General features: G+C 72.4%; 409 protein-coding genes, 8 tRNA genes, 3 rRNA genes and 2 riboswitches (2 of these 422 running past the window's edge). Of the genes, 268 read left to right on the top strand and 152 right to left on the bottom strand.

From position 1 onward, the window contains the following. On the top strand, positions 1–394 hold the 3' end of the coding sequence (locus tag DEJ43_RS06780; protein WP_015032576.1) for a DUF5685 family protein. Its footprint begins 860 nt before the window's first position; the window shows 394 of its 1,254 coding nt (coding positions 861–1,254); the start codon falls outside the window, past its left edge; its stop codon occupies positions 392–394. Between the two features lie 45 nt (positions 395–439). Here the strand turns inward: DEJ43_RS06780 and DEJ43_RS06775 are convergent, their stop codons facing one another. Beyond that, the gene (locus tag DEJ43_RS06775; protein ID WP_015032575.1) at positions 440–1,405 is read right to left on the bottom strand and encodes an ABC transporter substrate-binding protein; all 966 of its coding nucleotides are present in this window, start codon (positions 1,403–1,405) and stop codon (positions 440–442) included. Beyond that, complete coding sequence (locus tag DEJ43_RS06770; RefSeq protein ID WP_015032574.1) at positions 1,402–1,881, bottom strand: GNAT family N-acetyltransferase; 480 nt, start codon at positions 1,879–1,881, stop codon at positions 1,402–1,404. Before DEJ43_RS06770 ends, DEJ43_RS06775 begins: the two co-directional genes overlap by 4 nt. Positions 1,882–2,327: 446 nt before the next feature. Between DEJ43_RS06770 and DEJ43_RS06765 the strand changes: the two genes are divergently transcribed. The 10 genes from DEJ43_RS06765 to adhE all read left to right on the top strand — a co-directional run bounded on the left by DEJ43_RS06765 (position 2,328) and on the right by adhE (position 14,871). Next, positions 2,328–3,176 (top strand): amino acid ABC transporter permease, encoded by an 849-nt coding sequence (locus DEJ43_RS06765; protein ID WP_015032573.1) that lies wholly within the window; start codon positions 2,328–2,330, stop codon positions 3,174–3,176. Then, positions 3,173–4,978, top strand: coding sequence for an FAD/NAD(P)-binding protein (locus DEJ43_RS06760; RefSeq protein WP_015032572.1), 1,806 nt, complete (start codon positions 3,173–3,175; stop codon positions 4,976–4,978). The genes DEJ43_RS06765 and DEJ43_RS06760 overlap by 4 nt, the downstream gene beginning before the upstream one ends. Positions 4,979–5,078: 100 nt before the next feature. Then, on the top strand, positions 5,079–5,963 hold the full coding sequence (locus DEJ43_RS06755) for an amino acid ABC transporter permease (protein WP_015032571.1): 885 nt from the start codon (positions 5,079–5,081) through the stop codon (positions 5,961–5,963). After that, a complete protein-coding gene (locus DEJ43_RS06750; RefSeq protein WP_015032570.1) occupies positions 5,960–6,757 on the top strand; it encodes an amino acid ABC transporter ATP-binding protein in 798 nt (265 codons plus the stop codon). The genes DEJ43_RS06755 and DEJ43_RS06750 overlap by 4 nt, the downstream gene beginning before the upstream one ends. A 46-nt stretch (positions 6,758–6,803) precedes the next feature. Then, positions 6,804–7,784, top strand: coding sequence for an ABC transporter substrate-binding protein (locus DEJ43_RS06745; protein WP_015032569.1), 981 nt, complete (start codon positions 6,804–6,806; stop codon positions 7,782–7,784). Between the two features lie 40 nt (positions 7,785–7,824). Further along, positions 7,825–8,874, top strand: a complete 1,050-nt coding sequence (locus DEJ43_RS06740) for an LLM class flavin-dependent oxidoreductase (protein ID WP_015032568.1) — start codon at positions 7,825–7,827, stop codon at positions 8,872–8,874. Continuing rightward, positions 8,871–10,178 carry an NtaA/DmoA family FMN-dependent monooxygenase gene (locus DEJ43_RS06735; protein WP_015032567.1) on the top strand — a complete coding sequence of 436 codons (1,308 nt, stop codon included), beginning with the start codon at positions 8,871–8,873 and terminating at the stop codon, positions 10,176–10,178. Before DEJ43_RS06740 ends, DEJ43_RS06735 begins: the two co-directional genes overlap by 4 nt. Positions 10,179–10,183: 5 nt before the next feature. After that, positions 10,184–11,026: a DUF1684 domain-containing protein gene (locus DEJ43_RS06730; RefSeq protein WP_015032566.1), complete on the top strand. Its 843-nt coding sequence runs from the start codon at positions 10,184–10,186 to the stop codon at positions 11,024–11,026. 194 nt (positions 11,027–11,220) lie between these two features. Then, positions 11,221–12,120 (top strand): S1 family peptidase, encoded by a 900-nt coding sequence (locus DEJ43_RS06725; protein WP_015032565.1) that lies wholly within the window; start codon positions 11,221–11,223, stop codon positions 12,118–12,120. A gap of 156 nt (positions 12,121–12,276) precedes the next feature. Continuing rightward, positions 12,277–14,871 (top strand): bifunctional acetaldehyde-CoA/alcohol dehydrogenase, encoded by a 2,595-nt coding sequence (gene adhE / locus DEJ43_RS06720; protein WP_041662197.1) that lies wholly within the window; start codon positions 12,277–12,279, stop codon positions 14,869–14,871. A gap of 145 nt (positions 14,872–15,016) precedes the next feature. Here the strand turns inward: adhE and DEJ43_RS06715 are convergent, their stop codons facing one another. Then, positions 15,017–15,997 carry a GNAT family N-acetyltransferase gene (locus DEJ43_RS06715; RefSeq protein ID WP_015032563.1) on the bottom strand — a complete coding sequence of 327 codons (981 nt, stop codon included), beginning with the start codon at positions 15,995–15,997 and terminating at the stop codon, positions 15,017–15,019. A gap of 86 nt (positions 15,998–16,083) precedes the next feature. Further along, entirely contained in the window at positions 16,084–17,133 is a 1,050-nt protein-coding gene (locus DEJ43_RS06710) for a membrane protein (RefSeq protein ID WP_015032562.1), read from the bottom strand. Positions 17,134–17,302: 169 nt separating this feature from the next. On the opposite strand from DEJ43_RS06710, the gene DEJ43_RS06705 reads away from it, so the two are divergent. From DEJ43_RS06705 to DEJ43_RS06695, 3 genes are all read left to right on the top strand, one after another. Then, positions 17,303–20,815: a DNA polymerase III subunit alpha gene (locus DEJ43_RS06705; RefSeq protein WP_015032561.1), complete on the top strand. Its 3,513-nt coding sequence runs from the start codon at positions 17,303–17,305 to the stop codon at positions 20,813–20,815. After that, on the top strand, positions 20,812–21,771 hold the full coding sequence (locus tag DEJ43_RS06700) for a DNA polymerase Y family protein (RefSeq protein ID WP_015032560.1): 960 nt from the start codon (positions 20,812–20,814) through the stop codon (positions 21,769–21,771). Before DEJ43_RS06705 ends, DEJ43_RS06700 begins: the two co-directional genes overlap by 4 nt. A 201-nt stretch (positions 21,772–21,972) precedes the next feature. Then, a complete protein-coding gene (locus tag DEJ43_RS06695) occupies positions 21,973–22,842 on the top strand; it encodes an esterase/lipase family protein (protein ID WP_015032559.1) in 870 nt (289 codons plus the stop codon). On the opposite strand, the gene DEJ43_RS06690 is transcribed toward DEJ43_RS06695, so the two are convergent. Next, positions 22,839–23,855, bottom strand: a complete 1,017-nt coding sequence (locus tag DEJ43_RS06690) for a lytic polysaccharide monooxygenase auxiliary activity family 9 protein (protein WP_015032558.1) — start codon at positions 23,853–23,855, stop codon at positions 22,839–22,841. The genes DEJ43_RS06695 and DEJ43_RS06690 overlap by 4 nt on opposite strands. 160 nt (positions 23,856–24,015) lie before the next feature. Beyond that, a complete protein-coding gene (locus DEJ43_RS06685; RefSeq protein WP_015032557.1) occupies positions 24,016–24,684 on the bottom strand; it encodes a response regulator in 669 nt (222 codons plus the stop codon). 134 nt (positions 24,685–24,818) lie between these two features. Here DEJ43_RS06685 and DEJ43_RS06680 point away from each other — a divergent pair, with 134 nt between their 5' ends. The 4 genes from DEJ43_RS06680 to DEJ43_RS06665 all read left to right on the top strand — a co-directional run bounded on the left by DEJ43_RS06680 (position 24,819) and on the right by DEJ43_RS06665 (position 28,434). After that, entirely contained in the window at positions 24,819–25,802 is a 984-nt protein-coding gene (locus DEJ43_RS06680) for a Bug family tripartite tricarboxylate transporter substrate binding protein (protein WP_015032556.1), read from the top strand. Continuing rightward, positions 25,799–26,305 (top strand): tripartite tricarboxylate transporter TctB family protein, encoded by a 507-nt coding sequence (locus DEJ43_RS06675; protein WP_015032555.1) that lies wholly within the window; start codon positions 25,799–25,801, stop codon positions 26,303–26,305. The genes DEJ43_RS06680 and DEJ43_RS06675 overlap by 4 nt, the downstream gene beginning before the upstream one ends. Positions 26,306–26,308: 3 nt before the next feature. After that, entirely contained in the window at positions 26,309–27,805 is a 1,497-nt protein-coding gene (locus DEJ43_RS06670) for a tripartite tricarboxylate transporter permease (RefSeq protein WP_015032554.1), read from the top strand. Between the two features lie 119 nt (positions 27,806–27,924). After that, positions 27,925–28,434, top strand: a complete 510-nt coding sequence (locus tag DEJ43_RS06665) for a DUF6299 family protein (RefSeq protein WP_015032553.1) — start codon at positions 27,925–27,927, stop codon at positions 28,432–28,434. Between the two features lie 4 nt (positions 28,435–28,438). On the opposite strand, the gene DEJ43_RS06660 is transcribed toward DEJ43_RS06665, so the two are convergent. Then, positions 28,439–28,918 (bottom strand): ribonuclease FAU-1 family protein, encoded by a 480-nt coding sequence (locus DEJ43_RS06660; RefSeq protein WP_015032552.1) that lies wholly within the window; start codon positions 28,916–28,918, stop codon positions 28,439–28,441. Continuing rightward, on the bottom strand, positions 28,899–29,822 hold the full coding sequence (locus tag DEJ43_RS06655) for a GNAT family N-acetyltransferase (RefSeq protein ID WP_041662195.1): 924 nt from the start codon (positions 29,820–29,822) through the stop codon (positions 28,899–28,901). The genes DEJ43_RS06660 and DEJ43_RS06655 overlap by 20 nt, the downstream gene beginning before the upstream one ends. 74 nt (positions 29,823–29,896) lie before the next feature. Between DEJ43_RS06655 and DEJ43_RS06650 the strand changes: the two genes are divergently transcribed. Beyond that, the gene (locus DEJ43_RS06650; RefSeq protein ID WP_015032550.1) at positions 29,897–30,271 is read left to right on the top strand and encodes a GntR family transcriptional regulator; all 375 of its coding nucleotides are present in this window, start codon (positions 29,897–29,899) and stop codon (positions 30,269–30,271) included. Positions 30,272–30,287: 16 nt separating this feature from the next. Here the strand turns inward: DEJ43_RS06650 and DEJ43_RS06645 are convergent, their stop codons facing one another. From DEJ43_RS06645 to DEJ43_RS06630, 4 genes are all read right to left on the bottom strand, one after another. After that, positions 30,288–31,406 (bottom strand): DUF5925 domain-containing protein, encoded by a 1,119-nt coding sequence (locus DEJ43_RS06645; RefSeq protein WP_015032549.1) that lies wholly within the window; start codon positions 31,404–31,406, stop codon positions 30,288–30,290. An 84-nt stretch (positions 31,407–31,490) separates the two neighbouring features. Then, on the bottom strand, positions 31,491–32,255 hold the full coding sequence (locus DEJ43_RS06640; protein ID WP_041663694.1) for a polysaccharide deacetylase family protein: 765 nt from the start codon (positions 32,253–32,255) through the stop codon (positions 31,491–31,493). 26 nt (positions 32,256–32,281) lie between these two features. Beyond that, positions 32,282–33,394: a glycosyltransferase family 2 protein gene (locus DEJ43_RS06635; RefSeq protein WP_015032547.1), complete on the bottom strand. Its 1,113-nt coding sequence runs from the start codon at positions 33,392–33,394 to the stop codon at positions 32,282–32,284. Further along, a complete protein-coding gene (locus tag DEJ43_RS06630) occupies positions 33,391–34,221 on the bottom strand; it encodes a glycosyltransferase family 2 protein (protein WP_015032546.1) in 831 nt (276 codons plus the stop codon). The genes DEJ43_RS06635 and DEJ43_RS06630 overlap by 4 nt, the downstream gene beginning before the upstream one ends. A 637-nt stretch (positions 34,222–34,858) precedes the next feature. Here DEJ43_RS06630 and DEJ43_RS06625 point away from each other — a divergent pair. Next, complete coding sequence (locus tag DEJ43_RS06625) at positions 34,859–35,665, top strand: SGNH/GDSL hydrolase family protein (RefSeq protein ID WP_041662194.1); 807 nt, start codon at positions 34,859–34,861, stop codon at positions 35,663–35,665. Here DEJ43_RS06625 and DEJ43_RS06620 read toward each other — a convergent pair. Further along, positions 35,649–36,713: a protein kinase domain-containing protein gene (locus DEJ43_RS06620; protein WP_015032544.1), complete on the bottom strand. Its 1,065-nt coding sequence runs from the start codon at positions 36,711–36,713 to the stop codon at positions 35,649–35,651. The genes DEJ43_RS06625 and DEJ43_RS06620 overlap by 17 nt on opposite strands. 335 nt (positions 36,714–37,048) lie before the next feature. Between DEJ43_RS06620 and DEJ43_RS06615 the strand changes: the two genes are divergently transcribed. After that, entirely contained in the window at positions 37,049–37,321 is a 273-nt protein-coding gene (locus DEJ43_RS06615; protein ID WP_041662193.1) for a hypothetical protein, read from the top strand. Positions 37,322–37,546: 225 nt separating this feature from the next. Here DEJ43_RS06615 and DEJ43_RS06610 read toward each other — a convergent pair whose 3' ends face one another. The 3 genes from DEJ43_RS06610 to DEJ43_RS06600 form a co-directional block, all read right to left on the bottom strand. Next, positions 37,547–38,743: a CaiB/BaiF CoA transferase family protein gene (locus DEJ43_RS06610; RefSeq protein ID WP_041662192.1), complete on the bottom strand. Its 1,197-nt coding sequence runs from the start codon at positions 38,741–38,743 to the stop codon at positions 37,547–37,549. 64 nt (positions 38,744–38,807) lie between these two features. Then, entirely contained in the window at positions 38,808–39,587 is a 780-nt protein-coding gene (locus tag DEJ43_RS06605) for an ABC transporter permease (RefSeq protein ID WP_015032541.1), read from the bottom strand. After that, the gene (locus DEJ43_RS06600) at positions 39,584–40,522 is read right to left on the bottom strand and encodes a daunorubicin resistance protein DrrA family ABC transporter ATP-binding protein (RefSeq protein WP_015032540.1); all 939 of its coding nucleotides are present in this window, start codon (positions 40,520–40,522) and stop codon (positions 39,584–39,586) included. The genes DEJ43_RS06605 and DEJ43_RS06600 overlap by 4 nt, the downstream gene beginning before the upstream one ends. 63 nt (positions 40,523–40,585) lie before the next feature. Here DEJ43_RS06600 and DEJ43_RS06595 point away from each other — a divergent pair, with 63 nt between their 5' ends. Next, positions 40,586–41,323 carry a TetR/AcrR family transcriptional regulator gene (locus DEJ43_RS06595; RefSeq protein ID WP_015032539.1) on the top strand — a complete coding sequence of 246 codons (738 nt, stop codon included), beginning with the start codon at positions 40,586–40,588 and terminating at the stop codon, positions 41,321–41,323. Here the strand turns inward: DEJ43_RS06595 and DEJ43_RS06590 are convergent. The 3 genes from DEJ43_RS06590 to hmgA are packed head-to-tail and all read right to left on the bottom strand — an operon-like array spanning position 41,310 to position 44,723. After that, positions 41,310–42,563, bottom strand: coding sequence for a type ISP restriction/modification enzyme (locus DEJ43_RS06590; RefSeq protein WP_015032538.1), 1,254 nt, complete (start codon positions 42,561–42,563; stop codon positions 41,310–41,312). The two genes, DEJ43_RS06595 and DEJ43_RS06590, sit on opposite strands and share 14 nt — an antisense overlap. Positions 42,564–42,610: 47 nt before the next feature. Beyond that, the gene (locus tag DEJ43_RS06585) at positions 42,611–43,360 is read right to left on the bottom strand and encodes a GntR family transcriptional regulator (protein ID WP_015032537.1); all 750 of its coding nucleotides are present in this window, start codon (positions 43,358–43,360) and stop codon (positions 42,611–42,613) included. A 40-nt stretch (positions 43,361–43,400) separates the two neighbouring features. Continuing rightward, entirely contained in the window at positions 43,401–44,723 is a 1,323-nt protein-coding gene (gene hmgA / locus DEJ43_RS06580) for a homogentisate 1,2-dioxygenase (RefSeq protein ID WP_015032536.1), read from the bottom strand. Positions 44,724–44,918: 195 nt separating this feature from the next. Between hmgA and DEJ43_RS06575 the strand changes: the two genes are divergently transcribed. From DEJ43_RS06575 to DEJ43_RS06530, 10 genes are all read left to right on the top strand, one after another. Beyond that, a complete protein-coding gene (locus tag DEJ43_RS06575) occupies positions 44,919–47,075 on the top strand; it encodes a right-handed parallel beta-helix repeat-containing protein (protein WP_015032535.1) in 2,157 nt (718 codons plus the stop codon). After that, positions 47,072–48,034: a cupredoxin domain-containing protein gene (locus DEJ43_RS06570; protein ID WP_233447926.1), complete on the top strand. Its 963-nt coding sequence runs from the start codon at positions 47,072–47,074 to the stop codon at positions 48,032–48,034. The genes DEJ43_RS06575 and DEJ43_RS06570 overlap by 4 nt, the downstream gene beginning before the upstream one ends. Next, complete coding sequence (locus DEJ43_RS06565) at positions 48,031–49,335, top strand: hypothetical protein (RefSeq protein WP_015032533.1); 1,305 nt, start codon at positions 48,031–48,033, stop codon at positions 49,333–49,335. Before DEJ43_RS06570 ends, DEJ43_RS06565 begins: the two co-directional genes overlap by 4 nt. 19 nt (positions 49,336–49,354) lie before the next feature. Then, a complete protein-coding gene (locus tag DEJ43_RS06560; protein WP_015032532.1) occupies positions 49,355–50,059 on the top strand; it encodes a TetR/AcrR family transcriptional regulator in 705 nt (234 codons plus the stop codon). A 93-nt stretch (positions 50,060–50,152) separates the two neighbouring features. Continuing rightward, positions 50,153–52,354 (top strand): molybdopterin oxidoreductase family protein, encoded by a 2,202-nt coding sequence (locus DEJ43_RS06555; RefSeq protein WP_015032531.1) that lies wholly within the window; start codon positions 50,153–50,155, stop codon positions 52,352–52,354. 119 nt (positions 52,355–52,473) lie between these two features. Then, positions 52,474–53,940, top strand: a complete 1,467-nt coding sequence (locus DEJ43_RS06550) for a CitMHS family transporter (RefSeq protein ID WP_071891189.1) — start codon at positions 52,474–52,476, stop codon at positions 53,938–53,940. 119 nt (positions 53,941–54,059) lie between these two features. After that, complete coding sequence (locus tag DEJ43_RS06545; protein WP_015032529.1) at positions 54,060–54,695, top strand: hypothetical protein; 636 nt, start codon at positions 54,060–54,062, stop codon at positions 54,693–54,695. Beyond that, positions 54,682–55,452: a class F sortase gene (locus tag DEJ43_RS06540; protein WP_071891185.1), complete on the top strand. Its 771-nt coding sequence runs from the start codon at positions 54,682–54,684 to the stop codon at positions 55,450–55,452. Before DEJ43_RS06545 ends, DEJ43_RS06540 begins: the two co-directional genes overlap by 14 nt. A 325-nt stretch (positions 55,453–55,777) precedes the next feature. Beyond that, on the top strand, positions 55,778–57,169 hold the full coding sequence (locus tag DEJ43_RS06535) for an aldehyde dehydrogenase family protein (protein ID WP_015032527.1): 1,392 nt from the start codon (positions 55,778–55,780) through the stop codon (positions 57,167–57,169). Between the two features lie 46 nt (positions 57,170–57,215). Further along, positions 57,216–58,298, top strand: a complete 1,083-nt coding sequence (locus DEJ43_RS06530) for a Zn-dependent alcohol dehydrogenase (protein ID WP_041663687.1) — start codon at positions 57,216–57,218, stop codon at positions 58,296–58,298. 102 nt (positions 58,299–58,400) lie between these two features. Here DEJ43_RS06530 and DEJ43_RS06525 read toward each other — a convergent pair whose 3' ends face one another. The 10 genes from DEJ43_RS06525 to DEJ43_RS06480 all read right to left on the bottom strand — a co-directional run bounded on the left by DEJ43_RS06525 (position 58,401) and on the right by DEJ43_RS06480 (position 67,381). After that, positions 58,401–59,366, bottom strand: a complete 966-nt coding sequence (locus DEJ43_RS06525; RefSeq protein WP_015032525.1) for a PDR/VanB family oxidoreductase — start codon at positions 59,364–59,366, stop codon at positions 58,401–58,403. Positions 59,367–59,369: 3 nt separating this feature from the next. Then, a complete protein-coding gene (locus DEJ43_RS06520; protein ID WP_071891182.1) occupies positions 59,370–60,821 on the bottom strand; it encodes a purine-cytosine permease family protein in 1,452 nt (483 codons plus the stop codon). Next, positions 60,818–61,183 (bottom strand): Rieske (2Fe-2S) protein, encoded by a 366-nt coding sequence (locus DEJ43_RS06515; protein WP_015032523.1) that lies wholly within the window; start codon positions 61,181–61,183, stop codon positions 60,818–60,820. The genes DEJ43_RS06520 and DEJ43_RS06515 overlap by 4 nt, the downstream gene beginning before the upstream one ends. Continuing rightward, the gene (locus tag DEJ43_RS06510; RefSeq protein ID WP_015032522.1) at positions 61,180–62,061 is read right to left on the bottom strand and encodes an iron-containing redox enzyme family protein; all 882 of its coding nucleotides are present in this window, start codon (positions 62,059–62,061) and stop codon (positions 61,180–61,182) included. The genes DEJ43_RS06515 and DEJ43_RS06510 overlap by 4 nt, the downstream gene beginning before the upstream one ends. After that, positions 62,058–62,864 carry a dihydrodipicolinate synthase family protein gene (locus DEJ43_RS06505; RefSeq protein ID WP_015032521.1) on the bottom strand — a complete coding sequence of 269 codons (807 nt, stop codon included), beginning with the start codon at positions 62,862–62,864 and terminating at the stop codon, positions 62,058–62,060. The genes DEJ43_RS06510 and DEJ43_RS06505 overlap by 4 nt, the downstream gene beginning before the upstream one ends. Before the next feature lie 36 nt (positions 62,865–62,900). Next, a complete protein-coding gene (locus DEJ43_RS06500) occupies positions 62,901–63,443 on the bottom strand; it encodes a DUF6190 family protein (RefSeq protein ID WP_015032520.1) in 543 nt (180 codons plus the stop codon). Then, complete coding sequence (locus tag DEJ43_RS06495; RefSeq protein WP_041662189.1) at positions 63,433–64,611, bottom strand: aminotransferase class I/II-fold pyridoxal phosphate-dependent enzyme; 1,179 nt, start codon at positions 64,609–64,611, stop codon at positions 63,433–63,435. Before DEJ43_RS06495 ends, DEJ43_RS06500 begins: the two co-directional genes overlap by 11 nt. 219 nt (positions 64,612–64,830) lie before the next feature. Beyond that, positions 64,831–65,532: a DsbA family oxidoreductase gene (locus DEJ43_RS06490; protein ID WP_015032518.1), complete on the bottom strand. Its 702-nt coding sequence runs from the start codon at positions 65,530–65,532 to the stop codon at positions 64,831–64,833. A gap of 35 nt (positions 65,533–65,567) precedes the next feature. Then, the gene (locus tag DEJ43_RS06485) at positions 65,568–66,368 is read right to left on the bottom strand and encodes an MBL fold metallo-hydrolase (protein WP_041662188.1); all 801 of its coding nucleotides are present in this window, start codon (positions 66,366–66,368) and stop codon (positions 65,568–65,570) included. Positions 66,369–66,442: 74 nt separating this feature from the next. Next, positions 66,443–67,381, bottom strand: coding sequence for a DMT family transporter (locus DEJ43_RS06480; RefSeq protein WP_015032516.1), 939 nt, complete (start codon positions 67,379–67,381; stop codon positions 66,443–66,445). Positions 67,382–67,503: 122 nt separating this feature from the next. Here DEJ43_RS06480 and DEJ43_RS06475 point away from each other — a divergent pair, with 122 nt between their 5' ends. Next, entirely contained in the window at positions 67,504–68,166 is a 663-nt protein-coding gene (locus tag DEJ43_RS06475; protein WP_015032515.1) for a TetR/AcrR family transcriptional regulator, read from the top strand. A gap of 126 nt (positions 68,167–68,292) precedes the next feature. Here the strand turns inward: DEJ43_RS06475 and DEJ43_RS06470 are convergent, their stop codons facing one another. The 4 genes from DEJ43_RS06470 to DEJ43_RS06455 all read right to left on the bottom strand — a co-directional run bounded on the left by DEJ43_RS06470 (position 68,293) and on the right by DEJ43_RS06455 (position 71,608). Further along, a complete protein-coding gene (locus DEJ43_RS06470; protein WP_015032514.1) occupies positions 68,293–68,970 on the bottom strand; it encodes a TetR/AcrR family transcriptional regulator in 678 nt (225 codons plus the stop codon). Positions 68,971–69,184: 214 nt separating this feature from the next. Then, positions 69,185–70,099, bottom strand: coding sequence for a DMT family transporter (locus tag DEJ43_RS06465; protein ID WP_051026025.1), 915 nt, complete (start codon positions 70,097–70,099; stop codon positions 69,185–69,187). Positions 70,100–70,146: 47 nt separating this feature from the next. After that, complete coding sequence (locus DEJ43_RS06460) at positions 70,147–70,842, bottom strand: ArsR/SmtB family transcription factor (RefSeq protein ID WP_015032512.1); 696 nt, start codon at positions 70,840–70,842, stop codon at positions 70,147–70,149. 43 nt (positions 70,843–70,885) lie between these two features. Next, the gene (locus tag DEJ43_RS06455) at positions 70,886–71,608 is read right to left on the bottom strand and encodes a TetR/AcrR family transcriptional regulator (protein WP_051025843.1); all 723 of its coding nucleotides are present in this window, start codon (positions 71,606–71,608) and stop codon (positions 70,886–70,888) included. Between the two features lie 71 nt (positions 71,609–71,679). Between DEJ43_RS06455 and DEJ43_RS06450 the strand changes: the two genes are divergently transcribed. The 3 genes from DEJ43_RS06450 to DEJ43_RS06440 all read left to right on the top strand — a co-directional run bounded on the left by DEJ43_RS06450 (position 71,680) and on the right by DEJ43_RS06440 (position 73,922). Beyond that, positions 71,680–72,837, top strand: coding sequence for an acyl-CoA dehydrogenase family protein (locus DEJ43_RS06450; protein ID WP_015032510.1), 1,158 nt, complete (start codon positions 71,680–71,682; stop codon positions 72,835–72,837). Positions 72,838–72,897: 60 nt separating this feature from the next. Continuing rightward, positions 72,898–73,185, top strand: a complete 288-nt coding sequence (locus DEJ43_RS06445; protein WP_071891178.1) for a YiaA/YiaB family inner membrane protein — start codon at positions 72,898–72,900, stop codon at positions 73,183–73,185. 110 nt (positions 73,186–73,295) lie between these two features. Further along, positions 73,296–73,922: a TetR/AcrR family transcriptional regulator gene (locus DEJ43_RS06440; protein ID WP_015032508.1), complete on the top strand. Its 627-nt coding sequence runs from the start codon at positions 73,296–73,298 to the stop codon at positions 73,920–73,922. Here the strand turns inward: DEJ43_RS06440 and DEJ43_RS06435 are convergent. Then, on the bottom strand, positions 73,913–74,374 hold the full coding sequence (locus DEJ43_RS06435; protein ID WP_041662186.1) for a MaoC family dehydratase: 462 nt from the start codon (positions 74,372–74,374) through the stop codon (positions 73,913–73,915). The genes DEJ43_RS06440 and DEJ43_RS06435 overlap by 10 nt on opposite strands. Before the next feature lie 124 nt (positions 74,375–74,498). Between DEJ43_RS06435 and soxR the strand changes: the two genes are divergently transcribed. Further along, complete coding sequence (gene soxR, locus DEJ43_RS06430) at positions 74,499–74,975, top strand: redox-sensitive transcriptional activator SoxR (protein WP_015032506.1); 477 nt, start codon at positions 74,499–74,501, stop codon at positions 74,973–74,975. On the opposite strand, the gene DEJ43_RS06425 is transcribed toward soxR, so the two are convergent. The 5 genes from DEJ43_RS06425 to DEJ43_RS06405 form a co-directional block, all read right to left on the bottom strand. Then, positions 74,972–75,763, bottom strand: a complete 792-nt coding sequence (locus tag DEJ43_RS06425) for a 3-keto-5-aminohexanoate cleavage protein (RefSeq protein ID WP_015032505.1) — start codon at positions 75,761–75,763, stop codon at positions 74,972–74,974. The genes soxR and DEJ43_RS06425 overlap by 4 nt on opposite strands. Then, positions 75,760–76,374 (bottom strand): hypothetical protein, encoded by a 615-nt coding sequence (locus DEJ43_RS06420; RefSeq protein ID WP_015032504.1) that lies wholly within the window; start codon positions 76,372–76,374, stop codon positions 75,760–75,762. Before DEJ43_RS06420 ends, DEJ43_RS06425 begins: the two co-directional genes overlap by 4 nt. Positions 76,375–76,565: 191 nt before the next feature. Further along, positions 76,566–77,906, bottom strand: a complete 1,341-nt coding sequence (locus DEJ43_RS37735; RefSeq protein WP_106433686.1) for an alpha/beta fold hydrolase — start codon at positions 77,904–77,906, stop codon at positions 76,566–76,568. Between the two features lie 204 nt (positions 77,907–78,110). Then, positions 78,111–79,463 carry an erythromycin esterase family protein gene (locus DEJ43_RS06410; RefSeq protein ID WP_041662184.1) on the bottom strand — a complete coding sequence of 451 codons (1,353 nt, stop codon included), beginning with the start codon at positions 79,461–79,463 and terminating at the stop codon, positions 78,111–78,113. A gap of 98 nt (positions 79,464–79,561) precedes the next feature. Then, on the bottom strand, positions 79,562–80,809 hold the full coding sequence (locus DEJ43_RS06405; RefSeq protein ID WP_015032501.1) for an exo-beta-N-acetylmuramidase NamZ family protein: 1,248 nt from the start codon (positions 80,807–80,809) through the stop codon (positions 79,562–79,564). 203 nt (positions 80,810–81,012) lie between these two features. Between DEJ43_RS06405 and DEJ43_RS06400 the strand changes: the two genes are divergently transcribed. Then, a complete protein-coding gene (locus DEJ43_RS06400; RefSeq protein ID WP_015032500.1) occupies positions 81,013–81,789 on the top strand; it encodes an SDR family oxidoreductase in 777 nt (258 codons plus the stop codon). Between the two features lie 130 nt (positions 81,790–81,919). After that, positions 81,920–82,513 (top strand): TetR/AcrR family transcriptional regulator, encoded by a 594-nt coding sequence (locus DEJ43_RS06395; RefSeq protein WP_015032499.1) that lies wholly within the window; start codon positions 81,920–81,922, stop codon positions 82,511–82,513. A 31-nt stretch (positions 82,514–82,544) separates the two neighbouring features. On the opposite strand, the gene DEJ43_RS06390 is transcribed toward DEJ43_RS06395, so the two are convergent. Both DEJ43_RS06390 and DEJ43_RS06385 read right to left on the bottom strand, forming a co-directional pair. Further along, complete coding sequence (locus DEJ43_RS06390; protein WP_015032498.1) at positions 82,545–83,759, bottom strand: acyl-CoA dehydrogenase family protein; 1,215 nt, start codon at positions 83,757–83,759, stop codon at positions 82,545–82,547. Between the two features lie 6 nt (positions 83,760–83,765). Beyond that, positions 83,766–84,788 carry a phosphotransferase gene (locus DEJ43_RS06385; RefSeq protein ID WP_015032497.1) on the bottom strand — a complete coding sequence of 341 codons (1,023 nt, stop codon included), beginning with the start codon at positions 84,786–84,788 and terminating at the stop codon, positions 83,766–83,768. Positions 84,789–84,916: 128 nt separating this feature from the next. On the opposite strand from DEJ43_RS06385, the gene DEJ43_RS06380 reads away from it, so the two are divergent. Then, positions 84,917–86,197 (top strand): enolase C-terminal domain-like protein, encoded by a 1,281-nt coding sequence (locus tag DEJ43_RS06380; RefSeq protein WP_015032496.1) that lies wholly within the window; start codon positions 84,917–84,919, stop codon positions 86,195–86,197. Between the two features lie 2 nt (positions 86,198–86,199). Here DEJ43_RS06380 and DEJ43_RS06375 read toward each other — a convergent pair whose 3' ends face one another. After that, positions 86,200–87,120, bottom strand: coding sequence for an MBL fold metallo-hydrolase (locus DEJ43_RS06375; protein WP_015032495.1), 921 nt, complete (start codon positions 87,118–87,120; stop codon positions 86,200–86,202). 88 nt (positions 87,121–87,208) lie between these two features. On the opposite strand from DEJ43_RS06375, the gene DEJ43_RS06370 reads away from it, so the two are divergent. Beyond that, positions 87,209–88,138: an NADP-dependent oxidoreductase gene (locus DEJ43_RS06370; RefSeq protein WP_041662183.1), complete on the top strand. Its 930-nt coding sequence runs from the start codon at positions 87,209–87,211 to the stop codon at positions 88,136–88,138. A 51-nt stretch (positions 88,139–88,189) separates the two neighbouring features. On the opposite strand, the gene DEJ43_RS06365 is transcribed toward DEJ43_RS06370, so the two are convergent. From DEJ43_RS06365 to DEJ43_RS06345, 5 genes are all read right to left on the bottom strand, one after another. After that, positions 88,190–88,507 carry a DUF202 domain-containing protein gene (locus tag DEJ43_RS06365; RefSeq protein ID WP_015032493.1) on the bottom strand — a complete coding sequence of 106 codons (318 nt, stop codon included), beginning with the start codon at positions 88,505–88,507 and terminating at the stop codon, positions 88,190–88,192. Further along, the gene (locus tag DEJ43_RS06360) at positions 88,504–88,899 is read right to left on the bottom strand and encodes a YidH family protein (RefSeq protein WP_015032492.1); all 396 of its coding nucleotides are present in this window, start codon (positions 88,897–88,899) and stop codon (positions 88,504–88,506) included. The genes DEJ43_RS06365 and DEJ43_RS06360 overlap by 4 nt, the downstream gene beginning before the upstream one ends. A gap of 68 nt (positions 88,900–88,967) precedes the next feature. Then, positions 88,968–89,483 carry an NUDIX hydrolase gene (locus tag DEJ43_RS06355; protein WP_015032491.1) on the bottom strand — a complete coding sequence of 172 codons (516 nt, stop codon included), beginning with the start codon at positions 89,481–89,483 and terminating at the stop codon, positions 88,968–88,970. Positions 89,484–89,532: 49 nt separating this feature from the next. Then, positions 89,533–90,297, bottom strand: coding sequence for a glucose 1-dehydrogenase (locus DEJ43_RS06350; protein WP_015032490.1), 765 nt, complete (start codon positions 90,295–90,297; stop codon positions 89,533–89,535). After that, positions 90,294–90,947, bottom strand: a complete 654-nt coding sequence (locus tag DEJ43_RS06345) for a TetR/AcrR family transcriptional regulator (RefSeq protein ID WP_015032489.1) — start codon at positions 90,945–90,947, stop codon at positions 90,294–90,296. The genes DEJ43_RS06350 and DEJ43_RS06345 overlap by 4 nt, the downstream gene beginning before the upstream one ends. 106 nt (positions 90,948–91,053) lie before the next feature. Here DEJ43_RS06345 and DEJ43_RS06340 point away from each other — a divergent pair, with 106 nt between their 5' ends. From DEJ43_RS06340 to DEJ43_RS06330, 3 genes are read left to right on the top strand one after another with little or no spacing between them, the layout of a single operon-like run. Next, positions 91,054–92,709 carry an FAD-binding dehydrogenase gene (locus DEJ43_RS06340; protein WP_041662182.1) on the top strand — a complete coding sequence of 552 codons (1,656 nt, stop codon included), beginning with the start codon at positions 91,054–91,056 and terminating at the stop codon, positions 92,707–92,709. A gap of 32 nt (positions 92,710–92,741) precedes the next feature. Beyond that, positions 92,742–93,170: a hypothetical protein gene (locus tag DEJ43_RS06335; protein WP_015032487.1), complete on the top strand. Its 429-nt coding sequence runs from the start codon at positions 92,742–92,744 to the stop codon at positions 93,168–93,170. Beyond that, positions 93,167–96,523 (top strand): HEAT repeat domain-containing protein, encoded by a 3,357-nt coding sequence (locus DEJ43_RS06330; RefSeq protein ID WP_015032486.1) that lies wholly within the window; start codon positions 93,167–93,169, stop codon positions 96,521–96,523. The genes DEJ43_RS06335 and DEJ43_RS06330 overlap by 4 nt, the downstream gene beginning before the upstream one ends. Here the strand turns inward: DEJ43_RS06330 and DEJ43_RS06325 are convergent. From DEJ43_RS06325 to DEJ43_RS06315, 3 genes are read right to left on the bottom strand one after another with little or no spacing between them, the layout of a single operon-like run. After that, positions 96,511–96,942 (bottom strand): ASCH domain-containing protein, encoded by a 432-nt coding sequence (locus DEJ43_RS06325; RefSeq protein WP_041662181.1) that lies wholly within the window; start codon positions 96,940–96,942, stop codon positions 96,511–96,513. The two genes, DEJ43_RS06330 and DEJ43_RS06325, sit on opposite strands and share 13 nt — an antisense overlap. A gap of 53 nt (positions 96,943–96,995) precedes the next feature. After that, positions 96,996–98,393: a GntT/GntP/DsdX family permease gene (locus DEJ43_RS06320; protein WP_015032484.1), complete on the bottom strand. Its 1,398-nt coding sequence runs from the start codon at positions 98,391–98,393 to the stop codon at positions 96,996–96,998. 46 nt (positions 98,394–98,439) lie between these two features. After that, positions 98,440–98,967, bottom strand: coding sequence for a gluconokinase (locus tag DEJ43_RS06315; RefSeq protein WP_015032483.1), 528 nt, complete (start codon positions 98,965–98,967; stop codon positions 98,440–98,442). Positions 98,968–99,114: 147 nt separating this feature from the next. Here DEJ43_RS06315 and DEJ43_RS06310 point away from each other — a divergent pair, with 147 nt between their 5' ends. The 4 genes from DEJ43_RS06310 (at position 99,115) to DEJ43_RS06295 (ending at position 103,290) form a co-directional block, all read left to right on the top strand. Further along, complete coding sequence (locus DEJ43_RS06310) at positions 99,115–99,816, top strand: FadR/GntR family transcriptional regulator (RefSeq protein WP_015032482.1); 702 nt, start codon at positions 99,115–99,117, stop codon at positions 99,814–99,816. A gap of 175 nt (positions 99,817–99,991) precedes the next feature. Continuing rightward, positions 99,992–101,452, top strand: a complete 1,461-nt coding sequence (locus DEJ43_RS06305) for an amino acid permease (RefSeq protein WP_041662180.1) — start codon at positions 99,992–99,994, stop codon at positions 101,450–101,452. Between the two features lie 123 nt (positions 101,453–101,575). Continuing rightward, complete coding sequence (locus DEJ43_RS06300; RefSeq protein ID WP_015032480.1) at positions 101,576–102,661, top strand: S-(hydroxymethyl)mycothiol dehydrogenase; 1,086 nt, start codon at positions 101,576–101,578, stop codon at positions 102,659–102,661. Further along, entirely contained in the window at positions 102,661–103,290 is a 630-nt protein-coding gene (locus tag DEJ43_RS06295) for an MBL fold metallo-hydrolase (RefSeq protein ID WP_015032479.1), read from the top strand. The genes DEJ43_RS06300 and DEJ43_RS06295 overlap by 1 nt, the downstream gene beginning before the upstream one ends. Here DEJ43_RS06295 and DEJ43_RS06290 read toward each other — a convergent pair. Together DEJ43_RS06290 and DEJ43_RS06285 are read right to left on the bottom strand one after the other, a co-directional pair. Beyond that, on the bottom strand, positions 103,274–104,200 hold the full coding sequence (locus tag DEJ43_RS06290) for a pseudouridine synthase (protein WP_015032478.1): 927 nt from the start codon (positions 104,198–104,200) through the stop codon (positions 103,274–103,276). The genes DEJ43_RS06295 and DEJ43_RS06290 overlap by 17 nt on opposite strands. Positions 104,201–104,261: 61 nt before the next feature. Beyond that, positions 104,262–104,349 (bottom strand) — tRNA-Leu (locus DEJ43_RS06285). A 209-nt stretch (positions 104,350–104,558) separates the two neighbouring features. Between DEJ43_RS06285 and DEJ43_RS06280 the strand changes: the two genes are divergently transcribed. The 3 genes from DEJ43_RS06280 (at position 104,559) to DEJ43_RS06270 (ending at position 107,276) form a co-directional block, all read left to right on the top strand. Continuing rightward, positions 104,559–105,884: a M20/M25/M40 family metallo-hydrolase gene (locus DEJ43_RS06280; RefSeq protein WP_015032476.1), complete on the top strand. Its 1,326-nt coding sequence runs from the start codon at positions 104,559–104,561 to the stop codon at positions 105,882–105,884. A 127-nt stretch (positions 105,885–106,011) separates the two neighbouring features. Further along, a complete protein-coding gene (chpH, locus tag DEJ43_RS06275) occupies positions 106,012–106,245 on the top strand; it encodes a chaplin ChpH (protein ID WP_015032475.1) in 234 nt (77 codons plus the stop codon). 140 nt (positions 106,246–106,385) lie between these two features. Beyond that, the gene (locus tag DEJ43_RS06270; RefSeq protein ID WP_041662179.1) at positions 106,386–107,276 is read left to right on the top strand and encodes a chaplin; all 891 of its coding nucleotides are present in this window, start codon (positions 106,386–106,388) and stop codon (positions 107,274–107,276) included. A 58-nt stretch (positions 107,277–107,334) separates the two neighbouring features. Here the strand turns inward: DEJ43_RS06270 and DEJ43_RS06265 are convergent, their stop codons facing one another. Further along, positions 107,335–107,523, bottom strand: coding sequence for a DUF5703 family protein (locus tag DEJ43_RS06265; RefSeq protein ID WP_015032473.1), 189 nt, complete (start codon positions 107,521–107,523; stop codon positions 107,335–107,337). Positions 107,524–107,570: 47 nt separating this feature from the next. Here DEJ43_RS06265 and DEJ43_RS06260 point away from each other — a divergent pair, with 47 nt between their 5' ends. Next, on the top strand, positions 107,571–108,260 hold the full coding sequence (locus tag DEJ43_RS06260; RefSeq protein ID WP_041662178.1) for a hypothetical protein: 690 nt from the start codon (positions 107,571–107,573) through the stop codon (positions 108,258–108,260). Positions 108,261–108,335: 75 nt separating this feature from the next. On the opposite strand, the gene DEJ43_RS06255 is transcribed toward DEJ43_RS06260, so the two are convergent. After that, positions 108,336–110,585: an ATP-dependent DNA helicase gene (locus DEJ43_RS06255; RefSeq protein WP_015032471.1), complete on the bottom strand. Its 2,250-nt coding sequence runs from the start codon at positions 110,583–110,585 to the stop codon at positions 108,336–108,338. Next, the gene (locus DEJ43_RS06250; protein WP_041662177.1) at positions 110,582–111,559 is read right to left on the bottom strand and encodes an aldo/keto reductase; all 978 of its coding nucleotides are present in this window, start codon (positions 111,557–111,559) and stop codon (positions 110,582–110,584) included. Before DEJ43_RS06250 ends, DEJ43_RS06255 begins: the two co-directional genes overlap by 4 nt. A gap of 130 nt (positions 111,560–111,689) precedes the next feature. Between DEJ43_RS06250 and DEJ43_RS06245 the strand changes: the two genes are divergently transcribed. After that, the gene (locus DEJ43_RS06245; RefSeq protein WP_041662176.1) at positions 111,690–112,739 is read left to right on the top strand and encodes an LLM class F420-dependent oxidoreductase; all 1,050 of its coding nucleotides are present in this window, start codon (positions 111,690–111,692) and stop codon (positions 112,737–112,739) included. Positions 112,740–112,953: 214 nt separating this feature from the next. Beyond that, positions 112,954–113,739 (top strand): hypothetical protein, encoded by a 786-nt coding sequence (locus DEJ43_RS06240; protein ID WP_015032468.1) that lies wholly within the window; start codon positions 112,954–112,956, stop codon positions 113,737–113,739. A gap of 18 nt (positions 113,740–113,757) precedes the next feature. Here DEJ43_RS06240 and DEJ43_RS06235 read toward each other — a convergent pair whose 3' ends face one another. After that, the gene (locus DEJ43_RS06235) at positions 113,758–114,750 is read right to left on the bottom strand and encodes a magnesium and cobalt transport protein CorA (protein ID WP_041663681.1); all 993 of its coding nucleotides are present in this window, start codon (positions 114,748–114,750) and stop codon (positions 113,758–113,760) included. A 109-nt stretch (positions 114,751–114,859) separates the two neighbouring features. On the opposite strand from DEJ43_RS06235, the gene DEJ43_RS06230 reads away from it, so the two are divergent. The 5 genes from DEJ43_RS06230 (at position 114,860) to DEJ43_RS06210 (ending at position 121,563) form a co-directional block, all read left to right on the top strand. Further along, entirely contained in the window at positions 114,860–115,549 is a 690-nt protein-coding gene (locus tag DEJ43_RS06230) for a histidine phosphatase family protein (RefSeq protein WP_015032466.1), read from the top strand. A 68-nt stretch (positions 115,550–115,617) separates the two neighbouring features. Next, a complete protein-coding gene (locus DEJ43_RS06225) occupies positions 115,618–116,208 on the top strand; it encodes a DUF3090 domain-containing protein (RefSeq protein ID WP_015032465.1) in 591 nt (196 codons plus the stop codon). Further along, positions 116,172–117,011 carry an SCO1664 family protein gene (locus tag DEJ43_RS06220; RefSeq protein WP_181399464.1) on the top strand — a complete coding sequence of 280 codons (840 nt, stop codon included), beginning with the start codon at positions 116,172–116,174 and terminating at the stop codon, positions 117,009–117,011. The genes DEJ43_RS06225 and DEJ43_RS06220 overlap by 37 nt, the downstream gene beginning before the upstream one ends. A gap of 149 nt (positions 117,012–117,160) precedes the next feature. After that, the gene (gene mshC / locus DEJ43_RS06215) at positions 117,161–118,390 is read left to right on the top strand and encodes a cysteine--1-D-myo-inosityl 2-amino-2-deoxy-alpha-D-glucopyranoside ligase (protein WP_015032463.1); all 1,230 of its coding nucleotides are present in this window, start codon (positions 117,161–117,163) and stop codon (positions 118,388–118,390) included. A gap of 116 nt (positions 118,391–118,506) precedes the next feature. Then, positions 118,507–121,563: an NPCBM/NEW2 domain-containing protein gene (locus DEJ43_RS06210; protein ID WP_015032462.1), complete on the top strand. Its 3,057-nt coding sequence runs from the start codon at positions 118,507–118,509 to the stop codon at positions 121,561–121,563. A gap of 81 nt (positions 121,564–121,644) precedes the next feature. On the opposite strand, the gene DEJ43_RS06205 is transcribed toward DEJ43_RS06210, so the two are convergent. The 6 genes from DEJ43_RS06205 to DEJ43_RS06180 form a co-directional block, all read right to left on the bottom strand. After that, positions 121,645–122,835 (bottom strand): PAC2 family protein, encoded by a 1,191-nt coding sequence (locus tag DEJ43_RS06205; protein WP_015032461.1) that lies wholly within the window; start codon positions 122,833–122,835, stop codon positions 121,645–121,647. 141 nt (positions 122,836–122,976) lie between these two features. Continuing rightward, positions 122,977–124,038, bottom strand: a complete 1,062-nt coding sequence (locus DEJ43_RS06200) for an LLM class flavin-dependent oxidoreductase (protein ID WP_041662175.1) — start codon at positions 124,036–124,038, stop codon at positions 122,977–122,979. Positions 124,039–124,150: 112 nt separating this feature from the next. Continuing rightward, a complete protein-coding gene (locus DEJ43_RS06195) occupies positions 124,151–125,755 on the bottom strand; it encodes a glycerol-3-phosphate dehydrogenase/oxidase (protein WP_015032459.1) in 1,605 nt (534 codons plus the stop codon). 5 nt (positions 125,756–125,760) lie between these two features. After that, positions 125,761–127,293, bottom strand: a complete 1,533-nt coding sequence (gene glpK, locus DEJ43_RS06190; RefSeq protein WP_015032458.1) for a glycerol kinase GlpK — start codon at positions 127,291–127,293, stop codon at positions 125,761–125,763. A 35-nt stretch (positions 127,294–127,328) separates the two neighbouring features. Then, entirely contained in the window at positions 127,329–128,087 is a 759-nt protein-coding gene (locus DEJ43_RS06185; RefSeq protein ID WP_015032457.1) for an MIP/aquaporin family protein, read from the bottom strand. 265 nt (positions 128,088–128,352) lie between these two features. Continuing rightward, complete coding sequence (locus DEJ43_RS06180; RefSeq protein ID WP_041662173.1) at positions 128,353–129,117, bottom strand: IclR family transcriptional regulator; 765 nt, start codon at positions 129,115–129,117, stop codon at positions 128,353–128,355. 243 nt (positions 129,118–129,360) lie between these two features. Here DEJ43_RS06180 and metH point away from each other — a divergent pair, with 243 nt between their 5' ends. The 4 genes from metH to DEJ43_RS06160 all read left to right on the top strand — a co-directional run bounded on the left by metH (position 129,361) and on the right by DEJ43_RS06160 (position 137,424). Next, positions 129,361–132,891, top strand: a complete 3,531-nt coding sequence (gene metH / locus DEJ43_RS06175; protein WP_015032455.1) for a methionine synthase — start codon at positions 129,361–129,363, stop codon at positions 132,889–132,891. A gap of 126 nt (positions 132,892–133,017) precedes the next feature. Beyond that, a complete protein-coding gene (locus tag DEJ43_RS06170; protein ID WP_015032454.1) occupies positions 133,018–133,716 on the top strand; it encodes an HAD family hydrolase in 699 nt (232 codons plus the stop codon). Between the two features lie 462 nt (positions 133,717–134,178). Next, positions 134,179–135,768 (top strand): ABC transporter substrate-binding protein, encoded by a 1,590-nt coding sequence (locus tag DEJ43_RS06165; RefSeq protein ID WP_015032453.1) that lies wholly within the window; start codon positions 134,179–134,181, stop codon positions 135,766–135,768. 75 nt (positions 135,769–135,843) lie between these two features. Next, positions 135,844–137,424, top strand: coding sequence for an ABC transporter substrate-binding protein (locus DEJ43_RS06160; RefSeq protein WP_015032452.1), 1,581 nt, complete (start codon positions 135,844–135,846; stop codon positions 137,422–137,424). 79 nt (positions 137,425–137,503) lie between these two features. Here DEJ43_RS06160 and DEJ43_RS06155 read toward each other — a convergent pair whose 3' ends face one another. Together DEJ43_RS06155 and DEJ43_RS06150 are read right to left on the bottom strand one after the other, a co-directional pair. Next, on the bottom strand, positions 137,504–138,181 hold the full coding sequence (locus DEJ43_RS06155; RefSeq protein WP_015032451.1) for a response regulator: 678 nt from the start codon (positions 138,179–138,181) through the stop codon (positions 137,504–137,506). Positions 138,182–138,220: 39 nt separating this feature from the next. Next, entirely contained in the window at positions 138,221–139,123 is a 903-nt protein-coding gene (locus DEJ43_RS06150; RefSeq protein WP_223830928.1) for a RecB family exonuclease, read from the bottom strand. 180 nt (positions 139,124–139,303) lie between these two features. Between DEJ43_RS06150 and DEJ43_RS06145 the strand changes: the two genes are divergently transcribed. From DEJ43_RS06145 to DEJ43_RS06135, 3 genes are all read left to right on the top strand, one after another. Continuing rightward, a complete protein-coding gene (locus DEJ43_RS06145) occupies positions 139,304–140,437 on the top strand; it encodes a site-2 protease family protein (protein ID WP_202491049.1) in 1,134 nt (377 codons plus the stop codon). 18 nt (positions 140,438–140,455) lie between these two features. Continuing rightward, positions 140,456–141,343, top strand: a complete 888-nt coding sequence (locus DEJ43_RS06140) for a tRNA (adenine-N1)-methyltransferase (protein ID WP_015032448.1) — start codon at positions 140,456–140,458, stop codon at positions 141,341–141,343. Between the two features lie 262 nt (positions 141,344–141,605). Continuing rightward, complete coding sequence (locus DEJ43_RS06135) at positions 141,606–142,184, top strand: hypothetical protein (protein WP_015032447.1); 579 nt, start codon at positions 141,606–141,608, stop codon at positions 142,182–142,184. Between the two features lie 4 nt (positions 142,185–142,188). Here DEJ43_RS06135 and DEJ43_RS06130 read toward each other — a convergent pair whose 3' ends face one another. Further along, positions 142,189–142,500 carry a ferredoxin gene (locus DEJ43_RS06130; RefSeq protein WP_015032446.1) on the bottom strand — a complete coding sequence of 104 codons (312 nt, stop codon included), beginning with the start codon at positions 142,498–142,500 and terminating at the stop codon, positions 142,189–142,191. A 253-nt stretch (positions 142,501–142,753) separates the two neighbouring features. On the opposite strand from DEJ43_RS06130, the gene arc reads away from it, so the two are divergent. From arc to prcA, 5 genes are all read left to right on the top strand, one after another. Next, complete coding sequence (gene arc, locus DEJ43_RS06125; RefSeq protein WP_015032445.1) at positions 142,754–144,520, top strand: proteasome ATPase; 1,767 nt, start codon at positions 142,754–142,756, stop codon at positions 144,518–144,520. A 182-nt stretch (positions 144,521–144,702) separates the two neighbouring features. After that, positions 144,703–146,214, top strand: coding sequence for a depupylase/deamidase Dop (gene dop, locus DEJ43_RS06120; protein ID WP_015032444.1), 1,512 nt, complete (start codon positions 144,703–144,705; stop codon positions 146,212–146,214). Positions 146,215–146,374: 160 nt separating this feature from the next. Next, positions 146,375–146,587 (top strand): ubiquitin-like protein Pup, encoded by a 213-nt coding sequence (locus DEJ43_RS06115; RefSeq protein WP_015032443.1) that lies wholly within the window; start codon positions 146,375–146,377, stop codon positions 146,585–146,587. Between the two features lie 161 nt (positions 146,588–146,748). Next, positions 146,749–147,588, top strand: a complete 840-nt coding sequence (gene prcB / locus DEJ43_RS06110) for a proteasome subunit beta (protein ID WP_015032442.1) — start codon at positions 146,749–146,751, stop codon at positions 147,586–147,588. A 47-nt stretch (positions 147,589–147,635) separates the two neighbouring features. Beyond that, positions 147,636–148,388, top strand: coding sequence for a proteasome subunit alpha (gene prcA / locus DEJ43_RS06105; protein ID WP_015032441.1), 753 nt, complete (start codon positions 147,636–147,638; stop codon positions 148,386–148,388). Positions 148,389–148,452: 64 nt separating this feature from the next. Here the strand turns inward: prcA and DEJ43_RS06100 are convergent, their stop codons facing one another. Then, positions 148,453–149,472, bottom strand: coding sequence for a LacI family DNA-binding transcriptional regulator (locus DEJ43_RS06100; RefSeq protein WP_015032440.1), 1,020 nt, complete (start codon positions 149,470–149,472; stop codon positions 148,453–148,455). Between the two features lie 147 nt (positions 149,473–149,619). Between DEJ43_RS06100 and DEJ43_RS06095 the strand changes: the two genes are divergently transcribed. The 12 genes from DEJ43_RS06095 to DEJ43_RS06040 all read left to right on the top strand — a co-directional run bounded on the left by DEJ43_RS06095 (position 149,620) and on the right by DEJ43_RS06040 (position 162,899). After that, positions 149,620–150,900 (top strand): MFS transporter, encoded by a 1,281-nt coding sequence (locus DEJ43_RS06095; protein WP_015032439.1) that lies wholly within the window; start codon positions 149,620–149,622, stop codon positions 150,898–150,900. Positions 150,901–150,969: 69 nt separating this feature from the next. Beyond that, positions 150,970–152,331, top strand: a complete 1,362-nt coding sequence (gene pafA / locus DEJ43_RS06090; RefSeq protein WP_015032438.1) for a Pup--protein ligase — start codon at positions 150,970–150,972, stop codon at positions 152,329–152,331. Between the two features lie 117 nt (positions 152,332–152,448). Beyond that, the gene (locus DEJ43_RS06085; protein WP_041662172.1) at positions 152,449–153,390 is read left to right on the top strand and encodes an FKBP-type peptidyl-prolyl cis-trans isomerase; all 942 of its coding nucleotides are present in this window, start codon (positions 152,449–152,451) and stop codon (positions 153,388–153,390) included. A 57-nt stretch (positions 153,391–153,447) separates the two neighbouring features. After that, complete coding sequence (locus DEJ43_RS06080; RefSeq protein ID WP_041662171.1) at positions 153,448–153,825, top strand: FKBP-type peptidyl-prolyl cis-trans isomerase; 378 nt, start codon at positions 153,448–153,450, stop codon at positions 153,823–153,825. Between the two features lie 220 nt (positions 153,826–154,045). Further along, the gene (locus tag DEJ43_RS06075) at positions 154,046–155,002 is read left to right on the top strand and encodes a helix-turn-helix transcriptional regulator (RefSeq protein WP_015032434.1); all 957 of its coding nucleotides are present in this window, start codon (positions 154,046–154,048) and stop codon (positions 155,000–155,002) included. A gap of 16 nt (positions 155,003–155,018) precedes the next feature. Then, positions 155,019–155,972: a helix-turn-helix transcriptional regulator gene (locus DEJ43_RS06070; protein WP_015032433.1), complete on the top strand. Its 954-nt coding sequence runs from the start codon at positions 155,019–155,021 to the stop codon at positions 155,970–155,972. Between the two features lie 150 nt (positions 155,973–156,122). Next, entirely contained in the window at positions 156,123–156,386 is a 264-nt protein-coding gene (locus DEJ43_RS06065) for a CpXC domain-containing protein (protein ID WP_015032432.1), read from the top strand. Positions 156,387–156,488: 102 nt separating this feature from the next. Continuing rightward, complete coding sequence (locus tag DEJ43_RS06060) at positions 156,489–156,686, top strand: hypothetical protein (RefSeq protein WP_015032431.1); 198 nt, start codon at positions 156,489–156,491, stop codon at positions 156,684–156,686. Between the two features lie 185 nt (positions 156,687–156,871). Next, on the top strand, positions 156,872–157,168 hold the full coding sequence (gene tatA / locus DEJ43_RS06055) for a Sec-independent protein translocase subunit TatA (RefSeq protein ID WP_015032430.1): 297 nt from the start codon (positions 156,872–156,874) through the stop codon (positions 157,166–157,168). Between the two features lie 105 nt (positions 157,169–157,273). After that, positions 157,274–158,176, top strand: coding sequence for a twin-arginine translocase subunit TatC (tatC, locus tag DEJ43_RS06050; protein ID WP_181399463.1), 903 nt, complete (start codon positions 157,274–157,276; stop codon positions 158,174–158,176). A gap of 219 nt (positions 158,177–158,395) precedes the next feature. Continuing rightward, positions 158,396–161,224, top strand: a complete 2,829-nt coding sequence (locus DEJ43_RS06045) for a DEAD/DEAH box helicase (RefSeq protein ID WP_015032428.1) — start codon at positions 158,396–158,398, stop codon at positions 161,222–161,224. 322 nt (positions 161,225–161,546) lie between these two features. Beyond that, positions 161,547–162,899: a cytochrome P450 gene (locus DEJ43_RS06040; protein WP_015032427.1), complete on the top strand. Its 1,353-nt coding sequence runs from the start codon at positions 161,547–161,549 to the stop codon at positions 162,897–162,899. 120 nt (positions 162,900–163,019) lie between these two features. Here DEJ43_RS06040 and DEJ43_RS06035 read toward each other — a convergent pair whose 3' ends face one another. Further along, a complete protein-coding gene (locus tag DEJ43_RS06035; protein WP_015032426.1) occupies positions 163,020–163,982 on the bottom strand; it encodes a hypothetical protein in 963 nt (320 codons plus the stop codon). A gap of 141 nt (positions 163,983–164,123) precedes the next feature. On the opposite strand from DEJ43_RS06035, the gene DEJ43_RS06030 reads away from it, so the two are divergent. Then, a complete protein-coding gene (locus tag DEJ43_RS06030; protein WP_015032425.1) occupies positions 164,124–164,756 on the top strand; it encodes a MerR family transcriptional regulator in 633 nt (210 codons plus the stop codon). Between the two features lie 206 nt (positions 164,757–164,962). On the opposite strand, the gene DEJ43_RS06025 is transcribed toward DEJ43_RS06030, so the two are convergent. After that, entirely contained in the window at positions 164,963–165,796 is an 834-nt protein-coding gene (locus DEJ43_RS06025; RefSeq protein ID WP_015032424.1) for a siderophore-interacting protein, read from the bottom strand. Between the two features lie 103 nt (positions 165,797–165,899). Further along, positions 165,900–166,805, bottom strand: a complete 906-nt coding sequence (locus tag DEJ43_RS06020) for a 5'-3' exonuclease (protein ID WP_041662170.1) — start codon at positions 166,803–166,805, stop codon at positions 165,900–165,902. Between the two features lie 424 nt (positions 166,806–167,229). Here DEJ43_RS06020 and DEJ43_RS06015 point away from each other — a divergent pair, with 424 nt between their 5' ends. From DEJ43_RS06015 to DEJ43_RS06000, 4 genes are all read left to right on the top strand, one after another. Beyond that, positions 167,230–168,306, top strand: coding sequence for a quaternary amine ABC transporter ATP-binding protein (locus DEJ43_RS06015; RefSeq protein ID WP_041662169.1), 1,077 nt, complete (start codon positions 167,230–167,232; stop codon positions 168,304–168,306). Next, complete coding sequence (locus tag DEJ43_RS06010; RefSeq protein WP_015032421.1) at positions 168,299–170,110, top strand: ABC transporter permease/substrate binding protein; 1,812 nt, start codon at positions 168,299–168,301, stop codon at positions 170,108–170,110. The genes DEJ43_RS06015 and DEJ43_RS06010 overlap by 8 nt, the downstream gene beginning before the upstream one ends. Positions 170,111–170,285: 175 nt before the next feature. Continuing rightward, positions 170,286–170,837 (top strand): helix-turn-helix domain-containing protein, encoded by a 552-nt coding sequence (locus DEJ43_RS06005; protein ID WP_015032420.1) that lies wholly within the window; start codon positions 170,286–170,288, stop codon positions 170,835–170,837. After that, positions 170,834–171,589 carry a helical backbone metal receptor gene (locus DEJ43_RS06000; RefSeq protein ID WP_015032419.1) on the top strand — a complete coding sequence of 252 codons (756 nt, stop codon included), beginning with the start codon at positions 170,834–170,836 and terminating at the stop codon, positions 171,587–171,589. Before DEJ43_RS06005 ends, DEJ43_RS06000 begins: the two co-directional genes overlap by 4 nt. Here DEJ43_RS06000 and DEJ43_RS05995 read toward each other — a convergent pair. Then, entirely contained in the window at positions 171,516–172,688 is a 1,173-nt protein-coding gene (locus tag DEJ43_RS05995; protein ID WP_015032418.1) for a TDT family transporter, read from the bottom strand. The genes DEJ43_RS06000 and DEJ43_RS05995 overlap by 74 nt on opposite strands. Positions 172,689–172,758: 70 nt before the next feature. On the opposite strand from DEJ43_RS05995, the gene DEJ43_RS05990 reads away from it, so the two are divergent. Further along, entirely contained in the window at positions 172,759–173,769 is a 1,011-nt protein-coding gene (locus DEJ43_RS05990) for a LysR family transcriptional regulator (RefSeq protein ID WP_015032417.1), read from the top strand. A 93-nt stretch (positions 173,770–173,862) separates the two neighbouring features. Here DEJ43_RS05990 and DEJ43_RS05985 read toward each other — a convergent pair whose 3' ends face one another. Further along, positions 173,863–175,491 (bottom strand): amidohydrolase, encoded by a 1,629-nt coding sequence (locus DEJ43_RS05985; protein ID WP_015032416.1) that lies wholly within the window; start codon positions 175,489–175,491, stop codon positions 173,863–173,865. 46 nt (positions 175,492–175,537) lie between these two features. Continuing rightward, positions 175,538–176,188, bottom strand: coding sequence for a TetR/AcrR family transcriptional regulator (locus tag DEJ43_RS05980; RefSeq protein ID WP_041662167.1), 651 nt, complete (start codon positions 176,186–176,188; stop codon positions 175,538–175,540). A gap of 69 nt (positions 176,189–176,257) precedes the next feature. Here DEJ43_RS05980 and DEJ43_RS05975 point away from each other — a divergent pair, with 69 nt between their 5' ends. Then, positions 176,258–177,712 (top strand): purine-cytosine permease family protein, encoded by a 1,455-nt coding sequence (locus DEJ43_RS05975; RefSeq protein WP_015032414.1) that lies wholly within the window; start codon positions 176,258–176,260, stop codon positions 177,710–177,712. Between the two features lie 106 nt (positions 177,713–177,818). On the opposite strand, the gene DEJ43_RS05970 is transcribed toward DEJ43_RS05975, so the two are convergent. The 3 genes from DEJ43_RS05970 to DEJ43_RS05960 form a co-directional block, all read right to left on the bottom strand. Further along, the gene (locus DEJ43_RS05970; RefSeq protein ID WP_015032413.1) at positions 177,819–178,520 is read right to left on the bottom strand and encodes a gamma-glutamyl-gamma-aminobutyrate hydrolase family protein; all 702 of its coding nucleotides are present in this window, start codon (positions 178,518–178,520) and stop codon (positions 177,819–177,821) included. A gap of 36 nt (positions 178,521–178,556) precedes the next feature. Continuing rightward, entirely contained in the window at positions 178,557–179,990 is a 1,434-nt protein-coding gene (eat, locus tag DEJ43_RS05965; protein ID WP_015032412.1) for an ethanolamine permease, read from the bottom strand. Between the two features lie 118 nt (positions 179,991–180,108). Further along, positions 180,109–180,837: a FadR/GntR family transcriptional regulator gene (locus DEJ43_RS05960; RefSeq protein WP_015032411.1), complete on the bottom strand. Its 729-nt coding sequence runs from the start codon at positions 180,835–180,837 to the stop codon at positions 180,109–180,111. A gap of 89 nt (positions 180,838–180,926) precedes the next feature. Between DEJ43_RS05960 and DEJ43_RS05955 the strand changes: the two genes are divergently transcribed. The 4 genes from DEJ43_RS05955 to DEJ43_RS05940 all read left to right on the top strand — a co-directional run bounded on the left by DEJ43_RS05955 (position 180,927) and on the right by DEJ43_RS05940 (position 185,867). Next, entirely contained in the window at positions 180,927–182,297 is a 1,371-nt protein-coding gene (locus tag DEJ43_RS05955) for a glutamine synthetase family protein (RefSeq protein ID WP_015032410.1), read from the top strand. A gap of 38 nt (positions 182,298–182,335) precedes the next feature. Beyond that, a complete protein-coding gene (locus DEJ43_RS05950) occupies positions 182,336–183,691 on the top strand; it encodes an aldehyde dehydrogenase family protein (protein WP_015032409.1) in 1,356 nt (451 codons plus the stop codon). 5 nt (positions 183,692–183,696) lie between these two features. Next, positions 183,697–184,482: a 3-oxoacyl-ACP reductase gene (locus tag DEJ43_RS05945; protein ID WP_015032408.1), complete on the top strand. Its 786-nt coding sequence runs from the start codon at positions 183,697–183,699 to the stop codon at positions 184,480–184,482. 104 nt (positions 184,483–184,586) lie between these two features. Further along, the gene (locus DEJ43_RS05940) at positions 184,587–185,867 is read left to right on the top strand and encodes an HAD family hydrolase (protein ID WP_015032407.1); all 1,281 of its coding nucleotides are present in this window, start codon (positions 184,587–184,589) and stop codon (positions 185,865–185,867) included. 63 nt (positions 185,868–185,930) lie between these two features. On the opposite strand, the gene DEJ43_RS05935 is transcribed toward DEJ43_RS05940, so the two are convergent. Beyond that, positions 185,931–187,133, bottom strand: coding sequence for an amino acid deaminase/aldolase (locus DEJ43_RS05935; RefSeq protein WP_015032406.1), 1,203 nt, complete (start codon positions 187,131–187,133; stop codon positions 185,931–185,933). 850 nt (positions 187,134–187,983) lie between these two features. Between DEJ43_RS05935 and DEJ43_RS05930 the strand changes: the two genes are divergently transcribed. Genes DEJ43_RS05930 through DEJ43_RS05920 form a run of 3 tightly spaced genes read left to right on the top strand, consistent with a single transcriptional unit; the run spans position 187,984 to position 190,767 of the window. After that, the gene (locus DEJ43_RS05930) at positions 187,984–188,826 is read left to right on the top strand and encodes a hypothetical protein (protein ID WP_051026022.1); all 843 of its coding nucleotides are present in this window, start codon (positions 187,984–187,986) and stop codon (positions 188,824–188,826) included. Continuing rightward, on the top strand, positions 188,823–189,989 hold the full coding sequence (mycP, locus tag DEJ43_RS05925) for a type VII secretion-associated serine protease mycosin (RefSeq protein ID WP_015032403.1): 1,167 nt from the start codon (positions 188,823–188,825) through the stop codon (positions 189,987–189,989). Before DEJ43_RS05930 ends, mycP begins: the two co-directional genes overlap by 4 nt. Positions 189,990–190,035: 46 nt before the next feature. Beyond that, positions 190,036–190,767, top strand: a complete 732-nt coding sequence (locus DEJ43_RS05920; RefSeq protein ID WP_015032402.1) for an SseB family protein — start codon at positions 190,036–190,038, stop codon at positions 190,765–190,767. A 54-nt stretch (positions 190,768–190,821) separates the two neighbouring features. Here DEJ43_RS05920 and DEJ43_RS05915 read toward each other — a convergent pair whose 3' ends face one another. Then, on the bottom strand, positions 190,822–191,208 hold the full coding sequence (locus DEJ43_RS05915; protein WP_015032401.1) for a DUF1844 domain-containing protein: 387 nt from the start codon (positions 191,206–191,208) through the stop codon (positions 190,822–190,824). A gap of 286 nt (positions 191,209–191,494) precedes the next feature. Here DEJ43_RS05915 and infC point away from each other — a divergent pair, with 286 nt between their 5' ends. The 7 genes from infC to pheT all read left to right on the top strand — a co-directional run bounded on the left by infC (position 191,495) and on the right by pheT (position 199,166). Next, on the top strand, positions 191,495–192,217 hold the full coding sequence (gene infC / locus DEJ43_RS05905; RefSeq protein ID WP_078508611.1) for a translation initiation factor IF-3: 723 nt from the start codon (positions 191,495–191,497) through the stop codon (positions 192,215–192,217). A 123-nt stretch (positions 192,218–192,340) separates the two neighbouring features. Next, a complete protein-coding gene (gene rpmI / locus DEJ43_RS05900) occupies positions 192,341–192,535 on the top strand; it encodes a 50S ribosomal protein L35 (protein ID WP_015032399.1) in 195 nt (64 codons plus the stop codon). Between the two features lie 106 nt (positions 192,536–192,641). Next, positions 192,642–193,028: a 50S ribosomal protein L20 gene (rplT, locus tag DEJ43_RS05895; protein WP_015032398.1), complete on the top strand. Its 387-nt coding sequence runs from the start codon at positions 192,642–192,644 to the stop codon at positions 193,026–193,028. Between the two features lie 209 nt (positions 193,029–193,237). Next, positions 193,238–194,077, top strand: a complete 840-nt coding sequence (locus tag DEJ43_RS05890) for a TrmH family RNA methyltransferase (RefSeq protein WP_015032397.1) — start codon at positions 193,238–193,240, stop codon at positions 194,075–194,077. 81 nt (positions 194,078–194,158) lie between these two features. Beyond that, positions 194,159–195,355 carry a sensor histidine kinase gene (locus DEJ43_RS05885; RefSeq protein WP_015032396.1) on the top strand — a complete coding sequence of 399 codons (1,197 nt, stop codon included), beginning with the start codon at positions 194,159–194,161 and terminating at the stop codon, positions 195,353–195,355. A 155-nt stretch (positions 195,356–195,510) separates the two neighbouring features. Next, positions 195,511–196,638: a phenylalanine--tRNA ligase subunit alpha gene (pheS, locus tag DEJ43_RS05880; protein WP_015032395.1), complete on the top strand. Its 1,128-nt coding sequence runs from the start codon at positions 195,511–195,513 to the stop codon at positions 196,636–196,638. Then, the gene (gene pheT / locus DEJ43_RS05875; protein WP_015032394.1) at positions 196,638–199,166 is read left to right on the top strand and encodes a phenylalanine--tRNA ligase subunit beta; all 2,529 of its coding nucleotides are present in this window, start codon (positions 196,638–196,640) and stop codon (positions 199,164–199,166) included. The genes pheS and pheT overlap by 1 nt, the downstream gene beginning before the upstream one ends. A gap of 81 nt (positions 199,167–199,247) precedes the next feature. Here pheT and DEJ43_RS05870 read toward each other — a convergent pair whose 3' ends face one another. Next, positions 199,248–199,832, bottom strand: coding sequence for a hypothetical protein (locus DEJ43_RS05870; protein WP_110014468.1), 585 nt, complete (start codon positions 199,830–199,832; stop codon positions 199,248–199,250). Between the two features lie 314 nt (positions 199,833–200,146). Here DEJ43_RS05870 and DEJ43_RS05865 point away from each other — a divergent pair, with 314 nt between their 5' ends. The 3 genes from DEJ43_RS05865 to DEJ43_RS05855 all read left to right on the top strand — a co-directional run bounded on the left by DEJ43_RS05865 (position 200,147) and on the right by DEJ43_RS05855 (position 203,486). Beyond that, the gene (locus DEJ43_RS05865) at positions 200,147–201,217 is read left to right on the top strand and encodes a PP2C family protein-serine/threonine phosphatase (protein ID WP_071891170.1); all 1,071 of its coding nucleotides are present in this window, start codon (positions 200,147–200,149) and stop codon (positions 201,215–201,217) included. Between the two features lie 335 nt (positions 201,218–201,552). Further along, entirely contained in the window at positions 201,553–202,893 is a 1,341-nt protein-coding gene (locus DEJ43_RS05860) for an NsdA family TPR-like regulatory protein (protein ID WP_015032392.1), read from the top strand. A gap of 62 nt (positions 202,894–202,955) precedes the next feature. Then, positions 202,956–203,486, top strand: coding sequence for an NUDIX hydrolase (locus tag DEJ43_RS05855; RefSeq protein ID WP_041662163.1), 531 nt, complete (start codon positions 202,956–202,958; stop codon positions 203,484–203,486). 68 nt (positions 203,487–203,554) lie between these two features. Here the strand turns inward: DEJ43_RS05855 and DEJ43_RS05850 are convergent, their stop codons facing one another. Beyond that, a complete protein-coding gene (locus tag DEJ43_RS05850) occupies positions 203,555–204,415 on the bottom strand; it encodes a 3-hydroxybutyryl-CoA dehydrogenase (RefSeq protein WP_041662161.1) in 861 nt (286 codons plus the stop codon). Between the two features lie 197 nt (positions 204,416–204,612). Here DEJ43_RS05850 and DEJ43_RS05845 point away from each other — a divergent pair, with 197 nt between their 5' ends. After that, positions 204,613–205,890 (top strand): glycoside hydrolase family 10-like protein, encoded by a 1,278-nt coding sequence (locus DEJ43_RS05845; protein WP_015032389.1) that lies wholly within the window; start codon positions 204,613–204,615, stop codon positions 205,888–205,890. Between the two features lie 4 nt (positions 205,891–205,894). Here DEJ43_RS05845 and DEJ43_RS05840 read toward each other — a convergent pair whose 3' ends face one another. Both DEJ43_RS05840 and DEJ43_RS05835 read right to left on the bottom strand, forming a co-directional pair. Further along, the gene (locus DEJ43_RS05840) at positions 205,895–206,098 is read right to left on the bottom strand and encodes a DUF1918 domain-containing protein (protein WP_015032388.1); all 204 of its coding nucleotides are present in this window, start codon (positions 206,096–206,098) and stop codon (positions 205,895–205,897) included. Positions 206,099–206,209: 111 nt separating this feature from the next. Beyond that, positions 206,210–207,223: a DMT family transporter gene (locus tag DEJ43_RS05835; RefSeq protein WP_181399461.1), complete on the bottom strand. Its 1,014-nt coding sequence runs from the start codon at positions 207,221–207,223 to the stop codon at positions 206,210–206,212. On the opposite strand from DEJ43_RS05835, the gene DEJ43_RS05830 reads away from it, so the two are divergent. From DEJ43_RS05830 to DEJ43_RS05815, 4 genes are all read left to right on the top strand, one after another. Beyond that, positions 207,222–208,655: an aminotransferase-like domain-containing protein gene (locus DEJ43_RS05830; RefSeq protein ID WP_051025840.1), complete on the top strand. Its 1,434-nt coding sequence runs from the start codon at positions 207,222–207,224 to the stop codon at positions 208,653–208,655. The two genes, DEJ43_RS05835 and DEJ43_RS05830, sit on opposite strands and share 2 nt — an antisense overlap. A 111-nt stretch (positions 208,656–208,766) precedes the next feature. After that, positions 208,767–209,216, top strand: coding sequence for a GNAT family N-acetyltransferase (locus tag DEJ43_RS05825; protein ID WP_015032385.1), 450 nt, complete (start codon positions 208,767–208,769; stop codon positions 209,214–209,216). Positions 209,217–209,288: 72 nt separating this feature from the next. After that, positions 209,289–209,864, top strand: coding sequence for a histidine phosphatase family protein (locus tag DEJ43_RS05820; protein ID WP_015032384.1), 576 nt, complete (start codon positions 209,289–209,291; stop codon positions 209,862–209,864). Positions 209,865–209,934: 70 nt separating this feature from the next. Then, positions 209,935–211,098 carry a methyltransferase gene (locus tag DEJ43_RS05815; RefSeq protein WP_015032383.1) on the top strand — a complete coding sequence of 388 codons (1,164 nt, stop codon included), beginning with the start codon at positions 209,935–209,937 and terminating at the stop codon, positions 211,096–211,098. A 47-nt stretch (positions 211,099–211,145) separates the two neighbouring features. Here the strand turns inward: DEJ43_RS05815 and DEJ43_RS05810 are convergent, their stop codons facing one another. The 3 genes from DEJ43_RS05810 to argG form a co-directional block, all read right to left on the bottom strand. After that, entirely contained in the window at positions 211,146–211,550 is a 405-nt protein-coding gene (locus DEJ43_RS05810) for a VOC family protein (RefSeq protein ID WP_015032382.1), read from the bottom strand. 101 nt (positions 211,551–211,651) lie between these two features. After that, positions 211,652–212,602 carry a DUF4440 domain-containing protein gene (locus DEJ43_RS05805; RefSeq protein WP_015032381.1) on the bottom strand — a complete coding sequence of 317 codons (951 nt, stop codon included), beginning with the start codon at positions 212,600–212,602 and terminating at the stop codon, positions 211,652–211,654. A gap of 196 nt (positions 212,603–212,798) precedes the next feature. Next, complete coding sequence (argG, locus tag DEJ43_RS05800; protein ID WP_041662158.1) at positions 212,799–214,253, bottom strand: argininosuccinate synthase; 1,455 nt, start codon at positions 214,251–214,253, stop codon at positions 212,799–212,801. Positions 214,254–214,395: 142 nt separating this feature from the next. Between argG and argC the strand changes: the two genes are divergently transcribed. The 5 genes from argC to DEJ43_RS05775 all read left to right on the top strand — a co-directional run bounded on the left by argC (position 214,396) and on the right by DEJ43_RS05775 (position 219,468). Further along, positions 214,396–215,424, top strand: coding sequence for an N-acetyl-gamma-glutamyl-phosphate reductase (gene argC, locus DEJ43_RS05795; protein ID WP_015032379.1), 1,029 nt, complete (start codon positions 214,396–214,398; stop codon positions 215,422–215,424). Between the two features lie 130 nt (positions 215,425–215,554). Next, positions 215,555–216,721, top strand: coding sequence for a bifunctional glutamate N-acetyltransferase/amino-acid acetyltransferase ArgJ (argJ, locus tag DEJ43_RS05790; RefSeq protein ID WP_015032378.1), 1,167 nt, complete (start codon positions 215,555–215,557; stop codon positions 216,719–216,721). Further along, the gene (gene argB, locus DEJ43_RS05785; protein ID WP_015032377.1) at positions 216,718–217,641 is read left to right on the top strand and encodes an acetylglutamate kinase; all 924 of its coding nucleotides are present in this window, start codon (positions 216,718–216,720) and stop codon (positions 217,639–217,641) included. The genes argJ and argB overlap by 4 nt, the downstream gene beginning before the upstream one ends. Continuing rightward, positions 217,638–218,930: an acetylornithine transaminase gene (locus tag DEJ43_RS05780; RefSeq protein ID WP_015032376.1), complete on the top strand. Its 1,293-nt coding sequence runs from the start codon at positions 217,638–217,640 to the stop codon at positions 218,928–218,930. The genes argB and DEJ43_RS05780 overlap by 4 nt, the downstream gene beginning before the upstream one ends. A gap of 7 nt (positions 218,931–218,937) precedes the next feature. Continuing rightward, entirely contained in the window at positions 218,938–219,468 is a 531-nt protein-coding gene (locus tag DEJ43_RS05775; protein ID WP_015032375.1) for an arginine repressor, read from the top strand. Positions 219,469–219,522: 54 nt separating this feature from the next. Here DEJ43_RS05775 and DEJ43_RS05770 read toward each other — a convergent pair whose 3' ends face one another. Then, entirely contained in the window at positions 219,523–220,239 is a 717-nt protein-coding gene (locus tag DEJ43_RS05770) for a L,D-transpeptidase family protein (protein WP_041662157.1), read from the bottom strand. A gap of 154 nt (positions 220,240–220,393) precedes the next feature. Here DEJ43_RS05770 and argH point away from each other — a divergent pair, with 154 nt between their 5' ends. Continuing rightward, positions 220,394–221,821, top strand: a complete 1,428-nt coding sequence (gene argH, locus DEJ43_RS05765) for an argininosuccinate lyase (RefSeq protein WP_015032373.1) — start codon at positions 220,394–220,396, stop codon at positions 221,819–221,821. 11 nt (positions 221,822–221,832) lie between these two features. On the opposite strand, the gene DEJ43_RS05760 is transcribed toward argH, so the two are convergent. Continuing rightward, the gene (locus DEJ43_RS05760; protein WP_015032372.1) at positions 221,833–222,342 is read right to left on the bottom strand and encodes an HAD domain-containing protein; all 510 of its coding nucleotides are present in this window, start codon (positions 222,340–222,342) and stop codon (positions 221,833–221,835) included. Positions 222,343–222,426: 84 nt separating this feature from the next. Between DEJ43_RS05760 and DEJ43_RS05755 the strand changes: the two genes are divergently transcribed. Beyond that, complete coding sequence (locus tag DEJ43_RS05755) at positions 222,427–222,978, top strand: TetR/AcrR family transcriptional regulator (RefSeq protein ID WP_041662156.1); 552 nt, start codon at positions 222,427–222,429, stop codon at positions 222,976–222,978. Further along, positions 222,975–224,519: an MFS transporter gene (locus DEJ43_RS05750; RefSeq protein ID WP_015032370.1), complete on the top strand. Its 1,545-nt coding sequence runs from the start codon at positions 222,975–222,977 to the stop codon at positions 224,517–224,519. Before DEJ43_RS05755 ends, DEJ43_RS05750 begins: the two co-directional genes overlap by 4 nt. A gap of 66 nt (positions 224,520–224,585) precedes the next feature. On the opposite strand, the gene DEJ43_RS05745 is transcribed toward DEJ43_RS05750, so the two are convergent. After that, positions 224,586–225,257 carry a lysophospholipid acyltransferase family protein gene (locus DEJ43_RS05745; protein ID WP_015032369.1) on the bottom strand — a complete coding sequence of 224 codons (672 nt, stop codon included), beginning with the start codon at positions 225,255–225,257 and terminating at the stop codon, positions 224,586–224,588. A gap of 220 nt (positions 225,258–225,477) precedes the next feature. On the opposite strand from DEJ43_RS05745, the gene DEJ43_RS05740 reads away from it, so the two are divergent. From DEJ43_RS05740 to DEJ43_RS05730, 3 genes are all read left to right on the top strand, one after another. Beyond that, positions 225,478–226,659, top strand: coding sequence for a glycerophosphodiester phosphodiesterase (locus DEJ43_RS05740; protein WP_015032368.1), 1,182 nt, complete (start codon positions 225,478–225,480; stop codon positions 226,657–226,659). 161 nt (positions 226,660–226,820) lie between these two features. Continuing rightward, positions 226,821–227,381 (top strand): sigma-70 family RNA polymerase sigma factor, encoded by a 561-nt coding sequence (locus DEJ43_RS05735; RefSeq protein WP_041662155.1) that lies wholly within the window; start codon positions 226,821–226,823, stop codon positions 227,379–227,381. A gap of 37 nt (positions 227,382–227,418) precedes the next feature. Then, positions 227,419–227,910: a GNAT family N-acetyltransferase gene (locus DEJ43_RS05730; protein ID WP_041662154.1), complete on the top strand. Its 492-nt coding sequence runs from the start codon at positions 227,419–227,421 to the stop codon at positions 227,908–227,910. Between the two features lies 1 nt (position 227,911). On the opposite strand, the gene DEJ43_RS05725 is transcribed toward DEJ43_RS05730, so the two are convergent. Then, entirely contained in the window at positions 227,912–228,337 is a 426-nt protein-coding gene (locus tag DEJ43_RS05725) for a hypothetical protein (RefSeq protein ID WP_015032365.1), read from the bottom strand. Positions 228,338–228,339: 2 nt separating this feature from the next. Then, on the bottom strand, positions 228,340–228,702 hold the full coding sequence (locus tag DEJ43_RS05720; RefSeq protein WP_015032364.1) for a hypothetical protein: 363 nt from the start codon (positions 228,700–228,702) through the stop codon (positions 228,340–228,342). A gap of 574 nt (positions 228,703–229,276) precedes the next feature. Here DEJ43_RS05720 and DEJ43_RS05715 point away from each other — a divergent pair. The 8 genes from DEJ43_RS05715 to DEJ43_RS05680 all read left to right on the top strand — a co-directional run bounded on the left by DEJ43_RS05715 (position 229,277) and on the right by DEJ43_RS05680 (position 240,323). Then, positions 229,277–230,332 (top strand): methionine ABC transporter ATP-binding protein, encoded by a 1,056-nt coding sequence (locus DEJ43_RS05715; protein WP_015032363.1) that lies wholly within the window; start codon positions 229,277–229,279, stop codon positions 230,330–230,332. Further along, positions 230,329–230,997 carry a methionine ABC transporter permease gene (locus DEJ43_RS05710; protein WP_015032362.1) on the top strand — a complete coding sequence of 223 codons (669 nt, stop codon included), beginning with the start codon at positions 230,329–230,331 and terminating at the stop codon, positions 230,995–230,997. The genes DEJ43_RS05715 and DEJ43_RS05710 overlap by 4 nt, the downstream gene beginning before the upstream one ends. Before the next feature lie 94 nt (positions 230,998–231,091). After that, positions 231,092–231,949, top strand: a complete 858-nt coding sequence (locus DEJ43_RS05705) for a MetQ/NlpA family ABC transporter substrate-binding protein (RefSeq protein ID WP_015032361.1) — start codon at positions 231,092–231,094, stop codon at positions 231,947–231,949. Between the two features lie 197 nt (positions 231,950–232,146). Next, positions 232,147–232,782: a GNAT family N-acetyltransferase gene (locus DEJ43_RS05700; RefSeq protein ID WP_041662153.1), complete on the top strand. Its 636-nt coding sequence runs from the start codon at positions 232,147–232,149 to the stop codon at positions 232,780–232,782. Positions 232,783–232,851: 69 nt separating this feature from the next. Next, on the top strand, positions 232,852–234,084 hold the full coding sequence (gene cbiE / locus DEJ43_RS05695) for a precorrin-6y C5,15-methyltransferase (decarboxylating) subunit CbiE (RefSeq protein WP_015032359.1): 1,233 nt from the start codon (positions 232,852–232,854) through the stop codon (positions 234,082–234,084). 326 nt (positions 234,085–234,410) lie between these two features. Then, the gene (cobT, locus tag DEJ43_RS05690; protein ID WP_015032358.1) at positions 234,411–237,971 is read left to right on the top strand and encodes a nicotinate-nucleotide--dimethylbenzimidazole phosphoribosyltransferase; all 3,561 of its coding nucleotides are present in this window, start codon (positions 234,411–234,413) and stop codon (positions 237,969–237,971) included. Between the two features lie 194 nt (positions 237,972–238,165). After that, a complete protein-coding gene (gene cobA, locus DEJ43_RS05685; protein WP_041662152.1) occupies positions 238,166–239,437 on the top strand; it encodes a uroporphyrinogen-III C-methyltransferase in 1,272 nt (423 codons plus the stop codon). A gap of 67 nt (positions 239,438–239,504) precedes the next feature. Further along, positions 239,505–240,323, top strand: coding sequence for a TrmH family RNA methyltransferase (locus DEJ43_RS05680; RefSeq protein ID WP_015032356.1), 819 nt, complete (start codon positions 239,505–239,507; stop codon positions 240,321–240,323). Positions 240,324–240,375: 52 nt separating this feature from the next. Here the strand turns inward: DEJ43_RS05680 and DEJ43_RS05675 are convergent, their stop codons facing one another. Beyond that, entirely contained in the window at positions 240,376–241,611 is a 1,236-nt protein-coding gene (locus tag DEJ43_RS05675; protein ID WP_015032355.1) for a serine/threonine-protein kinase, read from the bottom strand. Between the two features lie 512 nt (positions 241,612–242,123). On the opposite strand from DEJ43_RS05675, the gene DEJ43_RS37330 reads away from it, so the two are divergent. The 3 genes from DEJ43_RS37330 (at position 242,124) to DEJ43_RS05665 (ending at position 243,816) form a co-directional block, all read left to right on the top strand. Beyond that, complete coding sequence (locus DEJ43_RS37330; RefSeq protein WP_041662151.1) at positions 242,124–242,291, top strand: hypothetical protein; 168 nt, start codon at positions 242,124–242,126, stop codon at positions 242,289–242,291. Positions 242,292–242,471: 180 nt separating this feature from the next. Next, positions 242,472–243,479: an aminoglycoside phosphotransferase family protein gene (locus DEJ43_RS05670; RefSeq protein ID WP_015032354.1), complete on the top strand. Its 1,008-nt coding sequence runs from the start codon at positions 242,472–242,474 to the stop codon at positions 243,477–243,479. Positions 243,480–243,525: 46 nt separating this feature from the next. After that, on the top strand, positions 243,526–243,816 hold the full coding sequence (locus DEJ43_RS05665; protein ID WP_015032353.1) for a TFIIB-type zinc ribbon-containing protein: 291 nt from the start codon (positions 243,526–243,528) through the stop codon (positions 243,814–243,816). Positions 243,817–243,929: 113 nt separating this feature from the next. Here DEJ43_RS05665 and DEJ43_RS05660 read toward each other — a convergent pair. The 5 genes from DEJ43_RS05660 to DEJ43_RS05640 form a co-directional block, all read right to left on the bottom strand. Then, positions 243,930–244,004 (bottom strand) — tRNA-Val (locus DEJ43_RS05660). A 41-nt stretch (positions 244,005–244,045) separates the two neighbouring features. Then, positions 244,046–244,117: transfer RNA gene (locus tag DEJ43_RS05655), tRNA-Val, on the bottom strand. A gap of 39 nt (positions 244,118–244,156) precedes the next feature. Further along, positions 244,157–244,228: transfer RNA gene (locus tag DEJ43_RS05650), tRNA-Val, on the bottom strand. A gap of 1 nt (position 244,229) precedes the next feature. Then, a tRNA-Cys gene (locus DEJ43_RS05645) sits at positions 244,230–244,303 on the bottom strand. Between the two features lie 39 nt (positions 244,304–244,342). Continuing rightward, positions 244,343–244,415 (bottom strand) — tRNA-Gly (locus tag DEJ43_RS05640). Between the two features lie 232 nt (positions 244,416–244,647). Between DEJ43_RS05640 and DEJ43_RS05635 the strand changes: the two genes are divergently transcribed. Genes DEJ43_RS05635 through DEJ43_RS05625 form a run of 3 tightly spaced genes read left to right on the top strand, consistent with a single transcriptional unit; the run spans position 244,648 to position 247,424 of the window. Beyond that, positions 244,648–245,715, top strand: a complete 1,068-nt coding sequence (locus tag DEJ43_RS05635; RefSeq protein ID WP_015032352.1) for a chorismate-binding protein — start codon at positions 244,648–244,650, stop codon at positions 245,713–245,715. After that, entirely contained in the window at positions 245,712–246,542 is an 831-nt protein-coding gene (locus DEJ43_RS05630; protein WP_015032351.1) for an aminotransferase class IV, read from the top strand. Before DEJ43_RS05635 ends, DEJ43_RS05630 begins: the two co-directional genes overlap by 4 nt. A gap of 42 nt (positions 246,543–246,584) precedes the next feature. Beyond that, positions 246,585–247,424: a GNAT family N-acetyltransferase gene (locus DEJ43_RS05625; RefSeq protein ID WP_015032350.1), complete on the top strand. Its 840-nt coding sequence runs from the start codon at positions 246,585–246,587 to the stop codon at positions 247,422–247,424. A 27-nt stretch (positions 247,425–247,451) separates the two neighbouring features. On the opposite strand, the gene DEJ43_RS05620 is transcribed toward DEJ43_RS05625, so the two are convergent. After that, entirely contained in the window at positions 247,452–247,967 is a 516-nt protein-coding gene (locus DEJ43_RS05620) for a DsbA family protein (protein WP_015032349.1), read from the bottom strand. A gap of 149 nt (positions 247,968–248,116) precedes the next feature. On the opposite strand from DEJ43_RS05620, the gene DEJ43_RS05615 reads away from it, so the two are divergent. Further along, positions 248,117–248,530 (top strand): hypothetical protein, encoded by a 414-nt coding sequence (locus DEJ43_RS05615; RefSeq protein ID WP_015032348.1) that lies wholly within the window; start codon positions 248,117–248,119, stop codon positions 248,528–248,530. Positions 248,531–248,652: 122 nt separating this feature from the next. Continuing rightward, a complete protein-coding gene (locus DEJ43_RS37325; RefSeq protein ID WP_167537135.1) occupies positions 248,653–248,817 on the top strand; it encodes a hypothetical protein in 165 nt (54 codons plus the stop codon). Between the two features lie 64 nt (positions 248,818–248,881). Here the strand turns inward: DEJ43_RS37325 and DEJ43_RS05610 are convergent, their stop codons facing one another. Together DEJ43_RS05610 and DEJ43_RS05605 are read right to left on the bottom strand one after the other, a co-directional pair. Further along, positions 248,882–249,439, bottom strand: a complete 558-nt coding sequence (locus DEJ43_RS05610) for a CGNR zinc finger domain-containing protein (protein ID WP_015032346.1) — start codon at positions 249,437–249,439, stop codon at positions 248,882–248,884. A gap of 191 nt (positions 249,440–249,630) precedes the next feature. Next, positions 249,631–250,044: an SsgA family sporulation/cell division regulator gene (locus DEJ43_RS05605; protein WP_015032345.1), complete on the bottom strand. Its 414-nt coding sequence runs from the start codon at positions 250,042–250,044 to the stop codon at positions 249,631–249,633. A 189-nt stretch (positions 250,045–250,233) separates the two neighbouring features. Between DEJ43_RS05605 and DEJ43_RS05600 the strand changes: the two genes are divergently transcribed. Together DEJ43_RS05600 and DEJ43_RS05595 are read left to right on the top strand one after the other, a co-directional pair. Beyond that, on the top strand, positions 250,234–250,656 hold the full coding sequence (locus DEJ43_RS05600) for a TIGR02611 family protein (RefSeq protein ID WP_015032344.1): 423 nt from the start codon (positions 250,234–250,236) through the stop codon (positions 250,654–250,656). 54 nt (positions 250,657–250,710) lie between these two features. Then, positions 250,711–250,785, top strand: a tRNA-Val gene (locus DEJ43_RS05595). A gap of 51 nt (positions 250,786–250,836) precedes the next feature. Here DEJ43_RS05595 and DEJ43_RS05590 read toward each other — a convergent pair. Continuing rightward, positions 250,837–253,374 (bottom strand): SCO7613 C-terminal domain-containing membrane protein, encoded by a 2,538-nt coding sequence (locus tag DEJ43_RS05590; protein ID WP_015032343.1) that lies wholly within the window; start codon positions 253,372–253,374, stop codon positions 250,837–250,839. A gap of 92 nt (positions 253,375–253,466) precedes the next feature. Between DEJ43_RS05590 and DEJ43_RS05585 the strand changes: the two genes are divergently transcribed. Together DEJ43_RS05585 and DEJ43_RS05580 are read left to right on the top strand one after the other, a co-directional pair. After that, the gene (locus tag DEJ43_RS05585; RefSeq protein WP_071891162.1) at positions 253,467–253,913 is read left to right on the top strand and encodes an SRPBCC family protein; all 447 of its coding nucleotides are present in this window, start codon (positions 253,467–253,469) and stop codon (positions 253,911–253,913) included. A gap of 39 nt (positions 253,914–253,952) precedes the next feature. After that, a tRNA-Val gene (locus tag DEJ43_RS05580) sits at positions 253,953–254,024 on the top strand. Between the two features lie 67 nt (positions 254,025–254,091). On the opposite strand, the gene DEJ43_RS05575 is transcribed toward DEJ43_RS05580, so the two are convergent. Next, positions 254,092–254,820 (bottom strand): 3'-5' exonuclease, encoded by a 729-nt coding sequence (locus tag DEJ43_RS05575; protein WP_015032341.1) that lies wholly within the window; start codon positions 254,818–254,820, stop codon positions 254,092–254,094. 121 nt (positions 254,821–254,941) lie between these two features. On the opposite strand from DEJ43_RS05575, the gene DEJ43_RS05570 reads away from it, so the two are divergent. The 3 genes from DEJ43_RS05570 to thrS all read left to right on the top strand — a co-directional run bounded on the left by DEJ43_RS05570 (position 254,942) and on the right by thrS (position 258,983). After that, the gene (locus DEJ43_RS05570; protein ID WP_015032340.1) at positions 254,942–255,508 is read left to right on the top strand and encodes a DUF4365 domain-containing protein; all 567 of its coding nucleotides are present in this window, start codon (positions 254,942–254,944) and stop codon (positions 255,506–255,508) included. Beyond that, entirely contained in the window at positions 255,508–256,827 is a 1,320-nt protein-coding gene (locus tag DEJ43_RS05565; protein WP_015032339.1) for a serine/threonine-protein kinase, read from the top strand. The genes DEJ43_RS05570 and DEJ43_RS05565 overlap by 1 nt, the downstream gene beginning before the upstream one ends. Positions 256,828–257,006: 179 nt before the next feature. Beyond that, on the top strand, positions 257,007–258,983 hold the full coding sequence (thrS, locus tag DEJ43_RS05560; RefSeq protein ID WP_041662149.1) for a threonine--tRNA ligase: 1,977 nt from the start codon (positions 257,007–257,009) through the stop codon (positions 258,981–258,983). 13 nt (positions 258,984–258,996) lie between these two features. Here the strand turns inward: thrS and DEJ43_RS05555 are convergent, their stop codons facing one another. Beyond that, positions 258,997–259,698: a potassium channel family protein gene (locus DEJ43_RS05555; protein ID WP_233447925.1), complete on the bottom strand. Its 702-nt coding sequence runs from the start codon at positions 259,696–259,698 to the stop codon at positions 258,997–258,999. A 65-nt stretch (positions 259,699–259,763) separates the two neighbouring features. On the opposite strand from DEJ43_RS05555, the gene DEJ43_RS05550 reads away from it, so the two are divergent. After that, the gene (locus tag DEJ43_RS05550; protein WP_015032336.1) at positions 259,764–260,327 is read left to right on the top strand and encodes an HIT family protein; all 564 of its coding nucleotides are present in this window, start codon (positions 259,764–259,766) and stop codon (positions 260,325–260,327) included. Between the two features lie 38 nt (positions 260,328–260,365). On the opposite strand, the gene DEJ43_RS05545 is transcribed toward DEJ43_RS05550, so the two are convergent. Both DEJ43_RS05545 and DEJ43_RS05540 read right to left on the bottom strand, forming a co-directional pair. Beyond that, entirely contained in the window at positions 260,366–262,024 is a 1,659-nt protein-coding gene (locus DEJ43_RS05545) for a hypothetical protein (RefSeq protein WP_041662148.1), read from the bottom strand. Between the two features lie 186 nt (positions 262,025–262,210). Further along, the gene (locus DEJ43_RS05540; protein ID WP_015032334.1) at positions 262,211–264,406 is read right to left on the bottom strand and encodes an elongation factor G-like protein EF-G2; all 2,196 of its coding nucleotides are present in this window, start codon (positions 264,404–264,406) and stop codon (positions 262,211–262,213) included. Positions 264,407–264,676: 270 nt separating this feature from the next. Between DEJ43_RS05540 and pgsA the strand changes: the two genes are divergently transcribed. From pgsA to DEJ43_RS05465, 15 genes are all read left to right on the top strand, one after another. After that, entirely contained in the window at positions 264,677–265,339 is a 663-nt protein-coding gene (gene pgsA / locus DEJ43_RS05535) for a phosphatidylinositol phosphate synthase (protein WP_015032332.1), read from the top strand. A gap of 5 nt (positions 265,340–265,344) precedes the next feature. Next, positions 265,345–266,325, top strand: a complete 981-nt coding sequence (locus tag DEJ43_RS05530; protein WP_202491030.1) for a phosphatidylinositol mannoside acyltransferase — start codon at positions 265,345–265,347, stop codon at positions 266,323–266,325. Next, on the top strand, positions 266,322–267,473 hold the full coding sequence (locus tag DEJ43_RS05525) for a glycosyltransferase family 4 protein (protein ID WP_015032330.1): 1,152 nt from the start codon (positions 266,322–266,324) through the stop codon (positions 267,471–267,473). The genes DEJ43_RS05530 and DEJ43_RS05525 overlap by 4 nt, the downstream gene beginning before the upstream one ends. A 99-nt stretch (positions 267,474–267,572) precedes the next feature. Further along, entirely contained in the window at positions 267,573–268,115 is a 543-nt protein-coding gene (locus tag DEJ43_RS05520) for a membrane protein (RefSeq protein ID WP_015032329.1), read from the top strand. A gap of 114 nt (positions 268,116–268,229) precedes the next feature. Continuing rightward, complete coding sequence (gene pdxS / locus DEJ43_RS05515) at positions 268,230–269,144, top strand: pyridoxal 5'-phosphate synthase lyase subunit PdxS (RefSeq protein WP_041662147.1); 915 nt, start codon at positions 268,230–268,232, stop codon at positions 269,142–269,144. Next, the gene (pdxT, locus tag DEJ43_RS05510) at positions 269,144–269,734 is read left to right on the top strand and encodes a pyridoxal 5'-phosphate synthase glutaminase subunit PdxT (RefSeq protein WP_015032327.1); all 591 of its coding nucleotides are present in this window, start codon (positions 269,144–269,146) and stop codon (positions 269,732–269,734) included. The genes pdxS and pdxT overlap by 1 nt, the downstream gene beginning before the upstream one ends. Before the next feature lie 62 nt (positions 269,735–269,796). Then, a complete protein-coding gene (locus DEJ43_RS05505) occupies positions 269,797–270,549 on the top strand; it encodes a YebC/PmpR family DNA-binding transcriptional regulator (RefSeq protein WP_015032326.1) in 753 nt (250 codons plus the stop codon). A gap of 133 nt (positions 270,550–270,682) precedes the next feature. Continuing rightward, positions 270,683–271,246, top strand: a complete 564-nt coding sequence (ruvC, locus tag DEJ43_RS05500) for a crossover junction endodeoxyribonuclease RuvC (RefSeq protein WP_015032325.1) — start codon at positions 270,683–270,685, stop codon at positions 271,244–271,246. Then, positions 271,243–271,875: a Holliday junction branch migration protein RuvA gene (gene ruvA, locus DEJ43_RS05495; protein ID WP_015032324.1), complete on the top strand. Its 633-nt coding sequence runs from the start codon at positions 271,243–271,245 to the stop codon at positions 271,873–271,875. Before ruvC ends, ruvA begins: the two co-directional genes overlap by 4 nt. A gap of 48 nt (positions 271,876–271,923) precedes the next feature. Next, the gene (ruvB, locus tag DEJ43_RS05490) at positions 271,924–273,024 is read left to right on the top strand and encodes a Holliday junction branch migration DNA helicase RuvB (protein ID WP_015032323.1); all 1,101 of its coding nucleotides are present in this window, start codon (positions 271,924–271,926) and stop codon (positions 273,022–273,024) included. A gap of 165 nt (positions 273,025–273,189) precedes the next feature. Beyond that, positions 273,190–273,672: a preprotein translocase subunit YajC gene (gene yajC, locus DEJ43_RS05485; protein ID WP_015032322.1), complete on the top strand. Its 483-nt coding sequence runs from the start codon at positions 273,190–273,192 to the stop codon at positions 273,670–273,672. A 144-nt stretch (positions 273,673–273,816) separates the two neighbouring features. After that, positions 273,817–275,586, top strand: coding sequence for a protein translocase subunit SecD (gene secD / locus DEJ43_RS05480; RefSeq protein WP_015032321.1), 1,770 nt, complete (start codon positions 273,817–273,819; stop codon positions 275,584–275,586). Position 275,587: 1 nt separating this feature from the next. Then, the gene (secF, locus tag DEJ43_RS05475) at positions 275,588–276,670 is read left to right on the top strand and encodes a protein translocase subunit SecF (protein ID WP_015032320.1); all 1,083 of its coding nucleotides are present in this window, start codon (positions 275,588–275,590) and stop codon (positions 276,668–276,670) included. Further along, positions 276,667–277,218, top strand: coding sequence for an adenine phosphoribosyltransferase (locus tag DEJ43_RS05470; protein WP_015032319.1), 552 nt, complete (start codon positions 276,667–276,669; stop codon positions 277,216–277,218). The genes secF and DEJ43_RS05470 overlap by 4 nt, the downstream gene beginning before the upstream one ends. A gap of 255 nt (positions 277,219–277,473) precedes the next feature. Next, entirely contained in the window at positions 277,474–279,954 is a 2,481-nt protein-coding gene (locus DEJ43_RS05465) for a RelA/SpoT family protein (RefSeq protein ID WP_041662146.1), read from the top strand. Positions 279,955–280,021: 67 nt separating this feature from the next. On the opposite strand, the gene DEJ43_RS05460 is transcribed toward DEJ43_RS05465, so the two are convergent. Next, positions 280,022–281,251, bottom strand: coding sequence for a DUF349 domain-containing protein (locus tag DEJ43_RS05460; protein ID WP_015032317.1), 1,230 nt, complete (start codon positions 281,249–281,251; stop codon positions 280,022–280,024). A gap of 199 nt (positions 281,252–281,450) precedes the next feature. Beyond that, positions 281,451–282,248 (bottom strand): peptidylprolyl isomerase, encoded by a 798-nt coding sequence (locus DEJ43_RS05455; protein WP_015032316.1) that lies wholly within the window; start codon positions 282,246–282,248, stop codon positions 281,451–281,453. Positions 282,249–282,411: 163 nt separating this feature from the next. Here DEJ43_RS05455 and DEJ43_RS05450 point away from each other — a divergent pair, with 163 nt between their 5' ends. The 5 genes from DEJ43_RS05450 (at position 282,412) to rpsD (ending at position 287,484) form a co-directional block, all read left to right on the top strand. Further along, positions 282,412–283,119 carry an MBL fold metallo-hydrolase gene (locus DEJ43_RS05450; protein ID WP_015032315.1) on the top strand — a complete coding sequence of 236 codons (708 nt, stop codon included), beginning with the start codon at positions 282,412–282,414 and terminating at the stop codon, positions 283,117–283,119. Between the two features lie 10 nt (positions 283,120–283,129). Further along, complete coding sequence (gene hisS, locus DEJ43_RS05445) at positions 283,130–284,392, top strand: histidine--tRNA ligase (protein WP_015032314.1); 1,263 nt, start codon at positions 283,130–283,132, stop codon at positions 284,390–284,392. Between the two features lie 67 nt (positions 284,393–284,459). After that, positions 284,460–285,083, top strand: coding sequence for a vitamin K epoxide reductase family protein (locus tag DEJ43_RS05440; protein ID WP_071892388.1), 624 nt, complete (start codon positions 284,460–284,462; stop codon positions 285,081–285,083). A gap of 42 nt (positions 285,084–285,125) precedes the next feature. After that, complete coding sequence (locus DEJ43_RS05435) at positions 285,126–286,478, top strand: replication-associated recombination protein A (RefSeq protein ID WP_041662145.1); 1,353 nt, start codon at positions 285,126–285,128, stop codon at positions 286,476–286,478. Positions 286,479–286,869: 391 nt separating this feature from the next. Then, a complete protein-coding gene (rpsD, locus tag DEJ43_RS05430; protein WP_015032311.1) occupies positions 286,870–287,484 on the top strand; it encodes a 30S ribosomal protein S4 in 615 nt (204 codons plus the stop codon). A gap of 50 nt (positions 287,485–287,534) precedes the next feature. Here rpsD and DEJ43_RS05425 read toward each other — a convergent pair whose 3' ends face one another. Next, complete coding sequence (locus DEJ43_RS05425) at positions 287,535–289,820, bottom strand: ATP-binding protein (RefSeq protein ID WP_078508605.1); 2,286 nt, start codon at positions 289,818–289,820, stop codon at positions 287,535–287,537. 158 nt (positions 289,821–289,978) lie between these two features. Between DEJ43_RS05425 and DEJ43_RS05420 the strand changes: the two genes are divergently transcribed. The 14 genes from DEJ43_RS05420 to nusB all read left to right on the top strand — a co-directional run bounded on the left by DEJ43_RS05420 (position 289,979) and on the right by nusB (position 303,562). Continuing rightward, complete coding sequence (locus DEJ43_RS05420; protein ID WP_041662144.1) at positions 289,979–290,416, top strand: DUF948 domain-containing protein; 438 nt, start codon at positions 289,979–289,981, stop codon at positions 290,414–290,416. A gap of 6 nt (positions 290,417–290,422) precedes the next feature. Continuing rightward, positions 290,423–290,779: a DUF6167 family protein gene (locus tag DEJ43_RS05415; RefSeq protein WP_015032308.1), complete on the top strand. Its 357-nt coding sequence runs from the start codon at positions 290,423–290,425 to the stop codon at positions 290,777–290,779. Then, positions 290,779–293,448, top strand: a complete 2,670-nt coding sequence (alaS, locus tag DEJ43_RS05410) for an alanine--tRNA ligase (protein ID WP_015032307.1) — start codon at positions 290,779–290,781, stop codon at positions 293,446–293,448. Before DEJ43_RS05415 ends, alaS begins: the two co-directional genes overlap by 1 nt. 2 nt (positions 293,449–293,450) lie before the next feature. Then, the gene (gene ruvX / locus DEJ43_RS05405; protein ID WP_041662143.1) at positions 293,451–293,915 is read left to right on the top strand and encodes a Holliday junction resolvase RuvX; all 465 of its coding nucleotides are present in this window, start codon (positions 293,451–293,453) and stop codon (positions 293,913–293,915) included. Positions 293,916–294,017: 102 nt separating this feature from the next. Continuing rightward, positions 294,018–295,823, top strand: coding sequence for an endolytic transglycosylase MltG (gene mltG, locus DEJ43_RS05395; protein WP_015032305.1), 1,806 nt, complete (start codon positions 294,018–294,020; stop codon positions 295,821–295,823). After that, positions 295,823–296,650, top strand: coding sequence for a shikimate dehydrogenase (locus DEJ43_RS05390; RefSeq protein ID WP_015032304.1), 828 nt, complete (start codon positions 295,823–295,825; stop codon positions 296,648–296,650). Before mltG ends, DEJ43_RS05390 begins: the two co-directional genes overlap by 1 nt. 156 nt (positions 296,651–296,806) lie before the next feature. Next, a complete protein-coding gene (aroC, locus tag DEJ43_RS05385; protein ID WP_015032303.1) occupies positions 296,807–297,991 on the top strand; it encodes a chorismate synthase in 1,185 nt (394 codons plus the stop codon). Further along, a complete protein-coding gene (locus DEJ43_RS05380; protein WP_015032302.1) occupies positions 297,988–298,509 on the top strand; it encodes a shikimate kinase in 522 nt (173 codons plus the stop codon). The genes aroC and DEJ43_RS05380 overlap by 4 nt, the downstream gene beginning before the upstream one ends. Beyond that, entirely contained in the window at positions 298,506–299,603 is a 1,098-nt protein-coding gene (aroB, locus tag DEJ43_RS05375; protein ID WP_015032301.1) for a 3-dehydroquinate synthase, read from the top strand. The genes DEJ43_RS05380 and aroB overlap by 4 nt, the downstream gene beginning before the upstream one ends. Further along, on the top strand, positions 299,600–300,046 hold the full coding sequence (gene aroQ, locus DEJ43_RS05370; protein ID WP_015032300.1) for a type II 3-dehydroquinate dehydratase: 447 nt from the start codon (positions 299,600–299,602) through the stop codon (positions 300,044–300,046). The genes aroB and aroQ overlap by 4 nt, the downstream gene beginning before the upstream one ends. 142 nt (positions 300,047–300,188) lie before the next feature. Beyond that, the gene (locus DEJ43_RS05365; protein ID WP_202490714.1) at positions 300,189–301,319 is read left to right on the top strand and encodes an AAA family ATPase; all 1,131 of its coding nucleotides are present in this window, start codon (positions 300,189–300,191) and stop codon (positions 301,317–301,319) included. 74 nt (positions 301,320–301,393) lie between these two features. Further along, a complete protein-coding gene (locus DEJ43_RS05360) occupies positions 301,394–302,506 on the top strand; it encodes an aminopeptidase P family protein (RefSeq protein WP_015032297.1) in 1,113 nt (370 codons plus the stop codon). Between the two features lie 49 nt (positions 302,507–302,555). Beyond that, a complete protein-coding gene (efp, locus tag DEJ43_RS05355; RefSeq protein WP_015032296.1) occupies positions 302,556–303,122 on the top strand; it encodes an elongation factor P in 567 nt (188 codons plus the stop codon). A 2-nt stretch (positions 303,123–303,124) separates the two neighbouring features. Then, positions 303,125–303,562: a transcription antitermination factor NusB gene (nusB, locus tag DEJ43_RS05350; RefSeq protein WP_015032295.1), complete on the top strand. Its 438-nt coding sequence runs from the start codon at positions 303,125–303,127 to the stop codon at positions 303,560–303,562. A gap of 158 nt (positions 303,563–303,720) precedes the next feature. On the opposite strand, the gene bldD is transcribed toward nusB, so the two are convergent. Next, positions 303,721–304,221 (bottom strand): transcriptional regulator BldD, encoded by a 501-nt coding sequence (gene bldD / locus DEJ43_RS05345; protein ID WP_015032294.1) that lies wholly within the window; start codon positions 304,219–304,221, stop codon positions 303,721–303,723. A gap of 246 nt (positions 304,222–304,467) precedes the next feature. On the opposite strand from bldD, the gene pyrR reads away from it, so the two are divergent. The 13 genes from pyrR (at position 304,468) to metK (ending at position 319,008) form a co-directional block, all read left to right on the top strand. Next, positions 304,468–305,034 (top strand): bifunctional pyr operon transcriptional regulator/uracil phosphoribosyltransferase PyrR, encoded by a 567-nt coding sequence (gene pyrR, locus DEJ43_RS05340; RefSeq protein WP_015032293.1) that lies wholly within the window; start codon positions 304,468–304,470, stop codon positions 305,032–305,034. 85 nt (positions 305,035–305,119) lie between these two features. Further along, positions 305,120–306,106, top strand: a complete 987-nt coding sequence (locus tag DEJ43_RS05335; RefSeq protein ID WP_015032292.1) for an aspartate carbamoyltransferase catalytic subunit — start codon at positions 305,120–305,122, stop codon at positions 306,104–306,106. 2 nt (positions 306,107–306,108) lie between these two features. Beyond that, positions 306,109–307,395 carry a dihydroorotase gene (locus DEJ43_RS05330; protein WP_015032291.1) on the top strand — a complete coding sequence of 429 codons (1,287 nt, stop codon included), beginning with the start codon at positions 306,109–306,111 and terminating at the stop codon, positions 307,393–307,395. Beyond that, positions 307,392–307,964, top strand: a complete 573-nt coding sequence (locus tag DEJ43_RS05325; protein ID WP_071891160.1) for a PH-like domain-containing protein — start codon at positions 307,392–307,394, stop codon at positions 307,962–307,964. Before DEJ43_RS05330 ends, DEJ43_RS05325 begins: the two co-directional genes overlap by 4 nt. Next, positions 307,961–309,109, top strand: coding sequence for a glutamine-hydrolyzing carbamoyl-phosphate synthase small subunit (gene carA / locus DEJ43_RS05320; protein ID WP_015032289.1), 1,149 nt, complete (start codon positions 307,961–307,963; stop codon positions 309,107–309,109). The genes DEJ43_RS05325 and carA overlap by 4 nt, the downstream gene beginning before the upstream one ends. Beyond that, positions 309,102–312,410, top strand: coding sequence for a carbamoyl-phosphate synthase large subunit (carB, locus tag DEJ43_RS05315; RefSeq protein WP_015032288.1), 3,309 nt, complete (start codon positions 309,102–309,104; stop codon positions 312,408–312,410). The genes carA and carB overlap by 8 nt, the downstream gene beginning before the upstream one ends. 76 nt (positions 312,411–312,486) lie before the next feature. Then, positions 312,487–313,596, top strand: coding sequence for a quinone-dependent dihydroorotate dehydrogenase (locus DEJ43_RS05310; protein WP_041662141.1), 1,110 nt, complete (start codon positions 312,487–312,489; stop codon positions 313,594–313,596). Next, on the top strand, positions 313,593–314,429 hold the full coding sequence (pyrF, locus tag DEJ43_RS05305) for an orotidine-5'-phosphate decarboxylase (RefSeq protein ID WP_015032286.1): 837 nt from the start codon (positions 313,593–313,595) through the stop codon (positions 314,427–314,429). The genes DEJ43_RS05310 and pyrF overlap by 4 nt, the downstream gene beginning before the upstream one ends. A gap of 386 nt (positions 314,430–314,815) precedes the next feature. Further along, complete coding sequence (locus DEJ43_RS05300) at positions 314,816–315,139, top strand: integration host factor (protein ID WP_015032285.1); 324 nt, start codon at positions 314,816–314,818, stop codon at positions 315,137–315,139. Positions 315,140–315,236: 97 nt separating this feature from the next. After that, positions 315,237–315,809 carry a guanylate kinase gene (gene gmk / locus DEJ43_RS05295; protein WP_015032284.1) on the top strand — a complete coding sequence of 191 codons (573 nt, stop codon included), beginning with the start codon at positions 315,237–315,239 and terminating at the stop codon, positions 315,807–315,809. A 64-nt stretch (positions 315,810–315,873) separates the two neighbouring features. Next, positions 315,874–316,146, top strand: a complete 273-nt coding sequence (gene rpoZ, locus DEJ43_RS05290) for a DNA-directed RNA polymerase subunit omega (RefSeq protein WP_005319902.1) — start codon at positions 315,874–315,876, stop codon at positions 316,144–316,146. A 96-nt stretch (positions 316,147–316,242) separates the two neighbouring features. Continuing rightward, positions 316,243–317,454 carry a bifunctional phosphopantothenoylcysteine decarboxylase/phosphopantothenate--cysteine ligase CoaBC gene (gene coaBC, locus DEJ43_RS05285; protein WP_041663668.1) on the top strand — a complete coding sequence of 404 codons (1,212 nt, stop codon included), beginning with the start codon at positions 316,243–316,245 and terminating at the stop codon, positions 317,452–317,454. 345 nt (positions 317,455–317,799) lie between these two features. Further along, positions 317,800–319,008, top strand: a complete 1,209-nt coding sequence (gene metK / locus DEJ43_RS05280) for a methionine adenosyltransferase (protein ID WP_015032282.1) — start codon at positions 317,800–317,802, stop codon at positions 319,006–319,008. A gap of 75 nt (positions 319,009–319,083) precedes the next feature. Here the strand turns inward: metK and DEJ43_RS05275 are convergent, their stop codons facing one another. Genes DEJ43_RS05275 through DEJ43_RS05260 form a run of 4 tightly spaced genes read right to left on the bottom strand, consistent with a single transcriptional unit; the run spans position 319,084 to position 324,291 of the window. Next, entirely contained in the window at positions 319,084–320,232 is a 1,149-nt protein-coding gene (locus tag DEJ43_RS05275; RefSeq protein WP_015032281.1) for a hypothetical protein, read from the bottom strand. A gap of 21 nt (positions 320,233–320,253) precedes the next feature. Further along, positions 320,254–322,191, bottom strand: a complete 1,938-nt coding sequence (locus tag DEJ43_RS05270) for a molybdopterin-binding domain-containing protein (RefSeq protein WP_015032280.1) — start codon at positions 322,189–322,191, stop codon at positions 320,254–320,256. After that, entirely contained in the window at positions 322,188–322,934 is a 747-nt protein-coding gene (locus DEJ43_RS05265; RefSeq protein ID WP_015032279.1) for a toll/interleukin-1 receptor domain-containing protein, read from the bottom strand. The genes DEJ43_RS05270 and DEJ43_RS05265 overlap by 4 nt, the downstream gene beginning before the upstream one ends. Further along, positions 322,927–324,291 carry a helix-turn-helix domain-containing protein gene (locus DEJ43_RS05260; protein WP_051026021.1) on the bottom strand — a complete coding sequence of 455 codons (1,365 nt, stop codon included), beginning with the start codon at positions 324,289–324,291 and terminating at the stop codon, positions 322,927–322,929. The genes DEJ43_RS05265 and DEJ43_RS05260 overlap by 8 nt, the downstream gene beginning before the upstream one ends. 191 nt (positions 324,292–324,482) lie before the next feature. Between DEJ43_RS05260 and DEJ43_RS05255 the strand changes: the two genes are divergently transcribed. Continuing rightward, the gene (locus tag DEJ43_RS05255) at positions 324,483–326,621 is read left to right on the top strand and encodes a primosomal protein N' (RefSeq protein ID WP_015032277.1); all 2,139 of its coding nucleotides are present in this window, start codon (positions 324,483–324,485) and stop codon (positions 326,619–326,621) included. An 87-nt stretch (positions 326,622–326,708) separates the two neighbouring features. Here the strand turns inward: DEJ43_RS05255 and DEJ43_RS05250 are convergent, their stop codons facing one another. After that, positions 326,709–327,227 carry a hypothetical protein gene (locus tag DEJ43_RS05250; protein WP_015032276.1) on the bottom strand — a complete coding sequence of 173 codons (519 nt, stop codon included), beginning with the start codon at positions 327,225–327,227 and terminating at the stop codon, positions 326,709–326,711. Between the two features lie 227 nt (positions 327,228–327,454). Here DEJ43_RS05250 and fmt point away from each other — a divergent pair, with 227 nt between their 5' ends. Then, positions 327,455–328,387 carry a methionyl-tRNA formyltransferase gene (gene fmt / locus DEJ43_RS05245; RefSeq protein WP_015032275.1) on the top strand — a complete coding sequence of 311 codons (933 nt, stop codon included), beginning with the start codon at positions 327,455–327,457 and terminating at the stop codon, positions 328,385–328,387. A gap of 136 nt (positions 328,388–328,523) precedes the next feature. After that, the gene (locus DEJ43_RS05240; RefSeq protein ID WP_015032274.1) at positions 328,524–329,936 is read left to right on the top strand and encodes an RsmB/NOP family class I SAM-dependent RNA methyltransferase; all 1,413 of its coding nucleotides are present in this window, start codon (positions 328,524–328,526) and stop codon (positions 329,934–329,936) included. A 54-nt stretch (positions 329,937–329,990) separates the two neighbouring features. Here DEJ43_RS05240 and DEJ43_RS05235 read toward each other — a convergent pair whose 3' ends face one another. Genes DEJ43_RS05235 through DEJ43_RS05210 form a run of 6 tightly spaced genes read right to left on the bottom strand, consistent with a single transcriptional unit; the run spans position 329,991 to position 334,277 of the window. After that, a complete protein-coding gene (locus DEJ43_RS05235; protein WP_015032273.1) occupies positions 329,991–330,647 on the bottom strand; it encodes a contact-dependent growth inhibition system immunity protein in 657 nt (218 codons plus the stop codon). A 16-nt stretch (positions 330,648–330,663) separates the two neighbouring features. Further along, the gene (locus tag DEJ43_RS05230; RefSeq protein ID WP_015032272.1) at positions 330,664–330,963 is read right to left on the bottom strand and encodes an RNase A-like domain-containing protein; all 300 of its coding nucleotides are present in this window, start codon (positions 330,961–330,963) and stop codon (positions 330,664–330,666) included. Beyond that, complete coding sequence (locus DEJ43_RS05225; protein ID WP_015032271.1) at positions 330,957–331,700, bottom strand: hypothetical protein; 744 nt, start codon at positions 331,698–331,700, stop codon at positions 330,957–330,959. The genes DEJ43_RS05230 and DEJ43_RS05225 overlap by 7 nt, the downstream gene beginning before the upstream one ends. 20 nt (positions 331,701–331,720) lie before the next feature. After that, positions 331,721–333,547 carry an RNase A-like domain-containing protein gene (locus tag DEJ43_RS05220; protein ID WP_015032270.1) on the bottom strand — a complete coding sequence of 609 codons (1,827 nt, stop codon included), beginning with the start codon at positions 333,545–333,547 and terminating at the stop codon, positions 331,721–331,723. After that, complete coding sequence (locus tag DEJ43_RS05215; protein ID WP_015032269.1) at positions 333,547–333,849, bottom strand: WXG100 family type VII secretion target; 303 nt, start codon at positions 333,847–333,849, stop codon at positions 333,547–333,549. Before DEJ43_RS05215 ends, DEJ43_RS05220 begins: the two co-directional genes overlap by 1 nt. A 14-nt stretch (positions 333,850–333,863) precedes the next feature. Continuing rightward, on the bottom strand, positions 333,864–334,277 hold the full coding sequence (locus DEJ43_RS05210; RefSeq protein WP_041662135.1) for a WXG100 family type VII secretion target: 414 nt from the start codon (positions 334,275–334,277) through the stop codon (positions 333,864–333,866). 351 nt (positions 334,278–334,628) lie between these two features. On the opposite strand from DEJ43_RS05210, the gene rpe reads away from it, so the two are divergent. From rpe to DEJ43_RS05185, 5 genes are all read left to right on the top strand, one after another. Further along, a complete protein-coding gene (rpe, locus tag DEJ43_RS05205; protein WP_015032267.1) occupies positions 334,629–335,312 on the top strand; it encodes a ribulose-phosphate 3-epimerase in 684 nt (227 codons plus the stop codon). A 153-nt stretch (positions 335,313–335,465) separates the two neighbouring features. Then, a complete protein-coding gene (locus DEJ43_RS05200) occupies positions 335,466–336,515 on the top strand; it encodes a sugar-binding transcriptional regulator (protein WP_181399460.1) in 1,050 nt (349 codons plus the stop codon). Between the two features lie 55 nt (positions 336,516–336,570). After that, on the top strand, positions 336,571–337,026 hold the full coding sequence (locus DEJ43_RS05195) for a guanyl-specific ribonuclease (RefSeq protein ID WP_015032265.1): 456 nt from the start codon (positions 336,571–336,573) through the stop codon (positions 337,024–337,026). Then, entirely contained in the window at positions 337,016–337,351 is a 336-nt protein-coding gene (locus DEJ43_RS05190) for a barstar family protein (RefSeq protein WP_015032264.1), read from the top strand. Before DEJ43_RS05195 ends, DEJ43_RS05190 begins: the two co-directional genes overlap by 11 nt. 101 nt (positions 337,352–337,452) lie before the next feature. Beyond that, positions 337,453–338,895 carry a GuaB1 family IMP dehydrogenase-related protein gene (locus DEJ43_RS05185; RefSeq protein ID WP_181399459.1) on the top strand — a complete coding sequence of 481 codons (1,443 nt, stop codon included), beginning with the start codon at positions 337,453–337,455 and terminating at the stop codon, positions 338,893–338,895. A 123-nt stretch (positions 338,896–339,018) separates the two neighbouring features. Here DEJ43_RS05185 and DEJ43_RS05180 read toward each other — a convergent pair whose 3' ends face one another. Then, a complete protein-coding gene (locus DEJ43_RS05180; protein ID WP_015032262.1) occupies positions 339,019–340,008 on the bottom strand; it encodes a GDSL-type esterase/lipase family protein in 990 nt (329 codons plus the stop codon). Positions 340,009–340,372: 364 nt separating this feature from the next. On the opposite strand from DEJ43_RS05180, the gene DEJ43_RS05175 reads away from it, so the two are divergent. Together DEJ43_RS05175 and DEJ43_RS05170 are read left to right on the top strand one after the other, a co-directional pair. Next, positions 340,373–341,860: an amino acid permease gene (locus DEJ43_RS05175; RefSeq protein WP_015032261.1), complete on the top strand. Its 1,488-nt coding sequence runs from the start codon at positions 340,373–340,375 to the stop codon at positions 341,858–341,860. A gap of 10 nt (positions 341,861–341,870) precedes the next feature. Further along, on the top strand, positions 341,871–342,326 hold the full coding sequence (locus DEJ43_RS05170) for an Lrp/AsnC family transcriptional regulator (protein ID WP_015032260.1): 456 nt from the start codon (positions 341,871–341,873) through the stop codon (positions 342,324–342,326). A gap of 7 nt (positions 342,327–342,333) precedes the next feature. Here the strand turns inward: DEJ43_RS05170 and DEJ43_RS05165 are convergent, their stop codons facing one another. After that, positions 342,334–342,915, bottom strand: coding sequence for a hypothetical protein (locus tag DEJ43_RS05165; protein WP_015032259.1), 582 nt, complete (start codon positions 342,913–342,915; stop codon positions 342,334–342,336). Between the two features lie 277 nt (positions 342,916–343,192). Here DEJ43_RS05165 and DEJ43_RS05160 point away from each other — a divergent pair, with 277 nt between their 5' ends. After that, entirely contained in the window at positions 343,193–343,999 is an 807-nt protein-coding gene (locus tag DEJ43_RS05160; protein WP_015032258.1) for a carbon-nitrogen hydrolase family protein, read from the top strand. A 59-nt stretch (positions 344,000–344,058) separates the two neighbouring features. Beyond that, a complete protein-coding gene (locus DEJ43_RS05155; RefSeq protein ID WP_015032257.1) occupies positions 344,059–345,756 on the top strand; it encodes a flavin monoamine oxidase family protein in 1,698 nt (565 codons plus the stop codon). Between the two features lie 28 nt (positions 345,757–345,784). On the opposite strand, the gene DEJ43_RS05150 is transcribed toward DEJ43_RS05155, so the two are convergent. From DEJ43_RS05150 to DEJ43_RS05140, 3 genes are all read right to left on the bottom strand, one after another. Continuing rightward, on the bottom strand, positions 345,785–346,480 hold the full coding sequence (locus DEJ43_RS05150; RefSeq protein ID WP_015032256.1) for a DUF5995 family protein: 696 nt from the start codon (positions 346,478–346,480) through the stop codon (positions 345,785–345,787). A 73-nt stretch (positions 346,481–346,553) separates the two neighbouring features. Next, positions 346,554–347,954, bottom strand: a complete 1,401-nt coding sequence (locus DEJ43_RS05145; protein WP_015032255.1) for a uracil-xanthine permease family protein — start codon at positions 347,952–347,954, stop codon at positions 346,554–346,556. Between the two features lie 110 nt (positions 347,955–348,064). Next, a complete protein-coding gene (locus DEJ43_RS05140) occupies positions 348,065–349,288 on the bottom strand; it encodes an MFS transporter (protein WP_015032254.1) in 1,224 nt (407 codons plus the stop codon). A gap of 129 nt (positions 349,289–349,417) precedes the next feature. On the opposite strand from DEJ43_RS05140, the gene DEJ43_RS05135 reads away from it, so the two are divergent. Beyond that, complete coding sequence (locus DEJ43_RS05135) at positions 349,418–350,608, top strand: ROK family transcriptional regulator (RefSeq protein WP_071891157.1); 1,191 nt, start codon at positions 349,418–349,420, stop codon at positions 350,606–350,608. Positions 350,609–350,663: 55 nt separating this feature from the next. Here the strand turns inward: DEJ43_RS05135 and DEJ43_RS05130 are convergent, their stop codons facing one another. Next, positions 350,664–351,317: a DUF1326 domain-containing protein gene (locus DEJ43_RS05130; protein ID WP_041662129.1), complete on the bottom strand. Its 654-nt coding sequence runs from the start codon at positions 351,315–351,317 to the stop codon at positions 350,664–350,666. A 118-nt stretch (positions 351,318–351,435) separates the two neighbouring features. Between DEJ43_RS05130 and DEJ43_RS05125 the strand changes: the two genes are divergently transcribed. After that, entirely contained in the window at positions 351,436–352,299 is an 864-nt protein-coding gene (locus DEJ43_RS05125) for a DUF2182 domain-containing protein (RefSeq protein ID WP_015032250.1), read from the top strand. Between the two features lie 33 nt (positions 352,300–352,332). Here the strand turns inward: DEJ43_RS05125 and DEJ43_RS05120 are convergent, their stop codons facing one another. Together DEJ43_RS05120 and DEJ43_RS05115 are read right to left on the bottom strand one after the other, a co-directional pair. After that, a complete protein-coding gene (locus DEJ43_RS05120) occupies positions 352,333–353,073 on the bottom strand; it encodes an SDR family oxidoreductase (RefSeq protein ID WP_015032249.1) in 741 nt (246 codons plus the stop codon). A gap of 171 nt (positions 353,074–353,244) precedes the next feature. Next, positions 353,245–355,626 carry a chitinase C-terminal domain-containing protein gene (locus DEJ43_RS05115; protein WP_015032248.1) on the bottom strand — a complete coding sequence of 794 codons (2,382 nt, stop codon included), beginning with the start codon at positions 355,624–355,626 and terminating at the stop codon, positions 353,245–353,247. Positions 355,627–355,868: 242 nt separating this feature from the next. After that, a riboswitch (FMN riboswitch) is annotated at positions 355,869–355,998 on the top strand. Positions 355,999–356,170: 172 nt separating this feature from the next. Between DEJ43_RS05115 and ribD the strand changes: the two genes are divergently transcribed. The 10 genes from ribD to DEJ43_RS05065 all read left to right on the top strand — a co-directional run bounded on the left by ribD (position 356,171) and on the right by DEJ43_RS05065 (position 364,829). Further along, a complete protein-coding gene (gene ribD / locus DEJ43_RS05110; RefSeq protein ID WP_041662127.1) occupies positions 356,171–357,244 on the top strand; it encodes a bifunctional diaminohydroxyphosphoribosylaminopyrimidine deaminase/5-amino-6-(5-phosphoribosylamino)uracil reductase RibD in 1,074 nt (357 codons plus the stop codon). A gap of 2 nt (positions 357,245–357,246) precedes the next feature. After that, entirely contained in the window at positions 357,247–357,855 is a 609-nt protein-coding gene (locus tag DEJ43_RS05105) for a riboflavin synthase (RefSeq protein WP_015032246.1), read from the top strand. 44 nt (positions 357,856–357,899) lie between these two features. Next, entirely contained in the window at positions 357,900–358,496 is a 597-nt protein-coding gene (locus DEJ43_RS05100; protein ID WP_051026020.1) for a nicotinamide mononucleotide transporter family protein, read from the top strand. Then, entirely contained in the window at positions 358,493–359,779 is a 1,287-nt protein-coding gene (locus DEJ43_RS05095; protein ID WP_015032244.1) for a bifunctional 3,4-dihydroxy-2-butanone-4-phosphate synthase/GTP cyclohydrolase II, read from the top strand. The genes DEJ43_RS05100 and DEJ43_RS05095 overlap by 4 nt, the downstream gene beginning before the upstream one ends. Positions 359,780–359,813: 34 nt before the next feature. Next, entirely contained in the window at positions 359,814–360,299 is a 486-nt protein-coding gene (gene ribH, locus DEJ43_RS05090; RefSeq protein ID WP_015032243.1) for a 6,7-dimethyl-8-ribityllumazine synthase, read from the top strand. Between the two features lie 35 nt (positions 360,300–360,334). Then, complete coding sequence (locus DEJ43_RS05085) at positions 360,335–360,607, top strand: phosphoribosyl-ATP diphosphatase (protein WP_015032242.1); 273 nt, start codon at positions 360,335–360,337, stop codon at positions 360,605–360,607. A 73-nt stretch (positions 360,608–360,680) separates the two neighbouring features. Next, positions 360,681–361,529, top strand: a complete 849-nt coding sequence (gene hisG, locus DEJ43_RS05080; RefSeq protein WP_015032241.1) for an ATP phosphoribosyltransferase — start codon at positions 360,681–360,683, stop codon at positions 361,527–361,529. 41 nt (positions 361,530–361,570) lie between these two features. Beyond that, positions 361,571–362,026 (top strand): PH domain-containing protein, encoded by a 456-nt coding sequence (locus DEJ43_RS05075; protein ID WP_015032240.1) that lies wholly within the window; start codon positions 361,571–361,573, stop codon positions 362,024–362,026. Positions 362,027–362,250: 224 nt separating this feature from the next. Continuing rightward, positions 362,251–363,780, top strand: coding sequence for a hemolysin family protein (locus DEJ43_RS05070; protein ID WP_015032239.1), 1,530 nt, complete (start codon positions 362,251–362,253; stop codon positions 363,778–363,780). Further along, on the top strand, positions 363,777–364,829 hold the full coding sequence (locus DEJ43_RS05065; protein ID WP_015032238.1) for a hemolysin family protein: 1,053 nt from the start codon (positions 363,777–363,779) through the stop codon (positions 364,827–364,829). Before DEJ43_RS05070 ends, DEJ43_RS05065 begins: the two co-directional genes overlap by 4 nt. 99 nt (positions 364,830–364,928) lie before the next feature. On the opposite strand, the gene DEJ43_RS05060 is transcribed toward DEJ43_RS05065, so the two are convergent. Then, entirely contained in the window at positions 364,929–366,854 is a 1,926-nt protein-coding gene (locus tag DEJ43_RS05060; protein ID WP_041663665.1) for an AAA family ATPase, read from the bottom strand. Between the two features lie 309 nt (positions 366,855–367,163). Then, positions 367,164–367,793, bottom strand: a complete 630-nt coding sequence (locus tag DEJ43_RS05055; RefSeq protein WP_015032236.1) for a uridine kinase family protein — start codon at positions 367,791–367,793, stop codon at positions 367,164–367,166. A gap of 341 nt (positions 367,794–368,134) precedes the next feature. Here DEJ43_RS05055 and DEJ43_RS05050 point away from each other — a divergent pair, with 341 nt between their 5' ends. The 7 genes from DEJ43_RS05050 to DEJ43_RS05015 all read left to right on the top strand — a co-directional run bounded on the left by DEJ43_RS05050 (position 368,135) and on the right by DEJ43_RS05015 (position 375,139). Then, positions 368,135–369,562, top strand: a complete 1,428-nt coding sequence (locus tag DEJ43_RS05050) for a peptidase C39 family protein (RefSeq protein WP_015032235.1) — start codon at positions 368,135–368,137, stop codon at positions 369,560–369,562. Between the two features lie 619 nt (positions 369,563–370,181). Then, positions 370,182–370,829 carry a hypothetical protein gene (locus tag DEJ43_RS38000; protein WP_015032233.1) on the top strand — a complete coding sequence of 216 codons (648 nt, stop codon included), beginning with the start codon at positions 370,182–370,184 and terminating at the stop codon, positions 370,827–370,829. A gap of 374 nt (positions 370,830–371,203) precedes the next feature. Next, complete coding sequence (locus DEJ43_RS37995; protein WP_015032231.1) at positions 371,204–371,608, top strand: restriction endonuclease fold toxin-2 domain-containing protein; 405 nt, start codon at positions 371,204–371,206, stop codon at positions 371,606–371,608. A 32-nt stretch (positions 371,609–371,640) separates the two neighbouring features. Then, the gene (locus DEJ43_RS05035) at positions 371,641–372,087 is read left to right on the top strand and encodes a hypothetical protein (RefSeq protein WP_015032230.1); all 447 of its coding nucleotides are present in this window, start codon (positions 371,641–371,643) and stop codon (positions 372,085–372,087) included. 31 nt (positions 372,088–372,118) lie between these two features. Next, positions 372,119–373,450: a hypothetical protein gene (locus tag DEJ43_RS37990; protein WP_015032229.1), complete on the top strand. Its 1,332-nt coding sequence runs from the start codon at positions 372,119–372,121 to the stop codon at positions 373,448–373,450. Between the two features lie 183 nt (positions 373,451–373,633). Beyond that, positions 373,634–373,789, top strand: coding sequence for an SCO1431 family membrane protein (locus tag DEJ43_RS05020; protein WP_106433818.1), 156 nt, complete (start codon positions 373,634–373,636; stop codon positions 373,787–373,789). Between the two features lie 171 nt (positions 373,790–373,960). After that, a complete protein-coding gene (locus DEJ43_RS05015) occupies positions 373,961–375,139 on the top strand; it encodes an acyl-CoA dehydrogenase family protein (protein ID WP_015032227.1) in 1,179 nt (392 codons plus the stop codon). Here the strand turns inward: DEJ43_RS05015 and DEJ43_RS37315 are convergent. Next, positions 375,102–375,329, bottom strand: coding sequence for a hypothetical protein (locus tag DEJ43_RS37315; RefSeq protein ID WP_041662123.1), 228 nt, complete (start codon positions 375,327–375,329; stop codon positions 375,102–375,104). The genes DEJ43_RS05015 and DEJ43_RS37315 overlap by 38 nt on opposite strands. A 184-nt stretch (positions 375,330–375,513) precedes the next feature. Here DEJ43_RS37315 and DEJ43_RS37310 point away from each other — a divergent pair, with 184 nt between their 5' ends. From DEJ43_RS37310 to DEJ43_RS05000, 3 genes are all read left to right on the top strand, one after another. Continuing rightward, positions 375,514–375,657, top strand: a complete 144-nt coding sequence (locus tag DEJ43_RS37310; RefSeq protein WP_158506249.1) for a hypothetical protein — start codon at positions 375,514–375,516, stop codon at positions 375,655–375,657. Positions 375,658–375,895: 238 nt separating this feature from the next. Then, positions 375,896–377,032, top strand: coding sequence for an Rv3169 family protein (locus DEJ43_RS05005; RefSeq protein WP_015032225.1), 1,137 nt, complete (start codon positions 375,896–375,898; stop codon positions 377,030–377,032). A 182-nt stretch (positions 377,033–377,214) separates the two neighbouring features. Beyond that, entirely contained in the window at positions 377,215–378,306 is a 1,092-nt protein-coding gene (locus DEJ43_RS05000) for a phosphotransferase family protein (RefSeq protein ID WP_015032224.1), read from the top strand. 9 nt (positions 378,307–378,315) lie between these two features. On the opposite strand, the gene DEJ43_RS04995 is transcribed toward DEJ43_RS05000, so the two are convergent. Then, entirely contained in the window at positions 378,316–378,684 is a 369-nt protein-coding gene (locus DEJ43_RS04995) for a hypothetical protein (RefSeq protein ID WP_041663663.1), read from the bottom strand. Between the two features lie 225 nt (positions 378,685–378,909). On the opposite strand from DEJ43_RS04995, the gene DEJ43_RS04990 reads away from it, so the two are divergent. From DEJ43_RS04990 to fxsA, 4 genes are all read left to right on the top strand, one after another. After that, positions 378,910–379,350, top strand: coding sequence for an Lrp/AsnC family transcriptional regulator (locus DEJ43_RS04990; RefSeq protein ID WP_015032222.1), 441 nt, complete (start codon positions 378,910–378,912; stop codon positions 379,348–379,350). 91 nt (positions 379,351–379,441) lie between these two features. After that, positions 379,442–381,085: an amidohydrolase gene (locus DEJ43_RS04985; protein WP_041662121.1), complete on the top strand. Its 1,644-nt coding sequence runs from the start codon at positions 379,442–379,444 to the stop codon at positions 381,083–381,085. 436 nt (positions 381,086–381,521) lie between these two features. Next, complete coding sequence (locus DEJ43_RS04980; protein WP_015032220.1) at positions 381,522–382,298, top strand: polyprenol monophosphomannose synthase; 777 nt, start codon at positions 381,522–381,524, stop codon at positions 382,296–382,298. A gap of 73 nt (positions 382,299–382,371) precedes the next feature. Then, positions 382,372–382,965 carry an FxsA family membrane protein gene (gene fxsA / locus DEJ43_RS04975; RefSeq protein ID WP_015032219.1) on the top strand — a complete coding sequence of 198 codons (594 nt, stop codon included), beginning with the start codon at positions 382,372–382,374 and terminating at the stop codon, positions 382,963–382,965. A gap of 139 nt (positions 382,966–383,104) precedes the next feature. On the opposite strand, the gene DEJ43_RS04970 is transcribed toward fxsA, so the two are convergent. The 4 genes from DEJ43_RS04970 to yczE all read right to left on the bottom strand — a co-directional run bounded on the left by DEJ43_RS04970 (position 383,105) and on the right by yczE (position 386,605). Beyond that, on the bottom strand, positions 383,105–383,479 hold the full coding sequence (locus DEJ43_RS04970) for an RNA polymerase-binding protein RbpA (protein WP_015032218.1): 375 nt from the start codon (positions 383,477–383,479) through the stop codon (positions 383,105–383,107). Between the two features lie 255 nt (positions 383,480–383,734). Beyond that, positions 383,735–385,105: an MFS transporter gene (locus DEJ43_RS04965; protein ID WP_015032217.1), complete on the bottom strand. Its 1,371-nt coding sequence runs from the start codon at positions 385,103–385,105 to the stop codon at positions 383,735–383,737. Positions 385,106–385,175: 70 nt separating this feature from the next. Further along, entirely contained in the window at positions 385,176–385,940 is a 765-nt protein-coding gene (locus DEJ43_RS04960) for a glycerophosphodiester phosphodiesterase family protein (RefSeq protein WP_015032216.1), read from the bottom strand. Beyond that, positions 385,937–386,605: a membrane protein YczE gene (yczE, locus tag DEJ43_RS04955; RefSeq protein WP_015032215.1), complete on the bottom strand. Its 669-nt coding sequence runs from the start codon at positions 386,603–386,605 to the stop codon at positions 385,937–385,939. Before yczE ends, DEJ43_RS04960 begins: the two co-directional genes overlap by 4 nt. 101 nt (positions 386,606–386,706) lie before the next feature. Between yczE and DEJ43_RS04950 the strand changes: the two genes are divergently transcribed. Continuing rightward, complete coding sequence (locus DEJ43_RS04950; protein WP_015032214.1) at positions 386,707–388,206, top strand: SCO1417 family PLP biosynthesis transcription factor; 1,500 nt, start codon at positions 386,707–386,709, stop codon at positions 388,204–388,206. Positions 388,207–388,303: 97 nt separating this feature from the next. On the opposite strand, the gene DEJ43_RS04945 is transcribed toward DEJ43_RS04950, so the two are convergent. Together DEJ43_RS04945 and DEJ43_RS04940 are read right to left on the bottom strand one after the other, a co-directional pair. Continuing rightward, the gene (locus tag DEJ43_RS04945) at positions 388,304–389,950 is read right to left on the bottom strand and encodes a P-loop NTPase family protein (RefSeq protein WP_015032213.1); all 1,647 of its coding nucleotides are present in this window, start codon (positions 389,948–389,950) and stop codon (positions 388,304–388,306) included. Positions 389,951–389,987: 37 nt separating this feature from the next. Continuing rightward, positions 389,988–390,182, bottom strand: a complete 195-nt coding sequence (locus DEJ43_RS04940; RefSeq protein ID WP_015032212.1) for a hypothetical protein — start codon at positions 390,180–390,182, stop codon at positions 389,988–389,990. Between the two features lie 308 nt (positions 390,183–390,490). On the opposite strand from DEJ43_RS04940, the gene DEJ43_RS04935 reads away from it, so the two are divergent. The 6 genes from DEJ43_RS04935 (at position 390,491) to DEJ43_RS04910 (ending at position 400,080) form a co-directional block, all read left to right on the top strand. Further along, the gene (locus DEJ43_RS04935) at positions 390,491–390,883 is read left to right on the top strand and encodes an ankyrin repeat domain-containing protein (protein ID WP_015032211.1); all 393 of its coding nucleotides are present in this window, start codon (positions 390,491–390,493) and stop codon (positions 390,881–390,883) included. 256 nt (positions 390,884–391,139) lie between these two features. Beyond that, entirely contained in the window at positions 391,140–392,555 is a 1,416-nt protein-coding gene (locus DEJ43_RS04930) for a hypothetical protein (RefSeq protein WP_015032210.1), read from the top strand. Positions 392,556–393,141: 586 nt separating this feature from the next. Beyond that, on the top strand, positions 393,142–394,263 hold the full coding sequence (locus DEJ43_RS04925) for a glycosyltransferase family 4 protein (protein ID WP_015032209.1): 1,122 nt from the start codon (positions 393,142–393,144) through the stop codon (positions 394,261–394,263). A gap of 50 nt (positions 394,264–394,313) precedes the next feature. Next, positions 394,314–395,483: a glycosyltransferase gene (locus DEJ43_RS04920; protein ID WP_041663662.1), complete on the top strand. Its 1,170-nt coding sequence runs from the start codon at positions 394,314–394,316 to the stop codon at positions 395,481–395,483. Further along, positions 395,480–396,397, top strand: a complete 918-nt coding sequence (locus DEJ43_RS04915; RefSeq protein WP_015032207.1) for an SGNH/GDSL hydrolase family protein — start codon at positions 395,480–395,482, stop codon at positions 396,395–396,397. The genes DEJ43_RS04920 and DEJ43_RS04915 overlap by 4 nt, the downstream gene beginning before the upstream one ends. After that, positions 396,394–400,080, top strand: a complete 3,687-nt coding sequence (locus DEJ43_RS04910; RefSeq protein WP_015032206.1) for a hydantoinase B/oxoprolinase family protein — start codon at positions 396,394–396,396, stop codon at positions 400,078–400,080. Before DEJ43_RS04915 ends, DEJ43_RS04910 begins: the two co-directional genes overlap by 4 nt. Before the next feature lie 87 nt (positions 400,081–400,167). Here the strand turns inward: DEJ43_RS04910 and DEJ43_RS04905 are convergent, their stop codons facing one another. The 3 genes from DEJ43_RS04905 to DEJ43_RS04895 are packed head-to-tail and all read right to left on the bottom strand — an operon-like array spanning position 400,168 to position 402,460. Further along, positions 400,168–401,037, bottom strand: coding sequence for a 5-oxoprolinase subunit C family protein (locus DEJ43_RS04905; RefSeq protein ID WP_015032205.1), 870 nt, complete (start codon positions 401,035–401,037; stop codon positions 400,168–400,170). Next, positions 401,034–401,684 carry a 5-oxoprolinase subunit B family protein gene (locus tag DEJ43_RS04900; protein ID WP_015032204.1) on the bottom strand — a complete coding sequence of 217 codons (651 nt, stop codon included), beginning with the start codon at positions 401,682–401,684 and terminating at the stop codon, positions 401,034–401,036. The genes DEJ43_RS04905 and DEJ43_RS04900 overlap by 4 nt, the downstream gene beginning before the upstream one ends. After that, complete coding sequence (locus DEJ43_RS04895) at positions 401,681–402,460, bottom strand: LamB/YcsF family protein (protein WP_041662119.1); 780 nt, start codon at positions 402,458–402,460, stop codon at positions 401,681–401,683. Before DEJ43_RS04895 ends, DEJ43_RS04900 begins: the two co-directional genes overlap by 4 nt. 139 nt (positions 402,461–402,599) lie before the next feature. Here DEJ43_RS04895 and DEJ43_RS04890 point away from each other — a divergent pair, with 139 nt between their 5' ends. The 5 genes from DEJ43_RS04890 (at position 402,600) to DEJ43_RS04870 (ending at position 411,249) form a co-directional block, all read left to right on the top strand. Continuing rightward, entirely contained in the window at positions 402,600–403,310 is a 711-nt protein-coding gene (locus DEJ43_RS04890) for a GntR family transcriptional regulator (protein WP_015032202.1), read from the top strand. 125 nt (positions 403,311–403,435) lie between these two features. Next, positions 403,436–404,980 (top strand): hypothetical protein, encoded by a 1,545-nt coding sequence (locus DEJ43_RS04885; RefSeq protein ID WP_015032201.1) that lies wholly within the window; start codon positions 403,436–403,438, stop codon positions 404,978–404,980. Then, the gene (locus DEJ43_RS04880; RefSeq protein WP_041662118.1) at positions 404,977–405,612 is read left to right on the top strand and encodes a hypothetical protein; all 636 of its coding nucleotides are present in this window, start codon (positions 404,977–404,979) and stop codon (positions 405,610–405,612) included. Before DEJ43_RS04885 ends, DEJ43_RS04880 begins: the two co-directional genes overlap by 4 nt. After that, entirely contained in the window at positions 405,609–406,502 is an 894-nt protein-coding gene (locus DEJ43_RS04875) for a hypothetical protein (RefSeq protein ID WP_015032200.1), read from the top strand. The genes DEJ43_RS04880 and DEJ43_RS04875 overlap by 4 nt, the downstream gene beginning before the upstream one ends. Positions 406,503–406,554: 52 nt before the next feature. Continuing rightward, positions 406,555–411,249 (top strand): hypothetical protein, encoded by a 4,695-nt coding sequence (locus DEJ43_RS04870; protein ID WP_015032199.1) that lies wholly within the window; start codon positions 406,555–406,557, stop codon positions 411,247–411,249. Positions 411,250–411,397: 148 nt separating this feature from the next. Here DEJ43_RS04870 and DEJ43_RS04865 read toward each other — a convergent pair whose 3' ends face one another. Beyond that, positions 411,398–411,766 (bottom strand): hypothetical protein, encoded by a 369-nt coding sequence (locus tag DEJ43_RS04865; protein WP_202490712.1) that lies wholly within the window; start codon positions 411,764–411,766, stop codon positions 411,398–411,400. 433 nt (positions 411,767–412,199) lie between these two features. Between DEJ43_RS04865 and DEJ43_RS04860 the strand changes: the two genes are divergently transcribed. From DEJ43_RS04860 to DEJ43_RS04845, 4 genes are read left to right on the top strand one after another with little or no spacing between them, the layout of a single operon-like run. Continuing rightward, positions 412,200–415,409, top strand: a complete 3,210-nt coding sequence (locus DEJ43_RS04860; protein WP_041663658.1) for a sensor histidine kinase — start codon at positions 412,200–412,202, stop codon at positions 415,407–415,409. Further along, a complete protein-coding gene (locus tag DEJ43_RS04855; RefSeq protein ID WP_015032196.1) occupies positions 415,406–415,855 on the top strand; it encodes a roadblock/LC7 domain-containing protein in 450 nt (149 codons plus the stop codon). Before DEJ43_RS04860 ends, DEJ43_RS04855 begins: the two co-directional genes overlap by 4 nt. Before the next feature lie 11 nt (positions 415,856–415,866). Next, complete coding sequence (locus DEJ43_RS04850; protein ID WP_041662116.1) at positions 415,867–416,304, top strand: DUF742 domain-containing protein; 438 nt, start codon at positions 415,867–415,869, stop codon at positions 416,302–416,304. Continuing rightward, positions 416,285–416,890, top strand: a complete 606-nt coding sequence (locus tag DEJ43_RS04845) for a GTP-binding protein (RefSeq protein ID WP_015032194.1) — start codon at positions 416,285–416,287, stop codon at positions 416,888–416,890. Before DEJ43_RS04850 ends, DEJ43_RS04845 begins: the two co-directional genes overlap by 20 nt. A gap of 22 nt (positions 416,891–416,912) precedes the next feature. Here DEJ43_RS04845 and DEJ43_RS04840 read toward each other — a convergent pair whose 3' ends face one another. From DEJ43_RS04840 to DEJ43_RS04830, 3 genes are all read right to left on the bottom strand, one after another. Next, positions 416,913–418,070 (bottom strand): lipid-transfer protein, encoded by a 1,158-nt coding sequence (locus DEJ43_RS04840; protein ID WP_041663657.1) that lies wholly within the window; start codon positions 418,068–418,070, stop codon positions 416,913–416,915. Positions 418,071–418,096: 26 nt separating this feature from the next. After that, positions 418,097–418,570 carry a Zn-ribbon domain-containing OB-fold protein gene (locus DEJ43_RS04835; RefSeq protein ID WP_015032192.1) on the bottom strand — a complete coding sequence of 158 codons (474 nt, stop codon included), beginning with the start codon at positions 418,568–418,570 and terminating at the stop codon, positions 418,097–418,099. Between the two features lie 74 nt (positions 418,571–418,644). Next, on the bottom strand, positions 418,645–419,466 hold the full coding sequence (locus DEJ43_RS04830) for a M15 family metallopeptidase (protein ID WP_015032191.1): 822 nt from the start codon (positions 419,464–419,466) through the stop codon (positions 418,645–418,647). A gap of 59 nt (positions 419,467–419,525) precedes the next feature. Between DEJ43_RS04830 and DEJ43_RS04825 the strand changes: the two genes are divergently transcribed. Then, complete coding sequence (locus tag DEJ43_RS04825) at positions 419,526–420,074, top strand: NUDIX domain-containing protein (RefSeq protein WP_233447924.1); 549 nt, start codon at positions 419,526–419,528, stop codon at positions 420,072–420,074. A gap of 20 nt (positions 420,075–420,094) precedes the next feature. Here DEJ43_RS04825 and DEJ43_RS04820 read toward each other — a convergent pair whose 3' ends face one another. Continuing rightward, positions 420,095–422,458: a glycoside hydrolase family 31 protein gene (locus tag DEJ43_RS04820; RefSeq protein WP_015032189.1), complete on the bottom strand. Its 2,364-nt coding sequence runs from the start codon at positions 422,456–422,458 to the stop codon at positions 420,095–420,097. Between the two features lie 216 nt (positions 422,459–422,674). Between DEJ43_RS04820 and DEJ43_RS04815 the strand changes: the two genes are divergently transcribed. Beyond that, positions 422,675–424,645, top strand: coding sequence for an acetoacetate--CoA ligase (locus DEJ43_RS04815; protein ID WP_015032188.1), 1,971 nt, complete (start codon positions 422,675–422,677; stop codon positions 424,643–424,645). Positions 424,646–424,699: 54 nt separating this feature from the next. Here the strand turns inward: DEJ43_RS04815 and DEJ43_RS04810 are convergent, their stop codons facing one another. Continuing rightward, a complete protein-coding gene (locus DEJ43_RS04810) occupies positions 424,700–425,782 on the bottom strand; it encodes a CU044_5270 family protein (protein ID WP_015032187.1) in 1,083 nt (360 codons plus the stop codon). Next, positions 425,779–426,648: an RNA polymerase sigma factor gene (locus DEJ43_RS04805; protein ID WP_106433680.1), complete on the bottom strand. Its 870-nt coding sequence runs from the start codon at positions 426,646–426,648 to the stop codon at positions 425,779–425,781. Before DEJ43_RS04805 ends, DEJ43_RS04810 begins: the two co-directional genes overlap by 4 nt. 132 nt (positions 426,649–426,780) lie before the next feature. Between DEJ43_RS04805 and DEJ43_RS04800 the strand changes: the two genes are divergently transcribed. Then, on the top strand, positions 426,781–428,415 hold the full coding sequence (locus DEJ43_RS04800; protein ID WP_051026018.1) for a hypothetical protein: 1,635 nt from the start codon (positions 426,781–426,783) through the stop codon (positions 428,413–428,415). A 130-nt stretch (positions 428,416–428,545) separates the two neighbouring features. On the opposite strand, the gene DEJ43_RS04795 is transcribed toward DEJ43_RS04800, so the two are convergent. Continuing rightward, on the bottom strand, positions 428,546–429,865 hold the full coding sequence (locus DEJ43_RS04795; protein ID WP_015032184.1) for an aminotransferase class I/II-fold pyridoxal phosphate-dependent enzyme: 1,320 nt from the start codon (positions 429,863–429,865) through the stop codon (positions 428,546–428,548). Between the two features lie 46 nt (positions 429,866–429,911). On the opposite strand from DEJ43_RS04795, the gene DEJ43_RS04790 reads away from it, so the two are divergent. Both DEJ43_RS04790 and DEJ43_RS04785 read left to right on the top strand, forming a co-directional pair. After that, positions 429,912–431,198, top strand: coding sequence for an MFS transporter (locus DEJ43_RS04790; RefSeq protein WP_272482078.1), 1,287 nt, complete (start codon positions 429,912–429,914; stop codon positions 431,196–431,198). A gap of 23 nt (positions 431,199–431,221) precedes the next feature. Next, positions 431,222–432,142, top strand: coding sequence for a hypothetical protein (locus DEJ43_RS04785; RefSeq protein ID WP_015032182.1), 921 nt, complete (start codon positions 431,222–431,224; stop codon positions 432,140–432,142). 70 nt (positions 432,143–432,212) lie between these two features. On the opposite strand, the gene ptsP is transcribed toward DEJ43_RS04785, so the two are convergent. Both ptsP and DEJ43_RS04775 read right to left on the bottom strand, forming a co-directional pair. Next, positions 432,213–433,883, bottom strand: a complete 1,671-nt coding sequence (gene ptsP, locus DEJ43_RS04780; RefSeq protein ID WP_015032181.1) for a phosphoenolpyruvate--protein phosphotransferase — start codon at positions 433,881–433,883, stop codon at positions 432,213–432,215. An 83-nt stretch (positions 433,884–433,966) separates the two neighbouring features. Further along, entirely contained in the window at positions 433,967–434,416 is a 450-nt protein-coding gene (locus DEJ43_RS04775) for a PTS sugar transporter subunit IIA (protein WP_015032180.1), read from the bottom strand. A gap of 681 nt (positions 434,417–435,097) precedes the next feature. On the opposite strand from DEJ43_RS04775, the gene DEJ43_RS04770 reads away from it, so the two are divergent. From DEJ43_RS04770 to DEJ43_RS04710, 13 genes are all read left to right on the top strand, one after another. Next, a 16S ribosomal RNA gene (locus DEJ43_RS04770) occupies positions 435,098–436,623 on the top strand. A gap of 288 nt (positions 436,624–436,911) precedes the next feature. Then, positions 436,912–440,035, top strand: a 23S ribosomal RNA gene (locus DEJ43_RS04765). A 74-nt stretch (positions 440,036–440,109) separates the two neighbouring features. Further along, positions 440,110–440,226: ribosomal RNA gene (gene rrf / locus DEJ43_RS04760) — 5S ribosomal RNA — on the top strand. The 16S, 23S and 5S rRNA genes sit together here, the layout of an rRNA operon. A 146-nt stretch (positions 440,227–440,372) precedes the next feature. Next, a complete protein-coding gene (gene clsA / locus DEJ43_RS04755) occupies positions 440,373–440,981 on the top strand; it encodes a cardiolipin synthase ClsA (protein ID WP_015032179.1) in 609 nt (202 codons plus the stop codon). 116 nt (positions 440,982–441,097) lie between these two features. Then, a complete protein-coding gene (locus DEJ43_RS04750) occupies positions 441,098–443,593 on the top strand; it encodes a mannose-1-phosphate guanyltransferase (RefSeq protein WP_015032178.1) in 2,496 nt (831 codons plus the stop codon). Positions 443,594–443,692: 99 nt separating this feature from the next. Next, entirely contained in the window at positions 443,693–444,622 is a 930-nt protein-coding gene (locus DEJ43_RS04745; RefSeq protein ID WP_041662113.1) for a DUF881 domain-containing protein, read from the top strand. After that, positions 444,619–444,951: a small basic family protein gene (locus DEJ43_RS04740; RefSeq protein ID WP_015032176.1), complete on the top strand. Its 333-nt coding sequence runs from the start codon at positions 444,619–444,621 to the stop codon at positions 444,949–444,951. Before DEJ43_RS04745 ends, DEJ43_RS04740 begins: the two co-directional genes overlap by 4 nt. Beyond that, entirely contained in the window at positions 444,948–445,880 is a 933-nt protein-coding gene (locus DEJ43_RS04735) for a DUF881 domain-containing protein (RefSeq protein ID WP_015032175.1), read from the top strand. Before DEJ43_RS04740 ends, DEJ43_RS04735 begins: the two co-directional genes overlap by 4 nt. 81 nt (positions 445,881–445,961) lie before the next feature. Then, complete coding sequence (locus DEJ43_RS04730) at positions 445,962–446,903, top strand: FHA domain-containing protein (protein WP_071891152.1); 942 nt, start codon at positions 445,962–445,964, stop codon at positions 446,901–446,903. A 30-nt stretch (positions 446,904–446,933) separates the two neighbouring features. Beyond that, positions 446,934–447,677 (top strand): transcriptional regulator FtsR, encoded by a 744-nt coding sequence (gene ftsR, locus DEJ43_RS04725; RefSeq protein WP_015032173.1) that lies wholly within the window; start codon positions 446,934–446,936, stop codon positions 447,675–447,677. A gap of 88 nt (positions 447,678–447,765) precedes the next feature. Further along, on the top strand, positions 447,766–448,239 hold the full coding sequence (locus tag DEJ43_RS04720) for a bifunctional nuclease family protein (protein WP_015032172.1): 474 nt from the start codon (positions 447,766–447,768) through the stop codon (positions 448,237–448,239). Positions 448,240–448,431: 192 nt separating this feature from the next. Beyond that, positions 448,432–449,067, top strand: a complete 636-nt coding sequence (gene bldO / locus DEJ43_RS04715; RefSeq protein ID WP_015032171.1) for a whiB transcriptional repressor BldO — start codon at positions 448,432–448,434, stop codon at positions 449,065–449,067. Positions 449,068–449,194: 127 nt separating this feature from the next. Next, on the top strand, positions 449,195–450,547 hold the full coding sequence (locus DEJ43_RS04710) for a DNA polymerase IV (RefSeq protein WP_015032170.1): 1,353 nt from the start codon (positions 449,195–449,197) through the stop codon (positions 450,545–450,547). 76 nt (positions 450,548–450,623) lie between these two features. Here DEJ43_RS04710 and DEJ43_RS04705 read toward each other — a convergent pair whose 3' ends face one another. Continuing rightward, complete coding sequence (locus DEJ43_RS04705; RefSeq protein WP_015032169.1) at positions 450,624–450,989, bottom strand: PRC-barrel domain-containing protein; 366 nt, start codon at positions 450,987–450,989, stop codon at positions 450,624–450,626. A gap of 113 nt (positions 450,990–451,102) precedes the next feature. After that, a riboswitch (glycine riboswitch) is annotated at positions 451,103–451,202 on the top strand. Positions 451,203–451,382: 180 nt separating this feature from the next. On the opposite strand from DEJ43_RS04705, the gene gcvP reads away from it, so the two are divergent. Further along, positions 451,383–454,268: an aminomethyl-transferring glycine dehydrogenase gene (gene gcvP, locus DEJ43_RS04700; RefSeq protein WP_015032168.1), complete on the top strand. Its 2,886-nt coding sequence runs from the start codon at positions 451,383–451,385 to the stop codon at positions 454,266–454,268. Between the two features lie 89 nt (positions 454,269–454,357). Here gcvP and DEJ43_RS04695 read toward each other — a convergent pair whose 3' ends face one another. Further along, entirely contained in the window at positions 454,358–454,564 is a 207-nt protein-coding gene (locus tag DEJ43_RS04695) for a DUF5999 family protein (protein ID WP_041662108.1), read from the bottom strand. Positions 454,565–454,896: 332 nt separating this feature from the next. Next, the gene (locus DEJ43_RS04690; protein ID WP_015032166.1) at positions 454,897–455,487 is read right to left on the bottom strand and encodes a hypothetical protein; all 591 of its coding nucleotides are present in this window, start codon (positions 455,485–455,487) and stop codon (positions 454,897–454,899) included. A gap of 478 nt (positions 455,488–455,965) precedes the next feature. On the opposite strand from DEJ43_RS04690, the gene DEJ43_RS04685 reads away from it, so the two are divergent. Next, a protein-coding gene (locus DEJ43_RS04685) for a glutamate-cysteine ligase family protein (RefSeq protein ID WP_015032165.1) crosses the window boundary here: on the top strand, positions 455,966–456,882 show its 5' portion. Its footprint extends 583 nt past the window's final position; the window shows 917 of its 1,500 coding nt (coding positions 1–917); the start codon lies at positions 455,966–455,968; the stop codon falls past the right edge of the window.

Here is a 456,882-nt window from a genome sequence, read left to right as displayed (position 1 = left end):
CTCCCACGGCGCGCCGGGCCCGGGCCAGGGGCCGGTGCCGGGCAATCCGTACGCGGGCGGGGCGCCCGGCCCGTACGGTCCCCAGGGCGGGAACCCGTACGGCGGCGGGAACCCGTACGGGGGCGGCGGGAACCCTTACGGCGGCGGCGGTCCTGGCGGGCCCGGCGGGCTGCCGCCGCAGTTCGGCGGCGGCGCCCCGCAGGCACCCAAGCCGCGCGGCTTCCTCGCCGGGTGCGCCATGTTCACCTGGCTCTTCTGCACCTGCCAGATCTGCTGCGCCAAGGAGTACGAGGGCCCCTGGTCCCGCAAGAAGCGCGAGGGCTGCTGCCGGGACTGCGACGGCGACCCCGGCTGCGGCAACTGCGACTGCTGCTGCCCCTGCGACGGCTGCTGACGGTCCGTAGGGCACCGCCGCCCGGTCCCCGGGACTCCCGGCCTCCTACTTCTCCGGGGCCGGGAGCTCCGGCGGGGAGATCCGCGAGGTGGCGATGCCGGACGCCGTCACGCCCCACTTCCGCAGGATCCTGTCGTACGTCCCGTCCGCCTTCAGTCCGTTCACCGCGGCCTGGAAGGCGGGCGCGAGCGGGGTGCCCTTCTTGAAGGCGAAACCGACGTCGAGCCGCCGGTACTCGTTCAGGAACTTCACGTCCTTCTGCTGCGTCACCGCGTACCGCACGCCGTTGATGGTGTTCATCACGACATCGCTGCGGCCCTGCCGGAGCGACATCCAGATCGCCCCCGTCTCGCTGTAGACGTTCACCTCGTACGGCTGCTTCCCGGCCGCCGCGCACCGGCCCTTGTTCTTCTCCAGGGTCCGCTCGAAGGTGGTGCCCGCGTTCACCGCGACCTTCAGGCCGCACAGCTGGGTGAGGTCGGTGACCGCCTTCAGCGGGCTGTCGGCCCGGCTCGCGAAGCCCTGGCCGTCGTTGACGTACGTCACGAAGTCGATGGTCTTGCGCCGCTCCTCGGTCACACCGAAGTTCCCGGTGCCCACGTCGTACTTGCCGCTGCCGAGCGCCGGCAGGATCGCCTCGAAGCCCACCACCTCGCGCTTCAGCTCAAGGCCGAGGGCCTTCGCCACGGCGGCCGAGAAGTCGGCGTCCACCCCGACGACCGTCTTGCCGTCGGGCAGATAGGCCGAGCTGGGCGGGGTCCCCACGGAGGCGGCGAGCGTCAGGCCGCCCCGCTGCCGCACGTCGGCGGGGAGCAGCTTCGCCGCCGCCTCGTTCCGCGTGACCGCGGCCACCACGTCCTCGGTCGGGAGCCCGCCCTTCGCGGCGGCGGCGCCGGCCGGGGCGGTCGCGGGATCGCCCCCGGCGCAGGCGGTGAGACCCAGCGCGGCGGCGGTGATCAGGGCGAAGGCGACGGCGGTGCGTGCGGTGCCGGGTGGGGTGCGCGTGGTCATGGCTTCGGGTTCTCCAGGAGTTTCTCGAACGGCAGCGGGCCGATCGACTCGGGATCGGCGGACACGTCGAAGAGCGGGCGGTAGCCGCTCGCCAGATAGAGGCCCCTGGCCTCCGGCTGGCGCGGTCCGGTCGTGAGGTAGAGGCGGGAGTAGCCGCGGGCGGCGGCCTCCCGTTCGAGCACGGTCAGGACCTGACGGGCGAGTCCGCGCCTGCGGTGCGCCGAGCTGGTCCAGATCCGCTTCAGTTCGGCGGTGTCGTCGTCGTAGCGGCGGTAGGCACCGCCCGCCACCGGCCTGCCGTGCTCCAGGAGGAGCAGGAAGGCGCCGTGCGGCGGGGCGAACTCCTCCGCCGGGTAGCGGCTCAGATCGTGCGCGGAGCCGTACCGGGTCGTGTACTCGTGCGCCAGCTCGTCGAGGAGCGGGCGGGCCAGCGGGTCGGTGGTCGTGGTCCGGTGCACGGACAACGCGAAGGTCATGACGGTCCTTCAGGACGAAGGAGGGCAGCAGCCCTTCAGAGCGCGGAAGGGCGGCGTGACGGAGCGAGGGGAGGGGAGAGCACGGGCATCACGAGATGCCCGGGTGTGAAGGCGCCGCGGAGAACAGCACGCGGACGGGGCGAGCCGGAGACCGGCTCAGCGAACAGCGGGTCGGCTCAACAGGAAGAGGACCACACGCGACCGAAGTCGATGTGGGAGCGCGTGACCAGCTGCTGCGGATGCATGGCCCCAGTGGAACAGGCATCCGTTCCGGCGTCAACCACGATGAGACGTACGGCTCACAGTGCGGACAGCCTTGACAGCGGGCCGTGTTGACCGCATAGCCTCGAAGGGCGGAACCGGGCTGAGGGGCCCGGGACCGTGCTCAGCGCGTGTGAAGGCGCACCCCGTGTTCGATCCGCCTCTGGCATCCACGGAGTCTTCGTATGTCCGCGACCCTGGTCAAGATCCCCTCCACGGCCCCACCGGCCGCCCCACCGCCCCGCATCGTCCCCGCCCGCCGCACCGGGCAGTGGACCGCGGCCGGCCTCGTCCTCGTCCTGCTCGCGCTCGGCCTCGTCTCGGTCGTCCGCAACAAGGCCTTCCAATGGGACGTCGTCGCCGAGTACTTCACCTCCGCGTCCGTCCTGCGCGGCCTCGGCCTCACCCTGTGGCTGACCGCCCTCGTCATGGCGCTCGGCTTCGCCCTCGGGACCCTGCTCGCCGTGCTCCGGCTCTCCGCCAACCCCGTGCTGCGCGCGGTCAGCTGGGGATACGTCTGGTTCTTCCGGTCCACCCCGATCCTGGTCCAGCTGCTGTTCTGGTTCAACATCGGCGCGCTCTACCCGCAGATCCTCGGCGTGAACACGGTCAACCTCCTCGGCCCCGTCTCCGTCGCCGTCATCGGCCTCACCCTGCACGAGGCGGCCTACGCCGCCGAGGTCGTGCGCGGCGGCATCCTCTCCGTCGACCGCGGCCAGATCGAAGCGGCCCAGTCGCTCGGCCTCGGCCGGTGGCGCCGGCTCTCCCGGATCGTGCTGCCGCAGGCCATGCGCGCCATCGTCCCGCCGGCCGGGAACATGCTCATCGGCACCCTCAAGGGCACCTCGATCGTCTCCGTGATCGCCGTCCAGGACCTGCTCTACTCGACCCAGCTCGTCTACCACCGCACCTACGAGATCATCCCGCTGCTGCTCGTCGCCACCCTCTGGTACGTCGCCGTCACCTCGGTCCTCAGCCTCGGCCAGTACTACGTCGAGCGGCACTACGCCCGCGGAACGGCCGGTGGGCGATGAACGGCCACGCGTCGATCGTGATCGTGGGTGCCGGGCCGCGGGGGACCGGCTACCTCGAACGGCTCGCCGCCAACCTGCCCGAGCTGTACGGCGACCGCCCCGTCGACATCCACGTCGTCGACCCCCACCCGCCGGGCCCGGGCCGCATCTGGCGCACCGCGCAGTCCCCGCTGCTCTGGATGAACTCCCGGGCCGAGGACGTCACCATGTTCACCGACGAGACCGTGGACATGGCCGGCCCCGTCCGGCCCGGCCCCACCGTCGCCGAATGGTCCGGCATCGAGGGCCGCACCTTCCCCACCCGCCCCCAGCAGGGCGCCTACCTGCGCTGGGTGTACGAACGGGCCCGGGCGGCGCTGCCCGCCACCGCCCGCCTCCACGAGCACCGCACCACCGCCCTGCGGATCGCCGGCCCCCGCGAGGGACGCCAGCGGGTCTGGCTGGAGGGCGGCGCCGCGCCCCTCCTCGCCGACCTCGTCGTCCTCACCGTCGGCCACCTCGACGCCGAACCCGACCCGGAGCAGCGGGCCCTGACCCGCTTCGCCGCCCGCCACGGCCTCCTCCACCTGCCGCCCGACTTCACCGCCGACAGCGACCTCGCCGCCCTCCCGGCCGGCGAACCCGTCCTCGTCCGCGGCTTCGGGCTCGCCTTCGTCGACCTGATGGTCCTGCTCACCGAGGGCCGTGGCGGACGGTACGAGGGCGAGGGCGACGCCCTGGTCTACGTCCCCTCCGGCAGGGAGCCGCGGCTGCACGTCGGATCGCGGCGGGGCGTCCCGTACCAGACGAAGATCGGCTACTCCCTCGACGGCGAACCGCCGCCGCTGCCCCGCTTCTTCGGAGCCGCGCAGACCGACGCCCTGCTGCGCAGGACCGGGCCGGTCGACTTCCGGCGCGACGTGTGGCCCCTCATCGACAAGGAACTCGGCTGGGCCCACTACCACCGGCTGTTCGCCGCCCACCCCGAGCGGACCGCCCTCGCCTGGGACGACTTCGAGCGGGCCTACGAGACGGCGCCGCCGAGCGGGGCCGAGCTCGCCGCCGTGGTCGCCGCCGCCGTCCCCGACCCCGCCGACCGGCTCGACCTGGACGCCCTCGACCACCCCCTGGACGGCATCCGCTTCAGCTCCACGGAAGCCCTCCAGCACGGCCTGCGGGACTACATCGGCGACAACCTCACCCGGCGCCACGACCCCGCCCACAGCGCGGACGCCGCCGTCTTCGCCGGCCTCCTCTCCGTCTACGGCCAGCTCCTGCGGCTCGGCAAGCGGGTCGACCCCGGCCCCTGGTGGCACGGCTTCTTCAGCTACCTCGCCTCCGGGCCGCCCGGCCCCCGGATGCGGCAGCTCCTCGCCCTCTCCCGCGCGGGCGTCGTCCGCTTCCTCGGTCCCGGGCTCACCGTCGAGACCGACGAGGAACGCGGGCTCTTCCGGGCCGCCTCCGCCGCCGTACCGGGGGAGTGGACCGAGGCCCGCGCCCTGGTCGAGGCCCGCATCCCCGACCCCACCCTGGAACTCACCGGCAGTCCGCTCCTGCGCGCCCTCCACGAGGACGGCGCCCGGGCCACCGCCGCCGGGCTCCTCGTCGTCGACCCCGCCGACGGTCGCGTCCTGGAGCGCGACGGCCGCCCGCACCCGCGCCGCTTCGCGCTCGGGCCGCACACCACCGCCCGCACGGGCAGCGCCTTCACCCGGCCCCGTACCGGCGGGGCCGCGTTCGCGCAGAACGACGCCGCCGCACGGGCCGCCCTGACGCTCCTGCGCGACGGGGCGTGTCCGCTCCCGGCGCCCCTGAGCGCCTGACCCCGCGCCCCGCCCCGCGACCGCGCCGCCGTGCGCCCGACCCGGCGCCCCGCGACCGCGCCGCTCTCCCCGCCGCCCGAGCCCCTGCCGAGGAACCGTCATGTCTCTCACCAGCGATCCGCCCGCCACCAGAGCCGTCCTGAAGGAACCGGCGGCCGGACCCGAACTCGTCGTCGTACCCGTGCGCCACCCCTGGCGCTGGGTCGCCGTCGTCGTCACCGCCGTGCTGCTCGTCCAGTTCGTCCACGGGCTCGCCACCAACCCCGGCTGGGAATGGGACGTCTTCGCCGCCTTCTTCACCACCGAGACGATCCTCCGGGCCGTCTGGGTCACCCTCCAGCTCACCTTCTACGGCACCGCGCTCGGCTTCGCGATCGGGATCGTGCTCGCCTTCATGCGCCTGTCGGCCAGCCCGTTCCTGCGCTCCGTGGCCTTCGGGTACATCTGGGCCTTCCGCTCGATCCCGCTCATCGTCCAGCTGCTCTTCTGGTTCAACCTCGCCTACCTCTACAAGGAGCTGAGCATCGGCATCCCGTTCGGGCCGGGCTTCCTCTCCTTCGACACGACGGGCCTGGTCGGCGAGATGAGCGCCGCCGTCCTCGGGCTCGCCCTGCACCAGGCGGCCTACGCGGCGGAGATCGTCCGCGGCGGTGTACTGGCCGTGGACGAGGGCCAGGCGGAGGCCGCCGCCTCGCTCGGCATCCCCAGGCTGCGGCAGCTGCGGAGGATCGTCCTGCCCCAGGCCATGCGCTCGATCCTGCCCAACGCCGCCAACGAGATCATCTCGCTCTTCAAGGGCACCTCGATCGTCTCCGTCATGGCGATCGGCGAACTCTTCTACCAGGTGCAGGTCGTCTACGGCCGCAACGGCCGGGTCGTCCCGCTCCTGATGGTCGCCACCGCCTGGTACGTCCTGCTCACCACCGCGCTCTCCGTCGTCCAGCACTACGTCGAACGCCACTACGCGAAGGGGAGCGTCCGATGAGCTCCGTCACCACCGCGGAACCGTCTGCCGGATCCACCGCCAAGGTCGAGATCCGCTCCGTCCACAAGACCTTCGGCCCCCTCCACGTCCTGCGCGGCATCGACCTCGACGTCCGCGCCGGCGAGGTCACCGTCGTCCTCGGCCCCTCCGGATCCGGCAAGTCGACGCTCCTGCGGACCATCAACCACCTGGAGAAGGTCGACAGCGGCACCGTCAGCGTCGACGGCACCCTCGTCGGCTACCGCCGCTCCGGGAACAAGCTGTACGAGCTCCGCGAGCGGGACGTCCTCAAGCAGCGCACCCGGATCGGCTTCGTCTTCCAGAACTTCCACCTCTTCCCGCACCTCACCGTCCTGGAGAACATCGTCGAGGCCCCCGTCTCGGCCCTGAAGCGCCCCCGCAAGGAGGCCGAGGCCGCGGCCCGGACGCTCCTCGAACGCGTCGGACTCGCCGACAAGGCGGAGGCGTACCCCAAGCAGCTCTCCGGCGGACAGCAGCAGCGGGTCGCCATCGCCCGCGCGCTCGCCCTCGAACCGGGCCTGCTCCTCTTCGACGAGCCGACCTCCGCGCTCGACCCGGAGCTGGTCGGCGAGGTCCTCGACGTCATCAAGGACCTGGCCGCCTCCGGCACCACCATGATCGTCGTCACCCATGAGATCGGCTTCGCCCGCGAGGTCGCCGACACCGTGGTGTTCATGGACGAGGGCCGGATCGTCGAACAGGGCCCCCCGGCCGAGGTGCTGGACAGCCCGCGCCACGAACGCACCCGTGCCTTCCTCTCCAAGGTCCTCTGACCCACCCCTCCCTTCTTTCCTCCCTCCCTCGTTCAGGAGTACTGCCATGAAGACCCGTCGCACCGTCCTCACCGCCCTCGCCTCGCTCACCGCCCTCGGGGTCCTCACGGCATGCGGCTCGGGTGACGCCGCCGTCGACGCCCTGGAGCCCGCCGGGAAGCAGGGCGGCGGCAACGGCATCAACCTCAGCCCCGAGCAGAACCGCGTCCACACCCCCAAGGTCGACGCCCTCGCCGCGAAGCTGCCCGAGGCCGTCCGCAAGAGAGGCACGCTCGTCCTCGGCGTCTCCGCGACCAGCAACCCGCCGCTCGCCTTCCACGCCACCGACGACCGGACGCTGATCGGCGTCGAGGTCGACCTCGCCACCCTGGTCGCCGACGCCCTCGGCCTGAAGCCCGAGTTCAACCCGGTCTCCTGGGAGAACCTCTTCGTCGGCCTCGACAGCGGCAAGTACGACGCCGTCTTCTCCAACGTCACGGTCACCGAGGAGCGCAAGGACAAGTACGACTTCGCCACCTACCGCCTCGACGACCTCGCCTTCGAGGCGAAGAAGGGCTCCGGCTGGAAGGTGAAGGGCCCCGAGGACGTGGCGGGGAAGAAGATCGCCGTGGGCTCCGGCACCAACCAGGAGAAGATCCTGGTCGACTGGTCCGCGCAGAACGAGAAGGCCGGCCGGAAGCCGGTCGACATCACGTACTTCCAGAACACCTCCGACTACTACCTGGCGCTCCAGTCCGGCCGGATCGACGGCTACCTCGGCCCCAACCCCGTCGCCGCCTACCACGTGCTCTCCGCCGGACAGACCGAGATCGTCGGGAAGTTCTCCGGCGCGGGCGCCGGCCTCCAGGGGAAGATCGCGGCCGCCACGAAGAAGGACAGCGGTCTCGTCGCCGCCTACGCGGCCGCCCTCGACCACGTCATCGGGAACGGCACCTACGCCCAGGTCCTCAAGCGCTGGGGCCTCGAAGGCGAGGCCGTCACGGCATCGGAGATCAACCCGCCCGGGCTGCCCCGCACCAAGAACTGACCCCGCTCCGTCCGCTCCGCACCGCTTCGAGAGAGACCGCATGCCCCGCACCCGAACGCTCCACCTCGCCGCCGAACTCGCCCCGGGCACCGGCCCGTCGGCGTCCGCCGCCGACCCGCTGGCCGCCTCCTCCGCCGGGACGGCCGCCGCCCGTACCGTCGCGCTCGCCCGGCTCGCCGAGGCCGCCGGGCTCGACTTCCTCACCCACGACGACTCCTTCGCCCGGCCCGGCCTCGACGCGCTCGCCGTCCTCGCCCGGGTCGCCCCCGAGACCCGCTCCGTCGGCCTCGTCCCGACCGTGACCACCACCCACACCGAGCCCTTCCACGTCCAGGCCGCCGTCGCCACCCTCGACTGGGTGAGCCGGGGCCGGGCGGGCTGGCGGATCGCGGTCTCCCCCAGCGGTGCCGAGGCCCGCCTCTTCGGCCGCCGTCCGGCCCCGCCCACCGCCGCGCTCTGGCAGGAGGCGGGCGAGGTCGCCGAGGTCTCCCGCAAGCTGTGGGACAGCTGGGAGGACGACGCCGAGATACGGGACGTGGCGACCGGGCGGTTCGTCGACCGCCGCAAGCTGCACCACGTGAACTTCCAGGGGGCGACCTTCTCGGTCAAGGGCCCCTCGATCGTCCCCCGGCCCCCGCAGGGCCATCCGGTGACCGTCGTCGACGCCACCCGCCCCGCCGCCCGCGACACCGCCGCCCACCACGCCGACGTGGCCCTGATCCGGGCCTCCTCCGCCGAGGAGGCCGCGGCGCTCCGCGCCGAGCTGCTCCAGGGCGCCCGCGCCCACGGCAGGGACCCCGGACAGCTGCGCGTGCTGCTCTCCGCGACCGTCGACCTCGACGCGTACGAGGGCGGGCCGGGAGCGCTCGCCGAGCTGATCGCGGGCTGGCACGGCGGCGGCGCGATCGACGGCTTCCACCTGGTGCCGGCGGTGCCCGAGCGGGACCTGGACCGGTTCGCCTCCGACACCGTCACCCGGCTCAGGGACCGCGGCCTCTTCCGTACCGCGTACGAGGGCGGGACCCTCCGCGACCACCTGGGACTCACCCGTCCCGTCAGCCAGTACGCGACGACGGGAGCCCACGCGTGAGCACCGGCACGGGGCCCAAGCAGGTCCATCTCGCCGCGCACTTCCCCGGCGTCAACTCCACCACCGTCTGGGCCGATCCGCGCTCCGGCTCGCAGATCGACTTCTCCTCCTTCGAGCACCTCGCGAGGACGGCGGAGCGCGGTCTGTTCGACTTCTTCTTCCTGGCCGAGGGGCTGCGGCTGCGTGAGCACAACGGGCGGATCCACGACCTCGACGTCGTCGGCCGGCCCGAGTCGATCACCGTCCTGAACGCGCTCGCCGCCGTCACCGACCGGCTCGGCCTGGCCGGCACGGTCAACGCCACCTTCAACGAGCCGTACGAACTGGCCCGGCGGCTCGCCTCGCTCGACCACCTCAGCGGGGGCCGGGCCGCCTGGAACGTCGTCACCTCGTCCGACGCCTTCACCGGGGAGAACTTCCGGCGCGGCGGCTATCTGGACCGGGCCGACCGGTACACCCGGGCCGCCGAGTTCCTCGCCACCGCCCGGGAACTGTGGGACTCCTGGACCCCGGAGGGCAGGCAGCGCCCCTTCGCCCACCACGGCCCGCAGTTCGGCATCGAGGGCGAGTTCACCGTCCCGCGCTCCCCGCAGGGGCATCCGGTCGTCATCCAGGCCGGCGACTCCGCCGAGGGCCGGGAGTTCGCCGCCTCGGCCGCCGATGTGATCTTCACACGGCATTCCACCCTGGAGGCCGGCCGGGAGTTCTACGCCGACGTCAAGGGGCGGCTCGCCCGGTACGGCCGGGAGCCCGGCGACCTGAAGATCATGCCGGGCGTGACGTACGTCCTCGGGGACACCGACGCCGAGGCGCAGGAGCTGGCCGCCGAGATCCGCCGGCAGCAGGTCTCCCCGCAGAACGCGATCCTCGCCCTGGAGCAGGTCTGGGGCCGCGACCTGTCCGGCTACGACCCGGACGGGCCGCTGCCCGACATCGACCCCGACCCCGAATCGACGCTCGTCCAGGGCCGGGTGCGGATCGCCGACCCGGTGGCGGTGGCCCGGAAGTGGCGGGCGCTCTCCGAGGCCAAGGGCCTGTCGATCCGTCAGACGGTCATCGAGACCAGCGGCCGGCAGTCCTTCGTCGGCAGCCCGGGCACGGTGGCGGCGGCCCTCGCGGAGTTCGTCGCCACGGACGCCGCCGACGGCTTCATCCTCGTCCCGCACCTCACGCCCGGCGGACTCGACGGCTTCGTCGACCGGGTCGTCCCGCTGCTCCAGGAGCGCGGGGTCTTCCGTACGGAGTACTCCGGCACGACGCTCCGCTCGCACCTCGGGCTTCCCGAGCCCGTATGGAAGGGTTGAGCACCATGAGCACGGACAACGACAGCGGCACGGACGCGGGCACGCGCCCGGACGCGGACGCCGGGGCCGGCCCCCGGCAGGAGTGGCAGCACTGGCACGAGCAGCGGGAGGCCGCGGTCTCCTCCTCGTACGGCCCGCTCTCCCTCACGGGGACCTACTGGCTCTCGGACTTCCCGGAGGGGCGAATTCCGGCCGTTCCGGGGGAGTGGCGGGAGGACGGCGACGAGGTGCTCCTCAGCGCGGCGGCCGAGGACGGTGTCACCGTCGACGGCAAGCCCCTGGCCGGCACGGTCCGGCTCACCGCCGACCACCCCCCGATCCACGAGTCCCGGGTCGAGTCGGCGGGCCGGCGGCTCGTGGTGCTGCGCCGCGAAGGCCTCTGGGCCGTACGGGACTTCGACCCCGGCTCGGCGGCCCGCGCCGCCTTCCGGGGCATCGAGGCCACGCCGTACGACGAGCGCTGGGTGGTGCCCGGCGTCTTCCGCCCGTACGAGGAGACGCGCAGCGTGCGCGTCGAGAACGCGGACGGCCGGGAGCGTGGCCTCGGGCTCTCCGGCGAACTGGTCTTCGACCTGCACGGCGGCGAGCACACCCTGCAGGTGGCCGTCGAGGACGACGGCACCCTGTGGGCGGTCTTCGCGGACGCCACCAGCGGCCGGGACAGCTACCGCTTCCGCTTCCTGCGCCCGCCGGCCCCGGCGGCGGACGGTTCGGTGACGGTCGACTTCAATCGCGCGCTGCTGCCGCCGTGCGCCTTCGCCGACCACTTCATCTGCCCGTTCCCGCCGCCGGGGAACACCCTCGACACCGCCGTCGCGGCGGGCGAACGGCGGCTGAGCGGCGCCTGACCGCGTTCTGACCCCTTCTCAACTCGCTGGGAGCGGTAGGTAGTTGAGGGCCGTACGGCCGAAAGGCGCCCTTGCGGCGTGAAGTCGTACGGCCCGAGACTCCCCCACAGCGCCGGCCCCAGGCCGCGCCTCACGGGCCCGGCACCCCACGGCGGGCCCCCGATTCCCCTCGGGAGGAACGAGAAGTGAGGACCATGCGCACCACCCCCACGAGAACCGTCCGGCTGCTCGCCGTCGCGGCAGGCCTCGCCGCCGCCGCCGCGCTCGCCGCCCCCACCGCGAGCGCGGGCACCGCCGACTCCGCGCGGAGCACCCGCACCTTCGACGCCGCCGCCCTCTCGGCGACCGGCGACGCCGTCCGCGCCGCCGACGTGGCCGGCACCGCCTGGTACGCCGACACGGCCACCGGCGAGCTGGTCGTCACCGCCGACTCCACCGTCACCCCCGCCGGGATCGCGAAGATCAAGCGGCAGGCGGGGGCGAACGCGGACGCCATCCGGGTCGAGCGGACCCCGGGCAAGTTCACCAAGCTGATCTCCGGCGGCGACGCGATCTACGCCACCAGCTGGCGCTGCTCGCTGGGTTTCAACGTCCGGGACAGTGCGGGCAACTACTACTTCCTGACCGCCGGCCACTGCACCGACGGCGCGGGCACCTGGTACTCCAACTCCTCCCGGACCACCGTCCTCGGCACCACCGCGGGGTCCAGCTTCCCCGGCAACGACTACGGTCTGGTGCGCTACACCAACTCCTCCGTCACCAAGTCCGGCACGGTCGGCAGCGTGGACATCACCAGCGCCGCCAACGCCACCGTCGGCATGTCGGTCACCCGCCGCGGCTCCACCACCGGCATCCACAGCGGCTCCGTGACGGGCCTGAACGCCACCGTGAACTACGGCGGCGGTGACATCGTCTCCGGGCTGATCCGTACGAACGTGTGCGCCGAGCCCGGCGACTCCGGCGGTCCGCTCTACTCGGGCAGCCGGGCCGTCGGCCTCACCTCGGGCGGCAGCGGCAACTGCTCCACGGGCGGCACGACCTTCTTCCAGCCCGTGACCGAGGCGCTGAGCGCGTACGGGGTCAGCGTCTTCTAGTCGATCTTCCGCACGCACCCCGGAGTCCCTTTGTGAATGCGTTCACAAAGGGACTTCCGGCCCCTCCCCGCAGGCCCTTTTCCTGGCCTTTTCGCAGGTCATCGGGTGTCGAATGGAGACATCGGAGAAAAAGGGACCCACGAAGGAGTGCCTGCCATGGAGACCGAGGAGAAGGTGGACGGACTGGTGCGCGAGGCCCTCGGGGCACTTGACCGGTTCGAGGAGCTCGACCAGGAACAGGTCGACCACATCGTCAAGAAGGCCTCCCTCGCCGCGCTGGCCGCGCACGGCGAACTGGCCAGGCTCGCCGTCGAGGAGACCGGACGCGGCCTCTTCGAGGACAAGGCCGTCAAGAACCTCTTCGCCTGCGAACACGTCACCCACTCGATGGCCGGCCTCAAGACCGCCGGAGTCATCCGCCGCGACGAACTGAACGGCATCACCGAGATCGCCGAACCCGTCGGCGTCATCTGCGCGATGACCCCCGTCACCAACCCCACCTCGACCACGGTCTTCAAGGCGCTCATCGCCCTCAAGACCCGCAACCCGATCGTCTTCGCCTTCCACCCCTCCGCGCAGAAGTGCTCCGCCGAGGCCGCCCGGATCGTCCGCGACGCCGCCGTCGCCGCCGGGGCGCCCGCCGGCTGCGTGCAGTGGATCGAGGAACCCTCCATGGCGGCCACCGCCCTCCTGATGAACCACGAGGGCGTCTCCACCATCCTCGCCACCGGCGGAAACGCCATGGTCAAGGCCGCCTACTCATGCGGCAAGCCCGCCCTCGGCGTCGGCGCGGGCAACGTCCCCGCCTATGTCACCCGCAGCGGCAAGCTCCCGCGCGCCATCCACGACATCGTGCTCTCGAAGGCCTTCGACAACGGCATGATCTGCGCCTCCGAGCAGGCCGTCATCCTCGACGAGGAGGTGTACGAGGAGGGCATCGCCGAGTTCGAGCGGCTCGGCGCCCACGTCGTCACCGCCGCCGAGAAGACCAAGCTGGAGGAGTACGTCTTCGGCACCACCGCCTACGCCACCGACTGCGCCGGAGCCAGGCTCAACGCCGACGTCGTCGGCAGGTCCGCCCACTGGATCGCCGCCCAGGCCGGCTTCGAGGTCCCCGAGGACACCTCGATCCTCCTCGCCGAGTGCGCCGAGGTCGGCGAGGGCGAGCCGCTCACCCGCGAGAAGCTCTCACCGGTCCTCGCCGCCCTCAAGGCCGACAGCACCGAGCACGGCCTCGAACTCTCCGCCCGGATGGTCGAGTTCCACGGCCTCGGCCACAGCGCCGCCATCCACACCGAGGACGAGGCGCTCGCCGAGGAGTTCGGCCAGCGCGTCAAGGCGGTCCGCGTCATCGTCAACGCCCCCTCCACCTTCGGCGGCATCGGCGACGTCTACAACTCCTTCCTCCCCTCGCTCACCCTCGGCTGCGGCTCCTACGGACACAACTCCGTCTCGAACAACGTCACCGCGGTCAACCTGATCAACGTCAAGCGGATCGGACGGCGCAACACCAACATGCAGTGGTACAAGGTGCCGCCGAAGATCTACTTCGAACGGGGAGCCATCCGCTACCTCGGCGAGATGGAGGGCCTGAAGCGGGTCACCATCGTCACCGACCGCACGATGAGCGCCCTCGGCTTCGTCCGGCGGATCACCGACATCCTGGGCGGGCGCGAGGAGCCGGTCACCCTCCAGGTCATCGACTCCGTCGAGCCCAACCCGGAGCTCGCCACCGTCCGGGCCGGCGCCGCCGCCATGCGGGAGTTCCGGCCGGACACCGTCATCGCCCTCGGCGGCGGCTCCCCGATGGACGCGGCGAAGATCATGTGGCTGATGTACGAGCGGCCCGAGGTCGAGTTCGCGGACACCAAGGAGAAGTTCTTCGACATCCGCAAGCGCGCCTACCGCTTCCCGCGGCTCGGCGAGAAGGCGAAGCTCGTCGCGATCCCCACCACCTCGGGCACCGGCAGCGAGGTCACCCCCTTCGCCGTCATCTCCGACCCGGAGGCCGCGCAGAAGTACCCGCTCGCCGACTACGCGCTCACCCCCGACGTCGCCATCGTCGACCCGCTCCTGCCGCTCGACCTCCCGCCGACGGTCACCGCCGACTCCGGCTTCGACGCCCTGACCCACGCCACCGAGGCCTACGTCTCCGCCTACGCGAACGACTTCACCGACGGGCAGTGCCTCCAGGCGATCAAGCTGATCTTCCAGAACCTGGAGACCTGCGTGACACAGGGCGCCAAGGCGCCCGAGGCCCGCGAGAAGATGCACAACGCGTCCACCATCGCCGGCATGGCCTTCGCCAACGCCTTCCTCGGCCTGGTCCACGCCATGGCCCACACCCTCGGCAACACCTTCCACGTCGCCCACGGCCGCACCAACGCGCTGCTGCTCCCGCACGTGATCCGCCACAACGGCACCGTCACCCACAAGGCCGTGCCGTGGCCGAAGGCCGAGGTCTACCGGGCCCCGGAGCGCTTCCAGGAGATCGCGCGGATGCTCGGGCTGCCGGCCGCGACCCCCGAGGAGGGCGTCGAGTCCTACGCCCGGGCGGTGGAGGAGCTGCGCGAGCGGTGCGGCATCCCGGCCTCCTTCCAGGCGGAGGGCGTCGACGAGCAGGCCTTCCTCGCGGCCCTGCCGCAGCAGGCGATGAACGCCTACGCCGACCAGTGCGCCCCGGCCAACCCCCGGATGCCGATGATCGACGAGATGAAGGAACTGATGACCCGGGCGTACTACGGCGCGTAGCCCGCCACCGTACGACGGTGCCGCCCCGTGCGAGGAAGCACGGGGCGGCACCGTCGTGTGCGGAAGCCGGGCCAGGGGGCGCCGGATCGGAAAGCACGGGATCGGAGAGCGCGGGGTCAGGGGGCGCGGGGTCAGAGGGCGCGGGTCAGAGGGCGCGGGCGAACTCCAGCCGGGCGGCGAAGTTCTCGTAGCCGGCGCGCTCGAAGGCCCTGGCCATCGCCACGTTCGCGGCGTCGCAGTCGCCGCGGATCTCGGTGGCCCCGGCGGCGACCAGGACGCGCGTGCCCCGGATCACGACCGAGGTCGCGTACCCCTTGCCCCGGTGGGCGGGGGCGACGCCGACGAAGCCGATCACCGGGAAGGCGGGGTTCTCGGCGGGCAGGCTGATCACGGCGACGGTGCCGTCCGCGTCGTAGCCGAGCTCCCACCACGCCGGCTCGTGCTTCAGCTCGGCCGTCTCCTCGAAGAGCAGCTCGGCCGCACGCCGGGCGCCGTGCTGCCGCACGTCCGCCGCGAGGCGGGCGTCGGCGGTGTCCGCGAGCAGCTCGGCGAGGACCGCGACGAAGGGCTCGGGGCCGAGCTCGGCGAGTGAGCGGAAGGTCAGCCGGGGGTCGTCGGCGGGCAGTGCGTCCGGGGCGCCGGGCGCCTCCGGTCCGGCGTCACCGCTTCCGTCCGCGGCGGGGACCCGGAGGCCGAACCGGCGTCCGTCGCGGATCACGCCGAAGCCGGACGCCCGCAGCAGCTCGGCCCGGCGCTCCGGGTCCCGCTGGAACTGCGGGGCCTGGGCGGGGGAGTCGACGACGTGTTCGAGCTCCGTCGCGCCCAGCTTCCCGGCCACCGACGCCGCCGCGTCGAGCAGGGCGGCGGCGGTCTCCGGCGCGTCCTTCGGCGCCTCGAACAGCACGAGCGCCAGCGGGACCTCGTGCCCCGGCATGGTCCACAGCACCACGCTGCCGGTGAGCCGGCCGTCGCCGTCCTCGGCGACCAGGCACCACTCGGGCCGGGTGCACCGGTTGTCGAGGAGCTGGGTGAGGTACGCGCGGGTGGCGGCGTTGCGCTCGGGGTCGCCAGAGTGCTCGACCAGGGCGGGGAGTTCGTCGGGACGGGCGGGGCGGACAGATGCCACGGAGAGCCTTGTCGGTTCGGGGACGGTGGTCGCTGCCCCGCGAACGTAGCGGCCGACGAGGAGGGAGGCCAGTGGTTTTGGGGTCTTCAGTGGGCCCGGGCGCCGCTCGCCGTGCCCAGCTCCTCCGCGATCGGCTCCGCCGCCGGCTTGCGCTTCAGGGAGGACATCACCAGGGTCACCGCCGCGCCGACGACCGCCCAGGCCGCGAGGACCAGCATCGAGCCGGTCATGTCGTTGCCCTTGAAGTACGCGATCGAGCGCGCCGCCCAGGTGCCCGCGCCCGGCGGCAGGGCGGGTCCGATCGCGTTCCAGAACGGGGGCAGCATCGGCAGCGGGAAGGCGCCGCCCGCGCTCGGATTGCCCGCGACGACCACGAGCAGGATCGCCAGGCCGATGCCGACGATCCCGAAGACCGACTGGAGGGCGAGGGTGGCGGCGCCGACGGCGAAGACGACCAGGGCGCCCAGGCCCCACAGGGCAGCGACGCTGCCGGGCAGGGCGCCGAGGATCGGGCCGACGATGATCGCGCCGCCGAGTCCGCCGAGCACCGAGTAGATCGCGAGGGCGCCGAGGCGGATGATCGCGCGTTCCCGGTTGGCGGGCCGGGAGCCCGCGCTGATCGCCAGGATCGCGGCGCAGATGTAGCCGCCGACGCACCAGCCGACGACGAGGTAGAAGGCCGAGAGCCCGTCGAAGTCCTGCGCCGACGCGGGGGCCACGTCGACCGTCCGTACGGTGCGCTGCTGGGCGCCCTCGACCTGGGTGAGGATCGTCTCCAGGGCCGTGGAGAGCACGGTTCCGCCGCCGGAGGCGACGAGCAGGGTGTCCGTGCGGCCGGTGGGGGCGACGAGCAGGGCGCCGTCGATGTCCCGGTTCAGGATCTGGTTCCGTGCCGTGGCCTCGTCGGCGACCGTACGGGGGTCGAGCGGGGCGCCGGGGAGTTTCTCCAGCTGCCCGACGAGCTGGGCGGAGACCTGTGGCGGCGCGACGACGCCGAAGGGGACGTCCCTGGGCTTGGGGTGGTGCAGGGCCCCGACGTACGAGGCGATGAACAGCAGCTGGAGGGCGAAGACGCCGACGACAAGGAGGGCGGCTCGGGGGGTGACGGCGCTTTTCAGTTCGTCGACGAGGCTCATGCCCCCCAGGTTCGGGGGCGAGGGGTGTTTTCGCAGGTGGGATGCGTCCGAATGGCTGACCCGGGTGGGTCGAACACGCTTATCGTACGGACGTTCGAAATGGGCTATGGTGAAGAGCAGGGGGTGGGAACGTACGTACGATTTCGATGCGGGAGCCGGGAGGTGCACCATGCCGGGGTTCACGCATCTGCACACCGCGTCGGGCTACTCCCTGCGCTACGGCGCCTCCCACCCCGAACGCCTGGCCGCCCGCGCCGCCGAGCGCGGCATGGACGCGCTCGCCCTGACCGACCGCGACACCCTCGCGGGCACGATCCGCTTCGCCAAGGCGTGCGCGAAGGAGGGCATCCGCCCGCTGTTCGGAGTGGACCTGGCGTACGAGCCGACGACACCAGGGCCGGGACGGACGCCGGCGGCCTCGCCCGGCGGCGACCCGCGGGACGTCCGGCGGGCGCCCGGCCGCGGCCCGCAGGACATACGCCGGGTCCCCGTCCGGGGCGGCGCCTTCGTCGACGAGTCCGCCCCCCGTGCCCTCTTCCTCGCCCGCTCCCGCGCCGGCTGGGCCTCCCTCTGCGCGATGATCACCGCCGCCCACGCCGGCGGCGGGGACCACCCCCTGCTGCCCTGGTCCGCCCTCTGCGACGACGACGTGTTCGTCCTCCTCGGCCCCGCGTCCGACGTCGGCCGCGCCCTCGCCGCCGGCCGCCCCGACCGGGCCGTCCGGCTGCTCGCCCCCTGGCGCGAGCGGTACGGCGACGCGCTGCGGCTGACGGCCGTCGACCACGGCCGGAGCGGCACCGGACCCGGCTCCCTGCGGCTCGCCGCCCGGACCGTCGGCTTCGCCGCCGAGCAGGGCGTCCGGCCCGTCATCGGCAACGCCGTCCGGTACGCCGACCCCGGCCAGGGACCGGTCGCCGACGTCCTCGACTCCGCCCGCCGCCTCGTCCCCGTCGACCCCCGCAAGGAGCTCGACAGCGGCGAGGCCTGGCTCAAGGGCGCCGACGGCATGCGGGCCGCCGCCGAACGGATCGTCGAGGCGGCCGGCTTCCGCCGGGACACCGCCCACCGCCTCCTCGAACAGACCGCGACGGTCGCCGCCGACTGCCTCGTCGACCCCGAGGACGACCTCGGCATCGGCTCCGCGCACTTCCCCGAGCCGCACCTCGTCGGCGCCGAGTACCGCACCGCCCAGCGCGTCCTCGCCTCGCGGGCCGCCGCCGGCATGATCCTCAAGGGGTACGAGAAGCGGGGCGCCTACTGGGACCGGATGCACCAGGAGCTGGACGTCATCGCCCACCACCGCTTCGCCCCCTACTTCCTGACGGTCGCCCAGGTCGTCGACGACGTACGGGAGATGGGCATCCGGGTGGCCGCCCGCGGCTCCGGCGCCGGCTCCCTCGTCAACCACCTCCTCGGCATCGCCCACGCCGACCCGGTCGAGCACGGCCTGCTGATGGAACGCTTCCTCTCCAAGCGCCGCACCGCGCTGCCCGACATCGACATCGACGTGGAGTCCGCCCGCCGCCTGGAGGTCTACCGGGCGATCATCGACCGCTTCGGCACCGCGCGCGTCGCCACCGTCGCCATGCCCGAGACCTACCGCGTCCGCCACGCGGTCCGGGACGTGGGCGCGGCCCTCTCCCTCGACCCGGCCGACATCGACCGGATCGCCAAGGCCTTCCCGCACATCCGTGCCCGGGACGCGCTCGCCGCCCTCGACGAACTGCCCGAGCTGCGCGAACTCGCGGGCGAGCGGCAGAAGTACGGAAAGCTCTGGGAGCTGGTCGAGGCCCTCGACGCGCTGCCGCGCGGCACCGCCATGCACCCCTGCGGGGTCCTCCTCTCGGACGCCTCGCTGCTCGCCCGCACCCCCGTGGTGCCCACCAGCGGCGAGGGGTTCCCCATGTCCCAGTTCGACAAGGAGGACGTGGAGGACCTCGGGCTGCTCAAGCTGGACGTCCTCGGGGTGCGGATGCAGTCCGCGATGGCCCATGCCGTCGCCGAGGTCGAGCGGGCCACCGGCACCCGCCCGGACATCGACGCGGTCCCGGACGGCGACCCCGAGACGTACCGGCTCATCCGCTCCACCGAGACCCTCGGCTGCTTCCAGATCGAGTCGCCCGGCCAGCGCGACCTGGTCGGCCGGCTCCAGCCCGCCACCTTCCACGACCTCGTCGTCGACATCTCGCTCTTCCGGCCGGGCCCGGTCGCCGCCGACATGGTCCGCCCCTTCATCGAGGCCCGGCATGGCCGCGCCCCCGTCCGCTACCCGCACCCCGACCTGGAGGAGACGCTGCGGGAGACGTACGGCGTGGTCGTCTTCCACGAGCAGATCATCGAGATCGTACGGATCATGACCGGCTGCCGGCGCGACGAGGCCGACCAGGTGCGGCGCGGGCTCTCGGACCCCGAGTCGCAGGGCCGGATCAAGCTCTGGTTCACCAGGGAGGCCGCGGCGCGCGGATACGCGGACGAGGTCGTCGCCCGTACCTGGGAGATCGTGGCGGCCTTCGGCTCGTACGGCTTCTGCAAGGCGCACGCGGTGGCCTTCGCCGTGCCGACGTACCAGTCGGCCTGGCTCAAGGCGCACCACCCGGCCGCCTTCTACGCCGGGCTGCTCACCCACGACCCCGGCATGTACCCCAAGCGGCTGCTGCTCGCGGACGCCCGGCGGCGGGGGGTGCCGGTGCTGCCGCTGGACGTGAACCGGTCGGCGGTCGCCCACCGTATCGAACTGGTGTCTGAATCGAAGGTGCGGTGGGGGCTCCGGCTCGGCCTCACCGACGTCCATGGCATCAGCGAGGCCGAGAGCGCCCGGATCGAGGCCGGACAGCCGTACGCCTCCCTCCTCGACTTCTGGGAACGGGCCCGCCCCCGCACCCCCGTCGCCGAACGGCTCGCCCAGGTCGGCGCGCTCGACGCCTTCGGCGCCAACCGCCGCGACCTCCTCCTCCACCTCACCGAACTCCGCCGCATCCAGCGCGGAGCCGCCTCCCACGGCGGCCAGCTCCCGCTCGCCCAGGGCGGGAAGACCGCCCCCGTCGGCCTGCCCGACCTCGACGAGACGGAACGCCTCAGCGCCGAGCTCGGCATCCTCGGCATGGACGCCTCCCGGCACCTCATGGGCGACCACCACGCCTTCCTCCGCGAACTCGGCGTCGTCTCCGCCCAGCGCCTCCGCGACACCCCGCACGGCCGGACCGTCCTCGTCGCGGGCGCCAAGGCCGCCACCCAGACCCCGCCGATCCGCTCCGGCAAACGGGTCATCTTCACCACCCTCGACGACGGCACGGGCCTGGTCGACCTCGCCTTCTTCGACGACGCCCACGAGCGCTGCGCCCACACCGTCTTCCACTCCTGGCTGCTCCTGGTCCGGGGCGTGGTGCAGCGGCGCGGCCCGCGCAGCGTCAGCGTGGTCGGCGCCGCCGCCTGGAACCTCGCCGAACTCGTCGAACTCCGCGCGTCCGGCGGCCTGGAGGCGGTCAGCGAACGGCTCGCGGAGCCCCGGCCCGCCGAGGGGAACGGCGACTCCGCCCCCGCCGGACGGCCCGCCGACTCCGGCCGCCGCATCACCCTGTCCACCGGTTACGAGATGAACCCCTGGGCCGACCTCAAACCGGCCGGCGAAGGGCTCCCGAGCGGAAGGAAGCTGTGGCACAGCAGCCCGGGGAGCGCGGGATGATCCTCTGCGTACGGTTCCGGATCGAGCCGATGTACGAAGCGCTGTTCCCTCAACTAGTCGACCTGCTCGGCGAGTTCACCCCCGTCGTCGAGGCCGCCCCGCCGGACGGGGCACTCGCCGACGTCCGGGGCGCGCTGCGCTACTTCGACCGGAGCGCCGCCGAGCTCGCCTCGGTCATCCGGGTCCGGGCGCTCGCCCTGTACGGCGTCGACTGCGTCATCGGCGCCGGACCCAACCCGATGCTGGCCAGGATGGCGGCGAGCGAGGCCCGGCCCGGCGTCACCCTGGTCGTCGAGGACCCCGAGGCCTTCCTCCGCGACCGGCCGGTCGTCGCGCTCGACGGCGTCGGCCGCGCCACCGCCCGCACCCTCTGCGGCTACGGCCTCGACTCCGTCGGCCGCGTCGCGGCCGCGCCGCTCGCCGTGCTCCAACGGCTCGTCGGCGCGAAGACCGGCCGCGAACTGTGGGAGCGGGCCCGGGGCGTCGACCGCACCCCCGTCGTGCCGCACGCCGCCTCCCGCTCACTGGCGGCCGAGCGCGCCTTCCCGCGCGACGAGACCGACCGGACGGAACAGCGCCGGGCCCTCCTCTCGCTCACCGAGGAGCTGGGCGCGCGGCTCCGGGCCGAGGGGCAGGTGTGCCGCGGGCTCGCCGTCACCGTGCGGTACGCGGACCGGACCACGACCACCCGGAGCCGTACCCTGCCCGAACCCACCGCCCACTCGGCGGCGCTCACCGCCCTCGCGTACGCCGTCCACGACTCCTTCGGCCTCCAGCGCGCCCGGGTGCGGGGCATCGCCCTGCGCGCCGAGGGTCTGACGGGCGCGGAGGGCGCGGCCCACCAGCTGTCCCTGGACCCGGCGGACGAGAAGGCCCGGCGGATCGAGGCGGTGGCGGACCGGGCGCGGGCGAGGTTCGGGCCACGGGCGGTGCTGCCGGGGTCGCTGGCGGCCTGAGGGCACGACGTGCCGGGCGGCTTTCCCGCCCAACGGGCTTGCTGTCACGCCTTCATGACGTCGCATCACTTTTTACCGACGCGTAACTTCCCAGTCGAGGCTACCCGTGCGTAGCTTGGCTGGGAACGCATCCCCACTTGTGGTCCGGACCGCAGGGCGTAGCACCCCCACCATCCCCTTGAGCCGCAAGGAGATCGCCCGATGCTGCCCTGGAAGCACGCCGTCAGAGCCCTGTCCGTCCTGCTGCTGACCGCCGCCGCCACGCTCGCCCCGACCGCCGCCGCCTCGGCCCACACCGAGGCCGCGACCACCAGCCGCGGCTGGAACGACTTCTCCTGCAAGCCCTCCGCCGAGCACCCGCGCCCCGTCGTCCTCGTCCACGGAACCCTCGGGAACTCCGTCGACAACTGGCTCGTCCTCGCGCCGTACCTGGTCAACCGCGGGTACTGCGTCTTCTCGCTCGACTACGGCCAGCTGCCGAACGTGCCGTTCTTCCACGGACTCGGACCCATCGAGGCCTCCGCCGGGCAGCTCGCCACGTACGTCGACCGGGTCCTCGCCGCCACCGGCGCCCCCGAGGCCGACCTCGTCGGACACTCGCAGGGCGGCATGATGCCCCGCTGGTACCTCAAGTTCCTCGGCGGGGCCGCGAAGGTGAACACGCTCGTCGGGATCGCCCCCGACAACCACGGCACCACCCTCCTCGGCCTCACCAAGCTCCTGCCGTACTTCCCCGGCGCGGAGGACCTCATCAAGGCCAACACCCCGGGCCTCGCCGACCAGATCGCCGGCTCGCCGTTCCTCACCAAGCTCAACGCGGGCGGCGACACCGTCCCCGGCGTCCGCTACCACGTCATCGCGACCCAGTACGACGAGGTGGTCACCCCGTACCGCTCGCAGTTCCTGAGCGGCCCGAACGTCACCAACGTCCTCATCCAGGACAAGTGCGCGCTCGACCTGTCCGAGCACGTGGCGATCGGCACGGTGGACCGGGTCACCTTCCACGAGGTCGCCAACGCCCTCGACCCGGCCCACGCGAGCCCGACCACCTGCCTGTCGGTGATCGGCTAGCCGTTCAGGCCCCGAGCGCGGCGCCGGCGGGTCGACCCGAACAGCACGGCCGCGCCGACCGCGAGCACGGCGGCGCCACCGACCGCGAGATACGGGGTGGTGGCGTCGCCACCGGTCTCGGCGAGCACCACACCGGTACCGGAGCCCGAACCGGCCGCGGGCGCGGGCGCGTTGGGCGCGGCGGCCCGGGTGGCCTCGGGCCGTGCGGCAGCGGGCCGCGACTCGTGACCGGGCCCGGGAGCGGCCGCCGTCTCCTGCGCACCCGTGGCGGCGTCCCCGTCCCCGTGCCCGCCGTGCTCGACCGAGGACTCGTCCTGACCCTCCTCGATCTGCTCCTCGCTCGGCGCGGAGGCGGTCGGCGCCGGGGCCGTACCCCCGCTGTCCTTCCCGAACACCACGTCCGAGCAGGTGTAGAAGGCCTCGGGGGAGTCGGAGCGCTGCCAGATCGAGTAGATCAGGTGGCGGCCGGACTTGTTCGGCACCGTGCCCCGGAAGACGTAGTCCCCGCCCTCCATCCGCGGGTCGGTCACCGTCGCGAACGGCTCGGCCTCCAGATCCGCCCACGTCAGCGGCTTCGACGGGTCGTACCCGTCCTTCGTCACGTACAGCTCGAACGAGCCCCGGTGCGGCGCGGTCCCCTTGTACCGGAAGGTGTGCGCCCCGGAGGACATCGGGCTCGCCGGCCAGTCGGCCCGCGCCAGGTCGAGCCCCCGGTACTTGTCGTTGCCCGCGCTGCACAGCTTGCCGTCCGGGATCAGCTCGCGGTGCTTGCCGGCGGCGTTGGCGATGTTCACCGCGTTCCAGTCGTAGAACGCCTGCGCCCCGCTCGCCGCCACCGCCGCCTTGCACGCCGCCGACTTCGGCGCCTCGGGCCCCTCCGCGTAACAGGCCGAGACCCGGCTCACCGGATCGGTCATCGACCCGTGGGCGACCGCGGGCACGGACGCGAGACCGACCCCGGAGAGAGCCAGAACCGCGGTGGCGGCGACGGCGGCGGTACGGCGAGAAGTCATGGGGGGACAGCTCCTTCACGAGGGTGAGGTGGGGGGGATGCCCAGGAAACTAGCCGCCCGGATCCGTGAAATCGCCGCGGGAGAGCGGGATACGGCGATTCTTAGGACCGCTTTAAGGAAGCACTAAGCACCGGCTGAGGAACCCCCGCCGCCGACGGCCTCACCCCAGCCGGCGGTAGCGGCGCTCCGGGCGGCCCGTGCCGCCGTAGCGCAGGGTGACCTCGGCCCGGCCGGTCTCCGCGAAGTACTCCAGGTAGCGGCGGGCGCTGACGCGGGAGAGGGAGCCCGCCTCGGCGCACTCCGTGGCCGAGAGGCCCTCCGGGTGGGCGCGCAGGACCGAGTCCACCAGGTCGGCCGTGTGCGCGGCGAGGCCCTTGGGGAGCTCCCGGGAGCCGCGGGGGCGGGCGCCGAAGATCTGGTCGACGTCCTCCTGACGGGCCTCGTCCAGTTCGTCCAGACGGCTGCGCAGCGAGGCCACGTGACGGAGCTGCTCGTGCAGCGCCGCCTGGCTGAACGGCTTGATCAGATAGTGCAGCGCCCCCGCCCGCAGCGCCTCGCGGATCGTCCCCACGTCCCGGGCCGCCGTGATGAAGAGCGCGTCCGTGCCCAGACCCGCCGCGCGCAGCTCCCGCAGCACCCGGATGCCGTCCATGTCCGGCAGGAACACGTCGAGGAGCACCAGGTCCGGCCTCAGCCGCTCGGCCGCGCGCAGTGCCTCGGCGCCGCTGTGCGCGACCCCGGACACCGTGAAGCCCGCCACCGCCGACACATAGCGGCAGTGCAGCTTGGCGACCATGAAGTCGTCGTCCACCACCAGCACGTTCGTCACGACGACCCACGCTAGGTCCCGACCACAACGACCACAACGTCCGTTGATTGCGGAAGAGAGACAGCTTCCTCACGCGAGGGCAACATGTGGGCCACTTCACATCCCCGTCCCCCTACAGCTGAGAGGCGGCACACGTGCGGTTGCGCACCCCCTTCGCCCTCCTCGGGGCCGCGCTCCTGGTCCTTGTGGGTCCGCCCCTGCTCAGTCCCGGCAGCGGCTCCGACACCGGCACCCGCATACCCGGCCTGCGTCTCATGGTCCCCAACACCCCCGGCGGCGGATACGACATCACCGCCCGCACCGCCGCCAAGAACGCCGAGGAGGCCGGTCTCACCGGCGACGTCGAGGTCTTCAACCTGCCCGGCGCCGGCGGCACCGTCGGCCTCACCCGGCTGGTCGGCGAGCGCGGCAACGGCCGCCTCGCCATGTCCATGGGCCTCGGCGTCGTCGGCGCCGTCCACACCAACGAGACCCCCAGGACCCTCGCCGACACCACCCCGATCGCCCGGCTCACCGAGGAGCAGGACATCGTCGTGGTCGGCAAGGACTCGCCGTACCGGACCATCCAGGACCTCCTCACCGCCTGGAAGGCCAACCCCGGCAAGCTGCCCGTCGGCGGCGGTTCCTCGCCCGGCGGCCCCGACCACCTCGCCCCGATGCTGATGGCCCAGGCCGCCGGCATCGCCCCCAAGGACGTCAACTACGTCCCCTTCGACGGCGGCGGCGAGCTCCTCGCCTCCATCCTCGGTGACAAGGTCGCCTTCGGCGTCTCCGGCGTCGGCGAGTACCTCGACCAGATCAAGGCCGGTGAGCTGCGCCTGCTCGCCGTCACCGGCCCGAAGCGGGTCCCCGGCCTCGACGCCCCCACCCTCCGCGAGGCGGGCCTCGACACCGAGTTCACCAACTGGCGCGGCATCGTCGCCCCGCCCGGCCTCTCCGACGCCGAGCGGGAGAAGCTCGTCACCCTGGTGACCGAGCTGCACGACTCCCCGCAGTGGCGCGAGTCCCTCAAGACCCACGGCTGGAACGACGCGTTCCTGCCCGGCGAGGAGTTCGGCGCCTTCCTCGCGGAACAGGACCGCCGCGTCGGCTCCGTCCTCAAGGAGCTCGGACTGTGAACACCACCGTGAAGACCTGGCTCCGCGAGCGGTCCGAACTCGGCGTCGGCGTCCTGCTGTTCGTCCTCGGCGTGCTCGTCCTCACCGACGCCCTCACCCTCGACGCCGACCTCGCGGGCCGCGGCCCCGTCGGCCCCGCCACCGTCCCCCTCGTCGTCGGCTGCGGACTGCTCGTCGTCGCCGTGCTGCTCTCCGTCGACGTCCTGCGCGGCGGCCGCGGCGAGGCCGAGACCGGCGAGGACGTCGACCTCACCGAACCCGCCGACTGGCGCACCGTCCTGCTCCTCGCCGGCGTCTTCCTCGCCTTCGCCGTCCTCATCGGCCCCGTCGGCTTCCCCGTCGCCGGCGCCCTCCTCTTCTGGGGCGCGGCGTACGCGCTCGGCAGCCGCCACCTCCACCGCGACCCGCTGATCGCGGCCGCCCTCTCGCTCCTCACCTACGCCGTCTTCGACAAGCTGCTCGGCGTCCCGCTGCCCGGCGGCCCGCTGATGGGAGTGATCTGACCCGTGGATTCCCTGAACTCCCTCATCGACGGCTTCGGCACCGCCCTCACCCCGATGAACCTGCTGTGGGCCGCCATCGGCGTGCTCCTCGGCACCGCCATCGGCGTCCTGCCCGGCATCGGCCCCGCCATGGCCGTCGCCCTGCTGCTCCCGGTGACGTACGGACTCGAACCGACCGGCGCCTTCATCATGTTCGCCGGCATCTACTACGGCGCCATGTTCGGCGGCTCGACCACCTCGATCCTCCTCAACACCCCAGGGGAGAGCGCGGCCGTCGTCGCCGCCATCGAGGGCAACCCGATGGCCAAGGCGGGCCGGGGCGCGCAGGCGCTCGCCGCGGCCGCCGTCGGCCACTTCGCCGGCGGGATGATCGGCACGATCCTGCTCGTCGTCCTCGCCCCCACGGTCGCCGCGCTCGCCGTCGACATCGGGGCCCCCGACTACCTCGCCCTGATGGTCCTCGCCTTCATCGCGGTGACCTCGGTCCTCGGCTCCTCCCGCATCCGCGGGCTCGCGTCCCTGCTCGTCGGCCTGACGATCGGCCTGGTCGGCCTGGACCAGATGACCGGGCAGCAGCGCCTCACCTTCGGCTCCCTCCAGCTCGCCGACGGCGTCGACGTCGTCATCGTCGCGGTCGGTCTCTTCGCCATCGGCGAGGCCCTCTGGGTCGCCGCGCACCTGCGCCGCACGGCGGGGGAGGCCATCCCCGTGGGGCGCCCCTGGCTGGGCGGGGACGATGTGCGGCGCACCTGGAAGCCCTGGCTGCGCGGCCCGTTCATCGGCTTCCCGTTCGGCGCGATCCCGGCCGGCGGCGCCGAGATCCCGACCTTCCTCTCGTACGTCACGGAGAAGCGTCTCTCCCGGCACAAGGAGCAGTTCGGCAAGGGCGCCATCGAGGGCGTGGCCGGACCGGAGTCCGCGGCCTCCGCCTCGGCCGCCGGGACGCTCGTCTCCATGCTGACCCTGGGGCTGCCGACGACGGCCGTCGCCGCCGTGATGCTGGCCGCGTTCCAGCAGTACGGCATCCAGCCGGGACCGCTCCTGTTCGAGCGGGAGCCCGACCTGGTGTGGGGGCTCATCGCCTCGCTGTTCGTCGGCATGGTGCTGCTGCTCGCGCTCAACCTGCCGCTGGCGCCGGTCTGGGCCAAGCTGCTGCGCATCCCGCGGCCCTACCTGTACGCCGGCATCCTCTTCTTCGCCGCCGTCGGCGCGTACGCGGTGGGCGGCGAGGCCTTCGACCTGGTCATCCTGCTGGTCATCGGCCTGATCGGGCTCGGCATGCGGCGGTACGGCCTGCCGGTCCTGCCGGCCGTCATCGGGGTCATCCTGGGCCCGGCCGCCGAACAGCAGCTGCGCCGGGCCCTGCAGATCAGCGACGGTTCGGTGACGGGTCTGGTGAACACGCCGTTCTCGGTCACCGTGTACGCGGTCGTGCTGATCCTGCTGGCCTGGCCGCTGGTGCGGAAGGCGGTGGGGCGCCGCGCCGCGCACCGACCGTAGGACGGTATGCGCGGGTTCGTCCAACTCGCCCCCGATGGGGTGAGTTTCGGACAGTACGCGGCTTGATCCGGTATGCCTGGCGGGCAGCACCATCCCCCCACTCCGAAGGGACCCCGCCCATGCGCGTCCGACTCCTCATCGCCGCAGGCGTCCTGCTCGCCGCCTCAGCCGTCGCCCCTCTCGCCCACGCGGGAGGGGCCGCCGGCGCTCCCGGCCTGCCCACCGACGGGCACGCGCACGGCGGCTTCCCCACCGACGGCCCCACCGACGGCGGCTCGCTCGACGGCTTCGCCGCCGACGGCCTCTCCGTCCACGGCTACGGCACCGTCGGCGACGACGCCACGGTGACCCTCTCCGGCATGTACCGCTGCCTCGACGACAGCGCGGGCCCGGTCTTCGTCAGCTCCACCCTCGTCCAGGGGAACCGTTCCGCCGGGATCGGCGGCACCCGGGCCGTCTGCGACGGACACCTCCACGAGTGGGTCAACACCTCCGTCGTGAAGGACCCCGCCTACCGGCCCGGCGCCGCCCGGGTGCGCGCCACCCTGATGCAGCTCACCTCCGGTACGACGGGCCTGCCGACGCCCGGCTTCCTCGCCTCCGAGGAAGCGGACGTCGAACTCCGCTGAGGCCTCAGCGCAGCAGCTCGATCAGGCCCTCACGGCCCAGCACCGCAAGCTCGTCGAGGGCGACCACGGCGCACGCCGCCGCCTCCGGATCGGAGGCGGCGAGCCCGCTCGCCGCGAACTCGTCCTCGTCGAGCCGCAGCACCTCACTGCCGTCCGCCGACACCCACAGATCCAGGTCCAGGTCGTCGATCACCACCCCGGAGCCGTCGAACACGGCCGGCCGGGTGATGTCGCAGTACCAGCCCTTCAGGGTGCCGTCGCCGGACCACACCTCCTTGACCGTGAACCAGCGGTCGCGCCAGTAGTGCTCCACGAAGACATCGCCCGGCTCGAACCGCACGAAGCCGAAGTCCCGCACCCCCTCGGCCGCCCAGGGGGCGCGCACCGAGAGCCGGACACCGTCCTCCGCGAGCACCTCCGCCGGATAGCGGATCTTCGTCCGGCCGGCCTTCGTCAGCGTGACCTCAACCGAGCGTCCGGACATGCCGTACCTCCCGCGCCCCGATCTCGTACCCGAACCACTTGTTGATCGCCAGCATCGGCCCGTTCCCGGTGTCGTTCCCGGTGAACGCCTCCGTGCAGCCCGCCGCGCGGGCCCGGTGCAGCGAGGCGTTCTTGGCGAGCTTCGCGAGCCCGCGGCCCCGGAACGCCGGCGCGGTGCCGGTCATCCCCGAGTTGTACCGGCCCAGACCGTCCGTCTGCGCCGCGCTGAACGCCGCCGGCACACCGTCCACCACCGCGACCGTCGTCAGCGCCCGGTCGAAGAGCGGATGCTCCCAGGTGGTCGCCCGCCAGTGCGCGAAGTCGTCCAGCTCGGCCCCCACGTCGCTCGGCTCGTCGGCCGTCGTCACCGCGTCGAGCTCGAACAGCGGCCGCGGATCGGCCGCGAAGTCCTCGGCCGTGAGCAGTTCGACACCGGCCGGCGGCGCCTGGAGCGGCGGCAGCTCGGCGGCGGTGAGGTCGAGCCGGAGGAAGTACGCGGAACGGCTGGGGGAGTACCCCCGCCGCCCGGCCCAGGCGAGGTTCTCCGGGGCGTCCAGGACCCAGCTGTACTGGGTCCGCGCCCCCCGCTCGGCCAGGTGCTCCTCGGCGGCGCGCAGCAGCAGGCTCCCCGCGCCCCGTCCCCGGTGGGCGGGGTCCACGTACACGTTCGCGTAGCCGATCCCGGGCTCCGCCGCGTCGTGCGCGATGCCGACCTGGGCGGTCCCGACGACCCCGCCCGCCTCGGTCACGGCGACGAGCGGCCGGTAGTGGCTGTCGGGGTGGGCGTGCGCCCAGTCGAAGACGAGCTGCTCGGCGGTGGACAGCATGTACGGGAGGGCCGCCCGGCGGACCCGGGCGAATCCCTCGGCGTCCTGGGTGTCTACATCACGGACGATCACAGTCATGGGGCCGCACGCTACGGGCAGCGGACGCGCCACCGCCTCCCATTTTCCGGTGGGGTGGGGGCAGAATCGGCGGGGTGACACTCACCATCGCCGTGGACCACGAATCCACCACCGCTCCGTACGAACAACTGCGTGCCCAGATCTCGGAGCGGGCCCGGTCCGGCAGTCTGCCGGTCGGATACAAGCTGCCGACGGTACGAGGACTCGCGGAGCAGCTGGGCCTCGCCGCGAACACGGTCGCCAAGGCGTACAAGGCACTGGAGGCGGACGGGGTGATCGAGACGCGCGGGCGTCACGGCACCTTCGTCGCGGCCGCCGGCGACGCGGCCACCCGCCGGGCGGCCACCGCCGCCGCCCAGTACGCCGAGGAGGCCCGCCGCCTCGGCCTCAGCCGCGAGGCGGCGGAGGCCGCGTTGAACGAGGCCCTGCGCGCCGCCTACGACAGCTGATCCCGATCCGAAGGACCTACAAGTACAGGCCCGCCCCCGCCGTGCGGGGCTCCGGGAGCTCCGCCGGGGGCGTGCCGCGGCGCAGGGCGAACAGCTCCGCCAGCGTCGCGCCCTCGCGCGGCACGTCCTCCGCGCGCCCGAGCCACTCCACCGACTCGGCCCGGCTCAACGGCCCCACCTCGATGCGGGCCAGGCAGCGCCCCGGCCGGACGACCGCCGGATGGAGCCGCTCCAGGTCCTCGTTGGTGGTGACGCCGACCAGGACGTTGCGCCCCTGGCCGAGCAGACCGTCCGTCAGATTGAGCAGCCGGGACAGCGCCTGCCCCGCCGTGTGCTTCGCCTCGCCCCGGATCAGCTCGTCGCAGTCCTCCAGGAGCAGCAGCCGCCAGCGCCCCTTCGCCGTGCCCTCGTCCTCTCCGATGGCGATGTCCATCAGATAGCCGACGTCGTTGAAGAGCCGCTCCGGGTCGAGCACGCAGTCCACCTGGCACCAGTCCCGCCACGACCGGGCCAGCGTGCGCAGCGCCGAGGTCTTGCCCGTGCCCGGCGGGCCGTGCAGCAGCAGGAGCCTGCCGGCGATCGACTCGGGCGTCACCTTCATCAGCCGGTCCATCGACTCGGCCACCTGCGCCGAATAGTTGGGCCGCACCTCGTCCCAGGTCCCCGCGCTGATCTGACGGGTGGTCCGGTGCGGGCCGCGCCGGGGCGACACGTACCAGAACCCCATCGTCACGTTCTCCGGCTGCGGTTCGGGCTCGTCCTTCGCCCCGTCCGTCGCCTCCTTCAGGACCCGCTCGGCGAGCTCCGCCGCGGTGGCCGTGACGGTCACGTCGGCGCCCCGGTTCCAGCGCGAGACCAGCAGCGTCCAGCCCTCGCCCTCGGCGAGCACGGCGCTGCGGTCGTCGTCCTTCGCGGCCCGCAGCACCGTGGCCCCCGGCGGAAGCAGCGTCGCCTCCGGCTTGACCCGGTCCAGGGTGGTGCTGTGCGAGTGCGGCTGCTCCCCGGTGGCGAAGCGGCCGAGGAACAGCGCGTCGACGACGTCCGAGGGCGAGTCGCTGTCGTCGAGGTTCAGCCTGATCGGCAGCGACCGCTGCGGCTCGGACGGTACGGAGGGGGTGTCGGCCATGGCGCCCATGATCCGGCAACCGGGCGGGGCGCGCACCGGGTTTTGACCGGGACACCACCGCCGACGGCCGCGCTCCGCACCCCGACCGGGCGTTCAGATCCAGTGGCCGCGCACCGCGCCCCGGGCGCGTCGCGCGAGCGCGTACCCCTTCGTCATGACCCGGTCGGCCGCGAAGTTCCGGCCGATCGCCCGGCCCTCCACGAGCCGGGTGAACTCCTCGACGTCGGTGGACCGCCGTACCGTCACCCGCTCCAGGGCGTACGGCCCCTGGCGGCGCCTCGCCAGCGCGTTGCCGACCGCCAGCGCCTGGGTGAACCCCACCTCGCGGACGGTACGGCGGACCCGGCGGCTCGAGTAGCCGTAGGGGTACGCGAAGGAGGCCGGGGCGGTGCCGAGCTCCTCGCCGACGATCTCCCGGCAGCGCAGCGTCTCGAACCGGAGCCGACGCGCGTCGAGCTGGTCGAGCTGCGGGTGGGTGTGACTGTGCCCGCCGATCTCGGTGCCCGCGTCCGCGAGTTCACGCACCTGCGCCCAGTCGAGCATGGTGTCGAGCGCCCCGCCGGTGGCGTGCCGGCCGGGCAGCCAGCCGGTGGACACGAAGACGGTGCTCGCGAAGGAGTGCCGGGCCAGCACCGGGAGCGCGTACCGGTGCACGCCCTCGTAGCCGTCGTCGAAGGTGACGAGGAGCGGCCGCGCGGGCAGCGGGCCACCGGTGCGCCAGGCGGTGGCGAGCGCGGCGGTGGTCAGCGGGGTGAACCCCCGCTCGGCGACCACCTCCATCTGCGCGGCGAACGCTTCGGGGGTGACGGAGAGCCCCAGGGTCGCGGGGGCGGGGTCGGGACCGACGGCGTGGTACATGAGGATGGGTACGGCGGTGGTACCGGTCACGAGACCCGTCCTTCGGGAGTCCTGGCCCCGGGGACCGCCTCGGCCCGCGCAACGGCCTCCGGGCCCTCGATCGGCCCGTGGGGCGGCGGTCCCTCGATCGGCCCCTCGATCGGTCCCTCGATAGGCCCCGAGAAGAACGTCGTCCCGGTCCGGCGGGCCCGCAGGGTCCCCAGCGCGTAGCCGCCGGCCGCGACCGTGACGCCCGTGACGATCGCGCCGGCCCGCCCCGCGCCGCCGGAGCGGCCCCGCAGGGCGTCGCGCACCCCGCGCAGGACGCCGGCGGGCAGCACCCGTGTGGTGTAGCGCCGTTCGGACTCCAGGCCCTTCTGCGGGCCGACGCTCCGGGCGACCAGCGCCTTGGAGAGGCCCTCGGCGTAGACCCGGGTGCGGAAGTAGCCGAAGCGCTCCCGGGCCGCGGGCACCTTGTGGTGGATGACGGCCCGGTCGTCGATGAGCAGGATCGCCTCGGGCAGCGCCTGGGAGAGCCGGATGCAGAGTTCGGTCTCCTCGCCGCCGAGGGGCCGCCGGTCGCCGTCCCGGCCGATGCCGGTGGCGAAACCGCCGGCCGCGTCGAAGGCCGTGCGACGGAAGGAGGCGTTGCCGCCGAGCACGTTGCGCACCGGGACGCGGCCGGGGGGCAGGCCCCGGTACGTGCAGCCGACGACCCAGTCGAACTCCTCCGGGAACCAGGCCGGGCGGCGGCCGGACGCCCAGGCGGGCAGGGTCCGGCCGCCGACGGCCATGACGCGCGGGTCGTCGTAGGCGGCGGCGAAGTGGTGGAGCCAGTCCGCCTCGGCGACGGCGTCGTCGTCGAGGAAGGCCACGAACTCGCCGCGGGATGCGGCGATTCCGGTGTTGCGGCCGGAGGAGAGGCCGCGGGGGCCCGCGTTGGCGAGCACCCGCACCTCCTCGGTCAGCCGCTGCTCCGCGTACTCCTCGGTGAGCCGTTGGCGGAGCCGCTCGTTGTGGTCGACCACGAGGAGCGTCTCCAGCGGCGGCAGCGACTGCTTCCGTACGGAGTCGACGGCGGCGAGGATGTCCTCCCACCGCTCCTCCGTGTAGACGCAGATCACCACCGAGAAGCCGGGCGGGGACGTGCGGTGGTTCAAGACACCTCTCCCCGGGGGACGTTGACCGAGAACGGGGCCGGCCGGCGCCGGGCGGCCTTGCTGACGGCCTTCTCCTTGAGGATGACCTTCAGGACCCGGATTCCGTCGCGCACCGCGTTGAGGTTGCTGACGCCGTGAATGCGGTTGTATTCGTGGCTCGGCACCTCCTGCACCTTGAGTCCGGCCTTGACGACCCGGATGTTGATGAGGGTCTCTATCTCGAAGCCGGTGCAGTCGAGGGTGATCTTGTCGAGGCAGTGACGCCAGAAGGCGTTGTAGCCGTAGCAGAGGTCGGTGTAGCGGGCGCCGAACTTGCGGTTGACGAGTCCGCAGAGGACCCAGTTGCCGAGTCTGCGAATGGTCGTCATGTCGTCGGTGCCGCCGCCGTTGGCGAAGCGGGATCCCTTGGCGAAATCGGCGCCGCCCACGAGCGCGGAGACGTACGAGACGATCTCCTGGCCGTCGGCCGATCCGTCCGCGTCGACCATGACGATGATGTCGCCCGTGCAGGCGGCGAAGCCGCTGATCAGCGCGTCGCCCTTGCCCTTGCCGACCTGCTTGACGACCTTGACGTCCGGCCGGAGTTCACGGGCGACGTCCACCGTGTTGTCGGTGGAATTTCCGTCGACGAGAACGACTTCGTGAATCCATTCCGGCAGCGTCTTGAAGACGTACGGAAGATTTTCGGCTTCGTTCATCGCGGGAATGACCACACTCACCGGCGGAGCGATCGCCAGATGTGAGGTGATGGCCCGGTACTGGGCGGCTATTCGACTCGGCTCGGTCATTTCTTGGCCCGAGACGGATGGGCGCAGGAACGAGCTCATAGGTCTGGTTTCCCTCTCGTCCGGTGGGCCGCCCACCCCTTGGGCGGTCCGATGGTGTGTCCGGTTCGAAAGGGGGGTTCTCGCCCGCCCGCACAGAAACGATCTCCTTGCGGGATCGGCGAGTTGGCATGTCTGGCCGCGCGGCATCCGCGACTCGGCGCACCTACGAACACCGAGCACGGCACCCCCCTACCGCGCCCCGCACCGGGACCATCAGCGACGCTAGAGCCCTCCCCTGAGCCGCTGTGCGTGATGGATCGGTGCGGGTGAGATGTACGACGGTATTGATGATTGGGACTGTATGGCAAGTCCCGGATCTGTGGCCCGCTTTTCCGTAGTTTGGCGAAGCTTCGCCGGTCAGATGTGCACCCGACCCGGTCGCGTTCGTTCAATCCGTTTGCATGCAGGGAACAGTGATGTGGGATCACGGTTCTGTGCATTGTCGGGTGTTCTGGGTCGCGATCCCGTTCGATCGTTTGGCGGGACCGGAACTTCCGCTTCCTGTCATGGCCGGAACTCGATGGTCACGGAAGGGGGATCGGGGACGTTCATCCCCAGTTTTGACATGAACACTTCCGGAGCGGCGGATCGGATGCTACTACCTGGTAGCGCAGAGATCCTGCTACAGGGAGGTTCCATGAGACTGTCCCGCTTTGCCGCCGTTTCGTCCTCGCTCCTGCTCGGTGCCGTCCTCGCCCTCACCGGGGCGGGCGCCGCACAGGCCGCCGAAACCGCCGCCCTCGACTATGTGGCCCTCGGCGACTCCTACTCCTCGGGTGTCGGATCCGGGAGTTACGACAGCGCCAGTGGCGACTGCAAGCGCTCCACAAAGGCGTTCCCGGTGCTGTGGAAGAACGCCAACGCCCCGTCGTCCTTCGCGTTCACCGCGTGCTCGGGCGCCCGAACGGGTGATGTGACCGCGAATCAGCTCGGCCCGCTCTCGGCCGCCACCGACCTGGTCTCCGTCACGATCGGGGGAAATGACGCCGGTTTCGCTGACGTCATGACGACCTGTGTGCTGCAGTCCGAGGCCACCTGTATCAACCGCGTGAATCAGGCCAAGAGCTACGTCGACACGACGCTGCCCGGCAAGCTCGACTCCGTCTACACGGCGATCAGGAACAAGGCGCCCGCCGCCCACGTGGTCGTGCTCGGCTACCCGCGCTTCTACCAGCTGGGCGGCAACTGCGTCGCCGGCCTGAGCGAGGCCGAGCGCAGCGCCATCAACGGAGCCTCCGACTACCTCAACGCGGCCGTCGCCAAGCGCGCGGCCGACCACGGCTACACCTTCTCCAGCGTCGTCCCGGCCTTCACCGGACACGAGATCTGCTCCGGCTCCGCCTGGCTGCACAGCGTCAACTGGCTCAACATCGGGGAGTCCTACCACCCGACGGCCGCGGGCCAGTCCGGCGGCTACCTGCCCAGCTTCAGGAACGCGGTCTGACCGGACCGCCACCCGCGCCGCTCGTGGCGCCGGGGCCGGCCGGAGCGGTGCTCGTGACACCGCCCGGACCGGGCCCGGCGCCTCGTTCGTCCCCCCGGACCGCGTGGTACGTCAGAGCCCCCGCGATCACCAGCGCGCCGACCGCCCCGGCGAGCAGGACGTGACTCCGGCGCGGCGCCCCCCGCCGGCCGGGCCGCCCACCGCCGGGTTTCACCGAAGTCCGCTCCCCGGCCCCGCCGTCGCCGTCGTCGAAGCCGTCGCCGTCGTCATGGCCGGAGCCGCCGGCGCCCTCCGCCCGGCGACTCGGCCCCGCTCCTGCCGACGCCGTGCCGGGCTCCGGTCGGGCGGGACGCGCCCCGCCCGCCGCCAGCCGCCGCAGCTCCCGCTCGGCCCGCTCGGCCCGGTCCGTGGTCGGCCCGCGCTCCGGCCCCTCGTCCAGCAGGTCCTCGATCACGGCCCGGAGCGCACCGGCCCGCCCGTCCTTCGACGCCCCCGGCGACGGCGGCGCGGAGACCGCCCCGGCCAGGAGCGCGCCCACCGCCCTCAGGTCCGCCTCGGGCCCCGGATCGTCCTCCGGAGTCGCGCCGAAGCCCGTCATGACGATCCGTCCGTCGTTGGCGAGGAGGACGTGCCCGGGTCCAGGGCCCCGGTGCGGGGCTCCCGCCGTCCGGGCCGCCCGGAGCCCGGCGAGGACTTCGGCGCCGACACGGGCGGCCTCGCGCGGGGGCAGCGGGCCGGCCGCCTCCAGCGTCTCGGCGAGGGTGAGGCCCCGGACGAGCTCCGTCACCATCCACGGCCGGCCGTCCTCGGTGGCGACGCCCAGGACCCGTACGACCGCGGGGTGGGAGATCCGGGCGGCGGCCCGTGCCGCCCGCTCGCGCCGCGCGTAGAGCAGGGGAACCTCGTCCGCCGGGAGGCCGTCCGGGGCGCGGAGTTCCTTGAGCGCCACCTCGCGCCGGTCCGTCTCGTCCAGGGCGCGCCATACGGTGCCCGTCGCCCCCTCGGCGAGGACGTCCAGAAGCCGGTAACGACCCGCGACCACCGTCATGGATCCACGGTAGCCGAGGGGGTGTCGTCATGGCTCGGGTCCGTACCCGGGTCCGTGCTCCGGTCCTTCGGCGGCGGCCGGGACGATCTTGGTGGTGGAGATCACACCGGTCCGGGTGGCCAGGGTCGGCGGTCCGGAGTGCAGGATGGTTCATGACGGTTCGGCAGGTGTTCGAGCCCTGTCCAACTCGCCCTGGAATCAGATGGATTCGCACGGTGACCGTCAACCCTCGTACGAATGCCCTGAATCCCGTCGCCGGGATACACGGGTGTCACGGAGGGGCGATAGGGTTAACCTGCCCTGGGTCGGGTGCCCTTGTACGGGTGGGGAGTGACATGGAACAGATAGCAATGCGCAGCAGGCCGCGAGTGCCTGCCATCACCTGCGGGAGCAGCGCGACGAGTTCGCGTCTCGACCGTCATCTCGCGGTGCTCGGCGGTCCCGCCGTGCCGCAGCGCGAGGTGGCCGAGGCGACGCTGCTGATGCGGGAACTGACGACGCGTACGCCGGAGGCGCCGGTGCACGGTCACCGCAGCCGTAGCGCGCGGGTCTCGCTCTTCGCCCCGCTCCGCCGGCTCCGCCGCTCCCTCTTCGGGACGCGCCACTAGGAGTCGGGTGCCGGGCCGAGTACCCCCGAGGTTCCCGCCCGCTTCCGCCCGGTCGCCCGTACGACTCCGCTCGCGACGACCGCCTCGACCGCGGCGCTCGCGATGACTGCGACACCGCCGGACGTGTCCCCGCCCGTCCGGCGCTCAGTCGTACCCGACAGCGGGCCGGCAGTCCCTCGACGGGCCCCGTGACCCGGGGCCCCGCACCCGTACCCGTACGCCCGGTCAGGCGATCACTCCCGCGTCCCGCAGCTCCTTCCGCTCCGCCTCCGGCACCCCGAGACCGGTGAGCACCGTGTCCGTGTCCTGGCCCAGGGCCGGAATCCGGTCCATCCGCGGCTCCGGCGCGTCCGGGAAGACGACCGGCGGCAGCAGTGAACGCAGCGGCCCGACCGGCGACTCCACCTCCCGCCAGCGGTCGCGCGCCGTCAGCTGCGGGTGCTCCGCGAGCTCCGCGACCGAGTTGAGCCGGGCGCAGGCGATGCCCGCCGCGTCCAGCCGGGCCAGTGCCTCGGGCGCCGTCAGCGGGGCCAGCGCCTCGGCGACCACCGCGTCCGTGGCCGCACGCCCGGCGACCCGCGCGGTGTTCGTAGCGAAGGCCGGGGCGTCGGCCAGCTCAGGTCGGGCCAGGACCTGTTCGGCGAGGCGCCGCCACTCCCGGTCGTTCTGCACGGAGAGCAGCACCAGGCCGCCGTCCGCCGTCGGATAGGCGTCGTACGGCGCGATCACCGCGTGCGCGAGCCCCGTACGCGCCGGGGGCGTACCCCCGTGCATCCCGTGATGCAACGGGTGCCCCATCCACTCGGCCAGCGAGTCGAGCAGGGAGACCTCCACCGGGCCGCCCCGGCCCGTCGTGCCGCGCCGGACGAGCGCGGCGAGGACCCCCGAGAACGCGTACATCCCGGCCGCGATGTCCGCGGCCGGGATACCGGACTTGACCGGCTGCTCCGGCGTGCCGGTCACCGAGACGAGACCGGCCTCGCACTGCACGAGCATGTCGTACGCCCGCTTCTCCGCGTACGGCCCCGACGGCCCGTACCCGGAGACGTCCACCGCGATCAGCTCCGGGTGCGCGGCGCACAGGGTGGCGGCGTCGAGACCGAGCCGGGCCGCCGCCCCCTGGGCCAGGTTCTGCACGAAGACGTCCGCGTCCGCCACCAGCCGCCGGACGAGGGCGAGGCCGCGCGGGTCCTTGAGGTCGACCGCCACGGACTCCTTGCCGCGGTTGCACCAGACGAAGTGCGAGGCGAGGCCCCGGGCGGCCGTGTCGTACCCCCGGGCGAAGTCCCCGCCGTCGGGGCGCTCGATCTTCACGACGCGGGCGCCGAGGTCGGCGAGCTGCCGGGTGGCGAAGGGCGCGGCGACGGCCTGCTCGACGGCGACGACCGTGATCCCTTCGAGGGGGAGTGGCTGAGTACTCATGGAAGCCCTGCCTACCCTGCGGGGCGGCCCCTTGTCACCAGGGCGCATCTCACCCGGGAGGCCGTCAGCCCCGGGTGTGGCGGCGCACCGCGAGCGGGGCGCAGAGGGCGATCAGGGCCAGTGACCAGAGCAGCGCACCCGCGATCGGGTGGGCCACCGGCCAGGCCCCGTCCGCGGGGACGGGCGCGTTGCCGAAGAGGACCCGTACCGCCGTGGTGACCGCCGAGATCGGGTTCCACTCGGCGACCGTCCGCAGCCAGCCGGGCAGGGTGTCGGTCGGGAGGTACGCGTTGGACAGCAGCGGCAGCATGAACGTGGCGCTGCCGAGCTGTCCCGCCGCCTCCTCGCTCTTCGAGGCCAGGCCGAGCAGGATGCCCGCCCAGGTCGTCGCGAAGCGGAAGAGCAGCAGCAGACCGAAGGCGCCCAGGGCCTCCGCCGCCGTCCCCTCGATCCGCCAGCCCATCGCAAGGCCGACCAGGATCAGCGGCACGGTGCCGACGGCGCTGGTCACGAGGTCGGCGAGGGCCTGCCCGAGGGGGACGGCGGAGCGGCTCACGGGCATCGTCCGGAAGCGGTCCATGACGCCCCGGTGGGTGTCCTGGGCGGCCTGGAACATACCGGTCATCAGGCCGCCCGCCGCCGTCGCGACGAGCAGGCCGGGCACCAGCTGCGAGCGGTACTCGGCGCCCGGCACGGCGAGCGCGCTGCCGAACACGTACCCGAAGAACAGCAGGAACACGATCGGCATCGTCTGCGTCATCACGGTGATCGCGGGCGCGTGCCGGACGCGCCGCAGATGGCGGCCGAGGACGGCCGTTCCGTCGTGGACGAACGCGGTGCTCATGGGACGAGCTCCTTCCGGCCGGTGAGGCGCAGGAACACCTCGTCGAGGGTGGGCGGGCGCAGCGAAGCGTCGACGATGAGCACGCCGGCCGCGTCGATCTCGCGGACGAGCCGGGGGAGGGTGAGCGTGCCGTCGGTGGTCACCGCGCCGACCGTGCGGCGCTCGGCGTCCAGCACCGGGGCCGAGCCGGTCAGCCGGTCGAGGACGGCGGCGGCCGCCACCAGGGCGGCGGGGTCGGCGACGACGACCTCGGCGTAGCTGCCGACGAGCGCCTTGAGTTCGGCCGGGGTGCCGCGCTGAGCGGCCCGGCCCTCGTCGATCAGGACGATGTCGTCGGCGAGCTGGTCGGCCTCCTCCAGGTACTGCGTGGTGAGCAGCACGGTCGTGCCCTCGGACGCCAACCCCCGTACGGCGTCCCAGATCCCGTTGCGGCTGTGCGGGTCGAGCCCGGTCGTCGGCTCGTCGAGGAAGAGCACCCGCGGCGGTACGAGCAGGCTGGCGGCCAGGTCGAGCCGGCGCCGCATCCCGCCGGAGTAGGTGCGGGCCGGGCGGCCGGCGGCCGCGGTGAGGCCGAAGCGCTCCAGGAGCTCGTCGGCGCGGGCGCGCGGGGCGCGCAGCAGCCGGGCGAAGAGCCGCAGGTTCTCGGCGCCGGTCAGGTCGCCGTCGACGGAGGCGTACTGCCCGGTGACCGCGATCCGCTTCCGTACCCCCGCCGGGTCGCGCACCACGTCGTGCCCGGCGACCCGCGCACTGCCCGCGTCGGGCCTGACGAGGGTGGTGAGGACGCGGACGGCGGTGGTCTTCCCCGCGCCGTTGGGGCCGAGGACGCCGCAGACCGAGCCTTCGGGGACGGCGAGGTCGAGGCCGCGGAGCGCGTGGACCTCGCCGTACCGCTTCTGGAGACCCTCACTAAGTACAGCGTACGTAGTTGTCATGGCGCGACCTTACCCCACTACGTACGCTGTACGTAACTACGATGGGGGGCGAGGTGATGATCCATGGCGGGCCGAGCGGCCGAACCGGAAGTGATCTGGGCGCGGCCCGAGCGCGCGGGCCGAGGCCCGAAACCGGCGTACAGCCGGCGGGACATCGTGGACGCCGCCGTGCGCATCGCCGACACGGACGGCATCGACGCGCTCTCCATGCGCCGCGTCGCCACCGAACTCGGCTGCGGCACCATGTCGCTCTACAACTACGTCCCCCGCAAGGAGGACCTCTACGAGCTGATGGTCGACGCGGTCAGCGGCGAGTACGAACTCCCCGCGGAACCCAGCGGCGACTGGCGCGCCGACATGACCGGCATCGCCCACCAGACCCGCGCGATCATGTACCGGCACCCCTGGCTGCCCCGGGTGATGACCACCGCCTACGGCTTCAGCCCCAACGCCCTGCGCTTCCTGGAGTGGTGCCTGGGCTGCCTCGTCCCGCTCGACGTGCCCCCGGGACTGAAGATGCAGCTGATCGCCATGGTCAACGGCACGGTGATGGCGACCGTCGCCAACGAGCAGGCCATCGCCGAACGCGCCCGCGGACTGCCCTGGTCCGAGGAGGCCGAGCAGGCCGTGCGCGGCGCCTACCTCACGGCGCAGGTCGCCAGCGGGAAGTACCCCCACCTCGCCGAACTGCTCGCCGAGGCCCCGGCCGCGCCCGTCGACGCGGACGAGATCTTCGCCATGACCATCAGCCGTCTGCTCGACTCGTTCGCACCGCCCGAGGGCCCCGTCACAGCAGCATGAACTGCCCCTCCGGGCCCTCCTCCTGATGGTCGAGCACGGAGGCGGGGCGACGGCACGCGGACGGCGGGGGCAGCACACCCGCCGCACGCAACGCCGCCGCCGGCCCGGTCGCGCCCTCGGGTTCCGCGGCGAGGGCCGCGCGCTCGAGTTCCGCGGCGAGGGCCGCGCGCTCCGGCTCCCGCGCGCCGAGCAGGGCCAGCACGGTGATCAGGTCGAGCAGCTCCGAGGTCCACTCCTGCGGCCACGCCGCCGGCCCGATCGCGTCCAGCGAGCCGGGCTCCGCGGCGGCCGTGCGCTGCGCGAACCACTGCTCCAGGACCCGCACACCACCGACCGTGAACTCCCAGGCCTCCGCCGGCACGGGCGAGACGCGGCCCCCGTCGAGACACAGCGCCTCGTCCCCGGCCTCGTACGTCATCGCCGTGGGACGCGCCGGGACCGCCGCCCGCACATAGGGCCGGCGCCCGCCCGGCAGCCGCGGCTTCGTCCCGCTGACCGCGCCCCGCACCTGGATGTCGAGGAGCTCCCGGCCGAGCTCCACCCCCGCCGCCCAGACCGCCGGGTCCTCCGGCAGCGGGACCCGGCACCCGGCGGGGGAGGGCCGGGCCGCCGCCACCGTCCACGCGAGCCACTCCAGGGCGTCGACCTCGTGCCCGTACCGCTCCCCGAGCGCATCGAGGAGACCGGGGGCGAGATTGGGCTCGCGGCCCCCGGGACGCCGGAACAGCGGCCGGATACGGCCCGGCCGGCCCGCGGGGGAGCGGCCCTCGGGGAGCGCGGCCGTCACCAGGAGGGCCGGCCCGGCCGCCCCCGGCACGTATCCCTGCTCGACGGCGAAGAGCTGCGGTTCCCCGGCCACCCGCCACAGCTCCGGGCGGGCGGTGTCGATCAGCCGGTGGTCGGGCAGCAGCCACTGCTCGTCGAACGGCCCGCGCGCCACCCGTACGGGCTCCGGGCACGGGCCCGGTTCACGGGCCCAGCGCACGGTGCCGGTCCGCTGCCCGGGCAGTGCGGCCACCGCGCTCGCCGGGGTCCGCGCCCGGCTCGGCCGGAACAGCGCGTCCCGCTCGGCGCCTTCGGCGGCCACCAGACGGTCCCAGCGGGCCCGCAGCGTCCGCGCGTCCGGCGCCACGATCCACGAGCGTCCGAAGCGCAGCGGCGCGACGGACCACGGCATGAGGTCGTCGAGGAGGGGCGGTGCGTCGTCGTGCGCTCCCGGGGCTACCGTCACGCCCCGCATGCTAACGACCGCCGTCCGTGGGTCTCCACCGCCCGCCGCGGGCAGGCCTACTGGGCTTCGACCGTCACCGTGAAGGAGAAGCGGTCCCCGCGGTAGCGGATGCGCGCCACGTCGACGACCCTGCCGTCCTCGTCGTAGGTCACACCGGTGTAGTGGAGGATCGGCGACAGCAGCGGGACCTGGAGGAGCGCGGCCGTCTCCGGATCGGCGAGGCGCGCCTCCACCGTGTCCGTGATGCGGCTGATCCGCACCCCGACGACGTCCCGCAGCACCTTCGTCATCGGCCAGCGCTCCAGATCGGCCGGATCGATCCCGGCCGCCAGCTCGGGGCGCACCGCGTTCTCCGCCCAGTTCGTGGGCTCGCCGCTCTCCCCGTCGCGGCGCAGCCGCCGGTACGCCACCACCTCCGCGAGATCCGGGAAGTGCTCGGCGAGCTCACCCGGCACCGGTTCGGTGCCGTGCCCGAGGACCGTCGTCCGCTCGCCCGACTGCTGGGCCACGATCGCGTCGATCGAGCCGAGCAGCCGGCGCGGCGTGGAGCGCCGGGCGCCCGGCTCGATGAAGGTCCCGCGCCGCCTGTGCCGGCTGATCAGGCCCTCCTCCTCCAGTTCCTTGAGGGCCTGGCGCATCGTGAGCACGCTCACGCCGTAGTGCGCCGCGAGCTGCTCCTCGGTGGGCAGCCGCAGCGAGGCGTCGGGCGTGCGGCCCAGTATCGAGGCGCGCAGCGACTGCGAGACCTGATACCAGAGCGGCAGCTTGCGGTTCAGGACCAGCGAGTCGGGAGCGAAGGCGGTCACGGGTTCTCCGTACGAAGGCTACGGGCTTACGGCCGAGACACTACGGCCGAAAGTGGCGCTCCAGACCCTGCCATACGTCGTCGTACCCCTGCTGGAGGTGGTCGGCCTCGGCGGCCTGCGGGGTGGTCGTCACCGGCCAGCGGGTCTCGAACATGAAGGCCAGGCCGTCGTCGATCTTCTGCGGCTTCAGCTCGGCGGCGCTGGCCTTGTCGAAGGTCTCCCGGTCGGGGCCGTGCGCGGACATCATGTTGTGCAGCGAGCCGCCGCCCGGCACGAACCCTCCCTTTCCGGCGGTCTTGGCGTCGTACGCGCCCTCGATCAGGCCCATGTACTCGCTCATCACGTTCCGGTGGAAGTACGGCGGCCGGAAGGTGTCCTCGCCGACCAGCCAGCGCGGGGCGAAGACCACGAAGTCCACGCTCGCGAGCCCCGGGGTGTCGGAGGGCGAGGTGAGCACCGTGAAGATCGACGGGTCCGGGTGGTCGTACGAGATGGTCCCGATGACATTGAAACGGTGCAGGTCGTACACGTACGGGGTGTGGTTGCCGTGCCAGGCGACGACATCGAGCGGCGAGTGGCCGTACGTCGCCGACCAGAGGTTGCCGCAGTACTTGTTGACCACCTCGACCGGGCCCTCGACGTCCTCGTAGGCGGCGACGGGGGCCCGGAAGTCCCGGGCGTTGGCCAGTCCGTTGGCGCCGATCGGGCCGAGGTCGGGCAGCTGGAACGGGGCGCCGTAGTTCTCGCAGACGTACCCGCGGGCCGTCTCCTCCAGCAGTTCCACGCGGAAGCGGACCCCGCGCGGGACGAGCGCGACCTCGCCGGGGTGGACCGCGAGCAGGCCGAGCTCGGTGCGCAGCAGGAGACCGCCCTGCTCGGGGACGATCAGCAGCTCGCCGTCGGCGTCGCCGAACACCCGCTCCATCGAGGCGTTCGCGTGGTAGAGGTGCACGGCCATGCCGCTGCGCTGGGCCGCGTCGCCGTTGCCCCCGAGGGTCCACAGGCCGGCCAGCCAGTCCGTGCCGGGGGCCGGGTCCGGCAGCGGGTTCCAGCGCAGCCGGTTGGGGTCGGGGACGGTCTCGGTGAACGGCGCGGAGCGGACGGCGCCGTTGTCGATCCGGGTGAACGGCGGGTGCGCGGCCGAGGGGCGGATCCGGTAGAGCCAGGACCGGCGGTTGTGGGCCCTCGGCTCCGTGAACGCACTGCCGCTGAGCTGCTCGGCATAGAGGCCGAGGGGCGCGCGCTGCGGCGCGTTGCGGCCGTGCGGCAGCGCGCCGGGGATCGCCTCCGAGCTGTGCTCGTTGCCGAATCCGGTGCTGTAGCCGAGCGCCTCGGCCGTCTTCCTGGCCTGCTCCGTGGTCATCGACCGCTCCTGTCCTGAGCCCACAAAGAAATCCTATGGATGACCGTAGGATTCCGCGCGCCCTTCGTCAACGGGGCGCAGACGCCCTTCCTCGGATCGGGGCGCCCCTCGCTCGGACCGGTATGTGCGCGGGGGCTCGAATTGGTACGTGCGCGAGGGGTTCAAAAAGATGAACATTGCTCTACTCTCTCGCGCATGTCCTGGTCCCGAAGGATCGTCCTCGCGCTCACGGTCGTGCTCGCGGCGCTCGCCGCAGCCCTGCTCACCGCCCCCGGGGCCCAGGCCCACGAGGAACGGCCCGTCACCTTCCCCGACGGCACCGGCACCGTGCCGAAACTCCGCACCGGAGAACCCGACCTCCTCGTCTGCAAGACCGACCGCGCCGCCTTCGAAAGCCGGATCTCCCGCTTCCCGGCCCCCCTCAAAGCCCGCAACCGCACCCTCCACGAGCGCTGCCTCCGCGACGGCTACCGCCACCTCCAGCAGGCCGTCGACGCCGTCGACCGGCCCGGCCTCACCATCGCGATCCTCCCCGGCCTCTACGAGGAAGAGCCCTCCCTGCCCCCGCCCACCGGCGCCTGCGCCACCCTCAAGGCCCCCACGTCCTCGCTCGGCTACCAGATCCTCAGCTACGAACAGCAGCGGCAGTGCCCGCACAACCAGAACCTCGTGGCGATCCTCGGCAAGAAGGACCTCCAGATCGAGGGCACCGGAGCCTCCCGCCTCGACGTCGTCATCGACGCCAAGTACCAGAAACTCAACGCCCTGCGGGCCGACGGCACCGACGGCATCTACTTCCGCAACTTCACCGCCCAGCGCACCACGTTCAACTCGCTGTACGTGCTCGCCGCCGACGGCTTCGTCATCGACGACGTCCTCACCCGCTGGAACGACGAGTACGGCTTCCTCACCTTCGCCTCCGACCACGGCCTCTACAAGAACTGCGAGTCCCACGGCAACGGCGACTCCGGCATCTACCCCGGCTCGGCCTCCGACATCAACGACGGCCGCGGCTACGACGTCCCCCGCTACTCCATCGAGATCACCGGCTGCCGCAGCCACCACAACATGGTCGGCTACTCCGGCACCGCCGGAGACTCCGTCTGGGTCCACGACAACGAGTTCGACCACAACATGGGCGGCGCCTCCATGGACTCCGCCTTCCCCGGCCACCCCGGACTGCCCCAGAACCACGCCCGCTTCGAACGCAACCTCATCCACGACAACAACCAGAACTACTACCCGTACGTCGCCGACGGCACCTGCGCGAAGCCGCCCGTCGAACGCGGCTACGAACAAGGTGTCGTCTGCCCCCAGATCTCCATGCCCCCCGGCACCGGCATCATCACCGCCGGCGGCAACTGGAACCTCTACGAGGACAACTGGGTCTACGGCCACCAGCGCACCGCCTTCTACCTCAACGCCGTCCCCGCCTTCATCCGCGGCGAATCCGCCTGGGGCAAGCAGACCGACACCTCCCACCACAACCGCTACGCCCGCAACCACCTCGGCGTCGACAAGGCCGGCAACGCCCGCCCCAACCGCAGCGACGTCTGGTGGGACGGCCAGGGCAGCGGCAACTGCTGGCAGACCGACACCGGCGCCGCAAGCCCCGGCGCCCTGCCCGGCTGCGGAGCACGCCGCGGCGACGTCACCGGCAACGCCGACCGGCTCATCGGCGAACCCGTCAAACTCGCCCAACTCCTCGTCTGCGCCGACTACAACGTCCAGGCCCGCCGCCTCCCGGCCGGCTGCGACTGGTACGGCGCCCGCGGCATCCAGCGCGTCGAGACCCAACTCGCCCTCGGCACCTCCCTCCTCCTCGCCCTCGTCGGCCTCGCCCTCTGGTGGCGCCGGCTGCGCGGCAGCCGCCTCGCCGGCGCGGCCACCCTCATCGGCCTCGTGGGCCTCGCCCTCGACGTCGCCGGCTCGACCCTCGCCCTCACCCCGACCGCCGTCCCGGCCCTCGCCCTGCTGCTCACCGGCCTGTGGTGGACCCTCATCGGCCTCGCCCTGCGCCCCTCCCGCCCGGTCTTCGCCTGGACCACCGTGGCCCTCGGCGCCCTCACCCTTCTCGACGCCTTCGACAAGGCGGTCCTGATGGTCCCCGGCATCCCCCTGAGCCCCGCCTGGCTCCGCCTCCTCCTCGGCGTGATCTGGGTCCTGTGGGCCGTGACAGCCGCAGGCACCCGCACCCGCACGGGCACCCAACCCCCGACCCCGAACCCACAAACCCCCGCCCGGACCCCAGACCCCGACGCACCGGACCCCGACGCACCGACCCCCGACGCACCGACCCCCGCCCCGGCGCCGCACCCCGGGTCCCACCCTCACGGGGGGACCCCGGCATGACCCACCGACCCGCGACGCCGCCGGTGGCCGCACGCATCACCACACGGGCGGTCCCGCCCGCCGCCGTCCCGCCCGAGGCCCGCTCGCGGGGCCGGCGTTTCCGGGGCCGTCGTTCCCGGGCCGGTGGCCGTCCCCGGCGGGTCGGGCCGGCGGCCGGGCTGCTTCTGGTCGCCGCGCTCGTGCTCGTGGGGTGCGGGGGGCGGCCCACCACGCATCACAAGCCCGGCACCAGCCATCAGGAGGCCACCGGGAGCAGCGGCACCCTCCTGCCGGCCCGTGACGAGGGAGGGCACCGGCTCCGGGAGCTGCCGGTGGCGGAGGCGCCCACCGTCCGGGCCGAGGCCCGCCCCGACAGCGAGGGCGGCTGGAACGTCCACCTCACGGTGGAGAGGTTCCGCTTCACTCCCGAGAGCACCGGCGGCGCGGCCCTCCCGGGCCGGGGCCACGCCCGCCTCCTGGTCGACGGCCGGGAGACCGCCCGGCTCTACGGCCCCTGGGGCCACGTACCGGCGGGCGCCCACACCCTGACCGTCCGGCTCCACGCGGACGACCACACGGTCTGGGCCGTCTCCGGCACGCCCGTCCAGGCCACCGTCCGCCTGGACGGCGCCCCCACCACACCCGTCCCCACCGCGCCCGCGCCGACCCCCGCATCCCCCTCCGCCCCCGCCCCCGTGAGCCCCCGCACGCCCGACCCCGGTCGGACCGTCGTCCTCACCATCAGCGGTCGGACCGTCTCACCACCCCCTTCCCGCATCGAGTTGAAGAAGGGTGAACGCCTCACCCTCCGGGTCACCGGCGACCGCGCCGACACCCTCCATGTGCACGGCTACGACCGCGAACTCCCCCTCTCTCCCGGCACGCCCGCGACCCTCACCCTCACCGTGGACCGCACCGGTCTGTTCGAGGTGGAGACGCACGAGTCCGGTCTCCTGCTCACCCAACTCGTCGTCCGATGACCGGCGTCCTCGCCGGCCTCGTCCTCGCCCGCCCCGCCCACACCGTCCTCGCCCACGGTGTGGGCTCCCGGCACGACCTCCCCCTCTCGCCGTTCTACGCGTACGCCGGTGCCTTCGCCGCGCTCCTCATCTCCTTCCTCGCCCTCGGACTGCTCTGGTCCTCCTCCCGTTTCCAGGGCGACCTGGCAGGGCGCCCGCTACCCGCCGCCCTGCAACGGGCGGCCGACGCCCCCGCCACCCGTGCCGCCCTCCGCCTCCTCGGCTCCGCCGCCGCTCTTCTCTTCCTGCTCCACCTCCTCCTCGGCCCCGACGACCCCGACCGCAACCCCGCACCCGGCGCCCTCTACGTCCTGCTCTGGGTCGGACTCGTCCCCGCCTCCCTCCTCCTCGGCCCCGTCTGGCGCCTCCTCAACCCCCTGCGCGCCCTCCTCTCCCTGCGTCCGCCCCGGAACCCCCGCCCCGTGCCCGCCGCCGTCGGCATCCGCCCGGCCGCCGCCGGGCTCCTCCTCTTCACCTGGCTCGAGCTCGTCGCCCCCGACAACACCTCCTCCCGCACCCTTCTCCTCGCGCTCACCGTCCACCTCGGCGTCCAGCTCACCGGCGCCGCCCGCTACGGCGACCGGTGGTTCGCCCATGCCGACCCCTTCGAGGTCTACTCCTCCCTTCTCGCCCGCCTCTCGCCGCTCGGCCGCCGCGCCGACGGCCGTCTCGTGCTGCGCTCCCCCTTCAACGGCCTGGACGCCACCCCCCGGACGCCAGGTCTCGTCGCCACCGTCTGCGTCCTCCTCGGCTCCACCGCGTACGACGGCTTCTCCGACAACCCCCGATGGATCACCTCCCTCCAGACCTCACCCCTCGGCCCCACCCCCACCGCCACGCTCGGCCTCCTCTCCGCCGTCGCCCTCGTCGCCGCCTGCTACGGACTGTGCGCGGGCGCCCTCCGCCTGATGAACCGCGCGCTCTCCACACCCCTCACCTCCTTCGCCCACTCGCTCCTGCCCATCGCCCTCGGCTATCTCGTCGCCCACTACTTCTCGCTCTTCGTCACCGAAGGACCACGCACAGTCATCTTGGCAGGGGGGTCTGACAACGCCCCCTCACCCGCCCCGTTCCTGGGCCCCGGCGGCCTCGCGACCCTCCAGGTCGCCGCGATCGTCACCGGTCACGTCCTCGGTGTCGTCGCCGCCCACGACCGCTCCGTGCGCCTCTTCCCGGCCGACCGCGCGGTCGCCGGTCAACTCCCGCTGTTCGCGCTGATGATCGCGTACACCCTCGGCGGCATCGGCCTGCTGATCGCCTGACCCCGACCGGAGCGGCATCATGGTCCCCGTGCCCCAGACCCGCCCCCAGAACCCGCCGGCGCTCCGCCGCACCCCGGTGCAGCAGCGCAGCGCCGAGCGGCTCGCCCGGATCCTCGACGCCTGCGCCGGACTCCTCGACGAGTCCGGCTACGAGCAGCTGAGCACCCGCGCCGTCGCCGCCCGCGCCGGTGTGCCCATCGGCTCCGTCTACCGCTTCTTCGGCAACAAGCGGGCGATGGTCGCGGCGCTCGCGCACCGCAACCTCGACGAGTACGCCCGGCGGATCTCGGACCGCCTCGCGGCCGCGCCGCTCCTCGACGCGTACGGCGCCATCGACGGGGTGCTGGACGAGTTCATCGAGATGAAGCGGACCGTCCCGGGCTTCGCGCTCGTCGACTTCGGCGTGCCCGCCGCCGCGCCCGGCGACAGCGCCGAAGGCGACGCCGGCGAGGGGGAGAGGGAAGGGGGAGGGGAGGGGGAGGAGGCGGCCGAGAGCGCCGCCGAGGACCCCAACCGGCTCGTCGTCGAGCGGATCTGTGAGCTCCTCGCCACCCACCTGAACCGCCCCGCCGACGACGGGCTGCGCCGAAAGGTCCTGGTCGGCGTCGAGACCGCCGACGCCCTCGTCCGGCTCGCCTTCCGGACCGACCCCGCCGGGGACCCCGCGCTGATCGACGAGACCCGTCAGCTCCTCTACGCCTATCTGGCGCCCTCGCTCGCCTGAACCCCCGCGCACCCCTCCCCACCGTGCCTACCGGTCGGTATGCTCGCGGCGGGCCGACGCCCCGGCCCCGACCCGCCGCCCCAGGGAGACGCCATGTCCACCGCCCTGCGCATCTGCCCGCTCTGCGAAGCGACCTGCGGACTGACGCTGACGATCGAGGGGGCACGCGTCACCGGGGCGCGTGGCGACCGCGACGACGTCTTCAGCCAGGGGTTCATCTGCCCCAAGGGTGCCGCGTTCCCCGAGGTCGACTCCGACCCGGACCGGCTGCGCGTTCCCCTGGTCCGGAAGGACGGCCGGCTCCAGGAGGCCACCTGGGAAGAGGCGTTCGACACGATCGCCGCGAGAATTCGCCCGCTGATCGAGGAGTACGGGCCGGATGCCGTGGGTATCGTCCTGGGCAACCCCAATGTGCACACGATGGCCGGCGCCCTCTACCCGCCCCTGCTGATCGGTGCCTTGCGCACGCGGAACCTCTTCACGGCGTCCACGCTCGACCAGATGCCCAAGCACGTCTCCAGCGGCCTGCTCTTCGGAGACCCCTTCGCCGTCCCCGTGCCGGACCTGGACCGCACCGATCACCTGCTGATCCTCGGAGCCAACCCCCTCGACTCCAACGGAAGTCTCTGCACCGCCCCCGACTTCCCCGGCAGGCTCAAGGCGCTGCGCCGGCGCGGCGGCACCCTCACCGTCGTCGACCCCCGGCGCACCCGCACCGCCCGCCTCGCCGACCGGCACGTCGCCATCCGCCCGGGCGCCGACGCGCTGCTCCTCGCCGCGCTCGTCCACACCCTCTTCGAGGAGGGGCTCACCGACCTCGGCCCGCTCGCCGCCCATGTGGAGGGGGTCGAGGAGGTCCGCGCGGCGGTCCGGGAGTTCAGCCCGGAGGCGGTCGCCGACGCCTGCGACGTGGACGCCGCCACCCTCCGCACCCTCGCCCGGGAACTGGCCGCCGCGCCCACCGCCGCCGTCTACGGGCGGATGGGCAGCTCCACCGTGGCCCACGGCACCCTCGGCAACTGGCTGGTCGACGTCCTCGACATCCTCACCGGCAACCTCGACCGGCCCGGCGGCGCCCTCTTCCCGCTCTCCGCCACCGCGCCCGCCCCGCGCCCGGCCGGACCGGGCAAGGGCTTCGCCCTCGGCCGCCGCCGCAGCCGGGTCTCCCAGCACCCCGAGGTCAAGGGGGAGTTGCCGCTCGTCGCGCTCGCCGAGGAGATCGAGACACCGGGGGAGGGGAAGATCCGCGCCCTGATCACCGTCGCCTCCAACCCCGTGCTGTCCGCACCCGACGGACAGCGCCTGGACGCCGCCCTCGACGCCCTCGACCTGATGGTCGCCGTCGACCCCTACCTCAACGAGACCACCCGCCACGCCGACGTCGTGCTGCCGCCGCCCCCGCCCTCCCGGAGCGCCCACTTCGACTTCGCCTTCAACGGCTTCGCCGTCCGAGACCAGGTCCGCTACACCCCCGCCGCCGTCCCCCTCGAAGCCGACCGCATGGACGAGTGCGAGATCCACGCCCGGCTGATCCTCGCCGTCTCCGGGATGCACGGGGCGCCGCCGTCCGCCGTGGACCGGCTCGCCATCGAGACCACCCTCGCCAAGGCGGTGACGCAGGAGCACTCGCCCGCGTTCGGGGCGGATCCCCAGGAGTTCGCCGCCCGGCTCACGGGGGACACCGGGCCGGAGCGCCGGCTCGACCTGATGCTGCGCCTCGGCCCGTACGGACTCACCCTCGACGAGGTGCGCGCCCACCCGCACGGCATCGACCTCGGCCCGTTGAAGCCGCGCCTGCCCCAGCTCCTCAGGACCCGCAGCGGGCGGATCGAACTGTTCCCCGCGCCGATCGCCGCCGACCTGCCCCGGCTGCGGGCCGCGCTCGACGCCGTACCCGACCCCGGCACCCTCCAGCTCGTCGGGCGCCGTCACCTGCGCTCGAACAACAGCTGGCTGCACAACACGCCCGCGCTCGGCGGCGGCTCGAACCGGTGCACCCTCCAGGTGCACCCCGACGACGCGGCCCGGCTGCGGCTCGCCGACGGCGGCCTCGCCCGGATCAAGGGCGAGGGCGGCGAGCTCGAGGTGCCGGTCGAGGTGACCGACGGGGTGCGCCCGGGCGTGGTGAGCCTCCCGCACGGCTGGGGCCACGACCGGCCGGGGACCCGTCTGACCGTGGCGTCCGCGCGCCCCGGCGTCAACGTCAACCAGCTGCTCGACGGCTCCCGGCTCGACCCGCTGTCGGGCACCGCCGTGCTCAACGGTTTCCCCGTCGAGGTGTCACCCCTGCCGTGACCTGGGGTTTTGCTCGTATTGCTCACGCGTCGACATCTTGTTAACGGCGGAAGGGGGCACCTACGGTCATCCGGACCGCCGCTCGGCGGCAGTTCAACGGTGAACGTGAGGTGCCCTCCATGCTGACCGTCCTCGGCTTCGCCATGATCGCGACCTTCCTGGTCCTGATCATGATGAAAAAGATGTCGCCGATCGCGGCGCTCGTGCTGATCCCCGCGCTCTTCTGCGTCGCGGTCGGGCAGGGGGCCCAGCTCGGCGACTACGTCATCGAAGGCGTCGGCAAGCTGGCGCCGACCGCCGCCATGCTGATGTTCGCGATCGTCTACTTCGGCGTGATGATCGACGTCGGCCTGTTCGACCCGATCGTCCGGGGCATCCTGCGCTTCTGCAAGGCGGACCCGGTGCGGGTCGTCGTGGGTACGGCGGTGCTCGCCGCGATCGTCTCGCTGGACGGCGACGGGTCCACCACCTTCATGATCACCGTGTCGGCGATGTATCCGCTCTACAAGCGGCTCGGCATGAGCCTGGTGGTCATGACCGGTGTCGCCGCCACCGCGAACGGCGTCATGAACACCCTGCCCTGGGGCGGGCCGACGGCCCGCGCGGCGACCGCGCTGAAGCTGGACGCCGGGGACATCTTCGTGCCGATGATCCCCGCGCTCGGCATGGGCCTGCTCTTCGTCTTCGTCCTCGCGTACGTCCTCGGCCGCCGGGAGCGCAAGCGCATCGGCTACCTCACGCTCGACGAGGCCCTGGTGTCCGAGACCGACGCGGTGCTGGTCACGGCGGGTGGCGGGGGCGGCGGCGCCGGCGGTCGCGTGAACCTGCGCAAGAGGCCGGCCGGCGGTGCCGGTGACGCGCCGGGCGCCGACACCTCCGGCGACGCGCAGGGCGCGGCCGCCCCCGTCGCCCCCGCCGGTGCGGGTGCCGGGGAGGACGAGGGCTTCCAGGGGCTCGACCCGAACCGGGCGACCCTGCGGCCCGGGCTGTACTGGTTCAACGCGGGCCTGACGGTCGCCCTGCTCGCCGCGATGATCCTCGAACTGATGCCGATCCCGGTGCTGTTCCTGCTCGGCGCCGCGCTCGCGCTCACCGTCAATTACCCGAAGATGGCCGAGCAGAAGGCCCGGATCGCCGCCCACGCCGACAACGTCCTCAACGTCTCGGGCATGGTCTTCGCCGCCGCCGTCTTCACCGGCGTCCTCACCGGCACCGGCATGGTCAAGCACATGGCCGACTGGCTCGTCGGCGCCATCCCCGAGGGGATGGGCCCGCACATGGGCCTGATCACCGGTCTCCTCAGCATCCCGCTCACCTACTTCATGTCGAACGACGGCTTCTACTTCGGTGTCGTGCCGGTCCTCGCGGAGGCGGGCGCCGCCCACGGCGTGTCGCCGCTGGAGATCGCGCGGGCCTCGCTGGTCGGCCAGGCCCTGCACATGTCGAGCCCCCTGGTGCCCGCCGTGTACGTGCTCGTCGGCATGGCGAAGGTGGAGTTCGGCGACCACACCAAGTTCACGGTGAAGTGGGCGGCGCTGACCGCGCTGGTCGTGCTGGCGGCGGGGATGCTCTTCGGGATCATCTGAGCCGGACGGGCGACTTCGAGGGGTGGCGTGGGCATGTCGCCACCCTTCGTAGTCATGTGGTGACGGATAGTCGGATTATCGGTTGACCTGTCCGACGAACTCCTTCCGGAGGAACCCGCATGACCGCTCGAACCGCCCGCCCCCTCGCCGCCACCGCAGCCGCGGCCCTCGCGTTCGGCGGCCTCGCCCTCGCGGGCGCGCCCGCCGCCTTCGCCGCCCCGGGCGACAACGGTGACGTGAAGATCCACAAGGTCGGCACGCCCTTCGACGATCAGAGCAACGAACCGAAGGTCTGCAAGTTCTACCTGGCGGCCTTCAACTTCGACTCGCTCCAGGAAGTCGACTGGGAGATCACCCCCCAGCCACCGAAGGCCGACGACCCCTCGCTCAGCGGGCACATCACCCTGGGCGGCACCGGGAAGGGCCACACCGGCCCGCTGTCGCTGCCCAGTGGCCAGTACAAGCTCGTCTGGACCTTCGAGGGCGAGAACGGGGCCGGCAAGCAGAAGGTCTTCAAGGTCGAGTGCCCGGGTGACGTCATCACCAACCCGACCAACCCGCCCACCACCGGCGGCCACGGTCCCGGCAAGCCCCCGCACGGCCCGGTCGGCGCCGGCGGCGGCGGCAGCGCGGAGCTGGCCGCCGAGGACTCCTCCGCCTTCGGCGTCGGGGCGGCCGTCGCCGCCGGTCTCGCCGGTACGGCCGGACTGGTCCTGATCCGCCGCTCGCGCCGCCGCGACAATGGCGCCGCGTAGGTCGGCCCGCCTCACGCGCCGACGGCGGCGCCTGCTCCGGCTCGCCAGGACCGTGACCGTCACCGTGGTCCTGGTGACCGGCGGCGTCTGGTGGGCGGGGGACGAGGACGCCGCCGACGCGCCGCCCGCCGCCGGTCCGGTCGCCTCCGGCGGCGCCGGACCGGTCGCGGCGGCCGGGGCGCCGGCCGGAGCCGCGGCCGGCGCCCCCGCCGCTCTCGACCACAAGGCGAAGCCCCGGGCGCGGCCCAAGCCCGTGCCGCCGCCCCGGCCTTCGCCGCCCCCCGCCCCGCTGGCCCGTTCCGTGCCGACCGCCGTCGCCGTGCCGGCCATCACCATCGAGGCCCCCGTGACCAGGCTCGGTCTCGACGCCGAGGGGCGGCTCGCCACGCCGCCCGTCGACGACCCCCGGGTCGTCGGCTGGTACGCCAAGGGCGCCACGCCCGGCGAGCGGGGGACGGCCGTCGTCGTCGGCCACCGCGACACCCGTTCCGGGCCCGCCGTCTTCCTCAACCTCGACTCGCTCAGCCCCGGCAACACCGTGCGGGTGGCCCGCGCCGACGGCCGGGTCGCCGTCTTCACGGTCGACCGCGTCCGTACGTACGCCAAGACCGACTTCCCCGACAAGGAGGTGTACGGCTCCACAGGGCGGCCCGAACTGCGGCTGCTCACCTGCGGCGGGGCCTTCGACCGCAAGACGGGGTACGAGGCGAACATCGTCGTCTTCGCCCACCTCACCGACATCGCCCAGAAGATCTGAGCGGCGGACCCCAGCCGCGTCCGCCGACGGTCCCGATCCGGCGGGTCCACGCCACCCGGCGCGGGCCCGCCGGTCCGGCGTTTCACCGGCCGACCGCCGGAAGGCAAGGAGAGTTCGGCCAGTTCCGGGGGCGGACGGCTGTCCGGGGTGCCCGTGGACAGGGCGGACGGGGGGAGGCACGATCGACGGGGCCCGCGGTGTGCGTCCGGTGGTCCGCCGCGTGGTGCGGCAGTGAGACCCGGGGCACGTCCGAAGGCTCTGGCGCCCAAAAACTATCAGCGCTAGTTTGGGTGCCGAACCGGTCGGCAGTGTGAGGAGACAGCGGATGAAGGCGCACGACGCGATGTACATCGGCGGGGAGTGGCGCCCCGCCGCCGGTCCCGACACGATCGCCGTCATCAACCCGGCGGACGAGCAGGTCATCGCCCACGTCCCGGCCGGCACCGCCGAGGACGTCGACGCGGCCGTACGCGCCGCCCGCGCCGCGCTGCCCGGCTGGGCCGCGACCCCGCCCGCCGAGCGCGGCGCCCGGATCGCCGCCCTGCGCGACGCGCTCGCCGCCCGCGCCGAGGAGATCGCCGCCACCGTCACCGCCGAACTCGGCGCGCCGCCGCAGCTCGCCGCCGCCGTCCACGCCGGACTGCCGATCGCCGTCGCGGGGACGTACGCGGAGCTGGCCGCCACCCACTCCTTCGAGGAGAAGGTCGGCAACTCCACCGTCTACGCCGAGCCCGTCGGCGTCGTCGCCGCGATCACCCCCTGGAACTTCCCGCTCCACCAGGTCGTCGCCAAGATCGCCCCGGCGCTCGCGGCCGGCTGCACGACCGTCCTCAAGCCCGCCGAGGACACCCCGCTCACCGCCCAGCTCTTCGCCGAGGCCGTGCACGAGGCGGGCCTGCCGGCCGGAGTGTTCAACCTGGTCACCGGCCTCGGCCCGGTCGCCGGACAGGCCCTGGCCGAGCACCCCGACGTGGACCTGGTCTCCTTCACCGGCTCCACCGCCGTCGGCCGCCGCATCGGCGCCCTCGCGGGCGGCGCCGTCAAGCGGGTCGCCCTCGAACTCGGCGGCAAGTCCGCCAACGTGATCCTGCCGAGCGCCGACCTCGCCCAGGCCGTCTCCGTCGGCGTCGCCAACGTGATGTCCAACTCCGGCCAGAAGTGCAGCGCCTGGACCCGGATGCTGATCCCCGCCGACCGGTACGAGGAGGCGGTGGCGCTCGCCGCCGAGGCCGTCGCCAAGTACGTCCCCGGCGAGCGGCTCGGCCCGCTGGTCAACGCCAAGCAGCGGGAGCGCGTCCGCGGCTACATCGAGAAGGGCGTCGAGGAGGGCGCCCGGCTCGTCGCCGGCGGCCCCGAGGCCCCGCTGGAGACCGGCTACTACGTCTCCCCGACCGTCTTCGCCGACGTCACCCCGGAGATGACCATCGCGCAGGAGGAGATCTTCGGGCCGGTCGTCTCGCTGCTGCGGTACGAGGACGAGGAGGACGCCCTCGCCATCGCCAACGGCACCGTGTACGGCCTCGCCGGAGCGGTCTGGGGCGACCCCGAGGAGGCCGTCGCCTTCGCCCGCCGCATGGAGGCGGGCCAGGTCGACATCAACGGCGGCCGGTTCAACCCGCTGGCCCCGTTCGGCGGTTACAAGCAGTCCGGGGTGGGCCGGGAGCTCGGGACGCACGGCCTCACCGAGTACCTCCAGACCAAGTCCCTCCAGTTCTGACCGTCCGAGCCGTCCCCCCGACTCCCGAGGAGCACCGCACGTGAGCCTGATCCGTGCCGCCGTCCTGCCCGCCGTCGGCTCGCCGCTGGAGATCACCGGCATCGAGCTGCCCGAGCCCGGCCCCGGCCAGGTCCGGGTGCGGCTCGCCGCCGCGGGCGTCTGCCACTCCGACCTCTCCCTCTCCAACGGCACCATGCGCGTCCCGGTCCCCGCCGTCCTCGGCCACGAGGGCGCGGGCACCGTCGTCTCCGTGGGCGAGGGCGTCACCCACGTCGCCCCCGGCGACGGGGTCGTCCTCAACTGGGCGCCCTCCTGCGGCGCCTGCCACCCCTGTTCGCTCGGGGAGGTCTGGCTCTGCGCCGACGCGCTCACCGGCGCCGCGAACGTCCACGCCCGCACGGAGGACGGCAGGGAACTCCACCCCGGCCTCAACGTCGCCGCGTTCGCCGAGGAGACCGTCGTCGCCGCGGGCTGCGTCCTCCCGGCGCCGGAGGGCGTGCCGCTCACCGACGCCGCCCTGCTCGGCTGCGCGGTCCTCACCGGCTGGGGCGCCGTCCACCACTCCGCCCGGGTCCGGGAGGGCGAGAGCGTCGCGGTGTTCGGCGTCGGCGGCGTGGGCCTCGCCACCCTCCAGGCGGCCCGGATCGCGGGGGCGTCCACGATCGTCGCCGTGGACGTGTCGCCGGAGAAGGAGGAGCTGGCGCGCGCGGCCGGGGCGACGGAGTACGTCGTCGCCTCCGACACCACGGCGCGGGAGATCCGGAAGCTGACGGGGGGCCAGGGCGTCGACGTGGCCGTCGAATGCGTCGGCCGCGCGGTCACCATCCGTACCGCCTGGGACTCCACCCGGCGCGGCGGCCGCACCACGGTCGTCGGTATCGGCGGCAAGGACCAGCAGGTCACCTTCAACGCCCTGGAGATCTTCCACTGGGGCCGCACCCTCGCGGGCTGTGTCTACGGCAACTCCGACCCGGCCGTGGACCTGCCGGTCCTCGCCGAGCACATCCGGGCCGGCCGCTTCGACCTCGGCGCCCTCGTCACCGAGCGGATCACCCTGGACGGCATCCCCGGCGCCTTCGACAACATGCTCGCGGGCAAGGGCGGCCGGGCCCTGGTGGTCTTCCCCTGACCCGGTGACCCCCGAAACGGTGACCACTTGACCCGGTGACCACCCGGACCGAGCGAACGCGGAAGCCCGTACCGGCCCCACGCCGGTACGGGCTTCCGCGCGTCACAGGTCCAGGACGAGCCGGGGCCCGCGCGAGCGGCCCACGCAGATCATCATGGTCGCCCCCGAGGCCTTCTCGTCCTCGCCGAGGACGGAGTCGTGGTGCTCGGGCGTGCCCGCCACCACCTTGGTCTCACAGGTGCCGCACCAGCCCTCCTCGCAGGAGTACGGGACGCCCGGCACGGCCTCCCGTACGGCGTCGAGCAAGGTCCGGCCGGGCTCCACGCGCAGGGTCCGGCCGGTGCGGCGCAGCTCCACCTCGAAGCCGCCGTCCTCCGCCGGGGGCTCCGCCGCGACCGGGGCGGACGCCGGAGCCGCGCCGAACCGCTCCGTGTGCAGCGGGCCCGGCCACCGTTCCTCCACCGCCCGGAGGAGCCCCTCCGGGCCGCAGCAGTAGACGGCCGTGTCCGCGGGCAGCGGGGCCAGGACGGCGTCCAGATCGGGCATTCCCGCCGTGTCCTGGGGGACGAGCGTCACCCCGGGAAGCCCGGCGAGCTCCGCCCGGTACGCCATCGACGCGAGGCTCCGGCCGCCGTACAGCAGCGACCACGAACCCGGCGGGAGAGAGCGGAGCATCGGCAGGAGCGGGGTGATGCCGATGCCTCCCGCGATGAACAGGTACCGCTCGGCGGGCACCAGGGGGAAGCGGTTGACCGGGCCCCGCACGCCGAGGACCGTACCCTCCCGGACGGCGGTGTGGACCTCCTCCGAACCGCCCCGGCCGGCCGGCTCCCGCAGCACCCCGAGCCGGTAGGTGCCGCGGTCCGCCGGGTCGCCGCAGAGCGAGTAGTGCCGGACCGCCCCGGACGGCAGGGTGACCTCCAGATGGGCGCCGGGTTCCCACGGGGCCAGCTCGGCGCCGGTGGGATCGGCGAGCAGGAGACCGAGGACGCCCTCGGCCTCCCGGACGACCGAGCGGACCGTGAGCCGCACCGCGCCGGGGGCCGGGGGCGGAACTGTGGTGGACATGCGTCACCTCGGCCTTCGCGACGGCGCCGGCAGCGGTTCCGGCCAGATCCTGCAGAGCGCCCCGTACAGCACGGCGGCGACCACGAAGGAGGCCGGCAGGCTCAGGTCGACACCGCCGGTCAGGTCGGTCAACGGGCCGGTGTAGAGGGGATTGTTGACCCACAGGACGCCGACGGCCGAGCCGGCCGCGAAGGCCGTGGCGGCCCGCGCGTTCACCCCGCCCGTGTACCAGTACCGGCCGCCCCCGCCCGTGGTGAAGGAGCGCAGTGCCTCCGCGTCGTACCTGCCCCGGTGGAGCACGTACCCGACGAAGAGCACGGCCGCCCAGGGGGCGACGACCGTGAGCAGCAGCGTCACGAACGCGGACATCGCGTCCATGGCGTCGTACACCACCGCGCCGAGGTACAGCACGGCCGCCGCGAGCAGCGCGACCACCGTGGTGACGGCGGCCCGCGAGGAGCGCCAGAACACGGAGTTGGCGGAGAGCCCGGCCGCGTACAGACAGAGTCCGGCCTGCGGCAGGGTGCCCGCGAAGCCGAAGACCACGACGGCGACCGCGAACCAGCCGGGCACCGCGTCCGTCAGGCCCTGGAGCCACGGCTCGTCGGGGACGGGGAAGAGGGTCGTCACGTACGCGCCGGTGAGCAGCGCGGCGAGACTGCTGAGGAACATGGAGATCCCGCTGGCCCGGACGACCCGGCCGGTGGGGGTGGAGGCGGGCATGAAGCGGGTGTAGTCGCCCTGGAAGGTGGCGTACGACAGCGGCACCGTGGCGGAGGCGGTCGCCGCGAGCAGCCAGGTGTGCAGGGCGCCGTCGAGGGCGAGGGGCCCGCCGGCGTACCCCGGGTCGAAGTCCGGGGCGAGCACCAGCACGGTGCCGAGGAGGACCGCGCCGCCGGTCACCGCGGTCACCTTGTACGTACGGACGAGGGTCTCGTGGCCGCGGACGGCGACCAGCGCGACGGCCGCCGCCGTCACGAACATCGCGGCGGTCAGCGCGCCGGGGCCGGTCGGCGTGGCGAGCAGCCGGTGCCCGGCGACCATGACGGCGGTGCCGCCGGTCCAGACGGCGATGGCGAAGAAGCCGAGCGCGGTCACCACCGTGATGGTGTTGCCGACGACCCTGCCCCGGACGCCGAAGTGCGCGCCGCTCGCCACCGGGTCGTTGGTGCCGGTCCGGACGCCGAAACGGGCCAGCGGCGCGAGCAGCGCCGTGCCGACGGCGACGCCCACGGCGATCGCGCTCGCCGAGGCCCACCAGCCGAGGCCGAAGACCACGGGCAGCGCGCCGAGGACGACGGTGCCGAAGGAGAACTGTGCGGAAGGCCAGATCCAGCCGAAGTCGCCCGGCCGCGAGGTGCGTTCGCCCTCGGGGACCGGCGCGATGCCGTCGTGGTCGACCGCCGCACGGGGCGGCGTCACGGTGGACGCCGCCCCGGTCGGTGTGGTGGTCATGAGGCGCCCCCGGCGGGGGTGGTGCCCGGGGCCGGCGCGACGCTGCCGTCGTGCGCCGGGTCGCGCTGTTCCGGTACGGAGAGGTCACCCGGCAGGACGTCGACCACGCGGATGTCCGCGCAGGCCGCGCCCGACAGGCGCTCCCCGCTGGTCAGGTCGAAGGTCGTGTGGTGCAGGGGACAGGTGATCCGCAGCCTGTCCCCGTCGACCCTGCCGTACTTCAGCCGGCCGCCGCGGTGCGGGCAGACGGCGGCCGCGAGGACCTTGCGGCCGCCGACCTCGACCAGGACCAGGTCCTCGGTCACCTGGCGGACGGCGGGCGCGTCGGAGACCCTGCGCCGGCCGGCGGGGACGGCCGTCATGAGACGGTCTCCCGCGCCCGCGCGACGGCCGTCTCGGTGGCCGTACCGACGATGTCGGAGGCCAGCCGCACGCCCGCCCAGATCTTCGCCAGGTCCGGCTCCTCCAGGGCGCGGATCGCCGTACGCATGTGACTGCTGTGGTACTCGTCGATGTAGAGGTGCTCGGTGTAGTACGCGTCGTGGACGATGCCGAGCCGCCGCGCCGCGCGCGCGAAGCTCTGGAAGGCGTACAGCACGCTGGTCTCGAAGTAGGCGTACGCGCCCAGGAAGTACTGGGGCGAGGGTGCCCGGCTGGCCAGCCAGTGGAACATGTTGACGTAGGCGAAGCACTCCGGGGCCGTCTCGTCGAGGTAGTCGTCGAGCCGGAGGCTCATCCCGAGTTCGGTGAGCAGGTCGCGGTAGAGCTGGGAGTGCGCCTTCTCCTCGTTGCCGCAGCCGAGTTCGTCGATGAGGACGCGGAAGACCGCCATCGCCGAGCGGTACGGCAGCCGGGGGACCACCGGGAGCAGCGACTCCGACTCGGTGAGACCGTCGAGGGCGAACTGCCGCACCACGACCTTGAACTGGTCGAGCGTCGCGTGCTCGGCGAGGAAGACCGCGCTCTCCGGCAGCGCGGCCTCCTCCTCGGCGAGGAACTCCTTGAGCGCCTGGAGCAGGTCGCCGGCCGAGCCGAAGCGGGGCGCGGAGGCCTCGTACGCCCGCGCCTTGGGCAGGATCCACCGCTCCTCGATCGCGGTCATCGAGCCGTAGTCCCCGAGGTTGGGCACCCGGCGGTAGAGGCTGTGGAGCTCGCGCTGCGCGGTCGCGGCCGGGGCCGTGATCGAGTGCGCGGCCACCGGGACGGCGGCGGAGGGAGCGGAGGCGGGAGTGGTGCTCATGCCGCCTTCGCCTCCTCGTGCACGGTCGGGGAACTGATCACGCCGCGCCGGTGCAGTTCCTTCTTGACCCAGCGGTACCAGTCGTCGAGGAAGACGCCGTACCGCTCGCAGACGGTGTTGATCTCCGCCTGGCGGTCCGGGGTCGGGTCGACCAGCATCGCGTTGCACAGGCCGGGTTCGAGGTTGGCCAGCGGGCCGATGAAGCCGTCGACGCCGCGGACGTCGACCAGCAGGTTCTCCCAGCCCTCGAAGACCGGGATGCCGGTGCCCGCACCGGCCATCTGCCGGGTGAAGGCGGCGTCGCCGCTGGACTCCTTGATGCCGACGATCCCGGGGATCTCCTTGCAGATCCTGATCAGGGTGTCGAACTCGATGCGATTGCCCGAGAGCGCCTCCTCGTTGTAGAGGAAGATCGGTATGTCGACCGCCGCGCGGATGGCCTCGTAGTGCTCGACGATCTGGTCCTGCGTCACGTCCGCGCCGAACGGCGTGGTGACGACGACGGCGTCGGCACCGATCGCGGCCGCCGTACGGGCCCGGTCGATCACCGCGGCGGTGTCGGGGAGCTGGATGCCGGCGAGGACGGGCAGGCCGCCCGCGTGCCGCACGGTGTACGTGACGACGTCCTGCCACTGGCGGGCGTCGAGCTTCCAGCCCTCACCGGAGGTCAGGGCCGGCATGAAGCCGGTGACCTCGGCGCGGATGTGGTCCAGGAGGCGCACGACGCTCTGCTCGTCGACGACGCCGTGCTCGTCGAGGGGGGTGATCAGCGGGACGACGGTCCCGGAGTAGGTGCCAGGCATGAGTGGGGTGCCCTTCGGAATGTCTGCGGAGGCTCGTCAGAGGTTTTCGGAGACGACCGTCAGCACCAGCGAGCGCTGGTACAGGTCCTCCAGGTACGCGGGGAAGGACGGCTCCTCGCCGGGGGCGGGAGCGCCGGCCGGCGCGGGGGGCGCGAGCGGTACGACGGGCAGCCCCGCCGCCCCGGTCAGCCGGGGGCTCGCCGTGTGGAGCACGCCGCCGCGCCCGATGACCTGGGCGAGCAGCAGGCGTTCGTGCGTGGGCAGACCGTCGAGCGCGGGCTCGGTGAAGGCCCGGCGGACGTCGTCCTCGGTGTACGGGACGCGGTCGACGGCCAGATCGGTGTGGAGGACGTCCATGAACGGGTAGTACTCGTCCTGCACCCCCCGCTCGTAGCCCCACACGAGGTCGTCGCAGCGGCCGACCTGCTCCCAGCTCATGACGACCGCGCCGGCGTCCCCGGCGGCGAGCCGGTCCGCGAAGAAGGCCTTGGCGGCCACCCGGACGGCGTCGTCCTCGCTGTGCATGCCCATGAAGGCCGTGGCGTCGATGAACGCCACCGGGTTCGCGTCAGACCGCATAGCGCTCGAGCACCTTCCGCATGCGCTCCATCGCGCCGGCGAACAGCTCCGGCTCGCGGGCCAGGGCCAGCCGGACGTAACGCTCGCCCTTCTCCTTGGTGTTCCAGTAGAAGAAGGTGCCCGGCAGGACGTACACCTCCTCGTCGAAGAGGACGGCCTGCAGCTGGGTGGCGGTCAGGTGCTCCGGCTTGATGCGGAACCAGGCGACGCTGGTGCCGACGACCGGCTCCTGGAACTCCAGGATGGTGCCGCCCAGGGCCTTGCGGGCGGCCTCGCCGTTGGTGCGGATGATGTCGCGGACGGAGGCGAAGCCGTCGGTGATGGAGTCCTCGACGTACTGCGTGACCATGTTGAGGACGAAGGGCGAGACGTTCAGCAGGACGCTGGTGTGGAGGTTGTAGACCTCCTCCTGGATGTTCCGGCTGGCGGTGATCATGGCGCACTTGGCGTCCTGGATCGGCCAGGTCTTGCCGGTGTCCTCCATGACCATGTACGTGACGCCGGACTCCTCCAGGAGTTGGTAGATGTCCACCCGGCCGATGCCCTCGTCGCAGAGCGCGAAGGACGCGAAGCAGAAGTCCATCACCAGGACCTTGTCGTGGTCCACGCAGTAGCGCACGACCTCGCGGAAGCCCTCCAGCTTCTCGGCGAGCAGGGTGAACCCGGTGGGGTTGTTGGGGTCGACGAGGTAGATCGCGTCCGCGTCGATCTCCTCGACGAGCCGGTCGTAGATGGCGTCCTTGTCGTGCAGCGCCGACTCGGCGAACGGGGCGATCGGGACCTGCATGTTGCGCAGCAGGTCGACCAGGTTGTCGAAGCAGGGCTCGACCAGCTGCACCGACATGCCGCGCTGCTTGAGGAACATGCCGGCGACCATGGTCGACACGCTGGCGGAGTAGGAAAGGAGCGTCCGCTGCATGGCGCGGGCGGTCGGCTGCTGGTGCAGCCGGAAGAAGGCGTCGATGAACTGGCGCTCGAAGTGCGCCTGCTGCTTCGACTCCGACTCGTGCCAGAGCTCGGGGAGCCGCGAGACGATCCGCTCCTGGGAGGCGGACTGGCGCTGGTGGGTGTGTGCGTCGGCGAGGTTGAACCGGGTCTTCAGCGCCTCGATCTCGTGCTGGGTGAGGTCGACGAAGGTGCTGACATCGGCCTTGTCGGTCAACGACATGAAGAACTCCCGCTGTCGATACGAATCTCCGTCCGGAATTCCGGCGGCGTGAATGACTTTAGGAGCTCCGACCGCCCTTGCGAATAACGCACGGGTCACGCAATTAATAATCACCGCGATGTTCTCGGAATCAAAAAAAGGAACGACGGCCAGGCATTCCTCGAATAGGAATGCCTGGCCGTCGTTCCCTTTATCGGGCCGCTTTCGCGGCTTGTTCCACTATTCCGTGGCGGCCCGCAGCAGGATGTCCTCGAACACCTTCGGGTCGTCCGACGAGATCACCGGCCAGCCGATGCCGTACGCGCCCTCCCAGCCCACCTCGATGCCGGGGTTGGCGTGGTCGGAACCGTCGGGCAGGAACAGGTGGGGGCTGCAGTTGATCCGGTCGCTCGCCGACAGGGCCGCCTGGTCCGCGAGGGAGCGGCGGGCGCGCCCGTCGTCCAGCGCCTCCGTGAGGGCGTCCACGTCCACCACGCCGGTGTCCGCGGCGACCTCCAGGATCACCTTGCGATGGCTGATGCAGCGGGACTCGGCCCAGAAGGCCCGGCGCAGCCCCAGGTCGAGCTGCTCCGAGGCGTTCAGGCTCTGCTCCTTGGCGGCGAGCACCGCCTCCAGGGCGGGCAGGGTCGTCGAGGGGTAGAGCCAGTCCTTGGCCTGCCACAGCTGCCAGCCGGCGGCCGGCTCCAGGCTGGCCATCCGGGCCACCTCGCTGTCCGTGCCGGGGCGCGGGCTCGGGGCGTCGTTCAGCAGTTCCAGGGGGAAGGCGCGCAGGTCGAAGGAGACCTGCTCCTCCAGGCCCAGCCGGGCCCGGGTGGCGTGCAGCCGGTGGATGGCGATGTGCGCGAAGGAACACCAGATGTCGGAGAAGACGGTGACGACTCCGCGCGGCGGGGTCAGATCGGCGGTGGTCGGGTCGGGCATGGTTCTCCTCGGTTCGTACGCGGGCGGAGCGGGGCTCAGCCGGCGGGGGACTCCACTGCGTCGAGCGCCGCCTCCAGGTCGAGGTCGGCGTCGGGCAGCCAGGCGGGCAGGGCGGGGATGCGGGCCATCGCCTCGAAGAGCCGCGGTACGGCCTCCTCGCGGACGGTCGGCCCGTGGGCGCTCAGCAGCTTCGCGGGGCGCAGGGCGGCCAGTTCGCGCACGGGCCGCAGGAACTTCTCCTCGTCGACCAGCGCGGTCCACGGGGCTATCGCCCGGTTGAGGACCTCGAAGCCGTGAAAGAATTCCTCCTCGGAAAGATCGGCGAACTCGTGCCTGATTTCTCCGACGACGGTCCCGAAACTGTCGGAGCTGTAGAGCGTTCCATCGGAGTGGTCGAACACGGCGAGGGTTCCGGGGGAATCGAACGTGGGGGGCCGGTGGAAACTCAACTCACGATCACCGACTTTCACGCGACTTCCCGGGTTCGCAGTTACTACCCGTTCCTGCGGAATGCTGAACTCTTCCGATATTCGCGTCAGTGATATGGCGTTGGCGAGCACCCTGGCGTTCGGCGCGGATTCCAGGATCCGGGCGAGGGCGCCGGTGTGGTCGCGGTCGTCGTGGGTGACGACGACCCAGCGCAGATCGGCGGGCTCGATCAGGGACCAGAGGGAGTCCAGGAAGCCCTCCCGGTCGACGGGCATGCCGGTGTCCACGAGGAGCGGCTGGCCGGACCGGAGGAGGAAGGCGTTCACCGGCTGGTCGCCGAGGCCCGGGATGGGCAGCGCCGAGGGGAGGACGTGGAGGTCCGGCCCGGCGGTGTAGGACGCTTTCATGACACACCTTTCATGGCGCACCGTGCGGGCCGTGAGCCCCCCGGGTGGGGTCCCGGGGGGAGTGACGGCCCGGGTCAGACGAGCTGGATGGTCAGGGAGCCGGCGATCAGCAGGCCGAGGCCCAGGGCGCGGGCCTTGGTGAGGGAGCGCTGGGGGAGCTTGAAGAGGCCCTTGTGGTCGATCAGGGCCGAGGTGAGCTGCTGACCGGTCACGGTGAGCGCGATGGTCACCGCGGCCCCGATCTCGGGGATGAGCAGGAAGGTGCCGGTGACGTACGCGGCGGCGCAGGCACCGCCGAGCCAGCCCCACCAGGGCATCTTCTTCAGCGGGGCGATCTTGGGCTTGGGCGTCCTGCGGGTCGCGTACAGCACGAGCAGGACGACGGCGATGGTGAAGGTCGCCACGGCGAAGCTGATCACGGCGACGGTGACGGGCTGCTGGAGCTGGGCGCGCAGCTGGGCGTTGACCGCGCCCTGCACGGGCAGCACGGCTCCCGCGATGATGCCGAGGGCGAGCCAGCCGGCCCGGCCGGCGCTCGACATCTTGGGGGCGCCGGGAGGGGCCGCCGCCTTCATGCCGCGGATGATCACCACGATGCCGGCGAGCACGGCCACGGCTCCGACGACGATCCCGGCGCTCAGGTCCTTCTTCTCGAGGCCGAGCAGGCCGAAGAGGTCGAGCGCGAGCGAGGCGAACATCTGGCCGGTGACGAAGAGCCCGACGGCGGCGAGGGCGCCGAGCCGCGGGAAGAGCAGGATGCCGCTGGTGATGTAGAGCGGACTGGCCAGTCCGCCGAGCAGCTGCCAGGGCTCGACGTCGGGCAGCTTGCCGAGCGCGCCGAGTGTTCCGGCCGCGATCGCGAGGGCGGTCAGCAGACCGGTCGCGACGCCGAGCTGGATGGTCGAGGCGCCGTAGGGGGTGCCGACGGCCGAGTTGAGCTGGAGGTTCACCGAGGCCTGGACGGCCAGGAGGCAGCCGACCAGCAGGGCCGCGGCGAGGAGCGCGGTATGCATCTTGATCTCCCTGGGGCGGGGTGGCGAGCGGGTAAGTGGACACTGAGTCCGTTTAGCATGCCATGAGATAAGGCAAACGGACAAGGTGTCCACTTAGCTCCTGGGGAAGTAAGGTCTGGTCCATGAGCGACGACGAGCAGCGCGGACGTCGAGCCGCCTCCGTACACCGGGTCGGCGGGCTCCTCGGTGACCTCCAGGCCGCCGACGAGCAGCCGGTCGCCCCGCGCAGACGCGCGGACGCCGAACGCAACCGCGCCCAGATCCTGGCCGCGGCCGAGCAGCTCTTCGCCGAGCAGGATCCGCGCTCGGTCACCATGGACCGGATCGCCAAGGCCGCCGGGGTGGGCCGCGCCACGCTGTACCGCAGCTTCCCCGACCCGTCGTCGGTCGCCGTCGCCCTGCTCGACGAGCACGAGCGCCGGCTCCAGGGACAGCTCATCTACGGCCCGCCGCCGCTCGGGCCGGGGGCGGGCGCGGGGGAGCGGCTCGCGGCGTTCTACCTGGCGATGCTCGACCTGCTCGAACGGCATCTGCCGCTGGCCCTCGGCGCGGAGACCGGACCCGCGCGCTTCCGGACGGGGGCGTACGGTTTCTGGCGCGTGCACGTCCGCACGCTGCTCGTCGACCACGGGGTCCAGGACCCGGACCCGCTGATCGACATCGCGCTCAGCCCGCTCTCACCCGAGCTCTACCAGTTCCAGCGGCACGAACTCGGGCTGTCGACCGAGCGCATCGGACGCTCCCTCGCGGACTTCGCCCGCCAGCTGCTGCGCTCGGCGGGATGAACGGGAGTCTTCGCACGGAGCCCCCGCACAGAGCCGCCCCCGCGCGGATCCGGTCGGGATACGCGCGGGGGCGGAAGCGTCTCGGGCCCGCAGGCCCGGCGTAGGTGGGGTGGGTCGCCGGCGGAGCTACGCGCCGTGCCGTCGTCCGGCCGGGTGGACCAGGCCCGGCAGGATCAACGCCCAGATGCGGGCGAGCCGCTGCTCGGCGGGTCCGTGCAGGGCGCCGTTCTCGGCGGTCCTGGGCTCCTCCGGAGGCCAGCTCTCGCCGGCCGGGGCGGTGTTCGGGCCGCGCATCTCCAGCTCGACGCCGGTGATCACATAGCCGATCAGTGCGGCGACCGCCGTCGCGTCCACCCCGGGGCGCAGGGCCTTCTCGGCCTCCGCGTAGCGCGCGAGCCGGGCCACCTCGCGCCGCCAGGGGCAGTCCCCGGAGAGCCCGGGGTCGGTCAACTGGAGTTCGCGGGCGAGGCGTTCACCGGCCCTGGCCGTGGGGTCGGTCTCGAAGAGCCGGATCAGCGCGTGCGTGGCGATCACCAGCTTGTCGATCGCGGTCCCGCCCACGCCCTCCGTGGAGAGGCAGGCCGACTCGACCGTGATCCGGGTGACCGCGCGGGCCCGCCCCCGGACCGCCGTCGCCAGATCCGCCTTGGTGGCGAAGTGGAAGACGAGCGCGCCGGTGGTGACCCTTGCCTCGCCGGCGATCCTGGCCAGTGAGGCCCGCTCGTAGCCATGCCCGTCGAACACCCTCGCGGCCGCCGACAGGATCTCCTGTCTCGTACGTTCCGCGCGCTGCTGAATCGCCATGAGCTCCCCCGTCGGCTTGCGAGAAGGTGCCGGAGCGTGATGTTCCGGCCTGCGCCTGTGACCGACTCGAAACTATCCGGCCGGGAGCCCATGAAACGTGCCCGCGTTTGCGAACGGCCGAATCCAGGGGTTGACGCGCACCTTCATTCCTGGTCGCAAGCGCCCGCCCGGCGGCAGTCGTTCGCGAAGTGTCCGGAATCGGGGGTATGCCCTGTCAGGTGGATTCAGCCGTTCCGGTGGCCGGGGACGGACGCGGACGGGAGCGCGATACGGCCACACCTGCCAGGCACAGCGCACCCCCGCCGAGGGTGAGGAGCCCGGGCAGTTCGCCCAGGAACAGCCAGGCGAGCAGCACGACGAGCGCGGGCACGGCGTACGTCGTCGCGCCCATCCGTCCGGCGGTCGTACGGGCCAGGGCGTAGGCCCAGGTGGTGAACGCGAGCGCGGTCGGGAACACCCCCAGGTAGACCATGTTCAGGGTCGCCGACAGCGGGGCCCGGCCCGCCTCGTCGATCAGCTGCCCGGCGAACGGCAGACAGGCCACCGCCCCCACCAGGCACCCGAACCCCGTCACCTGGAGCGCGCTGCCGTGGGCGAGCGCCGGCTTCTGCGCCACGACACCGCCCGCGTACGCGATCGCCGCGAGGACGCAGAGCAGGACCCCGAGCACCGAGGCGTGCGCGCCGGAGGACGTCCGGGACATCGAGAGGCCGACCGTCACCGCGCCCGCGAACGACACCGCCATCCCGGCGATCAGCCGGGGCGGCAGCGACTCGCCCAGGAAGCGGGCGCCGAGCAGGGCTATCAGGATCGGCCCGATGTTCACCACCATCGCCGCCGTGCCCGCGTCGACCTCCTGCTCGCCCCAGTTGAGCACCACCATGTACACCCCGAACCAGAGCAGGCCCGAGACCACGATCCCCGGCCACGCCGCCCGGGGCGGCAGGCCCTCCCGCCGGACCAGGAGGACGGCTCCCAGCACCAGGGCCCCGGCGAGCAGCCGTCCGAGGGCGAGCGCGCCGGGGGAGTAGGCCTCCCCGGCGCTCCGGATGGACACGAAGGCGGAGGCCCAGAGGACGACGGTGACCCCGGCGGCGCCGATCGCGAGCCGGGAGGATTGCTTCTGCATGCTCCGACCGTACGGCGCGGACCGTTCGGTGCTCACCGCAATATCCCTCAGCGCAGCGCCTCCGGGGCGATGCCCAGGGCGGCGTGGAGCGCGTTCTCACCCGCCCCGGTCACCTTCACGGCACGCTCGGACCCGATCCGTACGCACCACCCGGCGTCCAGCGCGTGCCGGCAGAGCGCGGCGCCCGCGAGGCCGGCGAGGTGCGGCCGGCGCTCGGTCCAGTCGAGGCAGCCGCGTGCGACGGGCCGCCGCCCCCGGCGCTCCAGCGGGATGCCGAGCCCGTCGAACCAGGCGAGTCCCCGGTCGGTGAGCGCGAACCCGGTGTCCTGGCGCAGCAGTCCACGGGTGGTCATCGCCTCGGTGATCGTGATGCCGAGCCGCCCCGCGAGGTGGTCGTAGCAGGTCCGTCCCCGGGCCATCGCCCGTCCGGCGGTCGCGGCCGCGAGGGAGCGGGGCGGCGCGGCCACGGCCGGCTCGGACCGGGCGGCGAGGTCCTCGACGAGGTGGGCGATCCCGGGGTCGGCGAGGCGCACGTACCGGTGGCGGCCCTGCCGCTCCTCCGTGAGCACCCGCCCGGTGACGAGCTTCCCGAGGTGCTCGCTGGCGGTGGACGGCGCCACGCCCGCGTGCCGGGCGAGTTCCCCGGCGGTCCAGGCCCGGCCGTCGAGCAGGGCGAGCAGGAACGCGGCACGGGTCTCGTCCGCGAAGAGCGCCGCGAGCGCGGCGAGGTCACTGGCAGCCATGGGCCAAGCCTCCCGCACCCATGCTTCGGCGGGGACCGAACCGTCACATGGTCGGCCGGTCGGCCGCCCCGGCCGCGGAGGAATCCGGTGCCGGGGTGCCGGAAGGGAGCGGCTGGGCCTCGTGCGGGAGCCGCTGCGCCTCGTACTGGAGCCGCAGCCCGTCGAGCAGCGCCCGCAGTCCGGTGTCGAAGGCGCCCTCGTCGACCTTCTGCCGGTGCTCGGCGAGGCGGTGCGCCTGGCCGAGGTGGGGGTAGTCGGCGGGGTCGTAGGCCGTCTCGTCGTCGACGAAGCCGCGCGCGAACGAGCCGAGGGCGGAGCCGGTGACGAAGTACCGCATCAGGGCCCCGATGGAGGTGGCCTGGGCGGGGGGCCAGCCGGCGCGGACCATGGCGCCGAAGACGGCGTCCGCGACGCGCAGACCGGCCGGCCGGCGGCCGGGGCCCTGGGCGAGGACCGGGACGATGTGGGGGTGGTCGGCGAGGGCGGCCCGGTAGGAGACCGCCCAGTCGCGCAGCGCCGTCAGCCAGTCGCGGTCGTCGTCCGCCGCGAACATCGACAGGTCGATCTTCGCGCTCACCGCGTCGGCGACGGCGTCGAGGATCTCGTCCTTGGTGCGGAAGTGGTTGTAGAGCGAGGGGCCGCTCACCCCGAGTTCGGCCGCGAGCCGCCGGGTCGACAGCGCGCCGAGCCCCTCCGCGTCCACGAGCGCGCCCGCCGTCTCGACGATGCGGTCTCGGCTGAGCAGGGGCTTGCGCGGTCGGGCCATGGCGCACATAGTAGGCCTGCGGAAAGAAAACTAGCAGTGGTAATTAAACGGTCGGGTGAGGTGGGCGCCGCATGAATCTGGAACTCAGCGAGGAGCAGGAAGCCGTACGGCGGCTCGCCGAGGACTTCGTCGCACGCGAGGTCACCCCGCACGCCGTCGCCTGGGACCGCGCCGAGGAGGTGGACCGGGCGATCGTGAAGAAGCTCGGCGCCGTCGGCTTCCTCGGGCTCACGATCCCGGAGGAGTACGGCGGCTCCGGCGGCGACCACCTCGCGTACTGCCTCGTCACCGAGGAGCTCGGACGCGGTGACTCCTCCGTGCGCGGCATCGTCTCCGTCTCGCTCGGGCTCGTCGCCAAGACCGTCGCCGCCTGGGGGAGCGAGGAGCAGAAGCGGGAGTGGCTGCCGCGGCTCGCCTCCGGCGAGGCGCTCGGCTGCTTCGGCCTCACCGAGCCCGGCACCGGCTCCGACGCGGGCAACCTCGCCACCCGGGCCGTACGGGACGGCGGCTCCGGCGACTACGTGATCAACGGCAGCAAGATGTTCATCACCAACGGCACCTGGGCCGACGTCGTCCTGCTCTTCGCCCGCACCAACGACACCCCCGGCCACAGGGGCGTCTCCGCCTTCCTCGTCCCCGCCGACACCCCCGGCCTCACCCGCCGGGCCGTCCACGGCAAGCTCGGTCTGCGCGGCCAGGCCACCGCCGAACTGGTCCTTGAGGACGTCCGCGTCCCGGCCGCCGCCCTGCTCGGCCCCGAGGGCAAGGGCTTCACCGTCGCCATGTCCGCCCTCGCCAAGGGCCGCATGTCGGTCGCGGCCGGCTGCGTCGGCATCGCCCAGGCCGCCCTCGACGCGGCCGTGCGGTACGCCGGGGAGCGCGAGCAGTTCGGCAAGCCCATCGCCTCGTACCAGCTGGTGCAGGAGCTCATCAGCGACATCGCCGTCGACGTGGACGCCGCCCGGCTGCTCACCTGGCGGGTCGCCGATCTGATCGACCGCGGCCAGGACTTCGCCACCGCCGCCTCCAAGGCCAAGCTGTACGCCTCCGAGGCCGCCGTCCGTGCCGCCAACAACGCCCTGCAGGTCTTCGGCGGCTACGGCTACATCGACGAGTACCCGGTCGGCAAACTGCTGCGCGACGCCCGCGTGATGACCCTGTACGAGGGCACCAGCCAGATCCAGAAGCTCATCATCGGCCGCGCGCTGACCGGCGTCTCGGCCTTCTGAGTACCTCACTGAGTACCCGGACGGATGTGGCACCCGCCACATCCGTCCGATGCTGTGCCCATGAGCGACACACCGGTCAAGCAGCAGAACACCGCCGCCTACTACATGCAGGCCGTCCTCTCCTTCGGGATCGCCCTCGCGGCCGTGGCCATCGGGATCTACCAGCTGGAGGCCAGCGCCTGGGTCCGCGCCTTCCTCGCCGTCGCGGTCCTCTACCTCACGACCTCGGCCTTCACCCTCGCCAAGGTCGTCCGGGACCGCCAGGAGGCCGGGCAGATCGTCAGCCGGGTCGACCAGGCCCGCCTGGAGAAGCTGCTCGCCGAGCACGACCCCTTCCAGAAGCTCTGAGCCGCCGGGCTCCGCGGCCGGGCGCGTACCGGCGGGCCGCCGGATCTCTAAGCGCTTGCTCACCCTCGTTGTATGGTGTTCGTCCTGACGGGGTCGAGAGGGAGTGTGCGATGAGCGTGGCGGAGGAGACGCCCGGGGGCGAGGACATGCCCTGGGGCGAGGTCACGCCCGAAGCGGCCCGGCGGCTGCTCGTGGCCGCCGTCGAGGCGTTCGCCGAGCGCGGCTACCACGCGACCACCACCCGCGACATCGCCGGCCGCGCCGGGATGAGCCCGGCCGCGCTCTACATCCACTACAAGACCAAGGAAGAGCTGCTCCACCGGATCAGCCGGATCGGTCACGACAAGGCGCTGGAGATCCTCCGCGCCGCGGCCGACGGCGAGGGCACCGCCGCCGAGCGGCTCGCCGACGCCGTCCGCTCCTTCGTCCGCTGGCACGCCGAGCGCCACACCACCGCCCGGGTCGTCCAGTACGAGCTCGACGCCCTCGGCCCCGAGCACCGCGCCGAGATCGTGGAACTGCGCCGCGAGTCCGACGCGGTGGTGCGCGGCATCATCAACGAGGGCGTGGCGGCGGGCGAGTTCGACGTGCCCGACGTGCACGGCACCACGGTCGCCGTGCTCTCGCTCTGCATCGACGTCTCGCGCTGGTTCACCACCCAGGGCCGCCGGACCCCCGACGAGGTCGGCGCGCTCTACGCCGACCTCGTCCTCAGGATGGTCGGCGCTCAGAAGTAGTAGCGGGAGACCGACTCGGCGACGCAGACGGGCTTCTCGGAGCCCTCGCGCTCGACCGTCACGGCCGCCGTCACCTGCACGCCGCCGCCGGCCTCCTCGACCTTCGTCAGGACGGCGGTGGCGCGCAGCCGCGAACCGACCGGGACGGGGGCCGGGAAGCGCACCTTCTCGGTGCCGTAGTTGAGGCCCATCTTCATGCCCTCGACCCGCAGCACCTGCGGAACGAACAGCGGGAGCAGCGACAGGGTCAGATAGCCGTGCGCGATGGTCGTGCGGAACGGGCCGGACGCGGCCCGCTCCGGGTCCACGTGGATCCACTGGTGGTCCCCGGTCGCCTCCGCGAAGAGGTCGATCCGCTTCTGGTCGATCTCCACCCAGTCGCTGTGTCCCAGCTGCTCGCCGACCCCCGCGCGCAGCTCCTCGGCGGAGGTGAAGATCCTCGGCTCGGCCATGTTCCTGTTCCCTTCTGGTACGGCGTACCCGGGCGGGTGCGGCATACCCAACGGTCGGTATCTAAGCGCTTGCTCAGCATGTGGGGTGGGCGGGCCGCTGTCAACGGACCAGTAGGGTCGCGGGGTGCCGCAGATTCCAGAGAAGATCCACGAGCTCACCGTCGGCCAGCTCGCCGCCCGTAGCGGTGCCGCCGTCTCCGCCCTGCACTTCTACGAGGCCAAGGGGCTCATCACCAGCCGCCGCACCACCGGCAACCAGCGCCGCTACGGCCGCGACACCCTGCGCCGGGTCGCCTTCGTCCGGGCGGCGCAGCGGGTCGGCATCCCGCTGGCCACGATCCGTGAGGCACTGGCCCAGCTCCCGGAGGAGCGCACCCCCACGAACGAGGACTGGGCCCGGCTCTCCGCCACCTGGCGCACCGAACTCGACGAGCGGATCAAGCAGCTCGGCCGGCTCCGCGACCACCTGACGGACTGCATCGGCTGCGGCTGCCTCTCCCTGGAGACCTGCGTCCTGTCCAACCCCGACGACGTCTTCGGCGAGCGGATGGCCGGCTCCCGCCTGCTGCCGATCCGCCGCACCGGCGCCGACCAGAACTAGGGGGCGTCCAGGGCCCGTCTCGCGGATCGGGCCCCGGGGCCCGCCGGTCGCGCCAGGGCGGCGCTCACCAGCTCGGCGTTCGAACGGGCCGGGGTGCCGTCCGGGAGCAGCAGGGTGTCCTCCAGACCGGTCCGGGAGCCGAGGCCGAGACGGCGGGCGAGCCGCAGCACCGGCCAGGCGCCGCCGTCCTCCCCGTGCAGCAGGACGGGGACCCCGGGCCCGGCCGCGAGCCCGCCGAGCAGCGACCGGGCGGCCGCCTCGGCCTCCGGTACCGTCCCCGACACCGCCCGCGGCACCTTCGCGAGGACCCGCGCGACCCGCGGGGCGAGCGGCGAGCGGGCGAAGCGCTCCGGCCCGTCCGTACGGGCCCACAGCGCCGCCTCGACGCCGATGCCGCGCTCCAGGAGCGCCGCCGCCACCTCCTCCGCACCCGGCTCGTGCCAGTCGACCGACACCAGGTCGGGCAGCACCTGCCAGGAACGGACGCGCTCCGTCCGGCGCGTCGGATCGGGTTCGGCCGCAGCCGCCGCCGTGACCCGCGGCCGCCCGCCGACCGCCGCCCGCACCGCGACCAGCACCGGCCCGAGCACCCGCGGGGAGAGCGACGTCCTTCCGCACGGCGTACGGGGATGCAGGCGCACCTCCGTCGCGCCGGCCGCCACCGCCCCCGCGGCGGATTCCGCGAGCGACTCGGGCGACATCGGCACCGCCGCCGAATCCCCGGGCCCCCGTCCCCCGTTGAGACAGACCTGGAGCGTCCCGGGCGGGACGGCCCCCGGCGGCGTCACGCCGCCGACGCCAGCTGCCGGTTCCGCTCCTCCCGGGCGCGGGCCAGCGCACCCGAGGTGAGCACCGTCCGCGGCACGCCCACCCCGCAGTCCCCGCACACCGGCCCGAGCCACGGCTCGTACCCGTCGCCGGGACCGGCCCACTCGATCCGCGGCCCCGCGCACACCGGGCACCGCTCGCCGGGGCCGCGCTCCAGGGCCGTGATCAGCCGCCGCAGCACCTCGGGCAGCGGGTCGGACGGGTGCACCGCGGGATCGCCGCAGCGGACCACGCCGTTGCCGCCCCAGACGCGCCGGTGCCAGTCGTCGACGGCACCGAGCCCGCGCAGGCCTTCCTGCTTCTCGCGCCGCCGCCGGGCGGCGAACTCCTCCTCGTACGCGAGCCACACGGCCCGCGCCTCCTCCAGCTCGTCGAGCGCGGCGATCAGCCGCCCGGGGTCGAGCTCCCGGTCCTCGGGTCCGAACCTGTGCCGGCGGCACAGGTGGTCCCACGTCGCCCGGTGCCCGTACGGCGCGAACCGCTCAAGGCACTTGCGCAGCGAGTACCTGCGCAGTGCCGTGTCGCACCCCGGATCGCGCACCTGTCTCGCGAGACTCCGGAAACCGGCCATCCCTCGCCACCTCCGTCGCTGGTCCTTCCGCGATATCAGAGGGACGAACGAGCGCCCCGCCGTGTTCCATCGGATTCCCGATGGGAGCCATCAGCGGTGCGCGAGGGGCTGCCGGGAGAGACCGGAACGGAAGGGTCCGGTGAGGCCGGGCCCCGGCCCCACCAGCGGTTCCGCCCGGTGGGCCGGTCGCCCTACCGGCCCGCCCGGGCCGCCGACACCACGACCCGGGCCAGCTCGGGTCGGCGGATGTCGCTGTGCCCGCTGACCACGTCCGAGGCGTCCACGCTCACGAATCCCGAGGCCGGCACCCCCTCGCGCAGCAGCGCCGCCAGCGGCCGTACGACCGTCCCGGGCACCGCCTGTACGCCGTCGTGCCCGATCGCGCCCCAGCGCGGGTCGTCCAGACCGAGCAGCCGGGCGCCGGGGACGGCCTCCGCGTCGTCGTTCGCGAGCCGGGACGCCAGCGGGTACATCACCCCGAGCGCGGTGTCGTGCCGCGAGTAGCAGGCCACCACCGGCCCCCTGACCCGCTGCTGCATGTCCCGCAGGGCGCCGGAGCGCCGGGTGTCGTGCGGCAGCTGGGCCGCGAACGCGTAGTGCGAGAAGGCGCCCTGGAGCAGCGTGACGGAAGCGACCGGCCGGGCCCCCGGCGGAAGCCCCTTCAGGGCGCACGCGACGAGCCGGGCGCCCATGCTGTGGCCCACGAGATGGACGCGGAGGCGGGGCGCAGCCCTGGCGACCTCGCCGAGCAGGGGACCGAGTCCGAACTCGCCGACCTGGCCCGACCGCTTCTTCATGACGTAGTACGTGGCCTGCCGCAGGACCTCCCGGGCCCCCTTCCAGTACCGCTTGAGGCCCTCCCCGAAGCCCTCCTCCCCGTAACCGCCCGGCCCGACGACGCCGGGCCCGACCCCGTCCGGCCCGACGACCCCCGGCCCGACCCCGTCCGGCCCGACGACTCCGAGTCCGACGTCGTCCGGCCCGACGGCTCCGGGCGCGGCGACGCCGGGCCCGGGCCCGGCCGGCTCCAGTGCCTCCGTGAAGACGGCGCACACGTCCACCGGGTCGGCGACGAGGAACTCCGGCACCGGCTCGGCGGCCTCGGAGAAGCCCTCCGGGCCGCCACCGGAGGGCACGTCCGTGAGGTCCCGCAGCAGCGCCCCGAACTCGGCGAAGGCGGCCTCGTCCGGCGGAGCCGTCGCCAGGAGTTCGGTGAGCCGGTCGATCACCGGCTCCTTCTCCGGGAGGACCGTCACGAGGGCCCGGTAGTCGGAGACCGGTTCGCCCGTGAACATCATCGAGGGCCAGATCACGCCCGCGTACCCGGCCTCGACGCCGGGGGCGAGCAGGCCGGGGAAGGGCTCGAAGAAGTCGGAGCAGAGCCGGGTGGCGCCGGACGGGGAGTTGTTCCATCCGTGCGCGAACACCACCAGGTCGGTGACCCCTTGCCGGGCCAGTGCGGCGAGGGCCGCGGACTGCCCCGCGGGCCCGTCGCCCTCCTTGTCGAAGGTGATCTCCCGGTACGGTTCCACACTCATCCCGGACAACGGCCCGACCGTCCCTCCACGTCGAGGTGGCCACCGCGCTCCGGACGCGCCAAGCGCGGGCGGCGGCTCCAGGGCCAGCATGCCCGCGCGTGGCCCCGGCCAGACCTCGGCCGGGGGAGGCGTACCGTTTCGGCGGCAGGGGCGCCACCCGTGTGCCCGGGCCGCGTCACCGATCCGGCGGCCCCCGCCTCAGCGCAGCCGGGCCGCCGAGATCCTGGGGAAGTGGATCAGCAGGTCGTACGCGGTCGAGAGCCGCACCGGCGCCTCCGCGCCCGGCCACGGGTACGCGGTCCCGATGCCCCGGGTGGTCCGGTGCGTGCCCAGCCAGTCGCGCGCCGCCGGCGTCGTGCGCCGCAGGTCCAGGTAGAACGGCGCGGACGAGACCCGGTCCAGCGTGTGGGCGTTGCTGTCGGGGCCGAGCGGTCCGACGGTGAAGACCCGGAGCGGCTCGCCCGGGGCCCCGGTGTCGTGCGCGTTGAAGGAGCCCCGGCCGAAGGAGGTGCCGACGCTCACGTACTCCGGACCGAGGGCGTCCCTGAGGAAGGCGCCCTGCAGCCGGGGGTAGTGGTCCGGCTTCGTCGTCTCGTACCCGATGTGCCCGTTGTGCGCGGAGAGCAGGATCCGGTCGCCGGTCTTCCGCTGCCACCACACGGTGTTCTCGGCCATGATCCGGTCGCGGTAGAGCATCGCCTCGGCGACGCCCGCCCCGGTGTCCAGATCGTGGGCGTACTCGGTGCCGACCTGGGCGATGGCCCGCGCGTGCTGGACCGCCCACGAAGCCGCCTCACGCGCGCGTGCGTCCTTCCCGGGCCGCTGGCGCTCCAGGAGGGCGAGGGCGGTGTTCACCTCGGAGGCCATCCGCTGCCGTTCGGGGCGCGGCTTGGCCATGTAGCCCTTCATCCACGCCTCGACCCCGCCCACCGGACGCGAGGCCCGGTACAGCTCCTGGAAGCGGGGGAGGAGCGCGGGGTGGGCGCGGGCCACGTACCCGGTCACGTCGTCGAAGAGGTTGGCGCCCGCGTAGCCCAGGTCGTTGCCCATGAAGCGGACCTGGTGGCCGGGGTGCCGCTGGTTGTACGCCCGCATCCAGCGGAAGAGGTCGAGGTACTCCTCCGTGTTCCAGAGGCGGTACGACTCCTGGAACTCGTCCCGCATGATCGCCCGGATGTCACCGCGGCCCGTCCGCACCCACTCGTCGACGAGCAGCCCGGTGGACCAGCTGGCCTCCAGGGCGAACGTGGTGAAGCCCCGGCGCTCCACGAGGTGCTCGAAGATCCGGTGCTTCGTGGTGAAGAACTCCGCCGAACTGTGGGTGGCCTCCCCGACGCCGACGACCTTGGCCGAGCCGATCATCCGGTCGAGCGGCTCCAGGTCGGTCAGGGGCTGGGCGGTGCGGGCGAGTGCGCGGGCCGGGTCGGGCGCGGCCGGGGCCCCGGCGGTCCCGGCCGCCCCGGCGGCGGGAGCCAGGGTGCCGAGGCAGGCGGCGACCAGCAGGCCGACGAGGGGCAGCCGGCGTCGTGACGAGGTGCGGGAAAGGATCATGGGTCCAGCGTCGCCGGTGCGCCCCGCCGGGGACATCCCGCCCACACCCCTGTCGATCTTGGGGAAAACCCCACCGGCCCGCGGGCCCCCGCACCTCCTCAGCGGTAGAGCAGGTACTCCTTCCGTACCGCCCGGAACGCCGCGAGGTCCGCCTGCCACGCCCCCACCGTCTCGTCCACGCCCGCGCCCGCGTCGATCAGGGTCCGCACCCGGGTCGAGCCGGTCAGCTTGTCGATCCAGTTGTCCGCGCGCCAGGCGAAGCCGGACCACGAGCTCCGGGCGGTGACCAGGAGCCCGATCCCGGTCCGTACCGGGTCGAAGGACTCCCGGTCGTGGACGTGCAGCTGCACCCCGCCCACGGTCTTCCCCTGGAACTTGGAGAAGGTCGGCGCGAAGTACGCCTCGCGGAACCTGACGCCCGGCAGGCCGAGCGCGGCGGCCGCCTCCGCCCAGCGCCGGTCGACGCCCTCGGCGCCGAGGAGTTCGAAGGGGCGGGTGGTGCCCCGGCCCTCGGAGAGGTTCGTCCCCTCGAAGAGGCAGGTGCCGGAGTAGACGAGCGCGGTCTCCGGCGTCGGCATGTTCGGGCTGGGCGGCACCCAGGGCAGCCCGCTCGCGTCGAAGAAGTCGGTCCGCCGCCAGCCCGTCATCCGCACGGTCTCCAGGGCGACCGGTGAGGCCAGGAACTCGCCGTTGAACAGCAGGGCCAGCTCGGCCACCGTCATGCCGTGGGCCTGCGCGATCGGTTCGCGTCCGACGAACGTGGCGAACGCCCGGTCCAGGACGGGCCCGAGCGCCGCCCGGCCGGTCACCGGGTTCGGCCGGTCCAGGACCACGAACCGCTTCCCGGCGAGGGCAGCGGCCACCATGCAGTCGTACAGCGTCCAGATGTACGTGTAGAAGCGGGCGCCGACGTCCTGGATGTCGAAGACGACCGTGTCCACACCGGACGCGGTGAAGACGTCCGCGAGCGGCTGCCCGCTCTTCAGATAGGTGTCGTAGACGGGCAGTCCGGTCGCGGGATCGTCGTACCGCCCCTCGGAGCCGCCCGCCTGCGCGGTGCCCCGGAAGCCGTGTTCGGGGCCGAAGACGGCGACCAGGTCCACCCGCTCGTCCGCGTGCATCACGTCCACGATGTGCACGGCGTCCCGGGTGATGCCGGTGGGGTTGGTGACGACGCCGACGCGCTCGCCCGCGAGGAGGGCGTACCCGTCCGCCGCGAGGCGCTCGAAACCGGTCCGTACGCGCGCGTGGTGCGGCCGTCCGTCCGCCGAGGCGGCGGGCGCGGCGGCGGCCACCGCCCCGAGCGCGCCGCCGGCGGCCAGCAGACTCCGTCGCGACAGACCCATGCGAAACCTCCTCGATCGCCGGCCCCCGGGCGGGCCCGTGACATGGGCCCGCACGCTAGCGGTCCTGACCGCCCACGGGAACGAGGCGTGCGGCCGACACCCTTCCGTCTTCCATACCGACTGGTTAGTCTGTTCGCGTCGTCACAGGTCGGCGGAGGCCGTCACGGGCCCCCGCGGGCCGTCACCAACGGAGAGGTGGGTCCATGAGCGAGGGCGCGAACCAGGTCCAGGGCGCCGGAGTCGTCGTCACGGGAGCCGGCGGCGGCATCGGCGCCGCCCTCGCCCGGCGGTTCGCCGCCGAGGGCGCCCGGGTCGTCGTCAACGACCTCGACCCGGTCCGCACCAAGGCCGTCGCCGAGGAGATCGGCGCCCTCGCCGTCCCCGGTGACGCCTCCGCCGTCGTCGAGGAGGCCCGCGAGGCCCTCGGCGGCACCGTCGACATCTGGTGCGCCAACGCCGGACTCTCCTCGCCGGGCGACGCCTTCGCCGACGAGGACGTCTGGGCCGCCGCCTGGGACGTCAACGTGATGGCCCACGTCCGCGCGGCCCGCGCCCTCCTGCCGGACTGGCTGGAGCGCGGCAGCGGCCGGTTCGTCTCCACCGTCTCCGCCGCCGGACTGCTCACCATGATCGGCGCGGCGCCGTACAGCGTCTCCAAGCACGGTGCGTACGCCTTCGCCGAATGGCTCTCCCTCACCTACCGGCACCGCGGCCTCGCCGTCCACGCCATCTGCCCGCAGGGCGTCCGTACGGACATGCTGACCGCCGCGGGAACGGCCGGGGAGCTCGTCCTCGCCCCCACCGCCATCGAGCCCGAGGACGTCGCCGACGCCCTCCTCGACGCCATCGCCGCCGAGCGGTTCCTCGTCCTGCCGCACCCCGAAGTGGCCGGTTACTACCGCAACCGCGCCACCGACCCCGAGCGCTGGCTCGGCACCATGAACCACGTCCAGCGGGCCTGGGAGACGGGCGGTCGTTAACCGGGGCCCGATCGGATGCGAAGATCTACCGGCGGGAAGGCGTTCCCCTGACCGAAAAAGGTCACCGGAACGATCCCCCGGGCACCACGGCACCACCCCACGGAACGATCACCAAGGAAGGCGGCGGAGCATGGCCAGGACGACGGACGGGGACGGCACACCCGTCCCCCAGAGGCTCCTCGCCGCCGCCACCCGGCTCTTCGCCGAGCAGGGCTACGACCGCACCTCCGTCCAGGAGATCGTCGAGGCCGCCGGGGTCACCAAGGGCGCGCTCTACCACTACTTCGGCTCCAAGGAGGACCTCCTCCAGGAGGTCTACTCCCGGGTGCTGCGCCTCCAGCAGGAGCGCCTCGACGCGTACGCGGACTCCGGCGCGCCCATCGAGGAGCGGCTGCGGGCCGCCGCAGCCGACGTCGTCGTCACCACCATCGAGAACCTCGACGACGCCGCCATCTTCTTCCGCTCGATGCACCACCTCAGCCCGGAGAAGAACAAGCAGGTCCGCTCCGAGCGGCGGCACTACCACGAGCGCTTCCGGGCCCTGATCGAGGAGGGCCAGCGGTCCGGGGTCTTCTCCACGGCGACCCCCGCCGACCTGGTCGTGGACTACCACTTCGGGTCGGTGCACCACCTCTCCACGTGGTACCGCCCGGACGGGCCGCTCACCCCGGAGCAGGTCGCCGGCCACCTCGCCGACCTCCTGCTCCGAGCGCTCCGCCCCTGAGCCCCGGCCCTCCGCCGGGGCCGCCCCGCTCCTACAGGTACTTCTTCAGCTCCCGCCGCGCGAGCGACCGCTGGTGCACCTCGTCCGGGCCGTCGGCGAGCTTCAGGGTCCGCGCCGCCGCCCACAGTTCGGCGAGCGGGAAGTCCTGCGAGACACCGCCCGCTCCGTGCGCCTGCACGGCCTTGTCGATGATGTCGACCACCGCGCGCGGGGTGGCGATCTTGATGGCCTGGATCTCGGTGTGCGCGCCCCGGTTGCCCACGGTGTCCATGAGCCAGGCGGTCTTCAGCACGAGGAGCCGCAGCTGCTCGATCGTCACCCGGGCGTCCGCGATCCAGTTCTGTACGACGCCCTGCTGGGCCAGCGTCTTGCCGAAGGCGGTACGGGTGACCGCGCGCCGGCACATCAGCTCGACCGCCCGCTCGGCCATGCCGATCAGCCGCATGCAGTGGTGGATGCGGCCGGGGCCGAGCCGGGCCTGCGCGATGGCGAAGCCGCCGCCCTCCTCGCCGATGAGGTGCGAGGCGGGGACCCGGACGCCGTCGAAGACCACCTCGGCGTGGCCGCCGTGGTAGTGGTCCTCGTACCCGTAGACCCGCATCGCCCGGCGCACCTCGACGCCGGGGGTGTCGCGCGGCACCAGGATCATCGACTGCTGGCGGCGGGGGTCCGCGCCGTCCGGATCGGTCTTGCCCATGACGATGAAGATCGTGCAGTCGGGGTTCATCGCCCCGGAGATGTACCACTTGCGGCCGTCGACGACGTAGCTGTCGCCGTCCCGACGGATCCGGGTCTCGATGTTCGTGGCGTCGGAGGAGGCGACCTCCGGCTCGGTCATCGCGAACGCCGAGCGGATCTCGCCCGCGAGGAGCGGCTCGAGCCACTGCTTCTTCTGCGCCTCGTCGCCGAACTGGGCGAGCAGCTCCATGTTCCCGGTGTCCGGGGCGGCGCAGTTGAGGGCGGTCGGCGCGAGGTGGGGGCTGCGGCCGGTGATCTCGGCGAGCGGCGCGTACTGGAGGTTCGTCAGGCCGGCACCGTACTCCGCGTCCGGCAGGAAGAGGTTCCACAGGCCCTGCCGCTTGGCCTCGGCCTTCAGTTCCTCGACGACCGGCGGGGTGTCCCACGGGGAGGCGAGCCGGGTGCGCTGTTCCTCGGCGACGGTCTCGGCGGGGTACACGTGCGCGTCCATGAAGGCGAGGAGCTTCTCGCGGAGTTCCTCGGTGCGCGCGTCGTAGGCGAAGTCCATGGTGGTTCAGCCTTCCTGAAGGGTGGTCAGGCCGTGCTCGATGAAGACGGGGACGAGTTCGCCGATGCGGTCGAAGCCCGCGCCCACGGTCTGGCCGAGGGTCCAGCGGTAGTGGATGCCCTCCAGGATCACGGCGAGCTTGAACCAGGCGAAGGCGGTGTACCAGGGGAGCGCCGAGGTGTCGCGGCCCGAGCGGGCGGCGTAGCGCTCGACGAGTTCGGCGGCGGTCGGGTGCCCGGGCGCCGTGGCGGTGGTGGAGATGGGGGAGTCGGGCAGGTCGAGCGGGGTGCTGTACATGACGAGCAGACCGAGGTCGGTGAGCGGGTCGCCGAGCGTGGACATCTCCCAGTCGAGGACGGCGCGGATGCGGTCGGTGTCGTCGATGAGGACGTTGTCGAGCCGGTAGTCGCCGTGGATCACGGTGGGCGCGGGCGAGCCGGGGAGCGCGCGGCCGAGGGCGGCGTGCAGCTCGTCGATCCCGGCGAGTTCGCGGCCGCGCGAGGCGTCGAGCTGCTTGCCCCAGCGCCGCAGCTGCCGGTCGAGGAAGCCGTCGGGGCGCCCGAAGTCGCCGAGCCCGACGGCCTCCGGGTCCACGGCGTGCAGGTCGACGAGGGTGTCGACGAGGCCGAGGACGGCGGCGCGGGTGCGCTCGGCGCCGAGCGGGGCGAGTTCGGCGGCCGTGCGGTACGGCGTCCCCTCGACGAAATCCATGACGTAGAAGGGCGCCCCGAGCACGGAGTCGTCCTCGCAGAGCAGCAGCGTCCGCGGCACGGGTACGGCCGTGTCGTGCAGCGCGCTGATGACGCGGTGCTCGCGGCGCATGTCGTGCGCGGTGGCGAGGACGTGGCCGAGCGGCGGCCGGCGGACGACCCAGCGGGCGGCGCCGTCGGTCACCACGTAGGTCAGGTTCGACCGGCCGCCTTCGATCAGCCGGGCTTCGAGGGGGCCGGACACCAGGCCGGGGCGCTCGCGGTCGAGGAAGCGGCGCAGCTGCTCGGGGTCGAGGCCTGGCGGCGGGGCGGAACTCATACGTACCTCCGGATCGGCTTCGGTCGGCGTTCATGATGACCGACCAGTCGGTATGTCGTCCAGGGGGGTGTCGGGAAACCGGCCCCCTGGCTCTGGTCACCGATCGCATCCCTGAATAGGGTTCACATATGGATGCGAAGCTGATCGTCGACGAAGTCCGGCTCACCCCGATCCTGATCTCCGACCCGCCCCTCCTCAACGTCCAGGGGGTGCACCAGCCCTACACCCCCCGCCTGGTGGTCGAAGTGGTCACCCGGGGAGGGGTGAGTGGCCTCGGGGAGACGTACGGCGACACCGTGTACCTGGACATCGCCGGCCGGCTGGCCGAGGTGCTTCCCGGCCGCTCGATCACGGATGTGAACGCTCTCTTCGCGCTTTCGGAATCGGTGGATCCGCACCAGGCGGATGTCGACCCGGCCGTCGACGCCGGCGGCCTGCGCGGCGTCCGTACCGCCGACAAGCTCCGCCTCTCCGTCGTCTCCGCCTTCGAGACCGCCTGCCTCGACGCACTCGGCAGGACCCTCGGCCTGCCCGTCCACGCCCTGCTCGGCGGCAAGGTCCGCGACTCCGTCGAGTACAGCGCCTACCTCTTCCACCGCTGGGCCACCCATCCCGCCGGCGGCCCCGTCGACGACTGGGGCGCGGCCCTCGACCCCGCCGGGATCGTCGCCCAGGCCCGCCGCTTCGACCGCCTCCACGGCTTCCGCTCGTTCAAGCTCAAGGGCGGGGTGTTCGAACCCGAGCGGGAGATCGCCGCGATCCGCGCGCTCGCCGAGGCGTTCCCCGGCCGCCCCCTCCGCCTCGACCCCAACGGCGCCTGGTCCGTGGAGACGTCGCTCGCCGTCGCGCGGGAACTCGGGGACGTCCTGGAGTACCTGGAGGACCCGGCGAGCGGCACGGACGCGATGGCCGAGATCGCCGCCCGCACCGACGTGCCGCTCGCCACCAACATGTGCGTGACCACCTTCGAGGAGGTCCCGGAGGCCTTCGCGAAGGAGGCGGTACGGATCGTCCTCTGCGACCACCACTACTGGGGCGGCCTCGGACGCACCCGCGAACTCGCCGCGCTCTGCCGGACCTACGGCGTCGGGCTCTCCATGCACTCCAACACCCATCTCGGCATCAGCCTCGCCGCGATGACCCAGGTCGCGGCCACGCTGCCCGGCCTCCACCACGCCTGTGACACCCACTACCCCTGGCAGACCGAGGACGTGATCACCACCCGGCCCGTCTTCCGCGCGGGCCGCCTCGCCGTCTCCGACGCGCCCGGCCTCGGCGTCGACCTCGACCGGGACGCGCTCGCGGCGCTCCACCACCGCTGGCTGTCCGACGACGGCACCCACCACGACCGCGACGACACGGCGGCCATGCGCGGAGCGGCCCCGGACTGGAAACCGAGCAGCTGGTAGGGCTACGCGTGGCAGGCCACCGGCTCGCCCCCGTTCATCACCGCCATGTCGCCGAAGACCGCCACCGGGTCCAGCGCCGAGCCCTCCGGAAGCCCGTCCAGCTCCGCGTACGCCCGGTGCAGATTCGCCACCAGCCGCTCGCTCTCCCGCCACGCCGCGAACTCGCCGAGCTCCGCCCGCGACGCCGTCTCCAGCGGCGTCGCCCCCCGCGCGTACCCCTCCGCCGCCAGCTCCCGCACCCACAGCAGGTACCGCTCCGTCGCGTCGTACGCGGAAGGGTCGGTCACCCGCCCGTGGCCCGGCACGACCGTCGGCGCGTCGAGGGAGCGCAGCAGGGCGAGCGCACGCAGGGACCCGGCGAGCGAACCCATCGGCAGGAACGGCGTCCCGCCGTGGAACACCAGGTCGCCGGTGAACACCACCCCCCGCTCGGGGACGTGCACGATCGAGTCGCCCGTCGTGTGCGCCGGACCCGGGTGGATGACCCGTACCTCCAACTCCCCGACGTACAGGGTCAGCCGTTCGCGGTACGTGACGGTCGGCGGCTGGATGTCGACCGTCCCGAAGTCGGTCCGCGGCCACAGCAGATGGAGCTGGTGCCCCGCCGCGAGCTGCTCGCTCCGGCAGTTCTCGTGCCCCACGATCCGCGCCTCCGGCAGGAACACCCCGTTGCCGTACGTGTGGTCGCCGTGGTGGTGGGTGGAGACGATCGTCCCCGGCAGCGGCAGCCCCTGCCCGAGGACCGCCTCCCGCAGCAGCCGGGCCCGGCGCTCGGTCGCCGCGGTGTCGACCAGCAGCGACTCCCGCGCGTCGCCGAGGAACCCGGCGTTGTTGAGGCACCAGCCGCCGTCGGGCTGGACGAAGGCGTGCACGTCCGGCGCGAGCGGGACGACGTAAGGGGCCTGGAGATCGGTGACGGACAAAGGGATTCCCCCTGGTTGAGAGCCCGATCGGACAGGGGAGAGTCTCCCCGGCTTGCGGGCCGGCACGGTTGCACCGAGGGTCGGGGTCATGAAGGCGATCAGCTACAGCCGGTACGGCGGCCCCGAGGTCCTGGAGTACGGCGAGCGGCCCGACCCAAAGATCGGGCCCGACGCGGTCCTGGTCAAGGTGCGGGCGGCCTCGGTCAACCCGGTCGACTGGAAATGCCAGGCCGGGTACCTCGACGGGATGATGGACGCGGTGTTCCCGGTCGTCCCCGGCTGGGACGTCTCCGGGGTCGTCGTCAGGCCCGGCGTCTCCGTCACCGAGTTCGCCGAGGGCGACGAGGTCATGGGCTACGTCCGCGAGGACTTCCTCTCCCGGGGCACCTTCGCAGAGTACGTCGCCGCCCCGGTCCGCACCCTCGCCCGCAAGCCCCGCACCGTCGGCTTCGAGGAGGCCGCCGCGCTGCCGCTGGTGGGCCTCACCGCCTACCAGGCGCTCCACCGCCCCCTCGCGGTCGGACCGGGCGACACCGTCCTCGTGCACGCGGCGGCCGGCGGGGTCGGCTCCATGGGCGTCCAGATCGCCCGGCACCTCGGCTGCCGGGTCATCGGCGCGGCGCGCGACGCCGGACTCGAACGGGTCGCCGAGCTCGGCGCCGAACCGGTCCGCTACGACGAGGCGACCTTCGCCGACCAGGTCCGGGCACTCGCCCCGCAGGGCGTGGACGCCGTCCTCGACACCATCGGAGGGCCCTTCCTGCGGATCTCCGCCGGGCTGCTCGCCCCCGGCGGCCGGCTCGCCTCGATCGCCGACGGCGAGGTGCTCGCCCTCGGCGGCCGCTACTTCTGGGTGCGGCCCGACGCCGCGGACCTGGCGGCCCTCGCGGACCTGGTCGACGAGGGCGTCGTCGGCGTACGGGTGGCCAGGGCGTTCCCGCTGGAGCAGGCCGCGGACGCGCAGCGGGCGAACGCCGCGGGCGGCCTGAACGGCAAGGTCGTCGTCACCGTCCCCTGACGTACGCGCCCCCCCCGGAGGCGGCTCACCGGGCCTCCCGGCCCCTCGGGTTCACCAGATCATCGCCGCGCCGAAGACGGCCAGCGCGATCGTGCAGCAGGCGGCGAGCAGCGCGCCCCGGTGGGAGAGGGGCTGTGGCCTGGCCGGGCTCAGGGACCGGATCCGGCGGTGGGCGACGGCCAGGAACCCGATCCACACGAGGGCCGAGAGGGCGAGTCCGGTGACGCCCACGGCGGTGATCTCGTCGCTCACGCCCAGCTTGACGGCGAGCACGGCCACCACCGTGCACGACAGCGTCGTCCGCCGCCAGGCGAGCCGGGTCCGCTCCGGCTGGAGCCCGGGATCACGCGCGTCCGCGGGCTCCGTCACCGGCCCGCCCAGCCGAAGAGCACGACCACCACCATGGCGACCGCCACCACCGCCACGACCAGGCTCAGCACCGCGGGGAACCGGGACCCCGGCAGGTCCTCGCCGCGGCGCATCGCCCGCTCGCAGCGCACCCAGTGGTTCACCGCCCGCAGCGCGCACAGCGCCCCCGCCGCGAGCAGCGCGAGCGCGAGCCCGACCCGGACGCCCCAGCGCAGGTCCGGCAGGAACTGGTCCACGGCGAAACCACCGCCGACCAGGGCGAGCGCGGTCCGGATCCAGGCGAGGAAGGTCCGCTCGTTGGCGAGGGAGAAGCGGTAGTCGGGGGTCTCGCCCTCGGCCCGGATCCGCTGCGGCGCGAACCACAGCCGCAGACTCTGTACGAAATCGCTCACACGCGCACCCTAACGTTCGGGTGATCACCCCGCCGGGCGCCCCTCACCGGCCCCCGGGAACCGCGGGCTCACCGCCCCAGGTGCTCCCGCAGCCGTTCGTGCGCGGCGAGCCCGTCCGGCACCCACGCCCAGTCGCCGAGCCGCCCGGCCAGCTCCTCCTCCGTCAGGAAGGCGTGCCAGGCGACCTCCTCCGCCTGCGGGTTCACCGGCAGGTCGCAGCGCACCTCGTAGACCGCCGACCACCACTTGCCGGCCACGCCCGCGGAGTCGTACAAGAAGGTGAACAGGTGCTCGGGCCGGGGCAGGCCGCGTACACCGAGCTCCTCCTCGGCCTCGCGCAGCGCGGCCTCGTCGTAGGACTCGCCCGCGCCGACGACCCCGCCGACGAACATGTCGTACATCGAGGGGAAGACCAGCTTGGTCGGGGTCCTGCGGTGGACGAAGAACCGGCCCTCCGCGTCCCTGACCCGGACGAAGACGCAGCGATGGATCAGGCCCCGCGCGTACACCTCACCGCGCGGGGCCTGCCCGACCACCCGGTCCTGCTCGTCGACGACATCGAGAATCTCTTCAGCGGCGCTCATCCCGCCATCCAAGCAAACCGCCGGGACCGCGGGGCCGCGCCGTCCGGGCTCACTGCCCCATGACGTACTGGACCGTCGGCCCGGTGGTCCAGCCGCCGTCCACCGCCAGCTCCGCGCCCGTCACGTACGAGGCGGCGTCCGACAGCAGGAAGACCACCGCGCCCGCGATCTCGTCGGCCTCGCCGACCCGGCCCATCGGCGTGTTCGGGTACCTGCCCTCGCCGCGCTCGATGCCGACGGAGGCCGTCATCGGGGTGTACGTCATGCCCGGGTGGACGGAGTTGACGCGGATCTTCGCCGTGCCGAGCTCCACCGCGCCGATCTTCGTCAGACCCCGCACCCCCCACTTGGAGGCGCCGTACCCGGCGGTCAGGGCGAGGCCCATCAGGCCCGCGGCCGAGGAGATGTTGACGATGGAGCCGCCGCCGGCCTCCTTCATCGCCGGTATCGCGGCCTTCATGCCGATGAAGACACCGGTCAGGTTGATGTCGAGGACCTTGCGGAAGTGCTCGACGGACTCGGTCTCCAGGAAGGCGCCGGTGGAGATGCCCGCGTTGTTCACCAGGCCGTGCAGTCCGCCGAACTCCGCCACGGCGTACGCGACGGCCGCCGCCCACTCCTCCTCGGAGGTCACGTCGTGGTGGAGGTAGCGCGCCCGCTCGCCGAGCGCCTCGGCGGTCGCCCCGCCCTCCTCGTCCAGGACGTCGGTGACGACGACGTTCGCGCCGGCCGCGACCGCCTGCCGGGCGGCCTCCGCGCCCAGGCCGCGGGCGCCGCCGGTGATGAGGACGGTCCTGCCGGTGAGGTCGTTCATGAAGGGTCCCTTCGGGTGTTCCGGACGCTCCGGGGCTGTGCGGCCCGGAGCAGCGCGGTGGTGGTCTCGACCAGGTCGGCGAGGAAGAGCGCCTCCCCGGTGAGGGGTTCGGTGCCGTCGAGGTACTGCCGCGCCCGGTCCGCGAGCGCCGCGCCCACCACGGTCAGCGCCAGGTCGATGCGCTCCAGGAGCAGGGGTTCGGGCAGGCCGTCGGCGGCGAGCCGGTCGGCGATCCGCTCGATCAGGCGCCAGTAGCCGGTGCCGGCGAGCGTGGGATGCGGGGTCCGGGTGCGGATTCCGCTCTCGTGGCTGAGCTGCGCGGAGATCCGCAGGCAGCGGCGGCCCCGGTCGGTGCGCAGCTCGCTCGCCTCGGCCGTGACGAGGGCCTCGACGAGGGCGTGGGTCGTGTCGGGCGCGGCCGCCAGGAGCGGGGCGAGCACGTCTTCCGTACGGGCCTGGCGGCCGGCCATCACGGCGTCGAGCAGTCCGGCACGCGAGCCGAAGTGGTACTGGACGGCCGAGGGGTTGGCCTGTCCGGCCCGGGCCACGACGTCCCGCAGCTGTGCGCCGTGGACGCCCTGGGCGGCGAAGAGCTCCTCCGCCGCGCGGATCAGTCTGTCCCGGGTCTCGGGTCCCGATGTCCTCGCCATGCATTCATATTAATGCTCGACATTAGAAAACGGGAGGGGGGTGCGGAGCACGGCGGAACCGGCGAAAAGGTTGACTCGATACATCCGTGTATCCAAGATGCGGTCCATGTCCTACGACGCTGATGTGATCGTGATCGGGGCCGGCCTCGCCGGCCTCGTCGCCACCGCCGAGCTGGTCGACGCCGGCCGCACCGTGATCCTCCTCGACCAGGAACCCGAACAGTCCATGGGCGGCCAGGCCCATTGGTCCTTCGGCGGACTCTTCCTCGTCGACTCGCCCGAGCAGCGCCGGATGCGTGTCAAGGACAGTCATGCCCTCGCGCTCCAGGACTGGTACGGCACCGCGGGCTTCGACCGGACCGAGGACCACTGGCCGAGGAAGTGGGCCGAGGCGTACGTCGACTTCGCCGCCGGAGAGAAGCGTTCCTGGCTCCACGCGCGCGGGGTCCGCTTCTTCCCCGTCGTCGGCTGGGCCGAGCGCGGCGGCTACGGCGCCATCGGGCACGGCAACTCCGTCCCCCGCTTCCACATCACCTGGGGCACCGGCCCCGGCCTCGTCGCCCCCTTCGAGCGGAAGGTCCGCGAGGGCGTCGCCCGCGGTCTCGTCCAGCTCCGCTTCCGCCACCGGGTCACCGCCCTCGGACGCACCGCCGGAGCCGTCGACACCGTCACCGGCGAGATCCTCGAACCGTCCACCGCCGAGCGGGGCACCGCGAGCAGCCGCACGGCCACCGGCGCCTTCGAACTGCGCGCCCAGGCCGTGATCGTCACCTCCGGCGGCATCGGAGGCAACCACGACCTCGTCCGCGCCCAGTGGCCCGAGCGGCTCGGCACCCCGCCCGCCCGGATGCTCTCGGGCGTGCCCGCCCACGTCGACGGCCTGATGCTCGGCGTCGCAGAGAAGGCCGGCGCCCGCCACATCAACCGGGACCGGATGTGGCACTACACCGAGGGCATCGAGAACTGGAACCCGATCTGGGCCAGGCACGGCATCCGCATCCTCCCCGGCCCCTCCAGCCTCTGGCTGGACGCGACCGGAAAGCGGCTGCCCGTCCCGCTCTTCCCCGGCTTCGACACCCTCGGCACCCTCGAACACATCATGCGGACCGGCCACGACCACACCTGGTTCGTCCTCGACAAGCGGATCATCGGCAAGGAGTTCGCCCTCTCCGGCTCCGAGCAGAACCCCGACCTCACCGGCAAGTCCGTCCGCGACGTGCTCGGCCGCGCCCGCGCCGACGTCCCCGGCCCCGTCCAGGCGTTCATGGACAAGGGCGTCGACTTCGTCGTCGAGAACGACCTGTCCGCCCTCGTCCGGGGCATGAACCGGATCACCGGCGAGGACCTGATCGACGAGACCGCGCTGCGCCGCGAGATCACCGCGCGCGACCGCGAGATCGCCAACCCCTTCACCAAGGACCTCCAGGTCACGGCGATCCGCGGCGCCCGCAAGTACCTCGGAGACAAGCTCATCCGCACCGCCTCGCCGCACCGCATCCTCGACCCCAAGGCCGGCCCGCTGATCGCCGTCCGCCTCAACATCCTCACCCGCAAGTCCCTCGGCGGCCTGGAGACCGACCTCGACTCCCGGGTCCTCACGGACGGCGGCGAACCCCTGGAGGGCCTCTACGCGGCGGGCGAGGCGGCCGGCTTCGGCGGCGGCGGCGTCCACGGCTACCGGTCCCTCGAAGGCACCTTCCTCGGCGGCTGCGTCTTCTCGGGCCGGGCGGCCGGCCGGGCGGCCGCGAAGGCGGTCGGCTGACGGAAGGCACCCCGCCGGGGCAAGATGACGCCGTGACACAACGCGTACTGCTCATGCTCGTCGGCGGGGTCGCCGCCCTCGGCGGCCTCGCGGCCTTCCTCGTCCTCCAGGGTCTGGACGCCGCGGACAAGTGGAGCAGCGTCCTGAGCCTGTTCTTCACCGTGGCGGGCTTCGCCCTGACCCTGGCCGGCCTCCTCGGCCGGCCCTCCGCGCAGTCGGCGGACCAGGCCGTGACCGGCGGATCGCTGCACCAGATCAGGAACGTGACGGGGGACGTGGTGATCAGGCCCGGCGGGAGCACGAGCGCCCCGCAGGCCCCCGCCGCTCCCTCCGCCCCCACGGCGGGCCAGGGCGGCGGGACGCAGTCGGCCCGCGGCGCCCGGACGGCGGGGGACCTGCACCAGCTCGACGGGGTGGGCGGCTCGGTCCGCGTCGAACCGCCGACGACCCCCGCGCCATGAGGGGCTTCTTCGCGCGCCGGAAGGCGGCCCAGTCGGCGTCCGGCGCCGCCGTCGAGGGCCCGCTCACCCAGATCAGCGGCGTCCGGGGCGACGTCCACGTCACGCTCGGCTCCATCCCGCCGCAGCCCGCGCCACCGGAGGTGGAGTCCGCCCGCGAGGCCTACGCCACCCGCGTGCGCCAGCGGTACGGCCGCCTCGACCTGGAGGTCCTCACCCCCCTCAGGGAGCAGGACGAGCACCCGGCCCTGCACCTCAGGGACGTCTTCGTCGCCCAGACCGTACGGTCCGACCCGCCGCCCGTCGAACTGCCCCAGGAGCTCCTGCGCCGTCTGATGGACCCGGCGGACGCCGAACTCCACGACCTGCCGCCCGGCATCGACCGGGAGACCGTCGACCGGGTCCGCCGCGCCTACCAGGAGCGGCCGCCGCTGCCGGTGCTCGACGTCCTGACCGCGCCCGGCCACGACCGCGTCGTCCTGCTCGGCCACCCGGGCTCCGGCAAGTCCAGCCTGGCCCGCTACCTGGCACTCGTCCTCACGGCCCCCGAGCCCCCGCGGGCCCTCGAAGCGCTGCACGGCACCATCCCGCTGATCGTCGAACTCCGGGAGTACGCGCAACCCGCCTGGCGCGAGCGGACCTTCGAGGACTTCCTCGCCCACCAGCACGCCACCGAGGGCCTGGGGCTGCCGCCCGGGACACTGGACGCGGTCCTGGCGGGGGACGGCCCGTACTCCGCACTCGTGATCTTCGACGGCCTGGACGAGCTCTTCGAGAAGGACGTCAGGGACGCGGTCAGCCGCCGAGTCGCGGGCTTCGCCGCCCGCCACCCGAAGGCCAGGATCGTCGTCACCTCACGCGGCTACGGCTACCAGCGGGCCGTCCTCGACGGCGCCGGTTTCGCCAACTTCATGCTCCAGGACCTCGACCGGGAGCAGATCGGCGCGTTCGCCCGCCAGTGGTTCTCGCTCGCGTACCCCGAGGAGCCCGAGCAGGCCCGGAAACTGATCGAACGCGTCACGACCGCCGTCGACGCGTCCACCTCCGTGCGGGAACTCGCGGGCAACCCGCTGATCCTCACCATCCTGGCGATCATCGGGCGCCGCCGTGAACTCCCGCGCGACCGGCGCACGGTGTACGAGCACGCCGTCGACGTCCTCGTCGAACACTGGGACCCCAGCAAGTACCTCAAGGACCGTCAGGTCGAGGAGCACCTCCCGTACCTCGGCCCCGAGGACAAACGCGAACTCCTGCGCCTCGTCGCCCGCCAGATGCAGGAGGGCCACGGCGGCATCTCCGGCAACCACATCGCGGGCCCTGACCTCCTCAGGAGCTTCGAGGAGTACGTCAGGGACCGCTACGCCCTGCCGCCGGACCGCGCGGCGACGGCGGCCCGCGTGATGCTGGACCAGTTCCGCCACCGCAACTTCATCCTCAGCCGCTACGGCGGCGAGATCTACGGCTTCGTCCACCGCACCTTCCTGGAATACCTGGCGGCGACGGACCTGGCCCACCGCTTCCACCAGGAGCGAAGCCTCTCGGAGCAGGACCTCCAGGACCTCTTCGCCACCAAGGTCCACGACCCGACGTGGCACGAGATCCTGCTGCTGCTGGTGGGGTTGCTGGACGAGCGCTTCGTGGCGGGCGTGATCGACCGGCTCCTCGCGCCGCGCGCGATCGCCGCCCCGCTGGGCTCCCGCGACGACACCGCGTTCACCGAAGTCGCCTTCGTGGCTCGCTGCCTGGCCGAGGTGCGCCGGCTGGGGGCGCTGGCCCCGCAGAGCACGGCGACGGTCGCGGCGGTGTCCCGCCTGTTCGAGTGCGCCAGGGCGTTGGGCGTGACCTTCTTCTACCCCTACGCGCACGTGGAGTCCCTGGGCCCGGCGCTGGCGGCCCTCGGCGACACCTGGACGGGCAGGGAGACGTACGCGCGCTGGTACGAACGGTGGAAGCACGGTGAGCAGTCCCCCGAGGACTGGTCCCTCGCGCTCAACGGGACGAACCAGCTCGCCACGAGCATCGAGCTGAGCCTCCGGTGGAGCCCCGGCTCGGTCCACCTCGCGGAGACCGCCCTGAACGGTGACAGCACGGTGGAGCGTCTGGGCGCCGCCCGGCTGCTCGTCCGCTCCGCGGGTCGTGAGCCGGCGACGAGGTTGCTCGTGGAGCGATTGCTCCGGGAGGAGGCGAACGTCGAGGTGCGGTCGAGGTTCCTCGGCCACCTGGCGTACCAGGAGGACGTCGACCCGGAATGGGTGGTCGGGCTCGCCGTCGAGCGGCTCGCCGACGACGAACTGCCGGTGCGAATCGCGGCATTCGAATGCCTGCGGCGGCGCCGGAGCGACAGGCCGGAGGCACGTGCCGCGATCGCCCGGCTGCTCGACGACCCCGATCCCTCCGTCCGCCGGGAGGCGGTGCGCCCGCTCGCCGCGCACGCCGAGGACGGGGCACGGGCGGCGGAGTTCCTGCGGAAGGCCCTGGCCGACCCCGATCCCGAACTCCGTGCCAGGGCCCTGACCGCCGTGGTGGCGAGGACCGGCGACGAACCGTCAGTCCGCGCGCTCGTCCAGGAGCGGATGAAGAACGACGAGAGCCCCGAGGTCGTGGCCGCGGCGATCGACGCCGTACGGGAGATCGGCTCCGACGACCCGGGCACCCACGCCCGCCTCCTGGAACTGTCCGGCCACGAGGACCCCGTGGTGCGCAGGGCCGCCCTCCGCTGTCTGGCCGAGGCCGGCGCCGGGGACGGCACGATCGTGGAGCTGCTGTCCCGCCGACTGGCGCACGACAGGTCCCACTTCGTCCGTGAGACCGCCCTGCGGCTCTTCGCCGCGCACGTCGAGGACGACGCGGCGGTCGTGGACGCCCTCCTCGACCGGGTGAGGAACGATCCGAGCCCGGCGGTCCAGAGCCGCGCCCTGACCGGGCTCGTCGAGCTGGACCACGACCTGGCCCGTGACCTGGTGGCCGACCGGGCCCGGACCCACCCCGACGAGGAGGCCCGCCACTCGTCCTTCGTCCACCTGCTGACCACGTACGGGGACAACGAGGCGGTGCGCGTGGTCCTCGACCGGGCCGTGGCGGACGAGAGCCGCGACGTACGATTCGCGGCCTTCCGCAGCCTCCTGGAGCTGCGCGGCGGCGCGGACCTCGCGGAGGTCGCGGACGTCGCCGAGGAGCGCTTCGTGAACGACCCCGACCCCGTGGTCCGGGTGGCCGCCCTCCGCATCCTGGCCGACCTCCGCCGCGACGACCCCGAGGTCCTCCCCGTCCTCCGGCGGGCCGCCGGAAGCCCGCTGCGGGAGGTCCGCGACACCGCCGCCACCCTCCTCGCCGCCCTCGCCCCTCAGCCCTCCTGAAGCCGCTCAGCCACCCGGAACCGCTCCACCACCAGCATCGTCGAGTCGTCCACCACGAAGGCCGGGTCGCCCAGTGCCTCCCGCATCTCCGCGCTGTGCCAGAAGCCTTCGTGGGCTTCCCGCCACTCCGCGACCGACAGGTACCCCTCGCCCTCGTCCAGGGCGAGCGCGAGGGGCACCTCGCCCAGCGGGAGGACCTGGACCTCGGTGACCTCCACGACCGCCACCTCGCGGCCGTCCGAGTCGATGAGCGCCGAGCGTTCGCCCGGTTCCGGCAGTTCCTCGGCCTCCACCTCGTACTCCGCGAGGAGGCCCGTCGTCGCCACCTTCTCACCGGACAGGACGGCCGCGACCAGCCGGTCCCGGAGGGGGCCGGGGAAGGCGAGCAGGAAGGGCTTGAGCGCGTGAGGGCCGGTCATGGCCGACAGTCTGTCAGCCACGACCGGCCCTCGGAGCCGTATCGGAAGCGCCGCTACAACACCAGCGACAGCAGCAGCACGAACCCGATGCCGACGACCGAGATGATCGTCTCCATCACCGACCAGGTCTTGACCGTCTGGCCGACGGTCATGCCGAAGTACTCCTTCACCAGCCAGAACCCGGCGTCGTTGACGTGGCTGAAGAAGAGCGAACCCGCACCGATGGCGAGGACGAGCAGTGCCGTGTGGCTGGTCGACATGCCCTCCGCCAGCGGCGCCACCAGGCCCGCCGCCGAGATCGTCGCGACCGTCGCGGAGCCCGTCGCCAGCCGGATCGCGACGGCGATCAGCCAGGCGAGCAGCAGGGCCGGGATGGACCAGTCCTCGGAGAACTCCAGGATCATCTGGCCGACGCCGATGTCGATCAGGGTCTGCTTGAAGCCGCCGCCCGCGCCGACGATCATCAGCACGCCCGCGATCGGGGCGAGGGACTTCTCGACGGTGGTGGAGAGCCGCTCCTTGGTGAAGCCGGCCGCGCGGCCCAGCGTGAAGAGCGCGACGAGGACGGCGGCGAGCAGCGCGATCAGCGGGGAGCCGATGACGTCGGTGACCTTCTGGACGCCGTTCTCCGGGTCGTCGACGACGATGTCGACGAGCGCCTTCACCAGCATCAGGACGACGGGGAGCAGGACGGTCGCGACGGTGACGCCGAAGCCGGGTCGCTTCTCCAGGTCCTCGGAGGGCCGCACCGGGATCATGTTCTCGGGGGCCGGGATGTCGACCCAGCGGGCCGCGTACCGGGAGAACAGCGGACCGGCGATGATCACCGTGGGTATGGCGACGACCAGACCGAGGGCGAGGGTGACGCCCAGGTTCGCGCCGACCGCGTCGATCGCGACGAGCGGCCCGGGGTGCGGCGGGATGAGGCCGTGCATCACGGAGAGGCCCGCGAGGGCGGGGATGCCGATCCGCATCAGCGAGTAGTTGCCGCGTTTGGCGACGAGCAGCACCACCGGGATCAGCAGCACGATGCCGACTTCGAAGAAGAGCGGCAGGCCGATGACCGAGGCGATGAGGACCATGGCCCAGGGCATGGCCCGGCCGCTCGCCTTCGCCAGGATCGTGTCGACGATCTGGTCGGCGCCGCCCGAGTCGGCGAGCAGCTTGCCGAGGATCGCGCCGAGGGCGATCAGCACGCCCACGCCGGCGACGGTGTTGCCGAGGCCGGTGGTGAAGGACTTGATGGTGTCCGCGAGCGGCGCACCGGCGAACGCGCCGAGCGCGAGCGATCCGATGGTCAGCGCCAGGAACGCGTGCAGCTTGAACTTGGTGATGAGCAGGACGATGACGGCGATGCCGGCGAGTACGGCGATGCCGAGCTGGGCGTTGCCTGCCGAGGTGATCGGTTCGGCGGCGTCCGCTGCCAGGATCTCGACGCTGAGACTGGTCACGGTGTGTCCTTCGTACGAGCGGGGGAACGGGGGACGGGGACTGAGATCAGCCGGCGAGGGCGCGCAGCGCGGCGGCGGCCCGGGCGGCGATCTCTTCGGGGGTGCCGGAGACGTCGACGGCGACGCCGGCCTCGTCCTCCTGCAGCGGCTGCAGGGTGGCGAACTGGGAGTCGAGGAGCGCCGTCGGCATGAAGTGGCCCTTGCGGTCCCCCATGCGGCGCTCGATCAGCTCCCGGTCGCCGGTCAGATGAAGGAAGACCACGCCGGGGGCGGCGGCGCGCAGCCGGTCCCGGTAGCTCCGCTTCAGCGCGGAGCTGCTCACCACACCGCCGAGCCCGGCCCGGTCGTGCGCCCATGCGCCGATGGCGTCGAGCCAGGGCGCGCGGTCGCTGTCGTCCAGGGGGATGCCGGCCGACATCTTGGCCACGTTGGCCGCGGGGTGGAAGTCGTCGCCCTCGGCGTAGGGGAGGCCGAGGGCTTCGGCGACCAGCGGTCCGATGGTGGTCTTGCCGGTCCCGGCGACGCCCATCACGACGACGACCGTCGTGGTCCGGGGGCGGGGGGTGGTGCTCATGGGTGGTGCCTCGCTGTCTTCTTCGACATCGATCCGTCGCGCCCATGAAACCCATTGGGTACGACGTATTCAAGAGCCTGTGACATAAAAGTAGTACTTTTAATTCCCGATGTGATCATCCCCGCGAGCCCGCATAGGCTTGCCACCATGACGACACCGGCCCAGGGGCTCCACTCGCACGTCCTGGCCACCCTGGGCCTCGCGATCACCGCGGGCGAGTACCCGCCGGGCACCGTGCTGCGCACCGACGAGCTCGCCCAGCGCTTCGACGTCTCGCGGACCGTGGTCCGCGAGGTCGTCCGGGTCCTGGAGTCCATGCACCTCGTCGAGTCCCGCCGCCGCGTCGGCGTGACCGTGCTCCCCACCGCCAGCTGGAACGTGTACGACCCCCAGGTCATCCGCTGGCGGCTGGCCGGCGCCGACCGCCCCCGCCAGCTCCGCTCGCTCACCGTGCTCCGCTCCGCCGTCGAGCCCGTCGCCGCCGGGCTCGCCGCCGTGCACGCCACGCCCGAGCAGTGCCGCGAGCTCACCGAGCAGGCCCTCGGCATGGTCGCCACCTCGCGCGGCCGCCGGCTGGAGGAGTACCTCGTCCACGACATCGCCTTCCACCGGGTCGTGCTCAACGCCTCAGGGAACGAGATGTTCGCCCGCCTCGGCGACGTCGTCGCCGAGGTCCTCACCGGCCGCACCCACCACCACGTGATGTTCGAGGACCCCGACCCGGCCGCCGTCACCCTCCACGTCCAGGTCGCCGAGGCCGTACGGGAGCGGGACGCGGCCCGCGCCGAGGAGCTGACCCGGCAGATCGCGGTCGGCGCCCTCCAGGAACTGGACGTCCTCGCCCCGTAGGGCATTACGCGCGGGTAAAGCTCTGAACTAGCTCAAATATGGGCGTTCAGTGACATGCACCACAGTCAGTTGGCGCCCCTTGCCGTGAGGATGTGCGCTGGCCGTGCCGGGGAGACCCCCCAGCCAGGTACGGCCGGGCACCGCACAGCTCCCCCTCACGAAGGCGAACAACTCCATGACTGACCGCGTCACCGCGGCCGAGCCGCTGTCCGCCGCACCGGCGAACCCGGCCGCAACCCCCCACGTCGACGCAGGCGACGCCGGATACCGCAAGGACCTCAAGTCCCGGCACATCAACATGATCGCCATCGGCGGCGCCATCGGCACCGGCCTCTTCCTGGGCGCCGGCGGCCGGATGTCCCAGGCGGGCCCCTCCCTCTTCATCGCGTACGCGGTGTGCGGCGTCTTCGCCTTCTTCGTGGTGCGGGCCCTCGGCGAGCTCGTGCTCTACCGCCCCTCCTCCGGCGCCTTCGTCTCCTACGCCCGTGAGTTCATGGGCGAGAAGGGCGCCTACACGGCCGGCTGGCTGTACTTCCTCAACTGGTCGACCACCGCCGTCGCCGACATCACCGCGGCCGCGACCTACGCCCACTTCTGGGCGATGTTCAGCGACGTCCCGCAGTGGATCCTCGCCCTGATCGCCCTCGCGGTCGTCCTCGCCGCCAACCTCATCTCCGTGAAGTACTTCGGCGAGATGGAGTTCTGGTTCGCGATCATCAAGGTCGGCGCCCTCGTCGCCTTCATGCTGATCGGCATCTTCCTCGTCGTGACGTCCCACGACGTCGGCGGCCACACCCCCGGCCTCGCCAACATCACGGACAACGGCGGCATCTTCCCCAACGGGATGATGCCGATGCTGCTCCTCATCCAGGGCGTCGTCTTCGCCTACGCCTCCGTCGAGCTCTGCGGCGTCGCCGCCGGCGAGACCGAGAACCCCGAGAAGATCATGCCGAAGGCGATCAACTCGATCATGTGGCGCGTCGGCCTCTTCTACGTCGGCTCCGTCGTCCTGCTCGCGCTGATCCTCCCGTACACCGCCTACTCCGGCGACCAGAGCCCCTTCGTCACCGTCTTCGACAAGCTGGGCATCCCCGGCGCCGCCGGCGTGATGAACCTCGTCGTGCTCACCGCCGCCCTCTCCAGCCTCAACTCGGGCCTCTACTCCACCGGCCGCATCCTGCGCTCCATGTCGCTCGCCGGCTCCGCCCCCAAGTTCACCGGCGTCATGAACAAGGGCGGCGTCCCCTACGGCGGCATCCTGCTCACCGCGGGCTTCGGCGTCCTCGGCGTCGCGCTCAACTACGTCATGCCCGGCGAGGCCTTCGAGCTGGTCCTCAACTTCGCCTCCATCGGCATCATCGGCACCTGGGCCATGATCATGGTCTGCTCGCTGCTCTTCTGGCGCAGCGCCCAGCAGGGCAAGCTCACCCGCCCCGGCTACAACCTCCCCTGGGCCCCGTACACCCAGATCGTGACCCTGGTCTTCCTGGGCTCCGTCCTCGTCCTCATGTGGATGGACGGCGGCATCGGCCGCACCACCGTCAACTGCCTCCCGCTCATCGCGGCGGCCCTCGTCGGCGGCTGGTTCCTGGTCCGCAAGCGGGTCCGCAGCACCGCCGCGGAGAACCGCGTCTGACCTCCCCCCACGGGAACCCGGCGAGACCCCCGCAGGCACGGCCTGCGGGGGTCTCGCCTTTTGTCAGGAGATAGTGGTACGCAGGAGCCTTACAAGATCCGGTCGGAGGAAGGGAAGTTCGCGATGCCACAGCACGTCCAGGGGGTCATCGCCCCCGGCAGGAACGAACCGGTACGGGTCGAGACCATCGTGATCCCCGACCCCGGCCCCGGCGAGGCCGTCGTGAAGATCCAGGCCTGCGGCGTCTGCCACACCGATCTCCACTACAAACAGGGCGCGATCAACGACGAGTTCCCCTTCCTCCTCGGCCACGAGGCCGCCGGAACCGTCGAGTCGGTCGGCGAGGGCGTCACCGACGTCGCCCCCGGCGACTTCGTGATCCTCAACTGGCGCGCGGTGTGCGGCCAGTGCCGGGCCTGTCTGCGCGGCCGCCCCTGGTACTGCTTCGACACCCACAACGCCCGGCAGAAGATGACCCTGCTCGACGGCACCGAACTCTCCCCGGCGCTCGGCATCGGCGCCTTCGCCGAGAAGACCCTGGTGGCCGCGGGCCAGTGCACCAAGGTCGACCCCGCCGTCGCCCCCGAAGTCGCGGGCCTCCTCGGCTGCGGCGTGATGGCCGGCATCGGCGCCGCGATCAACACCGGGAACGTCGGCCGCGGCGACAGCGTCGCCGTCATCGGCTGCGGCGGCGTCGGCGACGCCGCGATCGTCGGCTCCCGCCTCGCCGGAGCCGCGCGGATCATCGCCGTCGACATCGACGACCGCAAGCTGGAGACGGCGAAGACGATGGGCGCGACCCACACCGTCAACTCCCGCGCCACCGACCCCGTCGAAGCGATCCGCGAGCTCACCGGCGGATTCGGCGCCGACGTCGTCATCGAGGCCGTCGGCCGCCCCGAGACCTACCAGCAGGCCTTCTACGCCCGCGACCTCGCCGGCACCGTCGTCCTCGTCGGCGTCCCCACCCCCGAGATGAAGCTCGAACTCCCGCTCCTCGACGTCTTCGGCCGCGGCGGCGCGCTCAAGTCCTCCTGGTACGGCGACTGCCTGCCCTCCCGCGACTTCCCGATGCTGATCGACCTGCACCAGCAGGGCCGCATCGACCTCGCCGCCTTCGTCACCGAGACCATCGGCCTCGGCGACGTCGAGAAGGCCTTCGCCCGCATGCACGAGGGCGACGTCCTCCGCTCGGTGGTGGTCCTCTGATGGCCGCCCGCATCGACCACCTCGTCACCTCCGGCACCTTCAGCCTCGACGGCGGCACCTGGGACGTCGACAACAACGTCTGGATCGTCGGCGACGACACCGAGGCGATCGTCATCGACGCCGCCCACGACGCCGAGACCATCCTCGCCGCTCTCGACGGCCGCGCCCTGCGCGCCATCGTCTGCACCCACGCCCACAACGACCACGTCGACGCGGCCCCGGCGCTCGCGGCCGCCACCGGCGCCCGCATCCTGCTCCACCCCGCCGACCAGCCGCTGTGGAAGCAGACCCACCCCGACCACAGCCCCGACGGCGAACTCGCCGACGGTCAGGTCCTCACCATCGCCGGCACCGACCTCACGGTCCTGCACACCCCCGGCCACGCCCCCGGCGGCATCTGCCTGTACGCCCCCGACCTCGGCACGGTCTTCACCGGAGACACGCTCTTCCAGGGCGGCCCCGGCGCCACCGGCCGCTCCTTCTCGGACTTCCCCACGATCGTCGACTCGATCCGCGAGAAGCTCCTCACCCTGCCCCCGGAGACGGTGGTCCGCACCGGCCACGGCGACAGCACCACCATCGGCGCGGAGGCCCCGCACCTCCAGGAATGGATCAAGCGAGGCCACTGAGAGCCAGCCGGCTCTCGAAGCGCCTCGGCACGCCCGTGAACGGGTCGGTGAACTCCAGCGTCCGCGCCAGCAGTTGCAGCGGCCGTCCGAAGTCCTCCGGCCCGTCCGCACGGACCACCGGATAGATCGGATCGTGCAGGATCGGCAGCCCCAGGCCGTTCATGTGCACCCGCAGCTGATGCGTCCGCCCGGTCTCCGGCACCAGCCGGTACCGCCCGAGCCCGCCCGCCCTTCCGACCAGCTCGATCCTGCTCTCGGCGTTCGGCTCGCCCGGCAGCTCCCGGGCGGCCATCACCCCGCGCTCCTTCTCGATCCGGCTCCGCACCGTGACCGGCAGCCCCACCGCGGGGTCGTACGGCGCCACCGCCTCGTACTCCTTGCGCACCCGCCGGTCCCGGAACAGCGTCTGGTACGCCCCCCGGTCCTCCGGCCGTACGACGCAGAGCACCAGCCCCGCCGTCAACCGGTCCAGCCGGTGCGCGGGCTGGAGGTACGGCAGCCCCAGCTCCCGCCGCAGCCGGGCGAGCGCCGTCTCCGTGACGTGCCGGCCCCGCGGCATCGTGGCCAGGAAGTGCGGTTTGTCGGCGACCACGATCCGCTCGTCCCGGTGCACCACCCCGATCGGGAAGGGCACGGGCGTCTCGGCGGGGAAGTCCCGGTGGAACCAGAGGTACCGCCCCACGGCATACGGCTCGGCACCGTCGACGGGACCCTCCGTCCCCACGAAACGGCCGCTGAGCAGCATCTCCTCGATCCGCCCGGCCCCGACGGCGGCCCCGTACCGGTCGAGCAGATGATCCCGCACGGTGCCCCAGACCCCTCCGGGGTCCTCCGGCAGCCGCACCCGCACCGGATCGATCCCGTCCCGCTGGGGGAGGGGCGAGGCCGGAGCCTTGGATCTGCGTCCCACCGCCGTCACACGTCCTGCCGCCGTAACAAGAAGGACCCCACAAGACTGTGGGGTCCTTCGCTGGTGTCCGAGGGGGGACTTGAACCCCCACGCCCGATAAAGGGCACTAGCACCTCAAGCTAGCGCGTCTGCCATTCCGCCACCCGGACAAGGTGTCTGTCTTCCCGGCCGCTGGGCCCTTCCGACGAGGAAAACCATAGCAAACATTCGGGGTGGCCGATCACCACCCCCGGTCGGCCCCCGTCATGTGACGACCGCATGTCGGCCGAGGGCCGCCCTTGGGCCGGGAGGGGGGCACGCGGGAGGATGGGACGAGCACCGAAGCAATCACGTGGGGCACGTAGTGGGAGGAAGCAGCGTGAGCGAGTCGAACACGGGCCGAAGCGTCACCGCCGAGACCGAGGTGGTGGACCTCTGTCGCGACCTCATCCGCATCGACACCAGCAACTACGGCGACCACTCCGGCCCCGGCGAGCGCGCGGCGGCCGAGTACATCGCCGAGAAGCTCGCGGAGGTCGGACTCGAGCCGAAGATCATCGAGTCGCACCAGGGGCGGGCCTCCACGGTCGCCCGCATCGAGGGCGAGGACCCGTCGCGCCCGGCCCTGCTCATCCACGGCCACACCGACGTCGTCCCGGCCAACGCCGAGGACTGGACCCACCACCCCTTCTCCGGGGAGATCGCCGACGGCTGCGTCTGGGGCCGCGGCGCCGTCGACATGAAGGACATGGACGCGATGACCCTCGCGGTCGTACGGGACCGGCTGCGCAGCGGCCGCAAGCCCCCGCGCGACATCGTCCTCGCCTTCCTCGCCGACGAGGAGGCCGGCGGCACGTACGGCGCCCGCCACCTGGTCGACAAGCACCGGGACCTCTTCGACGGGGTCAACGAGGCCATCGGCGAGGTCGGCGGCTTCTCCTTCACCGTGAACGAGAACCTCCGCCTCTACCTGGTCGAGACCGCCCAGAAGGGCATGCACTGGATGCGGCTCACCGTCGAGGGCACGGCCGGTCACGGCTCGATGACCAACGACGACAACGCCATCACCGAGCTCTGCGAGGCCGTCGGCCGGCTCGGCCGCCACCAGTGGCCGGTGCGGGTCACCAAGACCGTGCGCTCCTTCCTCGACGAGCTCTCGGGCGCGCTCGGCACCCCCCTCGACCCCGAGGACATGGACGGGACCCTCGCCAAGCTCGGCGGCATCGCCAAGATGGTCGGCGCCACCCTGCGGAACTCGGCCGCCCCGACCATGCTCGGCGCCGGCTACAAGGTGAACGTGATCCCCGGCCAGGCCACCGCCCACGTCGACGGACGCTTCCTGCCGGGATACGAGCAGGAGTTCCTCGCCGACCTCGACCGGATCCTCGGCCCGAAGGTGAAGCGCGAGGACGTGCACGGCGACAAGGCCCTGGAGACCAGCTTCGACGGCGCCCTGGTGGACGCCATGCAGCTGGCCCTGCGCGCCGAGGACCCGATCGCCCGCGCCGTGCCGTACATGCTGTCCGGCGGCACCGACGCCAAGTCCTTCGACGACCTCGGCATCCGCTGCTTCGGCTTCGCCCCGCTCCAGCTGCCGCCGGAGCTCGACTTCGCCGGGATGTTCCACGGCGTGGACGAGCGGGTGCCGGTCGACGGCCTGAAGTTCGGCGCCCGCGTCCTGGACCGTTTCATCGACGCCTGCTGAATTCGTGCACGCGTTTGCCCGTGACCGGAAAGAGTGAATGAACTCGGGGGCTCGTAGCCCCCACCATTCCCCCTCGTTACAGGTGATGCGGTCCGCGGCTGGGACCGCATTCCAACTAGGAGGAATAATGATCAAGAAGGTCGTCGCTGCTGCGGCTGCCACTGGCGGTCTCGTTCTCGCGGGTGCGGGCATGGCCGTTGCCGACGCGGGTGCCCAGGGTGCCGCCATCGGTTCCCCCGGTGTCCTCTCGGGCAATGTCGTCCAGGTGCCGGTTCACGTCCCCGTGAACGTGTGCGGCAACACGGTCTCCGTGATCGGGCTGCTGAACCCCGCCTTCGGCAACACCTGCGTCAACGCCTGACGTTGAACCTCGCCCCGTAAGGGTGTGAGCCGGTCCGGCCCCGGAGTGCGTGCCATGCACTCCGGGGCCGGTGGCCATTTCCGCCCCGGGTTTTCCACCCGGTGGCACTCTTTCGAAGCCGAGCAGGCAGGGAACAAGCTATGCGACAGGTCACGCGCAAGGGTCTCGTCACCGTTGCGGCAGCCGGAGGCGTTCTCGCCGCCGTCGGCGGCGGTTACGCGCACGCCGATTCCGGTGCGAACGGTGCGGCCATGAATTCCCCGGGCGTCGCGTCCGGCAATTCCGTCCAGGTCCCGGTGCACGCGCCGGTGAACGCCTGCGGAAACACGGTCAATGTCGTCGGACTGCTGAATCCGGCGATGGGAAACAAGTGCGCCAACACCTCCAGGCCCGGAAAGCCGGGCGGCGGTTCCTCCGCCGGTGGGCACACCAGCAACTCGCCCGGAGTCGGCTCCGGCAACACCGTCCAGGTGCCGGTCGACGTCCCGGTGAACGTGTGCGGCAACAGCGTCACGGGCATCGGCCTGGGCAACGCCGCGGCGGGCAACAGCTGCGCGAACGGCATCGAGCCGACGCACCCGGGGAACCCTGGGAACCCGGGCAACCCCGGTAACCCGGGGAACCCCGGCAACCCCGGTAACCCGGGGAACCCCGGCAACCCCGGTAACCCTGGGAACCCCGGTAACCCGGGCAACCCTGGGAACCCGGGCAACCCTGGTAATCCCGGTAACCCGGGCAACCCGGGCAACCCGGGCAATCCCGGTAACCCCGGCACCCCCGGTAACCCGGGCACCCCGGGTAACCCGGGCACCCCGGGTAACCCGGGCACCCCGGGTAACCCCGGCACCCCCAGCACCGACGACGGTGAGGGCGGGCCGAACACCCCGGGTGAGCACGGCGTCACTCCGCCCAAGGGCTACGAGGAGCTCGCCGAGACCGGCGCCGGTCCGCTCGGTGTGATCGTCCCCGCCGGGGCCGGTCTGCTGCTCGCCGGGTCGCTGATCTACCGCCGTACCCGCAGCGCCGCCTGAGCGGAGCCGCACGCACCACGCACAGGGGCCCCGCACACCGCGGGGCCCCTTCTCGTCGCTACCAGGTCGCCCGGACCTGGCGGATGATCCGCCGCTTCAGCCGCACTCTGCGGCTCCCGTCCCGGTGCAGGCTCAGACGGTCCAACTCCCAGTGTCCGTACTCGGCATGGTCGGTCAGCAGCCGCGTCGCCTCCTTGCGGGAGACACCGCGCGGCACGTACACGTCGACAAATTCGTATTCCGGCATCGCATCTATTGTGCGGGCACCGGCCCGCTACGGATAGCGTGCGTCCCATGTCTGATGCTGCGCAGCCCACCGCTGCCGAGGTACGTGCCGCCGCCGAGGCGGTCAAAGCCGCACTGGACCGTCACCTCGCGGCGGTCGAACGCCGCACGGGGGACGACGACACGGCCGTCTACGAAGCCTTCAACGCCCTCGCCGCGGCGGCCGAGGCGTACGACGAACTCCTCTACGACCGCTACGACGAGGTCACTCCCTTCGAGATCCCCGGAGCGGACGGCGCCCTGCCCCCGTACGCCGGACCTGACGAACCCCACGCCCTCAGCCTCCTGATCCGCCGCGACTACGCCGTGGCCGAACCGCAACGCCTGCTCGCCCAGGCCCGCCGCGTCGCCGAGATCGACGGCGAGGCGGACGGACCGGCCGCCAGGGCCGGAGTCTCGCCGCTCGCCGCGCTCGGGGTGCTCTTCGGCGAGTTCGAACCGGACGAGATCGCCTCCCGGCACAAGGAGTTCGGCCTGGAGGAGGGCGACTCCACGCTCTGGGTCACCGCCGCCGAGGAACTGCCGGAACCGGGGGAGTGGCTCAACGCCCCCTTCGAGCACGCCGATCCGGAGCGGATCGTCTGCCGCTTCGACGTCAGTTCGGTCTTCGACGAGGACGAGGACGAGCACGAGGACGAACACGAGGACGAGGACGAGGATCACGACGAGGAGGGCGGGGCCGACGGCTCCGACTCCTGAGGGGAGACGGCTGAGGGCCGGGACACCGCGATCGGTGTCCCGGCCCTCAGCCGTTCCGCGTCCGCCCGGGCCGGGCTACTCCTCGGGTACGGCGAGCAGCGCCTCCAGGAGCGGCCGCAGCCGCGTCGTACGCTCCGGAGCCACCCCCTCGGCCACCGCGCGCGCCAGCGCCTGGTCCACGCCGTGCACCACCGACAGATGGCGCTCCGCCCGGCCGAAGGCCGTGTACACCCACGCCCGGCTCAGGCCGCCGGCGGCGTCGCCCGGCAGCACCGCGACCACCGCGGGCCAGCGCGCCCCGGCCGCCTGGTGCGCGGTGAGCGCCCAGCCGTGCCGCAGCTCCCGCTCCACCCGCTCCTTCGGTACGAGGAGCTCCGCGTCGCCGCAGCGCAGCCGCAGCCCCTCGGCGTCGGCCGACAGGACCGTGCCCGTCACCGTCCGGCCCGGCACCGGCGCGTACGCCACCCGGTCCCCCGGGTCGAAGCCGCCGAAGCGGCCCGGGCCGGGGTTCAGCCGCTGCTTGAGGGCCGCGTTCAGCGCGCGGGTCCCCGCCGAACCGCCGTGGCCGACCGTGACGACCTGCGTCTGCTCGGACGGCACCCCGATCGCCCGCGGCACCGAGTCGGCGACCAGCTGGACGGTCCGGTGCACGGCCTCGCCCGCGTCCCGCACGGGGACGATCACGATCTCCTTGCCGGGCGCCTCGACCTGGTTCAGCTCACCGACGCCGATGCCCGAGACCAGCTCCCCGAGCGGCCCCGGGTCGGGCAGCCGCGAGGCGATCCTCGGGCACACCCGGGCCGCCAGGACATCGGCGAAGACCCGGCCCGCGCCCGGTGCGCCCAGCACCTCCGGGTCGCCGCTCAGCACCAGACGGCAGCCGTCGGGCAGCGACTCGACGAGCATCGCGGCGGTCTCCACGTCCAGCTGCGGGGCGTCGAGGACCACCAGGAGGTCGAGCGCGAAGGCACCGTCCTCGTCCCGGCCGGGACCGGCCGCGCCAGAGAGCAGGGCCGCCACCGTCACCGCGTCCGCCCCGGCGGGGCCGAGCAGACGCCGCCCGGAGTCCGCGTGGACCGCGACGAGCGTGCGCAGCCCGCGCTCGCGGCCGGCCGCGGCGAGGGCGACCGGCTCGGCGCGGGAGGCCTCGCCGCCGGTGTGCAGGACAAGACCGTGCGACCCGGCGGCGCGCTCCAGCTCGGAACCCTCCCAGGTGTCCGCGGTCGCCGTCCTGACCAGCCGGGCGAGACCGTCCGCGAGGCTCTCCTCGGCGAGCGCGTAGCGGTCGAGGCCCAGCAGCACGGGCGCGGCGGGCCCGGCGACGGCCTCGGCCGGCTCCTCGCCCTCCTCGTCCGGCGCCTCTGCCGCGGCTGCCTCCTCCACCCCCTGGTCACGGGGCGTCTCCTCCTCCTGGAAGACGAGTACGGCGCCCGCGGAGACGGCCTCCTCGACCGCCGACTCCGGATCGGGCACCGCGTGCCCGGCGAGCCCGGCGCGCACGGTGCCGATCTCCAGCGCCGTGTGTCCCTGGAGCGCGGCCCGCTCCAGGAGCCACACGGTCAGGGCGACCGTCCGGCGCGGGTCGTCGGGGCCGCAGTCGGCGCCCAGCAGGGCACGCGCGAAGCCGTCGGCCTGCTCGGGGCGCACCCCGGACACGGCGAGCAGCTGCCAGGGGTCGTCGAGCAGCGCCTGGGCGGCGCCCTCGCCGAGCGCGGCGGCGACCGGCCCGGCCAGCGCTTCGGGGGCGCCGCCCTTGGCGAGCACCTCCCGCACGGCGGCGGTGGTGCCGGGCGCCGGGGCGGCGGCCTGCGCCGGCACGGGGGGCCGTACGGTCACGGCCGGAGCCGCCTCGGGTGCGGTGCGCCGGGGCGCCGGCTCGGCGGCCTCGAAGAAGGTGCTGCCGGAGGCGGCGCCGCCCTCCACGGCCCGGACGGCCGCGAGCAGGTCGGCGGCCGTGCCGCTCAGCTTGGCGCCGGCGGCCGGCGGCCCTGCCTTCTCGGCCTTCCGCGCCTCGATCTTCGCCCGCAGCTCCCGCTGCGCGGCGAGCTCGGCCTGCGCGTCGCTCAACTCGGGCGCGGCAGCCCCGTCACCGGAGGCGGCGGCCCCGTCCTGTGCGGCGCCGGCCCCGTCCGTCGGTTCCGGCTCCTCGGCGGCGGTCCCGGCCGGCGTGCCCGGCTCCTCGGCCGGTGCGTCGGCGGTCTCGGCTTCCCGACCCGTCTCGGCGGCCTCGGGCTCCTGAGGGGCTCCAGCCTCTTCGCCCTCTTCGGCGGCGGGCTCGACGTCCTCGGGTGCCTCGGGCGCGGTCTCCCCGGAAGGCTCGGTCACAAGGTGCTCCAGTCGTGATCCGGATAGCGGTGCACGGGCGCCGACACATCGTCCAGCGCCCGACAGATCTCGTCAGGAAGACTAAGGGTCTCCACCGACAACGCGGCCGTGAGCTGGCGTGCCGTGCGCGCGCCGACGATCGGGGCGGTGACGCCGGGCCGGTCGCGGACCCAGGCGAGTGCCACGTGCAGCGGGGTCGTCGCGAGCCCGTCGGCGGCGGTCGTGACCGCGTCCACGATCCGGCTCGCGGCCTCGTCCAGATACGGCTCCACGAAGGGCGCCATGGTCTCGGACGCGCCCCGCGAGTCCGTCGGGGTACCGCTGCGGTACTTGCCGGTGAGGACGCCGCGCCCGAGCGGCGAGGAGGGCAGCAGGCCTATCCCGAGGTCCTGCGCCGCCGGCAGCACCTCGCGCTCCACACCGCGCTGGAGCAGCGAGTACTCCAGCTGCGCCCCCGCCAGCCGGGTGCGGTCGCCGGCGAGTTGCCAGGTGCCGGCCTTGGCGAGCTGCCAGCCGCAGAAGTTGGCCACGCCCGCGTACCGCGCGCGCCCGCTGCGTACCGCGATGTCGAGCGCCTGGAGCGACTCCTCGAGGGGGGTGTACGGGTCGAAGGCGTGCAGCTGCCACAGGTCGACGTGGTCCGTGCCGAGCCGGGCGAGGGAGGCGTCGAGCGCGGCGAGGAGGTGTCCGCGCGAGCCGTCCGTGCGCCGGTCGGGGTCCGGCACGCTGCCCGCCTTGGTGGACAGGACGAGGTCCTGCCGGGACACCAGCCGCTCCATGAGGCGGCCGAGCAGATACTCCGCCTCGCCCCCGCCGTACACGTCGGCGGTGTCCACGAGCGTGCCGCCCGCGTCCCAGAACGCCTTCAACTGCTCGGCGGCGTCGTGCTCGTCGGTGTCCCGGCCCCAGGTGAGGGTGCCGAGTCCGAGGCGCGACACACGCAGGCCGGTCCGTCCGAGATGCCTCTGCTCCATGGGCGCGAGATTACTGGCCACGGCACCACGCGGAGAGAGCCTGTGGACAACCGCGTCCTGACGGATGCCCCGGGCGCGCGCTAGAGTCCCGCCCACAGAGACGTTACCGATGGGTAAGGGGTGCGTGGACATGCGGCTCGGCATCAACCTCGGCTACTGGGGTGCGGGCATGGACGGCGACAACCTCGCCGTCGCCCAGGAGGCGGACCGCCTCGGCTACGACGTGTGCTGGGCCGCGGAGGCCTACGGTTCCGACGCCCCCACGGTCCTCGCCTGGGTCGCGGCGAAGACCGAACGGATCGACGTGGGCTCCGCGATCATGCAGATCCCGGCCCGCCAGCCGGCGATGACGGCCATGACCGCCGCCACCCTCGACTCGCTGACCGGCGGCCGCTTCCGCCTCGGCCTCGGCGTCTCCGGGCCGCAGGTCTCCGAGGGCTGGTACGGCGTGAAGTTCGACAAGCCGCTCGCCCGGACCCGCGAGTACGTCGAGATCGTCCGCAAGGCCATGTCCCGGGAGCGCCTCACCCACGACGGCGAGCACTGGACCCTGCCGCTCCCCGGCGGCCCCGGCAAGCCCATCAAGCTCACCGTCCACCCGGAGCGCGAGCACATCCCGCTCTACATCGCGGCGATCGGACCCAAGAACCTGGAGCAGACCGGCGAGATCGCCGACGGCGCCCTGCTCATCTTCCCCTCGGCCGCCCACCTGGAGGAGACCGCGCTGCGGCACATCCGCGCCGGCCGGGAGAAGGCCGGCCTGACGATGGACGGCTTCGACGTCTGTCCCACCGTGCCCCTCGCCCTCGGCGACGACGTCGACGCCCTCGCCGACGTGTTCCGGCCGTACACCGCGCTGTACGTCGGCGGCATGGGCAGCCGCAAGCAGAACTTCTACAACCAGCTCGCCCAGCGCATGGGGTACGAGAAGGAGGCCGCCGAGATCCAGGACAAGTACCTGGCCGGCGACAAGGCGGGCGCGGCGGCGGCCGTGCCGCAGAGCCTGATCGACCAGACGGCGCTGCTCGGCCCCGTGGAGCGGATCGCCGAGCGGATGACGGCCTACGCGGAGGCCGGGGTCACCACCCTCACCCTCGCCCCGGCCGGCTTCACCCTGGACGAGCGGGTGGCGGCCCTGCGGGCGGGCGTGGAGGCCATGGAGCGTGCGGGCCTGGCGTAGCTCGCGGCCCTGACGGCGTCGAGGAGAGGTCTGCGGCCGTGGTGGGGGCTCGGGGGTCTTCCCCGCCACGGCCGTCACGCTGCACAACGCCTCCGGCAGGCCCTCGGTTACGCCCTCCGGCTCACTCTTTCGGCCGAGCCGTCCGCCCTTCCTGTTGCCCCGCGCCCCGGACCGCATTTGACTCGGTGCGCGGGGGCGTACGGAGGTGGCGGCGATGCTCACGGCCAAGGGCCTGTTCCAGGAAATCATCGACAACGACGAGTCCTTCCGGCTCTTCTGCTCGATCGCGGCGAGCGGAGAGTCCCAGGGCGGCTGGGAGAACGCGCGGATCGCGGCGCTCGTCGCGCCCGGCATGCGGGACCTCACGCCCAAGATCACCCGGCACGGCGCCGACGAGGACAAGCACGGCCGGATCTTCAACGCGCTGATGAAGAAGCGCGGCCTGGAGCCCGTGCCCGTGCCGCCCGACACCGACTACACGATGCTGCTCGAACAGCGCGGCATCGGCCTCGCGCACGACAAGCTGCGCCGCGACGAGCCGCTGACCGAGCGGGACATCATCGTCTACCTCGCCCACAGCCGGGTCACCGAGCAGCGGGCCGCCGACCAGATGGACATGCTCGTCACGTACTTCGGGGACCACCCCGAACTCGGCAAGGCCATCCACATGATCGACAACGACGAGACGAACCACCTCGCCTACTGCCACGAGGAGCTGCTCCGCCTCGCGCGGCTCGGCCACGGCCGGCTGATCCAGCGGACCCTCCGCGAGTCGGCCCTCGTCGAGATCCAGGTCTACCGCGACGTCAGCCTCGCCGTGATGGGCCACATGGGACGCATCCTGCGCTGGCCCCGGGCCAAGGGAGCCGTCCTCGCCGCCGGGATCCGCGGGATGTACGCGTACGAGCGCGCCGCCGGCTGGCACCGGATGGTCGACCTGAAGATGCCCGAGCGGCTCGACGCCCTCGGCGGACCCGCGACCCCCGCCCCGGCCTTCTGACCGGCCCGGGGGCGGGCCTCACATCCAGCCGCGCCGCTTGAACATCCGGTACAGGGTCATGACGATGCCCGCCATCACCACGATCACCACCGGGTACGAGGCCACCCAGTGCAACTCCGGCATGTGCTCGAAGTTCATGCCGTAGACGCCGGCGACCATCGTGGGCACCGCGGCCATGGCCGCCCACGCCGAGATCTTCCGCATGTCGTCGTTCTGCCGGACCCCCATCTGCGCCAGATGGGCCGACAGCACGTCGGACAGGAGCCGGTCGAGCCCCTCCACCTGATCGTTGGCGCGCAGCAGATGATCGTTGACGTCCCGGAAGAAGGGCTGCGAGCGTTCGTTCACGAACGGCACCGAACCGCCGGTGAGCCGGGCCAGCGGCCCGGCGAGCGGCCCGCTCGCCCGGCGGAACTCCAGGACCTGCCGCTTCGCCGTGTAGATCCGCTCCGCCGTGTTCGACGGATTGCCCCCGGTGGGCGCGAAGACGTCCGCCTCCAGCTCCTCCAGGTCCACCTGGAGCTCGCCCGCCACATCGAGGTAATGGTCCACGACCGCGTCGCTCACCGCGTACAGCACCGCCGTCGGCCCGTGCTTGAGCACCTCCGGGTCGGCTTCGAGGCGCCGGCGCACCTGCGCGAGCGGCGCGCCCTCGCCGTGCCGGACCGTGACCACGAAGGAGTCGCCGATGAACAGCATCAGCTCGCCGGAGGTGACCCGGTCGCTCTCCGGCTCGTAGACCACCGGCTTGAGCACCGCGAACAGCGAGTCGTCGTAGACCTCCAGCTTGGGGCGCTGATGGGCCTTGAGGGCGTCCTCGACGGCCAGCGGGTGCAGCGCGAACTCCGAGGCCACGTGGTCGAACTCGGCCTCCGTGGGCTCGTGCAGGCCCACCCAGAGGAAGGCGTCACCGGCCGCCCGCGCCTCGTCCAGCGCGTCGGAGAGGTCGGCGGGTCCGTCCGTACGGCGGCCGTCCCGATAGATGGCAGAGTCCACGATCACGCGCCGTATTCTCCATCGAACGGCCCCGGTACGCACGCGTGGAGCCGTCGGGCGGCCACCGGCCCCCGAAACCGCGGCACATTCCGGGTCCGCCGGGACACCGCCTAGGCTGGCCGCCATGGCCACGCTGATCCTCGTCCGGCACGGACGCTCCACCGCCAACACCTCCGGGGTCCTCGCGGGGCGCACGCCCGGGATCTCCCTCGACGAGCGGGGCGCCGCGCAGGCCGCCGCGCTCCCCGGGCGGCTCGCGGACGTGCCCCTCGCCGCCGTCGTCTCCAGCCCCCTCCAGCGCTGCCGGGAGACCGTACAGCCGCTCCTCGACGCCCGGCCGGACCTCCCGCTGCACGTCGAGGACCGGATCAACGAGTGCGACTACGGCGACTGGTCGGGCCGCAAGCTGGCCGAGCTCAACGACGAGCCCCTGATGGAGGTCGTCCAGGCGCACGCCTCCGCCGCCGCCTTCCCCGGCGGCGAGTCCATGCGCGCGATGCAGGCCCGCGCGGTCGACGCCGTCCACGACTGGAACGCGCGGATCGAGGCGGAGCACGGCGAGGACGCCGCCTATGTGATGTGCTCGCACGGAGACATCGTCAAATCGATCGTGGCGGACGCCCTCGGCCTCCACCTCGACCTCTTCCAGCGCCTGCACGTCGACCCCTGCTCGGTCACCGTCGTCCGGTACACCCGGCTGCGGCCGTTCCTCGTCCGCCTCGGCGACACCGGGGACTTCGCCGGGTTCGCCCCGCGCGAGCACCCCGACAGCAGTGGGACGGCTGAGGTCGGGGGCGGCGCGGGCGCACCGTGATCCCTTCGCGCAGTAGGGTGGACGCGCCGCTGTAGTACGACTGTCGAGACGCAAGGGAGCCGGGAAACGTGTCCCGTCAGGTGTTCCTCTACGACCCACCGGAGCGTTTCGTGGCCGGTACGGTCGGGCTGCCTGGCCGCCGTACGTTCTTCCTCCAGGCGTCCGCCGGCGGCCGGGTCACCAGCGTCGCCCTGGAGAAGACACAGGTCGCCGCCCTCGCCGAGCGGATGGACGAGCTCCTCGACGAGGTCGTCCGCCGCACCGGGGGCAACGCGCCCGTGCCCGCCGTCGCCCCCGCCGAGGTCTCCGACACCGCCCCCCTCGACGTGCCCGTCGAGGAGGAGTTCCGAGTCGGCACCATGGCCCTCGCCTGGGACGGCGAGGAGCAGCGCATGATCGTCGAGGCGCAGGCGCTCGTCGAGCTCGACGTGGACTCCGAGGAGGACCTCGCCGAGGCCGAGGAGCGGCTGCTCCAGGACGAGGAGAACGGGCCGCCGATGCTCCGGGTCCGCCTCAGCGGTGCCCAGGCCCGCGCCTTCGCCAAGCGGGCCCTGGACGTCGTCAACGCCGGCCGGCCGCCCTGCCCGCTGTGCAGCCTGCCGCTCGACCCCGAGGGCCACGTCTGCCCGCGCCAGAACGGATACCGCCGCGGAGCATGAGCAGCAGCCCCCCGACGCTCCCGGACGCCGAGCTGCTCGCCCACGGTGAGCTGACCGTGCGCGGCCGGGTCCGCGAGGCCTCCAACGCCGTGCTGTACTGCTCCGTCGCCCACGAAGGGCGGGAAGCGGCCTGCGTCTACAAACCGGTCGCGGGGGAGCAGCCGCTGTGGGACTTCCCCGACGGCACCCTCGCCCAGCGGGAGGTCGCCGCGTTCGAGATCTCCGAGGCCACCGGCTGGGGCCTGGTCCCGCCGACCGTGCTCCGCGACGGGCCGTACGGGGAGGGCATGGTCCAGCTGTGGATCGAGGCCGACCCCGGGGCGCGGCTGCTCGCCCTCACCGAGGACGACGAGCCGGGCGAGGGGTGGAAGGCCGTCGGACCGGCGCAGATCGCCGAGGACCGCACCGCGCTCCTGGTCCACGCCGACACCCCCGAGCTGCGCCGGCTCGCCGTCCTGGACGCGGTCATCAACAACGGCGACCGGAAGGGCGGGCACCTGCTGCCCGCGCCCGGTGGCCACCTCTACGGCATCGACCACGGGGTGACCTTCCACGTCGACGACAAGCTGCGCACCCTGCTGTGGGGCTGGGCGGGCGAGGAGCTGCCCGCCGAGGCGGCCGAGGTGCTCGACCGGCTCGACGGCGCACTGGCCCCCGGAGCGCCGCTCGCCGCCCGTCTGGCCGAACTGCTCACCGGCGCCGAGGTGGCCGCCGTCCGCGCCCGTGTGGCGGCGCTGAGGGCCACCGGACGGCATCCGGAGCCCTCGGGGCAGTGGCCGGCGATCCCCTGGCCGCCCGTCTGACCGGGGGAAAGGTTTCGGCCAACCCTGCCGAAAGGGGCGAGCACCCCTGGGGGGTATGCACGCACGCCTCCGACCCGCAAGAGCGCCTAATCGGTCAAGATCCCGGATCCGGTTCGTATCCGGAACACCTGTCCGGTTACGCTCGGGTCATGCATGCCTGGCCCGCTTCTGAGGTCCCCGCCCTTCCCGGCAAGGGCCGCGACCTCCGGATCCACGACACCGCGACCGGTGGACGAGTGACCCTCGCCCCCGGCCCCGTCGCCCGTATCTACGTCTGCGGCATCACGCCGTACGACGCGACCCACATGGGTCACGCGGCGACCTACAACGCGTTCGACCTCGTTCAGCGCGTGTGGCTCGACACCAAGCGGCAGGTGCACTACGTCCAGAACGTCACGGACGTGGACGATCCGCTCCTGGAGCGAGCGATCCGTGACGGCGTCGACTGGGTCGGCCTGGCCGAGCGTGAGACCGCCCTGTTCCGCGAGGACATGACCGCCCTGCGGATGCTGCCCCCGCAGCACTACATCGGCGCCGTCGAAGCCATACCCGGCATCGTCCCGCTCGTCGAGCGCCTCCGGGACTCCGGAGCCGCCTACGAACTCGACGGCGACATCTACTTCTCCGTCGACGCCGACCCGCACTTCGGCGAGGTCTCCCACTACAGCACCGAGCTGATGCGCCACCTCTCCGCCGAGCGCGGCGGCGACCCGGAGCGCCCCGGCAAGAAGAACCCGCTCGACCCGATGCTCTGGATGGCCGCCCGCGAGGGCGAGCCGAGCTGGGACGGCGCCAGCCTCGGCGCCGGCCGCCCGGGCTGGCACATCGAGTGCGTCGCCATCGCCCTCGACCACCTCGGCATGGGCTTCGACGTGCAGGGCGGCGGCTCCGACCTGATCTTCCCGCACCACGAGATGGGCGCCTCGCACGCCCAGGCGCTGACCGGCGAGTTCCCCATGGCCAAGGCGTACGTCCACGCCGGCATGGTCGCCCTCGACGGCGAGAAGATGTCGAAGTCCAAGGGCAACCTGGTCTTCGTCTCCAAGCTCCGCCGGGACGGCGTCGACCCGGCCGCCATCCGGCTCGCGCTCCTCTCCCACCGCTACCGCGACGACTGGGAGTGGACCGACCAGGTCCTGCGGGACGCCCAGGAGCGGCTCGGCCGCTGGCGCGCCGCTGTCTCGCGTCCCGACGGCCCGTCCGCCGACGCGCTCGTCGAGGAGCTCCGCGAGGCGCTCTCCGACGACCTCGACACCCCCACCGCGCTCGTCGCGGTCGACCGCTGGGCCGAGCTCCAGGCCGCCGAGGGCGGGACCGACGACTCCGCCCCCGGTCTCGTCTCCCGTGCCGTCGACGCACTGCTCGGTGTGGCCCTGTAGCGAGCAGTACCGCGCAACCCCGTTTCAGGCAACCGCCCTTGGACTTCTCGCCGAAGTCCGAGGGCGGTTCCGTTTTGTCCTGGCGGGAATGCTCGTTCCTGCGCTAAATAAGCCCCATGCAATCATCATCACGCATGAAAGTTGCACTCGCCGGAGCCGTCCTCGGGCTCCTCGCGGCCTTCGCGGGACCCGGCTCCACCGCGTCGGCCACCCCCACCGACACCACGGTCGGCGACCTCACCGGCTTCGCCGCCGACGGAGCCGTCTACCGGCTGACCGCCGGCCAGGCCCAGGCCCGGGTCAGCTTCGTCACCGCCGACACCTTCCGCATCGAACTGGCCCCCGACGGCGCGTTCACCGACCCCACCGGCACCGACATCACGCTGCCCCAGGGCCCGCCCCCGGCCACCACCTGGCGCGACCTGGGCGACCGCTACGAACTGAGCAGCCCTCAGGTCACCCTCCGCGCCTACAAGTCGCCGCTCCGCTTCGCCGCCCTGCGCGCCGACGGCACCCCGCTCTGGAGCGAGGCCCGCGGCCTCAGCTGGACCGCCGACCGGACCACACAGACCCTCGCCCGCGGCGCCACCGAGCAGTTCTACGGCGCCGGCATGCAGAACGGCCGCGGCAACACCTCCCACCGCGACAAGACCGTCGAGGTCGGCGTCGACTACAACTGGAACGACGGCGGCCACCCCAACTCCGTGCCGTTCTACCTCTCCTCGGCCGGATACGGCGTCTACCGCAACACCTACGCGCCGAACACCTACGCGTTCAACGAGCCCGTCACCACCAGCGCCAAGGAACGCCGCTTCGACGCCTACTACTTCGCGGGCACCGGCTCCGACGCCGCCAAGGACGTCATAGGCCAGTACACCCGGCTCACCGGCAAACCGTTCCTGCCGCCCGTGTACGGCCTGGAGATCGGCGACGCCGACTGCTACCTCCACAACGCCAACCGGGGCGAGCGCCACACCCTCGACGCCCTGAAGGTCGCCGACGGCTACGTCGCCCACGACATGCCCAACGGCTGGATGCTCGTCAACGACGGCTACGGCTGCGGCTACGAGAACCTCGCCGAGGCCTCCACCGGACTCGGCGCCCGCGGCATGAAGCTCGGCCTGTGGACCGAGGACGGCATCGACAAGCTCGAAGAGCAGGTCAAGGCCGGCCAGCGGGTCGCCAAGCTCGACGTCGCCTGGGTCGGCGAGGGCTACAAGTTCGCCCTCGACGGCTGCAAGGACGCCCACGCCGGCATCGAGGCCCACAGCGACGCCCGCGGCTTCACCTGGGCCCCCGAGAGCTGGTCCGGCGCCCAGCGCTGCGGCGTCCAGTGGTCCGGCGACCAGTCCGGCAGCTGGGAGTACATCCGCTGGCAGATCCCGACCTACGCGGGCGCCTCCATGTCCGGACTCGCCTACACCACCGGGGACGTCGACGGCATCTTCGGCGGCAGCGCCAAGACGTACACCCGCGACCTCCAGTGGAAGACCTTCCTGCCCGTCACCATGACCATGGACGGCTGGGCCGCCAACGACAAGCAGCCCTTCCGCTACGGCGAGCCCTCCACCAGCATCAACCGCGCCTCCCTCAAGCTCCACGAGGCCCTGCTCCCGTACATCTACAGCCACGCCCACCAGGCCACCCGGACCGGCGTCGGCCTCGCCCGGCCGCTCGCCCTCGAGTACCCGGACGACCCGAAGGCCGCCACCGACGCCGCCAAGTACGAATTCCTCAGCGGCGAGGACTTCCTCGTCGCCCCCGTCTACCAGGACGCCGTGGAGCGCGACGGCATCTACCTCCCGAAGGGCACCTGGATCGACTACTGGAGCGGCCGCACCTACGAAGGCCCCGTCACCGTCGACGACTACAGCGCCCCCCTCGACACCCTGCCCCTGTTCGTACGGGCCGGGGCGACCGTCCCGATGTGGCCCGGCGACATCCGCTCGTACACCGACCGCGCCCCCGGCGACCCGCTCGCCTGGGACATCTACCCCAAGGGCAGCTCCTCCTTCGAGCTGTACGAGGACGACGGCGTGACCCGCGAGCACCGCACCGGCCGCTACGCCACCCAGCGCGCCGAGGTCCGCGCGCCGAACGGCGGCCCCGGCGACGTCACCGTCCGCATCGGCGCCAGCCAGGGCACGTACACCGGCAAGCCGGCCGCCCGGCCGTACGCCTTCACCGTCCACACCGGCGACGCCCCCGGCAACGTCAAGCTCGACGGGCGGCGGCTCCCCGCCCTCACCTCACGCGCCGCCTTCGACGCCGCCCCGCAGGGCTGGTGGTACGACCGCGACGAGCGCGGGGGAGTGGTCCGGGTCAAGACGGCCGCCCTGTCCACCGGCCGCGGCTTCGAACTGAAGCTGACCGACACCAGCGCGGTCGGCGGCGCCGTCGCGGGCGCCCCCGCCGCCCTCGCCGTCCCCACCGGCCAGGAGCTCGGCGCCGGAGTGCCCGGCACCGTCGCCGTGGACGTCACCGCGGGCACCCGGGACGCCACCGACGTACGGGTCTCCCTGGCCGCCCCGGCCGGCTGGCGGGTCACCCCCGCCGCGCCGATCGGCCGCATCCCGGCCGGCACCACCCGCCGGGTCGCGGTCACCGTCACCCCGGCCGCCGGCGCCGAGCCCGGCGAGGCCACCCTCACCGCGACCGCCCGGCACCGCGCCGCCGGCACCGACCGCACCGCGACCCAGCGGTTCGCGGTCGGCGTGATGCCCCCGCCGCCCACCGGCGACGCCTGGGCGAGCGACCTCGTCTGGCTCCGCTCCACCAACGGCTGGGGCCCGCCCGAACGCGACCGCTCCAACGGCGAGTCCGGGGCCGCCGACGGCCACCCGCTCACCCTCGCGGGCACGACCTACACGAAGGGCATCGGCGCCCACGCCGACTCCGACATCGAGGTCTACCTCGGCGGCCGCTGCACCACCTTCACCGCCGACGTCGGCATCGACGACGAGATCAACGGCTACGGTGACGTGGCCTTCTCCGTCGAGGCCGACGGCAAGGTCCTGTGGACCTCGCCCCGGCTCACCGGGGCCTCCGCGACCCTGCCCGTGAACGTCGACGTGACCGGGGCCCGGCACGTCCGGCTCCGCGTCACGGACACCAACGGGTCCAAGAGCGGTGACCACGGGGACTGGGCGGCGGCCCGGTTCGGCTGCGCCTGACGCGTGATCCGCGCCTGACGTGACGACGGGAGGGGCGCCCCTGGGGGCACCCCTCCCGTTCCGTCAGGTGACGCGGAGCCGCTACTTCCCGGACTCGCCGTCCGCGCCGGGCTCCGTGTCCGCGCCGGGCTCCGTGTCCGCGCGCGGCTCCGGCTCCGGCTCTGTCTCCGCGCCCGGCTCCGGCCCCGTGCCCGGCGACTCGTCGGCCGCCCCCTCCGGAGCGTCCGTGCCTTCTGTGTCTTCCGTGCCCTCCGTGCCTTCCGGGGCGTCCGGCTCCCCGGCGTCCCCGGGGGTCTCCGACTCCGCGCCCGGCACCGCCTCAGGTCCCGGCTGCTCCGGCTTCGGCGGGCGCGTACGGCCGCTCCCCGGGTCCCGCAGGAACGCCGTGTCACCGCCCTCCATCGCCACCCCGGGCCCGCCCGGACCCGTGCCCGGCTCGCGCCGCCGCAGATACCGCTCGAACTCCCGGGCGATCGCCTCGCCCGAGGCCTCCGGCAGCTCCGCCGTGTCCCGGGCCTCCTCCAGGGTCTGGACGTACTCGGCGACCTCGCTGTCCTCGGCCGCCAGCTGGTCCACGCCCACCTGCCAGGCCCGCGCGTCCTCGGGCAGCTCGCCCAGCGGGATGCGCAGCCCGATCAGGTCCTCGAGACGGTTGAGGAGCGCCAGGGTCGCCTTCGGGTTCGGCGGCTGCGACACGTAGTGCGGCACCGCCGCCCACAGGCTCACCGCGGGCACGCCCGCGTGGGTGCACGCCTCCTGGAGGATGCCCACGATGCCCGTCGGGCCCTCGTACCGGGTCTCCTCCAGGTCCATCGTGCGCGCCAGGTCCGGATCGGAGGTCACGCCGCTGACCGGCACCGGCCGGGTGTGCGGGGTGTCCCCGAGCAGCGCGCCCAGGATCACGACCATCTCCACGCCCAGCTCGTGGGCGAAGGCGAGCAGCTCGTTGCAGAAGGAGCGCCAGCGCATGGACGGTTCGATCCCGCGCACCAGCACCAGGTCACGGGGCTTCTCGCCGCCGACTCGGACCACGGACAGCCGGGTCGTCGGCCAGGTGATCTTCCGGACGCCGTTCTCCAGGAAGACCGTCGGCCGGTTGACCTGGAAGTCGTAGTAGTCCTCGGCGTCGAGCGCCGCGAAGACCTCGCCCTTCCATTCCCGGTCGAGATGGGCGACCGCGGTGGAGGCGGCGTCGCCGGCGTCGTTCCAGCCTTCGAACGCGGCCACCATGACCGGGTCGATCAGCTCGGGTACCCCCTCGAGCTCGATCACCCAGCGCCTCCTTTTCGAAGTTCCTGTCGTACGGACCAACCTTACGGCTTTCCTCAGGTCCGTCCGCAGCCCCCGGACGTCCCCGAAAACCCGTGCGGCCTTGATCGACTACCCAGGAACTCGCCTCCGCACACGGCGGGGTCACTCCTCCCAGAGCGTGCTCGGCGCCTCCTTCCGGACCACCGGTGCGATCTCCTCGGCGAAGCGCTGGAGCGTCTCGGTCTGCTCGGCGGTGGACTGGCCGAAGGCGTCCACGGTGACGGACTGCAGGTCGTGCCCGTAGTGGGCGTGGTACCCGAGGATCTTGTCGATGATCTGCTGCGGCGAACCGATCAGCTGCGGGCCGTCCGCGACCGCCTCCTCGATGGTCCGGAACGGGGTGTTGTAACCGGCCTTTCCCGCCAGCTGGGGCCGGAAGCTCTGCCGTACCTTCGCCTCGTACAGGTCCTTGTAGCGGGTGACCGCCTCCTCGGCGGTGTCGGCGATGAGCAGGCCGCCGGAACCGGCCGCCACGCGCGCGTGCGCCGGGTCGTGCCCGTACTCCTCGAACTTCTCCCGGTAGTGGGCGATGAGCTTCGCGTACGCCTCGCGGGGCTGGATCGCGTTGGCGGTGAACAGCGGATCGCCGTGCTTCGCCGCGAGTTCGGGGGAGTTGAGGCTGGTGGCCGAGCCGTGCCAGATCCGGGGCGGTCCGGCGTACGGGCGCGGCACCGTGGTGACGTTCTTCAGCGGGGGCCGGAACTCGCCCTCCCAGTCGACGCCCTCCTCCCGCCACAGCCGGCGGAGCAGCTCGTACTTCTCCCGCTGGAGGTCCCACTGCCGCTCCTCGTCAAGGCCGAAGAGGTCGAAGTGGCCGGCCTCCGCGCCCTTGCCGACGACGAGTTCGAGCCGGCCGCGGGAGAGCTGGTCGAGGGTCGCGTAGTCCTCGGCGACCCGGACCGGGTCGAGGATCGCGACCACGGTGACACCGGTGAGCAGCCTGATCCGGCGGGTGCGGGCGGCCAGCGCGGCGAGCAGCACGGTGGGGGCGGAGGAGAGGAACGGGCCGGCGTGCCGCTCGCCGACCGCGTAGGCGTCGAAGCCGAGCCGCTCCGCGGTCTCGCCGAGCGCGACGACCTGCTCCAGCCGGTCGGCGGCGGAGGGGAGTTCGCCGGTGAGCGGGTGCGGGGAGTGAGGGACGATCGAGAGCACCTGAAACTTCATGCGTTCCACTCTGCGCGCGGAGTGTTGCTGCGGTGTGGACGGCGTGTGGCACGCCTCAGGGGCGGCCCTCCGAGGAGGAGCCGCCCCTGAACCGTCCCTGAAGCCGGGGGAGTTACTTCTTCAGCATCCGCTCGACGTCCGCGCGGATCTCGTCCGTGGCCAGGCCGCGGATGGTGAGGGTCGTGCGGCGGCGCAGCACGTCGTCCGCCGTCTCGGCCCACTCGTGGTCGCGGGCGTAGGCGACCTGCGCCCAGATCTCCGGCGCGTCCGGGTGTATCCGCCGGGCGAGCTCCGGGTTCTCGTTCGCCATGCGGGCGATGTCGAAGGAGAGCGACCCGTAGTGCGTCGCCAGGTGCTTGGCGGTGTCGGCGGCCATCCGCGGGCCGGGCGCGGGACCGTCGACGAGCAGCCGGTGCGCGACCGCGTTCGGGTTGGCGATGCCGGGCAGCGGGAGGCGCTTGGGCAGCGTCGACACCGGCTCGTAGTCCTCGCCCAGCGGGTGGCCGGGCAGCTGCTCCAGCTTCTTCATGACCGTACGGCCGATGTGGCGGAAGGTCGTCCACTTGCCGCCGGCCACCGACAGCATGCCGCCGCGGCCCTCGGTGACGACCGTCTCGCGCTTGGCCTTCGAGGTGTCGCCGGGACCGCCCGGGAGCACCCGCAGACCGGCGAAGGCGTAGGTGATGAGGTCGCGGGAGAGCTGCTGGTCGCGGATGGAGAAGGCGGCCTCGTCCAGGATCTGGGCGGTGTCCTTCTCGGTGACCTCGACCTGGCCGGGGTCGCCCTCGTACTCCTCGTCGGTGGTGCCGAGCAGCAGCATGTCCTCCCAGGGGAGGGCGAAGGTGATGCGGTACTTGTCGATCGGGGTGGCGAGCGCCGCCTTCCACGGGGAGGTCCGCTTGAGGACCAGGTGCGCGCCCTTGGAGAGGCGGATGGAGGGGGCCGCGTTGGGGTCCTCCATCTTGCGCAGGTGGTCGACCCACGGGCCGGTCGCGTTGAGCACGAGACGGGCGGTGACGCCGAACTCGTCGCCGCTGGTGCGGTCCTTGAGCTCGGCACCGGTGACCCGGCCGCGGGTGAAGCGGAGCCCGGTGACCTCGGCGTGGTTGAGGACGGTGGCACCGGCGTCGACCGCCGCGCGGACCGTCATCAGCGCCATGCGGGCGTCGTTCATCTGGTCGTCGCCGTAGACGGCCACGGCCTTGAGGTTGTCGGTGCGCAGCTCCGGCACGTCCTGCGCGGCCTTGGCGGGGGAGAGCAGGTGCCCGACCCCGTCGCCGAAGGCCGAGAGGGCGGAGTACGCGAAGACGCCGGCGCCGAGCTTGGCCGCGCCGTGCGGGCCGCCCTTGTAGACGGGCAGGTAGAAGGTGAGGGGGTTGGCGAGGTGCGGTGCCACCTGACGGGAGACCGCACGCCGCTCGAAGTGGTTCTCCGCGACCAGCTTCACCGCGCCGGTCTGCAGGTAGCGCAGGCCGCCGTGGAGGAGCTTGGAGGAGGCGGAGGAGGTGGCGCCGGCGAAGTCGCCGGCGTCCACCAGGGCCACCCGCAGGCCCGACTGCGCGGCGTGCCAGGCGGTGGAGATGCCCAGGATGCCGCCGCCGATCACCAGGAGGTCGTACGTCGCCTTGGAAAGCTGTTCCCGGGTCTCGGCGCGGCTCGGGAGGGAGCCGGACGCCGGGTGCGTCCCGAGGGCAGGGACGCTCTGCAGGGTGGTCATGTGTCTTACTCCTCGGATGCGTCATCCAGCCAGCCCATGGACCGTTCCACGGCCTTGAGCCAGCTCTTGTACTCGCTGTCACGCCTGCCGGCGTCCATGCGAGGGGTCCATTCCGCCGCGCGGCGCCAGTTGGCGCGCAGGGCGTCGGTGTCCGGCCAGAAGCCGACGGCCAGGCCGGCGGCATAGGCGGCACCGAGGCAGGTGGTCTCGGCGACCATCGGGCGCACGACCGGCGCGTCGAGGAAGTCCGAGAGGGTCTGCATCAGCAGGTTGTTGGAGGTCATGCCGCCGTCGACCTTGAGCGCGGTCAGCTCGACGCCGGAGTCCTTCGTCATGGCGTCGGTGATCTCGCGGGTCTGCCAGGCGGTGGCCTCCAGGACGGCACGGGCGATGTGCGCCTTGGTGACGTAGCGGGTGAGGCCGGCGATCACACCGCGGGCGTCGGAGCGCCAGTACGGGGCGAACAGGCCGGAGAAGGCCGGCACGAAGTAGGCGCCGCCGTTGTCCTCGACCGAGGACGCGAGCGTCTCGATCTCGGCGGCGGACTTGATGAGGCCCATCTGGTCGCGCATCCACTGCACCAGCGAGCCGGTGACGGCGATCGAGCCCTCCAGGGCGTAGACCGGCTTCTGGTCGCCGATCTGGTAGCCGACCGTGGTCAGCAGGCCGCTGTAGGAGTTGATGATCTTGTCACCGGTGTTCATCAGCATGAAGGTGCCGGTGCCGTACGTGGACTTGGCCTCGCCCTCGGCGAAGCAGGTCTGGCCGAACAGCGCGGCCTGCTGGTCACCGAGCGCCGAGGCGACCGGGACGCCGGCGAGGACGCCGTTCTTGACGTGGCCGTAGACCTCGGCGGAGGACCGGATCTCGGGGAGGACGTTGAGGGGGACCCCCATCGACTCCGCGATCTTCTCGTCCCAGGCCAGGGTGTGGAGGTTCATCAGCATGGTGCGCGAGGCGTTGGTGACGTCGGTGACGTGCACGCCGCCGTCGGTGCCACCGGTGAGGTTCCAGATGACCCACGAGTCCATGGTGCCGAAGAGGATGTCGCCGGCCTCGGCGCGCTCCCGCAGGCCCTCGACGTTGTCGAGCATCCAGCGGATCTTCGGGCCGGCGAAGTAGCTCGCCAGCGGCAGGCCGGTCTCGCGCCGGAAGCGGTCCTGGCCGACGTTGCGGCCGAGCTCCTTGCAGAGGGCGTCGGTGCGGGTGTCCTGCCAGACGAGGGCGTTGTGGACGGGCTCACCGGTGTTCTTGTCCCAGAGCAGGGTGGTCTCGCGCTGGTTGGTGATGCCGATGGCCTTGACGTCGGCGGCGGCGATGCCGCCCTTCGCCAGGGCGCCGGCGACGACCTCCTGGACGTTGGCCCAGATCTCGGCGGCGTCGTGCTCGACCCAGCCCGGCTTCGGGAAGATCTGCTCGTGCTCCTTCTGGTCGACCGAGACGATCCGGCCGTCCTTGTCGAAGACGATGCAGCGGGAGGAGGTGGTGCCCTGGTCGATGGCCGCGATGAACGGGCCGGAGGTGTGTGCGTCGGTCACGGTGTGCTCCAAGGGAGGTCTGGAAGAAGGACGGCTCAGGCGAACGCGATGTTGTAGATACCCGCGGCGATGGCGCCGCCGATCAGCGGTCCGGCGACCGGGATCCAGGCGTAGCTCCAGTCGGAGCCGCCCTTGTGCTTCAGCGGGAGCAGGGCGTGCACGATGCGCGGGCCGAGGTCACGGGCCGGGTTGATCGCGTAGCCGGTCGGGCCGCCGAGCGAGAGGCCGATGGAGACCACGACGAACGCGGTGATCAGGGCGCCTATGACGCCGAGTCCCTTGCCGCTGTCGTTGAGGCCCTGGGTGAGCACGGCCAGGACGAGCACGACGGTGCCGATGATCTCGGTGGCCAGGTTCTGCCAGGTGTTCCTGATCTCGGGGCCGGTGGAGAAGATGCCGAGCACCGGGCCGGGGCCCTCGATCGGCTTCTTGCCCGAGGCCTCGGGGTCGGCGAGGTGCGCCTGGAACTGGCCGTAGTAGGCCACCCAGACCAGCGCCGCGCCGATCATCGCGCCGAGCATCTGGCCGGCGATGTAGACGGGGACGTCGCCCCACTCCCCGTCCTTGATCGCGATGCCGACCGTGACGGCGGGGTTCAGATGGGCGCCGGAGAGGGAAGCCGTCATGTAGACGGCCGTCATGACGGCGAAGCCCCACCCGAAGGTGATCGCGAGCCAGCCCGCGTTGCGGGCCTTGGAGCCCTTGAGCGTGACGGCGGCGCACACACCGCCGCCGAGCAGAATGAGAACGGCGGTACCGATGGTCTCGCCGAGGAAGATGTCGGAGCTGGACACCCGCGACTCCTTTGTCCTTCGTCCAGGGGAAGGCGAACCCCGGGTCCCTCCGGTGGTCCGCACCCTCGTGTGAGGGCGTTACCGGCCCTTGGCACTGCCACACTCTAGCGTGTATTGCCGTTAAGTGTTCGGCAATGCCGACCGGTGAACGGAAGTTTTGCCCCCGGCTTCACAGCGCGTCAAGGGTCCGGGATGCGAAAAACCCGCCGATAACGGGATCGTTACCAGCGGGTTCGGTCGTACGGGCGGCGGCGCGCCGGGAGGCTCAGAAGCGCCCGGCCCCCAGATCCCGGGACACGGCGCGGGCGCAGTCCCGCACCGCCGCCACCAGCTCGGGGCGGAGCTCCCCGGAGGGGCAGAGCCGCTCCACGGCGCCCGTGACCGCCACCGCGCCCACCGGCATCCGCCGCCGGTCGTGGATCGGTGCCGCCACCGAGGCCACGCCCTCCCAGGTCTCCTCCACGTCCGCCGCCCAGCCCCGGGCGCGCGTCATGTCGAGCAGCGACTCGAAGTCCGTCAGGACCGTCGTCGTCCGCGGCGTGAACGCCTCCCGCTCGACCTCCACGACCTCGCTGTGCGCCACCGGGTCGTACGCCGACAGGACCTTGCCGAGGGCTGTGGAGTGCAGCGGCTGCATGGCCCCCACCTCCAGCACCTGGCGGCTGTCGTCGGGCCGGAAGACGTGGTGCACGATCAGCACGCCCTGCTGGTGCAGCACCCCCAGGTGCACGCTCTCGCCGCTCGACCGGGCCAGGTCGTCCGTCCAGACCAGCGCCCGCGCCCGCAGCTCGTGCACGTCCAGATAGCTGTTGCCGAGGCGCAGCAGCTCCGCGCCGAGCTGGTAGCGCCCGGAGGCCGGCTCCTGCTCCACGAAGCCCTCCGCCTGGAGGGTGCGCAGGATGCCGTGGGCGGTGCCCTTGGCGAGTCCGAGCGAGGACGCGATGTCGGACAGGCCGAGCCGGCGCTCGCCGCCCGCGAGCAGTCGCAGCATGGCCGCCGCTCGTTCAAGCGACTGGATGTTCTTCGCCATCGCCCGGCCCTTCTCCCTCTCACGTTGTTCGACAATGCTGAACACTATCGGTCGATGCCGACCTTGGATGACACATGACAGTGTCGGTCAAGAAAGGGCAGAACCGGGAGTCCCCGCACACAGGATGCCGTCCGGCCTGTGGGACACCTTGTCCACCCCGGCCACGGCGCGGTTACGCTGAGCCCGTGCACCCTCCTCCGAAGGTGCAAAGCCGACAGCCGTCGCATCCCAGGGAGCTCATCCATGGCCTCGTTGCCGACCCCTTCCGCTGACAGCCGCAACCGCGTCGCGGCGCTCCGCGAAGCACTCGCCAGTCGAGTCGTCGTCGCCGACGGCGCCATGGGCACCATGCTCCAGGCACAGGACCCCACCCTCGAGGACTTCCAGAACCTCGAAGGCTGCAACGAGATCCTGAACGTCACCCGGCCCGACATCGTGCGCTCGGTGCACCAGGAGTACTTCGAGGCCGGCGTCGACTGCGTCGAGACCAACACCTTCGGCTCCAACCACTCGGCGGCCGGCGAGTACGAGATTGCGGACCGCATCTTCGAGCTCTCCGAGGCGGGCGCCCGGATCGCCCGCGAGGTCGCCGACGAGTTCGCCGCCGCCGACGGCCGCCAGCGCTGGGTCCTCGGCTCGATCGGCCCCGGCACCAAGCTGCCCTCGCTCGGCCACATCGCGTACGACGTGCTCCGCGACGGCTACCAGCAGAACGCCGAGGGCCTGCTCGCCGGCGGCGCCGACGCCCTGATCGTCGAGACCACCCAGGACCTGCTGCAGACCAAGTCGAGCCTCATCGGCGCCCGCCGCGCCATGGACGCCCTCGGCGTGGACGTGCCGCTGATCTGCTCGCTCGCCTTCGAGACCACCGGCGTCATGCTCCTCGGCTCCGAGATCGGCGCCGCGCTGACCGCCCTCGAACCCCTGGGCATCGACCTGATCGGCCTGAACTGCTCCACCGGCCCGGCCGAGATGAGCGAGCACCTGCGCTACCTCGCCCGCCACTCCCGTACGCCGCTCATGTGCATGCCCAACGCCGGCCTGCCCGTGCTCACCAAGGACGGCGCGTACTTCCCGCTGACGCCGCCCGAGATGGCCGACGCGCAGGAGAACTTCGTCCGCGACTACGGCCTGTCCCTGATCGGCGGCTGCTGCGGCTCCACCCCCGAGCACCTGCGCCAGGTCGTCGAGCGCGTCCAGGGCCTCGCCCCGGCCGTCCGCGACCCGCGCCCCGAGCCGGGCGCCGCCTCGCTCTACCAGACCGTGCCGTTCCGCCAGGACACCGCGTACATGGCGATCGGCGAGCGCACCAACGCCAACGGCTCCAAGAAGTTCCGCGAGGCGATGCTGGAGGCCCGCTGGGACGACTGCGTCGAGATGGCGCGCGACCAGATCCGCGAGGGCGCGCACATGCTCGACCTGTGCGTCGACTACGTGGGCCGTGACGGCGTCGCCGACATGCAGGAGCTGGCCGGCCGCTTCGCGACCGCCTCCACCCTGCCCATCGTCCTCGACTCCACCGAGGTCGACGTGCTGCGCGCCGGCCTGGAGAAGCTCGGCGGCCGGGCCGTCATCAACTCCGTCAACTACGAGGACGGCGACGGCCCCGAGTCCCGCTTCGCCAAGGTCACCCGACTGGCCCAGGAGCACGGCGCGGCCCTCATCGCCCTCACCATCGACGAGGAGGGCCAGGCCCGGACGGCCGAGCACAAGGTCGCCATCGCCGAACGGCTCATCGAGGACCTCACCGGCAACTGGGGCATCCTCGAGTCGGACATCCTCATCGACACCCTCACCTTCACCATCTGTACCGGTCAGGAGGAGTCGCGGAAGGACGGCATCGCCACGATCGAGGCGATCCGCGAGCTGAAGCGCCGCCGCCCCGACGTCCAGACCACGCTCGGTCTCTCCAACATCTCCTTCGGCCTCAACCCGGCCGCCCGCATCCTCCTCAACTCCGTCTTCCTCGACGAGTGCGTCAAGGCCGGCCTCGACTCGGCGATCGTGCACGCCTCGAAGATCCTGCCGATCGCCCGCTTCGACGAGGAGCAGGTCACCACCGCCCTCGACCTGATCTACGACCGGCGGCGCCCCCAGCAGGGCGACGAGCCGGCCTATGACCCGCTGCAGAAGCTGATGGCTCTCTTCGAGGGCGCCACCACCAAGTCCCTGAAGGCAGGCAAGGCGGAGGAGCTGCTCGCCCTGCCCCTGGACGAGCGGCTGAAGCGCCGGATCGTCGACGGTGAGAAGAACGGTCTTGAGGCGGACCTCGACGAGGCCCTGACCACCACGCCGGCCCTCGACATCGTCAACAACATCCTCCTCGACGGCATGAAGACGGTCGGCGAGCTGTTCGGCTCCGGTCAGATGCAGCTGCCGTTCGTGCTCCAGTCCGCCGAGGTGATGAAGACGGCGGTCGCCTACCTGGAACCGCACATGGAGAAGTCGGACGCCGACGGGAAGGGCACGATCGTGCTCGCCACCGTCCGCGGCGACGTCCACGACATCGGCAAGAACCTCGTCGACATCATCCTCTCCAACAACGGCTACAACGTCGTCAACATCGGCATCAAGCAGCCGGTCTCCGCGATCCTGGAAGCCGCCGAGGAGCACAAGGCCGACGTCATCGGCATGTCCGGCCTCCTCGTGAAGTCCACCGTGATCATGAAGGAGAACCTGGAGGAGCTCAACCAGCGCGAGCTGGCCGCCAAGTACCCCGTGATCCTCGGCGGCGCCGCCCTGACCAGGGCGTACGTCGAACAGGACCTGCACGAGATCTACCAGGGCGAAGTCCGCTACGCCCGCGACGCCTTCGAGGGCCTGCGCCTCATGGACGCCCTCATCGGCGTCAAGCGCGGCGTCCCCGGAGCCGTACTCCCCGAGCTCAAGCAGCGCCGGGTCGCCAAGAAGGACGCCGCCGCGCTCCAGGTCGACGAGCCGGAGCCCGCCGGCCGCTCCGACGTGGCCGTCGACAACCCGGTGCCGACCCCGCCGTTCTGGGGCACCCGGGTCGTCAAGGGCATCCCGCTGAAGGACTACGCGTCCTGGCTCGACGAGGGCGCCCTGTTCAAGGGCCAGTGGGGCCTCAAGCAGAACCGGGCCGGCGACGGACCGGCGTACGAGGAACTGGTCGAGACCGAGGGACGGCCGCGGCTGCGCGGCTGGCTGGACAAGCTCCACACGGAGAACCTCCTGGAGGCGGCCGTCGTCCACGGCTACTTCCCCTGTGTCTCCAAGGGCGACGACCTGATCATCCTCGACGAGGCCGGCCACGAGCGGACCCGCTTCACCTTCCCGCGCCAGCGCCGCGGCCGCCGGCTCTGCCTCGCGGACTTCTTCCGCCCGGAGGAGTCCGGCGAGACCGACGTCGTGGGCCTCCAGGTCGTCACCGTCGGCTCGAAGATCGGCGAGGCCACGGCCAAGCTCTTCGAGTCCGACTCCTACCGCGACTACCTGGAGCTGCACGGTCTCTCCGTGCAGCTGGCCGAGGCCCTCGCCGAGTACTGGCACGCGCGCGTCCGCGCCGAGCTGGGCTTCGCGGGCGAGGACCCGGAGAACGTGGCCGACATGTTCGACCTCAAGTACCGCGGCGCGCGCTTCTCCCTCGGCTACGGCGCCTGCCCCGACCTGGAGGACCGCGCGAAGATCGCGGAGCTGCTGCGTCCGGAGCGGATCGGCGTGCACCTCTCGGAGGAGTTCCAGCTCCACCCCGAGCAGTCCACCGACGCCATCGTGATCCATCACCCCGAGGCGAAGTACTTCAACGCACGGTGACCGACCGGAGGTAAATCCACGCGTCGGCGTTGATCGGGACGTACACTTGTCGGTCCAGTGCAGGCCGGTCTTCCTCCCCGTACCGGGGAGGGGGCCGGCCTTCTCGTCCCCATGGAGGTGTGCCGGATGACCAGTACGGTCCCCGCGTCCCTGTTCCGTACGAACGGCAGCTCCGCCCTGCAGGCGGTCTTCCTCGACATGGACGGGACCCTCGTCGACACGGAGGGGTTCTGGTGGGACGCGGAGGTCGAGGTCTTCGCCGACCTCGGACACCGGCTGGACGAGGCCTGGCGGGACGTCGTCGTCGGCGGCCCCATGACCCGCAGCGCGGGCTACCTGATCGAGTCCACCGGCGCCGACATCACCCTCGCCGAACTGACCGTCCTGCTCAACGAGAAGTTCGAGCAGCGCATCGCGCGCGGCGTGCCGATGATGCCGGGCGCCGAGCGGCTCCTCACCGAGCTGGCGCGCCACGACATCCCGACCGCGCTGGTCTCCGCCTCGCACCGGCGGATCATCGACCGGGTCCTCGAATCGGTCGGCCGTGACCGCTTCGCGCTCACCGTCGCCGGGGACGAGGTCGGCCGGACCAAGCCGCACCCCGAGCCGTATCTGACGGCCGCCCGCGGGGTCGGGGCCGACCCGGCGCTCTGCGCCGTCGTCGAGGACACGGCGACCGGAGTGGCGGCCGCGGAGGCGGCGGGCTGCCGGGTCGTCGCGGTGCCCTCCGTCGCGCCCATCGCGCCCTCCCCGGGCCGGGTCGTGGTCAGATCCCTCGAAGAGGTCGACGTGCCCTTCCTGCGCACGCTGATCACCGGCATCTGAGGTTTATCTGAGGGTTCCCCTCGGTAATCCGCTTTCGCCGCGGGAAAACGATCAGGTCATTCACCGAAAAGGTCACCGCGTGACCTTGGTCACGCAGAGTGCCCGCCGGTGGGTGGCCTGATCGTTTCCCCTGTCCGAAACGGCAGGTTTCGGCGCACCCTTGTGTCCCGATTCGCTCGTCGCCGTCCGCATCCTCCGGCGCATGACTATCGAAGCCCCCGCATTCATGATCACTGTGCGATTACCCCCACGGCCCACCCCGGTCCGGCAATAGCGGCGCCGCCCACTAATCTTTCGCGAGTACTTCGCCGTATAACCGCGTGCACCGGCGCACACCCAAGTCGCCGTGACCACAGGACCGATCGCAACATCCGGCCCGATCGCTCCCGCCCCGACCGGGCGGCCGGCGGCGGAGTTCCACTGACCGCTGTATCCCAGTGCCGGATGAGGAGATCGTCCCTGATGAACCGCAAGACCCTGGTGCTGCCGGCCGTGGCCGGACTGCTCGCCCCTCTGCTCGCCGCCTGCGGTGGTTCGGAGGAGAGCGGAGCGATCGTCGTCGGCACCACGGACCAGTTCATCGCCACCGCGGACGCCCCCGCCCCGCTCGACCCGGCCTTCGCCTACGACACCGGCGCCTGGAACATCCTGCGGCAGACCGTCCAGACCCTGATGCACGTGCCCCGCGACGGCGGCGAGCCCGTCCCCGAGGCCGCCCAGAGCTGCGGATTCTCCGACAAGGCGAGCGAGAGCTACCGCTGCAAGCTCCGCTCCGGCCTCACCTTCGCCGACGGCACCGCGATCACCGCCGAGGACGTCAAGTACTCCATCGAGCGCGTCCTGAAGATCAAGTCGGACAACGGCACCGCCGCCCTCCTCGCGAACATCGACACCGTCGAGACCAAGGGCACCGACGAGATCGTCTTCCACCTGAAGACCCCCGACGCCACCTTCCCGTACAAGCTCTCCACCCCGGTCGCCGGCATCCTCAGCAAGGACAAGTACGAGGCCGGGAAGCTCCGCGACGGCTTCGACGTCGACGGCTCCGGCCCGTACACCATGAAGGTCGAGCGCGAGGGCGACAAGGCCACCCGCTTCGTCTTCAGCAAGAACCCGTCCTACAAGGGCGACATCACCCTGCGCAACGACAAGGTCGAACTGCGCCCCTACGCCGACGCGGACGCCATGGGCAAGGCCCTGGAGAGCGACGACATCGACATGATGGCCCGCTCGCTGTCCCGCCAGCAGATCAAGGACCTCACCGAGACGCCCAAGGACGGCATCGAGGTCGTCGAGGTCCCCGGCCTGGAGATCCGCTACCTCGGCTTCAACACCAAGGCCCCCGCCGTCCAGGAGAAGGCCGTCCGCAAGGCCATGGCCGCCGTCGTCGACCGCGGCGCCCTCGTCAACCTGGTCTACGGCCCCACCGCCGAGCCGCTGTACTCGCTGATCCCCTCCAGCATCACCGGCCACGCCACCCCCTTCTTCGACGAGTACGGCGAGCCCGACGCCACCCGCGCCGCGAAGCTCCTCAAGGACGCCGGCGTCAAGACCCCGGTCAAGGTGACCCTGAACTACACCACCGACCACTACGGCTCCGAGACCGCCCAGGAGTTCGAGGCGCTCAAGAAGCAGCTCGTCGCCAGCGGGCTCTTCGACGCCACCGTCAAGGGCGCCGAGTGGTCGACCTTCCGCACCGCCCAGAAGCGGGGCGACTACGCCGTCTACGGCCTCGGCTGGTTCCCGGACTTCCCGGACCCGGACAACTACATCGCGCCGTTCCTCGACAGCGACAACTTCCTCAACACCCCGTACGTGAACAAGGTCGTCCGCGACCAGCTCATCCCGCGCTCGCGCCGCCAGGCCGACCGCACCGCCGCAAGCCCCGTCTACAACCAGATCCAGAAGATCGTCGCCGAGGACGTGCCCGTCCTGCCCCTGTGGCAGGGCAAGCAGTACGTCGCCGCCCGCGACGACCTCAACGGAGTCGAGTACGCCCTCAACACGTCCTCCGACCTCCTCCTCTGGGAACTGGGCCGCGGCACCGCATAACCCGTCGACTGGATCGGTTACACCGGCCGCGCACCCGCGCGCGGCCGGCCTGACAAGAGATCACGAGGCAGTTCTGTGAAGACGCACAACAAGTGGCTGACCGCCCCCCTCGCCGCGGGCCTGTCCGCCGCCCTCCTCAGCGGCTGCGGCACCGAGCAGGGCGGCTCCGGCGGCTCGGGCAACGGCGTGCGCGTCGGCATGTCCGACGAGATCCTCAGCGCCGACCCGGCGGCCGGCTACGACCCCGGCTCCTGGCTGCTGTTCAACAACGTCTTCCAGTCCCTGCTCGCCTTCCCCAAGGGCGGCTCCCAGCCCGAGCCCGAGGCCGCCGACAAGTGCGGCTTCTCCGGCGGCAGCACCGTCTACACCTGCACCCTCCGGGACGGCCTCACCTTCTCCAACGGCAACAAGCTCACCTCGGAGGACGTCAAGTTCTCCTTCGAGCGCGCCCTCAAGATCGCCGACCCCTCCGGCCCCGCGCCGCTGCTCTCCACCATCAAGAGCATCGAGACCCCCGACGAGAAGACCGTCGTCTTCCGCCTCACGGTCCCCGACGCCACCTTCCCCAGCAAGATCGCCTCCGGTGCCGGCTCCATCGTCGACCACCGTGAATACCCCGCCGACGCCCTGCGCACCGACGGCAAGGCCACCGGCTCCGGCCCCTACAAGCTGGACTCCCTCAGCGAGTCCGAGGCCACCTTCTCGGCCAACTCCGGCTACCGGGGCACCGCACGGCCCAAGAACGACGCCGTCACCCTCAAGCTCTACCGCGGCGACCGCTCGGCCCTCGCCAAGGCCCTCACCGCCGGCGAGATAGACGTGGCCTACCGAGGCCTCTCCGCCGAGGACATCGCCACCCTCGAAACCTCCGACACCACCGACGACAAGGGCATCGAGGTCACCCAGGGCAGCAGCGCCGAGGTCCAGCACCTGGTCTTCAACATGAAGGACCCGGTCGTCGGCAAGCTCGGCGTCCGCCAGGCCATCGCCCACCTCGTCGACCGCGAGGCCCTCGTCGAAGGCGTCTACAAGTCGACGGCCACGCCGCTGTACTCGATCGTCCCGGCCGGCATCGCCGGACACAACACCGCCTTCTTCGACACCTACGGCACCCCCGACAAGGCCAAGGCCAAGAAGGCGCTGCGCTCGGCCGGCATCACCGACAAGGTGAAGCTCACCCTCTGGTCCACCCCCAGCCGCTACGGCCCCTCCACCGACCAGGAGCTCAAGGCCATCGCCGGGCAGCTCAACGCCAGCGGCCTCTTCGAGGCGGACGTCAAGTCCGTCGCCTACGACCAGTACGAGAAGGACATCGCGGCCGGCAAGTACGGCGTCTACGTCAAGGGCTGGGTCCCCGACTACCCCGATGCCGACAACTTCACCGCCCCCTTCTTCGGCAAGGGCAACGTCCTCGGCAACCACTACGAGAACGCCACCATCACCGGCAGCATCCTCCCCAAGACCGCCGCCGCCCCCGACCGCGCCGCCACCGCCGACGAGTACGGCAAGCTCCAGGACCTCGTCGCCGACGAGCTCCCGCTGCTGCCGCTCTGGCAGGGCAAGCAGTACGCCGTCGCCCGCGACGACGTCACCGGCCTCGAATGGACCCTCGACTCCTCGACCGTCTTCCGCTTCTGGGAGATCCGCAAGGGCTGACACCCCCGGCAGCACGAGCAGAGGGGCCCGGCGTCACCCGCCGGGCCCCTCTCGCTCTCTTCCCGTACCGCCCGCCCCGCTACTGCCCGTTCGCGCCGGGGCGCACCAGACCGCTCTCGTACGCGTACACCGCGGCCTGCACCCGGTCCCGCAGCCCCAGCTTCGTCAGCACATGACCCACGTGCGTCTTCACCGTCGTCTCGCTGACGAACAGGTCCGCCGCGATCTCCGCGTTCGACAGACCCCGCGCCACCAGCTTCAGCACCTCGACCTCACGGTCCGTCAAGGTGCTCAGGGTGTCCGGAACCTGCTCCTCGCCCGTCGGCAGGTGCGCCGAGTACTTGTCGAGCAGCCGGCGCGTGATCGACGGCGCCAGCATCGCCTCACCGGCCGCCACCACCCGGATCGCCTGCACCAGCTCGTTCGCCGGGGCGTCCTTCAGGAGGAAGCCGCTCGCCCCCGCCCGCAGCGCCTCCACCACGTACTCGTCGAGATCGAACGTGGTCAGCACCAGCACCTTCGCCGGACCGTCCCGCCCCGGACCCGTGATCTGCCGGGTCGCCTCGACCCCGTCCATCCGCGGCATCCGGATGTCCATCAGCACCACGTCCGGCTGGAGCGCGCGCACCTGGTCCTGTGCCTGGAGACCGTCCCCGGCCTCACCCACCACCGCGATGTCCTGCTCCGCCTCCAGAATCATCCGGAAGCCGGTGCGCAACAGCGGCTGATCGTCGACCAAGAGGACGCGGATCGTCACAAGGGCTCCTTCACGGGACTGAGCACGAGGTCGCCGGCGCTACGGCGCCGGCGGGGCCAGGTCCATTCTGCCCTGCCCTGATTCGCCCGACTCCGGCGGGCGCGCGGAAACGATCTTCAACGGATACACCGGGGGAGTCCCGCCGAACTCCGGACAGACCGCCTGATGGTCGCACCAACCGCACAGCTTCGTCGGCCGCGGCCGCCAGTCGCCCGTCTCCGTCGCCGTCCGGATCGCGTCCCACAGCGCGAGCAGCTTCCGCTCGACCCGCCGCAGATCCGCCTCCACCGGGTCGTACGTCAGCACCTCCCCGCTGCCCAGGTACACCAGCTGCAGCCGCCGCGGGATCACCCGCCGCAGCCGCCACACCACCAGCGCGTAGAACGTCATCTGGAACAGCGCGCCGTCCCGGTACTCCGGCCGGGGCGCCTTGCCCGTCTTGTAGTCGACGATCCGCACGTCACCCGAGGGCGCCACGTCGATCCGGTCGATCACCCCGCGCAGCCGCAGCCCCGAATCCAGCTCCGTCTCCACGAACAGCTCCCGCTCCGCGGGCTCGAGGCGGGTCGGGTCCTCCAGCGAGAACCACCGCTCGACCAGCCGCTCCGCCTCACCCAGCCAGCCCGCCAGCCGCTGCCCCTCCGGGTCCTCGGCGAACAGCTGCCCCAGCTCCGGCTTCGTCTCCAGCAGCCGCTCCCACTGGCCCGGCACCATCGCCCGGGCCCGCGGCGCCGTCCGCTCCGCCGCCGGATCGTCGAAGAGCCGCTCAAGCACCGCGTGCACCAGCGTGCCCCGGGTCGCCGCCTCGCTCGGCTTCTCCGGCAGCCGGTCGATCACCCGGAACCGGTACAGCAGCGGACACTGCATGAAATCGCTCGCCCGCGAGGGCGACAACGACATGGGCGCCCGGGGCTCCGCCGGCACCTGCTCGCTCGTACTCATGACGAAGACCCTACGACCCGCCACCGACAGCGAGCGGAATACCATCGACCTGGGACCCCGTCGCACTGCATGATCGAACCGTGACGCACCGACGTGGGTCACACCTCGCGACGAAAGGAACCCGTGAACCAGGACGAGCCCAAGCCGCAGCGGACCGAGGAGCCCGGCGGCGGCATCCTCATGGGCCGCCCCTTCGGCGTGCCCGTCTACGTCGCCCCCAGCTGGTTCCTCGTCGCCGCCCTCATCACCTGGGTCTTCGGCGACCAGATCGAGCGCGTCCTGCCCGACCTCGGCGCCGCCCGGTACCTCGTCTCCCTCTTCTTCGCCGTCGCCTTCTACGCCTCCGTACTCGTCCACGAACTGGCCCACACCCTCGCCGCGCTCCGCTTCAAGCTCCCGGTGCGCCGCATCCAGCTCCAGTTCTTCGGCGGCGTCTCCGAGATCGAGAAGGAGACCGAGACCCCCGGCCGCGAATTCGTCCTCGCCTTCGTCGGCCCGCTGCTCTCCCTCGTCCTGGCAGGCCTGTTCTACCTCTCCCTGTACGCCGTCGAGCCCGGCACCGTCCCCGGCGTCCTCCTCGCCGGCCTGATGATCTCCAACCTCATCGTCGCGATCTTCAACCTGCTGCCCGGGCTCCCGCTCGACGGCGGCCGCATGCTCCGCGCCGTCGTCTGGAAGATCACCGGCAAGCCCATGAGCGGCACCGTCGCCGCCGCCTGGGTCGGCCGCGCCCTCGCCGTCCTCGTCCTCGTCGGCCTGCCCCTGCTCACCCGCACCGGTCTCCTGGGCAACTCCACCGAGGACATCAGCGGCCTCGACACCGTCACCGACGCCCTGCTCGCCGCGATCCTCGCCGCCATCATCTGGACCGGCGCCGGCAACAGCCTCCGCATGGCCCGGCTGCGCGAACACCTCCCCGAGCTCCGCGCCCGCAGCCTCACCCGCCGCGCCATCCCCGTCGAACCCACCACCCCGCTCTCCGAGGCCCTCCGCCGGGCCAACGAGGCCGGCGCCCGCGCGCTCGTCCTCGTCGACGGCCACGGCGACCCCACCGGCATCGTCCGCGAGGCCGCCATCGCCGCCGTCCCCCAGCACCGCCGGCCCTGGGTCGCCGTCAGCACCCTCGCCCAGGACCTCTCCGACGGCATGCGCGTCCCCGCCGAACTCACCGGCCAGCCCCTCCTCGACCACCTGCGCGCCAGCCCGGCCACCGAGTACCTCGTCGTCGAGGACACCGGCGAGATCTACGGCGTACTCTCCACCACCGACGTCGAGCGGGCCTTCGTGCAGGCCATGGCACGACCCGGTTCGTAACCCCGGTACTCTGGTCACATGTCCGAACCGACCGGTGCCGCCCGCCGACGCGGGCCCTTCAAGGTCGGGGACCAGGTTCAGCTGACCGACCCCAAGGGCCGTCACTACACGTTCACGCTCGAAGAGGGAAAGAACTTCCACACCCACAAGGGTTCTTTCCCGCACGACGAACTGATCGGCGCCCCCGAGGGCAGCGTTGTCCGCACCACCGGAAACGTCGCCTACCTCGCGCTGCGCCCCCTGCTCCCCGACTACGTCCTGTCCATGCCCCGCGGCGCCGCCGTGGTCTACCCCAAGGACGCGGGGCAGATCCTGGCCTTCGCCGACATCTTCCCCGGCGCCCGCGTCGTGGAAGCCGGAGTGGGCTCGGGGTCGCTGAGCAGCTTCCTCCTGCGCGCCATCGGAGACAGCGGCATGCTGCACTCCTACGAGCGCCGCGAGGACTTCGCCGAGATCGCGAAGGGCAACGTCGAGCGCTACTTCGGCGGCCCGCACCCCGCGTGGCAGCTGACCGTCGGCGACCTCCAGGACAACCTGTCCGACACCGACGTCGACCGCGTCATCCTCGACATGCTCGCCCCCTGGGAGTGCCTGGAGGCCGTCTCCAAGGCGCTCGTCCCCGGCGGCATCCTCTGCTGCTACGTGGCGACCACCACCCAGCTCGCCCGCACCGTGGAGTCCATCCGCGAGTTCGGCTGCTACGCCGAGCCGCAGCCCTGGGAATCCATGATCCGCAACTGGCACGTCGAGGGCCTCGCCGTCCGCCCCGATCACCGCATGATCGGTCACACCGGCTTCCTCGTCACCGCCCGCCGCCTCGCGGACGGCGTCGAGCCCCCGATGCGCCGCCGCCGCCCCGCCAAGGGCGCCTACGGCGAGGACTACGAAGGCCCCAACAAGGGCTGACGTCCCGACATCCACGGCACGCCGCCGCCCAGTTGCCCGCCCACGCGGGGAACTGGGCGGCGGCGCCCTCATGTTCGGCGCCTTCAGGTGCGCCCTCACGTCCGGTGGATGCGCGTCGCGCGGTACGGGCCGTGACGCTTGGCGGCGGGTGTCGTTCGGGTACTCGCCGTGACGCCGGGGCCGACCCGGCTGTTCCGTCCCCCTGTGACGTGTGGCACGATGCCGGAGACCCGCCGCACCACCCCCACAGGAGACGTCTCGCGTGCAGCCCTCCGCCGCCCCGGACCTCGCGGACCTCGCACACACCCACGCCCGGGCGGGCCACTGGCTGGCCACCGCCACCGCGACCGCCGCGGTCGTCGCCCTCGCGGGCCTGTTCCAGCCCGGCCCCGCCGGAGCCACCGCCGGCCCGGCCGCCGCCCCGCGCCCCGCACCCGCCCCCGAGGCCACCGGAGCCGGCTACCCGCTGGACTGCGGGGGAGGCGCCGTCACGATCGCCGGACGGGCCACCGGAGACCTCGACGGGGACGGGAACCCCGAGACCGTTGCGGTCGTGCACTGCGAAGCGGGCTCCGGCACCCCGCCGAGCGGCGTCTACGTCCTCACCCGGGGCAAGGGAGACGGCGACCCCGCGCGCGTGGTGGCCACCCTCGTCGAACCCGGCCGACTGCAGAACGTCACCGGACTCGCCGTACGCGACGGAGCGGTCCACGCCACCCTGCTCGGCTACTCGTCCCCCGACGTCCCCAGCTGCTGCCCCGACGAGAAGGAGCAGGTCAGCTGGCGTTGGAAGGGCGGCGCCTTCGTGCGCTCCGGACAGGCCGACGCGCGCGGCGCCTGACCCGTCACTCCGCGTCGGGGCCGTACACCTCGACCTTGTCCGCGACCCGCCGCACATGGATGCAGTCGCCCGGGCACTCCTTCGCCGAGTCCACCACGTCCTGGAGCAGCGGCAGCGGCACCGGGGTCGTGGCACCGGCGTCCTGGAGCAGCTCGTCGTCGGCGCTCTTCACATAAGCGAGCCCGTCGATGTCCAGCTCGAAGACCTCGGGGGCGTACTGCGCGCAGATCCCGTCCCCGGTGCACAGGTCCTGGTCGATCCAGACCTCCAGCGCCTCTGCGGCGCCCGTGGACGGAGCCTCGTGCTGCACGGTCATATCCCCTGCCGTTTCTGCTACGCGTTTCGCTTCTCGCGGGTAAGTCCACCCGCCTCTGGCGGGTGTTGACCCATGACGACGATACCTCCGACCGCTTTCAAGCCGTGAAGGGTGGGTATTCCCCTGGCGAGAGGGGAAGCGCAAGGGTGAAGATCGGACACACCTCGGAGTCTTTTTGATCTAGGGGTTTCAATCACCACCCACGCAGGTAGGGTCAGGAAGCGTCCAGCTCCCCTTGGAGGAGGTGAGGACCGTGGCAGCCCACGACGACGACATCAACCGCGGCATCCGGCCGGGGCGGGGGTCTGAAGACCCCGCCGGTCAGGTTGCCTATCTCGAGCAGGAAATCGCCGTCCTGCGCCGCAAGCTCGCCGACTCTCCGCGACACACGAGGATTCTCGAAGAGCGGATCGTCGAGCTGCAGACCAACCTGGCCGGCGTGTCCGCGCAGAACGAGCGCCTGGCGAACACGCTCCGTGAGGCCCGAGACCAGATCGTGGCCCTCAAGGAAGAGGTCGACCGGCTCGCGCAGCCGCCGGCCGGCTTCGGTGTCTTCCTGCAGGCGAACGAGGACGGCACGTGCGACATCTTCACCGGGGGCCGCAAGCTCCGGGTGAACGTCAGCCCGAGCATCGAGCTCGAAGAGCTCAAGCGCGGCCAGGAAGTCATGCTCAACGAAGCGCTCAACGTGGTCGAGGCCATGGAGTTCGAGCGCGCCGGGGACATCGTCACCCTCAAGGAGATCCTGGAGGACGGCGAGCGGGCCCTGGTGGTCGGGCACACCGACGAGGAGCGGGTGGTGAGGCTCGCCGAGCCTCTGCTGGACGTCACCATCCGCCCCGGCGACGCCCTGCTGCTCGACTCCCGCTCGGGCTACGTGTACGAGGTGGTCCCCAAGAGCGAGGTCGAAGAGCTCGTTCTGGAAGAGGTCCCGGACGTCGACTACGACAAGATCGGCGGTCTGGGCAACCAGATCGAGCTGATCCGCGACGCGGTCGAGCTCCCGTACCTCTACCCGGACCTCTTCAAGGAGCACGAACTGCGGCCGCCCAAGGGCATCCTGCTCTACGGCCCGCCCGGCTGCGGCAAGACGCTGATCGCGAAGGCCGTGGCCAACTCCCTGGCCAAGAAGGTCGCCGAGGTGACCGGACAGCCCGCGGGGAAGTCCTACTTCCTCAACATCAAGGGCCCCGAGCTCCTCAACAAGTACGTCGGTGAGACCGAGCGGCACATCCGCCTCGTCTTCCAGCGTGCCCGGGAGAAGGCGAGCGAGGGCACCCCCGTCATCGTCTTCTTCGACGAGATGGAATCCCTCTTCCGCACCCGCGGCTCCGGTGTCAGCTCGGACGTGGAGAACACCATCGTCCCGCAGCTGCTCGCCGAGATCGACGGTGTGGAGGGCCTGGAGAACGTCATCGTCATCGGCGCCTCCAACCGCGAGGACATGATCGACCCCGCGATCCTGCGACCCGGCCGGCTCGACGTCAAGATCAAGATCGAGCGTCCGGACGCGGAGGCCGCGAAGGACATCTTCGCGAAGTACCTCACCGCCACCCTGCCGCTGCACGCCGACGACATCTCCGAGCACAGCGGCTCCAAGGCCGCCGCCGCCCACGGGATGATCCAGTCCGTCGTCGAGCAGATGTACGCCGAATCCGAGGAGAACCGCTTCCTCGAAGTCACGTACGCCAACGGCGACAAGGAAGTCCTCTACTTCAAGGACTTCAACTCCGGCGCGATGATCCAGAACATCGTCGACCGGGCCAAGAAGATGGCCATCAAGGCCTTCCTCGACCACAACCAGAAGGGCATCCGGGTCTCCCACCTCCTCCAGGCGTGCGTGGACGAGTTCAAGGAGAACGAGGACCTGCCCAACACCACCAACCCCGACGACTGGGCCAGGATCTCCGGAAAGAAGGGCGAGCGGATCGTGTTCATCCGCACGCTCGTCACCGGAAAGCAGGGCGCGGACACCGGGCGCTCCATCGACACGGTGGCCAATACCGGTCAGTACCTGTAAAACGCCCACCGGCTGCGGATGTCCGGAAACCGGGCATCCGCAGCCGACGCATTCCATCCAGCATTTCCCCCGGCATCACAGGGAAATACGCAAACTGATCTCCCCACCAGCGCGGAGCCGCTCTAGGCTCATCGGTACCGCCGAGTCGCGCACAGTGAGCGCCGCCGGGCAAGGAGGGCCGCATGACCGTACGGCGAGTAATGGGCATCGAGACGGAGTACGGGATCTCCGTCCCGGGACACCCGAACGCCAATGCCATGCTCACCTCGTCCCAGATCGTCAACGCCTACGCGGCGGCGATGCACCGGGCGCGCCGCGCCCGCTGGGACTTCGAGGAGGAGAACCCGCTGCGGGACGCCCGCGGCTTCGACCTCGCCCGCGAGGTGGCCGACTCCAGCCAGCTCACCGACGAGGACATCGGCCTGGCCAACGTGATCCTCACCAACGGGGCCCGCCTCTACGTGGACCACGCCCACCCCGAGTACAGCGCCCCCGAGGTCACCAACCCGCGCGACGCCGTCCTCTGGGACAAGGCCGGCGAGCGGATCATGGCGGAGGCCGCCGAGCGGGCCGCCCAGCTCCCCGGGGCCCAGCCGATCCACCTCTACAAGAACAACACCGACAACAAGGGCGCCTCCTACGGCACGCACGAGAACTACCTGATGAAGCGGGAGACCCCCTTCTCGGACATCGTGCGCCACCTGACCCCGTTCTTCGTCTCGCGCCAGGTCGTGACCGGCGCCGGACGGGTCGGAATCGGCCAGGACGGCCGGGAGAACGGCTTCCAGATCAGCCAGCGCGCCGACTACTTCGAGGTCGAGGTGGGTCTGGAGACCACCCTGAAGCGGCCCATCATCAACACCCGGGACGAGCCGCACGCCGACGCCGAGAAGTACCGCCGCCTGCACGTGATCATCGGCGACGCGAACCTGTCGGAGATCTCGACCTATCTGAAGCTGGGCACGACCGCGCTGGTCCTTTCGATGATCGAGGACGGCTTCATCACCGTCGACCTCGCCGTCGACCAGCCCGTGCGCACCCTCCACCAGGTCTCGCACGACCCGACGCTCCAGTACCTGATCACGCTCCGCAGCGGCCGCACACTCACCGCAGTACAGCTCCAGATGGAGTACTTCGAGCTGGCCAGGAAGTACGTCGAGGAGCGGTACGGGGCGGACGCCGACGAGCAGACCAAGGACGTCCTGGTCCGCTGGGAGGACACGCTCAACCGGCTCGAGAACGACCCGATGAGCCTGGCCGGCGAGCTCGACTGGATCGCCAAGCGGGAGCTCATGGAGGGCTACCGGCGCCGGGACAACCTCGACTGGGACGCCGCCCGGCTGCACCTGGTGGACCTCCAGTACGCGGACGTACGCCCCGACAAGGGCCTCTACAACCGTCTGGCGGCCCGTGGGCGCATGAAGCGGCTGCTGGACGAGGCCGAGGTGGAGCGGGCCGAGACGGCGCCTCCTGAGGACACCAGGGCCTATTTCCGGGGCCGCTGTCTGGAGCAGTACGCCGACGACGTCGCGGCGGCCTCCTGGGACTCGGTGATCTTCGACCTGCCCGGCCGGGACTCGCTCCAGCGCGTCCCGACCCTGGAGCCGCTGCGCGGCACGAAGGCCCACGTGAAATCGCTCCTGGACCGCTGCCGGACCGCCGAGGAACTGGTCCGCGTGCTCTCCGGCGGCTGATCGCGTGGCCGATCCGGGCCTGAAATGCCCCCGCACTGGGAATCATGGGATCAGTGCCCGGACGTTCTGAAAACTGCGGGGCCGATGTCGGACCCGCCCTATAGGGTCTGATCTTGTACGGACTCAACCGAGCGGGGCCGATTCGAGCGGGGTGAGGGATATGGCGACCAAGGACACCGGCGGCGGACAGCAGAAGGCGACGCGTTCCACGGAGGAGGTCGAGGAGACCACCACGGAGGCGAGCTCCGACCTCAAGGAGCGCCAGGAGAAGCTGAGCGACGACGTGGACTCCGTCCTGGACGAGATCGACGACGTGCTCGAGGAGAACGCCGAGGACTTCGTCCGGTCGTTCGTGCAAAAGGGCGGCGAGTAGCCGCTCCGCGCACCTGTCGTCCTCCGTCCCCGGAGCCCCGGCGAAAGCCGTGGGCCCGGGGACGGATGACAAGCGGTGGCACGGGTAAGGTCCGTGCACAGCAACCAAGATCGGCCGGCGCTCCGCACGGCGGGCCGACTCTCCCACCCGGAAGGAATCGCGTGGAAGCCAACCCTCGTAGCACCGGGCGTCTGCCGGCGGCCTTCCTGACGCCGGGCTCGTCCTCGTTCCTCGACTTCCTGGCGGACCACTCGCCGGAGCTGCTGCCGTCCGGCCGCAAGCTGCCCGAGGGGATCGTCGAGGCCCCGCACGGGACGACCATCGTCGCCGCCACGTTCGCCGGCGGGGTCGTGCTCGCCGGTGACCGCCGGGCCACCATGGGCAACATGATCGCCCAGCGGGACATCGAGAAGGTCTTCCCGGCCGACGAGTACTCCGCCGTCGGCATCGCCGGCACCGCCGGACTGGCCGTGGAGATGGTCAAGCTCTTCCAGCTGGAGCTGGAGCACTTCGAGAAGGTGGAGGGCGTCACGCTCTCCCTGGAGGGCAAGGCGAACCGTCTCTCCACCATGATCCGCGGCAACCTCGGCATGGCCATGCAGGGACTCGCCGTCGTGCCGCTCTTCGCGGGCTGGGACGAGGGCAAGGAGAAGGGCCGGATCTTCTCCTACGACGTGACCGGCGGCCGCTCCGAGGAGCAGGGGTACGCCGCCACGGGCTCCGGCTCGATCTTCGCGCGCGGGTCGATGAAGAAGCTGTACCGCGCCGACCTCACCGAGGAGCAGGCCACCACCCTGGTCGTGCAGGCGCTGTACGACGCGGCGGACGACGACTCGGCGACGGGCGGCCCGGACATGGCGCGCCGGATCTTCCCGATCGTCACGGTCATCACGGAAGAGGGTTTCCGCAGGCTCTCGGAGGCCGAGTCCTCCGCGCTCGCCCGGTCGGTCACCGAGCGGCGTCTCGAGCAGCCCGACGGGCCGCGCGCCGCGCTGCTCTGACCCCCTCGTCGTCCGACTGAAGCCCAGAAGAAAGGGACGGACCGCCGGTGTCCACTCCGTTCTACGTCTCACCCCAGCAGGCCATGGCCGACCGGGCGGAGTACGCCCGCAAGGGCATCGCCCGAGGCCGCAGCCTCGTCGTCCTCCAGTACACCGACGGAATCGTCTTCGTCGGTGAGAACCCGTCCCGCGCGCTGCACAAGTTCAGCGAGATCTACGACCGGATCGGCTTCGCCGCCGCCGGCAAGTACAACGAGTACGAGAACCTCCGCATCGGCGGCGTGCGCTACGCCGACCTGCGCGGCTACACGTACGACCGGGACGACGTCACCGCGCGCGGCCTGGCCAACGTCTACGCCCAGACGCTCGGCACGATCTTCTCCAGCGCGGGGGAGAAGCCGTACGAGGTGGAGCTGGTCGTCGCCGAGGTCGGCACCGAGCCGTCCGGCGACCAGATCTACCGGCTGCCGCACGACGGCTCGATCGTGGACGAGCACGGCTCGGTCGCGGTCGGCGGGAACGCGGAGCAGATCGGCACCTTCCTCGACCAGCGGCACCGCGACGGGATGTCCCTCGCCGAGGCGCTGAAGCTGGCCGTGCAGGCCCTGTCGCGGGACACCAACGGCAGCGAGCGGGAGATCCCCGCGGAGCGTCTGGAGGTGGCGGTCCTGGACCGCACGCGTCCGCAGCAGCGCAAGTTCAAGCGGATCGTCGGCCGTCAGCTGTCGCGCCTCCTGCAGGCGGACAACGCGGCGGTCACGAAGACGGACGAGCCCTCGGACGAGGCTCCCGAGGAGTAGAGCTCCGCCCCGAAGGGGCTCCGGTGCGCGCGGGCGCACCGGGGCCCCTTCGCGCTGTCCGCCCTCAGGAAGCCGGGACGGGCCCCGAGGAGCCCCGGGCGGCCAGCGTCACGGGGAGCGTGTAGGGCGGGGGCGGATCGCCCGCGAGAACGGCGAGGAGCGCCTCCATGCCCCGCCGGCCGAACTCCTCGGCGGGCAGCCGCACGGTGGTGAGCTCCGGCTCCACCACCGTCGCCAGGGCCATGTCGTCGAAGCCCGTGACGGACAGGTCCTCGGGCACCCGGAGCCCGAGCCGGCGCGCGGCCTTGCAGACGCCCACCGCGAGGATGTCGTCGTCGCAGATCACCGCCGTCGGGCGGGGGCCGGGGGCGGCGAGGGCGAGCCGCGCGGTCTCCCAGGCGTCGGCGACGTTCAGCGGCGAGCGCACGGTGCGGACCTCCGCGCCCCGCAGGGCGTGGGCGAGGGTGGCGGCCCGCACGTCGAAGGTCCAGGACGGGGCCGCGGACGCCAGGTGCAGGAAGCGGCGGTGGCCGAGCTCCAGCAGGTGCTCGGTCACCCGGCGCATCCCGTCCGCGACGTCGAGGTTCACATGGGCGGCCGCCCCGGGGTCCGCCGGGTCGCTGTCCAGCATGACGAGCGGGAGGTCGCTGCCCCGGAAGGCCTCCAGCGCGTCGGTCGCCATCGAGGAGGCGATGACCCCGTCGAGGGCGGCCTGCGCCGAGGCGAAGGGGTCCCTGGCCGGGCCCAGGCCGTCGGGGGAGGGGTAGAGGACCACGCCGAAGCCGTGCCGCGCGGCCGCCGCGGCGGCGCCCGTGTAGACGTGGGCGAAGAACTCGTTCGTGAGCGCGGGGACGACGAGGAGCGCCGTACGGGTCCGGCCGAGCCGGAGGTTGCGGGCGGCGAGGTTGGGCCGGTAGCCGAGGGTCCGGGCGGCCTCCCGTACGGCTTCGGCGGTGCGTTCCGACACACGGCCCCGCCACTTGTCGCCGAGGACGAGGGAGACGGTGGCCTGCGAGACGCCGGCGGTCCGGGCGACGTCCCGGCTGGTGGGGCGGGTGCCGCCGAGCGGCTCCGGGGTCTGCACACAAGCCTCCGCGTCGGACGGTCCGGGTGCGCGGTCTCGGCCGCGGTCCGGTCGCGGGGTGGACCCGCGCACAGCCGACATGGTACGTATGACCACGGAAGTTATACGTAAAACCTCGGCCCGGTCCGAGGCGAAGGGGAGGACCACATGGCCACCGAGGCCCCGGCACGAGGCGGCTATCTCGACATACTCCGGGCGCCGCACGCCGCCCGGCTGCTCGCCGGCACCCTCGTGGGGCGCCTCCCCAACGGCGTCGGACCCATCGCCCTCACCCTCTTCGTCCGCGACCAGGGCGGCAGCTACACCCTCGCCGGCGGCCTCATCGCCGCCTACGGCGTCGCCACCGCGATCGGCCAGCCCCTCCTCGGCCGCGCCGTCGACCTCAAGGGCCAGCCCCGCGTCCAGCTGCCCGCCGCCGTCCTCTCCGCCCTCGGCATGGCCCTGCTCGCCCTCACCGGCATCGGCCACCTCGCCCTCGCCTACGCCGCCGTCCTCGTCGCGGGCCTCTTCACCCCGCCCCTGGAGGGCGGGCTGCGGGCCCTGTGGCCGAGCGTCCTCGGCCGCGAGGACCGGGTCCACCGGGCGTACGCCCTGGACGCCGTCGCCCAGGAGGTCATGTTCACCGTCGGCCCGCTGCTGCTGACCCTCCTGGTCTCCCTCTGGTCGCCCGCCGCCGCCCTCCTCGTCATCAACCTCCTCGGCGTCCTCGGCGCCCTCGCCGTCGTCCTCTCCGAGCCCTCCCGCGCCTGGCGCTCCGCGCCCCGCGAGGCCCACTGGCTCGGCGCCCTGCGCTCGCCCGGCCTCCTCGCCCTCCTCGGGTCCTTCTTCTTCGTCGGCCTCGCCCTCGGCTCCATCACCGTCGCCGCCGTCGCCTACGCCGACGACCGGGGCGACCCCTCCGTCTACGGCTGGCTGATGGCCGCCCTCGGCCTCGGCGCGCTCCTCGGCGGCGTCGCCTACGGCACCCGGCAGTGGTCCGGGACGCCCGAGCGGCGGCTGCGCGTCCTCGTCCTGCTCCTCGCCGTCTGCTACCTGCCGCTCGTGCTCACCCCCGGCCCCGTCGCCATGACCGGCCTCGCGGTCCTCTCCGGCGTCTTCCTGGCGCCCGTCCTCGCCTGCGCCTTCATCGTCGTGGACCGGCACGCCCCGCGCGGCACCGTGACCGAGGCCTTCTCCTGGCTGGTCACCACCTTCGGCGTCGGCTCGGCCCTCGGCTCCGCGGCCGCCGGGCCCGCCGTCGAACTCGCGGGGACGGTCGCCGGATTCGCCGTCGCCGGCGCGGGCGGCCTGATCGCCCTCGTCGTCCTGCTCGCCACCGGCCGCGTCCTCGACGCGCCCGCCGCCCCCACAAACCCCGAGGCCGGGGCCCGACACGCCGTGCCGGCGGGCGCCCCCGACTCCGTACCCGGCGAAAAGAACACGCGCTGATCGGAAAATGATCGAAACGGGAACGTCCAACCCGGTTTCAGCACAGGCCGTCAGGCGTAATGTTCAGACATGGACCGCCGCATTTTCGGGCTGGAGAACGAGTACGGCGTCACGTGCACGTTCAGGGGACAGCGCCGACTGTCTCCTGACGAAGTGGCGCGCTACCTCTTCCGCCGTGTCGTGTCATGGGGCCGCAGCAGCAATGTCTTCCTGCGGAACGGCGCCCGCCTGTACCTCGACGTGGGATCGCATCCGGAATACGCCACACCGGAATGCGACAACGTGACCGAACTGGTCACCCACGACAAGGCCGGCGAGCGCATTCTCGAGGGCCTGCTCGTCGACGCCGAACGCCGCCTGCACGAGGAGGGAATCGCGGGCGACGTCTACCTCTTCAAGAACAACACCGACTCGGCCGGAAACTCCTACGGCTGCCACGAGAACTATCTCGTCGCCCGTCACGGAGAGTTCTCCCGGCTCGCGGACATCCTCATTCCGTTCCTCGTCACCCGGCAGCTCATCTGCGGCGCGGGAAAGGTCCTCCAGACCCCCCGGGGCGCGGTGTTCTGCGTCTCCCAGCGTGCCGAGCACATCTGGGAGGGCGTCAGCTCCGCCACCACCCGCTCGCGCCCGATCATCAACACCCGGGACGAGCCGCACGCGGACGCCGAGCGCTACCGCCGACTGCACGTCATCGTCGGCGACTCGAACATGTCCGAGACGACCATGCTGCTCAAGGTCGGCGCCACCGACCTGGTGCTGCGCATGATCGAGGCGGGCACGGTGATGCGCGACCTGACCCTGGAGAACCCCATCCGGGCCATCCGCGAGGTCAGCCACGACATCACCGGCCAGCGCAAGGTCCGCCTCGCCAGCGGCCGCGAGGCCTCCGCCCTGGAGGTCCAGCGCGAGTACTACGACAAGGCCGTGGACTTCGTCGACCGCCGCGGCATCCGGTCCGGCACCGTCGCCCAGGTCCTGGAGCTGTGGGGCCGTACGCTCGACGCGATCGAGAGCGAGCGGCTCGACAAGATCGAGACCGAGATCGACTGGGTCATGAAGCACCGGCTCATCGAGCGCTACCGGACCAAGCACAACATGACCATGTCGAACCCGAGGGTCGCGCAGATAGACCTCGCCTACCACGACATCCACCGCCGTCGTGGGCTCTACTACCTGCTGCAGAAGAACGGCCAGGCGGCCCGGATCTGCAATGACCTCAAGATCTTCGAGGGCAAGTCGGTGCCCCCGCAGACCACTCGGGCCCGGCTCCGCGGCGACTTCATCCGCCGCGCGCAGGAGCAGCGCCGGGACTTCACCGTCGACTGGGTCCACCTCAAGCTGAACGACCAGGCACAGCGCACGGTGTTGTGCAAGGACCCGTTCCGTTCCGTCGACGACCGCGTCGAAAAGCTGATCGCCGGAATGTAAGCAGGTCATACCGGTCATGGGGCTCCGCACGTTTGCCGTGCGGAGCCCTTCGGCGTGACAGGAGGGTCCCCTAGAGTGTCGGGACAACTACTGTGCCGTCTGAGATCTGAGGAACACGTGCGCCGACTTGCCGGCCTTCTCGTCGTCCCGCTGCTGCTGCTCTCGACAGCGGCGTGCGGCAGCGACGACAAGGGCTCCGATTCCGCCTCGATGAAGAACGGACTGCCCGCCATCACCGCGGGTCAGAAGTTCGGGGAGAAGCCGACCCTCTCCAAGGGAGAGGGCGACCCGCCCAAGGAACTCAAGGTCAACGTCATCAGCGAGGGCAACGGCCCGGTGACGAAGAAGGGCGACGCGCTCCAGGTGAACTACCTGGGTCAGGCCTGGGACTCCACCACCCCCTTCGACAACAGCTTCGACCGCGGCCAGCCCTTCGACCTGACCCTCGGCGCCGGCCAGGTCATCAAGGGCTGGGAGCAGGCCCTCGAAGGCCAGAAGGTCGGCAGCCGCATCGAGGTCGGCATCCCGCCGGAGCTCGGCTACGGCGAGAAGGGTTCGCCGCCGAACATCCAGCCCAACGCCACCCTCGTCTTCGTCGTGGACGTCCTGAAGGCCGTCACGATCCCCAAGTCCGCCACCGGCACCCCGGTCGCCCAGGACAACAAGGACCTGCCGAAGGTCGGGACGAACACCGACGGCAAGGCGCCCGCCCTCACGGTCCCCAAGACCGACCCGCCGACCAAGCTCGTCTCGAACTACGTGCTCGAGTCCAAGGGCGAGGCCGTGAAGGCGACCGACACGGTCGTCGTGAACTACGTCGCCGCCCTGTGGAAGGACGGCAAGGTCTTCGACTCGACATACACCACCGGCAAGCCCGCCAACTTCCCGCTCGGGCAGCTCACGCTGAAGGGCCTGAAGGACGGCCTGGTCGGCAAGAAGATCGGCAGCCGCGTCCTCATCGTCGCCCCGCCGTCCGAGGCGTTCGGCGACAAGGAGCAGCAGGGCATCCCGAAGAACTCCACGCTGGTGTTCGCCGTGGACATCCTGACGAAGCTCTGACCACGAAGATGTAAGACTGTCCCGATCACGCAGTACATCAGCATGAGGAGCAGTTCAGTGAGCATCGAGAAGCCCGAGATCGACTTCCCGGGTGGCGAGCCGCCGAAGGACCTGGAGATCACGGACATCTGGCCGGGCGACGGCGAGGAGGCCAAGCCCGGCGACATGGTGAACGTCCACTACGTGGGCGTGTCCTTCGGCACCGGCGAGGAGTTCGACGCCTCCTGGAACCGCGGCACCCCGCTCGAGTTCCGTCTCGGTGCCGGTCAGGTCATCGCGGGCTGGGACCAGGGCGTCAAGGGCATGAAGGTCGGCGGCCGCCGCCAGCTCGTCATCCCCGCGCACCTCGCCTACGGCGACCGCGGCGCCGGCGGCAAGATCGCCCCGGGCGAGACGCTGATCTTCGTCTGCGACCTCGTGGGCGTCCGGCGCTGACCCCGTCACCACGACCGGGCCCCGTCCCGGCCGTATGACACCACGACCGGGTCCCGACCCGGTCGTATGACCCCCGGCCTGGGCGCCGTCCCGGCCGGCAGCAGGTCCTCCGAGGGCCCCCGCCATCCCTGGCGGGGGCCCTCGGCTTTGGCCCCGACACTCCGGGGCGGTACGGTCGGACGTCCCACAACTGGAACCGGCGGAAGGGTGCAGGGCGCCGATGGCGATTGCCAAGTCCGAGCGGCTGATGAATCTCGCGCTGTGCCTGCTCGGGACACGCCGCCCGCTGAGCAAGCGGGAGCTCCGCGGCTCCATCGAGGCCTACCTCGAAGCGAGCGGCGACGACGCCTTCAACCGCATGTTCGAGCGCGACAAGGACGACCTGCGCGAGCTCGGCCTGGTCATCGAGACCGTCGAGAACCTGGAGGGCGAGACCGGCTACCTAGCCCGCCGCGACTCCAACCGGCTGCCGCCCATCACCCTCGACGCCGAGGAGGCCGCCGCGCTCGGCCTCGCCGCCAAGGTCTGGCAGCAGGCCCGCCTCGCCGGCGCCGCCAGCGGCGCCCTCCAGAAGCTCCGCGCCGCCGGCATGCCGGAGGCGGAGGACTCGTACGACGTCCAGCCCAGCGCCCTCGAACCGCGGATCCCCGTCCACGAGGCCGCCTTCGAGCCGCTGATGCTCGCCTGCCGCGACCGCCGGCCCGTCGTCTTCGACTACCGCAAGGCCAACGCCGCCCGCCCCGAGGCCCGCCAGGTCGAACCCTGGACCCTCGAATGCTGGCGCGGGCACTGGTACCTGGCCGGCTGGGACCGCGACCGCGGCGCCGAGCGCGTCTTCCGGCTCTCCCGCATCACCGGCAAGGTCCGCTCCCGGGCCGGCGCCTTCACCGCGCCCGTGCCCGACGTCGTCACCGTCCGCGAGACCGTGGAGAGCTGGGCCGGCGAGACCGCCACCCGCTCCGCCCGCATCCGGCTGCGCGGCGGCTGCGGCTACCCGCTGCGGGCCCGCGCCCAGTCCGTGACCGAGGGCGCCGACGGCTGGGACGAGCTGGAGATCCCGTACGGGCACGGCCTCGACGCCTGGCTCGTCGAGTTCGGCCCCGACGTCGTCGTACTGGAACCGGCCGATCTGCGGGCCGATGTGGTCGACCGGCTCCGTGCCGTGGCCAAGGGCTGAGGGGGAGACGTACCGCATGGCTGCCAACGCGATCGACCAGACGAGGCGGATGCTCTCGCTCGTCACCTATCTCCGTGAGCGCCCCGGCGCCCACGTCGCCGATGTCGCCCGCGCCTTCGGGATCACCGAGGACGAGCTGATCTCCGACCTCGACGTGCTGCCCATGTGCGGCACCAGCTTCCGGGGCGGCGACCTCCTCGACATCGACACCGACGGCGACCGGATCTGGTGGCACAACCCCGACGACGTCGCGGCGCCGCTCCGGCTCGCCGCCGACGAGGCGACCGCCCTCCTGGTCGCCGCCCGCGCCGTCGCCACCCTGCCCGGCCTGCGGGAGAGCGACCGCGAGGCGCTGCTGCGTGCCACCGCCAAGCTGGAGGCCGCCGCCGGCGAGGCCGCCGGGGCCAGTTCCCGGCTCTCGGTGACCTTCGAGTCCGAGGGCGGTGTCTTCGCCGAGGTCGACCGGGCGATCTCGGAGCGCCGCCGGCTCTGGGTGCGCTACTACTCGCCCGCCCGCGACGAGCTCACCGAGCGCGAGGTCGACCCGATCCGGCTCTTCGCCGTCGGCCACACCTACATGGAGGCGTGGTGCCGGCTCTCCGAGGCGCGCCGCACCTTCCGGCTCGACCGCGTCGTCGAGATCCGCATCCTCGACGAGCACGCGGCGCCGCCGGAGCTGGAGCTGCGTGACCTCTCCGAAGGACTCGTCCAGCCCTCCGCCGACGACCCCGAGGTGGTGGTCGAGGTCGGCCCCGGCGGCCGCTGGGTCGCCGAGTACTACCCGCACGACCGGGCCGACGAGCTGCCCGACGGCGGACTGCGGATCACCCTGCGCACCCCGGACCCGGCCTCGCTGCGCCGGCTGGCGCTGCGGCTGGGCAGCGACGGCCGGATCGTCGCGCCGCTGGAGCTGGCCGAGAACGCCAGGTCGGCGGCGGCCGCCGCGCTCGCCGCGTACGAGGGCGAGTGACGTTCCCCGGCCGTAGGACGCTGATACTGACGTAGCGCCAGAAGCGCTCGCGGCCGTACGGGGAGTACGAGCGGGGGAGCGGGTGGCGCGGCCGGTGCGGTCGGGGTCGTGTGACGCGGTGCACGCGAGCGCGGGAACGGGAGTCGAGAGATGAGGGAAATGTCCGTGATGCACGGTTTTACGGCGACGGTGGCCCCGGTCCTCTTCAAGGCCGCCTGCCCCGACTGCCGCTCCCGCTTCGAACTCTCCGCGAGCGCCCTGCGCCTCGCCATCGGGGCGAGCCGCCGCACCACCTTCTACTCCTTCACCTGCCCCGAGTGCGGCAGCGCCGTCCGCAAGCCCGCCGGGGAGCGCATCGTCGAACTCCTCACCGGCGGCGGCGTCCGCACCCTGCGCCTCCACACCACCGTCTGAGCACCACGCCCGGCCGGCCACGCCCGGGCCACGGCCGTACGAGCGGTGCGGCCGGTGCGACCGGCCGTACCGGCCGCCCCGTCCAACGTCTAGGCTCGCCCCATGTTCTGGCCCATGCTCGCCATCGCCCTCGGCTTCCTCGGCATCGCCGTCCTCGGCGTCCTCGCCGTCAAGGTCTTCATCGAGGTCCAGCGCCTCGGCCGTCAAGTGGCCCACACCACACAGCGGATCAGCCAGGCCGCCGAAGAGCTCGAAACCGCCGCCGTCGGGCTGGCCCGAACCGGCGAGTCCCTGCGCTGAGTCCGTGCCGTACGCTGCATGAAGCGGCTCTGGACCGGGCTCGCGGGACGCAATCGGGAGTATGCAAGGGCATTGCCCTGCGTTTACTCCTGCGGGTTACGATCGCAGACAGCGCGGTGGCCGGACGCCTGTCCGACCCGCCGGGCACGCACTCCATGTCGCCTCGGTGAAGAAGGTATACAGCTATGGGTAGGCTCGGCCCCACCGAGATCATCCTCATTCTCGTCGTCATCATCCTGCTGTTCGGCGCCAAGAAGCTCCCGGACATGGCCCGCTCGCTGGGCAAGTCGGCCCGCATCCTCAAGAGCGAGGCCAAGGCGATGAAGTCGGACGACCAGCAGAGCGCCCCCGCCGACCCGCCCGTCGCCGGCACCGGCACCACCGCCCAGGACCAGCCCGCCCCGCGCACCATCCAGGCCGCTCCCGGCGACGTGACCAGCTCGCGTCCCGTGACCGAGCCCTCGGACACCACCAAGCGCTGACCCGGTCCGCCGCGGCCGCCGCACCGTGCGGCGGCCTGCCGCACGAGATGAGGACGTGGGTTGCCCAAGTCTGCCCGCAAGCAGGAGAAGGATCCCGAGGGCCGGATGCCCCTCGTGGAGCACCTGCGTGAACTCCGCAACCGACTGGCGAAGGGACTCCTCGCCGTCGCCGCGGTGACGATCGTGGCCCTCGTGTACAGCGAGGAGCTGATGCAGTTCCTGACGAAGTCGGTGCCCACCTGCGCACCGGGCGTCAGCAGCAACGGCGGCAACTGCGCGATCGTCTCCTTCAACACGCTCATGGCCCCGTTCAGCACGACGATCCAGCTGTCCCTGACGGCGGGCCTCGTCGTCGCGAGCCCCGTCTGGCTCTACCAGCTGTGGGCCTTCGTCGCGCCGGGCCTCCACAAGAGCGAGAAGAAGTACACGTACGCCTTCGTCGGCGCGGCCGTGCCGCTGTTCTCCGCCGGCGCCTACCTCGCGTACCTGATCCTCCCCATCAGCGTGAAGGTGCTCATCAGCCTCACGCCCGAGGGCTCCGCGAACATCCTCTCGCTCGGTGACGTCCTCGACTTCACCCTGCGCATGGTGCTCGTCTTCGGCCTGGCCTTCGAGCTGCCGCTGGTCCTGGTGATGCTCAACCTCACCGGAGTCCTCACCGGCCGCCGCATGGCCGGCTGGTGGCGGGGCGTGATCATGGGCGTCTTCGTCTTCGGCGCCGTCATCACCCCGACCACCGACCCGGTCGGCATGATCGCCCTCGCCGGGCCCATCACCGTCCTGTACTTCGGGGCCGTCGCCTTCTCCCTCCTCAACGACCGGCGGCGCAAGCGGAACAACCCCGACGCCGAGCTCGACGACGACGAGGCCTCCTCGCTCGACCTCACCCCCGAGACCGTCGGGGCCGTCGAACCGGTCGGCGCCTCCCGCGCCCTGCCCGAGCAGGCCACCGGAGAGCACGGCGGAACCGGTGCGCACCGGGTGAACGGCTACGACGACATCACCTGATCCTCCAGGGTCCCCCCGGGCTGAGTCCGGGGGGACACCCATGTCCGGGCGCCGGGCCGCTGCGCCCTCGCCCGGGACGGCGCCGAGGCTCCCGGCCAAGCGGTCGAGGCCCGGTCAAGCGGTCGAGGCCCCCGGCCCAACGGTCGGAACGGGACCCTCCACATCCCCTCGATAAAGATCGCGTCACTGTCACAGGGGGCGGGTAGGCTCGAGAACAAGATGACAGAGGACCTCACACCAGCCGAGGCGTACGCGGCCGCCCGCGCCCGCAACGCCGATGCGGCCACCGCGCTTGCCCCCTTCCGCGAGATGTACGAGTTCGGTCTGGACCCCTTCCAGATCGAGGCATGCCAGGCCCTCGAAGCGGGCAAGGGCGTACTCGTCGCCGCGCCCACGGGCTCCGGCAAGACCATCGTCGGCGAGTTCGCCGTCCACCTCGCCCTCACACAGGGCCGCAAGTGCTTCTACACCACCCCGATCAAGGCCCTGTCGAACCAGAAGTACGCCGACCTCGTCAAGCGGTACGGCAACGACAAGGTCGGCCTGCTCACCGGTGACAACAGCGTCAACGGTGATGCACCGATCGTGGTCATGACCACCGAAGTCCTCCGCAACATGCTGTACGCGGGATCCCAGGCCCTCTCCGGCCTCGGATACGTGGTCATGGACGAGGTCCACTACCTCTCCGACCGGTTCCGCGGCGCCGTCTGGGAGGAAGTGATCATCCACCTCCCCGAATCGGTCACCCTCGTCTCACTCTCCGCGACCGTGTCCAACGCCGAGGAGTTCGGCGACTGGCTCGACACCGTCCGCGGCGACACCGAGGTCATCGTCTCCGAGAGCCGCCCCGTCCCGCTCTGGCAGCACGTCCTCGCCGGACGCCGGATGTACGACCTCTTCGAGGAGGAGACCGACCACGGCGGCCGCGGCGCCTCCCGCCGCGAACTCAACCCCGACCTCCTCCGCCTCGCCCGCACCGAGAACACGCGCACCTACAACCCGCGCGACCGGCGGCGCGGCAAGATGATCCGCGAGGCCGACCGCGAGCGCGAGCGCCGCCAGCGCTCCCGCATCTGGACCCCCGGCCGCCCCGAGGTCATCGAGCGCCTCGACGCCGAGGGACTCCTGCCCGCGATCACCTTCATCTTCAGCCGGGCCGGCTGCGAGGCCGCCGTACAGCAGTGCCTCTACGCCGGACTCCGGCTCAACGACGAGGACGGCCGCCGCCGCGTCCGCGAGATCGTCGAGGAGCGCACCGCCGCCATCCCCGGCGAGGACCTGCACGTCCTCGGCTACTACGAATGGCTCGAAGCGCTGGAGCGGGGCATCGCCGCCCACCACGCCGGCATGCTCCCGACCTTCAAGGAGGTCGTCGAGGAGCTCTTCGTCCGCGGCCTCGTCAAGGCCGTCTTCGCCACCGAGACCCTCGCCCTCGGCATCAACATGCCCGCGCGCTCCGTCGTCCTCGAAAAGCTCGTCAAGTGGAACGGCGAACAGCACGCCGACATCACCCCCGGCGAGTACACCCAGCTCACCGGCCGCGCCGGCCGCCGCGGCATCGACGTCGAGGGGCACGCCGTCGTCCTCTGGCAGCGCGGACTCGACCCCGAGCACCTCGCCGGACTCGCCGGCACCCGCACCTACCCCCTGCGCTCCAGCTTCAAGCCCTCGTACAACATGGCGGTCAACCTCGTCGACCAGTTCGGCCGGCACCGCTCCCGCGAACTCCTCGAAACCTCCTTCGCCCAGTTCCAGGCCGACCGCTCCGTCGTCGGCATCTCCCGGCAGGTGCAGAAGAACGAAGAGGGACTCCAGGGCTACCGCGAGGGCATGACCTGCCACCTCGGAGACTTCGAGGAGTACGCGCGGCTCCGCCGCGACCTCAAGGACCGCGAGACCGAACTGGCCCGGCAGGGCGCCGCCCAGCGCCGCGCCCAGGCCGCCGGCTCGCTCGAGAAGCTGAAGCCCGGTGACGTCATCCACGTCCCCACCGGCAAGTTCGCCGGACTCGCCCTCGTCCTCGACCCCGGCATCCCGGCCGGCCGCACCAACGGCCACCGGGGATTCGAGCACCACGACGGGCCCCGCCCCCTCGTCCTCACCGCCGAGCGGCAGGTCAAGAGACTCGCGTCCATCGACTTCCCCGTCCCGGTCGAGGCACTGGAGCGGATGAGGATCCCCAAGTCCTTCAACCCCCGCTCCCCGCAGTCCCGCCGCGACCTCGCCTCCGCCCTGCGCAGCAAGGCCGGACACATCAACCCCGAGCGACACCGGAAGCAGCGCTCCGCCGCCGCCGACGACCGCGAGCTCGCCCGGCTGCGCACCGAGATCCGCGCGCACCCCTGCCACGGCTGCGACGAGCGTGAGGACCACGCCCGCTGGGCCGAGCGCTACCACCGCCTCCAGCGCGACACCCAGCAGCTGGAGCGGCGCATCGAGGGCCGCACCAACACCATCGCCCGCACCTTCGACCGGATCGTCGCGCTCCTCACCGAGCTCGACTACCTGCGCGGCAACGAGGTCACCGAGAACGGCAAGCGGCTCGCCCGGCTCTACGGCGAACTCGACCTGCTGGCCAGCGAATGCCTCCGCGACCGCGTCTGGGAAGGCCTCAACCCGGCCGAACTGGCCGCCTGCGCCTCGGCGTTGGTGTTCGAGGCGCGGCAGTCCGACGACGCCGTGGCACCCAAACTGCCCACGGGCAACGCCAAGGCCGCACTCGGCGAGATGGTCAGGATCTGGGGCCGCCTCGACGCCCTCGAAGAGGAATTCAAGATCAACCAGGCGGAAGGGGTCGGCCAGCGCGAGCCCGACCTCGGCTTCGCCTGGGCCGCCTACCAGTGGGCCTCCGACAAGAGCCTCGACGAGGTGCTGCGCGAGGCGGAAATGCCCGCGGGCGACTTCGTCCGCTGGTGCAAGCAGGTCATCGACGTCCTCGGACAGATCGCCGCGGCGGCGCCCCGGGAGAACAGCACCGTCGCCAAGAACGCCCGCAAGGCCGTCGACTCGCTGCTGCGCGGCGTCGTCGCCTACAGCTCGGTGGGCTGACGGCCCGTTTCCTTCCTCCGGCATCCCCGGATCGAGTGCCCGTGGCGAGTACGCCACGGGCACTCGCCCGTCTCCGCACCCCCGAAAAGGGTCGCGCACGGGACGTTGTCCACAGGCCGTCGTCCACAGGGGTGGCGCGCGCGGGGCCGTTCCGATTGCATGGACTCACAAGCAGGGAAGGCCCGTTGGGGAAGGGCCCGTCGGGGAGGGGACGCAGATGACCACGCAAGCCGGACGCCCGCATGCCGGGACGGAGAAGGAGGGCGAGCCGACAGGCTCCCCGTCGACGGCTCCGGCCGCCACTCCGCCCACGGCTCCGGCCATGACTCCGGCCACGGTTCCGGTTGTCGTCGACGGCCCGCGCGGCATGCCACTCCTCGGCAGCCTCCCCGCCTTCGGCAAGAACCCCCTCGCCTTCTTCGAACAACTCAGGGACCGCGGGGACATCGTCCGCTGGCGCTTCGGCCGCAAACCCTCCCTCTTCATCGCCCACCCCGACACCGTCGGCGAACTCCTCACCGAGGTCGAGCGCAGCTTCGACCAGCCCGACCTCGGCATCGCCTTCCGCACCCTCCTCGGGAACGGCGTCATCGTCTCCAAGGGCGCCGACTGGCGCCGCAAGCGCTCCCTCGTCCAACCCTCCGTCCGCCCCAAACAGGTCCGCTCCTACGCCGCGACCATGGCCGACTGCGCCGTCGCCCTCGCCGACCGCTGGACCGACGGACAGCACATCGACATCAAGAAGGAGATGGCGGCCCTCACCCAGCTCATCGCCGTCCGCACCATCTTCGGCGTCGACACCGCGGCCGACGCCGAAGCCATCGGCGCCGCCATGGACGTCGCACAGAAGGAGATCGGCGCCGAGTTCAGCGGCATCGGAGCCGTCCTGCCCGACTGGGTGCCCACCCCCGGACGCGCCCGCATCAAACGTGCCACCGCCGTCATCGACGCCGAGGTCTCCCGCGTCGTCTCCCGTCACCGCGACGGCGAGACCGAACGCCCCGACCTCCTCAGCCGACTGCTCGCCGCCCGCGACGAGACCGGCGCGCCCCTCTCCGACCAGGAGATCCGCGACGAGACCGTCACCCTCTACATCGGCGGCCACGAGACCACCAGCTCCACCCTCGTCTGGGCCTGGTACCTCCTCTCCCGCAACCCCCGGGTCCGCGACGCCCTCACCGAAGAACTCGACCGCGTCCTCGCCGACCACGAACCCGGCTACGACGACTACGCCGCCCTCACCTACACCCAGGCGGTCATCAAGGAGACCCTGCGCCTCTACCCGACGATCTGGCTCATCACCGGCCTCGCCAAGGAAGGCGCCGTGCTCGGTGGCACGCCCGTACCCGCCGGCACCCGCGTCTGGTCCAGCCAGTGGGCCACCCAGCGGGACCCCCGCTGGTACGGCGACGCGGAGGCCTTCCGCCCCGAGCGCTGGATCGAGCGGGAGGGCGAACCCGCCGAGCAGATACCCGAGTACGCCTGGTTCCCCTTCGGCGGCGGCCCCCGCGTCTGCCTCGGCACCCGCTTCGCCCTCGTGGAAGCCGTCCTCGTCCTCGCGGTCCTCGCCCGCCGCTACCACCTGAACCTGACGACCGAAGAACTCCTCCCGGTCCCCAGCCTCACCCTCCAACCGGACCGCGACGTCCTGGCCACGGTACGGACCCGGGACTGAGACCCGCTCCGGGCAGCGCGCTGCGCCCGGGCTCCGGGCGCGGCCCGGGCGAACGGAAGCGTCGTGGTCCGGGGCACCGGAGGCGCGCGTCGCGGCTGGGGCGGGGCTTCAGGCCGTTCGTCAGATCCCTACGCCCCGTGGGTCATGAACGGCCTCCGGCGTGGGGGAAGTGGCCCTGAGGGAGAGGGTCGTTGCTGCGGCGCCCAGGGCGGCGATCGCGGCCGCGGCCGTCAGTGTCGTCGCGTCCGGGGCGAGTAGGGCCTGGCCGCGTAGGGCCTGCCAGGTCAGTAGGGCGAAGGTCGCCGCGTACACCGCGGCGGCCGTCAGGCCGAGCCGGAGTCGTACCCGCTCGTCCGCGAGGCGGGCGAACCGTGGTGCGAGTGCGGCCAGGACGAGCAGCACCAGCGGCAGCAGCTGGAGCGCGTGCATGCCGAAGAAGTGGGGCACGCGCAGGTCGCCGCCCGTGCTCGCCCAGCCGGTCAGCGGCATCGACGGGCCGCCGTCCGGGACGCCGACGGCGTGGCCGCCCTCGATCGGCGGGTGGTCGACGGCGAGCTGTTCCGGCTTCGGACGCACCATCAGGAAGCCGACGGCGGCGCCCGCGAGGGCGATGAGCGAGGAGAGTCGGACGGCCCAGGCCATGGCCCGGTCGAGGATCTTGGCGCGCAGCAGCAGGACCGCGATGACCAGGGCACCCAGCCACAGGACGACGACGGTCGCGCCCATGAGCTGGAACACGGCGTCGTCGAAGGGCGTCGCCTGGTTGAAGTGGCTCTGCGTGCCGCGGATCACCTGGAGGGTGATGAGCACCATCTCGCCGGCGCTGGCCGCGGCGACGACCGTCCCGGCCCACCAGCCGACCCGCCGCCCCCGGGGCAGCAGGGAGAGCATCCAGGCGAGCGAGAGCGCGTACGCGACGAACGAGACCGAGAACTTGAACGGCTTGGTCCAGATCGGCACCCCGACCAGGACGCGGTCGTCGACGAAGATGCCGACCGCCGAGACCAGGGCGAGGACACCCATGGAGGCGGCGAACCAGACCAGTGGCCGGTGGAACCGGGTGAATAAGTTGAGCGAGGACATGCGGATTTCCCCCCGTGGGATGTGCGGACACAGTTGTGGCAGGTATGGATAGTGGCACTAGCTACTATCTGATAGCGCCACTATCTATGATGGGAGGGTCGGTCGGCAAGGCCGAAGCGGGACCAGGAAGGTGAACACGCGGTGCGCATCGGAGAGTTGAGTCGCAGGACCGGGGTGTCCATCCCGACGATCAAGTTCTACGTACGGGAAGGACTGCTGCCTGCCGGAGAACTGACGAGCCCTAACCAGGCTTCGTACGGGGAGACGCATGTGCAGCGCCTCCGCCTGATCCGGGCGCTCCTCGACGTGGGCGGCCTCTCGGTCGCGGCGATCCGCGAGGTGATCGTCGCGCTCGACGACCCCGAACGGTCGGTGCACAAGCTGCTGGGCACGGTGGCGTCCGGACTCGTGCCGCGTTACGACCGCGAGTCCCATGCCGGGATCGAGGAGGCGCGGAAGCAGGTCGCGGCGTTGATCGCCGCGCGTGGATGGCGGGTGGGCGAGGGCAACCCGGCATCGGAGGCGCTCGCCGTGGCCCTCGCGGCGGTCGACGAGGCCGGCCACGGGTCGTTCGTCGAGGTCCTGGACGCGTACGCGGACGCGGCGGAGCGGGTGGCGGGGGCCGACCTGGACTTCGTGGCGCGCAACGTGGCGCGCGAGGAGCTGGTGGAGAGCGTGGTCGTCGGCACGGTCATCGGCGACGCGATCTTCTCGGCGCTGCGGCGGATGGCCCACACGGACACCTCGGACCGGATGTACGGCGAGACGACGTAGGCCGGTCCGGCCGGCCCGTCTTCGGGGGAGTCCGGGCCTGCGGTGCCTGCGGCCGCCCCGTGGCCGGGCCGTGTCGGGGCAGCGGACGCCTGCCACGCCCCTTCTGGATTGCGCCGCGCCTTACGAGAAACGAAAAGCGCGGGGCCCGGGGGTGATCCCCGGGCCCCGCGCCGTGAGCCGGCTCCGCGTCTTCACGGCTCCGCGTCTCAGTTCTCCTGTTCGCGTTCCACCTGGTCGTTCCACTCGCGCTTGATCGCGCGCCACGCCTCGTCCGACTTCCCCTGGCGCCAGTAGCCCGAGATCGACAGGCGCTCGCGCGGTACCGCCCGGTCAAGGCGCAGGTGCCGGCGGAGTTCCTTCACGAAGCCCGCCTCGCCGTGGACGAAGGCGTGCACGTCGCCGGCCGGGAAGTCCAGGGACTGCACGGCCTCGACGAGCGCCTCGCCCACCGGCCGGTCGCCCCGGTGCAGCCAGGTCACGTCGATGCCGTGGTCCGTCGCGAACTTCTGCTCCTCGGCGGCGTCCGAGATCTCCACGAACGCGTGCACCCGCGCCCCGGCCGGCAGCTGCTCCAGGGCCACCGCGATGGCCGGCAGCGCGCTCTCGTCGCCCGCGAGCAGGTGCCAGTCGGCCGCCGGGTCCGGCGAGTAGCCGCCGCCGGGGCCCAGGAAGCGCACCGTGTCGCCCGCCTCGGCGCGCGCCGCCCACGGGCCCGCGAGGCCCTCGTCGCCGTGGACCACGAAGTCGATGGTCAGCTCGCGGTGGACCGGGTCCCAGGCGCGCACCGTGTACGTCCGCGTGGTCGGCCACTGCTCCCGGGGGAACTCCTCCCGGATCCGCTCCATGTCGAACGGCTCCGGGTAGGCGACGCCCTCTGGGGCGAAGAGCAGCTTCACGTAGTGGTCGGTGTAGGTGTCGGCCTCGAAGGCGCCGAGGCCGGGCCCGCCCAGGACGATCCGCACCATGTGCGGGGTGATCCGCTCGGTGCGCACCACGCGCGCCTCGGTGGCCTTCGGTGCCTTGCGGGGCTGCTCCGCCACGAGTGGCTCTCCTGACTCGAAGTGACTCGATGGGTCTCAAATAGCTTAGGTAAGCCTAAGTTATCATCCCGAGGCGCTGTCGACCCAGTGCGAGCCGATTTCGTCAGCGGTCCAGGACCGGCAGCAGTCGTCCCACGGCCCCGCCGAGACCCCAGCGCTTGACCAGCGCGTCGAGCGCCGCCGGGTCCCTGGGTGCCGTCGGCAGGGTCGCGTCGAACTCCGGCAGCGGTACGTCCCCGGCGACCTTCACCACCGTCGGAGCGACGTCCAGGTAGGCGGCCGCCTCCACGATTCCGCGCCGCTTGGCGGGGGTCAGCTTCGACGTCCGGTCCTCGGCGGCCGCCCGTACCCCGGCCAGGTCGCCGTACTCGGTGATCAGCTGGGCCGCCGTCTTCTCGCCGATGCCCTTCACTCCGGGCAGGCCGTCGCTGGCGTCGCCGCGCAGCGCCGCGAAGTCGGCGTACTGGTCGGGGCGCACCCCGTACTTGCTGACGATCATGTCCGCGTCCACCAGGTCGCAGTCGCCGACGCCCTTGCGCGGGTACAGCACCCGTACGCTCCGGGCGTCGTCGACCAGCTGGAACAGGTCCCGGTCGCCCGTGACGATGTCCACCGGGCCCCGGGCGCGGCCCGCGAGCGTTCCGATCACGTCGTCCGCCTCGTACCCCGCCGCGCCGATCCGGGCGATGCCGAGCGCCGCCAGGACCTCCTCGATCACCGGGACCTGGGGGGACAGGGTGTCGGGGATCTCCTCCTCGTCCGGTCCCGTCTCGGTCACGACGGCCACCCGGTGCGCCTTGTACGAGGGGATCAGGTCCACCCGCCACTGCGGCCGCCAGTCGTCGTCCCAGCAGGCCACGAGGTCGTCAGGCTGGTGGTCCTGGACGAGCCGGGTGATGAAGTCGAGCAGTCCGCGCACGGCGTTGACGGGAGTGCCGTCGGGGGCGCGGACGGAGTCCGGCACGCCGAAGTAGGCCCGGAAGTAGAGGCTGGCGGTGTCGAGGAGCATGAGGCGTCGAGTCACCTCCCCGATGTTAGGGCTCGGCGCGCCCGCGGCGCCCGAAGCCGCATTCGAGCGCCCACACCCACACGCGCAAGCCCACACCCGCACGCGCAAGCCCGAAGCGGCACATGCGACGCCCACACCCGCACGCGCAAGCCCGATGCGGCACGTGCGACGCCCACACCCGCACGCGCCACGCCCGCGGACGCCTTCCCCTGCGTCCGCGGTTCCGCCCCCCTCCGCGTGACCCCCGTCACCTTTGCGTTTGCACCCTGTGAAGCCGGGCAGGCGCGTGCCCGGAGCGAACCCGGTACGGGATTCAACAAAAGGATCCCCGTACGCGACGGGTGGCGGGCCGATCCCGCCCGCTCCACGGCCCGGCCACGCGGGGGTGGTGGGGGCCGTTTTCGTTGCTACCCGTGAGGTTCATGTGTCCAGGCTCCAGGCAGACCACCTGTACAAGGTGTTCGGCAGACGACCCGACGAAGCCGTCCGCAGGCTCGCCGCCGGCGCCGACCGGGAGGAGCTGCGTGCCGAGGGGACGACGGCAGCCGTCGTCGACGCCGGGTTCACCGTCGAGCCCGGCCAGATCTTCGTCGTGATGGGGCTCTCCGGATCCGGCAAGTCCACCCTGCTGCGCATGCTCAACGGCCTGCTCGAACCGACCGCCGGGCGGGTCCTCTTCGACGGCCGGGATCTCACCGCGCTCTCCCCCCGCGACCTGCGCACCGTGCGCTCCACCAAGATCAGCATGGTCTTCCAGCACTTCGCGCTGTTCCCGCACCGAAACGTCCTGGAGAACGCCGGCTACGGCCTGGAGGTCCAGGGCGTCCCGCGCGCCGAGCGGGAGGTCCGGGCCGCCGAGGCCCTGGAGCTGTGCGGCCTGGCCGGGTGGGAGAAGTCCTGGCCCGACGAGCTCTCCGGCGGCATGCAGCAGCGCGTCGGCCTCGCCCGCGCGCTCGCCACCGACGCCGACCTGCTCCTCATGGACGAGTCCTTCAGCGCGCTCGACCCCCTCATCCGCCGCGACATGCAGGACCAGCTCCTGGTGCTCCAGCAGCGGCTGAAGAAGACGATCGTCTTCATCACCCACGACCTCAACGAGGCCATGCGCCTCGGCGACCGGATCGCCGTCATGCGCGACGGCAGGATCGTGCAGCTCGGCACCGCCGAGGACATCCTGGTCCGCCCCGCCGATGACTACGTGGCCTCCTTCATCCAGGACGTCGACCGCTCCCGGGTGCTCACCGCCTCCGCCGTCATGACGGGCGGCGCCACCCCGGTGGACTGCCCCGCCGACTGCGCCTGCCAGGCCGTCGGCCCGGACACGCTCGTCGCCGACCTGTGCGCCGTCGCCGCCCGCGCCCCGCACCCCGTGACCGTCGAGGACTCCGACGGCGCCGTCCTCGGAGTCGTACCGACCGAGCGGCTGCTGGCCGTGATGGGCGGGCTCGGCGCGAGGAATGCCGAGGACGCGGATGCGAAGGAGGTGACCGTCGGTGCCTAGGCTTCCCCTCGGTGAGTGGGTCGACAGTTCCGTCGACTGGCTCCAGGCCCAGTTCTCCTGGCTCTTCGACGCCGTCAGCACCGGTGTCACCGGTCTCTACGACGGCATCGACGCCGTCCTGTCCGCGCCCCAGCCGCTGCTCTTCGCCGGCATCCTCGCCGTCGTCGCCTGGTGGCTGCGCGGCCTGGCCGCCGGTGTCCTCGCCTTCGCCGGGTTCGCGCTCGTCGACTCGGTGCAGCTGTGGGACGAGGCCATGGCGACGCTCTCCCTCGTCCTCGTCGCCACCTTGGTGACCCTGGTGATCGCCGTGCCGCTCGGCATCTGGGCGGCCCGCTCGAAGACCGTCAGCGCCGTCCTGCGGCCGGTGCTCGACTTCATGCAGACCATGCCGGCGATGGTCTACCTCATCCCCGGCATCATCTTCTTCGGCGTCGGCGTGGTCCCCGGCATCATCGCCACGATCGTCTTCGCGCTGCCCCCGGGCGTCCGCATGACGGAGCTGGGCATCCGGCAGGTCGACGGCGAACTCGTCGAGGCCGCCGAGGCGTTCGGCACCACCCCGCGCAACACGCTGCTCCGCGTGCAGCTGCCGCTGGCCCTCCCGACGATCATGGCCGGTGTCAACCAGGTCATCATGCTCGGCCTTTCGATGGTCGTCATCGCCGGCATGGTCGGCGGCGGCGGGCTCGGCGGCGCGGTCTACCGCGCCATCGGCAACGTCGACATCGGTCTCGGCTTCGAGGCCGGCGTCTCCATCGTCGTCCTCGCCATGTACCTGGACCGGATGACCGGTGCCCTCGGCCGCCAGGTCTCCCCGCTCGGCCGCCGCGCCGCGGCCAAGGCCCGCGCCCTGCTCAGCGCCAAGCGGCCCGGGGCGAAGCTCTGGGCGCACCGCCCGCAGCCCGTCACGGCCCTCGTCGGTGTCGTCGTGCTCGCCCTCGTCGCCGGTGGCACCGGTGTCTTCGGCGGGTCGGGCGCGAGCTCGACCACGGCCTCGGGGCCGAACGGCGGCCACGGCAAGAAGATCAGCATCGGCTACATCCCCTGGGACGAGGGCATCGCGTCCACGTTCCTGTGGAAGGAACTCCTGGAACGCCGGGGGTACGAGGTCGAGACCAAGCAGCTGGAGGCCGGCGCGCTCTACACGGGCCTGGCCGGCGGCCAGCTCGACTTCCAGACCGACTCCTGGCTGCCCGTCACGCACGAGCAGTACTGGAAGAAGTACCAGAACAAGCTGGAGGACCTCGGCTCCTGGTACGGCCCCACTTCCCTGGAGCTCTCCGTCCCCTCATACGTGAAGGGCGTCGACTCCCTCGCCGACCTCAAGGGCAAGGCGGGACAGTTCAAGGGCCGGATCGTCGGCATCGAGCCCAGCGCCGGCATGATGGGCATCCTCAAGGACAAGGTGCTCAAGGAGTACGGCCTGGAGGGCGAGTACGAGGTCGTCGACGGCTCCACGCCCGGCATGCTCGCCGAGCTGAAGCGCTCGTACGAGCGCAAGGAACCGGTCGTCGTCACCCTCTGGTCGCCGCACTGGGCCTACTCCACCCACGACCTGAAGAAGCTCGCCGACCCCAAGGGTTCCTGGGGCAAGGGCGACGGCGTCCACACCCTCGCCCGTAAGGGATTCGCCGCCGAGAACCCCGAGGTCGGCAGCTGGCTGAAGAACTTCGAGCTGACCGAGAAGCAGCTCACGGACCTCGAAGCCGTCATCCAGAAGACCGGCAAGGGCAAGGAGCAGGAGGCCGTCCGTACCTGGCTGGACAACAGCCCGGGCCTCGCGGAGAAGCTCGCCCCGCAGTAGCCTCCACGGCACCCGACGGCGACCGGTGAACGGTTCCTGTCCGAAAAGGGGTGGTCGCCGAACGTGTTCGGCGACCACCCCTTTTCGTCACGACGCGAAACCCCGCCCCAAAGCTGCGTAAGGTTCAGGTAACCGCCCGGTACGGGACGCACGAGGCACGAGGGAGGGGGCCGACATGGACGAGAAGGAATCACCCCGCGTGGGCGCGGCCGTCAAGAGGAGACGCAGAGCGCTCCAGCTCACGCTGGCCGTCGTCTCCTCGCGCAGCGGTCTCTCCGTGCCCTTCCTCAGCCAGGTCGAGAACGACCGGGCGCGCCCCAGCCACCGCTCGCTGGAACTCGTCGCCGACGCCCTGGAGACCTCCGCCGCCGACCTCCTGGCCGCCGCGGAGGCCTCCCGTACGGTCGACGTCGTGCGGGCCGACGAGCGTTCTCCCGCGCTGCCCCCGGGCGTACGGGCGGTCGTGCGCGGCCGCCATCAGCTGCACGCCCTGGAGTTCACCGGCGAGCAGGACGCGGGCCGCGAGTTCCAGCACCGCAACGACGAGCTGCTGTACGTGGCCGACGGCGCCGCCGAGGTCGAGGCGGAAGGGCGCGCGTACCGGCTGGACCGGGGCGACACCCTCTACCTCTCCGGCGGGGTACGGCACCGCTGGCGCGCCACCGAACCGGGCACCCGGCTGCTCGTCGTCGCCGTCGCGGAGCACGTCGAGGCCGAAGAGGAATGACCACGCGCCCGGGGCCCTCGCTTCGCGGGACCGTGCCGCGGGTCGTCTCCCTCGTGCCCTCCCTGACCGAGGCCGTCGCCGTCACCGCGCCCGGCGTGCTGGTCGGCGCCACGGACTGGTGCAGCCACCCCGCGGACCTCGGCGTCGCCCGCGTCGGCGGCACCAAGAACCCCGACGTCCCCGCGATCACCGCCCTCCGCCCCGACGTCGTCCTCGCCAACGAGGAGGAGAACCGCGCCCCCGACCTCGCGGAACTGCGGGCCGCCGGGCTCGACGTCCTCGTCACCGAGATCCGCACCCTCGACCAGGGCCTGCGCGAGCTGGAGCGGGTCCTCGCCGCCTGCGGCGCGCCCCGGCGGCCGCGCTGGCTCGACGAGGCCGAGGCCGCCTGGGACGCGGTGACCCCCGAGGGGACGTACACGGCGGTCGTGCCGATCTGGCGCCGCCCCTGGATGGTCCTGGGCCGGGACACCTTCGCCGGTGACCTGCTGGCCAGGATCGGGGTGCGCAATCTGTACGCCGAGCACCCGGAGCGCTATCCGCGCCTCCCGCTCGACGAGCTCCGCGCCGCCGCGCCCGACCTGGTCGTGCTGCCGGACGAGCCGTACCGCTTCACGCGCGACGACGGCCCCGAGGCGTTCCCCGGGGCCGCCGCCGCGCTCGTCGACGGGCGGCACCTCACCTGGTACGGGCCGTCGCTCGCGGCGGCGCCGCGGGTGCTGACGCGGGCGCTGCGAGCAGCGAGCCGCTGACGAGGCCGCGCAGGGTGTGGGCCCCGGCCACCAGCCAGGCGGCGACGAGGCACACGTACAGGCCGATCGCGAGCCACCGGAACGCGGCGAGGCCGGTGTGCTGGGCGAGCCCCTCGGCGCCGGTCACACAGGTCCCGACGGGGAAGGTGAACGCCCAGAAGGTCATCGCGAAGCCCATGCCCTGTCGGCGGGCCCGCAGCACCATCGCCCCGGCGAGTCCCAGCCACAGCAGGGCGAAGCCCATGACGGGCACGCCGTAGAGGACGGCGAAGGAGGCGAACCCGTGGGCGTACGGGGCGGGCAGCACGCCCGGGGCGACGTCGGCGAACTTGTTTGCGGCGGTCGTCGACTGGCCGAGCGGGCCGAGGACGAGGAAGAGGGTGGGGGTGAGCGCGAGCGGCAGGGGGCCGCCGGTCACGAGCCGCCCGAAGACCAGCGGCAGCATGACCAGGGTGGCGAGGAGGCTGACGCCGAACATCGCCCAGCAGGCCAGCAGCAGGGTCTCCTGCGCCTGACCGGCGGGCAGATGGGGCACGAGCAGCGGGCCGAGCGCGGCGGAGACCATGGGGGCGACGACCGGCAGCAGCCACACCGGGGAGGCGCTCTCGATCTTGTGGTGGACCACCATGAGGTACGGGATGCCGACCGCGGCCGCCAGGCCGACGACCGTGCCGGCGGTGAACAGGACGGTGTCGAGGGCGACGGCGGCCGGGAGGCCGATCCAGTCCCGGCCCACGATCATCGCGCCGCCGCCGACGGCGAGCAGCGCCATCGACAGACAGCCGTAGAACGGCGCCACGGCGGGGTCCAGGAGGTGCGCCCGTGCCTGGTCGCGGTGGCGCACCCAGTGCACGGTGCGGGCGCACAGCAGGACGAGCAGCATCGCGAGCGACAGCGCCCAGACGGCGGCGCAGGCGGTACGGAGACCGGGGAGGTCCAGCGGGAGGGAGGCGCCCGCGGTGGCCACGATGGCCGTTCCCATGACGGAGGCGTACCAGTTGGGTCCGAGGTGACGGACCGAACGGGCCGGGAAGGCGGCCGGCCGGGCGCCGGGGGTGGTGGCGCGGGGGGCAGGACGGGGAGGTGCGAGGCTTGCCATGGCTCCACGTTCGCCCGCTTTCCCCGCCCCCACCAGGGATCATGCGGCTATGACGTCATAAGCTGGCTTTATGAGCAGCAGCGGGGAGTTCGAGGAACGGTCCACGCCGGCGACGACGTCGGCGTCCGCGGGGGAACGCCGCGGCGAGCCGTACGGGGCCGACGTCAAGGCGCAGCTCCACCACCGGGTGCCGGATCTCGGCGCGCTCGAACTGCTCCTCGCCGTCGCCCGGCACGGCAGCCTCGGCGCCGCCGCCCGCGAGGTCGGCATCACCCAGCCCGCCGCGAGCAGCCGCATCCGCTCCATGGAACGGCAGCTCGGAGTGGCCCTGGTCGACCGCTCGCCGCGCGGATCACGGCTCACCGACGCGGGCGCCCTCGTCACCGACTGGGCGCGCCGGATCGTCGAGGCGGCCGAGGCCTTCGACGCGGGCGCGCAGGCCCTGCGCGGACGGCGGGACTCGCGGCTGCGGGTGGCCGCGTCGATGACGATCGCCGAGTACCTGCTGCCCGGCTGGCTCATCGCGCTGCGCGCCGAGCGCCCCGACACGGCGGTGTCGCTCCAGGCGGGGAACTCGGCGGTGGTCGCGGAGCGACTCCTCGCGAACGAGGCGGACATCGGCTTCGTGGAGGGCCTCGCCGTGCCCGACGGCCTCGACGGGGTGGTCGTCGCCCATGACCGGCTCGCGGTCGTCGCCGCCCCCACGCATCCCTGGGCCCGCCGTCGCGGCCCGCTGGACCCGGCGGAGCTCGCCGCGACCCCGCTGGTGCTGCGGGAGCGCGGCTCGGGCACCCGGCAGGTCCTGGACGCCGCGCTGTCCGCGCACGGCGGCCTCGCGCAGCCGCTGCTCGAACTCGCCTCCACGACGGCGGTGAAGGCGGCCGCCGTGAGCGGGGCCGGCCCGGCCGTCCTCAGCGAGCTCGCGATCGCCGAGGAGCTTGCCTCCCGCCGCCTGGTCGCGATCCCCGTCGGAGGCGTCCAGCTGCGCCGCGACCTCCGCGCCGTCTGGCCCGCCGGCCACCGCCCCACGGGCCCGGCCCGAGACCTGCTGTCCCTGACCCGGGCCCGCCCGACGGGCTGACCACGGCCGACCACCGGCACCTCGGCGCCTCACGCCGACCCCTCACCACACGGCCGCCCCCCGGCGGCTCGCGCCCGCCCTGCCGAGGCTCTCTCAGACCTCCGTCGCCCGGTGGGTGATCCGGCCGTCCAGGACCGTCAGCAGGACCGGGAGGTCCGGCAGGTCCGTCGCCGGGGTCGTCAGGGGGCTGGCCGCGAAGGCCGTCAGGTCGGCACGGAAGCCCGGGGCGATGCGGCCCGCCTCGTGCTCCTCGCCCGCCGCGTACGCCGCCGCCGTCGTCATGCCCCGCAGCGCCTCCAGTGCCGTGAGCGCCTGCTCGGGGCCGTGCGGCGGCATACCCAGGTCCCGGCTCGGGCGCCGGTGGCGCGCCCCGGCCATCACGCCCAGCGGCGGGAACGGCGCGATCGGCCAGTCCGAGCCGAGCACCACCGTGGCCCCCGAGTCCACCAGGTCGCGGCAGCGCCACGCGCGCGAGGCCCGCTCCTCGCCGAGGCGGCGGGACCAGTTGTCGCTGTGGTCGGCGCGGGTGAAGTCGCAGCAGTGGGTGGGCTGCATCGACGCGAGGACGCCCAGGTCGGCGAAGCGGCGCAGGGTGTCGTCCGGCACGGTCTCGATGTGCTCGACCCGGTGCCGGACCTCGCTCCCGCCGGTGGTGCGGGCCTTCTCGACGGCGTCGAGGGCGTGCCGGACGGCCGCGTCGCCGATGGCGTGGGTCGCGGTCGGCACGCCCGCCCGGTGCAGCTCGCCGACGATGTGCGTGTACGCGGCCGGGTCGGGCCAGAACGCGTGGGTGGACTCGCCGTGGCAGTCGGGGCGTTCCAGCCAGGCGGTGCCGTTGTCGATGGTGCCGTCCATGAAGAGCTTCACGCCCGCGACCCGCCACAGCGCGCCGCCGGTGCCCTGCCGCTCGATCAGGGCCCGTACGCCGTCCGCGTCGGTGCCGGGCTGGCACCAGGGCGCCACCCGGAGCCGTAGCGCCAGCTCACCGGCGGCGTCGAGCTCCCCGTACAGCGCGAGGCTCTCGCCGTTGGCGTCCATGGCGTGACCGCCGGTGAGCCCGGCCGCGGCCATGGACCGCAGGGCCTCGGCGAGCCGCTCCCGGCTCTCCTCGGGGGTCGGGCGGGGGGCGACCCGCTCGACCAGCGCGCAGGCCGCGTCCTCCTGGAGGAACCCGGTGGGGCGGCCGTCGGCGTCGCAGACGACCTCGGCGGAGGCCTGGTCGAAGGTGCGGGGGCCGTCGACCCCGGCGAGTTCGAGCGCCCGCCGGCTGGCGAGCGCCGAGTGGGCGTCGAAGAGCAGCAGGAAGGCGGGTACGCCGTCGAGTACGGCGTCGAAGGGGGCGGTGCCGACGGGCCGGTCGCCGAAGACGTTGGGGTCGAGGCCCCAGCCGAAGAGCCAGTCGCCCCGGCCGAGGGTCCGCACCTCGCGGGCGAGGGCCTCGCGGACGTCGTCGAGGTCCGCGCAGTACGACAGGTCGAGGCCGTGGGTCAGTTCGGCGCCCGACACCGGGTGCAGGTGTCCGTCGACGAGTCCCGGGGTGACCACGGCGCCCTTGAGGTCGACGACCGTGGTGGCGGGGCCCGCGAGCGCGCGGATCTCGCGGTCGTCGCCGAGGGCGGCGATCCGGCCGTCGTCGGAGACGGCGAGCGCGGTCTCGGGCAGGAACGCCCCCGTGCCGGGGTCGAGCAGACGGGCGGAGAGCAGGACGAGTCGGGTGCGCACGGTGGCTCCAGTGGGGGAACGGGCAGGGCGAGGGGGCGGGGTCGGGTCAGGACGGTTCGGCCGGCGCCGGTACGTCGCTCAGCGCGCCGTGCGCCAGGCCGAGTTCGCGTTCCGCCGTGGTGAGGGCCATGCGGGTCACGGCCTCGGGGCGGTTGCTCCGGTCGGTGTTGGCGTGGGCGCCGAGGCCGTCGAGGACCACCAGGATCTGGATGGCCGCGGTGCGCGGGTCGTCGGTGCGGAACTCGCCGCGCTCGACGCCTTCGCGGATGAGCCGCTCCAGGCGGTCGTCGGAGGCGAGTTCCTGTTCGGCGACCCGGTCGCGCAGGACGGGCCGGTAGCGGCTGAGGTGCCGGGCGTTGATCCAGAGGCGGCTGATGTCGTCGTAGGCCTCGCCGGCGGAGAGCGCGAAGTAGCGCGCGAGGTACTGCGTGGGCGTCCCGTGGGGGCGCTCGGCGGGCAGCAGCGCGTCGAGTTCGCCGGTGGCGGCCACGCTGAACGCCTCGCCCACCAGATCGTCCGCCGAGGGGAAGTAGTGGCTGATCAGACCGGGTCGTACGGCGAGTTCGTCGGCGATCCGCCGCAGGGTGACGCATTCGAGGCCCTCGGTGAGGGCCACCCGGGCGGCGGTCTCCACGATCTCCGCCCGGCGGGCCTCGGGCGTTTTCCGGATTCTCTTGCGCGGGACGCTTGACGGCATAACGGCGATGCTATTGAGTGTGCGACCAATAAGCAACCAGGTGGGCACCACACGCATCCGGAGGGCCGCATGGCTTCCACGATCCCCGACCCGCTCGCCCGCTCCGAGGGCGCGCCGGTCGATCCGCCGGCCACCGACCGGCCCGGCCGCGTCGAGGCCCACGGCATCGACCACATCCCCGACACCGAGCGCCACGGACACCCCCGTGAGCTCTTCTCCGTCTGGGCCGCGGCGAACGTCAACTACCTCAGCCTGGTCATCGGCGGCGCCCTCGTCCTGATGGGCCTCAGCCTCTGGCAGGCCGTCGGCGTCATCGTGGTGGGCAACCTCTTCTGGCTGCTCACCGGTCTGCTCGCCACCTCGGGACCGGCCGCGGGCGCCCCCAGCGAGGTGATCACCCGCGCCGTGTACGGCGTCCTCGGCAACCGGGTGAACAACGCCGTCGGCGGCTGGCTGGTCTCCGTCTGCTACTTCGCCCTCAACCTCGCCGCGGCGGCCACCGCCGCCTTCGCGCTCGTCGAGAAGGCCGGCCTCACGGCGAACACCCCGGTCAAGGTGGCCGTCATCGTCGTGATCGCCGCCCTGACACTGGTCATCAGCGTCTACGGGCACGGCCTGATCATCAAGCTGTACCTGCCGATCACCCTGGTCCTCGCCGGGGCCTTCACCGTCGTCGCCCTCGCCGTCCTGCGGCACGCCGACTTCTCGTACGCCCCCGCCGAGCCGGTCCACGGGACCGCCCTCTGGGCGCTGCTCCTCGCGGGCACCACGATGATCGCCTCGGGCCCGCTCTCGTACACGACGAGCGCCGACTTCTCCCGCTACCTGCCCCGTACGGCCTCGAAGAAGGCGATCATCGGCTGGACCGCGTTCGGCGCGTTCCTGCCCAGCGTCATCGTCTGCTCCCTCGGCGCCTTCGCGGCCACCGCCGTCGACATGACCGACCCTCAGACCGCGCTCCAGGAGATCCTGCCCGGCTGGTTCGTCCCGGTGTTCCTGCTCGCCCTGGTCATCGGCACCATCGCGATCAACGCCCTGACCGCGTACAGCGCGGGACTCGCGCTCCAGGCCGTCGGGCTCCCCGTCCGGCGCTCCGTCAGCGTCCTCTTCGACGGGGCCGTCGCCGTCGCCCTCACCCTGTACGGGCTGCTCGTCTCCGACTTCCTGGACACCGTCAGCAACGCCCTGCAGGTGATCACCGTCCTGATCGGCCCCATGGCGGCGGTCTACGCCACCGACGTCCTGCTGCGCCGGTGCCGCTACGACGGCCCCGCCCTCTCGGACGAGACCCCGGGCGGCCCCTTCTGGTACACGGCGGGCGTCAACCGGGCGGGCGCGCTCGCCCTCGTCGGGGGCGTCACCACGGCGGCCCTCTGCGCCGACACCCTCTACACGGGCCCGGTCGCCGCCGCGCTCGGCGGCGTCGACCTCTCGCTCCCCGCCGGGATGGGCGTCTCCGCCGCCCTCTACGCACTCCTCATGCGGAACGACCGCGTCCTGACGGCGGCCCGCGCGGCGGCCTGAGCGGCGGAACGGGCAGCCGTCGGGCGCGCGTCACCGCCGTCCACACGTCGCCGCTGGGCGCGGCCTCACCATCGGGCGCGCGTCACCGCCGTCCCACGCGTCACCGTCAGGCGCGCCCCGCCGTGTCCGAGGCCGTCGCCGCCGCCACGAGCCCCCGCATCACGCGCAGGTCCTCGCCCATCTCCGGGTGCCACTGGACGCCGAGGACCCAGGCCGGGGCCGCCAGCTCGACCGCCTCCACCGTGCCGTCCTCGGCGTGGGCCGAGGCCGCGAGCCCCGCGCCCAGCCGGTCCACGGCCTGGTGGTGGTAGGTCGGGACCTCGGCGAGTTCCGGCACCAGGGAGGCGTAGCGGCTGCCCGGCACCGGCTTCACCGCGTGCCGGCCGATCACCCCGACCGCCTCGGTGTGCCCGTCCAGGTGCTGGACCAGCGTCCCGCCGCGCGCCACGTTCAGGAGCTGCATCCCCCGGCAGATGCCGAGCAGCGGGGTGCCGGCGGCGATCGCCGCGTCGATCAGGGCCAGTTCCCAGGCGTCCCGCTCCCGGGCCGGCGGGCCGGTCCGGGGGTCGCGCTCGGCCCCGTACCGCACGGGCTCGACGTCCGCCCCGCCCGCCACGACGAGACCGTCGAGCCGGGCCACGACCGCCGCCGCCGTCTCCGGCGCGTCCGGCGGCAGCATCACCGCGATCCCCCCGCTCTCCTGGACGAGGCGTGGGTACCGCGCGGGAAGCAGCGCGGCCGGCATGTCCCACACCCCCCAACGGGCCTGGTCCAGATAGGTCGTCACGCCGATGAGCGGCTTGTTCACGGAAACGTCCTCCAGGGGTGCGGAGCAGCGGGCGGGTCAGTCGCGTTCGAGCTCGGCCTCGGCCGCGGCGAGCGCCGCGAACTCCTCCTCGGGCGCCCTGGCCACCAGATGGTGCCGACTGTAGAACGCGAAGTAGGCGAGGGCGATCACGTACACCCCGAGCGCCATGAACGCCGCCGTCCGGTCCACCAGGAAGGTCGCGACCAGCGCCGAGAGGGCCAGCACGAAGGCCACCGACGAGGTGACGATGCCGCCGGGCGTGCGGTACGGCCGGTGCAGTCCGGGCTCGCGGCGCCGCAGCACGATGTGGGAGAGCGCCATCAGGGCGTACGAGATGGTGGCGCCGAACACCGCGATGTTGAGCATCCGGGCCCCGTCCCCGGTCCCCGCGGCCAGCGCGAAGCCGATCGCACCCGGGATGAGGAGCCCCAGGTACGGCGACTTGCGGCGGCTGGTGAGGGAGAGGAAGCGCGGCAGGTAGCCCGCCCGGGAGAGGGCGAACAGCTGGCGCGAGCCGGCGTAGATGAGGGAGAAGAAGGAGGCGACCAGACCGGCGAGGCCCGCGTAGTTCACGAACCGGCTCAGCGCCGTCGGCTCCCCGTCGCCCTGGAGCGCCACGACCAGCGGGTTGCCCGCCTCCTGGACGGCGGCCGACCCGCGCGCCCCGGTCGCCGCGAAGAAGGTCATCACGGCGAGCAGCACCAGGATGCCCATGGAGATCGCGAGCGCCCTCGGCATCGACCGCACCGGGTCCTTGGCCTCCTCGGCGGCGAGCGGCACGCCCTCCACGCCGAGGAAGAACCACATGCCGAACGGGAACGCCGCCCAGATCCCGAGCAGGCCGAACGGCAGCCAGGAGCTCGCCCCGAACGCCTCGCCGTCGACCGGGATGTCGTTCAGGCCGTCGACGTGGAAGTCGGTGAACGCGCCCAGCGCGAAGACGACGAGCGCCGCGACCGCGACGGCCGTCACGACGAGGCTGAACCGCAGGGCCTCTCCCACGCCCCAGAGGTGGATCCCGATGAAGAGCGCGAAGCAGACCAGGTAGACGGGCCAGCCGGATTCCAGGCCGAAGAGGCCGAGGGACTCGACGTAATCGCCGATGAAGATCGAGATCGCGGCGGGCGCCAGGATGTACTCGATGAGGATCGCGGTGCCGGTGAGGAAGCCGCCCCAGGTGCCGAGCGCGCGGCGGGCGAAGCCGTAACCGCCGCCCGCGGTGGGCAGGATGGCGGAGAGTTCGGCGAGCGCGAAGACCAGACAGGCGTACATCGCGCCCATCAGGACGGTGGCGACGGCGAGGCCGCCGAAGCCGCCCTTCGACAGGCCGATGTTCCAGCCGGAGAAGTCCCCGGAGACCACATAGGCGACGCCGAGCCCGGTGAGCAGCAGCCACCCGGCGCTGCCGCGGCGCAACGCCCGGCGTTCGAGGTAGTCGTCCTTCGGTGGCGTGGTGTCTTCGAGCGTCATGGCAGCGTCAGCTCCCCGCAACGGGCCCAATGGATTGGAGGCATACCTTTGCGGTGGCCGACACGGGAGCGCAACCCCCGTGCGTTACTTTCGGGTTACGTACCCGGGGAGCGCCGTCTCATGTCAGGAAGCCCCGCAGCAGCGCCGCCGTGCCCGCGCAGTGCTCCCGCATCACCTCGCGCGCCGCGTCCGCGTCCCCGTCGAGGACCGCCTCCACGAGGGCGGTGTGCTGGTGCTGGGAGTGCTCCAGATTGCGGACGAGCAGCGGGATGCAGTCGAGCAGGTCGTTCACGGTGGCCCGGACGGCCGCGTACTGCGCCGTGAGCGTCGGCGAGCCGGACAGCTCGGCCAGGGTGAGGTGGAGCAGGGTGTCCTGGCGGCGGTAGTCGGCCAGCGGGGCGTCATGGGTCGCCGCCACGGCCGCCCGCAGCCGCTCGGCGCCCGCCGCGTCGAGACCGTGCGCCGCGCAGAGCCCGGCCGCCCCCACTTCGAGGACCTCGCGGAAGCGCAGGGTGTCCTCCATGTCGACCGAGGCGATCCGGCGGCGCAGCTCGTCCTCGTCGGCGGTCTGGACGCGCGGCAGCACGAACGTCCCGCCGTAGCGGCCGCGCCTGCTCTCCACCAGGCCCTGTTCCTGGAGCACCTTGAGGACCTCGCGCAGCGTCACCCGGCTGATCCCCATCCGGTCGGCCAGCTCCCGCTCGGCGGGCAGCCGCTCCCCGCCCGGCACGAGCCCGAGCCGCACCACCTGGAGGATCTGCTCCAGGGCCTCCTCGAAGCCGTTGCCCGCCCGCACCGGGCGCAGCACGGGCGTCAGCCGGTCCGCCGATTCACTCGTACTGGCCACGTTCTCGATTCCCCTTCGTCAGCACTTCCCAAGCAATGGTCTTCCGCAATACCTTATGGCTTCCGGCAGGCCGAAGGAGGAGCAATCCCGTGGCAGACCGCAAAGCCCCGCTCGCCGTCGAGGAGCTCCGAGCCCTCGTCGCGAGCGGCGAGATCGACACCGTCGTCCTGGCCTTCCCCGACATGCAGGGGCGCCTCCAGGGCAAGCGGTTCGCCGCCCCGTTCTTCCTGGACGAGGTACTCGGCCACGGCACCGAGGGCTGCAATTACCTCCTCGCCGTCGACACCGAGATGAACACCGTCGGCGGCTACGAGATGGCCTCCTGGGACCGCGGCTACGGCGACTTCGCGATGCACCCCGACCTCACCACCCTCCGCCGCCTCCCCTGGAACGAAGCCACCGCCATGGTGACCGCGGACCTCGCCTGGGCCGACGGCACCCCCGTCGTCGCGGCCCCCCGGCAGATCCTCCGCCGCCAGCTGGAGCGCCTCGCGGACCACGGCTTCACCGCCCACGTCGGCACCGAACTCGAGTTCATCGTCTTCAAGGACAGCTACGAGCAGGCCTGGGACGCGAACTACCGCGGCCTCACCCCCGCCAACCAGTACAACATCGACTACTCCGTCCTCGGCACCGGACGCATCGAACCCCTCCTGCGCCGCATCCGCAACGAGATGACCGGCGCCGGACTCACCGTCGAGTCCGCCAAGGGCGAATGCAACCCCGGCCAGCACGAGATCGCCTTCAAGTACGACGAGGCCCTCGCCACCTGCGACGGACACGCCGTCTACAAGACGGGCGCCAAGGAGATCGCCGCCCAGGAGGGCTACTCGCTCACCTTCATGGCGAAGTACGACGCACGCGAGGGCAACTCCTGCCACATCCACCTCTCGCTCCAGTCCGTCGACGACCCCGGAACGAACGTGATGGCCGGCGACGACCCGCACGGGATGTCCGAGACCATGCGCCACTTCCTCGCCGGACAGCTCGCCGCCCTGCGCGACTTCTCCCTCCTCTACGCCCCCAACATCAACTCGTACAAGCGGTTCCAGCCCGGCTCCTTCGCCCCCACCGCCGTCGCCTGGGGCCACGACAACCGCACCTGCGCGCTCCGGGTCGTCGGCCACGGCCGCTCCACCCGCTTCGAGAACCGCCTCCCCGGCGGCGACGTCAACCCCTACCTCGCCGTCGCCGGACTGGTCGCCGCCGGCCTGTACGGCATCGAGCAGCGCCTCGAACTCCCCGAGCCCTGCTCCGGCAACGCCTACACCGCCGAGTACGCGCACGTGCCCACCACCCTGCGCGAGGCCGCCGAACTCTGGGAGACCAGCGAGATCGCCAAGGCCGCCTTCGGCCCCGAGGTCGTCGCCCACTACCGCAACATGGCCCGCGTCGAACTCGACGCCTTCGACGCGGCGGTGACGGACTGGGAACTCCGCCGCTCCTTCGAACGCCACTGATCCCGCCCCCCCCCGCGCACGCCTCCGAGAGGACTGAGTTGCTCCAGGTACTGAACCCGGCGACCGAGGAGCCGGTCGCCACCGTCCCCGCCGCCACCCCCGCCGACGTGGACGCCGCCGTCACCCGGGCCGCCGCCGCCCAGCGCGGCTGGGCCGCCGCCGCACCCGCCGACCGCGCCCGACTGCTCCGCCGCTTCGCCGCCGTCGTCGACGACCACGCCGAGGAACTCGCCCGCCTGGAGGTCCTGGAGGCCGGCCACACCATCGGCAACGCCCGCTGGGAGGCCGGCAACGTCCGCGACCTCCTCGACTTCGCCGCCGGGGGAGTGGAACGCCTCAACGGGCGCCAGATCCCGGTCGCCGGCGGCCTCGACATCACCCTCCTCGAACCGCTCGGGGTCGTCGGCGTCATCGCCCCCTGGAACTTCCCCATGCCGATCGCCGCCTGGGCCACCGCGCCAGCCCTCGCCGCCGGCAACGCCGTGATCCTCAAGCCCGCCGAGACCACCCCGCTCACCGCGCTCCGGCTCGCCGCACTCGCCCTGGAAGCGGGCCTGCCCGAAGACCTCTTCCAGGTCCTCCCCGGCACCGGACCGGTCGCAGGCAACGCCCTCGTCGAACACCCCGGCATCGCCAAGATCGTCTTCACCGGCTCCACCAGGGTCGGAAAATCGATCATGGCGAAGTGCGCCGACCAGGTGAAGCGGGTCACCCTCGAACTCGGCGGCAAGAGCCCCAACATCGTCTTCGCCGACGCCGACATCGAAGCCGCCGCCGCGGCGGCGCCGATGTCCTTCCTCGACAACAGCGGCCAGGACTGCTGCGCCCGCACCCGCATCCTCGTCCAGCGGAGCGCGTACGACCGCTTCATGGAGCTGCTCACCCCCGCCATCGAGGAGATCGTCGTCGGAGACCCCGCCGACGAACGCACCCAGATGGGCCCGCTCATCTCCCGTGCCCACCTCGACCGCGTCCGCTCCTACGTCACCGACGACCTCCCCGGCATCCGCGGCAAAGCCCCCGAGGGCTCCGGCTTCTGGTTCCCGCCCACCGTCCTCACCGACGTGCCCGAGGACGCCCCCTGCGCCGTCGAGGAGATCTTCGGACCCGTCGCCGTCGTCCTCCCCTTCGACGACGAGGCCGACGCGATCCGCCTCGCCAACGCCACCGAGTACGGCCTGTCCGGCTCCATCTGGACCCGGGACGTCGGCCGCGCCCTGCGCGCCTCCCGTGCCGTCAAGGCCGGCAACCTCTCCGTCAACTCCCACTCCAGCGTCCGCTACTGGACTCCGTTCGGCGGCTACCAGCAGTCCGGCCTCGGCCGCGAACTCGGCCCCGACGCCCTGACCGCCTTCACCGAAACCAAGAACGTCTTCATCAGCACGGAGGCCTGAGCATCATGACCGACACCGAGATCATCTGCCGCCGCCTGGTCGGCCGTACCGCCGTCATCACCGGGGCCGGCAGCGGCATCGGCCTCGCCACCGCCCGCCGCCTGGCCTCCGAGGGCGCGCACGTCGTCTGCGGCGACATCGACGAGACGGCCGGCAAGGCCGCCGCCGAAGAGGTCGGCGGAACCTTCGTGAAGGTCGACGTCACCGACCCCGAGCAGGTCGAGGCGCTGTTCAAGACCGCCTTCGACACCTACGGCTCCGTCGACATCGCCTTCAACAACGCCGGCATCTCGCCCCCAGACGACGACTCCATCCTGGAGACCGGCCTGGAGGCCTGGAAGCGCGTCCAGGACGTCAACCTCACCTCCGTCTACCTGTGCTGCAAGGCCGCCCTGCCGTACATGCGCCGCCAGGGCAAGGGCTCCATCATCAACACCGCCTCCTTCGTCGCGATCATGGGCGCGGCCACCAGCCAGATCTCGTACACCGCCTCCAAGGGCGGCGTCCTCGCCATGTCCCGCGAACTGGGCGTCCAGTTCGCCCGCGAGGGCATCCGCGTCAACGCCCTCTGCCCCGGGCCCGTCAACACCCCGCTCCTCCAGGAACTGTTCGCCAAGGACCCCGAGCGGGCCGCCCGCCGCCTCGTCCACATCCCCGTCGGCCGCTTCGCCGAGGCCGAGGAGATCGCCGCCGCGGTCGCCTTCCTCGCCAGCGACGACTCCTCCTTCGTCAACGCCAGCGACTTCCTGGTCGACGGAGGCATCTCCGGCGCGTACGTCACCCCGCTCTAGACCGCCGCCACACCCCCCACACCCCCACATCCCCACCCGGCAGCCGGGCGTCGCAAGGCGCCCGGCTGTTCGGCGTCCGCCGCAGCCCCGACAGGAGAGTGATCATGAACCAGCGTGTCCGACTCCGTCCGTCCGCCGCCGCCACCGCCGCCCTCGCCCTCGCCGTGACGAGCCTCGTCCCCGCCACCGCCACCGCCACCGAGGCGGAGTCCCGGGACCACCGCACCCCCCGGCCCTGCCCCACCCTGCGGGTCTCCGAGGGCTGGTTCGGCGACAACAAGGCCCGGATCGACGCCCTCGTGGCCAAGCACTGCCACGACAAGGGCGGAAAGCCCGTCGCGGTCTTCGACTGGGACAACACCGTGATCAAGAACGACGTCGGCGACGCCACCTTCCACTGGCTCCTGCGGAACGACCGCGTACGCCCGCCTCGGGACGGCGACTGGTCCACCACCAGCCGCCACCTCACCCCGGAGGCGGCCACCGCCCTCGGCGCCGCCTGTTCCACCGGAGTACGCGTCCTGCCCACGTCCACCGACACCCGCTGCGCCGACGAACTCCTCTCCGTCTACGCCTCGGGCGCCACCACGGCCGGGAAGACGGCCTTCGCGGGGCACGACCGCCGCCGCATGGAGCCCCAGTACGCCTGGCTCGCCCAGCTCCTGCACGGCTGGACCACCCGCCAGGTCGAGTCGTTCGCCGCCGCCGCCCGCGCCGAGAACCTCGCCGCCCCGCAGGGCGCCACCCAGCGCGTCGGCACCGCCCAGGTCACCGGGTGGGTCCGCTACTACCCGCAGCAGCGCGACCTGATCCGCACCCTCCAGGACGCCGGCTTCGACGTGTGGATCGTCTCCGCCTCGCCCGAACCCGTCGTCGACGTCTGGGCGAAGGGCGTCGGTGTCGCCCCCTCCCACGCCATCGGCATCCGCAACACCACCGAGCGCGGCCGGCTCACCGCCCACCTCAAGGGCTGCGGAACGGTGCGGGACGGCAAGGACACGATGATCACCTACATCGACGGCAAGCGCTGCTGGATCAACCAGGAGATCTTCGGGGTCCACGGCCCCGCCGCCGAGCGGGTGCAGCCGGCCGCACGGCGCCAGGTGTTCGCCGCGGGCGACTCCGACACCGACGTCTCCTTCCTGAGGGACGCCACCGGCCTGCGGCTGGTCCTCAACCGCAACAAGAACGAACTCATGTGCCGGGCGTACGAGAACGGCGACGGCCGCTGGATCGTCAACCCCATGTTCATCGAGCCGAAGCAGCGGAAGACCACCCCGTACCCCTGCGCGAGCACCGGCTACACGGCGGGCGACGGCACGGCGCAGCCGGTCCGGCGGTCCGACGGAAGCGTGATCCCGGACCAGCCCGACAAGGTCTTCTGACAAGGGCTGCAAGAAGGCCCGGGCACGGCCTGGCGTTGGCCCGGGCACGGCCGGGGGGAGGGCCTAGAGGAAGGTCTGGCCCTCACCCCGGTACGTCGGAACCGTCGCGGTGATCCGGTCGCCCTCGACCAACTGGAGGCTCGCGAACCGCTCGCACAGCTCACCCGCCTTCGCGTGCCGGAACCACACCTTGTCGCCGATCCGCAGATCGTCGGCGGGCGAGCCGAGCAGCGGGGTCTGCACCTCGCCCGGCCCCTCCTGCGGGTCGTACCTCAACCCCTCCGGCAGATACGGCACGGGCAGCCGGTCGGGCCCCGCCGCACCGGACGCCGGATAACCGCCCCCCAGGACGGTCACCACCCCGACACCCGGCCGCCGCACCACCGGCTGCGCGAACAGCGCGGCGGGCCGCCCGGTGAACGACGTGTAGTTGTCGAAGAGCCGCGGCACGAAGAGCCCCGAACCCGCGGCGATCTCCGTCACCGCCTCCTCGGCGGCCGTGTGCTGCACGCTGCCGGTACCGCCGCCGTTCACGAACTCCAGGTCCGGCGCCACCGCCCGGACCGCCCGCACCACCGCCGCCCGGCGCTCCGCAAGCTCCCGGCGGGCCGCCGCCTGCATCAGCCGGATCGCCCGCGACCGCAGCGGCCGCCCCGCGACCGCGTCACCGACACCCGCGACATGACCCTCGTACGCCATGATCCCGACCAACCGGAACCCGGGACGCCGCGCCACCGAACGGGCCAGCTCCGCCAGCTGCGCGGGCTCCCGCAGCGGCGAACGCCTGGCCCCCACCCGGATGCGGCCGCCGAGCAGACTCAGCGCCGTGTCCAGCTCCAGACAGACCCGCACCTCCTCGGTCCCGCCCGCGCGGGCGGCGTCGATCAGATCGAGCTGCGCCACGTCGTCGACCATCACGGTCACGGCGGCCGCCAGCTTCGGATCGCGCGCCAGCTCACCGAACCCGGCGCGGTCCGCCGACGGATAGGCGAGCAGGACGTCCTCGAACCCGGCGCGGGCCAGCCACAGCGACTCGTCGAGCGTGAACGACATGATCCCCGCGAAGCCCTCCCGGGCCAGCACCCTCTCCAGCAGCGCCCGGCACCGCACGGACTTGCTCGCCACCCGGATCGGCTTGCCGCCGGCCCGGCGCACGAGATCCGCCGCGTTGTCGTCGAAGGCCTCCAGATCGACGATCGCCACGGGCGCGTCGAGATGAGCGGTGGCCCGGTCGTAACGGGCCCGGTCGGCGGCACGGGGAGTCATGGCCCGAGCTTGCCAGACAGGTTTACGGGTGGGTAGCCCCTGGGTTCCCGTACCAGGGGGAACAGCCCGTAGAGTGACGGGCATTGTCGACACGAGCGGGGAGACGGGGATGACCGGCGAACAGCGCCCCGGCACGACCTCCCGCATCACCGAAGCCCTCCTCCCCCCGACACCGCCGGAGCCCCCGGCGGCCGAGACGACGACAAGACTCCGCCCGATCCACCCGACGGACCCACCGCCCCGACCGGCCACCTCGGGGTCGCCCCGGGCCGGCGGCCCTGTACCGCCGTCGGCGGGTCCGTCTGCCCCGGCGTCGCCCCGGTCGACCGGCCCGGGGTCGCCCCGGTCGACGGACCCGGCGTCGCCTCTGGCGACCAGTCCGGCGACCGGCCCGGGGTCGCCCCGGCCGGCCGGCCCGGCGTCCGGTCCTGGGACCGGTCCTGCGTCGCCCCGGGCCTCTGCCCCGGGGCTCGGTCTCGCGTCGCCTTCGGCGCCGTCGCCCGCCCCTGCATCGCCTCGGGCCACCGCCCCGGGGGTCGGTCCCACGTCGCCTTCGGCGTCGTCGTCCACCCCTGCGTCGCCTCGGGCCGCCGGCCCGGTGGCCGGCCGCGCGTTGCCCCCGGCCACCACCTCGGGGCCGGGCCCGGGGTCGCCTTCGACACCCTCCAGGTCCTCCGCCCCCGCGACCGGCTCCGGGGTCCCGCTCCCGCCCGCCTCTCCGCCGCGTACGGCGACAACCCCGCCCCGCCCCGCTGCCCAGCCCTGGGCGCCGCCGGCCTCGGCGGGCCACGTGGCGGGACCGCCCCAACCCGCCGCCCAGCCCTGGGTGTCGCCGGCCTCGTCGGGCCCCGTGGCCAACCCCTTCGCGCCGCCGTTCCCGGCAGCCCTGCCCCCCGAAACTCCCGTCGAGACCACCACGCGGCTGCGGCCCGTGCGGCCGCGGCGGGCCGGGCGGGCCGTCGCCGTGGGTGTCTGCGCCGTACTCGGCGTCGGGCTCATCGGTGGGGCACTCGCCGGACTGTGGCTCGCCGCCGCCGAACCCGGAGAGCCCGCCGAACCCGCCGGGTACGCCAAGGCCAGGGACCTCTGGCACAACGCCCCCGTCGACTCTCTCTTCCCCCGCAGCCTCGCCGGCCCCGCCGCCGGCCCCGGCGCCTCCGCCCGTACCTGGACCCGGATCGTCGTCGCCCCGGACGCCGCCTGCTCACCCGCCGTCCTGGCCAAGGGCCTGCTCGCCACCCTCCGGCCGCTGGGCTGCGAGCGCGTCCTGCGCGCCACGTACACCGACGCCACCGCCAGCAGCGTGATCACCGTCGGTCTCGTCTTCACCCGCGCCGACGCCCCGGCGCAGCGCACCCTCGGCCAGGGACTCACCACCCGCCTCGGCGCCGACGTCCCGCCGACCCTCCCCGGCCCCGGCACCGTCGCCGCCCGCTTCGGCCCCTCGCAGCGGGCCAGCTGGTGGCTGAACGCCCCCGCCGACCTCCCCGTCGTCGTCACCGCCGTCTCCGGTTTCGCCGACGGCCGGACCGTCGACCGCCCGCAGCCCGCCGACGGCGCCATGGCCCGGGGACGTACCGACGCCGTCGCCCAGTCCGGTCTCGGCCACGAGGCCAGGAACATCACGGTGCGCTTCGAACAGCTGCTGCGCACGGCCGTCGCCCCGCCGGCCAAGGAGAAGGACGCCCGGTGACCCGCCTCCGCATCCCCGCGGCCGCCCTGCTCGCCGCCGCCTTCACCGTGCTGCCCGCCACCACCACGCCCGCCCACGCCGACACCATCCGGGCCCGGCAGTGGGGCCTCCAGGCCCTGCACACCACCGAGGCCTGGCGGACCACCAAGGGCGAGGGCATCACCGTCGCCGTCCTCGACACCGGCGTCGACGCCGAGCACCCGGACCTGAAGGGCTCGGTCCTCACCGGCCGCGACCTCATCGGCTTCGGGGCCGCCCGGGGCGACCGCGCCTGGGCCCGGCACGGCACCGCCATGGCCGGGATCATCGCCGGGCACGGCCACGGCCCGGACGGCGGCGACGGCGTCCTCGGCATCGCGCCCGGCGCGAAGATCCTCCCCGTACGGGTCATCCTCGAAGGCACGGACACCTCCCGCGACAAGGCCCGCAAGACCCGGGGCAGCGCCCTCGCCGACGGCATCCGCTGGGCCGCCGACCACGGCGCCGACGTCATCAACCTCTCCCTCGGCGACGACTCCAAGTCCGCCCACCCCGACGCGGGCGAGGACGCCGCCGTCCAGTACGCCCTCGCGAAGGGCGTCTCCGTCGTCGCCTCCGCCGGCAACGGCGGCGAGAAGGGCGACCACATCTCGTACCCCGCCGCCTACCCCGGCGTCATCGCCGTCACCGCCGTCGACCGCTACGGCACCCACGCCTCCTTCTCCACCCGCCGCTGGTACGCCACCGTCAGCGCCCCCGGCGTCGACATCGCGATCGCCGACCCCGACCGCCGCTACTACGAGGGCTGGGGCACCAGCGCCGCCGCCGCGTTCGCCTCCGGGGCGGTCGCCCTCGTCAGGGCCGCGCACCCCGACCTCACCCCGGCGCAGGTCAAGCGGCTGCTGATCGACACCGCCCGGAGCCGCCCGAAGGGCGGCCGCAGCGACGCCAAGGGGTACGGGACGGTCGACCCGGCCGCCGCGATCGAGGCGGGCGCCCGGATCAAGGGCGGCGACCCGAAGAACGTCACCACCGGGTACCAGGGCCGGTACTTCGGGCCCGGCCCGGTGCCGCCCGCGGAGGAGAGCCACCCGGTCGGCCTGCTCGCCCCGCTCGCCGGCGGCCTCGGCGCCCTGCTGCTCCTGACCGCCGTCGTCCTGAGCCGGGCCGGCCGGAACCCTTAGGGCCCCGGCGCGCCGGGCGCCCCCGTGCGGCGGTTAGGCTCGGTGCGTGGCGCTCAAGAACATCCCGGACCCCGGTTTCTCCGACGACGACGGCACCGCCGACCCACGGCTCGCCGCGGCCCTCGCGGCCTGGGCGGAGGACAGAACCGCCCACGGCCCGGTCCTCGACGCGCTGCGCGAGGCCCGGCTGCTCGTACCCGTCGTCGCCGTCCTCGGCGAGGTCGAGACCGACGAGAACGGCCTGCGCCGCGAGAAGACCAGCGACATGGCGGTCCCCACCCTCACGGCCGGTGACCGGCGCGCCCTGCCCGCCTTCACCTCCATCGCCTCGCTCGCCCTGTGGGACCCCGAGGCCCGCCCCGTGGCCGTCCCGCTCCACCAGGCGCTCCAGGCCGCCGCGCACGAGAAGGCCGACACGGTCGTCCTCGACCTCGCGGGCCCGGTGCCGTACCAGCTGACCGGTCCGGCCCTGCTCGCCCTCGCCGAGGGCCGTACCAGCGCCGACCCGCTCGACGACCCGGCCGTACGGGAAGCGGTGCGGGCCGCTGTCGCCGCCGAGCCGGCCGTGCTCCGCGCCCATCTGGGGCCCGGCGCCGCCGACGGCACCCTCGCCCTGGTCCTCGCCGGTGACGCCTCCCCGGCGGAGGCGGCCCAGCGGGTGGCCCGCGCCCTGGCCGCCGACGAAACACTGAGGGCCCGCCTGGTGCGGGGCCTCGACCTGGCACTCCTGCCGGCCTCGGCCACGCCTCCGGGCGAGCCCTTCTACGTAAAGAAGTAGGCGCGCCCCCCGTACCTACTTACTTACCTACCTACCTACTCCCTGCCCAAGGCCCTAGCCGTACACCGGCCCGGTGTACTTCTCGCCCGGGCCCTGGCCCGGCTCGTCCGGGATCAGGGAGGCCTCGCGGAAGGCGAGCTGGAGGGACTTCAGGCCGTCCCGCAGGGGGGCGGCGTGGAAGGAGGAGACCTCCGTCGCGCCCGCGTCCAGCAGACCGGCGAGCGCGTGCACCAGCTTGCGGGCCTCGTCGAGGTCCTTGTACTTGTCGCCCTCCTCGGTGAGCCCGAGCTTCACCGCGGCGGCGCTCATCAGGTTGACGGCGACGGTCACGATCACCTCGACGGCGGGGACCTCCGCGATGTCACGGGTCATGGCGTCGAAGTCGGGGGACTCGGGGGAGTCGGCGGAGTCCGGGGACTCGTTCTGGGGCGTCTCGCTCATGCCTCATACGATATGCCGGTCCTCGGTTAGCGAAGACCGCCGGGTCCTGCTAACCTTGTGTAACGACCGGCCGGACACGTGTGTGCCCGGCCCACAAGTGGAGGCTCCGTACTCCCACCTGACCACCCTCACGGGTGGCGGGTCACCGGTCAGGTGGCGCCCATCGTTCCGTACGGACGATGGAGCCGCCCGATGTGCGCCCCGCGGTTGACCGCGGCGGTGCTCCGGTATTTCCGTGGAGCCCCGCCTGTGTCCCGTCCGGGGCGTTTTTCATGTGCCGGCTCGGTTGGTCTCACAGAAACAGACATGCGCGTCCGTCCGCCAGGCGGTCGCGTGGTGCTACCGAGGAGGATCCATCAGCGCCGAGCCCCGCATCAACGACAGGATTCGCGTTCCCGAGGTGCGACTTGTCGGACCCAGCGGCGAGCAGGTCGGGATTGTTCCGCTTGCCAAGGCCCTGGAGCTCGCACAGGAGTACGACCTCGACCTGGTCGAGGTGGCGGCGAACGCCCGTCCGCCCGTGTGCAAGCTCATGGACTACGGGAAGTTCAAGTACGAGTCGGCCATGAAGGCCCGTGAGGCGCGCAAGAACCAGGCGCACACGGTCATCAAGGAGATGAAGCTCCGGCCGAAGATCGACCCGCACGACTACGACACCAAGAAGGGTCACGTCGTCCGGTTCCTCAAGCAGGGTGACAAGGTCAAGATCACGATCATGTTCCGTGGTCGTGAGCAGTCCCGTCCCGAGCTTGGATTCCGGCTGCTGCAGCGGCTGGCGTCGGACGTCGAGGAGCTTGGCTTCATCGAGTCCAACCCGAAGCAGGACGGCCGGAACATGATCATGGTTCTCGGCCCGCACAAGAAGAAGACCGAGGCCATGGCCGAGGCGCGTGAGGCCCAGGCCGCGCGCAAGGCCGAGCGCCAGGGTGTCTCCGCCGAGGAGTCGCCCGCGGCTCCGGCGGACGAGGCCCCGGCCGCCGAGGCCCCGGCCGAGACCCCCGAGGCGTGACCCCACGGGCTGCCATCCAGGCAGCCCGGGGCCCCGCCCGGAACCACCACACGAAGAACTGACGCTCCCGGATGTCCGGTGCCCGCACCGGGGGGAGCGCCACTGACGAGGAGATACGGCGCGATGCCGAAGAACAAGACGCACTCCGGTGCCAAGAAGCGCTTCAAGGTCACCGGCTCCGGCAAGATCCTGCGCGAGCGCGCCGGCAAGCGCCACCTGCTCGAGCACAAGTCGTCCAAGCTGACGCGTCGCCTCACCGGCAACGCGGAGATGGCCCCGGGCGACGCGGCCAAGATCAAGAAGATGCTGGGCATCTGATCTGATCACCCGCCCTCGGCGACGAGGGCTTCCGGCCAGGTCCGGGACCCATTCGTTTTTCGGGTCGTGTGAGTCCAACCACGACCCCGCTACAAGGAGTTAACAAGTGGCACGCGTCAAGCGGGCAGTCAACGCCCACAAGAAGCGCCGGGCGATCCTCGAGGCGGCCTCCGGCTACCGCGGTCAGCGCTCGCGCCTGTACCGCAAGGCCAAGGAGCAGGTCACCCACTCGCTGGTCTACAACTACAACGACCGCAAGAAGCGCAAGGGCGACTTCCGTCAGCTGTGGATCCAGCGCATCAACGCCGCTGCCCGCCTGAACGGCATGACGTACAACCGCCTCATCCAGGGTCTGAAGGCCGCCAACATCGAGGTGGACCGCAAGATCCTCGCCGAGCTGGCCGTCAACGACGCCAACGCGTTCGCCGCGCTGGTCGAGGTCGCGCAGAAGGCTCTGCCGGCCGACGTCAACGCCCCGAAGGCCGCCGCCTGATCTTCCAGGCCGCAGTACCTCTGCCCGGACCCGCAGGCGCGCACGCGTCGGCGGGTCCGGGTGCGTTCACCCCCGTGGCCGTGTCATCCCGACACCCGCGGTCCCGAAGCCCCGCAGTCTCGTAGTCCCGCAGCCCCGCAGTCCCGCAGTCCCGCAGTCAGCAGTCCCGGCCCGCACCCCCGGCACCGAAGAAGGAACCGCCGCACCTCATGGTCACCCCCGAGCTGATCTCCCCGCGTTCCCCGCGCGTCGTCGCCGCCCGGCGGCTCGCCAAGCGCAACTTCCGGGGCAAGGACCGCCTCTTCATCGCCGAGGGCCCGCAGGCCGTCCGCGAGGCCGTCGAGCACCGCGGCTCCACCGGAGAGCCCACGCTCGTCGAGCTCTTCACCACCGTCGAGGCCGCCGAGCGGTACAGCGCCATCATCGAGGCCGCCCTGGCCTCCGGGGCCCGCGTCCACCACGCCTCCGACGCCGTGCTCGCCGAGGTCTCCCAGACGGTCACCCCGCAGGGGCTCGTCGGGGTCTGCCGGTTCCTCGACTCGCCGTTCGAGGAGATCGTCGCGGCCCGGCCCAAGCTGGTCGCCGTCCTCGCCCACGTACGCGACCCCGGGAACGCCGGCACGGTGCTGCGCTGCGCCGACGCGGCCGGCGCCGACGCCGTCGTCCTCACCGACGCCTCCGTCGACCTGTACAACCCCAAGTCCGTACGGGCCTCCGTCGGCTCGCTGTTCCACCTCCCGGTCGCCGTCGGCGTCCCCGTCGAGCAGGCCGTCGCCGGCCTGAAGAGCGCGGGAGTCCGCATCCTCGCCGCCGACGGGGCGGGCGAGGACGACCTCGACGCGGAGCTGGACGCCGGCACCATGGGCGGGCCCACCGCCTGGGTCTTCGGCAACGAGGCCTGGGGACTGCCCGAGGAGACCAGGGCCCTCGCCGACGCCGTCGTCCGCGTCCCGATCCACGGCAAGGCCGAGAGCCTCAACCTCGCCACCGCCGCCGCGGTCTGCCTGTACGCCTCCGCCCGCGCCCAGCGCCCCCGAACCTCCGCCTGAAGGGTCCATTCCGCCCTCCCCGCCCAGTAGAGTGACGCACTCGGGGGCCCACTGCGCCACCCGGAGGGGTGGAGAACGGGGATGACGGTCGGCACGGGCAGGCCCGCACAGGCACGGAGCGCCGCGCCACGCGCCGCGGAGCCCCCGCCGGCCCCGGGCACCGAGGAACCCGGCGCCCCGGAACCGGGTAGCCCGGAGCCGGGGGCCGCAGACCCGGCCGGCTTCGCCGGGATCCACCCCGACGACCTCCCCGACGGCCTCGTCGTCGCCGACGCGACCGGCCGCGTCGTCACCTTCAACGCCGCCGCCAGCCGGATCACCGCCGTCCCCGGCGCCAAGGCCCTCGGCCTCCCTCTCGACCAGGCCCTGCCCCTCGAAGACCTCAAGGGACGCCGCTGGTGGGCGCTGACCGACCCGTACGGCGGTCTCGCCACCCGCCGCGGCCAGCCCGAGCGCAATCTGCTGCTGCCCGGCGGCCGCGAGGTCCTCGTCTCCGCCCGGTACGTCCGCGAGCACCCCACCGGCCCGGTCCGCCGGGTCGTGGTCTGCCTGCGCGGCACCGAGGCCCGCCGCCGCACCGAGCGCAGCCACGCCGAGCTCATCGCCACCGTCGCCCACGAACTGCGCTCCCCGCTCACCTCCGTCAAGGGCTTCACCGCCACTCTCCTCGGCAAGTGGGAGCGGTTCAACGACGAGCAGAAGCGGCTGATGCTGGAGACCGTCGACGCCGACGCCGGCCGCATCAAGCGGCTCATCGCCGAACTCCTCGACATCTCCCGGATCGACTCGGGCCGCCTCGAAGTGCGCCGCCAGCCCGTCGACATCGCCGCGGCCATCGGCCGCCACGTGCAGGTGCACACCACCGGCGGCCAGTCACCCGACCGGTTCTTCGTACGGATCAGGCCCGAGCTGCCCCCGCTCTGGGCCGACCCCGACAAGATCGACCAGATCCTCGGGAACCTCCTCGAAAATGCGGTGCGCCACGGCGAGGGAACCGTCACCATCGAGGTGGCACCCGCCAAGACCGGCGACGACGGAGAAGAGGGGACGGAGGTCACCGTGAGCGACGAGGGCCCCGGCATCCCCGAGGAGTCGATGAGCCGCGTCTTCACCCGCTTCTGGCGGGGCAGCAAGCGCGGCGGCACCGGGCTCGGCCTCTACATCGTCAAGGGCGTCGTCGAGGCCCACGGCGGCACCATCACCGTCGGAAGGGGCCCCCGAGGCGGGGCCGAGTTCCGATTTATCCTGCCCGTCGGCACCCCGGCCCACCTCCTCTGACGTCTCAGCAGTCGAGACCGTACGAGATCAGGAGCCGCCGGGCCGCCCACGGGCTCATTCGCGTCCCCCCACCCCGTTAGACTCGTCCTTTGGCACGTTTGCGCCCTTGACGTCGAGCGGGGCCGCCCAGCCAGCCAACGGAAGCACGGGAAGAGATGTCCGCACCCAATAAGTCGTACGACCCGGTTGAGGTCGAGGCACTGAAACCGGAAGAGATCGAGCGCATGCGGGACGAGGCGCTCGCCGCCTTCGCCGCCGCGGGCGACCTCGACGCGCTCGCGCATGCGAAGACCGCGCACACCGGTGGCACCTCGCCGCTGGCGCTCGCCAACCGGGAGATCGGCGCCCTGCCGCCGCAGGCCAAGGCCGCCGCCGGAAAGCTCGTGGGCCAGGCCCGCGGCATCGTCTCCAAGGCGCTCGCCGCCCGCCAGACGGAGCTGGAGGCCGAGCGCGACGCCCGCGTCCTCGTCGAGGAGGCCGTCGACGTCACCCTGCCGTACGACCGCGTCCCGGCCGGTGCCCGCCACCCGCTGACCACGCTCATGGAGCGCGTCTCCGACGTCTTCGTCTCCATGGGGTACGAGGTCGCCGAGGGCCCCGAGGTCGAGGCGGAGTGGTTCAACTTCGACGCCCTGAACTTCGTCCCGGACCACCCGGCGCGCCAGATGCAGGACACCTTCTTCGTCCAGGGGCCGGAAGGCACCACCGGTGACGAGTCCGGCGTCGTGCTGCGCACCCACACCTCGCCGGTCCAGGCCCGCACCCTCATCGACCGGGAACCGCCGGTCTACGTGGTGTGCCCCGGCCGCGTCTACCGCACCGACGAGCTCGACGCCACGCACACCCCGGTCTTCCACCAGATCGAGCTGCTCGCCGTCGACGAGGGCCTGACCATGGCCGACCTCAAGGGCACCCTTGACCACATGGTCCAGGCGCTCTTCGGCCCGGACATGAAGACCCGGCTCCGCCCGAACTTCTTCCCGTTCACCGAGCCGTCCGCCGAGATGGACATGCTCTGCTACGTCTGCCGCGGCGAGTCCGTCGGCAACCCCGACCGCCCCTGCCGCACCTGCGGCAGCGAGGGCTGGATCGAGCTCGGCGGCTGCGGCATGGTCAACCCGAAGGTGCTCGTCGCCTGCGGTGTGGACCCCGAGAAGTACAGCGGATTCGCCTTCGGGTTCGGCATCGAACGGATGCTGATGTTCCGCCACAACGTCGACGACATGCGAGACATGGTCGAGGGTGACGTCCGGTTCACCCGGCCGTTCGGGATGGAGATCTGATGCGGGTCCCGCTTTCTTGGCTGCGGGAGTACGTCGACCTGCCGGCGACGGAGACCGGCCGCGACGTCCAGGCCAAGCTCATTTCGGCAGGCCTCGAGGTCGAGACCGTCGAGCAGCTCGGCGCCGGCCTGACCGGCCCGCTGGTGGTCGGCAAGGTCCTCACCATCGAGGAGCTGACGGAGTTCAAGAAGCCCATCCGCTTCTGCACCGTCGACGTCGGCCAGGCCAACGGCACCGGCGAGCCCCAGGAGATCATCTGCGGCGCCCGGAACTTCGCCGAGGGCGACAAGGTCGTCGTGGCCCTGCCCGGCGCCGTGCTCCCCGGAGACTTCCGGATCGCCGAGCGCAAGACGTACGGCCGGGTCTCCCGGGGCATGATCTGCTCCGGCGACGAGCTCGGCATGGGCGACGACGGCACGCACGGCATCATCGTGCTGCCGCCGGAGCACGAGGTCGGCACCGACGCCACGGTCCTCCTGGAGCTGTTCGACGAGGTCCTCGACATCGCCGTCACCCCGGACCGCGGCTACTGCCTCTCGATGCGCGGAGTCGCCCGCGAGACCGCCACCGCGTACGGGCTTCCGCTGCGCGACCCGGCGCTCCTCGACGTGCCCGCGCCGAACTCGTACGGCTACCCGGTCCAGATCACCGACCCGATCGGCTGCGACCGCTTCACCGCGCGCACCGTCGTCGGCCTGGCGCCCGAGGCCCGCTCCCCGATCTGGCTGCGCCGCCGTCTCCAGAAGGCCGGCATGCGCTCCATCTCGCTGGCCGTCGACGTCACCAACTACGTGATGCTGGAGCTCGGCCAGCCGATCCACGCCTACGACCGCAGCCGTCTCGACGGCCCGATCGGCGTCCGGCGTGCCGAGGCCGGCGAGAAGATCACCACCCTCGACGGCACCGTGCGCGTCCTGGACGCCGCGGACCTCGTCATCACCGACAACCGCGGACCGATCGGCATCGCCGGCGTCATGGGCGGGGCCAACACGGAGATCGCCGACCCGGTGACCGACCCGGAGACCGGGATCGTCACCGGCAGCTCCGAGGTCGTCATCGAGGCCGCGCACTTCGACGCGATCTCGATCGCCCGCACCGCGCGCCGCCACAAGCTGTCCTCCGAGGCGTCCAAGCGCTTCGAGCGCGGCGTCGACCCGCAGGCCGCCGCCGCTGCCGCGCAGCGCTGCGTCGACCTGCTCGTGCTGCTCGCGGGCGGCACCGCCGAGGCCGGCGTCACCGAGATCAGCGCCCCGTCCGCGCCGCGCACGATCACCCTGCCGGCGAACCACCCGGACAAGGTCGCGGGCGTCGACTACGGCCGTGAGACCGTCGTCCGCCGCCTCCAGGAGGTCGGCTGCGACGTCTACGGCCAGGACGAGCTCATCGTCACCGTGCCCTCGTGGCGCCCCGACCTGAGCGAGCCGAACGACCTCGCCGAAGAGGTCATCCGCCTGGAGGGCTACGAGAACCTGCCCTCCACGCTGCCGAAGCCGCCGGCCGGCCGCGGGCTCACTGAGCGCCAGCGCGTCCACCGCCGGGTGGGCCGCGCGCTGTCCGGCGCCGGCTACGTCGAGGCGCTGAACTACCCCTTCACGAGCGAGCAGGTCTTCGACCAGCTCGGCCTGGACGCGGACGACACCTGCCGCCGGGTCGTGAAGCTGGTCAACCCGCTCTCCGACGAGGAGCCCGTGCTCCGTACGGCGCTGCTGCCGGGTCTCCTCGGCGCGCTCCGCCGCAACGACAGCCGCGGCAGCCACGACCTGGCGCTCTTCGAGACCGGTCTGGTCTTCCTGGCCGGCGAGAAGCCGGGCGTCGCCGTCCGTCTCGGCGTCGACCGGCGTCCCACGGCCGAGGAGATCGCCGAGGTCAACGCGGCCCTGCCCGCGCAGCCGCGGCACGTCGCCGTCGTCGTCGCCGGTGCGCGCGAGCAGGCCGGCTGGTGGGGCAAGGGCCGTCCGGCCGACTGGGCGGACGCGGTCGAGGCCGCCCGCACGGTCGCGCGGGAGGCGGGCGCCGAACTGATCGTGCGCCAGGGCCAGTACGGCCCCTGGCACCCGGGCCGCTGCGCCGAACTGCTGGTCCTCGTCGACGGCGAGGAGCGGACCGTCGGTTACGCGGGCGAGCTGCACCCGCGCGTGGTGAAGTCCTTCGGCCTGCCGGCCAGGACCAGCGCGATGGAGCTCGACCTCGACCTGGTCGAGGCGGCGTCCGAGGGCCCCCTGAAGGCCCCCCGGATCTCCTCCTTCCCGGTCGCCACCCAGGACGTGGCCCTGGTCGTCGCCGCCGACGTCCCGGCCGCCGACGTGCAGGCCGCCCTCAGCGAGGGCGCGGGTGAACTCCTGGAGTCCGTCCGGCTGTTCGACGTCTACACCGGCGACCAGCTCGGCGAGGGATCCAAGTCCCTGGCGTACGCCCTGAGGTTCCGCGCCCCGGACCGCACGCTCACGGTCGAGGAAGCCACCGCGGCCCGTGACGCGGCCGTGGCCCTGGCCTCCGAGCGCACGGGCGCCGTCCTGCGCGGCGCCTGACCGGCACAGCACCACCAGAGGGGCCGCCCCGGGATCTCCCGGGGCGGCCCCTCCGCTGTCCGGGGGCCTCGGGACCGTCCTTCACTGCGGCGCGGGCGGGCCGACGAAGATGTAGCCGGTGCGGGGCTCGCAGGCCCGCTGGATTCCGCCGCACGTGTAGTCGGCCGTGCCGCTGGACACCGAGCGCTGCTCTCCGAGGACGCGGCCGGGGTCGGCCGTCGGGCTCCAGCTGAAGCCGAACACGGCCCGGTAGGAGCCCTGGTCCGTGGTGGGCTGGATCCAGACCATGGGGAAGGCGATCGCGTTCTCGCCAGGGAGGATCTGACCCCGGTGCACCTGCCGGTCGACGCGGACCCATTGGGAGCCGTCCCAGCGCTCCAGGTCGTAGACGGCCAGGACGTCCTGAGCGTCCGACCCGGCGGTGGCGGGGGACCGGAGCACCTGGGGGCGTTCACTCGCGTGGAACGTCAGCCTCTGGTCCGACGCGGTGTTGCCGACGTCGGACACCTGGATCTGGGGCAGTTCCACCCGGCCCGGTCGGCCCGCGGTCGCCTCGGGGGTCCAGGCCGACGCCGGGGGTGCCGTTCCCAGGGTGCCGAGGACGAACGCGGCGGTCAGGGCGACCAACGGGGAAAGGGCACGGGAGGAGTTGCGGAGCTTCATCATGAGCGGCCTCACACGCGAGGTTCACGGGGGCTCGTCAGGACCTGCTCCTCCAGGTTATGCCCGCGCCCGTCATCTCGCCCGCGTAGCCGCCGGGTGGCCTTCACCGGCGTACGGAAGGCCGGTCGTCGTTCGTTCGTTCGCGTGGCGGAGGGCTGGCGGAGGGCGGCGCCCCGGGGGTGCTCACTCCTTCGGGTGAGATCGTCGGGGGGTGTTCCGTGGTGGGGCGCCGGGTCGGCAGAATCGACGCGGCCGCAGGGGCGGACCTGTGTGCCGCAGGGCCTTCGGGCGCTGTCGGGGCTCGGGAAGGGCCGTGCATGATCCGTACGAGGTCGTTGGTCTCCGATGGCTCCCGGCTCCGCCGGCTGGCCCCGCTCGCCCTTCCCACCGCGTGGGGCGCGGTGGCGGTGGCGTGGAAGTTCGGCTGTCCGCTGGCCCGGCAGCCCGGACTGCCGATGAGGATCGCGACCAGCGTCGTGTTCCTGACCGTCGGCGCCGGGCTCGTGTTCGGACTGCGGCGCGGGCTCGCCCGGGAGTTGGCCCGGGCGCGGGCCGTCGCGGCCGCCACCCAGCGGGTGCTGCTGCGCCCGCCGCCCGCCCGGCTCGACGGACTCGCCCTGGGGGCGGGGCAGTTGTCCGCCTCGCGGGGTGCGTCCGTCGGCGGGGACCTGTACGAGGCGGTGGCCACCCCGTACGGGGTGCGGATCGTCATCGGGGACGTCCGCGGGCACGGTCTCGCCGCGCTCGGCGCCGTCGTGGCGGTCCTCGGGAGCTTCCGCGAGGCCGCGCACGACGAGCCCGAACTCGGCGGGGTCCTGCGGCGGCTGGAACGGGCCCTGGAGCGGCATCTTCGGGAGCGGGCCCGGGACGAGCACCCGGCGCGGGCCGGCGCGGACCCGGTGCATCCGGCGGCGGAGGAGTTCGTGACCCTGCTGCTCGTGGAGGTCGGCTCCGACGGGCGGCTCGCCGTGCTGAACTGCGGTCACCCCGGCCCGTACCGCCTCGGCCGGACGGTGGAGCGGCTTCCCGTCGGCGAGCCGCTGCCCCCGCTCGGCGTGCTGCCGCTGCCCGCCGCGCTCGCCCCGTACACGGCGGCCCGGCTGCTGCCCGGCGAGACCCTGGTCCTGCACACGGACGGCGCGGAGGAGGCCCGGGACCACCGTGGCCGGTTCTTCGCGCTCGACGCCGCCCTCGCGACGGGAATCCAGGGTGAGGCGCCCGGCGCGCTGGTCCGCCGCGTCCACACCGCGCTGTTGCAGCACACGGGCGGCCGGCTCGCCGACGACGTCGCGCTGCTCGTCGTCCGCAACGACCGCGTCCGGGTGCCGGCGCAGCCCGCCGAACCCGGGCTGCGCCGTCCCCGGCCCGCCCCCTCCTCCCACTGCTGAGCGGAAGCGAAGGGCCGTGGCCGGTGTCGCCCGCCCCGCCACGGAGTGTCGGGCAGATCAGCGGGGCGGGCGACACGGACCGGGCGGCCGCACTGAATGAGGGGGGAGCCGGCGGCCCGGTCGTCGCCTTGCGGCGAGAAGCACAGTCAAGCGGTACGGGGACGAGCGCGGCAGAGTACGCGGACCGGAAGAACGGGCACTTCGTTCACACCCCGTGCGAAACCGCCCCGCACCGGGTTGACCCGAAGGGGGCCTTCCGCACTGGTCCGTCCCGTACGAAATCAGCCACCGCTACGCTGAGTTCACCGAGCTGGAGCCCAGCGACCGGAGCGGTCATGCAGCCCAACACCTTGCTCGACGCCCTGCTCGACGAAGCGGGCGTCTCGAACGCCGGCCTGGCCGCCCATGTGAACCGGGCAGGCCGGGCGAGAGGCCTCGCCCTGCGCTACGAACACACCGCCGTGGCCCGCTGGTTGAAGGGCCAGCGGCCGCGCGGCCAGGTTCCGGACCTGATCTGCGAGGTGCTCGCCGCCCGGCTGCACCGCCAGGTGACCCTGGACGACATCGGCTTCGGCGTGCCGGGCGGGCCGCTGCCCGCGCCCGGCTCGCCGCTCACCGGGTTCGTGGAGCGGGCGGCCGCCCTGTGGCGCTCCGACGAACAGCAGCGGCCGCACATAGTCGCCGCGCCCGCCGTGACCGGCACCCCGGCGGTGATGCCCGTCTGGGAGTGGGAGAACCCTCCGGAGGACGTGGACGTCTCCCGTACCGGCAGGACGTCGGTCTCGGCCGCCGACATCACCGTGCTGAGCGCCGCCCGCTCGCACTACGAGCAGATGTACCGCAAGGCGGGCGGCATCGCGACCAGGGCCCGGATCGTCGGCTTCCTGACCACCGAGACCGCGCCGCTGCTGCGCGGCTCGTACAGCGACGCCGTGGGGCGGCGGCTGCACCGGGCGACCGGCGGACTCGTGGCGGTCGCGGGGATCTGCGCGTACGACGCCGACGCGCACGGCCTGGCCCAGCGCTACTTCCACCAGGCGCTGCGGCTGGCGAAGGCGAGCGGCGACCGGGGTCTCGGGGCCTATGTGATCGCGCTGCTCGTCAACCAGTCGCTGTTCATGGGGGAGTACCGGCAGGCGGTCGCGTTCGCGGAGGCGGCGCTGCGGGCGGCGGGGCGGCAGATCACCCCGGCGCTCGCCGCCGATCTGACGGCGATGCAGGCGAAGGCGTACGCGCATCTGGGCGACGGGGCGGCCGCGTTGGCCTGCATCCGGCGGGCGGAGGTGGCGGCGGAGCGGATCAGCCCGGGGGAGGAGCCGGCCGAGACCGGCTATGTCCAGCCGGGGTTCGTCAACGTCCAGGTCGCCGAGGCCCTGCTCAGTCTGGGTGATCTCGCGGCGGCGCACGAGCACGCGTCGATGGCGGTCGGGACGCCCTCGCACGACCGGGGCCGGGTGCACCGGCTCGCGATGCTGTGCCAGATCGAACTGCGGCAGGGGGAGGTCGACGGGGCGGCCCGCACGGCGGTGGAGATGACCGAGCGGGCGCGGGGGATGGAGTCGCGGCGGCTGCGGGACCGGCTGCGTCAGGTGCGGGAGCACCTGCTCGCGAGCGGCGGCGGTGAGGCCCGGGAGGCGGCGGCGCTGATCGACGGGGCGCTACGCGTTCCCCTGTGAGCCTCCAGCTGCTGCGATATTGCCACCAAACAAGCACCGACCAGTCGGAAGGTGGCAAGAACGTGCAGTGGACGAAACTGAGCGAACGCTCTGTCTATGAGAATCGCTGGTTCCGGGTGAACCTCGCGGACGTCGAACTCCCGGACGGCCGCCACCTCGACCACTATCTGATCCGGCTCCGCCCGGTCGCCGTCGCGACCGCCGTCAACGAGGCCGACGAAGTCCTGATGCTCTGGCGCCATCGCTTCATCACCGACAGCTGGGGCTGGGAACTGGCCGCCGGAGTCGTCGAGGACGGCGAGGACGTCGAGTCGGCCGCCGCCCGCGAGATGGAGGAGGAGACCGGCTGGCGGCCGGGGCCACTGCGCCATCTCCTCACCGTCGAGCCGTCCAACGGCCTCACCGACGCCCGCCACCACCTCTACTGGGCGGAGCGGGCCACGTACACCGGACCGCCCGAGGACGCCTTCGAGTCCTCACGGCGGGCCTGGGTCCCGCTGAAACAGATCCCGGACATGATCACCCGGGGTGAGATCCCGGCCGCGAACATGGCCGCGGGGCTGCTGATGCTCCACCACCTGCGGCTGGGCTGAGGAACGGGTGAAAAGCCGGACGGCCCGTACCTGTGCGTGTGTACGGGCCGTCCGGTGTCCTGGGGCGATCAGGCGTACGGGTAGAAGCCCGAGCCCGTCTTCCGGCCGAGCCGGCCCGCGTCCACCATGCGCTGCAGCAGCGGGGGAGCGGCGTACAGCGGCTCCTTGAACTCGGAGTACATCGAGTCGGCGATCGAGGCGATCGTGTCCAGACCGATCAGGTCCGACAGCTTCAGCGGGCCCATCGGGTGGGCGCAGCCGAACTCCATGCCGTTGTCGATGTCGTCGCGGCTCGCGATGCCCGACTCGAACATCCGGATCGCGGAGAGCAGGTACGGCACCAGCAGCGCGTTCACCACGAAGCCCGAGCGGTCCTGCGCGCGGATGGCGTGCTTGCCGAGGGTCTTCTCCGCGAAGGCCTGCGCCCGGCTGATCGTGCCCTCGGAGGTGGTGAGGGCCGGGATCAGCTCGACGAGCTTCTGCACCGGGGCCGGGTTGAAGAAGTGGATGCCGATGACCTGGTCGGGGCGGGAGGTCGCCACGGCCAGCTTCACCAGCGGGATGGACGAGGTGTTCGAGGCCAGGATGGCGTCCGGCCGGGTCATCACCTGGTCGAGGACCTGGAAGATCTCGGTCTTGACCTGCTCGTTCTCCACGACCGCCTCGATGACGAGGTCGCGGTCGGCGAACTCTCCGAGGTCGGTGGTGAAGCTCAGGCGGGCGAGCGTAGCGTCCCGCTCCTCCTCGCTGATCTTGCCGCGTTCGGCGGCCTTCGCCAGCGAGTTGTAGAGCCGCGTGCGGCCGATCTCCAGCGCCTCGCCGGTGGTCTCGGCGACCTTCACCTCAAGGCCGCTCCGGGCACACACCTCTGCGATGCCCGCGCCCATCTGGCCGCAGCCCACCACTCCGACGCGCTCAATGTCGGCCATGGAGTCCGTCACCTCGTGCCTTTCGCTCTTCTCTGGCGGCGGGGGCCCGTGTGATTCCGGTACGTCCGCCTCGACCCCACGACGTTACCGCTCATTAACCGATGATCGATCGTCCGGGGCGGGCATGCTGTCCGGGTGCGTGTGACGTATCCGACACCGGAGGGGTACAAGTGCGGCCTATCGGCAGAAGAGGGTTCGTGACGGGCGCCGCCGGCGCGGCCCTCGGAGCGGGAGCGGGGACCGGGGCGGAGGCCGCGGCAGCCGCCGGAGCGGGGGCGGAGACGGCCGTCGGCACGGCCGCCGCACCCCGGCCGGAGGACGCCCGCGCCCGGCAGCGACGGCTGCGCCGGCCCGCGTTCCGCGGTGTGTGGATCGCCACGGTCCTCAACCGCGACTGGCCCTCCCGGGCCGGCCTCACCGCCGAGGCGCAGCGCGCCGAGCTCCTCGCGCACCTGGACACGGCGGTCGAACGGCGGCTGAACGCGGTGCTCCTCCAGGTCCGGCCGACCGCCGACGCGCTCTGGCCCTCGCCGTACGAGCCGTGGGCGGAGTGCCTCACGGGGACGCAGGGCCGCGATCCCGGCTGGGACCCGCTCGGCACGGCCGTGACGGAGGCCCACGCGCGGGGGCTGGAACTGCACGCCTGGTTCAACCCGTACCGCGTGGCCACGCACACGGACCCGGGCAGGCTCGTCGCCGACCATCCGGCCCGGCTCCACCCGGAATGGGTGGTGCCCTACGGCGGGCGGCTCTACTACAACCCCGGGCTGCCCGAGGTCCGGCGCTTCGTCCAGCACGCCATGCTGGACGCGCTGCGGCGCTACGACATCGACGCCGTGCACTGGGACGACTACTTCTACCCGTACCCGGTGGCGGGGGAGGCCTTCGCCGACGACGAGGCGTACGCGCGGTACGGCGGCGACTTCCCCGACAAGGCGTCCTGGCGGCGGAACAACACCGATCTGCTGGTCTCCGAGACGGCGGCCCTGATCAAGGAGATCAAGCCGCGCGCCGCCTTCGGTGTGAGTCCCTTCGGGGTCTGGCGGAACGTCGCCAAGGACCCGGAAGGCTCCGACACCCGGGCCGGAGCCGGCAGCTACGACGACCTGTACGCGGACACCCGGAAATGGATCCGCGAGGGCTGGATCGACTACGTCCTGCCCCAGCTCTACTGGCACATCGGCCTGCCCGCCGCCGACTACGCCAAGCTGCTGCCCTGGTGGGACGCGGTCGTGACGGGCACCGGCGTCGACCTGTACATCGGAGAGGCGCTCTACAAGGCGGGCGACCCCGCCCAGCCCGCCGCCTGGCAGGACCCGAAGGAGTTGTCACGCCATCTGGAACTCGCCGCGACCTACGCGGCGGTCGGCGGGCACTGCTACTTCGCGGTGAAGGAGGTCGCGGCGGACCCGATCGGGGCGATGACCGGCGTGGTGGCCGACCACTACCCGACCAGGGTCCTTCCGGCGCGATAGCCGCTCAGCTCGCCCCCGCCTCCGGATGGTGACGTACGACGGTGTCGGGACCCGGCGACATGAGGGCCTCGTGGCCGTCGTCCTCGAACTTCACGCGGTACGGGGGAGTGCCGTTCTCCCCCAGTACCTGAAGGACCTCGGCCGTACGGTCGTGGTGACCGACGGTCCGGCCGTGCACCAGCAGTGTGTCGCCCACGTTCGCCTGCATCGGGGTGGCCTCCTCGCGACCGGGCTGTCCTGTTCGGTGCCTCTGACTGCCATTGTGGCCCGGGTCACCCCGATCCGTCGCGCCGGTTCCGCCGCCGCGGCCGCCGCCGGGTCAGCTCTTGGCGCGCTGGGTGACGGCGATGCAGACGAGCACCGCCACCGCCGCGACCGGGGCGGCGAGCGGCAGCGTCTCACCCAGCAGGAACACCGACCAGAACAGGGTGAGGAGCGGCTGGGCGAGCTGCAGCTGGCTCGCCTTCGGGATGCCGATCGACGCCATGCCCCGGTACCAGACGTACAGGCCGAAGAACGTCGAACCGGCGGCCACCCAGACCAGGCCGAGGACACCGTGGGCGTTCAGCCGGACCGGCTCCACGGAGAGCGCCACCGCCGAGCCCACCGCCATCAGCGGCAGGCAGAGGACCAGGGCCCAGCCGATGACCTGCCAGCCCGGCATCAGCCGGGCGAGCCGGCCGCCCTCCGTGTACCCGGCCGCGCACACCAGGAGCGCCCCGAACAGGTACAGGTCGCCCTGCGACACGGCCCCGCCGCTCTGCTGGACCGTGAAGCCGAGCACCACGACGGCGCCCGACACGGCCGCCCACCAGAACGTACGGGACGGCCGGCGGCCCGTCCGCAGCGCCGCGAAGACGGCCGTGGTGAGCGGTAGCAGGCCGACGACCACGGCGGCGTGCGAGGTGGTGGAGGTCTGCAGGGCCAGCGTGGTCAGGAGCGGGAATCCGATGACGACACCACCGGCGACCACGGCGAGGCCCGCCCAGTGACGGCGCTCGGGCAGCGGCACCCGGCCGACGAGGAGGAAGGCGCCCGCGATGAGGGCGGCGAGCGTGGAGCGCACCGCCACGAGCGACCAGGGGCCGAAGCTCTCCAGGCCCCAGACGGTCGACGGGAAGGTGAGCGAGAAGGAGATCACGCCGAGGGCGGCGAGCAGGGTGCCACGGGGGAGCGGGTCGGTCCGGCCGGCGCTCGCGCCGGTGGTGCCCGGGCCGGCCGGGTCCGCCGCGGTGGCGCCGCGGGTGAAGTCCGTCGCGGCGGCGCCGAGGGTGCCGCCGGTGGTGGTGACCGCTATCGTCGTGGTGGCAGTAGCGCTATCCTGTGTCCTCATGAGTGAGCGTAGCAGTGTCGCGGAACTGGCGCATTCGTTGAGGGCGGAGCTGAACCGCTACTCACCAGGTGGAAAGCTGCCGTCGAGTCGGGCCCTCGTCGAGCGGTACCGCGTCTCCCCGGTGACCGTCACCCGCGCCCTCGCCCAGCTCGCCGCTGAAGGGCTCGTCGTCACCCGCCCCGGCGCCGGCGCCTTCCGCGCCGAACCCCGCGCCACCCCCGTCGCCGGAGACACCTCCTGGCAGGAGGTCGCCCTCAGCGCCGACACCGCCACCGAACTCGTCCCCCGCGCCGTCGACGCCTCCGGCGTCCTCGTCACCCTCTCCGCCCCGCCCCCGGGCGTCATCGAGTTCAACGGCGGCTACCTCCACCCCTCCCTCCAGCCGGAGCACGCCCTCGCCGGCGCCCTCGCCCGCGCCGGACGCCGCCCCGGCGCCTGGGGCAGGCCACCCACCGACGGACTGCCCGAACTGCGCCAGTGGTTCGCCCGGGAGATCGGCGGCAGCATCACCGCCGCCGACCTCCTCATCACCGCCGGCGGCCAGTCCGCCATCACCACCGCCCTGCGCGCCCTCGCCCCGCCCGGCACCCCCGTCCTCGTCGAGTCGCCCACCTACCCCGGCATGCTCGCCGTCGCCCGCGCCGCCGGACTGCGCCCCGTCCCCGTACCCGCCGACACCGACGGCGTCCGGCCCGACCTCCTCGAAGCCGCCTTCCGCGCCACCGGAGCCCGCGTCTTCGTCTGCCAGCCGCTCTTCCAGAACCCCACCGGCGCCGTCCTCGCCCCCGAGCGGCGCGGCGAGGTCCTCCGGATCGCCCGCGCCGCCGGAGCGTTCGTCATCGAGGACGACTTCGCCCGCCGCCTCGTCCACGAGGACGCGCCGGCGCTCCCCGCCCCGCTCGCCGCCGAGGACCCCGACGGCGTCGTCGTCCACGTCTGCTCCCTCACCAAGGCCACTTCGCCTAGCCTGCGGGTCGGCGCCCTCGCCGCCCGCGGCCCCGTCCTCGAACGCCTGCGCGCAATCCAGGTCGTCGACAGCTTCTTCGTCCCCCGGCCCCTCCAGGAGGCCGCGCTGGAACTCGTCGGCGCGCCCGCCTGGCCCCGGCACCTGCGGGCCGTCGCCCAGGAACTCAGGAACCGCCGCGACGTGCTCGCCGGCGCCGTCGCCCTCCAGCTGCCCGACGCCGGCCTCGCCCACCTGCCCTACGGCGGCTACCACCTCTGGCTCCGCCTCCCCGACGCCGTCCCCGAAGCCGCCCTCCTCGCCGCCGCGCTGCGCACCGGCGTCGCCGCGGCCCCCGGCCGCCCCTACTTCTGCGCCGAACCTCCCGCCGGACACATCCGGCTGAGTTTCGCGGGTGTCGCGGGCCCTGCCGAGATCGTCGAGGGCGTCCGCCGCCTCCGCGCGGCCGTCGACGAACTCGCCGGCTGAGCGCCGCGGCCGGGCCGCTCCGGACGCGTACCGGCGCGGCCCCGTCCCGGCCGGCCCCCGGCCCGGGCAAATTCACCTGACAAGCCCCGGAGTCACTGGAACCCTTCGGCCATGAGCGACAGCACGACCACCGGCAGCCCCGTCATGCACGGGACGTACGAGATCTCAGCCGACCCGGCGCGCATCGACGCCGCCCGCGTCCACCACTGGCTGTCCACGGACGCCTACTGGGCCATCGGCCGACCTCGGGAGAAGCAGGACCGGGCCATCGCGGCCTCCCTCAACCTCGGCGCCTACCACCGTGACACCGGCGAGATGGCCGCCTACGCGCGCGTCGTCACGGACTACGCCACCTTCGCCTGGCTCTGCGACGTCTACGTCGACCGCGCGGCCCGCGGCACCGGTCTCGGCACCGCGCTCGTCACCGCCGTCCGCGATCACCTCGCGCCGCACGGACTGCGCCGCATCATGCTCGCCACCGCCGACGCGCACGGCGTGTACGAGAAGGTCGGTTTCACGCCACTGCAGAATCCGGACAAGTGGATGGCTCTCGGGCAGTAGTGAGCCGGAGCCTCTCCACCCCCTCGGAATGACCCCTTGACCTGCGGAGCCTCCGGCCTCACGATCGCGCCCATGAGTCTTCGGGTGACGCTCGTCACGGCGGCACGCAGCTCCTCCCTGCTGGCCGAACGCTTCGACGACGACCGGCCGCTGGACGAAGCCGGCTGGTACGAGGTGCAGCAGGCCGCGCCCGCGCTCATCCCGCTCGGCGCGGCCGAACTGCGCTACTGCTCCCCGACCCCGCGCAGCCGCGCCACCGGCACCGCCCTCGGCTACGCGCCGCTCGCCCAGCCGGCCCTCCGCGACTGCGACATGGGCCGCTGGCGGGGCCTCACCCTCGCCGAGGTCGCCGCCCTCGAACCCGCCGCCGTCGACGCCTGGCTCACCGACCCCCGGACCGCCCCGCACGGCGGCGAACCCCTCCTCGCCTTCATCACCCGGATAGGGAACTGGCTCGACACCCGCCCCGCCGAGGACGGCGCCATCGTCGCCGTCGCCGAACCCTCCGTCGTACGCGCCGCCCTGGTGTACGCCCTGAAGGCACCGCCCGCCACCTACTGGAACGTCGACGTCCGCCCCCTCTCCACCGTCACCCTCACCGGCCGCCCGGGCCTCTGGCACCTCCACCTCGCCACCGCCCTCCACTGACCCCCGCCCCGGGCACGCCACGGGAGGACGGGAGGAGCGGAAGGCCACGACCGGCTAGCCTGAGAGCACGATGAACCGTTTGACCACGTCATGGGGCGCCTTCACGCTGACCCGCTTCCCCGAGGACCCGCGCGACCAGCTGCGCGCCTGGGACGCGTCCGACGAGTACCTCCTCGGCCACCTGGCCGAGAGCGGTACCGACCTGTCCGGCACCGTCGCCGTCCTCGGCGACCGCTGGGGAGCCCTCGTCACCGCACTCCAGGCCGCCGGTCCGGGCGAGCTCGTCCAGATCTCCGACTCGTATCTCGGCCGCGAGGCCACGCGCGCCAACCTGGCGCGCGCCGGGGCCGCGCCGGACGCCGTCCGGCTCCTCACCACCCAGGACCCGCCGCCCGGGCGGATCGACGTCCTCCTCGTCCGCGTCCCCAAGAGCCTCGCGCTCCTGGAGGACCAGCTGCACCGCCTCGCCCCCGCCGTGCACGAGGACACCGTGATCGTCGGCACCGGCATGGTCAAGGACATCCACACCTCCACCCTCCGGCTCTTCGAGCGCATCCTGGGGACCACCAGGACCTCCCTCGCGGTCAAGAAGGCGCGGCTGATCCACACCACGCCCGACCCCTCCCTCACCCCCCGCCCGAACCCCTGGCCCCACCGGTACGACCTCCCCGCGGACACCCCCGCGCCCGGCCTTCCCGGCCTGACCGTCACCAACCACGCCGGCGTCTTCTGCGCGGACCGCCTCGACATCGGCACCCGCTTCCTCCTGGCGAACCTGCCCGGCCACCTCGGCCGCGCCCGGGTCGCCGACCTCGGCTGCGGCAACGGCGTGGTCGGCCTCGCCATCGCCCTCCACGAACCCGACGCGGAACTGGTCTTCACCGACGAGTCGTACCAGGCGGTCGCCTCGGCAGAGGAGAACTTCCGCACCCACGTGGGCGACGGACGCAAGGCCGAGTTCCTCGTCGGCGACGGGCTCGCCGACCTGCCCGACGGCTCGGTGGACCTCGTCCTGAACAACCCGCCGTTCCACAGCCACCAGGCCACCACCGACCGCACCGCCCGCCGCATGTTCACGGACGCCCGCCGCGCGCTGCGCCCCGGCGGCGAACTCTGGGTCATCGGCAACCGCCACCTCGGCTACCACGTCACCCTCCGCCGGATCTTCGGCAACAGCGAACTCGTCGCGAGCGACGCGAAGTTCGTCGTCCTCCGCGCGGTACGACAGGGCTAGGGCCCGTCCGGCGGGCCGGGGCGCGGCCCGACGGCCGTGCCCCGTCGTCATCTTCCCCAGGTGCGCGAGCACAGGACGAGCTGATACCCGTCGGGATCGGCGACGGTGACGCCGAACTCGTCCCAGTACGGGTTGTGCGCGGGCACCCGGGTCCCGCCCGCCGCGAGCAGTCGCTCCACCTGCTCCTCCTGGACGGGCGCCCCGAGGTAGACGACGAAGAGGTCCTCGACGGTGGGGGCGGGCTCCACCGGATCCTCGGGATCACGGGTCAGCTCGAAGTGCCAGCCGCCGTCCTCGGGACCGACCATGAGGAGATCGTGCTTGCCGGACACCCGCTCGGTGGTCCGCCACTGCACGACGAGCCCGAGCCCGTCGACATAGAACCGCTCGGCGGCGGCGAGGTCCCGCGAAGGGCGGGCCACCCGTACATGGGTCTGCGCATCGATGATCATGTCTCCAGGCTAGGCGGGCCCTCGTCGTTGCGGCCTCCGGGATTCCCCTGGCCTTCCACGGAGACGCCCCTGACGTGCCGTCAGGGTCGCGGCCCGGTCCGTCAGCCGTCGGGGAACGCCAGGTCCAGCGCGCGCACCCGGTCCTCCCCGGTCGTGACGGAGACGGTGACGATCCGGTCCTCGCGGAGGGCGAACGCCACCGCCGAGACCGGCCGGCCGCCGACGAAGGCGACCGCGCCGACGGCCCCGTCGACCAGCGCGGGCCGGGCCACGTCCGCGAAGTGCGCGAAGGCCGCCGCCCCTTCGGCGACGGCCGGCGCCCCGTGCACCGGCCCGCGCTCCGAGAAGGCGACGACGTCCGGGTCGAGGACGGCGGCGAGCGCCCGGGCGTCCCGCGCGCGTGCGGCGGCCAGGAAGCGGTCCACCACCGCCCGCTGCCGCCCCGCGGCCCCGCCGCCCCGGGCCGCCCCGCCGCCCCGGACCCGCTCGCGGACCCGCCGGGCGAGCCGCGCGGCCTCCTCGGCGGAGCCGCCGGTGATCCGCGCCGTCTCGTGCGGCGGCAGCCCGAACACGTCGTGCAGCACATAGGCGAGCCGCTCCACGGCACCGGAGGACCGGAGCACGAAGAACAGCGCGAGCCACACGTCCTCGACCCCGCCACCGTCCGCCCCTCCGTCCGCGGCCCCGTCCGCCGCCCAGGCCCGGCCCTCGTCCGCCGCCCCGGAAGCGGCCCCGCCCCGGCCCCTGTCCGCCGCCCCGGCCCGGCCCCCGGCGGCGGTGCCGTTCCGGTCTCCGGCCGCCGCCCCCGGCCGGGCGAACCGGCCGCCCGCCTGCCGCTCCTGGAGCAGCCGTACACACTCCTGCCCCACGAGCGCCGTCAGCCAGACCCGTACCGACGCCCCGCCGTCCCGGACGAGCTCCGCCCGCGCCGTCGCGAGCGCCTCCTCGGCCCCGGCCGGCGTGCCCGTCATCCGCAGGGCCACCCGCCGCAACAGCTCCTCCTGGGCGTCGAACCGCCCGGTCAGGGCGGTCACAAAAGCCTCGTCGCGCATGGCGCCTCACTTTTCCTCGGTTCCGTCACCGCCTTGACGCGGGGACCCACGGTGATGTGACAGCGGCGGCGGACGGGCCGGGGAAGACGGAAGGCCGGCCCGACGCGGGGGAACGTCGAGCCGGCCTTCCGGGGTGCCGAGCGCGCGGCTCGGCGGGGGTGTCGAGTGGTGGCGCACTCGACCGGGTGGGGGTGGGTCAGTCGGTGCCGAACTCCATCGCCGCGCGGTCCAGCATCTGGTCCTCGTCGGTGGCCTCGCCACGGGAGGCGATCGCTTCGGCGCCGCCCTCCGGCAGCTCCGTCATGGTGCCGATCAGTCCGGTCGCGGCGGCCTGGGCGGCGCCGATGGCCGGGTTGGAGGTGCCGATCAGGCCGAGGCCCGCGTACTGCTCCAGCTTGGCGCGGGAGTCGGCGATGTCGAGGTTGCGCATGGTGAGCTGGCCGATCCGGTCCGAGGGGCCGAAGGCCGAGTCCTCGGTGCGCTCCATGGAGAGCTTGTCCGGGTGGTAGCTGAACGCCGGTCCCGTGGTGTCGAGGATCGAGTAGTCCTCGCCGCGCCGCAGCCGCAGCGTCACCTCGCCGGTGACGGCCGCGCCGACCCAGCGCTGGAGCGACTCGCGGACCATCAGCGCCTGCGGGTCCAGCCACCGGCCCTCGTACATGAGCCGGCCGAGGCGGCGGCCCTCGTTGTGGTACTGGGCGAGGGTGTCCTCGTTGTGGATCGCGTTGACGAGCCGCTCGTACGCCGCGTGCAGGAGGGCCATGCCGGGCGCCTCGTAGATGCCACGGCTCTTGGCCTCGATGATCCGGTTCTCGATCTGGTCCGACATGCCCATGCCGTGGCGGCCGCCGATGGCGTTGGCCTCCATGACGAGGTCGACGGCGGAGGAGAACTCCTTGCCGTTGATGGTGACCGGGCGGCCCTGGTCGAAGCCGATCGTGACGTCCTCGGCGGCGATCTCGACCGAGGGGTCCCAGAACCGGACGCCCATGATCGGTTCGACGGTCTCCACGCCGGTGTCGAGGTGCTCCAGCGTCTTGGCCTCGTGGGTGGCGCCCCAGATGTTGGCGTCGGTGGAGTACGCCTTCTCGGTGCTGTCGCGGTAGGGGAGGTCGTGGGCGACCAGCCACTCCGACATCTCCTTGCGGCCGCCGAGCTCGGTCACGAAGTCCGTGTCCAGCCAGGGCTTGTAGATCCGCAGGTGCGGGTTGGCGAGCAGGCCGTAACGGTAGAACCGCTCGATGTCGTTGCCCTTGAACGTCGAGCCGTCGCCCCAGATCTGGACGTTGTCCTCGAGCATGGCCCGGACGAGGAGGGTGCCGGTGACGGCGCGGCCGAGCGGGGTGGTGTTGAAGTAGGCGCGGCCGCCGGAGCGGATGTGGAACGCCCCGCAGGTGAGTGCGGCAAGACCCTCCTCGACCAGCGCGGCGCGGCAGTCGACCAGGCGCGCGATCTCGGCACCGTAGGTCTTGGCGCGGCCGGGCACCGAGGCGATGTCGGGCTCGTCGTACTGGCCGATGTCGGCGGTGTAGGTGCACGGGATGGCGCCCTTGTCGCGCATCCATGCGACCGCGACGGAGGTGTCGAGGCCGCCGGAGAAGGCGATGCCGACGCGCTCGCCGGCGGGCAGGGAGGTGAGGACCTTGGACATAGGAAGAGTATGCATCATCTCGCATGGTCATGCAAAGGGGGTCGATCGGCCCGGTTGATGGAGCTCGATCGGGCGGTCGTCGGCGTCGTTGCATAAAAGTGCGTCGAGACGTATAGTCATGCCATCCATGAGGAGGGTTTCGATGACGGTACGAGTAGCAGTGGCGGGTGCGAGCGGATACGCGGGCGGAGAGCTCCTGCGTCTCCTCCTCGCCCACCCCCACGTGGAGATCGGCGCCCTGACCGGCCACTCCAACGCCGGCCAGCGGCTCGGGGGCCTCCAGCCCCACCTGCTGCCGCTCGCCGACCGTGTCCTCGTGCCCACCACCGCCGACCAGCTCGCCGGGCACGACGTGGTCTTCCTCGCCCTGCCGCACGGGCAGTCCGCCGCCGTCGCCGAACAGCTCGGCCCGGACGTCCTCGTCGTCGACATGGGCGCCGACTTCCGGCTGAGGGACCCCGCCGACTGGGAGACGTACTACGGCTCCCCGCACGCCGGGACCTGGCCCTACGGGCTCCCCGAACTGCCGGGTGTCCGCGCCGCGTTGGAGGGGTCCAAGCGCGTCGCGGTGCCCGGTTGCTACCCGACCGCCGTCTCGCTCGCGCTCTTCCCCGCGTACGCGAACGGGCTCGCCGAGCCGGAAGCGGTGATCGTCGCCGCCTCCGGCACCTCCGGCGCGGGCAAGGCCGCCAAGCCGCATCTGCTCGGCAGCGAGGTCATGGGCAGCATGTCTCCGTACGGCGTCGGCGGCGGCCACCGGCACACCCCCGAGATGATCCAGAACCTCAGCGGACCGGCGGGGGAGCGGGTCACCGTCTCCTTCACGCCGACCCTGGCCCCGATGCCCCGCGGCATCCTCGCCACCTGCACCGCCACCGCGAAGCCGGGCGTCACCGCCGAGACCGTACGGGCCGCGTACGAGAAGGCCTTCGCGGACGAGCCGTTCGTGCACCTGCTGCCCGAGGGGCAGTGGCCCGCGACGGCGTCCGTCTACGGTTCCAACGCCGTTCAGATCCAGGTCGCGTACGACCCGGCGGCGAACCGGATCATCGCGATCAGCGCCATCGACAACCTCACCAAGGGCACCGCCGGCGGCGCGGTGCAGAGCATGAACATCGCCCTCGGCCTCCCCGAGGAGACCGGACTTTCCACCACGGGCGTGGCGCCGTGATCGACGCACGCGCGGCCACCGGTCCGCAGACGAAGACGCAGACGAAGACGAAGCCCACACCCTTCCGCCGCGCGGGCGGAGACGGGGGTACCTCCCAGGCGTCAGCTCTGGGGGAGAACGGAGAAGCACAGTGAGTGTCACCGCAGCGAAGGGATTCACGGCGGCCGGCATCGCCGCCGGGATCAAGCAGAACGGCAACCCGGACCTGGCCCTCGTGGTCAACACCGGGCCGCGCCGCGCCGCCGCGGGAGTCTTCACCTCCAACCGCGTCAAGGCCGCCCCGGTCGTCTGGTCCCAGCAGGTCCTCGCCGACGGCGAACTGACCGCCGTCGTCCTCAACTCCGGCGGCGCCAACGCCTGCACCGGCCCCCAGGGCTTCCAGGACACCCACGCCACCGCCGAGAAGGTCGCCGAGGTCCTCAGCGCCCAGGGCACCGAGGTCGGCGCGGGCGAGGTCGCCGTCGCCTCCACCGGCCTCATCGGCGTCCTGCTCCCCATGGACAAGCTCCTGCCCGGCGTCGAGAAGGCCGCGGCCGAGCTCTCCGAGCACGGCGGCGAGAAGGCCGCCATCGCCATCAAGACCACCGACACCGTCCACAAGACCTCCGTGGTGACCAAGGACGGCTGGACGGTCGGCGGCATGGCCAAGGGCGCGGGCATGCTCGCCCCCGGTCTCGCCACCATGCTCGTCGTCCTCACCACCGACGCCGACGTCGACGCGAGCGGCCTCGACGGCGCGCTCCGGGGCGCCACCCGCGTCACCTTCGACCGGGTCGACTCCGACGGCTGCATGTCCACCAACGACACCGTCCTCCTCCTCGCCTCCGGCGCCTCCGGCGTCACCCCGGCGCAGGACGCGTTCGCCGGAGCCGTACGGGAGGTCTGCGACGACCTCGCGCGGCAGCTCATCGGCGACGCCGAGGGCGCCAGCAAGGACATCCGCATCGAGGTGGTCAACGCCGCCACCGAGGACGACGCCGTCGAGGTGGGCCGGTCCATCGCCCGTAACAACCTCCTCAAGTGCGCCATCCACGGCGAGGACCCCAACTGGGGCCGGGTGCTGTCCGCCATCGGCACCACCGCCGCCGCGTTCGAGCCCGACGAGCTGAACGTCGCCATCAACGGCGTCTGGGTGTGCAAGAACGGCTCCGTCGGCGAGGACCGCGACCTGGTCGACATGCGCTACCGGGAGGTCACCATCACCGCCGACCTCGCCGCCGGCACCGAGTCCGCCGTCATCTGGGCGAACGACCTCACGGCCGACTACGTCCACGAGAACAGCGCGTACTCGTCATGACCGAGCCGAAGAACCCGGTCGAGAGCACGACCCGGAAGCACACCGCGCTCCCCAAGGCGCAGATCCTCATCGAGGCCCTGCCCTGGCTGACGCGGCACAACGGCAAGACGGTCGTCATCAAGTTCGGCGGCAACGCCATGATCGACGAGGACCTGAAGGCCGCCTTCGCGCAGGACGTCGTCTTCCTGCGCCAGGCCGGCCTCAAGCCGGTCGTGGTGCACGGCGGCGGCCCGCAGATCAGCGCCGCCCTCGACCGGCACGGCATCGTCAGCGAGTTCAAGGCGGGCCTGCGGGTCACCACCGAGGACGCCATGGACGTCGTACGGATGGTCCTCGCCGGCCAGGTCCAGCGCGAGCTCGTCGGGCTGCTCAACCAGCACGGCCCGCTCGCCGTCGGACTCACCGGCGAGGACGCCCACACCATCACCGCCACCCGGCACCGGCCGGTCGTGGGCGGCGAGCAGATCGACATCGGCCGGGTCGGTGAGATCACCGCCATCGACACCGGCGCCATCCAGGCGCTCCTGGAGGACGGCCGGATCCCGGTCATCTCCTCCATCGCCCGCTCCCAGGACGACGGACATGTCTACAACGTCAATGCTGATACGGCGGCTGCGGCACTCGCTGCGGCGCTGGGCGCCGAGACGCTGATGGTCCTGACCGACGTCGAGGGCCTCTACGAGGACTGGCCGCACAGCGACGAGGTCATCAGCAGGCTCACCGCGAGCCAGCTGGAGAAGCTGCTGCCCGAGCTTTCCAGCGGCATGGTCCCCAAGATGGAGGGCTGCCTGCACGCCGTACGGAACGGGGTCACGACGGCCCGCGTGATCGACGGGCGGGTCCCGCACTCCATCCTGCTGGAGATCTTCACCGACGAGGGCATCGGCACGATGGTCGTGCCGGACGGACAGGGGGAATGATGAGCGGCACCACGGAACCCGGGACCGCGGAATCCGGGACCACGGAACCCGGCACCACGGAACCCGGGACCACGGAACCGGGCACCACCGGCACCGGGAACGAGCAGCTCACCGCACGGTGGCAGGGCTCCCTCATGGACAACTACGGCACCCCCCGGCTGCCCCTCGTCCGCGGCGAGGGCGCCAAGGTCTGGGACGCCGACGGCACCGAGTACCTCGACTTCGTCGGCGGCATCGCGGTCAACGCCCTCGGGCACGGCCACCCGGCGATCGTCGAGGCCGTCACCCGGCAGATCGGCACCCTCGGCCACGTCTCCAACCTCTTCGTCGCCGAACCGCCCGTGGCCCTCGCCGAGCGGCTGCTCGCCCTCTTCGGCCGGCCCGGCAAGGTCTTCTTCTGCAACTCCGGCGCCGAGGCCGTCGAAGGCGCCTTCAAGCTCGGCCGGCTCACCGGCCGCCCGCACATGGTCGCCACCCAGGGCGGCTTCCACGGCCGGACCATGGGCTCCCTGGCGCTCACCGGCCAGCCCGCCAAGCAGACGCCGTTCCTGCCGCTGCCCGGCGACGTCACGCACGTGCCGTACGGCGACGTCGAGGCGCTGCGCGCCGCCGTCACCGAGGACACCGCCCTCGTGATCATCGAGCCCATCCAGGGCGAGAACGGCGTGGTCGTGCCGCCGCCCGGCTACCTCAAGGCGGCCCGGGAGATCACCCGTGCCACCGGCACCCTCCTCGTCCTCGACGAGGTGCAGACCGGAATCGGCCGCTGCGGCCACTGGTTCGAGTACCAGGCGCACGAGGGCGTCGAGCCCGATGTCGTGACCCTCGCCAAGGGTCTCGGCGGTGGTCTCCCGATCGGCGCGACCGTCGCCTTCGGCCCCGCGGCCGACCTCTTCGGGCCGGGTCACCACGGCACGACCTTCGGCGGCAACCCGGTGGCCTGCGCCGCAGGACTCGCCGTTCTCGACACCCTGGGCGCCGACGCGGCCCTCGACCACGTGAAGGCGGTCGGGGAGCGGCTGAGGCAGGGAATCGAAGGTCTCGGCCACCCGCTGGTCTCCCACGTCCGTGGTGCGGGCCTTCTGCTGGGTATCGTGCTCACGGAGTCCCTCGCACCGCAGGTGCAGCAGGCGGCTCAGGACGCCGGCCTCCTGGTGAACGCGCCCGCCCCCGATGTCGTACGGATCATGCCTCCGCTGGTCCTCACCGACGCCGAGGCGGACGCCTTCGTCCAGGCGCTGCCCGGGGTCCTCGACGTGGCGAACGGGCAAGGACGAACCGGAGAATGAGACGACGATGACCGACGCGCAGGAAAATGAGCACGGCGGGCCGTCCGTTCCGCAGACCCGCACCGCACGCCACCGCAGGATCGTCGACATCCTCAACCGGCAGCCGGTGCGCTCGCAGAGCCAGCTCGCCAAGCTCCTCGCGGACGACGGGCTGAGCGTCACCCAGGCGACGCTCTCCCGCGACCTCGACGAGCTGGGCGCGGTGAAGATCCGCAACACCGGCGGTGAGCTCATCTACGCGGTGCCGAGCGAGGGCGGATTCCGCACCCCGCAGGCCCCGCTGGGCGAGTCCGCCAAGGAGGAGCGCATGCGGCGCCTCTCCGGGGAACTGCTGATCGCCGCCGAGGCGTCCGCCAACCTGGTGGTCCTGCGGACGCCGCCGGGCGCCGCCCAGTTCCTCGCGTCGGCCATCGACCAGGCCGAACTCCACGCCATCCTCGGCACGATCGCCGGTGACGACACGCTGCTGCTCATCAGCCGCGACCCGGACGGCGGCCAGGCGCTCGCCGACCACCTGCTGAAGCTGGCGCAGAAGTAGACGTCCACGGCCGGGGGCGACTCCGACGGGGAGTGCCCCCGGCCGTAGGTGCGTTCAGTACCGCGTGATCGCCGTCGGCCCGCCGCCCCGCGTGCCGACGGCGATGTGCGGCCGACGGGCGGGATCGGCCCAGGTGAGCAGGGCCCGCATGGCTCCGGCCGGCACGGAGACACAACCTGCGGTGGCCCCTTGCCCGTTGACGTGCAGGAAGATCCCGGCGCCCCGCCCGCGTACGGGCCGGTCGTAGTTGAAGCCGATGACGAGCCCGTACGCGTACTGGCGGCGGTACGTGACGAGGTGCTCGGCCTCCGCCGCCCGGCAGTCCCGTGGCAGCCCCTCGACCCAGCGGTTGTACGCGCGGGAGCCGTTGTCCTGGCACCACCAGGACCGCCCGGTCACGCGCGCGTACCGGTACGAGGTCCCCGCCGGCGCGGGCTCGATCCCGAAGGCGTACGGCAGCCGGTAGAGCCCGGTGGGCGTGGTGTTCGTCCCCTGCCGGCGCTGCCGTCCCTCCGCTAGCCCCTTCGCGCCGAACCGGGCGGGCGCGGTCCCCGCCCGCACCCACCGCCCGCCGCGCCGGTCCCACCAGGTCAGCGTGCCCGTGGTCGACCCCGTTCCGGCGGCCACGGCGGTGATCAGCTGCGAGCCGCCGCCGGTGTCGGCCATCCGCGCGGGCAGCGGCACGGCGGCCGTCCGCGTCGGCGGCGGTACGGGGAAGGGTGCCGCGCCCAGGGAGAGCAGAGCGGCGCCGAGCACGAGGAGAGTGCGCATGGCCGCGACGCTAGGCCCGTGGACCTCGCCCCGCGCACCGGAGGGGGCCAACCGGAGGTGACCCGCCCCCGGCCCGATCCGCGTTGACAAAACATACGGTGGACCGCATAGTTATGCCTACGCGACGGTATCCCCACCCTCCCGAGGAGCAGCAGTGAGCAGCAACAACGGTGACGTCCGGCTCTGGGGCGGACGGTTCGCCGACGGGCCCGCCGAGGCCCTGGCGAAGCTGTCCGCGTCGGTCCACTTCGACTGGCGCCTCGCGCCGTACGACATCGCCGGTTCCCGCGCCCACGCGCGCGTGCTGCACAAGGCCGGGCTGCTCACCGACGACGAGCTGACCGGCATGCTCGCCGGACTCGACCAACTGGAGGCGGACGTCGCCGACGGCACCCTCGTCGGCACCATCGCGGACGAGGACGTCCACACCGCCCTGGAGCGGGGCCTGCTGGAGCGCGTCGGCCCGGAGCTCGGCGGCAAGCTGCGCGCCGGCCGGTCCCGCAACGACCAGGTCGCCACGCTCTTCCGGATGTACCTGCGCGACCACGCCCGGATCATCGGCGGCCTTGTCGCCGACCTCCAGGACGCCCTCGTCGGCCTCGCCGAGGCGCACCCGGACGTCGCCATGCCCGGCCGTACGCACCTCCAGCACGCCCAGCCCGTGCTCTTCGCCCACCACGTCCTCGCCCACGCCCAGGCGCTCTCCCGGGACGCCGAGCGGCTGCGGCAGTGGGACACCCGTACGGCGGTCTCCCCGTACGGCTCCGGCGCCCTGGCCGGCTCCTCCCTGGGGCTCGACCCGGAGGCGGTCGCCAAGGACCTGGGCTTCGAGCGCGGCTCCGTCGGCAACTCGATCGACGGCACGGCCTCGCGTGACTTCGTCGCCGAGTTCTCCTTCATCACCGCGATGATCGGCGTCAACATCTCGCGGATCGCCGAGGAGATCATCATCTGGAACACGAAGGAGTTCTCCTTCGTGACCCTCCACGACGCCTTCTCCACCGGCTCGTCGATCATGCCGCAGAAGAAGAACCCCGACATCGCGGAGCTCGCCCGGGGCAAGTCGGGCCGTCTCATCGGCAACCTCAGCGGTCTCATGGCCACGCTCAAGGCCCTGCCGCTCGCCTACAACCGGGACCTCCAGGAGGACAAGGAGCCGGTCTTCGACTCCTGCGACCAGCTGGAGGTCCTGCTGCCCGCCTTCACCGGCATGATGGCCACGCTCACGGTCAACCGGGAGCGCATGGAGGAGCTGGCCCCGGCCGGCTTCTCGCTCGCGACCGACATCGCCGAGTGGCTGGTCAAGCAGGGCGTGCCGTTCCGGGTGGCGCACGAGGTGGCCGGCGAGTGCGTGAAGGTCGCCGAGTCCGAGGGCAAGGAGCTGGACGAGCTGACGGACGAGCAGTTCGCCAAGATCTCCGAGCACCTCACCCCCGAGGTCCGCACGGTCCTCAACGTCCCCGGCGCCCTCGCCTCCCGCGACGGCCGCGGCGGCACCGCCCCCTCGGCGGTCGCCACCCAGCTCATCGAGGTCAAGGCCGACCTGGTGGTCCAGCACGCCTGGGCCGAGGCCAAGAAGTAACGCCCGACGAATCACAGCGCCGCCGCCCACTCCGCGAGCGCGTCGAAGTCCGGCCGGAGCAACCCGAGCCGGGGGTCGACGCCCAGGAGCAGGGCGGCGGCGAGGTGGTTCCGCTCCACGTACTCGTGGTCGTACGCGGTGATGTCGTCGTCCATCCAGGCGAACGGCCGCCCCGCGGCGTACTCGAGGATGTACTGCGTCTTCCAGAAGGTCCCGCGAGGGGCCTTCCCGTGCATCTGGGGCCAGTCGATGAACGGCAGCTCCGGCAGCCCGAGCGGAGGCCCGATCCAGTCGTTCGCCTCGCCCTTCCATGTCGTCGCCCAGACCAGCTCGTACGCCTCCGCCAACGCGAGCAGCTCGTCCCCGTGCGCGGGATTCAGCCACACCCGCAGCGGCTTCGTCCCGGACCAGCCGGTCGGCCGCATCCGGTGCGTCGTGTACCCCTCCGGGCGCCGCTCGCGCTGTGCCGCATAGGGATTCAGCGGTCCGTCGACGTCGATCAGCAGCAGTGGCTTCGTCATCGTCACAGCATCCCGTCCCGCCTCAGGTGAGGCATCGCAATTTTGAATGAGACATCAATGTCTCATTCGGTGTATGGTTGTCTCATGTCAGTCGATCGCACCCAGGTGCTCCGCGCCGCCGCCGCCCTGCTCACCCGCAAGGCGACCGCCACGATGGACGAGGTCGCCCGGGCCGCCGGGATCGGGCGGGCCACGCTGCACCGGCACTTCGCCGGGCGGGACGCCCTGGTGCGGGCGCTCGAAGAGCTCGGGCTGCAGGAACTGGAGGCGGCGCTCGACCGGGCCGGGCTCGACGACGGGCCCGAGGACGAGGCCGTACGACGGCTCGTCGCCGAAGTGGAGCACGTCGCGCCCCTGCTGTCCTTCCTCGTCACCGAGAACCAGCTCTTCGAGGGCGACCAGCAGAACGAAGGCTGGGCCCTCCTCGACGCCCGCGTCTCCGCGCTCTTCCGGCGCGGCCAGGAAAGCGGCGTCTTCCGCATCGACCTGACCCCCGCCTGGCTCACCGAGGCCTTCTACGGGCTCGTCGGTTCCGGCGCCTGGGCCGTGCAGGACGGCCGGGTCGCCGCCAAGGACTTCCAGTACATGATCGCCGAGCTGCTGCTCGGCGGAGCGCGCAGGAGCGTGGAGAAGTGACCACCAGCACCCTCAAGTCCGCGGGCCATACCGAGGGCGTGCGCCGCCCCGGCCGGTGGCTCGCCCTCTCCGTTCTCGTCCTGGCCGTCCTCCTCGTGGCGGTCGACGCCACGGTGCTCGGCCTCGCCACCCCCTTCCTCTCCGAGGACCTGAAGCCCTCCGGCACCCAGCTCCTCTGGATCGGTGACGTCTACTCCTTCGTCATCGCCGGACTCCTGGTCTCCATGGGCAGCCTCGGCGACCGCATCGGCCGCAAGAAGCTGCTCCTGATCGGTGCCACCGCCTTCGGCGCCGTCTCCGTGCTGAACGCCTACGCGACCAGCCCCGAGATGATGATCGTGGCCCGCGCCCTGCTCGGCGTCGCCGGTGCGACCCTGATGCCGTCGACCCTGGCGCTCATCCGGAACCTCTTCCACGACCCGCGCGAGCGCAGCCTCGCGATCGGCATCTGGGGCGCCATGGCCTCGGCCGGCGCCGCCGTCGGCCCGGTCGTCGGCGGTTTCCTCCTGGAGCACTTCTGGTGGGGCTCGGTCTTCCTCATCAACCTGCCCGTGATGGCGGTCCTCGTCCTCGTCGGCATCAAGCTGATCCCCGAGTCGAAGAACCCGGCCCCCGGCCCCTGGGACCTGCCGAGCGTCGCGCTCTCCCTCGTCGGCATGATCGGCATCGTCTACGCGATCAAGGAACTGGCCTCGCACGGCCCGGCCCTCGACGCGGCGGCCGCCGCCCTCATCGGCATCGCCGCCCTGACCTGGTTCGTCCGCAGGCAGCTGACCCTGCCCGCGCCGCTCCTGGACATGCGCCTGTTCCGCCACCGCGGCTTCTCGGGCGCCGTGCTCGCCGACCTGCTGACCATCCTCGGCCTCTCCGGCCTGGTGTTCTTCCTGTCGCAGTTCTTCCAGCTGGTCCAGGGCCGCCACCCGCTGGAGGCCGGACTCGCCGAACTCCCGGCGGCGGTCGGCGCCGTGACGGCCGGTCTGATCGCGGGCCTGGTGGCCCGTCGATTCTCCGTACGGTCCGTGGTGGCCGGCGGTCTCGCGGCGGTCGGCCTCGCGCTCGCCGTCCTGACGACCATCGACCAGCACACCGACTACCCGCTGCTCGGCGCCGCCCTGCTCGTCGTCGGCGTGGGCGCCGGTTTCGCCTTCACCGTCACCGCCGACGTGATCCTGTCCAGCGTTCCCAAGGAGCAGGCCGGATCGGCCTCCGCGGTCTCGGAAACGGCATACGAACTGGGCGCCGCGCTCGGCATCGCCGTGCTCGGTTCGATCGTGACCGGTGTCTACCGGGGCTTCGCCACCCCGGCCGGGGTACCCTCCGACACCGCCTCCGCCGCGCACGAGTCGCTGGGCGGCGCGGTCGAGGCCTCCGGCGCTCTCGCCCCGGAGACGGCGACGGCCCTGGTGTCGGCCGCCCAGGAAGCCTTCGTCGACGGCCTGCGGATCGCGGCCGGGGTCGGCGCGGCCGTCCTCCTCGCCACCGCGGTCGCGGCCTGGTTCCTGCTCAAGGGGCAGAAGCTGGAGGACGGCGTCGAGCACTGACGCCGATGGCGAAGGGCCCCGTACGGCCAGCTGGCCGTACGGGGCCCTTTCGTCCGTCCGTGCGGACTACGCGGCCTTCGCCTTCGTGGCGTACATGTCCACGTACTCCTGGCCCGAGAGCCGCATGACCTCGGCCATCACCGAGTCCGTCACCGCCCGCAGCACATAGCGGTCGCGGTCCATCCCGTCGTACCGCGAGAACTCCATCGCCTCGCCGAAGCGGACCGTCACCTTGCCCGGGCGCGGGAAGCCCGCGCCGCCCGGCTGGATCTTGTCGGTGCCGATCATCGCGAACGGGACCACCGGCGCGCCCGTCATCAGGGTCAGCCGGGCGATGCCCGTACGGCCCCGGTACAGCCGGCCGTCGGGGGAGCGGGTGCCCTCGGGGTAGATCGAGAAGATCTTGCCCTCCTCGAGGACCCGGCGCCCGGTCATCAGGGCCGCCACACCGCCGCGGCCGCCGTCCCGGTCCACCGGGATCATGCCGACGCTGGTGAAGAACCAGGCCATGGCCCGGCCCTTGATGCCCTTGCCCGTCACGTACTCGTCCTTGCCGATGAAGTAGACCGGACGGTCCAGGCAGATCGGCATGATCATCGAGTCGATGAAGGTCAGGTGGTTGCCCGCGAGGATGACGGGACCGGTCCCCGGGATGTTCTCGGCGCCCTCCACGCGGGGGCGGAACATCAGGCGCATGACCGGCCCGAGCACTGCCTTGATGATCGCGAGACGGGACAACGGTTCCTCCGGTGGGATGCGGGTCAGTCGAGCTGACGGTGCAGCTGGCGACGATACTCGCGGGTCACCACCGCGCGCACATCGGGTTCACCGAGTGGATACGCAGTGTTGACGTGTGTTTCCGCCATGTTCGGCGGAGGTCTGCCGCCCGTAGGGCCCCGATGCCTAGCGTCGGGGGCACCCGTCGACAGGAGCGGGACATGACACAGGAGGACATCTCATGACCCAGGGCGAACGCCGGATCCCGGCCCGGCGCACGGTTCTCGGAGCGGCGGGCGCCACCGTCCTCGGCGCCTCCACGGCCCTCGCCGCCGGTACGGGCGCGGCGCAGGCCGCCGAATCGCGGACCGCCGGCGCGGCACACGGCCACGGGCGCGGCTACCGCTCCCTGCCCGTCCCCACCGTCATCGCCCACCGCGGCGCCAGCGGCTACCGCCCCGAGCACACCCTCGGCTCCTACCGGCACGCCCTCGACCTCGGCGCCCACGTCATCGAGCAGGACCTCGTCCCCACCAAGGACGGACACCTCGTCTGCCGCCACGAGAACGACATCACCGGCACCACCGATGTCGCCGACCACCCCGAGTTCGCCTCCCGGAAGACCACCAAGAGCGTCGACGGGGTCTCCCTCACCGGCTGGTTCACCGAGGACTTCACGCTCGCCGAGCTCAAGACCCTGCGGGCCAAGGAGCGCATTCCGGCCGTCCGCCAGGAGAACACCCTGTACGACGGCCGCTGGACGGTCCCCACCTTCGAGGAGGTGCTGCGCTGGGCCGACGAGGAGGGCCGCCGCCGGGGCCGCGAGATCTGGCTGCACGTCGAGACCAAGCACCCCAGCTACTTCCGCTCCCTCGGCCTCGGCCTGGAGGAGCGCCTCGCCAAGCTGCTGCGCCGGTACGGCCGTCACCGCGCGAACTCCCCGGTCTTCCTCCAGTCCTTCGAGCCCAGCAGCATCCAGCGGCTCGCGAAGCTGGTCGACTCGCCCGGCGTGGTCCTGCTCTCCGGCGCGACCAGCCGCCCCTGGGACTTCGTGCAGGCCGGGGACCCGCGCACGGTCGCCGACCTGGTCACGCCGGGGGGCCTGCGCTGGATCGCCTCGTACGCCCGGGGCATCGGTCCCACGCTCGACCTGGTGATCCCGAAGGACGCGAGCGGCCGCCTCGGCGACCCGACCACGCTGGTGCGGGACGCGCACGCGGCGGGCCTGATCCTCCACCCGTACACCCACCGCAACGAGAACTCCTTCCTGCCGGCGGACTTCCGCAGGGGCACCGACCCGACGGCGTACGGGGACTCCTTCGGGGCCCTGAAGACCTACCTGGCGACGGGGATCGACGGCATCTTCTCCGACAACCCGGACACCGCCCTGCTGGGCGCCGCGGACTTCACCGCCCGGGACTGAGCGCGGCCCGCGACCGAACACCGCCCCAGGGCTGAGCACCGCCCGCCGCTGAGCACCCCGGAGGGTGTGCGGGTCCGCCGACCGGACCCGCACACCCTCCTCCCGGGTGGTTTGGGACCCGTACCGCAACCACGCCCACGAGCCCCGGCATCGTGCGGTGCATGACCACTGCCGAGTCCGCACCGGACACCACCCCCGGTCTCCTGGCCGCCCTCGCCCCGCTGCTCGCCGCCGAGTCCGACGCCGAGGCGCCGGCCGCGGGCGTCGACCCGGGCGATCTGGAACAGGCCGTCTGGCTCCGCCTCCTGGAGCAGCTCCAGGAGACCGGCGCCGCCCCCGAGCGCCCCGCCGAATGGCTGCGCCGCGCCGTCCGCGCGGAGGCCCGCCGGGCCCGCAGGACCAGCGACCGCGAACGGCCCTACCGGGACGAACCGGCCGAGGACCCGGCCGCGCCCGGACCCCACGGCTCCCCGGAGCACTCCCTGATGGCCGCCGAAGGCCGCCGCACCCTCCGCGCCGCCGTCACCCGGACGCCGGGCCGCTGCCCCCGGGTGCTGACCGCGATGCTCGATCCCGAGGACCCCACGTACCGGGAAATCGCAGGAGAGTTGGGTATCTCACAGGGCAGTCTGGGGCCGATGCGTTCCCGTTGCCTGGGATGCCTGCGCAGAATGCTGGCTGCAGAGGTTCCTGCCCCGGGTCGACGGGGAAGGGTGCGGTAAACCGATGATCGACCAGATGAGCGGGAGGCGTGCACACATGGGCCTGAGTGTGACCATCTCAGCGGCGGACGCGCGGGACGCGGAGCACATCCTGAAGCTGCAGTACCTCTGCTACCAGAGCGAGGCGGAGCTCTACGGAGACTGGTCCATCGAGCCGCTCACCCAGTCGCTCGACGCCCTGCGCGCCGAACTGGACGAGGGGCACGGGCTCGTGGCCCGGCTCGGCGACGAGGTCGTCGCCTCCGTACGGGCCCGGCTCGACGAGGACGGCACCGTACGGATCGCCAAGCTGATCGTGCACCCGCGGATGCGCCGGCACGGCCTCGGCGGCCGCCTCCTCGACGGCATCGAGCGCCACTTCGCGGCCGCCACCGCCGTACCCGCGGGCTCCGCCAAGCGCTACCAGCTCTTCACCGGCCACCGCAGCGAGGGCAACCTCCGCCTCTACCGCAAGAAGGGGTACGCGCAGGTCGGCGTCCAGGAGGTCGGCCCCCGGCTCACCCTGGTGACCCTGGAGAAGGCCGCCTGAGTCAGCCGGCCGCCACCGCCGTACGCGACCGGCGCAGCCACCAGATGCCGGTCAGCGGCAGCAGCACCGGGATGAAGACGTAGCCGTAGCCGAAGTCCGACCAGACCGTCGCGTCCGGGAAGGCCGACGGCTCCACCAGCGTCCAGGTCCCCACGATCAGCACGCCCGCGAGCTCGGCGGCGCAGCACACCAGCGCCGCCCTGCGGGCCTTCTCCCCGCCCCGTACCAGCGTGTACGTGATGAAGACGTAGACGACCGCCGCCACCGCCGACAGGGAGTACGCGAGCGGTGCGCGGTCGAACTCGGTGGCGATCTGGTAGATCGAGCGGGACACCGCGCCCACCGACATCACGCCGTACAGCCAGACGAGCAGCGTGCCCGGCCCGGTGACGAGCCGGGTCTTTCCCTCGGTCTCGGTCGCGGTCATGGTCAGCCCACCGTCCAGATGTCGTAGAGACGCACTTCGAGCACGGCCAGGACGACCGCTCCGGCCGCCACCGTGGCCGAACCCCACCGGCTGCGCTCCGCGAGCGACATGAAGCCGGCGATGGGCACCGCGCACAGCGCCCCGAGCAGATAGGCGACGAAGATCGTCGTGCCCTCCTCGGCCTTCTCCCCGCGCACCAGCTGCACGATCCCGACGACCAGCTGGACCACGACGAGGAACGTCACCACGGCCATGCCGATGAAGTGCCAGTCCTTGGTCGGCTGGTCGCGGAAGGCGGCGAAGCCGCACCAGGCGGCGAGGGCGAGCGCGGCCACGGAGACCGCGACCGTCAGGGCGTCAAGCATGCGCCCGAGGGTATTACGCTCCGAATGGCCCGATGCGCTCGCCCCCCGCGCCCGCGCCGCGGTCCCGCGCGCGGACCGTGGCCTTGGCCACAACCCGCGCCCGCCGGGCACCCGGACCGCCCTTCGCGGGCGCCCGACCATGGGCCGCGTCCCCGCAGGCCACACGGGGAAACCGGGCGGAAGCGCCACCTCCGGAGTGTCCGCATGGCGTCTCAACGGCGTCCGCTATTCGGACAGCCTCCTTTCGTTCGCACGTGCGCATGCTTTACTTGCAGACATGACCACGACGAGCAGCCGCACCCTTGCGACCGAGGCGATCACCACGCCCGGTGCTCGTTGTATGTGTCGAATGTGCGCCTTCTGAGGGCCCCCGCCTGAGTTTCGCGCCCCGAAGCGAGACCGACGGCCGTGCCGTTCCGCCCGCCATCCGGCAGCGGACCGTGCCCGCCCCCGCGCACACCGCCGACTCCCGGCCACCCGCCGGAGCGGCCCCCCGTGCGCCTGACTGTCCGAAGACGAATGCCCCGTGCACGACGGACCCCGCGTCGCGCACTCGACAGTGACGGAAACCCCTGTGATCACCACTTCGGGCCTGACCAAGGTCTACGAGTCGCGCGGCCGCCAGGTCACCGCTCTGGACGGCGTCGACCTCCACGTCCGCGAGGGCGAGGTCTTCGGCGTGATCGGCCAGAGCGGCGCCGGCAAGTCCTCGCTCATCCGCTGCGTCAACCTCCTGGAGCGCCCCACCTCCGGCACCGTGACCGTCGACGGCGTCGACCTCACCGCACTCGCCGGAAAGGGCCGCCGCGCGGGCAAGGACCTGCGCCGGGCACGCAGCAGCATCGGCATGGTCTTCCAGCACTTCAACCTGCTGTCCTCCCGCACGGTGAAGGACAACATCGAGCTCCCCCTGGAGATCCTCGGCGTCTCCGGCGCCGAACGCTCCCGCCGCGCCCTCGAACTCCTCGACCTGGTCGGCCTCGCCGACAAGGCCAAGGCCTACCCCGGCCAGCTCTCCGGCGGCCAGAAGCAGCGCGTCGGCATCGCCCGCGCCCTCGCCGGCGAACCCAAGGTCCTCCTCTCCGACGAGGCCACCAGCGCCCTCGACCCGGAGACCACCCGCTCCATCCTCCAGCTGCTGCGCGACCTCAACCAGCAGCTCGGCCTCACCGTCCTGCTCATCACCCACGAGATGGACGTCGTGAAGACCATCTGCGACTCCGCCGCGCTGATGCAGAAGGGCCGCATCGTCGAGTCCGGCACCGTCGGCGAACTGCTCGCCACCCCCGGCTCCCAGCTGGCGGCCGAGCTCTTCCCGGTCAGCGGCGGCCCCACCGGCCCCGACCGCACGGTCGTCGACGTCACCTTCCACGGCGACGCCGCGACCCAGCCCGTCATCTCGCAGCTCTCCCGCACGTACAACATCGACATCTCGATCCTCGGGGCGGCGATGGACACCGTCGGCGGCAAGCAGATCGGCCGGATGCGGATCGAACTGCCCGGACGGTACGAGGACAACGTCGTCCCGGTCGGCTTCCTGCGCGAGCAGGGCCTCCAGGTCGAGATCGTGGAAGACGACGCACACACGACGGCCGCCGCGCCCGTGCTGGTGAAGGAAGGTGCCAAGTGACCTGGTCCGAGATGCAGCCCCTGCTGGAGCAGGGCACCGTCGACACCCTCTACATGGTCCTGTGGGCCACCGTCGTCACCGTGCTCGGCGGCCTGCCGCTCGGCATCCTCCTCGTCCTCACGGACAAGGGCGGACTGCTGCAGAACCGGCCGGTCAACAAGGTCGTCGGTGCGATCGTGAACATCGGGCGTTCGCTGCCCTTCATCATCCTGCTGATCGCCCTGATCCCCTTCACGACCTTCGTCGTCGGCACCTTCATCGGCCCCACCGCGATGATCGTGCCCCTCGCCATCGGCGCCATCCCCTTCTTCGCACGGCTCGTCGAGACCTCCATCCGCGAGGTCGACCACGGACTCGTCGAAGCCGTCCAGGCCATGGGCGGCGGCATCCCCACCATCGTCCGCAAGGTGCTGCTCCCGCAGGCCCTGCCCTCGCTGATCTCGGGCGTCACCACCACGGTCATCGTCCTCATCGGCTACTCGGCGATGGCCGGCGCGGTCGGCGGCGAAGGCCTCGGCTCCAAGGCCGTCACCTACGGATACCAGCGCTTCGACACCACCTTCATGCTGGTCACCGTCGTCGTCCTGGTCCTGATCGTGACCGTCGTCCAGCTCATCGGCGACGGAGTCGTACGACTCCTCGCCCGCCGCGGCCGCACCGCGTAACGGCCCCCAGCCCCACAGACTTCGTCTTTTCGACGAACACAGCCCGGACTTGTTGTCCAGGCGTCCACCGCACCACCGGAAAGAGGCACTCTTCGTGCGTAAGAACATCAAGCTCACCGCCGGTATCGCCACCGCCGCCGCCCTCGCCCTCGGCCTCAGCGCCTGCGGCACCTCCTCGGACCCCGGCTCCAAGGACTCGGCCGGCTCCGGCGACACCTCCAAGGCCCTCGTCGTCGCCGCGTCCCCGACGCCGCACGCCGACATCCTCAACTACGTCAAGGACAACCTGGCCGAGAAGGCCGGCCTGAAGCTGGAGGTGAAGGAGTTCACGGACTACGTCCTGCCGAACACCGCCACCGAGACCGGCCAGGTCGACGCCAACTACTTCCAGCACAAGCCGTACCTCGACGACTTCAACAAGAAGAACAACACCCACATCGTCCCGGTGGTCAACGTCCACCTGGAGCCGCTGGGCCTCTACTCCAAGAACCTCAAGTCGGTGAAGGACATCAAGGCGGGCCAGACCATCGCCGTCCCGAACGACACCACCAACGGCGGCCGCGCCCTCCAGCTGCTCGCCGACAACGGCCTGATCACCATCAAGCCCGGTGTCGGCACCAACGCCAAGATCTCCGACATCACCGACAAGAAGGGCCTCGAGTTCAAGGAGCTGGAGGCCGCCACCGTGCCCCGCGCCCTGAACGACGTGGACGCCGCCGTCATCAACGGCAACTACGCCATCGAGGCCAAGCTCTCCCCGGCGAAGGACGCCCTCGTCCTGGAGAAGGCGGACGGCAACCCGTACGCCAACTTCCTCGCCGTCAAGGAGGGCAACGAGAAGGACGCCCGCGTGCAGAAGCTCGCCAAGCTCCTCAACTCGCCCGAGGTGAAGAAGTACATCGAGGACACCTACAAGGACTCCGTCGTCCCCGCCTTCGGCGCCACCAAGTAAGGCAGGACGCCCGAGGGACCGTCAGACCGGTTCCCCCGTACAGTCCTTGGGCAGAAGGCCCCCCGCACCCCGTCCGGTGCGCGGGGCCTTCGCCGTACCCCCACCCGACACCCCACCCGGCCATGCGTACCGGCGCCCGCATGCTGCATGCTGTGCGTTCACGGTCGATTCGGACGGTCCACGGCATGGAGCTGAGCATGACTACCACCTTCCCGGACATCTCCATCAACACGGACCGGCTGGTGCTGCGCGCGCTCGAGGAGGGCGACGCCCCCGCCCTGGCCGAGATGATGAACGACGAACTCGTCGGCGCCTGGACCGCGGTGCCCCAGCCCTTCACCGAAGCGGCCGCCCGCAGATGGATCAGCGAGTACGCGCCCGCCGAACGCACCGCGGGCCGGGGCCTCGACCTCGCCGTCACCGAGTTCCTCACCCAGCGCCTGGTCGGCATCGTGCAGTTGGCCAAGACCGACTGGAAGGTCCGCTCCACCGAGATCTCCTACATCGTCGCCCCCTGGGCCCGCGGCGAGGGTTACGCCTCCGAAGCGGCGCTCGCCACCGCCCAGTGGCTCTTCGGCGACCAGAAGTTCGAGCGCATCGAACTGCGCACGGCCGCCGACAACACCGCCTCCCAGCAGGTCGCCCAGAAGATCGGCTGCATCAGCGAAGGCGTCCTGCGCAACGCCTGCATAGCCCGCACCCGCACCGAGGACGGCAGCTGGACCGATCTGCGCACCGACTACATCGTCTGGGGCCTCCTCCCCGAGGACCTCGACGGCGTCGCCGACCAGATGGCCGAGGCCGGATACTCCTCGTACACCGACTGGAGCTGACCCCCGCACACCACGCCGGGGTACGCTCAGCACGCCCCCGACCTGCGACGACACCAGGAGACGACGACGATGGCCGACCGCGTCACGGTGATCGGCTGGGACGGCTCGCCCCTCACCGCGGCGGCCCGCTCCGCGCTCTCCGCCGCCACCCTGGTGGCCGGTGCCGCCCACCACCTCGCCCTGCCCGAGGTACCGCCCGGCGCCGAACGCGTCCGCCTCGGCAGCGTCGACCTCGCCGCCCGCCGCATCGCCGGCCACCGCGGCACCGCCGTCGTCCTCGCCGACGGCGACCCCGGCTTCTTCGGCGTCGTCCGCACCCTGCGCGCCCCCGAGCACGGCCTGGAGGTCGAGGTCGTCCCCGCCGTCTCCTCGGTCGCCGCCGCCTTCGCTCGGGCCGGGATGCCCTGGGAGGACGCCCGGATCGTCGTCGCCCACCAGCGCACCCTGCGCCGCGCCGTCAACGTCTGCCGCGCCCACCCCAAGGTCGCCGTCCTCACCTCACCCGGCGCGGGACCCGCCGAACTCGCCCTCCTCCTCGACGGCGTCCACCGCACCTTCGTCGTCTGCGAGGAGCTCGGCACCGACCGCGAGCAGGTCTCCGTCCTCACCTCCGACAAGGCGGCCGACCACAGCTGGCGCGACCCGAACGTCGTCCTCGTCATCGGCGGCACCGGCGGCGGCACCCCCGGACCCCCCTGGCTGATGGGCCAGGACCCGGCGGCCCGTCCGGTACGCGGCTGGGGCCTCCCCACCGAGGAGTACGACCCCGCCGGGCGCGACGCGCGTACCGGGGCGGGGGAGGACCCCTCCCTGCGCGCCGCCCAGCTCGCCCGCCTGGGACCCCGCACCGGCGACCTCGTCTGGGACATCGGCTGCGCGGGCGGCGCGTTCTCCGTCGAAGCCGCCCGCTTCGGCGCCGCTGTCATCGCCGTCGACATCGACCCGGCCGCCTGCGCCCGCACCGAACAGGCCGCCCGCCGGCAAGGCGTACCCCTCCAGACCGTGCCCGGCCGGGCCCCGCACGTCCTGGAGAGCCTGCCCGAGCCCGATGTCGTGCGCATCGCGGCCGGCGGCGTCGACGTCGTCACCGCCTGCACCGACCGGCGGCCGGAACGCATCGTCGCCCACGCGTCCACCCGCGACGAGGCCGAGGCCATCGGCGCCGCCCTCGCCGACGGCGGCTACACCGTCGAGAGCCTCCTCCTGCAGACCGTCGGACTCGACCCGGCCGACTGGTCGGAACGGGAGCGTTCGGTCGTCTTCCTGCTGGCAGGGCGCAGGACCGACACCCCCCACGCGTAGCCCGAGCACCCCCCACCCGTGACCGTGCCGCCCACCGGGGCAGGTAGGCTGGCCGATTGTTGTACCGCTTCCGGACGTTCGGCGCTTCGTTCGTCAATGTCCTGAATGGGTGGCCACATTGCGCCGCTGACGTGGTACGCGATCAGGGGGGACCGCGCGACGTGGCGCAGTCCACAGCGCACCGTGGCAAATCTCCCTGCCACGAAGGCCGGGGGCCGCGACAATGTGTGGGTGTCCGCGTGTCCTTCGTGCCGCGCGGCGCACGCGCTCGTTCTAGTCGACGGGCGCAGGTCTGAAGGAGCACAAGCGATGGGCGAGGGGTACGCATGACGGACACCGGCCAGGTCCCGGGCGAGGGGCTGCCGGAGAACGCAGGCATGGTCGAGCAGCCGGGCATCCCCGCACCGGGCGCGTACACCTTCCTGGACCCCTCCGAGCACACCACCGAGGACGACGACCTGCTCCTGATGCCGGGCGCCCAGGGCGCCTGGAGCGAGCACCCGCCGGGCGTCGCGCCCGCGCCGCCGGTCGCCGTACCGCCGCCGGCCGCCGCGGTCCCGCACCAGGGCGTGCCGCACCCCGCTCCGGAGGCGCCCGCCCCGATGGCCGACCCGCTCACCGACCCCCTGCCGGACCCGCTCACGGCCCCGCTGGACTCCGTCGCCCTCGGCGACGTGCTCACGGCCCCGCAGCAGGGCGCCCCCCTCGGCACCCCCGCGCACGGCGTCCCGGTGGACCAGCTCACGGGCACCCCCGCCCACGGCGTCCCGCTGGACCCGGCCGGCACCCCCGCGCACGGCGTCCCGCTCGACCCGGCCGGCACCCCGGCCCACGGCGTCCCCGTGGCCCCCCAGGAGCAGCCGCCCACCAGCCACGGCTACGAGCCGGGCATCCTCGACACCGGCGCCCACGAGGCCGCGGGCCGCGACTCCGGTTCCGTGGACCTCAGCGGCGTCCGGATGCCCCCGCCCGCCGCCGCGCCCACCCCGCAGCCCGCGCGCCGCCCGCTCCACATGGGCCCGCCCGTGCCCGAAACCGGCGGCGTGGTCCGCTCGCTTGCCGACCGGGGCCCGGCCGCCGCGCCCGCTCCGGCCCCGCAGCCCGTGCCCGCGCCCGAACCGCTCGTGGCCACCGCGCCCGCGCCCGTACCGGTACGGAACCCGGGCCCGCCGACCACCGGACCCGAGTACTTCGAGATCGCACAGGACCAGCAGCTCGCGCCGCAGGGCGCCGAGCCGTGGGCGGCGGAGCCGCAGGAGCACGCCGCCCCGCAGCCGGTGGCCGTCCCCGCAGAAACGGTCGTCCCGCAGAGCGGCCAGTTCGTCCAGGTCGAGGGCAGCGTCCCGACGGCCCCGCACCTGGCCCCGGTCCCCGCGGCCGACCCCGCGGACGTGGCCGAGCCGGTCGAGCAGGCGGAGCCCGCGCAGGCCCCCGAGCCCGAGCCCGTCGTGGCGGAGGCCGCCCCCGAGCTCCCGGTCGAGGTCACCGAGGCCCCGTCCGCCACCGTCCCCGCCCCCCGCGAGGGCGAGCCCCCGGCCGCCGAGACCCCGGAGGCCGAAGCGCCGGCCGACGAGCCGGCCGCGCAGGAGCCCGTCGTCGAGCCCCTGCCCGAGGCGGAGCCGGTCACCGAGGCCCCGGCCGAGCCGGTCGCCGTGACGGAGGCGCAGCTGCAGGAGGAGACTCCCGAGGAGACCGCCCCCGTGGCGGCCGTCGCCGACGAGGTCCCCTTCGTACCGGAGGCCGAAGAGCCGCAGGCGCCGGCCGAAGAGGCCGTCGCCCTCCCGCAGGCCGAGCAGCCGGAGCCGGCCGCCGAGCCGGTACCGGCCCCGGCCGCCGATGAGCCCACCCCGGCCACGGAGTCCGCCCCGGGCACGGAGACCGCTCCGGCGACGGACGCGGCCCCGGCCACGGACAGCGCCCCCGCCACGGACACCGAGCCGACGACGGCCACGGCCGAGGACACCGACCCGGCCGTGGACACCCACCCGGCCGCGGACACCGACCCGGCCACGGAGCCGGATTCGGCCCAGGACTCGGCCACGGAGCCGGACTCGGCCCAGGACTCGGCCGCGGAGCCGGAGACGGCCCCCGAGCCGGACTCCGCCCCGGCCCCGGAGTCGGAGTCGGAGTCGGAGGCGGCCCCGGAGCAGGACTCCCCCCCGGCCCCCGCCTACGACGACGCCGAGCGCGAAGCCGTCCTCCGCGTCATGCGCGAACGCCGCGACATCCGCAACGGCTTCCGCTCCGACCCGATCCCGCACGAGGTGCTGCTCCGCGTCCTGGAGGCCGCCCACACGGCCCCCAGCGTCGGCCACTCCCAGCCCTGGGACTTCGTGGTCATCCGGTCCGCCGAGACCCGGCAGACCATGCACGAACTCGCCCAGCGCCAGCGCGAGGCGTACGCCAAGTCGCTGCCGAAGGCCCGGGCGAAGCAGTTCAAGGAACTGAAGATCGAGGCCATCCTCGACACCCCGGTCAACATCGTGGTGACCGCCGACCCCACCCGGGGCGGCCGCCACACCCTCGGCCGCTACACGCAGCCGCAGATGGCCCCGTACTCCTCGGCGCTGGCCGTCGAGAACCTCTGGCTCGCCGCCCGCGCCGAAGGCCTCGGCGTCGGCTGGGTCAGCTTCTTCGACGAGCGCGAGATGGTCCGCACCCTGGGCCTGCCCGAGCACCTCGAAGTGGTCGCGTACCTCTGCGTGGGATACGTCGACGAGTTCCCCGAGGAGCCCGAACTGATGCAGGCGGGCTGGTCCAAGCGCCGGCCGCTGGCCTGGGTCGTCCACGAGGAGACGTACGGCCGCCGCGCGCTGCCCGGCGAGGAGCCGCACGACCTCCTCCAGGAGACCATCGCCAACATCCGCCCGCTGGACGCCAAGGCGCTCGGCGAGGCCTGGGAGCGCCAGAAGCGCATGACCAAGCCCGCGGGGGCGCTGGGCATGCTGGAGATCATCTCCGCGCAGCTCTCCGGCCTCTCCCGGGTCTGCCCGCCGCCGATCCCCGAGCCGGCCGCGGTCGCGATCTTCGCGGGCGACCACGGTGTGCACGCCCAGGGCGTCACGCCCTGGCCGCAGGAGGTCACCGGCCAGATGGTGGCCAACTTCCTCGGCGGGGGAGCGGTGTGCAACGCGTTCGCCAACCAGGTCGGCGCCGAGGTCTGCGTCATCGACGTCGGCGTGGCCTCCGAACTCCCGGCCACCCCCGGCCTCCTGCCCCGCAAGGTCCGCCCCGGCACCGGCGACTTCACCACGGGCCTCGCCATGACCCGCGAAGAGGTCCTCGCGGCGATCGAGGTGGGCATCGAAACGGCCCGTGACCTGGTCGCGGCGGGCAACAAGGCCCTGCTCACCGGCGAGATGGGCATCGCGAACACCACCGCGTCGGCCGCCCTGATCTCGGTCTACACCGGCGTCGACCCGACCGAGGTCACCGGCCGCGGCACGGGCATCAACGACGAGACGCACGCCCGCAAGGTCGACGTCGTCCGGCGCGCCCTGGACCTGCACAAGCCGGACCCGGCGGACCCCATCGGCGTCCTGTCCGCGGTCGGCGGCCTGGAGCACGCGGCGCTCGTCGGCCTGATCCTGGGCGCGGCCTCCCTGCGTACCCCGGTCATCCTCGACGGCGTGTCCACCGGCGCGGCGGCCCTCCTGGCCCGCGCGATCGCACCGGAGTCGCTCGCGGCCTGCATCGCGGGCCACCGCAGCGCCGAGCCGGGCCACGTGGCCGCGCTCAACAAGCTGGGCCTGCGCCCCCTGGTCGACCTCGACCTCCGGCTCGGCGAGGGCACGGGCGCCCTGCTCGCCCTCCCGCTGGTGCAGAGCGCGGCCCGCGCGATGCACGAGGTGGCCACGTTCGACTCGGCGGGCGTCACCGAGAAGTAGCACCGAGACGCGTCCCCCACACCCGGATACGGGGTGGGGGACGCGGTCCGGAGCGCCCCCGTGCGGGGACCCACCCGGCCCAGCCCCGGGAGATCCGTCACAGCGTGACGGAGTACGGCCACCGATATCGTGGCCCCACCAGCCGCTTCACCGCAGCAGCGGCCAGCATCCGCCCTCCGAGGAGCCGCTCACCCATGGCCGAGAACGCCGAGCACGCCGATCACACCGCCCCGCCGGCGGCGTCGCACCCCGCCTACCCCGTGGGCCTGCGCCTGGCCGGCCGCCGCGTAGTCGTCCTCGGCGGCGGCCAGGTCGCCCAGCGCAGGCTCCCGGCCCTGATCGCGGCCGGCGCCGACATCACCCTGATCTCCCCCTCCGCGACCCCCTCCGTCGAGGCGATGGCCGAGGCCGGCGAGATCACCTGGGTGAAGCGCCGCTACGAGGACGGTGACCTCGCCGACGCCTGGTACGCCCTGGTCGCCACCACCGACCCGGCCTCGAACGCCGCCGCGTCCGCCGAGGCCGAGCGGACCCGGACCTGGTGCGTCCGCTCCGACGACGCGGAGGCGGCCACCGCCTGGACCCCGGCCACCGGCCGCGGCGAGGGCGTCACGGTCGCCGTGCTGACCGGTCACGACCCGCGCCGCTCCGCCGCCGTGCGGGACGCCATCCTGGAGGGCCTGCGGGACGGCTCGATCGCCGCGCCGCAGCACCGCGCGCGCACCCCGTTCGTCGCCCTGGTCGGCGGCGGCCCCGGCGACCCCGACCTCATCACGGTCCGCGGCCGCCGCCTGCTCGCGGAGGCGGACGTGGTCATCGCCGACCGGCTCGGCCCCCGTGACCTGCTCGACGAGCTGCCCCCGCACGTCGAGGTGATCGACGCGGCGAAGATCCCGTACGGCCGTTTCATGGCCCAGGAAGCCATCAACAACGCGCTGATCGAGCACGCGAAGGCGGGCAGGTCGGTCGTACGGCTCAAGGGCGGCGACCCGTTCGTCTTCGGCCGCGGCATGGAGGAGGCCCAGGCGCTCGCCGCCGAGGGCATCGCGTGCACGGTCGTCCCCGGCATCTCCAGCTCCATCTCGGTCCCGGGCGCGGCGGGCATCCCGGTCACGCACCGCGGGGTGGCCCACGAGTTCACGGTGGTCAGCGGGCACGTGGCGCCGGACGACCCGCGTTCCCTCGTCGACTGGGCGTCGCTCGCGAAGCTCACCGGCACCCTGGTGATCCTGATGGGCGTCGACAAGATCGGGAAGATCGCCGAGGCGCTCGTCGCGCACGGCAAGGACCCGCGGACGCCCCTGGCCCTGGTCCAGGAGGGCACGACGGCCTCCCAGCGCCGGGTGGACGCGACGCTGGAGACGGTCGCGGAGACGGTGAAGGCGCAGGAGGTCCGTCCGCCGGCGGTCATCGTGATCGGCGACGTGGTGGCGGAGGGCCCGAACCGCCTGACCGAGCAGGGCTGACCGTCACCCGCCGACGCACCGCCGCACACACATTGGCACCACACCCCGGACAAGGCAGTATCACCTCGTGGCCGAACTCATCACGATCGACGACCCCGACGACCCGCGCCTGCGCGACTACACCGGTCTGACCGACGTCGAACTCCGCCGCAGACGGGAGCCGGCCGAGGGCCTGTTCATCGCCGAGGGCGAGAAGGTCATCCGCCGTGCCAGGCAGGCGGGGTACGAGATGCGGTCGATGCTGCTCTCCGCCAAGTGGGTCGACGTGATGCGGGACGTCATCGACGAGGTCCCGGCGCCGGTGTACGCGATCCAGCCGGACCTCGCGGAGCGCGTCACCGGCTACCACGTGCACCGGGGCGCCCTCGCCTCGATGCAGCGCAAGCCGCTCCCGGACGCCGCCGAACTGCTCGTCGGAGCCCGCCGGGTGGTCGTGATGGAGTCGGTCAACGACCACACCAACATCGGCGCCATCTTCCGCAGCGCCGCCGCCCTGGGCATGGACGCCGTCCTGCTGTCACCGGACTGCGCGGACCCGCTGTACCGGCGCTCGGTGAAGGTGTCGATGGGCGCGGTGTTCTCGGTGCCGTACGCCCGGCTCGACACCTGGCCGCGAGGCCTGGAGGCGGTACGGGAGGCGGGCTTCAAGCTCCTCGCGCTGACCCCGGCCGAGAAGGCGATGTCGATCGACGAGGCGGCCCCGCACCGGCTGGAGCGGGTGGCCCTGATGCTGGGTGCGGAGGGGGACGGGCTCACCACGCAGGCCCTGCGTGCCGCCGACGAATGGGTCCGCATCCCGATGGCCCACGGCGTCGACTCGCTGAACGTGGGCGCGGCGGCGGCGGTCGCGTTCTACGCGGTGGCGACGGGCCGCCCGACGACCTGACGGGCCGGGGAGCGCGCCGAGCGCTCCCCGCCGGCCGCCCGCTCGGCCCTTCCTATCCCTGAAGGGCCTGGGCGGCGGCGATGCCGAGGGCCACGACCAGGGTCACCACGACGAAGACGAAGAGCCGCTGCCGCAGCAGCCGGGGGTTGGCGGGGCGGCGCCCCGTGGAGGTCGTGCGCCCGCCGGGCCGGGTGGCGGGCCGTCCCCCGGTGCGGCCGCCGGTCCGGGGCCCGGCGGAGGGCCGGGCCGCGGGGCCGGGCCCCCGCCCGGCGGTGCGCTCCCGCTCGGAGCTCCGCTCCGTACCGCGTTCGCCCCCGCGCTCCGCGCCGCGCTCGGTCACCCGCTCGGCGCCCCGCTCCGGCGCACGGCCGGGCACATCGCGCTCGGTGTACCGCTCGGTCGGCCGTACGGTGTTGCGCTCCTCGGCCCGCTCCCGCTGCACAGGCGGCCGGGAGACCGGCAGTCCCTGCGCCTCGCGCGCCGCGATCTCCTTGAGCCGCATCGACAGCTGGAGCGTGCTGGGGCGGTCCTCGGGGTCCTTCGCCAGGCAGGCCCGGATGAGCGGCGCGAGCGCGTCCGGCACGCCGTGCAGCTGGGGCTCCTCGTGCACCACCCGGTAGAGCATGACCTCGGAACTCCCGTGCCCGAAGGGGGAGTCGGACATCGCCGCGTACGCCAGGGTGGCGCCCAGCGAGAACACGTCGGTGGCGGGGGTGACGGCCGCGCCGCGCACCTGCTCGGGGGCGAGGAAGCCGGGGGAGCCGACGGCCGTGCCCACATGGGTCAGGGTGCTCGCGCCGGTGGCCCAGGCGATCCCGAAGTCGATGATGCGGGGGCCCTTGGGGGAGAGCAGGATGTTCGAGGGCTTGAGGTCGCGGTGCACGACCCCCGCCTCGTGGACGGCGACGAGACCCTCCGACAGGGCCGCGCCGATCGAGGCCACGTCCGCGGCGCGCAGGCCGCCCTCCTCGGCGACCCGGTCGTGCAGCGAGGGCCCGGGGACGTACTGGGTGGCGAACCAGGGGCGCTCGGCCTCCAGGTCCGCGGCGACGAGCCGGGCCGTGCAGCCGCCGCGGATCCGCCGGGCGGCGGACACCTCGCGGGCGAACCGGGACCGGAACTCCTGGTCCTCGGCGAGGTCGGGCCGGATCACCTTGAGCGCGACGCGCTGGCCGCGCCGGTCGGAGCCCAGGTACACGACGCCCATCCCGCCGGCCCCCAGCCTGCGGTGGAGCCGGAACGACCCGACGATCCGCGGATCCTCGCGCCGGAGCCGCATCATCGCCATGTCCGTCCCCTCGTCCGTTCGACGTGGCACAGCTTACGTAGTGGCGCCCGCAGGCGCTCATAGGCCGCGCCCTCGCACCCGGAATCGATCGTCAGTGCTGGGGGCCACCCGGGGTGGTGGGGGGTCCGGCCCGTCACCCCAACGCCCATTCCGGGCAGCCGAGTTGACCATCGGTCAGCCGGACGTCCGGAGAGCCCGGGGAAGGTCTGCCGGACCCCCTGGACCTGGGCGTTCGTCCGGGGCCCCGCGAAGTGAGCGAAGTCACGCCCGCGCCCGCCGTCCCGTGCCCCTCCCGGAACCCCTCCGGGATCTCCCGGGGTTCCGCGGCCCCGTCTCCACCCAGGGGAGTACGCCGTCCGGCCGGTCGTCATCCTCCGGGAGGCCCGCAAGTCGGTACGCGGGCATGACGCCCGGGCCCTCCCGGCTCCCTAATGTTGATGTCAAGCGGCGGGTGCAGCACTCGTCCCCCGAGGTCAAGCACCCGCCGCGCCAGACACGACAGGAGAGGAACCATGGCTTTCACGGCATCGCGGACGAGCACCCGGCCTTCGAGCCGGCGTCACCCCTTGGTGGCCACCGCCATGGTCCTCCCTCTCGCGGCCCTGCTCGTGGTCGTCTTCGGCGGCTGGGAAGCGGTGGTCACACAGGCGTCGTCCGTGGGCGTGATGCTGGGGCGCTGAACAGCGCCCCGGACCCGGGAGAGCGGCCCGGGTCGGGACATCCGGCCATCAACCCCGTGGGGACGGGGGTGCGGCGGACGGCAGCGTGGGGCCGGTCAGCTGGGGAGCTGACCGGCCCTCGCGCTTTCCCGGACGCCGCCGGGCGGCGGCACCGGGCCCCCGCCCCGTACGCTCGCCCCCGTGAACTCCGCCCCTCAGCCCCTCCCCGCCCGTCTCGCCGCCCTCGCGCACGCCGCGGCCCACCGTTCCGGAGCGCCCTGCGGCTGCGCGGGCGGCCTGGTCGGGGTGCTCGCGGACCGGGACGACGGGACGGTCGTACGGCACGGGCGGCTGGTCGTGAAGGCGCACGCCCCCGGTACGGACCCCGAGGAGCACCGGGCGCGGCTGGCGCTGGTCGCCCACCCGGACGTCGCCGGGGTCTTCCTCCCGCCCCTCACCTCGCCCGCGGCCCCGCCCGCCGAGCTCGACGGCCGCCCCGTCACGGTGTGGCCGTACGGCCCGCCGGTGGACCCGGCCGACCCCGACGCCGCCCCCTGGGAGGAGGCGGCGAGGCTGCTGGCCCTGCTCCACCGCACCCCGCCGCCGCCCGGGCAGGCCGCCCGGCTCCCGGCGATGAGGGCGCCCGTGAAGGCGGCACTCGCCGTGGAGCGGATGCGCCGGACGGCGCCCGGGCACCCGGCCGCGGCGACCGTGCTCGCCGCCTGGAGGTCGGTCCTCGCGCACCCCGCCCCGGGCCCCCGCCTGCTCTGCCACGGCGACTTCCACCTGGGCCAACTGGTCCGCGACACCGGGCCCTCGGCCACCTCCCCTGCGACCACGTCTCCGGCAGCGACCTCCCCGGCCGCCGCGCCCTGGCGGCTCATCGACATGGACGACCTCGGGCTCGGCGACCCGGCCTGGGATCTGGCCCGCCCCGCCGCCTGGTTCGCGGCCGGAATCCTGCCCCCGGAGATCTGGTCCCGCTTCCTCGGCGCGTACCAGGAGGCGGGCGGTCCGGCCGTGGGCGCCGATCCCTGGGTCCAACTCGACGTCCCGGCCCGCGCCCTGACGGTCCAGACCGCCGCCCTGGCCCTCGCGAAGTCGTCGGCGGAGGGCCGGCCGCTCGACGAGGTCGAGGACGTGATGATCGACACCTGCGCCCGTATCGCCGGGCATCGAACCGACTCGGGCGCCACGGCGTCCACGTAAGGTGAAGCCACCATTCGAACGGCGACGTCAGGGAGTTGAGCCGACGATGCAGTGTCCCAAGTGTCACGCGGCCATGCACACGTACAACCGCAACGGTGTCCAGATCGAGCAGTGCAGCGGCTGCCGCGGGATATTCCTGGACTACGGCGAGCTGGAGGCCCTGACCCGCCTGGAGTCCCAGTGGGTCCAGCAGGCCCCGCCCGCGCCGCCGGCCCCGCAGGCCTACCCGGCCGCGCAGCCCGCCGCTCCCGCCTGGGGCGCCCCGCACCACGGCGGTCACCACGGCGGCGGTCACTACCGCCAGCGCGGTTTCGGCCGCATGCTCTTCTCCTCCTGACGTCAGCCGTCTGACCTCAGGTGCACCGGGTCTCCCGGTGCACGAGCATGCCCGGAGCGGGCACACGAGAAAGCCCCCCGGTCGCGTGATGCGACGGCCGGGGGGCTTCTTGGTGGTGCGCGATACTGGGATTGAACCAGTGACCTCTTCCGTGTCAGGGAAGCGCTCTCCCGCTGAGCTAATCGCGCGGGTGGTGCACACGACGTGCCCGAAGGCACTGCGTACTGCGTGCGCGATACTGGGATTGAACCAGTGACCTCTTCCGTGTCAGGGAAGCGCTCTCCCGCTGAGCTAATCGCGCGGGACGGTCCGTACGGACCGGATCTTCGGTTGTTCTGCGTGCGCGATACTGGGATTGAACCAGTGACCTCTTCCGTGTCAGGGAAGCGCTCTCCCGCTGAGCTAATCGCGCTTGGAGGTGGAGACGGGATTTGAACCCGTGTAGACGGCTTTGCAGGCCGTTGCCTCGCCTCTCGGCCACTCCACCAGGAGTGAATACAGGGGTTCGGGAAGATCCCCCACATCGAGCGGACGACGAGATTCGAACTCGCGACCCTCACCTTGGCAAGGTGATGCTCTACCAACTGAGCCACGTCCGCTTGTCGTTTCCGTTTCGCTTGCGCGTCCCGGCGACGTGTTGAACTCTAGCGGATTCCTGGGCCAGCACAAAAACGCGTTTCCGCAGCGTGCTGACCTGCGCGCCGATCCGGGTGCCCGGCCGGGCGTCCCGGAGGGTTCGCGCCACGTTCACGCGCCGTGTTCCCGGGGTGGCGGGGAGCGCCGTCACACGCGCCCCCGGTGCCCCACCTCCGGCCGACCTAGACTCGATGCGTGCACGACCTTGCTCCTCTGGCCCGCTTCGGCGGCCTCGTCGCGACCGACCTCCGGGACGTCACCCACGACCCCGAAGCCCTGGACTCCACCGGCTTCTGGGCCATCTGCGCCGACTTCGAAGGGCGCCTGACCTGCGCGCGCTTCGGCGACGTGCGGCCCGACCCCGTCCCCGCGCCCGTCCCGGGCGCCTGGCGCGGGCCCGCCGCCGGTGACTGGACGTCCTCCCTCGACCGCGCCGCGTACACCGCGGGCGTCCGGCGCGTGCGCGAGCACATCGCGCGCGGGGAGGTCTACCAGGCGAACCTCTGCCGGGTGCTGACCGCGCCGCTGCCGGATCCGGCCGCCGCCGACGTCGACGCCCTCACCGCGCTCCTCGCCCGGGGCAACCCGGCCCCCTACGCCGGAACGATCCGGCTGCCCGCGCACGGCGTGGAGGTCGCCACCGCGTCCCCCGAGCTCTATCTGCGCAGGGAAGGGGCCCTGATCTCCTCCGGCCCCATCAAGGGGACCGGCCGCACCGCCGCCGACCTCCTCCCCAAGGACCACGCGGAGAACGTGATGATCGTCGACCTGGTCCGCAACGACCTGGGACGCGTCAGCGAGACCGGCTCCGTCGCCGTCCCCGCCCTCTGCGCGATCGAGGAGCACCCCGGCCTCGTCCACCTGGTCTCCACGGTGACCGGTCTGCTGCGCGAGGACGCCGGCTGGCCCGAGCTGCTCGACGCCACCTTCCCGCCCGGTTCCGTCACCGGCGCCCCCAAGTCCAGCGCCCTGCGGATCATCGAGGCCTTGGAGACCGCACCCCGCGGCCCCTACTGCGGAGGCATCGGCTGGGTCGACGCCGACGCGGGCACCGCGGAGCTGGCCGTCGGGATAAGGACCTTCTGGATCGACCGCCCCGAGGGCGTGCTCCGGTTCGGCACCGGCGCCGGGATCACCTGGGGCTCCGACCCGGAGCGGGAGTGGGAGGAGACCGAGCTGAAGGCGTCCCGGCTGGTCGCGATAGCGTCGGGCGCCTACGAGTCAGGCGCCCTTGAGGCGAGCGGAAAGGCCACTTCTCGATGAAAATCTGGGTCAACGGCGGGCTGCACGACGCGGAGAACGCCCTGGTCTCCGTACTGGACCACGGGCTGACCGTCGGCGACGGCGTCTTCGAGACGGTCAAGGCGGAGCGCGGCGAGACCTTCGCCCTCACCCTCCACCTGGAGCGCCTCACCCGCTCCGCCCGCGGCCTCGGCCTGCCCGACCCGGACCTCGACGAGGTCCGCCGCGCCTGCGCCGCCGTCCTCGACGCCAACCCGATGGAGCTCGGCCGGCTCCGCATCACGTACACCGGCGGCCTCTCCCCGCTCGGTTCGGAGCGCGGGGACGCCGGCACCAGCCTGGTCGTCGGGCTCGGGGAGACGGGCCGCCGCGCCGACTCCACCGCCGTGGTCACCGTGCCGTGGACCCGGAACGAGCGCGGCGCCCTCACCGGCCTCAAGACCACCTCGTACGGCGAGAACGTCGTCGCCCTGGCCCGGGCGCGGGAGCGGGGCGCCACCGAGGCCCTCTTCGCCAACACGGTGGGACAGCTCTGCGAGGGCACCGGCTCCAACGTCTTCGTCGTGGTCGGCGGCCGGATCCTCACCCCGCCCGTCTCCTCCGGCTGTCTGGCGGGCATCACCCGCGCCCTCGTCGTCCGGTGGACCGGGGCCGAGGAGACGGACCTGCCGCTGGACGTGCTGGAGACCGCCGACGAGATCTTCCTGACCTCGACCCTCCGCGACGTGCAGGCCGTGCACCGGGTCGACTCCCGTGAGCTGACGCCGGCGCCCGGCCCGGTCACCGCGAAGGCCATGCGGATCTTCGACGAGCACGCGGCTCGGGACCGCGACCCGAGCCTGGGGTAAATCCTGATGACGGACGGCCCCGGGGTGGGTAGAACAGCTGTGATGACCACCACCCTGCGGCCGGCCGAGCCGCTTCAGCAGACGCCCGACGGCGGACGTTCCCGTACCTACGACGTCTGTGTGAACAGCCGCCGCGTCGGTTCCGTCCACCTCTCGACCGACCCGGGCTTCGGCGCCGCCTCCGGCGTGATCGGCCGGCTCCGGGTCGACGAGCCGGACCGAGGACGGGGCAGGGGCACGGTCGCGGCGCTCGCCTCCGAGGAGGTGCTGCGCGGCTGGGGCTGCGTCGAGGTGCAGGTCTCGGTGCCCGCCGACGCCGAGGCGGCGCTGCGGATGGTCCGCTCGCTCGGCTACACCGAGCGCAGCCGGAACATGGTGAAGGAGCTGCCCGCCGAGCAGCCGCTCCTGCCGGAGGGCGTCGAGATCCGTCCGATGACCGGCGCCGAGTACGCGGCCTGGGAGGTACGGGCCAAGGAGGGCTTCGCGCGGAGCTGGATCGACCGCGGCGTCCCCGAGGACCAGGCCCGCGCCAAGGCCGAGAGCAGCCACGCCCGGTACCTCCCGGAGGGGCTCGACACCCCCGGGGTCGCGATCCACGTCGTGGTCAGGGACGGGCGGCCCGCGGGTTTCCTCTGGACCGGCCGGATCGAGCTGGAGCCGGGTCTGTGGGCGGGCTTCGTGTACGACATCGAGGTCGACGAGGCGCAGCGCGGCCACGGCTACGGCCGGGCGCTGATGCTGCTCGCCGAGCGGGTCGCGTGGGAGGCCGGGGAGACCCTGCTCGGACTGCACGTCTTCGCGGGCAACACCCCGGCGATCCGGCTCTACGAGTCCCTCGGCTACCGCACGACCTACGTCAACAGCGCGAAGGAACTGCGGTAGGGGAGGGCGCCCCGGTGCCGGGCTCCCTCAGCCGCGCAGCAGGCGGTCGGCGATCTCCTCGATCCGCCCGCGCAGTCCGTCCTGGCTCTGGCCGCCGTCGAGGCGCTCGCCGCCGATGACGTAGGTCGGCGTGCCGGTGACCTTGATCGCCTTGCCCTCGGCCTCGTCCGCGTCGACGGTCAGCAGGTGCCGGCCGTCGATCAGGGCGGTGTCGAACTCCTCGGCGTCCAGGCCGAGTTCGGTCGCGACCTCCATGAGGACCGGCTCGCCCCGCTCGCCGAGCTCGGCGGTCCTGGCCAGCAGCGCCTCCGCGTACGGCCAGCCCTTGCCCTGCTCGCAGGCCTCCTCGGCGGCCTGCGCGGCGGCGTACGCGTGCTTGTGCTTCGCGAGCGGGAAGTGGCGCAGCTGTACGTCGAGCCGGTCGCCGTACTTCTCGCGGAGCGCGCGGACGTCGTCGAGGGCCTGGAAGCAGTCGGGGCACTGGAGGTCGAACCACGCCTCGAGGACGACGGGGGAGGCGGGTGCGGTGGTGGAGTCGCTCATGGGAGCAGTCTCCCTCACCAGGACCTGGGGAGGAGATCCCGGCGGGGGTGACCCGGAGATCTCCCTGAGACCGGGCCGGGGACATGGCCCGGGACGGCTCCGGCGGTGCACGATGGAAGAGACGTATCACCCGGGACCTGGAGGACCGCATGCTCGCCGAGACCATTTGCTCCGCGGTGTCCGCGGCGGGCCTGGGCATCGCCGCGATCACGGCGTACCGGAAGCGATTCGTGTCCGCCGCCCGTATCGCGGCCTACTCCCTGGTGCCGCTCGGTCTCGTGATGACCGGCGCCGTCGACTGGATCGCGGACACGGCCTTCAGCCCGGTCGCCTGGGCCGGCTTCGGTGTCCTCGGCCTCGCCTGGGTGCTGTTCCTGTCCACCCGGGCCGTCGAGCGGCGGCGCGGTGGCCGCAAGGAGACCACCGGTGGGGCCGGGCCGGGCGCCGTGGCGCCCGCGGCGTCGTCGCCCTCGCGCGCCGTGACGGCGAAGCCGCAGGCCGGCGCGACCGCCGGGGAGGACTTCAGCGACATCGAGGCGATTCTGAAGAAGCACGGAATCTGATCGCTTCTGGCGGTTCCCGTTCCCGTGATCGTCCGGCGATCCACGGGAAGGGGTGAACGACCCTTGCCGTGGGGCGTGTTGCGGGATTTCCGGGGTCCGGGGTGCGTCATCATCCCCCCGAGATGCTCGATACCTCGCGGGACGCCGTCCCCGCCGCCACCGATGCCCCTGCCGACGAGCCGCGCGGCTGTCTGTTCGCGCTCTCCCAGCCGCCGCTGATGATCTTTCTCGGGGTGATCGGCTGTCTGCTGCTGATGGCCGCCGTGCACGACCTCTTCGTCCTGTGAGGCCGTGCGCTCTTCGTCCTGTGAGGCCGTGCGGCCGGGGCGGCCGCGTGCGGCCCGGGCGGTCTCAGCCCGCGGCCTCCTTGCGGCGCGCCCGGTACGCGGCCACGTGCAGCCGGTTTCCGCAGGTGCGGCTGTCGCAGTAGCGGCGCGAGCGGTTGCGGGACAGGTCGACGAAGGCCCGGCCGCAGTCCGGGGCCTCGCAGCGGCGCAGCCGCTCCTGCTCGCCGGCCACCACGATGAACGCCAGCGCCATGCCGCAGTCGGCCGCCAGGTGGTCCGCCACCGAGGCGCCCGGCGCGAAGTAGTGCACGTGCCAGTCGTAGCCGTCGTGGTCGGTGAGCTGAGGCGTGGTGCCCGCACCCGCCACCAGCTGGTTGATCAGCGGGGCCGCGATCCGGGCCTCGGGGGCGGAGAAGACCGCCGCGAACTTCTCGCGGACCAGCCGGACGGCCCGCAGGTCGGCGGGGCCGAGGTCGCCCACGTCGCTGATCTTGTGCGCGTGGACGAAGGTCTGCAGCCCCTCGATGTCCGCGAGCTCGTCGGGCCGGTCGCCCTGGGGCGCGGTGTTCATCAGATCGACGACGGTGTCGAGGGCGATCCGGGTGTCGTGGGGGATCAGCACGATTCGCTCCCTGGCCGGCCGCGGGCGGGCGCCCGCGGAATGGCGCTGACTTTAGCGCGACCGGCAAAAGGACAACGGCGCCCTCCACCGCGCCGGCTGCGCGGTGGGGAGCGCCGGTGTCGTGCCTATGTGGCTGCCCGCGTGGCGCCGTCGCCCCGAGTCGGACGGCGCCGTACGGCTCTCGGCCTGGCTCAGCTGTCGGCCAGGATGTGGGAGAGCTCCGTATCGAGGTCGAAGTGCCGGTGCTCGGTGCCCGGTGGCACGGCGGCGTCGGTCCGCTTCAGGAACGACTCCAGGGCCCTCGCCGGGGCCTCGAGCAGGGCTTCTCCCTCGGGGGAGCTCAGCGCGATGCAGACGACTCCCTGGCCGTGACTACGTGACGGCCAGACGCGGACGTCGCCCGTGCCGGTGGGCCGGTGCAGCCCCTCGGCGAGAAGGTCGCGGGCGAAGACCCACTCGACCGTCTCCTCGGCTCCGGTGTGGAAGGTGGCGTGCACGGCATACGGATCGGCCGTGTCATACCGCAGGCCCGCGGGTACAGGCAGTGAGGACTCGCTCGACACAACGAGGCGCAGGTGCAGCTCGCAGCTGACCGTGGTGTTCATAAGCGCCAGGGCCTTTCGCTCAGTGTGCGCTCGGGGATTCGCACGTCGGCGAAATCGACATGCCACCTCCAGTGCCGTTGTAAACCCCTCTGTCGGTTTTGTGATCGTTCAGGTAGCTCGTATGGGGGCGTGTGACCTGCGGTAATACCGCCATTCCGGCGACTGCCCGCCGTCGGGTAAGTTGGGACCATGAATGCGGAGAGTGACGAGCGCACCGGGGAGTCCGCAGACGGCCAGGAAGCCGAACTGGGATCCCGCGCACCGGAGTTCATCAAGTCCCGGCGAGGCCTGCATCTGAGCTGGCAGGTCGGTGTCTTCATCGTGGGACTCGCCGTGGTCGGCGCCGGAGTGGTGATGCTGCCGCTCCCGGGGCCGGGCTGGCTGGTCATCTTCGGCGGCATGGCGATCTGGGCGACCGAGTTCGTCTGGGCGCAGCTCGTGCTCCGCTGGACCAAGCGCAAGGTCACCGAGGCCGCCCAGCGCGCCCTCGACCCCAAGGTCCGCCGCAGGAACATCATCCTCACCACCGTCGGCCTGGTGATCATCGCCGCCCTGCTCGGCGTCTACCTCTGGAAGTTCGGCCTCGTGATGCCGTGGAAGATCGACGAGTGACCCCTGGATGGTTCGGAAGCCCCGCTGACATGCGGTAATGTTTGCGGTGCGCCGGGGCGATTAGCTCAGTGGGAGAGCACTTCGTTCACACCGAAGGGGTCACTGGTTCGAACCCAGTATCGCCCACCACCCGGCCCGAAGGCCCGAGACGGAATCCCGTCCCGGGCCTTCGGCGTCTCCTCACCGCATCCGGGCGACCCGGTCACGCAGCCTCCGGGCGTCCCGAAGCCGCTGCTCGTACGTGGCACCCACCGCGAGCAGCAGGAGCCCGGCGAGGGCCGGCGGCAGCCAGCGCGGCAGCGCGCCCACCACCTGCACCACGTACGGCGCCAGCTCGTGCAGCCCGTCCAGGGCGAGCACCGAGCCGCCGAGGACCAGGAGCGCCTGGAGCCGGAACCGCGCGCCGAGCAGCGTCACCACGAGGGCCGCCGCCCCCAGCGCCAGCGGGCGCGGCCACTCCGGGTCCGTCCAGGCAGCGAAGAGGCTCGGCAGCAGCGTCGCCGCGAGACCGGGGCCGTACGCCGTCCAGGAGGAGACCGCCGGGTCCCGGCGGCGGCGCAGGAACCCGACGACGAGGGCGGGCACCGTCACCGGCAGCGTGTACGCCTCCGGGGTCGTCACCTCCCACGCCGCGAGCCGGACCCAGGTGGCCGCCAGGAAGAGCACCGCAGCCGTCCACGAGGCGAACGCGCGCCGCTCGGGCCGCAGCGCCGTCGCCGCCGCGATCACCCCGCCGAGGGCCAGGGCGAGCGCGAGGAACGCCGGCCGGGACGCGGCGAGACCGAAGGCGGGCAGGGCCACCACCGCACCGGTGACCTCCACCGGCAGGGCCACCGGGCGCGCCTTGGCGCCGACGGCCGCCGTCCCGGCCGGGACGAGCAGCAGCGCGAGCGCCGTCCAATGGGCCTCGACGTCGGCGGCCGCCGTCGTCGCCCACACGAGCCCGGTGGCCGTGAGCACCGCGCCGCAGGCGGCGACCATCCGGCGCGGGCCGTCGCCGAGCACCGCCACGCCCGTGAGGAGCGCGAGCAGCACGCCGAGCGCCGTGAACGTGGCCGCCCGCACGTCCAGGGCGAGCGCGACCGCGCTCACGGCGGACGCGAGCCCGGCGGCGTACACGATCCACCCGAGGACGGCCCCCGGCTCCGCGCCGTGCGCCGACGGACGCGGCCGGGCCGGGGCCCACGCGGGCCACGTACCGGCCGGCGGCGCGGCAGCTTCGCTCGGGGGCGTGGCGGGGCGCTCGGCGGCCGCCTCGGGTCCGCCGGGGCCTTCGGGGGTTTCGGCGGGGCGCAGGCCGCGGGTCAGCGGGCCCGGGCGGACGGCGTACGTCAGTGCCGCCGCGCCCGTCAGGAGCTGGAGGGCGAGCGTCGCCGCGTACGGGAGGCCGAGCGAGACCGGCAGCGCCGTCAGGAGCGCCCAGAGCAGCGCCAGGGCGCCGCAGCGGGCCCAGAGCCGGGGGAGTGCGGCGAGGACGCCGGCGGCCACCGCGAGGACCAGGACGGCCGTCGCCGGGTACGCGGCGAGGACGGGCTCGGCGTGCTCGCCCGACCAGACCTCCGTCGTCCGCGCCAGCGGCCCGAGGAGTCCCGCCGCCACCGGCGGCAGCGCCCACAGAAGCCCGGTCCCGACGACGCCGGCACCGGCGCCGGCGAGCCCGAGCCGGACACCGGCCGGAAGCCGGACCCCGGCCGGGACGGGCGAGCCGTCCGCCGGAGCAGGTGAGCCCGCCGGCAGACGCCAGACCGCCGCGAGGGCGAGCCCGCACAGCACGTACCCCGGCACCGTCCAGTCCTGCGGGACCGCCGAGCGCAGCACCCCGCCCAGGGCCGTCACCGTCGCCAGGCCCGCGACCACCGAGGCCGCCACCGCGAGCGCGGGGACGCGCAGGGCCACCGCCAGGGCCACCGCGGCGCCCGCCAGGAGGAGCGGCGCGCCGCTCCACGGCGCGGTGAGCGAGAGCCAGCCGCCGGTCAGGAGCGCCCAGCCGCCGAGGAGCACCGCGCCGACGGCCGCCGTGAGCCGGACCGAGGAGGGCCGGGCCCACAGCAGCACCGCGCCGTCCGCCGCCGCCGTGACCAGCGCCGCCCACGCGAAGGCGGCCGGTCCGCCGCCGCCCGCCAGCACGCCGAGCGGCAGCGGCAGCTGTCCGGCGGCCACCGCCACCGGCAGCGGCGTCCGCAGCCGGGGCAGCACCGAGCCGTACGCCGTCCACGCGCCCGCGAGGACCGCCGCGGCCACCGCCGCGTACCCCAGGCCGTCCGTCCCCGCCAGCGCCACCCGGTGCAGCGCGTACGCGTCGAGCACCATCAGGGCGAGACCGAGCGCCGCCACCGCCTCGGCCGTCGAGACCAGGCTCCGGCGCAGCAGCGCCACCGGCGCCGCGAGCGCCGCGGAGGTCACCGCGAACAGGACCGCCGCGCGGCCGCCGATACCCATCGACCCCCAGCTCACCAGGGTGAATGCGACGGCCGCGATCGTCAGCAGGGTGCCGCCGAGCGTGAGCAGGACGTTCTGCGCGCTCCTCGGCGTCGAATCGGCCACCGGCGGGCGCGGCCAGGGGGCGGCAGCGGGAACGGCCCCGGGGGCGGCCGGGGCGTGCAGCACCCGGAGCAACCAGGCGCGCCGGGCCAGCAACTGGGAGCGGCGCGCGTCGAGTCGGGCCAGCTCACGGTCGACGAGCACCAGCTCGTCCGCGGGCGGCAGGGAGTTGTCCATGCCCGGAGTGTGGCCCGGGCCACACCCGCCGGGAATGCGTCGGGGTACTCATCTTCCGGCCCCGGCGGTCTGAGTACGTCCACACTGGGGGCATGGACTGGTGCCGTTACCGCTTCCGCAGCGTCTGGCGGCTCGCCGCCCCACCGGACGCCGTCTACGCCGTCCTCGCACGGACCGAGGAGTACCCCCGCTGGTGGCCCCAGGTCCGCGAGGTCGTCCCCGTGGACGACACCACCGGCACCGCCCGCTTCCGCTCCCTGCTCCCGTACGACATCCTCGTCACCGCCCGCGTCCTGCGCCGCGACCCCGAGGCCCGCGTCCTGGAGGCCGGCCTCGGCGGCGACCTGGAGGGATGGGCCCGCTGGACGGTCAGCCCGGAGGGCGCCGGCACCCGCGCGCTGTACGAGCAGGAGGTCGAGGTCCGGGCCCGGCTGCTGCGGCTCTTCGCCGTCCCCGGACGACCCGTCTTCCGCGCCAACCACGCCCTGATGATGCGGGCCGGGCGGCGGGGGATCGCCGCCCACCTGCGATCGGTTTGAACGAAGGGCGCGAAGGCCTGTATGGTTCAACCCGTTCCCGGGCGATTAGCTCAGCGGGAGAGCACTTCGTTCACACCGAAGGGGTCACTGGTTCGATCCCAGTATCGCCCACCGGGTAGAGGCCGGTCCGTCGCAAGACGGACCGGCCTCTGTCATGTGCCGGGCCCGCCCGCCCCGTTCAGGCCGCCTTGCCGAGCTCCGGCCGCAGCGGCCACGACGGGTCCACCGTCTCCGGCGTCCCCTGCCGGGTGAACCACGCCTGGAGCCCCCGCGCCTGGCCCGCGTGCCACACCGCCTGAAGCGTGTGGAGCTCCGCGGGCGTCAGCCGCTCCAGGCGGGACGAGAAGCGCCGCGCCACCGCCCGTACGACGTCCAGCGCCGCCGTCGCGTCCGCCGCCGCGTCGTGCGCCCCCGCCAGCTCCACCTCGTAGTGCGCGCACAGGTCCGTGAGCGTCCGGCGGCCCTTGCGGTAGCGGTCCAGGTGCTTGTCCAGGACCCGGGGATCGAGCACGCACAGCGGCGTGCTCGCCAGGTAGTGGCCGAGCGTGGACGCCCGGTGCCTGCGCAGCTCGCGGTCGAGGATCGTCAGGTCGAACGGCGCGTTCATCACCACCAGCGGACGGCCCGCCGCGATCTGCTCGGCCAGCGCGCGCGCCAGCTCCTCCATCACCGGCGCCGGCCACCGGCCGTACCGCTGGAGGTGATCGTCCGTCAGCCCGTGCACGGCGGTGGCCCCCTCGGGCACCGGTATGCCCGGGTTGACCAGCCACCGCGTCACCCGGGGGCGGGCCCCCACGGTGTCCTGCACCACGAGAGCGGCCGAGACGATCCGGTCCTCCTCGACGTCAACTCCCGTGGTCTCCGTGTCGAAAGCGGCCAGGGGCCCTTCGTACCAGTGCATCGTCATCCCTGAACTCCCTGCACACGTGCGGCAGATGGCCAACCCCCTGCCCCGAAACGGTGATACCCGGACTGTTTGCGCCGTACGCGGACCGGTCACAACACAAGGGACGGGGAAGGAAATCGACATGGCGCTCGCCCAGCCCGAGTCGGGAGGGCTGCCGCCCCAGCGGCTGGCACCGACGCGCGGCTCACTCGCCACCACCGCCTGCATGGAGACCCTTCAGGTGGGATACCTGCACGCCGTCGCCGCCGCGGCCGGCTGCTCGCTGTCCCAGCCCTTTCCGGACAACGGCATCGACTGGCACGTGAGCCACGGCTCGCCCGGCCACACCGTCGACGACGAGGTCACCATCAAGGTGCAGCTCAAGTGCACCTACCAGATACCGCCGCGCCCGCCCGGGAAGACCTTCTCGTTCACGCTCGACAACGAGCACCTGGTGAAGCTCGCCAGGACACCCGTGTCGGTGCACAAGATCCTCGTCGTGATGCTCGTCCCGAGGTCGCAGGAGGACTGGCTGAGAGCCGGCCACGACCGGCTCGACCTGCGGCACTGCTGCTACTGGATCAACCTGGCCGGACACCCGGTCACCGGACAGCGCCGGACCACCGTGCGCATTCCGACGGCACGGATCTTCGACGACCGGGCGCTCTGCGAGATCATGACCCGGGTCGGCGTGGGAGGGAGACCTTGATGCACCGACCGATCGACGAACCGAGGTTCGGGGACGAGGGCGACGGGGCCGGACACGGCCCCGTCCCCGTTCCCCCGCCCTACCGGCCCCATCCCGCGCCCGGCGACGCCCCCGGGCCCTGGACCGGAGTCCCCGCCCCGCCCGCCGGCCCCTGGGCCGACAGCCAGGGCGCCCCCGACCCGGGCAGGGTCGACCCGCGCGTCCTCGGCGCGCTGCTCGCCCGCCACGGCTGGCGGCGGCGCGGCGGCGCCGCCGGGCGCTACACCCGCTGGACCCCGCCCGGCAGCGGCACCGGCACCAGCCTGCTCGTCCCGGAGAGCCGCGCCTTCCCGGACTGCGAGGACCTGCTCGGCGAGGCGCTCGCCGCGCTCGCCCACAGCGCCACGCCCTCCGCCCGTGAGGTCCTCACCGGGCTCGCCGTGCCCAGCGACGAGATCCGCTGGTGGCGCGACGTGCCCCCCGGCCCCGCCGGCACCGTCCCCTGGACCGTGCAGGAACAGCTCAGATCCGCCGCCCGCCAGCTGCTCCTCGCCGGCGCCCTCGCCGTGCGCGGCCGGGCCGGCTACTACGGGGCCCGGTACCGGCGCTCCGCCCAGGCCTCCCTGGAGACCGTCGTCGTCGGGGCGGCCCCCGGCGGCCGCGGCCTCACCGCCTTCCTGCCCGTCGAACCGGGCCGCCCGGTCGCCGTCCGGCTCTACCACGCGCTCCACGCGGCCCGAGAGGCCACCGACTACCAGCGGGCGACCGGCGGCATGGAGGCCTTCGACGCCGCCGTCGAGGCGGGCGTCAGCAGGGAGCTCACCGAGGCGCTCGTCACCCTCGTCCGGGGCACCGAGGGAGCCAGGATCGCCGTGGAGTGGGCGCCGGCCGCCGGGGCGCCCGAGGGCTGTGCCGCCCGGCCCGAACCGGTCGAGTTCTCACCCGGCGACCTGCCCGCCCTGCGCGAGGCCGGCGCCCGTTATCTGACCGACGAGCCCTCCGTACCGGTACGGCTCACCGGCGCCGTCGTCCGGATGCGCCGCTCCGGGCCGCGCGGCGAGGGCACCGTGCGGCTCCGGGTGCTCGGCGGCGCGGACGTCCCGCACGTCCGAGTGAGCCTGGACGAGGAGGCGTACCGCACCGCGGGGCACGCCCATCTCGTCGGGCTGCCGATCCGGGTGGTCGGCCGGCTGGAGAGCCGGGGCGGCTTCCGCCGCCTCACCGACGCCTCCGGGGTCGTCCCCGTCCAGGTCGACGAGACGGAACGGGACCGGCTGATGAAGGCGCTCCAGGAGAACCTCGACTTCTTCGAGGAGGCCTGCGGGCCCGACGAGGGGTGAGAAGCCGGCGCGGCGCGGTGGACGGGAGACCCTTTCGCGGGCGGCCCGGCGGACGGGAAACCGTTTCGCGGGCGCCCCTGTGGCCTCGGTAGGATCAGGGTGCGCGGCACCTCGTCTCTGTCGCGCATCGCCGGCGCCGGCACCTCGTGTCTGCTTGCGCCCCTATGTACGGAGTACCCGTGTCTGATGTCCGTGTGACCGTCCAGTCCGCCTCGGAAGCAGAGGAGAGGGCGGTGAGCGCGGGCACCACCGCCGGCGCCCTGTTCGCCGACGACCGCACCGTCATCGCCGCCCGCGTCGGTGGCGAGCTGAAGGACCTGTCGTACGAGCTCGCCGACGGCGATGTCGTCGAGGGCGTCGAGATCTCCTCCCCGGACGGTCTCGACATCCTGCGCCACTCGACCGCGCACGTCATGGCCCAGGCCGTGCAGGAGCTCTTCCCCGAGGCCAAGCTGGGCATCGGCCCGCCGGTCCGGGACGGCTTCTACTACGACTTCGACGTCGAGAAGCCGTTCACTCCTGAGGACCTCAAGGTCATCGAGAAGAAGATGCAGGAGATCCAGAAGCGCGGCCAGCGCTTCGCCCGCCGGGTGGTGACCGACGAGGACGCCCGCGCGGAGCTGGCGGACGAGCCGTACAAGCTGGAGCTCATCGGCATCAAGGGCTCGGCCTCGACCGACGACGGCGCGAACGTCGAGGTGGGCGGCGGCGAGCTGACCATCTACGACAACCTCGACGCCAAGACCGGCGAGCTGTGCTGGAAGGACCTCTGTCGTGGTCCGCACCTGCCCACCACCCGGAACATCCCGGCGTTCAAGCTGATGCGCAACGCCGCCGCCTACTGGCGCGGCAGCGAGAAGAACCCGATGCTCCAGCGCATCTACGGCACCGCCTGGCCGTCGAAGGACGAGCTGAAGGCCCACCTCGACTTCCTCGCCGAGGCCGAGAAGCGCGACCACCGCAAGCTGGGCAACGAGCTCGACCTCTTCTCCATCCCGGACGAGATCGGCTCCGGCCTGGCGGTCTTCCACCCCAAGGGCGGCATCATCCGCCGGGTCATGGAGGACTACTCGCGCAAGCGCCACGAGGAGGAGGGCTACGAGTTCGTCTACTCGCCGCACGCCACCAAGGGCAAGCTGTTCGAGAAGTCCGGTCACCTCGACTGGTACGCCGAGGGCATGTACCCCCCCATGCAGCTCGACGAGGGCGTGGACTACTACCTCAAGCCCATGAACTGCCCGATGCACAACCTGATCTTCGACGCGCGCGGTCGTTCCTACCGTGAACTGCCGCTGCGCCTGTTCGAGTTCGGCACCGTGTACCGGTACGAGAAGTCGGGCGTCGTGCACGGCCTGACCCGCGCCCGCGGCTTCACCCAGGACGACGCGCACATCTACTGCACCAAGGAGCAGATGGCGGAGGAGCTCGACAAGACCCTCACCTTCGTCCTGAACCTGCTGCGCGACTACGGTCTGACCGACTTCTACCTGGAGCTGTCCACCAAGGACCCGGAGAAGTTCGTCGGCTCGGACGAGATCTGGGAGGAGGCCACCGCGGTCCTCCAGCAGGTCGCCGAGAAGCAGGGCCTCCCGCTCACCCCCGACCCGGGCGGCGCCGCGTTCTACGGCCCGAAGATCTCGGTGCAGGCGCGGGACGCCATCGGCCGCACCTGGCAGATGTCGACCGTGCAGCTCGACTTCAACCTGCCGGAGCGCTTCGACCTGGAGTACACCGCCCCGGACGGCACCAAGCAGCGCCCGGTCATGATCCACCGCGCGCTGTTCGGTTCGATCGAGCGCTTCTTCGCCGTGCTCCTCGAGCACTACGCGGGCGCGATGCCGCCGTGGCTGGCGCCCGTCCAGGCCACCGGCATCCCGATCGGCGACGCGCACGTCGACTACCTGCACGAGTTCGCCGCCAAGGCGAAGAAGCAGGGCCTGCGGGTGGACGTGGACTCGTCCTCGGACCGGATGCAGAAGAAGATCCGCAACGCGCAGAAGCAGAAGGTCCCGTTCATGATCATCGCGGGTGACGAGGACATGGCCGCCGGCGCCGTCTCCTTCCGCTACCGCGACGGTTCGCAGGAGAACGGCATCCCCGTCGACGAGGCCATCGCCAAGATCGCCAAGATCGTCGAGGACCGCGTCCAGGTCTGACGGCCCGCACGCCTCAGGAGGCCCCCGGGGAACCCCCCGGGGGCCTCCCCTCGTCCTCCCGCCGGAACGCCTGGATCAGCCAGGAGGAGAACGAACCCGTCACCGCGCCCAGCAGCGCCAGACCGCAGGCCATCAGGCCCACCGCCGTCACCCGGCCCACCGGCGTCACCGGAGTCACGTCCCCGTACCCCACCGTCGCCAGCGTGGCGCAGGCCCACCACACCGAGTCCCCGAAGGTGAGGATCGTGGCGCCCGGCGCGTCCCTCTCGTACCGGTAGACGGTGAGCGCGCCCGCGAAGCCGAGCAGCGCGATCGTGAGGCCGGAGTAGACCATCACGCGCGCGTAGAGCCCCAGCCGCGGCCGGTCGTGGCGGCGCTGGATCCGGTCGTAGATGCTGACCATCCGCACCGGCCGCAGCAGCGGCAGGATCACGACCACCGTGTCGAGGAGATGGGTGCGCAGGAAGCGGAGCGGGCCGAGGCCGCTGAGCCGGAGCCGTACCGCGTAGTCCACGACGAAGAACGCCCAGGCGGCGAAGACGGCCCCGAGACAGAGGTCGAGCCAGACCGACGGGAGGTTGCGGTGGCCGAGGACGCGCAGCGCGTACCCCGCCAGGTAGACGACGGACGCCACCGCGAGCGGGATCTCCATGCGGCGGTCCCATCGCTCCTGCCGGGACGGTTCCGGTGCACCGCCGTTCATCGCGTACGCCATCGGATCAGCATGGCCGCTGCATGGATCTTCCGCCCCGGCGACACGTTCCGAACGGGCGACGCAATATGCTGCACAGCATGACGACTGAGCCGGAACAGCAGATCGGAGTGGGGACGCGGGACGCGTTCCAGCGCCTGTGGACGCCTCACCGGATGGCGTACATCCAGGGCGAGAACAAGCCGACCGGGCCGGGCGCCGACGACGGGTGTCCGTTCTGCTCGATTCCGTCGAAGTCGGACGAGGACGGTCTGGTGATCGCGCGGGGCGCGAGCGTGTACGCGGTCCTCAACCTGTACCCGTACAACGGCGGGCACCTCATGGTCGTCCCCTACCGTCACGTCGCCGACTACACGGACCTGGACCCGGCGGAGACGACCGAACTGGCCGACTTCACCAAGCGCGCGATGGTCGCGCTGCGCGCGGCCTCCGGAGCCCACGGCTTCAACATCGGCATGAACCAGGGCGCCGTCGCGGGCGCCGGGATCGCCGCGCACCTGCACCAGCACGTGGTGCCCCGCTGGGGCGGGGACACCAACTTCATGCCGGTCGTCGGGCACACCAAGGTGCTCCCGCAGCTCCTCGCGGACACCCGGAAGATGCTGGCCGACGCCTGGCCGGCCACCATCTGATCCGTCCGCCCCCGGGGGCCGTCGCGTCCGTACCCGGGTCAGGCGTCGTAGACGTCGGCCTTCTTGGGGCCCGGGTCCTGGATGCCGCCGCTGAGGACCAGCGAGCGGTTGGTGAAGCGCTCCGTGTCCACGTTGTGCTCGTCGAGGAACTTCAGGGTCGCCGAGTGCACCGCGCGCAGCACCGGCGTCGCCATCCTTATGGCGTCGTCGGCCATGAAGCGGTTCTTCCAGAGCGGGCCGGCCCAGACGTGCCGCAGGCCGAACGGCTCGGGCAGGACCATCTTGCCGCCGAGGAACTCCAGGACCGGCGGATACCAGGTGAGCGGGGCGCGCACCGCCAGCCGGACGACGTCGTCGGTGTCGAGCAGTGGCTGCTGGATCTCCTTGGTCTCCCAGAAGCGGACGGACTTGGAGACCTCCTTGGTCTTCGCCTTCGGCTTCGTGGTGAACAGGCCGTGCACCGGGCCCAGCGCGTGGCCGGTGACCTCGATCCTGAGCGTGTGGTGGAGCGAGGTCACCGTCACCATCATGGTGAGGACGAGGTTCCCGTCCCAGAGGGTGAACTGCACACCGAGGTAGTGGCGGTTGCCGGCGCCGAACTGCTGGTCGTTGCAGATGCGCTGTATCTCGTGCGGCTTCACCTGGAAGTGCACGATGTTGTCGCCCTCGGGGCGGGTGACCTCGTCGGCGCCCTCGCCGACCGCGGAGACGATCCAGTGCTTGACCGTCGGCTTCGGGAAACCGGTCTTGAGGGAGCCGCGCTCAAGGAGCGTCAGCTGGTCGTGGATCTTGCGGATGACGTCCCAGGCGCGGAAGTCGTGGATCTCCTTGCCGGCCACCGGGATCAGTTCCTCGGCGAGGGTCCAGCTGCCCCAGCGGGTGCCCAGACCGAGGATGCCCTTGGTCCCCGCGTAGAAGGCGATGTTGGACTGCTGCTCGGCGGAGAGCTTCTCCAGGTTCAGCCGGAGCTCCTCGGCCGACTTCTCGCCCGGGTCCTGGGGGACGGACTTGGGGATCTGGGCGCCGACGCCGCCGCCGCTGAGCAGGGCGGTCCAGCGCTCGCGCAGGTCGACGGCGGACCGGTCGCAGATCCGGCGGGCGAGGAACCAGCCGATCACCGGCGCCACGATCATCGCGCGGACGTAGTTCGGCAGGAAGCCGCCCAGCGGCAGCTTCAGCAGCACCAGCGCGGCGAAGATCACCGCCGCCCACAGCAGGACGGTGCCGATCAGGCTGGTCCGCTTGTTCTCCGAGCCGGCCGCGAGCCGGCGCAGCTGGATGACGCCGAGCCAGATCAGCAGGCCGGGCAGGAACAGGACGCCGCAGACGAAGGTGACCAGGGTCAGCCGGGCGTCCCGCCGGCGGCGGATGTCGGTGGCGGCGAGGCAGTGCTCGACGACCGGCTGCGGCTCGGCGCCGAAGGACTGGATGAGGGCCTTGCGGCCGCCGCCGAGCATGCGGACCTGGACCGCGCGGGAGAAGGCCTCGCCGAGGTCGGGGCGGAAGAGCTTCTCCCATTTCCCGGCCTTGACCGTCGTCTTGTAGAGGTCGTTGTCGGCTTCCTGGATCGTCTTGAGCGGGCTGTCCCGGTACGCGGCCGACGCGAGCGCGTTCGTCGCTCCCGTACCGCCGTTGGACCCCGTGAGGGGGACCTGCGCCCCGGGTCCGAAGCCATCGATCGACACTGCCGCCCCCATCGCCACGGTTACCTGTGCGGGCTGTTCCCAACTGCCGCGCCCCGCACACCTTCTGAGCTGGGCACCACAGCGTAACCGGGGACCGTCGTGTGCGTCACCGCCTGTGGATATCGCGGCCGAATGACGTCCGCCCGACCGGTGCCGGGCGGACGTCCACCGCTGTCACCCCCTCAACCGGGCGTGTTCTCACGCCTGTTCGCGGACCTTGTCGGCGAGGTGCGAGGGCATCGGCTCGTGCCGGGCGTACGTACGGTCGAACCGGCCGGTGCCGTGTGAGACGGACCGCAGGTCGATCGCGTACCGCCCGATCTCGATCTCCGGCACCTCGGCGCGCACCACGGTCCGCCCCGGACCGGCCTGGTCGGTGCCGACGACCCGCCCCCGCCGCCCCGACAGATCGCTCATCACCGGCCCGACGTACTCGTCCGGCACCAGGACCTGGACCTCGGCGACCGGCTCCAGGAGGTGCACGGCGACCTCCGCGGCCGCCTCGCGCAGCGCGAGCGCCCCGGCCGTCTGGAAGGCGGCGTCCGAGGAGTCCACCGAGTGGGCCTTGCCGTCCTTCAGGGTGACCCGGATGTCGACGAGCGGATAGCCCGCGGCGACGCCCCGGGCGGCCTGGGCCCGTACCCCCTTCTCGACGGACGGGATGAACTGGCGGGGGACCGCCCCGCCGACCACCTTGTCGACGAACTCGATGCCGCTGCCCGGCGGGAGCGGCTCCACCTCGATCTCGCAGATCGCGAACTGGCCGTGGCCGCCGGACTGCTTGACGTGCCGGCCGCGGCCCGCCGCCGCTCCGCCGAAGGTCTCGCGCAGCGACACCTTGTACGGCACGGCGTCGACCTGGACCCCGTACCGCCCCCGGAGGCGTTCGAGGACGACGTCCTGGTGGGCCTCGCCCAGGCACCACAGCACCACCTGCCGGGTGTCCTGGTTCTGTTCGAGGCGCAGGGTCGGGTCCTCGGCGACCAGCCGCCCGAGGCCCTGCGAGAGTCGGTCCTCGTCGGCCTTGCTGTGGGCCTCGACGGCGAGCGGGAGCAGCGGCTCCGGCATGCTCCAGGGCTCGATCAGGAGCGGATCGTCCTTCGCGGAGATCGTGTCACCGGTCTCGGCCCGGCCGAGCCGGGCGACACAGGCGAGGTCGCCGGCGATGCAGTGGGCCATGGGCCGCTGCTGCTTGCCGAACGGGGAGGTGAGCCCGCCGATCCGCTCGTCGACGTCGTGGTCCTCGTGCCCCCGGTCGGCCAGTCCGTGCCCCGAGACGTGCACGGTCTCGTCGGGGCGCAGGGTGCCCGAGAAGACCCGGACCAGCGACACCCGGCCCACGTAGGGGTCGGCGGCGGTCTTGACGACCTCGGCGACCAGGGGACCCTCGGGGTCGCAGGTGATCGGGGGCCGGGGCTGCCCGTCGGGGGTGGTGACGGCGGGCGGCTCGTGTTCGAGGGGGGACGGGAAGCCGCCGGTGATCAGCTCCAGGAGTTCGAGGGTGCCGAGGCCCTGGGTGCCGCCGTCGGCGGCGGGGGCGGCCGCGAGCACCGGGTGGAAGGTGCCGCGCGCGACGGCCTTCTCCAGGTCGTCGACGAGGGTCTTCACGTCGACGGACTCGCCGCCGAGGTAGCGGTCCATGAGGGTCTCGTCCTCGCTCTCGGCGATGATCCCCTCGATGAGCCGGGCCCGGGCCTCGGCGATCAGCTCCCGTTGCCCCTCGTCGGGCGGGTTCTCCTGCCGTACCCCTGTCGAGTAGTCGAAGATCCGCTCGGAGAGCAGGCCGACCAGGCCGGTGGCCGGCGCGTGCCCGTCGGCGCCCTCGGCGCCGCGCACCGGGAGGTAGAGGGGGAGGACGGCGTCCGGGTCGTCGCCGCCGAACAGCGAGGCGCAGACGGCGGTGAGCTCGCCGAAGTCGGTGCGGGCGGTGTCGAGGTGGGTGACGACGATGGCACGGGGCATGCCGACGGCCGCGCACTCCTCCCAGATCATCCGGGTGGAGGCGGCGATCGCGTCGGCCTCCTGGGCGGCGGAGACGACGAAGAGGGCCGCGTCCGCCGCACGCAGACCGGCCCTCAGCTCCCCGACGAAGTCGGCGTACCCGGGGGTGTCGAGGAGATTGATCTTGTATCCGTCCCAGCCGACCGGGACGAGGGAGAGCTGGACGGAGCGGTGCTGGCGGTGCTCGATCTCGTCGTAGTCGGAGACGGTGCCGCCGTCCTCGACCCGGCCCGCCCGGTTCAGCGCTCCGGCGGTCTGCGCGAGCGCCTCCACCAGCGTCGTCTTGCCCGATCCGCTGTGGCCGACCAGCACCACGTTCCGTACGGCCGTGGGCCGGTCGGCCGTCAAAGCCCTGCCGGCGGCTCCGGCGGCCGTGTTCGCCTTGTCACCCATGATGTGTTCCTCCCGACTGCTCGCACATTGCGGCGGGACGCGGGTTCGGGGGAGTGGTGTGTCGCGGTACGGCTCCGGCGGTACCCGCGGTGGTCCTTCGAGCTTTGCACCGACGCCGGGAAGCGTCCATACGTCGTACACGGGGACGGCCCTCGGGGGGACGCCGACGCGGCGGACCGGGTGCCCGCCCGTGCGCCGGGGCGCGCGTGGCTACGATGGGTGAGCCGGTGGTCGTAGGGGCCGCGCGGCCCACCGAACCTCGGGAAGGCCATGCTGAACAAGTACGCGCGTGCATTTTTTACGCGTGTCCTCACACCGTTCGCCGCGTTTCTGCTCCGCAGGGGCGTCAGCCCCGACGCGGTCACGCTCATCGGCACGGCGGGAGTGATGGCCGGTGCGCTGGTCTTCTTCCCCCGCGGGGAATTCTTCTGGGGCACCATCGTCATCACCCTCTTCGTCTTCTCCGACCTCGTCGACGGCAACATGGCCCGGCAGGCGGGGATCTCCAGCCGCTGGGGCGCCTTCCTCGACTCGACGCTCGACCGGGTCGCCGACGGCGCGATCTTCGGCGGCTTCGCGCTCTGGTACGCGGGCAAGGGCGACGACAACGTGCTCTGCGCCGTGGCGATCTTCTGCCTGGCGAGCGGTCAGGTCGTGTCGTACACCAAGGCCCGAGGCGAATCGATTGGCCTCCCCGTCGCCGTCAACGGCCTGATCGAACGCGCCGAGCGCCTGGTGATCTCGCTGGTCGCCGCCGGTCTCGCCGGACTGCACAAGTTCGGCGTGCCCGGCATCGAGGTCCTGCTCCCGATCGCCCTGTGGATCGTGGCCGTCGGCAGCGCCGTGACCCTGGGCCAGCGGGTCGTCACCGTCCGCCGGGAATCGGCCGAGGCCGACGCCGCCGCGGCCCCCGGGAACGGGGCGGCCACGTGAGCGCCCTGAAGGACAGGCTGAGCGATGGTCTGTACGGCGCCGGGTGGGCGACCGTCAAGAAGCTGCCCGAGCCGGTGGCCACCGGCCTCGGCCGGCGGATCGCCGACCTCGCGTGGAAGCGGCGCGGCAAGAGCGTGCTCCGCCTCGAGTCGAACCTCGCGCGCGTGGTGCCGGACGCCACCCCCGAGCGGCTCGCCGAGCTGTCGAAGGCCGGCATGCGCTCGTACATGCGCTACTGGATGGAGTCCTTCCGGCTGCCGACCTGGAGCAAGGAGCGGGTCGAGCGCGGGATAGACATCAAGGACGTCCACCACCTGAAGGAGGGCCTCGCCTCCGGGCGCGGCGTCGTCCTCGCCCTGCCGCACCTGGCGAACTGGGACCTCGCGGGGGTGTGGGTCACCCGTTGCCTCGGCGTGCCGTTCACGACCGTCGCGGAGCGGCTCAAGCCCGAGACGCTGTACGACCGCTTCGTCGCCTACCGCGAGTCCCTCGGCATGGAGGTCCTGCCGCACACCGGCGGCTCCGCCTTCGGCACGCTGGCGCGGCGGCTGCGGGCCGGCGGCCTGGTCTGCCTCGTCGCCGACCGGGACCTGTCGGCCTCCGGCACCGAGGTGACCTTCTTCGGGGACACGGCCCGGATGCCGACCGGACCCGCGATACTCGCCCAGCAGACGGGCGCGCTGCTCCTCCCGGTGACGCTCTGGTACGACGACACTCCGGTCATGAAGGGGCGGATCCACGCCCCCGTCGACGTACCCGAGTCAGGTACGCGGGCCGAGAAGACGTCCGTGATGACACAGGCGCTGGCCGACGCGTTCGCCCAGGGCATCGCGGACCACCCGGAGGACTGGCACATGCTGCAACGACTGTGGCTCGCGGACCTGGAGGAACGCCCGGAGCCGGGCGGGACTGCCGGGACCGGGACCGGGGGTGCCGAGGGCGCCGGGGCCGTGGATGTCGAGCGGGGCGGGGAGCGCGGCGCGTGAAGATCGGGATCGTCTGCCCGTACTCCTGGGACGTGCCGGGCGGCGTCCAGTTCCACATCCGCGACCTCGCCGAGCACCTCATCCGGCTCGGCCACGAGGTCTCCGTCCTGGCCCCCGCCGACGACGAGACCCCGCTGCCGCCGTACGTCGTCTCCGCCGGCCGGGCCGTCCCCGTGCCGTACAACGGCTCGGTGGCGCGGCTCAACTTCGGCTTCCTCTCGGCCGCGCGGGTACGCCGCTGGCTGCACGACGGCACCTTCGACGTGGTCCACATCCACGAGCCGACCTCGCCCTCGCTCGGGCTGCTCACCTGCTGGGCCGCCCAGGGGCCGATCGTGGCCACCTTCCACACCTCGAACCCGCGCTCCCGGGCCATGATCGCCGCGTACCCGATCCTCCAGCCGGCCCTGGAGAAGATCAGCGCCCGGATCGCGGTCAGCGAGTACGCCCGGCGCACGCTCGTCGAACACCTCGGCGGCGACGCCGTCGTCATCCCCAACGGCGTCGACGTGGACTTCTTCGCCCGCGCCGAACCCAAGAAGGAGTGGCAGGGCGAGACCCTCGGCTTCATCGGCCGGATCGACGAACCGAGGAAGGGCCTGCCCGTCCTCATGCGGGCGCTGCCCAGGATCCTCACCGAGCGGCCCGGGGCGCGGCTCCTCGTCGCCGGGCGGGGCGACGAGGAGGAGGCGGTGGCGTCGCTGCCGCGCGAGATGCGCGCCCGGGTGGAGTTCCTCGGCATGGTCAGCGACGAGGACAAGGCCCGGCTGCTGCGCAGCGTCGACGTGTACGTGGCGCCCAACACGGGGGGCGAGAGCTTCGGCATCATCCTCGTCGAGGCGCTGTCGGCGGGCGCTCCGGTGCTCGCCTCCGACCTGGACGCGTTCACGCAGGTCCTCGACCAGGGGGCGGCGGGCGAGCTCTTCACCAACGAGGACGCGGACGCGCTCGCGGACGCGGCGATCCGGCTCCTGGGCGACGAGTCGCGCCGCGCGGAACTGAGCGCGCGTGGTTCGGCGCACGTGCGGCGCTTCGACTGGTCGACGGTGGGGGCGGACATCCTCGCGGTGTACGAGACGGTGACGGACGGCGCGGCGGCGGTCGACACCGACGAGCGCGTCGGCCTCCGCGCCCGCCTGGGTCTGTGACCCGGTGACCCCGGCCCCCACGCTCCCCGAAGGCGAACGTTCCGCCGGGGCGGTGGGGGCGGGCCGGGCGGCCGGCGGGCGACGGTAGCCTTTGGGGCCGTGACCGTAACCCTGATCTGGACCGTCGTCGCGCTGATCCTCATCGGCGTCTATCTCAGCTGGACCGCCGGCCGCCTCGACCGTCTCCACTCCCGCATCGACGCCGCCCGCGCCGCCCTCGACGCGCAGCTGCTGCGCCGTGCCTCGGTCACCCAGGAGCTGGCCACGTCCGGCGTGCTCGATCCGGCCGCCTCGATCGTGCTGTACGAGGCCGCGCACGCCGCCCGGCAGGCGGAGGAGGACCACCGGGAGGTCGCCGAGAGCGAACTCAGCCAGGCCCTGCGGGCCGTGTTCGGCGAGCCGGAGCAGGTGGAGCTCGTACGGGAGGCCCCCGGCGGCGAGGAGGCCGCGGAGGAGCTCGCGCAGGCCGTCCGGCGGGTGCCGATGGCGCGCCGGTTCCACAACGACGCCGTGCGGGCCGCCCGCGCCCTGCGCCGCCACCGGAAGGTCCGCTGGTTCCGGCTCGCGGGCCACGCTCCGTTTCCACTGGCCTTCGAAATGGACGACGAGCCGCCGGTGGCCCTTGCTGATCGTCCGGCCTGACGATCTCAGCCTGGGAAAACGATCCACCGGGTCCACATTGGCCCTTGCTGTGGACTGCACGTGGACTGTTTCCTCATCTTGTCGTCAACCCCCGTTGTCACGAGTGAGGTATCCGTGTCCACCACGCCTTCCACCACCTTCCAGTCCCCCGAGACCGGCACCGCGCGCGTGAAGCGCGGCATGGCCGAGCAGCTCAAGGGCGGCGTGATCATGGACGTGGTCAACGCCGAGCAGGCGAAGATCGCCGAGGACGCCGGCGCCGTGGCCGTCATGGCCCTGGAGCGGGTCCCGGCGGACATCCGCAAGGACGGCGGCGTGGCCCGCATGTCCGACCCGAACATGATCGAAGAGATCATCGGCGCGGTCTCCATCCCGGTCATGGCCAAGTCCCGCATCGGCCACTTCGTCGAGGCCCAGGTCCTGCAGTCCCTCGGCGTCGACTACATCGACGAGTCCGAGGTCCTCACCCCGGCCGACGAGGTCAACCACTCCGACAAGTGGGCCTTCACGACCCCCTTCGTCTGTGGCGCCACCAACCTGGGCGAGGCCCTGCGCCGCATCGCCGAGGGCGCGGCCATGATCCGCTCCAAGGGCGAGGCCGGCACCGGCAACGTCGTCGAGGCCGTGCGTCACCTGCGCCAGATCAAGAACGAGATCGCCAAGCTGCGCGGCTTCGACAACAACGAGCTGTTCGCCGCCGCCAAGGAGCTGCGCGCCCCCTACGAGCTCGTCAAGGAGGTCGCCGAGCTCGGCAAGCTGCCGGTCGTGCTGTTCTCCGCCGGTGGTGTCGCCACCCCCGCCGACGCCGCGCTGATGCGCCAGCTCGGCGCCGAGGGCGTCTTCGTCGGCTCCGGCATCTTCAAGTCGGGCGACCCGGCCAAGCGCGCCGCCGCCATCGTGAAGGCCACCACCTTCTACGACGACCCGAAGATCATCGCGGACGCCTCCCGCAACCTGGGCGAGGCCATGGTCGGCATCAACTGCGACACCCTGCCCGAGGCCGAGCGCTACGCGAACCGGGGCTGGTAATGACCTCTCCCGTCATCGGTGTCCTGGCTCTCCAGGGCGACGTACGGGAGCACCTGATCGCCCTGGCCGCGGCGGACGCCGTGGCCAGGCCGGTGAGGCGCCCCGAGGAACTCGCCGAGGTCGACGGCCTGGTCATCCCCGGTGGTGAGTCCACCACCATCTCCAAGCTGGCCGAGCTGTTCGGCCTGATGGAGCCGCTGCGCGAGCGCATCGCGGCAGGCCTGCCGGTCTACGGCACCTGCGCCGGCCTGATCATGCTCGCCGAGAAGATCCTCGACCCGCGCTCGGGCCAGGAGACCTTCGGCGGCATCGACATGATCGTGCGCAGGAACGCCTTCGGGCGGCAGAACGAGTCCTTCGAGGCCGGCGTCACCGTCGCGGGCATCGAGGACGGCCCCGTCGAGGGCGTCTTCATCCGGGCCCCCTGGGTGGAGTCCGTCGGCGCCCAGGTGGAGGTCCTCGCCGAGCACGACGGCCATGTCGTCGCCGTCCGGCAGGGACGGGCCCTCGCGACCTCGTTCCACCCCGAGCTCACCGGGGATCACCGCATCCACGCCCTGTTCGTCGACATGGTGCGCGCTGCGGGCTGATCCGATCCCGGTAGGATCTCTGGGGTTCGTTCAGAATTGGGTTACGCGAAGGAGACAGGCAGATGTCCGGCCACTCTAAATGGGCTACGACGAAGCACAAGAAGGCCGTGATCGACGCCAAGCGCGGCAAGCTCTTCGCGAAGCTGATCAAGAACATCGAGGTCGCGGCCCGTACGGGCGGCGCCGACCTGGACGGCAACCCGACGCTGTTCGACGCCGTCCAGAAGGCGAAGAAGCAGTCGGTCCCGAACAAGAACATCGACTCCGCGCTCAAGCGCGGAGCGGGTCTCGAGGCCGGCGGCGCCGACTACGAGACGATCATGTACGAGGGCTACGGCCCGAACGGCGTCGCGGTGCTCATCGAGTGCCTCACCGACAACCGCAACCGTGCCGCGTCCGACGTGCGCGTCGCCATGACCCGCAACGGCGGCTCGATGGCCGACCCGGGCTCGGTCTCGTACCTGTTCAACCGCAAGGGCGTCATCCTCCTGCCCAAGGCCGAGCTGTCCGAGGACGACGTGCTCGGCGCGGTGCTCGACGCCGGTGCCGAAGAGGTCAACGACAACGGCGACACCTGGGAGATCATCAGCGAGGCCACCGACCTGGTCGCGGTCCGCACCGCGCTCCAGGAGGCCGGCATCGACTACGACTCCGCCGAGTCCAGCTTCGTCCCGACCATGCAGGTCGAGCTCGACGAGGAGGGCGCGCGCAAGATCTTCAAGCTGATCGACGCGCTGGAGGACAGCGACGACGTGCAGAACGTCTTCGCCAACTTCGACGTCAGCGACGAGGTCATGGAGAAGGTCGACGCCTGATCCGGGCCGCCGGCCGAGACGGTTCGCCAGCGGGCCGACGGGGACACACCCCGTCGGCCCGCTGTCGTTCGTGCGGCGTTGTCGGTGGCAGCGGATAGCCTGCACAAACAGGTGAGCGAGCAGGGGGTGCGGTGTGCGTGTTCTCGGGGTGGACCCCGGCCTGACGCGGTGCGGCGTCGGCGTCGTCGAGGGCGTCGCCGGACGGCCCCTCAGCATGCTCGGCGTGGGCGTGGTGCGCACCGCCGCGGACGACGACATCGGCCTGCGCCTGGTCGGCATCGAGCGCGGCATCGAGGAGTGGCTCGACCGCTTCTCGCCCGAACTCGTCGCCGTGGAGCGGGTGTTCGCCCAGCACAACGTCCGTACGGTGATGGGCACCGCGCAGGCCAGCGCCGTCGCCATGCTCTGCGCCTCGCGCCGCGGCATCCCGGTCGCCCTGCACACCCCCAGCGAGGTCAAGGCCGCCGTCACCGGCAGCGGACGCGCCGACAAGGCGCAGGTCGGCGCCATGGTGACCCGGCTGCTCCGGCTCTCCGCCCCGCCCAAGCCGGCCGACGCCGCCGACGCCCTCGCCCTCGCCATCTGCCACATCTGGCGGGCCCCCGCCCAGAACCGTCTCCAACAGGCCGTCGCCGAGAACCGCCTCCAGCAGGCGGTCGCCCGGCAGGCGGCCGCAGTGAAAGGCCGAACCCGATGATCGCCTTCGTCAGCGGCCCGGTCGCCGCCCTCGCCCCCACCACGGCCGTCATCGAGGTCGGCGGGGTGGGCATGGCCGTCCAGTGCACCCCGGGGACGCTCGCGGGACTCCGGATCGGCGCGGACGCGCGGCTCGCCACCTCGCTGGTCGTCCGTGAGGACTCCCTCACGCTGTACGGCTTCGCCGACGACGACGAGCGGCAGGTCTTCGAGCTCCTCCAGACCGCGAGCGGCGTCGGACCCCGCCTCGCCCAGGCCATGCTCGGCGTGCACAGCCCGGACGCGCTGCGGGTCGCCGTCGCCACCGGCGACGAGAAGGCGCTCACCGCCGTGCCCGGCATCGGCAAGAAGGGCGCGCAGAAACTCCTCCTCGAACTGAAGGACAAGCTCGGCGCTCCGCTGGGCAGCAGCGGCCTCGTCGGCGCCCAGCGCGCCGCGGCCGCGGGCCCCGCGCCGTGGACGGAGCAGCTGTCGGCCGCCCTGATCGGCCTCGGCTACGCGTCCCGCGAGGCGGAGGAGGCGGTGGCGGCGGTGACGCCGCAGGCCGAGGAGGCGATCGCCGCGGGCGGCGCGGCCCCGGTGCCGCAGCTGCTGCGGGCCGCGCTCCAGTCACTGAACCGAGCCCGCTGACCCCCGCCGGACAGACCACCGCACCACCACCGAGAAGGCAGAACATCCGTGAACTGGGACGACGACTCCACCGACGCGGCCGCCGGCGACGAGGCGCGCATCGTCGGCGCCTCCGCCGAAGGGGACGACCAGGCCGTCGAGGCGGCGCTGCGCCCCAAGGACCTCAGCGAGTTCGTCGGCCAGGAGAAGGTCCGCCAGCAGCTCGACCTGGTCCTCAAGGCCGCCCGGCAGCGCGGCGCCACCGCCGACCACGTCCTGCTCTCCGGCGCCCCCGGCCTCGGCAAGACGACCCTGTCGATGATCATCGCCGCCGAGATGAACGCACCGATCAGGATCACCTCCGGCCCCGCCATCCAGCACGCCGGAGACCTCGCCGCGATCCTCTCCTCCCTCCAGGAGGGCGAGATCCTCTTCCTCGACGAGATCCACCGGATGTCCCGGCCCGCCGAGGAGATGCTCTACATGGCGATGGAGGACTTCCGCGTCGACGTCATCGTCGGCAAGGGCCCCGGCGCCACCGCCATCCCCCTGGAACTGCCGCCGTTCACCCTGGTCGGCGCCACCACAAGGGCCGGACTCCTGCCGCCGCCGCTGCGCGACCGCTTCGGCTTCACCGGCCACATGGAGTTCTACGACCCGGCCGAGCTCCAGCGGGTGATCCACCGCTCCGCCGGCCTCCTCGACGTCGAGATCGACCCCGCCGGCGCCGCCGAGATCGCCGGCCGCTCCCGGGGCACCCCCCGCATCGCCAACCGGCTGCTGCGCCGCGTCCGCGACTACGCGCAGGTCAGGGCCGACGGAGTCATCACCCGGGAGATCGCCGAGGCGGCCCTCAGCGTGTACGAGGTCGACGGGCGTGGCCTCGACCGGCTCGACCGCGCAGTCCTTGAGGCGCTGCTGAAGCTCTTCGGCGGCGGCCCGGTCGGCCTCTCCACCCTCGCGGTCGCCGTGGGGGAGGAGCGCGAGACCGTCGAGGAGGTCGCCGAACCCTTCCTCGTACGCGAGGGCCTACTGGCCCGTACACCCCGCGGTCGGGTCGCCACTCCGGCGGCCTGGGCGCACCTCGGACTCGTTCCGCCGCAGGCAGCGGGCCCGGAGGGCACCGGGAGCGGCGCGGGAAAGGGACAACAGGGTCTCTTCGGGGCGTGACGGTGCGGACACTCGCCCGGACAGGAACCAGGGTGCGATGCTGGACGTTGTTCCATCGATGCGGACTCGCCTAGACTCCGCCGATGCCGCCCTTTCTGGTCGGCGCGCCCACCCCCGAAGATCAGGCCGCGGGTTCTCCGCGACCGTGCGAAGGAAACCCGTCCCGTGAGCATCGTGACCCTCCTCCCCTTCATCGTCCTCATCGGGGCCATGTTCCTGATGACCCGCTCCGCCAAGAAGAAGCAGCAGGCGGCGGCGCAGATGCGCGACGAGATGCAGCCCGGCACCGGCGTACGGACGATCGGGGGGATGTACGCCACCGTCAAGGAGATCGGCGACGAGACCGTCCTCCTCGAAGTGGCGCCCGGCGTGCACGCCGTCTACGCGAAGAACGCGATCGGCGCCGTACTCGAGGACTCCGAGTACAACCGCATCGTCCACGGTGACGACGAGGAGTCGGACTCCGAGACCGTCGTCCCGGACGACGCCTCCTCGCTCACCGAGGCCCCCGAGGCCGCGGACGCGAAGACCGCCGAGGTCGAGGACGCGGCGCCGAAGGCCGACCTGACGAAGAAGTCGGACGCGGCCGAGGCTGCCACCGAGGGCCAGAAGGACGGCAAGGCCGACGGCGAGACCGACGCGAAGTAGTCGCGGCCGGGGACACCGCGCACGCCCACCGGCGCGCGCGGTCCCCGGAACGGTTCCACGTCTGCGGGGGAAGGTCCCCACACACACTTCGTGGCCGTCTCACGCATACCCGGCGGGAGACGGTTGGACAGGGAGATACGACAGGTGGCAGCACCGAAGAAGGGCCGAAGGCCGGCGGGGGGACAGAGTCGGCCGGGCCGCGCCCTGGCACTCATCCTGATCGCCATGGTCGCGCTCACCGGAGGCATGTTCTGGTCGGGGCACACCACCCCGCGCCTGGGCATCGACCTCGCCGGTGGTACGTCGATCACGCTCAAGGCCAAGGCCGATCCCGGCCAGGAGTCGGCGGTCAACGAGACCAACATGAACACCGCCGTGGGCATCATCGAGCGCCGTGTCAACGGTCTCGGTGTCTCCGAGGCCGAGGTCCAGACGCAGGGCCGCGAGAACATCATCGTCAACATCCCTCGCGGGACGAACGAGAAGCAGGCCCGTGAGCAGGTCGGCACCACCGCCCAGCTCTACTTCCGGCCCGTTCTCGGCGTGACGAACGGCGGAGCCGCCCCGGCGCCCAGCGCCAGCTCCTCCGGCTCCCCGTCGGCCTCGCCGAAGCCGTCCTCCTCCGCCTCCGGCTCGTCCGTGGGCGAGAAGAAGCCCACGCCGACGGCCACCGGCTCCGCCCAGGGCCGCGCGCTCACGGAGGCCCTCAAGGCCCCGAGCCCGACCCCGACCGGCAGCTCCTCCGCCTCGTCGAAGCCCAAGGCCACCGGGACCCCGTCGGCGACCCCGACGCCCGATGCCTCCACCGCGGCGCTGGAGCAGAAGTTCGCCTCCCTGAACTGCCTCGACCCCAAGCAGCGCAGCGCCGCCGGCCAGGGTGTCCTGCCCACCCAGCCCACCGTGGCCTGTGGCGAGGACGCGCCGGGCCAGTGGTCGAAGTACCTCCTCGGCCCGGCCGAGGTGGACGGCAAGGACGTCGACGACGCCAAGGGCGTCTTCGACCAGCAGCGCGGCATGTGGATCGTCACCATGGACTTCACGAGCGGCGGCTCGAAGAAGTTCCAGTCGATCACCAGCAAGCTGTCCTCGCAGGCCGACCCGCAGAACCGCTTCGCGATCGTCCTGGACGGCGAGGTCGTCTCGGCCCCGTCGGTGCGCCAGACGCTGAGCGCCAGTGCCGAGATCTCCGGCAACTTCAACCAGCAGTCGGCCCAGGACCTCGGCAACATCCTGTCGTACGGTGCCCTGCCGCTCTCCTTCCAGACCCAGAGCGTCGACACCGTCACCGCCGCGCTCGGCGGTGAGCAGCTGGAGGCCGGTCTGATCGCCGGCGCCATCGGCCTCGGTCTGGTCATCATCTACCTGGTCGCCTACTACCGCGGCCTGTCGCTGATCGCCATCCTGAGCCTCGGCGTCTCCGCGCTCCTCACCTACGTGATCATGGCCCTGCTCGGCCCGGCCATCGGCTTCGCGCTGAACCTGCCGGCCGTCTGCGGAGCGATCGTCGCCATCGGTATCACCGCGGACTCGTTCATCGTCTACTTCGAGCGCATTCGCGACGAACTCCGCGAGGGCCGCACGCTCCGCCCGGCCGTCGAGCGCGCCTGGCCGCGGGCCCGGCGCACCATCCTGGTCTCCGACTTCGTGTCGTTCCTGGCCGCGGCCGTGCTCTTCATCGTCACCGTCGGCAAGGTCCAGGGCTTCGCGTTCACGCTGGGCCTGACCACCCTGCTCGACGTCGTCGTGGTGTTCCTCTTCACCAAGCCGGTCATGACGCTCCTCGCGCGCACCAAGTTCTTCGGCAACGGCCACGCCTGGTCCGGCCTCGACCCGAAGCGCCTCGGAGCCAAGCCCCCGCTGCGCCGCTCCCGCCGTGCCACCGCCTCTGGCCCTGTCGACCCGAAGGAGGCGTGAGATGTCGAAGCTCGGCGATCTCGGCGCCCGGCTCCACCGTGGTGAGGTCGGCTACGACTTCATCGGCAACCGCAAGATCTGGTATGGCCTGTCCATCCTGATCACCATCACCGCCATCGTGGCCCTGGCCGTCCGCGGCCTCAACATGGGCATCGAGTTCCAGGGCGGCGCCGTCTTCACCACCCCGAAGTCGGACGTCTCCGTCAGCCAGGCGCAGGACTACGCGGAAGAGGCCTCCGGCCACGACGCGATCGTCCAGAAGCTCGGCAACGGCTCCCTGCGCATCCAGGTCGGCGGCCTGGACACCGCCCAGTCGGACAAGGTCCGCACGGAGCTCGCCAAGGACCTGAACGTCCCCGAGGACAAGATCGCGGCGGAGCTCGTCGGCCCCAGCTGGGGTGAGCAGATCGCCACCAAGGCCTGGACCGGCCTCGGGGTCTTCATGATCCTCGTGGTGATCTACCTGGCCATCGCCTTCGAGTGGAGAATGGCGGTCGCGGCGCTCGTCGCGCTCATCCACGACCTCACGATCACGGTCGGCATCTACTCGCTGGTCGGTTTCGAGGTCACGGTCGGAACGGTCATCGGTCTCCTGACGATCCTCGGCTACTCGCTGTACGACACGGTCGTCGTCTTCGACTCGCTCAAGGAGCAGACGAAGGACATCACGAAGCAGACCCGCTACACGTACAGCGAGCTGGCCAACCGCTCGATCAACGGCACCCTCGTCCGTTCGATCAACACCACCGTCGTCGCGCTGCTGCCGGTCGCCGGCCTGCTCTTCATCGGTGGTGGCGTCCTCGGCGCCGGCATGCTCAACGACATCTCGCTGTCGCTGTTCGTCGGTCTCGCCGCCGGTGCGTACTCCTCGATCTTCATCGCCACCCCGCTCGTCGCCGACCTCAAGGAACGCGAGCCGGCGATCAAGGCCCTCAAGAAGCGCATCATGACCAAGCGGGCCAGCGCGGCCGCGAAGGGCGAGTCGGCGGAGGACGCGGACGGCCTGTCCATGGACGCGGCCGAGGCCGCCGTCGTCGGTCCCCGGACCGGCCGCCGCGGCCGTACCGAGGAGCGCCGAGGATGACCGCCGAGGCCCAGGACGTCACCGACCTCCTGCTCAGCCGCATCCGCGACGTACCGGACTACCCGAAGCCGGGCGTGCTGTTCAAGGACATCACGCCGCTGCTCGCGGACCCGGAGGCGTTCACGGCGCTCACCGACGCCCTCGCCGGGCTGTGCTCCGCGCACGGCGCGACGAAGATCGTCGGCCTGGAGGCGCGCGGCTTCATCCTGGCCGCCCCCGTGGCCGTCCGCGCGGGCCTGGGCTTCATCCCGGTCCGCAAGGCCGGCAAGCTCCCGGGGGCCACGCTCCGCCAGGCGTACGAGCTGGAGTACGGCACCGCCGAGATCGAGGTGCACGCCGAGGACCTGGCGGCGGGCGACCGCGTCATGGTCATCGACGACGTCCTCGCCACCGGTGGCACGGCCGAGGCCTCTATCGAGCTCATCCGCCGGGCCGGCGCCGAGGTCGCGGGAGTCGCGGTCCTCATGGAGCTGGGCTTCCTGCCCGGCCGCGCCCGGCTGGAACCGGCACTGAACGGCGCTCCGCTCACGGCGCTGATCACCGTCTGACACCGTCCGACGCCGTCTGTTACGGGGTTTCACCCCGCACGGGGCGCCCCGGGGAATCCCCGGGGCGCCCCGTCGGTTTTCCCGAGTGCCCAGGTCCGGGACCCGGAGGGCGTCCACCGCCCGCCGTCCGCCCCGGTCCCGCCCCGGCCGCGTGAGCACCGCGTGTCAGGGCTCGATACCATGGCCTTTCCGGGCCTGACCGGGGGACCCGGCACCTCCCCCAGACCGCGTCCGGGGGGACCCAGAGGAGCGCTCTTGCCAGACGAGGCCCAGTCACTCTCCGCCGCGCAGCCCGACCCGAAGGCCGCGAAGGCCGCGCCCGGGACCGGCACGCCCCAGAACAAGCCCGCGGAGACCGGGCCCGCGCCAGCCGCGCCCGCGCAGCCGGCCCCCGAGGCGCCCGCCCCCACGCGGCCCGCTCCGGCGGCGCCCGCCCGCTCCGGCGGCTCGTCCAACCGCGTCCGCGCCCGCCTCGCCCGGCTCGGCGTGCAGCGCTCCTCCCCGTACAACCCGGTCCTCGAACCGCTGCTGCGGATCGTCCGCTCCAACGACCCCAAGATCGAGACGGCGACCCTGCGCCAGGTCGAGCGGGCCTACCAGGTCGCCGAGCGCTGGCACCGCGGCCAGAAGCGCAAGAGCGGCGACCCGTACATCACCCACCCGCTCGCCGTGACGACGATCCTCGCCGAGCTCGGCATGGACCCGGCGACGCTGATGGCCGGTCTGCTGCACGACACCGTCGAGGACACCGAGTACGGCCTGGACACCCTGCGACGGGACTTCGGCGACCAGGTCGCCCTCCTCGTCGACGGCGTCACCAAGCTCGACAAGGTCAAGTTCGGCGAGGCCGCACAGGCCGAGACCGTCCGCAAGATGGTCGTCGCCATGGCCAAGGACCCGCGCGTCCTGGTCATCAAGCTCGCCGACCGCCTGCACAACATGCGCACCATGCGCTACCTCAAGCGGGAGAAGCAGGAGAAGAAGGCCCGCGAGACCCTCGAGATCTACGCGCCCCTGGCCCACCGGCTGGGCATGAACACCATCAAGTGGGAGCTGGAGGACCTCGCCTTCGCGATCCTCTACCCCAAGATGTACGACGAGATCGTCCGGCTCGTCGCCGAGCGGGCCCCCAAGCGGGACGAGTACCTCGCCATAGTGACCGACGAGGTCCAGGCCGACCTGCGCGCCGCCCGCATCAAGGCGACCGTCACCGGCCGCCCCAAGCACTACTACAGCGTCTACCAGAAGATGATCGTCCGCGGCCGTGACTTCGCGGAGATCTACGACCTGGTGGGCATCCGTGTCCTCGTCGACACGGTGCGGGACTGCTACGCCGCCCTCGGCACCGTCCACGCGCGATGGAACCCGGTCCCCGGCCGGTTCAAGGACTACATCGCGATGCCGAAGTTCAACATGTACCAGTCGCTGCACACGACGGTCATCGGACCCAACGGCAAGCCGGTCGAGCTCCAGATCCGCACCTTCGACATGCACCGGCGCGCCGAGTACGGCATCGCCGCGCACTGGAAGTACAAGCAGGAGGCCGTCGCCGGCGCCTCCAAGGTCCGCGCCGACGTGCCCAAGAAGACCGGCAAGGACGACCACCTCAACGACATGGCGTGGCTGCGCCAGCTCCTCGACTGGCAGAAGGAGACCGAGGACCCCAGCGAGTTCCTGGAGTCCCTGCGCTTCGACCTCTCCCGCAACGAGGTCTTCGTCTTCACGCCCAAGGGCGATGTCATCGCGCTGCCCGCGGGCGCCACCCCGGTGGACTTCTCGTACGCCGTCCACACCGAGGTCGGCCACCGCACCATAGGAGCGCGGGTCAACGGACGGCTCGTGCCGCTCGAATCGACCCTCGACAACGGCGACCTCGTCGAGGTCTTCACCTCCAAGGCCGCGGGCGCCGGTCCCTCCCGCGACTGGCTGGGCTTCGTCAAGTCCCCCCGCGCCCGCAACAAGATCCGCGCCTGGTTCTCCAAGGAGCGGCGCGACGAGGCCATCGAGCAGGGCAAGGACGCCATCGCACGGGCCATGCGCAAGCAGAACCTGCCGATCCAGCGGATCCTCACCGGCGACTCCCTCGTCACCCTCGCCCACGAGATGCGCTACAGCGACATCTCCTCGCTGTACGCGGCGATCGGCGAAGGCCACGTCACCGCCCAGTCCATCGTGCAGAAGCTCGTCCAGGCGCTCGGCGGCGAGGAGGCCGCCACCGAGGACATCGACGAGGCCGCGCCGCCCACCCGCGGCCGCTCCAAGCGCCGCTCCAGCGCCGACCCCGGCGTCGTCGTCAAGGGCGTCGAGGACGTCTGGGTGAAGCTGGCCCGCTGCTGCACCCCGGTGCCCGGCGACCCGATCATCGGCTTCGTCACCCGGGGCAGCGGCGTATCGGTTCACCGCAGCGACTGCGTCAACGTGGAGTCGCTGTCCCGGGAGCCGGAGCGGATCCTGGAGGTCGAGTGGGCGCCCACCCAGTCCTCCGTCTTCCTGGTCGCCATCCAGGTCGAGGCGCTGGACCGCTCCCGGCTGCTCTCGGACGTCACCCGCGTCCTCTCTGACCAGCACGTCAACATCCTCTCGGCGGCCGTCCAGACCTCCCGCGACCGGGTGGCCACCTCGCGCTTCACCTTCGAGATGGGCGACCCCAAGCACCTGGGCCACGTCCTGAAGGCCGTACGCGGCGTCGAGGGCGTCTACGACGTCTACCGCGTCACCTCGGCCCGCAGGCCGTAGCCACGGACACGAGGAAGGCCCCCCGGCTGCGCGCCGGGGGGCCTTCCTCGTACGGTCAACGGCCGTGTCAGCCGCCGAACTCCTCCAGGCCCTTCAGAGCCTGGTCGAGCAGCGCCTGACGGCCCTCGAGCTCGCGGGCGAGCTTGTCGGCCTTGGCGTCGTTCCCGGCGGCACGGGCCGCGTCGATCTGCTTGCGCAGCTTCTCGACCGCGTCCTGCAGCTGACCGGTCAGACCCGCGGCACGCGCGCGTGCCTCCGGGTTCGTCCGGCGCCACTCGGCCTCCTCGGCCTCCTGGATCGCCCGCTCCACCGTGTGCATCCGGCCCTCGACCTTGGGACGGGCGTCACGCGGCACGTGCCCGATGGCCTCCCACCGCTCGTTGAGGGAACGGAAGGCCGCGCGGGCCGCCTTCAGGTCCGACACCGGCAGCAGCTTCTCGGCCTCGGTCGCGAGCTCCTCCTTCAGCTTGAGGTTCTCGGTCTGCTCCGCGTCCCGCTCGGCGAACACCTCGCCGCGCGCCGCGAAGAAGACGTCCTGGGCGCCGCGGAAGCGGTTCCACAGGTCGTCCTCGTGCTCGCGCTGGGCGCGGCCGGCCGCCTTCCACTCCGCCATCAGATCGCGGTAGCGGGCCGCCGTGGTGCCCCAGTCGGTGGAGTTCGACAGCGACTCCGCCTCGGCGACCAGGCGCTCCTTCGCCTTGCGGGCGTCCTCCCGCTGGGCGTCCAGCGAGGCGAAGTGGGCCTTGCGCCGCTTCGAGAACGCCGAACGGGCGTGCGAGAAGCGGTGCCACAGCTCGTCGTCCGACTTCCGGTCGAGCCGGGGCAGGCCCTTCCAGGTGTCCACGAGCGCCCGCAGGCGCTCGCCCGCGGAACGCCACTGCTCGCTCTGGGCCAGCTCCTCGGCCTCCGTGACGAGCTTCTCCTTGGCGGCGCGGGCCTCGTCGGTCTGCTTGGCCTTCTGCGCCTTGCGCTCCTCACGGCGCGAGTCCACCGTCTCGACCAGCTTGTCGAGGCGGGTCGCGAGCGCGGCCAGGTCACCGACGGCGTGGTGCTCGTCGATCTGCTGGCGGATGTGCTCGATCGCCGCGGTGGCGTCCTTCGCCGAGAGGTCGGTGGTCCTCACCCGCTTCTCGAGGAGGCCGATCTCGACAACCAAGCCCTCGTACTTGCGCTCGAAGTAGGCCAGGGCCTCCTCAGGGGTGCCGGCCTGCCACGATCCGACGACCTTCTCACCCTCGGCCGTCCGCACGTACACGGTGCCCGTCTCGTCGACGCGGCCCCACGGGTCGCTGCTCACAGCGCCTCCTCACCATGATGCCGTCGCGGGGTCGTACCCCCCGGGCATCGTCCACAGTTTCCCGGCGGGCCTCGCCCGCCATCCGCAGCGAGGCCGAAGGCCCAACGCTGCACAACGCCAATCTAGGCGAACCGCGGCCCGGCTGTCCGCACTCAGCACGACCGAGATTCGACGGTCACGCGCGGGTGCGGACCCCGGCTCACTTCTTCGCGACGGTCGCCTTCTCGATGGTGACGGCCTTCTTCGGGGCGCCGTCCGTGGCGCCGCCCGTGACACCGGCGGCGGCCACGTCCTGGACCACCTTGAGGCCGGCCGCGTCGATCTTCCCGAACGGCGTGTAGCTCGGCGGCAGCTTGGTGTCCTTGTAGACGAGGAAGAACTGCGAGCCGCCGCTGCCGGGCTGCCCGGTGTTGGCCATGGCCACCGTGCCCGCCGGGTACGTCACCGAACCCTGCGCGTCGGCCTTGCCGAGGGCGTCGAGGTTCTCGTCCGGGATGGTGTAGCCCGGGCCGCCGGTGCCGTCGCCCTTCGGGTCACCGCACTGGAGCACGAAGATGCCCTGGGTGGTGAGCCGGTGGCACTTCGTCCCGTCGAAGTACTTCTTCCCCGCGAGGTGGTGGAAGGAGTTCACCGTGCGCGGGGTCTTCGCCGCGTCCATGGTGATCGTGATGTCGCCCTCGTTGGTCTTGAGCGCCATGGCGTACGTGGCCTTGGCGTCCACCGACATCTTCGGCTCGGCGCCCGACGACTGGCTCTGCGAGGGCGTCGGGCCGCTCGCCGAACCGTCGGAACCCGCCGCGTTGTCCTTGGGGGAGTCGTCGCCCGTCAGCGCCACGGACGCGTACACCGCGCCGCCCGCCGCGAGGACCACCGCGAGGGCCGCCGCGATGACGGTGTTGCGGCGCTTGGCCTTGCGCCGGGACTCCTCCCGCCGCTGCTGCTGCCGCGCGTACTTCTCCCTGGCAAGCTGCCGCCGCCGCTGATCGCTGGTGACCACCGGTTCCGCTCCTGTCGCTCGTCTGTTCCTGTCCTGGCCGGGTGTGCCCGTACCGTATACGGGTTGGCTGTGGAACCGGCACCGCCGGTAGGCTCTGATCTGCCGCATTCCGTGATCGCCGAGAATTCCGCGCCCCCGTGCCGGACGACATCTAAGGACGAACGTGCTGATTGCCGGGTTCCCCGCCGGGGCCTGGGGGACCAACTGCTATCTGGTCGCCCCCGCCGCAGGCGAGGAGTGCGTGATCATCGACCCGGGCCACCAGGCCGCCCAGGGTGTCGAGGAGACGCTGAAGAAGCATCGGCTCAAGCCCGTCGCCGTCGTCCTCACCCATGGACACATCGACCACGTCGCCTCCGTCGTCCCGGTGTGCGGCGCCCATGACGTCCCCGCGTGGATCCACCCGTCGGACCGCTACATGATGAGCGACCCGGAGAAGGCCCTCGGCCGCTCCATCGGGATGCCCCTCATGGGCGAGCTGACCGTGGGAGAACCCGACGACGTGCGAGAGCTCACCGACGGCGCCGAGCTGAAGCTCGCCGGTCTGGACTTCTCCGTCGCCCATGCGCCCGGTCATACCAAGGGGTCGGTGACCTTCAGGATGCCGGAGACCACGGAGATCCCCTCCGTGTTCTTCTCCGGAGACCTGCTGTTCGCCGGCTCCGTCGGACGCACCGACCTGCCCGGCGGTGACATGGACGAGATGCTCGAATCGCTGGCCCGCGTGTGCCTGCCGCTCGACAACTCGACCGTGGTGCTGTCGGGACACGGTCCCCAGACGACCATCGGCCAGGAGCGCGCGACCAACCCCTATCTGCGGGACGTCGCGGCCGGCCTCGGGAGCACCGACGCTCCCCGACGAGGAATGTGACGAGACTTCCGTGAGCACCTTCAAGGCCCCCAAGGGCACGTACGACCTGATCCCCCCCTTCTCCGCCCAGTACCTCGCGGTCCGCGACGCGATCGCCGCGCCGCTGCGCACGTCCGGCTACGGCTACGTCGAGACCCCCGGCTTCGAGGACGTGAACCTCTTCGCCCGCGGCGTCGGCGAATCCACCGACATCGTGAGCAAGGAGATGTACGCCTTCGAGACCAAGGGCGGCGACAAGCTCGCCCTGCGCCCCGAGGGCACCGCGTCCGTGCTCCGCGCCGCCCTGGAGGCCAGCCTCCACAAGCAGGGCAACCTGCCGGTCAAGCTCTGGTACTCCGGCTCGTACTACCGCTACGAGCGCCCGCAGAAGGGCCGCTACCGCCACTTCTCGCAGGTCGGCGCCGAGGCGATCGGCGCCGAGGACCCCGCGCTCGACGCCGAGCTGATCATCCTCGCCGACCAGGCGTACCGCTCGCTCGGCCTGCGGAACTTCCGCATCCTGCTCAACTCGCTGGGCGACAAGGAGTGCCGTCCCGTCTACCGCGAGGCGCTCCAGGGCTTCCTGCGCGGCCTCGACCTCGACGACGACACCCGCCGCCGCATCGAGATCAACCCGCTGCGCGTCCTCGACGACAAGCGCGAGGCCGTGCAGAAGCAGCTGGTCGGCGCCCCGCTGCTGCGCGACTACCTGTGCGACGCCTGCAAGGCGTACCACGAGGAGGTGCGCGCCCTGATCACCTCGGCGGGCGTCGTCTTCGAGGACGACGCCAAGCTGGTCCGCGGCCTCGACTACTACACCCGGACCACCTTCGAGTTCGTCCACGACGGTCTCGGCTCGCAGTCCGCGGTCGGCGGCGGCGGCCGCTACGACGGTCTCTCCGAGATGATCGGCGGCCCCGCGCTGCCGTCGGTGGGCTGGGCGCTCGGTGTGGACCGCACGGTCCTCGCCCTGGAGGCGGAGGGCATCGAGCTCGACATCCCCGCCGCCACCAGCGTCTTCGCGGTCCCGCTGGGCGACGAGGCCCGCCGGGTGCTGTTCGGCGTCGTCACCGAGCTGCGCAAGGCGGGTGTGGCGACGGACTTCTCCTTCGGCGCCAAGGGCCTGAAGGGCCACATGAAGAACGCCAACCGGTCCGGCGCCCGCTACGCGATCGTCGCCGGTGAGCGCGACCTCGCCGAGGGTGTCGTCCAGCTCAAGGACATGGAGTCCGGCGAGCAGCAGGCGGTGGCGCTGGACGGCCTCGTGGAAGCGGTCCGAACGCGACTCGCGTAAGGGAGCATGGATGCCGGGCGGTCCGCCGCCCGGCATCCTCCCCGCCCACGGCGGCGAGGGTCACCGCATGAGGCAGAATGCAGCCATGGCGAACGCGGGTACGGAAACAGCGGGCACGATCGGCGCGAGCAAGGCCCTCGCCTGGCTGCTGGTGATCACCGGAGCGGCCGGGGCGCTCGCCGCCTGGGTCATCACGATCGACAAGTTCAAGCTCCTGGAAGACCCGAACTTCGTCCCGGGCTGCAGCCTCAACCCGATCGTCTCCTGCGGCAACATCATGAAGAGCGAGCAGGCCTCGGTCTTCGGCTTCCCGAACCCGATGCTCGGCCTCGTCACCTACGCCATGGTGGTCGCGATCGGCGTCGGCCTGCTCGCCGGAGCCCGCTACCGCCGCTGGTACTGGCTCGGCCTCAACGCCGGCACCCTCTTCGGCGTCGGTTTCTGCACCTGGCTGATGTACCAGTCGCTGTACGAGATCAACTCGCTCTGCCTGTGGTGCTGCCTGGCCTGGGTCGCCACCATCGTCATGTTCTGGTACGTGACCTCGCACAACGTCCGCAACGGCGTCATCCCCGCCCCCCGCGGCCTCAGGACCTTCTTCGACGAGTTCACCTGGATCCTGCCCGTCCTGCACATCGGGATCATCGGCATGCTGATCCTGACCCGCTGGTGGGACTTCTGGACCAGCTGAGCGGACCCGCTCTGTCAGTCCCCTGACTTAGGCTTCATGACTGTGGAGCCCGACCTCTTTACCGCAGCAGCCGAAGACCGCCAGGAGAAGGACCCCGCCAGCAGCCCGCTGGCCGTCCGGATGCGCCCGCGCACCCTCGACGAGGTGGTGGGCCAGCAGCACCTGCTCAAGCCCGGATCACCGCTGCGCCGACTCGTCGGCGACGGGGACGGCGGCCCCGCCGGTGCCTCCTCGGTGATCCTCTGGGGTCCGCCCGGCATCGGCAAGACGACCCTGGCGTACGTGGTCTCCAAGGCGACCAACAAGAGGTTCGTGGAGCTCTCGGCGATCACCGCCGGCGTCAAGGAGGTCCGGGCCGTCATCGACGGCGCCCGCCGGGCGGTCGGCGGCTACGGCAAGGAGACCGTCCTCTTCCTCGACGAGATCCACCGCTTCTCCAAGGCCCAGCAGGACTCCCTGCTGCCCGCCGTCGAGAACCGCTGGGTGACGCTCATCGCCGCCACCACCGAGAACCCGTACTTCTCGATCATCTCCCCGCTGCTCTCCCGCTCCCTGCTCCTCACCCTGGAGCCGCTCACCGACGACGACCTGCGCGGTCTGATGGCCCGGGCGCTCACCGGCGAGCGCGGCCTCGGCGGGGCCGTGACCCTGCCCGAGGACGCGGAGGCCCACCTCCTGCGCGTCGCGGGAGGGGACGCCCGGCGCGCCCTCACCGCCCTGGAGGCGGCCGCGGGCGCCGCCATCGCCAAGGGCGAGCCGGAGATCACCCTCCAGACGGTCGAGGAGACCGTCGACCGCGCGGCCGTGAAGTACGACCGGGACGGCGACCAGCACTACGACGTGGCCAGCGCCCTCATCAAGTCCATTCGCGGCTCGGACGTGGACGCGGCCCTGCACTACCTGGCGCGCATGATCGAGGCGGGGGAGGACCCGCGGTTCATCGCCCGGCGCCTGATGATCTCCGCGAGCGAGGACATCGGCCTCGCCGACCCCAACGCCCTGCCGATCGCCGTCGCCGCCGCCCAGGCCGTCGCCATGATCGGTTTCCCCGAGGCGGCGCTCACCCTGAGCCACGCCACCATCGCCCTCGCCCTGGCCCCCAAGTCGAACGCGGCGACCACCGCGATCGGCGCCGCCCTGGCCGACGTGCGGGGCGGCCTCGCGGGTCAGGTCCCGCCGCACCTGCGCGACGGCCATTACAAGGGCGCGGCCAAACTGGGCCACGCCCAGGGCTACGTCTACCCCCACGACGTCCCCGGCGGCATCGCGGCCCAGCAGTACGCCCCGGACACCATCCACGGCAAGCACTACTACGAACCCACCCGCTACGGCGCGGAAGCCCGCTACGCGGACGTGGTGGAGCGCGTGCGGGCGAGGCTGAAGGGCGACGAGTAGGACGCGCCCGGCGGCGCGACCCCGCGCCGCGGGCCGGGACCGGGCCCGCGGGCGAGCGCGCCCCGTGGACCCGGTACACTGGTCCGGATTGCTGCGTCCCGTGTCCGGCTCCGGTCGGCACACCAGAACGGGACAGTCAGCCGGAGACCCGGCCCTCGGGCGGGGTTTCCAGGAGCGTCGCGCACCTTCGAAGGTGTCGCGTGCCACCCACCACCCCCCGGGACTCCCGGGAGCGGCGGTGGGTCGTTCGCGTGCTGCACGTATGTGCCCAGACCTGGGAGCGGCTGCCCACAGGTCCGTCCTGGACGGACCACGTGGGTTTCCCGGGCTGCGGATGCGACCTCCCCTAACCCTGGTGAAGCCGTTTCGCAACAGATAGAGAGGTTGGTTCATGCCGAACCAGTCCCGTCCCAAGGTCAAGAAGTCGCGTGCCCTCGGCATCGCGCTGACCCCGAAGGCCGTCAAGTACTTCGAGGCCCGCCCCTACCCGCCGGGCGAGCACGGCCGTGGCCGCAAGCAGAACTCGGACTACAAGGTCCGTCTGCTCGAGAAGCAGCGTCTGCGCGCCCAGTACGACATCAGCGAGCGCCAGATGGCGCGTGCCTACGACCGCGCCAAGAAGGCCGAGGGCAAGACGGGCGAGGCGCTGGTCGTCGAGCTCGAGCGTCGCCTCGACGCCCTGGTCCTGCGTTCGGGCATCGCCCGCACCATCTACCAGGCCCGCCAGATGGTCGTTCACGGCCACATCCAGGTCAACGGTGGCAAGGTCGACAAGCCGTCGTTCCGCGTCCGTCCCGACGACGTCGTGATGGTCCGCGAGCGCAGCCGCACCAAGCCGCTGTTCGAGATGGCCCGCGAGGGTGGCTTCGCCGCCGACGGCGAGACCCCGCGCTACCTGCAGGTCAACCTGAAGGCCCTGGCCTTCCGCCTCGACCGCGACCCGAACCGCAAGGAGATCCCGGTCATCTGCGACGAGCAGCTGGTCGTCGAGTACTACGCCCGCTGATCCTCAGCACGGCGCAGTACCACCCACGCGGGCCCGCCGCTTCCCCGCCCTCACCGGTGGGGGAGCCGGCGGGCTTCCGCGTTCCCGGGACCGCCGCCGACCTTGGCCGTACGGAAGGGACGCGGAGCGGACTCCCCGGCCGGAGCGCCGGTGGTCGGGTCCGGGCGGGCCGCGACCGCGAGCTCCACCGCCTCCGCCGCCGACAGCGCCTGCCCCTCCCGGTACGCGGCTTCGTACGCCTCACGGCCCAGCGCCTCCTCGGACCGCCGCTGGCACAGCGTCCTCGGCGCGTCGAACGCCACCGAGCCGAAGAGCCGGACACCCACCGCGTCCCACAGCGTCGCCGCCGCCCCCTGCAGGACCGCGGCGCCCACCGGATCGCCCTGGCACACCGTCACCAGCGCCAGCACCTCGATCGCCAGGACGAGGCCGACCAGGTCGCGGAAGGTGTGGTTGATGACCACGGCCTCGGTGAGCAGCTCCCGGGCCTCCGCGTACGCGCCACGGTCGAGCGCAGAGAACCCGAGGACGTAGAGCGCGTACGCCCGGGCCCACAGCTCGCCCCGCTCCTCGCAGATGTCCCGGACCTCCCGGCAGAGCGCGCCCGCCCCGTCCCAGTCGCCCCGGAAGGCCCGGGCGAGCGCCACCTCGATCTGCCCCATCAGCACGTTGCTGTTCAGCTCGCCGAGCGCCCGGTACTCCTCGAGGGCCCGCCCGATCAGCTCCTCCGCGCGCGGCAGGTCGTCCGTGAGCAGCGCCAGACAGCCCATCCGGTGCGTCGCGTACGCCTCCGCCAGCGCGTTGTGCGAGGACCTGGCCCGCTCCCCGCACTCGTGGAGCGCCGCCACCGCCGCCGTACCGTCCCCCTGGAGCACCGCCACGTACCCGAGCACCCACAGTGCCTTCAGCCGCGCCTCCTCGTGCCCGGAGTCCAGCGCGAGGGCCCGTTCGAGCCAGTGCCGCCCCTCCGAGAGACGCCCGCAGCCCACCCATGCGAACCAGAGCGTGCCCGCCAGGTGCTGGGCGAGGTGCGCGTCCTCCGGGAGTTCGAGGCACAGGTCGAGGGCCGCCCGCAGATGCGGCAGCGCCGCCTCGGTCCGCGCCGCCACCTCCGCCTGACGCGGACTGAACCACTCCAGCTCGCACCAGGTCGCCAGGCCCATGTACCAGTCGCGGTGCCGCCGCCTCATCCGCTCCGTGTCGTCCAGCGCCGCGAGCCACTCCGACCCGTACGCCGCGACGGTGTCGAGCATCCGGTACGCGGGACCCAGCGGGGTGTCCTCCCGTACCAGCAGCGACTGGGCGAGCAGCCCGCCCAGCAGATCCAGGACGCGCTCCGCCGGCAGCTCCGGGCCCCCGCAGACGTACTCCACCGCCTCCAGGTCGAAGGCGCCGGGGAATACCGAGAGCCGCGCCCAGAGCAGCCGCTCCTCCGGGGTGCACAGCTCGTGGCTCCAGCCGATGGCGGTGCGCAGCGTCTGATGGCGGGGGAGCGCGCCGCGCGCGCCGTCCGTGAGCAGCCGGAAGCGGTCGTCGAGGCGGTGCAGCATCTGCTCGACGGAGAGCAGCGGGAGACGCCCGGCCGCGAGTTCGAGGGCCAGCGGAATGCCGTCGAGCCGCCGGCACAGCTCACGGACGGCGTCCGGGGCCCCCGGACGGGCCGGGACGGGGGAGCGCGGTGCGGAGCCCCCGACGCCGATGCCGCTGCCGATGGCGGTGTCGCTGCCGTGCGCCGGGAGGCCCGGCCGGCCCGGCGCGCCCGTCAGGGCCGGTGCCCCGTGCGGGGCCGCCGCCCCCGGCAGCGCCGGGGCGCCCGCCTCCGCCGCGCGCTCGGCGAGCAGCGCCACCGCGTCCGCCTCGGCCAGCGGGGCCAGCGGGAACACGGTCTCGCCGGCCACCCGCAGGGGCCGCCGGCCGACCGCCAGGACGCAGAGGCCGGGCGCCTGCTCCAGGAGCTCCCGCACCAGCGGCGCGCACTCCTCCACGAGGTGCTCGAAACCGTCAAGGACCAGCAGGACGCGCCGCTCCGCGAGGTGCTCGACGAGCATCTCGCGCGGCGGCCTCGTGGTGTGGTCGGTCAGGTCGAGCGCCTCGGCCAGCGCGTACTCGATCAGTTCGGGGTCGCGCAGCGGCGCGAGCTCGGCGAGCCTGACCCCGTCGACGTAGCGTTTCTGCGTGCCCGCGGCGGCCCGCAGCGCGAGCCTGGTCTTGCCGACCCCGCCCATGCCGACGACCGTGACCAGGCGGGACACGTCGAGGAGCGCCGTCAGGGCGGCCTGCTCGGTGGACCGTCCGACGAACCGGTTCAGCTCCGCCGGGAGATTGCTCCGTCGCATGGGACACGGAGCGTACTCATCCCCGCGCGCTCCGTACAATCGGTTCCCGTAACTCCCGCCCCACGGGCGGTAATGCGGTGCAGCGGGACAGCCCGGGCGCGATAGGGTCGGGGAACGACTTTTCGCAAGGGCCCAACGACATCAGAGAGCGGTGCAGAGTGACCGGTGGAGAGGTTGCCGGGATCCTGGTGGCCGTGTTCTGGGCGATCCTGGTCTCCTTCCTCGCCGTGGTGCTGGTGAGGCTGGCGCAGACGCTCAGGGCGACCACCAGGATGGTGGCGGACGTGACCGAGCAGGCCGTCCCGCTGCTCGCCGACGCCTCCGCGACCGTCCGCTCGGCGCAGACCCAGCTCGACCGGGTCGACGCCATCGCCTCGGACGTCCAGGAGGTCACCTCCAACGCCTCCGCGCTCTCCTCCACCGTCGCCTCCACCTTCGGCGGCCCGCTCGTCAAGGTCGCGGCCTTCGGCTACGGGGTGCGCAAGGCGCTCGGGCGGGGCGGTGCCCCCGAGGACGTGCCGCGCGCCAAGGCGCGACGTACTGTGATCGTCGGCCGTACCGTGCCGTCCTCGCGACGCCGGAAGCAGAAGGGCTGAGCCGCGATGTTCCGCCGCACGTTCTGGTTCACGGCCGGCGCAGCCGCCGGCGTGTGGGCCACCACCAAGGTCAACCGGAAGCTGAAGCAGCTGACCCCCGAGAGCCTCGCGGCGCAGGCCGCGAACAAGGCGCTCGAGACCGGCCACCGCCTCAAGGACTTCGCCCTCGACGTGAGGGCGGGCATGGTCCAGCGGGAGGCCGAACTGGAGGAGGCACTCGGCCTCGACGCACCCGTCGAGCCGGTCCCGGCCCAGACCCGGGAGCTTCCGGAGCCGCGCCGCAGGGGCGCGCTCGGCCCCTCCTCGCACCAGACCACGCACGCAATTCCCACGATCACGTACAACCGGAATGAGGACCACTGATGGAGTCGGCTGAAATCCGCCGCCGCTGGCTGAGCTTCTTCGAGGAGCGCGGGCACACCGTCGTCCCTTCGGCGTCGCTCATCGCGGACGACCCGACTCTGCTGCTCGTCCCCGCCGGCATGGTGCCGTTCAAGCCCTACTTCCTGGGCGAGGTCAAGCCGCCCTTCTCGCGCGCCTCCAGCGTGCAGAAGTGCGTGCGCACGCCGGACATCGAAGAGGTCGGCAAGACGACCCGCCACGGCACGTTCTTCCAGATGTGCGGCAACTTCTCCTTCGGCGACTACTTCAAGGAAGGCGCCATCAAGCTCGCCTGGGAGCTGCTGACCACCCCGGTGGAGCACGGCGGCTACGGGCTGGAGCCGGAGAAGCTCTGGATCACCGTCTACCAGGAGGACGACGAGGCCGAGCAGATCTGGCGCGACGTCGTCGGCGTCCCCGCCGAGCGCATCCAGCGCCTCGGCAAGAAGGACAACTACTGGTCGATGGGCGTCCCCGGCCCCTGCGGCCCGTGCTCCGAGATCAACTACGACCGCGGCCCCGAGTTCGGCGTCGAGGGCGGCCCGGCCGTCAACGACGAGCGGTACGTGGAGATCTGGAACCTGGTCTTCATGCAGTACGAGCGCGGTGAGGGCTCCGGCAAGGACGACTTCCCGATCCTCGGCGAGCTGCCGTCGAAGAACATCGACACCGGCCTCGGTCTCGAGCGCCTGGCGATGATCCTCCAGGGCGTCCAGAACATGTACGAGACGGACACCCTCCAGGTCGTCATCGACAAGGCCACCGCCCTCACCGGCGTCGCCTACGGCAAGGCCCACGACAGCGACGTCTCGCTGCGCGTGGTCGCCGACCACATGCGCACCTCCGTCATGCTCATCGGCGACGGCGTCACCCCCGGCAACGAGGGCCGCGGCTACGTGCTGCGCCGCATCATGCGCCGCGCCGTCCGCAACATGCGCCTGCTCGGCGCCTCGGGTCCGGTCGTCGGCGAGCTCGTCGACACCGTGATCAACACGATGGGCGAGCAGTACCCGGAGCTCATCACCGACCGCAAGCGCATCGAGACCGTCGCGCTCGCCGAAGAGGCCGCCTTCCTCAAGGCCCTCAAGGGCGGCACCAACATCCTCGACACCGCCGTGACCGAGACCAAGGCCGCCGGCGGCACGGTCCTCTCCGGCGACAAGGCGTTCCTGCTCCACGACACCTGGGGCTTCCCGATCGACCTCACCCTGGAGATGGCCTCCGAGCAGGGCCTCTCCGTGGACGAGGACGGCTTCCGCCGCCTGATGAAGGAGCAGCGGGACCGCGCCAAGGCCGACGCCAAGGCGAAGAAGACCGGCCACGCCGACATGACCTCGTACCGGGAGATCGCCGACAGCAACGGCGCCACCGAGTTCACCGGCTACACCAACACCGAGGGCGAGAGCACGGTCGTCGGCCTCCTCGTCAACGGTGTCTCCTCGCCGGCCGCCTCCGAGGGCGACGAGGTCGAGGTCGTCCTCGACCGCACCCCGTTCTACGCCGAGGGCGGCGGTCAGATCGCCGACCAGGGCCGGATCAAGCTGCACAGCGGCGCGGTCATCGAGGTCCGCGACGTCCAGCAGCCCGTGCCCGGTGTCTCCGTGCACAAGGGTTCCGTGCAGGTCGGCGAGGTGACCGTGGGCGCCACCGCCTACGCCACCATCGACGTGCGCCGCCGCCGGGCCATCGCCCGCGCCCACTCGGCCACCCACCTCACCCACCAGGCGCTGCGCGACGCCCTCGGCCCGACGGCCGCCCAGGCCGGTTCCGAGAACCAGCCCGGCCGCTTCCGCTTCGACTTCGGCTCGCCGAACGCCGTCCCCGGCGCCGTTCTCACCGACGTCGAGCAGAAGATCAACGAGGTTCTCTCGCGCGAGCTGGAGGTCCACGCCGAGGTCATGCCGATCGACGAGGCCAAGCGCCAGGGCGCCATCGCCGAGTTCGGCGAGAAGTACGGCGAGAAGGTCCGCGTCGTCACCATCGGCGACTTCTCCAAGGAGCTGTGCGGCGGCACCCACGTCCACAACACCGCCCAGCTGGGTCTGGTGAAGCTGCTCGGCGAGTCCTCCATCGGCTCCGGTGTGCGCCGTATCGAGGCCCTCGTCGGCGTGGACGCGTACAACTTCCTCGCCAAGGAGCACACGGTCGTCGCCCAGCTCCAGGAGCTGGTCAAGGGACGTCCGGAGGAGCTGCCGGAGAAGATCTCCGCCATGCTCGGCAAGCTGAAGGACGCCGAGAAGGAGATCGAGAAGTTCCGCGCGGAGAAGGTCCTCCAGGCCGCCGCCGGTCTCGTCGACTCCGCCCAGGACATCCGCGGCGTCGCCCTGGTGACCGGTCAGGTCCCGGACGGCACCGGCGCCGACGACCTGCGCAAGCTGGTCCTGGACGTGCGCGGACGCATCTCGGGCGGCCGTCCGGCCGTCGTCGCGCTGTTCACCACGGCCAACGGCAAGCCGCTCACCGTCATCGCCACCAACGAGGCCGCCCGTGAGCGCGGTCTCAAGGCCGGCGAGCTGGTCCGCACGGCCGCCAAGACCCTCGGCGGCGGTGGCGGCGGCAAGCCGGACGTCGCCCAGGGCGGCGGTCAGAACCCGGAGGCCGTCGGCGAGGCCATCGCCGCCGTCGAGCGCCTCGTGGTGGAGACGGCGTGACGATGCGCCGCGGCCGCCGTATCGCGGTGGACGTCGGGGACGCCCGGATCGGGGTCGCCTCGTGCGACCCCGACGGGGTCCTCGCCACGCCGGTGGAGACCGTGCCGGGACGTGACGTCCCGGCCGCCCACCGGCGGCTCCGCCAGATCGTCGAGGAGTACGAGCCGATCGAGGTCGTCGTGGGCCTGCCCCGCTCGCTCAGCGGGCGGGAGGGTCCGGCCGCGACCAAGGTCCGTGCCTTCGCGGGGGAGATGGCCAAGGGCATCGCCCCGGTGCCGGTCCGCCTCGTCGACGAGCGGATGACCACGGTCACCGCGACCCAGGGGCTGCGGGCCTCCGGGGTGAAGGCGAAGAAGGGGCGGTCCGTGATCGACCAGGCCGCCGCTGTGATCATCCTGCAGAACGCTCTTGAGGCCGAACGGGTATCAGGTAATCCGCCCGGTGAGGGCGTCGAAGTGGTCATCTGATCGCGATACGGTAACGTTCCGCGCGATGCGGCGGTGTTCGAACAACTGCCGCACTACGTAGAGGCGGATCGTCCGGAAGCCTCGCGGCTGTTTTGGGGATCGATGACTGAGTATGGCCGGAGCCCCGGCTCCGAACCGTGGCACCCCGGGGACCCGCTGTACGGGGACCAGGGGTGGCAGGGCCAGCAGCAGCAGTACCCGCACCCGCAGCAGGCGAGCCAGTACGACCAGGGCGCTCACGGCTACCAGGACCCGTACGGGCAGGGCGGTCAGACCGGTCACGCCCCCCAGGGGTACGAGGGCGACGCCTACCAGCAGCATCACCAGCAGGGCTACGAGCAGCAGCAGTACTCGTACCAGCAGCAGCCGCAGGGATACGTCGACCCGCAGTACCCGCAGCAGGCCCAGCAGCAGCACTACCAGCAGGGCTACGAGCAGCAGCAGTACGGCACGGGAGCCCAGGGCGGCTACGACACGCCCGGGCACCTCGGACAGCAGTACGACGGCAACTGGGAGACGAGCCAGGCGGCGATGCCGTACGGCACCACCCCGGCCGATCCGTACGGCGGCCAGAACCCCGACCTCTACGGCACCCCCGAGGCCTACCCCCCGCCCCAGCCCCCCGGCCGGCGGCAGAACCCGCCGGAGCCGGTCATCGACTGGGCACCGGAGGAAGAGGCGCGCCCGGAGCGGGAGGAGGAGAAGCACCCCTTCTTCACCGGCGACGAAGAGGACCGGGACGACCAGGACGACGCGTACGACGAGGAGCCCCCGCGCGGCGGCCGCGGCTCCCGCGGCGACGACCGCGAGCGCCGGAGCAAGGCGAACAAGCGCAAGGGCAAGAACGGCGTGGCCTGCCTGGTCGTCGCGCTCGTCCTGGCCGGCGGCGTCGGCGGCGTCGGCTACTTCGGCTACCAGTTCTGGCAGGGCCAGTTCGGCGCGGCCGAGGACTACGCGGGCGCCGGCTCGGGCGAGGTCCAGGTCGAGATCCCCAAGGGAGCGCTCGGCAACGAGATCGGCAACATCCTGAAGAAGGCGGGCGTCGTCAAGAGCGTCGACGCCTTCGTCTCCGCGCAGGGGCGCAACCCCAAGGGACTCTCCATCCAGGCCGGCGTCTACACGCTGAAGAAGGAGATGTCGGCCGAGAGCGCGGTCAAGATGATGCTCGACCCGGCGAGCCAGAGCAATTTCGTCATCCCCGAGGGCCGGCGGAACGTCTGGGTCTACGAGCAGATCGACAAGAAGCTCGGCCTCGACGCCGGCACGACGCAGGGCATCGCGAAGGCCAAGGCCAACGACCTGGGCCTGCCGGACTGGGCGAAGAACCACAAGAACGTGAAGGACCCGCTGGAGGGCTTCCTCTTCCCGGCGAGCTACCCGGTGGCCAAGGGCAACAAGCCCGAGGACGTCCTGCGCAGAATGGTCAGCCGCGCCAACCAGGAGTACGGCAAGCTGGAGCTCGAAGCCAAGGCGAAGCAGCTCGGCGTCGAGAGCCCCTGGCAGCTCATCACCATCGCCAGCCTCGTCCAGGCGGAGGGCACGTCGCACGACGACTTCCGCAAGATGGCCGAGGTCGTCTACAACCGCCTCAAGCCGTCGAACCCGCAGACCTACGGCGGCCTCGAGTTCGACTCGACGTACAACTACATCAAGAACCAGAGCAAGCTCGACCTCACCCTCGAAGAGCTCCGGAAGTACGACAACCCCTACAACACCTACTTCGTCAAGGGCCTGCCGCCCGGCCCGATCGGCAACCCCGGCGTCGAGGCGATGCAGGGCGCGGTCAGCCCGACGAACGACGGCTGGTACTACTTCATCTCGATCGACGGCAAGACCTCCCAGTTCACCAAGACGAACGCGGAGCACCAGAAGCTCGTCGAGAAGTTCAACGAGTCGAGGAAGAACTGATGGTGGCAGCACGCCGTGCGGCGGTCCTCGGATCGCCGATCGCCCACTCGCTCTCCCCGGTCCTGCACCGGGCCGCGTACGCCGAGCTCGGCCTCGACGACTGGTCCTACGACCGCTTCGAGGTCGACGAGGCAGGGCTGCCCGGCTTCGTCGGAGAACTCGACGAGAGCTGGGCCGGGCTGTCCCTGACCATGCCGCTCAAGCGGGCGGTCATCCCGCTGCTCGACGAGATCAGCGACACGGCCGCCTCGGTCGAGGCGGTGAACACGGTCGTCTTCGGCGAGGACGGCCGCCGGACCGGCGACAACACCGACATCCCCGGCATGCTCGCCGCCCTGCGGGAGCGCGGCGTCGAGAAGGTGGAGTCGGCGGCGATCCTCGGCGCCGGCGCCACCGCCTCCTCCGCCGTGGCCGCCCTCGCCCGGATCTGCGGCGGCCCCGTCACCGCGTACGTCCGCAGCGAGGCGCGGGCCGAGGAGATGCGCGGCTGGGGCGAGCGGCTCGGCGTGGACGTCCGCACCGCCCCCTGGGACGACGCGGCCGAGGCCTTCGCGTCCCCGCTGGTCGTCGCGACCACCCCCGCCGGCACCACGAACGCCCTGGCCACCGCCGTCCCGGACGCCGTCGGCACCCTCTTCGACGTCCTGTACGACCCCTGGCCGACGGCACTGGCCGCGGCCTGGTCCGAACGCGGCGGCAAGGTGGTCGGCGGCCTCGACCTCCTGGTCCACCAGGCGGTCCTCCAGGTCGAGCAGATGACGGGCGTCCCCAAGGCGCCGCTCGCCGCCATGCGCGCCGCGGGGGAGCGGGCGCTCGCCGCCCGCTAGGCGCCCGAAGACCCCCGCAGAAGGCGACCGGACGTCCGACAGCTGGACCGGGGGCCGAGGTAGCCGCCCGGACGTGGGAGGATCGGGGATGGCGGGCCAGGGCCGCGCACCCGGTCGCGCCGTCGCAGTACCCAGGCGCGAGCATGAGGAGCATCGTTGAGCAGGTTGCGTTGGCTGACCGCTGGGGAATCCCACGGACCCGCGCTGGTCGCGACCCTGGAGGGTCTTCCGGCCGGCGTCCCGGTCACCACAGAGCTGGTGGCGGACCACCTCGCGCGGCGACGCCTCGGCTATGGGCGCGGCGCCCGGATGAAGTTCGAGCAGGACGAGATCACCTTCCTGGGCGGAGTCCGGCACGGACTCTCCCTCGGTTCCCCGATCGCCGTCATGGTCGGCAACACCGAGTGGCCCAAGTGGGAGAAGGTCATGTCGGCCGACCCCGTCGACCCCTCCGAGCTCAAGGAGACCGGCCGCAACGCCCCGCTGACCCGGCCGCGTCCCGGCCACGCCGACCTCGCCGGCATGCAGAAGTACGGCTTCGACGAGGCCCGGCCGATCCTGGAGCGCGCCAGCGCCCGCGAGACCGCCGCCCGCGTCGCCCTCGGCGCGATCGCCCGCTCCTTCCTCAAGGAGACCGCGGGCATCGAGATCGTCTCCCACGTCGTCGAGCTGGCCGCCGCCAAGGCGCCGTACGGCGTCTACCCGACCCCCGCCGACGTCGAGAAGCTCGACGCCGACCCGGTCCGCTGCCTCGACGCCGACGCGTCGAAGGCGATGGTCGCCGAGATCGACCAGGCCCACAAGGACGGTGACACCCTCGGCGGCGTCGTCGAGGTCCTCGCGTACGGCGTGCCCGTCGGCCTCGGCTCCCACGTCCACTGGGACCGGCGCCTCGACGCGCGGCTCGCCGCCGCCCTCATGGGCATCCAGGCCATCAAGGGCGTCGAGGTCGGCGACGGCTTCGAGCTCGCCCGCGTGCCCGGCTCCAAGGCCCACGACGAGATCGTGAAGACCGAGGACGGCCTCAAGCGCACCTCCGGCCGCTCCGGCGGCACCGAGGGCGGCCTCACCACCGGCGAACTGCTCCGGGTCCGCGCCGCGATGAAGCCCATCGCGACCGTCCCGCGCGCCCTCGCCACCGTCGACGTCGCCACCGGCGAGGCCACCCAGGCCCACCACCAGCGCTCCGACGTCTGCGCCGTCCCGGCCGCCGGCATCGTCGCCGAGGCCATGGTCGCGCTCGTCCTCGCGGACGCCGTCGTCGAGAAGTTCGGCGGCGACAGCGTCCCGGAGACCCGCCGCAACGTCCGTTCGTACCTCGAGAACCTGCGCATCCGGTGACCGCCGGCCCGCTGGTCGTCCTCGTCGGACCCATGGGCTCCGGCAAGTCCACGGTGGGCGCGCTCCTGGCCGAACGGCTCGGCGCGCCCTACCGGGACACCGACGCCGACATCGTCGCCGCCGAGGGACGCGAGATCTCCGACATCTTCGTCGAGGACGGCGAGGAGCACTTCCGCGCCCTGGAGCGGGACGCCGTCGCCGCGGCCGTCGCCGAGCACGAGGGCGTCCTCGCCCTCGGCGGCGGCGCCGTCCTCGACGCAGGCACCCGCGCCCTGCTCGCCGGGCGCCCCGTCGCGTACCTCTCCATGGACGTCGACGAAGCGGTCCGGCGCGTCGGCCTCAACACCGCGCGCCCGCTGCTCGCCGTCAACCCGCGCCGGCAGTGGCGCGAGCTGATGGAGGCGCGCCGCCATCTGTACACCGAAGTCGCCCGGGCCGTCGTCACCACCGACGACCGCACCCCCGAAGAGGTCGCGGACGCGGTCCTCGCGGCACTGGACCTGAAGAAGGACGCATGACGACGGACCAGGAAGTCACCCGCATCCACGTCGCGGGCAGCGCCGGCACGGATCCGTACGAGGTGCTGGTCGGACGGCAGCTGCTCGGTGAGCTCCCGGCGCTGATCGGCACCCAGGCCCGGCGGGTCGCCGTGATCCATCCGGAGGCGCTCGCCGACACCGGCGAGGCGCTCCGCGCCGACCTCGCCGAGCAGGGCTACGAGGCCGTCGCCATCCAGGTGCCGAACGCCGAGGAGGCCAAGACCGCCGAGGTCGCCGCCTACTGCTGGAAGGCGCTCGGCCAGACCGGCTTCACCCGCAGCGACGTCATCGTGGGCGTCGGCGGCGGCGCCACCACCGACCTGGCCGGTTTCGTCGCCGCGACCTGGCTGCGGGGCGTCCGCTGGATCGCCGTCCCCACCACCGTCCTCGCCATGGTCGACGCGGCCGTCGGCGGCAAGACCGGCATCAACACCGCCGAGGGCAAGAACCTCGTCGGCGCCTTCCACCCGCCCGCCGGCGTCCTCTGCGACCTCGCGGCCCTCGACTCGCTGCCGGTGCACGACTACGTCAGCGGGCTCGCGGAGATCATCAAGGCCGGCTTCATCGTCGACCCGGTGATCCTCGACCTCATCGAGGAGGACCCGCAGGCCGCCCGCACCCCGGCCGGCCCGCACACCGCCGAGCTGCTCGTCCGCTCGATCAAGGTCAAGGCCGAGGTCGTCTCCGGGGACCTCAAGGAGTCCGGCCGCCGCGAGATCCTCAACTACGGTCACACCCTCGCCCACGCCATCGAGAAGAACGAGCGGTACAAGTGGCGCCACGGCGCCGCCGTCTCCGTCGGCATGGTCTTCGCCGCCGAGCTCGGCCGGCTCGCCGGCCGTCTCGACGACGCCACCGCCGACCGGCACCGCGCGATCCTGGAGTCCGTCGGCCTGCCGCTCAGCTACCGCGGCGACCAGTGGCCCAAGCTCCTGGAGACCATGCGGGTGGACAAGAAGTCCCGCGGCGACCTGCTCCGCTTCATCGTCCTCGACGGCATCGGCAAGCCGACCGTCCTCGAGGGCCCCGACCCGGCGGTCCTGATCGCGGCGTACGGCGAGGTGTCCGCGTGACCGAGCCCCGCCCCGTCCTGGTGCTCAACGGCCCCAACCTGGGCCGGCTCGGCTCCCGCGAGCCCGACATCTACGGCGCCACCTCCTACAAGGGGCTCGTCGAGTCCTGCAGGTCCCTCGGCGCGGAGCTCGGCTTCGACGTCGAGGTGCGGGAGACGAACGACGAGGGCGAGATGATCCGCTGGCTGCACGAGGCCGCGGACCGCTCGATCCCCGTGGTGATCAACCCGGGCGCGTTCACGCACTACTCGTACGGGATGCGCGACGCGGCCGCCCAGCGGACCGCGCCGATGATCGAGGTGCACATCTCGAACCCGTACGCCCGGGAGGAGTTCCGGCACACCTCGGTCGTCGCGGCCGTGGCGACCGGGACGGTCGCCGGCTTCGGCATCGGTTCCTACCGGCTGGCCCTGCGGGCGCTCGCCGAAGAAGTCACCGGCTGACGGGGCACCAGGGGGAGTCCCCGGCCGTTCCCCTCGTGGGGGGCCGGGGGCGGTAACGTTCCGGCGCACCGGATACACCACGGGACACCCGGGCACACGGGGTTCACGGACACATCAGGCGTACGAGACGGAGTGGCACCGGATGCAGCACGCAGTGGGGGGCCCGCTGCCACCGCCCGAACGACCGGGCCAGGCGCCGGGACATGCGCCCGGCCAGGGGGCCGGCCAGGGGGTCGGCACGGGGCAGGGGCCCGGTGTCGGCTCGGGTACGGCTCCGGGGCACGGGGCCGGCGTCGGGCCCGCGCCCGCCTTCGCTCCCGTTCCGGGTGCCGTTCCCGGCCCCGGCTCTGGCCCCGGCCCCGTTCCCGGTGCCGTCGTCGGCTCGGGCCCGGGGTCCCATCCCGGTGCCGCCGCCGGCACGGGCCAGGGGTCCCATCCCGTACCGCCGCCTCCGGCCGGGGCGCCGTACCCGGGGGCGGGCGACGGAGCGCGGCTCGGGGTGCACCCCACCGTGCCGACCGGGGCCCCCAGGCCCCCGCACCCCGCGCAGCCGCCCGCGCCCGGCTGGAGCGCGCCCGGCGCCGTGCCGCCGTCCGGCGGGCCGCAGCATCCCGGCGGGCCTTCCTCGCACCGCGCGGACCCCACCGGGCACGTGCCGCTGCCGCCCGTGAGCGCGCCCCTCGCGCCCGCCGTGGAGCACGGCGCGGGAACCGGCGCGGCGACCCTCGCCGTGCTGCTCATCGGCCCCGCCGGGGCGGGCAAGACGACCGTGGCCCGGCACTGGGCGCAGCGCCGCCGGGTGCCCACCGCGCACATCAGCCTCGACGACGTGCGCGAATGGGTCTGCTCCGGTTTCGCCGACCCGCAGTCCGGCTGGAACGAGCACTCCGAGGCGCAGTACCGGCTCGCCCGCCGCACCTGCGGCTTCGCCGCGCGCAACTTCCTCGCCAACGGCATCTCCTGCATCGTCGACGACGCCGTCTTCCCCGACCGGCCCGTCGTCGGTCTCGGCGGCTGGAAGCGCCATGTGGGCCCCGGTCTGCTGCCCGTGGTGCTGCTGCCCGGCCTGGAGATCGTCCTGGAGCGCAACGCCGAGCGCAGCGGCAACCGGCGCCTCTCGGACGAGGAGGTCGCCGCCATCCACGGCCGGATGGCCGGCTGGTACGGCTCCGGGCTGCCGATCATCGACAACTCCACGTACGACGTCGAGACCACCGCCCGGGTCCTCGACGACGTCCTGGCCCGCGCGATAGCCAGCCCGCCGACCTGGTGACCCGGCGGGCGTCCCCGGGCCCGGTCGGCCGCGCAGAACAGGCCACGGCGCCCCGCTGCTCGTAGGCTCGGAGCATGTCAGAGGTGTATGCGGACCGCCGGGTACGGCTGCGCGACCGCTGCGCGGCCGCCGGCAGCTCGGCGGCCCTGGTCTCCCGCCCCGCCAACGTCCGCTATCTCGCGGGCGGTTCGCCCCCGGGCGCCGTTCTCCTCGTCGGGCCCGAGCCCGACGCGGACGTGCTGCTCTGCCCGGTCGCCCCCGGCGGCGAGCCGGCCGACGGACGGCTCGACGAAGCGCTCCGCCGCCAGGTCGTGCCCACCGGTGGCGGCGATCCGGCCGTCGCCGCCGTCGACCTCGCCCGTCGCGCGGGCGCCGACGCGCTCGCCGTCGAGGAGCACGACCTGACCGTGGCCCGGCACCGCGCCATGGGCTCCGTCGCGCCCGGACTGCGCCTCGCCGACCTCGCCTGCGCCGTCGAGCAGCTCAGGATCGTCAAGGACGAGGACGAGATCGCCTGTCTCCGGATCGCCGCGGAGATCGCCGACCAGGCGCTCGGCGAGCTCTTGGAGTCGATCCTGGTGGGGCGGACCGAGCGCCACCTCGCCCTGGAGCTGGAGCGGCGGCTCGTCGACCACGGCGCCGACGGGGCGGCCTTCCCGACCTCCGTGGCGACCGGCCCGCACTCCGGCCGCCGCGGCCACCGGCCCAGCGACCGCCGGGTCGAGGAGGGGGATTTCCTCTCCGTCTGCCTCGGCGCCGACTACCGCGGCTACCGGTGCGAGATCGGCCGCACCTTCGTGATCGGTACCACCCCCGCCGACTGGCAGATCGAGCTGTACGAGCTCGTCTTCGCCGCTCAGCGGGCCGGACGGGAGGCCCTCGCGCCGGGCGCGGAGTACCGCGACGTGGACCGGGCGGCCCGCCAGATCCTGGAGTCCGCGGGCCACGCGGAGGCCGCCGTACCGCTCACCGGGCACGGGGTCGGGCTCGAAATCGACGAGGACCCGCAGCTCTCACCCTCGGCCATGGGTAAACTGGACGCTTGTGTGCCGGTCACCGTCGAACCGGGGGTCCACCTCCCGGGCCGGGGCGGAGTCCGGATCGATGACACGCTCGTCGTGCGCCAGGAGGCGGACGGCGGACCCGAGCTACTCACCATCACGACCAAGGAGCTGCTCGCGCTGTAGAGCGCGTACGCCTCCTCGGTCCCACGTCAGTCCAGGAGATTCCGCAACCGTGGCTTCCACGAACGACCTCAAGAACGGCATGGTGCTCAAGCTCGAAGGCGGCCAGCTCTGGTCCGTCGTCGAGTTCCAGCACGTCAAGCCCGGCAAGGGCCCGGCCTTCGTGCGCACCAAGCTCAAGAACGTGCTGTCCGGCAAGGTCGTCGACAAGACCTTCAACGCCGGTGTGAAGGTCGAGACGGCCACCATCGACCGCCGCGAGATGCAGTTCTCCTACATGGACGGCGAGTACTTCGTCTTCATGGACATGGAGACCTACGACCAGCTGATGGTCGACCGCAAGGCCGTCGGCGACGCCGCCAACTTCCTCATCGAGGGCTTCACCGCCCAGGTCGCGCAGCACGAGGGCTCGGTGCTCTACGTCGAGCTCCCGGCCGCCGTCGAGCTGACGATCGAGCACACCGACCCGGGCGTCCAGGGTGACCGCTCCACCGGTGGCACCAAGCCCGCCCGCCTGGAGACCGGCCACGAGATCCAGGTCCCGCTCTTCGTCACCACCGGTGAGAAGGTCAAGGTCGACACCCGCGACAGCAGCTACCTCGGCCGGGTGAACAGCTAACCGTGGCCGCTCGGAGCAAGGCCCGCAAGCGCGCCTTCCAGATCCTCTTCGAGGCCGACCAGCGCGGTGCCTCCGTCCAGCAGGTGCTCGCGGACCAGGTCCGGCTCGCGCGGTCCGACGACCGCCAGCCCCCGGTCAGCGACTTCACCATGCAGCTGGTCGAGGGGTACGCGGCCCACGTGGCGCGGATCGACGAGCTCATCGCGACCTACGCGGTGGACTGGGACCTCGACCGGATGCCCGTCGCCGACCGGAACATCGTGCGCCTCGGCGCCTACGAGGTGATCTGGGAGGACGGCACGCCGGACGCGGTCGCGATCGACGAGGCGGTGCAGCTCGCCAAGGAGTTCTCCACGGACGAGTCCCCGACCTTCGTCAACGGTCTGCTGGCGCGCTTCAAGGACCTGAAGCCGCGTCTGCGCCGGGACGCGGACGTCTGAGTCCGTAGACGTCACCGGCAGTCGAAGGGGCCCGCAGCACTCGTGCTGCGGGCCCCTTCGGCGTTCTCTGGCGCTGGGCGCGAAAGCGCCGGGCCCGTGGACGTCGGATGACGTCCACGGGCCCGGCGGTACGTTTCTGCTGGGTCCCCGTAAGGGGTTCAGTTCTCCTCGTGGGCGACGGCGCGGCGCGCGTCCGCGTCGAGGACGCCCCAGCTGATCAGCTGCTCGGTGAGGACCGAGGGCGACTGGTCGTAGATCACGGCCAGGGTGCGCAGGTCGTCCTGACGGATCGACAGCACCTTGCCGTTGTAGTCGCCGCGCTGCGACTGGATCGTCGCCGCGTAGCGCTGGAGCGGGCCCGCCTTCTCCTGGGGGACGTGCGCGAGGCGCTCCAGGTCAAGGACGAGCTTCGGCGGCGGCTCGGCGGCCCCGCCCGGAGTCGTGCCCGGCAGGAGCTCCTGCACCGGCACCCCGTAGAAGTCGGCCAGCTCGGCAAGACGCTGCACGGTCACCGCGCGGTCGCCGCGCTCGTAGGAACCGACCACCACGGCCTTCCAGCGGCCCTGGGACTTCTCCTCCACCCCGTGGAGCGAGAGACCCTGCTGGGTGCGGATGGCACGGAGTTTGGCCCCGAGCTGCTTTGCGTATTCGCTGGACATAACGCTCCCGGACGCTGTGACGACATGCGGCTGCGCCGCGCGGCTGGTAACTCACTGTGAGGTTACGCAGCGTTACTCTTTCCCGTCAAGCCGAATGGTCCGTACCGCCCCCTCCCGGGGGACGGCGCCCGGAGTGGCGCCAGGGGTGCGAGGGGGGCTCCCGTCCGCCCCTGGTATCGTGGACGACGCACTTTCGACGTCCTTTAAGAACCGTCCCGTGAGGCGGAGAAGGAGGTCCGTTTCTTCATGGACACCCAGCAGCAGTACGGCGACGACGCGCGGCCCGTTCTCGAGGCCCCGGACATCGCGCGGGTCCTCACCCGCATCGCACACGAGATCGTCGAGCGCGCCAAGGGCGCAGACGACGTGGTTCTCCTCGGCATTCCCACACGCGGTGTCTTCCTCGCCCGCCGGCTCGCCGAGAAGCTCGAATCGATCACCGGCACCAAGATCCCGGTCGGCTCCCTCGACATCACGATGTACCGGGACGACCTGCGGATGAAGCCGGCCCGTGCCATCGGCCGCACCGAGATCCCCGGTGACGGCATCGACGGCCGCCTCGTCGTCCTCGTCGACGACGTCCTCTTCTCCGGCCGCACCATCCGCGCCGCCCTCGACGCCCTCGGCGACATCGGCCGCCCCCGCGCGGTCCAGCTCGCCGTCCTCGTCGACCGCGGCCACCGCGAGCTTCCGATCCGCGCCGACTACGTCGGCAAGAACCTCCCCACGTCGCTGCGGGAGACGGTCAAGGTCCAGCTCGCCGAGGAGGACGGTCGCGACACCGTCCTGCTCGGCGCCCGGCCCTCCGCCTAGCCGGACCGGCTTCCCCCGCGGGGCCGGGGCACACCCCTGCGCCCCCGCATGCCCTCACACCTCCCCACCACGGAGAGACACCCCGATGATGCGTCACCTCATCTCGGCCGCCGACCTCACCCGCGACGACGCCGTCCAGATCCTCGACACCGCCGAGGAGATGGCCCGGGTGGCCGACCGGCCCATCAAGAAGCTGCCGACGCTGCGCGGCCGGACCATCTGCAACCTCTTCTTCGAGGACTCCACCCGGACCCGGATCTCCTTCGAGGCCGCCGAGAAGCGCCTCTCCGCCGACGTGATCAACTTCGCGGCCAAGGGCTCCAGCGTCTCCAAGGGCGAGTCCCTCAAGGACACCGCGCAGACCCTGGAGGCCATGGGCGTCGACGCGGTCGTCATCCGCCACGGCGCCTCCGGGGCCCCGTTCCGCCTGGCCACCTCCGGCTGGATCGACGCCCCCGTCATCAACGCCGGCGACGGCACCCACCAGCACCCCACCCAGGCCCTCCTGGACGCCTTCACCATGCGCCGCCGCCTGGTCGGCCGGGACGCCGGGCTCGGCCAGGACCTCGCGGGCAAGCGGATCACGCTCGTCGGCGACGTGCTGCACAGCCGGGTCGCCCGCTCCAACGTCGACCTGCTGCACACCCTCGGCGCCGAGGTCACCCTGGTGGCACCGCCGACCCTGGTCCCGGTCGGCGTGGAGACCTGGCCCTGCGAGGTCTCGTACGACCTCGACCGCGTGCTGCCGAAGTCCGACGCGGTCATGATGCTGCGTGTGCAGCGAGAGCGGATGAACGCCGCCTTCTTCCCCACCGAGCGCGAGTACTCGCGCCGGTACGGGCTGGACGGCGAGCGGATGGCGAAGATGCCCGAGCACGCCATCGTCATGCACCCCGGCCCCATGGTCCGCGGCATGGAGATCACCGCCGAGGTCGCCGACTCCGACCGCTGCACGGCCGTCGAGCAGGTCGCCAACGGCGTCTCCGTCCGGATGGCGGTCCTCTACCTGCTCCTGGGCGGCAACGACTCCGACTCCGCCGTCACCCACACCCGTACCGAGGAGAACAAGTAACCATGAGCAAGACCCTGATCCGCGGTGCGCAGGTGCTGGGTGGCGACGTCCAGGACGTCCTGATCGACGGCGAGACCATCGCGGAGGTCGGCACCGGCCTGTCCGCCGAGGGCGCCACCGTGATCGAGGCCGACGGCCAGATCCTGCTGCCCGGCCTCGTCGACCTCCACACCCATCTGCGCGAGCCCGGCCGCGAGGACTCCGAGACCGTCCTCACCGGCACCCGGGCCGCCGCCTCCGGCGGCTTCACGGCCGTCTTCGCCATGGCCAACACCCACCCGGTCGCCGACACCGCCGGTGTTGTCGAGCAGGTCTACCGGCTCGGCAAGGAGTCCGGCTACTGCGACGTGCAGCCCATCGGCGCCGTCACCGTCGGCCTGGAGGGCAAGAAGCTCGCCGAGCTCGGCGCCATGCACGACTCCGCCGCCGGCGTCACCGTCTTCTCCGACGACGGCAAGTGCGTCGACGACGCCGTGATCATGCGCCGCGCCCTGGAGTACGTGAAGGCCTTCGGCGGCGTCGTCGCCCAGCACGCCCAGGAGCCCCGCCTCACCGAGGGCGCCCAGATGAACGAGGGCGTCGTCTCCGCGGAGCTGGGCCTCGGCGGCTGGCCCGCCGTCGCCGAGGAGTCGATCATCGCCCGCGACGTCCTCCTCGCCGAGCACGTCGGCTCCCGCGTCCACATCTGCCACCTCTCCACCGCCGGCTCCGTCGAGATCGTCCGCTGGGCCAAGTCCCGCGGCATCGACGTCACCGCCGAGGTCACCCCCCACCACCTCCTCCTCACCGACGAGCTGGTCCGCTCGTACAACCCGGTCTACAAGGTCAACCCGCCGCTGCGCACCGAGAAGGACGTCCTGGCGCTCCGCGAGGCGCTGGCCGACGGCACGATCGACATCGTCGCCACCGACCACGCCCCGCACCCGCACGAGGACAAGGACTGCGAGTGGGCCGCCGCCGCCATGGGCATGGTCGGCCTGGAGACCGCGCTCTCCGTCGTCCAGCAGACGATGGTCGAGACCGGCCTCCTCGACTGGGCCGGCGTCGCCGACCGGATGTCCTTCGCGCCCGCCCGCATCGGCCGGGCCACCGGCCACGGACGCCCCGTCTCGGCTGGTGAGCCCGCGAACCTGACGCTGGTTGATCCGGCTTACCGTGGTGTCGTGGACCCCGCGGACTTCGCCTCCCGCAGCCGGAACACCCCCTACGAGGGGCGTGAGCTGCCGGGACGCGTCACCCACACCTTCCTGCGGGGCCGGGCAACGGTCGTGGACGGGAAGCTGGCGTGACACCACTCATCGCAATCGCCGCAGGGGCTGCCGATCAGAAGTCGGCGGAGGTGACCGACTGGGCCGGACGGCTCGGCTGGGTCGCCGGACTGCTGCTCTTCATCGCCTTCGTGTACTGGCTGATGCGCCAGGGCTGGAAGTGGCGCGGCAGCCTCCAGTCGGACCTCCCCGCACTTCCCACCGCGCCCGAGACGGCCGGTACGGCGAAACTGACTCTCAGCGGGCGCTACCACGGGTCCACGACCGCCGGGCAGTGGCTCGACCGGATCGTCGCCCACGGCCTCGGCACCCGCAGCCGGGTCGAGCTCACGCTCACCGACGCCGGGCTCTCGGTCGTACGCCCCGGGGCGAACGACTTCTTCGTCCCGGCCGAGGCGCTGCGCGAGGCCCGCCTCGACAAGGGCATCGCCGGCAAGGTCCTCGCCGAGGGCGGCCTGCTGATCGTCACCTGGGCGCACGGCGACACCCTGCTCGACTCGGGATTCCGCTCCGACCGGGCGGCCGAGCACACCGCCTGGGTCGAAGCCATCAACTCCATGACCAACACGACGGAAGGCATCGCACGATGACGACCTCCACAAGGGGAGCTGCCAAGACTCCCGCCGTACTCGTCCTGGAGGACGGCCGCACCTTCCGCGGCCGTGCCTACGGGGCCGTGGGGGAGACCTTCGGCGAGGCCGTGTTCTCCACCGGGATGACCGGCTACCAGGAGACCCTCACCGACCCGTCGTACCACCGCCAGGTCGTCGTCATGACCGCCCCGCACGTCGGCAACACCGGCGTCAACGACGAGGACCCCGAGTCCGGCCGCATCTGGGTCTCCGGCTACGTCGTCCGCGACCCCGCCCGCGTCTCCTCCAACTGGCGCGCCCAGCGCTCCCTGGACGAGGAGCTGGCCGCCCAGGGCGTCGTCGGCATCTCCGGCGTCGACACCCGGGCCCTCACCCGCCACCTGCGCGAGCGCGGCGCCATGCGCGTCGGCATCTTCTCCGGCGACGCCTGGACGGGCGTCCGCGACGAGGCCCTGCTCGCCCGGGTCAAGGAGCAGCCCGAGATGACGGGCGCGAACCTCTCCGCCGAGGTCGCCACCAAGGAGGCGTACGTCGTCCCCGCGATCGGCGAGAAGAAGTTCACCGTCGCCGCCGTCGACCTCGGCATCAAGGGCATGACCCCGCACCGGATGGCCGAGCGCGGCATCGAGGTCCACGTGCTGCCCGCCACCGCCACCGTCGAGGACGTGTACGCGGTCGAGCCGGACGGCGTGTTCTTCTCCAACGGCCCGGGCGACCCGGCCACCGCCGACGGCCCCGTCGCCGTCATGCAGGGCGTCCTGGAGCGCAGGACGCCGCTCTTCGGCATCTGCTTCGGCAACCAGATCCTCGGCCGCGCCCTCGGCTTCGGCACCTACAAGCTGAAGTACGGCCACCGCGGCATCAACCAGCCGGTCCAGGACCGTACGACCGGCAAGGTCGAGGTCACCGCGCACAACCACGGCTTCGCCGTCGACGCGCCCCTCGACAAGGTCTCCGACACGCCCTACGGGCGCGCCGAGGTCTCCCACGTCTGCCTGAACGACCAGGTCGTCGAAGGCCTCCAGCTGCTCGACCAGCCGGCCTTCTCCGTCCAGTACCACCCCGAGGCGGCCGCGGGCCCGCACGACGCCGCGTACCTCTTCGACCGCTTCGTATCCCTGATGGAGGCCGAGCGTGCCTAAGCGCACCGATATCCAGTCCGTCCTGGTCATCGGCTCCGGCCCGATCGTCATCGGCCAGGCCGCCGAGTTCGACTACTCCGGCACCCAGGCCTGCCGCATCCTCAAGGCCGAGGGCCTGCGGGTGATCCTGGTCAACTCCAACCCGGCCACGATCATGACCGACCCGGAGATCGCCGACGCCACCTACGTCGAGCCGATCACCCCCGAGTTCGTCGAGAAGATCATCGCCAAGGAGCGCCCCGACGCCCTCCTGCCCACCCTCGGCGGCCAGACCGCGCTCAACACCGCGATCTCCATGCACGAGCAGGGCGTCCTGGAGAAGTACGGCGTCGAGCTCATCGGCGCCAACGTCGAGGCCATCAACAAGGGCGAGGACCGCGACCTCTTCAAGGGCGTCGTCGAGGCCGTCAAGGCCAAGATCGGCTACGGCGAGTCCGCCCGCTCGGTCATCTGCCACTCCATGGACGACGTCCTCAAGGGCGTCGACACCCTCGGCGGCTACCCCGTCGTCGTCCGCCCCTCCTTCACCATGGGCGGCGCCGGCTCCGGCTTCGCCCACGACGAGGAAGAACTGCGCCGCATCGCCGGCCAGGGCCTCACGCTCTCCCCGACCACCGAGGTGCTCCTGGAGGAGTCCATCCTCGGCTGGAAGGAGTACGAGCTGGAGCTGATGCGCGACAAGAACGACAACGTCGTGGTCGTCTGCTCCATCGAGAACTTCGACCCGATGGGCGTCCACACCGGTGACTCGATCACCGTCGCCCCGGCGATGACCCTCACCGACCGCGAGTACCAGCGGCTGCGCGACATCGGCATCGCGATCATCCGCGAGGTCGGCGTCGACACCGGCGGCTGCAACATCCAGTTCGCGATCAACCCCGACGACGGCCGCGTCATCGTCATCGAGATGAACCCGCGCGTCTCCCGCTCCTCGGCGCTCGCCTCCAAGGCGACCGGCTTCCCGATCGCCAAGATCGCGGCCCGGCTCGCCGTCGGCTACACGCTCGACGAGATCCCGAACGACATCACGGAGAAGACCCCGGCGTCCTTCGAGCCCACGCTCGACTACGTCGTCGTCAAGGCCCCGCGCTTCGCCTTCGAGAAGTTCCCCTCCGCCGACTCCACGCTGACCACGACCATGAAGTCGGTCGGCGAGGCCATGGCGATCGGCCGCAACTTCACCGAGGCCCTCCAGAAGGCCCTGCGCTCGCTGGAGAAGAAGGGCTCGCAGTTCACCTTCGTCGGCGAGCCCGGCGACAAGGACACGCTGCTCCGCGAGGCGGTCCGCCCCACCGACGGCCGCATCAACACCGTCATGCAGGCCATCCGCGCCGGGGCCACCCCGCAGGAGGTCTTCGACGCCACGAAGATCGACCCGTGGTTCGTCGACCAGCTCTTCCTGATCAAGGAGATCGCCGACGAGCTGGCCGCCGCCGACAAGCTGAACCCGGAGATCCTCGCCGAGGCCAAGCGCCATGGCTTCTCCGACGCCCAGATCGCCGAGATCCGCGGTCTGCGCGAGGACGTCGTCCGCGAGGTCCGGCACGCCCTGGGCGTCCGCCCGGTCTACAAGACCGTCGACACCTGCGCCGCCGAGTTCGCCGCCAAGACCCCGTACTTCTACTCCTCGTACGACGAGGAGACCGAGGTCGCGCCCCGCGCCAAGCCCGCGGTGATCATCCTGGGCTCCGGCCCGAACCGCATCGGCCAGGGCATCGAGTTCGACTACTCCTGCGTCCACGCCTCCTTCGCGCTCAGCGACGCGGGCTACGAGACCGTGATGGTCAACTGCAACCCGGAGACCGTCTCCACGGACTACGACACCTCCGACCGCCTGTACTTCGAGCCGCTGACGCTGGAAGACGTGCTGGAGATCGTCCACGCCGAGACCCTCGCCGGCCCCGTCGCCGGTGTCGTCGTCCAGCTCGGCGGCCAGACCCCGCTCGGTCTGTCCCAGGCGCTCAAGGACAACGGCGTGCCGGTCGTCGGCACCTCCCCGGAGGCCATCCACGCCGCCGAGGACCGCGGCGCCTTCGGCCAGGTCCTCGCCGAGGCGGGCCTTCCGGCCCCCAAGCACGGCACCGCGACCACCTTCGCCGGCGCCAAGGCCATCGCCGACGAGATCGGCTACCCCGTTCTCGTACGCCCCTCGTACGTGCTCGGCGGCCGCGGCATGGAGATCGTCTACGACGAGACCCGCCTGGAGTCGTACATCGCCGAGTCCACCGAGATCAGCCCCACCCGGCCGGTCCTGGTCGACCGCTTCCTCGACGACGCCATCGAGATCGACGTCGACGCCCTCTACGACGGCCACGAGCTCTACCTCGGCGGCGTCATGGAGCACATCGAGGAAGCCGGCATCCACTCCGGCGACTCGGCCTGCGCACTGCCCCCGATCACCCTCGGCGGCTTCGACATCAAGCGCCTGCGCGCCTCCACCGAGGCCATCGCCAAGGGCGTCGGGGTCCGCGGCCTGATCAACATCCAGTTCGCGATGGCCGGCGACATCCTCTACGTCCTGGAGGCCAACCCGCGCGCCTCCCGGACCGTCCCCTTCACCTCGAAGGCGACCGCCGTCCCGCTCGCGAAGGCCGCCGCCCGCATCTCGCTCGGCGCCACCATCGCCGAGCTGCGCGCCGAGGGCCTGCTGCCGAAGACCGGCGACGGCGGCACCCTGCCGCTCGACGCGCCGATTTCCGTCAAGGAGGCCGTGATGCCGTGGTCGCGCTTCCGCGACGTGCACGGCCGCGGCGTCGACACCGTCCTCGGCCCGGAGATGCGCTCCACCGGCGAGGTCATGGGCATCGACGCGGTCTTCGGCACCGCGTACGCCAAGTCGCAGGCCGGCGCCTACGGCCCGCTGCCCACCAAGGGCCGCGCGTTCATCTCGGTCGCCAACCGCGACAAGCGCTCGATGATCTTCCCGGCCCGCGAGCTCGTCGCCCACGGCTTCGAGCTGCTCGCCACCTCCGGCACCGCCGAGGTCCTCAAGCGCAACGGCATCAACGCCACGATCGTCCGCAAGCTCAGCGAGGGCGAAGGCCCCGACGGCGAGAAGACGATCGTCCAGCTCATCCACGACGGCCAGGTCGACCTGATCGTCAACACCCCGTACGGCACCGGCGGCCGCCTCGACGGCTACGAGATCCGTACGGCCGCCGTCGCGCGCAGCGTCCCGTGCCTCACCACGGTCCAGGCGCTCGCCGCCGCCGTCCAGGGCATCGACGCGCTCAACCGCGGCGACGTCGGGGTCCGCTCGCTCCAGGAGCACGCGGAGCACCTGATCGCGGCACGCGACTAGCAGCCCGTCTGAGGAGGGGGACACCGGCAGGATCTGCGGTGTCCCCCTCGTCATGAGCAGACCCGGACCGGAGCACATGTACAAGTTCTTCTTCAACGTCGTCTTCAAGCGCATGGACCCCGAGAAGGCCCACTACCTGGCCTTCCGCTGGATCCGCCTCGCGGCCCGCGTCCCCGTCCTGAGGACCTTCGTCGCCGCCGTCCTCGCCCCCCGGTACGAGGAGCTGCGCACCGAGGCCCTCGGCCTGCGGATGCACGGCCCCTTCGGGCTCGCCGCCGGCTTCGACAAGAACGCCGTCGCCATCGACGGCATGTCGATGCTCGGCTTCGACCACGTCGAGATCGGCACCGTCACCGGCGAGGCCCAGCCCGGCAATCCCAAGAAGCGCCTCTTCCGGCTGGTCCCGGACCGCGCCCTGATCAACCGCATGGGCTTCAACAACGAGGGCTCCGCCGCCGTCGCCGCCCGCCTCCACGCGCGCGTACCGGTCTTCAAGACGGTCGTCGGCGTCAACATCGGCAAGACCAAGGTCGTCCCCGAGGCCGAGGCCGCCGCCGACTACGTGAAGTCCACCGAGCGCCTCGCCGCGCACGCCGACTACCTCGTCGTGAACGTCTCCTCGCCGAACACCCCCGGCCTGCGCAACCTCCAGGCCACCGAGTCCCTGCGGCCGCTCCTCACCGCCGTACGCGAGGCAGCCGACCGCACCGTCACCGACCGCCGGGTCCCCCTCCTGGTCAAGATCGCCCCCGACCTGGCCGACGAGGACGTCGACGCGGTCGCCGACCTCGCCCTGGAACTCGGCCTCGACGGCATCATCGCCACCAACACCACCATCGCGCGCGAGGGCCTCGGCCTGAAGTCCGACCCCGCGCTGGTCAAGGAGACCGGCGGGCTGTCCGGCGCCCCCGTCAAGGAGCGCTCCCTCGCCGTCCTGAGGCGCCTGCACGCGCGCGTGGGCGACCGGCTCGTCCTCGTGGGCGTCGGCGGCATCGAGAACGCCGAGGACGCCTGGCAGCGCATCCTCGCCGGTGCCACCCTGATCCAGGGCTACAGCGCCTTCATCTACGAGGGCCCGTTCTACGCCCGCGCGATCCACAAGGGCCTCGCCGCGCGGCTCGCCGCCTCCCCGTACGCCACCCTCGCCGAGGCCGTCGGCGCCGACAACCGAAAGGCCACCGCGTGACCCTCTCCTTCGGAACCCGCCTGCGCGCCGCCATGGACGAGCGCGGCCCGCTCTGCGTCGGCATCGACCCGCACGCCGCCCTGCTCGACTCCTGGGGCCTGACCGACGACATCGCCGGCCTGGAGCGCTTCACCTTCACGGTCGTCGAGGCGCTCGCCGACACCGTGGCCGTCTTCAAGCCGCAGGCCGCCTTCTTCGAGCGCTTCGGCTCGCGCGGTGTCGCCGTCCTGGAGCGCGCCGTCGCCGAGCTGCGCGCGGCCGGCGGCCTGGTCGTCATGGACGCCAAGCGCGGCGACATCGGCTCCACCATGGCCGCGTACGCCGAGGCCTTCCTGCGCAAGGACTCCCCGCTCTTCTCCGACGCGCTGACGGTCTCCCCGTACCTCGGCTACGGCTCCCTGAAGCCGGCCGTCGACCTGGCGCGCGAGTCCGGCGCCGGGCTCTTCGTCCTGGCCCTCACCTCCAACCCCGAGGGGGCGGAGGTCCAGCGGGCCGTCCGCGAGGACGGGCGCACCATCGGCGCCACGATGCTGGCCCACCTCGCCGCCGAGAACGCGGGGGAGACCCCGATGGGCTCCTTCGGCGCGGTCGTCGGTGCCACCCTCGGCGACCTGTCCTCGTTCGACCTGGACATCAACGGTCCCCTCCTCGCCCCCGGTATCGGTGCCCAGGGCGCGACCCCGGCCGACCTCCCGGCGGTCTTCGGCGCCGCGGTCCGCAACGTCGTCCCGAACGTCAGCCGCGGGGTCCTGCGGCACGGCCCGGACGCGGCCGCCCTGCGGGACTCGGCTCACCGGTACGCGGACGAGATCCGGGCGGCCGTCGGCGGCTGACGCCCGCCGGCGCGTCGCCGCGGTGTCCCCGCGGTGTCTCCGGGGCCTCCCTCCGGTCGCTCCGCGGCCTCTGCGCAGGTCGGAGCGGATCGAGCCGGATTTCAGGACTGTTTCGGCCCGGTGAGACGAACCGTCTCACCGGGCCGTCTCACTCCTTGACGAAAACTTGGCTCAAAACCGGGTCGTTATGCCGGAAAAGTCCCGGTCGGTCGATGCTGACCAGGACTTTTCCGCTGTTCTCGCTGACTGGAGCGGCCTCGGCCGCTAGTCTCCGGGGCAGAGCAGGCGTTCAACGACCACTCCGTTGAGCGTTGCTCCACTGGTGTGGGGCGCGAGGTTCCTCACCGGTCCGTATCCGACAGATCGACATCCGAGGTGACGTAGGCGTGGCTCTTCCGCCCCTTACCCCTGAACAGCGCGCAGCCGCGCTCGAAAAGGCCGCCGCGGCTCGCCGGGAGCGGGCCGAGGTCAAGAATCGACTCAAGCACTCCGGCGCTTCCCTCCACGACGTGATCAAGAGCGGCCAGGAGAACGACGTCATCGGCAAGATGAAGGTCTCCGCGCTGCTCGAGTCCCTGCCCGGCGTGGGCAAGGTCCGCGCCAAGCAGATCATGGAGCGTCTCGGCATCTCCGAGAGCCGCCGGGTCCGCGGTCTCGGCTCCAACCAGATCGCCTCCCTGGAGCGCGAGTTCGGCAGCACCGGCGCCTGACCCGGCGACCGGTCCCGCTGCCGGCCCGGCGACCGGTCCGGCCGCCGATCCGGGGCATGCGTCCCGGGCACACCGGTAAAGCTGGAATAATCGCCACATGGCAGCAGAGGTACGTCCGCGGCTGACCGTGCTCTCCGGCCCCTCAGGGGTCGGCAAGAGCACGGTCGTCGCGCATATGCGCAAGGTCCACCCCGAGGTCTGGCTCTCGGTGTCCGCGACGACACGGAAGCCCCGCCCCGGCGAGAAGCACGGCGTCCACTACTTCTTCGTGACGGACGACGAGTTCGACAAGCTGATCGCCAACGGTGAGCTCCTCGAATGGGCCGAGTTCGCGGGCAACCGCTACGGCACCCCGCGCGGCGCGGTCCTCGACCGCCTGGACTCCGGCGAACCCGTCCTCCTGGAGATCGACCTCCAGGGCGCCCGCCAGGTGAAGGACTCGATGCCCGAGTCCCAGCTGGTCTTCCTGGCCCCGCCGAGCTGGGAGGAACTGGTCCGCCGCCTCACCGGCCGCGGCACCGAGTCGCCGGAGGTCATCGAGCGCCGTCTGTCGGCCGCGAAGGTCGAGCTGGCGGCCGAGTCGGAGTTCGACACCACCCTTGTCAACACCTCCGTCGAGGACGTAGCACGTGAGCTGCTAACGTTGATGCTGTTGACTTCTGGGGAATGATCCACTGATTCCCCCGGACACCCAACGGCTGTCCGATCCTTTTTCCATCTTCGGAAGGTAGAGCGTGTCCTCTTCCATCACCGCGCCCGAGGGCATCATCAACCCGCCGATCGACGAGCTGCTCGAGGCCACGGACTCGAAGTACAGCCTCGTGATCTACGCGGCCAAGCGCGCGCGTCAGATCAACGCGTACTACTCCCAGCTCGGCGAGGGCCTGCTGGAGTACGTGGGTCCGCTGGTCGACACCCACGTCCACGAGAAGCCGCTCTCGATCGCCCTGCGCGAGATCAACGCGGGCCTGCTGACGTCCGAGGCCATCGAGGGCCCGGCGCAGTAAGCACGTAACGTTCGTCACTCCAGGCCCGGCGGAACATCCGCCGGGCCTGTGGTGTCTCATGGAGTCGTACGCATCCGAGTGCGGGGAGTGGCAGTGGTGACGAAGCCGAAGGTCGTTCTGGGGGTCAGCGGGGGCATCGCCGCCTACAAGGCGTGCGAACTGCTGCGGCGACTGACCGAGTCGGGCCACGACGTCCGGGTCGTGCCCACCGACTCCGCCCTCCACTTCGTCGGCGCCGCCACCTGGTCGGCCCTCTCCGGCAACCCGGTCTCCACCGAGGTGTGGGAGTCCGTCCACGAGGTGCCGCACGTGCGGATCGGACAGGCGGCCGACCTCGTCGTCGTCGCCCCGGCCACCGCCGACATGCTGGCCAAGGCCGCCCACGGCCTCGCGGACGACCTGCTCACCAACACGCTGCTCACCGCCCGCTGTCCGGTGGTCTTCGCCCCCGCCATGCACACCGAGATGTGGGAGCACCCCGCCACCCAGGAGAACGTGGCGACCCTGCGCCGCCGCGGCGCCGTCGTCATCGAGCCCGCCGTCGGCCGCCTCACCGGCGTCGACACCGGCAAGGGCCGGCTCCCCGACCCGGCGGAGATCTTCGAGATCTGCCGGCGGATCCTCACCCGGGGCACCGCCGCCCCCGACCTCACCGGACGCCATGTCGTGGTCAGCGCGGGCGGCACCCGTGAGCCCCTCGACCCCGTCCGCTACCTGGGCAACCGCTCCTCCGGGAAGCAGGGGTACGCGCTCGCGCGGGCCGCCGCCGCCCGGGGCGCGCGGGTCACCCTCGTCGAGGCGAACACCGGCATCCCCGACCCGGCCGGCGTCGACGTCGTCCACGTCGGCACCGCCGTCCAGCTCCGCGAGGCCGTGCTCAAGGCCGTCTCCGACGCCGACGCGGTGGTGATGGCGGCCGCCGTCGCCGACTTCCGCCCGGCCGTCTACGCCACCGGGAAGATCAAGAAGAAGGACGACGGCGGAGCGCCGACCGTCGAGCTGGTCCGCAACCCCGACATCCTGGCCGAGATCTCCGCCGACCGCGCCCTGCCGGGCCAGGTCGTGGTGGGCTTCGCCGCCGAGACCGACGACGTGCTGGCCCACGGGCGCGAGAAGCTCCGCCGCAAGGGCTGCGACCTCCTCGTCGTCAACGAGGTGGGGGAGCGCAAGACCTTCGGCTCCGAGGAGAACGAGGCCGTCGTCCTCGCCTCGGACGGCGCCGAGACCCCCGTACCGTACGGTCCGAAGGAAGCGCTCGCCGAAACGGTCTGGGACCTGGTCGTGCCCCGGCTGCGCGCCACGACCTGACGGATGCGGCGCGCCCGCCGCGCGGCGGGTTCCGCCGGGGCGGACGCGCGGCGGGCGGTGGTTCGGCCGAGCGGGGCGACAGCCGGATTTCGCCGTGTTGTGGGCCGTTGGGAGGACGCCGGAAGCGGGAAAACGCCTCCTCCCGAGTGATTTACGCCCTACCGGAGGAACCGCGTCCGCCTTGCCGGAGGCCGGTTTCGCGCGCACCCCGGCATTCGCCAGGCGAGACACCTGGTCCACAACACGACCACGACCGATAGACTGTTCGTGGAACGTCGCGGGGCGCAGCCCCCTGCCGGTCCGCGTCACGAGTAGCCAGCAGCCGCTGCAACCCCAGGGAGCGTTGTGTCCCGTCGTCTGTTCACCTCGGAGTCCGTCACCGAGGGACACCCCGACAAGATCGCTGACCAGATCAGCGACACCATTCTCGACGCGCTGCTGCGTGAGGACCCCACCTCGCGCGTCGCCGTCGAGACGCTGATCACCACCGGCCTGGTGCACGTCGCCGGTGAGGTCACCACCAAGGCGTGGGCGGACATCCCGACCCTCGTCCGGAACAAGATCCTCGAGATCGGCTACGACTCCTCGAAGAAGGGCTTCGACGGCGCCTCCTGCGGCGTGTCGGTGTCCATCGGGTCTCAGTCCCCGGACATCGCGCAGGGTGTCGACACGGCGTACGAGCAGCGTGTCGAGGGTGACGAGGACGAGCTCGACAAGCAGGGCGCCGGCGACCAGGGCCTGATGTTCGGCTACGCGTCGGACGAGACCCCCGAGCTGATGCCGCTGCCGATCCACCTCGCGCACCGGCTCTCCCGCCGGCTGACCGAGGTCCGCAAGAACGGGACCATCCCGTACCTGCGCCCCGACGGCAAGACCCAGGTCACCATCGAGTACGACGGCGACAAGGCCGTCCGCCTCGACACCGTCGTCGTCTCCTCGCAGCACGCCTCCGACATCGACCTGGAGTCGCTGCTCGCGCCCGACATCCGCGAGTTCGTCGTCGAGCACGTGCTCAAGCAGCTCGTCGAGGACGGCATCAAGCTCGACACCGACGGCTACCGCCTCCTGGTGAACCCGACCGGCCGCTTCGAGATCGGCGGCCCGATGGGCGACGCCGGCCTCACCGGCCGCAAGATCATCATCGACACCTACGGCGGCATGGCCCGCCACGGTGGCGGCGCGTTCTCCGGCAAGGACCCGTCCAAGGTCGACCGCTCCGCCGCCTACGCCATGCGCTGGGTCGCCAAGAACGTCGTCGCCGCGGGCCTCGCCTCGCGCTGCGAGGTCCAGGTCGCGTACGCCATCGGCAAGGCCGAGCCCGTCGGCCTCTTCGTCGAGACCTTCGGCACCAACAGCGTCGACAACGAGAAGATCGAGAACGCCATCGCCGAGGTCTTCGACCTCCGCCCGGCCGCGATCATCCGCGACCTCGACCTGCTCCGCCCGATCTACTCCCAGACCGCCGCCTACGGCCACTTCGGCCGCGAGCTGCCGGACTTCACCTGGGAGCGCACCGACCGCGTAGACGCCCTCAAGCAGGCCGCAGGCCTGTAACGAGCCCGCCCGCACGCGACCGAAGCCCGGCACCCCTGGGGGGCGCCGGGCTTCGGCACGTCACGGGCGACCCGTCTACGGCGCGTGGCCCTCCCCGGGGGCCTCGTCGGCGGCGTTGCCGGGCTCGAACGGCTCGAAGAGGCTGGACGGGTCTGTCGGGTCGGCCTGGTCTGACGGATCGGTGTGCGGGAACTCCCACGCGTCGACGATCCGGGTCAGCACGTCGGTGCCCTCGATCCCCGTCGCCTTCGCGGCCTCCGCCACGCGGCGGGCGAACAGGAGCTTCCTCGGGTCGTCCTCGGCGACGCCCGCGGACCGCATCAACCCGGTGAGGTGATGGGCGAGGGTCTCAGCCGGGTCCACCGGTCCCTCCGGTTCCTCGGGTTGTCGCGGTGTCTCTCGGAGGCTCCGACCGTCGTCGAGCCGCGCCGTGTCGCCGAGGTAGGGATGGAGTCGTTCGGGCACGGGCTCGTCGTTGGCGACCGCCGTCAGCTGGGCGAGCAGCCCGATGTCCGCCACCGCCCGGTCGACCTGGTCGTTGTTCTTCGCCAGCCACCACACGACCGCGCTGCCCGTGGAGCTCAGGACGTCCTTCCCGAGGTAGCTCCGCTTGCTCTGCTCGTATTTGCGCTCGTGCTCCCACACCGTCTCGTTCTTGCGGACCGTCGCGAGCTTGTCCAGCCGCTCCTGGTCCTCCTCGGAGAGGACCACCTCCACGTGGTCCGCCATGGCGCGGACGCGGCCGGTCGGGTCGGGAAGCATCGTGGCCAGCTCGCCGCTGAGCTGGTGCTGCACCAGGCCGGCCCGGTGCGGCAACTGGGCGGCGGTGATCTCAGCGGCCCGCTGCAGAACGGCGTCCAGGGCGAGGCCCGCGTAGCTGACCTCGGGCGCGCCGTGCGGGGCGTCGGAGGGAACCCAGCGGACGACCGCGGTGAAGAGGAAGTCGTAGTCGGCGGCCCGGCTGGGCAGGGCCACCTCGCGGACGATCTTCTCCCAGCGCTCGACCGGAGGGATGGGCAGATCGGGCTCCAGTGTGTACTCGGGCGGGATCAGGGGTCTGCGTCGCCGCGCCGAGAGCAGCGGCAGCCCGGCGACGGCCGCCAGCACGCAGAGGGCGAGCGGCCAGACCCATGACGGCCATCCGACGCAGAGGCCGAGGATCACGACGATCAGGCTGCCGATGACGGTGAGGAACGCCGACATGGTCTTGTGTCCAGAACTCACGGTGAAGGCTCCGAGCGCGTGTCAGAAGGAGGACGGAACGGTCTTGAAGCCCTGCGCGGCATCGATCTTCCGCCGCAGCCGCTGGGCGTAACGGTGCCGCAGGGACAGGGTGTACAGCCGTGCCAGGGCGGCTGGGCTGGGCTCGGCGGCTCGGACCAGGAGGTCGAGCAGGATGTCCTGGTGGGCGGCGGTCCGGCCGGCGGCGGTCATCCACTCCTCCGCGAGGGGCAGCCACTCCGTCTCGGGCCGGTGGGCGAGGAGGGCGCGCCAGGCGCCGGCGACGTGGACGCGGAGGCCTTGTGCCTCCAGGACGGGTCTGCCGTCCGTGGCCGGTGCGAGGAGCAGCCCGGGGGCCGCGCAGGCGCGGAAGAGCGAGACGTCAGCCAACCACCGGTGGCGGGATAGATCGTCGGCCAGGCGTACGAGCAGCAACCGGTGCAGTCGGGGTTCGGCCAGCGCCAGTGTCAGGAGCCGGACCCGGGCACCGTCCTCCCCGTCCGGGGCACGGCGCGCCAGGTGGTGCAGGCGTACGAGCGCCTGGTCCGGATGGGTGGAGGCGATGACCTCGGCCGACACGCTGACCAGGGCGCCGGCGAGACCGGACGGGACACGGGCGTCCGTGGCCCAGTCGTACACCCGCTGGCGGAACGTCCGCCCAGCCCCCGCGTCGCTCAGTCCGTGCCCCAGGATCTGGATCGCGGCCTGGACGAGGCGGGGCGGGCCGTCGCCCGCCCACTCCTGGGCGAGAGCCAGAAGCGGCTCGTACTGCCCGGCCGCCAGGCACTGCTCGGCGCAGCAGGCGATGAGCGTGTCCCGCTCGTACGAGGTGAGGTCTAGAAGCCGTACGGAACGGTCCACCCAGGCGCGGAAGGCCGGACGCATCCCGGGAAGATGCCTCCAGAAATGGGTGCGGACGGCGGCCGCGTAGTCGGCGGTCTCGAACGCGACCGTCCCGTCGTCACGCGGGAAGGCCCTGATCGACACGAAGCGCTGCGCCAAGTCCTCCTGTTCCAGGAGGGGGCGGTGGTCCTCCGGGTGCCCGACCTCCTTCAGGAGCTCCTCGCTCGCCGCGTGGAGCGCCTCCGGGCGGGTGCCCGACAGCATCGCCGTGGTGAACAGCAGGGCACGCGCGCGGCCGTCGCTCAGGTCACCGAACGCGCTCGCCGCGCGGGCGGCGAGGTCGTGGAGGTCGGCGAGCGCGGCGGCGCACCAGGAGGCCGCCGACCCGCGCGGGGCGGAACGACGGGCCTCGCCGAGGAGCCGGGCGAGGCGCGCCACCTCGCCCATGGGGCGGTCGCCCGTCACGCGCGCGTGGAGCTGTCCGGTGAGCTCCTCGATGTGCTCCGCCAGCGGGAAGTCGTCGCACCGCAGCGCCAGCGAGAGCACGACCCAGCCGGACGGTCTGACGATGGTCCGCCGGTGGGCGGCGAGCTCGTTGCTCAGTCTGGTGGTGCCGTGCGGGACGATCACCACCAGACGGGCCCCGCGCTCCTGTACGACCTGATGGAGGGCGGGCAGCCTGTCGTGAGCTGCCTCCCAGCGGTCGGGTCCGGCGTCCGCGAGGTCGAGCAGCAGGCGGTCGCCCTCTCCCAGGTACGAGCCGTCGAGTTCCGCGTCGGCGTCCTGTCGGTCGACGGTGATCGTGCGGGGGACACGGGGCCCCGGGGTGCGATGGAGGAGTACGCGGGCCGTCGCGTTCCGTCCGCTGCCGGGGGCGCCGTCGAGGAGCAGGGTGCCGGTCGTCGACAGGACATCCTGGGCGTCGGTCATGCCGAAAGGGGGGACGAAGCGACGGTCGAGCCACCGGAGGTGATCGGCGGCGAGCGGACGCAAGGGGGGAGCACCGGGCGGCGCCACGTCGTGGAAGTAGTTCTGGGTGAGGTGGTTGTGCTGGTCACCGGTTCCGGTGTTGAGGGGGCCCGTGGAACCCTGCACCCCGGTCCAGGTCGATTCGCTCATCGCCGGCCGGCCTCGTCCCCTCCCGCGCGGCCGAACCGGTGCGAGATCCCGCCGTGGTTGTCCCCGGCGACGTACGCGGAGCCGTCCCCGGTCAGGTGGGGCTGATGGACGATGTGGTTCTGCTGGTTTCCCGTGCCGGTGTGGACGGGACCGGTCGGGTTGGTGACGACCGTGCCGATGTCGCCGACCCGCCCGGCCTGGACGCTGAAGCCGTTGTTGTCGCCGGTGAGCGAGGCGCGCGGGGCGTTCGTCGGCTCCTCCGCGGGGCTTTCCTTCCTGGCGTCCCGCTCGGCCAGCCGGGAAATGAGCAGGGCCAACTCGTCCCCGATAGCTTCCAAGTCCTTGTGGTAGCTGGACGAGGCGATGCGCAGCGACTGGAGCTCCGCCAGGTGACGGAGCGCGGGCGGCAGCGCCTCACGGTCAAGCCGTCCCATCTGCCGTCCGCTCATCACCGGGATGACGCGGACGCCGTGGTGCCAGGCCTCCAGGATCTCCCTGCGGACCCAGTCGTCCTCCTCCCGGAGGCCCGGGTGGGAGACCCACGACGGGCCGATGACCGCGAGAAGCACGGTGCTCCGGCGCACATGAGCGAGCAGCTCCTCGGAGAAGGCGTCTCCGGGGCGGATCGTCCGGCCGGCGAAGAAGACCGCGTCCTCACCGAAGCGCCGGGAGAGACCCTCGGACAGCAGGGCGGCGGTCTCGTTTCCGTCACCGGTGCGGTAGTTGACGAAGATCTCAGACACGGGGTGCTTCCTCTCGGTCGTGGACGAGGTGGGCGGACGGGTGCAGGGCGGCTGCCAGCCGGGGCGAGAGCGCCCGTACGGCGTCGTTCTTCGGGTGCCGGGCCAGAACACGCGAGAGGCGGCGGACGTCGACGCGGATCGTCGCGGAGGCGAGCGCCTCGCCTTCCGCGAGGAGGGGGCGCGCGAGGGCGCAGGCGTGGTCGATCTCGCCGGACAGGGCGTACGCGAGGGCCCGGCGGGCTCCGTAACGGACCCTGCTGCGGAGGGCGTGGTGCGGGAGCCGGGCCACTTCCCGGTCGAGCGCCTCCGCCGCCTGCCGGGGAAGGCCGAGGTCGAGCAGGCACCAGCCGGCCGTCATGGCGGCCGGGTCGTCCACGTGCGTGGTGCCGAAGGCGGCTGTCTCGGACGCGTCGGCGTCCGCGGCGCGGGCCAGCAGGTCCCGGGCCCGTTCCAGGGCGCGGAAGCATGCGTCGCGGTCGCCGCGCAGCGCGTGCCCCTGGGCCTCGCGTTGTGCGGCGAGACCGCGGATGCGCGGCGGTAATCGAAGGCCCTGGGCTCCTTGCGCGGCCTCGACGGTGGCTCCGGCATCGCCGCCGTAGAGCGTGATCAGCCCCCGGCGCACGAGCGCGTATGCGGCCAGGTCGCGATCGCCCGCGGCGTCCGCGAGGCCCACGGCGTGGGCGGTCCACTCCAGCGCCCCCGCGTCGTCGCCGCTCTCCTGGGCCATCCAGCCGGTGAACTCGGCGTAGCGCGAGGTCAGCAGAAGCAGTCTCTGCCGCGTGCGCCCGCCCGTATTCAGTGCCAGCGACGGCAGGGCCCGCGTCTGCGCGGCCAGAGCGGGCAGCACGACCGAGGCGGGCGCCGTCTGGCCCAGCCGCCGGAACTCGTGGAACAGTGCCTCGACCCCCTGGTGGACGGTCGATCCGTACACGTCCGCCGCCGAGTCCACCGTGACGGGGGCAGGGCCGGGCGCCGGGCCCGTACCCAGGGGGAGGACCGACGGCGCCCCGAGGCCCAGGGCCGGAACCGCCCCGAGGCCGAGAGCCGATGCCGCACCGGCCGTCATCACCTGACGCCGGGTCGGCCGCGACCCGCCGGTCGCCGACGCGGACCCGCCACCGCGCGCCGCGCCACCAGGAGCGGTGCCGGCCGGACCGCCCGGCGCAAGGGCGCTCAGCTCCCCGCCCGCCCCCAGCACCGCGTCGCACAGCCTCGCGAGCTCGGGCGAGGGCCGCTGCCGACCCGTCTCGACCTTGCTGAGCTGTCCCTTGCTGTAGTGCACGCGCGCCGCGAGATCGTCCAGTGTCATCCCCGCCGCGAGGCGCCTGCGGCGCAGCTCCGGGCCGAAATTGGTCATCCCCTCCACCTTCACTCCGTCCTCGCTCCCCGTGACAGCCTCGGTCCGGCGGTGATACCGCCACAAGGCGGCCGGAGCTGTTTCACGTTTCCACTTGCGCAGGTGGGAGCGACAGAGAGCGCATTCGGCCACTCGATGGCCGGTCTCGCACGCTGTGACCGTTGTCCGAGGCGTCTGGTAGGTATGGGGCTGTGAGCAGCGAGAACGAGAGGTCCGTGGAGTCCGGGGAGCCCGAGCAGCTCGCGCTCATCCGGGAGACCGTGCGGAAGGCGAAGGTGCCGCGGGCCAAGCCGCGGACCTGGCGGGGGGCCGCGCTGGCCAAGGAGCTGCCCGTCGCGCGGGTCGTGGTGAACAAGGGATCGCTCCATCTCGACCAGTTCTTCGACTACGCGGTCCCCGAGGAACTCGACGAGGCGGCGCGGCCCGGGGTGCGGGTGCGGGTGCGGTTCGGTGCGGGGGCGCACCAGGTCAAGAACGGGCGGCGCGAGGGCGGGCGGCTCATCGACGGATTCCTCGTCGAGCGGCGGGCCACCTCCGACTACTCCGGGCCGCTCGCCGCCCTCGCCGACGTCGTCTCCCCGGAGCCGGTGCTCGGACCCGAGCTGCTCGGCCTCGCCCGGGCCGTCGCCGACCGGTACGCCGGAAGCCTCGCCGACGTCCTCCAGCTCGCCGTGCCGCCGCGCAGCGCCCGCGCCGAGGGGCGCCCCTCGCCGGAACCGCTGCCGCCGCCCCCCGCGCCCGAGCCCGGGACGTGGACGCGGTACGAGAGGGGGCCCGCGTTCCTCGACTCGCTCGCGCGCGGCGGCGCGCCCCGGGCCGTGTGGAACGCGCTGCCCGGACCCCACTGGGCCGAGGAGATCGCCCGCGCCGTGGCCGCGACCCTCGCCTCCGGGCGCGGCGCGCTCGTCGTCGTCCCCGACGGGCGGGCCGCAGGTCGGGTCGACGCCGCGCTCACCGCCGTCCTGGGGGAGGGGCGGCACGCCCTGCTCACCGCCGAGGCAGGCCCCGAGAAGCGGTACGCCCAGTGGCTCGCCGTCCGCCGCGGCGCCGTGCGCGCCGTGGTCGGCACCCGGGCCGCGATGTTCGCCCCCGTCCGCGACCTCGGACTCGTCGTCATCTGGGACGACGGCGACGGCAGCCACAGCGAGCTGCACGCACCCCAGCCCCACGCGCGCGAGGTGCTGCTGCTGCGCGCCGCCCACGACCGGTGCGGCTTCCTCCTCGGCAGCACCAGCTGCACCGTCGAGGCCGCCCAGCTCGTCGAGTCCGGCTGGGCGAAGGCGCTCGCCGCCGGACGCGAGCAGGTCCGCAGGGCCGCGCCCCTGATCCGTACCGTCGGCGACGGCGAACTCGCCCGCGACGAGGCCGCGCGCGCCGCCCGGCTGCCCTCCCTCGCCTGGCAGACCGTACGGGAAGGGCTCAAGACCGGGCCGGTCCTCGTCCAGGTGCCCCGCCGGGGATACGTACCGAGGCTGGCCTGCGAGCGGTGCCGCACGCCCGCCCGCTGCCGCCACTGCGCCGGGCCCCTGGAAGCCCCCGAACAGCAGGAGCTGCACTGCGGCTGGTGCGGGCGCGGCGCCGCCGACTGGCACTGCGTGGAGTGCGGCTCGACCCGGCTGCGGGCCCAGGTGGTCGGCGCGCGGCGGACGGCGGAGGAGCTCGGCCGGGCGTTCCCGGCGGTGCCGGTGCGGACCTCCGGCCGGGACCACGTCCTGGACAGCGTGCCGGGGCGCCCCGCGCTCGTCGTCTCCACCCCCGGTGCCGAACCCGTCGCCGAGGGCGGCTACGCGGCCGCGCTGCTCCTCGACGGCTGGGCCATGCTCGGCCGGCCCGATCTGCGTGCCGGCGAGGAGGCCCTGCGCCGCTGGATCGACGCGGCCTCCCTCGTCCGGGGGCAGCCGGACGGCGGCACCGTCGTCGTGGTCGCCGAGCCGACGCTCCGTCCCGTCCAGGCCCTCGTCCGCTGGGACCCCGTCGGGCACGCCCAGCGGGAGCTCGCCGAGCGGGCCGAGCTGGGGTTCCCGCCGGTCTCCCGGATGGCCGCCGTGACCGGTCCGCCCGAGGCCGTCGAAGGGTTTCTCGCGGGGGCCGGGCTGCCCGCCGACGCCGAGGTGCTCGGCCCGGTGCCGCTGTCCGTGGTACGCCCCGGGGGCCCGCGCCGTCCCGGCGACCCGCCGCCCGGCGAGCAGTGGGAGCGGGCGCTGGTCCGCGTCCCGCCGGGCAGCGGGGCGGCGCTCGCGGCGGCACTGAAGCAGGCCCGGGCGGGGCGGCTCGCGCGGGGCGGCGGCGATCCGGTTCGGATCAGGGTCGATCCGCCCGACATCGGCTGACGCCGCTGACGTGCTCCCGCCCCCCCCGCACGAGACGGCCGCCCGTCCCCGGTGCGGGGCGGGCGGCCGGCGGGTGGTGCGGCGGGGTCAGCCGTTGCGAGGGGCCGGGAAGGCCGAGGGGCGGGGGTCCTCGCGCAGGGTGGCGCTGCCCGACGTGGGCTGCGGGGGCATCGAGCGGGCGGCCGGGACCGAGGGGAGCGTGCGCGGCGCGCTCGGCTCCACGATCGGGTCCTGGTCGACGGGGACGCCCGGCTGGGTCGCGCGGCGGGCGCCGTAGCGGCGGTGGACGGCCTGCTTGGTGACTCCGAGCGCGGAGCCCACCGCGTCCCAGGAGAATCCCAGCGAGCGGTCGAAGTCGACCGCCGCGGTCACCAGGGTCTCGACACTGTCCCGCAGCTCCTGCGCGAGACGGACGGTCGGGGCGGGCGCCCGCCCGTAGACGACGAAGCCCGTGGACGGGCCGGAGCGGCGAGGGCGGTAGACATTGCCCAGCTGGGCCGTGAGCGTGCGCAGTGCGTCCACCTGCCGCCGGACCCGCTCGATGTCCCGCACCAGCAGGTGCAGACTCGCCCGAGCCTGGGCGTCGTGGGTTGCGTGGTCGGCCATGTGAAAGCCTCTCGAACCGGCATGTAAGGGGGGAGGGCCGCAGGGGGAACGGCGACCCGATTCGGTCAATCTCTCTTGACCAACGCGCCACCGGGAGTTGGGTCACGCTGCGGGGGCGTACACGCATATGCGCGGGGCGCTCGGCCTTCCGTACGCCCCCTCCGTTCGGGGCGCCTAGACTGGTGCGCTGCCCGTAAAGCCCCCGGAGAGACAGGCAGTCGCCATCCATGAAGCTCGTCTTCGCAGGCACCCCCGAGGTCGCCGTACCCGCCCTGGACGCCCTGCTCGCCTCCGGCCGGCACGAGGTGGCCGCCGTCGTCACCCGGCCGGACGCTCCCGCCGGGCGCGGACGGCGGCTGGTCGCCAGCCCGGTGGCCCAGCGGGCGGAGGAGGCCGGGATCGAGGTCCTGAAGCCGGCCAGGCCCCGTGACGAGGACTTCCTCGCCCGGCTGCGGGAGATCGCCCCGGACTGCTGCCCGGTCGTCGCGTACGGCGCGCTGCTGCCCAAGGTGGCCCTCGACATCCCCGCCCGCGGCTGGGTCAACCTGCACTTCTCGCTGCTGCCGGCCTGGCGGGGCGCCGCGCCCGTGCAGCACTCCCTGATGGCGGGCGACCAGGTGACGGGCGCGTCCACCTTCCTCATCGAGGAGGGCCTGGACTCGGGCCCCGTCTACGGCGTCGTCACCGAGGACATCCGGCCCACCGACACCAGCGGCGACCTGCTGACCCGGCTCGCCTTCGCGGGCGCCGGGCTGCTCGCCGCGACCATGGACGGCATCGAGGACGGCACCCTCAAGGCGGTGCCGCAGCCGATCGAGGGGATCACCCTCGCCCCGAAGATCCAGGTCGAGGACGCCCAGGTCGACTTCGCCGCCCCCGCGCTCCGGGTGGACCGGGTGGTCCGCGGCTGCACCCCCGCCCCCGGTGCCTGGACCCTCTTCCGCGGCGAGCGCCTGAAGCTGATCCAGGTCACCCCGCTCCCGGACCGCACCGACCTCGCTCCGGGCGAGCTCGCGGCGGGCAAGAACAACGTGTACGCCGGCACCGGTTCGTACGCCGTGGAGCTCCTCTGGGTCCAGCCCCAGGGCAAGAAGCCGATGAAGGCCGCCGACTGGGCCCGCGGGGTACGCATCGCGCCGGGCGAGCTCCTCGGGGTCTGAGCCCCCGCACGAGCCGGGGCGCCGGACGGGAAGCGCGGGCCGGGCGCGGGCCGAGCACGGGCCCGGGCGCGGGACGGGGCGCGGCGGACGTAGGCTTGGGGGGTTCGACCTCGTCATTTCGTCATGCGGAGCACCTTTGAGCGAGCAGGCACGTCGCCGTCCCCACAAGCCCTACCGGCGGCCCCAGAAGGACCCCGTCCGGATGCTCGCCTTCGAGGCGCTCAGGGCGGTGGACGAGCGGGACGCCTACGCGAACCTGGTGCTGCCGCCGCTGCTCAGGAAGGCCCGGGAGAAGGGCGACTTTGATGGGCGGGACGCGGCCCTCGCGACCGAGCTGGTGTACGGGACGCTCCGCCGCCAGGGCACGTACGACGCGATCATCTCCGCCTGCGTCGACCGGCCTCTGCGCGAGGTCGACCCGCCCGTGCTCGACGTGCTCGCCCTCGGCGCGCACCAGCTGCTCGGCACCCGCATCCCCACCCACGCCGCCGTCTCGGCCAGCGTCGAGCTGGCCCGCGTGGTGCTGGGCGACGGGCGGGCCAAGTTCGTGAACGCGGTGCTGCGGAAGATCTCGCAGCAGGACCTCGACGCCTGGGTGGCGCAGGTCGCCCCGCCGTACGACGAGGACCCCGAGGACCACCTGGCCGTCGTCCACTCGCACCCCCGCTGGGTCGTCTCGGCGCTCTGGGACTCCCTCGGCGGCGGCCGTGCCGGCATCGAGGACCTCCTGGAGGCGGACAACGAACGGCCCGAGGTCACCCTCGTCGCCCGCCCCGGCCGCTCCACCACCGACGAGCTCGCCGAGGCCACCGAGACCCTGCCGGGCCGCTGGTCGCCGTACGCCCTCCGGATGGCGGAGGGCGGCGAGCCCGGTGCCATCGAGGCCGTCAAGGACGGGCGGGCGGGCGTCCAGGACGAGGGCAGCCAGCTCGTCGCGATCGCCCTCGCCAACGCCCCGGTCGAGGGTTCCGACGCCCGCTGGCTCGACGGCTGCGCCGGCCCCGGCGGCAAGGCGGCGCTGCTCGCCGCCCTCGCCTCCGAGCGCGGCGCCGCGCTGCTCGCCTCCGAGAAGCAGCCCCACCGCGCCCGCCTCGTGGAGCGCGCCCTGGCCGGCAACCCCGGCCCGTACCAGGTGATCGCCGCCGACGGCACCCGTCCGCCGTGGCGCCCCGGCTCCTTCGACCGGGTCCTCATGGACGTGCCCTGCTCGGGCCTCGGCGCCCTGCGCCGCCGCCCGGAGGCCCGGTGGCGCCGCCGCCCCGAGGACCTGGACGGCTTCGCCCCGCTCCAGCGCGCCCTGCTGACGGAGGCGCTGAGCGCCGTCCGCGTCGGCGGTGTCGTCGGGTACGCGACCTGCTCGCCGCATCTGGCCGAGACCCGGGTCGTCGTCGACGACGTCCTGAAGAAGGTCGGCGGCGCCGAGCTGATCGACGCCCGCCCGCTGCTGCCGGGCGTCCCGGCGCTCGGCGACGGACCGGACGTCCAGCTGTGGCCGCATCTGCACGGCACGGACGCCATGTACCTGGCACTGCTGCGCCGGACCGCGTGAGCGGCGGGGCGGCCGCGGCGGCCCGGGACGACTGACCCGTCCCGGCTGGCCGGGTCAGCCCCGCAGGGTGTCCTCGGCGATCGCCATCAGCCACGCGCCGTGCGTGTACGGGACGGGCGGGTCCACCTCGAGACCCAGCTGGGCCAGCCCGTACGCGTAGTCCGCCTCGTCGAGCCGCAGGGCCAGCAGCTCGTGCACCTCTCCGCAGAGCCGCGCCACCAGCGACCGCTCGGTGCCCTCCAGGTAGTCGCGCAGGGCCTGCTCGTGGTCCTCGAACTCCTCCCCGAAGTCCTGCGAGAACCAGCCGCCGAGCAGCTGCCCGAGCTCGGGGAACCGGGCCTGCCACTCCCAGCGGGTGCGGGGCGGCCCGGGCGGCGGCATGTCGCCCTCCGCCAGGCAGCGCCGCAGGTGCCCGGCGACGGTGAGCAGCCACGGCTGGATCAGCGGCCCGTCGAGTCCCGGGTCGGGCAGCGGGTAGACCTCCCCGAGGCGCAGCCGCAGCGGCCCCGGGGGATGGCGGGCGTACTCGCGCAGCTGGCTCTCCGCGATGCCGATCGCCCATGGGCGGGTGTGCCAGGTGAGCCGCAGATAGGCGGTCAGGGCCTCGCTGGGCTTCTCCTCGGTGTCGTCGGCGGGCTGACCGGCGTACGCGCGGAGCACCTGGTCCATCTCGCCGTACCGGTGGTCGTGCTGGAGAGGGGTCAGCGGCATCGGAGGCGTTCTCCTGTCACGGAAGGATCGGGAAGGTGGCGTGCACGGTGAACCCGAGCGCGCTGTCCGGGGCCCGCTTCAGCACCACCCGGGCCGCCCGCACGTCCACCGGCGGGTGGCCGGCCAGCATCGTCGCCTGCGGCAGGACCTGGCCCACCGGCTCCGCGCGGGAGGGCCAGTGCGCCTCGATGGTGAGCCGCTCCCGGTCTGCCCGGGTCAGCCACCGGTGCACCAGCTGCTCGTTCTGCGAGACCACCGCCTGGGTGGCCCATTGGGCGGTCTCCCGGTCGGGGTAGGTGGCGGAACGCGTCAGCACGGGGGCTCCTCTCGGCCGCCGGTCCAGGTCACGGGACCGTGCTCCCGGCGCAGATGGGTGGTCAGGGTGTCGGAGATCAGGGTCAGCCAGGCGGACCAGGAGCGGTGCGATCCGGAGCCCAGGCCGAGGTCGCGGGCGAAGAAGCGGCGGAGGGTGTCGTCGTCCTGGAAGAGGGCGAGGGCTTCGGCGCACTCGGCGACGACGGGCGGGAGCCGCCAGGGGCAGGTGCCGCGCTCGTGCCAGTACGTGACGTAGAGGCCGATCCCGTCGACGTCGGACACCTCTTCCTCCAGGGCGATGCCGTCCTGGCCGAAGTACAGGTCGAGCATGCCGCTGAGCAGCGGGAACCGCTGGGCCAGCTCCCAGGCGGTCGGGACGGCGGCGGCGAGTTTGGGGTTCATGCCGGCCTGCCACCCGTCGACGTACGCGGCGATGTCCAGGAACATCGCCGGCTCGCCGCCGGCACCTGAGCGGGCGGCCAGCTCCCGCAGGTCGTCGGGGATGCGTGCGGCCGCCTCCCCGCCCGCGGCGAGCGCGTTCGCGATGGCCCGCATCTCCGCGGCCGCCTCGTACACCGTCAGACCGCCCCGCTCGGACCGGTCCCAGAGGAACCGCAGCGGGGCCTCCAGCGCGGCCTCCCGGGCCGCCCGGTCGACGGGTACGCCGGGGGTGGTGCGGGGAAAGAACGGGGCGAGGAGGCCGCGCGCGGCCGCGAAGCGGAGGTGATCCTTGTGCACGAGGGGGATTCCTGACGGTGCTAGGGCTTGTCCGGGAAGGCGGTGACGACGATGAACGGGGGCTGTCGTCCGTCGTCGGTGAACTGGAGACGGACCTTCACATTGTGTACGGGGGAGGCCGCGCCGGAGGGGCTGTCCACGGTGACGCCCGTGACGGCCGGTGAGAAGTCGACCGTGAACACGTACTGGCCGTTCACGTCGGCCAGGATCTTCTGTGCGATCTGGGTCGTCTGCCGGTCGATGGCCGTCTGGACGTAACTCTGCGCGCTGGTGAGGTCGTAGAAGGAGGAGGCGGACGGCGGACTGGCATCGCGCATGCGCCGTTGCAGCTGCTCGGGGGTCAGGCCCACGTGCCGGTCGATGGCGTGCGCGGTCTGGTTGCCGACCTTCATGTCCTCCTGGTTCGCCAGGTCGATCGGGTACCGGTGGTTCGTCTTCGGATCCCCGGGGACCGTCCAGTTGTGCGTGGTTTCGTAACCCTCGATGGTGCGTGCGCCGACGGTCTGGGCGCGGGCTTCCTCGGCCTGGTAGCTGGGGACGCTCCGCCGGGCCTCGTCCAGTACGGGTCTGAAGGCGTTCAGCTGATCGGCGAGCTGGTGGGTGTTGTTGTTGTACTTGTCCACACCCGCGTTGAGCTTGCCTTCGTCCAGGTTGTCGAGGAACTGCTTGGCGAGTCCCGCCGGCCCGCCGAGCAGCAGTGAACCGACGTCCTTGAGGAAGTCCTTGACGCTGTCCAGCTCCATGCACTCCTTGGCGGCCTGGAGGTACTCCTTCTCGATCACGTCGCGGATGTCCTCCACCTCCTTGGTGAACAGCTGGAGGATGTCGGCGATCTTCCACGCGATGTCGATCAGGATCTGGAGTACGGGCGTGCGGGCCTGGTTCGCCGTGGGGTGCTTCCAGTCGTACCCCTGGGCGACCGGGCTCGGGGCGTTCTTGCCCCAGGAGGCGGTGCCCCAGAGGCTCGCGGTGAACTGGTGCATGGCCGCCTGCCATTCCACCGCCGCCGCGTCCGGGTTCCTCAGGTAGGCGATCGCGTCGTCCAGGTTCTTGCCGGACTCCTTGGCGTCGTTCGAGATCTGCCGCCAGGCGTCCCGGACCTTCGGCAGTTCGAGGTCGTCGCCGCCCGGGGTGATCTGGCCGACCTTCCCGTGGTTGAGGGCCTTGTCCATGGCCTCGCGGATCAGGCCCTGGATGGCGTTGCCGATCTCCCCGAGGACCTTGTTGATGATCCGCTCGGCGAAGTTGCCGCCGCCGCCCCCGGTGCGCCAGCCGAGGTACGGCGCCTTGCCGTACGAGGGCGGGGTCCGGATCACGTCCGGTACGGGTTTCAGGCTGGTGGGGGTGCCGAGGGCCGGATTGGAGGCGTACTCGGCCTTGACGTAGTTGTTCGCCGTGATGGTCAGGCCGGCCGAGACGCCTCCGACGGCGGCCACGGCGGCGGCCCACACCTCCAGGTAGCGGCCGGAGATGTCGTCGTAGGCCCTCTCGAACGCCTCCGGGCCCGAGCCGACCCCGCACACCCGCTCGTGGCCCTCCAGGGTGCTGAGCAGTCTCCTCGGGCCTTTGTCGAACGCCGTCTGGTGGTTCCGTATGAGGTACGAGGTGTACCAGACGTGCATCGGATCGACGTCGAAGCCGCCCGCGTAGGCTCCCGGGTCCACCGACGGCTTGAGGTCCTGGACCTGCTTGTTCGGGTCCGGTGGGGGCTGTCCCTGGGAGATGTCCTTGCCCTGGGGGTCGTACAGCTTGCCCGGCGAGGGGGACGGGACCGCCGGCACGTTCGGCTGGCCGTTGCCGTTGCCGTTCCCGCTGCCTCCGCCCGGCGGCGGTGGTAACAGGCTCATCAGGCGGCCCCCCAGCCGCGCAGGACCGCCTGGTGGGCCGCGGAGTAGTTGGCGTGGGCGGTGGTCACCGCGCTGTGCAGCCACTTCTGTGTGGCCTTGAGGTCCTCCATGTCCGCGGACCACCGGTCCAGGGTGATCATGAATTCCTCGCGGGCCTCGCCCTGCCAGCCGAGCACCACCCGCTCGGTGCGCGTGTACAGCTGGGCCAGCTGCTCGTTCAGCTTCCGGAGGATGTCCTCGAGCTCCCCGGCCATCGCCTGCAGTGCGGTGATGTCCACGGCTATGCGATCGTCGCCCGCCACGTCCGTTCCTCCCCCTACAGGTCTTCGATACGGCTGCGCGGTACGGGCCCGGGCTCGGTGACCGGTGTGCCCGGCGGCGCCTGGAGGGCTTCCGCCTCCCGCGCTATGTCGACCTGGCTCTGGGCCTTGCGCAGCCGGGACAGGACCTCCAGCTCCTGCTCGGTGAACCCGTCCCTGCTGAGCCGGACCGCCTCCTCCAGGAGCCGTAGCCCCTCCCGGATGCGTACGGCGTCCTGCGCGGCCTCGATGTGCAGGGTCCGGTAGGCGTCTCCCGTGGTTCCGTGCCAGCGGGCCTGGATCCGGTCCACGATCCCGTCCATGCGCTGCACCTGGAGGTTCAGGTGGCGCTGCATGGCGTCGAGGTCGTCGGCGAGCCGGGTCAGCCCGTCGTCCTCGGGTACGCGCAGATCAGGGTTGTGCACCGTCATGCCGGCCCCCACCGTTCCCTCGGTCGCACGACGCCCCGTCGTGCGCTGCAACCTACAATTCGACATAGAGGGAAGGAAGTTGATAAGCAGTCAGGTGGGAAACGCGCGCTGGCGGGAACTCGTCGCGGCTGAGCGCGGGGGCCGTCAGCCCGCGCTCGTGCTGGCCGAAATGGCATATGCCGAGTCGGGGCCCCTGTCGCCCCCTGTGCCGCCCGACCCCTCGATCGGCTGACCGTATTGTTCCGGTCCGTCCTGGTCCCGGACTCGTGGGTTCGTACCGAAAATGGTCTGGACCGCAACCGAAACCGCTCGGCGGCAAAGAAGTGGCCAAGAACGTGGGACGCTAGGCGCATGGCGCAGATCAACCCCAGCATCCTGTCCGCGGACTTCGCCCGGCTCGCCGATGAGGCCAAGGCCGTCGACGGGGCCGACTGGCTGCACGTAGACGTGATGGACAACCACTTCGTGCCCAACCTGACCCTGGGCGTCCCGATCGTGGAGTCGCTCGCCCGCGCGACCGACACCCCCCTCGACTGCCACCTGATGATCGAGGACCCCGACCGCTGGGCGCCCCAGTACGTCGAGGCGGGCGCCGGTTCGGTGACGTTCCACGTCGAGGCGGCAGCCGCGCCCGTCCGGCTGGCGCGCGAGATCCGGGCCAAGGGGGCGCGGGCGTCGATGGCGCTCAAGCCCGCCACGCCCATCGAGCCGTACGAGGACCTGCTCCCCGAGCTCGACATGCTGCTGATCATGACCGTCGAGCCCGGCTTCGGCGGGCAGGCCTTCCTCGACATCATGCTGCCGAAGATCCGCCGCACCCGTGAGCTGATCTCCAAGCACGGCCTGGAGCTGTGGCTGCAGGTCGACGGCGGGGTCGCCGAGTCCACCATCGAGCGGTGCGCCGAGGCCGGCGCCGATGTGTTCGTGGCGGGCTCCGCGGTCTACGGGGCGGCCGACCCGGCCGCCGCCGTGGCCTCGCTGCGGGCCCGCGCGGAGGCCGTCACGGCCACCGCCCCGTGGGCGTGTGGCCACTGAGCCTCCGGCGGATGAACGCGGTCCGTCGGGCCGCCGACAGGACTGATCAAGGCTCGCGGGATCTGACAGGATGGACAGCGAGTCCAGAGTGTGAACGACAGCGGTACGCGAACAGCGGTACGTGAACGTCGGTCGGTACGTGAACAGCGGTACGTGAACAGCAGTGAGGAGATCGCGGTGGCGGGTATGTCGGCGGGACGGTCAGCCCTGCGGATGGGCCCCGCGGAGCTGGTGCAGGCGGCGGCCATGGCCCGCCGTTTCTACCTGGAGGGCAAGTCCAAGATCCAGATCGCCGAGGAGTTCGGCGTGAGCCGCTTCAAGGTGGCCCGGGTCCTGGAGACCGCCCTGGAGCGCGACCTCGTACGCATCGAGATCCGCGTGCCGGCCGAGCTGGACGCCGAGCGCTCCGACGCGCTCCGCGCCCGCTACGGGCTGCGCCACGCCGTCGTCGTCGAGTCCCCGGCGGAGGGCGAGGACGAGTCGCCCGACCCGGAGAACCTCGGCGAGGTCGCGGCCGACCTGCTCGGCGAGCTGGTCACCGAGGGCGACGTCCTCGGCCTGGCCTGGGGCCGCTCCACCATCCACATGGCGGCCGCGCTCGACCGGCTGCCCCCGTGCACGGTCGTGCAGCTCACCGGGGTGTACGACGCCGGGACCGCCGAGCGTGGCTCGGTCGAGGCGGTACGCCGCGCCGCCCAGGTCTCGGGCGGCGAGGCCCACCCGATCTACGCCCCCATGCTGCTGCCCGACCCGGCGACGGCCGCCGCGCTGCGCAGCCAGACCGGCATCGCGCGGGCCTTCGAGTACTTCGACAAGGTGACCGTCGCCTGTGTCTCCATCGGCTCCTGGGAGCCGGGCATCTCCACCGTCCACGACATGCTCTCGGACGAGGAGCGCGCCCACTACGCCTCGCTCGGCGTCGCCGCCGAGATGTCCGCGCACCTCTTCGACGCCGAGGGCCGCCGGGTCGGCCGCGACCTGGGTGAGCGCTGCATCACCGTCGAGGCGGACCGGCTGCGCCGGATCCCCGAGGTCGTCGCGATCGCGGGCGGCCAGCGCAAGGCGGCGGCGATCGGCGCGGTGCTCCGCTCCGGGCTCGTCACCAGCCTGGTGACCGACCGCGCGGCCGCGGACTACCTGCTCACCGAATCCAGCCCGGGCACCCACCCGGCGCTCGACCGGACGGACCCGGACGGCAGCTGACGGAACACCGCTCGATCAAGGGGCCGGAGCCATCCCGTAACGGTATGTTCGGGACATGTTGCTCCGGCCCCTGCGCGTGCTCCTCGCGCTCGTCCTGTGCGTCCTCGTGGCCGGGTGCTCCTCGGCGAGCGGCGGCGCCGAGCCCGGCGCCTCGGGCCGCACCACCGCCGCGACCGCGACCGCCACCGCGCCCGCCGACGCCGCCGCGCCCACCGGGACCTCCGGGCTGCCCACCGTGCGGGCCGCCGACCTGCCGCCCGAGGCGCGGCGGACACTGGCCCTCATCGAGCAGGGCGGCCCCTTCCCGTACGCCAAGGACGGCAGCGTCTTCTCGAACTTCGAGCGGGTCCTGCCCCGCGAGAAGCGCGGGTACTACCGCGAGTACACCGTGCGGACCCCCGGCGAGCGCGACCGCGGGGCGCGCCGGATCGTCACCGGGCGCGGCGGCGAGATCTACTGGACCGACGACCACTACGAGACCTTCCGGGAGGTGATCACGGATGAGAACTGACGCCCCCGTCGTCCTCGACCTGACCGGCGTCACCGACAAGGCCGGCCTCATGGACCGGTGCTCCGTCGCGCTCGCCCTGCCCGACTGGTTCGGCCGCAACTGGGACGCCCTCGCCGACTGCCTCACCGACCTCCCCGAGCCGGTCACCCTCGTCGTCACCGGCTGGCAGGAGTACGCCAGGACGCGGCCCCGCGAGTGGGCCACCGCCCAGGACGTCTTCGCCACGGCCGTCGACGAGCGCCCCACCCGCCTCGCGGTCCTCCTCTCCCTCGGGGCGTATTCGGAGGATCCGACGAACCCTCTGCCGCGAGCCTCGGATGATTAGCCCGGGACTGGTATGCGTACCGGCGTGGGACAATGAACTACGTGCTTTTTCCCCTGGCTGAAATGCCTAGGGGCCGATCCGAACGACTGGGATGTCAGCACGTGCGTTTCCTCAATGACGTCAAGCCGCCCTACGACCTGACGTACGACGATGTATTCATGGTGCCGAGCCGCTCGGCCGTGGGTTCCCGCCAGGCGGTGGACCTCTCCTCCCCGGACGGTTCCGGGACGACGATCCCGCTGGTCGTGGCCAACATGACCGCCATCGCCGGCCGCCGCATGGCCGAGACCGTCGCCCGCCGCGGCGGACTCGTCGTCATCCCGCAGGACATTCCGATCGAGGTCGTCACCGACGTCATCTCGTGGGTCAAGAGCCGCCACCACGTGCTCGACACCCCGATCGTCCTTGAGCCGCACCAGACCGTCGCCGACGCGCTCTCCCTGCTGCCGAAGCGGGCCCACGACGCCGGTGTCGTCGTCGACGAGAACCGCCGCCCCGTGGGCGTCGTCACCGACGCCGACCTCTCCGGCGTGGACCGCTTCACCCAGCTCTCCGAGGTCATGTCCAAGGACCTGCTGCTCCTGGACGCCGACATCGACCCGCGCGAGGCGTTCAACACCCTCGACGCCGCCAACCGCCGCTACGCCCCGGCGGTCGACGCCGACGGCAAGCTGGTCGGCATCCTCACCCGCAAGGGCGCGCTGCGCGCGACCCTCTACAGCCCCGCCGTCGACAAGAACGGCCGGCTGCGCATCGCGGCCGCCGTCGGCATCAACGGTGACGTGGCGGGCAAGGCCAAGCAGCTCCTCGACGCGGGCGTCGACACCCTCGTCATCGACACCGCGCACGGCCACCAGGAGTCGATGATCAGCGCGATCCGGACCGTTCGGGCGCTCGACCCGCAGGTCCCGATCGTCGCGGGCAACATCGTCGCCGCCGAGGGCGTCAAGGACCTCATCGAGGCGGGCGCCGACATCATCAAGGTCGGCGTCGGCCCCGGTGCCATGTGCACCACCCGCATGATGACCGGTGTCGGCCGCCCGCAGTTCTCGGCCGTCCTGGAGTGCGCCGCCGAGGCCAAGAAGTACGGCAAGCACGTCTGGGCCGACGGCGGTGTCCGTCACCCGCGTGACGTCGCCATGGCGCTCGCCGCCGGCGCGTCCAACGTCATGATCGGCTCCTGGTTCGCCGGCACCTACGAGTCCCCGGGCGACCTCCAGCACGACGCCCAGGGCCGCGCGTACAAGGAGTCCTTCGGCATGGCCTCGGCGCGTGCCGTACGGAACCGTACGAGCGACGAGTCCGCCTACGACCGCGCCCGCAAGGCGCTGTTCGAGGAGGGCATCTCCACCTCGCGCATGTTCCTCGACCCCCAGCGTCCGGGCGTCGAGGACCTGATCGACTCGATCATCGCGGGCGTCCGCTCCTCCTGCACCTACGCCGGTGCCGGCTCGCTCGCCGAGTTCGAGGAGAAGTCCGTGGTCGGCATCCAGTCCGCCGCCGGCTACGCCGAGGGCAAGCCGCTGCACGCCAGCTGGAGCTAGTCCCGTCACGTCGCGACCACAGCGGGCCCCCGGGAGATCCCTCCCGGGGGCCCGCTGCCGTTCCGTAAGGCCGCCACAGGGGCCCGGGGGCCGCGGAGGGCCCCTGACACGGCCCGAGGGCGTCTACCTCGGCAGGACGTCCCTGAGGGCCTCCGCGACCGCCGTCGCGATCCTGGCGTGGCCGGCGTCGTTGGGGTGGAGACCGTCCGCCAGGTGCTCCGGGCCCAGCAGGGGCCGCCCCGGGAGGACCAGGAGGTGGTCGTCGCCCTCGGACGCCAGGTCGCGGGCCGCGCGTTCCATGGCGCGGCGCAGCTCCGTGAGGGTCGCTCCGAGGGCGTTGCGGGTGTGCTCGGCCTCGGGGCGCAGGACGGGGGAGACGACCAGCAGCGGGGTCTTCGGGTGGCCCCGGCGGACCAGGCCGACGAAGGCCCGCACGGTGGCGTAGAGCCAGTCGGCCGTCGCGGGCACGGTGGACCAGCAGTTGGTGCCGAAGGCGAGGGTGATCAGCTCGCCGGGGAGCCGTGACAGGTGCTCGGCGAGCGGGAGCTCGCCGCGGGCCCCGCCCGCGTACCCGAGGTTGACCGGGTCGAGGCCGAGCAGCCGGCCCGCCGTGGCGGGCCAGGAGTGGGCGGGGCGGGTCGACCACCAGCCCTCGGTGATCGAGTCGCCGTGGACCAGCCAGCGGGGCCGCGCCGGGGCGGGGGAGAGGGTCCCGCCGAGGGCCCGGACGGCGAGCGGCACGGGTGCCTGGCCCTCCGGGAGGTGGACGGTGAAGACCCCGCCGGCCGGCGGCAGCGGGAGCGTGACGGTGGCCTCGGCGGCCGGGGCGGCGCAGGTCTCGCCGACCAGGCGCGTACCGCTCCAGAGGGCGAAGCAGTGCCGGAGTCCGGCCAGCGGGTCGCCCGGTTCGGGGACGTCGGCCCGGTAGCGCAGCTGTACCGCGCGCGTCCCGGGCGAGGCGGTGAACTCGACGCGTACGCCGATGGGCAGCGCGGCCCGTTCGGCGATGTCCCAGGGCAGCCGCTCCAGGTCGTCGGGGTCGGCGCGGACGGGCCGGTTCCCGTCGAGCCAGGCGGTGCCGCGCAGGAACGGTGCCGGGTCGGTCCAGCCCACCGGTCCTCCGATCGTGGGGTCGTTCCGCCGGTTGGTCGAGGGCTCGCAGCGTGGTTCATGGGGCACAAGGAGTCAATGCGCGCGCGGACGGCGGTTCACACCCGTTCGTATCCCCCATGGGTGGATTCATGCAGGGGGGCGCAATGTTTCCCCGTCTGTTCCGGAAGAGCGCAATGATCATCCGGCAGTGCGCAACAACCCTGCATTACGAGTGCGAACCCCGGACCCTTAGGCTCGTGCCTCGTACCAGGAGTGGCGGGGACCGCCTGCTCGGCGGTTCCTTCCCCACGCGGGCTCTTTTGTCATGCTCGCGTACCGCCGTGGTTCCCGTCACGACGACAGGCAGCGATAAGGAGCCTCCGCAGTGCTGGACCACGGCGCAGCCCCACCGGTCGACGAAACGGCCCCCCGCAAGACCTCCGCCCTCGGCGCAATCAGCCGGCGCAAGCCGGTGGAGCAGCTGGTCGCGGAGGGTGGGCAGGGCGAAGGCGGCAATCTCCGCCGCTCGCTCTCCATGTGGCAGCTGACCATGATCAGCATCGGTGCGACGCTCGGCACCGGCATCTTCGTCGTCCTCGGCGACGCCGTTCCGAAGGCCGGCCCCGCGGTCACCATCGCGTTCGTCATCGCCGGTCTCACCGCCCTCTTCTCCGCCCTCTCGTACGCCGAGCTGGCGGGCTCCATACCGGTCGCCGGGTCCTCGTACTCGTACGCTTACGCAACGATGGGTGAACTCGTCGCCTGGGTCTGCGGCTGGTGCCTGGTCCTGGAGTACGGCGTCTCCGTCGCCGCCGTGGCGGTCGGCTGGGGCGAGTACCTCAACGAACTGCTCGACGGCACGATCGGCGTCACCATCCCGGACGTGCTCTCCTCGGCCCCGGGCGAGGGCGGGATCATCAACCTGCCCGGCCTGATCGTCGTGATGCTCGCCATGGTGTTCCTGCTCGGCGGCGCCCGCGAGTCCGCCGTGGTCAACACGATCATGGTCGTCGTGAAGATCGCCGCGCTCGTCCTCTTCTGCGCCATCGGCTTCATGGGCTTCAAGTCCGGCAACTACAAGGACTTCATGCCGCTCGGCACCGCGGGCGTCAGCGCCGCAGGAGCGAGCCTCTTCTTCTCGTACATCGGCTTCGACGCCGCCTCCACGGCCGGCGAGGAGGCCAAGAACCCCAAGCGCGACCTGCCCCGCGCGATCATGCTCTCGCTGATCATCGTCACCGCGCTCTACGTGCTCGTCGCCGCCGTCGCGGTCGGCGCCTGGAACTGGAAGCAGTTCGACGGCTCCGAGGCCACCCTGGCCGCGATCATGAACGACGTCACCGGCCAGACCTTCTGGGGCACCCTGCTCGCCGCCGGCGCCGTCATCTCCATCGCCAGCGTCGTCCTCACCGTGCTCTACGGCCAGACCCGCGTCCTCTTCGCCATGTCCCGCGACGGCCTGGTGCCGAAGGCCTTCGCCAAGGTCAGCGCCAAGACCGGCACCCCGCGCGTCAACACGGTGATCGTCTCCGTCTTCTGCGGCGCCCTCGCCTCGGTCATCCCGCTGGGCAAGCTCGTCGACGCCACCAGCATCGGCACCCTCTTCGCCTTCGGCCTGGTGAACATCGCCGTCATCGTGCTCCGCTACACCCGCCCCGACATGCCGCGCACCTTCAAGGTGGCGTTCGGTCCGGTCTTCCCCGTCCTGGGCTTCCTCTTCTGCGCGTACAACATGTTCAGCCTCGACGCCGTCACCTGGGTGGTCTTCGGTTGCTGGATGGCCGCGGGACTCGTGTTCTACTTCCTGTACGGCATGCGCCGCTCCCGACTGGCCTCGGGGCCGGCCCTGGCAGAGACCCCGGCAGAGAAGTGATCCACCCGTAGTGCGACTCAACGACCTCGACGAACGCATCGTCCACGCCCTCGCGGAAGACGCCCGCCGCAGCTACGCCGACATCGGCTCGCTCGTCGGACTCTCCGCCCCCGCCGTGAAACGGCGTGTGGACCGGCTCCGGGCCGAGGGCGCCATCACCGGCTTCACCGTACGGGTGGACCCGGCGGCGCTCGGCTGGGAGACCGAGGGCTTCGTCGAGATCTACTGCCGCCACAACACCTCGCCGGACGACATCCGGCGAGGTCTGGAGCGGTATCCCGAGGTGGTGTCCGCGTCGACCGTCACCGGTGACGCGGACGCCGTCGTCCAGGTCTTCGCCTCGGACATGCGCCACTTCGAGCGGGTCCTGGAGCGGATCGCGGGCGAGCCCTTCGTGGAGCGCACCAAGTCCGTCCTGGTGCTCTCGCCGCTGCTGCGGCGCTTCTCCTCGGGCTCGCCGGCCTGACCGGTCCTCAGTTGTAGGGGATCTCCCAGGGCACCACCCGGAAGTCCCCCGAACCGGCCTTCACCCGCTCGAACGGCGCGGGGCTGCTGCACGGGCTGACGTCCTCCTTCTCCGGGTCCACGGCCAGCCAGCTGTACCCCAGCCGGTCGCGCCGGCCCAGGTCGTGGACGGAGACGCCGACCCGCCGGTCCTTGAACTCCGGCACATCGGTCTCGATCACCCGGCCCGTCACCACGGCCACCTTCCCGCCGGTGGTCAGGCAGTCGACCTTCACCAGCGCGTAGCCGCCCTTCCCCTGGGTGTAGTGGCTGAACCGGAAGGTGCCCGTCGCGGCCTTCGGGTCCTTGACGTCCTTCGCGGCCAGGTGCGCGTCGAAGGTGAACGTGATGTCGTCATCGGCCGGAGCGGGCCGGTAGAGCTTGGCCGTGCCGGTCAGCGCGGCGGCCTCCGCGACGGGGGACTTCGAGACGACTGCCGACGCCGCCGCCGGCGCGGGCGCGTCGTCCGCCGAGGCGACGGCGACACCGCCCGCCCCCAGGGTGAGCAGAACGGCGGCGGCGACGGCGGCGATCTTCGTACGACGGTTCATGGCCTCTCGGTCCTTTCGGCAGGTCAACCGGACGACCACCACTCTTCCGCGGCGCCCGCCGCGGGGCGTCGCGCCGCAGGACGGTTCCGCCTCCGCCGCGCGGCGGGGGACCCCTGCGACCCCGGGTGGAGCCGTACGCAATGAATCGCCGCCCGAACGGGCGATCGCGCAACGGTTCGACGGTCGGTCCGCAACGCTGCCGTCTTGTCCCGGCCGAGCGCGAAACCGTACCGTTTTTGACGTCTTCCCCCTGAACTCCGACCCCCGAGGATCACGCATGCCCGCGCTGCGCACCGCCCTGCTCCAGAGCTCCGGCGAACTCGGTGACGTGGCCGCCAACCTCAAGATCCTCGACGAGGCGGCCGGCCGCGCCGCCGCCGCCGGAGCGGGCCTGCTGCTCGCCCCCGAGCTCTTCCTCACCGGGTACGCCATCGGCGCCGACATGGCCCGCCTGGCCGAGCCGGCCGACGGCCCCTCCGCCCGCGCCGTCGCCGCGATCGCCGTCCGCCACGGCCTGGCCGTCGGCTACGGCTACCCGGAGCGGGACACCGGGCAGCACGGCGTCCTGTACAACGCCGCGCAGCTCATCGGCGCGGACGGCGAGCCGCTGGCGCGGTACCGGAAGACCCATCTGTTCGGGGACTTCGAGCTGAAGTGGTTCACCCCGGGTGACACCGCCGTCGTCCAGGCCGAGCTCCACGGGCTCACCGTCGGCATGATGATCTGCTACGACGTCGAGTTCCCGGAGAACGTCCGGGCGCACGCGCTGGCCGGTACGGACCTCCTCCTCGTACCGACCGCGCTCATGCACCCCGCCGAGGTCGTACCGCTCTCGGTGGTGCCGGTCCGCGCCTTCGAGAACCAGCTGTACATCGCGTACGCCAACCGGACCGGCCCCGAGGGCGACTTCGAGTTCGTCGGCCTCTCCACCCTCGCGGGCCCCGACGGCACCGCCCGGGCCCGCGCCGGGCGCGGCGAGGACCTCGTCCTCGGCGACGTCGACCCGGCCCTCCTCGCGGCCTCCCGCCAGGAGAACCCCTACCTCCGCGACCGGCGCCCGGGGCTGTACGGCTCCCTCGTCTGAACCGCCCCCGCCCTCCCCGCCTGCTCTCTTTCTCCACCCGTGCAAGGAGTCCGTACCCCATGACGTCCACGGTGCCCACGACCGCCGTCCCCCACAGCGACGGCCAGCCGCCGATCACCATGTTCGGTCCGGACTTCCCGTACGCCTACGACGACTTCCTGGCCCACCCGGCCGGGCTCGGCCAGATACCCGCGACCGAGCACGGCACCGAGGTCGCCGTCATCGGCGGCGGGCTCTCCGGCATCATCGCGGCCTACGAGCTGATGAAGATGGGCCTCAAGCCCGTCGTCTACGAGGCCGACCAGATCGGTGGCCGGCTGCGTACCGTCGGCTTCGAGGGCACCGCCACCGAGGGCCTCACCGCCGAGATGGGCGCCATGCGCTTCCCGCCCTCCTCGACCGCCCTCCAGCACTACATCGACCTGGTCGGCCTGGAGACCACGCCGTTCCCGAACCCGCTGGCCGAGTCGACCCCGTCGACCGTCGTCGACCTGAAGGGCGAGTCGCACTACGCCACCACCGTCGACGACCTCCCGCAGGTCTACCGCGACGTGATGAACGCGTGGAACGCCTGCCTCGACGAGGGCGCCGACTTCTCCGACATGAACCAGGCCATGCGCGAGCGCGACGTCCCGCGCATCCGCGAGATCTGGTCCAGGCTCGTCGAGAAGCTCGACAACCAGACCTTCTACGGCTTCCTCTGCGAGTCGGAGTCCTTCAAGTCCTTCCGGCACCGCGAGATCTTCGGTCAGGTCGGCTTCGGCACCGGCGGCTGGGACACCGACTTCCCCAACTCCATCCTGGAGATCCTCCGGGTCGTCTACACCGAGGCCGACGACCACCACCGCGGCATCGTGGGCGGCTCGCAGCAGCTGCCGCTGCGCCTGTGGGAGCGCGAGCCGGAGAAGATCGTCCACTGGGCGCAGGGCACCTCGCTCAGCTCCCTCCACGGGGGCACGCCCAAGCCGGCCGTGACCCGCCTCAACCGGACCGCCGGGAACCGCATCACGGTCACCGACGCCTCCGGCGACATCCGCACCTACCAGGCGGCGATCTTCACCGCCCAGTCCTGGATGCTGCTCTCCAAGATCGCCTGCGACGACTCGCTCTTCCCGATCGACCACTGGACGGCGATCGAGCGCACCCACTACATGGAGTCCTCGAAGCTGTTCGTGCCCGTCGACCGGCCGTTCTGGCTGGACAAGGACGAGGAGACCGGCCGGGACGTCATGTCGATGACGCTGACCGACCGGATGACCCGCGGCACGTACCTCCTGGACGACGGCCCGGACAAGCCGGCCACCATCTGCCTCTCGTACACCTGGTGCGACGACAGCCTGAAGTGGCTGCCGCTCTCGGCGAACGAGCGGATGGAGGTCATGCTGAAGTCGCTCGGCGAGATCTACCCCAAGGTCGACATCCGGAAGCACATCATCGGCAACCCGGTGACGGTCTCCTGGGAGAACGAGCCCTACTTCATGGGCGCGTTCAAGGCGAACCTGCCCGGTCACTACCGCTACCAGCGGCGCCTGTTCACCCACTTCATGCAGGACCGGCTGCCCGAGGACAAGCGGGGCATCTTCCTCGCGGGCGACGACATCTCGTGGACGGCCGGCTGGGCCGAGGGCGCGGTGCAGACGGCGCTCAACGCGGTCTGGGGCGTGATGCACCACTTCGGCGGCGCCACCGACGCCACCAACCCGGGCCCGGGCGACGTGTACGACGAGATCGCGCCGGTCGAGCTGCCGGAGGACTGAGTCCCCGCCTCTCCCCGTCCCTCGGGGATCAGGGCCTGGTCAGGGGCGTGAGCAGCATCCGTCCCACCAGGCCCACCGACCGGTCGAGGCGTTCGGTGAACTCCTCGGCCAGGTCGGGCAGGCCGCGCAGCTGCCACAGCGAGCGCGCGGCCAGCCAGGCCCCGTCGCGGGCCCGGTCGAGGCTCCAGCAGCCGAGCAGATGCGTCAGCGGGTCCGCGATCTCCAGGAGGTCCGGGCCCGGCATCAGTTCCTCCCGGATGCGCTCCTCCAGGAGGACGAGGATGTCGCCGACCCGGTCGAAGTCGTCCTCCAGGTCGGCGGGCGCGCAGTCCAGCTCGCGGCAGGTGTCGACGACGGCGAGGGCCAGGTCGTGCCCGATGTGGGCGTTGATCCCGGCCAGCGCGAACTGCAGCGGCCGTACGCCGGGATGCCGGCGGTAGTGGAACAGGGGCCGCCAGCAGGCGGGGGCGGGGCGGCCGGCGGCCGCGGCGTCGACCGCCGTCAGATAGCGCTCCGCGAACCGTACGTCGAGGGTGGCGGCGGCCCGCCGGTCGGCGAAGCCGCCGGCGTCGAGGACGTGGCCGATCTCCTCGGTGACGGTCAGGTAGACCCGGTTGAAGACGGCCACCCCGTCGGCGGGGTGCCAGCCCGCGCGGAGTGCCCGCATCCGGTCCACCACGGGGTCGACGGCCAGGAACGGTCCGAGCTGCTGGGTCTGCGCCATGCGGGCAGGCTCCCAGCCGCCGGGCCCGGGAGGGAACTTCTCGGGCCCGGCTTACCCAGAACGGGCGAATCCCTCAGTTCTTCGACAGCGGTTCCTCGCCGGACGTGCTCTCGTACGAGCTGGTGCCGGAGTCCAGGAGCGGCTCCTGGCTCTTCAGGTGGGCCGGGGCGAAGGCCCGCAGCACGTGGTAGCCGGTGATGACGACGATCGTGCCGAGCGCGATGCCGCCGAGCTCGAAGGTGTCGGTGAAGGTCAGCTTCACGCCTCCGACGCCGATGATGATGCCGGCGGCGGCCGGGACCAGGTTGAGCGGGTTGCGCAGGTCGACCTTGGCGTTGATCCAGATCTGGGCACCGAGCAGGCCGATCATGCCGTACAGGATCACGGTGATGCCGCCGAGGACGCCGCCGGGGATCGCGGCGACGACCGCGCCGAACTTCGGGCAGAGCCCGAAGAGCAGGGCGAAGCCGGCGGCGGCCCAGTAGGCGGCCGTCGAGTAGACCCGGGTGGCCGCCATGACGCCGATGTTCTCGGAGTACGTGGTGTTCGGCGGGCCGCCCACGGCCGTGGAGAGCATCGAGGCGGCGCCGTCGGCGGCGATCGCGGTGCCGAGCTGGTCGTCGAGCGGCTTGCCGGTCATCTCGCCGACGGCCTTGACGTGTCCGGCGTTCTCGGCGATCAGGGCGATGACGACGGGCAGCGCGACGAGGATCGCGGACCACTCGAAGCTCGGCCCGTGGAACGAGGGCAGGCCGATCCAGTCGGCCTTGGAGACGCCGGAGAGGTCGAGCCGCCAGTGGTCGGTGATCTGACCGCTCGCCGACATCGAGTTGATCTTCCCGAAGGCCAGGTCGAAGATCCACGAGATGCCGTAGCCGAAGATCAGCCCGAGGAAGATCGCGATCCGGGACCAGAAGCCGCGCAGACAGACGACCGCGAGGCCGGTGAACAGCATCACGAGGAGCGCCGTCCACTGGTCCTGCGGCCAGTACGTCGCCGCCGTCACCGGAGCCAGGTTGAAGCCGATCAGCATGACGACGGCGCCGGTCACGATCGGCGGCATCGCCGCGTGGATGATCCGGGCGCCGAACTTCCGGACCGCGAGACCGGCGAGGAAGAGCACCGCGCCGACGACGAGGACCGCGCCGGTCACCGTGGCGCTGCTGCCGCCGGAGGCCCGGATGGCGGCGGCGACACCGACGAAGGAGAGCGAGCAGCCCAGGTAGGAGGGGACGGTGCCGCGGGTCGCGAGGAGGAAGATCGCGGTCGCGAAACCGGACATCATGATCGCGAGGTTGGGGTCGAGACCCATGAGGACCGGCGCCACGAACGACGCCCCGAACATCGCGACCACGTGCTGGGCGCCGAGGCCGACCGTACGGGGCCAGGAGAGCCGTTCGTCCGGGCGGACGACGGCTCCGGGAGCGGGTGTCTTCCCGTCGCCGTGCAAGGTCCAGCGCACGCCGAGGTTCATGAGGTCGCTCCCGTTCTCCGGTTCCGGCGGCCGTGTCATGACCGCAAAAGATCAGCCACATGGTATGCGCCGCCGGGGGCCCCGGACGCGCGTCCGGGGCCCGGGCCGCGTCACCCCACCGGGCCCGGGGCCTTCTCCGGAGCCGCCTTCGCCCCCGCGGTCTCGCCCCCGCCGGCGCCGCCGGACCTGAGCACCCCCGCGCCGAGGACGAGACCCAGGGCGAGCAGGGTGACCAGGCCGAACGAGAAGACCAGCGAGGTCGCGTCCGCGATGCCGCCGATCGCCGAGGGCGCGATGAGCCCCGAGGTGTACGTGATGGTGGCGACGCCCGCGATGGCCTGGCTGGGGTTCGGGCCGCTGCGCCCGGCCGCGGCGAAGGCCAGCGGGACGACGACCGCGACCCCGAGCCCGATGAGGCCGAATCCGGCCATGGCGAGGGCGGCGTGCGGGGCGAGGACGACCAGGACCCCGCCGAGGGTGGCGACGGCGCCCCCGACCCGTACCGTACGGACCGCTCCGAAGCGGTCCACGACCCGGTCACCGGCCAGCCGTGCCACGGTCATCGTCAGTGCGAAGGCGGTCGTGGAGGCGGCCGCGAGCCCGGCGGAGGTGCCCAGCTCGTCCCGGAGGTAGACGGCCGACCAGTCCAGGCTGGCGCCCTCCGCGAACACCGCGCAGAAGCCGACCGCGCCGATGACCAGCGCGGACTTCGGCGGCAGCGAGAAGCGCGGGGGCGCCTCCTCGTCCGGGGTGCTGCGCATGTCGAGCACGCCCTGGCAGAAGAGCAGGCCGAGGGCGGTCAGGACCAGGGCCGCGATCAGGTGGTGCAGGCGGGCGTCGCCGCCGAGGTGGGCGGCGACCGTGCCGGCCGCCGAGCCGATCAGGGCGCCCGCGCTCCACATGCCGTGCAGGCTCGACATGATGGACTTGCCGAGCCGGTTCTCGGTCTCGACCCCCAGCGCGTTCATCGCCACGTCGGACATGCCGGCCGTCGCGCCGTACACGAAGAGCGCGGCGCACAGCCCCCAGACGTTGGGGGCGAGCGAGGGCAGCGTCAGGGCGAGCGTCCACAGCGTGAGCAGACCGCGCAGCGCGGTCCGGGCGCCGAAGCGGTGCGAGACGGCCCCGGCGAGCGGCATCGCGAGCGAGGCGCCGAGGGCGGGGAAGGCGAGCGCGAGCCCGAGCTGTCCGGCGCTCACGCCCGCGTGCTCCTGGATCCAGGGGATGCGGGTCGCGAAACTGCCGGTCACGGAGCCGTGGACGCAGAACACGGCGGCGACGGCGAAGCGCGCCCGCCGCAGACGTTCGGTGCTGGTGACGGTCTCCGCCGCCATGGGGCCCTCCCTGGGTGTGGTGGTGTGGCGCTGCCGGGTGGCGTGGGCGGTAAACTATCAGGAACCCTGCCTGATAAATAGACCGCAGAACGGCGACCCCCACCGGAGCCCGTCTGAGAGGATCGCCGCATGGCCGCATCCCCGAGCACCGCACGAGCCATCAACGACCGGGTCGCCCTGCGACTGCTCCAGGACGAAGGCCCGTTGACGGCCACTCAGCTCAAGAACCTCACCGGACTCTCCCGGCCCACCGTCGCCGACCTCGTCGAGCGGCTCCAGGGCTCCGGACTCGTCCACGTCGTGGGGGAGTCCGGAGCCGTACGCCGGGGCCCCAACGCCAAGCTGTACGGGATCGTCGCCGACCGCGCCCACCTCGCCGCGCTCGACGTCCGCACCAGCTCCGTCTCCGTCACCGTCGCCGACCTGCTCGGCACCACGCTCGCGGAGGCCTCCGTACCCGTCGGCGACGACCACGGCACCGGTCCCGCCGTCGAGAAGGCCGTCGCCCTCCTGGAACGGACCGTGAAGGAGGCGGGCGCCGACCGGCTGCACACCGTGGCCGTCGGCGCTCCCGGCCTCATCGACCCGGCCAGCGGCGAGCTGCGCGACTCCACCGGCCTGCCCGCCTGGCACCGCAGGCTCGTCGGCGTCCTCCAGGAGCGGCTGCCCGCCCAGGTCCTCGTCGAGAACGAGACCAACCTCGCCGCCTTCGCCGAACTCCGCGAAGGCGCGGCCCGGGACCGCGAGGACTTCGTCCTCCTCTGGCTCGGCCAGGGCGTCGGCGCCGCGGTCGTCCTCGACGGCAGACTCCGCCGGGGAGCCTCCGGCGGCGCCGGCGAGATCGGCTTCCTGCCGGTGCCGGGCACCTCGGGGCTCCCTTCGGCCACCGGCTGCGACGGCGGATTCCACGAACTGGCCTGCGCCTCCGCCGTCGGCACCCTGGCCGCCGCCCACGGCCTCGACCCGGCCGAGGCGCTCCCCACGGGCCACGGAGCGGTCCTCGACGCGGACCAGGCAGCCGGTCCCGACGCGGACCACGCCGCCTTCCTCGACGCGCTGGCCGCGCGCCTCGCCGTCGGCGCGGCGGCGGTCGTCTCCGTCCTCGACCCCGGCTGCGTGGTCCTCGGTGGGGAGACCGGCCACCACGGCGGCGCCGCGCTGGCCGCCCGGGTGGACGCGGTCCTCGCGTCCCTCTCCCCGCTCCGTACGGAGGTCAGACCGAGCACCCTGGGCGACGCGGCGGTCCTGCGCGGCGCCCTCCTGCTCGCCCGCGACGCGGCCCAGGACGCCCTCTTCGGCCCACCGGCGACGGGGGTCTAGAAGGAGCGGCGTGCCGGGCCCGTCGTTCGGATCGGGTCGGCCGGCGCGTCGGGTGTCACGGGCCCGTCCAGTCGAACGGGATGTGCTTGCTCGACTGGCCGTCCCTGCTCCACTCGAAGCCGAAGGCGTCGGCGTGGTTCCGCCGGGCGCGGCCCCAGGTCACGACCTGGCCGGGCCCGGTCTCCGAACCCGGCATGTTCACCGACTGCACCCGCGTGCCCTCCGGCGTCGTCGGACCGTCCAGGGCGTCCCCGCTCGCCTCGACCCGGCCGGGCACGACCGCCCGCCAGCTCGACAGGTCGTCCGCGACCTCGACCTCGACCGGGGCGTACTCCATGCCGCGCATCTCCGCGCCGAACATCGCGCCGAACTGGGCCGGCCAGCTTCCCGCCTGCCCGCCGAAGATCATCTGCAGCGCCTCGCGCTGGCTGCTGTCCGCGCGCTCGTCGAGGAAGACCGCGGCGTACGGTTCGGAGTGCTTACCGGCCCACACGTTGCCGACGAAGGACGCGAGCATCAGCACGTTCAGACCGTCCAGTGACACGTCCCCATAACGGCCGTCACGGATGTGCCAGGCCAGCACGCCGTCGCACTCGCCGTACGTGGGCCGCTGCGCGAACGTGCAGGGGCAGGGCACATCGCACCGGCAGGTGTCGAACCAGTCTCCCGTGACGTGCCACTTCGGAACCGTCGCCGTCGTCCCGGACATCACGCCCGCCTCCTCGCACAACCCTCCCCTTCGATTCTCCGCCTCCTTCCCGGGCGGTGCCATCGGGCGTCCGGCCGTCCGTCGCGCGCCCCGTCGGCCGCTGTGCTGAGCTGGAAGGGTGCGGTTCGACCGGAAGGCCCTCGCTCCGCCCCTGAGACCGGCGAATCTGCTGTCGCCGAGGGAACTCGCACTCGCCTGGTCCCTGATGGCAGCCCTCGCGGTGCTCGCCTGGGTGCTGGTGGTCGCGCAGGCGCACGACATGGGGATCGAGCCCGGCACCATGGGCATGGGCGTCCCGCTGTTCCTGCTGCTGTGGCTGATCATGATGATCGCCATGATGTTCCCGTCCGTGGCGCCGGTCGCCGTCACCTGGGCCCGGGCCATCGGCCGCCGGTCGACCGGCCTCGCCCGCGCGTCCCGGCTGACCCAGTTCGTGGCCGGCTACCTGCTGGTCTGGACGGCCTTCGGACTGCTCGCGTACGGACTCCTGGCCCTCACCGGCGACCTGGTGGCGGACCACCCCGACGCCGGGCGCTGGATCGGCGCCTCGGCGTTCCTGCTCGCGGGGCTGCACCAGCTCGGCCCGCTGAAGACGGTCTGCCTGCGGCACTGCCGCAGCCCCATGGGCACGCTCGTGCGGTACGCCGGCTTCCGGCCCTGGGCCCGGGACCTGAGGGTCGGGCTGCACCACGGTCTGTACTGCCTGGGCTGCTGCTGGGGGCTGATGATCGTCCTCGTACCGCTCGGCGTCATGAACGTCCTGGCGATGGCGGCGCTCGCGGCGGTGATCTTCGTGGAGAAGCTGTGGCGGTTCGGCCCGGCCCTCTCGCTGGTCGTCGGCGTCGCGTTCCTGGTGCTCGCCGTCCTGTCCCTGTTCCAGGGCTGGCCGCTGCCGGGCCTTGAGGAACCGGCGGGCCCGATGACGGAGACCGACATGGCGCCGGGCACGGGCCACGACCGGTGGGGGCCGGTCAGCGGCTGACGCGCCGGTGGCCGGGCGGAGCCGACGGCCCGGTCAGCGGCTGAAGCGTCGCGTCAGGAACTCGTCGAAGGTCACGCGGCCCACCGTCCGCTCCGGCGCCAGGTGCTCGCCGCGCCGCAGGCCCCGGTAGGTCCCGCCCGGCAAGGGGACCTCCACCAGGCGGCGCCGGCGTCCGGCCGCCCGCAGATAGGAGCCGGCGAGATCGGGAAGGGTGCGGATCTCGGGGCCGCCCATGTCCTCGACCCGGCCCACCGGCGGCCCCGCGGCCAGTTCGGCGAGGCGCGCGGCCGCCTCCGTCACCTCCAGCGGCTGGGCCCGCAGGTCCTTGGGCAGCGGCATCACGGGCGGCTTGGCGAGGCCCTGGAACAGCTGGAGGAGCAGGTCGTGGAACTGGGTGGTGCGCAGCAGCGTCCAGCCGATGCCCGAGGCCTGGATCATGCGCTCCACCGCGTACTTGGTACGGAAGTAGTCGAGCGGCACCCGGTCGACGCCGACGATCGAGACGTACAACAGGTGGGGTACGGCGGTCCGGCGCGTGGCGTCGATCAGGACGCGGGCGGCGTCCCGGTCGCCGCGCCGGATGTTGCTGCAGTGCACGACCGCGTCCACCCCGTCGAGCGCCCGGTACAGCAGCGACCCGCCCTGTCGCAGGTCCACGGCGTAGGGGAGCGAGTGCCTGCTGAGCACCCGCACCTCGTGGCCGTCCGCCCGCAGCCGCTCGCAGACGGGCCGACCGAGGGTTCCCGTGCCGCCGGTGACCAGGATCGTGCCCATGTCCCCAGCCTGACCCTCCCGGCCCCGGTCCGCACACGCGGACCCGCCGCGCCCCGGCCCCGGTCCGCACACGCGGACGCGCCGCGCCCCGGACAGGGGGGCGCGGCGCGGCGGGAGCCCGGCGGCGGCAAGGGCCGTGAAGTCCGCCGCCGGGGGTTTCTCGGGGGTGCGTCAGCAGGGACCGAGGTCCTTCCAGACGCCCCACTCGCCGGTCGTGCCGGGCGTCTCGTTCTGGGTCCACCACTGGGCCCGGTACTTGCGGCCGTTGTGGGAGACCTCGTTGCCCGAGTTGTAGACCGTGCCGGCCACGTACGCCGGGACCGTGCCGCAGCCGGTGGGCGGCGTGGTCGGGGGCGTGGTCGGCGGGGTCGTCGGGGGAGTCGTCGGCGGGGTGGTGGGAGGCGTGGTGGGCGGGGTGGTCGGCGGGGTCGTCGTGCCCGGCTCCACCACCGTCGTGCCGCGCGCCAGGTCGCCGGCGAGGGCGTACGTCGTGCCGTTGATGTTCACCGTCCAGTTGGAGGGGGTGGACACCGGCAGGTAGTAGTTGAACGCCAGGTCGACCGTGGCGCCCGGGGCCAGCGACTGCCAGGCCGGGAGCTTCAGGGAGACCCGGTGGAAGTCGCCCTTCAGGCCGCCGACGTTGCTGCCCGTGTGGTCGCTGCTGATGACCTTGGTGCCGAAGCCGGACTGGTCGGAGGCGTTGGCCGGGGCCGAGGTGCCGTAGTCGAACTGGAACTCCGTGCCGCCGGGGAGGGCGGTCGCGGTGTTGTTGGTGATCTTGATCTTCGGGGTGATGGGGTAGTTCGAGTCGCCCAGCTTGAACTCGGTGAACTGGGCGTCGATCTTCACGGCCTGGGTCGGCAGCGCCTTGTTCGACTTCTTCGCGCCGTACGGGGTGGCCGCCTTGAACTTGTCGTACATCAGCGAGGTGAGCGTGGAGCCCATCTCGTACTGGCCCTTGGTGGCGTTCCAGGCGTAGTCGCCGGCCATCTCCCAGACCATCGTGCCGCCGATGCCCTTGTTGACCACGTAGTCGGCCTTGGCGGCCACCGACTGCTCGTCCTCGGTGGAGAGGAAGACCTTCTTCTGCGCGTTCCACAGCCACGGCGCGACCAGGGTCGAGTCGTACTTGCGGGCGTAGGTGCCGGTCAGGGTGGTGTTCGCCGGGAAGCCGTACTGCGTGACGTAGTCGCCGACGATCCCCTTCTCGAGGTTCTTGGCGTGCCACATCGGGTTGGAGCCGGCGGGCGACTCGACGCCGTTGGTGTCCTTGTCGTGCCACAGGTTGTCGATGCCGGTGGCGCCGTCACCGCACTTGGTCAGGCCGGCGCCGGCCGGGCAGGTGGTCGCGGTGGCCTTGCCCCACAGACCGTCGGTGCCGCCCTGCACGTTCTTGTGACCGCGGGTGTAGTAGGGCAGGCCGATGTTGATGCGGCCGGCCGGCATCGAGCCGCGGAAGTAGTGGTACGCCCAGTCGGTGTTGAGGTAGCCGATGTTGCCGTACTGCGCCGAGCCGTAGACGTTGGCGGCGGCGAGCTCGCCGTCCTTGCCGTCGTCGAAGAGGGAGGCGTTGGGCCCGACGTATTCGTTCCAGGCGCCGTGCAGGTCGTAGGACATGATGTTGACGTAGTCCAGATACTTCTGCATCTGGAAGGTCTCCATGCCGCGCAGCAGGTAGCCGGAGGAGGGGGCGGCGACGGTGAGCAGGTAGTGCTTGCCGTCGGTGGCGCCCGCCGTGTCCAGCTTCTCGCGCAGGGACTTCATGAGGGCGGCGTAGCCCTGCACGAGTCCGGCGCGGCGCGCGTTGGCGAGCTGCCAGTCGAGCGGGTTGCCGGCGTCCTTCATGGTCGTCGGGTACTCGTAGTCGATGTCGACGCCGTTGAACCCGTACTTCCGGATGAAGTCGACGGCCGAGGCGGCGAAGGTGTCGATCCCGGCCTGGTTGACCGAACCGTCGGCGTTGGTGGCCATCGAGTAGAAGCCGCCGGAGTTGACCCGGTCGCCGTTGTCCGCGAAGTAGCCGCCGGTCTCGGCCCAGCCGCCGACCGAGATCAGCGTCTTCACGTTCGGGTGCTGCTTCTTGAACTTGTTGAGCAGGTTGAAGTGGCCCTTGTAGGCGTACGCGGGGTCCATCTCGGCTCCGGCGACACCGGGCCAGGTCATCCCGGTGGCCGCGTTGTTGGGACCGTCCGTGCCGACGGAGAGCTTGTTGTCGCCGCCGATGTGCCCGAAGGCGTAGTTGATGTGGGTGATCTTGTCCCACGGGATGTCCTTGGCCAGGTACGCGGGCTGGCCGTTCTTGCCGTCGCGCCAGCCGGTGAAGTAGCCGATGACCCGGCGCTGGTGGTCCGCGCCCATCTTCTCGCGGCCCTCGGTGTCGTAGACCGAGCAGTACGGGACGTCGACGCCGGGGGTCTTGTAGAGCCCGTCGGGGCGACAGGACTCGTTGTCGGCCGCGTACGAGACGCCGCCGGAGAGCGAGCTGAGCAGAAGTCCGGCGACCGCCGCGCCGGAAGCGAGCAGCGAGGCTCTCTTCGTGGTGGGGGACAACACGATCGGTTCCTCCTGGGGAGGTGAAAAAACACAACGAACAAGGGGGTGGGTCGTGTTGGGCCCGTGGAGTGCGCACCCCGCCGGACCGTTCCTCGGAGGTGACACGGAGATTAAGAGGACTAGACCAGTGCGTCAATAGGTCTGGACCAAAGAGGGGTTCTGTGGGACTCTGTGAGCCAGACCACAGGATCTCGGCCACATCGCCCCGCGCGGCTCGTGGCACACTGGCCCTGTATCAGCAGCAGCGCACTCCGGGGTCGGTGTAATTCCGAACCGGCGGTATAGTCCGCGACCCGTCCGCAGCCAGCGGCCGGTTGACCAGGTGAAATTCCTGGACCGACGGTGAAAGTCCGGATGGGAGGCAGTGCGCGGCGGGCGACCCCTGTCAGGGGTGTGCCGGCCGTACGTCCGCTGGTCGCCGCATCGACACCGATCGGCGTACCCGGAGGACGCGGCCTCGGCGCACCCTGTGCAATGCGTCGTTCCGCTCTCTGTCGTCATCGACAGGCCCCGGAGTCCGTGCCCGAAGAGGCAGGAGGACCCGGTGGCCCAGCAGGCCGACATCACCGCCATGCGACGCGCCGTCGAGCTCGCCGCACGCGGACTCGGCGCCACCAGCCCCAACCCGGTCGTCGGGTGCGTCGTCACCGACGCCTCAGGCCGGCCGGTCGGCGAGGGCTGGCACCAGCGCGCCGGCGGCCCCCACGCCGAGGTCCACGCCCTGCGCGAGGCGGGCGCCCTCGCCCGCGGCGGCACCGCCTACGTCACCCTCGAACCCTGCAACCACACCGGCCGCACCGGCCCCTGCGCCCAGGCCCTGATCGAGGCCGGGATCAGCCGCGTCGTGTACGCCGTCGGCGACCCCAACCCGCAGGCCACCGGCGGCGCCGACACCCTGCGCGCGGCCGGCGTCGACGTGCGGCAGGGCCTCCTGGAGGACGAGGCCGAGGCCGTCAACCTCGCCTGGCTCACCTCCGTACGCCGCGGCCGCCCCTTCGTCCGCTGGAAGTACGCCGCCACCCTCGACGGCCGGATCGCCGCCGCCGACGGCACCTCCCGCTGGATCACCTCCGCCGAGTCCCGCGCCGACGTCCACCGGCTGCGCGCCGAGGCCGACGCCGTCGTCGTCGGCTCCGGAACCGCCCGTACCGACGACCCCCACCTCGCCGTCCGCGGCATCGACGCGGCCGTACAGCCGCTCCGGGTCGTCGTCGACACCGAGGCCACCGCCGTCAAGGCCGGCGCCCGGGTCCTGGACGACGCCGCCCCCACCCTGATCGCGGTCGCCGAGGACGCCGACACCGCGCTCACCGACGTCGTACGCCTCCCCAGGGCCGAGCGCGGACTCTCCGTACCCGCCCTCCTGGACGCCCTCCACGCGCGCGGCGTCCGCTCCGTCCTCCTCGAAGGCGGCCCCACCCTCGCGGGCGCCTTCGTCGCCGCGGGAGCCGTCGACCAGGTCGTCGGCTACCTCGCCCCCGTCCTCCTCGGGGCGGGCCCGAACGCCCTCGCCGGCGCGGGAATCAGCACCATCACCGACGCGTTGCGGCTCGACATCACCGAGACCGTCCGCGTCGGAACCGACCTCCGCATCACCGCCACCCTCAAGGGAGCCTGACCGTGTTCACCGGAATCGTCGAAGAACTGGGCGAGGTCGTCGCCGTCGAGCAGCTGGAGGACGCCTCCCGCTTCCGGCTCCGCGGCCCCCTGGTCACGGAAGGCGCCCAGCACGGCGACTCCATCGCCGTCAACGGTGTCTGTCTCACGGTCGTCGAGTTCGGCGACGGCGAGTTCACCGCCGACGTCATGGCCGAGACCCTCAAGCGGTCCAGCCTCGGCGCCCTGGACGTCGGCACCCGCGTCAACCTGGAGCGGCCCATGGCCGTCGGCGGCCGCCTCGGCGGTCACATCGTCCAGGGCCACGTGGACGGCACCGGCACCATCCTGGAGCGGAGCCCCTCCGAGCACTGGGAGCTCGTCAAGGTCGGCCTGCCCGCCCACCTCTCCCGGTACGTCGTCGAGAAGGGCTCGATCACGGTCGACGGCGTCAGCCTCACCGTCGTCGAGGTCGCCGACGACTGGTTCACCATCAGCCTCATCCCCACCACCCTCGACCTGACCACGCTCGGCATCAAGCAGCCCGGCGACCCGGTCAACCTCGAAGTCGACGTCATCGCCAAGTACGTCGAGCGGCTGCTCGGCGCGGACGCCAAGGAGAACGAGAAGTGAACTGGCTCAACTCCGAGGCGTTCACCGTCCTCGACCAGCACATCATGTGGTCCGACATGATCGGCAACACGATCGGGCTCATAGCCCTCGCGCTCGGCTGGCGCCGCTCCATCCTCACCTGGCCCGCCCAGCTGCTCTCCGGCCTGATCCTCGTCGGCGCCTACGCCTCCGCGCACCTCTCCGGCGGCGTCGGCAAGCAGCTCCTGGTCATCGGCGTCGCCGCCTGGGGCTGGTGGCAGTGGAACCGGGGCAGGCAGCAGGCTCAGGACGGCTCCATCGCCGTCCGCTTCGCCACCTGGAAGGAGCGCGGCCTGCTCCTCGGCGGCGCGCTCCTCGGCACCCTCGCCGTCGGCGGGCTCTTCACCCTCTACCCGTCGCTCTCCTGGAGCCCGTGGGCCGACGCGTACATCTTCGTCGGCACCCTCGTCGCGATGGTCGCCCAGGCCCGCGGCCTCGTCGAGTTCTGGTTCGCCTGGCTCCTCGTCGACCTCGTCGGCGTCCCGCTCGCCTTCAACAGCGGCCTCGCCTTCTCCGGCCTGGTCTACGTCATCTACTTCGCCCTGGTCGTCTGGGGCATGCGCGACTGGTGGCTCCGGACGCGCACGACCTCTGCCACCGCTCTGGAAGGAGCCCACGCATGAGCGCGCTGCCGATCTGGGACGCCACCGACCTCGCCCTCGACCCCGTCGAGCAGGCCATCCGCGACATCGCCGCCGGCCGCCCCGTCGTCGTCGTCGACGACGAGGACCGCGAGAACGAGGGCGACCTCGTCATCGCCGCCGAGAAGGCCACCCCCGAAGTCGTCGCCTTCATGATGAGCGAGTGCCGCGGCCTCATCTGCGCCCCCATGGAGGGCGAGGAGCTGGAGCGCCTCCAGCTCCCGCAGATGGTCGAGCACAACACCGAGTCGATGCGGACCGCCTTCACCGTCTCCGTCGACGCGTCCCCCGACCACGGCGTGACCACCGGCATCTCCGCCGCCGACCGCGCCACCACCCTGCGGATGCTCGCGAGCGGCCGCCACGAACCGGGCGACTTCGTGCGCCCCGGCCACATCTTCCCGCTCCGCGCCAAGCCCGGCGGCGTCCTCGCCCGCAACGGCCACACCGAGGCCGCGGTCGACCTGGCCCGGCTCGCCGGACTCCGCCCGGCCGGGGCGATCGTCGAGATCGCCGGCGAGGACGGCGTCATGCTGCGCCTGCCCGAGCTGGTCCCCTTCGCCCGCAAGCACGGCCTGACGATCATCTCCATCGAGGACCTGATCGCCTACCGGCGCTCCGCCGAACCGACCGTCCGCCGCGAGGCCGAGGTCCAGCTGCCCACCGCGCACGGCGACTTCACCGCGTACGGATACCGCTCCACCGTGGACGGCGTCGAGCACGTCGCCCTCGTCCACGGCGACATCAGCGACCTCGCCGACGGCGAGGACGTCCTGGTCCGGGTCCACTCCGAGTGCCTGACCGGCGACATCTTCCACTCGCTGCGCTGCGACTGCGGCCCCCAGCTCCAGGCGTCCATGGACCGGATCACCGAGGCCGGCCGCGGCGTCGTCGTCTACCTCCGGGGCCACGAGGGCCGGGGCATCGGCCTGCTGTCCAAGCTCCGCGCGTACGAGCTCCAGGAGCGCGGCCGCGACACCCTCGACGCCAACCTGGAACTCGGACTGCCCGCCGACGCCCGCGACTACGCGGCCGGCGCGCAGATCCTCGCCGACCTCGGCGTCCGGAGCCTGCGCCTGATGACCAACAACCCCGACAAGATCCACGCCCTCACCCGGTACGGCCTCCGGGTCGAGGGACGCGAGCCCATGCCGGTCACGGCCGGCGAGCACAACCTCCGGTACCTCACCACCAAGCGGGACCGGATGGGCCACGACCTCCCGTGGCTGGACGGCTCCCCGGCCTCCACCTGCGGCAACCAGTAATCACGTACGTACGAACGACCGGCTAGGGAGAAACATGAGCGGCAAGGGCGCACCCGTCCTCAGCGTGAAGAACTGCGGCGACCTGCGGGTCGCGGTCATCGCGGCGCAGTGGCACGAGAAGATCATGGACGGACTCGTCGACGGCGCCCTGCGCGCCCTGAGCGAGCTCGGCATCGACGAGCCGACCCTGCTCCGCGTCCCCGGCAGCTTCGAGCTCCCGGTCGTGGCGAAGGTCCTCGCCGGGCGCGGCTACGATGCCATCGTGGCGCTCGGCGTCGTCATCCGCGGCGGAACGCCGCACTTCGAGTACGTGTGCCAGGGCGTCACCCACGGCCTCACCCAGGTCTCGATCGACACCGGCGTACCCGTCGGATTCGGCGTCCTCACCGTCGACACCGAGGAGCAGGCCCTCGACCGGGCCGGCCTCGAAGGCTCCACCGAGGACAAGGGCCACGAGGCCGTCACCGCCGCCGTCGCCACCGCGACCACGCTGCGCACGGTCAGCGAGCCCTGGCGCTAGTGACGTGAACCTCACCCCGTACTCTTAGGACCATCATGGCGAACAAATCCTTCGAAGAGCTCTTCGCCGAGCTCAAGCTCAAGGCCGAGACCGGCGACCCGGCCACCTCCCGCACCGCGGAACTGGTGGACAAGGGCGTCCATGCCATCGGCAAGAAGGTCGTCGAAGAGGCCGCCGAGGTCTGGATGGCCGCCGAGTACGAGGGCAAGGAAGCCGCCGCCGAGGAGATCTCGCAGCTGCTGTACCACGTCCAGGTGATGATGGTCGCCCGCGGGATCTCGCTCGACGACGTCTACGCCCACCTCTGAGCACACCCGTCCCACCGTTCCGAAAACTCCCTGGCAACTCCCGAAAAACTCCCAGGCAAAGGAAGCTCACCCCATGCTGCGCATCGCCGTTCCCAACAAGGGTTCCCTCTCCGGACCTGCGTCGGCAATGCTCCATGAGGCCGGCTACCGCCAGCGCAAGGAGTCCAAGGAGCTGGTGGTGATCGACCCCGACAACGAGGTCGAGTTCTTCTACCTGCGCCCGAAGGACATCGCGATCTACGTCGCCTCCGGCAAGCTGGACATCGGCATCACCGGCCGCGACCTGCTCCTGGACTCCGGCGCCAGCGCCGAGGAGATCCTGCCGCTGAACTTCGGCCGCTCCACCTTCCGGTACGCCACCCGCCCGGGCACGGCGAAGGGCCCCGAGGACTTCGGCGGCATGACGATCGCCACCTCCTACGAGGGCATCGTCGCCAAGCACCTCGCCGACCAGGGCATCGACGCCTCCGTCGTCCACCTCGACGGCGCCGTCGAGACCGCGATCCAGCTCGGCGTCGCCCAGGTCATCGCCGACGTCGTCGAGACCGGCACCAGCCTGCGCAACGCCGGCCTGGAGGTCATCGGCGAGCCGATCCTGACCTCCGAGGCCGTCGTGGTCCGCCGCCACGGCGCCGACGACGACCACCCGCAGGTCCAGCAGTTCCTCCGCCGCCTGCAGGGCGTCCTCGTCGCCCGCTCGTACGTGATGATGGACTACGACTGCCGCGCCGAACACCTGGAGCAGGCCGTCGCCCTCACCCCGGGCCTTGAGTCGCCGACCGTCTCCCCGCTGCACAACGAGGGCTGGGTCGCGGTCCGCGCGATGGTGCCCGCCAAGGAGGCGCAGCGGATCATGGACGATCTGTACGAGATCGGCGCCCGCGCCATCCTCACCACCGCCATCCACGCCTGCCGCCTCTGACGGCACGGACCGCCCGCACCGAAGGCCCCGAGGAACCCCCCGTGTCCCACGCACCGACCCCCGCCCTGCCGGTCACCTTCCGTCCCGGGCGCACCCGGGCCGTGCTGCTGACCCTGGGCGTCGCGATGTTCGTCGTCGTCACCGCCGTCGCGCTGATGCTCGAACGTCTGGGACCGGGGGAGCGCGCCAGCTTCGTCTTCACCGCCGCGCTGCTCCTCGGGGTCCTCGTCCTGCTCAGCCGCCCCAAGGTCGTCGCCGACGACGCGGGCGTCACCGTCGTCAACATCACCCGGACCCGCCGTCTCGCCTGGGCGGAGATCCTCAAGGTCAACCTGCGCCCCGGCGACCCCTGGGTCTTCCTCGACCTGAGCGACGGCACCAGCCTGCCGGTGCTCGGCATCCAGCCGGGCATCGCCAAGGAGTCGGCGATCCGCGACGCCCGCGCCCTGCGGGCCCTGGCCGAAAGCCGCGGCACGGGCGCGGAGCGGACGGACTGACCCGACGCGGGCGATCCGTCCCCCATCCGGGGCCGACCCCCTGCCCTTCCGGGCCTTCGCGTGACTACTCTGGAGGCGGTGGTGCCGAGCGCACCACCGCCTCGCATGTGCAGGGCCGTACCCACGGCCCGCGAGGCCACCCTTCGACCCGAGGAGTGACTCCCTCCAGCAATGGACGGATCGTCCGGTAGTACCTGCGCCGCCCCCTCCCTGGAGGCGGCGGCATGATCGTCTCCCTTCTGCTGCTCGTCGCGGCCTTCGTCCTCATCCTCGCCAACGGCTTCTTCGTGGCCGCCGAGTTCGGTCTCGTGACCGTCGAGCGAGCCGAGGCCGAGCGGGCCGCGGCCACCGGCGACCGGCGCGCCCGCACCGTCGTCACCGCCCTGCGCGAGCTGTCCTTCCAGCTCTCCGGCACCCAGCTGGGCATCACCATCACCTCCCTCGTCGTCGGCATGCTCGCCGAGCCCGCGCTCGCCGGACTGCTGCACGGACCGCTCACCGCGACCGGACTGCCCGCCGGGGCCGTCTCCGGCATCTCGGTGGTGATCGGGATGCTGCTCGCCTCCGCCGTCCAGATGGTGGTCGGCGAGCTCGTGCCGAAGAACTGGGCGGTCTCCCGGCCGCTCCAGGTGGCCCGGTTCGTGGCCACCCCGCAGCGCCGCTTCTCCGCCCTCTTCCGGCCGGTGATCTCCCTGCTCAACCGGGTCGCGAACCGGCTCGTACGGCTCCTGGGCGTCGAGCCCACCGAGGAGCTGGACTCCGTCCGCACCCCCGGCGAGCTGGTCTCCCTGGCCCGCCACTCCGCCCTGGCCGGCACCCTCGAACAGGACACCGCCGACCTCTTCGTACGGACCCTGTCCCTCGGCGGCCTCACCGCCGGGCAGGTGATGACCCCACGCGTCAAGGTGAGCGCCCTCCAGTGGGACGCCACCGCGGCCGACGTCGTCAACCTCACCCGGGCCACCGGACTCTCCCGCTTCCCGGTCTACCGCGACCGCATCGACGAGGTCGTCGGCATGGTCCACCTCAAGGACGCGCTGGCCGTCGCCCCGCACGCCCGGCTCCGCACGCCGGTCGGCCGGATCGCGGTCCCGCCGCTCCTGGTGCCCGAGACGCTGCCCGCCCAGACCCTGCTGGAACGGCTCCGCCGCGAGCAGCCGATCGCCGTCGTCGTCGACGAGTACGGCGGCACGGCCGGGGTCGTCACCCTGGAGGACATCGTCGAGGAACTCGTCGGCGAGGTCCGCGACGAGCACGACACGGTGGCCGACGGACGGCCCGAACTGGCCGCCGCCCCCGCCGAGGACGGCCGGCCCGCCTGGGAGGCCGACGGCTCCTGCCGGGTCCACATCCTGCGCCGGATAGGCCTCGACGTGCCCGACGGGCCGTACGAGACCGTCGCCGGGCTCGTCGCCGATCTCCTCGGGCGCATCCCCGCCCCCGGCGACCGGGCCGAACTCCCCGGCTGGCGGCTCTCGGTCCGCCAGGTCGACCGCTACCGGGCCGAGCGGGTGCGGATCGTCCGTACCTCCACCGACCAGGACACCACGGCGGACTCCGCCGCCCCGGCTCCCGGTTCGGAGACGGCCCCCGGACCGGAGATGGCCCCCGGGTCGGCAACGGCCCCCGGGCCGGACGTGGTCTCCGCGGCCCCGCTCCACGGCCCGGACACGGACTCCGCCGCCCCGGCTCCGGCCCGGGCCCCCGGCCGGGCTCCGGCCCAGGCCCCCGTCCCGGCGGAGGCCGTCCGATGAGCACCCTGCAACTCCTCTTCGCCGTCCTCCTCGTCCTGGCGAACGGCTTCTTCGTCGGGGCCGAGTTCGCGCTCGTCTCCGTCCGCCGCAGCCAGATCGAGCCGCTCGGCGGCGCCCGGGCCAAGCAGGTCCTGCACGGTCTGGAGAACCTGCCGCAGATGATGGCCGCCGCGCAGTTCGGCATCACCGTCTGCTCGCTGACCCTCGGCGCCGTCGCCGAGCCGACCGTGGCCCGTCTCCTCGAACCGGTCTTCCACACGGTCGGGGTCCCGGAGGCGCTCATCCACCCGCTCGGCTACGTCATCGCCCTCGCCGCGGTCGTCTTCCTCCACCTCGTCATCGGCGAGATGGTCCCGAAGAATCTGGCGATGGCCGCGCCCGAGCGGACCGCGCTCTGGCTCGCCCCCGGCCTGGTCGGCTTCGCCCGGCTCTGCCGGCCGGTGACGGCCGCGCTCGGCGCCTGCGCCCGGCTGGTGCTGCGGGCCTTCAAGGTCGAGCCGAAGGACGAGGTGGAGGCGGTCTTCACCAGCGCCCAGCTGGGCCGGCTCGTCGAGGACGCCGGCCAGGCCGGGCTGCTGGACCCCGCCGAGCAGGAACGCCTCGAGGACGCCCTCGAACTGGGCACCCGCCCGGTGACGGACGTCCTCATCGCCCCGGCCTCCCTGGTCACGGTCCCGCCGTCGGTCACCCCGCGCGAGATCGAGGAGCTGACCGTCCGCACCGGCTACTCGCGCTTCCCGGTCCGCGGCGGGGCGGGCGCCACCTTCATGGGCTTCGTGCACGTGAAGGACGTCCTCGACCTGGAGGAACGGGAGCGGGCGGTGCCGCAGCGGCTGTGGCGGCCGATGGCGACGGTCCGCGCCGAACTGCCCCTCGACGACGCCCTCACCGTGATGCGCCGGGCCGCCACCCATCTGGCGCAGGTCGCCGACGGCTCGGGCCGGGTCCTCGGCCTGGTCGCCCTCGAGGACGTCCTGGAGATGCTGGTGGGCGAGGTCCGCGACCCCGCGCACCGGGTGAGGACGGCACCCGCGGGCGTACGCGGCTGAGCGCCGGCCGCGAGGCCGTGTCCGGAAAGGAGCGCCGTCTGCCCGCAGGCCAGGCGGGACTCTCCGGACACGGCCGGGGACCCTCGTTCGGATCAGGTCCTAGTAGCCGGGCGGGGGCTCCTGCTGAGGGCCGCGGTCGACCGGACCGCGGCCCGACAGGACCTCGCCGTACGCCTGCATCAGATCGGCGAGCCGGAGGGTCGCCAGGTCCTCCCGGGTCGGCGTGCTGGCGTACCCGGAGAGCCGCAGGTCCCGGTACGCGCAGGACTTCTCGTACAGGGTCCGCAGGAAGCGCCCGTTGCCCAGCTCGTCGATCCAGCCCTGCTCGACGACGTGACCGCTGATGGAGCGCAGTTCCTCGACGGCCTCCTCGTCCCAGCCGTCGCCGTTGGCCGCGGCGAGCACCTCGCCGATGGCGGTGAGCTCCAGCGGCCGGTACGAGGGGAAGTCGACGCGGGTGGTGAAGCGGGAGGAGAGACCGGGGTTGGTGCTGAGCAGCCGGTCCATGCCCTCGGGGTAGCCGGCCAGGATGACCACGAGGTGGTCGCGGTTGTCCTCGGCCCGCTTCAGCAGCACCTGCAGTGCCTCGTCGCCGTAGGCGTCACCCTTGCTGTACCCGGTGTTGGAGAGCGCGTACGCCTCGTCCACGAACAGCACCCCGCCGACCGCGGAGTCGATCAGTTCGTTGGCCTTGACCGCGGTCTGGCCGAGGAACTCGCCCACCAGATCCGCCCGCTGGGCCTCCACGAGATGATCGCCGCCGAGCAGCCCGAGGGCGTAGAACACCCGGCCGAGGATGCGGGCGACCGTGGTCTTCCCGGTGCCCGAGGGGCCGGAGAAGACGAAGTGACGTTTGGGCGGCTGGACCGGAAGACCTTGCCCGGCCCGCAGCCGCGCCATCTCCAGCTGCGCCGACAGCGCCTTGACCTGGCGCTTCACCGGCTCGAGACCGACCATGCCCTCCAGCTCGGCGAGCGCCTCCGCGAGCAGCACCGGATCGGTGGGACCTGCCGGGAAACGCGGGGGAACCGGCTGTGCGGGCAGCGGGGCTTTCTGCCGTACGGGCTCCGGCGAGGCGGCCGGGGCCACCGGCGGGGCCGGCTCGGGCGCGAGCCGCAGCCCGTCGCCGACCGGGCCGCCGCCCTCCGGATCGGCGCCCGGCGCGGTGTCCACCCCGTCCTGGCCGAGCCCGCCGCCGAGGGTGCCGAGCGCGACCGTCGCGAGACCGGCCGGGTCGTCCACCCCGTCGTAACCCTCGAAACCGTCGTACTCGGCGATCGCCGCGAGACGCGCCGCCGTGTCCATGAACGTGGGGTCGATGCGGTGCACCGCCCGGTAGAGCGGCAGGGCGGCGGCGCTGCGCCCGGTGCCCTCGTGGGCGCGGGCCAGCCAGTACCGCAGCTCCTTGCGCTGCGGCTGTTCGCTGCGGCAGCGCATCAGCGACGCCGAGAGCAGCGGTTCGGCCTGCCCGTACATCTCCAGACGCACCCGGGCCATGCCGCCGAAGAGCCCGGCCTCGATGCCGAGCAGCGGGTCGTCGACCAGGCTGTCGGTGTGCCGGACCAGCTGGTCCCAGTCCTTGACGAGGTACGCCCGACAGGCGTGCAGGAAGCGCACCTGGGGATCGGTGTCGACCGGCGGCAGCCCGGCGAGGGCCCGGTCGAGCTCAGGGACGTGCCGCCCGTCGAGCCAGTGGGAGGCGTGCGCGAGCAGCAGGTCGCGCGGGCTCTCCAGGACCGGCTGCACCCACCAGCCGAGCCAGTACCAGGAGTTCAGGGTGCGCCGGTACCGGGCCCGCTGCTCGCCGAAGCGGTCGCGGTTGCGGTACATGCGCAGCAGCGCGGTCGTGGTGTCGACCCGGAGCGCGTGCAGCCCGAGCCAGGCGTCCGCCATGCCGGGGTCGATCCTTACCGCCGTCCGGAACTCGTCCTCCGCCTGCGGGTAGGCGCCCATCGTGTAGGCGTCGACTCCGCGCAGCCAGGCGAGTTCGGCGGGGGCCTGCGCGCCCTGCGTGCCGATGTCCATCGGGTCCCCCACAACCGTCTTCGCATGGACGGGATTTGACCGCACCTGGGGGCATCGTACCTGCGCAGGGGGTGCGCGCTTAAGGAGAAGCGCATGATCCGGAAGCGGTGACCCTGGGTGAGCATCAGGGGTCGCGAAGGGGGCCTGAGAGGCCCCTGAGGGGCAGAACGAAGCCCCCGATCACGGGGGAACAACCGGGGGCTTCGTGTCCGCGGCGGCTCCGAAAAGCCGCACATTCAGAACGTAAGACCTGTACGCCCCTTGGGTCAAGCGGAGTTGAGGCACTTGCGGAAGTGGACTTTCGGCCGCTCAGTTCACGGACATGAAGCCGTCACGGTACGTGATGATCTGGTCCGAGTCCGCTGTCACAGCGGGCCCGGGAAGCCAGTCGTACCCCTCGGGGCGCTCCCGTACCAGGGTGTCGGCGAAGGCCCGGGAGGGGTCCCCGGCGAAATGGCGAGTCTCCGCCACGGTCCAGCCGTCCCAGAAGGAGGCCTGGTCCGGACCGTCCCGGTGGCGGCCCCGCGCCCAGGACTCCTCAGGGCCGCGCTCCATCCACAGCAGCCACGCCAGGAACGGCCGCACATTCCGCCGGCCGGCACCGACACCCTCGACGAGGACGACCGGCGCGGCCGGGAGCACGCGCGCCTCGCCGAAGCGACGGAGGTTCCAGTCGTACGGCCGGTACGACGCGCTCTCGCCGCGCGCCAGCGGGTCGAGGACCTGCTCCCGCAGCCGGCCGGTCCACTCGAAGAGCTCTTCGTGCGTGGCGAGGTCGTCGAGGTGAAGGACGGGGGCGCCGCCGAGGGCGGCGGCGAGCCGGGCCGCGAGGGTGGACTTGCCGGAACCCGCGTGCCCGTCGACCGCGATCAGCCGGACCGGCCCGCAGGAGGGCGGCAGCCGGAGCAGCGCGTGGGCAGCGCGGTCGAGGTCGTTCATGGCCCCAGGGTAGGGGAGCGGGGGACCGCCGCAGGTCAGGGAGGTGGCTGCCGTCACTGGTAGAGACCAATATTGGTGCGGCCGACGCGGGCCGAAGTGCTGGCGAAGCCGGGACCAGGCCGGGATAGTGGGGCGCGCCCGGCCCTGTCCGTGCGCCCGTGGTCAAGTCCGTGCGGGCTCGGGTGAGGCCGACAATGACGCACCGCGCCTGCCCGTTGCCCGCCTCTTGCCCACCGCCCTATCGGTCCACCGGCCTACCGTCGACCGCTCTATAGGTCAGCCCGCTTCCCGCTCGTCCTCAGGTCCGTACGCCCACCGTTCTCGACTGGGGGTCACCGCCCATGACCAGCAGCTCCACCCCGCGCAGAACCGTCCTCGCCGCGGCCCTCGCGGCCGCCGGTACGGCCGCCACCGCCGGTCCCGCCGCGGCCGCCGACCACCTGCTTCCCGCCGACGCCCCGCCCGCCGCCGCCGGGCCGGCCCCGGCCGACGACTCCGCGCGGGGCCAGGCGCACGCCCCCGCCCACGCGCCCGCGCCCGGGCTCGTGGACAACCGGTTCTGGTCCTCGTACACGGACTGGAGGTGCGGCAGCGCCGCCGGTACGAAGGCGGTCTTCGGGCGCCGCCCGGGCCTGGTCATCGCCGCACCCGCCGGACGCGTCGACTACACCGACCCGCACACCGGTCGGACGGCCGCGTGGGAGTACGCGAGCTGGACCTCGCCGGTGCACACCCCGACCGTGCCCGCCACCGAGGTCATCGCCTCCTGGAACGCCGAGACGCCCCCCGGCACCTGGATCCAGGTGGAGCTCTCCGGCACCTACACCGACGCCACCGCCACCCCCTGGTACGTCCTAGGCCGCTGGGCCTCGGGGGACGGCGACATCCGGCGCACCTCCGTAGACGACCAGACCGACGGCAGGAGCACCGTCTGGACCGACACGTTCGCGATCGACGACACGGCGAGCGGGCTGCGGCTGGCCTCGTACCGGCTGCGCCTCACGCTCCACCGCACCCCGGGCAGCCGCCTCACGCCCACGGTGTGGCGGCTCGGGGCGATGGCCTCCGACATCCCGGACAGGTTCACGGTCCCGGCATCGGCGCCGGGGCTCGCCCGCGAGCTGGCCGTACCGCGCTACTCCCAGAACACCCATGTGGGGCAGTACCCCGAGTACGACAACGGCGGCGAGGCGTGGTGCAGCCCGACCTCGTCGCAGATGATCGTCGAGTACTGGGGCCGCCGGCCGTCGGCGGAACAGCTGGCCTGGGTGGACCCGGCCTTCGAGGACCCCCAGGTCTGCCACGCGGCCCGCTACACCTATGACCACCAGTACCAGGGCTGCGGCAACTGGCCCTTCAACGCCGCGTACGCCGCCACCTACCGCGACATGAACGCGGTGGTCACCCGGCTGCGCTCGCTCACCGAACTGGAGAGCCTGATCCGGGCGGGCATCCCGGCCATAACGTCCCAGTCCTTCCGCAAGGAAGAACTGACCGGCGCGGGCTACGGCACGTCGGGCCACTTGATGACCGTCATCGGCTTCACGCCGACCGGCGACGTCATCGCCAACGACCCAGCCTCACCGAACAACGAGGCGGTACGCCGGGTCTACCAGCGCCAGGAATGGGAGAACATCTGGCTCCGCACGAAGCGCTACAACGCCAGCGGGAAAGTGGTCTCCGGCACAGGAGGGGTCTGCTACATCTACTGGCCGACCAACCCCACCCCAACCCAGCGCCGCGCACTGCGGGAGCTCGGCTTGCTGTGAGCATGTGCGGCCCCACAGTCGTCTTCACCATCTGGAGCAAGACCGGAACGAGTGCGGGTTGATCGTGCGCGGCTGGCCCGCGGACTGGGACAAGCACTCGTCCGCGCTGTCAATGGCACCCGGTCGTGCCGGTACCGCTGTTCTGGCCACGGTACGGCCGGTTCAGCGGGGCCGCCCGGCGCCTCACTGCGCAGCACGACCCAGTGGTGAGTCCTACCCTCCATGGTTGCCATGGACACGGACGACGACTTCCTCGCCTATCCCTGGGCGGATGAGTTCTTCCTCGAATCCACCTGGGGCTATGACAACAGCGGCCTCACTGCCGCCATCGGGACGGAGCTCACCGATCGCTCCGGCGCGTTCGATGGACAGCTCCCCGCGCCCAGAAAGCCCTCACCTCGCTCACCGACTGGAGGGGCAAGTGCGGCAGAACGTGGTGAGGCACAAACGAGTCGCACCGATAGCTTGAGGGCACACCAGGCCCCACGATCGCGTCGGTCACGCCCGCCTCAGGCAGAAATCGGCCACAGATGTTGCATGCGTCCTGTGCGGCGGGGCTCCTTCCTTGCAACGTGTACGGTCCATCGAAGAGCCTGGTGGTCGAGGGCACGGGGGAGTCTTGAATCTTCAGCAAAGGGCCGGGAACTACGTCAACGCTTCGTGGTCCATGGTGCGGCTGCGGGACCTGATCTACGACATGCTGGGTCTGCTGTTCAGGGAGCTCAGCGCTCATGGCGGGATGGCGGGTGACGACGACGCGGGCCGGGCCTTCGCCGCCGTCTACAAGCCGGCCGTGAAGACCGTCTTCGAAGCCGCCGGCCTCGCCCACCAGGTGATGGCGAACGGTGCGGGGGCCTTGCTCAAGGCCACCGAGGACTTCCTCAAACAGGAGAGCGCGATCGCCGCGTCACTGCTCGGCCAGAGCGTGGCGCCCGACATCGGGGCGCAGCCTTCGCGGCCGGACTGCGATCCGCGGGCCGGCCACAACGTCGAGGAGCTGCCCGAGGTCGTCGGCGAGACCAGCTGGAACGACCAGTATCTGCTCGGTTCGCGCTTCCACGGCCAGCGGGACAAGCTCCGCAAGACGGCCAACGCCTGGCGTTCGGCGGCGGGCATCCTGGACGATGCGTACTGGGATTCCGAAGGCGCGTGGCGTACCGCGACCGCCCAGCAGCTCGGAGAGACCGCCACAGCCGTCCAGACGTTCTTCAACGTGTTCGTCGGCAAGACGCCACCTCCCTCCGAGGTCGGCGAGACGCGACCCTGATGGCGAATCTGCCGTCCGCCTGCCGGATGATCGCCCACGCCTGCGACGCATACGCGGATCACATCGACACGGCGCTGAAGAGGATCCCGGACGAGGAAAGCCCCTTCTTCGGCGAGCCGCTCGCCATCTGGGAACGACCGCAGTTCGGTGGCGAGGGCACGACGGCGGGCTGCACGAGCTCGTCACCGGCGACACGCGCATCGCGCGCCTGGGGAACATCCCGCCAGCGCTCGACAGCTCGCAGGCCAAGGTCCCCATGCCGCAGCCGGACGGGGGCGGTTTTCTCCCCCTTCCGTCCCTGCCGCCCTTCCTCGCACCGCTGATCCGGGTGCCTCTCCTGGTCCCCGTGGGCTACCGCCCGCCGAACGGGCCTCGTGTACAGGAAACCCGCCGAGATCGCCTATCAGAAAAGGGTCGCCGGATACCCCGAGTACGAGGTGCCCATCCCGCCCGGTATCAGCGCCCACAGCACCCTGATGGTCGACGGCTTCCGTAACCGTGACGGCATGGCGATCGAGGCCAAGTACGTCAACACCCCCAACAAGCCGTGCTACCGCTCGCTCGACGAACTCCGCACGAACCACCGGTCCGGCAAGAAGGACTTCCTGTACGACAAGGACCGCAAGGAGCTCGCCAAGTACAACGCTGCTCTCAACGACCCTCGGAACAAGGAGATGAGAGGCGTCGAGACGGTCACCAACAACGCGGACTCCGTGGCCTACTGGCGCGTCATGATGGCCGCCTACGGCGTCAAGGGCTACGCCCGATACGTACCCTGACCAACGGCGGCACACGAAGAGGGAGCGAACGCGTGGACGCGTCCGAACTGGCCGAACTCCGCACCATGTACATCTTCGGCCCCGCCGAGGGTTCCACGTGGGGTCTGACCTATGAGGGGATCCAGACCAAGCAGCGAGAGCAGGAGACGGATCCGTTCATTCGTATCGATGAGGGCGACGAAGGCCCCGTTCATGGGTCCGTCATGCACTTCGGCATCACGGTCGGCGAGGAGGAGCTGGAGGCAATGGCCAAGCTGTCCCCGGAAGGCATCGCCGTCGAGGACTGCACGGCCCTTGCCGCAGCGGAGTTCGTCACGTGGTTGTGGGGCACCGTCGTCCCGGACGGCAGCGGCATCACCTTCAACACTGAGTGGGGCCTTGAAGCCGACCTGCCCGACGCGCTAGTCCCCCACGTCCCCCGTCCACGCCTTGTGGCCACCTTCCTCGCTCATCTCGAAGCCACCGGCGGGCTGGACTGACAGCGGACATGCCTTCGGGGATCACGGCCACGTGAGCGAGGTGGGCAGGCCCCGGCCCCATGACAGAGAAGACTTCCTGCGTTTCAACGGCTTCAAGCGGAACCCCAAAGCCAGCCCTTACCCGTCCATGGAAGAGGCCGGCAAGGCCGCCAACATGCCCAAGGACCGCAAGGACATCGCCGCGTGGTGGCGCAGCCTCGCCCCGGTCACCCGCGGCATCCTGCTGAAGGAGAAGGGCGACGAACTCCGAGCGGCCGGCATCCTGGACCCGCAGTACCAGTGGCATTCCCCCGACCCCGGCTCCGGCCCCTTCAACGTGGAAGACCCCACACCACGCGACGTGCAATTCCACGCCTTGGCCCTCGGCCTCGCCACGGTTGGCGACAACACCGGCGAAACCGGAGCATCCCGGAACATGCTGCACTACCTGCGTGGCACCGGCGAAACCCTCGACGTCGACGTGAACCGCATGCTGCACGACGACGCCAAGTTCCGGTCCGACATCGAAGAGATCCATATCGCGCGAAACCAGGAAGAGTGGCGCAGGAAGGCGCTGGCCGAATTCGAGAAGGCCGGGGGCGACAAACCCGTCACCATTCCGGTGGAGAGTCATCAGTACGGCGGTACGTTCACCAAGGACACCGACTGGTACCACGCGCTGGGGTCGCACCAGCAGACCATCTCAGGCATGGTCACAGTCAGGCCCGGCGAGGGCGGCAAGCCTGACGTGTCACTGGACTATCAGGTCAACGTGTGGGACCGATACAACTGGGACAAAGGCCACCCACGACTTGAACGGCGACGCGAGCCCTACAGTGGACCCCGCCGACCCTGGCCGATCGGGCGGCCCAGGGGACGTCTCGCGGGGCGACGAGGAGAACCGGTGAACAGGCGACCCAGGACGCGTGGGAGTTTCTTCGTCGCGCTGATCTCCGCGCTGGTTCTCACCTCCTGCTCGACCGGGGCCCCCGGCAGCGCGCGCGAGAGCACCTACCCGTACTGGGAGAAGGGCGCCGGCGCCACCGAAGCGGCCGCGTTCATGAAGATTCAGATCCCCAAGGGCGCCACGGACGTGAAGGGTGCCGTGCAGGTCAACCCCCGCGAAGACATGTACATCCTCTCCTTCCGTACCGGCAAGGCCACCGCAGCCCAGGTCGCCGACGTCGCGACGTCGCATGGATGGAGATCTACGTCGAGAACCTGGACTCCGAGCAAGCCCGCGTGTACCTCCGCGCTTTCTGACCGCGACCGGCCGATGGCCCTCCCGGGCCTGTCCGAGAAGGACCGCCATACCCTGGCGCGAAGGTACGGTTTAGGCGTGGGGCTGATGGGTGCATCGCAGCGGTCCTGGTGCGTCGCGTGACGCTAGTGGGGGAGTGGTGTCCGGCACACGAGGGGGTTGGTACCTCTGCTTCCCGGACCGTTCTCGGCCGTGTGGGGCAAGGGCCTCGGGGCGCTCGGGATCGGCTGGTCCGGCAGGGTGGCCCCGGGCGACGTGACCGATGTCTCTACCCCGGGGGTGTCTCCGTGGCGCAAGGTGGTCGCCATGACCTCCGCCTCCTCCGCCGTCACCCGATTCCTCCCGCGCGCCCGGACCGGTGGCCCCGCGGACGACCAGGGCCCCAAGATCCTCGAGCACGTCCTCGGCTGGACCCTCGTCGTCCTGCTCGCCGTGCTCGTCACCCGCGCCGGCCTCATGTGAGCCCCCCGAGAGAGGCCGTGGCCATCGCGCCGGCCGCCCCGGCGTACGTGTGATCCCTCCGCGTCCGTGTGATCCCCGCGTCCCGAACGGGCATACTCCCCGCGACCCCGCGCTCGGCACCCGCCGCCTCCGCCGCCCGTGCCCGCGCCCGGCAGGGAGGAGCGTCCGGCCATGGCCGACAGCACCCCGGACGGCGTGGAACGCCGGCTGCCCACCGACGAGGCCCGCGAGCTGCTCGCCCTGACGCGCGACATCGCCCGGCGCGAGATCGCCCCGCGCGCCGCCGAGGAGGAGGCCGCCGGGCATTTCCCCCGCGAACTGTTCGCGTTGCTCTCCCGCTCGGGCCTGCTCGGACTGCCGTACGACCCCGCCTACGGCGGAGGCGGCCAGCCGTACGAGGTCTACCTCCAGGTCCTGGAGGAGCTCGCCGCCGCGCGGCTCACCGTGGGCCTCGGGGTCAGCGTCCACAGCCTGTCCTGTCACGCCCTCGCCCGTTACGGCACCGAGGAGCAGCGGGCCGCCCATCTCCCCGCGATGCTGGGCGGCGGTCTCCTCGGCGCGTACTGCCTCTCGGAACCGCACGCCGGCTCGGACGCGGCGGCGCTGCGCACCCGGGCCGTACGGGACGGCGACGGCGGGGACTGGGTGATCGACGGCACCAAGGCGTGGATCACCCACGGCGGCATCGCCGACTTCTGCACGGTGATGGCCCGGACCGGCGGCGCGGGGGCGCGGGGCGTCACAGCCTTCCTGGTGCCCGGGGACGCGCCGGGGCTGAGCGCCGCACCTCCCGAGCGGAAGATGGGCATGAAGGGCTCACCCACCGCGCAACTCCACTTCGACGGGGTGCGGGTCCCCGACGAGCGGCGGCTCGGCGCGGAGGGGCAGGGTTTCGCGATCGCGCTCGACGCCCTGGACTCGGGGCGGCTCGGCATCGCCGCCTGCGCGGTCGGGCTCGGCCAGGCGGCCCTGGACGAGGCCGTCGGGTACGCCAAGGAGCGCCGCCAGTTCGGCCGGCCGATCGCCGACTTCCAGGGGCTCCGTTTCCTCCTCGCCGACATGGCGACCCAGGTGGAGGCAGGCCGGGCCCTGTACCTGGAGGCGGCGCGGCTGCGGGACGAGGGGCGTCCCTTCGGCCGCTGCGCGGCGATGGCCAAGCTGTTCTGCACGGACGCCGCGATGCGGATCACGACGGACGCGGTGCAGGTGCTCGGCGGGTACGGGTACACGGCGGACTTCCCCGTGGAGCGGTATCTGCGCGAGGCGAAGATGCTCCAGATCGTCGAGGGCACCAATCAGATCCAGCGGGTGGTCATCGCCCGTCACCTGGTCGGACCAGAGTCCCGCTGACCCGGACCGTGCGGTCGGCCCAGACGGGGCCCGAGGCGAGCCGGGCCCATTCCCGGTCGCGGTGGCCGGGGAGGGCGCGGCCCTGGCTCGCCCAGAGGGAGAGCACCTCCTTGTAGATGGGCGGGTCGGCGGGGACGGGCCCGGGGACGGGCGCCCGCACCGGCACCGGCACCGGCACGGGCATGGGCATGGGCATGGGTACCTGTACGGGCGTGGGCGTCGGCGTGGGGGCGGGGGCGGTGATGGGGGTGGCGGGACCAGGGCCCAGCCCAGAGCCAGGGCCCAGCCCGGATCCAGGGCCCAGGCCAGAGCCAGGGCCGAGCCCAAGGCCCGGCCCAGAGCCAGCGCCCACCCGCCCATTGCCAGGGCCGGGTGTGCCGGGCGCCGACGTGGCCGTCGGCCCCTGCATCGGCGTGGCCGTCGGCACCTGCACCGCCGTGGCCGTCGGCGTCTGCACCAGCTGCGGCATCGGGGCCGCCGCCGGTGTCATCGGCGGCATGGCCGTCATCGGGGCGTGAGGAACCGATTCTTCAACGCGCGGCCCGGCCTGTCGGTGCCGACCGATGCCGCTGGGAGTGGTGTACAGCGTGGTCATGCCCGGACCAACGCGCCCCGGCGGCCCTGGTCACCCCCGTACGCATTCGAGCGGCAGTTCGTCCGGTACCCGGTCGGTGCACGACTCTGGCCCCCCGGAGCCGAGCTGACGTACCGTCAGGTTCCCTCGCGGAAGCGCGCTCGCCGACCAGGAGGTCAGCCATGTCCGGGCACCGGCACGTCGACGACCGGCCCGTCGCACTCGACGAATACCCCGTGCACCAGGCCCCGCTCTCGATGAAGCACCACGTCAGCGGCGATCGCAACGCCTACGACCGGTGCATCTTCCACGTCTTCGACCACACCGGCCGGGCCCTGCTCATCGCCGGTCTCGGGGTCTACCCCAACACCGGTGTCATCGACGCCTACGCCACCCTCCGCGTCGGCGACCGGCTGCACGCCGTCCGCGCCTCCGACGCCCTCGGCGACGACCGGACGAACCTCTCCGTCGGCCCGCTCACCATCACCGTCGACGAGCCGCTCAAGCGCCTCTCCCTGCGCTGCGCGGCCGACCCCGACGACCCCGAAGGCCTCTCGTACGACCTCAGCTGGACCGGCGACTTCCCGGCCGTCTGGGAACCCCACCACACCCAGCGGCACGGCGGCCGGCTCACCCTCGAAGGCCGCCGCTTCGTCCAGGCCGGACACTGCGCGGGCACGATCAGGGCCGGCGGCGAGGAGTTCACGGTCACCCCGGGGGCGTGGACCGGCACCCGCGACCGCAGCTGGGGCGTCCGCCCGATCCCCGGCGAAGAGCCCGGCCGCGCCGCCGAGTTCCGCCCCGAGGGATTCCACTGGCTCTGGATCCCGATGCGCTTCGAGGACCGCTTCCTCATGGTCATCGCCCAGGAGGACGCCGACGGCTACCGCACCCTCAACGAGGCCCTGCTCGTACGGAACGGGCACCGCGACACCCAACTCGGCTGGCCCCGCACCGAGATCACGTACCGTCCCGGCACCCGCCACCCCGAGCGGGCCACCGTCCACCTCACCGACCCCAGCGGGAAGCCCCTGGAGATCGGCGTCGAGATCCTCGCCTCCTCCCCGCTCGCCGTCGGCGCCGGTTACCCGCCCGCCACCGACTGGCAGCACGGCACCTGGCAGGGCCGGGGCTGGACCGACCGGCGGGTCTACGACCTCTCCGACCCGGCCGCGCACCCCATGGCCGCGTACGGCGTCACCGATCACGCCGCCCGGTTCACCCTCGACGGCCACACCGGTCACGGCATCTTCGAGCACGGCTCCTTCGGCCGCCACGACCCCAGCGGCTTCGCCGACCACACCTCGACGGCCCGCTGAGCGGTTCGCCTTATGTCGACGACCCGCTGAGCGGCTCGCCCCACCTCGACGGCCCCCTGAGCGGCTCCCCGTACGCCGACGGCCCGCCGCCCTACACCGACGGCCCGTTCAGCGGCTCGCCTCACCTCCACGGCCCGCTGACCCGCCCTCCCCACGCCCCCGGCACCCCGAGGAGCCTTTCCATGACCTCCGCACCCCGTCCCCGCACCACCACCCGCGACCCCGAGGAGCTCGGGCGTCGGCTCACCCGATGGCTGGACCGGCGCCTGCCCGGCGCCCGTGTCACCGGGCTCGCCGTGCCCGGGTCCAACGGCATGTCCAGCGAGACCCTGCTCTTCGACCTCGACCACCCCGACGCCCCGGTGCGCGGTTGCGCCCTGCGGCTGGCCGCCGACCCCGCCGCGTACACCGTCTTCCCCGTCTACGACATGGCCCGGCAGCACCGCGTCATGCGCCTGGTCGGCGAGCACACCGACGTACCCGTGCCGCGCGTGCTCTGGCTCGAGGAGGACCCGGAACCGCTCGGCGCGTCCTTCTTCGTGATGGCCCGTGCCGAGGGGCGCGTCCCGCCGGACGTCATGCCCTACACGTACGAGGGGAACTGGCTGCACGCCGCGACCGACGCCGAACGCGCCCTGCTCGAAGCCGAGTCCGTCGCCGTACTCGCCCGGCTGCACGACCAGTTCCCGGCGAAGGAAGCGGAGTTCCTGCTCCCGGACGGCCCGGGGACCCCGCTGCGCCGCCACGTCGACGCCCAACGCGCCTACTACGACTGGGTGGTGGCGGGACTCGCGCCCTCGCCGCTCATCGAATCCGCCTTCGACTGGCTGGAGGCGCACTGGCCGGCCGACGAGGGCCCGGCCGTGCTCGGCTGGGGCGACGCCCGCATCGGGAACATCGTCTACGACGGATTCACCCCCGCGGCCGTCCTCGACTGGGAGATGGCGGGTTTCGTCCCCCGCGAGGTCGACCTCGGCTGGACCGTCTACCTCCACCGCTTCTTCCAGGACCTGACCGTGAGCTTCGGCCAGCCGGGGCTGCCCGGCTTCCTGCGGCGCGACGCCGTCGAACGGCGCTACGCGGAGCTGACCGGGCACACCCCGCGCGACATGGAGTTCCACACCCTCTACGCGGCGCTGCGGCACGCGATCGTGATGCTCAGGATCGCGTACCGGCAGGCCCACTTCGGCGAGGTCCAGGTACCCGCGGACCCCGACGGGCTGATCCTGCACCACGCCACGCTCGCGGCGATGGTGCGGGGAAGCTACTGGTGACCGACGGCCTCAGGCCGCGCGCCGCATCTGCGGCACCCGGATCGGGCGCGAGCCCGGTCCGCCGACGTGCGAGAAGGGCTGGGTGCGCCAGTCGAGGCCCTGGGGGAGCGTCAGGAGCAGGGCGGTGTCCTGCTCCTGGACCTCCAGGGTGTCGTCCGCCGGACCCGCCTCGGTCGCCGACAGGCCCGTACCCGGGCAGACCGTCAGGACGAAGGGGTTCCACGGCGTCGGGCACAGCGCGTGCTCCGGCAGCACGTCCTCGTCCGCGAGCAGCGCGATGGGCTGCGCGCACTCCGGGCAGACGACCCGGAACATCTCAAAGGTGTCGTACGCGTCGAGCTCGTCGTGCGTGTCGACCGAATCAACAGGCTCCTGCATGGAGAATCTCCCCCTCGGGTGGGTCGGCCGGATCTGTACGGCCTCGACCACAGCAAGCACTTCCCATGCAGCCGTCCGCATAATCGTGTGGCAGTACCCGAGGGCGGACGCAAACCTGTGGCGTTCGTCACATGCCCGCCGCAGCTGCCCCGGGATGCCCCATACCGCCCGATAGTGGTCGCCCCCGGCGGTGCCGTGCTCCCGCCGGAGCAATAAGGTCACCGCATGGAGGAGCTGGATCGTCAGATCGTCGAGTTGCTCGTCAAGGACGGGCGCATGAGCTACACCGACCTGGGCAAGGCCACCGGCCTGTCCACCTCGGCGGTGCATCAGCGCGTCCGGCGTCTCGAGCAGCGCGGTGTCATCCGCGGCTATGCCGCCGTCGTCGACCCGGAGGCCGTCGGCCTGCCGCTGACCGCCTTCATCTCGGTCAAACCCTTCGACCCCAGCGCCCCCGACGACACCCCCGACCGGCTCGCCGACATCCCGGAGATCGAGGCCTGCCACAGCGTGGCCGGTGACGAGAACTACATCCTCAAGGTCCGCGTCGCCACCCCGCTGGAGCTGGAGCACCTGCTCAGCCGCATCCGCTCCCAGGCCGGCGTCTCCAGCCGCACCACCGTCGTCCTCTCCACCCCGTACGAGGCCCGGCCGCCGCGCGTCTGACCCCGGACGCGCCAAGCTCCGGCTCCCCGTCGGAGGCGCGAGAGGGGACCTGCCGGACAAACCGGGTCCTGGCAGGTCCTAGCCTGGTCGCATGAGTGAGTCCATGCCTGCGGCGTCGCCCGCCGAACACCGCACCGTGCTGCTGCGCGGTGGGGAAGTCCACAGCCCCGCCGATCCCTTCGCCACCGCCATGGTGGTGGAGCGCGGGCACGTCGCCTGGGTGGGCTCGGAGGGCGCGGCCGACGCCTTCGCCTCCGGTGTGGACGAGGTGGTCGACCTGGAGGGCGCGCTCGTCACCCCGGCGTTCGTCGACGCCCATGTGCACACCACCGCCACCGGGTTCGCCCTCACCGGGCTCGACCTGTCGACCGCCGCCTCGCTCGCCGAGGCGGCGGAGCTCGTCCGCGCCCACGCCGCCGCCCGCCCCGAGGACCGCATCCTCATCGGGCACGGCTGGGACGCCTCCCGCTGGCCCGAGCGCCGTCCGCTCACCCGGGCCGAGCTCGACGGGCTCACCGGCGGCCGGCCGCTCTACCTCACCCGGATCGACGTCCACTCCGCCGTCGTCACCACGGCGCTGCTCGACCTCGTCCCCGGCGTCCGCGACCTGGACGGCTTCCACGACGGGCAGCGGCCGCTCACCGGTGACGCCCACCACGCGGTCCGCGCGGCCGCCTTCGGCGCCGTCTCCGCGCGCCAGCGCACCGAGGCGCAGCGCGCCGCCAGGAGCCGCGCCGCCTCCCTCGGCATCGGCACCCTGCACGAGTGCGGCGGCCCCCGCATCTCCTCCGAGGAGGACTTCACCGGCCTCCTCGACCTGGCCCGCGAGGAGGCGGGCCCCCGGGTCGTCGGCTACTGGGCGGACCTCGACGTCGAGCGGGCCCGTGCCCTCGGCGCCCTGGGCGCGGCCGGTGACCTCTTCGCCGACGGTTCCCTCGGCTCCCACACGGCCTGCCTCCACGAGCCGTACGCCGACCACGCCGACGCCGGCCACACCGGCGCCGCCCATCTGGACGCGGCCACCATCGCCCTGCACGTCGTCGCCTGCACCGAGGCGGGCCTCCAGGCGGGTTTCCACGCCATCGGGGACGCGGCCGTGACCGCCGTCGTCGAGGGCGTCAGGGCCGCCGCCGAGAAGCTCGGCCTGGCCCGGGTGCGGGCCGCCCGGCACCGTGTGGAGCACGTCGAGATGCTCACCCCCGAGACGATCGCCGCCTTCGCGGAGCTCGGTCTCACCGCCTCCGTCCAGCCCGCCTTCGACGCGTTCTGGGGCGGCGAGGAGGGCATGTACGCCGACCGGCTCGGCGTCGAGCGGGCGCGCACCCTGAACCCGTACGCGGCGCTGCTGCGCGCCGGAGTGCCGCTGGCCTTCGGCTCCGACAGCCCGGTGACCCCGCTCGACCCCTGGGGCACGGTCAGGGCCGCCGCCTTCCACCGCACCCCGGAGCACCGGATCTCCGTCCGGGCCGCCTTCACCGCCCACACCCGGGGCGGCTGGCGGGCCGTGGGGCGGGACGACGCGGGGACGCTGGTCCCGGGCGCTCCGGCCGACTACGCGGTCTGGCGCACCGAGGAGCTCGTCGTGCAGGCGCCCGACGACCGGGTGGCCCGCTGGTCCACCGACCCGCGCTCCGGGACACCCGGTCTGCCCGATCTGTCCCCCGGCGCCGACCTCCCCGTCTGCCTGCGGACGGTCGTGCACGGACAGCCGGTCTTCGTACGGCCGAACGAGTGATGTAGGGATATGTCCCCTCCGGGACGCCCGCTCCGCACGCTTGTCCCCGACCTGCGGATCTTCCCCTCCGGCCTGGCCTTTTGGGAAGTATTCGCAGGTCAAGCGGGTGTTGACAGTCGACCGTCAGGGGCGGGTAGGTTCTCCGCGTCCACCACAGGACGTCCGACCGGACCGCATCCCCACGCATTCGCCGTACGCCGCCCGCGCCTCGGCCGCGAGGGAAGGTTTCTCCGGCGGAAGGTGCGACCCGGGTGGGGCCCGGACGTTCAGTAGACAACGGCTCTCGGTCGACCCGCAGCCAGCGGTTCCCAGGTCGGACCGAAGGACGACGGGCCCCGCACCGCCCGCCCCGTCCCCGTCACACGACCCGCCGCGCCGGAGCACTCCGGGGACCTCGCTATGGTGGGGGCCTGCGTATGTATCCGAAGGGGCAGTAGTGAACGACGGTGGCCAGAGGCGTTACGGCCCGCTCGGCAAGGCCTTGGTGATCATTCCGACCTACAACGAGGCGGAGAACATCAAGCCGATCGTCGCGCGGGTGCGGGAAGCCGTACCCGAGGCGCACATTCTCGTCGCCGACGACAACAGCCCTGACGGCACGGGCAAGTTCGCGGACGAGATCGCGTCCGAGGACGACCATGTGCACGTTCTGCACCGGAAGGGCAAGGAGGGGCTCGGCGCCGCCTACCTCGCCGGCTTCCGGTGGGGGATCGAGCACGGGTACGAGGTCCTCGTCGAGATGGACGCCGACGGCTCCCACCAGCCCGAGGAGCTCCCGCGGCTGCTGACCGCCCTCAAGGGCGCGGACCTGGTCCTGGGCTCCCGCTGGGTGCCGGGCGGCCGGATCGTGAACTGGCCGAAGTCCCGGGAGTTCATCTCCCGCGGTGGCAGCCTCTACTCCCGCGTGATGCTCGACGTGCCGATCCGCGACGTCACCGGCGGCTACCGGGCCTTCCGCAAGGAGACCCTGGAGGGCCTGGGCCTGGAGGACGTGGCCTCCGCCGGCTACTGCTTCCAGGTCGACCTGGCCCGTCGCGCGGTCGCCGCCGGCTTCCACGTCGTCGAGGTTCCGATCACCTTCGTGGAGCGCGAGATCGGCGACTCGAAGATGAGCCGCAACATCGTCGTCGAGGCGCTGTGGCGGGTCACCGGCTGGGGCCTTTCGGCGCGCGCGGAGAAGGTCGGCAAGCTGCTCGGCCGCAAGTCCTCCTGACCTCCCGCGCGGGCGTCCCGTACTGATCCGTCCTTTACGACGTTCCGGCGGGGCGCCAGGCACACTGGGGACCATGACGACCGGCGCACCGCCTCCCCTCGCCCCCAAGCGCTCACGCGCGCGTACGTTCCTCCCGCTCGGCGTCGCCGCCTGGCTGGTCCTCGAGATCTGGCTGCTCACGGTGGTGGCGGACGCGGCGGGCGGACTGACGGTCTTCCTCCTGCTCGTCGGCGGCATCGTGCTCGGTGCCGCCGTCATGAAGCGGGCGGGCCGCCGCGCCTTCCGCAACCTCACCTCGACCTTCCAGCAGGCCCAGGCCGCCGCGCAGGCGGGCACGATGCCGACGGCGCCGGAGCGGACCGGCGCGGAGGACCGCAACGGCTTCCTGATGCTCGGCGGTCTGCTGCTGATGATCCCGGGCCTGATCTCGGACGCGCTCGGCCTGCTGCTTCTCGTGCCGCCGGTCCGCTCGCTCCTCGGGCGGTACGCGGACCGGGCCGCCGAGCGGCGGATGGCGGCGGCGCCTCCCGGCAGCCTCCAGGACGCCTTCCAGCAGGCCCGTATCCACCGTCCGGACGGCAAGGTGGTCCAGGGTGAGGTCATCCGTGAGGACGCCGCCCAGGGCCCGCGCCGGGCCGACGAGCCCCGCCCGCCGCTGCTTCCCTGACCTACCGCCCGTCTCCCTGCCCCGCCCCACGCCTCGGCGGGGGGCGGGGCAGGGAGACGGGCGGGCACGGAAACGCCGCGGGGCCCGGTACACAGTGCGTGTACCGGGCCCCGCGGCGTTGATGGTTCCGGTGGGTCCGCTAGGCGGACTTGCGGCTGTCGCGCGGATGCACGGCGATGTTCATGGCGCCGGAACGCAGGACGGCCAGCCTTTCGGCGAGGACCTCCTCCAGCTCCTCGCGGGTGCGTCGCTCCATGAGCATGTCCCAGTGCGTACGCGCAGGCTTGCCCTTCTTCTCCTCAGGTCCGTCCCCGTCCACCAGGAGTGCCTGGATTCCGCAGACCTTGCACTCCCACTCCGGCGGAATTTCCGCTTCCACCGAGAAGGGCATCTCAAAACGATGGCCCTTCTCGCATGCGTACTCCACGGCCTGGCGCGGGGCCAGATCGATGCCGCGGTCGGTCTCGTAGCTCGTCACCACGAGGCGCGTGCCGCGAAGAGCTCGCTCACTCATGAATCGTGCCTCCCGGGCTTGTCGCCCACAGGACAGGTGTCGCTGTCGTCGTTATCCGGTCAACGTCCGGTCGGCGGTAAAGATTCCCGTGCCGGGTCATGCGTCGCCCGTCGTGCCGCCCCTTGTTGTACCCACCAGTGCCCGTTTTGTCACATCTGACGGCAGATGTGACCCGGTGTCTTCACCAAAGCAGCACGCAGTAACGGTCCGCCTGGCAGGCCAAACGCGTACACTACCGCCCTTTCACTGCCACGTCTAAATTCGGTCCGGTATGGGGTTCCCCGCGGCCGCCACCGCGCGCCGCACCGGGACCCGCGCGAGCAGGGTGAAGCCGACCACGAAGAAGATCACCAGGGAGATGATGGCATCCCGGTAGCTCCCGGTCAGCTGATACGCGAGACCGAACACGAGCGGACCCAGCCAGCTGAGCCCCCGATCGCTCATCTCGTACGCCGAGAAGTACTCCGCCTCCTTGCCGCGCGGCACCAGATGCGAGAACAGCGAACGCGACAGGGCCTGGCTTCCGCCCAGGACGAGGCCGATCGCGGCGGCCAGACAGAAGAAGAACACCGGCGCGTCGGCGGGCAGGAGATAGCCCGCCACGAGGATCAGGGTCCACACCGCGAGCGATCCCAGAATCGTCCGCTTGGCGCCGTACGACCGGGCGAGTCGTCCCATCCCGAGCGCCCCCGCCACCGCGAGCACCTGCACCAGCAGGACCGCCGTGATGAGGGTGGTCTGGTCGAGGCCCAGCTCCTCCGAGCCGAACACCGAGGCCTGCGAGATCACCGTCTGCACGCCGTCGTTGTAGACCAGGTAGGCGAGGAGGAAGGAGAGCGTCAGCGGATGCCGGCGCATGTCCTTCAGGGTCGCCCGCAGCTGCCGCCAGCCGCTGCCCACCCCGCCCCCACCGGCCCCGCCACCGGCCTCCGGGCCGAGCCGCCGGTCCCGCAGCCGCCGCAGCGGCACGACCGTGAAGGCGCCCCACCAGACGCCCGCGGAGGCCAGGCAGATCCGCACCGCCTCGCCCTCCGTGAGGCCGAAGGAGTCGTGGCCGGAGTACAGGACCAGGTTCAGCACGAGGACGAGGGCGCCCGACGTGTAGCCGAAGGCCCAGCCGCGCGAGGAGACCGCGTCCCGTTCGTCGGGCTCGGCGATCTGCGGCAGATAGGCGTTGTAGAGCACCATCGACACCGAGATCGAGGCGTTCGCCACGATCAGCAGGAACGCCCCGAGCAGATACCGCTCGCCCGCCAGGAAGAACATCGCCGCGGTGGCCGTCGCTCCCACGTAGGCCGCCGCCGCGAGCAGCGGCTTCTTCCGGCCCGTACGGTCCGCGACCGCGCCGACCAGCGGCATCACCAGGACCGCGACCACGATCGAGGCCGACACGGCGTACGCGAAGAGCGAGCCGGCCCGCACGGGTATCCCGAGCGGATGGACATAGCCCTCCGCGTCGGCGGCCGCCTTGGCCACCGAGGTCAGGTACGGGCCGAGGAACACGGTCAGGACGCTCGTCGAGTACACCGAGCACGCGAAGTCGTAGAAGTACCAGCCCCGCTGTTCCCGCTTGCGTGCGGCGGGATCCGCGGCGTACTCCTCCGGTTCGGTGGTTCCAGCGGTCAAGGCCGCGCCCCCTCGTTCGTCCCCGTGCTCCGCCCCGGTGCTCCGGGGCGGATGTCACCGGAACGCGCGCTCAGACCCACACACCCCGCTCGGTCAGCACCGAGCGCAGCGTCTCCAGTTGATCGGTCATGATGCCATCCACGCCGAGGTCGAGGAGAGCGTTCATACGGGCGGGATCGTTCACCGTCCAGACGTGGACCTGGAGCCCGCGCGCGTGCGCCGCCCGGACGAACCGGCGGTCCACCACCGGGATGCCGCCCTGGCGCTCCGGGACCTGCGCGGCGATCGCCCCGGCCCGTACCGCCGCCGGGATGCCGAGTGAGCGCAGCCGCAGCCCGACCACTCCGCGCACCCCGTACGAGGTGGCCAGCTCCGGTCCGGCCATCCGCTGGGCGCGCGCCACCCGGGCCTCGGTGAAGGAGCCCACGCAGACCCGGTCCCAGGCGCGCTTCTTGCGGATCAGGTCGATCAGCGGCACCAGCGCGGCCTCGGCCTTGAGGTCCACGTTCCAGCGGGCCTCGGGGAACTCCTCCAGGAGGTCGGCGAAGAGCGGCAGCGGCTCCGCGCCCGCCACGCGGGCCTCGCGCACCGCCGCCCACGGCAGGTCGCCGATCCGGCCCGTGGCGTCCGTGACCCGGTCCAGGGTGGCGTCGTGGAAGGCGACGAGCGCCCCGTCCGCCGTGGTGTGCACATCGGTCTCGAAGTAGCGGTAGCCCGCGGCGGCGGCCCGGCGGAAGGCTGCCGCGGTGTTCTCCAGGCCGTTCGCCGTGCCGCCGCGATGGGCGAACGGGAGGGGCGTGGGGTGGTCGAGATAGGGGTGGCGTACGCGAGTCACGGCCGCAGTATGGCCTGCTTCGGTGTCTCCGTGGCGACCGCGGTGCTTCCGGAGTCCGGCTCGGGGACGGCGAACCAGCGCAGGAAGAACTGTGCGAGGGGTCCGATCGCCAGCGCGTACAGCACCGTGCCGACGCCGACCGAGCCGCCGAGCAGGAAGCCCGTGGCGACCACCGCGATCTCGATCGCCGTCCGCACCAGCCGGATGGAGCGGCCGGTCAGCCGGTGCAGGCCGGTCATCAGGCCGTCGCGGGGGCCGGGGCCGAAGCGGGCCGCGATGTACAGGCCGGTGGCCACGCCGTTGAGGACGATGCCGGCCGCCAGCAGCGGGACACGGACCGCGAGGCCGTGCGAGTCCGGGACGAGGGCCAGGGTGCCGTCCATCGCCAGGCCGATCACGAACACGTTGGAGACCGTCCCGAGCCCGGGCCGCTGCCGGATCGGGATCCACAGCAGCAGCACCAACGCCCCGACGATGATCGACACCACGCCGATGGTCAGACCCGACTTCTCCGCCAGGCCCTGGTGGAGGACGCCCCAGGGCTCAAGGCCGAGCCCGCTGCGCACCAGCAGCGCCGAGCTGACCCCGTACAGCGTCAGCCCCGCGTAGAGCTGGACGAGCCGGCGGGTGAGGTGCCGGCCGTGGAGGCCGGAGGCGATGGACAAGGAGATCCCCCAGGGTGGTGGTAGTGGACTGACTCATGACACTCTGTGGCGGGGGAACGGGTGCCAACCATGGCCAATTCGAGGAAGGTGGACTGATTTCGATGGCCCAGTGGACTTCGGCGGTGGGGCCCGCACAGCTCGCCCGGCAGCTCCAGGCGCAGCAGCCGCGGCCCGCCGGACCCGGCGGCCGCAAGCCCCCCGCGTACCGCGCCCTGGCCGACGGCATCCGCCTGCTCGTCCTGGAGGGCCGCGTCCCGGTCGCCGCCCGGCTGCCCGCCGAGCGGGAACTCGCCCTCGCCCTCACCGTGAGCCGTACGACGGTGGCCGCCGCGTACGAGGCGCTCCGCGCCGAGGGCTTCCTCGAGTCCCGCCGTGGGGCCGGCAGCTGGACCGCCGTACCGGCCGGGAACCCGCTGCCCGCGCGCGGTCTCGAACCCCTGCCCCCGGAGGCCCTCGGCTCCATGATCGACCTGGGCTGCGCGGCGCTTCCGGCGCCCGAGCCCTGGCTCACCCGCGGCGTCCAGGGCGCCCTGGAGGAACTGCCGCCCTACGCCCACACCCACGGCGACTACCCGGCCGGGCTGCCCGCGCTGCGGCAGATGCTCGCCGACCGCTACACCGCGCGCGGCATCCCCACCATGCCCGAGCAGATCATGGTCACGACCGGTGCCATGGGCGCCATCGACGCGATCTGCCACCTCTTCGCCGGCCGCGGCGAGCGCATCGCCGTCGAGTCCCCCTCGTACGCCAACATCCTTCAGCTCATGCGGGAGGCCGGGGCCCGGCTCGTGCCGGTCGCCATGTCCGAGGGGCTCGGGAGCTGGGACCTGGGCCGCTGGCGCCAGGTGCTGCGCGACGCGGCGCCCCGGCTCGCGTACGTGGTGGCCGACTTCCACAACCCGACCGGCGCCCTCGCCGACGAGGACCAGCGGCGGCAGCTCGTCGACGCGGCCCGCTCGGCGGGCACGGTCCTCGTCGTCGACGAGACCATGGCCGAGCTGTACCTCGACGACGACGTGGAGATGCCGAGGCCGGTCTGCGCCTTCGACCCGGCCGGGTCCACCGTCCTGACGGTCGGCTCCGCCAGCAAGGCCTTCTGGGCCGGCATGCGGATCGGCTGGGTCCGGGCCGCCCCCGACGTCATCCGCTCGCTGGTGGCCGCACGCGCCTACGCCGACCTCGGCACCCCCGTCCTGGAGCAGCTCGGGGTGAACTGGCTCATGCGGACCGGCGGCTGGGACGAGGCGGTGACGCTCCGCCGCGACCAGGCCAGGGAGAACCGGGACGCGCTCGTCGCGGCCGTCCGCCGGGAGCTCCCCGAGTGGGAGTTCTCGGTGCCGCGCGGCGGGCTCACCCTCTGGGTCCGTACCGGCGGCCTGTCCGGTTCCCGGCTCGCCGAGGCGGGGGAGCGGGTCGGCGTCCGGGTCCCCTCGGGCCCCCGCTTCGGCGTGGACGGTGCCTTCGAGGGCTTCGTCCGGCTGCCCTTCACGGTCGGAGGCCCGGTCGCCGACGAGGCCGCCGTCCGGCTGGCCGCCGCGGCCCGCCTGGTCGAGTCGGGCGCGGGCGGCGGCACCGAACCGCCCCGGTCGTTCGTGGCGTAGCGGCGGCGCGCCCGTACGGGGGAGGTGCGGCGCACGGCCCCGTGCGAAGAGGCCGGTACGGACCTGGGGTCCGTACCGGCCTCTTCGCACGTGCGGGTCAGCCCTCCGCGGGGACCGGGGCGTGCAGGGGGGCCGGGCCGGGCTCCGGCTCGGCGCGCGGCGCGGGGGCCGGTTCCGGCGCGGCGACGGTCCGTGCCGGTTCCGGCGCGGTGACGGTCGCGATCGCCATGGTCGTCGCCGCCCGCCGCTCCGGGAGCAGCTCGAGGACCGCCTGCCGGTGCGCCTCGCTCGTCGCGTCGTCGTACGGGTCGGGCGTGGCCGGCACCTGGAGGCGCAGCACCGGCCCGGTGCCCAGGCGCGCGTACCCGCGCCCGGCGGGGACCTGGGGCGTCGGCGTGGTGTGCGGCTCGGCGCCGAGGACGGCCGCGATCTGCTCCGGCGTGGCGGGCCCGAGCACGATCCGGGCCCGGGTGTGGGTCCGTACCGCCTCGCTCAGTGTGTCCGCGCTGTCGAACTGCTCGGCGACCACCACCGTGACCTGGGCCGCGCGCCCGTGCCGCAGCGGCACCTGGAGCAGCTCCTGCGGGTCGGGGCGGCCGTCGGCGGCGGCCAGGTGACCGAGGACGCCGGGCCGGTCGAGCAGGATCCACAGCGGCCTGCGGGTGTCCTCGGGCGCCGGGTGGCCCGCCTGCCGGGCCCGGTTGGCGGCGATGAGCCGCCGCTCCGTCTCGTGCGCCGCCCACTCCAGGCTGGTCAGCGAGCCCGAGAGCCCGCACTCGACGGCCAGGACGCCGTCACGGCCGGTGAGGCAGGCGTACTCGCCGGTGCCGCCGCCGTCGACGATCAGCACGTCGCCGTGGGGGAGGGCCTGGAGCGCGATCGAGCGCAGCAGGGAGGTGGTGCCGCTGCCGGGCTGGCCGACGGCCAGCAGGTGCGGCTCGGTGGAGCGGGGCCCGGTGCGCCAGACCACGGCCGGCGCGTCCTCGGTGCCGTCCGCCGCGACGACGGGCACGGTCCGCTGGACGGCGTCCGCGTCGGTGAAGCCCAGGACGGTCTCGCCCGGCACCGTGACGAAGCGCTGGGCCGCGATGGTGGTGGGCAGGGCGGGCAGCACGCTCATGACGAGCCGGTTGCCCTCCTCGTCCCAGTCGAAGCGGTACTCGCGGCCGCGCCCGGACTTGGCGTGCAGCAGCTGCTCGATACGCGCGCGTGCGGCGGGCTCGCCGTCGGTGAAGTACGGGGGGTAGGTGATCCGCAGCCGGGTGAGCCGGCCGTCGCCGTCGAAGGCGTACTCCGCGAAGGCGCCGCTCCAGTCACCGCCGTGGGCGAAGAGCGGCGCGGGGTCCTCGGGCACGGAGAAGTACGGCACGAGGGCCTCGTACAGGCCCTTGAGCCGGGCGATCTCCGCGTCGTCGGGCCCGGTCTTGACGACCGGGCGCTCGCGTCCCTTCCACGCGGCCGCGGCCATGAGCGTGACGAGGGCCAGGAGCGGCCCGTACGGCACGAGGGCGACGACCAGGACGCAGGCCGCGACCAGGAGCAGCGTGGGACCACGCCGTTCCTTGGGGGTCGCGGCCCACTTGGCGCGCGCGAGGGCGGCCAGTTTCCGCAGACCACGGGAGACCGTGATCAGGGGATGGAGCACGTCGGTGGCGCTGTCGGCGGCCGTGCGCGCGATCTCTCGACTGCGAGCGATCTGTGCGCTGCCGCTGCTCAGAATGCGGGGGAGTGGTCGCCGGGCCACGAAGTACTCCTGAGGTGGTGGAAGGGACTGGAGGGCGTCAGAACTTGATCCCGCCCAGGAGGCCGGCGAGGCTCTGCCCGCCCGCCGTGATGCTCGGGGCGATGGCGGTCCCCGCGAGGTAGAAGCCGAACAGCGCGCTGACGAGGGCGTGCGAGGCCTTCATCCCGTCCTTCTTGAAGAACAGGAAGCAGATGATGCCGAGCAGGACCACGCCTGAGATGGACAGGATCATTGGTTGTTCTCCTGGTTGAGGGGACAGTCACCATGAGTCCTTCCAAGTTCACAGCAAGTATCTATGTGACTAAAGGTGCAATCGAGTGAAAAACGGGCGATTTCACTTGACCGGCCGACGTCGAACGGGCTGTCGAGTGGCGAATTGCCCGGCGTGCGCTAGAGGAGTCCTCCGCGGCGAGCTCCCGTGATCTTTGCCTCGGCCGCGCGAGGTCATGTCCCCGAACGGGCAGTACCCTGTCGATTCACTCGTACGGCCTCGCTTGCCGTGCACCGGCAGGCAACGCAGGAGAAAGGCGGTCCCACCCGATGAGCGAGACTCCGGACCCCGAGGTCATCGAGCTGGCGTCCAAGGTCTTCGACCTCGCCCGCACCGGGGACGCCGACGCCCTGGCCGCCTACGTCGACGCGGGCGTCCCCGCGAACCTCACCAACGACAAGGGCGACTCCCTCGTCATGCTCGCCGCCTACCACGGCCACGCCGCCGCGGTCTCCACCCTCCTCGCACGCGGCGCCGACGCCGACCGCGCCAACGACCGCGGCCAGACCCCGCTCGCCGGCGCCGTCTTCAAGGGCGAGGACGCGGTCGTCCGCGCGCTCCTCGACGGCGGCGCGAATCCGGAGGCTGGGACTCCGTCAGCCGTCGACACCGCCCGGATGTTCGGCAAGACCGAACTGCTCGACCTCTTCGGAGCTCGGTGAACGGGCACTGAACCCCAGGTGAGAGCGGCGTCGTAAATGTGGTCGCGGTGGCGAAATGGGTGGGTCATCATGACGTCGGGCCCGGCAAAACGGGCCACCGACGAGAGGCTGAGGAAGATGGTCACTGGCAAGCGGAACACGACGAGCGGCCCGACATGTCGCCGCACGGCCTAGGCGTACGGGCGAAGCACCGCCCGAGCCGGGTCATCCCGGCATCCCCCGGTCGTGTCGACAGCTTGATGTGAGGCGTCTCCCCATGTTCGAACCAGTCATAGCGCCGAGCGGCACCCTGCTCGGCCTGCTGCAGCGGGGCCGCGGCGACGGCACCCTGCACGCACTCGCCGCGCCACGCGCCGAGGCCCTCGCGGCCCTCAACCACTGCGTTCTCGCCGACCCCCGCCACGACTGGCAGGTCGAGAACCGCTCCCTCTACTACGCCCGTCTCTACCTGGACCTGCACGGCGGTCTCGAGGAGATCGAGGCCCACCTGCTCGGCGCCGAGGACCACCTCGACACCGAGGAGAACCGGACCGGGCTCGCGCTCGCCGTCCTCGGCCACCTCGCCTCCTACGGACGCCAGGACGCCCTGCTCCTGCTCCGCCGCTACGCCGCCACCGGCACGAACTGGGCCTGGGCCCTGGACGAGCTGGCGCTCCGCGACGACGACGCCGGACTCCGCTCGCTCGCCGTGCCCGTCCTGGCCCGCTTCCCGGCCGACGCCGAAGGCGACGCCGAACTCGCCGGCGTGGTGCGCGACGCCTTCGAACCCCGGCCCTGGCGGCTGTGGGCCGAGGACCAGCGCGACGCCGTCGGCGCCCGGGTCAGGGCCGCCCAGGAACAGGGCTCCTTCGACCGCTGGCAGCGCCAGATGCGCCCCGCCGGACCCCGACCCGGCTGGAGCGTGCGCGCCGTCCTCGACTGGGCGCAGGAGGGGTACGAGCGCGGAGCCGTGCTGTACGGGCCCGCGGCCCGCTGCCTCACCGCCGTCGCGGGACCCGAGGACCGGCCCGAGATCCTCGCCGCCGCCCGGCACGGCGCGGCCGGAGCCCGGGGCGCCGCCCTGCACCACCTCGCCGAGTCACGGGACCCCGCCGTCCTCGACCTCGTCGAGGCCGCCGCCGACGGCGACTCCCGCGAGGTCGCCGAAGCCGCCGTCGCCGCCTACCGGCGCATGTGCGGCGAGGACGCGGTCGCCCGCGCCCGCGCGTGGGTCCGCAGGACCGACGCCCTCGGCGCCGCCGCCGCCGACGTCCTCGCCTGCCGTGGCACCGCCCAGGACTCCCCCTCCGTCCTCGGCGCACTGCGTGACACCGTCCGCGACGAAGGCCCCGACGCGCCCGCGCTCGCCGGACTCGTCGACGGCGCGGGCCGCCTCGGCATCGCCTGCGCCGCGCCCGTGCTGCGGCACGTCTACCGCGAGACGGCCTCCTCCCAGCTCCGCGGGCGCGTCGCCCGCGCCCTCGCGGTCACCGACCCCACCTTCGCGACCGGCTTCGCCGTCGAATGCCTCTGGGACTGCGAGGAGACGACCCGGGAGGTCGCGGCCCAGCACGCCGAGACCGGAGACGTCCGCGTCGCCGAACGATTGCGCCGCCTCGCCGCCGACCCGGCCGAGGAGGTCGAGGTCCAGACCGCGGTACGCAACCGGATAGGACCGGATCTCCAGGTCTGACGGATCGGTCGTGGTCCGACCCGGGGCGGCTTGCGACGTCCGCCGGGTCTGGCCTTCGAGGCCCGACCGGGCCCCTCGGCGCCCGGCGTCGGCCTTCCGGCGCCCAGTGCCCGGCCCCACCCGGCCCCCCCGCCACCCGGCTCCGGGGCGGCGCGGCCCCCGGCGGAGATCCCGCCGCGCGAGGCCCCGCCCCGGAGGACCGGAGCGGACGGGGGGCCGGAGCGTACGGGGCCGGTGCGGACGGGGGGCCGGAGCGTAGGGGGCCGGTGCGGACGGGGGGCCGGAGCGTACGGGGCCGGTGCGGACGGAGATCCGGAGCGTAGGGGGCCGGTGCGGACGGAGGTCCGGAGCGTACGGGGCCGGTGCGGACGGAGGCCCGGAGCGTACGGGGCCGGACCGGACGGAGACCCGGAACGTACGGGGCCGGAGCGGGCGGAGTTCGGCGCGTCCGGGCCCGTGCCGGGCCACGGCGACGCGTGATCCTCCCCGGCCCCGGCCGCCCCCCGCGCGAAACGCTCATGGGACGTTCCCTCCCCGTCCAGATCGACGTTGGCGGGGACACGCCGAACACGACGACAACACCCGTATGCGTGTCGTCATCGTCACCGAATCCTTCCCTCCCGACGTCAACGGTGTGGCGCACTGCGCCCTGCAGACCGCGCGCCACCTCGTCCGGCGGGGCCACACCCCGCTCGTCATCGCCCCCGCCGTCGCCGACCCGGCCGCGGACGCCGACGCCCCGTGCGCCGTCGTCCGGGTGCCCTCCCTCCCCCTGCCCGGCTACCCGCAGGTCCGCGTCGCCCTGCCCAGTCGCCGGGTCGCCGCGGCCATCGCCGCCCACCGCGCCGACCTCGTCCACCTCGCCGGCCCCTTCGTCCTCGGCGTACGCGGGATGACGGCCGCCACCCGCCTCGGCATCCCCGCCGTCGCCGTCTACCAGACCGACCTCGCCAGCTACGCCCGTACGTACGTGGGAACCGGCGAAGGCGCGGCCTGGCGCCGCCTCCGCGCCGTCCACGGAGCCGCCGACCGCACCCTCGCCCCCTCCTCGGCCGCCGTCCGCGACCTGGCGGCCCACGGCATCGGCCGCATCCGGCTCTGGGGCCGCGGGGTCGACACCGCCCGCTTCCGCCCCGGACTGCGCGACGAGGCCCTGCGCGGGGAACTCGCCCCGGACGGCGAGCTCCTCGTCGGATACGTGGGCCGCCTCGCCCCCGAGAAGCGGGTGGACCTCCTCGCGGCGGCCGCGGAACTCCCCGGAATCCGGGTGGTGGTGGTCGGCGACGGACCCAGCGGGTCCGCGCTGCGCGCCGCGCTGCCCGGAGCCCGGTTCCTGGGCCGGCGCACCGGCGACGACCTCGCCCGGATCTTCGCCTCGCTCGACGTGTTCGCCCACACCGGCCCGTTCGAGACCTTCTGCCAGACCGTCCAGGAGGCCATGGCGAGCGGCGTCCCCGTGATAGCCCCGGCCGCCGGCGGCCCCCTCGACCTCGTCGACCACGGGCGCACCGGGCTCCTCGTACCCCCGGGGGACCCCGACGCCCTGCGCGAGGCCGTCGCCGCCCTCGCCGCCGCGCCGGAGCTGCGCGCCGCGTACGGCAGCGCCGGGCGGACCGCCGTGCGCGGGCGCACCTGGGAGGCCCTCGGCGACGAGCTGATCGGCCACTACCTGGAGGTCCTGCGCGAGCGGACGGCGGTGGCCGCGTGAACGGCGACGTACCGCGCCTGACGGCCGCCCCGGGAGACGACGGCGGCGCCGTGCGGGGCGGCGGGCTGCGGATCGTACGGCTGGCCAACTTCGTGACGCCCACCTCGGGCGGCCTGCGCACCGCCCTCGACCAGCTCGGCCGCGGGTACCGCGCGGCCGGGCACGAGCCGGTCCTCGTCGTCCCCGGCGACACCGCGAGCGACGTACGCACCGAGCAGGGGCGGGTCGTCACCCTCCCCGGGCCCGTCCTGCCCGGCACCGGCGGCTACCGCGTCCTCGCCGACCGGCGCCGGGTGCGCCGCCTCCTCGACGAGCTCGCCCCGGACCGGATCGCGGTCTCGGACCGCACGACCCTGCGGTGGACGGGGGAGTGGGCGCGACGCGCCCGGGTGCCCTCGGTGATGGTCTCCCACGAGACGGCGGACGGCGTGCTGCGCACCTGGGGCGTGCCGCCCGCCGTCGCGGCCCGCGCGGCGGACCGGCTCAACCGCCGTACCGCCTGGGCGTTCGCCCGGGTCGTCTGCACGACGGAGTGGGCGGAACGGGAGTTCGTACGGATCGGCGCCCGCAACGTCGTACGGGCCCCGCTCGGGGTCGACCTGGAGCGCTGCCGACCCGGCCGCCGGAACACCGCCCTGCGGGCCCGGTACGCCGACGGGGAGCGGGTGCTGCTCCTGCTCTGCTCCCGGCTCTCCGTGGAGAAGCGGCCCGGCACCGCCCTGGACGCCCTCGGCGAGCTGCGGGACGCGGGGACCGCCGCGGCACTGGTGGTCGCCGGTGAAGGGCCGCTCAAGGGCGCCCTGGAGCGGCGGGCCCGGGAGCGGGGGCTGCCCGTACGGTTCCTCGGCCATGTCGCCGACCGGGAGGCGCTGGCGGACCTCCAGGCCTCGGCCGACGTCTGCGTCGCGCCGGGCCCGGCGGAGACGTTCGGGCTCTCCGCCCTGGAGGCGCTCGCCTGCGGAACCCCGGTGGTGGTCAGCGCGTCCTCCGCCCTCCCGGAGGTCGTCGGCGCCGCGGGGGCCGCCGCCGTCGACACCCCGAAGGCCTTCGCCTCCGCCGTACGCGGCCTCCTCGCCGTCCCGGAGCCGGCTCGCCGCGCGGAGGCACGCGCGCGTGCGGAGGTCTTCACCTGGGAACGCTCGGTCACCGCCTTCCTCCAGGCCCACGACGCGCTCCCCACCACGGAGCCGCTGCCGCTGCCGGAGGAGGCCCACCGATGACACCGCACCCCGCGCCCACGTCGGTCGCGACCCCGGCCACGCCCGCCCCCGTCCCCACCCCCCGCTCCGCCCCCCTCGGCGTCCTTCGGTTCGCCGTGCTCGGGGACTCGTTCAGCGAGGGTGTCGGCGATCGGGTCGGCGGTGTCTGGCGCGGGTGGGCGCCGCTGCTCGCCGCCGGGCTCGCCGCCGACGGGCAGGAGACGGCCCTCCTGAACCTCGCCGTCAGCGGGGCGCTCAGCGGCGACGTCGCCGAGCGGCAGGCCCCGCGCGCCCTCGCCTTCCGCCCGCACCTCGCCTCCGTCGTCGTCGGGGTGAACGACACCCTGCGCCGCACCTTCGACATCGGGCTCCTCGCCCGCCACCTGAACCGGGTCTGCGGCCGGCTCGACGCCGCCGGAGCCGTACTCCTCACGGCCTGCCTGCCCGACCCCGGCCGGATGCTCGGCCTGCCGCCCCCGCTGGCCCGCCCGCTCGCCCGCCGCCAGCGGTCCGTCAACGCCGTCGTGCACGCCCTCTCCGCCCGGTACGGGGCCGTCCATCTGCATCTCGCCGACGACGGCTGGACCACGGACCGGGGCCTGTGGAGCGCCGACCGGCTGCACCCGGGCGAGCGAGGCCACCGGGCCGTCGCCGGCGGCTTCCACCGGCTGCTCGCCGACCGGGGACTCGCCCACGGCGCGCCGCCCGGGCGGGAGCCGCTCCAGCCGCCGCCGACCCGCGCCGAGGCGGTGTTCTGGCTGGCCACGGCCGGTACCGGCTGGCTGCTGCGGCGCAGCCACGACCTGCTCCCGCAGCTCCTGCTGCTCGCGGGCGCGGAACTGCGCCACTGGGCCGACGGCACCGGCCCGTCGCCCCTCGACGCCCGCGCCGACGCGGCCCTCGCCGCCGCGCTCGCGGCCACAATGGAGGGATGAACGGCCGCTGGGAGTTCTGGATCGACCGGGGCGGCACCTTCACCGACATCGTGGGCCGGCGGCCGGACGGTCGGCTCGTCACCCGCAAGGTGCTCTCCCACGATCCCGCCCGCCGCCAGGACGCCGCCGTCGCCGGAATCCGGCTCCTCCTCGGTCTTGAGCCCGGCGAGCCCGTCCCCGCCGACCGCGTGGCCGTGGTCAAGATGGGCACCACCGTCGCGACCAACGCCCTCCTGGAGCGGCGCGGCGAACCGACCGTCCTCCTGGTCACCGAGGGCTTCCGGGACGCGCTGCGGATCGCCTACCAGAACCGGCCCCGGCTCTTCGACCGCCACATCGTGCTCCCCGAACCGGTCCACGCGCGCGTGATCGAGGTTCCCGAGCGAGTCGACGCCCACGGCGAGGTCGTCCGCGCCCTGGACGAGAACGCCGTCGCCGCCTCGCTCGCCGCCGCCCACCGCGACGGCATCCGCTCCGCCGCCGTCGTCCTCCTGCACGGCTACCGCCACCCCGCCCACGAGGCGCGGATCGCGGAACTCGCCAGGGACGCGGGATTCACCCAGGTCAGCTGCTCCCACGAGGTCAGCCCGCTCATCAAGCTCGTCCCGCGCGGCGACACCACGGTCGTCGACGCCTATCTCTCCCCGATCCTGCGCCGTTACGTGGACGAGGTCGCCCGTGAACTCTCCGGGATCCGGCTCATGTTCATGCAGTCCAACGGCGGACTGCGCGAAGCCGCCCACTTCCGGGGCAAGGACGCCGTCCTCTCCGGACCGGCCGGCGGCGTGGTCGGCATGGCCCGCACCTCGGCCCTGGCGGGCCACGAGCGGGTCATCGGCTTCGACATGGGCGGTACCTCCACCGATGTGTCGCACTACGCCGGGGAGTTCGAGCGCGAGCTCGGTACGCAGGTCGCCGGGGTACGGATGCGGGCGCCGATGATGAGCATCCACACCGTCGCGGCGGGCGGCGGGTCCGTCCTCCACTTCGACGGGCGCCGCTACCGGGTGGGCCCCGACTCGGCGGGCGCGGTCCCGGGCCCCGCCTGCTACCGCCGGGGCGGCCCCCTCACGGTCACCGACGCGAACGTCATGCTGGGCCGCGTCCAGCCGGGCCACTTCCCGGCCGTGTTCGGCGACAGCGGTGACCTGCCCCTGGACGCCGGCGTCGTACGGGACCGGTTCACCGCCCTCGCCGAGGAGGTGGGCGGCGGGCGCACGCCCGAGGAGGTCGCCGCGGGCTTCCTGGAGATCGCCGTCCTCAACATGGCCAACGCCGTCAAGAAGATCTCCGTCCAGCGCGGCCACGACGTCACCCGCTACGCCCTCACCAGCTTCGGCGGCGCGGGCGGCCAGCACGCCTGCGCGGTCGCCGACGCCCTGGGCGTCGACACCGTCCTCGTACCGCCGCTGGCCGGCGTGCTCTCCGCGTACGGCATCGGACTCGCCGACGCCACCGCCATGCGGGAGCGGTCCGTCGAGGCCGAGCTGGACGCCGCCGGAACCGCCGCCCGCGTGACGGAGCTCTGCGCCGAACTCGCCGCCCTCACGCGCGCGGAGCTGCGCGCGGACGGCCTGCCGGACCCGGCGATCACGACGCACGCGCGCGTACTCCTGCGGTACGCGGGCACGGACGCGAGTCTGCAGGTCGACCTCGCCCCGCCCGAGGAGATGAAGACCGCGTTCACGGCGGTGCACCGCGCGCGGTACGCCTTCACCCTGGACCGGCCGCTCGTCGTCGAAGCCGTCTCCGCGGAGGCCGTCGGCCGGGCCGGTCCCCACGGCCCCGTCCATACCGGCCCCGCCGGTTCAGGTGAACCCGTCGGTTCCTCCGATTCCGTCGAGTCCGGCGGGCCGGCGGTCGCTCCCCGGCCCCCCGTCACCGTCCGGATGTACAGCGCCGGCGAGCCCCACGACGCGCCCCTGCACCAGCGGGCGGACCTGCGGCCCGGGGACACCGTGGACGGGCCCGCGATCATCGCGGAGGCCGACGCCACGACCGTCGTCGACAGTGGCTGGCGGGCCACCGCCGCCGACGGCAGGCACCTCCTCCTGCGGCGCGTGACCCCGCGCCCCGCGCGCGTGGCGGCCGGCACGGACGTGGACCCGGTCCTCCTGGAGGTGTTCAACAACCTCTTCATGGCCATCGCCGAGCAGATGGGCGTCCGCCTGGAGAACACCGCCCAGTCCGTCAACATCAAGGAACGGCTCGACTTCTCCTGCGCGCTCTTCGACGCCGAGGGCAACCTCATCGCCAACGCCCCCCACATCCCCGTCCACCTGGGCTCCATGGGCGAGTCCATCAAAGAGGTCCTGCGGCGGAGACGGGACGAGGACGAGCTGCGGCCCGGCGACGTGTACGCGATCAACGACCCGTACCACGGGGGCACCCACCTCCCCGACGTCACCGTCGTGACCCCCGTCTTCGACGAGGGCCCGGGCGGCGCCCTCCGCTTCCTCGTCGCCTCCCGCGGCCACCACGCCGAGATCGGCGGAATCACCCCCGGGTCCATGCCCGCCTTCAGCCGGACCGTCGACGAGGAGGGCGTCCTCTTCGACAACTGGCTGCTCGTACGCGACGGGCGGCTGCGCGAGGCCGAGACCCGGGCCCTGCTCACCGGCGCCCGCCACCCCTCCCGCGACCCGGACACCAACCTCGCCGACCTGCGCGCCCAGATCGCCGCCAACGAGAAGGGCATCGAGGAACTGCGCCGCACTGTCGACGAGTTCGGGCTCGACGTCGTCCAGGCCTACATGCGGCACGTCCGCGCCAACGCCGAGGAGTCCGTGCGCCGCATCGTCGCCCGCCTGGACGACGGCGCCTACCGCTACGAGACCGACGGCGGCGCGGTCATCCAGGTCGCCGTCCGCGTCGACCGCGAACGGCGCTCCGCCGTCCTCGACTTCACCGGGACCTCCGCGCAGCTGCCCGGGAACGCGAACGCGCCGACGGCCGTCGTCATGGCCGCCGTCCTGTACGTCTTCCGCACCCTCGTCGACGACGACATCCCGCTCAACAGCGGCTGCCTCGAACCCCTGGAGGTCCGGGTCCCGCCCGGCTCCATGCTCGCCCCCGTCCACCCGGCCGCCACCGTCGCCGGGAACGTCGAGACCTCCCAGGCCGTCACGGGAGCGCTCTACGCGGCCCTCGGCGTCCAGGCCGAGGGCTCCGGCACCATGAACAACGTCACCTTCGGCAACGCGCGCGTGCAGTACTACGAGACGGTCGCCAGCGGCTCCGGCGCGGGCGACGGCTTCGACGGCGCCGACGCCGTCCAGACCCACATGACCAACTCCCGCCTCACCGACCCCGAGGTCCTGGAATGGCGCCACCCGGTGCGGGTCGACTCCTTCGCCGTACGCGAGGACGGCGGCGGGCGCGGCCGCTGGCGGGGCGGGCGCGGGGTGGAGCGCCGCATCCGCTTCCTGGAACCGATGACCGTCGCCCTGCTCACCGGACACCGCAGGATCCCGCCGTACGGCATGGCGGGCGGCGAACCCGGCGCCCTGGGCGAGAACCTGGTCGAACGCGCCGACGGCACCGTCGAACGCCTCGGCGGCGCCGCCACCACGGAGGTGGGCCCCGACGACGTCCTGGTCCTGCGCACCCCGGGCGGCGGAGGCTACGGCCCGCCGCCCGACGAGGGACGAGGACGGTCAGGGAGCCGCCCGCGAGGGGGGTGACGGCGGGGAATGCCCCCTGGCCGTGACATCCGCGACGGCCGCGATGACCGCGTCGGACCCGCGGACCCGGCCGCGTCGCCCCCGGTCTCAGCGCACCGGCGTGAAGCGCACCCGCGTTCCCGGCACCGCCTGGGCCGCGGCGCCCAGGTCGGCCTCCCGTACGACTCCGACCACCGGGTACCCCCCGGTCGTCGGGTGGTCCGCGAGGAACACCACCGGTCGGCCGTCCGGCGGCACCTGGACCGCGCCGAGGACCATGCCCTCGCTCGCCAGCTCCCCGGGCAGCGCCCGGTCGAGCGCCGGCCCTTCGAGCCGCAGCCCGATCCGGTTGCTCGCCGGGGACACCCGGTACGCGCGCGTGGCGAAGGTGCGCAGCGCCTCCGCGGTGAACCAGTCGTCGCGCGGCCCGAGCCGGACCCGGAGGACGAGTTCGTCCGGTGGACCGGGCCACGGGGGAACGTCGCCCGCTCCCCGGAGAGCCGTGCCCGGGGCGGCGCCCAGCGGCAGGACCGTTTCCTCGGTCAGCGGCGGGGGGCCGAGTCCGGAGAGCAGGTCGGCCGAGCGGCTGCCCAGCACCGGCGCGACGTCGATGCCGCCGCCGAACCCCACGTACGTCCGCACCCCGCGGACGGCCGCGCCGACCTCAAGGACGGACCCCGCCGGCACCCGCACGGCCGTGCCCCAGGCCGCCGGGCGCCCGTCCACCCGGACCGGGCAAGGCGCGCCGCCGACGGCGACGGTGACCGCCCGACGGGGCCGCAGGGCACAGCCGTTGACGGTGGTCTCCAGGACGGCGGCCGTCTCGGGGTTGCCGACGAGCCGGTTGACGAGCCGGACGGCCGCCGGATCGAGGGCGCCGGAACGGGGCACGCCGAGGTGCGCGTACCCGACCCGGCCGAGGTCCTGCACGGTGGTCAGCGCGCCGGCCCGGACCACGGCGACCGCCCGGTCCGTCATCGCCCGGCCCCCGGCGCGTCGCCTTCCGCCGTGAACCGGACCCGGGTGCCGGGCGTCAGCAGGGCGGCGGGCTCGCGGCCGGTGTCCCAGAGCACCGCGTCCGTCGTGCCGATCAGCTGCCAGCCACCGGGGGAGGAGCGCGGGTACACGCCCGTGTACGGCCCCGCCAGGGCGACCGATCCCGCCGGGACGGCGGTCCGGGGCGTCGCCCGCCGGGGGACCTCGTACCGCTCGCCGAGGCCCGTCAGGTAGCCGAAGCCCGGCGCGAACCCGCAGAACGCGACCCGGAACTCGGCCGCCGAGTGGATCCGTACCGCCGCCTCGACCGACACCCCCCACAGCGCGGCGACCTCCGCGAGATCCGGTCCGTCGTAGCGGACGGGTATCTCGATCGCCCCGTCCACGCGCGCGGGGAGCGGCCCCACGTCCCAGCCGGTCAGCTCGGCCGCGAGCCGGTCCGGATCCGCCACCCCGTCGAGCAGCACCGTCCGCGCCGCCGGCACGATCTCCCGTACGGCGGGCAGCTCTCCCGCCGCCCGGCGCCGCAGCAGCTCGGCGTGGAACGCCTCCGTCTCCTCGCCGCCGGCCAGCTCCACCAGGAGCGCCCGCTCACCCACGCGCAGCGCGCGCGGGGCGGTGCGGCTCACGCGAACGCCTCCACCCGCACCCCGGTGGCTTCGAGGCGCGCCCGGACCCGCCGGGCCAGCTCCACCGCGCCGGGCGTGTCCCCGTGCAGACAGAGCGACCTCGGCCGGACGGCGACGGAACTCCCGCAGTGCGCCGTGACCACCCCGAACCGGGCCATCGCCACCGACCGTTCCACCACGGCCGCCGGATCGCTGACCACCGCGCCCGCCTCCCCGCGGGGCACGAGGGAGCCGTCCGCCCGGTAGGCCCGGTCACCGAACGCCTCGGGGACGACCGGAAGACCGGCCTTTGCCGCCGCCTCGTGCAGCCGCGACCCCGGCAGGCCGAGGACCGGCAGCGAGCGGTCCGCGAGCAGCACGCCCTCGACGACGGCGGCCGCCTGCTCCTCGTCCCTGACCACCCGGTTGTAGAGCGCGCCGTGCGGCTTCACGTACGCCACGCGCGCGCCCGCCGCCCGCGCGAAGACCTCCAGGGCGCCGATCTGGTACGCCACCTCGGCGGCCAGCTCCGCCGCCGGGACGTCCATCGAGCGCCGCCCGAAACCGGCCAGGTCGCGGTACGACACCTGGGCCCCGATCCGTACCCCGCGCGCGGCCGCCAGCTCGCAGACCCGCCGCATGGTGGCCGCGTCCCCGGCGTGGAAGCCACAGGCCACGTTGGCACTGGTCACGACGGAAAGCAGCTGTTCGTCGTCGGTGAGCGTCCAGCGGCCGAAGCCCTCGCCGAGGTCGGCGTTGAGGTCGATCGGGGCCGCCTCTTCGGGAGGGGTGGGCATCTGCACCTCGAAAGGGGGGAAGGGGGAGGACCGTACAGTGCCGTCAAAGTAGAGGATCGTTGAACGATCCGACAAGATGGTCGTCCGCCGACGGTCCGCGCGACCGGCTCGGCGCGGACGACTGAGGAGAGGGAGCGCCGTGACAGCGAGGGAAGCCGGGGACCTGGCCGACGACCGGGCACTGCTCGGCCGCACCAGCACGGCGGAACGGGTCGCCGACATCCTGCGCGGCCGGGTCGCCGAAGGCTGGTTCCCGCCCGGCACCCGGCTCTCCGAGGACAGCATCGGCGGCGCGCTCGGGGTGTCCCGCAACACCCTTCGCGAGGCCTTCCGGCTCCTCACCCACGAGCGGCTGCTCGTCCACGAACTCAACCGCGGGGTCTTCGTCCGGGTCCTGGCCGTCGACGACGTGGAGGACATCTACCGCACCCGGCGGCTCGTCGAGTGCGCCGTCGTCCGCGGGCTCGGACACCCGCCGTACCCCCTCGAAGGCCTGGCGGCCGCCGTCGCCGAGGGCGAGGCCGCCGCCCACGCCGGGGACTGGCCCGGCGTCTCCACCGCCAACATCCACTTCCACCGCGAGCTCGTCGCCCTCGCCGGCAGTGCGCGGACCGACGAGCTGATGCGGGGCGTGCTCGCCGAACTCCGCCTCGCCTTCCACCTCGTCGCCGACCCCCGCGTCCTCCACCAGCCCTACCTGGCGCGCAACCGGGAGATCCTGGACGCCCTGCGCGCCGGCGAGCGGGCCACGGCCGAGCGCCTCCTCGCCCGCTACCTCGACGACTCCCGCGCCCGCGTCGCGGCCGCCTACGCCCGAGCCGTGGAAGCACCGTCGAGCCCGACGCCCTGACCGGCTGGGGGCCCGGTCCCCTGCCCACGGGCCCCGGCTTCCCGCCCCGCCGGAGGTCCCGATCGGGGCCGGTCGCATCTGCGCCGTTTCGACCGTTGTCAGTTCGAGGACCTAATCTGTGCACCGTGACTTCGCCTGCCTCGACGGACCTCGCTCCGCCCCAGCTCAGCGCGGGGCCGCGGCCCGCGCAGGGTCCGGCCGCCGACGAAGGGCTCGCGCGGCGCCTCCGCGCGCTCGCGTGCACCGCCCCGCTGCACGACCTCGACGCCCGCAAGGCGAACCTCGCCGGCGAGTACACGGTCTACGCGATGGCCGAGGTCGCGCTCGCCGCGATCGACCTCATCACGCTCAACATGGACTTCGACACCGGCGCGGACCACGAGCAGATCGTCGCCCGCCTGCTGCCCCGCGTCGCCGCCCAGGCCCCCACCCGCCCCGCCGCCGAGCACGAGCGCGTGGCCCGCTGGGTCCTGGAGAACCTGATCAACGTCGGCAGCGTCGACCGCGGCTTCCGCGCCGTCTACGGCACCTTCGGCACCGACGGCGTCTACGTCCGCAGGGACTACGACTTCAAGCTCATCGAAGAGGTCCCGGGATACGGCGGCGGGGTGTACCTCCGCACCACCGACGAAGCGGTCAACGTCCTCGTCGGGGCCCTCGACACCGACGTCACCAGCGCCCAGATCGCCGCCGAGGTGAAGCTGGAGGTCCTCATCAACCGGGGCCGCCTCGCCGACGCCCAGCTCGCCGCCGAGCAGGCCAGGTACCGGACCGTGCAGTACGCCGAGTCCCTCCGCAAGACCCTGGAGGCCACCCGCCGCAACGTCCGCGCGGTGGACTGGCTCAACGCGGTGCCCGACATGATCGCCGAGGCGCTCGACCACGTCGCCGACCGCTACCGCCACGAGAACGCCATCCTCACCAACATCCGCAGGGCACGCGACGAGGCCGAGGCCGCGTCCGACGCCAAGACGGCCGAGCACAAGCGGCGCGCCGCCGAGCTCGTCGACATAGTGAAGGACTGCATCCGGCGCCACACCCAGCTCCAGTCCCGCCTCCTGGACGCCGGCCCGCTCTTCCGCGCCGAGCAGGACCGGCAGGCCTTCGCCGCCCCCACCGCGTACACCGGGCTCGACGTGTACGGGCAGCTGGTCGCCCCCACGCTGCCGCTCCCCGTCGAGCAGGCCGCCCGGGTCACCGACGCCTTCTTCGCCCGGGGCACCGGACTGCGCGCCCCCGCCTCCGTACGCCTCGGGGACCTCGTCGACCTGCTGCTCACCCCGCCCGTGGAGCGGGAGCACCTCGGCGCGGAGATGCCCGAGCCCGACCTCATCGCCACCCCCGACGACTCCCGGTTCAGCGAGGAGCAGCTCGCGAGCGCCCTGCGCCTGCTCGACCTGGAGCACGACGCCCCGCGCCGCCTCTCCGGGCTGCTGGCCGAGGCCCGCGAGCTCGACGCCGACCTGCCGTACCTCGTCGCCCTGCTCGCCATCCACGCGGCGAGCCCGCCGGTCGGTACGGCGTACCGCCAGGGCGAGGAGCGCCTCCTCTTCGCGGTCGACGACGGCACCCCGCTGGACGACCCCGAGTTCGGCGGCGCCGACCTCATCGTCGGTACGGCGCTGCTCGACGCGGTGGGCATGGCCGCCGACCGCTCGGAGGCCTCGTGACCATCGTCCCCCCGGCCCCTCCCACGCCTGCCACGCTCCTGGTGGACAACGCCACCACGGACCCGGAGCCGACACCCCGGCCGGAGCCCGAGACCCAGCCCGCCCCCGAGCCCATGGCCGCCCCCGAGCCCCAGCCCGGAGCCGAGCTTCCGCCCGAGCCCGAGGCCGAGCCCGGTCCGCCCGGGGCGCAGGAGCGCGACGACCGTGCGGCGGGGCCTCGTCGTGGGGCCGCCGCGGCCGGTACCGGTCCGCGGCTCAGCCCCGTGCACGTCGATCCGCCCGGCGGTCCGTCGGCGGACCGTGAGGACGGCGGCCGCATGGAGCCCGGGCCCGGGGCGCCGCCCCGGCTCGGGGTCGTGGCCGTGCCCGGGCCGTCCCGTGCGGCGGCCGCACGCCGGCGCGGGCTCCCGTCCGTGCGCGCCGTGCGCCTCGACACCGAGCCGCCCACCCGCCCGGCGGACGTCCCCGCCGGCGGGCCGGCCGATCATCCCGAGGCGCCGGCCGCCACCGCGGAGCGCACCGCGGCCGTCACCCCCGTGCCGCTGCCGCTGCCCCGACCCGCCGCCCCCGCCGTCGTACCGACACCGCCGCCCCCACCGACCGAGAGCCGTACCGAGGAGCCCCAGCCGTGAGCGAAACCCACGCCGAGTACGCCGACGCGTGGGGCGAGCAGGAGCCCCCACAGCCCCCGGCCGCCCCCGCCGTCACCCCCGCCGACGCCTCCGACGCCGCCCGGCTCGTCTCCTTCGGGCTCCAGCCCAAGCTGCTCCCGGCCCGCGACGCCGAGTACGGGGAGCTGCTCCGCCGCTACCGCGAGGACCCCTCCTTCGCGCGCCTCGCCGACGCCGTCGCCACCGGTCTCGGCCTGATCGTCCTGGAGGTCTCCCCGCGCGCGGGGATGGCCGTCACCGCCGGTGAGGACTCCGTCTTCGCCGTCCGCATGGGCGACTACGCGCGCCGCGCCGCCACGGACTCCGCCGACCGGTTCCTGCACGGCCTGGCCCATCTCGCCGTCGCGGCCATGGCGTTCCCCCGCCCGGAGGACCTCGCGGACGACGCGTACATCGGCCGGCTCACGGTGAACGGCGTCGACGCCTTCGTACGCCAGGCCTGTCTGCGTCTCGAACAGCGCGCCGAGGAGCAGGGCGAGAACACCGACCCGGCCACCGACGCCCCCGGCCTGGAGGCCGCCTGGCGGATCTACGCCCGGCGCAGCGCCACCGGCGCCACCAAGGACGCCCGCCGCCTCGCCGGGTCCACCACCGGCATCGTCGGCAAGGCCGCCGCCTTCCTCACCGAGTCCGGCTTCCTCCAGCGCACCGGCGACGAGGGCGGCGGCTCCTACCGCACCACCGCCCGCTACCAGCTCCAGGTCCGCGACATGGCCGGTTCCGCCGCCATGGCCGAGCTCCTCGAACTCGGCGTCGTCCCTGTCAGCGACGGCTCCGCGACCCTCCTGCCGCCGCCCGAGGGCGACGACCTGGAGCTCGCCGCCGACGCGGGCCTGCCCTTCCACGCGTGACCGCCGCGCGCAACCGACCGTCCAGAGCACGAGAGCACGAGAGTCCCTCGCCATGTACGAGCTGTCCCGGGTCCGCCTGTACTCCATCGGCCCCGCCGGTGCGCGCTACGCCGACACCGTTCTGGACCTGCGCGGAGTCGGCGCGCCCGTGCCCCACCCCGCCCCCACCCAGGCGGAGTTCTTCGAGGAGGAGCCGGTCGGCCCGCCGCGCCGCCCCGCGCCCGCGGGCGTGCTCTTCCTGGAGAACGGCGGCGGCAAGTCCGTCCTGCTCAAGCTGATCTTCTCGGTCATGCTGCCGGGCCACCGCAACACCCTGGGCGGCGCCAGCTCCGGCGTGCTGCGCAAGTTCCTGCTCGCCGACGACTGCGGGCACGTCGCCCTGGAGTGGCAGCACACCCTCACCGGCGAACTCGTCGTGGTCGGCAAGGCCAGCGAGTGGCGCGGCCGCCAGGTCTCCTCCGACCCGCGGAAGTTCGCCGAGGCCTGGTACTCCTTCCGGCCCGGGCCCGGACTCAGCCTGGACAACCTCCCCGTCGCCGAGGCGACCGCCGTCCGCCCGCCCGTCGAGGGCGCCTCCGGCGCGACCGGCCGCCGCCGCACCATGAAGGGCTTCCGCGACGCGATCACAGAAGCCGGCAAGGCCTACCCGCACCTGGAGGTCTACTGGGAGGAGATCCACGACCGCTGGAACGAGCACCTCGGCGACCTCGGACTCGACCCCGAACTCTTCCGCTACCAGCGGGAGATGAACGCCGACGAGGGCGAGGCCGCCGGCCTCTTCGCGGTCAAGAAGGACTCCGACTTCACCGACCTGCTGCTGCGCGCCGTCACCGACACCCGGGACACCGACGGCCTCGCCGACCTCGTCGGCGGCTTCGGCAACAAGCTGGGCCGCCGCGCCGAACTGACCGCCGAGCGGGACTTCACGGCCGGTTCCGTGGACCTCCTCGGCCGGATCGTGGAGGCCGCCGAGACCCGCTCCCGGGCCCGCGAGGTCCACACCGCCGCCGAGCGCCGCACCCGTACCCTGGCCCGCCGGCTCTCCGCCCGCGCCGCCCAGGAGCGCGGCCGGGGCGCCGAACTCGCCCAGCAGGTCACCTCGGCGGGCCACGCCGTGGCCGAGGCCGAGTCCGCGCGCGGGCGCGCCGCCCTCATCGCCGCCGAACTCGCCTACCGGCACGCCTCCCTGGCGCTGACCGCCGCCGAGAAGGGCGCCGCCTCCCAGCGCCGCGAACTCACCGACGCCCGCACCGTGCACTCCGCCTGGCAGGCCGCCGAGGTCGTCCTGCGCCACCGCGCCGCCGGCGACCGTTCCGCGCGCGTGGCCGCCGCCATCCGCGAGGCCGAGCGGGACGCCGCCCCGGCCCTCGCGGCCCGCGCCGAGGCCGCCGCCGACCTCGTCCGCGCGCTCGCCGCCGCCGCCGAGGAGGGCGAGCGGCACGCGGCCGAGGAGGAGGAGCGCTCCACCGCGCTCCAGGAGGCGGGCGAGACCGCCCACCGGGACGCCACCGCCGCCGCGACCGAGGCCCAGCGGGCCCGCAGCGAGGCCGGGCACCTGCGCCAGCGGCTCGCCGAGGTCGAGCAGGAGACCGCCGAGGCCGTACGGGCCGGCTGGCTCGACGACACCGCGCCCGACGCCGACCCGGCCCGCGCCGCCCTCGCCGCGAGCGACGCCGAGAAGACCACCGTCGCCGCCTGGGACACGGCCCGCGACACCGCCCGCGCGGCCGCGGACCGCGCCCGTGAGGCGGCCGGCGAGGAGTCCCGCGCCGAACTCGCCGCGGCCCGCGCCGCCGACGCCGCCGAGGCCGCCGGGAACGCCTACGACGCGGAGCGCCGCGCCGCCGAGGTCCTCGCCGCCGAGGACCGCCTCGCGGAACTCCTCAGCCTGCCCGCCACCGGCCCGCAGCTCTCCGCCCCCGGCTCGAACTTCCCCGGCCAGCGCGCGGCCACCGCCGACGCCGAGGACGCGCCCGGGACGGACTCCGGACCGGCCTCCCAGGGGCCGCTCACCGTCACCGAGTTCGACCGGTACGCCGACGAACTGCGCGGCATGCTCGACCAGGCCGTCGCCTCCGCCGAGCGCCAGCTCTTCGAGCTGCGCACCGCCGCCGCCGACGACTCCCGCATCCTCGGCGCCCTCGGCGACGGCGGCCTGCTGCCGCCGGGACCCGACGTCCTCGCCACCGTCGAGCACCTCGGCGAGCACGGCATCCCCGCCCTCCCCGGCTGGCGGTACCTCGCCCAGGCCGTGGACCCCGCCGACCACGCGCGCGTGCTCGCCGCCCGCCCCGAGCTCGTCGACGGCGTCGTGATCACCGACCCCGTCTCGTACGGACGCGCCCGCGAGGTCCTGGCCGCCGCCGCCCTGCTGCCCCGCTCCGCCGTCGCCGTCGGCACCGCGGCCGCCCTGCTCGCCCCCGTACCGGCGCAGGACCCGGCGCAGGACGGCGGCAGCCACGACGTCTTCCTCGTACCGCCGAACCCGGCCATGCACGACGAGCACGCCGCCGACGAGGAGCGGCACGCCCTGCGCGCCCGGGCCACCGCCCGCGACGAGGAGATCCGCGCCCTCGCCGCCCGGCTCGCCGCGGACCGCTCCCTCGCCGCCCGGATCGGCTCCTGGCGCGCCGACTGCCCGCCCGGCATGCTCGCCGAGCTCGCGGCCGTCGCCACCACCGCCCGGGAGACCGCCGACGCCGCGGCCGCGATCCTCGACGAGGCCCGCGCGGCCCGCGCCGAGGCCGACGAGGCCGCCGCCGAAGCCGCCCAGGTGCGCGACGAGCGCCAGGAGGCGGCCCAGCGTGCCCGCCGGGTCGCCGACGCCCTCGCGGGCCTGGCGTTCCGGCTCCGCGAGCGGTCCGCCTGGCAGGCCAAGCTCCGCGAGCTCGCCGACGACGCCGCCGAGGCCGAGGCCCGCGCCCAGACCTGTCTGGAGCGCGCCCGCGCCGCCGACGAGGACCGCCGGGCCGCCCAGCGCTCCGCCGACGACGCCCACCGCACCGCCCGCGCCCTGCGCGCCGAGCGCGCCGAGATCGCCGGCGCCCCCGACACCCTCCCCGAGGGCGAGGCGCCCGCGTCCCGCGCGGCACTGCCCACCCTGCGCGAGGCCTACCGGGCCGCTTCCCAGCTGTACGAGAAGGTCGGCGTCGGCGCCGACCTGCGGGCCGAGCAGGCCCGCGCCGAGAGCGACGAGTCCGCCGCCCTCGCCGAACTCGACCGCCTCACCAACAAGGTCCGCACCCGCGCCGAACAGCTCCTGGAGTCCACCGACGGCGCCGACGGCCCCTCCCGGCAGGCGGCCGCCGCCCGCGCCGAGTCGCTGGTCCAGATGCTGGAGACCCGCGCGTCCGAGGCGAGCGAGAAGCTCGGCCGGCTGCGCGGCGAGGCCGAGCGGCTCGCCCCCGAGGACGGCGAGGCCCACACCGAGCTCCCCGAGGAGCTGGAGCCGGCGGACGCCGAGCAGGCCCAGGCCCTGCTCCGTACCGCCACCGCGGAACTCGCCTCCCGCAGCGACGCCCTGGACGCCGCGCGGGCCGCGCACACCGGCCTGCTCCGCGACCACCGCGCCGCCGAGGACGCGGCGGGCGGCTTCGAGGAGACCGCCGCCCTGCTGCGGGACCTGCTGCGCGACCACACGGACGAGGAGCGGGAGGAGTCGGAGCCGTACCCCGGCAGCCTGGAGGAGGCCCGCACGACGGCCGCCGAGGCCCGCCGGTCGCTGCGCGGCTGCACCGCCGAGCTGTCCTCGGCGGACGCCGCCGTGCGCGAGGCCGGCGACATCCTCGTCCGGCACGCCAACTCCACCCGCTACGAGCAGGTCCGCACCCCGGCCCGCCAGCAGATCCGCGAACTCCCCGCGGCCGCGCTGCCCGAACACGCCGCCAAGTGGGCCGAGGCCTTCGCCCCCCGGCTGCGGGTCCTCACCGACGAGCTGGAGCAGCTGGAGCGCAACCGCGACTCGATCGTGGACCGGCTCCGCGGCCTCGTGGAGTCCTCGCTCGCGACCCTGCGCTCCGCCCAGCGGCTCTCCCGGCTCCCCGAGGGCCTCGGCGAGTGGTCGGGGCAGGAGTTCCTGCGGATCCGCTTCGAGGAGCCCGACCAGGCCACCCTCGCCGAGCGCCTCGGCGAGGTCGTCGACGAGGCCACCCGCGCCGCCGTCAAGAAGAACTCCGACCTGCGCCGCGACGGCATGTCCCTGCTGCTGCGGGGAGTTCAGGCGGCCCTGGAACCCAAGGGCGTGTCCGTCGAGATCCTCAAGCCCGACGCGGTGCTGCGGGCCGAGCGGGTGCCCGTCGGACAGATGGGCGACGTCTTCTCCGGCGGCCAGCTGCTCACCGCGGCCATCGCCCTGTACTGCACGATGGCGGCGCTCCGCTCCAACGACCGGGGCCGTGACAAGCACCGGCACGCGGGCACCCTGTTCCTGGACAATCCCATCGGCCGCGCCAACGCCACGTACCTCCTGGAGCTCCAGCGGGCCGTGTCGGACGCGCTGGGCGTTCAGCTGCTGTACACGACGGGGCTGTTCGACACGACCGCGCTCGCCGAGTTCCCGCTGGTGATCCGGCTGCGCAACGACGCCGACCTGCGGGCCGGCCTCAAGTACATCAGCGTGGAGGAGCATCTGCGTCCGGGGCTGCCGCAGCAGGGCGGTGAGGGCGAGGCGATCCACGGCGAGATCACGGCGACGAGGATGTTCCGCCGCCACACCGCCGACGACCCCGCCCAGGCACCGTCCGCCTGACCCGACGGGACGCCTGACGCGAGGGACGGGCGGCCGGCCCGCACGACGGACAGCCCGACGCATACGACGAGCGGCCCGGTCCCCAGAACAGGGGACCGGGCCGCTCGTCGTGTTCCCGGGGTCCGGGCCGCTCGTCGTGCTTCCGGGCTCAGGCGGCCTCGGAGAGCGGCGACGTCTCCGCCCGGCTCGCGTCGCGCTTGGCGCGGAGCGGCGGACGCGCCGTGCTGCTCGGCTCGGACACCACGCCGTTGCGCTGGCGCCAGACCTGACGGGTGATCCAGACGTCGAGGACGCTCCAGGTCGCCACCACGGTGAAGACCACCGCGCTGACCGTCACCGGGAACGCCAGCCAGGAGCCCGACACGGTGCAGAAGAACGCCACCACGGCCTGGACGAGCGTCACCGATGTGATCATCACGGCCCGCACGGCGGCGGTCCGCACCGGGTCGGGCATCCGCTGCCGGGCCCGCTCGTCCTCGACCCACAACTGCCGCGCAGACCGCGACTCGTGTTCCATTGCTCTGTCACTCCCCACACCGAACGACTACAGGAGCGGTTGCCCGTCTTGAGGCCCTTTACGCGGACAGAACCCTCCCCGTACCTATTGACGCACGTCACAGGGAAAAGGTTTCGCCCGGCCGACGGCGACGGCAACGCGAGGAGGAGCGGAACGAATAATTCCAGCCATCTCCGCAGACCGGAGAAATGGCGCATCATCAGGTGTCCTGCGCCACAGTGGCCAATCCCAACTCCCTGAATAACAGGACATCTCATGATCAACACTCACTCGACAGGCTGAAAATAGCCCGGACATGCCTTCGGACTGGCCGTGATGCAGTAGTAGGCTCGCGCCGCCGTTTGTTGAATTTCAAGGTTGACGCCGCGTGTTGACGCCGGACGTCACGAACGTGAAGACCCCCGTGGTCACGGGGGCCGAGCTGGGGGAGGCCATGCGCTTTCGCGGGAAGTCCATCCGCCGGAAGATCGTGGCGTTGCTGCTCGTACCGCTCGTCTCCCTCACTGGTCTCTGGGGATTCGCCACGGTGCTGACCGGCCGGGAGGCCGACCAACTCCTCGACGTCGGCTACATCGTCGACAAGGTCGGCTACCCCCTCGAGGACACCGCCCGGGTCATCCAGCTCGAACGCCGCCAGTCCCTCATCTACCTCGCCGACCCCCGGGGCTCCGGCACCCTCGGCGCCCTGCAGGAGACCCGCAGGGCCACCGACCGCCAGATCGCCCGGATCCGCGCCAACGCCACCGACCCCGGCGTACGCGAGGAGATGCGGCCCGTCACCGCCCAGAAGCTCACCTCCCTCCTCGACGCGCTCGAAGGCATCGCCTCGCTGCGCCGCTCCGTGGAGAAACGTGACATCGGCCGGATGCAGGCCCTGGAGTTCTACAACCGGCTCGTCGACCCCTGCTACAGCTTCCTCATCACCCTCCACGCCCTCGAGAACGTGGAGATGGACAAGCAGGGCCGCGCCCTCGTCGGCGTCACCCGCGCACGCGAACTGCTCTCCCGCGAGGACGCCCTCGTCCTCTCCGCGCTCGTCGCCGACCGGGTCACCGCCCAGGAGATACGCGCGATCAGCGACCTCGTCGCCAAGCGCGAGCAGTTCTACGAGGTCAACCTCGAACTCCTGCCCACCGCCGAACGCGACCGCTTCGAGAAGTACTGGACCAGCCCCGACAGCCAGCCGCTGCGCACCGCCGAGAACGCGATCATCGAGGCCGGCCCCACCGACAGCCCCCGCGCCGTCACCGCCGCCTACTGGCAGGACAACGCCAGCCCCGTCCTCGACGACCTGGCCCGCGAGAACACCGCGGCCGGCGACCGCTACCAGGACCGCGTCCAGCCCGCCGCGTACAGCGTCCTCCTCAAGGCGGGCGTCGCCGGAGTCCTCGGCTTCCTCGCCCTGCTCGCCTCGATCGTCATCTCCGTCCGCATCGGCCGCGACCTCGTCCGCGACCTGCGCCGCCTCCAGAAGGAGGCCCAGGAGGTCTCCGGCGTCCGGCTCCCCAGCGTGATGCGCAGGCTCGCCGCGGGCGAACAGGTCGACGTCGGCACCGAGGTGCCCCAGCTGGGATACGGGCAGGACGAGGTCGGCCAGGTCGGCCAGGCCCTCAACACCCTCCAGCGCGCCGCCGTCGAGGCCGCCGTCAAGCAGTCCGAGCTCCGGCGCGGGGTGTCCGAGGTGTTCGTCAACCTCGCCCGCCGCAACCAGGTCCTGCTCCACCGCCAGCTCACCCTCCTCGACACCATGGAACGGCGCACCGAGGACACCGACGAGCTCGCCGACCTCTTCCGGCTCGACCACCTCACCACCCGCATGCGGCGCCACGCCGAGGGCCTCGTCATCCTCTCCGGCGCCGCGCCCTCCCGGCAGTGGCGCAAGCCCGTCCAGCTGATGGACGTCGTCCGCGCCGCCGTCGCCGAGGTCGAGGACTACGAGCGGATCGAGGTCCGCAGGCTCCCGCGCCTCGGCGTCGGCGGCCCCGCCGTCGCGGACCTCACCCACCTCATCGCCGAACTCCTCGAGAACGCCACGGTGTTCTCGCCCCCGCACACCGCCGTCCAGGTCCTCGGCGAGCGCGTCGCCAACGGCTTCACGCTGGAGATCCACGACCGCGGCCTCGGCATGAACCCCGACGCCCTGCTCGACGCCAACCTCCGGCTCGCCGAGACCCCCGAGTTCGAGCTCTCCGACACCGACCGCCTCGGCCTGTTCGTGGTCAGCCGGCTCGCCCAGCGGCAGAACGTCCGCGTCTCGCTCCAGACCTCCCCGTACGGAGGGACCACCGCGGTCGTCTTCATCCCGGCCGCGCTGCTCACCGACGCGCCCGAGACCCAGGGCGCCGGCTTCCGCCTGGACCGGAAGACCCTGGACCGCACGGCCGCGGAGCGCGCCGCCGAGGACCCGGCCGTCGACGGCGGCACGCTGCCCAGCCGTCGCCCGGCCCTCGCCAGGGTCCCGGACGTGACCGAGGCGCCGGGGCCGCTCGACGGTCCCGTCGAGCTCGAAGGACCGGTCGGCGGCGAGGACTTCGACGTGCTCCTCGACCGCTCCGCCGACCTGCTCGACACCGAGAGCGAGCGCGGCGGCCTCTTCCTGCCCCGCGGCCGGCGCCGTGCCGGGCTCGCACCGGCGGGCGAGCAGCACCAGCAGGCCCCGGACCGGACGCACGGCCCCGGCGAGCCGGAGGCGCCCGCCGACGGGGGAGTGCTCGGCCCCGTGCCGCTGCCCCGCCGCCGCCCCACCCCGACCCTGGTCGTGGACCACGGCCGCCGCGTCGACGGCGACCCGGACCGCGGCCGCACCGGCCCGGGGGACCCCGACCGGGGGCGCGCCGGGGAGCGTGACCGCTCCCGCGTCGGCACGGCCGACCTCGACCGCGGCAGCGCCGGCCCCGGCGACCGCTCCCGCGTCGGCACGGCCGACCTGGACCGCGGCAGCGCCGGCCCCGGCGACCGCTCCCGCGTCGGCACGGCCGATCGCGGCCCCGCCGGCACCGGTGACCGCGGCCGCGCCGGTGAGCCGGACCGCGCACGCCGGGGCGACGACCCCGAGCACGGCGCCTCCCTGCCGAACCAGGAGTTCCCCGGCCGTGACGGCTCCCTCCCGGGCCGCTCGTACGCCCTGCCGGACCGCTCGCAGCTCCTCCCCGGCCCCGACCAGCCGCTGACCGGCCGGGCGCACCCGGCCCCCGGCCGGGTGGCCGACGGCCCGGGCCACGACCCGCACGGCGCAGGCCGGGACGGCCGGCCGGTGCCCGCCAGGGGAACCGGCCCCACCCTCGTCCCCGTACCGCCGGAGGGCCCCGTGCCGCCGGGGGGTTCCGTACCGCCGCAGGGTCCCGTGCCGGCGGACGGCCCCGAGCCGTTCGGCGGGCTGCCCCGGCGCGTCCGCCAGGCAAGCCTCGCGCCCCAGCTGCGCGCCACCGACGGCCCGGCCGACCGGGGCTCGGGCGGCCGCTCCGACGCCCGTACGAGCGGCGCCGCCACGCCCGCGGACCCCGACTCCTTCGAGCGGGACGCCGAGGAGGTACGCGCCCGCATGGCCGCCATGCAGCGCGGCTGGCAGCGCGGGCGTCGCCACAACAGCGACCCCGACGACCCGACAGCACCAGGAACGACACCCGAGGGGGACGGTCGATGACCGCACCGAACGCCGCAGCACCCAGCACCACCTCCGGACACGGCCAGGGAAACGGCGAACTGAACTGGCTCCTCGACGAGCTCGTCCAGCGCGTCGCGTCCATCCGCAAGGCCCTGGTGCTCTCCAGCGACGGACTCCCGACCGGTGCCTCCCAGGACCTGACCCGCGAGGACGGCGAGCACCTGGCCGCCGTGGCCTCCGGGTTCCACAGCCTCGCCAAGGGCGTCGGCCGGCACTTCGAGGCCGGCAAGGTCCGCCAGACGGTCGTCGAACTGGAGGACGCCTTCCTGTTCGTCACCGCCGCCGGTGACGGCAGCTGCCTCGCCGTGCTCGCCGACGCGGACTCCGACGTCGGCCAGGTCGCCTACGAGATGACGCTGATGGTGAAGCGGGTCGGGGCCCACCTCGCGACGGCGCCCCGGACCGGTCTGCCCGCGGGAGGGTGAGTGGGGACGGCATGAGTGACGCAGTCGAGCGCGACCAGCTGAACCCCCAGGATCAGGGCGGCCCCGCCCCGGGCCACCACCACTGGTTCGACGACGAGGCCGGACCGGTGGTCCGTCCGTACGCGATGACCCGCGGCCGGACGAGCGCCGCCACCCGCCACCGGCTCGACCTGATCGCGCTGGTCGTGCCCGAGCCCGCCGCCGACGACCCCGGCCGGGACCAAACGCTCTCCCCCGAGCACGTGGAGATCGTCGAACGCTGCGCCGAGCAGCCCCAGTCGATCGCCGAGCTCGCCGCAGGACTCGACCTCCCCGTCGGGGTGGTCCGGGTGCTCGTCGGCGACCTCGTCGAGGACGAACTCGTCCATGTGACCCGCCCCGTTCCGCCGGCCGAGCTGCCGGACGTGAGCATTCTCCGCGAGGTGATCAATGGCCTTCGGGCGCTCTAGCCGCAAGAAGCCGTACGTCGAGCCGGTGACCCTGAAGATCCTCGTCGCGGGCGGGTTCGGGGTCGGCAAGACGACGCTGGTGGGCGCGGTCAGCGAGATCCGGCCGCTGCGGACCGAGGAGATCCTGAGCGAGGCGGGGCGTCCCGTCGACGACCTGCACGGGGTCGAGACCAAGACGACCACCACCGTCGCCATGGACTTCGGCCGGATCACCCTCCGCGAGGACCTCGTCCTGTACCTGTTCGGCACCCCCGGCCAGGACCGCTTCTGGTTCCTCTGGGACGAGCTGGCGCAGGGCGCCCTCGGCGCGGTCGTCCTGGCGGACACCCGCCGCCTGGAGGACAGCTTCGCGGCCATCGACTACTTCGAGCGGCGCGGCATCCCGTTCACGGTGGCGGTCAACTGCTTCGAGGGCGCCCGGCGGTTCCCCGCCGAGAGCGTGCGCGGGGCGCTCGACCTCGATCCCGAGGTGGAGCTGCTGATGTGCGACGCCCGGGACCGCGAGTCCGTGAAGAACGTCCTGGTGGCCGTCGTCGAGCACGCCCTGGTCCTGGCGGACCGGACCCACGCGACGGCCGCCCCCTGATATCCCGCCCGCCGAGCCCGTCTCAGCGGACCGCCACCACCGCCGACCCGTGCCCGAACAGGCCCTGGTTGGCGGTGATGCCGGCGCGTGCCCCCGGCACCTGCCGGTCGCCCGCCGTGCCCCGCAGCTGCCAGGTCAGCTCGCAGACCTGCGCGATCGCCTGGGCGGGCACCGCCTCCCCGAAGGAGGCGAGTCCGCCGCTGGTGTTGACGGGCAGCCGGCCGCCGAGCGCGGTCGCCCCCTCCCGGAGCAGCTTGGCGCCCTCGCCCGCCGCGCACAGCCCGATGTCCTCGTACCACTCCAGTTCCAGGGCGGTGGACAGGTCGTACACCTCCGCCAGGGACAGGTCCTCGGGGCCGAGCCCCGCCTCCTCGTAGGCGGCGCGCGCGATGGAGGCGCGGAAGCCGTGCGGAGGGGGCGGGAGCGCCACCGCCGAGTCCGTCGCGATGTCGGGCAGGTCGAGCACCGTCTTGGGGTACGTGGGGGAGACCGTCGACACGGCCCGGACCCGCACGGGATCGGGGTGCCCGTGGCGGCGCGCGAACTCCATGCTGGACAGCACGAGCGCGGCGCCGCCGTCCGAGGTGGCGCAGATGTCGAGGAGCCGCAGCGGATCGGCGACGACGGCGGAGGCCGCGACCTCGTCGGCGCTCACCCGCGCGCGGTAGCGGGCCAGCGGATTGAGCGCGCCGGCCGCCGCGTTCTTCACCTTCACCTGGGCGAAGTCCTCGGGGGTGTCCCCGTACAGGGCCATCCGGCGGCGCGCGTAGAGCGCGAAGTACGCGGGGTTGGTGGCCCCGAGGACCCGGAAGCGCAGCCAGTCCGGGTCGTCGGGTCGCTCGCCGCCGGCCGGGGCGAGGAAGCCCTTGGGCGTCGCGTCCGCGCCGACGACCAGGACGACGTCCGCGAGGCCGGCCAGGATCTGGGTCCTGGCGGTCCCGATGGCCTGGGCGCCCGAGGCGCAGGCGGCGTACACGCTGGTGACGCGTGCCCCCTGCCACCCGAGGGCCTGGGCGAAGGTCGCCCCGGCCACGTATCCCGGGTATCCGCAGCGCATGGTGTTGGCGCCGACGACGGAGCCGACGTCCGTCCAGTCCAGACCCGCGTCGGCGAGGGCGGCGCGGGCGGCGGCCGTTCCGTAACGGACGAAGCTCCGCCCCCACTTGCCCCAGGGGTGCATCCCGGCCCCGAGGACGGCGATGTCGTTCACGACCGCTCCTCCCGCTCGCGCGGCGTCACCGGCCGCCAGTTCCAGGTGGTCCAGATGTGCTCGTCGTCCTCGTTGAGGACGCCGGGGACGAGTTCGACCTCCGTCCCGATGTCCAGATCCGCGGGGGTCACCCCGGGCGCGGCCTGCCCGAGGACCACCATCGCCTCGGCCGCCAGCTCGACGGCCACGAGGGTGTACGGCTCCCAGGGCGCGTCCGGATCGGAGACGTAGGGGGCGGGCGGGCGGTAGCGCCCGTCGGTGTACGACCAGACCCGGCCGCGCGGCGAGAGCGGGACCTCGGTGAGTTCGCCGCCACCGGGGCAGCGCGGGTTGCGGCAGCCGTCGTCGGCGCGCGGGAAGAAGACCGACGCGCAGGCGGTGCACCGGGTGCCGAGCAGCCGGAACTCCGCCTCCGGTACGCGGTCGTCGGTGAACCACCCGGTCACCACCGGTCTGCGCGTCCGTGCCATCGGGACCTCCCGTGCCCACCCTGATCTGACGAACCGTCAGGAGTGTGGCACGGGGGAACCGGCGCACGGAAGACTCAGTGCCCGGCCACCGACCGCCGCGCCACCGGGAAGTCGAAGAACGTGCTCGGGAACGGCTCCGGCTTGAACGTGAAGTGCCACCACTCCTCCGGCAGGTTCACGAACCCCTGCTCGACGAGCGCGCCCTTCAACAGCTGCCGGTTGGCCCGCTGCTCGCCCTGGATCCGCGGGTCGTCCGTGTGCGAGAGCGTGTCGAAGCAGTCGTACCCGGTCCCCATGTCCACGGAGTTGTCCGGGAACCGCTCCGCCCTGGGGGCGTAGCACTCCGTCAGCTCCTCGCCCGGCACGTACGCGCGCGTGGGCACGGCCGGCAGCCGCACGATCGTCAGATCCACGGTCGAGCCCCGGCTGTGCCCGGACTTCTCCGCGATGTAACCGTCCGCGAACAGCCTCGACTTGTCGACGAGCGGATAGAACTCCCCCTTCATGCGCTCGTCCTCCAGGTCCTTCGCCCAGCGCACGAAGTGGTCGACCGCCCGCTGCGGCCGGTAGCAGTCGTACACCTTCAGCGTGTAGCCCCGGGCGAGCAGCCGGAGCTGCGCCCGGTGCAGCGCCTCGGCGGCGGGCCGGGTCAGGATGCAGAGCGGCTGCCGGTAGCCGTCCACCGGCTCGCCCACGAAGTTGTGCGGCGTCGAGTAGCGCATCTCCTGGACGATCGTCCGGTCCACGGAGCCGAGCGCCACGAACTCCCGTGGCGCCTTCGGCTCGGGCGCGGCCGAGGCCGGGGGAGCGGGGGCGGCGACGGCGCCCGTGACGGCGAGCAGCCCGGCCGCGGCCGCGACGACGAGGGTACGGAAAGCGGAACCAAGTCCTGTCATGCGCACCCGTCTACCAGTTCCGGCAGCGCCGGGAAAGGGTGATCGCATACGGTCGGGCCGTGAAGGACTCCCACGCCACCGCGCGCCCGGCGTACCACTGCACCGCGTGCGGCGCCGCCCATCCCGCCGAGGCCGGCTGGCCCCGCACCTGCCCGGCCTGCGGCCACACCGCCTACCGCAACCCGCTGCCCGTCGCCGTCGCCCTGCTCCCCGTCACGGACGGGACGGGCACGGGCCTCGTCGTCATCACCCGCACCATCGAGCCCGCGGCGGGCAGGGTCGCCCTGCCGGGCGGCTTCATCGACCACGGCGAGGACTGGCGCGCAGCCGTCGCCCGCGAGCTGCGCGAGGAGACCGGCATCGTCGCGGCTGCCGAGGAGGTGGCCCTCGCCGACGCGATGAGCTCCCCGGCCGGCCACCTCCTCCTCTTCGGCCTGCTCCCGCCCCGCCCGGTCACCGCACTCCCGCCCTCGACCCCGACGGACGAGACCAACGGCCACCACGTGCTCCACGCACCCGGGGAACTGGCCTTCCCGCTCCACACGACGGCGGTACGCAAGTGGTTCGCGGGGGAGTACGGCCAAGGCCCCGGCGCCGGGGAAGCCTGAGCGCGAGGGGCCCCACGGGTTCACCGTCCCCGCACCCGCACCGGCAGCCCCGTCGCCTCCACCCCCTCGTCCGTCACCCGCTCCACGACCACCCGCCCGTCCACCAGCCGCGACTGGTAGCGCTCGATCTCGGCCGGCTCCCAGCCGTCCCCGGTGTCCCGTACGACGAGCCCGCCGCCCGTCCGCCCGGCGGCGGGCGCCCACACCTCCAGGGCCAGCTCGCCGTCCTCGCCGCGCACCGGCAGCACCGCTCCGGCCCGCGCCAGGACCGGCACGCGGGAGAGCGGCGCGTCGAGCAGCACCTGGCCGGGACCCTCGTACGCCTGCCCCGTCGCCGTGTCGTACCAGCGCCCGCGCGGCAGCCGTACCGCACGCCGGTCGGCGCCCCGGCTCAGGACCGGCGCGACGAGCAGCGCGTCGCCGAGCAGGAACGCGTCCTCGCAGTCCCGCAGCACCCGGTCCTCGGGCGTCCCCCACCAGAGCGGCCGCACGTACGGCGCGCCGGTCATCCGGGCGAGCCGGGCCAGTGTCGTGAAGTACGGGCGCAGCCGCTCCCGTTCGGCCAGTGCCACGCGCGCGTGCTCCAGGACCTCGGGACCGAACTCCCACGGTTCGCGCCGCCCCGCGTCGATCGCCGCGTGCGTGCGGAACAGCGGCAGCCACGCCCCCAGTTGGTACCAGCGCAGGAACAGCTCGGGCGTCGGGCTGCCGTCGAAACCGCCCACGTCCGGGCCCGAGTACGGCACGCCGCACAGTCCGAGCCCGAGGACCAGGGCGAGCGAGGCCCGCAGCCCCGGCCACCCCGTGGAGACGTCGCCGGACCAGGTGCCCCCGTACCGCTGCATGCCCGCCCAGCCCGAACGCGAGAAGAGGAAGGGCCGTTCGTCGGGCCGCAGGCGGCGCAGGCCCTCGTACCCGGACCGCGCCATGGTGAGCCCGTACACGTTGTGCGCCTCGCGGTGGTCACCGCCGCGCCCGTCCAGGTCGTGCCGGGCCGAGCGCGGCAGCGTCATGTCGCCGAAGGCCGCGAAGGACACCGGTTCGTTCATGTCGTGCCACACCCCGGCGAAGCCCTGCCGGAGCCGCTCCTCGTACAGCTCGCCCCACCACTCCCGTACGGCGGGGTCGGTGAAGTCCGGATAGGCGCACTCGCCCGGCCACACCTCCCCGTGGACCTCGTCGCCGCGCGCGTCCCTGACGAAGGCCCCGGCCGCCCGCCCGCTGTCGTAGACCGCGTTTCCGGGCTCCGCCTTCACCGCCGGGTCCACGATGGACACCAGCCGCACGCCCTGTTCCCGCAGCTCCTTCGCGAGCCCCGGAAGGTCGGGGAACCGCTCCTGGTCGACGGTGAAGACCCGGTGGCCGTCGTAGTGGTCGATGTCCAGGTGGACCGCGGACAGCGGCAGCCCCCGCTCCTGGTAGCCGGCCACGACCCGGCGCACCTCCCGCTCGCTGCCGAAGCCCCAGCGCGCGTGCTGCGGCCCGAGCGCCCAGGCCGGCGGCAGCGCGGGGGCGCCCGTCAGGGCCGCCCAGCCGTGCAGCACGCGCGCGGGGGTGCCGACGACCACCCAGCAGCGCAGCGGCCCGCCGCCCATGCGGACCTCGCAGGTCCCCGGCCGGTCGTGCCCCGACCCGGCGCCCTCCTCGCCCTCGGCGAGGGTGACCCGGCCGTCCCAGGAGTTGTCGTGAAAGGCCAGGTGCGTCCCGGCGTCGGAGACGACGAACTGCACCGGCATGGTCACGTAGAGCGGATCGTCCCCGGGACCGAAGCTGCCCTTCGGGTCGGTGTTCCAGAGCCGGTACGAGCCGTCCCGGAGCCGCGGCCCGGCCGACCGCCCGCCGAGCCCGAAGAACCGCGCGTCCGCCGGCACCTCACTCCGCTGCACCCACCGGGCCGAGTCCCCCTTCGCACCCGCCTCCGCCACCGGCTCCCACCAGCGTGGCGGCAGGTCACGGCGGAGCATCACGCCTCCCGGCGTCCGGATCTCCACGGCCCCGTGCCGGGAGACCGCCACCGTCACCCGCTCCGAGACGATCCGCCAGCCGCCGTCCGTGTCCGGCTCCAGGGTGGCCCGCAGGTCCGGCTCGGGCGCCTCACCGGCCAGGGCGTACGACGGAAGCGGCTCGGCGCCGTCCCAGCCCCAGAACACGGTGCCGCCCGACGACACGCCGATCCGCAGCGACGACCGGGCGAACCGGATGGTCCCGCCACCGGGCGCGGCCTCCGCGCCCGTCGCGAGCCCGGGCACCCGGGCCCGCTCCGCGCCCCTCGGCGGCAGCCCCCACGCGTCCGTACGGCGCTGCCGCCACGCCGCCCGCACCGTCCGCAATCCCCGCACCGAGCCGAACACCTTCATCGAACGCAGCAGTTCACGACCGTCCATGCAGCTCAGACTGCCATCCGCCCGGGGCGGAACAGGCTCCGTTCAACTGGCGTTCACCCGTGGTGGGAGCACATATTCAACTCCCTGACCATGGGCGGGCAGCCCTGGTGCGAAAGACGATCACATGGCATCGTCCTGTCAGCCGCGTCACGCGCACACCCCAGCACGTGCGCGGGACACACGCCGACCCCGCGTAACAGCCAGGGAGCCGCCCCAATGACATCAGCGCAGACCGAGCCGCTCTGGCAGCCGGACGAGGAACGCATCGCCACGGCCGCCGTCACCCGATTCCAGGCCTGGGCCGCCGAACACCACGGAGCCCCGGCCGAAGGCGGGTACCCGGCGCTCCACCGCTGGTCGGTCGACGAGCTCGAAGCCTTCTGGCAGGCGGTCGTCGAGTGGTTCGACATCCGCTTCTCCACCCCGTACGAGCGCGTCCTCGGCGACCGGTCCATGCCCGGCGCCGACTGGTTCCCCGGGGCCACCCTCAACTACGCCGAGCACGCCCTGCGCGCCGCCGACGAGCGCCCCCATGACACGGCCCTGCTCCATGTGGACGAAACACATGACCCGGTGCCGACCACCTGGGGTGAACTCCGCCGCCAGGTCGGCTCCCTCGCCGCCGAACTCCGCGCCCTCGGCGTCCGGCCGGGCGACCGCGTCAGCGGCTACCTGCCCAACGTCCCGCAGTCCGTCGTGGCGCTCCTCGCGACCGCGGCCGTCGGCGGCGTGTGGACCTCCTGCGCCCCGGACTTCGGCGCCCGCAGCGTCCTCGACCGCTTCCAGCAGGTCGAGCCGGTCGTCCTCTTCACCGTCGACGGCTACCGCTACGGCGGCAAGGAGCACGACCGCCGCGACACCGTCGCCGAACTGCGCGCCGAGCTTCCCACCCTCCGCGCGGTCGTCCACGTCCCGCTGCTCGGCACCCCGGCCCCCGAGGGCACCCTCGCCTGGGACGACCTCGTCGCCGCCGACGTCGAGCCGGTCTACGAGCAGGTCCCGTTCTCGCACCCGCTGTGGGTCCTGTACTCCTCCGGCACGACGGGCCTGCCGAAGGCGATCGTCCAGTCCCAGGGCGGCATCCTCGTCGAGCACGTCAAGCAGCTGGGCCTGCACTGCGACCTGGGCCCCGACGACGTGTTCTTCTGGTACACCTCCACCGGCTGGATGATGTGGAACTTCCTCGTCTCCGGCCTGCTCACCGGCACCACCGTCGTCCTGTACGACGGCAGCCCCGGCTACCCCGACACCGCCGCCCAGTGGCGCGTCGCCGAGCGCACCGGCGCCACCCTCTACGGCACCTCCGCCGCGTACGTGATGGCCTGCGCCAAGGCGGACGTGCACCCCGGCCGCGACTTCGACCTCTCGGCCGTGAAGTGCGTGGCCACCACCGGCTCCCCGCTGCCCCCCGACGGGTTCCGCTGGCTGCACGACGAGGTCCGCGAGAACCTCTGGATCGCCTCCGTCAGCGGCGGCACCGACGTCTGCTCCTGCTTCGCGGGCGCCGTCCCCACCCTGCCGGTCCACATCGGCGAGCTCCAGGCCGCGGGCCTCGGCACGGACCTCCAGGCCTGGGACCCCTCCGGCAAGCCCGTGATCGGCGAGGTCGGCGAGCTGGTCGTCACCAACCCGATGCCGTCCATGCCGATCCACTTCTGGAACGACCCCGACGGCAGCCGGTACCGCGACAGCTACTTCGAGATGTTCCCGGGGGTCTGGCGGCACGGCGACTGGATCACGATCACCGACCACGGTTCGGTCGTCATCCACGGCCGCTCGGACTCCACCCTGAACCGGCAGGGCGTGCGGATGGGAAGCGCCGATATCTATGAGGCCGTCGAGCGGCTCCCGGAGATCCGCGAGTCCCTCGTCATCGGCCTGGAGGAGCCGGACGGCGGCTACTGGATGCCGCTCTTCGTCCACCTCGTGGAGGGCGCCACCCTCGACGAGGAGCTGATCGCCCGCATCAAGGGGACCATCCGCACCGAACTGTCCCCGCGCCACGTCCCCGACGAGATCATCGAGGTCCCGGGCGTCCCGCACACCCTGACGGGCAAGCGCATCGAGGTCCCGGTCAAGCGGCTCCTCCAGGGCACGCCGCTCGCCAAGGCCGTGAACGCCGGCTCCGTCGACGACCTCGGCCTGCTGCACTTCTACGAGACCCTGGCGGCCGCCCGCCGGGGCTGACCCGGCGCACGCGAGGGGAGCCCCAGCCGCACGGCCGGGGCACCCCTTTTCCTCTCACGCCCCCGGCACCACCCCGGGAGCGCCGGCGGCCGCCTTGGCGAGCACGGCCGAGACCCCGAGCACGGTGCCAGCCGGCCCGGCGGACGTCGCCCCGACGACGACCGTGCGCTCCCCGAGGAACGCCGAGGTCGTCCGGTCGAAGATCCACTGGGTCTGCTCGCCGTGCGCGGTACGGGCCACGGCGACGCCCTCCCGGCCCGCCGCGTCCTTCGCGGACGGCAGCACGGTCACTCCGGGGATCCGGGCCGCCGCCTCGTACAGCGCGGCGGTGACCTTCGGGGGAGCCCAGGTCTCCGCGAGCAGCGTCCCGATCGCCGTGAACGCCCGCTGGTCCGGATCGCCCGCCGACCGGCCCGTCTGGTCACGGATCAACCGCAACAGCGCCTCGGGGTCCGTCGGAAGCGTCGCCACGTACGCGTGCGTCGGGTTGGTGACGGAGGGCGGCTCCGCCCGGACGGTCGTCCGCCGGGGCGTGGCCCCCCGGTGGTCCAGTTCGTACACGGGCAGCGGCGCGCCCAGCGGGCTGTCGGCCGTGCCGGGTTCGCGCAGCAGCCCGGGGCGGCTGCCGTCGGCCGACAGCCACACCTCGCGCGCGTGCGCCTCCGGCAGTCGCGCGGCCCCGCCGGAGGCGTCCCGCCCGGCGTGCGCGACGAGGCTCCTGACGTAGACGTACCCGTCGGGCCGGACGTTCGGCGCGGGAGCGGCGGCCGCGGCGAACGCGGCCCGGGACAGCACCTGTACGGCCTCGGGCGAGGCCTGCTGACCGGCCGAGATCCGGCTCGGCGACCCGGGCGGCGCGTCCTGGGGGGCGAGTACGACGGCACCGGCCACGACCGCGCAGGCGGTCAGCGGCGCCGCGATCCAGCCGGCCCGGAACCCGCGACGGGCCGGCCGGGCCGCGGGCCCGCCGCCGGCGGCGAGCGCGGTCCGCAGCACGGTGTGCCGCAACTCCCGGTCCCGCTCAGGGTCGGGTCCTGGCACGGGCGGCGGGGGCAGCAGCTCGGCGAGCTCGGCTGTCAGCAGTGCGTCCGCGTGGGCCCGGTCGGGGCGCGGCGTACGGGGGGTGGAGGCGTTCATGCCTGGTTCTCCGGATTCGATCGGGCCACAAGGGCGGGACGGACGACACACCGGCCACGACCGGCATCAAAGGGAGGGGGACCCGCCTCCCCACCGACGCCGGAACCGGCACTGACCCCCGGGCCGCCGTCACCCACGGGACCACGCCCGGCGACGCCCACGGGGCCGCGCTCGGCGGCGCGGACGGTTTCCGCGGCTTCCGCCGCAGGGCCGGCCACCCTGCCCGCGCCGCCCACCCCGGTCCTCGTCCGGTCCGCAGGCGTGGGCGCCGTGCGGCTCGCCCCGGGCGCCGTCCGGACCGCCGTGGCCGCCGCGCGTTCCTGCCTCCGGGCCGCCCGCAGTTCGGCGTCGGCGAGCTTCCGGAGGCGTTCGCGGGCCCGGGACAGCCGGGACCGTACCGTTCCGACCGGAATCCCCAGCGCCTCCCCGGCGGCGGCGTAGTCGAGCCCGGCCCACACCACGAGCGTGAAGACCTCCCGCTCACGCCGCCGGAGCTTGCCGAGGGCGGCGCGGGCCGCCCGTATCTGCTCGCCGTCCGTCATCCGGGTGAGGACGTCGTCGGCGAAGTCGGGCAGGACGCCGCGCTCCGGCAGCCGGGCGAGGGCGGCGTCCCGCCGCCGGGCCTCCCGCGCGGCGCCGCGCATGATGTTGGTCGCGATGCCGAGCAGCCAGGGCCGCAGACTGCCGCCCTCGGCGTGCACCTTCCCGCGACAGCGCCAGGCTTCGAGGAACACGGCGGAGACGACGTCCTCGGCCGCCGTCCGGTCGCCGCACACCCGGTAGGCGTAGTGGTGGAGCACGCGCGCGTGCTCGTCGTACGCCTCGCCGAGCGCGGAGGGGTCCCCGGCGCGGAAACGATCTCTCATAGGTGATTGCACATCTGGCACTGGGCGGTGGTTCGTCCGGGTTCCCGTGACCCGCGCCACACCTCCCGGCAACCCCGTCCCGATGTGGTCCAGGTCACGGGAACGCCCGGCCCGCCGCGCGCAGTGCTGGGCATGAACGATTCATCGACACCCCACCCGACCGCCGGCCCGACGAACACCGGCACCGGCACCTCCCGCCCGGCCCGCCGGACGCTCCTGCGCGCCCTGGCCCTGGCCGGCGTCGTGGCGGGCACCTCCCTCTCCGCCCTGCCCCCGGTGGCGACCGCGTCCGCCGCGGCTCCGGAGACGTACACGCTGACGATCCGCCACCTCGACCGCGCCGGAACCGCCACCGGCGGCTACCGGACGAACGTCACCGGGATCTCGGGGCCCGGCGCCGAAGCCTCCGCCTCGCCCTACGACGCCTCCGGCACGGTCACCGTCCGGCTGCCCAAGGGCCGTTACCTGCTCGACTCCACCCTGAACGGAGCGGACGCGGCCGCCGGAACGGACTGGATCGTCCAGCCCCGACTGGACCTGGACCACGACATGTCGGTCACCGTCGACGCCCGGACGACCGCGCCGGTGGACGTCCGCCCGCCGGATTCCGGCGCCCGGTACCTGCACAGCATGGCGTTCGTCGAGGCCACCCACGAGGGCACGACACGCTCCGCGAACATCATGATGTCGAGCGCCGGCCTGCGCGTGGCCCACCTCGGCCCCAGCGCCGAGTCCGGCTCCGTCAAGGAGTGGATCGACACCTACTGGTCCGGCGCCCGCGCCGACTACGCGCTCGGCTACACCTTCACCTCCGCGCGTGCCCTGACCGGCCTGGTCCGCCACCCCGCCGCCGCGAGCCTCGCCACCGTCAAGGTCCGCGGCGCCGCCCCGGGAGGCGCGGCCGGCACCGGCTTCGTGGACATCCAGCCCAGCGCCGGGCCCACCGTCGGTCTCGTCCAGCCCCTCCCGCTGCCCGGCACGGCGACCTTCCTGGTGACCCCGGAACGAGGCCGCTGGGACGTCGGATACGCGGGCCCCGCCGCCCCCGACACCCCGCCCAACCGCTACGCGGCGAACGACTTCGCGGTCCGCGCGGGTGCCACCACCACCCACACCTTCGACAACGCCGTCTTCGGCCCCGCCCTCGACCAGGCGCCCGGCGCCCGGCCCGCCGCGGTCCGCGACGGCGACACCCTCTCCGTCGACGTTCCGCTGCTCGCCGACGGCGAGGGCCACGTGCCGTCCGCCCCGCGCTTCCACGGCGCCACCACCACCCTCCACCGCGACGGCGTCCTCGTCGGCACCCGGCAGGGCGAGCCCGGCCGGGCCGCGTTCACCACCACGCCCGGGCGCGCCGCGTACCGGCTGACCGCCACCGCGGCCCGCGGCGACGGCACTCCGGCGAGCGGCCGCGTCACCGCCTCCTGGACGTTCACCTCGGCCGCGGCGCCCCGCCCGGCCGCGCTGCCGCTCAGCACCGTCCGCTTCGCCCCCGCCCTGGACCTCGACGGCACCGCCCCGGCGGGAGCCCTGGTCCGGGTTCCGGTCACCGTCCAGGGCGAGGCCGCCAGGACCGGCGTCCGGTCGCTCGCCGTGTCGATGTCGGCCGACGGCGGCGCCACCTGGACGCGCGTCCCCGTGACCGACGGCCGGGCCGGCTTCCGTAACCCGGGCCCGGGCGGCACGGTCTCCCTCCGCGCCGAACTCACCGACACCGAGGGCAACACCCTCACGCAGACCCAGACGCACGCCTACCGGACCCGCTGAGCCGGCGGCCTGACCGACGACTCGGCCACGCGGCCGACGACCCGATCAGCGCCCCGACCGACGACGCCCGGCGACACCGAACGCTCCGGGGAGGACACACCCTCCCCGGAGCGTTCGCGCGTCCCCCCCCTCAACCCCCGTACGTCGCCTGCCCGTCACCGAGGACCTCGGCGAAGTCCGCGGCCAGGCGCGGCGCGTCGCCCGGTGCCAGCGTCGCCGTGGTGATCCGTACGGCGGGCGGCGCCGCGATTCGGAACCGTGCCCCGGCGGCCACCCACCAGCCGTGCGTCCGCAGCCCGTTGACGATCGCCGACTCGTCGCGCACCGGCACCCACACGTTGAGACCGCTCGCCCCGACCGCCCGGATCCGGTACGCCCCGAGCGCCCCGATGAGGGCCGCGCGCCGTTCCGAGTACACCGCTTCCCCGGCCGCCACGAGCGCGCGGACCTCCGCGTCGCCGAACAGATCGGCCACCATCTCCTGGAGCACATGGCTGACCCAGCCCGAGGTCATCAGCATCCGTCCGTCGTGCCGCGCGAGGGTCACCGCGTCGCAGGCGACCCCGGCCCATCGCAGGTCGATCCCGAGGTGCTTCGACGCGGTCCTGACCTGCGCCCACCGGTCGAGCCCGGCGGCCGCGAGGGTGTGTGCCGCCGCCCCGCCGACCTCCGCGTTGTGATCGTCCTCGACGACCAGCACCTCGGGGAACTCCCGGAGCACCGCGACCAGTTCGTCCCGCCGCCGCCGGGTGAAGAAGGCCCCGGTCGGGCACTGGCCGCGGGGACTGCACACGACCGCGCGCACCCCGCCGCGCAACGCCGTCCGCAGCGACTCCGGTACGAGTCCCTCGTCGTCCACGGTCACCGGGACCGTCCGGAGGCCCAGCGCGGGCACCAGGTCGAGCAGATGGTGGAAACCGGGATCCTCCACGGCCACCGCGTCCCCCGGCCGCAGCTCCGTGGAGAGGAGCCGGGCGATGCAGTCGAGCGCCCCGTGCGCGAACGTCACGTGCCGCGCGGGCACCCCGTCCCGCTCGAACCACCGCCGGGTCGCCTCTTCGAGCGCCGCCAGGCGCGGCGCCGCGCGATGGGACCCGTACACCGGGGTGACCGCCGCCGGGGGACGCAGTACGGGGAGGAAGGCCGGGTCCGGATGGCCGCCGGCCAGGTCCGTGAGCCCTTCGGGGACGCGCGGCGGCCGCCGTGAGGCCACGGACGGCACCTCGGCGACGACGGTCCCGCCGCGGCCCCGCGTGACGATCAGGCCCCGCTGCCGCAGTTCCTTGTACGCCGTCGCGACCGTCCCGGGGCTCACCCCCAGATCGTCCGCGAGCCGGCGTACGGGAGGCAGGGCGTCGCCCGGGGCGAGTCCACCCTCGGTCACGCCCCGCTCTACGGACGCGGCAATCCCCTTGGCCGTCGTGCCCTCGATCGCATATTGTGCTGCCACGTAATCAAGTATGTATCAATACAAAGCAGTTCGCAAGGGGGACCCGTTGAGCCGCACCGCCCGATCCGCCCGAAAAACCCTCGAAGACCGCATCCCCGGAGGCCCCGACGGCCGCCGCATGCTCCTCATCGGCTTCATCGACAAATGCGGCACCGGCCTCTGGGCCACGGCCACGGCCCTCTACTTCACCTTCGTCACCGGCCTCGACCTCGGACAGGTCGGCCTCCTCCTCGCCGTCTCGGGAGCGGCGGGCATCGCGGGCGCACCCCTCGGCGGCCGCCTCGCCGACCGCTTCCCCCTCGTCCGCGTCCTCATCGGCAGCCAACTCCTGCGCGCCGCCGCCCTCCTCGCCCTCCTCACCACCGACGACTACCTGCTACTCGTCCTCTTCTCGGCCGTCGGCGCCCTGCCCGACCGCGCCACCAACGTCCTCACCAAGCTCTACGCGGCCCGGGTCGCCGGCCCCGACCGCATCCGCTACCAGGCCATCAACCGCACCACCTCCAACATCGGCTGGACCCTCGGCGGCCTCGGCGCCGCGGCCGCCCTCGCCGTCGGCACCACCACCGCCTTCCACCTCCTCCTCATCGGCGACGCCCTCTCGTACGTCGTGATCGCGGCCCTCACCCTCCGCTGCGCCGAACCCCCGGCCCCCGCCACCTCCCGGATCGCCGCCGCGTCCACCGACCCCGCCCCCACGGCCAAACCCTCCAACCCCTGGCGCGACCGGAGCTTCCTCGGCTTCACCGCGGCCGACTCGGTCTTCTTCCTCCACGACTCGGTCCTCCAGGTCGCCCTCCCGCTCTGGATCGTCCACGCCACCGACGCCCCCGTCGGCCTCGCCCCGCTCCTGATGGTCGCCAACAGCGCCCTCGTCGTGCTCTTCCAGGTGCCGCTCGCGCGCTTCGGCACCTCCACCGAGGCCGCCCGCCGCCTGCTCGTCCCCCTCGCGGGGCTCTTCGCCGTCGGCACGCTCGCCCTCGCCGTCTCCGCTCTCGGCGGCCGGACCCTCGCCATCGCCGCGCTGATCACCACGGCCGTCGCCCTCACCTTCGCCGAGATGATCCACACCATCGCCTCCTGGGAGATCTCCGTCGCCCTCGCCCCCGACGACGCCCAGGGTGCCTATCTCGGAGTCCACGGCCTGGCCCAGTCCACCCAGCGCTTCGTCGGCCCCCTCCTCATGACCGGCCTCGTCTCCGCCGGCCCCCTGGCCTGGCCCGTCCTGGGCGCCGTCCTCGTCGCCACCACCGCCGCCCAGAACCGGCTCGTCCTCCGACGCCTCCCCGAACCGTCACTGTCAGTGGCGAAGGTTACGGTGAGTGAGCACTGATCGGAGCGTCACCAGGGGGAGACATGACACGCACCGGAACCACCCAGACCCACCTCCGCCGCGCCCTGCGCCGCGAAGTCCCCAGCACCGTCGGCCTCCTCGCCGACGAGCACGACTTCACGGCCATGCGCCGCTACCGCACCTTCGCCTTCGACGACCACCCCACCTACCTCCGGCAGGTCGAGGCACTCCTGCGCACCCTCGCCACCCAGGGCGGCCACACCACCGTCACCCTCTTCGACCCCGAGGAGTACGCGGCCTACTGCGCCGAGACCGCCCTCGACCCCGACCACCCCACCAGCCGCAGCCGGTTCACCGCCCACCTGGGCGCCACCGGCGCCCGGGTCACCTACACCGGGCAGCCCCTCAGCAGCCTCCTGCCCGAGCTCGTCGACACCGCCGTCCGCCACGCCACCTGGGAGTACGCCACCACCGTCCTCGCCACCGCCGGAGACTGCGCCACCTGCGGCAAGGACATCGGCAAGGCCGCCTTCGAGCGGGCCGCCCGCCTCCTCCACCGCCTCCTCGACGCCGCCGGCCCCGGCACCCACCACCTCGTCTGCAGCGTCTCCGCCGCCGACGACCAACTCGTCGCCGCCCTCCACACCCACGCCCCCACCCGACCCGACGCGGGCACCGCCCCCTACGCCGCCGCCGACGACGCGACCGCGGCCGAGTTCACCGCCGTCCTCGCCGCCGGCATCGCCCTCCGCGCACCCGGCGGACTCGTCCTGCGCACCAGCACCCCCGGCGACCGCGACCGCCTCCACGGCTGGCGCCTCACCGGCGACACCCTCACCCCCCTCACCGAGGCCGAGGTCTTCGCCGCCTACTGCACCGACGCCCGCACCGGAGAACCGCTCTCCCCGGAACCGGGCGTCGACCACCGGGCCGGCTTCCCCCTCGCCCCCGACCCCGCCGAGGACGAGACCGGCCACCACTGACCCCGGAAGCGCCGAAGGGGCTCCCCGCCACCTCGGTGACGGAAAGCCCCTTCGTCGCACACCCCGGGAACTACTCCCCGGACAGCACCGCCTGCGCGGCCACGCGCGCCTCGTGCGCCGTGTCCGCCGCACGCGCCGCGGCGGCGGCCCGCTCACACTGCGCCAGCGTGTACTTGGCCAGCGTCGCCCGCACATAAGGAATCGAAGCGGCACCCATGGAGAGAGAGGTGACACCCAGACCCGTCAGCACACAGGCGAGCAGCGGATCGGCCGCGGCCTCACCACAGACACCACAGCTCTTGCCCTCGGCCTTGGCCGCCTCGGCGGACAGCGCCACCAGGTCGAGCAGCGCCGGCTGCCACGGGTCCTGGAGCCGCGACACCGCACCGACCTGACGGTCGGCCGCGAAGGTGTACTGCGCCAGGTCGTTGGTGCCCAGCGACAGGAACTCCACCTCCTGCAGGATCGAGCGCGCCCGCAGCGCCGCCGAGGGAATCTCGACCATCGCACCGAACTTCGCCCGCAGCCCCGCCTCACGGCACGCGTCGGCGAAGGCCTTCGCGTCCGTACGGTCGGCCACCATCGGCGCCATGACCTCGAGGTACACCGGCAGCCCCTCGGCCGCCTTCGCCAGCGCGGTCAGCTGCGTCCGCAGCACCTCCGGGTGGTCGAGCAGTGAGCGCAGACCCCGGACACCGAGCGCCGGGTTCGGCTCGTCCACCGGCGTCAGGAAGTCCAGCGGCTTGTCGGCACCGGCGTCGAGCACCCGCACGACCACCCGGCCCTCCGGGAACGCCTCGAGCACCTTGCGGTACGCCTCGATCTGCTTCTCCTCGGACGGAGCGTTCTTGCTGTCGTCCAGGAAGAGGAACTCCGTACGGAACAGACCGACGCCCTCGGCACCGGCCTCCACCGCCGCCGGCACGTCCGAGGGACCACCGACGTTGGCGAGCAGCGGCACCTTGTGACCGTCCGAGGTCGCGCCCGGACCGCTGGACGTCGCGAGCGCGGCCTTGCGCGCCGCGGCGGCCGCGGTCAGCTCCGCCTTCTTCTCCTCGCTCGGGTCCACGAAGAGCTCGCCGGTCGAACCGTCGACCGCGATCATCGTGCCCTCGGCGAGCTCACCCGCACCCGGCAGCGCCACGATGGCCGGTACACCCAGCGCCCGCGCGAGAATCGCGCTGTGGCTGGTCGGCCCGCCCTCCTCGGTCACGAACCCGAGCACCAGCGCCGGGTCGAGCAGCGCCGTGTCGGCGGGCGCCAGGTCCCGGGCGATCAGCACGTACGGCTCGTCGCTGTCCGGCACACCCGGCATCGGCACACCGAGCAGCCGCGCCACGATCCGGTTCCGCACGTCGTCGAGGTCGGCGACCCGCCCCGCCATGTACTCACCGGCACCCGCGAGCAGTTCGCGGTAGTGCGAGAAGGCGTCGTAGATACCGCGCTCCGCCGTGCTGCCCACGGCGATCCGGCGGTCCACATCGGCGATGAGCTCCGGGTCCTGGGCGATCATCGCCTGGGCCTCCAGCACGTGCTGCGCCTCACCGCCGGCCAGGTTGCCGCGCGCGTTGAGGTCGGCGGCGACAGCCTCGACGGCCTGACGGGCGCGCCCCTGTTCGCGCTCCGCCTCGTCCGCCGGAATCTGCTTGGCCGGCGGCTCGAGAACCGCCGTGCCCATGTGCCGGACCTCGCCGATCGCCACACCGTGGCTGACGCCGACGCCTCGCAGCGTTGTCTCCATCTCACCCGTCTCCGATAGAGCGACGGCCTCTGCCGCCGCGTTGAATGTCGAACCCGCGGTCGTCGTCACGAGGACGGACCGGCTCAGTGCCAGCCGAAGAGCTGGTCGCCGGCCTTCACGTCCTGGTCGACGGCGACGTCGGAGAGCGAGTCCGAGGTGGCCTCCAGGGCCACGATGGGGCAGATGGGGGACTTGCCGGCGGCCTCGACCGCGGAGGGGTCCCAGCGCACGACGGGCTGGTTGCGCTGGACGGTGTCGCCCTTCTTGACGAGGAGCTCGAAGCCCTCGCCGTTCAGCTGGACGGTGTCGATGCCGAGGTGGGTGAGCACACCGTGTCCCTCGCTGTCGACGACGACGAAGGCGTGCGGGTGCATGGAGACGACGACCCCGTCGATGGGGGACACCGCCTCCGAGGGCTCACGCACGGGATCGATGGCGGTACCGGGACCGACCATCGCACCGGAGAAGACCGGGTCGGGAACTGCGGCGAGACCGATGGCGCGTCCAGCAAGCGGCGACGTCACGGTTGTCATGGGAAGCCTCCCAGGGGCGGAGATTGTGTGGCGCCGTCACTACCTGTCCTGGACGGCGTACTGTTCAGAAGCGTATGTCATAGGAAGTCCCGGTTCCGCACGAGACGTACCAGTTGGGCGGAGCTAGGGACTACCGGCAACGATTTGCCTCTACTGACGGTGGGATGTACTGTCGTACTCCTGCCTGACCCCAACGCGGCCTTGAGTCGCGGGTCGGCAGCACCTATCAAGCCAGATCCTAACCCCAGTGGTCTACACCTCTGCATGCTCGCAGGGACGTGGTCGGGGGGACCGAGAAAGCCTGGTAGTGTTCAACCCCGCCGGGAACGGAAAGCACGAAAGTGAATTCCAGACCCCGCAGCCCACTCCAGCGGGTGGCAGAAACGGAAAATCGGATCTGCTAAGCTGGAAACACGAAACACCGAAGGGAAGCCCGGAGGAAAGCCCGAGAGGGTGAGTACAAAGGAAGCGTCCGTTCCTTGAGAACTCAACAGCGTGCCAAAAATCAACGCCAGATTAGTTGATACCCCGTCCATCTTCGGATGGCGAGGTTCCTTTGAAAGTCCTGCCGGCCCTTGTGGCGGGTAGGCAACATACACAGCGAGGACGCTGTGGACAGTCGGCCCTATTCCGGCCTGACTGTCCCGCTCAACGCGAGTGTCACCCGATTACGGGTAAACATTCACGGAGAGTTTGATCCTGGCTCAGGACGAACGCTGGCGGCGTGCTTAACACATGCAAGTCGAACGATGAAGCCCTTCGGGGTGGATTAGTGGCGAACGGGTGAGTAACACGTGGGCAATCTGCCCTTCACTCTGGGACAAGCCCTGGAAACGGGGTCTAATACCGGATAACACCGGCTTCCGCATGGGAGCTGGTTGAAAGCTCCGGCGGTGAAGGATGAGCCCGCGGCCTATCAGCTTGTTGGTGGGGTAATGGCCTACCAAGGCGACGACGGGTAGCCGGCCTGAGAGGGCGACCGGCCACACTGGGACTGAGACACGGCCCAGACTCCTACGGGAGGCAGCAGTGGGGAATATTGCACAATGGGCGAAAGCCTGATGCAGCGACGCCGCGTGAGGGATGACGGCCTTCGGGTTGTAAACCTCTTTCAGCAGGGAAGAAGCGAAAGTGACGGTACCTGCAGAAGAAGCGCCGGCTAACTACGTGCCAGCAGCCGCGGTAATACGTAGGGCGCAAGCGTTGTCCGGAATTATTGGGCGTAAAGAGCTCGTAGGCGGCTTGTCACGTCGGGTGTGAAAGCCCGGGGCTTAACCCCGGGTCTGCATCCGATACGGGCAGGCTAGAGTGTGGTAGGGGAGATCGGAATTCCTGGTGTAGCGGTGAAATGCGCAGATATCAGGAGGAACACCGGTGGCGAAGGCGGATCTCTGGGCCATTACTGACGCTGAGGAGCGAAAGCGTGGGGAGCGAACAGGATTAGATACCCTGGTAGTCCACGCCGTAAACGTTGGGAACTAGGTGTTGGCGACATTCCACGTCGTCGGTGCCGCAGCTAACGCATTAAGTTCCCCGCCTGGGGAGTACGGCCGCAAGGCTAAAACTCAAAGGAATTGACGGGGGCCCGCACAAGCAGCGGAGCATGTGGCTTAATTCGACGCAACGCGAAGAACCTTACCAAGGCTTGACATATACCGGAAAGCATTAGAGATAGTGCCCCCCTTGTGGTCGGTATACAGGTGGTGCATGGCTGTCGTCAGCTCGTGTCGTGAGATGTTGGGTTAAGTCCCGCAACGAGCGCAACCCTTGTCCTGTGTTGCCAGCATGCCCTTCGGGGTGATGGGGACTCACAGGAGACCGCCGGGGTCAACTCGGAGGAAGGTGGGGACGACGTCAAGTCATCATGCCCCTTATGTCTTGGGCTGCACACGTGCTACAATGGCCGGTACAAAGAGCTGCGATGCCGTGAGGCGGAGCGAATCTCAAAAAGCCGGTCTCAGTTCGGATTGGGGTCTGCAACTCGACCCCATGAAGTCGGAGTTGCTAGTAATCGCAGATCAGCATTGCTGCGGTGAATACGTTCCCGGGCCTTGTACACACCGCCCGTCACGTCACGAAAGTCGGTAACACCCGAAGCCGGTGGCCCAACCCCTTGTGGGAGGGAGCTGTCGAAGGTGGGACTGGCGATTGGGACGAAGTCGTAACAAGGTAGCCGTACCGGAAGGTGCGGCTGGATCACCTCCTTTCTAAGGAGCACAGTACCGATTGCAGGCAAACGTTCTGCACGGTCAGCTCATGGGTGGAACGTTGATTAGTTGGCACGATCTTGAGGATCACTTCACCAGTACTGCTTCGGCGTGGAACGTGACGATGAACCAAAAGATCGTGCTTGGCACGTTGTTGGGTGTCTGAGGGTACGGCCGTAAGGTTTGTATCTTCGCGATGCCGGCCCCAGTGCACTCATCTGCTTGTCGGATGGGGTGATGGGTGGCTGGTCGTTGCTTGAGAACTACACAGTGGACGCGAGCATCTGTGGCCAAGTTTTTAAGGGCGCACGGTGGATGCCTTGGCACCAGGAACCGATGAAGGACGTGGGAGGCCACGATAGTCCCCGGGGAGCCGTCAACCAGGCTTTGATCCGGGGGTTTCCGAATGGGGAAACCCGGCAGTCGTCATGGGCTGTCACCCATGCCTGAACACATAGGGCATGTGGAGGGAACGAGGGGAAGTGAAACATCTCAGTACCCTCAGGAAGAGAAAACAACCGTGATTCCGGGAGTAGTGGCGAGCGAAACCGGATGAGGCCAAACCGTATGCGTGTGATACCCGGCAGGGGTTGCGCATGCGGGGTTGTGGGATCTCTCTTTCACAGTCTGCCGGCTGTGAGACGAGTCAGAAACCGTTGATGTAGGCGAAGGACATGCGAAAGGTCCGGCGTAGAGGGTAAGACCCCCGTAGCTGAAACATTGACGGCTCGTTTGAGAGACACCCAAGTAGCACGGGGCCCGAGAAATCCCGTGTGAATCTGGCGGGACCACCCGCTAAGCCTAAATATTCCCTGGTGACCGATAGCGGATAGTACCGTGAGGGAATGGTGAAAAGTACCGCGGGAGCGGAGTGAAATAGTACCTGAAACCGTGTGCCTACAAGCCGTGGGAGCGTCGCTCATTGGGTTTACCCAATGGGTCGTGACTGCGTGCCTTTTGAAGAATGAGCCTGCGAGTTTGCGGTGCGTTGCGAGGTTAACCCGTGTGGGGAAGCCGTAGCGAAAGCGAGTCCGAATAGGGCGATTCAGTAGCGCGCTCAAGACCCGAAGCGGAGTGATCTAGCCATGGGCAGGTTGAAGCGGAGGTAAGACTTCGTGGAGGACCGAACCCACCAGGGTTGAAAACCTGGGGGATGACCTGTGGTTAGGGGTGAAAGGCCAATCAAACTCCGTGATAGCTGGTTCTCCCCGAAATGCATTTAGGTGCAGCGTCGTGTGTTTCTTGCCGGAGGTAGAGCACTGGATAGGCGATGGGCCCTACCGGGTTACTGACCTTAGCCAAACTCCGAATGCCGGTAAGTGAGAGCACGGCAGTGAGACTGTGGGGGATAAGCTCCATGGTCGAGAGGGAAACAGCCCAGAGCATCGACTAAGGCCCCTAAGCGTACGCTAAGTGGGAAAGGATGTGGAGTCGCAGAGACAACCAGGAGGTTGGCTTAGAAGCAGCCACCCTTGAAAGAGTGCGTAATAGCTCACTGGTCAAGTGATTCCGCGCCGACAATGTAGCGGGGCTCAAGCGTACCGCCGAAGTCGTGTCATTGCAGCAATAAGCCCCAACGGGTGCTGTGATGGGTAGGGGAGCGTCGTGTGCCGGGTGAAGCAGCCGCGGAAGCGAGTTGTGGACGGTTCACGAGTGAGAATGCAGGCATGAGTAGCGATACACACGTGAGAAACGTGTGCGCCGATTGACTAAGGGTTCCTGGGTCAAGCTGATCTGCCCAGGGTAAGTCGGGACCTAAGGCGAGGCCGACAGGCGTAGTCGATGGACAACCGGTTGATATTCCGGTACCCGCTTTGAAACGCCCAATATCGAGCCCATTAATGCTAAGGCCGTGAAGCCGTTCCGGACCCTTCGGGGAATGGAAAGTGGTGGAGCCGCTGACCCAAGGTGGTAGTAGGTAAGCGATGGGGTGACGCAGGAAGGTAGTCCAGCCCGGGCGGTGGTTGTCCCGGGGTAAGGGTGTAGGGCGTTGTCCAGGTAAATCCGGACAGCACATAGCCTGAGACCTGATGCCGAGCCGATTGTGGTGAAGTGGATGATCCTATGCTGTCGAGAAAAGCCTCTAGCGAGTTTCATGGCGGCCCGTACCCTAAACCGACTCAGGTGGTCAGGTAGAGAATACCGAGGCGTTCGGGTGAACTATGGTTAAGGAACTCGGCAAAATGCCCCCGTAACTTCGGGAGAAGGGGGGCCACGCCTGGTGATGGAGTTTTCCTCCTGAGCTGGGGGTGGCCGCAGAGACCAGCGAGAAGCGACTGTTTACTAAAAACACAGGTCCGTGCGAAGCCGTAAGGCGATGTATACGGACTGACGCCTGCCCGGTGCTGGAACGTTAAGGGGACCGGTTAGCTCTGTTTCGACAGGGCGAAGCTGAGAACTTAAGCGCCAGTAAACGGCGGTGGTAACTATAACCATCCTAAGGTAGCGAAATTCCTTGTCGGGTAAGTTCCGACCTGCACGAATGGCGTAACGACTTCTCGACTGTCTCAACCATAGGCCCGGTGAAATTGCACTACGAGTAAAGATGCTCGTTTCGCGCAGCAGGACGGAAAGACCCCGGGACCTTTACTACAGTTTGATATTGGTGTTCGGTTCGGCTTGTGTAGGATAGGTGGGAGACTTTGAAGCCGTGACGCCAGTCATGGTGGAGTCGCCGTTGAAATACCACTCTGGTCGTGCTGGATGTCTAACCTCGGTCCGTGATCCGGATCAGGGACAGTGTCTGATGGGTAGTTTAACTGGGGCGGTTGCCTCCCAAAGGGTAACGGAGGCGCCCAAAGGTTCCCTCAGCCTGGTTGGCAATCAGGTGTTGAGTGTAAGTGCACAAGGGAGCTTGACTGTGAGACCGACGGGTCGAGCAGGGACGAAAGTCGGGACTAGTGATCCGGCGGTGGCTTGTGGAAGCGCCGTCGCTCAACGGATAAAAGGTACCCCGGGGATAACAGGCTGATCTTCCCCAAGAGTCCATATCGACGGGATGGTTTGGCACCTCGATGTCGGCTCGTCGCATCCTGGGGCTGGAGTCGGTCCCAAGGGTTGGGCTGTTCGCCCATTAAAGCGGTACGCGAGCTGGGTTTAGAACGTCGTGAGACAGTTCGGTCCCTATCCGCTGTGCGCGTAGGAATATTGAGAAGGGCTGTCCCTAGTACGAGAGGACCGGGACGGACGAACCTCTGGTGTGCCAGTTGTCCTGCCAAGGGCATGGCTGGTTGGCTACGTTCGGGAGGGATAACCGCTGAAAGCATCTAAGCGGGAAGCCTGCTTCGAGATGAGTATTCCCACCTCCTTGAGAGGGTAAGGCTCCCAGTAGACGACTGGGTTGATAGGCCGGATGTGGAAGCCCAGTAATGGGTGGAGCTGACCGGTACTAATAGGCCGAGGGCTTGTCCTCAGTTGCTCGCGTCCACTGTGTTAGTTCTGAAGTAACGAACTCCCATTTTCCGGTTGAGTTCAACTTCATAGAGTTTCGGTGGTCATAGCGTTAGGGAAACGCCCGGTTACATTCCGAACCCGGAAGCTAAGCCTTTCAGCGCCGATGGTACTGCAGGGGGGACCCTGTGGGAGAGTAGGACGCCGCCGAACAATCATTGTGGGAAAGCCCCGCACCTCATGGTGCGGGGCTTTTCTGCGTTCAGGAGCACCTCGCCGGGCCCCTGTGTACGGCGGTGTTGTGGCTGAGGGTAAGGTCAGGGGGCATCGTCCGTACGTTCCCAGCAGGAGGCCCCCGGGTGGAGGTCCAGGAGACTCGCGTTCAGACCGACCGGGTCCTCACCATCCCCAACATTCTCAGCATGGCGCGCCTCGCGGGCGTGCCGCTGTTTCTGTGGTTGATTCTCCGCCCCGAGTTCGGTGGGCCCAACAGTGACGGCTGGGCTCTTCTCGTTCTGATGCTCAGCGGCGTCAGCGACTATCTCGACGGCAAACTGGCCCGGCGCTGGAACCAGATCAGCAACCTCGGCCGGCTGCTCGATCCCGCCGCCGACAGGTTGTACATCCTGTCCACCCTCGTGGGACTCACCTGGCGCGAGATCCTCCCGCTGTGGCTCACCGCGGCTCTTCTGGCGCGCGAAGCCATGCTGCTCGTGATGGTGGCAATCCTCCGCCGGCACGGCTACCCGCCGCCCCAGGTGAACTTCCTCGGCAAAGCTGCGACTTTCAACCTGATGTACGCGTTCCCGTTGCTGCTTCTCAGTGACGGAACGGGCTGGCTTTCGTCACTCGCTGAAGTTTTCGGGTGGGCCTTCGCCGGATGGGGTACAACTCTGTATTGGTGGGCAGGGATCCTCTACGTGGTCCAGGTCCGTCGACTCGTGAAGGCGGATACCGCGGCCGATTGAGCCCGTCCGTCCAGTGCCGAGCAGCGTCGCCGGCAACGACGAGGACGTCCGAGGGCCAGTGCACGGACAGGTGAAGTCGGCAGGACCGTCGTCTCTTCAAGGAGGACGCTTCCGACATGAAGGCCGTCGTGATGGCCGGCGGCGAAGGAACCCGCCTTCGCCCTATGACCTCGAGCATGCCCAAGCCTCTACTGCCGGTGGTGAACCGGCCGATCATGGAGCACGTCCTACGACTGCTCAAGAGGCACGGTCTCAACGAGACCGTCGTCACCGTGCAGTTTCTCGCCTCACTCGTCAGGAATTACTTCGGCGACGGCGAGGAACTCGGGATGGAGCTCACGTATGCCAACGAGGAGAAGCCACTCGGTACAGCGGGAAGTGTGAAGAACGCCGAGGAGGCGTTGAAGGACGACGCCTTTCTCGTCATCTCAGGGGACGCTCTCACCGATTTCGATCTCACCGATCTGATCGCCTTCCACAAGGAGAAGGGCGCCCTCGTCACGGTCTGCCTCACCCGGGTGCCGAATCCACTGGAATTCGGGATCACGATCGTCGACGAAGAGGGCAAGGTCGAGCGATTCCTTGAGAAACCCACCTGGGGTCAGGTCTTCTCCGACACCGTGAACACGGGCATCTACGTGATGGAGCCCGAGGTCTTCGACTACGTCCAGGCGGACGTTCCCGTGGACTGGTCGGGTGACGTCTTTCCCCAGTTGATGAAGGAAGGCAAGCCGATCTACGGCTATGTCGCCGAGGGCTACTGGGAGGACGTCGGCACCCATGAGAGCTATGTGAAGGCCCAGGCGGACGTCCTCGAAGGCAAGGTCCAGGTCGACATCGACGGCTTCGAGATCTCACCGGGGGTGTGGGTCGCCGAGGGCGCCGAGGTGCATCACGACGCCGTGCTGAGAGGGCCGCTGTACATCGGCGACTACGCCAAGGTCGAGGCCGACGCGGAGATCCGTGAGCACACCGTCGTCGGCTCGAACGTGGTCGTGAAGAGCGGGGCCTTCCTGCACAAGGCCGTCGTCCACGACAACGTGTACATCGGCCAGCAGAGCAATCTGCGCGGCTGTGTGATCGGCAAGAACACCGACATCATGCGGGCGGCCCGGATCGAGGACGGCGCGGTCATCGGGGACGAGTGCCTGGTCGGTGAGGAATCGATCGTGCAGGGCAACGTCCGGGTCTATCCGTTCAAGACGATCGAGGCCGGCGCCTTCGTCAACACCTCGGTCATCTGGGAGTCCCGTGGCCAGGCCCATCTCTTCGGGGCCCGAGGGGTCTCCGGCATCCTCAACGTGGAGATCACGCCCGAGCTGGCCGTGCGGCTGGCGGGGGCGTACGCCACGACCCTCAAGAAGGGTTCGACCGTCACCACGGCCCGTGACCACTCCCGGGGTGCGAGGGCGCTGAAACGGGCGGTGATCTCGGCGCTGCAGGCCAGCGCCATCGACGTACGGGACCTGGAGAACGTACCGCTGCCGGTGGCGCGGCAGCAGACCGCGCGGGGAAGCGCCGGCGGGATCATGGTGCGGACCTCGCCCGGGGTGCCCGACTCCGTGGACATCATGTTCTTCGATGAACGCGGAGCGGACCTGTCGCAGGGCGGGCAGCGCAAGCTGGACCGGGTGTTCGCGCGGCAGGAGTACCGGCGGGCGTTCCCCGGGGAGATCGGTGACCTCTCCTTCCCGGCGAGCGTCTTCGACTCGTACACCGGATCGCTGCTGCGGAACGTCGACACCACGGGGATCGCCGAAGCGGGCCTGAAGGTCGTCGTGGACGCGTCCAACGGCAGTGCCGGGCTCGTCCTGCCCAGCCTCCTCGGCCGGCTCCAGGTCGACTCGCTGACGATCAACCCGGGGCTCGACGAGTCGCGGCCCACCGAGTCGGCCGAGAGCCGGCGGGCCGGGCTCGTACGGCTCGGGGAGATCGTGGCCTCGGCGAGAGCGGCGTTCGGCGTGCGGTTCGACCCGGTCGGCGAGCGGCTCTCGCTCGTGGACGAGCGGGGGCGGATCATCGAGGACGACCGGGCGCTCCTGGTGATGCTGGACCTGGTGGCGGCCGAGCGGCGCTCGGGGCGGGTCGCGCTGCCGGTGACGACCACCCGGATCGCCGAGCAGGTCGCCGCGTACCACGGCACTCAGGTGGAGTGGACGACGACCTCGCCCGACGACCTCACACGGGTCGGGCGCGAGGAGTCGACGATCTTCGGCGGCGACGGGCGCGGTGGGTTCATCGTCCCCGAGTTCAGCAGCGTCTTCGACGGCGCGGCGGCCTTCGTGCGGCTGATCGGCCTCGTCGCGCGGACGCAGCTCACGCTGAGCCAGATCGACGCGCGGATTCCGCGGGCGCACGTCCTCAAGAGGGACATCGCGACGCCGTGGGCCGTCAAGGGTCTGGTCATGCGCCGGGTGGTGGAGGCGGCGGGCAGCCGGTCCGTGGACACCACCGACGGGGTGCGGGTGGTCGAGGCGGACGGGCGGTGGGTGATGGTGCTGCCGGACCCCGCCGAAGCCGTCACCCATCTGTGGGCCGAGGGTCCCGACGACGCCTCCGCGCAGGCCCTGCTCGACGAGTGGGCCGAAGTGGTCGCCAGCGCAGGCAGCTGACCGGACGGCCGTCGTGCGGGGAGGCGCTGCCAGGGCGCCTCCCCGCAGGACGGTGGGGCCATTCGGCGGTAGGCCGTGCGACGTGCGACGATGTGCGGCATGTCGCAGCAGCCCCCCGTTCGGAGCACCGGATCACCGCCGCCGCGCCCGGACGCGTCCATGTCGCTGCTGAACAACGTGATAGACCACGCGCTCGACGACGGATACGCCGAGGCGACCGCCCGTCGCGCCGAGGAGGGCGGCGGGCTGCCCCGCAGTCTGCGGGCCAAGCTGGGCGTCGCCGCGGGCCTGGTGCTCGCGGCCGCCGTGGTGACCGTGGGGGCGGCCGAGGCGCGGATCTCCGCGCCGGTCGTCGCCAAGGAGCGGCAGGAGCTGATCGACCGGATCGAGTCGGAGACGTCGACGGCCGACCAGCTGGAGCGGGACGTCGAGCGGATCAGGACCGAGGTCGGCGAGCGCCAGCGGGCGGCCCTCCAGGAGCACGGCGGCGGTCAGGCCGAGCTGGTGGGGCTGCTCTCGGGCGCGACGCCGGTGCACGGCCCCGGCGTGAAGCTCGTCGTCAACGACGCCAAAGGCACCGACTCCGGGGGAGGCGGGCCGCGGGAGAGCAGCGGCTTCTCCGACACGGGCCGGGTGCGCGACCGGGACATGCAGCGGGTCATCAACGGGCTCTGGGAGTCGGGGGCCGAGGCCGTCGCCATCAACGGGCAGCGGCTGACGTCGCTCTCCGCGATCCGGGCCGCGGGTGACGCCATACTGGTCGACAACAAGCCGCTGGTGCCGCCGTACACCATCCTCGCGATCGGGGACGGGCAGCGGCTGAGCACCGCGTTCCAGGACAGTGCCGACGGGCAGTATCTGCACGCGTTGGTCGAGAACTTCGGGATCAGGAGCGGGATCACGGTCGAGGGCGACGTACGCCTGCCGGCCGCGCCCAGCCTGACCGTACGTACCGCAGAGCCGAGGGGGGCCGGGGCGGCGACGCCGTCCGGGCGGGCCACGGCCGACACAGGGAAGGGCACATCGTGATCGCCGTACTGGGCCTGATCGTCGGAGTCGTGGTCGGGCTGTTGGTCCGTCCCGAGGTCCCGGCGGTGGTCGAGCCCTATCTTCCGATCGCCGTGGTCGCCGCCCTCGACGCGGTCTTCGGCGGCCTGCGGGCCATGCTCGACGGCATCTTCGTGGACAAGGTCTTCGTGGTCTCGTTCCTGTCGAACGTGGTCGTGGCCGCGCTGATCGTCTTCCTCGGGGACAAGCTGGGCGTCGGCGCGCAGCTGTCGACCGGTGTGGTCGTCGTGCTCGGCATCCGGATCTTCTCCAACGCGGCCGCCATCCGGCGCCATGTCTTCCGGGCGTGAGGCCGATGAACGAGAACCCTCAGGAGCCGAAGAACCCACAGGACCCTCAGGGCCCTCGGGAGCCGCAGGACCCGCAGGTGCCCGGCGCCGGCGGGAATGCCGGGGACGCCGAGAGCGAGCGGGAGCCCGAGGCCGCCGAGTCCGTCTACGCCGGGACCGCGGACCACGACGTGCGGGTGCCCGTGACGCCGGCCCCGCCCGCCGCCGAGCAGAGCGGGCGGCGGAGGCTGGCCTCCGCCCTGTGGCCGCCGAGGGTGACGCGGGCCCAACTCGTCGTCGCGCTGCTGCTGTTCGTGCTCGGTCTCGGTCTGGCCATCCAGGTCTCGTCGACCAGTGAGAACAGCGCGCTGCGCGGGGCGCGCCAGGAGGACCTGGTGCGGATCCTCGACGAGCTCGACGACCGTACGCAGCGGCTCGAGGACGAGAAGTCCCGGCTGGAGAAGCAGCGCTCCGAGCTGGAGACCAGCTCGGACCAGGCCGAGGAGGCGCGCAAGCAGACCCAGGAGAAGGAGCAGCAGCTCGGGATCCTGGCGGGTACGGTCGCGGCCGAGGGGCCGGGCATCACGCTGACCGTCGGCGACCCCGGCGGGGCCGTGGAGTCCGACATGCTGCTCGACGCCATCCAGGAGCTGCGCGCGGCCGGCGCCGAGGCGATCCAGGTCAACGGTGTGCGGGTCGTCGCGGACAGTTATTTCACCGGTAGTGGTGACGACATGCGGATCGATGGAACGAAGGTGACCGCTCCGTACGTCTTCAAGGTCATCGGCAAGCCGGAGGATCTCGAGCCCGCGCTCAACATTCCCGGCGGTGTCGTGCAGACCCTGGAGAAGGAGCAGGCCACGGCCACGGTGGAGCGGTCGGCGAAGATCGTCGTCGACGCCTTGCGACCCGCGAAGCGGCCTGACTACGCTCAGTCGTCCTCGCAGTGAGAGGGGGACGAGGGGGGTCCCGCGACAAGGGCATGACGTTGCGGGGGGTCGGCGCACCACAACGGTGGTGCGTGGTGGAAACTGTCCGGAGGATACGGACGTTGTGAAGGTGTCCGGGTCGGCAGGTCTGGTGGATCTCGGTTCGTCCTGCCCCACGGGCGGGTCTGTTTCGGTCAAGGGGAATCGCCCGTGAGTTTTTTTGCGAAGTTGTTCGGCAAGAGCGGACGCGAGGACGGCGGTAACGCCAAGCACCGCGCGTCTCGCCACGCCCAGAGCGAGGAGCAGGGCGGCGAGCGCCCGCTCTTCCGCGATGAGGTCGGGGGCCAGGGCGGTGACGTTCCGGGCGCGTACGGCGCGTCGTCTGTTGACCCCGCTGGTGCTGCCCGCATAGGTTTCGGAGAACCATCAACCTCAAGTACGGGTGGAGGGTTTGCCCCCGACCCGTACGCGACACAGACCTCGGCGGGGCAGCCGCGGCAGGAGGATGCGTCCATGCCGGTGTGTACGAGGTGCGGTCACCGCAACGCGGCCGACAGCCGTTTCTGCTCGCACTGCGGCACGCCGCTGCGGGGTGGGGTCGCGCCCGAGCGGGCTTCCGAGACGACGTCGACGATCTCCATCTCGGGCCTCGAGGCGTACGACGCCGAGGTCACCGGGCAGACCCAGCTGCCGTCGCTCTCGCCCGAGGCGCTGGCGGCCGTGGAGGCCCTGCCGTCCGGTTCCGCGCTCCTCGTGGTGCGCCGTGGGCCGAACTCCGGCAGCCGGTTCCTGCTCGACGGTGAGCTGACGACGGCCGGCCGTCACCCGCAGAGCGACATCTTCCTGGACGACTTCACGGTCTCCCGGCGGCATGTCGAGTTCCGGCGGGGTCAGGACGGCAGCTTCACGGTCTCCGACGTCGGCAGCCTCAACGGCACCTATGTCAACCGTGAGCCGATCGACTCGGTCGTGCTGTCCAACGGCGACGAGGTGCAGATCGGCAAGTACCGGCTGGTGTTCTACTCGAGCCAGCGGGGCGTGTGACGCCTCGGAGAAGCCCTTCAGGGAAGGTCCATGCTGCGAACACCGACGGGCGGTGCCGGATCCGGCACCGCCACTGCGGGCGACCGGCTGGTCAGCATCGGCACGGTGCTGAACCAGCTGCGCGACGAATTTCCCGAAGTGACGATCTCCAAGATCCGGTTCCTGGAGGCCGAGGGGCTCGTGGAGCCCCGTCGTACGGCCTCCGGGTACCGGAAGTTCAGCCCGCAGGACGTGGAGCGGCTCGCTCAGATCCTGCGGATGCAGCGGGACCACTACCTTCCGCTGAAGGTCATCCGCGAGCACCTCGACGCCCTCGCCAGGGGGGAGCAGGTCAAGCTGCCCGCTCCCGGGCGGCGGCGTGACCTGTTCGAGGGGGCCTGGGAGCAGGACGCCGAGCCGCCGACCGCGGCGCGGATCGGGCGGGCGGAGCTGCTGGCGGCGGCCGAGGTCACCGAGACCGAGCTCACCGAGTGGGAGTCGTACGGCCTGATCTCGGAGACGGAGGGCGGCGGCTACGACCCGGAGGCGGTCACGGTCGCCAGGCTCGTCTCCGATCTGGGTCGGTTCGGTCTGGAACCGCGGCATCTGCGGGCCGTCAAGGCGGCCGCGGACCGGGACGCGGGACTGATCGAGCAGGTCGTCGCGCCGCTGCGCCGGCACCGTAATCCGCAGACCAGAGCGCATGCGGAGGCCACCGCGCAGGAGCTCGCCGCGCAGTCGGTGCGGCTGCATGCCGCGCTCGTGCAGATGGCGCTGGGCATCCGGCTCCAGTGAGCCCGTGGGCCTGCTCGGGGGCCGTCTCGGCAGGGCCTTGTCAGGGCCCGACTATCCAAACCGGTCGGGCACGTCCTAGGGTTGCTGTGTGAACGAGCTCGACGTTGTGGGTGTCCGGGTGGAAATGCCCTCCAACCAGCCGATCGTGCTCCTGCGTGAAGTGGGAGGCGATCGGTACCTCCCCATCTGGATCGGACCGGGTGAGGCGACCGCGATCGCCTTCGCCCAGCAGGGGATGGCGCCGCCGCGGCCGCTGACGCACGACCTGTTCAAGGACGTGCTGGAGGCCGTGGGACAGGAGCTCACCGAAGTCCGCATCACGGATCTGCGTGACGGGGTCTTCTACGCCGAGCTGGTCTTCGCCAGCGGCGTCGAGGTGAGTGCGCGGCCGTCGGACGCGATAGCCCTGGCCCTGCGGACCGGTACCCCGATCTACGGCAGCGACGGCGTGCTGGACGACGCCGGTATCGCGATTCCGGATGAGCAGGAGGACGAGGTGGAGAAGTTCCGCGAGTTCCTCGATCAGATCTCACCGGAGGATTTCGGGACCAACAGTCAGTGACGCCGAGCGGTGTGGGCACAGGCCGTTCGTGGGGTGCCGTGAGGGCATTCGACTAGCCGTTCCCCGGCGAGAGACACGGGAAACCACTCTCAGGGTGATTATCACTCGGCGTGCCGAGTGTGGCGATCGTTGACGCACCCCGAGTGACTGCCTACCTTCGTGTGGGCAGGTCAAGGACGGAGGGTCGGCGTGATGAGCAGCGCGGACGGTACGGCAGGGAGCTCGCTCGGGCGCGTGTCCGGGGAGAGCGGTCCGTATCCGCTTCACGGCAGTGGGGGCGACTTCGGTACGGACGCCGGCACGGGGCCGGGGAGCGGTCCTGGCGCGGCGGGCGAGGTGGTCGGCTATCGCGGACCGACGGCCTGCGCGGCGGCCGGCATCACCTATCGCCAGTTGGACTACTGGGCGCGTACGGGGCTGGTGGAGCCGAGTGTGCGGCCCGCGTACGGGTCGGGCACCCAGCGGCTCTACAGCTTCCGCGACGTCGTTGTCCTGAAGATCGTCAAGCGTTTCCTCGACACCGGGGTCGCCCTGCAGAACATCCGGGCGGCGGTGCAGCACCTGCGCGCGCGGGGCTTCCGTGACCTGGAGCGGATGACGCTCATGAGCGACGGGGCCACGGTCTACGAGTGTTCCTCGCCGGACGAGGTCGTCGACCTGCTCCAGGGTGGTCAGGGTGTCTTCGGCATCGCCGTCGGCGTGGTCTGGCGGGACGTCGAGGCGGCGCTCGCGCAGCTGCACGGGGAGCGGGTCGACACGGGCGAGACGCTCGTGGGGCACAACCCGGGGGACGAGCTGGCGAGGCGCCGGCGGGACAGGGCCGTCTGAGAGCCGCCTGAGGGGCCTGAGGGCCCGTCCCCGGCGCGCGTGGGACCCAGGGGGTCCCAAGGGGTCCGGCGGGCCGTTCGGGGCGGCTGCGGGCCCGTTGTCAGTGGTGTGAGGCAGCATCGGACGTGTGAGATCCGCGCCCACCATCCTGCATCTCGACATGGATGCGTTCTTCGCCGCCGCCGAGCAGGCGTCGAAGCCCAGCCTGCGCGGAAAGCCCGTGATCGTCGGCGGGCTCGGGCCCCGCGGCGTGGTCGCCACCGCCTCGTACGAGGCGCGCCGGTTCGGGGTGCACTCGGCCATGCCCATGGGCCAGGCGCGGCGACTCGCGCCGAACGCGGCCTACCTCGTTCCCCGGTTCGCCTTCTACCGGTCGATCAGCGAGCAGGTGATGGAGCTGCTCGGCCGGCTCTCCCCGCTCGTGGAGCCGCTCAGTCTCGACGAGGCCTTCGTCGACCTGGAGGCCGGGGGCGTCGCCGACGACAGCGGGAGCGCGCGGGCCGCCGGCGAGCGGCTGCGGGTGGACATCCTGGCGACCACCGGGCTCACCGGGTCGGTGGGGCTCGCCGGGTCCAAGATGATCGCGAAGATCGCCTCCGAGGAGGCCAAGCCCGACGGGCTCGTGCTGATCGAGCCCGGGACCGAGCGGGAGCTCCTCGGGCCGCGCTCGGTGCGGATCCTGCCCGGGGTGGGGCCGGCGACGGGGGAGCACCTGAGGCGGGCCGGGATGACCACTGTCACCGACCTCGCGGAAGCGGGCGAGGACGAGCTCGTACGGCTCCTCGGACGGGCGCACGGGGCCTCGCTGTACAGGATGGCCCAGGGGTACGACGATCGGCCCGTGGTGGCCGAGCGGGACGCGAAGTCGGTGTCGGTCGAGGACACCTTCGACGTGGACCTGCACGACCGGGTGCGGATCAGGACCGAGGTGGAGCGGCTCGCGGAGCGGTGTGTGGGGCGGCTGCGGGGTTCGGGCCACTCGGGGCGGACGATCGTCCTGAAGGTGCGGCGGTACGACTTCTCCACGCTGACGCGGTCCGAGACGCTGCGGGGGCCGACGGACGACCCGGTGGTGGTGCGGGAGGCGGCGGGGCGGCTCCTGGAGGCGGTGGACACGACCGGGGGCGTGCGGTTGCTGGGGGTGGGGGTGAGCGGGCTCGCGGACTACACGCAGGAGGACCTGTTCGCGCAGGCCGCCGAGGCGGAGTCGGCGCCTGCCGTGGGGGAGGCCCTCGCGCCCGCCGAGGCCTCCGCGCCCGAGCCCGAGGCGCCCGGGCCGCTGGAGCGGCACTGGGCGCCCGGGCACGACGTGCGGCACGCGGTGTACGGGGCGGGGTGGGTCCAGGGCAGCGGGGTCGGGCGCGTCACGGTGCGGTTCGAGGAGCCGGGGTCGGAGCCGGGGCGGGTGCGGACCTTCGCGGTGGACGATCCGGAGCTCGAACCGGGGGAGCCGTTGCCGTTGGTGGGGGGCGGGGAGTAGGGCGCCCCGGGGTGCGCCCGGCCTCGCGCCCGGCCTCGCGGCCGGGCGGTGGCGTCGTCGGGGCTCGGCGCGGGGCCTACTGGCCTGCCAGGTGGCCGAAGTCGGTGTCCGGGGACTCCGAGGGGGCCGGGGGGAGGGCGAGGCTGTAGTGGCGATAGAGCTGGAGCTCCTGTTCCGGGGAGAGGTGGCGGCCGACCCCGAAGTCGGGGGCGTCCTTGATGAGTGCCCGCTCGTACGGGATGTGCAGGCCGTTCTCGGCGAGTTCGCTCGGCTCCAGGGGGACGAAGGCGTCCCGGCTGAAGAGGCCCGTGCGCACGGCCGCCCACTCGGGGACCCCGGTCGCGTCGTCCAGGTACACCTCGTCCACGGTTCCGATCTTGTGCCCGTTCCGGTCGTACGCCTTGCGGCCGATCAGGCTGCGCGGATCGATATCGGTCTGCACGGTCCCTCCAACTGGTCGCAACTGCTCTACACCCCTACGAAAGTGCACATCTGGGATGTCGGCCACTTGAGCGATGGGAGCCGCAACCGCGCTGGTAGGCTGGCTGTGGCTGTCGACCCCGTGCGGGAGAGTCCCCCGGAGAAACCTTCCGGTGGGCGCCGAAGGAGCAAATCCTCCCCGGAATCTCTCAGGCCCCTGTACCGCGCGGACGAGGTCACTCTGGAAAGCAGAGCGGTGTCCGACGACGGCATGCGCTCTCACCGACGGTGAAAGCCGGCCTGCCGAGAGGCGTGCCGGTGAAACTCTCAGGTTGAGATGACAGAGGGGGAGGCCGTCCGGGCACCCGCGCCGTGGTGCCCCTCGCAGGTCGTGACGACCAGGAGGCCTCCGTACATGACCGCCAACCGCATTCCGCTCTCCGAACTCGAACAGGGCATCCCGTTCGAGCAGCGGCACATCGGGCCCGACGCCGAGGCGCGCGCCAAGATGCTCGCCCAGGTCGGTTACGGCTCCCTCGACGAGCTCACGGCCGCCGCGGTGCCGGACGTCATCAAGAACACCGAGGCGCTGGGGCTGCCGGCCGCGCGCACGGAGGCCGAGGTCCTGGCCGAGCTGCGCACGCTCGCCGACCGCAACCAGGTCCTCGCGCCCATGATCGGCCTCGGCTACTACGGCACGTTCACTCCGCCGGTGATCCTGCGGAACGTGATGGAGAACCCGGCCTGGTACACGGCGTACACCCCGTACCAGCCGGAGATCTCGCAGGGCCGTCTCGAGGCGCTGCTGAACTTCCAGACCGTCGTCGCCGACCTGACCGGGCTGCCCACCTCCGGCGCCTCCCTGCTCGACGAGGGCACCGCCGCCGCCGAGGCCATGGCGCTCTCCCGGCGCGTCGGCAAGGTCAAGAACGGTGTCTTCCTCATCGACGCCGACGCCCTGCCGCAGACGATCGCCGTCATCGAGACCCGCGCCGAGCCGACCGGCGTCGAGGTCGTCGTCGCCGACCTGAGCGAGGGCATCCCGGCCGAGATCGCCGAGCGCGGTGTCTTCGGCGTGCTCCTCCAGTACCCCGGTGCCTCCGGTGCCGTGCGCGACATCAAGCCGCTCATCGACGCCGCCCACGAGCTCGGCGCGATCGTCACCGTCGCCGCCGACCTGCTCGCGCTCACCCTGCTCACCTCGCCGGGTGCGCTCGGGGCCGACATCGCCGTCGGTACGACGCAGCGCTTCGGCGTCCCCATGGGCTTCGGCGGCCCGCACGCCGGCTACATGGCCGTCCAGGACAAGCACGCCCGCTCCCTGCCCGGCCGTCTCGTGGGTGTCTCCGTCGACGCCGACGGGAACCGCGCCTACCGCCTGGCCCTGCAGACCCGCGAGCAGCACATCCGCCGCGAGAAGGCCACCAGCAACATCTGTACCGCTCAGGTGCTGCTCGCCGTCATGGCCGGCATGTACGCCGTCTACCACGGCCCCGAGGGCCTCCAGGGCATCGCCCGCCGCACCCACCGGTACGCCGCGATCCTCGCCGCGGGTCTGACCGCCGGGGGCGTGGAGCTCACCCAGGGCGCCTTCTTCGACACCCTCACCGCCCGGGTGCCCGGCAAGGCCGACGAGGTCGTCGCCGCCGCCCGCGAGGCCGGGGTGAACCTCTACCGCGTCGACGCCGACCACGTGTCGATGTCCTGCGACGAGACCACCGGGCGCGCCCAGCTCGCCGCCGTGTGGGCCGCCTTCGGCGTGACCGCCGACGTCGAGGCCCTGGACGCCACCACCGAGGACACGCTGCCCGCCGGGCTGCTGCGCTCCGACGCGTACATGACCCACCCGGTCTTCCACGCGCACCGCTCCGAGACCTCGATGCTGCGCTACCTGCGCAAGCTCGCCGACCGCGACTACGCGCTCGACCGCGGCATGATCCCGCTCGGCTCCTGCACGATGAAGCTGAACGCGACGACCGAGATGGAGGCGGTGACCTGGCCCGAGTTCGGTCAGATGCACCCCTTCGCACCGGTCGAGCAGGCGCAGGGCTACGTCACGCTCATCACCGAGCTCGAGGAGCGCCTCGCCGAGGTCACCGGCTACGACAAGGTGTCGATCCAGCCGAACGCCGGTTCCCAGGGCGAGCTGGCCGGTCTGCTGGCCGTCCGCGCCTACCACCGCGCGAACGGTGACGAGCAGCGCACCGTCTGCCTCATCCCGTCCTCCGCGCACGGCACCAACGCCGCCTCCGCGGTGATGGCAGGCATGAAGGTCGTCGTCGTCAAGACCGCCGACGACGGCGAGGTCGACGTCGAGGACCTGCGCGCCAAGATCGCGCAGTACCGCGACGAGCTGTCGGTGCTGATGATCACCTACCCGTCGACGCACGGCGTCTTCGAGGAGCACGTCGCCGACATCTGCGCCGAGGTGCACGAGGCCGGCGGCCAGGTGTACGTCGACGGTGCGAACCTCAACGCGCTGGTCGGTCTGGCCAAGCCGGGCCACTTCGGCGGCGACGTCTCGCACCTGAACCTGCACAAGACCTTCTGCATCCCGCACGGTGGCGGCGGTCCTGGCGTCGGCCCGGTCGGCGTCCGCGCCCACCTCGCCCCGTACCTGCCGAACCACCCGCTCCAGCCCACCGCGGGCCCGGAGACCGGCGTCGGCCCGATCTCGGCCGCCCCGTGGGGCTCCGCGGGCATCCTGCCGATCTCCTGGTCGTACGTGCGGCTGATGGGCGGCGAGGGCCTCAAGCGCGCCACCCAGGTCGCCGTGCTCGCGGCGAACTACATCGCCAAGCGCCTGGAGCCGCACTTCCCGGTGCTCTACACCGGCCCGGCCGGTCTGGTCGCCCACGAGTGCATCGTGGACCTGCGCCCGCTGTCCAAGGCGACCGGCGTCACCGTCGACGACATCGCCAAGCGCCTGATCGACTACGGCTTCCACGCGCCGACGATGTCGTTCCCGGTGGCAGGCACGCTGATGATCGAGCCGACCGAGTCCGAGGACCTCACCGAGCTGGACCGTTTCTGCGACACCATGATCGCGATCCGGGGCGAGATCGAGAAGGTCGCCTCGGGCCAGTGGCCCGCCGACGACAACCCGCTGCACAACGCCCCGCACACCGCGGCCGCGCTGGGCGGCGAGTGGAACCACGCCTACACCCGCGACCAGGCGGTCTTCCCGGCCGGTGTCTCGGCCGCCGACAAGTACTGGCCGCCGGTGCGCCGCATCGACGGTGCCTTCGGCGACCGGAACCTGGTCTGCTCCTGCCCGCCGCTGGACGAGTACGACAACTGAGCATGACGTGAGGGCCGGTCCGGAGTGCGTCTCCGGGCCGGCCCTCGGCGTTCTCCGCCCGTGCCCCGTACGGTGCCGAACCGGCGCCCTCAGGCGGCGGTCGTCACCTGCCCGGCCGTCAGCGGCCGGTGCGGGGCGATGATCTGCCCGTCGGGCAGCAGTTCACCGGTGTCCTCGAAGAGCAGGACGCCGTTGCACAGCAGGCTCCAGCCCTGCTCCGGGTGGTGTGCCGTCAGTCGGGCCGCCTCCCGGTCGGCGGAGTCGGCGGTCGGACAGGCAGGCTGGTGCTGGCACATGGGTGGGTTCTTTCGCTGCGTCGTGGTGGATGTCCTGCGGCTCTTCGCGCTCATCGCCGCCCCCGTCGGTCGGTTGGGTTCCGGTCCCAGTCTTGCCCCATGGACGGCCTTCCGCAGGGATTTCGCGGCAGCTCGTCCTTTCCTGGGAAGACGCATCACCCGCAGGGGCGGTTCAGGTCAACTGCACCGTCTCTTCGGGTGGTTCGGGGTGGTCCCAGTGGGCTAGTCCGTCCGGGCGGGGTGTTCGGGCGCGGCGTTCGGGCGCGGTCGTCGGACTGCAGTGCGCCCCGTGACCCGGGTGGGTCACGGGGCGACGACGCGGGTGAGGTGGATCAGGCGGGCGCCGGCGAGCCCAGCAGGGGCGGCGGCGCGAGACGCGTACTGAGCACGGGCAGGAGGTCGGCGACCTGGTACGGCCGGTGGGCGGCGATCCCCGGCGGGGCGGGGGCCAATGGCACCATCAGATCGGCCGCGGCCGGGGCGGTGGTGGCGCCGTCCGCCTCGGGGTCGGCGTGCAGCCAGAGCGTGAGCATGTAGAGCTCCGGTACGGAGAGCAGCCGCGGTTGGTACGGGCCGGGCAGCGCCTCGGCCTGGAGCAGCGCCCGCTCGGTGGCGGTGACGTACGGGCCCTCGAAGAAGTGCGAGAAGGACCAGCCGTCGGGGGTGAGCATGGTGTCCGCGGCCGCGATGGCCCGGTCTCCGTTCCTGATCAGGAAACGCCAGCCGGTGAGCCGGGTGCGGGGCGCCTGTCCCGGGGTTCCGGTCACGCCGAGGACGTGCACGGGCAGGGGGAGTTCGGGGCTCAGCGGTCCCTGCGCGGCCCGCAGTGCGGGCGTTGGTGCCTCGCGGACGGCCGTCGGCGAACCGAGGGCCGCGAGGACACTGCGAAGGGCCGGCGCGGGGGCCGGGGAAAGTCGGAGCATGGTGGGTCGCCTCTCGCTCAGGAGACACGGTGATGCGTGGGCAGGTACGACGGCGCTGTGGGCGGCGGGGCCGGAGGAGGGCCATGAGGCCATGGCCGGGCGCCAACACTCTGCCTCGTCCGCGGAGTTTATACGACACGTGTTCACGGAGTGTTTCCGCTAGACGTCGCAGATATTCCTGACAAGGCGTCATCAGGCCTTAAGCAGGGGTGGTAGAAGCGGAATCCCGGCTGCCCGCCGCGCTCACCTGCGTATTCCTCGCCGAGGTGGACGGCTGAATTCAAACCCCGGGTCCGGGGACAATAGGACATTGGTATATGTCGATTGTTCCGTGCCCTTGGTATGTGACGGCGGGGCACTGCATCCAGCCTATCCTCCGACAGCCTTCCTCCGCAGGCGGTTGTGGATCAGCGGGGTGGGCATCATCGTCCGTACGCGCGGCCGCCGTGGCCGCCGCCCACTCGGGAGGGGCGCTTCGATGGGGGAGAAGGTCGCGGCCGACGGGTTCGGCCCGTCCGACCGGCAGCAGTACCGGAGAAAGCTCCAGCAGTGCCTCGCGGGGCTCGCGAGGCTCCTGGCGGAGAAGAGGTTCGACCGCCCCCGCAATCTCATGGGCGTGGAGATCGAACTCAATCTCGCGGGCGCCGACGGTCTGCCCCGCATGCTGAACGGGCCGGTACTCGAAAAGATCGCAAGCCCCGATTTCCAGACGGAACTCGGATTGTTCAACCTCGAAGTGAACATCGCGCCCCACCAGCTCGGCGGGCGCGTATTCGACCGGCTCGCCGAGGAGATCGGAACCGCCGTCGGATATGCCGACCGCAAGGCCGCGGAACTCGACGCCGGGGTCGTCATGATCGGCATCCTGCCCACGCTCACCCAGGACGACCTGGTCCCCCGGAACCTGTCGGCGGCCGACCGCTACACGCTCCTCAACGACCAGATCCTCGCCGCCCGCGGCGAAGACTTCACCCTCGACATCCACGGCGTCGAACGGCTCCTGTGCACCTCGGAGTCGATCGTGCCCGAGGCGGCCTGCACCTCGGTCCAGCTCCACCTCCAGGTGACACCCGCCCGGTTCGCCGCCGTGTGGAACGCGGCGCAGGCCGTGTCCGGCATCCAGATCGCGCTCGGCGCCAACGCGCCCTTCGTCTTCGGCCGCGAGCTGTGGCGGGAGTCCCGGCCGCCGCTCTTCCAGCAGGCCACCGACACCCGGCCGCCCGAGCTGCAGTCCCAGGGCGTCCGGCCGCGCACCTGGTTCGGCGAGCGGTGGGTGGACTCGGCGTACGACCTCTTCGAGGAGAACCTCCGCTACTTCCCCGCCCTGCTGCCCATCTGCGACGACGAGGACCCGCTCCTCGTCCTCGACGAGGGCGGGGTGCCGCGCCTGCAGGA

It is taken from the genome of Streptomyces venezuelae ATCC 10712, from assembly GCF_008639165.1.
GTDB lineage: Bacteria > Actinomycetota > Actinomycetes > Streptomycetales > Streptomycetaceae > Streptomyces > Streptomyces venezuelae.
The sequence above is the reverse complement of the archived record's forward strand: the minus strand, read 5'-3'. Positions and strand labels throughout refer to the sequence as shown.

Coding starts and splice junctions, on each gene's coding strand:
- DEJ43_RS06775 (WP_015032575.1), bottom strand. CDS start 1,405: ATGACCACGCGCACCCCACCCGGCACCGCACGCACCGCCGTCGCCTTC.
- DEJ43_RS06770 (WP_015032574.1), bottom strand. CDS start 1,881: ATGACCTTCGCGTTGTCCGTGCACCGGACCACGACCACCGACCCGCTG.
- DEJ43_RS06765 (WP_015032573.1), top strand. CDS start 2,328: ATGTCCGCGACCCTGGTCAAGATCCCCTCCACGGCCCCACCGGCCGCC.
- DEJ43_RS06760 (WP_015032572.1), top strand. CDS start 3,173: ATGAACGGCCACGCGTCGATCGTGATCGTGGGTGCCGGGCCGCGGGGG.
- DEJ43_RS06755 (WP_015032571.1), top strand. CDS start 5,079: ATGTCTCTCACCAGCGATCCGCCCGCCACCAGAGCCGTCCTGAAGGAA.
- DEJ43_RS06750 (WP_015032570.1), top strand. CDS start 5,960: ATGAGCTCCGTCACCACCGCGGAACCGTCTGCCGGATCCACCGCCAAG.
- DEJ43_RS06745 (WP_015032569.1), top strand. CDS start 6,804: ATGAAGACCCGTCGCACCGTCCTCACCGCCCTCGCCTCGCTCACCGCC.
- DEJ43_RS06740 (WP_015032568.1), top strand. CDS start 7,825: ATGCCCCGCACCCGAACGCTCCACCTCGCCGCCGAACTCGCCCCGGGC.
- DEJ43_RS06730 (WP_015032566.1), top strand. CDS start 10,184: ATGAGCACGGACAACGACAGCGGCACGGACGCGGGCACGCGCCCGGAC.
- DEJ43_RS06725 (WP_015032565.1), top strand. CDS start 11,221: ATGCGCACCACCCCCACGAGAACCGTCCGGCTGCTCGCCGTCGCGGCA.
- adhE (WP_041662197.1), top strand. CDS start 12,277: ATGGAGACCGAGGAGAAGGTGGACGGACTGGTGCGCGAGGCCCTCGGG.
- DEJ43_RS06710 (WP_015032562.1), bottom strand. CDS start 17,133: ATGAGCCTCGTCGACGAACTGAAAAGCGCCGTCACCCCCCGAGCCGCC.
- DEJ43_RS06705 (WP_015032561.1), top strand. CDS start 17,303: ATGCCGGGGTTCACGCATCTGCACACCGCGTCGGGCTACTCCCTGCGC.
- DEJ43_RS06700 (WP_015032560.1), top strand. CDS start 20,812: ATGATCCTCTGCGTACGGTTCCGGATCGAGCCGATGTACGAAGCGCTG.
- DEJ43_RS06695 (WP_015032559.1), top strand. CDS start 21,973: ATGCTGCCCTGGAAGCACGCCGTCAGAGCCCTGTCCGTCCTGCTGCTG.
- DEJ43_RS06690 (WP_015032558.1), bottom strand. CDS start 23,855: ATGACTTCTCGCCGTACCGCCGCCGTCGCCGCCACCGCGGTTCTGGCT.
- DEJ43_RS06665 (WP_015032553.1), top strand. CDS start 27,925: ATGCGCGTCCGACTCCTCATCGCCGCAGGCGTCCTGCTCGCCGCCTCA.
- DEJ43_RS06660 (WP_015032552.1), bottom strand. CDS start 28,918: ATGTCCGGACGCTCGGTTGAGGTCACGCTGACGAAGGCCGGCCGGACG.
- DEJ43_RS06655 (WP_041662195.1), bottom strand. CDS start 29,822: ATGACTGTGATCGTCCGTGATGTAGACACCCAGGACGCCGAGGGATTC.
- DEJ43_RS06645 (WP_015032549.1), bottom strand. CDS start 31,406: ATGGGCGCCATGGCCGACACCCCCTCCGTACCGTCCGAGCCGCAGCGG.
- DEJ43_RS06640 (WP_041663694.1), bottom strand. CDS start 32,255: ATGTACCACGCCGTCGGTCCCGACCCCGCCCCCGCGACCCTGGGGCTC.
- DEJ43_RS06630 (WP_015032546.1), bottom strand. CDS start 34,221: ATGAGCTCGTTCCTGCGCCCATCCGTCTCGGGCCAAGAAATGACCGAG.
- DEJ43_RS06625 (WP_041662194.1), top strand. CDS start 34,859: ATGAGACTGTCCCGCTTTGCCGCCGTTTCGTCCTCGCTCCTGCTCGGT.
- DEJ43_RS06620 (WP_015032544.1), bottom strand. CDS start 36,713: ATGACGGTGGTCGCGGGTCGTTACCGGCTTCTGGACGTCCTCGCCGAG.
- DEJ43_RS06615 (WP_041662193.1), top strand. CDS start 37,049: ATGGAACAGATAGCAATGCGCAGCAGGCCGCGAGTGCCTGCCATCACC.
- DEJ43_RS06610 (WP_041662192.1), bottom strand. CDS start 38,743: ATGAGTACTCAGCCACTCCCCCTCGAAGGGATCACGGTCGTCGCCGTC.
- DEJ43_RS06605 (WP_015032541.1), bottom strand. CDS start 39,587: ATGAGCACCGCGTTCGTCCACGACGGAACGGCCGTCCTCGGCCGCCAT.
- DEJ43_RS06600 (WP_015032540.1), bottom strand. CDS start 40,522: ATGACAACTACGTACGCTGTACTTAGTGAGGGTCTCCAGAAGCGGTAC.
- DEJ43_RS06595 (WP_015032539.1), top strand. CDS start 40,586: ATGGCGGGCCGAGCGGCCGAACCGGAAGTGATCTGGGCGCGGCCCGAG.
- DEJ43_RS06590 (WP_015032538.1), bottom strand. CDS start 42,563: ATGCGGGGCGTGACGGTAGCCCCGGGAGCGCACGACGACGCACCGCCC.
- hmgA (WP_015032536.1), bottom strand. CDS start 44,723: ATGACCACGGAGCAGGCCAGGAAGACGGCCGAGGCGCTCGGCTACAGC.
- DEJ43_RS06575 (WP_015032535.1), top strand. CDS start 44,919: ATGTCCTGGTCCCGAAGGATCGTCCTCGCGCTCACGGTCGTGCTCGCG.
- DEJ43_RS06570 (WP_233447926.1), top strand. CDS start 47,072: ATGACCCACCGACCCGCGACGCCGCCGGTGGCCGCACGCATCACCACA.
- DEJ43_RS06565 (WP_015032533.1), top strand. CDS start 48,031: ATGACCGGCGTCCTCGCCGGCCTCGTCCTCGCCCGCCCCGCCCACACC.
- DEJ43_RS06560 (WP_015032532.1), top strand. CDS start 49,355: ATGGTCCCCGTGCCCCAGACCCGCCCCCAGAACCCGCCGGCGCTCCGC.
- DEJ43_RS06555 (WP_015032531.1), top strand. CDS start 50,153: ATGTCCACCGCCCTGCGCATCTGCCCGCTCTGCGAAGCGACCTGCGGA.
- DEJ43_RS06550 (WP_071891189.1), top strand. CDS start 52,474: ATGCTGACCGTCCTCGGCTTCGCCATGATCGCGACCTTCCTGGTCCTG.
- DEJ43_RS06545 (WP_015032529.1), top strand. CDS start 54,060: ATGACCGCTCGAACCGCCCGCCCCCTCGCCGCCACCGCAGCCGCGGCC.
- DEJ43_RS06540 (WP_071891185.1), top strand. CDS start 54,682: ATGGCGCCGCGTAGGTCGGCCCGCCTCACGCGCCGACGGCGGCGCCTG.
- DEJ43_RS06535 (WP_015032527.1), top strand. CDS start 55,778: ATGAAGGCGCACGACGCGATGTACATCGGCGGGGAGTGGCGCCCCGCC.
- DEJ43_RS06525 (WP_015032525.1), bottom strand. CDS start 59,366: ATGTCCACCACAGTTCCGCCCCCGGCCCCCGGCGCGGTGCGGCTCACG.
- DEJ43_RS06520 (WP_071891182.1), bottom strand. CDS start 60,821: ATGACCACCACACCGACCGGGGCGGCGTCCACCGTGACGCCGCCCCGT.
- DEJ43_RS06515 (WP_015032523.1), bottom strand. CDS start 61,183: ATGACGGCCGTCCCCGCCGGCCGGCGCAGGGTCTCCGACGCGCCCGCC.
- DEJ43_RS06510 (WP_015032522.1), bottom strand. CDS start 62,061: ATGAGCACCACTCCCGCCTCCGCTCCCTCCGCCGCCGTCCCGGTGGCC.
- DEJ43_RS06505 (WP_015032521.1), bottom strand. CDS start 62,864: ATGCCTGGCACCTACTCCGGGACCGTCGTCCCGCTGATCACCCCCCTC.
- DEJ43_RS06500 (WP_015032520.1), bottom strand. CDS start 63,443: ATGCGGTCTGACGCGAACCCGGTGGCGTTCATCGACGCCACGGCCTTC.
- DEJ43_RS06495 (WP_041662189.1), bottom strand. CDS start 64,611: ATGTCGTTGACCGACAAGGCCGATGTCAGCACCTTCGTCGACCTCACC.
- DEJ43_RS06490 (WP_015032518.1), bottom strand. CDS start 65,532: ATGCCCGACCCGACCACCGCCGATCTGACCCCGCCGCGCGGAGTCGTC.
- DEJ43_RS06485 (WP_041662188.1), bottom strand. CDS start 66,368: ATGAAAGCGTCCTACACCGCCGGGCCGGACCTCCACGTCCTCCCCTCG.
- DEJ43_RS06480 (WP_015032516.1), bottom strand. CDS start 67,381: ATGCATACCGCGCTCCTCGCCGCGGCCCTGCTGGTCGGCTGCCTCCTG.
- DEJ43_RS06475 (WP_015032515.1), top strand. CDS start 67,504: ATGAGCGACGACGAGCAGCGCGGACGTCGAGCCGCCTCCGTACACCGG.
- DEJ43_RS06470 (WP_015032514.1), bottom strand. CDS start 68,970: ATGGCGATTCAGCAGCGCGCGGAACGTACGAGACAGGAGATCCTGTCG.
- DEJ43_RS06465 (WP_051026025.1), bottom strand. CDS start 70,099: ATGCAGAAGCAATCCTCCCGGCTCGCGATCGGCGCCGCCGGGGTCACC.
- DEJ43_RS06460 (WP_015032512.1), bottom strand. CDS start 70,842: ATGGCTGCCAGTGACCTCGCCGCGCTCGCGGCGCTCTTCGCGGACGAG.
- DEJ43_RS06455 (WP_051025843.1), bottom strand. CDS start 71,608: ATGGCCCGACCGCGCAAGCCCCTGCTCAGCCGAGACCGCATCGTCGAG.
- DEJ43_RS06450 (WP_015032510.1), top strand. CDS start 71,680: ATGAATCTGGAACTCAGCGAGGAGCAGGAAGCCGTACGGCGGCTCGCC.
- DEJ43_RS06445 (WP_071891178.1), top strand. CDS start 72,898: ATGAGCGACACACCGGTCAAGCAGCAGAACACCGCCGCCTACTACATG.
- DEJ43_RS06440 (WP_015032508.1), top strand. CDS start 73,296: ATGAGCGTGGCGGAGGAGACGCCCGGGGGCGAGGACATGCCCTGGGGC.
- DEJ43_RS06435 (WP_041662186.1), bottom strand. CDS start 74,374: ATGGCCGAGCCGAGGATCTTCACCTCCGCCGAGGAGCTGCGCGCGGGG.
- DEJ43_RS06420 (WP_015032504.1), bottom strand. CDS start 76,374: ATGGCCGGTTTCCGGAGTCTCGCGAGACAGGTGCGCGATCCGGGGTGC.
- DEJ43_RS06410 (WP_041662184.1), bottom strand. CDS start 79,463: ATGATCCTTTCCCGCACCTCGTCACGACGCCGGCTGCCCCTCGTCGGC.
- DEJ43_RS06405 (WP_015032501.1), bottom strand. CDS start 80,809: ATGGGTCTGTCGCGACGGAGTCTGCTGGCCGCCGGCGGCGCGCTCGGG.
- DEJ43_RS06400 (WP_015032500.1), top strand. CDS start 81,013: ATGAGCGAGGGCGCGAACCAGGTCCAGGGCGCCGGAGTCGTCGTCACG.
- DEJ43_RS06395 (WP_015032499.1), top strand. CDS start 81,920: ATGGCCAGGACGACGGACGGGGACGGCACACCCGTCCCCCAGAGGCTC.
- DEJ43_RS06390 (WP_015032498.1), bottom strand. CDS start 83,759: ATGGACTTCGCCTACGACGCGCGCACCGAGGAACTCCGCGAGAAGCTC.
- DEJ43_RS06385 (WP_015032497.1), bottom strand. CDS start 84,788: ATGAGTTCCGCCCCGCCGCCAGGCCTCGACCCCGAGCAGCTGCGCCGC.
- DEJ43_RS06380 (WP_015032496.1), top strand. CDS start 84,917: ATGGATGCGAAGCTGATCGTCGACGAAGTCCGGCTCACCCCGATCCTG.
- DEJ43_RS06370 (WP_041662183.1), top strand. CDS start 87,209: ATGAAGGCGATCAGCTACAGCCGGTACGGCGGCCCCGAGGTCCTGGAG.
- DEJ43_RS06355 (WP_015032491.1), bottom strand. CDS start 89,483: ATGAGCGCCGCTGAAGAGATTCTCGATGTCGTCGACGAGCAGGACCGG.
- DEJ43_RS06350 (WP_015032490.1), bottom strand. CDS start 90,297: ATGAACGACCTCACCGGCAGGACCGTCCTCATCACCGGCGGCGCCCGC.
- DEJ43_RS06345 (WP_015032489.1), bottom strand. CDS start 90,947: ATGGCGAGGACATCGGGACCCGAGACCCGGGACAGACTGATCCGCGCG.
- DEJ43_RS06340 (WP_041662182.1), top strand. CDS start 91,054: ATGTCCTACGACGCTGATGTGATCGTGATCGGGGCCGGCCTCGCCGGC.
- DEJ43_RS06330 (WP_015032486.1), top strand. CDS start 93,167: ATGAGGGGCTTCTTCGCGCGCCGGAAGGCGGCCCAGTCGGCGTCCGGC.
- DEJ43_RS06325 (WP_041662181.1), bottom strand. CDS start 96,942: ATGACCGGCCCTCACGCGCTCAAGCCCTTCCTGCTCGCCTTCCCCGGC.
- DEJ43_RS06315 (WP_015032483.1), bottom strand. CDS start 98,967: ATGAGCACCACCCCCCGCCCCCGGACCACGACGGTCGTCGTCGTGATG.
- DEJ43_RS06310 (WP_015032482.1), top strand. CDS start 99,115: ATGACGACACCGGCCCAGGGGCTCCACTCGCACGTCCTGGCCACCCTG.
- DEJ43_RS06305 (WP_041662180.1), top strand. CDS start 99,992: ATGACTGACCGCGTCACCGCGGCCGAGCCGCTGTCCGCCGCACCGGCG.
- DEJ43_RS06300 (WP_015032480.1), top strand. CDS start 101,576: ATGCCACAGCACGTCCAGGGGGTCATCGCCCCCGGCAGGAACGAACCG.
- DEJ43_RS06295 (WP_015032479.1), top strand. CDS start 102,661: ATGGCCGCCCGCATCGACCACCTCGTCACCTCCGGCACCTTCAGCCTC.
- chpH (WP_015032475.1), top strand. CDS start 106,012: ATGATCAAGAAGGTCGTCGCTGCTGCGGCTGCCACTGGCGGTCTCGTT.
- DEJ43_RS06270 (WP_041662179.1), top strand. CDS start 106,386: ATGCGACAGGTCACGCGCAAGGGTCTCGTCACCGTTGCGGCAGCCGGA.
- DEJ43_RS06265 (WP_015032473.1), bottom strand. CDS start 107,523: ATGCCGGAATACGAATTTGTCGACGTGTACGTGCCGCGCGGTGTCTCC.
- DEJ43_RS06260 (WP_041662178.1), top strand. CDS start 107,571: ATGTCTGATGCTGCGCAGCCCACCGCTGCCGAGGTACGTGCCGCCGCC.
- DEJ43_RS06250 (WP_041662177.1), bottom strand. CDS start 111,559: ATGGAGCAGAGGCATCTCGGACGGACCGGCCTGCGTGTGTCGCGCCTC.
- DEJ43_RS06245 (WP_041662176.1), top strand. CDS start 111,690: ATGCGGCTCGGCATCAACCTCGGCTACTGGGGTGCGGGCATGGACGGC.
- DEJ43_RS06240 (WP_015032468.1), top strand. CDS start 112,954: ATGCTCACGGCCAAGGGCCTGTTCCAGGAAATCATCGACAACGACGAG.
- DEJ43_RS06230 (WP_015032466.1), top strand. CDS start 114,860: ATGGCCACGCTGATCCTCGTCCGGCACGGACGCTCCACCGCCAACACC.
- mshC (WP_015032463.1), top strand. CDS start 117,161: ATGCATGCCTGGCCCGCTTCTGAGGTCCCCGCCCTTCCCGGCAAGGGC.
- DEJ43_RS06210 (WP_015032462.1), top strand. CDS start 118,507: ATGCAATCATCATCACGCATGAAAGTTGCACTCGCCGGAGCCGTCCTC.
- DEJ43_RS06200 (WP_041662175.1), bottom strand. CDS start 124,038: ATGAAGTTTCAGGTGCTCTCGATCGTCCCTCACTCCCCGCACCCGCTC.
- DEJ43_RS06195 (WP_015032459.1), bottom strand. CDS start 125,755: ATGACCACCCTGCAGAGCGTCCCTGCCCTCGGGACGCACCCGGCGTCC.
- DEJ43_RS06180 (WP_041662173.1), bottom strand. CDS start 129,117: ATGGCGAAGAACATCCAGTCGCTTGAACGAGCGGCGGCCATGCTGCGA.
- metH (WP_015032455.1), top strand. CDS start 129,361: ATGGCCTCGTTGCCGACCCCTTCCGCTGACAGCCGCAACCGCGTCGCG.
- DEJ43_RS06170 (WP_015032454.1), top strand. CDS start 133,018: ATGACCAGTACGGTCCCCGCGTCCCTGTTCCGTACGAACGGCAGCTCC.
- DEJ43_RS06165 (WP_015032453.1), top strand. CDS start 134,179: ATGAACCGCAAGACCCTGGTGCTGCCGGCCGTGGCCGGACTGCTCGCC.
- DEJ43_RS06150 (WP_223830928.1), bottom strand. CDS start 139,123: ATGAGTACGAGCGAGCAGGTGCCGGCGGAGCCCCGGGCGCCCATGTCG.
- DEJ43_RS06145 (WP_202491049.1), top strand. CDS start 139,304: ATGGGCCGCCCCTTCGGCGTGCCCGTCTACGTCGCCCCCAGCTGGTTC.
- DEJ43_RS06140 (WP_015032448.1), top strand. CDS start 140,456: ATGTCCGAACCGACCGGTGCCGCCCGCCGACGCGGGCCCTTCAAGGTC.
- DEJ43_RS06130 (WP_015032446.1), bottom strand. CDS start 142,500: ATGACCGTGCAGCACGAGGCTCCGTCCACGGGCGCCGCAGAGGCGCTG.
- dop (WP_015032444.1), top strand. CDS start 144,703: ATGACCGTACGGCGAGTAATGGGCATCGAGACGGAGTACGGGATCTCC.
- DEJ43_RS06115 (WP_015032443.1), top strand. CDS start 146,375: ATGGCGACCAAGGACACCGGCGGCGGACAGCAGAAGGCGACGCGTTCC.
- DEJ43_RS06095 (WP_015032439.1), top strand. CDS start 149,620: ATGGCCACCGAGGCCCCGGCACGAGGCGGCTATCTCGACATACTCCGG.
- pafA (WP_015032438.1), top strand. CDS start 150,970: ATGGACCGCCGCATTTTCGGGCTGGAGAACGAGTACGGCGTCACGTGC.
- DEJ43_RS06075 (WP_015032434.1), top strand. CDS start 154,046: ATGGCGATTGCCAAGTCCGAGCGGCTGATGAATCTCGCGCTGTGCCTG.
- DEJ43_RS06070 (WP_015032433.1), top strand. CDS start 155,019: ATGGCTGCCAACGCGATCGACCAGACGAGGCGGATGCTCTCGCTCGTC.
- DEJ43_RS06065 (WP_015032432.1), top strand. CDS start 156,123: ATGAGGGAAATGTCCGTGATGCACGGTTTTACGGCGACGGTGGCCCCG.
- DEJ43_RS06060 (WP_015032431.1), top strand. CDS start 156,489: ATGTTCTGGCCCATGCTCGCCATCGCCCTCGGCTTCCTCGGCATCGCC.
- tatA (WP_015032430.1), top strand. CDS start 156,872: ATGGGTAGGCTCGGCCCCACCGAGATCATCCTCATTCTCGTCGTCATC.
- tatC (WP_181399463.1), top strand. CDS start 157,274: ATGCCCCTCGTGGAGCACCTGCGTGAACTCCGCAACCGACTGGCGAAG.
- DEJ43_RS06045 (WP_015032428.1), top strand. CDS start 158,396: ATGACAGAGGACCTCACACCAGCCGAGGCGTACGCGGCCGCCCGCGCC.
- DEJ43_RS06040 (WP_015032427.1), top strand. CDS start 161,547: ATGACTCCGGCCACGGTTCCGGTTGTCGTCGACGGCCCGCGCGGCATG.
- DEJ43_RS06035 (WP_015032426.1), bottom strand. CDS start 163,982: ATGTCCTCGCTCAACTTATTCACCCGGTTCCACCGGCCACTGGTCTGG.
- DEJ43_RS06020 (WP_041662170.1), bottom strand. CDS start 166,805: ATGCTCCTCGACACCGCCAGCCTCTACTTCCGGGCCTACTTCGGCGTG.
- DEJ43_RS06005 (WP_015032420.1), top strand. CDS start 170,286: ATGGACGAGAAGGAATCACCCCGCGTGGGCGCGGCCGTCAAGAGGAGA.
- DEJ43_RS06000 (WP_015032419.1), top strand. CDS start 170,834: ATGACCACGCGCCCGGGGCCCTCGCTTCGCGGGACCGTGCCGCGGGTC.
- DEJ43_RS05995 (WP_015032418.1), bottom strand. CDS start 172,688: ATGGCAAGCCTCGCACCTCCCCGTCCTGCCCCCCGCGCCACCACCCCC.
- DEJ43_RS05990 (WP_015032417.1), top strand. CDS start 172,759: ATGAGCAGCAGCGGGGAGTTCGAGGAACGGTCCACGCCGGCGACGACG.
- DEJ43_RS05980 (WP_041662167.1), bottom strand. CDS start 176,188: ATGCCGTCAAGCGTCCCGCGCAAGAGAATCCGGAAAACGCCCGAGGCC.
- DEJ43_RS05975 (WP_015032414.1), top strand. CDS start 176,258: ATGGCTTCCACGATCCCCGACCCGCTCGCCCGCTCCGAGGGCGCGCCG.
- eat (WP_015032412.1), bottom strand. CDS start 179,990: ATGACGCTCGAAGACACCACGCCACCGAAGGACGACTACCTCGAACGC.
- DEJ43_RS05945 (WP_015032408.1), top strand. CDS start 183,697: ATGACCGACACCGAGATCATCTGCCGCCGCCTGGTCGGCCGTACCGCC.
- DEJ43_RS05940 (WP_015032407.1), top strand. CDS start 184,587: ATGAACCAGCGTGTCCGACTCCGTCCGTCCGCCGCCGCCACCGCCGCC.
- DEJ43_RS05935 (WP_015032406.1), bottom strand. CDS start 187,133: ATGACTCCCCGTGCCGCCGACCGGGCCCGTTACGACCGGGCCACCGCT.
- DEJ43_RS05915 (WP_015032401.1), bottom strand. CDS start 191,208: ATGAGCGAGACGCCCCAGAACGAGTCCCCGGACTCCGCCGACTCCCCC.
- rpmI (WP_015032399.1), top strand. CDS start 192,341: ATGCCGAAGAACAAGACGCACTCCGGTGCCAAGAAGCGCTTCAAGGTC.
- DEJ43_RS05890 (WP_015032397.1), top strand. CDS start 193,238: ATGGTCACCCCCGAGCTGATCTCCCCGCGTTCCCCGCGCGTCGTCGCC.
- DEJ43_RS05885 (WP_015032396.1), top strand. CDS start 194,159: ATGACGGTCGGCACGGGCAGGCCCGCACAGGCACGGAGCGCCGCGCCA.
- pheS (WP_015032395.1), top strand. CDS start 195,511: ATGTCCGCACCCAATAAGTCGTACGACCCGGTTGAGGTCGAGGCACTG.
- pheT (WP_015032394.1), top strand. CDS start 196,638: ATGCGGGTCCCGCTTTCTTGGCTGCGGGAGTACGTCGACCTGCCGGCG.
- DEJ43_RS05870 (WP_110014468.1), bottom strand. CDS start 199,832: ATGATGAAGCTCCGCAACTCCTCCCGTGCCCTTTCCCCGTTGGTCGCC.
- DEJ43_RS05865 (WP_071891170.1), top strand. CDS start 200,147: ATGATCCGTACGAGGTCGTTGGTCTCCGATGGCTCCCGGCTCCGCCGG.
- DEJ43_RS05860 (WP_015032392.1), top strand. CDS start 201,553: ATGCAGCCCAACACCTTGCTCGACGCCCTGCTCGACGAAGCGGGCGTC.
- DEJ43_RS05850 (WP_041662161.1), bottom strand. CDS start 204,415: ATGGCCGACATTGAGCGCGTCGGAGTGGTGGGCTGCGGCCAGATGGGC.
- DEJ43_RS05840 (WP_015032388.1), bottom strand. CDS start 206,098: ATGCAGGCGAACGTGGGCGACACACTGCTGGTGCACGGCCGGACCGTC.
- DEJ43_RS05830 (WP_051025840.1), top strand. CDS start 207,222: ATGAGTGAGCGTAGCAGTGTCGCGGAACTGGCGCATTCGTTGAGGGCG.
- DEJ43_RS05835 (WP_181399461.1), bottom strand. CDS start 207,223: ATGAGGACACAGGATAGCGCTACTGCCACCACGACGATAGCGGTCACC.
- DEJ43_RS05825 (WP_015032385.1), top strand. CDS start 208,767: ATGAGCGACAGCACGACCACCGGCAGCCCCGTCATGCACGGGACGTAC.
- DEJ43_RS05820 (WP_015032384.1), top strand. CDS start 209,289: ATGAGTCTTCGGGTGACGCTCGTCACGGCGGCACGCAGCTCCTCCCTG.
- DEJ43_RS05815 (WP_015032383.1), top strand. CDS start 209,935: ATGAACCGTTTGACCACGTCATGGGGCGCCTTCACGCTGACCCGCTTC.
- DEJ43_RS05810 (WP_015032382.1), bottom strand. CDS start 211,550: ATGATCATCGATGCGCAGACCCATGTACGGGTGGCCCGCCCTTCGCGG.
- DEJ43_RS05805 (WP_015032381.1), bottom strand. CDS start 212,602: ATGCGCGACGAGGCTTTTGTGACCGCCCTGACCGGGCGGTTCGACGCC.
- argG (WP_041662158.1), bottom strand. CDS start 214,253: ATGTCCAAGGTCCTCACCTCCCTGCCCGCCGGCGAGCGCGTCGGCATC.
- argC (WP_015032379.1), top strand. CDS start 214,396: ATGACGGTACGAGTAGCAGTGGCGGGTGCGAGCGGATACGCGGGCGGA.
- argB (WP_015032377.1), top strand. CDS start 216,718: ATGACCGAGCCGAAGAACCCGGTCGAGAGCACGACCCGGAAGCACACC.
- DEJ43_RS05780 (WP_015032376.1), top strand. CDS start 217,638: ATGATGAGCGGCACCACGGAACCCGGGACCGCGGAATCCGGGACCACG.
- DEJ43_RS05775 (WP_015032375.1), top strand. CDS start 218,938: ATGACCGACGCGCAGGAAAATGAGCACGGCGGGCCGTCCGTTCCGCAG.
- DEJ43_RS05770 (WP_041662157.1), bottom strand. CDS start 220,239: ATGCGCACTCTCCTCGTGCTCGGCGCCGCTCTGCTCTCCCTGGGCGCG.
- DEJ43_RS05760 (WP_015032372.1), bottom strand. CDS start 222,342: ATGACGAAGCCACTGCTGCTGATCGACGTCGACGGACCGCTGAATCCC.
- DEJ43_RS05755 (WP_041662156.1), top strand. CDS start 222,427: ATGTCAGTCGATCGCACCCAGGTGCTCCGCGCCGCCGCCGCCCTGCTC.
- DEJ43_RS05740 (WP_015032368.1), top strand. CDS start 225,478: ATGACCCAGGGCGAACGCCGGATCCCGGCCCGGCGCACGGTTCTCGGA.
- DEJ43_RS05735 (WP_041662155.1), top strand. CDS start 226,821: ATGACCACTGCCGAGTCCGCACCGGACACCACCCCCGGTCTCCTGGCC.
- DEJ43_RS05730 (WP_041662154.1), top strand. CDS start 227,419: ATGGGCCTGAGTGTGACCATCTCAGCGGCGGACGCGCGGGACGCGGAG.
- DEJ43_RS05725 (WP_015032365.1), bottom strand. CDS start 228,337: ATGACCGCGACCGAGACCGAGGGAAAGACCCGGCTCGTCACCGGGCCG.
- DEJ43_RS05720 (WP_015032364.1), bottom strand. CDS start 228,702: ATGCTTGACGCCCTGACGGTCGCGGTCTCCGTGGCCGCGCTCGCCCTC.
- DEJ43_RS05700 (WP_041662153.1), top strand. CDS start 232,147: ATGACTACCACCTTCCCGGACATCTCCATCAACACGGACCGGCTGGTG.
- cbiE (WP_015032359.1), top strand. CDS start 232,852: ATGGCCGACCGCGTCACGGTGATCGGCTGGGACGGCTCGCCCCTCACC.
- cobT (WP_015032358.1), top strand. CDS start 234,411: ATGACGGACACCGGCCAGGTCCCGGGCGAGGGGCTGCCGGAGAACGCA.
- cobA (WP_041662152.1), top strand. CDS start 238,166: ATGGCCGAGAACGCCGAGCACGCCGATCACACCGCCCCGCCGGCGGCG.
- DEJ43_RS05675 (WP_015032355.1), bottom strand. CDS start 241,611: ATGGCGATGATGCGGCTCCGGCGCGAGGATCCGCGGATCGTCGGGTCG.
- DEJ43_RS37330 (WP_041662151.1), top strand. CDS start 242,124: ATGGCTTTCACGGCATCGCGGACGAGCACCCGGCCTTCGAGCCGGCGT.
- DEJ43_RS05665 (WP_015032353.1), top strand. CDS start 243,526: ATGCAGTGTCCCAAGTGTCACGCGGCCATGCACACGTACAACCGCAAC.
- DEJ43_RS05630 (WP_015032351.1), top strand. CDS start 245,712: ATGAAAATCTGGGTCAACGGCGGGCTGCACGACGCGGAGAACGCCCTG.
- DEJ43_RS05625 (WP_015032350.1), top strand. CDS start 246,585: ATGACCACCACCCTGCGGCCGGCCGAGCCGCTTCAGCAGACGCCCGAC.
- DEJ43_RS05620 (WP_015032349.1), bottom strand. CDS start 247,967: ATGAGCGACTCCACCACCGCACCCGCCTCCCCCGTCGTCCTCGAGGCG.
- DEJ43_RS05615 (WP_015032348.1), top strand. CDS start 248,117: ATGCTCGCCGAGACCATTTGCTCCGCGGTGTCCGCGGCGGGCCTGGGC.
- DEJ43_RS37325 (WP_167537135.1), top strand. CDS start 248,653: ATGCTCGATACCTCGCGGGACGCCGTCCCCGCCGCCACCGATGCCCCT.
- DEJ43_RS05605 (WP_015032345.1), bottom strand. CDS start 250,044: ATGAACACCACGGTCAGCTGCGAGCTGCACCTGCGCCTCGTTGTGTCG.
- DEJ43_RS05600 (WP_015032344.1), top strand. CDS start 250,234: ATGAATGCGGAGAGTGACGAGCGCACCGGGGAGTCCGCAGACGGCCAG.
- DEJ43_RS05590 (WP_015032343.1), bottom strand. CDS start 253,374: ATGGACAACTCCCTGCCGCCCGCGGACGAGCTGGTGCTCGTCGACCGT.
- DEJ43_RS05585 (WP_071891162.1), top strand. CDS start 253,467: ATGGACTGGTGCCGTTACCGCTTCCGCAGCGTCTGGCGGCTCGCCGCC.
- DEJ43_RS05575 (WP_015032341.1), bottom strand. CDS start 254,820: ATGACGATGCACTGGTACGAAGGGCCCCTGGCCGCTTTCGACACGGAG.
- DEJ43_RS05570 (WP_015032340.1), top strand. CDS start 254,942: ATGGCGCTCGCCCAGCCCGAGTCGGGAGGGCTGCCGCCCCAGCGGCTG.
- DEJ43_RS05565 (WP_015032339.1), top strand. CDS start 255,508: ATGCACCGACCGATCGACGAACCGAGGTTCGGGGACGAGGGCGACGGG.
- DEJ43_RS05555 (WP_233447925.1), bottom strand. CDS start 259,698: ATGGCGTACGCGATGAACGGCGGTGCACCGGAACCGTCCCGGCAGGAG.
- DEJ43_RS05550 (WP_015032336.1), top strand. CDS start 259,764: ATGCTGCACAGCATGACGACTGAGCCGGAACAGCAGATCGGAGTGGGG.
- DEJ43_RS05545 (WP_041662148.1), bottom strand. CDS start 262,024: ATGGGGGCGGCAGTGTCGATCGATGGCTTCGGACCCGGGGCGCAGGTC.
- DEJ43_RS05540 (WP_015032334.1), bottom strand. CDS start 264,406: ATGGGTGACAAGGCGAACACGGCCGCCGGAGCCGCCGGCAGGGCTTTG.
- pgsA (WP_015032332.1), top strand. CDS start 264,677: ATGCTGAACAAGTACGCGCGTGCATTTTTTACGCGTGTCCTCACACCG.
- pdxT (WP_015032327.1), top strand. CDS start 269,144: ATGACCTCTCCCGTCATCGGTGTCCTGGCTCTCCAGGGCGACGTACGG.
- DEJ43_RS05505 (WP_015032326.1), top strand. CDS start 269,797: ATGTCCGGCCACTCTAAATGGGCTACGACGAAGCACAAGAAGGCCGTG.
- ruvA (WP_015032324.1), top strand. CDS start 271,243: ATGATCGCCTTCGTCAGCGGCCCGGTCGCCGCCCTCGCCCCCACCACG.
- secF (WP_015032320.1), top strand. CDS start 275,588: ATGTCGAAGCTCGGCGATCTCGGCGCCCGGCTCCACCGTGGTGAGGTC.
- DEJ43_RS05470 (WP_015032319.1), top strand. CDS start 276,667: ATGACCGCCGAGGCCCAGGACGTCACCGACCTCCTGCTCAGCCGCATC.
- DEJ43_RS05440 (WP_071892388.1), top strand. CDS start 284,460: ATGAGGCAGAATGCAGCCATGGCGAACGCGGGTACGGAAACAGCGGGC.
- rpsD (WP_015032311.1), top strand. CDS start 286,870: ATGCCGAACCAGTCCCGTCCCAAGGTCAAGAAGTCGCGTGCCCTCGGC.
- DEJ43_RS05425 (WP_078508605.1), bottom strand. CDS start 289,820: ATGCGACGGAGCAATCTCCCGGCGGAGCTGAACCGGTTCGTCGGACGG.
- DEJ43_RS05415 (WP_015032308.1), top strand. CDS start 290,423: ATGTTCCGCCGCACGTTCTGGTTCACGGCCGGCGCAGCCGCCGGCGTG.
- alaS (WP_015032307.1), top strand. CDS start 290,779: ATGGAGTCGGCTGAAATCCGCCGCCGCTGGCTGAGCTTCTTCGAGGAG.
- ruvX (WP_041662143.1), top strand. CDS start 293,451: ATGCGCCGCGGCCGCCGTATCGCGGTGGACGTCGGGGACGCCCGGATC.
- mltG (WP_015032305.1), top strand. CDS start 294,018: ATGACTGAGTATGGCCGGAGCCCCGGCTCCGAACCGTGGCACCCCGGG.
- DEJ43_RS05390 (WP_015032304.1), top strand. CDS start 295,823: ATGGTGGCAGCACGCCGTGCGGCGGTCCTCGGATCGCCGATCGCCCAC.
- aroB (WP_015032301.1), top strand. CDS start 298,506: ATGACGACGGACCAGGAAGTCACCCGCATCCACGTCGCGGGCAGCGCC.
- DEJ43_RS05365 (WP_202490714.1), top strand. CDS start 300,189: ATGCAGCACGCAGTGGGGGGCCCGCTGCCACCGCCCGAACGACCGGGC.
- DEJ43_RS05360 (WP_015032297.1), top strand. CDS start 301,394: ATGTCAGAGGTGTATGCGGACCGCCGGGTACGGCTGCGCGACCGCTGC.
- bldD (WP_015032294.1), bottom strand. CDS start 304,221: ATGTCCAGCGAATACGCAAAGCAGCTCGGGGCCAAACTCCGTGCCATC.
- pyrR (WP_015032293.1), top strand. CDS start 304,468: ATGGACACCCAGCAGCAGTACGGCGACGACGCGCGGCCCGTTCTCGAG.
- DEJ43_RS05335 (WP_015032292.1), top strand. CDS start 305,120: ATGATGCGTCACCTCATCTCGGCCGCCGACCTCACCCGCGACGACGCC.
- DEJ43_RS05330 (WP_015032291.1), top strand. CDS start 306,109: ATGAGCAAGACCCTGATCCGCGGTGCGCAGGTGCTGGGTGGCGACGTC.
- carA (WP_015032289.1), top strand. CDS start 307,961: ATGACGACCTCCACAAGGGGAGCTGCCAAGACTCCCGCCGTACTCGTC.
- DEJ43_RS05310 (WP_041662141.1), top strand. CDS start 312,487: ATGTACAAGTTCTTCTTCAACGTCGTCTTCAAGCGCATGGACCCCGAG.
- gmk (WP_015032284.1), top strand. CDS start 315,237: ATGGCAGCAGAGGTACGTCCGCGGCTGACCGTGCTCTCCGGCCCCTCA.
- DEJ43_RS05270 (WP_015032280.1), bottom strand. CDS start 322,191: ATGAGCGAATCGACCTGGACCGGGGTGCAGGGTTCCACGGGCCCCCTC.
- DEJ43_RS05260 (WP_051026021.1), bottom strand. CDS start 324,291: ATGACCAATTTCGGCCCGGAGCTGCGCCGCAGGCGCCTCGCGGCGGGG.
- DEJ43_RS05250 (WP_015032276.1), bottom strand. CDS start 327,227: ATGGCCGACCACGCAACCCACGACGCCCAGGCTCGGGCGAGTCTGCAC.
- fmt (WP_015032275.1), top strand. CDS start 327,455: ATGAAGCTCGTCTTCGCAGGCACCCCCGAGGTCGCCGTACCCGCCCTG.
- DEJ43_RS05235 (WP_015032273.1), bottom strand. CDS start 330,647: ATGCCGCTGACCCCTCTCCAGCACGACCACCGGTACGGCGAGATGGAC.
- DEJ43_RS05220 (WP_015032270.1), bottom strand. CDS start 333,547: ATGAGCCTGTTACCACCGCCGCCGGGCGGAGGCAGCGGGAACGGCAAC.
- DEJ43_RS05210 (WP_041662135.1), bottom strand. CDS start 334,277: ATGACGGTGCACAACCCTGATCTGCGCGTACCCGAGGACGACGGGCTG.
- rpe (WP_015032267.1), top strand. CDS start 334,629: ATGGCGCAGATCAACCCCAGCATCCTGTCCGCGGACTTCGCCCGGCTC.
- DEJ43_RS05195 (WP_015032265.1), top strand. CDS start 336,571: ATGTTGCTCCGGCCCCTGCGCGTGCTCCTCGCGCTCGTCCTGTGCGTC.
- DEJ43_RS05190 (WP_015032264.1), top strand. CDS start 337,016: ATGAGAACTGACGCCCCCGTCGTCCTCGACCTGACCGGCGTCACCGAC.
- DEJ43_RS05165 (WP_015032259.1), bottom strand. CDS start 342,915: ATGAACCGTCGTACGAAGATCGCCGCCGTCGCCGCCGCCGTTCTGCTC.
- DEJ43_RS05160 (WP_015032258.1), top strand. CDS start 343,193: ATGCCCGCGCTGCGCACCGCCCTGCTCCAGAGCTCCGGCGAACTCGGT.
- DEJ43_RS05155 (WP_015032257.1), top strand. CDS start 344,059: ATGACGTCCACGGTGCCCACGACCGCCGTCCCCCACAGCGACGGCCAG.
- DEJ43_RS05150 (WP_015032256.1), bottom strand. CDS start 346,480: ATGGCGCAGACCCAGCAGCTCGGACCGTTCCTGGCCGTCGACCCCGTG.
- DEJ43_RS05145 (WP_015032255.1), bottom strand. CDS start 347,954: ATGAACCTCGGCGTGCGCTGGACCTTGCACGGCGACGGGAAGACACCC.
- DEJ43_RS05140 (WP_015032254.1), bottom strand. CDS start 349,288: ATGGCGGCGGAGACCGTCACCAGCACCGAACGTCTGCGGCGGGCGCGC.
- DEJ43_RS05135 (WP_071891157.1), top strand. CDS start 349,418: ATGGCCGCATCCCCGAGCACCGCACGAGCCATCAACGACCGGGTCGCC.
- DEJ43_RS05130 (WP_041662129.1), bottom strand. CDS start 351,317: ATGTCCGGGACGACGGCGACGGTTCCGAAGTGGCACGTCACGGGAGAC.
- DEJ43_RS05120 (WP_015032249.1), bottom strand. CDS start 353,073: ATGGGCACGATCCTGGTCACCGGCGGCACGGGAACCCTCGGTCGGCCC.
- DEJ43_RS05100 (WP_051026020.1), top strand. CDS start 357,900: ATGTGGTCCGACATGATCGGCAACACGATCGGGCTCATAGCCCTCGCG.
- DEJ43_RS05095 (WP_015032244.1), top strand. CDS start 358,493: ATGAGCGCGCTGCCGATCTGGGACGCCACCGACCTCGCCCTCGACCCC.
- ribH (WP_015032243.1), top strand. CDS start 359,814: ATGAGCGGCAAGGGCGCACCCGTCCTCAGCGTGAAGAACTGCGGCGAC.
- DEJ43_RS05085 (WP_015032242.1), top strand. CDS start 360,335: ATGGCGAACAAATCCTTCGAAGAGCTCTTCGCCGAGCTCAAGCTCAAG.
- hisG (WP_015032241.1), top strand. CDS start 360,681: ATGCTGCGCATCGCCGTTCCCAACAAGGGTTCCCTCTCCGGACCTGCG.
- DEJ43_RS05070 (WP_015032239.1), top strand. CDS start 362,251: ATGATCGTCTCCCTTCTGCTGCTCGTCGCGGCCTTCGTCCTCATCCTC.
- DEJ43_RS05065 (WP_015032238.1), top strand. CDS start 363,777: ATGAGCACCCTGCAACTCCTCTTCGCCGTCCTCCTCGTCCTGGCGAAC.
- DEJ43_RS05060 (WP_041663665.1), bottom strand. CDS start 366,854: ATGGACATCGGCACGCAGGGCGCGCAGGCCCCCGCCGAACTCGCCTGG.
- DEJ43_RS05055 (WP_015032236.1), bottom strand. CDS start 367,793: ATGAACGACCTCGACCGCGCTGCCCACGCGCTGCTCCGGCTGCCGCCC.
- DEJ43_RS05050 (WP_015032235.1), top strand. CDS start 368,135: ATGACCAGCAGCTCCACCCCGCGCAGAACCGTCCTCGCCGCGGCCCTC.
- DEJ43_RS05020 (WP_106433818.1), top strand. CDS start 373,634: ATGACCTCCGCCTCCTCCGCCGTCACCCGATTCCTCCCGCGCGCCCGG.
- DEJ43_RS05015 (WP_015032227.1), top strand. CDS start 373,961: ATGGCCGACAGCACCCCGGACGGCGTGGAACGCCGGCTGCCCACCGAC.
- DEJ43_RS37315 (WP_041662123.1), bottom strand. CDS start 375,329: ATGCCCATGCCCGTGCCGGTGCCGGTGCCGGTGCGGGCGCCCGTCCCC.
- DEJ43_RS05005 (WP_015032225.1), top strand. CDS start 375,896: ATGTCCGGGCACCGGCACGTCGACGACCGGCCCGTCGCACTCGACGAA.
- DEJ43_RS05000 (WP_015032224.1), top strand. CDS start 377,215: ATGACCTCCGCACCCCGTCCCCGCACCACCACCCGCGACCCCGAGGAG.
- DEJ43_RS04995 (WP_041663663.1), bottom strand. CDS start 378,684: ATGCAGGAGCCTGTTGATTCGGTCGACACGCACGACGAGCTCGACGCG.
- DEJ43_RS04990 (WP_015032222.1), top strand. CDS start 378,910: ATGGAGGAGCTGGATCGTCAGATCGTCGAGTTGCTCGTCAAGGACGGG.
- DEJ43_RS04985 (WP_041662121.1), top strand. CDS start 379,442: ATGAGTGAGTCCATGCCTGCGGCGTCGCCCGCCGAACACCGCACCGTG.
- fxsA (WP_015032219.1), top strand. CDS start 382,372: ATGACGACCGGCGCACCGCCTCCCCTCGCCCCCAAGCGCTCACGCGCG.
- DEJ43_RS04970 (WP_015032218.1), bottom strand. CDS start 383,479: ATGAGTGAGCGAGCTCTTCGCGGCACGCGCCTCGTGGTGACGAGCTAC.
- DEJ43_RS04950 (WP_015032214.1), top strand. CDS start 386,707: ATGGCCCAGTGGACTTCGGCGGTGGGGCCCGCACAGCTCGCCCGGCAG.
- DEJ43_RS04940 (WP_015032212.1), bottom strand. CDS start 390,182: ATGATCCTGTCCATCTCAGGCGTGGTCCTGCTCGGCATCATCTGCTTC.
- DEJ43_RS04935 (WP_015032211.1), top strand. CDS start 390,491: ATGAGCGAGACTCCGGACCCCGAGGTCATCGAGCTGGCGTCCAAGGTC.
- DEJ43_RS04930 (WP_015032210.1), top strand. CDS start 391,140: ATGTTCGAACCAGTCATAGCGCCGAGCGGCACCCTGCTCGGCCTGCTG.
- DEJ43_RS04925 (WP_015032209.1), top strand. CDS start 393,142: ATGCGTGTCGTCATCGTCACCGAATCCTTCCCTCCCGACGTCAACGGT.
- DEJ43_RS04915 (WP_015032207.1), top strand. CDS start 395,480: ATGACACCGCACCCCGCGCCCACGTCGGTCGCGACCCCGGCCACGCCC.
- DEJ43_RS04910 (WP_015032206.1), top strand. CDS start 396,394: ATGAACGGCCGCTGGGAGTTCTGGATCGACCGGGGCGGCACCTTCACC.
- DEJ43_RS04905 (WP_015032205.1), bottom strand. CDS start 401,037: ATGACGGACCGGGCGGTCGCCGTGGTCCGGGCCGGCGCGCTGACCACC.
- DEJ43_RS04895 (WP_041662119.1), bottom strand. CDS start 402,460: ATGCCCACCCCTCCCGAAGAGGCGGCCCCGATCGACCTCAACGCCGAC.
- DEJ43_RS04870 (WP_015032199.1), top strand. CDS start 406,555: ATGTACGAGCTGTCCCGGGTCCGCCTGTACTCCATCGGCCCCGCCGGT.
- DEJ43_RS04865 (WP_202490712.1), bottom strand. CDS start 411,766: ATGGAACACGAGTCGCGGTCTGCGCGGCAGTTGTGGGTCGAGGACGAG.
- DEJ43_RS04860 (WP_041663658.1), top strand. CDS start 412,200: ATGCGCTTTCGCGGGAAGTCCATCCGCCGGAAGATCGTGGCGTTGCTG.
- DEJ43_RS04855 (WP_015032196.1), top strand. CDS start 415,406: ATGACCGCACCGAACGCCGCAGCACCCAGCACCACCTCCGGACACGGC.
- DEJ43_RS04850 (WP_041662116.1), top strand. CDS start 415,867: ATGAGTGACGCAGTCGAGCGCGACCAGCTGAACCCCCAGGATCAGGGC.
- DEJ43_RS04845 (WP_015032194.1), top strand. CDS start 416,285: ATGGCCTTCGGGCGCTCTAGCCGCAAGAAGCCGTACGTCGAGCCGGTG.
- DEJ43_RS04840 (WP_041663657.1), bottom strand. CDS start 418,070: ATGCACCCCTGGGGCAAGTGGGGGCGGAGCTTCGTCCGTTACGGAACG.
- DEJ43_RS04835 (WP_015032192.1), bottom strand. CDS start 418,570: ATGGCACGGACGCGCAGACCGGTGGTGACCGGGTGGTTCACCGACGAC.
- DEJ43_RS04830 (WP_015032191.1), bottom strand. CDS start 419,466: ATGACAGGACTTGGTTCCGCTTTCCGTACCCTCGTCGTCGCGGCCGCG.
- DEJ43_RS04820 (WP_015032189.1), bottom strand. CDS start 422,458: ATGGACGGTCGTGAACTGCTGCGTTCGATGAAGGTGTTCGGCTCGGTG.
- DEJ43_RS04815 (WP_015032188.1), top strand. CDS start 422,675: ATGACATCAGCGCAGACCGAGCCGCTCTGGCAGCCGGACGAGGAACGC.
- DEJ43_RS04810 (WP_015032187.1), bottom strand. CDS start 425,782: ATGAACGCCTCCACCCCCCGTACGCCGCGCCCCGACCGGGCCCACGCG.
- DEJ43_RS04805 (WP_106433680.1), bottom strand. CDS start 426,648: ATGAGAGATCGTTTCCGCGCCGGGGACCCCTCCGCGCTCGGCGAGGCG.
- DEJ43_RS04800 (WP_051026018.1), top strand. CDS start 426,781: ATGAACGATTCATCGACACCCCACCCGACCGCCGGCCCGACGAACACC.
- DEJ43_RS04785 (WP_015032182.1), top strand. CDS start 431,222: ATGACACGCACCGGAACCACCCAGACCCACCTCCGCCGCGCCCTGCGC.
- ptsP (WP_015032181.1), bottom strand. CDS start 433,883: ATGGAGACAACGCTGCGAGGCGTCGGCGTCAGCCACGGTGTGGCGATC.
- DEJ43_RS04775 (WP_015032180.1), bottom strand. CDS start 434,416: ATGACAACCGTGACGTCGCCGCTTGCTGGACGCGCCATCGGTCTCGCC.
- DEJ43_RS04750 (WP_015032178.1), top strand. CDS start 441,098: ATGAAGGCCGTCGTGATGGCCGGCGGCGAAGGAACCCGCCTTCGCCCT.
- DEJ43_RS04745 (WP_041662113.1), top strand. CDS start 443,693: ATGTCGCAGCAGCCCCCCGTTCGGAGCACCGGATCACCGCCGCCGCGC.
- ftsR (WP_015032173.1), top strand. CDS start 446,934: ATGCTGCGAACACCGACGGGCGGTGCCGGATCCGGCACCGCCACTGCG.
- bldO (WP_015032171.1), top strand. CDS start 448,432: ATGAGCAGCGCGGACGGTACGGCAGGGAGCTCGCTCGGGCGCGTGTCC.
- gcvP (WP_015032168.1), top strand. CDS start 451,383: ATGACCGCCAACCGCATTCCGCTCTCCGAACTCGAACAGGGCATCCCG.
- DEJ43_RS04695 (WP_041662108.1), bottom strand. CDS start 454,564: ATGTGCCAGCACCAGCCTGCCTGTCCGACCGCCGACTCCGCCGACCGG.
- DEJ43_RS04690 (WP_015032166.1), bottom strand. CDS start 455,487: ATGCTCCGACTTTCCCCGGCCCCCGCGCCGGCCCTTCGCAGTGTCCTC.